Here is a 457,169-nt window from a genome sequence, read left to right as displayed (position 1 = left end):
GGTGTTCGGCCGGCCGATCCCGCTGGAGGAGATCGTCGGCAAGGTCGAGGCGGTGACGCTGGAGGATGCCCGGGCCGCCGGCAAGGCGCTGCTGGCGCGCGGCCGGCCGACCTTCACCGCGCTTGGCCCCGGCAAGGCCCTTGAATCTGCCGCACGCATCGCGGAACGTCTGGAACGGAAAGCGGCGTAAGGGGAAGCGCCGTCACGGCAATGTCGCATGGCTCTGTTCCGCACCGTCGCCTGGCCTGATCCGCCCTCGCTCATCGAAGGTGCCGGGGTCGTGTTGCGCGCCCCGCAAATGGCGGACTATGCCGCCTGGGCGGCGCTGCGCGAGCAGAGCCGGGCGTTTCTCACGCCATGGGAGCCGGTCTGGCCGGTGCATGACCTTACCCGCGGCGCCTTCCGCCGCCGCGTGCGGCGTTATGTGCGCGATGCCCGCGAGGACCAGGCCTATCCCTTCCTCATCTTCCGCTCGGTCGATCGCATGCTGCTCGGCGGGTTAACGCTGTCGAACGTGCGGCGCGGCGTCGCGCAGACCGCGAGCCTCGGCTACTGGATGGGCGCCCCCCATGCCGGCCGCGGCTATATGAGCGCTGCGGTCGGCGCGCTACTGCCCTTCGCCCATGGCTCGCTGGGGCTGCGGCGCATCGAGGCGGCGTGCCTGCCAAGCAATGTCCCCTCCATCCGCCTGCTGGAGAGCGCCGGCTTCGTGCGCGAAGGTTATGGGCGGGAATATCTCTGCATCAATGGCGTGTGGCAGGACCATCTGTTGTTCGCGCGGCTGAGCAGCGACGCCATTCCCCCGATTCGACCGCGTCCCTTGGGTGCTCCAGTTTTGAGCGCTTCCAAATAAGCGGGCCGCCGTCCGTGCCGTTTTGCAGTGATGTCATGCAAAGCCGGCCGCCCAGTCTAGAATAGATAAAAACATTGAAGCACGGATGCGTGAATAATCGCCCCAACCTATCGCACCATTGCTTTTTGCCGGTTGACGTCGACGCCCAATAGCGCGAGAAACAAAGAGAAGGCACAACTTTAGAGCAATTCTAAAGAGCTGATCACTTTCGGTTTTGCGTCTCGATGATCGTCTGTTCCTGCAACGTGCTGTCGGATCGTCAGGTGCGCGACGCGGTCGCGAACCCGGATGCGGGCGTGCGCACCGCTGGCCAAGTCTATCGCTGCCTCGGCTGCAGCCCGCAATGCGGGCGCTGCGCGCGCACCATTCGCGGCATCATCGACCAGGCGCTGGGCGCCGGCTGCGGCGCCTGCCCGCTGGAGTGCCCGGTCGCGCACGTCCATTCCCACGAGCACGCGCAGCCGCACGAGCACGTGCATCCTCTCGCCATCGCGGCGGAGTAGATTCTCCTTCCAGTTGGCGGCATCCCGGCCCCACGGGTCTTGCCTCTGGCAAGCCCGAGGACAGGCTCCGGCGCAGCCGTAGAGCCGGGATCGCATGAAATCCCGCACATCACCTTCCTGCGATCCGGGATCGGCCTGCGGCGGTCCAGGATGATGGCTGCAAGAGCCGAATGCGCCCGATTTCTCCGCACAATCCGGCGCCGCCCCAAACTGCGCCTTGCACCTCATTTGGAATTATTCTAAAAACTCCGGGCACCATAACTCAGGGAGAGGTCGCAGCCATGAAGGGCGATCCCAAGGTCATAGACTACCTCAATCGCGGCGTCCGCTCGGAGCTGACGGCGATCAACCAGTACTGGCTGCATTTCCGCATGCTCGACAACTGGGGCTACAAGAAGCTGGCTTCCAAGTGGCGGGCCGAGTCGATCGAGGAGATGCACCACGCGGATCGTTTCATCGACCGCATCCTGTTCCTCGAAGGCTTCCCCAACCTCCAGGTGCTCGATCCGCTGCGCATCGGGCAGAACGTCAAGGAAGTCATCGAGTGCGACCTCGCCGCCGAGGTCGAGGCGCGCGCGCTCTATCAGGAAGCCGCCACCTATTGCGAGACGGTGCAGGACTATCCGAGCCGCGACCTGTTCAAGGCGCTGATGACGGACGAGGAAGGCCATATCGACTTCCTCGAGACCCAGCTCGACCTCATCAAGGATCTCGGCCTGCAGCTCTACGCCCAGCACCATATCGGCGAGCTGGACGACTGAACCTGCCTCCGATTGCGGATCGAAGGGCCGGCCGCAAGGCCGGCCTTTTTGTTTGGGGTGATGCTTGGGACGAGCATCCTTCGAGGCTCGCTACGCTCGCACCTCAGGATGAGGTTGTTCTTTCAGATGAACCTCATCCTGAGGTGCCCGGCGAAGCCGGGCCTCGAAGGATGCTCAAGCAATAGCGGAAACTCCATACACGCACGAAAGCTCTTAATTAGAATAAATCTAAGATGTTGCCCTGACAAAGCTTTTTATTGACGCAAGGTAACTCAGCCACTAGCCCAAGCCTGTGCTTGAAGCCGCTGCGAGCCCGTCGATCGTGCGACGTGGCCGGCGCCGAACGCAGGAGTATTTGCCAATGACCCGTGCCCCGCTGCATCGCCCTGCCCGGCGCGCCGTGCTCGCCGCCGGCCTGATCGCCGGCCTCGGCCTCGCCCCGCTCGCCGCCACGGCGGAAGAGGTCGTCAATATCTACACCACGCGCGAGCCCGGGCTCGCCAAGCCGCTGTTCGAAGGCTTCACCAAGGCGACCGGCATCAAGGTGAACACCGTGTTCGTCGAGAAGGGCCTCGCCGAGCGGGTGAAGACCGAGGGCACCGCCTCGCCGGCCGACGTGCTGATGAACGTCGATATCGGCAACATGCTCGACGTGGTCGACCAGGGCATCACCCAGCCGGTGACGTCGGACGTGCTGGTGAAGGCGATCCCGGCCAATCTGCGCGCCGCCGATGGCTCGTGGTTCGCGCTCTCCACCCGCGCCCGCCTGGTCTATGTCTCCAAGGACCGGGTGAAGGACACCGCGCTTACCTATGAGGGGCTCGCCGATCCGAAGTGGAAGGGCAAGCTCTGCATCCGCTCCGGCAAGCACCCCTACAACACCGCGTTGATCGCGGCCTATATCGTGCATCACGGCGAGGCGAAGGCCGAGGAATGGCTGAAGGGCGTGAAGGCCAATCTGGCCCGCAAGCCGGCCGGCGGCGACCGCGAGAACGCCCGCGACATCCTCGGCGGCATCTGCGATCTCGGCATCGGCAATTCCTATTATGTCGGCCTGATGCGCTCCGGTAAGGGCGGCCCGGACCAGGAGAAGTGGGCGGCGGCGATCAATGTCGTGCTGCCGACCTTCGAGGGTGGCGGCACCCATGTGAACGTCTCCGGCGCCTCGGTGGCGAAGAACGCGCCGAACAAGGCCAATGCCGTGAAGCTGCTGGAGTACCTGGTCTCGCCCGAGGCGCAGGACCTCTATGCCCGCGGCAATTTCGAATATCCGGTGGTGCCGGAAGCCCCGGTCGATCCCATCATCGCCGCGCTCGGCCCGCTGAATGTGGACAATGTCGACCTCGTCGCCGTCGCCAAGGCCCGCAAGGCCGCGGCCGACCTCTCCGACAAGGTCGGGTTCGACAATTGACGAACTGCGCGGGGGCCACCTCCCTCTCCCCGTCGGGGAGAGGGCTGGGGTGAGGGGTCTTCGACGCTTCGCAATCGTGCTCCCCCTCACCGACCCGCTTCGCGGGCCACCTCTCCCCATCGGGGAGAGGGAATAGAAGGCGGACCGGCTTCTCATGGCGAGCATGATCGGCGCCCGTTCCCTCCCGAGTCGCCTTCCCCTCCAAAACCGCACCCTCCATCTCGCCGCGCTCGCAATCGCAGCCGCGGTGCTGGCGCCGATCCTTGCCCTCGCGCTCATCGCCAGCGAGGGCAGCGGCGATCTCTGGCCGCATCTCCTCGCCAATGTGCTGCCGCATGCGCTGACGCAGACCGCGCTGCTGGTGCTCGGCGTCGGCGCGATGGTCACCGTTATCGGCACCGGCACCGCCTGGCTGGTCGCGGTGTGCCGCTTTCCCGGTCGCGGCCTGTTCGAATGGGCACTGCTGCTGCCGCTGGCGGTGCCGACCTATATCCAGGCCTATGTCTATCTCGACGCCGTGCATCCGCTGGGGCCGATCCCGAGCTCAATCCGGGCGCTGCTCGGCATGGACAATCCGCGCGACCTGCCCTTGCCGGAGGTGCGCTCGCTGTGGGGCTGCGTGCTGCTGCTCGGCCTCGTGCTCTACCCCTATGTCTACATCACCGCCCGCGCCGCGTTCCTGATGCAGACGGCGTCGGCGCTCGATGCCGCGCGTACGCTCGGCGCCGGGGCGTGGGAGAGCTTCGCCCATGTCGCGCTGCCGCTGGCGCGCCCCGCCATCGCCGTCGGCGTCACGCTCGCCTTGATGGAGACGGTGAACGACGTCGGCGCCTCCGAATTCCTCGGCGTGCAGACCCTCACGCTATCGATCTATTCCACCTGGCTGAACCGCTCCAGCTTGCCCGGCGCAGCGCAGATCGCGCTGGCGGTGCTGCTCGTCGTGCTGGCGCTGGTGCTGGTCGAGCGTTGGGGCCGCCGGCACCTCAAGCTGGAGAATGTCGGCGCCCGTACCCGTCCGCCGATCCGCCGCGCGTTGTCGGGGGGTGGAGCCGCCGCGGCGTTCCTTGCCTGCCTGTTGCCGGTGACGCTCGGCTTCCTGCTGCCGGCCGGCCATCTCGTCTACACCGCGCTGCAACGCTGGCGGTTCAACGGCATCTCGCCGGCGCTGGCGAGCGAGGCGCTCAACACTGCGCTGTTCGCCGCACTCGGCACCGCGCTCGCGCTTGGCTGCGGGCTCGTCGTCACCGTCGCGGTGCGCCTGGGACTAGCCCGCACGGTCGCCCGGCTCGCCTCGTTCGGCTATGCGGTGCCCGGCACCGTGCTCGCCGTCGGCCTGCTGGTGCCGCTGGCGGCGTTCGACAATGTGATCGCGTCGGCGGTGCAAGCATTGTCCGGCCAGACGATCGGCCTTCTGGTCTCCGGCTCCGGCGCGGCGCTGGTCATCGCCTATGCGATCCGCTTTCTCGCCATTCCCATAGGTAGCTTGGAAGCCGGCTATGCAAGACTGGGCGTCACGCTCGACATGGCGGCGCGCAGCCTCGGCGAGAGCGCCGGCGGCGTGGCGCGGCGCATCCATTTGCCGCTGCTGCGCCCGGCGCTCGGCGGCGCCGCGCTGCTGGTGTTTGTCGACTGCATGAAGGAACTGCCGGCAACCTTGATGCTGCGCCCGCTGAATTTCGAGACGCTGGCCACCCACGTCTATGGCGAGGCCGCCCGCGGCACCTATGAGGACGGCGCACTCGCCGCCCTGCTTATCGTGGTGATCGGGCTGCTGCCCGTCATCCTGCTGGCGCGGTTGAGCCGGCCCGCATCACCCTAAGAAGCAAGTTCCGGCCGCCCGCGATAGAGCTCCAGCGCTTCCGGGTTGGCCAGCGCCTCGGTGTTCTTCACCGGCCGCCCATGCACCACGTCGCGCACCGCCAGTTCGGTGATCTTGCCGGAGCGGGTGCGCGGAATGTCGCTCACCTGCACGATCTTGGCCGGCACGTGCCGCGGGCTGGCGCCGACGCGGATCTGGGTGCGGATGCGCTTTTCCAGGTCGGCGTCGAGCTCGGCGCCTTCCTTGAGGCGGACGAACAGCACCACCCGCACGTCATTGTCCCATTCCTGGCCGATGGCGATGGATTCGACGATCTCCGGCACCTGCTCGGCCTGGGCGTAGATCTCCGCGGTGCCGATGCGCACGCCCTGCGGGTTCAGCGTGGCGTCCGAGCGGCCATGGATGATGATGCCGCCGTGCCGCGTCCATTCCGCGAAGTCGCCATGGCACCAGACGTTCGGGAAGCGCTCGAAATAGGCGGCGTGATATTTCGCGCCTTCGGGGTCGTTCCAGAACATCACCGGCATGGAAGGGAAGGGGCGGGTACAGACCAGTTCGCCGCGTTCCTCGCGCACCGGCTGGCCGTCATCGGACCACACATCCATCGCCATGCCGAGCCCGGCGGCCTGGATCTCGCCCTTGTAGACCGGCGCCGTCGGGTCGCCGAGCACGAAGCAGGAGACGATGTCGGTGCCGCCCGAGATCGAAGCGAGGTGCAGGTCTTCTTTGATCGCCTCATAGACATAGGCGAAGCTCTCCGGCGCCAGCGGCGAGCCGGTCGAGGTCAGCGCCCGGAGCTTCGAGAGATCGTGGGTCGCACCGGGGCGCACGCCTTCCTTGCGCAGCGAGTCGATGTACTTCGCCGAGGTGCCGAACAGCGCGAAGCCTTCGGCCTGCGCATAGTCGAACAGCACCTCCGGGGTCGGCGCGAAGGGCGAGCCGTCGAACAGGCACAGCGTCAATTCGCTGGCGAGCCCGGTGACCAGCCAGTTCCACATCATCCAGCCGCAGGTGGTGAAGTAGAACACCCGGTCGCCCGGCTTCAGGTCGCATTGCAGCCGGTGCTCCTTGATGTGCTGGAGCAGCGTGCCGCCGGCGCCATGGACGATGCATTTCGGCACGCCGGTGGTGCCGGAGGAGAACAGGATGAAGGCCGGGTGGTTGAAGGGCAGCCGCTCATATTCGACATCCCGCGCCGCGAATGGCGCGATGAAGCCGTCGAGGTCGACGCCGTTGGGCAGGCTCGCCGCCACCTCGGCGGCATCGCCGAGATAGGGCACCACGACGGTGCGGGCGAGGCTGCCCATATGTGGCGCCACGGCGCGCAGCTTGTCGGCAATGGAGACGCGTTTGCCGGCATACCAATAGCCGTCACAGGCGAAATAGACCTTGGGCTCGATCTGGCCGAAGCGGTCGAGGATGCCGCGCTCGCCGAAGTCCGGCGAGCAGGAGGAGAACACCGCGCCGATCGAAGTCGCCGCCAGCATGATGGCGATGGTTTCCGGCATGTTCGGCATAGTGGCGGCGACGCGGTCGCCGGCGCCGACGCCGAGCGCGCGCAGGCCCTGCTGCAGGCGCGAGACCTGGGCGGCGAGCTCGCCATAGGTGACGTGGCGCTCCACCTTGTCCTCGCCGCGGAACACCATGGCGAGGCTGTCGGCGGCGCGCGGCCGCAGCAGGTTCTCGGCATAGTTCAGTCGCGCCTCGGGGAAGAAATGCGCGCCCGGCATCTTGTCGCCGTCGGTGAGCCGGATGGCGCCCTGGTCGCCGATGACGTCACCGAAGCGCCACACCTCGCTCCAGAAAGCACCGGGTTCGGTCACCGACCAGTCGTGCAGGTCGCGATAGTTGCCCAGCTTGGTATTGTATTGCCGATTCACATCGCCAATGAGGGCGGTGACAGCACTGCGGGCGATCCGCTCCGGGCTTGGTGTCCAAAGCGGCAAGCTGTCCGCAACCATATATTCCTCCAGCATTCCGCCGGGTCTTTCAGTGCCCGGAATTAACGACATGTATGGACAAATTCATAGCCGCCGCGCCGCCTCCTGTCAGGCCATCAAACAGACACAGTGGAAAATGATGTTGCAGGCGCCTCAGGCGGCCTTTTCCACGTCGCTGCGGCAGCCCGGATCGGCGGGGTCCTGTTTCTCAGGCGCTTTCCTCCAGCGCTTCGCCGTTCCGACGACAGATCCGAATCGAGCTCCATGAAGCGACTAGTCCCACTTCTGCTGCTGCCTCTCCTGCTGGTGCTCGGCGCCGCGGTGGCGGCGCCCAAGCTGGCGTCGGAAGAGCGGCTGCGGGCGGAGGCATTGACGGCGCTCGGTGAGGTCGCAGGCGTCGCGCCGCACATCACGGGCAAGGTCGGCTTCGTCGTGCTGCCCTGGCCGGCGATCGAGATCGAAGGCCTCTCGCTCGGCAGCGACGCTCTGGCCTCGCTCAGCGTGCCGCAGGCGCGCATCGTGCTCCATATAATGCCGCTGCTGACCGGGCAGGTGCGGCCCCTGCGTATCGAACTCGACCAGCCGGAGCTGGTGATCGCGGACGGCGCTTTTCGGGACGCCTCGCCGCTCGGCGCGTTGGTCGGCCAGCTTGGTACCGATAGCCACAGCGCCAGCCTCAGGGTGAGCGGCGGCCGGCTGGTGGTCCGCCAAGGCGTGGCGCCGCTCGCCGTTCTCCAGCAGGTCGATGGCGATATCTCCTGGCGCGGCGGGCGCGACCTCGCCGTCGAAGGCAGCGCCGATTGGCGGGGCGAGCGCCTCGACACCAAGCTGCGCTTCAATGAGCTGGGCGCACTGGCGCAGGGCCAGGCCGCGCGCGCCCGGTTCTCGGTCTCCGGCGCGCCCTTCGCCTTCAAATTCGACGGCACGGCGAAGTTCGCGGGCGAGCCGGTGGCGGAAGGCGATGTCAGCCTCTCCTCGGCCAAGCTGCGCGATCTGTTGAGTTGGCTCGATATCGATACGCCGACGCGCGAGGGCTTCGGTCCGTTCTCGCTGCAGGCACGCGCGCTGCTTGAGCCGGGCAGCGCCGCCATCAGCAATGCCAGCATCGAGCTCGACGGCAATCGCAGCGAAGGCGGCTTCACGCTGCGTAATGATCTCGGCCGCATCGTGGTGCAGGGCAGCTTTGCCGCCGGCACGCTCGATCTGTCGTCGTATGGAAAGCTCGCCATTTCCGATCCGGACAACGGCTATTGGAGTCGCACGCGGCTTGATCTCGCGCCGCTCAAGAGCGTGGATCTCGATCTCCGGCTCTCCGCCGGCGAGGTACGGGCCGGGGATTCCTCGATCGACCACGTCGCCGCCAGCGCACTCTTGAAGGGCGGGCGGCTCGCCCTCACCGTCGGCGACGCGGAAGCCTGGAACGGCAGATTCCGCGCTGCTGCCAACATCGCCGCCTCGGCCTCGGGGCCCGGCGCCGACATCCGCATCGAGCTCGCCGGCACCGACGTCGATCTCGAAACCTCGCTCGGCGACCTGTTCCAGCTCGAGCGCCTGCAGGGCACCGGCACCTTCCGTGTCGTGCTCGGCGGCAGCGGCGAGAGCGTTTCCGATATTGCCGGCGACCTCTCCGGCTCCATGACGCTCAACGCGGCGCCGGGCGCCATTCTCGGCATCGATGTCGCCCGCGTGCTCGGCCGCCTGGAAAGCCGGCCGCTGTCCGGCAGCGGGAGCCTGCGCGGCGGGCGTACCCCCTTCGACACGCTCGACGGCAAGGCGACGGTGGCGCAGGGCGTCGCGCATATTGACGAACTCAACGTGGCAAGCCCGGCGGTGCGCATCGCCGTGGGCGGCGACATCTCCATCGGGCGCCGCGACCTCGATCTCAAGGGCGTCGCCAGCCTGGTCCCCGTCGCCGGCGAGGCCGCGACGTCCAGTTTCGACCTGCCCTTTGTAGCGCAGGGACCCTGGGACAGCCCGTTCCTGCTGCCCGACCCGCAGGCGCTGATCCGCCGCTCCGGCGCGGCGCGCCCGCTGCTCGGCACCGAGGCGGTCGGCGCGGTGACGCCGGCGCCCTGAATTCCGAAAGCGTCATCCCGGCCGTAGGCGTAGCCGGAGAGCCGGGATCGTAAGAAGGCAGAGAGCGTCACGCGATCCCGGATACGGCCTAACGCCCGTTCCGGGATGACAACTCTTGGCTACTCTGCCAGCACCCGTGTCGAGGGGAAGGTGATCTCCACCATCGTGCCGGCATCGACCGCGCTGCGGATCGAGAAGCTCGCCCGATTGGCCTCGGCCAGCGCCTTGGTGAGCGGCAGGCCGAGCCCGGTGCCGCCGGAGCCCGAGCGGCCGGAGGTGGCGAGCTGGCGGAACGGTTCCATGGCGGTGGCGATGTCGGTCTCCGACATGCCGATGCCGGTGTCGCGCACCCTCAGCACCACTTCGCCGCCCTCGGTGAGCGCGGTGGAGAGGATGACCTGGCCGCCCGGCCGGCTGAACTTGATCGAGTTGGAGACGAGGTTCAGCACGATCTGCCGCATCGAGCGCGCATCCGCCACCACCGGTGGCAAATCGGCCGCCAGCGAGGAGCGGATGATGACGCGCTCGCGATTGGCCTGCGGCTGCATGATCGCCATGCACTGCTGCACGATCTCGTTGAGCGCGACGCTCGTGAAGGCGAGGTCGAGCTTGCCGGCCTCGATCTTGGAGAGGTCGAGCAAATCGTTGATGAGCGAGATCAGGTGCCCGCCGGAGGCGTGGATGTCGCGTAAATAGTCGCGGTAGCGTTCATTCTCGATCGGCCCGAAACGCTCCTCCATCATCACTTCCGAGAAGCCGATGATGGCGTTGAGCGGGGTGCGGATCTCGTGGCTGATCTTGGCGAGGAAGTCCGACTTGGCGAGGTTCGCACGCTCGGCGAGCCGTTTGGCCTCGGTCAGTTCCTCCTCGGCGCGCTTCCATTGGGTGATGTCGCGCAGCACCGCGCAGAACTTGCCGGCATCCTCGCCGACCCGCCCGACGGTCATGAACAGCGGGATCAGTCCGCCCTCGCGGACCCGGCCGATCACCTCGCGCCCGTCATTCAGCACGCTGGCGACGCCGTTGGAGGCGAGGCCGTCGAGATAGTCCACCGCCGCGCGCCGGCTCTCGGGGGCGAACAGCAAGGTGAAGCTCTCGCCATGGAGCTCGCTGGATTCGAAGCCGAACAGCGCTTCCGCCGAGCGGTTCATGCTGAGGATGATGCCGTCCTTGTCGATCAGCACCACGCCGTCGGTCGCGGTGTCGAGGATGGCGCGCAGTTCGCGGGTGGTGGCTTCGGCCTCGCGCAAGGCGAGCTCGGCGGTGCGCAGGCGCTCGTCGAAGCCGGAGCCGGCGCGCCGCAGCACATAGAGCATCGCCGTGCCGCCTTCCCAGGGCGCCGACATCAGCCGCGCTTCGACCGGGATGTGCTCGCCGCCGGACTTGACCATGGTGAGGGCACGCGCGCCGTCCGCCTCATCCGAGGAGCCGGCCTCGCCGAACAGTCCGGCTAGGCCGCCGGCGGCTTCCAGCGCGGCGGCGTCGGCATAGCCGCTCCAGTCGAGCAGCGCGCGATTGGCATAGAGCAACTGGTCGCCGCGATAGACCACGACGCCGAGCGGCAGGCGGTCGAGGATCGGCCGCTCGGCCTCGGTCAGCAGTCGGCGGAAACCCTCGGTCTCCGGCGCCGGCGGCAGCGCGAGGTCGAGCAGTTCCGACGCCGAGGGCTCGGGGCGGGCAGCTTCCGCCAGTATGGGCGGCTCGGGCTGGGCAGCCGCGGGTGGCGTCGTGGCTTCGGCCGGCTTCAGCTGCACGACCGATGACGGCTCCAGGGGCCGGGGCGGCTGTGCAGCGGGCGGGGCTGGTGGTTCGGGAAAGGTGGTGTCGTCGACGCCTTCCAGCCGCGCGCCCAGCGCCCGGGCGATCTCGCGGAAGGCGTTGCGCTCGCCGGCGCTGAGTCCGGCCCAGGAGGCGCGCGCGGCATCGCCCGATCCGTCCGACCCGGCGCGCAGCGGCACGACGTTCGGCGAGGACGGCACGATGCTCAGCACCACGCGCACCGGCGGTTGTTCGGCGGCGGGAGCGGAAGCGGAAGCGGGTGGGGCAAGCCGTTCGGCGGTAAGCGGCTCGGAGGGTTCGGAGGCGGCAGTGACCGGAGCCTCGGGTTCGACGGACAAGTCGAGTTCGACCGGTGCTTCGGGCTCAGTAGCCGCTTGAGTTTCGGCTGGCGCTTCGTGGGGAGCAGGCGTCTCCACCACGTCCTGAATGCTTGGCGCGTCAGTCGGCTGGTCGTTGGTCGCCGTCCCCTCCACCCTCATGGCCGGGCTTGACCCGGCCACCCAGGCTTCATCCGGGTGCGGGCGCTCTGGCTGGGTCCCCGGGTCAAGCCCCGGGATGAGGGCCGATAGGGAATTTTCGGTCAGGCCTCGAGGGGATTTTGTCGACGCGTCCGGCGCTGCGGGCCGTTCGTCGCGCGGTGCCTCCTCGACCGCGGACGACTCCGCGGCCGTCGCTTTCGATGCTGCCGCCGTCTCATGCGCCAACGACAGCGCGAAGCCGCGCATGCCGTCGCCGCGCATCGGCACGCCGCCGATCTCGAGGAACAGCGGATCACCGGCGAGCGTCGCGAGACGCACACCCAAACGGCTGAAACTGACTCTACCCGTCGCCGCCTGATGCGCCGCGGGTGCGCCGAGCGCTGCCCAGTCGCTGCCGTCAAGATCGTCGGCGTCTCGTCCGAGGGCTGCCGCCAGCCGCGGATCGACGGCGCGGAAACGGCCGTCGCCATCGGTCTGCCAGAACCAGCGCGCCCGGCCCGCCGTCAATGCCGGCGCAGGTAGGGTGGCTTCGGCAACTGGCTCGGCCGGAGGAGGGGCGGCGGGTTCCGCCGCAACGGGCTCATCTGGCGCAGGCACCCCTGCCTCGCCCGCTTCGATAGGCGGCTCAACCGCCGCCGGTTCCTCGGCCGCCGGTTCCGGCGCGGCGGGCGGCACGGCGACATTCGCAGTGACGGGCGGCGCCGTCGGCACGGCAGCCTGCGGCTGACCGAGCGCGGGCGCACCGGGCGGGGCAATCAGAACGGCGCGGGCGCCGGGCACGCCGAGGAGCGAGCAGCCGACCAGCGTCGCGCTCATCTGGCCGGGCAGGCGCAGCCGCTCCAGCCGCGGCGGCCGGCCAGGGCGCAGCGTCGCCGCGATGCGGGCGATGCGGGCGGCGAGATCCGACGGCAACCGCGTGGCGGCGCCGAGGCGGCTGCCCGCATTGGCCGCGACGACGGTACCATCCTCGCGCACCAGCAACGCCGGCCCGGCGCTCTCCAGCACGGGACGCGCGAGCGCACGCAGCGCCTCCTCGGGAGAGGCGGTGGGCGGTGCGGTCGTGGTCGGTGGCCGGGGCGTATCGTCGGGCGGCGTGTTCATAAGCTCTCGGTTGTGTCGTCAGACTGTGGCGGAAGCACGCTTCCGACAATAGTTCCGGCCCGGCCCACGCGCCATGCGCGCAACCGGTCCCGGCCTCATCATCGCCGCAACGGGTTAACCGCTCACGACCAGGACATGGTTCGCGAAAGTTGAACGACTTCTGCGAAAAGATCACGCGCCTGCGGTCTGAAACGAGAGCACATTCTCATTGTTCGCCCGGATTGCGGGCAAACCGACGAAGCTCGCGCCGGGACACAGGAAAGCCATTGCCTTTTACACCGCGTATCATACTTTAGTTTTAGACGGGCGCGTCGCCGATCGCGCAAGGTCTGGCGACCGGATGCGGAGGCGGCCAATGACTGAGCAACCGAACCTCGAAATTCCCGGTGAACTCCGCACTATAGCGGAGACCAGCATCGAGCAGGCGCGCAAGGCGCTCGACAGCCTGATCGGCGCTGCGCACCGTGCCATCGACGAGACCGAGCATCGGGTCGACACCGCCCAGGGCGGCGTGCGCGAGTTGAGTCGCAAGACCATCGGCTTTGCCGAGGCCAATGTGGCGGCGAGCTTCGATTTCGCCGCCCGGCTGGCCAAGGCGCGCACGCTGGACGAGTGGGTGAAGCTGCATTCTGAATTCGCCATGGAACAGACCCGCCGCTTTTCTGAGCAGGCCAAGGCAATCAGCGCGAGCGGTGCCGCATTTGCGAAGGCCGCCGAGCCAAAGCGTGCATCTGCGAAGGCAAAAGGCTGAAATTAGCAAAATTGGCCTTGCCGTGGCTGCGCTGCGGTGAAATCATGTTGCAGTGCAAGCTGAGTAGCTCGCTCGAAACGAAAAAATCGCAACGGCGACGCATATTGTGCACTGCAACATATTGCTGCAGTGCACAAACGGTGCTATGCCTCTCCGTAAGCGGTTAGCAGATCGAAACGCCTTCGCTGCCGCATCGTTGAACAAAGTCTGACCGTCATGCCGCGGAAACGGTCAGATTTCGCGATCGTTCCAGTGCCCCCGCGAACAGGAGGTTGCCCCCATGTCTGAGGCTGAAATCACGCCGACCCCCGCTACCCCCAAAAAGGCCGCCAAGGCCGCCGCCGCTGCCTTCGAGACAGCGGCTGCCAAGTTCGAGACTCCGAAGTTTGAAGTTCCGAAGTTCGACGTGCCCTCGCTCGAAGTGCCCGCCGTGGTGCGCGAGATGGCCGAGAAGAGCGTGCAGAATGCCCGCGAAGCCTATGAGAAGATGAAGTCGACAGCCGAAGAGACTTCCGACCTCATCGAAGACACCTACGCGACCGCTTCGAAGGGCGTGACCGAGTACAATACCGTTGCGCTGGAATCGTTCCGCACCAATGTGAACGCGGCGTTTGACTATTTCGGCGCGCTGCTCGCCACCAAGAGCGTGTCGGAAGCGGTCGAACTCTCCACCAGCCACCTGCGCAAGCAGTTCGACGTGCTCTCCGGCCAGGCCAAGGAACTTTCGGTGATCGCCCAGAAGGTGGCGACCGATACCGCCGAGCCGTTCAAGGCGTCGGTCGAGAAGAACTTCAAGAAGGTGGCCTGAGCCTCCTTCTGATCGTTCCGGGGCTTCACGCCCGGTCCGCTCCCGCGGGCCGGGCGTTTTGCATTCACCACGGTGCCCGCTTCCGGCCTGACTAGGCCCGACTCCGCTTGACACCTTCTGGCGCTCTGCCTATCTCGGCCTCGGCTCTGGCACTCCCCGGGAGTGAGTGCCAGAGGCCGGCCCCACGGAGCGCCGCGGCGGCGCAACAGGAAGACCGAGGAACACCTATGGCCAAGCTGAAATTCCGTCCCCTGCATGACCGCATCGTGGTGAAGCGCCTCGATGCCGAAGAGAAGACTGCGGGCGGCATCATCATCCCCGACACCGCCAAGGAAAAGCCCTCGCAGGGCGAAGTGCTCGCGGTCGGCTCCGGCGCCCGCGACGAGGCCGGCAAGCTTGTCCCGCTGGACGTCAAGGCTGGCGACAAGGTGCTGTTCGGCAAGTGGTCGGGCACCGAAGTGAAGATCGACGGCCAGGATCTCCTCATCATGAAGGAATCCGACGTCATGGGCATCGTCGGCTGACGCTGCGCCTTCCCCATATCGATCCGGCGCCTGTCGCCGCGGGACATCCCCGCGGATCCTCCCTTCGCGGGAGCTGGCGGCGCCGGCGGCAAACCGACAAGGAGTAGGCCACATGGCTGCCAAAGAAGTAAAATTCTCCTCCGATGCGCGTGACAAGATGCTCCGCGGCGTCGACATCCTCGCCAATGCCGTCAAGGTGACGCTCGGCCCCAAGGGCCGCAACGTCGTCATCGAGAAGAGCTTCGGCGCCCCGCGCATCACCAAGGACGGCGTCACCGTCGCCAAGGAGATCGAGCTCGAGGATCGCTTCGAGAATCTCGGCGCCCAGCTGGTGCGTGAAGTCGCTTCCAAGACCAACGACACCGCCGGCGACGGCACCACCACCGCCACCGTGCTGGCGCAGGCCATCGTGAAGGAAGGCGCCAAGTCGGTCGCCGCCGGCATGAACCCGATGGACCTGAAGCGCGGCATCGACCTCGCCGTCGCCGAGGCGATCAAGGACATTTCCAAGCGCGCCAAGAAGGTGAAGAACACCGACGAAGTCGCCCAGGTCGGCACCATCTCCGCCAATGGCGACGCCTCGATCGGCCAGATGATCGCCGGCGCGATGCAGAAGGTCGGCAATGAGGGTGTCATCACCGTCGAGGAAGCCAAGACCGCCGAGACCGAGCTCGAAGTGGTCGAGGGCATGCAGTTCGACCGGGGCTACCTCTCGCCCTACTTCATCACCAATGCCGAGAAGATGGTCGCCGACCTCGAAGACGCCTACCTGCTGATCTTCGACAAGAAGCTCTCGGGTCTCCAGGCGATCCTCCCGGTCCTCGAGCAGATCGTCCAGTCCGGCAAGCCGCTCGTCATCGTGGCGGAAGACGTCGAGGGCGAGGCCCTGGCCACGCTCGTCGTCAACAAGCTGCGCGGCGGCCTCAAGGTCGCGGCGGTGAAGGCTCCGGGCTTCGGCGATCGCCGCAAGGCCATGCTGGAAGACATCGCCATCCTCACCGGTGGCCAGGTCATCTCCGAAGACCTCGGCATCAAGCTGGAGAGCGTCAATCTCGCCATGCTCGGCCGCGCCAAGAAGGTGATCATCGAGAAGGAAAAGACCACCATCGTCGATGGCGCCGGCAAGAAGAAGGACATCGAAGGCCGCGTCGCGCAGATCAAGGCGCAGATCGAGGAGACCACCTCGGACTACGACCGCGAGAAGCTGCAGGAGCGTCTGGCCAAGCTCGCCGGCGGCGTCGCGGTGATCCGCGTCGGCGGCGCGACCGAAGTCGAAGTGAAGGAAAAGAAGGACCGCGTCGACGACGCGCTGAACGCCACCCGCGCTGCGGTGGAAGAAGGCATCGTCCCGGGCGGCGGCATTGCCCTGCTGCGCGCCAAGAAGGCGGTGGAGAAGCTGACCTCCGACAATCCCGACATCGCTGCCGGCATCAAGATCGTGCTGCGCGCGCTGGAAGCCCCGATCCGCCAGATCGCCGAGAATGCAGGCGTGGAAGGCTCGATCGTGGTCGGCAAGGTGCAGGAATCGAAGGACCAGAACTTCGGCTTCAACGCCCAGACCGAGCAGTTCGTCGACATGATCGCCTCCGGCATCGTCGACCCGGCCAAGGTCGTGCGCACCGCTCTGCAGGACGCGGCTTCCGTGTCCGGCCTGCTGGTCACCACCGAAGCCCTGATCGCCGACCTGCCGAAGCCCCCGTCGGGCGCCCCGGCCATGCCGGGCGGCGGCGGCATGGGCGGCATGGACTTCTGATGTCGCGCTAAGCCGCCCGGCAATCGCCAAGAACCCGAAGTCGGCCAAGGCCGACTTCGGCGGGCGGCGGCGGCATGGGCGGCATGGACTTCTGATGTCGCGCTAAGCCGCCCGGCAATCGCCAAGAACCCGAAGTCGGCCAAGGCCGACTTCGGCGGGCGGCGGCGGCATGGGCGGCATGGACTTCTGAGTCCAGCCTCTTCAGGCGTCATCCCGGCCGCAGCGCAGCGAAGAGCCGGGATCGCGCAACGGAAGAGAGCGTCCAGCGATCCCGGATACGGCCTTGCGGCCGTTCCGGGATGACGATGGAAGCAATGTTCGAGAGGCCGCCTTCGGGCGGCCTCTCTCATTTCTGATGTGCGCTTCGCTTCGATCCGGTCCACCTTGCCGCCCCAAACGTCAGGGAGGCAGCGGATGGACCAGCGCATCATCGATCTCTATGACCGCTTCACCCACGGCCAGCTCGGCCGGCGGGAATTCATGGACCGGCTCGCCACCGTGGCCGGCTCCATGGCAGCGGCGGCCGCCATGCTGCCCTTGCTCACCAATGATTATGCCCAGGCCGCGCAAGTGGCCGAGGACGACAAGCGCCTCGACATCTCGACCACCGGCTACCCGTCCGGTGCGACCACGGTGAGCGGCTATCTGGTGCGGGCCAAGCGCGTCGACGCCAAGCGGCCGGCGGTCATCGTCATCCACGAGAACCGCGGCCTCAATCCGCACATCAAGGACGTCACCCGCCGTCTCGCGCTCGACGGCTTCCTCGCCTTCGGCGTCGACCTGCTCTCGTCCGATGGCGGCACGCCCGCTGATGAGGACAAGGCGCGCGACATGATCGGCAAGCTCGACGGCCCGGCGACGGTGGCGCGGCTGAAGGATGCGGTCAGCTTCCTCGCGACCAATGCGGCCTCGAACGGCTCGGTCGGCGCGGTCGGCTTCTGCTGGGGCGGCGGCATGGTGAACCTGATGGCCGAGGCGAGCCCGGAACTGAAGGCCGGCGTCGCCTATTACGGCATGCAGCCCCCGATCGAACGCGTCGAGGACATCAAGGCCGCCTTGCTGCTGCATTATGGCGGGCTCGACAACCGCATCAATGCCGGCATCCCGGCCTATGAGGCCGCGCTGAAGCAGGCCGGCAAGGACTACGCCATCTATGTCTATGACGGCGCCAATCACGCCTTCAACAACGACACCAGCCCGAGCCGCTACGACCCCACCGCCGCCGAACTGGCGTGGGGACGCACCATCGATTTCCTGTCGAAGCACCTCGGCGTCCCGCCGCCGGTGGAGACGTGACGGGCCGCGGCCGCCTCAGATCGGCGGCAGCGACAGCCATTGGCTGACTGCCGTCAGCACCAGATCGACGGCAAGCGCGGCGAGGATCATCCCCATCACCCGGCTGATGACGGACGAGCCGCCGCGTCCGATGACCCGCGAGATCGGCCCGGCCGCCAGCAGGATCAGCAGCGTGAGCAGCAGCACCAGCGCGAAGGTCGCGACTGTCGCCATCCTGCCGAACAGGTCGGAGCCGGCATCGTCGGTCAGCACCACCGCCGCCAGCATGGCGCCGGGGCTGGCGATGGAGGGGATGGCGAGCGGATAGATCGCGAGGTCGATCGGCCGCTCGCTCAAGGGGTGGATCTCCGGATGGACATTGCCGTGGATCATGGTGAGCGCGAACAGGAACAGCACGATGCCGCCGGCAATCTGGAAGGAATAGATGGAGACGTCCATGCTCCTGAGCAGCCAGTGGCCGGCGAACACGAAGAACACCAGCACCGCGAACGAGATCAGCACCGCCAGGATCGCGGCGCGCCGGCGGGTGTGTTCTTCCACCCCCGAGGTGACGGCCAGGAAGACCGGGAGCGTGCCGAGCGGGTCGATCACCACCCACAAGGTGACGAATTCCGCGAACCGTTCGGTCCAGTTCATCGCGTGGCTCCTGTCGCCGAATGCGGCTGAACTTCTTCCGTGTCCATCGGGCGTCATCAAGATGACCTAACCCATTGCTGTTGCATCCGCCCGCCATCGAACGCACTTTGGCGTGAGGGAAACCGGGGGAGGCCGTTGAGTCGGATATGACTGAGGGGAAGCGGGCAGGACGAGTACGGGCAGTGCGGCAAGGGCTTGATTTCAATTATGAACGCGAGGCGCTGGCGGCCGGCGATGCTCCCATTGCCGGCGCCGACGAGGTCGGTCGCGGCCCTTGGGCAGGCCCCGTGGTCGCGGCTGCCGTGATCCTCGATCCCGAGCGCGTCCCCGGCGGGCTGGACGATTCCAAGAAGCTCACCGCGCCGGAGCGGGAAGCGCTGTTCGACATCATCTGCGCAACCGCCGAGGTCGCGGTCGCCTTCGCGCCGCCCTCGCGTATCGACGTCCATGACATCCGCAAGGCGACCCTGTGGGCGATCGCCCGCGCCACCGCTTCGCTGCCGCGGCGCCCGCGCTTGCTGCTGGTGGACGGGCGCGATCTGCCGGACGTCACCTGCGCGGCGCGCGCCATCATCGGCGGCGACGGCCTCATCGCCTCCATCGCCGCCGCCTCCATCGTCGCCAAGGTGACGCGCGACCGGCTGATGGCCTCGCTCGGCCTCGCCCATCCCGGCTATGGCTTCGAGCGGCACATGGGCTATGGCACGCCGGAGCATGCCGAGGCGCTGGCGCGGCTCGGCGTCTGCCGTCATCACCGCACCTCCTTCGCCCCGGTGCGCGCCCGCCTCGAAGCGGCGGAGTAAGGACGGGTCATGTTGTGGTCGGCGCCGTGGATCGAGGCGCTGCGGGTCCGCCCGGCGCTTGCCGTGATGGTCGCCGCGGTGCTGTTCGCGCTGCTCTGGACCCTGGTGCCGCTGCTGTTCTTCTATTCGCCGCCGGCGCTGCTGCTTGAGCACGTGGTCTATGCCCGCGAATGGCGCGCCGGAGCCGATGCCGGCGGACCGCTGGCGGCGTGGCTGGTCGGCGTCGCCTTCACTGCCGGCGGCATGACGGCGGTCTATCTCCTGTTCGCGGCCGCCTCGATCGCGGCGGTCTGGCTCGCCTTTGACATTGCCAGGCGTTTGCTTGGGCGCACGCTTGGCGCAACTGCGGCATTGCTGTTCCTCGCCATGCTGGCCATGGGCAGCGCCGCGCCGCCCTTCGCCCCGGACCGGCTGATCCTGCCGGTGACGCTGTGGCTGACGCGCGAAGCCTGGCGCGTGCTCGGCGAGGCGGAGACCGAGGCGTGGCCGGCGCTGGCCGCCGCCGCCGGCGTCGCCTTGTTTGCCGGCTGGTCGGGCTGGGTGAGCGTGGTCGCGGTCGGCGTGCTGCTGTTCACCACGCCGCAGGGGCGTGTCGCGCTGAAGGCGCCCGAAATGATCCGCGGCGCCGTGGTCGGCGTGAGCTTCCTGATCCCGTTTGGTGCCTGGGCGGCATTCGTGCTGCTGGAGCAGGGGCTGGCCGGCTCGGCCTTCGCACCCTATTCGCTGGTGGCGCTCGCCGTCAGCGCGCTGGTGGCGCTGGCACCGGGACTGCTGATCGCGCTCTGCGCCGGTCCGGTGGGCGACCGCTCGCATGTCGGCGACGTACCGGAACTGCTGCGCCCACCGCTCCCAGGGTTCGCGCGACCCTTCCTCTCGGCGCTCGCCGGCTGGCCGCTGCTGTTCCTGGTGGTGCCGGCGATGTTCGGCGCCAGCCTGTCGCTCTGGGGCGTCACCGCGGTCGCCGCCTTCGCGCTCTGGCTGGTCTCGCTGCGCGGCGAGCGGGCCGGGCTGCACCGGCACGGCCTCGTTGCGCTGCTCTGGCTGGCCTGCCTGCTGGCGCCGCCGATCGTCGCCGCCGCGACGGTGTGGGCGGCGCCGCATCTGCGCCCGGCCGGAGAGGATGTGAACTTCCCGGCCCAGGCTATCGCCCGCCCGCTGACCGAGATCACCGCGCGGCGCACCGGCAGCCCGCCGCGCATCATTGCCGGCGATTTGTTCCTTTCCGGGGCGATAGCTCTGGCCAGTTCCGCGCACCCGACGGTGATGCCCGGCGCCGATCCGGCACGGGCGCCCTGGATCAGCGCCGAGGAGTTGGCGCGCGATGGCGCCGTGGTGGTGTGGAGCATCACCGATCCCAGCGGCGAGCCGCCCTTCGAGATCCGCTCGCGCTGGCCGGACCTGCGGCCGCAGGCGCCGCTGGTGGTGCAATGGGCGATCCCCGGCAAGCTCGAGCCGGTGCGGGTCGGCTGGGCCATCGTGCCGCCGCAGCCGGTGCCGGCGGCGACCACGCCGCCGCAACCGCTCGTGGTGCCGGCGCCTATGCCGCCGGGAGCCGCGCCCAAGCCTCCCGCGCCCGAGCCTCCCGCGCCGGCACCCGCTGTGCCGGCTCCGGCCGCACCCGCTCAGTGATAGCCTTCGCCTTCACGCACCTTGCCGCGGAAGATCCAGTAAACGAAGGCCACATAGACCAGGATGATCGGCAGGATGAACACCGCCCCGATCAGCATGAAGATCTGGCTGGCCGGCGCCGCGGCGGTTTCCCACACGGTGAGAGCGGGCGGCACCAGATAGGGGAAGATCGAGATGCCGATGCCGAGATAGCCGAGCAGGAACAGCCCGATCACCCCGAAGAAGGGCAGGTTCTCATGGCCGCGCTCCAGCCAGTGCCAGACGAACCAGGCGAGCAGCAGGGTGATGATCGGCACCGGCGCCAGGTAGAAAAGGTTCGGGGTGGTGAACCAGCGCTCGGCGATGCGCGGTATGGCGATCGGCGTCCACAGGCTGACGATGCCCATGAAGATGAGCACCAACGGCAGCAGCGTCTTGGCATGGGCGCGGGCGCGGCGCGCCACCTCGCCCTCGGTCTTCATCACCAGCCACACGCTGCCGAGTAGCGCATAGCCGGCGACCACGCCGAGCCCGCACAGCAGGGCGAACGGCGTCGCCCAGTCCATCGGGCCGCCGGCGAAGGCGTTGTTCTCCACCTTCATGCCCTGCACGAAGCCGCCCAGCAGCACGCCCTGGAAGAAGGCGGCGAGCGTCGAGCCCCCGGCGAATGATATGTTCCAGAGGAAGCGGCTGGTGTCGGCTACCCAGCGAAATTCGAAGGCGACGCCGCGGAACACCAGGGCCAGCAGCATGAAGATCATCGGCAGATAGAGCGCCGGCATCAGGATCGAATAGGCCAGCGGGAAGGCGACCAGCAGGCCGCCGCCACCGAGGATGAGCCAGGTCTCGTTGCCGTCCCAGAATGGGGCGACCGAGTTCATCATCTGGTCCTTCTCCCGTTCGTCCTTGGCGAACGGGAACAGGATGCCGAGCCCGAGGTCGAAGCCGTCCAGTATCACATACATGGCGATGGCGACTGCGAGCAGCAGTGCCCAGGCCACCGGCAGGTACCAGATCATCCCAGCAGAGACCGTTTCCATGGCTCAAGCCCCCGGCGTTGCGATGGCGTCGCGGGCGGCATCGCCCGCGGCGGAGAGCGGTCGGCTGGGCGGAAGGTTTTCCGGCGTCTCGATGGCGGCGCCTTGCGGGCCCTTCACGATCAGGCGGTTGATGTAATAGATGCCCATCGAGAACACGACGCCATAGACCAGCACGAACAGCACCAGGGTCGTCGCCACTTGCCAGCCGGTGACCGGGGAGGCGGCGTCGAGCGTGCGCAATATCCCCGTCGCGATCCACGGCTGGCGGCCGACTTCGGTGACGAACCAGCCGGACAGCACGGCGATGAAGCCGAGCGGCCAGACGAATTGCGTCGGCCACAGGTACCAGTCGCTGTCGAACAGCCGGCGACGCCACAGCAGGAACGCGCCGACCCAGCCGATGGCGATCATCAGCAGGCCGATGCCGACCATGACGCGGAAGGCGAAGAACGGCACCGCCACAGGCGGCCGGTCGTTCGGCGGAAATTCCTTCAGCCCTTTGAAGGTGCCGTCAAGCGTATGGGTCAGGATCAGGCTGCCGAGCCGGGGGATGGCGATCTGGTAGTCGTTGCGCTCTTCCTTTTCATTCGGGATGGCGAACAGCACCAGCGGCACGCCGGCGTTCGGCGAGGTGCTCTCGCCGCCCCAATGCGCCTCGATGGCGGCGATCTTGGCCGGCTGGTGTTCCAGCGTGTTGAGGCCGTGCTGGTCGCCGATGAGGGCCTGGAGCGGGGCGAAGATCGCGATCAGCCCGATGGCCATGCGCATCATGGTGCGCCCGTCTTCCGGGAAGCGTCCGGCGACGAGGTAGCGCGCCCCGACCGCCAGCACCACGAATGCGGTGGTGAGGTAGCAGGCCGTCACCATATGGGCGAGGCGATAGGGGAAGCTCGGATTGAAGATCGCCTCGAGCCAGTCTGTCGGAATGGCGACGCCATTGACCATCTCGTAGCCGGCCGGGGTCTGCATCCAGCTATTGGCGGACAGGATCCAGAAGGCGGACATGGTGGTGCCCACCGCCACCGCGATCGACGCGAAGACGTGGAGCGGCCGCGGCACCTTGTTCCAGCCGAACAGCATGATGCCGAGGAAGGTCGCCTCCAGGAAGAAGGCGGTCAGCACCTCGTAGCCGATCAGCGGCCCGACCACATTGCCGACCACCCGGGAGAAATTGCTCCAGTTGGTGCCGAACTGGTAGGAGAGCACGATGCCGGACACCACGCCCATGGCGAACGACACCGCGAAGATCTTGGTGAAGAACCGCGCGATTCGGTGGTAGCGCTCATGACCAGTCGAGATCCACAGCACTTCCAGCGTCGCGATATAGGCCGCCAAGCCTATGGTGAAGCTGGGAAATATGATGTGGAAGGAAATGGTGAAGGCAAACTGGATGCGTGCCAGAAGAACCGGATCGAGGTCCATCATCTCCCCCATGCCTGCGCCGATGCCGCAGCGTAGCAAAAATCTACGCTTCCGGATCGCAGTATGGAATTAGCATATGTCAAACAGACAGCAGCGGGTGCTGCGCGCGCGGCCGCGGCGGCGGCATGCCGCGCGACGGTTTGGCGGATGTGACGTTTTGGCGGGGGTAGCGACCTCATCCTGAGGTGCCGCGCAGCGGCCTCGAAGGATGCCCGCCCCAGATAGACGTCCACGGCTTCAACATCCTTCGAGGCTCGCTTGCGCTCGCACCTCAGGATGACGTGGCTCTACGTACTACGCGCCGGCAACTCGCCGAGCGCTTTCGAGATCGCCAGGAAATCCCGCCACGCCATGCGCTTGCCGAGCGGGGTGCGCAACAGGTAGGCCGGGTGGAAGGTGGCGAGTGCGGGAATGGTGCGGGTGCCGGTGTCGTACTGCCCCCAGCGCCCGCGCGCCTTGGTGATGCCGTCCTTTATCCCCAGCAAGGTCTGCGCCGACGGCCCGCCGAGGCAGACCAGCATGTCCGGATTGGCAAGCTCGATCTGCCGGCGGATGAAGGGCAGGCAGATCGCGGTCTCCTGCGGCGTCGGGGTGCGGTTGCCCGGCGGGCGCCAGGGCACGACATTGGCGATATAGGCGCTCGTGCGGTCGAGCCCGATTGCCGCCATCATGCGGTCCAGCAGCTTGCCGGAGCGGCCGACGAACGGCTTGCCCTCGATATCCTCGTCGCGGCCGGGCGCCTCGCCGACGAACATCAGCCGCGCCTGCGGGTTGCCGTCGGAGAAGACGAGGCGGGTCGCGGTGTGCTTCAGCGGGCAGCCGTCGAAGCCCTCCAATATGGTGCGCAACGCCTCGAGCGTCGGCGCGCTCATTGCCGCTTCGCGAGCTTCCACCGTCGCCACGTCGGGCGGGGGCGGGGCGGCCGTGCTCATCATCGGCGCCGCCGGCGGCGGCGGGGCCGGGCGACGGGGCTCCGGCCTTGGAGCGGGCTGCGCGTTTTGGGGCACGGAAGCCGGCCGTGCTGCCGGCGTCACGGCCGCCGGGCGCGCAGCGGCACGGGCACTCGCCTCCGCCGCGCTCTCCTTGAAGCGGTCGATCGGCGCCTCGCCCAGCGCGGCATCGACCCCGGCTTCCACGTGGAAGGCCAGGATGTCCGCGAAAATATCAAGTTCATTCAATGGCATGATGCAATCATAACATTGTTGGCAGCTGTGCGAAGGCGGATGTTGTCACGGCGCGGCAAGCATGGAAGAAGTCCAAATAACACACTGTGCTGCGCTGGAAGGGGATCATGAGCGAGGTCGAGCTGCCGGAACGCGAGAGCATGGATTATGACGTCGTCATCGTCGGCGGCGGGCCGGCGGGACTGGCGGCGGCGATCCGGCTGAAGCAACTCGACGAGGCGCTGTCCGTCGTGGTGGTGGAGAAGGGCTCCGAGATCGGCGCCCATATCCTTTCCGGCGCGGTGATCGATCCGATCGGTCTCGACCGGCTGTTCCCTGACTGGCGCGACGATCCCGACCGGCCCCTGAAGACCCCGGTCACCGACGACCGTTTCTATCTGCTGGGACCCGCCGGTGGCGTGCAACTGCCGAACGCGCTGATGCCGCCCTTGATGAGCAATCACGGCAATTATACCGGCTCGCTCGGCAATGTGTGCCGCTGGCTCGCCGGCAAGGCGGAAGCGCTCGGCGTCGAGATCTACCCCGGCTTCGCCGCCGCCGAGGTGCTGTATGGCGATGATGGCGCCGTGCTCGGCATCGCCACCGGCGACATGGGTATCGGACGCGACGGCGAAATCACCGATCGCTTCACCCGCGGCATGGAATTGCGCGGCCGCTATACGCTGTTCGCCGAGGGTGCGCGCGGCAGCCTCACCAAGCAGCTGATCGCCCGGTTCAAGCTCGACAAGGATCGCGAGCCGCAGAAATATGGCATCGGCCTGAAGGAACTCTGGCAGCTGGCGCCGGACAGGCACCAGCCTGGCCTCGTGCAGCACTCATTCGGCTGGCCGCTCGACAATGCCACCGGCGGCGGCTCCTTCCTCTATCATCTGGAGGATGGGCTGGCGGTGGTCGGCTTCGTCGTCCACCTCAATTACACCAACCCCTATGTCTCGCCGTTCGAGGAATTCCAGCGCTTCAAGACCCATCCGATGATCCGCCCCACGCTCATGGGCGGCAAGCGGCTGAGCTATGGGGCGCGGGCCATCACCGAGGGCGGCTACCAGTCGGTGCCGAAGCTGACCTTTCCCGGCGGCGCGCTGATCGGCTGCGCGGCCGGGTTCGTCAACGTGCCGCGCATCAAGGGCAGCCACAATGCCGTGCTTTCCGGCATGCTCGCCGCCGAGCATCTTGCCACGGCGCTGGCCGAAGGTCGCTCGCATGACGAGCTCGCCTCCTATGAGGCGGCGTGGCGCTCATCCGACATCGGCCGCGACCTGTGGAAGGTGCGCAACGCCAAGCCGCTCTGGTCGAAGCTCGGCACCTATGCCGGCATTGCCTTGGGCGGGCTCGACATGTGGGCCAACACGCTGCTCGGCTTCTCGCCCTTCGGCACGCTTAAGCATGGCAAGCCGGATTCCGCGACGCTGAAGCCGGCAACTGAGGCGCGCAAGATCGCCTATCCGAAGCCCGACGGCGTCGTCTCATTCGACCGGCTGTCCTCGGTGTTCCTGTCCAACACCAATCATGAGGAGGACCAGCCGGTGCACCTCAAGGTGAGGGACATGGCACTGCAGAAGGCGTCCGAACTCGGCGTGTTCGCCGGACCGTCCGCGCGCTATTGCCCGGCGGGGGTCTATGAATGGGTGGAGGAGGGCGGCGGTCCAGGCGGCGAGCCGCGGTACGTCATCAACGCGCAGAACTGCGTCCACTGCAAAACCTGCGACATCAAGGACCCCAACCAGAACATCGACTGGGTGACGCCGGAGGGCGGTGGCGGGCCGAACTATCCGAATATGTGATCAAGGACGGGCGGCATCGCGTCCGCCCAGAGCATGTTCCGCAAAAGTCGGAAGACCTTTGCGATCAGAACATGCTCCAAGCTATTGACCCGAGAGCGCTATCTTGTCGCTCGGATGATTCCATCCGAGCGGGCAGGCCTCTGGTGCGGCTCAGCGCGGCGGGGGCGCGGACCCGAATGCAGCGGGACGCGGCTTGGTGTCGAGCGGCTTCTTCTTCGGAGCCGGCAGCAGGCCTTCGCGCTGCGCCTGCTTGCGCGCCTGCTTGCGGGCGCGGCGCACGGCTTCCGCCTTCTCGCGGGTCTTCCGCTCGGAGGGCTTCTCATAGGCGCGGCGCGCCTTCATCTCGCGAAAGAGCCCTTCGCGCTGCATCTTCTTCTTGAGCACGCGCATGGCTTGGTCGACATTGTTGTCGCGGACGAGAACCTGCAAAACGTTTCCGATCTCATGCCTGCGGGCGGTATGTGATGCTGCCGCGGGCGCTGGTGTTGGCGCCGGAATGGCGCGGGCGAACCTGCCTTGTAGCACATTCCATCCGGGAAAGTAATTGGCGGAAAAAAGAGCCGAGGGCGATTTTTCCCGCATTCGCGGCGAAAAAATACCGTCAATATTTCGGTCCGGTATCGCACCATGAATTGGCGAATGTCTACTTCGATAACGCGCGACGACCTGCGGAAATACAGAAATGACGGGCGCGCGCATTGACAATATGGCAGAATAACATTAGCTCTACGGTGTCCAGCCAGAGATTGGCTTTTGTCCTCACGGTTCGTCGCCGTGTGCATAGAAGGGAACGCGCCAGGACGGATGTACTCCGGCGCTCTCCTTCCTCCCGGTCGGCATGACGATCGACCGGGCTGGTCTGGACCGTTCAAATCCCAGGTTTCGCCCTGTCTTGCCGCGCGCTGTTTCATGAGCGCGTCCTCGGGCACGCAAAACTCGGACCCGAGGCCTCGCATTCGCGCGAGGCCGTGCACCAGGAGGCTGATATGCCCACAGGCGTCGTGAAATTCTACAATTCCAGCAAGGGTTTCGGTTTCGTTCAGCCGGACGAGGGCGGTCCCGACGTGTTCGTGCACGTCTCCGCGCTCGAAGCCGCCGGCATCCACTCGCTCAATGAGGGCCAGAAGCTCTCTTTCGAGGTGGTGGCCGACCGCGGCAAGACCAAGGCAGCGAACCTTCAGGTTCTCTGAGCTTCGGATTTCAGGCTGAGGCTCTTCGAGCCTCGGGTTGCTCGATGGCGAAGCCGGTTGCGGCCGGCTTTACTTTATCGGGATGGCGTCAATTGCTCGTCGCGGAGAGCTGGTCTTCGCGGGCGACGCGCTCGTACGCTTCCTTCTTGCTTTTGATCCGGTATGCCGGACCGGCGCCTTCAACCGGCAGAGCCTTCATAATTTCATATTCTCCGTCGGCCGCGAACGCAAAACCGCGGTCGAAATTGACCAATTGCCCAATTCTGAATTTGTGAGTTTTCATATCCAGACCTTATACGTGTTTTTCGTCGCCTGGAATTTTATTTTGTGATAATTAGGCTGCTAGGGTGGCTGGCGGACGAATTACTGACGCGTTGCGCGTGCGATGCGTGTTCAATCGAAAGGCCGGCTACCGTGATCTACGTTTTTGAATCCGAATCCCGCGAAGGCCTGTTCGCCTTTGCCGGCGAGCCTTCGGGAATCCATCTCCCGGAGCGCCACGGTCCATGGCGCGCCACGGTTGGCGAGGATGGCGAGACCGAGAAGGATCCGCACCTGTCACGCATCGATCGCAATGCGGTCGAGCAGGCGGTAAAGAAGGTCGGCTTCCAGCTCTGGCGCAAGAAGGTCGCATCCGAGGCGTAGTGCTGGAGAGCGCGCGCTTCCGCTGCCGAAAACTCCAGGAACCATCGTCCTTCCCCGGCCTTGTGCCGGGGATTTCGATTCATGACGCCATCTGCGTGCGCCTCCGAAATCGCGTGGATGCGTAGTCTCGCATTATCCGGGCTCCGCGAAGCTTGGACGCGCATGTCGCCAATATTCGGGCCCTGCAGTGCGCTGCCGAGCACGACGCGAAGGGTCGATCTCGGTGAAAATCAAGATGATCGAAGGCAGGAAAGCAGGGTAAGACACGTCGCGGCTTCCCTCTTAGCATTCGAGAGGCTCGATGAATCTGCGTATCGGCGAGGTCTCCGCGTCCGGCTATCGTTCGCTGCGCGGCATTCGCTTCCCGGTTGAGGATCTCACCGTGTTCGTCGGCGCCAATGGCGTCGGCAAGACCAATCTCTACCGCGCGCTCCAGCTGATCCAGTCGGCCGCCTCCGGTACTCTGTCGCGCGAACTTGCGGCTGAGGGCGGCATGGAGTCGGCGCTGTGGGCCGGCCGGCGCCAGGCCAGGGAGCCGGTGCGCATTCGCTTTGAAGTGTCGCTGCATCACGACGCCGGCGACTTTGGCTACAGCATCGAGATCGGCCTGCCGTTCAAGACCGCCGCCGCCTTCGCGTTCGAGCCGCAGGTGAAGGAGGAGACACTGACGCTGGCCACCGGCCGGCGGCCCCTCGTGCTCATGCAGCGGCGTGGGCCGAGCGTGACGGCGATGGACGATACCGGGCGCCGCCAGGAGATCGGCCTCAGCCTGATGGCGTCGGAGACCGCGCTCGGCAGCCTCGACGATCCCGGCCGCTTTCCGGATCTCCACCTGGTGCGCCGTACCCTGCGCGACTGGCGCTTCTATCACGAGCTGCGCACCGATCTCGCCTCCGCCTTGCGCCAGCCCTGCCTCGCGGTGACGACCCCGACGCTGGCCTCCGACGGATCGGACCTCGCCGCCGTGTTCGCCACGCTCACGCATATCCGACAGGACACGGTCGATCTCGATCGCGCCGTCGACGATGCCTTTCCCGGCGCGCGGCTCGAAGTGCCGGCGCCGGGGCGCACCGCAAGTTTCGGCATGCGCTTCCCCGATCATCCCGACCGGGTGTTCGAGACATCGGAACTCTCCGACGGCACGCTGCGCTATCTCGCATTGATGGGTGCGCTGCTCTCCTATCGGCTGCCCGCCTTGATCGCGCTGAACGAGCCGGAGACCAGCCTGCATCCCGACCTGATGGAGCCGCTGGCGCGCCTTATCGCCGCCGCCTCGCGCCGCACGCAGGTCTGGCTGGTGACGCATTCGCAGGCGCTAGCCAACGCGCTGGCCGCGAGCGGCGCGGTTCGGCCGCGCACGGTGCTGAAGCGGGATGGCGAGACCTGGATCGACGGGCTGCGGCGCTTCGGGCAGTTCGCCGAAGACGAGGACGATGAAGAGGAGGAGGCGTGAAGCGGGAGCACCTTGCCTCGCTTCCGCTGCACATAAGAGCAGCGGCCCGCAGGCCGCCGCCCCGTTCACCGCGCGCGTTCGCGCTTCACTGCACTGCCAGTCCCGGCAGTACTTGCACGCGCTGGATCGTCGGCGGGTCCCATTGCCCGGTCAATGCGTCGGGTTTCGGCGCATAGAGCCGCATGGTCAGGTTGAACGGCCCCTTCGGCGCCGGCAGCCAATTGGCTTCCTTGTCCTTGCCCGGGCTCTCATTCTGGAAATACAGCGTCAGCGTGCCGTCGGCGTCGGTGACAAAGGGCATCCAGCTGCTCACCGCGAAACGGTTCAGCGGGTTCGCCACCTGGAAGCCCTCATTGTCATAGAGCGTCACCGACCAGAAGGCGTTGACCGGCGGCGTGCGGCCGGGCGGGAAGGTGAGCGTGTACTGGTTGGCGCCGTCGAGCGGCTTGCCGTCGGCATCGGCGAGGTTCAGCGGATAGATGGCATCCTCCGGCAGGTTCGCCCCGAGCCCGAGCTGCGCCACGATGGCCCGCTTGAGATAGTAATTGCCGTACACGCCCATGGTGTCGGTGTTCATCGACCAGTAATTGGCGACGCGGGCGAGCGTCGGCACCTTCCAGGCCATCAGTCGCTGCCCGGCGGCGGGCGCGGCGTCGATCGCCTTCTTCACCTGCGGGTCGAGCCTGGAGGCATCGAAGCTCTTGCCCGGCTCGATGCCGAGCTGCTTCATCTGCGCGATGATCGGCTGGTCGGTGGCATGCGGCGGATGCAGCTTCAGGAGCTCGGCCGCGTAAGCGAAGTAGGCCGCTCCCGCCATGGTGTCGGCCTGGGTCTTGGGCGGTGTCTTGATGTCGACGCTCGGGTCGATCTTCTGCTCCACCTTGGGCGGCGCGCCCTTGCCCCATGCGGAGAGTGGGGTGATCGTGTAGCCGGCCTGCACCTTGTGCACGGCGTCATAGTCCGGAGGACCGTCGGTCTTGGTGCGGCCGATGATCCAGACATAGGGCGTGGTCGCGCCGATGCGGGTCACGCCGTCCGGCACCGTGCCGGTCCAGCCCGGCGGGGTCACGAGGAAATTGCCGGCCTTGGTCCCGGTGGTGCGCCAGCCCGGCGAGGCGAATACGTCGCTCCACATGTCGAGCATCGGCAGCAGATAATAGCGCCCGCCGGTGTCCGGCGCGGAGACCACCATCGGCTCCCTGGTCAAGTCGAGCCAGCCGGAGGAATAGAGCGTGTCGAAGTTCGGCCGCACCACGGCTCGCATATCCGCCGCCGGGAAGGCGGGGATATTGACGAAGGAGTTCATCGGCCCGCCTATGCCGGTGCCCGGCGGCGAATTGATGAGCTGCTTGCGCGTCAGGTCCATGGTGACCATGGGGTAGAAATAGACATAGGCATCGCGCGCCAATGTCGCGACATCCGGCCCCTCGGATGCGGACTGTGCATGTGCCGGCGGACCGGCAAGGCTGACCATGACCGCGGCGGCGATCGCCGCGGTTGCCCGCATAGGATAAAAATTCATTCCGCCCTCCCTGCACGCCCGTCGGTACGGCACGTCCACCAGCGCGGGACTGCCCTGGTCTGCTGCCTCAGGCGGGCGCCGGGCGAACCTTAATCTCCTTCATCGCACCGCTCCATCGAATCCGCGGCTGCAATTGCAGCGCGAACATGACGCCCCTGGGTTGTCATATTTCCGTAGCGGAATGTTCATCCAGCTGTCATCCGCGCCCGCTACGCCGATCCGGTCTTAACGAGGCTGGCGAGGAACCCCTGCATGGCGGCTGCGCTCGAACTCGACCGCGTGAGCAAGACCTACGGCGCCATGCGTGCCGTGGACAATGTCTCGCTCTCGATCGGGGAGGGCGAGCGCGTGGCGCTGATCGGCGCTTCCGGCTCCGGCAAGTCCACTCTCATCCGCATCGCCTCCGGTCTCGCGCTGGCCGACAAGGGCTCGGGCAAGGTCACCTCCTTCGGCGTGGGGGTGCAGGATAGCGGGCGGCTGTCGCGCGAGGTGCGCCGCGCCCGCCGCCATATCGGCCTGGTGTTCCAGCAATTCGCCCTGGTTGGCCGGCTCAGCGTGATGACCAATGTGCTGGTCGGTGCGCTCGGCCGCGTCAACGCTTTCCGCGGCACGTTCGGCTTCTGGAACGATGATGAGCGCCGCACTGCGCTTGCCGCGCTCGCCGAGGTCGGCATCCAGGCGCACGCGGGCAAGAAGGCCCGCGAGCTTTCCGGCGGCCAGCAGCAACGCGTCGCCATCGCCCGCGCCCTGGTGCAGGGCGCCAAGCTGGTGCTGGCCGATGAGCCCATCGCCTCGCTCGATCCGAAGTCGGCCAAGCGGGTGATGGACACGCTGGTGACGATGAGCCGCGACCATGGCATCGCGCTGGTCGTCTCGCTGCACCAGGTGGATTACGCCACCGCCTATTTCGACCGCGTGGTCGCGATGAATGCCGGGCGCGTCGTGTTCGACGGGCCGGCCAGCCGCATCGACGCGGCCTTCCTCACCGAACTCTACGGCGCCAGCGCCGAGGAACTCATTCTTCCCAGCCAGTTCGCGGTGTCGGGCGAAATCCCCGCCCGCGAGCCGGCGCACGTCTCGTGAACACCACTCGTCCTGGAACAGGAGCGACGATCATGAAGCGCCTTCTCGCCGCCGGCCTTGCGCTGGCTGCCCTCGCGGCCCCGCTGGCAGCGCCCGCCCGCGCCGCCGAAGAGATCAAGCAGCTGAATTTCGGCTTCATCTCCACCGAATCCTCGGCCAACCTCGCCAAGAGCTTCGAGCCCCTGCTGAAGGATCTCGAAAAGGCGATCGGCATCCCGGTGAAGCCGTTCTTCGTCGGCGACTATGCCGGCGTCATCGAAGGCATGCGCTTCAAGAAGGTCGATATCGGCTGGTTCGGCAACAAGTCGGCCATGGAAGCGGTTGATCGCGCCGATGGCGAAGTGTTCGTGCAGACCGCGAAGCCCGATGGCTCGCGCGGCTACTACGCGCTGATCGTCACCAATGCCGATCGCAGCGACATCAACAATCTGAAGGACGTGCTCGACTGCACGAAGGGCTATAATTTCGGCAATGGCGACCCGAACTCCACCTCGGGCTTCCTGGTGCCGAGCTATTATGTGTTCGCCCTGAACAATGTCGATCCGAACAAGTGCTACAAGCGCGTCGTCACCGGCAACCATGAGGGCAATCTGCTCGCGGTCGCCAACAAGCAGGTCGACTTCGCGACCAACAACACCGAGAACATGACCCGCCTGCAGCAGACCCGTCCGGAAGAAGCCAAGAAGATCAAGGAAGTGTGGCGCTCCCCGCTGATCGCCGGCGACCCGCTGGTGTGGCGCAAGGATCTCCCCGCCGACCTGAAGGCCAAGATCTACACCTTCTTCATGACCTATGGCCGCCTCGGCACCGACGAGGAAGTGGCGCATGCGCGTGAAGTCCTCGCCAAGACCTCCGACGGCTGGGGCCTGTTCGCCGCCTCCTCCAACGCTCAGCTGATCCCGATCCGCCAGCTCGAGCTGTTCAAGGTCAAGATCAAGACCCAGAACGACGACAAGCTCTCGGCCGAGGACAAGGCCAAGAAGCTGAAGGACATCGACGCCCAGCTCGCCGACCTCGAAGCCCAGGCGAAGAAGACCCCGACCATGTGATTGGCTTCTCGGGCCGGCCTGCGCCGGCTCGGGTTCCAAAAAGACGTCATCCCGGACGGCCGCAAGGCCGATCCGGGATCGCGTGCAGAATGGAGAGCGATCCCGGCTCTTCGCTTCTCTGCGGCCGGGATGACGACCTGACGGGATGAAGTTGCAAATGCTCCTCTCCGACGCCGCCCATCGTTCTGCCGCGCTCGCGACCCCGGCGCCGCCGGTGACGCCGCTCGGCACCCGGCTGATCCAGCTCGTCGGCGGCGCCGTCGCCATCGTCGTGCTGGTCTATTGCTGGTACGAGGCGGAGATGAACCCGGCCCAGCTGTGGCGCGATTCCGCCAACATGGCGACGCTCGGCGCCGACTTCATGCGACCGGACTTCTCGGACTGGGAACTCTACGCCGTCAATATGGTGGAGACGCTGGCGATCGCGGTGTGGGGCACGCTGCTCGCAGTCATCGTCGGCATCCCCTTCGGCATTCTGTGCGCCGACAACGTGGTGCCGCGCTGGGTGGCCTTCCCGGTACGCCGGCTGATGGACGCCTGCCGCGCCATCAATGAACTTGTCTTCGCGCTGATCTTCATCGCCGCGGTCGGCCTCGGCCCGTTCGCCGGCGTGCTGGCGCTGTGGGTGCACACCACCGGCATCATCGCCAAGCTGTTCTCGGAGGCGGTGGAGGCCATTGACCCCGCGCCGGTCGAGGGCATTCGCGGCACCGGTGGCAGCTGGCTGCAGGAAGTGGTCTATGGCGTGCTGCCGCAAGTGCTGCCGCTGTGGATCTCCTACGCGCTCTACCGTTTCGAATCGAACGTGCGCTCGGCGACCGTGCTCGGCATCGTCGGCGGCGGCGGCATCGGCATGACCTTCAACGAGACCATGCGCGGCTTCAACTACTCCCAGGCCTCCGCCATCCTCATCATGGTCATCGTCACGGTGTCGGTGCTTGACGTGGTGAGCCAGAACGTCCGCAAGCGGTTCATCTGACAGCGTTTTCCGTACCAGTGCCGACGCTTCGCCGGGATTCGCCTGCGCGCCCTTTCGCAAGCCGACCATCCTAACTGGCGACGCCCCGCAGCCGTGCCAGATTCCCTCACGGATATGTTCACTGCAATGGGGGAATAGCTGCAGTGCAGCATATCCGCGTGCGATTATATCGTTTGCGATCTAACGTTTCTCCGTCGAACGACGTGCCGCCTGGGTTGCCCGGCGCCCGAGAGGGTGCCGCTGGCAAGTTCCAGCGCTTCGGGGTTGGTCAGCCGTCATTCGGGCAATTCCGTCCGGACACCGGCCGATCAAGCGGCGCGCCCATCCCGGATGGAGAGTGACATGAAGAAGCTTCTCGTGGCCGGCATTGTGCTGGCCAGTTTCGGTTTTGCAGCCACCGCCGATGCCCATCGTGACGATTGGCAGATCAAAGATTGGTCGGATACCTTACACACTGTCCCCCCGCCTGCCGTGATGCAGCGCAAGATGGCCGGTGAGCCGGTGACCGAGGGCCGGAACGCCGCGGTCGCCACTCCGCACAAGCCAGCCACCGTCAAGGGCCACAACACGCACTGAGCTGTTATCCCGGCCGAATGCCTATCCCCCCGGAGCATTCGCCGGTAAGGGCGCGGGTCGCAGGACCCGCGCCCTTTTTCTTTGGCGGCGGCGGTGCTCTGCTTCAACATCCTTCGAGGCCCGGCCTTGCCGGGCACCCCCGCAGTTGGCCATGGGCCAACTGCTAGGGATGACGTCGCGTTTAAAAGAACCACGTCATCCTGAGGTGCGAGCGCAGCGAGCCTCGAAGGATGCTGAAGCAGAGCACCCCCGCCTCCCTTCCCGAAACCTCTCCAAAGCTTAATTTGCCGGCCATCCTCCCGCCGCGATTGCATCGGTTAAGCTCAAGGGATTGCGCCTGCACGCGCAGGCACCCCAGGGCCGGAGACCGGAGAGAATCCCGTGCAATCCATCAAGATCCTGCTCGCCGATGTCTGGCGGCTCTCCATTCCCTATTTCGTCGGCGAGGATCGCTGGGCCGGGCGCATATTGCTCGCCGCCGTCGTCGCACTTGAATTCGCCTGGGTGTACGTCACCGTTCTCCTGAACGAGTGGAACAACGCGTTCTATAATTCGCTGCAAGACAAGAATTACGACGCGTTCAAATATCAGCTCTGGCTGTTCACAGCCTATGCCACCGGCGCCATCATCGTCGCCGTCTACCAGATCTATCTGCGGCAATGGCTGCAGATACGCTGGCGCACCTGGATGACGGACAAGTATTTGCAGGCCTGGCTCGACGGCCAGACCCATTACCGCATGCGGCTGAAGGGCGATGTCGCCGACAACCCGGACCAGCGCATCGCCGAGGACATCAACAATTACATCTCGCAGACGGTCTCGATCTTCATCGGCATCCTCAATGCGGTGACGACGCTGGCCTCCTTCGCGGTGATCCTGTGGGGACTGTCGGGCGATTTTCGCTTTAACCTGTTCGGCAGCGAGATCGCCATTCCCGGCTATCTGGTCTGGGCCGCCTTCGCCTATGCCGCGCTCGGCACCTGGCTGACGCACCTGATCGGCCACGTGCTGGTGAAGCTGAATTACGACCAGCAGCGCTTCGAGGCGAACTACCGTGTCGACCTAGTGCGCGTGCGCGAGAACGGCGAGCAGATCGCATTGATGGAGGGCGAGCCGGTCGAGCGCACCCGCTTGCTCGATCGGTTCGGCTATATCATCCACAATTACTGGGGCATCATGATCGCCCAGAAGCGGCTGACCTGGTTCACCGCCGGCTATGGTCAGGCCTCCACCATCTTCCCCTATATCGTGGTGGCGCCGGCCTTCTTCACCGGCAATATCCAACTCGGCCAATTGATGCAGACCGCCTCGGCCTTCGACCGGGTGCAGGGCTCCTTCTCCTTCTTCATCAATGCCTACCAGACGCTCGCCGAATGGAAGTCGGTGGTTGACCGTCTTACCGGCTTCGAGAAGTCGGTCGAGGTGACCCAGGCGGAGACCCTCGCCACCGCCTTCCGCCGCGTACCGGCCGGGCACGGCGCGGCCTTCGCGGCGAACGATGTCGAGGTGCGGCTGCCCGACGGGCGCGCTTTGGTGGAGGTCGCGGGCCTGCGTGTCGCCGCGGGCGAAGCGGTGCTGATGACAGGGGCCTCCGGCACCGGCAAGTCGACGCTGCTGCGCGCGCTCTCCGGCATCTGGCCCTATGGCCATGGCGAAGTGGCGCTGGCGCCCGGCGCCAGCATGCTGACATTGCCGCAGCGGCCATACCTCCCGGTCGGCAGCCTGCGCGGTGCACTCGCCTATCCCGAGGCGATGATCAACTATTCCGACGAGACGCTGCGCGAGGCATTGGAGGCAGTGGGCCTTGCCGATCTCGCCGGGCGGCTCGACGAGACCGGCCTGTGGCCATCGATCCTGTCGGGCGGCGAACAGCAGCGGCTTGCCATCGCGCGCGCCATTCTGGCGAAGCCCGACGTGCTGCTGCTGGACGAGGCGACCTCGAACCTCGACGAGCCGGGCGAAACCGCGCTCTATGGCGTGCTGCGCCACCGCCTGCCGCAGACCGCGATCCTCTCCATCGGCCACCGCGCCAGCCTGCGCCCGCTGCACGACCGGCAGATCGTGCTGGAGCGCAGCGAGGACGGGCCAGCGCGACTGGAGGGCTCGGGTACCGGCGCGGAGCCGGTGCCGGCGTAGCGGCGTCCTGTTGCAGCATCCTTCGAGGCCCGGCTTTGCCGGGCACCTCAGGATGAGGTCCATCTAAAAAGCGACCTCATCCTGAGGCGCTCCGCGCAGCGGAGCCTCGAAGGATGCTCGCATCAGCGACGCCCACACATTGCCCGCTCGCCCGTCCCGTGCGATCCAGCCATAGGCGCACGGGGGAAGCGATGGCGGACGGCAACGGAGTGCGGCTCGGTGGCGGGCTGCCATGGCGGGCGGACATAGAGCGCGCCCGTATCCTCTGGTCTTCGCCGCTTTTGTGGCGCCGCCGCGGGGTGTTCCTGCTCGGCGCGGTGGCGGTCGGGCTGGTCTCGATCGGCTTCGCCTATGTCGCCGATGCCGCGCAGGATTATTACCACCGCCTGTTCGCCTGGAACGCCTACGCGCTGCTCCTCATCACACCCGCCACCTTCGCGCTGTTCGCCTATGCGACGAAGCGCTGGTTCGATGGCGCGCAGGGCAGCGGCATTCCGCAGGCTATCGCCGCGCGGCGCCACCAGGACGGCACGCTGGCCCGTAAGCTGCTCGCCCCGAACGTCACAATCGCCAAGGTGGTGATGACCACGCTGGCGCTCGCCGCCGGCGCCTCGATCGGCCGCGAGGGGCCCACCGTGCAGATCGGCGCCTGCATCATGTTCATGGTCGGCTCCTACGCCGGCATCGGCCGCCAACCGGGGCTGATCCTTGCCGGTTCGGCCGCGGGTATCGCCGGCGCGTTCAATGCGCCGCTTGCCGGCGTGCTGTTTGCCATCGAGGAGATGGCGCACTCCTATGATCGGCGGCTCTCCAGCCTGGTCGTTGCCTGCGTGGTGATCTCCGGCATCACCACGCTGCTGCTGGTCGGCAATTATGATTATTTCGGCGTCGTCAGCAGCAGCGCCAAAGGCTGGAGCCTGTGGATCGCCGTCGTGCTGTGCGCGCTCATCGGCGGGGCGATGGGGGCGGTGTTCTCGCGGCTGCTGGTGTTCCTCTCCATGGCGCCGCTGCGCTGGCTCAAATGGATGCGCGCCCGCCCTTTGCTCACCGGCGCGGTGTGCGGGCTGATCGTCGCGGTGCTCGCCATTGCGACCGGCGGCTTTGCCGGCGGCAGCGCCTATGCCGAAGCCAAGCTGCTGCTCCAGGGTGGTGCCGACCAGCCCTGGTGGTACGCCCCGGCCAAGCTGGCGGCGACGGTGCTGTCCTCGGCGAGCGGCATACCCGGCGGGCTGTTCTCACCCTCGCTGTCGATCGGCGCCAGCCTCGGCACCAATCTCGCCCAGCTCTTGCCGGGCGTCGATATCGGCGCGGTGGCGCTGCTCGGCATGGCCGCCTATTTCGCCGCGGTGGTGCAGGCCCCGCTCACCGCCTTCATCATCGTGCTGGAGATGACCGACGATGCCGGCATGACGGTGCCACTGATGGCGGTGACGCTGCTCGCCGCCGGCCTGTCGCGGCTGATCACGCCGGAGCCGCTCTATCACGCGCTGTCTTATGGCTTTGACGCGAAAGAAGAGTCGTCATCCCGGCCGGAGGCGAAGCCGTAGAGCCGGGATCGCGTGACGAAGGTGCGCCTCTTTCGGCGCGCGATCCCGGATCGGCCGCGAGCCCTAGCCGCTCGGATGGAACCATCCGAGCGATGAGCTAGTGCTCTCGTGCACTGGCCGGAGCATGTTCTGAATCGCAAAAGTCTTCCAACTTTTGCGGAACATGCTCTGGGCCGTCCGGGACGACGACATCGATCAGGGCAGCTTCGGAGCGTAGGTCTCCACCGGCTCGACCTTGTCGATCAGCCCATGGGCCTTCATGAACTCGCCGAACCGCTCATAGCGCTCGCTGTCCAGCGCTGCCGGGGCATGGGCGAAGCGGCGCAGCGTGTCGGCCCAGGCGGTCTTGTTCAATTCGTCGTCGAGCTTCGGGTTCGCCTTCACGAACACGCCCCACGCCTCGTCCGGATGGTTGAGGATGAAGATGGTGGCGTCCTCCACCGCAGCGAGGAACTTCTTCAGTCGCGGGTCGGCGATGAGATCCTTGTGGGTGATGTAGATCAGCTCGTCGAACACCGGCACGCCATGCTCTTCCGGGAAGAAGGCGGTGCCTTCCTTGCCCTCCAGCCTGATCTGGGTGAGTTCGAAATTGCGATAGGCGCCGATCACCGCATCGACCTTGCCGGCGACGAGCGCCGGGGAGAGCGCGAAATTGACGTTCACCATCGTGACATCCGTGGGCTTCAGCCCGGCGTCGGTCAGCATGGCGCCGAGCAGCGCATCCTCCAGCCCGGCCACCGAATAGCCAACGGTCTTGCCCTTGAGGTCGGCGATCTTCTTGATCGGCCCGTCCTTCAGCGCCACCAGCGCGGTGAGCGGGGTGGAGACCAGCGTGCCGAAGCGCACCAGCGGCAGGCCCTCCTTCACCGAGAGATAGAGGTTCGGCTGGTAGCCGACCGCGATCTCCGCCTGCTTGGCGGCGACGAGGCGCGGCGGCGCGGCAGGATCGGCCGGCGCTACCAGCGTCACATCGAGCCCGTGGGCGTCGAAAAAGCCCTTCTCCTTGGCGATGATCAGCGGGGCGTGGTCGGGATTGACGTACCAGTCGAGCAGCACGGTGAGCTTTTCGGCGGCCGCGGCCGGCGACAGCGAGACCGCGAGTGCAAGGCCGGCGGCGGCCAGGATCTTCGCCGGGATAAGGTTCTTCAGCATGGATCTCCTCCTGATGTGGAGACCCGAGACACGAGCTTTTGGGGGATCTTCCGGCCGCGGACGCAACGCGCCCCGGCCTTGGCTCCGTCCCTTCGCCGGCATGACCCGGATCAGGTTCAAAGGGTCTGGCTCACGCCATCTCAGCCTCTTGCGAGACACCCCTCGGACGGGTCGGACCGTAACAGAGGCGTCATGGAGCGGCAACCGCGAGGGGCGGCGCTCGGCTTGAGCATCCTTCGAGGCCCGGCTTCGCCGGGCACCTCAGGATGAGGTAGTTCTTTAAAATGCGACCTCATCCTGAGGTGCCGCCGCAGGCGGCCTCGAAGGATGTTCAAGCCGAGGAACCCCTACCGCCCCAGCGTCTCCGGCGCCCAGGGCACCAGCCGGGTCAGCGCCCGGTCCACGCAGGCGAACAGCACCAGCGCCACGGTGAGCAGGATGGCGAGTGCGGCGAACACCATGTCGGTCTGCATCCGCGCGTTCGAATAGAGCATGAGATAGCCGAGCCCGGCGGAGGAGCCGACCCATTCGCCGACCACGGCGCCGATCGGCGACACCGCGGTGGCGACCCGCAGGCCCGAGGCCAGCGCCGGCAGGCCGGCGGGGATGCGGATATAACGGAGGCTGGCCGTAGTGCCGGCGCCATAGAGCCGGGCGAGGTCGACCAGCCCCTGGTCGACGCGCGCCAGCCCGTCATGGAAGGCCGAGGCGACGGGAAAGAAGATGATCAGGCTCGCCATCACGATCTTCGAGGCGAGGCCGAAGCCGAACCAGATCACCAGCAGCGGGGCGATGGCGAACACCGGCAGCGCCTGCGCCACTAGCAGCACTGGCCTGAGCGCCCGCCGCGCGGTCGGCGAGGCCGCCATCAAGAGCGCGCAGCCAATGCCGAGCGCGGCGCCGCACAGCAGCCCGAGCAGCATCTCCCCCAGCGTGATGGCGGCGTTCTCCACCAGTATCGTGCGGTTGTCCCACAGCGCGGCGCCGATGCGAATGGGGCCGGGCAGGATATAGGCCGGCACGCCCATCACCCGCACCGCGGCTTCCCACAGGCCGAGCAAAACGAGGGCGGTGAGGAGCGGGCGGACGAGGTGGGCCATGGTACTTTCGCGCGGTTTCGACGACTTATAGCCGTCCCTCAGCCGTGGCGCGACCGGCGGCCTTGACCCCGATCAAGGCAGGCACAAGTTACCAGTGTAAAGTCGTATCGCAAGCGGCAGGTTCGGCAGCGATGGAGGACGGCATGTTCAAGGACATTCTCGTGCATCTGAAGGTCGGCGACGATGACGTCGACAGTGCGTCGGACTATGCGGTGTCGCTGGCGGCGGCGCTTGATGCGCACCTCACCGGCGTCGCCGGCAGCTTCGAGATCGACGTCCCCCAGATCTATACCGAAGCCTTCTCGACCGATTTCATCGAGACCCAGCGCCTCGAGGCACGCCGGCTCGCCGCCCAGGCCATCGACCGTTTCCAGGAAGCCGCCCGCTCGCTGGCCTTGACCGTCGATGTCGAGACCCTGGACGGCACCATTGGCGGCATTGCCGAGCAGATCGGCGTCATGGCGCGGCTGTATGATCTCACCGTGGTCAGCCAGCCCGATCCGGACCGCATGGGCTCGGACGAGATCGTGGCCGAGGCGGTGCTGTTCGATTCCGGCCGGGCGCTGCTGCTGGTGCCGCTCCACCAGCAGAAGCCATTCTCGGCGCGGCGTATCCTCGTCGCCTGGGACGGTAGCCGTACCGCCGCGCGGGCGGTCTCCGAGGCGCGCCCGCTGCTCGCGAAGGCCGATCTCGTCGAGGCGGTGATCGTCAAGACCGCACGCGGCAAGGCGCGGGACCTCGACGGTGCCGACATCGCCGAGCACCTGGCGCGGATCGGCAAGTCGGTGGAGCTGCGCCGCCTGGAGGCCGCCGCCGGCGAGCGCGTGGTCGACGTGCTGCTGAAGGAAGTGGCGGCGCGCGATATCGACCTGGTGGTGATGGGCGGCTACGGCCATTCGCGGCTGCGCGAATTCGTGCTTGGCGGCGTCACCCGCGACGTGCTCGATCGCATGACGGTGCCGGTGCTGATGGCGCACTGAGAACCTGGCCGAAAGCTCCAGTTGGCCCTCATCCCCGGACTTGATCCGGGGATCCAGTCCATCCGCGTGCACCTGGTCGAAGTCTGGATCCCCGGGTCAAGCCCGGGATGAGGGTGGAAAGGCAGCCCCTTCAACGGATAAGTCGAATTATCGGTCAAACTTGCTCCAGCGCTTGGATTCTCGGGACAGGCGCGGGGCACCCCTCATGCACCCTGCGCCATCTTTCCACTGTCGGTGAAGAACCGGTTCTCCGGCCGCGGCAGGCCGAGATGCTCGCGCAGCGTGGTGCCCTCATACTCGCGGCGGAACAGGCCGCGGCGTTGCAGTTCCGGCACCACCTTGTCGACGAAGTCGTCGAGGCCGCCGGGCAGATACGGGAACATCACGTTGAAGCCGTCGCTGCCCTCGCTCATCAGCCATTCCTCCATCTGGTCGGCGATGGTGGCGGGGGTGCCGACGAAGGCGAGGCCGGAATAGCCGCCAAGCCGCTGGGCGAGCTGGCGCACGGTGAGATGCTCACGCTGGGCGAGGTCGATCACCCGCTCGCGGGCGCTGCGGCTGGCATTGGTCTCGGGGATGTCGGGCAGCGGCCCGTCCGGATCGAAGCCGGAGGCATCATGGCCGAGCGCGATGGAGAGCGAGGCGATGGCGCTGTCATAATGCACCAGGCTGTCGAGCCTGGCGCGCTTGGCGCGGGCCTCCTCGACACTGTCGCCGACCACGACGAAGGCGCCGGGCAGGATCTTGAGGTGGTCGCGCGGGCGACCGAGCTTGTCGAGCCGGCCCTTCATATCGGCGTAGAAGGCCTTGCCGGCGGCGAGGTTCGGCGCTGCGGCGAAGATCGCCTCCGCGGTCTCGGCGGCGAGCTGGCGCCCGGCTTCCGAGGCGCCGGCCTGCACGATCACCGGCCAGCCCTGCACCGGCCGGGCGATGTTGAGCGGGCCGCGCACCGAGAAATACTTGCCCTTATGGGCGAGCGCATGCAGCCGCTCGGGGTCGAAATAGAGCCCGCTCGCAACGTCGCGGCTGAAGGCGTCGTCGGCGAAGCTGTCCCACAGCCCGGTCACCACATCATAGAATTCGCGGGCGCGGACATAGCGTTCGTCATGCTCCATATGGTCTTCGAGCCCGAAATTGAGCGCCGCGTCGGGGTTCGACGTCGTCACGATGTTCCAGCCCGCCCGGCCATCGCTGATATGGTCCAGCGAGGCGAAGCGGCGGGCGACATGGTAGGGCTCGTCGAACGTGGTCGAGGCGGTGGCGACCAGCCCGATGCGCTGTGTCGCCCCGGCGAGCGCGGAGAGCAGCGTGAACGGCTCGAACGAGGTCACGGTGTGGCTGCGCTTCAGCGCCTCCACCGGCATGTTCAGCACCGCGAGGTGGTCCGCCATGAAGAAGGCGTCGAACTTGCCGCGCTCGAGCGTCTGCGCAAGGCGGGTGAGGTGCTTGAGATTGAAATTGGCGTCGGGCCAGGCGCCGGGATAGCGCCAGGCGCCGGTATGGATGCTCACCGGGCGCATGAAGGCGCCGAGATGCAGTTGCTTGCTGCTGGCCATGAGGTGGTCCTCGATCTCCGAGTGGCGCACGCTTGGGGCGGCGCGGGCCGGGATGGTGTCTTGCGTTGCGGCTAGCCGAGCGCAGCCGGAGCGTGCCGTCCACCCACAACGGCGTGTGCCAGTATTGCGCTGCGGGCAGGGGTCAGGAGGCCGCTTTCGGGGTGCGGGTTAGGGTTTCCTTTCCCGCGAGCGGAACGACGCCGCGATTTCCGCCCGCAGCCTGCCCGCGGCCCGCCAGAAAGCTGCGGACTTTATCCATTCCAAGAGGAACTTCCGGACGGCGGCCACAAGGCTCATGACGTAGGCAAGCCAGCCGATCGTGAGGAGCTTCTCCCGACCTGCACTGTAGATGCGCTCGACGATGATGAAGCTTACCAGATGTGCCAGCGCGAGCGTAATGATCCCGAGCGAGACCGAGCCTCGTCCGATCCACAGCAAGGCGATCACCTTGAGGGGCTCGACAATGGCGAACGGGACGGCCAGTAGCGTGAGAATCGTAAAACGATGGCGCTCCGCAACCCAGTTCTCGAATGCCCTGGTCAGCCGCCACCTGGCCACTGTGCGGACAAGGGGCATGTAAATCGGCCGGGCGGCTTCATCCAGCAGGATGAAGACTGTGACGATGATCTCGAGGGGAAGGCGGAGGATACGGGAGAGCATCGGCCGTTGTAGCCTCCCGCAATCAAGCCGGCGACGGCCGGCTACCGCATCTCGATCGCCAAGCGGCGCGAGCTTTCCACGCTCCGGTGCGTCGGGGTGTTCGAGAAAACACGCTCCAGACCAACTCGTGCCGTCCATGATCAGCCGATTGTCGATCAAGTAAATAATCCCAAAGTATATCTGACGCGCCAACGTATAATGGACTCTCCGACCTTGAAGTCGATATGCGGCTCCTTCATGTGCCGTCAAGGCATGCTGAACTACTGGAGCAAGACATGAATATCATTTCACGCCGCCGGTTGCTGGCAGCGAGCGCCGCGGGAGGTCTCCTCACGGCAGCCACATATGCGAACGCGCAGTCGAATCCGCAGATCCACAGCGACCGGCCGCCCTTAGAGTCGGCCTCCGAGAGCACCTACGAAATGGCCGAAGCTTCCGTCTCATCACACACAATCGCGGTTGAGCACATTCGAATTTCGTCGGTGCGGCCGTTCGCAGAGGTTCGCCGAAAGCTTGAGGCAGCGGTGCCTAAGCTCGATGCAAGTATCTCCGAGGTCCTGCGCAGCGGTGACCAGAGAGCTGCGCAGGAGTACGAAGAGAAGGGACCGAAACTGTCGATCTTCCTTGAACGCGATCATGGCGCCTTGCTCCAGATTGCGGGCGGCAAGCGTAACGCAATCCAGTATGAAATCGGGAATCCCCTGACCGCCTCAAAGATGACTCGCTATCAACTCCCCGCCGCTCTCTATGCGCCGCTCCGAGTGGTTCTGTTCGAGGATGAGAACGGCAGGGGAATATTTGAATACGACAAGCCGTCGTCCTTCTTTGGCCAGTATGGCGATGAGCGCGTAACGGAGGTGGGTCGGTATCTCGACAACGCCCTGCAAGCTATCTTGCGTGATGCTGCCGGGTAACGAGTCCTGCTGGACACGGAGCACCCACAAGGGCGTGTGCCAGCATTGCGTGGCGGGCAGGGGTCAGCCGGCGGGCGCGCGCCCTCCCAGCAGCAGACTGAGGATTTCCTCCTTCACCGCGACGAAGTCCGGCGCGGCGCGTCGGCGCGGGCGCTCGGCCGGAATGTCGAAGATCCGCCGCACCCGGCCGGGCCGGGGATCCATCACCACGATGCGGTCGGACAGGAACACGGCCTCCTCGACATCATGGGTCACCATCACCACGGTGATGCCCTCATGCTCCCACAGCCGCAGCAACTCGTCCTGCAGATAGGAGCGGGTGAGCGAATCCAGCGCGCCGAGCGGCTCGTCGAGCAGCAGCAAACGCGGGCGCGGCGCAAGGCTGCGGGCGATGGCGGCGCGCTGCGACATGCCGCCGGAGAGCTGATGCGGATGGGCGTTCTCGAAGCCGGCGAGGCCGACCAGGCGGATCAGCTCGGCCACCCGCTCGCGCTTTTCGGCGTCGGTGCCCGGACGGCTGTTGAGGCTGAGCAGGATATTGTCGGTGACGCTCAGCCAGGGCAGCAGGCGATGGTCCTGGAACACGATGCCGCGGGTCAGGCTCGGCCGGGCGACCGGCACGCCGTCGACGGCAATGCTGCCACTGTCAGGCAGATCGAGCCCGGCGAGGAAGCGCAGCAGCGTCGACTTCCCGCAGCCGCTCGGCCCCACCAGGCTGATGAACTCACCGGGCCGCACGCTGAGCGAAACATCCGCCAGCGCCTCGACCTTGCCGCCGTCCACAATGAAGGTCTTGGAGACGCCGCGTATCTCGACCGAGCTGCGGCGCGGTGCGTTCTCGGCCGGCACGGGCCGTGTCGCTTCTAGTGCCTCGACCACGGCAATATCCTCCTTGAGAGCAGCACGATGGCGCGGTCGAGCGCGAGGCCGAGCAGCGCTAGCGAGACCACGCCGACGATCACCTTGTCCATGCGGGCATATTCGCGGGCGGCGGCGAGATAGGCGCCGAGCCCGTCGCCCATGCCGTTGATGTAGCCGGTGCCGATCAGATATTCGGCGCCGAAGGTGCCGAGCCAGGCGATATTGAGCGAGAGTTCGAGGCCGGACAGCAGCGCCGGGGTCGCCGCCGGCAGCACGATGCGCGTGAGCGTGGTCCAGCGGTCCAGTTCGAGCACGCGTCCGACCTCGCGATAGGGCGCCGGCACATTGTAGCAGCCGGCCTCCGCCGCCAGCGCCATCGGAAAGAAGGCGCCGATGGCGATGAGGGTGATCTTCATCACCTCGCCATTGCCGAACCAGGCGCTGAGCAGCGGGATCCAGGCGAACAGTGCGATCTGCCGGGCGCTGTTGATGGTGGGATCGGCGAGCCGCCGGGCGACGCCGGAGAGGCCGAGCGTGATCCCCACCAGCAGGCCGGCGGCGACGCCGATGCTCCAGCCGGCGAGCGCGCGCAGCAACGTCGCCGCCAGCGCGCCGGGCACCGAGCCGTCGGAAAAGCCTTCAATGGCCGTCGTGACCACCTGGGCCGGCGGAACCAGCAGCCGGCTATTGATCGCCCCCCCGGCGCTGAGCGCCGCCCACAGGCCGACCAACGCAAGCGGCAGTACCAAGCCGCGCCAGCGCGAGAGCGACAGGCCGGTCGCTGAGGGTTTCATGGTTCCCCCTCACTCGGCGCTGTGGAAGGACCAGCCGGTGGCCCGCTGCTGCAGCTTGAACAGGCCATGGTCGAGCGCCCAGCCGACCAGGCCGATCACCACCATGGTGGCGAACACCACATCGAGCTGAAACGACTTGCGGCCCCACATCATCAGATAGCCGATGCCGGCGGCCGAAGAGATCATCTCCACCAGGATCAGCGCCTTCCAGCCCTTGCTCAGCGCGAGGCGAAAGCCGGTGGCGACCGCCGGCAGCACCGCGGGCAGCACGACGTAGCGCAGCGTGGCGCGGTGATCGAGCTCCAGCACGCGGGCGACGTCGCGATACTTGTCGGGCAGCGCGCGGATGGCGTCGAAGGCATTGACCATCGGCGGCAGGAAGCAGGTCTTGGCGATCAGCACGATCTTCAGCGTCTCGCCAATGCCGAAGATCAGCATGAAGAACGGCAGCCAGCCAAGCGAGGGCACCAGGAAGATCGCCCGCACGGTGGGCGAGACATAGGCCTCGAAGCGGGGCGACACGCCGAAGGCGATGCCGAAGCCGAGGCCCAGCAGGCCGCCGGCGACAACGCCCGCGGCAACCCGGCCGAGGCTCACCGCCAGCTCGGAGAACAACTGCCCGGAGACGACGAGATCGACCAACGTCTGCCAGACGAGACCGGGCGCAGGCAGGATCTGCGGCGCCAGCACTTCCCAGCGCACCGCCAGCGACCACACCGCAACCAGCGCCGCCGGCAGCAGCAGCGCGATCAGGAGGGTGGATGCCCGGCGCCAGAGCGGGGCGAGCAGCCGCCCGGCATCGCTCAACAGCCGGCGGTCGTCGCCGAGCGCCAAGGCGGCGGTGAGCGGGGTTGCGCGCTCAATCCCGAGATCGGACATCGGCATTTCTCCTCATCGCCATCACAGGAAGGCACGGAGCTGGAAGGTCGGGTCTTCGTCCGCACCGGCGGCCTTGCCGCGGCGCCAGCCGAGCCCGCGCGCATAGGAGCCGAACAGGCCGCGCTCGGTGACGTGTTGCTCGGTGATTCCGGTCGGGCGCTCGGCATTCGGATGCACATAGAGCGCATCCACCGGGCAATAGATCTCGCACAGGAAGCAGGTCTGGCAGTCCTGCTGGCGGGCGATCACCGGCGCCGCCTCGGGCACCGCGTCAAACACGTTCGCCGGGCAGGCGCGCACGCATATATCGCAGGCGATGCAGCGCGTATCGGAGACCACCTCGATCATGATGCCGCCACGCGCCGGTCGTCGGCCTCGCCCGCTATTTCGGGCGCGACCATCACCTGGTCGAGCCCGCTTACGCCAAGGCGCAGCGTGAGCGCGGGGTCGAGCGCGGGATGGTCGGTGCGCCGGTGCATGCCGCGGCTTTCGGTGCGCACCAGCGCGGCGCTCAACGCCCAGCGCGCGGTGGCGAGCAGGGCGCCGGCCTCGCGCGCCCGCAACGCCGCGTGACCCTCGGCCGCCAGCCCGGCACGGGCATCGCGCCACAGCCCGTCAAGGCGATGGAGAGAGCGCTCCAGCGTGGGGGCCGCGCGGAAGAAGGCGCGGTCGATCGGCAGCATCTCCTCGCGCACCCCCCTCGCGAGATCGGCGCTCAGGGCCGCGCCGTCCGTTGCCTCGATGGCATTGGCGGTAGGCCTGAGCCCGATGGTGCCGAGCGGGCGCAGCCGGCGGCCCTGCCGGCGCCCGGCGCCCTCGGTAAAGCGGGCAGCGGCGCGCCCCGCCCAGCGCCCGCTGGCGATCGCCCAGGAGGCGTTGGGCCCGCCGCCGCCGGAGATGGCGCCGGTGAGGTCCTCGCGGCTCGCGGCGTCGCCGGCGGCGAACAGGCCGGGCACGCCGGTCCAGCCATTCTCGTCGGCGAGGCGGATGCCGCCGACGCCGCGCACCGTGCCCTCGCTGCGCAGCGTCACCTCGAAGCGCTGGGTGAAGGGGTCGAGCCCGATGCGGTCGAACGGCAGGAAGCAATTGGGCTGGCCGCGCCGCAGCCAGTCCTGGATCTGCGGCTCCGCCTTGTCGAGGCTGGCGAAGACCGGCCCGTTGAGCAGCGCCTGCGCCACCGCGAGATGGCGGTCGGCGCCGGTGTCGATGCCGTGGCCGTCGGCGTCGAAGAAGCTCGCCCAGCGATAGATCAGGCCCTTGTTGAGCGAAGAGTGCGCCGGGGCGACGCCATACTGGTTAGAGAATTCCATGCCGGAGAGGCTGGCGCCGGCCTCGGCCGCCATCAGATAGCCGTCGCCGGTAAGGCCGGTGGCGCCCAGCATGCGCTCGCCGAAGGCGCAGCCGCCGGTGCCGATGACCACGGCGCCGGCACGAATTTGCCAGGCGCGGCCGTTCTGCCGGTCCCACCCCGCGGCGCCGCCAATGCCGTCGCTGTCGCCGATGAGCTCCAGCGCCGGATGATGATCGAGCACGGTGACACCGAGCGTCAGCGCCCGGCGGCGCATGAAGCGCATATAGTCCGGGCCGCGCAGATTGGCGATGTAGAGCTCGCCACGCTCGTCATGCGGGAAGGGGTAGCCAGCGGCGCCGAGCTGGCGCAGCGTCTCGTGCGCGGTGTCGAGCACGCGCAGCGTCTGGCGCTGGTCGGACAGGCCGAAGGTGCGGGCGGCGCGGCGCTCCACGGCGGTGCGACGCGCCTCGCCCGGCGGCAGGCACCAGGTGCCGGTGTTGGACGGCGCGGTGGCGCCGCTGGTGCCGAAATAGCCCTTGTCCACCAGCACCACGCGCCGGCCAAGCTCGGCGGCCGAGACCGCCGCCCAGGCGCCCGCCGGCCCGCCGCCGAGCACCAGCACCTCGGTGTCGAGCTCCAGCGGCGCGGTGCGATCTGCCGTCTTGCTGCGGGAAAGCCTGGTGGACATTGCTGCTCTTGGACTGGCCACTCTTGGACTGAGGATGGTGCCCGCCCGGATCAGGCCGCCGCCGATCCTTCGACGGCCGGCTCATTGCCGGGGCGCCATTTGATGTTGCAGCCGATGGAGCGCACCTGCGTCTCTGCCGGTCGGCCGCCGGCCAGCAGCGCCACGACGGCGGCGCGCAGGTCCACGCCGGTCAACGGCTTGTCGTTCTTCGGCCGGCTGTCGTCGAACTGGCCGTGATAGGCGAGGCGCCGGTCGCGGTCATAGAGGAACAGGTCGGGCGTGCAGGCGGCGCCATAGGCGCGGGCGACCTCCTGGCCGGCATCTTTCAGATACGGGAAGCCATAGCCGGCCCGCGCCGCCTCAAGGCCGAGCGCGGCGAGGTTCTCGTCCGGGCGCGTGGCGTCGTCATTGGCGTTGATCGCCACCACGGCGAGGCCGCGATCGGCGAAGTCGCGGGCGAAGCGCGCGAACCCCTCGCTGATATGCACCACGAACGGGCAGGTGTTGGAGATGAACGCCACCAGCAAGGCCGGCGCGGCATCGAAATCACCCAGGCGATGCACGCGGCCATTGGTGTCGGGCAGCGCGAAGTCGGGCGCGGGCGCGCCGAGGCGAACGGGGTTGGCTTCGGTCAAGGGCATGTCGGGCTCCTTCGGATCGGATGCGGCGGCTCAGCTCTGCGGATTGCCCGAGGCATCGCGCGGCTTCCACACGCCCTCGATCTTCAGCTCCTTGATAGCGGCGTCGAGATAGCTGGGATCGACCCACTGGTTCACATCGAACGAGGCCTTGATCAGCTTGTTGTCGACCGCAAACTTCACGCCATTGGTGATGTTGGAGCGGTAGAAATCGTCCAGCAGCGGGTTCAGCCGGTCGGCCAGCTTGTCGCCGGCGAAATCCTTGGCGAGGGCGTCGCGCGGCACGCCGGTGAGCGCCCAGATGTCGAGCACGGCCTCGCGGTTCTTCTCATCCGAGGCGAAGGCGGCGGCTTCGACGAGGGCCTTCACCACGCGCCTTGTCGTCTCCGGGTATTTCTTGGCGAACTCCTCGGTGACGATGAAGGAGCCGAACAGGCTGCCCGGCGCCGGGCTGCCCTTGGTGGAATAGACCGTCTTCACCGTGCCGTTGTCGACCAGGGTCAGAAGGTTGTTGCCGCCGAGCACGGCATCGACATCGCCCGAGGAGACGGCGGACACCTGGTCTGCGCTCTGCAGGTCGAAGATGGTGACGTCCTTCTCGGTGAGGCCGCCCTGCGCCAGCACGCGGTTGAGCGCCAACTCGTTGATGGTGCCGCGCGAGACGGCGATCTTCTTGCCCTTGAGATCGGCCAGCTTCTCCACCTTGGCGTCCGGCCGGGCGACGAGATAGGAGGGGTTGGTGCCGTAGGAGGCCAGCACCTTGGTGCGCAACCCGGCGCCGCGGCCGACAATGTTCGGCAGGCCGCCATAATTGGCGAAGTCGGCCTGGCCATTGGCCAGCGCCTCATTGATCGCCGGGCCGGTGCCGCGCGGGAACTGCCACTCGATCTTCACGCCATCCTTGGCAAATTCCTTCTCCAGATATTCCTTGGCGCGCACCACGCCGATCACCGCCGAGCCATAGGGCTTGCCGGCGGCATTGCCCTGGCCGGCAAGGCGAATGACGGAGGGCGGCGTCTCGGCATGTGCGGGCAGCGAGGAGAGCGCGACCACCGCGGTCGCGGCGGCGATCAGGAGGGCGCGTAGGGCTTTTACCGGCGAGGCGTTGGACATGAGCGGGTTCCTGCGAAGGCGGTTCATCGGAAGCCCGGCGCCACGGCTCTGCGCAGGCGTGGTCCGGACGGGAATGTCCCCGTCATCATCCCTTCAAATTCGTCGAAGTCAACATTTTCTATAGATACAGTAGAAAATATACGAATGACGCTTGCCGTACCGCGAGGGGCGCGCGTTCAGTCTTCTGATGGTGTCGATCACGCAGGCGCGCCGGCCAGAGAGGCTGCCCTGCAATTCGCAATGGCCCACATCCCCGGGCTTGACCCGGGGGCTTAGCCTTTCCGCATGCACCCCGACGAAGTCCGCAGGTGAGCGTGAGAATGCCGACCTCAGGCTCCCCGGCCCAGCAATCGCAGTGTGGGGGCATCGGGGAGGGCATTAGGGTCACTTCAAGTACGGGCGGCAAGCTGGCCCTTGCGGCCCATGATTGAAGTCATTGAGCGTCTCAGGCGCGAACCGCCCATTAAGCGTTCCTCACGCCTCCTGCGGTTCGACCGTCAAACTGATGAGGGAAGGTAGAGTCTACATGCGAAAACGCTCTGAAGTACGGGCGCGCATGTTGCGATTATTGAGATGGCTAAGGTGACGCCAGCGTCGACTACCTGCACGAGGAGATAGGCTTCGGATATTCCCTAAAGGATGATGATGATGTACAGTCGGAAGTCTTGCGTGTAAGGTATTCAAGGCCGTAGAGCGGATCGTCTGGACCTTTCGGCGCTCCAAAGCACGTATGGGCATGATCCTATGCTTAGGAAAAGACCTAATATCGTAGCAATATTGCTGATAATTGCCTTAGCCGCCTGTTATTTGGCCTCAGGCGCGTTGGCCGACTCTGAGGCCTATCTCGACAATTGGGCAGGTACAGTAAAAGTCGAATTGGACAGCCCCGACCTTCCGCAAGCCATCGCGGTGCCGACGGAGGAAATCACCGGGCCGCTTTCTGAACGAGTTCAGGCTGGGTGGCTTAGTAAGATCGCTGATGTCTGCTCAAAGATTAGGGATGGCATTCAGCAGGAAATCGACATGAGCGAATGGTCGTGCGGCTTGACAAATACGGGAGAGTTGCGGGGTCGAACTCCGCCGATGTTCCCTAATCGCTTAGATCTCAAGTATATTATTTCTGGTAATATGTTCTCGTTCACGCCGGTTGCTCCCTTTTCTCAATGGACCCGCCCGATCATTCTGGGAACCTTCACGGTAGTGCTTCGGATGACCCTCCAGTTTGATACAAGATTAGAGTTTGCTCAACCGGGTGCGCGGGGTCCGATATCACTGCTCTCAGGCCATCTTGGCTTCGAGGATGCGCGGCTCGTTTCGAGTTTGGACGGCGTGCCCCTCGCCGGCGATCTCATTGCTCAGAAACTTCGCGCTGGGGAGCGTAAACTGAACGAGAGCACCACTCCCCTTTCGTCGGACGAGTTCGGCCTACCCGATACCAATCAGAAAATTCATGACAAGGCTAACGGCCTGCGCCAAGTGTTCCAGAACGAGGATACCCAGATTCCCTATCTCGGCCTAAGAGCGGCTCTGAGGGGCTCCGACTTCGTCATGGTGTTCTCGAAGGGTGCCCGCCCGGCCGTTCCTTTATCAACGTGCAACTGCACCTCGAAGTGCGAAATGCGGATCCACTGCACGTGCGCCGGCGTGACTGTGCTTCGAGACGATGAGCGAGTTCTCATGCAGAGGCTTATGAGTGGCGGTACTTGGGCCGTCTCAGGTATTTCCGAGCCGGGCGCATGGTGGGTTGATGGGAAGGCGCTCGGAGCTTCCGATGGCGAGGTGGTCACAGTCCGCTTCTGCACCATGAATCAGTGGGGTAGACGGTGCGGCGAGAATGTCTCGTTTGGTTTCGAGGATGTGGGGGCGTGCTTCAGCAGTGATCCCACACCCACACCTTCGTGCCCACCCGGCATGCGAGTCTGTCCCGGCCATGGCTGCATATTGCCGAGCATGGCATGCGCGTTCGAGAGATGAGGCAGAAGAGCCATTTGTGCAGCTCTTGGTAAGCGTATCGAACCTCGGTGCCCATCCGCCGGGTTCACAGCGTGCTGAATCAAGCCAAACGAGACGTGCGGTCAAAGCACCGGCACGCAGTGACGTGTGACGTGCTCCCCTGAATTCCGGCCACGGATAAGTTGGGTCCCGATCAGGAGGAGGGCCATGCGGCGCAGCCGTTTCGTCGAGGAGCAGATCATCTCGGTGCTGAAGGAGCACGAGGCGGGGGATGAAGACCGCCAACGCGTGCGCCTGTTTCGTGGTTAGTGAAGCAAGCTCCTCTGCTTGGTTCGCCTTCCACACATTCTCCAAGTAACTGTCGATCGCAGCTTGCCGCCTCTTAATCTCGGCGGTCCTCGTTGAGACCCGAATGCTGCGTGCTTTCTGAGAGACCGTAAGCGGGACTGCCGCGTCGCCGACCGGAAGGGCTAGGCGCGTCCCCACCACGCGAGGCAGCACAGCAAGGGTATGCGTCGCAGATATTGGGGTTTCGCGTGCCTTTTCGGTTCACGGGGCGAACCATCCGGTAGAGCATTGTTGCACACCCTTGTAGCACAGTCGGGCAAGCGCAACGCTCTGAAAAGGCTTAGCTTCCTGCGATTAAACGCAATTCGGAAGTAATGGTGCCCAGGAGAGTGTAGGGGACACCTGTTCTCCTTCTAAGACTTACGCCCGCGTGAGGGCGTTTCGGCTGGGCTTGTTTTTCCTAGCGAATTTTCAGTGCCGCCCTTGCGCAATTCTGTGCCGAGGGGAGGGGCTGTGAACACGCTTCCCCCGGATGACCCTTTCGAATTGATCGCGAACATCGTCGATCCGATGCCCCCACTCGCCGCTGAGGAAGCCGGCGCCGGGCCGGCGCGCGACCGTCGGCGTGGGCAGTCCACGCGGCCTCGCAGGCCGAAAAAGGAGCCTTACTCCGGCTGGCTGGCCGACTGCATCAAGGACGAAAGGGGTCAGCCGCTCGGCAATCTGGCGAACGCCGCGCACGCGCTGCGGTGCGACCCGGCGCTGTCCAACTTGTTCACCTATGACGAGATGCAGACGGCAATCATGCTGGAGGCGCCCGTGCCGTCGGCGGAGAACCCGCTGGCGCTGACCGATGACGACTTCGCGCCGCGGCCGGTCCGCGACACCGATGTGAACCGGCTGCAAGAATATCTCCAGCAAGCTGGTCTCGGCCGGCTCGGCAAGGACACCACGCACCAGGCCGTCGATATCCGGGCGCATGAGCGCGCCTTCCATCCGGTGCGCGACTATCTGGAGAGCCTGCCCTGGGATGGCACGCCGCGGGTGGCGACCTGGCTGCACAGCTACCTCGGCTGCGAGAACACGCTCTATGCCTCGCAGATCGGCCGCATGTTCCTCGTGGCCATGGTGGCGCGGATCTTCGAGCCAGGCTGCAAGGCCGACTACATGCTTGTCCTCGAGGGCATGCAGGGCGCCATGAAGTCGACCGCCTGCCGCATCCTGGGCGGCGAGTGGTTCTCCGACAACATGCCCGATGTGACCGGCGGCAAGGATGTCAGCCTGCACCTCAAGGGTAAGTGGCTGATCGAGATTGCCGAGCTGTCGGCCATCAGCCGCGCCGAGGATGCGGCGCTGAAAGCCTTCATCACCCGCGCGGTGGAGCGCTTCCGCCCGCCCTATGGACGCATCGAGGTGACGCTGCCACGGCAATGCGTCTTCATCGGCACCACCAACAAGGCGGCGTACCTGCGGGACGAGACCGGCGGGCGGCGCTACTGGCCGGTGAAGGTCGGCACCATCCACCCGGCGGCGCTGGAGCGCGATCGCGACCAGCTCTTCGCCGAAGCGGTGCACCTCTATGGCGAGGGCCAGAAGTGGTGGCCGTCGGCCGCATTCGAGCGCGAGCACATCAAGCCAGAACAGGAGGCGCGCTTCGAGAGTGACGCATGGGAGGAGATCATCGCGGCCTGGCTGGCCGGGCAACCCCGGGTGACGGTCAAGGACGCTGCCATCTATGGCCTGGGCATAGATACCGGACGCATCGGCACCGCCGACCAACGGCGGATTATCGCGTGCCTTGAACGGCTTGGCTGGAGCCGAGGCCCGCGAGGCAGTGCGGGCGAGCGCTGGTATATCCCGCAGCATGGAGCGGCTCGATGAAACGCAATCGCGCTTCCGTTCTGACACACCCTGACGCACTGACGCACGCCGACGCACTTCTCTATATGACCCCTATGCGTGTGCGCACGCGCGCACGCGCTCCCCTCTATAGGGATCTGTGTCAGAGTGCGTCAGTGCGTCAGAGTCCGTCAGAAGCAGGCGGGGAGGAAGTCCCTCTCTCGACCTTCCTGGCCGGGCTTGCTGACCGGGTCCGCTACCTCTCCCCATCGCACCGGGACCCCGAGGCCTTCCACGAGGCCAAGTCGGAGATCGAGGCCGACCTGCGAAGGCTGGCCAGGGTCCTCCCGGCCGAGGACGTATACGGGCGGCGTAAGCGCTCGAGTTCGCTAGACGAGGCGGATTTGAGCCCTAAAGTTCCCGGCTTGAGGAAGGGTTGAGGATGCAGGATCTGCATAGCTCCACCCTCTTTGCCGACACCGGCAAGCTGGCCGAGACCCTGTCGAAGAAGGGTTTCGCCGAGCTGCTCGGCGTCTCGCCGGGCCGCGTGTCCCAGCTCATCGCCGGCGGACTTCCTGTCGAGCCGAACGGGCGCATTCATGTCGAGCGCGGCCGGGCGTGGGTGGCCGAGAACGTCGACCCCAATCGCCGGCGCGCTTCGCTCGACACTCCGCTACTCTCGCCGGCTCTGGTGTCGCCAAGGGCGCTACGCGACGCCTCCGAGGCCGAGATCTCGCGGTTGAAGGCCGAGCGCATGGGCGGCCAACTCATCGACCGCGCCGCCACGCTGCGCACTATCGAGAGCCGCGCCCGGGCCGAGCGCGACGCCTGGATCGGCTGGGTGAACCGAGCGGCGCCGGAGATCGCCGCCAGCACCGGCGCGGACCTCGCCGGCGTGGTTGCCGCGCTCGATCGCTTGGTCCGCGCCCAACTTATTCTGCTCGCCAGCTTGCCGCTCGGCGCGTTTGATACCGCCGGCAGGGACGAATGATGACGGGGCGAGATATGAGCGGTGTAATTCCGGTGAAGGACATCCTGGCTGCGATGGATGCCCTTCGCACGTCGCTCGCCCGCTATGAGCACGTCACTCTCACCGAGAAGCAGACCTGGTACTGGGAAGTGTTGCTTGGTGAGCAGTCTGCCGACTGCCCCTACCCGGAAAAGTTGGGCGTCGGGGATCTCGAGGAGGATCTTAGCTACCTGGGCGAGCTTCATCTCGCCGAGGGTTCCCCGGGAGTGTTCGCCTACAAGCTCGCATCTGTCCCCCGCTATCTCGGCACAAAGGAGCTCGATCGTGCGGATTGAAACCGTGACCTACGAGGGCGACGAACTCCGAACCATCCGCATGAGCGAGGTTCTGGCCGCCATGGACCGGCTGCGCGAGCGCTTCGCTGCCCAGGGCGAGCGCGTCTGGGTGCTTGAGCGCTCAGAGTTCTGGGAGGTGTCGAAAGAGGTCGCGTTCGACGCGGCAAGGCCGGACGTCAGCACCTCTGACTTTATCGACGTCATCTTTTTCCTGCGGCAAGCCGAGGTCGTCGGCGACCCGACCTATCCGTCTCATCTGGCGGATGTCCTGCGCTTCATCGCCTATCGGGAGGAGCACCATGGTGACTGACCTCGCCAGCCTCACCGCCGAGCTGGTCGACGCCGCCTGGCGGGCTGGGCTGAAGCCTGAGCCGCAGCTCACCGTCACCGAATGGGCCGACGCGCACCGCATCCTGCCGGGCACCAACGCCGAGCCGGGCCCTTGGCGCACCTCGCGGGTGCCGTACCTCGGCGAGATCATGGATTGCCTGTCCACGGCCTCCCCCATCGAGCGGGTAGTGCTGATGAAGGGCGCGCAGACCGGCGGCACCGAAGCCGGACTGAACGCCATCGGCTATTGGATCGCCCATGCGCCAGGCCTGATCCTCGCGGTGTGGCCCTCGATCGACATGGTGCGGCGGAACTCGCGGACCCGCATCGAGCCGCTCATCGACGGCACGCCGGCGCTGCGGGCCAAGATTGCCCCGGCCCGCGCCAAGGATCCCGGCAACACGGTCGGGCTCAAGGAATTCCCCGGCGGCGCGCTGGTGATGACCGGCGCCAACTCGGCGACGGGCCTGCGCTCGACGCCGGCGCGCTACCTGGTGCTCGACGAGGTGGACGCGTTCCCGGCGGATGCTGACGGCGAAGGCGATCCGGTAGCGCTGGCGGTGCAGCGCACCGTCACCTTCCGCGGCCGGCGCAAGGTGTTCCTGATCTCGACGCCGACCGAGGCGGGTATATCCCGCATCGAGAAGGCCTATGCCGAGAGCGACCAGCGGCGCTACTTCGTGCCCTGCCCGCACTGCGAGACCTACCAGGCGCTGGCCTGGCGCGGCGTGACCTGGCCGGAGGGCGAACCGCGCAAGGCGTTCTATGCCTGCGAAGCCTGCGGCGGCGTCATCGAAGAGGCCGACAAGCCGGCGATGCTGGCGCAAGGCCAGTGGCGGCCGACGGCGGAGGCGGACGGCCTCACCGCCGGCTTCCACCTCTCGGCGCTCTATTCACCCTTCGAGAGCTGGGGCGAGATCGCCGTCGATTTCCTCGCCTCCAAGCGCGACCACGTCCGGCTGAAGGCCTGGACCAATCTGAAGCTCGGCGAGCCCTATGAGGACCGCGACACCGCCCCGCTGGCGCCGGACGCGCTGCAGAGCCGTGGCGAGGAGTGCGAACAGCCATGGACCGAGCTGCTACCGGCTGGCGTGGTCGCCATCACCGCCGGCGTCGACACCCAGGACGATCGCATCGAGGTGGAATTCGTCGGCTGGGGCCGCGGCGAGGAATCCTGGTCACTCGACTATGAGATCGTCCATGGCGACACCTCGAGGCCGGACGTCTGGCGTGCCCTCGATCGCCTGCTGCTGCGCCGCTTCCGCCATCCCAAGGCCATCCCCGACCTTCCGGTGCTGGCGACGGCCGTAGATTCGGGCGGGCATCGCACCGACATGGTGATGCAGTTCTCCGCCGAGCGGCTCAACCGCCGGGTCTGGGCGATCAAGGGCCGCGGGGGCCCAGGCGTGCCTGTCTGGCCGAAGCGCCCACCGAAGCTGCGTCGGGCGGGCTTGTCCCCGGTGCACATCGTCGGCGTCGACACGCTCAAGCATGGCCTGCTCACCCGCCTGCGCATCAGTGACGGCGGCGCCGGCGCCTGCCATTGGCCGGACGACCGCGACTATCTCTGGTTTCAGGGGATCGTGGCGGAGCGGCCGGTGCGCCGCTGGACGCGCGGCGTAGCACGGTTGGAGTGGGTGCCGGATCCAGGTGTTCGAAATGAACCGCTCGATTGTCGGGTCTACGCCACGGCCGCTCTGCATGGGCTCTACGCCGCGGGTATGAGCCTTCACGAGATCGTGGGGCGGGCTGAGGCGGCGGGAGCGCGCTCAGACGGCAGTCCGGAAACACAGTCGGACATCGACGAGCAGAAAGCGCCAACTGTGGTTCGGTCACACTGGATAGGCTAGCGCAGTATGCATCGAACTGAATATCTTGTTCGCGGATTTGTTTGAGACGGACTCCGATGATAAAGCGCCTTCCGCGATATGCCGAAACTGAACTTCAGCAGCTTGCTGCGGACGCTGGAGCGCTGTGCCATGCTGTCGATGAGGACGAAAGTGGCTGGGATCGCTTGATTGAATTTCCGACGAAGAAATTCTTTGGGCCCGCCGATCGCAGCCCCCCACACTCTGTCGCCTACGTGCAGGTGAAATCGACGAAGGGCCGTCTTCTTAAGTCTCGCATCAAATTAACTAATGCACTTCGCGCAGCAAAATCGACACAGCCCTGGTTCATTGTGCTATTTGCGCTACCAAACGGTTCACGGCGACCTAGAATTTTTGCAACTCATGTTTGGACGGACTTGATATACCGCACACTTCAGGCTGTCCGCTCCGCCGAAAATGAGGGCCGAGCTCTAAACAGAAGTTTTATTACCATCCAATTTGATCCGGCAGATGAAAAAGGCGATAATCTGATCGAGTGGATGCAGCAATCCATTGATGACGTCGGTCAAAGCTATGAGACGGCTAAGACGAACTTTACAGAGAGTGCCGGCTTCGAGGACGGCTATGGGATTGCTCAAGTTACAATCTCGGCTGCAAGCGAACAAGAAATCATCCGCAACCTTCTCGGTTTAGGCAATGGACTCGCGCTTAATAAGTTTACCTTCACCGAGCACCGCTTCGGAATAGCACTTGCTTCACCCAGCTTCGACTTATCATTTGGCACTTTGCGCGTCACGCCCGAGCCCGCCGCCTCGGTCGAGATAAGACTTCGCAGTTCTCGCGATTCAGAGGTTATTGTTCTAAATGGCCATATCTATAACGACGGATTAACTCACAGGCCTCCAGACGAGCAATATTTTCGCTTTTCCGCAGAGTTTTTGGAGATAATTTGGAAGCCGGGATTACAATTTGATTTTCAGCTAATTGTCGATTTACAGGCTGAGTACGATATAAAGACACTTATTAATTACGCTTCTTTAGTTACCTGGCTTCAGGCTGGCCCTGTTGACTTGCAGGCTTGGGTCGACGGTAAGCGCACACTTTGGGGCACCCTTTCGCGCAAAACCCCCGCGTCCAAATTCGATGTCCGCGAACTTGCCTCTGGACTGAGACTACTTGCTACGTTTCCTGGGCATGAACGGGCGAAAATCACTATACGGCAACTTTGCGAAGCAAGCGGCCTTAAGACATTCTCAGATATATCAAATGCTACACACTTTCGTATCGAGGGCGAGATCATCTCCCCTGCTAGCGATGCTCCATTCGATGTATTAATGTATTTTTATACAATAGATGTTGGAACCTACACCTTCTATCAGATCGCATCGCGTCGCGTGACTCAAGACATTGCCTTGAATACCAACCTCCGATCTTTAACGACCAGCAAGCAGGATACCGTTGAATCGTACGTCCTGGAAAATACAACTGCGTCCGATCGAAAAATGATGTCGAAAGATTACGATCGATATGTCGAACAGTTGAGCTCCGGCACTACGCATTTACTTAATGTCGGAGATTTACGGAGATTGCTGGAGGCGCCCAAGAGGACAAGAGAGTGATCACCGCTTCTGACCATCTTCAATGAATGACTCGTGAGCGGCGCACAGAAACTCATGAGACATGCCGCTCGACGGAGCCGCAATTATGCGAGGTGGCCACTCCTTAACGTAGTGGAAAATGATTAGCCCCCCATAGACTAACCGGCAGCTGGCGGGCTTACTGCACCTACAATGCGCTTTGTACAAGACGGCCCGGATGTACCTGAGGACCTGATCATCGCTCGCGACAAGGGCGACGTGATATTCTTTTGCGGGGCCGGAATCTCACAGCAGAATGCACGCCTACCCAATTTCGAGAGTCTCGCCCGCGAGGCCCTCCGAATCCTTGGGTCTTCTCAGACCAGCGCAGCGCGAAGATTGCTTCAAAAAGCGCTTGAAATGGGGCGAATGGCCGGCGTCGGTGGCCTGCTGGCGACCGACCGCGTATTTAGCCTACTAGAACGCGAGTTTGAAGTGGCGGATGTCCATGCCGCGATAGCGGAGGCGATTCGTCCGCCACATGGCTATGCCCTCGATGCGCACCGGACCCTGCTTGCGTTGGCGACTTCACAGGCCGGAATTACGCGACTCGTAACGACCAATTTCGATCTTCTCTTTGAAGAGTGCGAGCCCGGTCTTCCATCATCCGGTCCACCCCGGTTGCCCGACCCGAGGAGTGACCGTGATTTCCGCGGTATTGTGCACTTGCATGGGCGCGTCGACCCCACGTACTCGCTCCCTCATGATGATGAGTTTGTTGTATCGGGCGCCGATTTTGGCAGGGCCTATCTATCAGACGGTTGGGGCACCCGCTTTATACAAACTCTGATGGCTAGATATCAAATCTGCTTTCTTGGTTATTCCGCGGACGACCCGCCAATGCAATACTTGCTCGAGGCGCTAAATTTGAACCCTGGCAGCAGAAATAGACTGTTTGCCTTTCAGGAGGGCGATACTGGTGAAGCGGCAGCTCTTTGGGAGCACCGCGGGGTCCGTGCAATCGCTTTCGACGGCCGCAACGGATACTTACCACTGTGGAACACCCTCTCCGCTTGGGCTGAGCGTGCGCGCAACATTCGAGCTTGGCATGCGGGGCTCATAGAGCAAGCGCTGCCAGGCCCGGCCGTGCTCGACCCGCATGGCCGAGGCCAGATCGCAAGTGTTCTATCAACCATCGACGGCGCAAGCCGTATCGCATCAGCTCGACCCACAATACCCGCGGAATGGCTGCTCGCGCTCGATCCGAAGGAGCGCTACGCACCGCGCGTCCGAAAGGATCCCTACGATTCAACCACAGAGTTCATCGACCCATTTGACTCACTTGGTCTCGACTTCGACGTCCGACCCGAACCGACGTCCGATGAAAACGCCTTCAGCCCGAGAAAGCCACCCGATGAAGCATGGGATGCGTTCCTCCCTAACGAGATGGATCTCAGCAACAGCAAGGAAGCCGTCATCGGGGTGTTGCGAGGAAGCGGAGCTCACGCCATCGTCGAACTCCCGTCGCGGCTCTCAAGCTTGGCGACGTGGATTGGCGAGATCGCGCACAAGCCATTGGTGCTTTGGTGGGCGGCTGACCAACAGAAGCTACATCCGAGGCTCCAGAAGCAGATTGAAGACGCGCTTCGTTATGACGCCGATCGCTTTTCAGAAGGTGTCCGCCGCGGTTGGAGGCAGCTGTTCTACGCCTTGAATGATCAACGGGAGGAGCCGAACCACGTCCACTACCGTCTCGATGCAAGAATAAGGTTTGAAGGCTGGACCCCGTCGACAGTACGTGAGTACGCTGACATCCATAAGCCGAGACTCCAAGTTCAACGTCCAATAGGTATTCGTCATCCGCTGCTTTGGGATGTTGACGTTCCCGAATCAGTTATATCGGTGAATGTTAACTATCCGCGCGCGCATCGGGGGCTCGATATACCGGATGAACATATTTCCTACGCCGTGTCTCTCTTCCGACAAAACTTAGAGTTGGCGATTTCTCTAGAGAAAGAGATCACTGGAAACGACCGCGTATATCTACAGACTAGCCGCGCTGACGACGGCGCGGCAGATCTCAATGAGGACACGTACGGGATCACGGGGCCCATCATTGCATTCCAGAAACTGATGGCCAGCTGGGCAACATTTGATCCTACAACTGCACGGGCGGAGGTCCGAACTTGGTCGACTACGGATAGATACATATTTGCTCGGCTGCGCATTTGGGCAGCGTCTCGTGAGTTTATTCCCGCAGATGAAGCGGCTCAAATATTCCTAGACCTGCCGGACGACGTGTTCTGGGGCTCCGCGCAGGAGCGAGATCTTCTTTACGCTCTTCGCGATCGCTGGACGGAAATCGCTCTCGATGCACGGATGGCAATTGAGGGCCGTCTGCGAACGGGCTCTTATCCGTGGGGTCCGGATTTCCCCGGCGGGGCTGAGCAGGCCGCTGCCATCGACCGTCTCAACCGACTTTATTGGTTATCCAGAAGTGGCGTTGAATTCAGTTTTGACGTTGGCGCCGAAATGGCGCCACTTCGACTGGCCGTGCCCGGTTGGACTACCGAGGTGGGCGACGCGGCTGCCGAGGCCAATATGGTCGTCGTTCGACAGATTGATGAGGATGCGGATCCAACTGGCCTCGTTGATGTCGCGCTTTCGGAGATCTTGGCCCGGGCCGACGAAATGGCAGGACCTGATTTTCGACGTGCAGTGACACGCGTGCCATTTCGAGGATTGGCATCGCTTCGACCGGCCCGTGCACTCGGCGCGCTGACACTCGCTGGCCGACGAGGTGAGGCTCCCCGGCAGCCGTGGATAGACTTCCTGCATGCTGAGGAGCGCAAGCACGATTCTGAACGAATGATCCGAACCATAGCGCGACGACTTGGGCGGCTACCTACGGATGAACTTGGGAAAGTGGTTTATCCCGTCACGGAATGGATGATTCAGATTAGCGATCGTCTTTATGGAGACGCTTCTGATGTTCTGCCCGAGCTGTGGCCACAAATAGTCCTAGCATCAGTGGCCAACGCTTCCGAGCGGCCGGCAAAGCCAAACCGAAGTTGGGCAGGTGAGGCTCTAAATTCACCGATTGGCCGCCTGGTCGACTTACTGCTGAAGGATCCTGCTAAGGAGGATCTCGGCGTGGGCGCTGGCTTTCCCGTAGATTGGATAGTGCGAGTCGACCAACTGCTAGGAATTCCCGGCGATCTGGGTCGTTATGCCCTTGTGTTGATGAGCCATCAGGTGACATGGCTATTCTGGGTAGATCCCGCTTGGACCTTAAAGGCACTGCTGCCTTTTGCAGATGCACCGGGCAACGATGGAGATGCCTTCTGGAGTGGGGTGCTCTGGGCCGCTCGAATGCCTCGGTACGACCTTTTCCCTCATCTGAAGACAGGACTACTGGCTCGGGCGATACTAAAACGGCAGAGCAGTGACCACGACAATGTTATTGCAGGAATCCTGCTGTCTGCGTGGGGCTCGGAACCTGCCGGCGGACATGTCGAACCCCTGATCACCGACATCGAGTTACGTGAAGTGCTCATCCAGGGTGACGATGATCTCCGCACGCAGACGCTTTGGCACCTTGAACGGTGGTCGACCGAAGGTAACGAGCACTGGCGCGGACGTGTTGTCCCCTTCTTTCACGACGTCTGGCCTCGACAGCGCGCGCTGCGAAGCGCCCGCCTGTCGGAGCGGCTGGCCGAACTCATAATATCTTCCGGCAATTTGATGCCAGATGTCACAAAGATGATCGTACCGCGGCTGGTGCCAATTAGAGGTTCCGGCATGCATTCATTCGCACTGCAAGAAATCGGCGAAGATCACCCCGCCCGTCGTTATCCTGCGGCAATGCTCGACCTTCTTTGGGCAATTTTAGCCGAGGACACCCGGCAATGGCCTTACAAGGTTGGCTCAATTATCGAAATTCTGGCCGAAAACCCTGAGACCGCGGCAGACGCACGACTGTCCGAGCTTCGTAGACGCCAGGAACAATAGGCTCGCCTCGGTCCGAGATGTCGAGGTTCTGACTTCAGCACCGAATTTTGCAGCACCTCCCTACGAAACACTATCCACCCGTCCTTTTGGTCTTCTAATTGCAGATATCAACCTGTTGGCGTCGTCTTGCACTTTTATTCTTTCGCTCCTCGGCAAACATCTTACAAAACTGTGAATATCAAATATATCCGCCATCAAAAACGACGCGATCTCTCGACATAATTTTGCCTCGTGAAGATATTTTCTTGCGCGATCAAACGTCATATCTGATGGACTAGAAATAATATTGAGTTTTTCATCATAGTCGACGTAAATCGATTGCACGCGATCGCGCTCTGTATCAGAGTATTTTTCTTTAAATTCAAGCTCTCGTCCAGCGTCATCCTTGGATTCTAGTACGCTCATTATCGCCGTGGCGGCACTGTTTGGATTATTCCAGCCAACTACTGCGGGAAGGTAGTCAACGAGTGCTCTTATGTCGCCGCGAGCTTCAGTGCCAAACTCGCCAGAGGCCCGGTCTATTGAGTATATGACTGATATACCGCCGAGTATAAACCAGTGCGCGCTGGCAACTTTGTATTTATGTAGATGTTGAAAACGTCTTCTGAAAACCTCAGTTGGAAGATATTCTTCACAGAACGTAATTAGGAACTTTGAACACTCCTCACGACACGTTATCGACAAATGAACCGATAGAGAAAAGTTTCTCCGACATGCGCTTAAATACGATTCGTATAATAATAGATCGATATTCTCGGATAATGCGGAAAGCACCGTGCGTTTGGGAAACGTGGTCAAACTAGTCGACTCCCAAAAATATCCTGGTTTTGTTTTTTGAGTCGTACGCCAGGCCCTTCGCCATTTTCATCGACGAAAATGACTCCTGCCGCCTCGAGCGCACGCCTGACCGCAGCAACATTATTAACCAGACCAGTTGCCAGACCGCTACTCGCTTCCATCCGCCTAAGGGTGGGAACCGAGATTGATGCAGCGGCCGCTAACTCCGATTGTCCAAGTCCCGCGAGCACTCGTCCCGCGGCAATCTGTCGGCCCGTTATATGATCGTTTTCGCTCACTTTAATCGAAACCTATTGACAACAATCGTGACTGAGCGAAAACTATCAGCATTGATGATTTCAATCAACGGAGCACGCGCATGTGCCACCATGTTCGCGAACGGGAGACGTGTATTCCAAACCGGCGCGCGGCGTTGCGCACACTAGCGCTGGGCGTGGCGGGTGTGGCCTTGCCTGCGGCGGCCTTCGCGCTGACACCCGAGCCGCACCCTGACGCCGAGCTGATCCGCCTCGGCGAGGCGTTCGACCGCCAGCACGCAGCCTGGGTGCCGCTCTGGAAGGAAAGCGACCGGCTGGAGAAGGCAACCTTTGCGGCAATCGAGGCGGCCGGCATCAAGTTCGACCTAGCCACCTATGAGTGGCACTGCGCCCGCACCGGCTTCGATGTGGCGGCCGACGCCAATGTTGCGGCGGTGGATGTATTGCGGCGTCTCGCCGAGCAGATCGCCGCTATTCCGGCCCGCTCGTACGCCGGGCTGCACGCCAAGGCGCGGGTCGTGTTCTGGGAATGCATCCGGCCGGCCGACTACATCGACGTGGCCGAGGAAGCGCTAGATGGAGACGTGCTCAGCGTCATCGGCCTGCTGCGGGAGATCGAGAGCTTGGCGGCGGAGGCGCGGACATGAAGCACACCGTACGCGAGTTCGTCATGGTGGAGCGTCAGCGACTCCGCATGCGCGCCGAGGCAGCGATCGAGAGCCTGCTCGCCATCCTCGACGAAATCGATGGCGATCCGGATCTCGAGAACCATGACCCCGAGCTGGACAACGACGGCGATTGGCACGAGCCGGAGTTGGGCTGGACCGGCATCGGCACCGGCTGGCGCGGTAGCGATCTCGACGGTGACTGCTCACGCATCCCGCTAAATCACGACTTCGAGGACGAGCACGACGGCTGCGAGCCGGACGAGGGCGATGACGAGCCGGATGCCGATAGCGAGCCCTCGCTCGGCTGGAGCCCAGGCGAGAGCGAATCAGCGATTTATTCCCTCACCGCCGTCGATTTTGAAGAAGAGCACGACGGCTCTGAGCCGGTTAACTATCTGGGATAGAGCCGCTTTCTCTCTCGGCTCGCGGAAAAGTTTGACGTGGGGCTTCACACGTCGCCTACCGCGTGTCATAAAGGCGTTGTACGTGAGGACTCACACATGACGCCGACCCGCCCCACTCAGATCATCATACACCGCGAGACGTTTGAGGCCCCCGAGGTCGAAGCCATTACCGGCATTGCCCAGGTCGTCATGCGCGACTGGCGGCGTCGCGGTCTACTCAAGACCAAGATGGTGGGCCGCCGCGGCGTCTTCGGTGCGCTCGACATCGGTTATCTCATCACCTTGCGCGATTTGACCGCACAGGGCGTCGCCGTCGGCGACGCCGTCATCGCGGCGGGTGCCGCCGCTCCCCTGGTTGAGACCTTCGCTGAGATTGCTTCGTGCGCCAAGGAGGATGCGCCCTTTGTCGGCCTCCATGGCTCGCGCCTAGCGCGATTCCTGATCGTGGCCCGCGACGGCGACATCGTCCGCGCCGGCCGAGTCGAAGAGTGGATCGCGCAACGCGACAAGGAGGGCAAGACGGCCTCGTGCATTGTCATCGACTGCAAGTCGCTGGGCGAGGAGATCGCCCGCCTCGCACCTCGCCAGGTCGTCATCGTTGAGAGGAGGGCAGCGGAATGAGCGGCTTCCTCTCCACCTTGTTCAACCGCGCCAAGGCTGCCAAGCCCTGGTGGAGTCGTTCCTATGAGGGCGCCTCGTCCGGCCGGCGCGCGTTGGGCTGGAGCGCGATGCGCAACCAGCATTCGGCGGCGCAGGCGGCCCGGGCGCCGCTGAGCTACCGGGCGCGCAGCCTGGTGGCGAACAACGCCTATGCGGCGGCCGCGGTCGAGGCCTGGGCGGCGGCGCTCATCGGCACCGGCATCGTGCCGACGGTGAAGGCGGTGATTGCCGCTCGCTGGCTGGCATGGACCGATGAGGCCGATGCCGACGGTGTGGGTGACTTTTACGCCCTCACGGCGCTGATGGTCCGCGGCATGGTGATCGATGGCGAGAGCTTCGCCCTGCTCATCAACGCGCCCGCCGGCCTGCGCCTCCGCGTGCTGCATCCGGAACAGGTTGACGCCGCGCTGACCCGGCCGCTGCCGAACGGCGGGCGCATAGTCAATGGCATCGAGTTCGACGCCTTCGGCACCCGCGTCGCCTACCACATTTTCAAGGATCGCCCCGAGCTTGGGCTTGGCCTGCCGCTGACCCCCGTGCGGGTGCCGGCCGAGGACGTGGTGCATCTGTTCCGCACGGATTTCCCCGGCCAGGTGCGCGGCGTCTCGTGGTTCGCCCCGGCGCTGGTGCGCCTCGCCGAACTGGACGAATGGCACGGCGCCCAGATCATGCGCCAGAAAGTCGGCGCGCTCGTCACCGGCTTCGTCACCTCGGTCGACGGCGCCGTGCCGTTCGACGGCGAGCAGGACGGCTCGGCTCTGATCGGCAGCCTCGAGCCCGGTGCCATGGTGGTGCTGCCGCCCGGCAAGGATGTGCGCTTCTCCGACCCGCCGGCGATTGCCGAAGAGGCCAACAGCTTCGCCAAGATCACGCTGCACGAGATCGCCGCGGCGCTCGGCCTGCCCTACGAGATTTTGACCGGCGACCTGTCCGCCGTGAACTATTCCTCGATCCGCGCTGGCCTCGTCGAGTGGCGGCGCCGGATCGAGATGGTCCAGCACAATGTCATCGTGTTCCAGGCGCTGCGGCCGATCTGGCGTCGATGGGTGACGCTGGAGCTGCTCGCCAGCCGCATCGAAGGCGAGTTCGCCGCAGTACTTGCGGTGCGCTGGATCTGCCCAAGGCAGCAATGGGTCGACCCCAGCAAGGACGTGAAGGCCGAGATCGACGCCATCGGCGCCGGGCTAATGAGCCGGCGCGAGGCCGTGGCCTCCCGCGGCATGGATATCGAGGCGCTCGACACCGAGATCGCCGCTGACCAGGCCCGGGCAAAGACGCTCGGCCTCGCCTTTACCGCCGGAGGTGCTGCCCCGACCGCGCTGCCGGCGCCGGCCGCTTCTGACGAACTCGAAACGGAAGGAGCCGCAGCGTGAACGCACCCGCCGAGATCATCACCCGCCGCTCATCGCTGCCTGCGACGAGCTGGAATGCGGACACCTGGACCTTCGAAGCGGTGCTCTCCGCCGGCGCCGCCGTCGAGCGCTGGGATGCCCGCGGCGCCTATGACGAGATCCTCTCGCTGTCGCAGCCCGGCTGGCCCGCTCGTGTGCCGCTGCTCGACAGCCATGGAAGGGAGAGCGTGGACCGCCAGCTTGGGAGCGTCGACACCCTTCGTGTGGTCGGCGGGGACCTCCTGGGGCGCGCCACGCTCTCTCGCCACAATCCCCGCTCCCAGCGCATCGCCGCCGAGCTGACCGACGGCGCCACCTTCGGCGTCTCCATCGGCTATGCGGTGCGCACCTGGTCCGAGCGCACCAATCCGAAGACCGGCCGCCGCGAGAAGGTGGCCGAGCGCTTCGACCTGATCGAGGCCAGCCTCGTCGTCGTCCCCGCCGATCCGCATGCAGGCATCAGGAGCCATCACATGACGGTCAGCCCCGAACCGGCGCCCGCGCCGGTTCCCACCCCGGCCGCCGCGCCGCCCCCCAACCAGCCGGCTGCCGCGGAACGGGCAGCCATCCATGCGGAGATCCGCTCCATCGCCACCGTCGCCGGCCTCGACCAGGGCTGGACCGACAGCCAGATCGACGCCGGCGCCACCGCCGACGCCGCCCGTGCCGCCGCCTTCGCGGCGATGCAAAGCCGCTCTGCCCCGCTGCAGACCATCCGCACCGCGGCGCCGGCGATCATCGTCGACCACAATGACCCGGCTTCCATCCGCTCGGCCATGGGCGATGCGCTCGCGCACCGCCTGGCGCCGGGCCGCTGCAAGATCGAGGGCCGTGCCCGCGAGTTCGCCGGGTATCGCGTCCTCGACATGATCGGCGACCTGGCGCACGCCCGCGGCGACCGGGTGAACCTGCGCGACCAGAATGCCCTGATGGAGCGTGCCGTCGGCGCGCACTCCACCTCGGACTTCCCGCTGCTGCTGGCGGACGCCGCCAACAAGAGCCTGCTCGCCAACTACCAGGCGGCGGCGCCGACCTATCGGCAGTGGGCGGCACGGCGTTCCTTCAACGACTTCCGCGACCACAGCTTCCTGCGCATTGGTGACTTCCCCGAATTCAAGGAGACACCGGAGAGCGGCGGGATCAAGTACGGCACCATCTCGGAGAACCGCGAGATGGTCCGCGCCAAAGAGCTGAACACCGGCATCGCCGTCGGCCGGCGCGCGCTCATCAATGACGACCTGTCCGCCCTGGCGGACTTCTCGTCGATGATCGCGATCCGCGCCGCCTCCGATGAGAATGCGCGGGTGTATGGCATCCTCTCGACCAATCCGGCGCTGTCGGACGGAATCACTCTCTTCCACGCCAATCACGGCAACAAGGCCGCGTCCGGCACCTCGATCGACGTGACATCGATCTCGGTGGCGGTGTCGGCGCTGCGCAAGCAAAAGAGTCTCGACGGCCTCGCTCTCAACCTGGTGCCGCGCTTCCTGGTGGTAGGGCCGGACACGGAGCTGCGTGGCCGCCAGGTGCTCGCCGCCATCACCGCCGCGAAGTCTGGCGATGTGAACCCTTGGGCCGGCACCATGGAACTGGTGATCGACGGCAACATCACCGGTACCTACTGGTACATCATGGCGGACCCGGCGACGGCACCCTCCATTGTCTATGGCTACGTCTCCGGCGCTGAGGGGCCGCAGATCCGCACCGAGATCGACTTCGATACCCGGGCGGTGAAAGTCGCCGCCGGCCTCGACTTTGGTTGCGGCGCCATCGACTTCCGCGGCCTCTACCAGAACGCGGGCGGTGTGTGATGGCGGATGCGGCGACCCTGCAGGAACGCCTGGAGAAGCTTCGCGCTGCTCGCGCGTCGGGCATCCGGCGCCTGCGCTACTCGGATGGCCGGGAGCACGAGTTCCGCAGCGATGCCGAACTCGTCGCCGCGATCGCTGACCTCGAGCGCCAGATCGGCGGGGCATCAGCCCCGCCGAAACTCATCTACTTCAACTCCAGCAAGGGGCTTTGAGGATGCCGCGCGTCGGAGCCAAGATCACTCAGGCAGACCTCGCCCGCGCCCTGCGCGCAGTGAAGGCCGCAGGAATGCAGAAGGAAGCGCAGGTCGAGGCTCGCCCCGACGGCACCATCGTTATCGCCCCGCTGGACGGGCAGGGCGCCCGCATCGTCTCCGGCCAGAATACTGAACCGGAACGTGAGATCGTGCTGTGAGGTGAGCCATGCCAAAAACGCGCCCGCCACATTTGCACCGTGAGGAGTCTCGGCATGGCGTAGCCGTCTGGTACGTCAGGCGCGGACACGGGCCGCGCATCCGCTTGCGTGCGATCTATGACACTCCGGAATTCTGGGCTGAATATAATGCCGCGTTGACGGGGACGGCGCCGGCTAAGAAAGGCGGTAAGGTTGGCTCGCTGCGCTGGGGCATCGATCGTTATCGTGCCAGCTCGGCCTGGGCTGCGCTCGCGCCTGCGACGCGGCGGCAACGGGAGAACGTCTTCCATCAGGTAGTGAAGTCCGCCGGCGACGAGTTGGTGTCGAGCATCACACAGAAGACCATTATCGCGGGCCGCGAACGTCGGTCCAGCAAGCCCCATGCGGCGAACAACTTTCTGAAGGCCATGCGCGGCTTCTTCGAGTGGGCATCTGGCGACGGGCAGCTAGTTAAGGTCAATCCCTGCCTCGGCGTGAAGACGCTGAAGGGGGAGAATGACGACATCGGTTTCCATACGTGGACAGAGGAGGAAGTGTCCCGGTTCGAGTCCCATTGGAGGACCGGAACGCGCCAGAGGCTCGCTTTCGATATCCTTCTCTACACTGGGCTACGCCGGGGCGACGCCGTGCGGCTTGGCCGCCAGCACGTCCGTGACGGGCTTCTCACGCTCCGCACCGAGAAGACCGGCGAACAGGTGATCCTACCGGTGCTGCCTGTGCTCGCCGCTTCCATCGCTGCGACGAAGGTCGGTGAACTCACGTTCCTTATTACCGAGCGCGGGCAACCCTTCGTGAAAGAGAGCTTCGGAAACTGGTTTCGGGAAGCCTGCACAGTCGCGGGCTGCCCAGGTTCGGCGCACGGCTTGCGGAAGGCTGGTGCGACTCGGGCGGCAGAGAATGGCGCGTCAGATCGTCAGCTTATGGCGCTGTTCGGATGGTCGACCGGAAAAATGGCAACGCACTACACCCGCGCCGCAGATCGCAAGCGGCTGGCGGAGGAGGCGGCGAAGCTGCTGATGCCGAAACAGTCCAAGAACAAAAACGCCCGCACCATGCGTTCTGGTACGGGCGGCGGGCCTAAAACCTCAAAGAAATCGGGAGGTTGATAAATGAGTGGTGCCCAGGAGAGGACTCGAACCTCCACGGTGTTACCCACTGGTACCTGAAACCAGCGCGTCTACCAATTCCGCCACCTGGGCACGGGCCGCGTTCATAGTCGGCGGGTGGTCGGCTTGTCAACGAGGGTTCGCACAGGAAATGACGGGAATGTCGTCAATCCACCGGAACCGCGTAAAAAGCGTATCATGCGACGCCACCCGGGGAGGGCCGCGAGGCCGCGCCGTTGCGTCCTATCGGCGCTCCCCGAGGGCGGCGCTGGACGCTGCCGCAGCGCCGCGCTAATCGTCGCGGCAGGAGCGCCACCGTCACGACTAGCCGCGCCGGGAGAATGCCATGGTCGATGATTCCATTCCGCCCGAGCCGCCGCTCGCCGACGAGATCACCGAACCGCGCGCCGCGCCGATGAGCCGGCTGGTCACCATCTATGGCGGCTCCGGCTTCATCGGCCGCCATGTGGTGCGCTCGCTGGCCAAGCAAGGCTGGCGCGTGCGTGTCGCGGTGCGCCGGCCGGACCTCGCCGGCCATCTCCAGCCGCTCGGCGCCGTCGGGCAGGTTACCGCGGTGCAGGCCAATCTGCGCTATCCGGCTTCGGTGCTGCGCGCGGCCGAAGGCTCGGAAGTCATCATCAATCTGGTCGGCATCCTCGCGGAAGGCGGCCGCCAGCGCTTCGACGCGGTGCAGGCCTTCGGCGCCAGGCAGGTGGCGCTGGCGGCACGCGAAGTCGGCGCCCGCATGATCCATGGCTCGGCCATCGGCGCCAATGCCAGTTCCGATTCGGTCTATGCGCAGACCAAGGCGCAGGGCGAGGAGGCGGTGCTCGCAGCCGTGCCCGAGGCCGTCATCGTGCGCCCGTCCATCGTGTTCGGGCCGGAAGACGATTTCTTCAACCGCTTCGCCGCCATGTCCCGGCTCTCGCCGATCCTGCCGCTGATCGGCGGCGGCGAGACCCGCTTCCAGCCGGTGTTCGTCGGCGATGTCGCGAGCGCGTTCGTCAAGATGGTGGACGCGCAGGCCAAGCCCGGCACCATCTATGAGCTGGGCGGGCCGGAAGTGCGCAGCTTCAAGGAACTGCTGGAGCTGACGCTGTCCGAGATCGGCCGCCAGCGCGTCCTGCTGCCGCTGCCCTTCGGGATCGCGAAGTTCCAGGCGATGTTCCTGGAGATGCTGCCGAAGCCGATGCTAACCCGCGATCAGGTGAAGCTGCTGGCGCACGACAATGTGGTGTCCGAGGCGGCGAAGGCCGAAGGGCGTACGTTGGAAGGGCTCGGCGTACGGCCGACCGCGCTCGGCGCGATCCTGCCGTCCTATCTCTGGCGCTACCGCAAGGCCGGCCAGTTTTCCAAGCCGGAAGAGGCGTGAGCCCTTAGGGCGTCATCCCGGCATTGGTTCAAGACGTCATCCCGGAACGGCCGTGAGGCCGTATCCGGGATCGCGCAAACGCTCTTCATCTTCCTACGATCCCGGCTCTTCGCTGCGCTGCGGCCGGGATGACGCTTGATGGTTGCGGGTCGGGATGACGCGCAGCTATTGAATCCTCACCCCACCAGCGCCAGGGCCACCAGCCCGATGCCGCCGACCGCGATGCGCCACCAGCCGAACGGGGTGAGGCCGTGGCGGGAGACGAAGGCGAGCAGCCCGCGCACCACCACCACCGCGGCGATGAAGGCGGTGACGAAGCCGACCACGATCAGCAGCCCGTCATCCATGGAGAGGTCGTGGCGGCTCTTGAACAGGTCATAGGCGAAGGCGCCGCCCATGGTCGGCAAGGCGAGGAAGAACGAGAACTCCGCCGCCGCCGGCTTGCTCAGCCCCATCAGCATGCCGCCGACGATGGTCGAGCCCGAGCGCGAGACGCCGGGCACCATGGCGAGGCACTGCGCGAGGCCGATCTTGAAGGCGAGGAAGGGCGGCAGCGCCATGGCGTCGGTATGCCGCGGTTTGAAGGTCAGCGTGTCGACCCACAGCAGTACGATGCCACCGAGGATCAGCATCACGCAGATCAGTGCCGGTGATTCGAACAGCACGGTCTTGATGAAGTCGTGCGCGAGCGCGCCGATCACCGCTGCCGGCAGGAAGGCGATGAGAATGCCGAGCACGAAATTCTGCGAGCGCTTGCTGGAGGGCAGGGTCACCAGCACGTGCCAGAAGCGCTGGAAATAGACGGTGATGATGGCGAGGATGGCGCCGAGCTGGATCAGCACTTCGAAGGTCTTGCCGGTGCTCTCGAAGCCGAGGAAATGCCCGGCAAGCAGGATGTGACCCGTCGAGGAAACTGGCAGGAATTCGGTGACGCCTTCGAGCAGGCCAAGCAGGAAGGCTTCGAGCAGGTTGCCGAACGACATGAATGGGATCCGGGGCGGGAGGAGGGGCGCGCGCATCCTGTCCGGTTCGCCGGGCGCAGGCAACGTGACGCAACGTCGTGATTCCGCGGTTTCGGCGCGGCGGGGACACCACCACGACACGAATCCGCCGCGGAGCCGGACACCAATCAGGTGTCGGCGTGTTATGCGTGCGCATACGGACGCACGGTGTGGAGAATTTCATGAGAAGGCTTCTGGCGGCGGGCTTGGGCGCCTCCCTCGCTCTGATGATGGGAGCCGCCGTGGCGCAGGCGGCGCCGGGCTATGTGACGACCAACGTCAATCTGCGCTCGGGACCGGGCGTGCAATATCCGCCCGTTGTGGTGCTCGGCTCCGGCATGCCGCTGGAGATCTTCGGCTGCCTGTCCGACACCTCCTGGTGCGATGTCGACTGGAACGGCAATCGCGGCTGGGTCGCCGGCGATTTCCTCGAATATTCCTATCAGGGCCGGCGCGTGATGGTGCCGGAATACGCGCCCTATATCGGGCTGCCGATCGTGACCTTCAGCTTCAATGATTATTGGGGCCGCTATTATCGCGGCCGCTCCTGGTATTCCGGCTATGACCGCTGGGGTCCCTCGCGCCCGCCGGGCTGGGGCGGCGGTGGCTGGAACGGCCACGGCAAGCCGCCGCCGCATTGGGGTGGCGGCCCCGGGCCAGGCCGGCCTCCGGGCGGTGGTCCCGGCTGGGGCAATGGCCCGGGTAATGGTCCCGGCTGGGGTGGTCCTGGTCCGGGCCGGCCTCCGGGTGGCGGCAAGCCGCCGCAGTGGGGCGGTGGCGGTCCCGGTAACGGTCCCGGTGGCCCTGGCTGGGGCGGTCCTGGCCCCGGTAAGCCCCCGTCGGGCGGCAAGCCGCCGCAATGGGGCGGTGGCCCAGGCCAGGGTGGTCCGGGTAACGGACGGCCCCCGCAGTGGAATGGCGGCGGTGGCGGCCAGGGCGGCCCCAATGGCGGCAGGCCGCCGCAGTGGAGCGGCGGTGGCGGCGGCCAGGGTGGTTCCGGCGGCGGGCGTCCGCCGCAATGGAACGGCGGCGGCGGTGGCGGGAATGGCGGTGGAGGCGGCGGTGGCCGGCCCCCGCAATACTCCGGCGGCGGCCAGGGTGGCGGTGGTTATGGCGGTGGCGGCCAGGGCGGCGGCGACCGTCGCGGCCAGCAGTGCCAGGTCGGCGCGAACTGCCCGCAGCCGCGCTGAAACGACGTCATGGCCGGGCTTGTCCCGGCCATCCACGGTCGTACACTCGTCAAGGACGTGGATCCCCGGGACAAGCCCGGGGATGACGGCATGATGAACCTTGCACCGTTCCAACCCTTGATATTGCGCGCGCTCTCGTATAGAGGGTGCGCCCTTCCGAACCGCCCGGCGATCAGGGCTGCCGTGGCGGTTCAAATGCTCACACTAGAGAACAGGCCGCACGCCCCTCGCGGGGTCGCTGTCGGCCGCGGAGACGAGCCAAATGCCCAAGATGAAGACCAAGTCCGGAGCGAAGAAGCGCTTCAAGCTCTCCGGAACCGGCAAGGTGATCATGGCCCAGGCCAATAAGCGCCATGGCATGATCAAGCGCACCACCAAGCAGATCCGCAACCAGCGCGGCACCACGACCATGTCGGAACGTGATGCCCCCGTGGTGCGGAAGTATTTCCTGCCCAACGGCTGACGCCCCTTAGCCAGTACCGAGGAGAATTCCAATGGCACGTGTCAAGCGCGGCGTAACTTCCCACGCCAAGCACAAGAAAGTGCTCAAGGCGGCGAAGGGCTATTTTGGCCGCCGCAAGAATACCATCCGCGTCGCGAAGCAGGCGGTGGAGAAGGCGCAGCAGTATGCGTATCGCGACCGCAAGGTGCGCAAGCGCAACTTCCGCGCCCTGTGGATCCAGCGCATCAACGCGGCGACCCGCGAGCTCGGCTTCACCTATGGCCGATTTATCGACGGTCTCGGCAAGGCCGGGATCGAGGTCGACCGCAAGGTGCTCTCGGATATCGCCATCCACGAGCCCGACGCCTTCAAGGCGCTGGTCGACCAGGCCAAGGCTGCGCTGGAGCAGCAGGCGGCCTGATTTCCCGCTAACTGCCGGGACCGAAATTGAGGAGCCCCGCGCGCAAGCGTCGGGGCTTTTCGTTGTGTTGCGGCTCGGCTAAGAGACGCGCGACCCATAGCGCCCTCATCCTGAGGTGCCCGGCATCGCCGGGCCTCGAAGGATGGCCGCCCCAGGTGAGCATCCTTCGAGGCTCACTGCGTTCGCACCTCAGGATGAGGTCGCGAGGTGGCAAGGGGCTTCACGCATATTGTTGGCCCCTTATCGAGGCTTGATCCGATGTCCGTCGCCACGCTGCCCGATCTTGCTTCGCTCGAAGGCGAGCTTCTCGCCGGCATAGGCGCCGCCAATGACGAGGCGGCGCTGGAAGCCGTGCGCGTCGCCGCGCTCGGCAAGAAGGGTTGGGTCTCCGAGCTCCTGAAGAGCCTGGGGGGCATGACCCCGGATGAGCGCAAGACCGCCGGCCCCGCCATCAACGGCCTGCGCGACCGGCTCAACGAGGCTATCGCCAACCGCCGCACTGCGCTCAAGGCCGCGGCGCTGGCGCTGCGCCTCGAGACCGAGCGCGTCGACGTCACGCTCCCGGTGCGCGAGGCGCCGACCGAACTCGGCCGCGTGCATCCGATCAGCCAGGTCATCGACGAACTGACCACGATCTTCGCCGATATGGGCTTCTCGGTCGCCGAGGGCCCGGACATCGAGGACGACTTCCACAATTTCACCGCGCTGAATTTCCCCGAGGGGCATCCGGCGCGCGAGATGCACGACACCTTCTATCTTCCGACCAAGGAAGACGGCTCGCGCCTGGTGCTGCGCACCCACACCTCGCCGGTGCAGGTGCGCACCATGATGAGCAAGGCGCCGCCGATCCGCGTCATCATCCCCGGCCGCACCTATCGCAGCGACAGTGACCAGACCCACACCCCGATGTTCCATCAGGTGGAGGGGCTGGTCATCGACAAGGGCTCGCACCTCGGCCACCTGAAGTGGATCCTGCAAGAATTCTGCAAGGCGTTCTTCGAGGTGGACAATGTGAAGATGCGGTTCCGCCCGTCCTTCTTCCCCTTCACTGAGCCGTCCATGGAGGTCGACATCCAGTGCGACCGCTCCCGCCCCGGCGAGATCCGCTTCGGCGAGGGCAATGACTGGCTGGAGATCCTCGGCTGCGGCATGGTGCATCCGAACGTGCTGCGCAATTGCGGGCTCGACCCGGACGAGTATCAGGGCTTCGCCTGGGGCATGGGCATCGACCGCATCGCCATGCTGAAATACGGCATGCCGGACCTGCGCGCCTTCTTCGAGGCCGACGTCCGCTGGCTCTCCCATTACGGCTTCCGCCCGCTCGACTTCCCGACGCTGGCCGGCGGCCTGTCGAACTGATCGCGGAGAGGACAACACGATGAAATTCACCCTCTCCTGGCTCAAGGAGCACCTCGACGGCGACGACGTCACCCTCGACGCGGTGCTGGCGACGCTGAACCGCATCGGCCTCGAGGTCGAGGGCGTCGAGGACAAGGCGGAGAAGCTGCGCGGCTTCTCCATCGCCTATGTCGTCTCCGCCGAGCAGCACCCCAACGCCGACAAGCTGCGCGTCTGCATGGTGGATACCGGCCAGGGCGAGCCGGTGCAGGTGGTGTGCGGCGCGCCGAACGCGCGCACCGGCATGAAGAGCGTGTTCTCGCCGCCCGGCACCTTCATTCCAGGCAAGAACATCACGCTCGGCATCGGCACCATTCGCGGCGTCGAGAGCCGCGGCATGCTGTGCTCGGCCGCCGAGCTCCAACTCTCCGAGGACCATGACGGCATCCTCGACCTGCCGGCCGATGCGCCGGTGGGCGTGTCTTACGCCGAATGGATCGGCCTCGGCGATCCGGTGGTGGAGATCGCGGTGACGCCGAACCGCGCCGATGCCCTCGGCATCTCCGGCATCGCCCGCGACCTCGCCGCCGCCGGCCTCGGCACGCTGAAGACGCCGGAGATCGAACCCATCGCGGGCACTTATCCCTGCCCGGTGAAGGTGACGATCGAGCCCGGCGCGCCGTGCCCGGCCTTCGCGCTGCGGCTGATCCGCGGCGTGAAGAACGGCCCGTCGCCGGACTGGCTGCAGGCCAAGCTGCGCGCCATCGGCCTCAGGCCCATCAACAGGCTGGTCGACGTCACCAATCTGCTGACCTTCGACCGCTCGCGCCCGCTGCACGTGTTCGACGCCGCCAAGGTGGCGGGTGATCTCATCGTGCGCCGCGCCCGTGCCGGCGAGAGCCTGCTGGCGCTGGACGGAAAGACCTATGCGCTCGATGAGGCCATGTGCGTGATCTCGGATGACCGCGCGGTGGAATCGCTCGCCGGCATCATGGGCGGCGAGGAATCCGGCTGCGACGAGGGCACCACCGACGTGCTGGTCGAGTCGGCGCTGTGGGAGCCGATCAATATCGCCCAGACCGGCCGCAAGCTCGGCATCAATTCCGATGCCCGCTTCCGCTTCGAGCGCGGCGTCGATCCCGCCTTCACCGTGCCCGGCCTCGATCTCGCCACCAGCCTGATCCTCGATCTCTGCGGCGGCGAAGCGTCCACGGTCGAGCTGGCCGGCGCCATTCCGGATACCTCGCGCATCATCGAGTTCCCGCTGGCGCTCACCGCCAAATTGACCGGGCTGGAGGCGACCGACCGCGAGCAGATCGACACGCTCGCGGCGCTCGGTTTTGCGGTTTCCGGTGTCGCGGGCACGCTTGACGTGTCGCCGCCGTCCTGGCGCGCCGATATCGAGGGCAAGGCCGATCTCGTCGAGGAGGTGGTGCGCATCATCGGTCTCGACCGTGTGCCGGCGACGCCGTTCCCGCGCCCGGACGATGCTCGCAAGCCCGTCCTGACCACGCTGCAATTGCGCACCCGCAAGGCCAAGCGCGCTCTGGCGGCCCGCGGGCTGGTGGAGGCCGTCACCTGGTCCTTCGTGGCGAAGGCGCAGGCCGAGCTGTTCGGCGGCGGCGCGCCGGAGCTGGCGCTCGCCAACCCGATCGCGGCCGACCTGTCCGACATGCGCCCGAGCCTGCTGCCGGGCCTCGCCCGTGCCGCGCAGGCCAATGCCGATCGCGGCTATGACGACACCGCGCTGTTCGAGGTCGGGCAGATCTTCAAGGGTGACCGCCCGCAGGATCAGTTCATCGTCGCTACCGGCCTGCGCCGCGCCACGGCGAAGCCGAGCGGGGCCGGGCGCCATTGGTCGGGCAAGGCCGGGCCGGTCGATGCGTTCGACGCCAAGGCGGACGCGACCGCCGTGCTCGCCGCCTGCGGCGCCCCGGTGGCCAACCTCCAGATCTCGACCGACGCGCCGGCCTGGTTTCATCCCGGCCGCTCCGGCACCTTCCGGCTTGGCGCGAACGTCATCGGCCATTTCGGCGAGCTGCACCCGGCGGTGCTGGAAGCGCTCGATGTCGAGGGCCCGCTGGTCGGCTTCGAGATCGTGCTCGACCGCATCCCCGAGCCGAAGGCCAAGGCGACAAAGGTGAAGCCGCTGCTGGAGCTCTCCGCCTTCCAGCCGGTGGAGCGCGATTTCGCCTTCGTGGTGCCGCGTAGGGTCGCCGCCGCCGACATGGTGAAGGCCGCCGCCGGTGTCGACCGCAAGCTGATCGCCGCGGTGAACGTGTTCGACGTCTATGAGGGCGTCGGCATCGACGACGACAAGAAGTCGGTGGCGCTCACTGTTACCCTGCAGCCGCGCGAGAAGACGCTGACCGACGTCGAGATCGAGGCGGTGGCCGGCAAGATCGTCGCCGAGGTGGTGAAGAAGACCGGGGCGACGCTGCGGGGGTGAACCATCCGCGCGCTCTGCTTCAGCATCCTTCGAGGCCCGGCCTTGCCGGGCACCTCAGGATGAGGTGGTTCTTATAGATGCGACCTCATCCTGAGGTGCTCGCACAGCGAGCCTCGAAGGATGCTGAAACAGGACGCCCTAAACCGGCCCACCCACCATCGTGATCGCCTTTTCGGCGGCGACTTCGCCGGTGGCCCAGGCGCCGGCCAGCGTCCCCCATTTGTCCGGGCTGACATACTCGCCGGCGAGGATCATCCGTCCCACCGGATCGGCGAATTGCCGGCGTAGCGCGCCCTCTCCGGGCACGCCCACCGCCATGGCGCCGCGGATCAGCGGATCGGTCGACCAGCGCGAGGCGACGAACTTCGTCACATTGGCGCCGATGGTCGCGCCGAACGCCTCGCGCAGGAAGCCGCTGGTGAGCGCGGCGGCGGCCGCCTCGCCTTTGCCGGCGATCTCGCTCGCCTGCGCCCCGCCGAACACCGCGACATGCAGGTCGGTGTCGTTCACCCGCCCATAGAGCGCCGCGGGCGGGTAGGAGCCGGCTTTCACATGCACCAGCTCATCCGACGACAGGCCGAGCGGATTGTTCGGCAGCAGGAAGCCGACATGCTCCATCTGCCCGGCGGGATAGGCCAGCAGCGCATTGGTAAAGCGCCCCGGCAGCGCCGGGTTGAACCGGATGGCGCCGGCCGCGATCACTGCCGCCGGCACGGCAAGGATCACCGAGCGCGCCCGCACCACGGCGCCGCCATCCAGCGTGATGGTGGAGAAGCGCCCGGCATTGTCGACGCGCGCCACCCGGGCCTTGGTGCGCAGATTGAGCAGCGAGGCCACGCGCTCCAGCAGCGAACCGACGCCGAGCGCCGTCGAGAGGTCATCCGGCGGCACGTCGCGCCGGGCGAGATCGACCGTGGAGACATTGGCGAGGTCGCGCCCGCAGCCGAGCGGGCCGAGCACGGCGGCGACGGTGGCGCCCCATTCGCCGGATTCCGGCAGCGCCGCGCGGGCGGCGATGTCGCGGCCGGCATCCGCGGTGGCGGCGATGGCGCGCTCGGTGCGGCCGATGGCGGCGGCGAAGGCCTCGTACTGGCTCTCCTTCGCCTCGCGGTCGCCAATATAGAGCCGTCGCGAGGAGGGCACGTCCGTGGTCTCGACGCCGGTATCGGTGACCGCCGCCAATAGCCCCTCGGAAGAGGAGAAGCGGTTGGCGCCGAGATCGAACGGCATGCCGAACACTTCGTCGGTGCGCGCCCGCCCGCCGGCGCGCGGCGCGGCCTCCAGCAGCACGTGGCTGCGCCCGGCCGCCGCCACGCGCCGCGCCGCGGCAATGCCGGCCGCCCCGGCACCGATGATGGCGACGTCGGTATCCGCGGCGATCTGCGCGAAGGCGGGGGAGATGATGGCCGGTGCGGCGAGTGCTGACGCAGTCGCGAGGAAGGCGCGGCGGGAGAGGCGGGTCGGTGATGTCATGCGCAGCCGGTAACCGTGATCGGCGCGCACGCTATCACGGCCTGCGGCGCGGGCGAAGGCGGCACGCACCTTGCCCGCCCGTCATCCGGCGCTATGTTCGTCGCCGGCGAAAAAGGCGGCACCGGTGTGGTTAGCCCGGTCGCATCGTGATCGATGTTCTGTCTGGTGCATCTCGCACCAAGTCCCCCGCCCTTGGTGCCGGCGCATGGTGCGTCGGCAAGCGAAGGGATGTGTCATATGCAACAGCAGATTTCCGTCATCACCCTCGGCATCGCCGATCTCGCCCGCTCGCGCCGCTTCTATGTCGAGGGCTTCGAATGGGCGCCGGTGTTCCAGAATGAGGAGATCATCTTCTATCAGATGAACGGCCTCGTGCTGGGCACTTTCCAGCGGACTGCGCTGGAAGCGGACATGAACCGGCCGGGCCTCATGACCCCCGGCGCCTTTGCGCTGGCGCACAATGTGGCCAGCGAGGTCGAGGTCGACCCGCTGATGCGGCGCCTGGCCGCGGCCGGCGGGCGCATATTGCGGCCTGCCGACGCCCCGTCGCATGGCGGTTTCCGCGGCTATGTCGCCGATCCCGACGACCATGCCTGGGAGATCGCCTGGAACCCCGGCTTTGCTATCGATGCCGAGGGTCGGGTGACATTCGGGCCGTGACAGCCTGAAAAAGCCGGTCTGTCACAAATCCTCCACAACGACTCAAGTCGATGTTTTGATTCATGATTCGTTCTTTAGGAACGAATCATGATTCATTTCAGCGGCTTAGATGGTCGAACCGTGGCAAGGGGAGGGCGTGGCGTGGCAACATTATGGTTAACAAATCGTTAACGCTTGTTTTTGCTGCTGTTTGGGGGCGGAGAAGTCGCTCGGTGTCAGCATCCTTCGAGGATCGCTACGCTCGCACCTCAGGATGAGGTTGATCTGAAAGTGCGACCTCATCCTGAGGTGCCGCCGCAGGCGGCCTCGAAGGATGCTCGCCTCTGAACACCCCTCCCGCTTGAGCCGCGCCCCACTCCCGCTTACCTAGGAGCGACCTCGCGCCGGGAAACCGACATGCTCCATGCTGCCGTCACCGCCTTCACCCAGACCTTCACGCCGGAATATCGCCGCGTGCTGCTGCGCTCGGTCGGGCTCGCCATCGGGCTGGTCATCGTGCTCGGCATCATAGCGCAGACTGCGCTGGCACATTTCGTCAATCTCAGCTGGGGCTGGGCGGAGACGCTGATCGACATCGTCGCCGCGCTCGGCCTCATCGTCGGCGGCGTGTTCCTGGTGCCGCCGGTCACCTCGCTGATCGCCGGCCTGTTCCTCGACGATGTCGCCGCGCAGGTGGAGCGCACCGATTTCCCGCACGAGCCGGAAGGCAAGCCGCTGCCCGTCGCGCGCTCCATCTGGCTCAGCATCCGCTTCTTCGGCGTCACGCTGCTGGTGAACATCGTCGCGCTGCTGTTGCTGCTGGTGCCGGGCGTGAACCTCATCGTGTTCTATGTGGCCAACGGCTATCTGCTCGGCCGCGAATATTTCCAGCTCGCGGCGATGCGCTACCGCAGCGAGGAAGAAGCCGCGGCGCTGCGCCGGCGCCATTCGGTGACGATCTTCCTCGCCGGACTGATCATCGCGCTGGTGGTGTCGGTGCCGATCCTGAACCTCGTCACCCCGGTGTTCGCCACCATCTTCATGGTGCGGCTGCACAAGCGGCTGGCGCCGCTCGGTGCCCGCGCGGTCCCTAGCGCGGCACGGTCTTCTCCGGCCATCGGCACAGATCGTTGATCAGGCAACCCGGGCAGTCCGGACGGAGCGCCTTGCAGACATAGCGCCCGTGCAGGATCAGCCAGTGATGGGCGTGCAGCTTGAAGCGAGGGGGAATCGTCTTCAGCAGCCCCAGTTCGACCTCGAGTGGGTTCTTGCCCGGCGCCAGCCCGGTGCGATTGGCCACCCGGAACAGATGGGTGTCGACCGCGATGGTCGGCTCGCCGAAGGCGATGTTGAGCACGACGTTCGCCGTCTTGCGCCCGACCCCGGGCAACGCTTCCAGCGCCTCGCGGTCCCTGGGCACTTGCCCGCCATGCTTCGCGATGAGCAGACGCGACAGCTCGACCACATTCTTCGCCTTGCCGCGAAAGAGGCCGAGGGTGCGAATATGTTTCGAGACGCCTTCTTCGCCGAGCGCGACCATCGCCCCGGGCGTCGGCGCCGCGGCAAACAGGCCGCGCGTTGCCTTGTTGACGCCGGCATCCGTCGCCTGCGCCGAGAGCACCACTGCGACCAGCAAGGTGAACGGGTCGGCGTGCTCCAGTTCGCCCTTGGGTTCGGGATTGGCCGCCTCGAAGCGGGTGAAGGCCTCGACCACTTCCTTTCTCGACCAGCGCTTGATGGTGCGCCCACGCTCGGCGGCCGCCGCATTGGCCACGGCGCGCCGGCGCGCGCGCATCACCACCTCCGCGCTCGCGGGCACCGCGGCGGTCGAATCCTTCGCGCGTCTGGCCATGTTTGACGTATAATGACGGGCGATGACCATCGCCAGAGGCCCGCGCTCGCATCTGCCGACCTTGCCGCCCCGTCCGGCGGCAAGCCTAGAGCCGGCGACTGCCGAGCCGATGCTCTATGCGGCGACGTTGACGCCCTACCGCTCGCTGAATCGCAAGGGCTTCACCATCGTGATGCTGCTGGTCAGCGGCGTCAGCTTCATCTGCGGCATGGCCTTCCTGATGATGGGAGCCTGGCCGGTGTTCGGCATGTTCGGGATCGACGTGCTGCTGATCTATCTCGCCTTCCGGGTGAATTTCCGCGACGCCAAGGCGCGGGAGGAGATCACCGTGACGCCGAGCCTGCTCACCGTGCGCAAGGTGGCGGCCAATGGCGATGAGGACGAGACCGCGATGAACCCGCTCTGGACCCGGCTGGAGGCCCAGCGCCATGAGGAGTTCGGCATAGAGCGGCTGACGCTGCGCTCGCGCGGCATCGGCACCGAAGTCGGCTCCTTCCTGCACCAGCAGCAGCGCGAGGAACTGGCGAGCGGCCTCACCGGCGCGCTCGCCGAGGCGAAGCGCGGCGTGCCGCGCAGTACTATTTGAAGGGCGCGCGGCGTGCCGCGCAGCACCATATGAGGGGCGCGCCATGACCGGGTTCGGCACTCGGGCGGAATCGGGTGGCCCCCATCGTCGCCAGATGGTCACATGGGGCAAGCAGCAGGAGGATCATGCCGTGCTCGCCCCGAATTTCGATCAAGCCTACCCGCTCCACATCGCATCTGCCGACTATGAGGTGGTGCGCCGGGCCGTGGAATTCGTGAACCGCAATTTCCGCGACCAGCCGGAGGTGGAGCTCATTGCCCGCGCCGCCGGCGTGACGCCGCGCACCCTTACCGACCTGTTCCGCCGCTGGTGCGGGCTCACCCCGAAGGATTTCCTTCAGGCGGTGACGCTCGATGCCGCGCGACGCGTGCTCTCGGAAAGCGACAATGTGCTCGATGCCGCCTATGAGCTGGGCCTGTCCGGCCCGGGGCGGCTGCACGATCTGTTCGTGGTGCACGAGTCGCTCTCGCCCGGCGAATGGAAGACCGGCGCCGCCGGCCTCGTCATCCGCTGGGGCTTCCATCCCTCGCCGTTCGGCACCGCGCTCGCCATGGTCTCGCCGCGCGGCCTCTGCGGCCTCGCCTTCGCCGACGAGGGCGAGGAGGATGCCGCGCTTGCCGACATGCGCAAACGCTGGCCAAACGCGCTCTATGTCGAGGACCCGATCGCCACCGGCCCCTATGCGGCGCGCATCTTCGACACCACCACCTGGCGCCCGGACGATCCGCTACGGATCGTCTTCATCGGCACCGATTTCGAGGTGCGGGTATGGGAGACGCTGATGCGCATCCCGATGGGCAAGGCCACCACCTATTCCGACATTGCCGGCCATGTGTGCTCGCCCAAGGCGGCGCGCGCGGTCGGCGCCGCGGTGGGCAAGAACCCGATGAGCTTCGTGGTGCCGTGCCATCGCGTGCTCGGCAAGAACGGCGATCTCACCGGCTATCATTGGGGCCTCACCCGCAAGCGGGCGATACTCGGCTGGGAAGCGGGCTGCGTCGGGGGGATCTGAGCGCGCTCTGCGTGAACATCCTTCGAGGCTCGCTGCGCGAGCACCTCAGGATGAGGTTGTTCTTTATTGATGAACCTCATCCTGAGGCGCCCGGCAAAGCCGGGCCTCGAAGGATGCTCACGAGTGCGTGCTACAGCGCTTTGTAGAAGAACGTCGTGTCCGAGGACGCCCCGTCCGGCATCAGCGCGTGGCCGGGCACTTCGCCGAACGGCACCCAGCCGAGCCGGCGATAGAGCCGGTCGGCGGCAAGTCCCGACGTGGTATCGAGGATCAAGAGCGTCAGGCCGGCCTCGCGTGCCGCCCGCTCGGCGGCGTCCATCAGCGCCGCGCCGAGGCCCGTGCGCCTTGCCGTGCGCTTCACCAGCATCTTGGCGATATCGCCGCGATGCGGCTGGTTCTCCGGCCCGGCAAAAACCATCTGCACCGTGCCGACGATCTCGCCATCCGCGCGCGCCACCAGCAGCACCCGGTCGCCGCGGGCGACGCCATCGGCGACGCCGTGCCAGAAGGCCTCGGCCTTCTCGCGCGCCAGCGGCCACATGAAGCTGACCGAGGCACCGCCCTCGACGCAATCGATCAGCACGTCGGTGAGCGCGGGAACGGCGTCCCGCGCCGCCGGGCCGTCGAGGCGGATGATGTCCACCATGGAGAAAGCCTCAGGCCGCGAGGTCGAGCTTCTCGGCCACGGTGGAATCCGGGTTGAGGTGATAGATCACCGGCACGCCGGTCGCGAGCTCGCGCTTCATGATGCCCTGCGGGGACAGCTTCTCCAGCACCATGATGAGGGCGCGCAGCGAGTTGCCGTGGGCTGCCACCAGCACCCGCTCGCCATTCAGCACGCGGGGCAGGATCTCCTTGACGTAATAGGGCAGGGTGCGCGCCACCGTATCGCGCAGGCTTTCGCCGCCGGGCGGCGGCACGTCATAGGACCGGCGCCAGAGATGCACCTGCTCCTCGCCCCATTTGACGCGGGCCTCGTCCTTGTTGAGGCCGGAGAGGTCGCCATAGTCGCGCTCGTTCAGCGCTTCGTCGCAGATGATCGGGATGTTGGTCTCGCCCATCTGCTCGAGCATGAGGTCGAGCGTCTTCTGGGCGCGCGACAGGTTCGAGGTGAAGGCGACATTGAAGCTATAGCCCTCGGCGCGCAGCCGCTTGCCGGCGGCGATCGCCTCGTCGATGCCGACCGGCGTCAGATCGGGGTCGCGCCAGCCGGTGAACAGGTTCTTGAGGTTCCACTCACTCTGGCCGTGGCGGACGAGCACGAGAAGGCGGTCTGGCATCGGGCATTCTCCGGTCGGGGCTGCATCATCGGACAAGTCGGCGGATAGGTCTCTCAAATGTCGTGAAGACCGAGCACGTCGGCCATGGAATACAGCCCGGGCTTGCGTCCGCGGGCCCAGCGGGCCGCGGCGAGCGCGCCGCGGGCGAAGATCATGCGGTCCTCGGCCTTGTGCGCCAGCTCGATGCGCTCGGCCGGGCCGGCAAAGATCACATTGTGCTCGCCGACCACGGTGCCGCCCCGCAGCGCGGCAAAGCCGATATCGCCGGCCTTGCGCGCGCCGGTGACGCCGTGCCGGGCGAACACGCCCTGCGTGCCGATCTCGACGCCACGCCCGCGCGCCGCCGCCTCGCCGAGCAGCAGCGCGGTGCCGGAAGGAGCGTCGATCTTGCGGTTGTGGTGCATCTCGACAATCTCGATGTCGAAGCTGTCGTCGAGCGTCGCCGCCACCCGCTTGACCAGCGCGGCTAGCAGATTGACGCCGAGGCTCATATTGCCGGATTTGACGATGGTGGCGTGACGGGCCGCCGCCTCCACCTTGGCCTCGTCCTCCGGCGTGAAGCCGGTGGTGCCGATGACATGGGCGATGCGGGCCTGCGCGGCGAGCGCGGCGAAGCCGAGCGAGGCTGCCGGCACGGTAAAGTCGATCACGCCTTCGGCCGCGGCGAACAACGGCAGCGCGTCGTCGGTGACGGTGACGCCGAGCGGCGGCAGGCCGGCCAGGGCACCGGCATCCTGGCCGAGGAGCGCGCTGCCCTGCGGCTCGATCGCCCCGGCCAGTGCGAGATCGGGCGCCTCGGCGACGGCGCGGATCAGGGTGCGCCCCATGCGCCCGCCCGCGCCGACGATCACCAGCCGCATTTGCGACATGCTTGCGCTCCCTACGACCAGGATGAATTCGGGTGGTCCGAACTCATGAAAAATGGTCGATTACCAACAGGCCGGAACATGATGGCGGCCGAAAACCACTTCGCACTTTTCGGCATCATGATCCAATGTGCAATGCGGTATAGCGGGGGCGGGACGCCACGAAAAGTGCTTGATTGTTCGACACTCTGCCCAATCTCAGGCACATAGCTTGACGCGCGCCCGCTACGCCTGTAGAGGTCGCGCAACTTTACGAAGGAGCGGCGCGGCAATGCGCAAGATTATTTCGCTTATTCTCGTAGGACGGCGCGTCGCCGCGGAACTCGCCTGAGGGGCGGTTCCGTAAACGAGGTGACGCGCGAAAGAGGGCCCCTGACGGGGCCTTTTGATTTTCCGGACCAGAGAAAACCTGAAGGCGTAACGAGGAAAAAGGCCATGATGCGCGAAATGACCGGCGCCGAAATGGTGATGCAGGCCCTGATCGATCAGGGCGTCGAACACATGTTCGGCTATCCCGGCGGCGCGGTGCTGCCGATCTATGACGCGATGTTCCACCAGAACCAGGTGCGCCACGTATTGGTGCGCCACGAGCAGGGCGCGGTGCACATGGCGGAAGGCTATGCGCGCTCCTCCGGCAAGGTCGGCGTCGTGCTCGTGACCTCCGGCCCCGGCGCCACCAATGCGGTGACCGGCCTCACCGACGCGCTGCTGGACTCGATCCCGCTGGTCTGCATCACCGGCCAGGTGCCGACGCACCTGATCGGCTCGGATGCCTTCCAGGAGTGCGACACGGTCGGCATCACCCGGCCCTGCACCAAGCACAATTACCTGGTCCGCGACATCAACGACCTGGCGCGGGTGCTCCACGAGGCCTTCTATGTCGCGCAGAACGGGCGTCCCGGCCCGGTCGTCGTCGACATTCCGAAGGATGTGCAGTTCGCCAAGGGCATCTATGTCGGCCCCGAGAACATCCAGCACAAAACCTACCAGCCGCGCCTCAACGGCGATCCGGAGAAGGTGCGCGCCGCGGTCGAATTGCTGGCCAAAGCCAAGCGCCCGATCCTCTATACCGGCGGCGGCGTCATCAATTCCGGCCCGCGCGCCAGCCAGCTGCTGCGCGAGTTCGCGCGCCTCGCCGGCTATCCGGTGACCTCGACGCTGATGGGCCTCGGCGCCTATCCGGCCTCCGACAAGCAGTGGCTCGGTATGCTCGGCATGCATGGCACCTATGAGGCCAACATGGCGATGCACGACTGCGACGTCATGCTGTGCGTCGGCGCGCGCTTCGATGATCGCATCACCGGCCGCCTCGATGCGTTCTCGCCGGGCTCGAAGAAGATCCACATCGATATCGATCCGTCCTCGATCAACAAGAACGTCAAGATCGACGTGCCGATCATCGGCGATGTCGCCCATGTGCTGGAGGACATCCTCACGCTCTGGCGCGCCACCAAGGCCGAGCCGGATCGCCGCGCCATCGCCTCCTGGTGGGGCCAGATCGACCGCTGGCGCGCCCGCAAGTCGCTGTCGTTCCAGAATTCGCAGGACATCATCAAGCCGCAATTCGCGGTCCAGCGGCTTTATGAGGCGGTGAAGGACAAGGACGTCTACATCACCACCGAAGTCGGCCAGCACCAGATGTGGGCGGCGCAGCACTTCCACTTCGAGGAGCCGAACCGCTGGATGACCTCCGGCGGGCTCGGGACCATGGGCTATGGCCTGCCGGCGGCGATCGGTGTGCAGGTGGCGCATCCGGAAAGCCTTGTCATCGACATTGCCGGCGAGGCCTCGATCCAGATGTGCCTTCAGGAGCTCTCGACCGCGCTGCAGTTCAATTTGCCGGTCAAGATCTTCATCCTGAACAACGAATATATGGGCATGGTCCGGCAGTGGCAGGACCTGTTGCATGGCGGGCGCTACTCGCATTCCTATTCGGAATCGCTGCCCGATTTCGTGAAGCTGGCGGAAGCCTATGGCGGCGTCGGCCTGCGCTGCCACCGCCCCGGCGACCTCGACGGGGCGATCCAGGAAATGCTGAACGTCAACCGGCCGGTGCTGTTCGACTGCCTGGTCGACAAGACCGAGAATTGCCTGCCGATGATCCCCTCGGGCAAGCCGCACAACGAGATGATCCTGCCGGACAATGCCGAGGCGCTGGACGAGGCCATCAGCGAGGAAGGCAAGATGCTGGTGTGAGCCGCATCCACGACGTCATGGCCGGGCTTGTCCCGGCCATCTCGGCCTCTGATGCGCTGTCAGCAATCGAGATCCTCGGCACAAGGCCGAGGATGACGGAGCAGAAGAACCGATCCTTCGGCCAGTATTTTCCGCCTCATCGAGTTTCCCATGCCCCCGAATAACGAACCCGCCGAACGGCACACCCTTTCAATGCTCGTCGACAACGAGCCGGGCGTTCTCGCCCGCATCGTCGGCCTGTTTTCCGGCCGCGGCTACAACATCGACAGCCTCACGGTTTCCGAGGTCAGCCACGAGTCGCATCGCTCGCGCATCACCATCGTCACCACCGGTGCGCCGATGATCATCGAGCAGATCAAGAGCCAGCTCGACCGCCTGGTGCCGGTGCATCGCGTCATCGACCTCACCGTCTCCGGCAAGGCGCTGGAGCGCGAGCTGGCGCTGATCAAGGTGCGCGGCTCCGGCGAGAGCCGGCGCGAGGCGCTGCTGATCGCCGACAGTTTCCGTGCCCGCACGGTGGACACCACGCTAGAGAGCTTCGTGTTCGAGATCACCGGCAAGCCGGACAAGATCGACCAGTTCGTCTCGCTGCTTGCCCCGCTCGGCCTCGTCGAGGTCTCGCGCACCGGCGTCGCCGCCATCGGCCGCGGCCCCGAGGGCATGTGAACGAAGGGATGTAAGCCGGCTGCGTCCGGTCTTGTGCCGTGGCGCGGACAAACCTAGAAGCTTCGCGACGCCAACCGCACGCGGGACGTGGCGCGGGAACCCAACCGGAATAAGGCTGCCTCGAAGGTCGCCGCCAAGGTCAAAAGGGACAAGTACATGCGCGTTTATTACGATCGCGACGCCGACCTCAACCTGATCAAGGGTAAGAAGGTTGCCGTTATCGGCTATGGCAGCCAGGGTCACGCCCATGCGCTCAACATGCGCGACAGTGGCGTTAAGGACGTCGCGATCGGGCTGCGTCCCGGTTCCGCGTCGGCCAAGAAGGCCGAGGCCGAGGGCTTCAAGGTGATGCCGCCGGCGGAAGCCGCCAAATGGGCCGACGTGGTGATGATGCTCACCCCGGACGAGCTCCAGGCCGACATCTATCGCGAGAGCCTCGCCGACAACATGAAGGAAGGCGCTGCGCTGCTGTTCGCGCACGGCCTGAACGTTCACTTCAACCTGATCGAGCCGCGCAAAGACCTCGACGTGCTGATGGTCGCCCCCAAGGGCCCCGGCCACACCGTACGCGGCGAGTACCTGAAGGGCGGCGGCGTGCCGAGCCTGATCGCCATCCACCAGGACGCCTCGGGCAACGCCCATGATCTCGGCCTCTCCTACGCCTCCGCGATCGGCGGCGGCCGCGCCGGCATCATCGAGACCAGCTTCAAGGAAGAGTGCGAGACCGACCTGTTCGGCGAGCAGGTCGTGCTCTGCGGCGGCCTTGTCGAGCTGATCCGCGCCGGCTTCGAGACGCTGGTGGAAGCCGGCTACGCCCCGGAGATGGCCTATTTCGAGTGCCTGCACGAAGTGAAGCTGATCGTCGACCTCTTCTATGAGGGCGGCATCGCCAACATGAACTACTCGATCTCCAACACCGCGGAATATGGCGAGTACGTCACCGGCCCGCGCATCATCACCGCCGAGACCAAGGCCGAGATGAAGCGCGTCCTCGCCGACATCCAGGGCGGCAAGTTCACCCGCGACTGGATGCTGGAGAACAAGGTCAACCAGGCCTCGTTCAAGGCGACCCGCGCCAAGGCCAATGCCCACCCGATCGAGGAAGTCGGCGCCAAGCTGCGCGCCATGATGCCCTGGATCGGCGCCAAGGCGCTGGTCGACAAGGCCCGGAACTGATCTGCCAAGGAGGCGTCATCCCGGCCAAGCGAAGCGTAGAGCCGGGATCGCTCTCCATATCGTCACGCGATCCCGGATACGGCCTTGCGGCCGTTCCGGGATGACTCCTAGCCCCGCGCCGGGAAATCCAGCGTCACGTCCAGCACCGGCTCATCCGCCCCGACCTGGATGCGGCGGCGGATCACCTTGAAATCGTGTTCCGGCTCGTCCGTCAGCGCCAGCCGGTCGCCGAGCTGCACCAGGCCGCCGAGCTGCAACGCCTCCAGATAATCGACCCAGCCGTTTTCCTCGGCGAAGGCGCGGGCGCTGGAGGTTAACAGGATTCGCATCTTCACGTGGTACTCCTCTGCCTCGGATCGTTCGATCGGGGGAGTTGATGATCATCGTCCGACTGACCAAGACTTTCATGACGGCGGCGCTTGCCGTCTTCGTCGGCATCGTCGCCTACGACAATATCGTCGATTACGGATCGAACTACGCCTTCGTCCAGCATGTGCTGAGCATGGACACCGTCTTCCCCGGCAATGCGCTGGTGGGCCGGGCGATCACCGATCCCGAAATGTGGAAGCTCGGCTATGCCGCCATCATCGCCGGCGAGGCGCTGACCGCCGTGCTGCTGGCGCTGGCCGCCCTCGATATGCTGTTTTCGCTGCGCAATGGCGCTCGCTTTGCCAAGGCCAAGGGACTGGTGGCTGCCGGTGTCGGTCTCGGCTTCGCGATCTTCTTCCTCGGCTTCACCGTGGTCGGGGGCGAGTATTTCGACATGTGGCAGTCGAAGGACTGGAACGGCCAGCAATCCGCGTTCCGCATCTACATGACGATGCTGGCGGTGCTGATCTATGTCAGCCTGCCCGAGCCGGAGCCGGGCTCGAGCACGAGCTGAGCATGGCTCCGGCAATGCCGGAGCAATGCCACGGCATTGCCCTAGCCGCCCAAGCCCAAAGCCTTGATCGCGGCGGCGCCCGGCGCCAGCAGCACGAATGCCCATATCAGGGCGGACGCGACATTGGCGAGCTGGAACAACCAGTTCGGCATGCCGAATATGCCGGCGATCAAGGGCACGATGGCGCGCAAGGGCCCGAAGAAGCGGCCGATGAAGACGCTCCACGCTCCCCAGCGATGGAAGAAGGCTTCGCCGCGATCGACCGTCTGCGGATATTTCGACAGCGGCCACATATGGCGGACGCGGTCGCCGAAATAATGCCCGATCCAGTAGGAGATGGCGTCACCCAGCGACGCCCCCGCGGCCGCAGCGGCCCAGACCGGCAGGAACGGGATGCCGCCGGCCTCGATGATCGGCCCCATGCCGATCAGCACGACGGTCGCCGGGAACAGGATCGACAACACCGCGAAGGATTCGCCGAAGGCGAGGCCGAAAGCGATATAGGGGGCGAGATGCTTGTGCGCCTCGACGAAATGCAGCGCTTCGCGCGCCAGGTTTTCCAGTTCCAGAAACACAGGGATCCTTAAATTCGATCACGCAGGGCGTAGTAGCTGAGGCCCGCGGCGAGCAGCGGCCAGCGCATCCACCGGCCGCCGGGAAAGGCCGGCACCGGCAGCCGTCCCAGAAGGTCGAAGCGCCCGAACTGGCCGCGGACAGCTTCCGCGAGAATCTGCCCGAACAGCGGCGCCAGCATCACCCCTTGGCCGGAATAGCCGGCGGCGGTGAGCACATGCGGCGAGAGCCGCCGCACGAACGGCATGCGCGTCATGGTGATGCCGAGCAGCCCGCCCCAGCCATGGTCGATCCGCACATCCGCGAGCTGCGGGAAGATCTTCAGCATATAGGGCCGTACGAAGCTGCCGGGATCGGCCTTCAGCCGGCGGGTATAGGTCTCGCCGCCGCCGAACAGCAGGCGGCCATCATGGGTCAGCCGATAGTAATTCACCACGAAGCGGCTGTCGGCGACCGCGGCATCATTGCCGATGATCTCTTCCGCCCGCTCGCCCAGCGGCTCGGTGGCGGCGATGTAATTGGCGATCGGCATCACATGGCGGTCGACGCGGGCGTCGAGCCCGTCCTGCAGCCCGTCGCCGCATTCCAGCACCCAATCGGCCTCGACCGTGCCGGAGGCGGTCGTGACCGTGGGCTTCGCCTCGTCGGCGATCGAGAGTGCGCGCGAGCCTTCGAAGATGCGCGCGCCGGCCGCGCTCGCCGCGCGGGCGAGGCCGAGCGCGAGGTTGAGCGGGTGGAGATGCCCGCCATCGCGGTCGATCATGCCGCCATAATAGGCGTCGGAGCCGACCAGAGCGCGCAATTGTTCGCGGCTCAGCGGCTCGGCATGGGGGTAGTGATAGACCTCGCGCAGCTTCTTCGCATACGCGTGGCTATGCGCCACATAGCCCGGCTTGTGGTCGGCGACGATGAGCCCGCTGCGCACGTGGCAGCCGATATTGTGTTTGGCGATCAAGGCGCGCAGCAGCGTCTTGCCGTCCTCGGCGAGTGCCCAGAGCCGGCGGGCATCGTCGAGGCCCATATGGGCTTCGATCCAGTCCTGGTCGCGGCGCTGGCCGGAATGGATCTGCCCGCCATTGCGCCCCGAGGCACCGGAGCCGACGCGGGAGGCTTCCAGCAGCACCACGTCGAGCCCGGCCTCGGCGAGGTGCAGCGCCGCCGAGAGGCCGGTATAGCCGCCGCCAATGACGCAGACATCGGCGCGTACCGCGCCCTGCAAGAGCGGATAGGGTTCGAGCGGCGTCGCCGTCGCGGCGTACCAGCTCTTCGGATGGCCGTCGGACACCATGCTCATCGCCGCGCGAACAGTTTCTCGACGTCGGCGAGCGAGAGCGTGACGAAGGTCGGGCGGCCGTGATTGCACTGGCCGGCGTTCGGCGTCGCTTCCATCTCGCGCAGCAGCGCGTTCATCTCCTCCACCCGGAGCCGTCGCCCGGCACGTACCGAGCCGTGGCAGGCCATGGTGGCGGCGACATGCAGGAGACGGCGCTCCAGCGGCAGCGCGTCGTCCCATTCCTCGGCATGCTCGGCGAGCTCGCGTAGCAGGCCGGCAATGTCGGCGTCGCCGATCAGCGCCGGCACCTCGCGCACCAGCACCGCTCCGGGGCCGAACGGCTCGATGACGAGGCCGAGCGCCTCCAAGGCCGCCGCCCGCTCGCCGAGGCGCGCGGCGTCGGACGGGTCGAGCTCGACCACCTCCGGCACCAGCAGCATCTGCCGCGCCAGCCCGTCGCGCTCCATGGCGTGCTTGAGCTTCTCATAGACGATGCGCTCATGGGCGGCGTGCTGGTCGACGATGACGACGCCCTGGCTGGTCTGCGCCACGATATAGGTCTCGTGCAGCTGGGCGCGGGCGGCGCCGAGCGGGCGCTCCATCGCGTCGGGCGCCGGTGGCGGCACATAAGCGCGGGCATCCGCCATCGGCGCCAGCGCAAGGCCGAGATCGCCGGTGTCAAACGCCGTCTGCCGCGGCTCGGCCATGCCCGAAAGCGGGACCGATGACGCGGCCGAAGCCGGGGCCGCCCAGGACCCGGTCCAGTCGTAATTGCCGGCGGGGCGCGGCGTTGGCGCGCCTCGCCACATCTCCCCGGGACGCGCCAGCGCCGCCAGCCGGTCGGCGCCGGTCGAGGCGGTGCGCGGCACGCCGGCTTCCAGCGCGTCCTTCAGCGTGCGCACGATCAATGCGCGGATCAGGCCGGGATCGCGGAACCGCACCTCGGTCTTGGCCGGATGCACGTTCACGTCGACCTCGCGCGGATCGATGTCGAGGAACAGCGCGGTCACCGGGTGGCGATCGGAGGGCAGGAGGTCGGCATAGGCGGCGCGCACCGCGCCGAGCAGCACCTTGTCGCGCACCGGGCGACCATTGACGAACAGATATTGCGACAGCGAATTGGCCTTGGAAAACGTCGGCAGGCCGGCGAGGCCCTCCAGCCGCGCCGGGCCGCGCATGCCGGCAATGTCGAGCGCGTTGGTGCCCGCCTCATGGCCGAGCACGTCGGCGATGCGGGCGCGCTGGCCGCCGGCATCCATCGTCCGCGCCGGCCAGCTCAGCGGCGCCCGGTCATCGGCGACGAGGGTGAAGCCGACCTCGGGACGGGCAAGCGCCAGGCGCTTCACCACGTCGACCGCCGCCGCGGTCTCGGCACGCTCGGATTTCAGGAACTTCAACCGCGCCGGTGTGGCGAAGAACAGGTCGCGCACCTCGACCCGCGTGCCGGGGCCGAGCGCCGCCGGCCGTACCGCGGCCTTCACCCCGCCTTCGACCCGGATCTCGTTGGCATTGCTCTGCATCGCCGGTCGGCTGGTGATGGTGAGCCGCGCCACCGCGCCGATCGAAGGCAACGCTTCGCCGCGAAAGCCGAGCGTCGAAATGGCGAGCAGGTCGTCATCGTCGAGCTTGGAGGTGGCGTGGCGCTCCACCGCGAGCGCGAGTTCCTCGGCATCCATGCCGCGGCCGTCATCGGTGACGCGGATCAGCCGCCGACCGCCGCCATCGATCACCACCTCGATGCGGGTGGCGCCGGCGTCGAGCGCGTTCTCGACGATCTCCTTCAGCGCCGCCGCCGGGCGTTCCACCACCTCGCCCGCCGCGATGCGGTCGACGAGGCTGGAAGGCAGCAGGCGGAGCGGCATGGAAGGGCCTCGTCGATTCGGAGCCGGGGTCAGCGGGAAAGCCTACACCAAAGCGCGAACCCTATATCAAGCGCGCGGCCGACTCACCTGGGTAAGCGTCCGGACACAATTTCCTCTCCCCGTTGGGGAGAGGTGGCCCGCGAAGCGGGTCGGTGAGGGGGAGCACGATTGCTAAGCGGCGAAGACCCCTCACCCCAACCCTCTCCCCGTCGGGGAGAGGGAGCCGCGGCCAAGCTCTCAGGACTTCTGGAAACCGAGCCAGGGCTTAAGTGACTCCATGCCTGTGCTGGCGAACTGTGTGGGCATTTAGCCGCGGATTCTCACCCGCCCGCGGCAGCTAGTCGCTCCGCCCGCTCGCGTTCCATCTCCTGCCGTTTGGTGACGACGGAGGCGATGATGACGATCACCGTGACGACGGCGATCATGATGGTGCAGATGGCGTTGATCTCCGGCGTCACGCCGAGCCGCACCTGGCTGTAGATGCGCATCGGCAGCGTGGTGGCGCCGGGGCCGGTGGTGAAGCTGGAGATCACCAGGTCGTCGAGCGACAGGGTGAAGGCCAGCATCCAGCCCGACACCACCGCCGGCAGGATGATCGGCAGGGTGATGACGAAGAAGGTCTTCATCGGCGGGCAGCCGAGGTCGAGCGCGGCTTCCTCCAGGCTCCGGTCGAAGGTGACGAGGCGCGACTGCACCACCACCGCGACGAAGCACATGGTGAAGGTGATGTGGGCCAGCGTGATGGTCCAGAAGCCGCGGTCCATGTTTACCGCCACGAACAGGAGCAGCAGCGATAGCCCCGTTATCACCTCCGGCATGACCAGCGGCGCATAGACCATGCCGGAGAACAGCGTGCGGCCCCAGAAGCGGCCATAGCGGGTGAGCACGATCGCCGCAAGCGTGCCGAGCACGGTGGCGACGCTTGCCGAGATGAAGGCGACGCGCAGCGTCACCCAGGCGGCGTCGAGCAACTGTTCGTTCTGTAAGAGCTTCCAGTACCACTCGGTGGAGAAGCCGGCCCACACGGTGACGAGCCGCGAGGCGTTGAAGGAATAGATCACCAGCAGCACGATCGGCAGATAGAGGAAGGTGAAGCCGAGCACGAGCGAGGTGACGTTGAAGAGCGAGAGCCCCTTGCGCATCTAGCGGCCCTCCATCTCGCGGGCCTGGACGTTCTGGTAGAACACGATCGGGATCACCAGCACCAGCAGCAGCAGCACCGCCACCGCCGAGGAGACGGTCCAGGATCGGTTCACCGAGAATTCGGTCCAGAGCGACTTGCCGATCATCAGCGTGTCGGAGCCGCCCAGCAGGTCAGGAATGACGAACTCGCCGACTGCCGGGATGAAACACAGCAGGCACCCGGCGAACACGCCCGGCAGCGACAGCGGCCAGGTGATCTTCCAGAATGCGGTGAAGGGCGGACAGCCGAGATCGGCGGCCGCCTCCAGCAGCGTCTCGTCCATCTTCTCCAGCGCCGAATAGAGCGGCAGGATCATGAAGGGGAGATAGGAATAGACGATACCGATATAGACCGCGGTGTCGGTGGCGAGGATCTCCAGCGGCTGGTCGATCAGCCCGACATATTCGAGGAACTGGTTCAGCAGGCCCTCCGGCGAGAGGATGCCGATCCAGGCATAGACGCGGATCAGGAACGAGGTCCAGAACGGCAGGATCACCAGCATCAGCAGCGTCGGGCGGATCGATTTCGGCGCCCGTGCCATGCCGTAGGCGATCGGATAGCCGACCAGCAGCAGCAGGAAGGTCGAGACCGCGGCGATCCAGAGGCTCGACGCGTAGGATTGCAGGAACTCGTTGTCCCAGCTGAGGACATAGGAATAATTGTCGAAATTGAGCTGGGAGACGGCGTCCTTTACCGCGGCCCAGCCGGCCGCGAGATCGAACACCGGCTCATAGGGCGGCTGCGCGATCGCGTCCTGCGACAGGCTGATCTTGAAGACGATGAAGAAGGGGATGAGGAAGAGCGCGAGCAGCCACAGATAGGGCACCGCGACCACCAGCCAGCGCCCCGTTGTTCCCTTTGCCATGTGCTGTGCCTCGTTCAGCGGGTCAGCACGACGCCGGCATCCGGCGACCAGGACACCCAGACCTTGTCGTCCCAGGTGATCGGCCGCTCCACCATGCGGGTCAGGTTGGGCTTGGCCGCCTTGACGCGCGCGCCATTGGGCAATTCCACATGGTAGATGGAGAGATCGCCGAGATAGCCGATGTCCCAGATGGTGCCGGGCAGCGCGTTCACACCCTGCTCGGCCGGCGGGTCGAGGTCGACCTTCACCTTCTCCGGGCGGATGGCGATCCACACCGTGTCACCGGGCTTGGCCTCGACGGTGTCCGAGATCATCAGGCTCATGTCGGTGGCGTCCGAGCGCAGCCGGGTCACGCCGGCATCGGCGCTCTCCACCTTGGCCTCGATCAGGTTCACGTCGCCGATGAAACCGGCGACATAGCGCGAGTTGGGTTGCTCATAGACCTCGGCGGGCGGGGCCACCTGCACCAGCTTGCCATGGTCCATCACTGCGATGCGGTCGGCGACCGTCATGGCCTCTTCCTGATCGTGGGTCACGATCAGGAAGGTCATGCCGAGCTCCATCTGGATGTCCATCAGCTCGAACTGGGTCTCCTCGCGCAGCTTCTTGTCGAGCGCCCCGAGCGGCTCGTCGAGCAGCAGCACCTTGGGCCGCTTGGCGAGCGAGCGGGCGAGCGCGACGCGCTGGCGCTGGCCGCCGGAAAGCTGATGCGGCTTGCGCTTGGCGAACTGGTCGAGCTTGACCAGCTTCAGCATCTCCTCGACCCGGGCGCTGGTGGCTTCCTTGTCGACACCGTCCTGCTTCAGGCCGAAGGCGATGTTGTCCCACACGCTCATGTGCGGGAACAGCGCATAGGACTGGAACATCATGTTCACCGGCCGCTTGTAGGGCGGCATGCCGACGAGGTCCTGCCCGGCCAGCGTGATCTGCCCGCTGCTCGGCTCCTCGAAGCCGGCGAGCATGCGCATCAGCGTGGTCTTGCCGCAGCCCGACGGGCCGAGCAGGGCGAAGAATTCGCGCTCATAAATGTCGAGGGAGATGTCGTCGACGGCGGTGAAGGAGCCGAAGCGCTTGGTGATGTTCTTGTAGCGGATCAGCGGAACGGCAGCGGGGTCGTTCCAGGGGGAAAATTTGCGGCGGATACCGCCTATGGTCTTCTGCGTCTTCTCGGCGACGCCGGTGTTCATGGCAGCCCCTGTTCCCCGGCCGGATGCGCCGGCTCTTGTTGCAGACGCTAACGGGGATTGCGTCCGCGTCAACCGCGCATGCAGACATTTTCAAACCATCCTCGATGGTAGCGGGTGCCCCGCCTTGACGCGCCGCGAGGTGGCATGATCCCTTCACAGCGCGCGCAGACCGCGCGTTCGAGGTGTCAGATGGTTAAAAAGAAGCGTTCGGCCAAGGACGCGGCAGAGTCCATGCGTGGCGTCGCCAATGTCGCGGAGGCCAAGGCCTGGATGGCGGCGCGCGGCATCACCGAGATCGAATGCGTGGTGCCGGACCTCGCCGGCGTTGCCCGCGGCAAGATCATGCCGTCCTCGAAATTCCTCTCCGGGCCGGTGATGAACCTGCCGCTCTCGGTGTTCTTCCAGACCATCTCCGGCGAATATCCGCCTTATGACGGGCTGGTCGATTCGGTGGTGGTCGACAGCGACCTCGTCATGGAGCCGGACTTCTCGACGCTCGCCACCGTGCCGTGGGCGCAGGATCCGACCGCGCAGATCATCCACGACGCTTACCACCGCGACGGCCGCGCCGTGGAACTGGCGCCGCGCCAGGTGCTGAAGAACGTCATCGACCTCTATGCCCACAAGGGCTGGAAGGCGGTGGTGGCACCCGAGATCGAATTCTATCTGGTCGAGCCCAATGTCGATCCGGACTATCCCTTGAAGCCGCCGATCGGCCGCTCGGGCCGGCCGGAGATCGGCCGCCAGTCCTATTCCATTCAGGCGGTGAATGAGTTCGACGCGCTGTTCGAGGATATCTACGACTATTCCGAAGCGCAGGGCCTGGAGATCGACACGCTGATCCATGAGGACGGCGCGGCGCAGATGGAGATCAATCTGCTGCATGGCGACCCCCTGGTGCTGGCCGACCAGGTGTTCCTGTTCAAGCGCACCATTCGCGAGGCGGCGCTCGCCCACAAGATCTACGCCACCTTCATGGCCAAGCCGATCGCCGACGAGCCCGGCTCGGCCATGCACATCCACCAGTCCATCGTCTCGGCGGAGACCGGCAAGAACATCTTCTCGGACGCCGATGGCGATCCGACACCGGAATTCTTCTCCTTCATCGCCGGCCAGCAGCGCTATCTGCCGGCGGTGATGTCGATCCTGGCGCCTTATGTGAATTCCTATCGCCGGCTCACCCGGGATTCCATGGCGCCGATCAACATCCAGTGGGGCTATGACAACCGCACCGCCGGGCTGCGGGTGCCGCCCTCCGGTCCGTCGGCGCGCCGCGTCGAGAACCGGGTGCCGTCCTCCGACGCCAATCCCTATCTGGTGATCGCGGCCTCGCTCGCCTGCGGCTATCTCGGCATGGTGGAGGGCCTGCGCCCGACCGAGCCGCTGGAGGCCGACGCCAAGTTCCTTGATTTCGAACTGCCGCGCGGCCTCCTGGAGGCGGTGGCGGCGATGCAATATTCCGACGAGATCGCCACCGTGCTCGGCCCAAGCTTCGTGAAGACCTATTCGGCGGTGAAGCAGGCCGAATTCGAGACTTTCATGCGGGTGATCTCGCCCTGGGAGCGGGAATATCTGCTGCTGAACGTGTGAGGCGCGGTCGCGCTCGCCACTTGGTGTCATCCCGGACGGCCGCAGGCCGAGCCGGGATCGCGCAAACGCACTTCACTTTCTTACGATCCCGGCTCTGCGGCTGCGCCTCCGGCCGGGATGACGTCTTCACGGGTTGCCGGAACAATAAAAAACGCCCGCCGGGGGGAAGTCCGGCGGGCGTCAGGTCGGCAGCGAGAGGGGGTAGGTGCCGCCGAATATCGAGGGTCGCGGCAGGCCGCGCTTAGCCAAGTCAGCCGCACCCGATGAGGTCGGACGCGTTGCGCGCCGGGGCGGTCGCCGCGCTCGCGCGATGGGCAAGGCGGCGAGCCGCACGCTTTTCCACGGACCGCACCACCAGCACGGAGGTCGGGTCCTGCCACATCGGAGTGGATGCGGCGTCGCGCAGATCGGAGCGGTTGAGCCCGATATCGCGCAGCATGCGGTCGTCGAATTCGGCAAGGTCGGCGATGACGCGGCGGCGGGCCACGGCTTTCGCCAGGCGGATCACCTGGAGGGCGCCGGCGAGCAGCATCGAGCTGGCCGCTGCCCCAAAGGACGCAAACGCAGTCTTACGGGTTTCGCCAATGTACGACATTGATTCCTCCATCGTGTCGGTCGCGCGGCGGCGAGGTGCCTTGTTCTGGACCCGGCGTCCCCTGACGCCCACCCGAAACCGGCATCGCCCGTTCGCGACATCACCTTTATGGAACAGGTCGAATAATCACACTAGCGAATGTTTCTGATCTGAATTATCATAGCTCTTGATGATAACGCGATTGAGGGTCGGGTCATGAGCGTCCTTCTTGATATTGACCAATTAAGAACATTCATGGCGATCGCCGAAACCGGCAGTTTCACAAAAGCCTCTGATGTGGTCCACAAGACTCAGTCGGCCGTCTCGATGCAGATGAAGCGGCTGGAGGAGCGGGTCGGCCGGGCGATCTTCGCCCGTGACGGGCGGGCCTCGAAGCTGACCGACGAGGGCGAGCGGCTGCTCGATTATGCCCGCCGCATCGTCAAGCTGAACATGGAAGCCATGGCCAGCCTGTCCAATGCCGCGCTCACCGGCCGGGTAAGGCTCGGTGTGCCGGACGATTATGCCGACCGCTATCTGCCCGAGATCATGGCGCGCTTCTCGCGCACCCATTCCAATGTCGAACTGACCGTGGTGTGCGATCCCTCGAACGACCTTGCGGACCGCATCGACACCGGCGATCTCGACCTCGCCATCGTTACCGATTGCGACTCGATGAGCCGGGAGACCGAGATCATTCGTCGCGAGCAATTGCTGTGGGTCGGCTCGGCGCGTCATTCCGCGCATCTGGAAGACCCGCTGCCGCTGGCGCTCGGCCGCCAGACCTGCAATTGGCGGCACGAGGCGATCGCGGCGCTGCAGGCGGTCGGCCGGCCGTTCCGCATCCTCTACACTTCGTCCAACAGCGCGGCGGTCTCCGCCGCGGTGATGTCCGGCCTCGCCATCTCGGTGCTGGCGGAATCCGGGTTGCGCCCGGGCATGCGGGTGCTCGGCCCCTCCGACGGCTTCCCGGCGCTCTCGCCCTGCCGCATCGGCATATTGCGCAACAAGCACGAGCCCTCGACACTGGCGGACGCGCTCGCCAACCACATCATCCAGGGCCTCGACAACATCTCCGAGGCCGCCATCGCGGCGGAGTGAGGCACAAGGGGCTCTCGCCCAAACGCCCCCTCCCAACCCTCCCCCCGCAAGCGGGAGAGGGCTTAAATGGCGAGCGCGACACCTCATCTTCCCCCTCTCCCGCTTGCGGGCGAGGGTTGGGGAGGGGGAATGAAGCCAAGCGACGTTGCAGCCATCACAGGAGACGCGCATGCCCGCCAATCCCGTTCCCGGCGATATCGTCCCGTTCCTGCGCTATACCGATCCGTTCGCCGCCGTCAGCTGGCTCGGCCATGCCTTCGGCTTCGTGCCGATCCTGATGGTGGAAGGCGAGAATGCCAGTCTCGCCCATGCCGAGCTGAGGCTCGGCTCAAGCGCCATCATGCTCGGCGGCACCAAGGACGACGTGCTTGGCATGCGCTCGCCGCACGAGGCCGGCGGCGTGACGCAGGGCATCTATGTCGTGGTGCCCGACGCCGATGCGCTGTGGGAGCGTGCGGTGAAGGCCGGCGCCGACGTGGTCAGGAAGATCTACGACACGCCCTATGGCTCGCGCGAATTCGCGGTGCGCGATCCCGAGGGGCATTTGTGGAGCGTCGGGACCTATCGGGCGGGCTCGTACGAGGGGGCGTAGCCTCGCTCTGCTTCAGCATCCTTCGAGGCCCGGCTTTGCCGGGCACCTCAGGATGGGCTTCATCGAGAAAGAACCACCTCATCCTGAGGTGCGAGTGCAGCGAGCCTCGAAGGATGCTCACGCAGAGCACCCTCAATAAGCATCCTCGTCGAACACCGGGTCGACCGAGCCGCCCCACGCGCCGTGGAAGCGATCCAGCAGGCATTCGGCCGGGGTCTTGCCGCGAGCCAGGCCATCTTCCAGCGTGACGAGGAAGCGGGTCTCGTCGCGGCCCTGGCTGTCGCGATAGTCGCGCCGTGCCAGACCGGCGCGGGCGATGGCCACCACGTCGCGGGCGACCTCCAGCACGCTGCGCCCGCCGATCTCCGCCTTGAAGCCGAGCGTCGGCACGTCGTCGCGCAGCTTCTGGCGCTGTTCCGCCGTCCAGCCCTTGGCCAGTTCCCAGGCGGCGTCGAGACTCGCCGCGTCATAGAGCAGCCCGGTCCACAGCGCCGGCAGGGCGCAGAGCTTGGCCCACGGCCCGCCATCGGCGCCGCGCATTTCGAGGTACCGCTTCAGCCGAACCTCGGGGAAAATCGTCGAAAGATGGTTCGCCCAGTCCGAGACGGTGGCGGTCTCGCCGGGTACGGCCGGGTGCCTGCCGGCGAGGAGGTCGCGGAACGAGGAGCCGGCGACGTCGATGTAATGATCACCGCGCTTGATGAAATACATCGGCACGTCGAGCGCGTAATCGACATAACGCTCGAAGCCCATGCCGTCCTCGAAGGCGAAGGGCAGCATGCCGGCGCGGTTGTTGTCGGTATCGCGCCAGATCTCCGAGCGGAAGGAGAGGAAGCCGTTCGGCTTGCCTTCGGTGAAGGGCGAATTGGCGAACAGAGCGGTGGCGATCGGCTGCAGTGCGAGCCCGACCCGCAGCTTCTTCACCATGTCCGGCTCGGAGGCGAAATCGAGATTCACCTGCACGGTGCAGGTGCGGAACATCATGTCGAGGCCGTGCGAGCCGACCTTCGGCATGTAGTTCGCCATGATCCTGTAGCGGCCCTTGGGCATCACCGGGGTCTCGGCCAGCGTCCATTTCGGGCTCATGCCGAGGCCGAGGAAGCCGACGCCGAGCGGTGTCGCCACGTCGCGAACCTGGTCGAGATGGCCGTTCACCTCGGCACAGGTCTCGTGGATGGTGAGAAGCGGCGCGCCGGAGAGCTCGAACTGCCCGCCAGGTTCCAACGAGATCGCGCCGCCACCGATCGTGTCGGCGAGCCCGATGATGGTGGAGCCCTCCATGATCGGCTCCCAGTCGTTGAGCGCCTGCATGCCTTCGAGCAGTGCACGGATGCCGCAGTCGCCCTCATAGGGAACGGGGTCATGGCCCAGAAGCGTAAAGGGAAATTTCTCGTGTTCGGTGCCGATGCGGAAGCGGTCAGCCGCCTTGTTGCCGGCTTCCAGCCAGCCGACGAGTTCGTCGCGGCTCTCTATCGGCTGCGTGTCGATCTGGTCTCGCGCCATGGGGGGGACTCTTGAGCGGGCGTGGTCGGGGCGCGACCATACACAGGCGCGCCCCGGACGCAAATCGCATCGTCGACGATGCAATCCTCAGCTTGTGGCGGCGTTTCCGGACGGCAGCACGACGACCTTCGAGTCGACCGGCACCCGCCGATAGAGATCGATGATGTCCTGGTTGATGAGGCGCACGCAGCCTGAGGAAACCATGGTGCCGATGGTCGACGGTTCCACGGTGCCGTGCAGGCGATAGAGCGTGTCGCGGCCATCGCGATAGAGATAGAGCGCGCGCGGCCCGAGCGGGTTGCCTTCGCCTCCGGGCAGGCCGTCGGCATACTTGGCGTAACGGTCCGGCTCGCGCCGGATCATGTCCGGCGTCGGCGTCCAGCGCGGCCATTCCGCCTTGCGGGCGATGATGGCGGCACCCTGGAAGTTGAACGCCTCCTCCTTGCCGACACCGACGCCGTAGCGCATCGCCCGGCCATTCTCCAGCACCAGATAGGCGTAGCGTTCGTCCGGATCGACCACGATAGTGCCAGGCTGCTGGCGCGTCGTGTAGTCCACCTCGCGCCGCAGGAATTTGGGATCGACCTCGCTGAGGTCCACCGCGGGGATGGGAAAGGGCTCGGTGTCGATGGCGGCGTACATCGCGGCATAGGCCGGGTCGATGCGCGGCAGGCTCGCCACGCCAGCACCACGGTCGGTCACGCAGCCCGCAAGGGTGAGGGAAGATCCAAGCATGAAGAGGCGTCTGTCGAGGAGCATTCTCTACCTGTAAGCGAACTGGGTGAAGCGGTGCGGAGGTGCGGATAGGAACGACGCGGATAGGAACGACATGGCACGGTTCGCGTCCATATGTTATGGGGTGATGGAGCACATAACCGTGAGGCATGAATGGACCTTGCCATCGCCTTGCGCGCCTTCGTGCGCACCGTGGAACGGGGCTCGGTAACAGGCGCCGCGCGCGATCTGGCGGTCTCCCAGCCGGCGGTCACCAAGCATCTGCGCAATCTCGAGCGCCATGTCGGCGCCCGGCTGCTGGAGCGCTCATCGCGCATCGTCCGGCCGACTCCGCAGGGCCAGGCGCTCTACGAGGCCAGCCGCTCGGCGCTCGCCTCGATCGATTCCGCGCTCGAAGGCGTGCGGCGCGACATGGGCGCGATCGAGGGGCCGCTGCGCATCCACGCGCCCGCCTGCCTCGGCGCCAAGCGCCTGCATCCGATCGTGAGGGCATTCCAGGCCGAGCATCCGGCGGTAACCGTCGATCTCGTGCTGGAGAACCGCAATGTCGATCTGGTCTATGAGAATTTCGACCTCGCGGTGAAATATGGCCGGCCGGAAGGGCAGGAGCTCATCATCCGCCGGCTGGGCCTGGTACGACGCACACTGGTCGCCTCCCCGGACTTCCTGGCGCGCGTCGGCCCGGTGGATTCGCTGGAACGGCTGTCCGCCATCGATATCGTCACCACCCCGGCGGTGGTCTCGCCGCGCGACATGCTGGTGCTGCATCGTGGCGGCGAGACGATCGAGGTTCAGGTGCGTGCGACACTGCGTACCAACGCTGCCGAGGTGATCGCGCAGACCTTGCTGGGCGGGCACGCCGCCGGCCCGGTCCAGCATTTGTTCGTGACCGAGGACCTTGCCGCGGGGAGGCTGGTGCGCATCCTGCCGGACTATGAGGTGAGGCCGAGCGAAGCCTTCCTCGCCTATCCCTCGGTTCGGTTCATGCGGCCGGTGGTGCGGGCCTTCACCGATTTCGCCGTCCCGGCGCTCCGCGCCATCGAGGGCATCGACGAGATGCGCCGGGAGGAAGCGATAGCGGGGGCGTAGAGCTGCCCGCCCGCTACTGCGCCGAAGCGTGGGCGAGCCAGGTCTTCACCGCGCGTAGTGCTTCGTTGCGGTTGCCGGTGCGGTGCGCGGCTTCCTGATAGACCGCGATCTGCACGTCGGCACTGGTGCCGCCGTTCAGGATGGTGCGGAGCTGGAGCAGTTCGTCGAGACTGTCGAGCGCCGCTGCATCCTCGCTCACCATGTCGATCAGCATTTCCACCGCCTGCGCCACCGGCACTGCCTGCTTGGCATGGCGGTCGACGAAGCTGCCATGGATGCCATAGCGCTGCGCCCGCCACTTGTTCTCGGTGGCGATGGCGCGATCCACCGCATCGACCGAGGCGTTCCGCTTGGGATCGCGCACCAGATGTCGCACCAGCGCGCGATAGAGCGTGGCGATGGCGATGGAATCCTCGAGCCGCGTGCAACTGTCGGGCGCGCGCAGCTCCAGCGTCGGATGCTTCTGCGAGGGCCGGATCGCCCACCACACATAGCTGGAATCGCGAATGGCGCGGGCCGCCACCAGGGCCTCGATATAGTCGTTGTAATCCTTGGCGGTTTCGAACAGCTCCGGCAGTCCGGTGCGCGGCAGCTCGTCATAGGCGGCGAGGCGGTAGCCCATCAGGCCGGTGCGCTTGGATTCCCAGAAGGGGGAGGAGGTGGCGAGCGCCACGAACACTGGCAGATAGGGCAATATGCGGCGCATGACGTCGATGCGCTGGTCGGGATCCGGCAACTCGACATGCACATGCATGCCGCACAGCAGGTTCCGCTCGCCGAGCATCTGCAGGTCGTGCATCAGCCCGTCATAGCGCTGCGTTGGGGTGCGCTTGGCGCCTTGCCAGCTTGCGGTCGGGTGAGTGCCGGAGGCGAAGAAGGCGAGGTCGTGGTCCTGCGCAATCTTGCCCAAGGTGCGGCGCAGGCCGCGCAACTCGTCGCGTGCCGCGCTGGTGTCGGCGTGCGGGCGCGTCATCACCTCGATCTGCGACTGCAGCATCTCGCCGGTGACGGAGGGGCCAAGTTCGCTCTTCGCGCGGTCCCAGAAGGAGGGCGGCATGCGGCGCAACGCGCCCTTCGATTCCGCCTCGACGACGAAATACTCTTCCTCGATCCCGATGCGGTAGTCGCCCCCAGAAGTGCCCCGAGAATCGTCCATCGTGATCCGTTCCATCACCCGCTCCGTCGTTGTTGTTTCTATTTTCTCGGTATATTCGGAGTGTTGCTATTGCTCCGATTCGTTTCTCCCTATAGTCGCGCCACTGAATAGGCCGCAATTGTGACAGTGTTTCTTCAGTGAAGAGCCAATTTCTCTTATAATAAGGAGAACTCTATTTGCTGAATTACCGGACGAATTGTCGTAGCGCCTTTGCATGCAAGCGCTATTCTGGATGAACCGCGCAAGGAAACGCACACGCCAAGGCGCGGTTCCGCCTGCCGAGATGAAATTTTTCTGACGATCGGATCAGGCGGCCGATTGCCGGGCCGCCTCGACCAGGGCCAGCGCCGCCACCGCCGCGGTGTCCGCCCGCAGGATGCGCGGGCCCAGCGAGAGCACCAGCGTACCGGGGTGGCCCCGCAGCGCACGGCGCTCCTCGTCCGAGAAGCCGCCCTCCGGCCCGACCGCGACCGCGAGCGGGCCACGGGCCGCATCCGTCAGCGCCGCCAGCCCGTCGCCGGGCGTCGCAGCCTCGTCGCAGAACACGATGCGGCGCGCCGGCTCGATGCCGGCCAGCCAGCGCGGGAAGGGCAGGGGCTCCAGCACCTCCGGCACGGCGAGGATGCCGCATTGCTCGGCCGCCTCGACCACATTGGCGCGCATGCGCTCGATGTTCACCCGGCTCGCCTGGGTGTGCCGGGTAAGCACCGGCACCAGCCGCCCGGCACCCATCTCCACCGCCTTCTGCACCATATAGTCGAGCCGGGCATGCTTCAGCGGCGCGAAGGCGTAGTCGAGGTCGGCCAGCGCCGCCTGCGCCCGCAAGCGAGCCTCGCACACCAGCACCACGTCGCGCTTGCCGCCGGGCGCACGCACTGCCCGCCATTCGCCGTCGCGGCCGTTGAACAGGTGGATCGCCTTGCCGACGGCGAGGCGAATCACGTCGCCGACATAATGCGCACGCTCGCGATCGAGGCGGATTTCCGCTACGTCAGTGAGATCGTCGGGTACGAACAGCCGCTGGGCGCGGAAATCATAGGTCTCCATGGGTGGAAAAGGTCCGTCCCTTTAGCGTGTTGGGGTATTGCTGGCGTTGCTGCCGCGATATTGCCCCATCTGTAGTGCCTTCCTATCAGCTATGATAAAGAGACGTCATGTGGGCGGGAACTGAGATGAGGCGGGCACTTATCCGCGGCGGACATCGTTGCGCGGCTTTCGCGTGCGCCGGGTCGCTGGCGATCGGCCTTCTGCTGGCCACGCCGGCGGGCGCGCAATGGATCGGTTCGGCGGGTGGCGATGGCTCGCCGCCTCCGGCCAAGCCGCCGACAGCTCCGCTTGCGCCCGCTCCCGCCGCGGCAGCGCCGACAGCGGCTCCGATGGCGCCAATGACTGGGGCGCCGTCGGCTGGCTTCGGTGGCGGCTTTGATTCGCCCGGCATGGCCTCTCCCGGCGGTTTCGGCGAATTGCCCGGCGGCGGTCTCGCTGCGCCTGGCGGCGGTTTCCCGCAAGGCGGCTTCAGCACGCCGCAGCGTGGCGCCGGCGGTCCGAGCGCCGAATGCCAGAACACCGTCAACGCGCTGCGCGGCGATGTCGAGAAGAATGGCGGCGCGCTCAAGGCGGCTGCCACCAAGAAGCGCCCGCCGACCGAGATCTGTCCGCTGTTCCGGCGTTTCGTCGCCTCGCAGAACAAGTTCTATGATTACCTCGTGAAGAACAAGACCGCCTGCGGCGTGCCGGACAGCGCGCTGAAGTCGTTGAAGACCAACATTGCCGGGGTCACCAAGACCAGCGACAAGGTGTGCGACATGGCCGCCAATGGCCCGCCGGCCGGCGCGGCGCCGGCGGCTCCGCAGGGCATGCTGTCCCAGGGCCTCGGCCTGCCGAGCGGGCTTCCCTCGGTCACCGCCGACCGTCCGGGCGGCGTGTACGACACGCTCGGCGGCAACGCGCTGCGCTGAGCCACCCCATGAATGCCGGTGCGCCTATGGAGGCTATCGCCGCGCCGGCGGACGCCACCGCAAGTTGGGTCGAGCGTTATGCGCCGCTGGCCGCGCGCCCCTATTTGCGGCTCGCCCGTGCCGACCGGCCGATCGGTGCCTGGCTGCTGCTGATCCCCTGTCTGTGGTCGGTGGCGCTCGCCGCGCGCATGCAGGGCGGCTGGTCTCCTTACGCGTTCGCGCTGCTGGTGCTGTTCGCCATCGGTGCGATGGCGATGCGCGGGGCCGGCTGCACCTGGAACGACATTCTCGACCGCGACATTGACGGGCTCGTCGAGCGCACCCGCCTGCGGCCGATCCCCTCCGGCCAGGTCGGAGTGCGCGGCGCCTTCCTGTTTCTGGTGGCGCAGGCGGTGATCGGGCTCGTCGTGCTGGCGTTCCTGCCGCCCTTCGCCATCCTGGTCGCGCTGTCCTCGCTGGGCGTGGTGGCGATCTATCCGTTGATGAAGCGCATCATCTGGACCCCGCAGATCGTGCTGGGCCTCGCCTTCTCCTGGGGCGCGCTGATGGGTTTCGCCGCGCTGCTGCAGGATCTCCCCTCTGCAGCGCTGTTGCTGTACGCCGGGTCGATCCTGTGGGTGGTCGGCTATGACACCATCTACGCCCACCAGGACCGCGAGGACGACGCCATTGTCGGGGTGAAATCCTCTGCCCGTCTGTTTGCCGAGGCGACGCCCGGCTGGATGGTCGCCATCTATGCCATCGCAGTGGTGCTGATGGGCGGCGCGCTGCACGCCGCCGGCGCCGGCATTGCGGGCTGGATCGGCCTTGCACTGTTCGCCGGCCACCTTGCCTGGCAGATCGTCCGGCTCGATATTGACGATCCGGCGCTCTGCCTCGTGCTGTTCCGCTCGAATCGCGACGCCGGCCTCATATTGTTCGCGGGCCTCGCGCTTGACGCCGCGCTAGCCTAGTCCCGAGCCGGGTGCTAAACACGCCGGCCGCTTCAGGACGCCGTACCGACATGACCATACGCCTGCACCGCGGCGATCTCGCCGATCTCAGCCTCTATACGCCCGAGCGCGCTCCGGTCGTCGCCATCGACACCGAGACGCTCGGCCTGAACCCGCACCGCGACCGGCTGTGCGTGGTACAGCTCTCGCCGGGCGACGGCACCGCCGACGTGGTGCAGATCCCGCAGGGCTCGGGCCCCGGCAGCGCGCCCAACCTGGAACGCCTGCTGGCGGATCCCGGCATCGTCAAGCTGTTCCATTTCGGGCGATTCGATATTGCGGTTTTGTCGAAGAATCTGGGCGTCGAGGTCCGCCCGGTGTGGTGCACAAAGATCGCTTCGAAACTTTCTCGTACTTATACCGACCGCCACGGGCTGAAGGAGTTGGTGCGCGAACTGCTCGGCATCGACATCTCCAAGCAGCAGCAGAGCTCGGACTGGGCGGCGGACGATCTCACCGAGGCGCAGCTGCAATACGCCGCCTCCGATGTGCTCTATCTCCATGCGTTACAAGCGAAACTTGCCGCCATGCTGGCGCGCGAGGGCCGTACCGCGCTTGCCGGTGCGTGCTTCGATTTCCTGCCGACCCGCGCCGCGCTCGACCTCGCCGGCTGGCCGGAGGAGGATATTTTCGCGCATTCATGAGCCCCTCTCGCAACGAAAGGTTGCGGGCGGTGTGACGCATGCGCTTGCGCCGCGAGGGCGATGACATCATTTTGGCGCCGGGGGGAAGAATTATCGACCGGGACCACCTGGGGCGCGTCAACGGGGGATCATGAACCGTCACGTTCCACCTAGCGAGACCGTCGTCGGCGCCCGGCCGGCGGGTGGAGCCGTGCGCCCGCCCGAGCGCGGCTCCGCGCAGGCGGAGGCACATTTCAAGGCAGCCCGGCGCCACACCAGGCGGGTGCGTTTCTTCCGGGTGATGCTGCCGCTCGGCGTGCTGGTCTCGTTGGCCGTGGCGGCAGGGTTCGCCTTGTTCGATCCGCTGAAGATCGCCATGGACCTGCCGTTCGATCTCGGCCGGGTATCGCTGTCCGGTTCCCGCATCAAGATGGAATTGCCGAAGCTCTCCGGCTTCACCAACGACAATCGCGGCTATTCGGTCACGGCGAAGTCCGCCACGCAGGATCTGACCCATCCCGACCAGATAGACCTCGAGGAGATCGAGGCGCGGCTCGAACTCGCCGAGCAGGGCTGGGCCAAACTGACGGCGCAGGCCGGCCACTACAACACCAAGAGCGAGAGCATGATGCTCGACCAGGGCATCCGCTTCGACACCAGCGCCGGCTATGGCGGCACGCTGCAGGAGGTGAAGGTCGATGTGAAGGCCGGCAAGCTGCTCTCCGAACAGCCGGTGGAACTGCGCTATCTCGACGGCAAGCTCACCGCCGACCGCATGGAAGTGTCGCAGAAGGATTCCCGCGCGCTGCTGACTGGCAATGTGCGGCTGGTGTTCAAGATGCCGCCGCCCGATACCGACAAGGCGAAAGCGACGCCCAAACCTGCTACACCGACGTCCCCCGCCCCTGCCGTGCCGTAATGCGCGTGCATTGAACGGCTTCCGCCGCGCCAATAGAGAACCGCGCATGCTCCGTTTTGCCTGCCTCGCGCTCGTCGCGCTGCCGCTTGCCTTTGCCCTGACGACCGGGGAGGCCGCCGCGCAGGCTCGCGGCGTGCCGAACGCGCTCGAAGGCTTCTCCAAGAACCGCACCGAGCCGATCAAGATCGACGCCAACAGCCTGGAAGTGCGCGACAAGGACAAGGCCGCGGTGTTTTCCGGCAATGTCGTCGTCCAGCAGGGCGACACCACGCTGCGCTGCAAGGAACTGGTGGTGTTCTATGACGGCAAGGGCGCGGCAAAGCCGGCGCCGGGCGACACGGGCAAGTCCAACGCCGACTCGCTGGCGAGCGGCGGGCCGATCTCGTCCTCGGCGATCCGGCGGCTGGAGATCAATGGCGGGGTGATCGTCAACACCAAGGAGCAGACCGCGACCGGCGAGCAGGCGATCTTCGAGACCGCCAGCAACACCATCACGCTCACCGGCAAGCCGGTGGTGCTGACCTCGGGGCCGAACGTCATTCGCGGCCAGAAGCTCACCGTCGATCTCGTCTCCGGCACCTCGCGCTTCGAGGGCGGGCGCGTCGAGAGCCTGATCGTGCCGAACAGCGCCAAGCAGTTCGCCGCACCGAAGCCGGGAGATGCGCCGAAGCCGGCCGCACCGAAGCCCGCAGCGCCCAAGCCGCCGGCGCAGTAGGCGGTGCGCTACGCGAGCATCCTTCGGGGCTCGCCTTCGGCTTGCACCTGAGAGCCTGACTGAAAACTCCAATTGGCCCTCATCCCCGGACTTGATCCGGGGATCCAGCCCCACCGCATGCACCCAGTTGAAGTCTGGATCCCCGGATCAAGTCCGGGGATGAGGGTGGAAAGGTGGCGCCTTCAACGGATACGTCGAATTTTGAGTCAGGCTCTCAGGATGACGTAGCGCTTTATCGGTTGGGAATAACGTCATCCTGAGGTGCTCGGGCATAGCCCGAGCCTCGAAGGATGCTCACGCCGAGCGCCGCTTCCGAGCGTTACAAAACCACCATGCGTGCGGCTTTTCGCGCTTCCGGCCCGTATTTTGCATATCGGGATTTGCCAGCGCCGTCGGGAGTGTTTATCACCTTTGTCGTGGTGTGTCGCCACGGAGGGTGCGTGTGAGGCTGTTCCCGCTTTTTGGTCGTCGGCGTCGCCGGTCCACGGACCTTGGCGCGCAGATGCATGGCGGCGACGACGCCGAGTACGAGGACCAGGCCGGCTATCCGCAGGACGGTTATGCCGACGACGATTATCCGCAGGACGGGCGTCGTGGCGACGGCTACCGGAACGGTTACGATGCGGACGACGGCTATGAGCGGCGTGACGGCCGTGGCCATGATGAGCGCAGCCACGATCGTGACTATGATGATCGCGATTCTTCCCGCGACGATCGCAATTACGATGCGCGCCATGACGGCCACCGCACCGCGCCGCCGCGCTACACCAATGGTGCAACTGCCCCGGCCTATGGCCACGGTCTCGCCGATGAGGCCCATGTCGGCTATCTCGCCGCCTTCGGCCTGGCCAAGAGCTATGGCGGGCGCAAGGTGGTCCGTGACGCCAGCCTGCACGTCCAGCGTGGCGAGGCGGTAGGCCTGCTCGGGCCCAACGGCGCCGGCAAGACCACCATCTTCTACATGATCACCGGGCTGGTGAAAGCCGATGCCGGGCGCATCGAGCTCGACGGCTACGACGTCACGCGGCTGCCCATGTATCGCCGCGCCAGGCTCGGCGTCGGCTATCTGCCGCAGGAGGCCTCGATCTTTCGCGGCCTGTCGGTGGAAAACAACATCCGCGCCGTGCTTGAAGCGGTGGAACCCAATCGCAAGAAGCGCGAGCGCGATCTCGACCAGCTGCTGGAAGAGTTCCGCGTCACCCATGTGCGCAAGTCGCCCGCCATCGCGCTGTCCGGCGGCGAGCGCCGGCGCGTCGAGATTGCCCGCGCGCTGGCCAGCCGGCCGACCTTCATGCTGCTCGACGAGCCCTTTGCCGGTATCGACCCGATCGCGGTCGGCGACATCCAGGTGCTGGTCCGGCATCTGACCGAGCGCGGCATCGGCGTGCTGATCACCGACCACAATGTCCGCGAGACGCTCGGCCTGATCGACCGCGCCTACATCATCCATTCCGGCTCCGTGCTGATGGAAGGCTCGCCCGACGAGATCGTGGCGAGCCCCGAGGTGCGGCGGCTCTATCTCGGCGAGGAGTTCCGTCTGTAGCATGGCAGCCCGGCCACCATACCTCGCCCACCCCAGCGCCGGTGCGTCCGAGGGCCTGTCATGTCGCTAGGCCCGCGCCTCGAATTCCGCCAGACCCAGGCACTGGTGATGACGCCGCAGCTGATGCAGGCCATCAAGCTGCTGCAACTCTCCAATCTCGACCTCGTCGCCTATGTGGAAGCCGAACTCGAGCGCAATCCGCTGCTCGAGCGCCAGACCGAGCCGGAGCACGAGCCGGTTGCCGAGCATGGCGGCGAACACGGCCACCCCGAACACGGCCTCGATGAGCCGCCGGCCGCCCAGCACGGCGACGGCGAGGTCCGTGCCTCCGACTGGATGGAAGACCGGCTGGAATCCAGCCAGACCATTGCCGACCGGCTCGACACCGGCCTGGAGAATGTCTTCCCCGACGATTCCGGCCGCGAGAGCGCGACGCCGACCGCCAGCGACAGTGCGGCCTATTCGGAATGGGCCGGCGTCGGCTCCGGTGGTCGAGACGATGACGGCTATAATCTCGAGGCCTTCGTGCCTGCCGAGACCACGCTGGCCGACCATCTGGAGCGCCAGCTTATGCTCGCCGTCACCGATCCGGTGCTGCGGCTGATTGGCCATAACCTCATCGACCTCATCGACGAGGCCGGCTACCTCACCGCCGATCTGGCCGAGGTGGCGGAGCGGCTAGGTGCCCCGGTGGGGGCGATGGACACCGCCCTGGGACTTATCCACAGCTTCGATCCGCCCGGCATCGGTGCGCGCACGCTGTCCGAGTGCCTGGCCATCCAGCTGAGGGAGCGCAACCGCTTCGACCCGGCCATGGCGGCATTGCTTAACAATCTGGAATTGCTGGCGAAACGCGATTTCGGCCAGCTCCGACGGCTGTGCGGCGTCGATGACGAGGACCTTGCCGAGATGGTGGCGGAAATCCGCCGCCTGAACCCCAAGCCCGGCCTCGCCTTCGGCTCCGGCCATGTGCAGCCGGTGGTGCCGGATGTGTTCGTGCGCGGCGCGCCGGATGGTTCCTGGCTGGTGGAGCTGAACTCCGACACCTTGCCGCGCGTGCTGGTCAACCAGGCCTATTATTCCCGGGTCCACAAGACCACGCGGAACGATCGCGAGAAGGCCTTCCTCACCGACTGCATGCAGACCGCGACCTGGCTGACCCGCTCGCTGGACCAGCGGGCGCGCACCATCCTGAAGGTCGCCACCGAGATCACGCGCCAGCAGGACGCGTTCCTCACTTTGGGCGTGCAGCATTTGCGGCCGCTGAATCTGCGCATGGTGGCCGACGCCATCGGCATGCACGAATCCACCGTCTCGCGCGTGACGTCGAATAAATACATGGCGACGCCACGCGGAATCTTCGAGATGAAATATTTCTTCTCGTCCTCCATTGCCTCGGCTGATGGCGGCGCCGCGCATTCGGCCGAATCAGTGCGCTTCCGCATCAAGCAGATGATCGATGCCGAGAGCGCCGACGACGTGCTCTCCGACGATACGCTGGTGCAGCGGCTGCGCGAGGCCGGCATCGACATCGCCCGCCGCACCGTGGCCAAGTATCGGGAAGCCATGCGGATTCCCTCGTCGGTACAGCGCCGGCGCGAGAAACTGGCGAGCCTCGCCGGGAGCTAGGTACCGGCCCGGGCCGGGCAAATGGCCGCTTTGAACAGGTGATCCGGGGGTATTCAGAGGTCGACTTTTTTGTGTCCGTTGACACATTCCCTCGCGGCTCCTACCTGTTAAAGGCGCCGGCCGGGCAAGTTGGGGGTTCGGGCGAGGCGCCGCATGAAAAGCCGGTAACGGCGGCAGGCGGCTTCGCCCAGATAAGGGACGAGTCACGATGCCGCTGCGCGTTTCGGGTAAGAATCTCGACGTCGGCGAGGCATTGCGGCAACGGGTTTCCGACCGTATTGCCGATGCCTTGGGCAAATATTTCGATGGCGGCTGGTCCGGTCACGTGACCGTCGCGCGGGAAGGTTCCGGATATCGTTCGGACTGTGCGCTCCATCTCGACAGCGGGACGGTGCTGCAGGCCCATGGCGATGCCCAGGACCCGTATTCCAGCGCGGACGCCGCGGTGGAGCGCATCGAGACACGATTGCGCCGCCACCGGGAGCGCTTCAAACGCCATGCAGGCGCCACCACCGCGACCGGAGAGCGTCCGCCGACCAGGGACGAACTGGCGGCGCTGACGGTGCTGGAAGCGCCGGGCGAGCACGACGTGGATGGCTTCGAAGGCTGGAGCCCCACCGTCGTCGCGGAGGCCACCACCAGCCTGCCGAGCCTCGCGGTCAGCGATGCGGTGCTGGAGCTGGATTTCACCGGCTGCTCGGTGCTGGTGTTCCGCCATGCCGGGCATGGCCGCATCAATGTCGTCTATCGCCGCGCTGACGGCCATGTCGGCTGGGTCGATCCCCCGGCCGCCCGTACGGACGATATCAATTGAGCCCTCATATGTTCAGCACTGCCGTCGCCACGGGCCTTAAGCGGCCCGGCGGCGGCGCTTTCACGCGCGGGCGCGAAGGCGCCGATCACCTGGTGAGCGCCCATGCCCCTCAATGACATACTGACCACGGCGTCGGTCTTCCCTGCGCTGCGGGTCGGCAGCAAGAAGCAGGCGCTGCAGGAGCTCTCGGCTCGCGCCGCAGAGCTCCTGAAACGCGACGAGCGCGAGATCTTCGAAACGCTGAACCAGCGCGAGCGGCTCGGCTCCACCGGGGTGGGGAACGGCATCGCCATCCCCCACGGCAAGCTCGCCAAGATGGACCGGCTGTTCGGCATCTTCGCCCGGCTCGACAGGCCGATCGATTTCGAGGCGCTGGACGGCGAGCCGGTGGACCTCATCTTCCTGCTGCTGGCGCCCGAGGCGGCCGGCGCCGACCACCTGAAGGCGCTCGCCCGCATCGCCCGCCTGCTGCGCGACCATGAGGTCGCCAACAAGCTGCGCATGACACGCGACCCCTCCGTCATTCACGCCATATTGACCGGCACCGCCGCCTCCGACGCGGCCTGACCAGTATTTGCCTCCCCCGCTCGCGGGCCCGCGAGGGGGAGGGGGACCTTCAAGGCGTGATGGCCACCTTCAGCACGCCGTCGCGCTGATGCGCGAACAGGTCGTACGCGGCCTCGATCTCGTCCAGCTTGAAGCGGTGCGTCACCAGCGGCTTGAGGTCGACCCGGCCGGACGCCACCACATCCATCAGCCGTCGCATGCGCTCCTTGCCGCCGGGGCAGAGCGTGGTGACGATCTTGTGGTCGCCGAGCCCGGCAGCGAAAGCGCCGAGCGGGATCGTCAGGTCGCCGGAATAGACGCCGAGGCTGGAGAGCGTGCCGCCGGGCCGCAGCACCTTGAGCGCGGCCTCGAAGGTCGGCTGCGTGCCGAGCGCCTCGATCGAGGCATCGACGCCGCGGCCATCGGTCAGCGCCATGATCTGCTCCACCGGATCGCCGGCGCGGAAGTCGACCACATGGTCGGCGCCGAGCCGCCTGGCGATGGCAAGCCGCTCGGGGACCGTGTCGACGCCGATGATGGTGGTGGCGCCCTTCAGCTTCGCACCCGCCACCGCGCACAACCCGATCGGCCCCAGCGCGAACACCGCCACGGTGTCGCCGATGCGGATTTCCGCGCTCTCCGCGCCCGAGAAGCCGGTCGACATGATGTCCGGACACATCAGCACCTCCTCGTCGGAGAGATGGTCCGGCACCGGCGAGAGATTGGCGAGCGCGTCGGGCACCAGCACATATTCGGCCTGCGTGCCGTCTATGGTGTTGCCGAACTTCCAGCCGCCCATGGCCTTGAAGCCGTGCCTGGTGCCGGCGCCGTCCTGCGAGCCGCAGCCGCACAGGCAGGCATAGGAATGCCCGCTCGGCGTGATGGCGCCGACAATGACGCGCTGGCCTTCGCGATAGCCGCTCACCGACGAGCCCAGCTTCTCGATGATGCCGACCGGCTCGTGGCCGATGGTGAGCCCCTTCGCCACCGGATATTCGCCCTTGAGAATATGCACGTCGGTGCCGCAGATCGTGGTGGTGGTGACGCGGATCAGGGCGTCGAGCGGGCCGACGTCGGGGACAGGCTTCTCGTCGAGCACGATGCGCCCGGGCTCGACAAAGATGGCGGCCTTCATCTTCGGCATGGCAATCTCCTCGCTTGCATGTGCGGAGAAGGTCTCCCGCGGCAGCGGCGGGGGCCATGACCTCGATCAAGGATACCGGAACCACGTCATCCTGAGAGGCTGACCCGCAATTGCAAGAACGAGCGTCATTCCCGGCCTTGTGCCGGGGATCTCGATTCAGGGCAGCGCGTCAGAGACCGAGATGGCCGGCACAAGGCCGGCCATGACAGGGGAAATGGCGCATTTCACTTGCCATGGTCGAATTACGAACCAGGCTCTGGGGTGCTCGGGCAAGGCCCGAGCCTCGAACGATGCTCGTTGCCGGTTGCCCTATTGGAGCATCGTTCGAGGCTCGCTGACGCGCGCGCCTCAGGATGACGTGGCTATCGGCAGTCAGCCCAGCCCGCGCTCGGCCAGCAGCCGCACCACGGCGGCGCGCAGGTCGGCGATGCCTTCGCCGTCGCGGCTCGAGGTCGGGAACACGATGGGGAAGGCCGCCGGCCGGCGCGCCAGCGCCGCCTGGGTCTCGGCGATGCGCGTTTCCAGTTCGCCCTTCTTGAGCTGGTCGGCCTTGGTCAGCACGATGGCGTAGGACACCGCCGCCTTGTCGAGCCCGTCGAGCACGCCGAGATCGATCGGCTTCAACCCGTGCCTGGAATCGATCAGCACGAAGACGCGAGCGAGATTGGCCCGGCCGCGCAGATAGGCGTGGATGGTGTCGGTCCAGGCCTCGACCTTCTCCTTCGGCGCCTTGGCGAAGCCGTAGCCCGGCATGTCCACGAGGGTCAGCTGCGGGCCGAGGCGGAAGAAGATCAGTTCCTGGGTGCGCCCCGGCGTTACCGAGGTGCGGGCCAGCGCCTTGCGGCCGGTCAGCGCATTGACGAGGGTCGACTTGCCGACATTGGAGCGCCCGGCGAGCGCGATCTCGATGCCGGCCATGCCGGGCAGCACGTCGACGGTCGGCGCGGCGGCGATGAAGTTCCACTCGCCGGCGAACAGCTTGCGCCCGGCCTCGATCTCCTCGGCCGAGAAGGCGTCCGGCGAGGAGGGCTCCTCGCCGGTAGTGGTGTCGTTGGTCATGTCGCCTTCGGCTTCTTGCGGCCGAACAGCTCACGCACATTGTCCCACAATTCCACCTTCACGCCGTTGCGGCGCATGATGATGGACTGCTGGAGCACCGAGAGCGTGTTGTTCCAGGCCCAGTAGATGACGAGGCCGGAGGCGAACGAGCCCAGCATGAAGGTGAAGATCAGCGGCATCCAGTCGAAGATCATCTTCTGCGTCGGATCCGGCGGGGCCGGGTTGAGCTTCATCTGCGCCCACATCGTCATGCCCATGATGATCGGCCAGACGCCGAGCAGCAGGAAGTGGCCGATCACCGGCACCTGGCCGGGATCCCACGGGATCAGGCCGAACAGGTTGAAGATGGTGGTGGGGTCGGGCGCCGAGAGGTCCTTGATCCAGCCGAAGAACGGCGCGTGCCGCATTTCGATGGTGACGAACAGCGTCTTGTAGAGCGCGAAGAACACGGGGATCTGGATCAGGATGGGAAGACAGCCCGCGATCGGGTTGATCTTCTCCTTCTTGTAGATCTCCATCATCTCCTGCTGGAGCTTCACCTTGTCGTCGCCAAAGCGCTCGCGCAGCGCCTGGATCTCCGGCTGCACCGCCTTCATTTTCGCCATCGAGGCGTAGCTCTTGTTGGCGAGCGGGAAGAACAGGCCCTTGATCAGCACGGTGACGATCAGGATGGCGACGCCGAAATTGCCGACGCCCTTGTAGATCCAGTCGATCAGCAGGAAGAGCGGCTTGGTGATGAAATAGAACCAGCCCCAGTCGATCAGCAGGTCGAAGCGGTCGATGCCGAGCGAGCTCTTGTAGCCGTCGACGACGCGCACTTCCTTGGCACCGGCGAACAGCCGGCCGCCGGCGGCGGCGGTGGCGCCCGGCGCGATGGTGACGGTGTCGCCGAGGAAATCGGTCTGGTAGGCGAAGTCGGTGCCGAGCGTCGAGGCGGAGAAGCGCGCCTGCACCTTCTCCTCATTGCCGGGGATGACGGTCGCCGCCCAATATTTGTCGGTGATGCCGAGCCAGCCGCCGGTGGAGGGGAAGGTCTCGCTCTTCTTCTCGGCGATGTCCTTGTACTTGATCTCGTGCAGGCCGGCGTCCGAGGTGACGCCGATCAGGCCCTCATGCAGGATGTAGTAGCCCAGCGTGTGCGGCGTGCCGTGGCGCGAGATCAGCGCGAAGGGGTTGAGGCTGACCGGAGCGGTGCCGGTGTTCTGCACCTCGTCCTTCACGTCGAACATGTAATTGTCGTCGACCGAGACCGTGCGGCGGAAGGTCAGGCCCGCGCCATTGTCCCAGGTCAGCACCAGCGGGGTCTTGTTGGTGAGGGTGGCGCCGGCCGGGGCGGTCCACACCGTCTCCGAGGTCGGCACCTTCACATTATTGGCGCCGCTGACCCAGCCGAACTCGGCATAGAACGGCGTCGGCCCGCCGGAGGGCGAGAGCAGCACGATGATCGGGCTCTTCGGGTCGACCGTCTCGCGATAATCCTTCAGCGACAGGTCGTCGATGCGCCCGCCCTTCAGCGCAACGGTACCGACGACGCGCGGCGTGTCGATGGCGACGCGCGGCGACAGCGCGAGCGCTTCCGCACGGGTGAGAGCCTTCGCCACCGCCGGCGCGGTGGTCGGCGGCGTGCCGCTGGCCGGGGCGGGAGCCTGTGCGCCGGGGACCTGGGCGGAGGTTTCAGTGCCGGGCGCCTGCTGCTGGGCGGCCTGCTGCTGCGCCTGCTGTTGCTGCGCGGCCTGGCGCTGGCGCTCCATTTCCGGAATGCCGGAGAAGTACTGCCAGGCGACCAGGACCGCCATCGACAGCACGATCGCCAGGATCATGTTGCGGTTTTCACTCGTCATGCGCAGCTACTCCGTCGGCGCGCGGGCGGCTGGGGGCGGCCTCCCGCTTGTGCCGGCCGCCTGCGTGCAGGCGGGCGATTCCCCGTTCCAGGTCGCGTATAAGGTCGGCGAAGCGCGCGCTTATGACGGCCCGCCGGGCGACGATCACATAATCGAAACCGGGGCGGCCGGCACGCGGCAGGGCGTCGCGCACCGCGGCGCGCAGCCGGCGGCGGATGCGGTTACGCTCCACCGCATTGCCCTGCTTCTTGGAAACCGTGAGGCCGATGCGCAGGCTGCCATTGTCACCGCGTTCGCGGGCTTGCAGCAGCATCGGACCGGAGTTCGCCCGCAGCGCCGCAGCGGCGGCGAGGAAGTCCTTGCGCTTGACGAGCCGGTCCATGGTAGGCGCCGCTCCTCAGGCTGGGGTGGCGAGCGCGCTCCGTCGAGATCAGGCGGACAGGCGCTTGCGGCCGTGCGACCGACGGGCGGCGATGATCTTGCGGCCGTTACGGGTCGCCATGCGCGCACGGAAGCCGTGGCGACGCTTGCGCACGAGCTTGCTGGGTTGATAAGTGCGCTTCACGGGTCAGTCTCCGCAGTTGTTTGTTCCGCCTGGGCCGGCTGCCCTTTCGACGCGCGGGCTCCGCGATTTCTCGCGACGCGCCTACGCAAAAGCGGGGGGCAACCCGGTCGCCGAGCGTCCGAGGTTGGCGGGCTTATAGGGGTGGGGTGGCGCCAAGTCAATCGTTCCGTCATCCCGCGGACATGAACGAAGAGGGTGCTCGGGCAGGCCGTTCCTGCACGTCCGCCACGCTCGCGCCAATAAAATGTGCGACCTCACCGATCACGATATGGCGAACCGCGTTGCGGGCGCCTAGGTAGTGGTGAGATGGACGCCCGTTCGGAACCTGTGAACCGGACCGAATCCTTCCCGGCGGGCGACCCGCCGCCGGAGGGGGCGCCGCGCGTGCGCAAGCGCCGCCTGCCGCATATTGGCCTGTCCGGCAAACTGCTGCTCTTCACCCTCGCCTTCGTGCTGCTGGCTGAGGTGATGATCTATGTGCCCTCCATTGCCGTCTATCGCCTGAACTGGATCTCCGACCGCCTCGCCGGCGCCCGCACCGCGGCCCTCGTGCTCGATGCCGCACCCGACGGCATGGTCTCGCCACAGCTCACCCGCGAACTGCTGCACAGCGTCGGCGCCATTACCGTCGCCCTGAAGCGCGACAATACCCGCCGGCTGCTCGCCAGCTCCGACATGCCGCCGGACGTTTCGCACCATACCGATCTGCGTGACATCGGCCCGCTCACCGCGGTGTCCGAGGCATTCGACACGCTGTTCGCCGGCGACGGCCGCATCATCCGCGCCGTCGGCACCCCGCCGCGCGGCGGCGGCTTCGTCGAGATCGTGATCAACGAGACACCGCTGCGAAAGGCGATGCTGCAATTCTCGCGCAACATCCTGCTGGTCTCGCTGGCGATCTCCGCGCTTACCGCGGCATTGGTCTATTTCGGTCTCGCCATGATGTTCGTGCGCCCGATGCGCCGGCTCACCCAGCGCATGATCGCCTTCCGCGAAAGCCCGGAGAGCTCGCCGGTGCCGCCGGAAGAGCCGCGACGGCTCGACGAGATCGGCCAGGCCGAGCGCGAATTCGTCGTCATGCAGAGCCAGATCGCCGATACGCTGCAGCAGAAGAACCACCTCGCCGCGCTCGGCCTCGCCGTGTCGAAGATCAATCACGACCTGCGCAATCTGCTCTCCTCGGTGCAGCTGATCTCCGACCGCCTCGCCGCCATACGCGACCCTGCGGTGCAGCGCTTCGCGCCGAAGCTGGTCGTCGCGCTCGACCGCGCCATCGCCTATTGCGAGCACACGCTGGCCTATGGCCGCGCCCAGGAGCCGCCGCCGGAGCGCCGCATGGTCGAGGTCGCGAGCCTGGTGCGCGACGTGCGCGACACGCTGGGCCTCAGCGAGGCCGGGCAGGAGACGCCGGACGCCCCCACCATCCGCTTCGTCGAATCGGTGGAGCGCGGCCTGACGGTCGATGCCGATCCCGACCAGCTGTTCCGCGTGCTGCTGAACCTCAGCCGCAATGCCGGCGAGGCGCTGGCGGCGCGGGCACCGAACGACCCCGACCGCGACCAGATCCGCGTCACCGGCCGGCGCGAGGGCGCCACCGTGGTGATCGAGGTGGCCGATACCGGGCCGGGCGTGCCGGAGCGGGCGCAGGCGCATCTGTTCGAGCCGTTCCACGGCTCCACCCGTCGCGGCGGCACCGGGCTCGGCCTCGCCATCGCCGCTGAGCTGATGCGCGCCCATGGCGGCGACATAAGGCTGGTGACCGGCACCATCGGCGCCACCTTCCAGCTCACCGTGCCGGACCGGCCGGTGGACCTCGAAGCCCGCCGCATGCGACGCGCGCATGGCTGATGCAATTCCGGGAATATTTCGGCGGATCCTCGTCGCCGCCGCTCTTGGCGCGTGTCTCGTGAGCGCGTGTGCCATCGCCTCCGCCGCCGCCTCCAACGTCTCGATCTCAGGCGACCGGGTGATCGTCGACGGCAAGACGTTCCCGGTGCGCGGCGCAGCCGGCGACGGGCCGCTCATCGAGCTGAAGCAACTCGGCGGCACCACGGTCCGCACCTATGGCGGCGATCCCGGCCCGGCGCTGGACGCCGCCGAGCGGGCCGGGCTGAAGGTGATTGCCGGGCTGTGGCTCGGCCACCCCCGGCTCGGCGCGGATTACAAGGACCGTGCCTTCGTCGAGCGCCAGCTCGCCGAGATCTCCGCCATCGTCGGGAAATACCGCGACCATCCGGCGCTGCTGATGTGGGGCATCGGCAACGAGGTGGAGGTCGACATCAGCGACGACACGCTAATCTGGCCGGCCATCGAGGCGGCGGCCAGGCGGGTGAAGGCTCTCGATCCCGCCCATCCCACCATGGCCGTCGTCGCCGAGGTCGGCAATGACAAGGCCCGCAAGGTGAAGGAACTGGCGCCGCACATCGATGTGCTCGGCGTCAATGCCTATGGCGACGGGCTCTACAGCGTCGGCAGCCGGGCGCGGGAGCAGGGCTGGCTGGGGCCGATCGTCATCACCGAGATGGGCGCGCGCGGCCACTGGCAGGCCGCGACCACGCCCTGGGGCGCGCCCTACGAGCTGACCTCGACCCAGAAGGCCATCGAGTTCCGCCGCTATCTGAAGGCGCTGGGCGATGCCGATATCGGCACGCTGGTGTTTCTCTGGGGGCAGAAGCAGGAAGTGACGCCCTCCTATCACAGCCTGCGCCTAGCCACCGGCGAATGGACCGAGACCGCGGAGGCGATGGCGGAAAACTGGGGCGGCGCTACGCCGGGCGGCAACCACGCGCCGCGCATTGCCGAGCTGCGTTTCGCCCATGATCCGAACGCGCCGTTTGCCTCCTGGCCGGCCGGGCAGGGCGGCTCGGTGCTGCTGAGCGCGAACGATCCGGATGGCGATCCGCTGGATGCGCGCTGGGAGATCATGGCGGAGAGCACGGTGCGTAGCGTCGGTGGCGACGCCGAGGAGCGCCCGCGCTCATTCCCCGCTTCTGTGGACAAATCAGGGCTCACCGGGGCCAGTGTGGGCGCGCTGCCGCCGGGCCGCTACCGCATCTTCATTGAGTTGCGCGATGGGCGCGGGGCGGCGGCGACGGCAAATCTTCCCTTCGAGATACGCTGACGGGGATATTGCATTGCTCGGCGAAACGGGGTAGCTGACGGGCCTCGCGGGGTTCACCCCCGCCGCATCGCCGCCACGGCGACTGCAAAGAGCGCCCGTAGCTCAGCTGGATAGAGCACCAGACTACGAATCTGGGGGTCAGGAGTTCGAATCTCTTCGGGCGCGCCAATTATCTCAAAGACCTAGGTCGATAGCGGTATCTGAAAAATCCGACAGGGCCGCATCAGGGCGGCGCACTCGCTGACAGGGGCGCTTCCGAGGGTGGAGCCCAGCGTCCGGCTCCTCCGCAATGATCTCGGCTCCCTGAAGGCAACGGTTGCACGTTTGCATCGTGCCGGGTGCGCGACAACATCAAGGGATCATTCGGGAGGGGCCGCGCGCGGATCTCGTCTTGGCCTGGCCGCAACACCGGCTCACTCGCGAGACCGGATGCAACTATGCAGGCCGGAACGATCAGAACGCCGCTGATCCTTGCGCCGGCCGGGAGGGCCATGAATTCATTCCGAGAGCCTCGCGCAGCGTGGGCGACGTCCAGCATCGACTCCGCCAGGAGTTTCTCGAGCTTGGGTTCTCGTCCCTCGATCGTCTTCAGCTTGCGAGCGTCGGACGCCTCCATCCCACCGTAGCGGGAGCGCCGATTGTATTACGTCGCGTGGATTACCGAGGGACGGCGCCTACTCATGTCAGGCTTCTACCCGTAGCGCCGCCGGGCATTCAGAGAGCTTCGGCTTTCGTATTCAGTTCTCTTAGCCATTTCAGATTGTTATGGCGGCTTGATTCCGGATCGTTGATCAATCCTTGCGTTATGGCGCTGGCAACGCGCTTGGCGCCGGCCTCGACCTTGAGGTGGGGGTAAAACCCTTCATCGGCGATGCGTTTCGCCGAAACCCTGTAGTCGCGCTGATCCGGGTCCTGGGTCGGAACGTAGGTAACCTGCAAGGATGGGTTGATGCGCTTGAATGTATTCGCGACCTCGGAAATCCGCAGATTCTCGTTCGCGACATTATAGATCATGAAGGAGAGATTTTTCGTCTCCGCAGTGAGCATGAAGGCGCGCGCGCAGTCCTGGACGCTGAGAAACGGGCGCCATTGAAGCCCGTCGCCAAAAACCCTGATCCGGTTATGAAGCGTGCTGTAGAGGCTGAAAACATTGACGACGAGGTCGAAGCGCATGCGCCGGGAGAAGCCGAACAGGGTGCCGCATCTCAGGATCACCGGCCGCCATGATGCGGACGCCAGGCGGAGCAATTCATTCTCCGCATCGTACTTCGACTGCGCGTATATCGTCCGTGGGTTTACAGACGACGTTTCAATGAGTTCGCCGTCATTTTCGCCATAAACCGAGCAGGAAGAGGCAAATACGAAGCGGATACCTCGATCCCTCGCGGCTTTGGCAAGAATCGATGTCGTATAAAAATTCAAAGCATAGGTCAGGCTCGGATATGCCTCTGCCGAAGGGTCATTGGACAGGGCAGCAAGATGGATGATGCAGTCTTGCTTATCAAGGAGATCCTCAAGAAACTTCTTATCGGAGTTTATGCGTGTGAGATCACTGCCAATCAACTCCATTTGCGACGTTAATCCACGCAAATGGCTGAGGCCGAAGTACCCGATGTCAATGACGCGAACGTTGTGACCGCGCATCAATAAATTGGGAACAAGGACAGAGCCGAGATATCCTGCCCCGCCTGTTACGAGTATATTCATGACAATTCACGCTCAAAATGGCATAAGTGTTCAGTTACGTAGCCCATTTGCTCGTCGGTAATGCTCGTATAGAAAGGAAGGGTCAAAACTCTTCGCGATAAGGATTCAGTTTGGGGAAGTTTTCGCGTTGAGAAGGTCTTGAAATATTCCTGCTCATGAATCGGCGGGTAGAAGTAAGACCGTGTCTCGATCCCGTTGTCGCCGAGATAGCGCGTGAGGCGATCGCGATAGCCGGGGTCGCTTTCCTCGGGAACAAGGACCGTGAAATCCTTGATGGTGTGAATGGTGTCTTCCGGCCATTCGATCAACCCGAATTGCGTATTTTCGGCTATAATTTTCCGGAAGTTACGTGCTTTTACCTGGCGAATCTCGAGTAATTCGTCAATGTGTTGAATATTGTGTAGTCCAATAATGGCGTGGAATTCACTCATTTTCCCATTAACTCCGGAAAAGTGAGCGTTATAGTTCGATGAAATTCCATAATTTCGCATGTTGCGAATCCGATTTGCGGTCGCCGGATGCTTTGTCGCAACCAATCCGCCCTCAACGGCTACCAATACCTTGGTCGCGGAGAGTGAAAAGACCTCCATATCGCCGAACGAGCCAACCCTGCGGCCATCCTGCGCGGAGCCAAATGCGTGCGCAGCGTCAAAGATCAGGGAAATTTTCTTGTTTCTACGTTCCGACGCGGCGGAGACTATTCTTTCGAGATCCGACGCCTTCGCCGGAAGCCCATACATATGAACGGCGATAACGGCTCCGACATCGTCATGCTCGGAAAGCAGACGTTCGACGTCATCTATGGAAACATTCAGATCATCTTCGACTTCGGCAAATATCGGAATGCCGCCGGCATAAAGTACCGCCTGGGCCGTCGCGACGAATGAGAAGCTCGGAATAATCACTTTCTCTCCGGGCTGAAGTCCCAGCGCCTGCAGCCCGAAAATGAGGCTGACCGTACCAGATGAGAGGGAGACCGTTTCAACGCCCAGGTATTCATGCGTCTTTGCTTCGAAATCCCTCACAAATTTTCCGAAATTTGTGATCTTCCCGTTTCTCAAAATTTCGTCGAAGGAGTCTTTGACCTGATCGATGCGTGGCAGATCGGGATTAATCAACGGTATTTTCAATGTATAGCACACACGCTTAGAGTTGCTTACGCAGAAGGTAAATTCTCAGTATGTTGCGATGCAAGGTAGCTATTAGTGTGACGTCTCGTCAATATGTAAAAATCTTCGCGCCAGATGAGACGAATCGAAAATGTTGAGGATTTTGTAATTATCTTTGTTGGACGCAGAAGCTGCGAATGAATTGTGTTGAATAGTTCTATTTTGATTTTACAGGATGATTTATGTCGAAATTAAAATTGATATGAACCCGACGCTGACCTGCCGTCGCTTCGTCATCCGGCGACGATTAGGGCCTCGGCGGATTTTGCACAAGATCGCGCATTGGTGATGAGACTGGCGCCGATTAACGAGGAGGCGGATCTGGCTACCGCCCATTGACGGCCTGCCCGCCGCTCGTGATCGGCTTTTTCACTGCAGCGTCGGGTTCGCCGAAGGCCCTGCCGCCGGCAGCGTCAATGGCCGTCCCGCGTACCGGTGCGGGCATCGCCTCGATTCATCGCCGCCACGGCAGCACATTGTCGGGGAGCCAGCGCGCGCACGCGCTCGCCAGCCCGCAAATGGCGAAGACCATCACGGCGGAAAGCATCGCCACCGCGGCGGCGGCCGTTGAATTGCCCTCATACTGCAGCGCGAACACCATGACGCCGATGGTCTCGTTGCCCGACGACCACAACAGCGCCGACAGCGTCAGCTCGTTCAGCGCCGTCATGAGCACGAGGATCGCGCCGGCGATGGCGGCAGGAAGGACATGGGGGAGGAAAATCCACGCCAACCGCCTCCACAGGCCCGCTCCGACGATGCGGCCGGCCTCGTCAAGCGCGGGGTCCGCGGTCTGCGCCGCCGCTGTGACCGGCCGCAACACCAAGGGCAGGAACCGCGCGAGATAGGCGACGACCAGGATCGCCATGGTGCCGTAGAGCGATACGCCGATCAGCGGCAGCGGTTTGAGGAAGGCGAGGATCATTGCGAGCGCCACGACGGTACCGGGCACCACCCACGGCGCCTCCACCAGCACGTCGATCGCCCTGACGAGCCAGTTCGGACGCCGGACGACGAGATAGGCGAGGGGTACCGAGACGACCATCGAGATCAGTGCGCAGAGACCCGCCAGGAAAAGCGAATTGACGAAGGCCCGGCGAACTGCGTCGTTGCCGAGCACGCGGGCGAACTGGGCGAGGCTCACCGTGTCGAGGCCGAAGCGCACGCCGATGGCCGGAAGCAGCGCCGTCATCGTCAGCGCCAGCAACGGGGCGATCGCGATCAGCAGCACGAGCGCCCAGATCAGCACCTCGATCACCGGCGCGCGGCGCGTCGCCTCGAACGGCTTGCCGGCCGGCAGCGGCGCGGAAAGGCGGCGCATCGTGACATGGCGCAGCACGAGCGCTGCGGCGGCGATGGCGGTCATGAGGATCGCCAGCACCGCGACCTGTCCGGCCGCGGAAGCGCCGAAGCCGTTGAGCCGCTGGTAGATCAGAGTGGTCAGCACCGACACCCGGCCGGGAATGCCCAGCAGGGCGGGCACGCCGAAATTGCCGATCGCCGCCGTGAAGGCGAGCAGCGAGCCCGCCAGCACCGACGGCAGCGCGATCGGCAGGATGATGCCGGTGCCGATCCGGCGGTTGGGAATGCCGAGGATGCGCGCTGCCTCGACCAGGTCGGCCGGTACCGAGCGCAAGGCGGCGCGCGTCGCGATGAAGACCAGCGGCATGTGCTCCACGCCCATCACCAGCGCGATACCGCCGGCCGAATAGAGCGGATTGGCCGTGCCCGGCGCGGGCGCCAGCCCGAGCGGGCCGAGAACCGGCGAACCGGAGCCGAAAAGCTCGATCCACGCCAGCGCCATGGTCTGCGAGGGCACGATCAGCGGCGTCAGGATCAGGAACACCAGCACCGCCTGGGTGCGCAGCCTGAGCAGGCTGAGGGCGAGTGCGAGCGCGACCCCGAGGACCGCCGAAATCAGCGCGGAAAGGCCGGAGGTGATGAGCGAGTTCCACAAGGCGCGGCCGGTCGCCCGGTTCGCCAGCGTCTCGCGCATCACGCCGAGGAAAGCCCCGTCCTCGCCGGATTGCAGCCCGGCGGAAAACAGCCGTGCCAGCGGCCAGAACGTGGTGAAGAGCACATAGGCAAGGACGAGAGCGACCAGCAGCCGCTCGCCGGTCCAGAGACGGTTCGCCGGCGTGATGGGGACGCCTGGTGCCTCAGCCGCCATAGAGGTCGGCGAAGGTTTCCTTGTTCTTCTTGTCGTCGCGCAGCATCGCGTTGCTGTCCGCCGGCAAAACCTTGAGGGTACTCGGCTTGGGGTAGCCGGCCGGCGGCGCGACACCCTCGAGGACCGGGAAATAGCCCTGGCTGGCGGCCTGTTCCTGCGCGGTCCGGGAGAGTTGCCATTTCACGAAGGTCTTGGCGGCTTCGAGCGCGTCGGTGCCCTTCAGGATCGCCACCGGCTGGGTGATGGTGCTCACGCCTTCCTTGGGAAACACGAAATCGACCGGCGAGCCCTTCGCCTTGGCGTTCAGTGCCATGTATTCGATGATGATGCCGTAGGCCTTCTCGCCGCGGGCGACCGCCTCGATCACCGTGCCGTTGCCCTGGCCGGCGACGGCGCCGTTGTCGGCGAGCGTCTTGAAATAGGTCCAGCCGAACTCCGGCTGCTGGAGCATGGTACCGAGATGGATCACCGCCGCGCCCGAATAGAGCGGGCTCGGCATGATGAGGCGCTTGGCGACGTCCGGCACGAGCAGGTCGTTCCACGACCGGGGCGGCGTCTTCACCAGATTGGTGTTGTAGACGATGCCGGTGGTGATCAGCTTGGTGCCGAAATAGGTCTTGTCCTTGTCGATGACCTCCGGCGCGATGCCCTCCGTCGGCAGGTCGTTCAGCGCGTAGAGCCGGCCGTCATTCTTGAGCTGCGTCATGGCGACGGTATCGGCGATCAGCACCACGTCGGCGGGGCTCTTGCCGGCGACCTGCTCGGCCTGGAGCTTGGCCATCACCTCGGTCGTGCCGGAACGGAACAGCTCGACCTTGATATCCGGATAGTCCTTGTTGAATGCCGCGATCACGGCAGCCATCTGGTCCTGCGGCTGCGACGTGTAGACGGTGATCGTCTCGGCATTGGCGGCAAGGATGGCGCCTGCGAGAAACGCTGCGGAGAGAATGGCGCGACGAAACAACATGACCGCTGATCTCCTGCGTATGGACGCTCGGGGCGCCGTCGATAGTGGCGACGTGCGATGCATCGAGCACAGTTCTATTACGATGCGGTGACGCTTCCCGTCATGCGCATCTCAGGCGAATTCATATCCACCGACGAGGGAAGCCGAGGCTTGCCGCGGGATCACCCAGCCGCCGGATATCGTGATCTCGACATCGGCCCCTTGCGGCAGGCGCCCGGGCAGCGGCAGGCTGATCGTGTCGGTGTCGATGCCGAGCGGCATGAGCTGGCTCGCATAGCACCCGTTCTGGAAGATCTGGTTCACCACCTGGCAGCGCAGATGGCCGTCCTCCGCCACAGCCCTCAGGTCGGGGGCGTGCAGGCACAACCAGCCCGGCCCGACAGGCGCCTGGCCCGGCACCTTCAACTCCGCGCCGGCCAGGCCGATGGTGCAAAGCTCGGCTTCCGACGCCAGAACCTCGACGGGCAGCGTACGGCCCTTGCCGATGAACCGCGCCACCATTTCGGTCGCGGGGCGCAGGTAAAGTTCCTCCGGCGTGCCGACCTGCTCGAGCCCGCCGCGATTCATCACCGCCAAATGGGTGGCAACGGCCATCGCTTCTTCCTGGTCGTGGGTGACGAAAATGAAGGTCGCCCCGGTGACGGAGTGGATGCGGCGGAACTCGGCAAGCATCGCCTCGCGCAGATGCGCATCGAGATTGGCGAGCGGCTCGTCGAGCAGGATCAGCCGCGGACGCATGGCCAGCGAACGGGCGAGCGCCACCCGCTGGCGCTGTCCGCCGGAAAGCTCGTGCGGGCGACGGAGCTCGAAGCCGTTCAGGCCGACCACCTCCAGCACCTCCGCGATCCGACGCCGCCGTTCCTCCGGCGGGTGCTTCTGGGCCCGCAGCCCGAATTCGATATTGCCGCGCACCGTCATGTTCGGCCACAGCGCATAGGACTGGAACACCATGCCGAGCTTGCGGGCTTCCGGCGGCAGCATGCCACCGGGGCCGACGACGGCCATATCGTCGAAGAAAAGCTCGCCATGGTCGGGCTGCTCGAGCCCGGCAATGATGCGCAGCAGCGTGGTCTTGCCGCATCCGGAGGGGCCAAGCAGCGCCAGGAACGCTCCGTCGGGAATGGCAAAGCTCACCTGGTCGACGGCAGGAAGGCCATTGAAGGTCTTGGTCAGGTTCCTGGCTGTCAATCGCGGCACAAGGAGCGCCTCCAGCTGGCCGTGCGAGCAGATCCGGTGCGGATACGACAGATCGATGACCGATGGATGTCGGGAATTGCGCCCGATCAACGCACGGCAGTGATACGGCTAAATTGCGTTCGCCAGCAACGCTCCGGCCGTTGCGCCGAGCAGCAACAGGCCGTCATGGAACCCCAGATGGGCGCGGGCCGGGGTGGCCGCGCGGTGGAGCCAGGCCGTCGTCGCCGAGGTCGCCACCGACCAGCCCACGCCGACGGCGAGAAAGGCCGCGGTCAGCGGGACTATTCCGCTCGACGCGTGCGCCGCCACGGCGGCCGCGACCGCGATACCCGCACCCGCCAGGGCGAGGCGGACGACACCCAGGCGCTCGGCCAGCATGCCGGCCGCGAGCGCCGGCGCGTACATCGCGACGACATGCCAGGCGACGATGCCGCTGATGCTGCCGACCGCAACGCCGCAGGTCGCCAACCCCAGCGGCGCGGCGACCATGGAGGAGGCCATCGCCGCCCATGCGAGGGCGCCGATCAGGGTCGGAAGCGCGAGATCCCGCAGCCTCATGGCCGGCGCCGGCTCGGCGCTATCGTCGGTCACCACCGCGCTTGCGGCCGGCAGCAGCACGGCGGCGGCAAGCACGCCGAGCTGCGCGATTGTCGCGACCAGTGCGGTGCCGACCAGCGTATAGGGCAGGAACAGCTGCTCGGCGCCCTGGGCGAGGACGGGACCGAGAAGGCCGGCGATGGCGCCGGCCGCGAGCAGCCGGCCAATCGCCGCTGCCGAGCGGCCATGGGCGGCACCGAGAGCCGCGGCGTGGCGGTAGAACATGCCGAAGCCCTGCGCGGCGCCGAGCCACATCGCGCCGATGAGCAGCAGCGGAAAAACCTGCGCGAGGATGGCGTGCGCGATCGCCAGCCCGCCGGCGACGCCGAGCCCGGCCCCGATGGCGAAGGCGGCGCGGCGGCCGAAGGCGTCGAGCAGCAGGCTGGCCGGGAAGCTTGCGGCCGCGGCGCCGAGCAAGAACGCCGCCATCGGCCAGCCGGCGAGTGCGGCGCGCGGCGCGATCATGGCGCCGGCGAGCGGCAGCACGCCGAGGGTGAGCGCCTGCGCCAGCACCACGAGCGCGAAGCCTGCGAGCAGCGTGCCCTCGGGGAGCGCCTTGCGCAGCCGCAGCCCGCCGTCTTCGGGGCAGGCGCAGCCGAGATGCCCGGCACGGGCCGGTCCAGCGAAGGGAGGCATCACCGCCTCACATCATCGTCTTCGAGGACACGCACGGCGGCGCCCTCCATGTCGTCATACTGGCCGGTGCGCAGCGACCAGAGGAAGGCGACGAGACCGGTGAGGCCGAGCCCGAGCGCCATCGGCAGGAGATAGAGGATGACGTTCATGGTGCATCCTTTCCCGCATTCGCGCGCAGCGCGTTCAGCGTGACGATGGCGGACGAGCCGGACATGGCGAGCGCGGCGATCAGCGGCGTCACCAGCCCGGCGACGGCCAGCGGCACGGCAAACAGATTGTAGATGACGGCAATCAGCAGGTTCTGCCGCATCAACAGTCTCGCCCGCCGCGCAACGGCGACGGCGTCGGCGACCGGCGCCAGCCTGGCGCCCAGGAACACCGCATCGGCCTGCGCCTGGGTGACGTCCGCGGCGGTGATCGGCGACATCGAGACATAGGCGCTGGCGAGCGAGGGCGCGTCGTTCAACCCGTCGCCGACCATCAGCGCCTGGTGACCCGTGGCCCTCAGCATGTCGAGCACGGCGATCTTCTCGGCCGGCCGCGCGCCGCCGCGCCAGCTGCCGATGCCGAGCGCCGCGGCGACCGGGGCCACCGCTGCGTCGCGGTCGCCGGAGAGTATGGACAGGCCCGCGCCGGCGGCGCGCAGGCGCTCCACGGTTTCCGCCGCGTCGGGCCTGAGCTGCTGGCGCACCGCGAGAATGGCGCGCTCCTCGCCGAGGCGAACGGCGATCAGCGAGCCGTCGGCATCGGTGGCGAGATCGGCAGCGCCGCAGAAATCCGGGCTGCCGAGCCGCGCGGTGAGCGCACCGACCTGCGCCTCGATGCCGGCGCCGGGATATTCGCGCACGATCTCGTAGGGGCGGGCATCGGGCAACGCGGCGGCAATCGCCCGGGCGAGCGGATGGCGGCTGGACATTGCGAGCCGCGCGGCAATCTCCAGCAAATGCCCTGGCACGGCTTCAGCATTGCTCAAGCCGGGCTCCGGCAATGTCAGTGTTCCGGTCTTGTCGAGCACCACGGTGTCGACCTCGGCAAGGCGCTCCAGCGCGTCGCCCGAGTTCAGCAGGACGCCGCGCCGCATCAGCGCTCCGGCTGCCACCACCTGCACCGCCGGCACCGCGAGCGCCAGCGCGCAGGGGCAGGTGATGATGAGCACGGCGACGGCGATCAGCACCGCATCGTGCAGGGAAGCGCCGGCGATCAGCCAGCCGGCGAGCGACAGCGCGGCGGTGGCGTGCACCACCGGCGCATAGAGCCGGGCGGCGCGGTCGGCGAGGCGCACATAGCCGCTCTTCGCGCTCGCGGCGTTTTCCAGCAGGCGCTCGACTTCCTCGATGAAGGTGCCGGTGCCGGCGGCGGTGGTGCGGATGTGCAGCGTGCCGTCATGCACCAGGCTGCCGGCATGGATCGTGGCGCCCGCGGTGAAGGCGCGCGGCAGCGTCTCGCCGGTGACGAGGCTCTCATCCACCCCGGCGACGCCGGAGAGCACGATGCCGTCGACCGGCACGCGCTCGCCCGGGCGCACCAGCACGATATCGCCCGGCTTCACCGCCGCCGCCGGCATGGCGACGATGGCGCCGTCGGGCTCGACGCGATTGGCCAGCGCAGCCTTCAGTGCGGCGAGGTTGCCGGCTTCCGCGCGGGTGCGCCGGCGCATGGCGTGTTCGAGATAGCGGCCGGTGAGCAGGAAGAAGAGTAGCATGATAGCCGAGTCGAAATAGGCATGCTCGGCATGGTTCAGCGTCTCATAGACCGAGACGGCCAGCGCGAGGAGCACGCCGAGCGAGATCGGCACGTCCATGTTGAGCGCGCGCGCCTTGATGGCCCTGAGCGCGCTCTGGAAGAAGGGCTGGCCGGCATAGGCCGCGGCCGGCAGTGCGATCAGTGCGGAGAGCCAATGGAACAGGTCGCGCGTCTCGGGGGTGATGTCGGTGACATTGCCCGACCACACCGAGACCGAGAGCAGCATGATGTTCATCGCCGCGAAGCCGGCCACCGCGAGGCAGCGCAGCAGATGCCGGGCGCGGGCGGACTCGATCTCCTCGGCGCTGCCGGTCTCGAACGGATGGGCGCGATAGCCCGCAGTGGCGAGCGCGCCGAACACCGCGGGCGGGTTCGCCAGCGCCTCGGAGCGCCACACGATGGCCAGGCGATGGGAGGTGTAGTTCAGCCGCGCCTGCTCGACACCGGGAAGCACGGCCACCGCATCCTCGATCTCGTTGATGCAGGCGGCGCAGTCGATGCCCTCGACGGCGAAATCCATGCCGGTGCCTCCGCCGTCCATGCGACGCAGGCAGGCGGAATAGTCCGCCGCCACCTCGCGGACCGGCAGCGGCGGGCGGGAGCGGGGCGGTGCGATGGCGGTCAGCGCGGCCATGGGAACCTCACTTCAGCATGATCCGGTTGATGGAGCGGAACTGCCGCTCGCCGTCCTTGTAGAGCTCGACCACCAGGTCCCATTGGCCCGGCACCGCGTCCGGCGCGCCGCGCCAGGCACCCGCCGCCACTGCGCGCACCGGGATCTCCTCGTCGAGGCGGCTGTCATAGGGGTGGTGCAGCCGCGCGACGAGGTCGAGGCCGGCGAGGGGCGTGCCGTCCGGCCCGGCGGCGCGCACGTCGAGGTTGGCGGCGTCGAGATGGACGTCCACCTTCCAGTGCCGCGCCGCCTGCGCCGCCGCCTCCGCCTCGTCGCGCTTGAAGACGAGGCCGGCCTGATAGGCGCTGTCCGTCTCCACCCCGCCGAAGCTCGACAGCGCCGCACGCACGAGGATGCCGTTGGCGATGAAGATCACGCCGAAGAAGCCGACCAGGCAGGCCAGCACGAGGCGGCCAGTAATCGGGCGGCCGGAGACCGCGGGCGAAGTGGGCACGGGCATGGCGTTCCTCCTCAGGGTCCCTTGAAGTGGTCGGGCGCGGTGGCCACCACCTGGCTGTCGAGATCGGTGATGCGGAAGGTGGCGGTGAGCGAGGCCCCCATTGGCAGCGGCGCATGGGTGGAGACCAGCACGCGCGCCTCGAAGGTCTGGTCCGGGCCGACCGTGAGCACCGGCAAGGCCTCGGTAGCGCCGGCGGGCATGTGCGCCTCGCCCACCACTTCGAGCCTTGCTCCGGGCACGCCCTCCACCGCCACCGAGAAGCGGCGGGCGGCCAGCTCCTTGTTGACGATGCGGATGGTGTAGGCGTTGCGGATCGCCCCATCCGACAGCCGCACGAACAGCGGGTTGCGGTCATGGATGACGGCGAGCGTCTCATTGGCACGCGTTGCGAGGCTCACCAGCATGATGCCGCCGGTGACGAGGATGAGCGCGGCATAGAGCAGCGTGCGCGGGCGGGCCACGCGGCGCTGCTCGGGCTTGCCCTGCATGCGCGCCTGCACGTTCATGTCGGTGTCATAGGCAATGAGGCCGGTCGGCCGCATCAGCTTGGCCATCACCGTGTCGCAGGCATCGATGCACAGGCCGCACTGGATGCAGCCGAGCTGCGCGCCCTCGCGTATGTCGACCCCGGTGGGGCAGGCGGCGACGCACTGCTTGCAATCGACGCAATCACCGGCCGGCAGGCCTTCCAGCTTGAGGGCCTGCGTCTTCTTGAAGGAGCCGCGCGGCTCGCCGCGATCATAGCGATAGGTGACGTTTAGGGCGTATTCGTCGGTGAGCGCGGCCTGGATGCGCGGCCACGGGCACATATAGGTGCAGACCTGCTCGCGCATGTGGCCGGCGAGCACGTAGGTGGTGGCGGTGAGGATGCCGATCCACAGATAGGCGACGCCGGGCGCGGTGCCGGTGAGCAGTTGCATGGCCAGCGTCGGCGCATCGGCGAAATAGAGCACCCAGGCGCCGCCGGTCCACCACGCCACCATCAGCCAGAGCACGTGCTTGGCCGCGGCCTCGAAGGCGCGCTGCAACTTCGAGGCGTGCTTCAGCTTCTCACGCCGCTCGCGCGGATCGCCCTCCACCATGCGCTCGATGGACTGGAACAGATCGGTCCACACCGTCTGCGGGCACAGATACCCGCACCACACCCGCCCGGCGACCGCGTTCATGAAGAACAGCACCAAAGCGGCGAGGATCAAGAGGCCGGTGAGGTAGTAGAATTCCTGCGGCCAGATCTCGATGAAGAAGAAATAGAACCGGCTGTTCGGGAAATCGACCAGCACCGCCTGCGAGGGCGCATTCGGCCCGCGGTCCCAGCGCACGAACGGCAGGAAATAATAGATGCCGAGCGTGACCGCGAGGATCACCCACTTGATGGTCCGAAACCGCCCGCGCACCGCGATCGGATAGATGCGCCGGCGCGCCTCATAGAGCGGCAGGTCGTCCTCGTCCGCGATGTCGGGTGCGGGCGCGACGGTCCTGGGTGGCGGCTTGTCGGCGGTGGCGAGATTCATAAAGGCGGCTCCGGCTATTGCGGAGACACCATGGAAAGGAGCGGAGCGCGTTGATCTGGAGCAATGACGGGGGAGGGCAATCGGTGTCGATTTGCACTGACGGAGCGCTAGGTGCCTCTCCTTCGATCAGCGCGTCAATCTCTCGCAACGAATCCAATCTCGGTAATGGTCCGCTGCGCCACAAGCGGTCATCGGATCCCAGCTTGTGAGCAGACGTGCTCGACGCGATTGTGCTGGCTGAACGTAGAGATTACTCCCTTGCCGAGGAACGTCGAGGGAAGCTGGGACGTCCCCTCGGAATGCGCACGAAGCCAATGTTCCTCACCGAAATGGGCGGGGCCACCTGAACTAGATATCTCTCCAGCTCCTCACGTTGTGGGTCACGTACCGATCGTAGGGTGTCGGTTGGCGACGATCCGCTTCGCGTAATACGAAATTTAGGACGGTAAAGTAGAAGCTGGTGATGGCACCCCCGCTATCATCCTCGGAGCGCGCCTTTCGGTAGTTGAAGTTCACAACACCGCGTCCTAAGATATACAAGGCGTCGATCAGATGCTCAGAGCCGACTTCATTGTCGAACCGCTTGACCTCGTTCTGGGGCCATCTCGGGGCAGTCAAATCAGTGTCGAACGCAAAGACACAGTGCATATACCGCGCCCGCTTCTTGCCATCGTCAAACTTTCCTACATCGCGGGCGCCCAATTCGCGATTGTATGGCCTCAGTTGCCGAAGCTTTCGGGCCGCGCCCGCGCATTTTCTGAGTTCAGACGACGTCAGCTTGGATTTGATCTCCACGCTGGCCAAGAGTGCCTCTGCCGCGAGGATGGACTGATTCCCACTGTTAAAAGGAAAGTCGGCGTATCGGTCGTAAATAAGAATATCAAGTTGCGGCGCCGTCTCACCGTTCAGATCGACGACTTCGCCCGTGGTGACCCCGAACCGGTCGGGGAGGCGCTCCCGCATAAACTTTGTCAGGCTCTGTTCCCGCTCACTACCTTTGACGACCGAATGGGTGATGCCCGCAGAGGATTTTAGATCGGCGCCGAAGTGTTCAATTGCCGCGGCGAATCGTGCGTTTAGATACGGGGAGCGAGGCAGCGGCATTGGGATTCTGAACCTCCACTATGGCAACCGCCCATTGGACATTGTTCGCTGCAATAAGCTAGACTTTGATCGACGAGTTGCGCTCAACGAGGCGACTCCCAGACGGCCCTCCAAATGCTCGGGCCGTGACGGTCGAGTGACCTACCTCGGCAGGGGCTTGCCCCCGCCGAGGTGGCTGGGTCCTCAATCATCGAGCCCCCAGGCCTTGCGGGCATGCAATGAAGCGCCTGTCACAGCAGGACCTGATCAACACCGTCCGCACTGCGCCGCCAAGAGCCGACCTTCGCGTCAGCACCAAGGACAGACATCGGGTCGTCAGCGGACATTCGGCTTCGCACGTCATGCTGGCCGTTAGAATGCAATCCTGACAATTTGAAAGCGGGTTGCTGACGTGACCGAAAGGACACATATCGAGTGAACACACGGCCCTCAACGAGGGCTTGCGACCGTCAGCTCATACTCATACCTTCGCGGACCTTCGCATGAGAGCGCTTAATGGCCATATCCTACATTCCAACCGTCAGCCGACAACCGACCAGCAGCATCGCGGCGCAAGTAATCAAGAAAATCCGCGATGGTGAGGTTTATTCGGTCGACGACCAGATCATTCTCTATGCGGGATGGCCTAAGGTCAAAGATTACGATGGCCGCACACACAGCGCCGATCTAACGATTTTTAGCAATGTTCATGGCGTCAAGCTGGTCAAAATTTCGCTCTCCGACAATGCCAAGGACGTGCGCCGAGACGCTCTAAGTATTTTACAAGCAGCCGCGTCAACTGAATCGCTGATGGGCAAGAGCCTTCAGCTGAAAAAGCGCCGACGTCTCATCTTCGACGTCGTTCCGGTGGTCTATGCTCCCAACCTGAGCGAGGACGATCTGAGCGAAGATGAGGTGGAACTTGTTCATAACGAGGGCGAACTCGTTCGCCTTCTTAAGGAAGAAAGTGGCCCCCTAACTGCCGAGCAGCACGCAGAGGTGCAGGCCATCATCGAAGGCTCCAAAGCGCTCGGGCAGTTGTCGGAAATTGAGGATGACGATGAACTCCATCCGGTGGCACGCGCGTTTCACGACCTCGAAGCCGTAATCTACAATTTCGATGCGACGCAACGATCAGTCGCGCTGACTGCCATTCGTGGTCCCCAGCGGATCAGAGGTCTTGCCGGGACAGGCAAGACGGTAATCCTGGCCATGAAGGCGGCATTAGCCCACATTGAAAATCCCGATGCCAAGATACTCATCACCTATTACACCCGTAGCCTACGCGACATCATCGAACGCTTGATAACGCGTTTTCATCGCCATTTCGCGGAGGTCGATCCGAATTGGGAGAACGTACATGTGCGGCACGGATGGGGCCGCGCAAACGTGCCGGGCGTTTATCGCGACGCAAGCATTCGTGAGGGTTTGGCGCCACGGACTTTCAGCGATGTTCGCGGTGTGGCAGACCCATTCGGGACAGTATGCCGCGAACTTGTCAAAGCTGGCGCCCTCACCCCTTACTATGATGTCATACTGGTTGATGAAGGCCAGGACTTCCCGGATAGCTTTTATCAGATGTGCTTTTTCCTTGCGAAAGGAGGGCGAGATGAAAAGCAGATCATCTGGGCCTACGACGAGCTTCAGAACGTGTTTGACGTTAAAGTACGCGAACCAGACCAGCTTTTTGGCAGCGATCGCGACGGACAACCAAGAATCTCGCTCACCCGGAGCCTCCCGGCAGGCACTGACACGAATGACTTTGTCCTTCAGCGCGCTTATCGCAATCAAAGGGACGTTCTAGTGCTGGCCCATGCGATAGGCTTCGGCGTCTATCGGAAGACGGTTCAGATGCTCGAAAATGCCAAGCACTGGGAAGATGTAGGCTACGACGTTGTGGACGGCGACTTCACCGTCGGCAGCGAATGTACCGTCGAAAGGCCGACTATAAACAGCCCGAGTACACTGGAAACCCCTCATGACGTGAAGCTGGTGGAAATTGTCGCCGCGGATGACATCGACGAAGAGGTCGCTCTTGCTGCGGCGGAAGTCCGTTCCTTCGTCGGTAAAGGCCTGAAGGCGGACGACATTCTCATTGTGTGCCTAGACGACAAATCAGCCAGGACATATTTCGCGAAGCTTTCCAAATCCCTGATCGAAGCGGAAATATCCTGCAACAACATTATAAATGACCCCTACAGCGAGCCAGCTTTTCGAATTGAGGGCAAAGTCACCTTGAGCACGGTCTACCGGGCAAAGGGAAACGAGGCGGCGGTAGTCATTGTGCTGGGCGCAGACGCCGCGGTTCTCGAGACCAGAACCGGCCGCAACAAGCTATTTGTCGCGTTCACCCGCACCAAAGGGTGGCTTCGGATTTTCGGTTATCGCAGCAAGACGTTCTCGAATCTTGCCCAAGAGGTAGCCACGGCGCTCGCCCGGAGTCCGAGGATTCATTTCACCATGCCGGACATGACGAGTCTTAATACCATCCAACGCGGCCTCGAAGAAAAGCATGCCCGCATCATCGAAGCAAAGCGCCGAGTGGAGCGCATGAAACAAGAACTAAAGCTGTCGGACGAGGACATGGCCCGATTAATCGAGGAAGAGTGAATGGAAATCGGCGAGTTCAACGCCAGCATTCGATCCGCGATAAACTTCTTCGTTGAGCAAGATTTATGGCGCTCGACCGTCTATGAGATTTCATTGCCTCGGTCGATGGAATTCAATAAGCTTAATCTCACCACCAAGGATTATACCGCAGTCTATGACCGCGGACTTTCGCTATCTCACTATAATCTTCTGCTTACCGACTTTTCCTACTTCCAGTTCTCCCACATGAGCCCGTCCGAATATGCACTAGCCTACTATCCAAACCCGAGGTTAAGCGGCTCCCCAGAAGCGATCGAATTCTATCGAGATCTCGAAAAGGAACGTGACGAAGGACTTCTGAGCGATGAGGAATTTTCCGAACTCCTCACCGAAATCCCCTCGAAAATCTTCATTCCGCGGGTTCGTTTCGAGTACAGCGGGTCACAATATCGGAATGTTCAGCATCCGGGCGCCCACTTCCATATTGGCATGTCAGGCGAAGACCGTTGGCCATCTGCCCGCAAGCTTTCGCCCAAGAGCTTCGGTTTATTAATGGCAAAATTCTACTTTCCCAGTACCTGGTGGCAGCACTCACGGTTTTCGCGGCCGGACGATGAGCAACACTTACATCTAGCCGATTGCCTGGACAATAAACTCCTGTCATCGATTAGGCTGGACGGCGTATCGCAATTCTTCTCGGACGACGAAAAGATGGGATTTCACTTCGCTGCCCTTCAGGGTCCGCCAGCCTGATCGCTTCCGTTGTGGTCTCAATTGAGCCGGCAAGCACTTGGTGGGATCGTCGGGTTGAGCGCATCTAGGGGCAGTCAGAACCGGAAACCTCCAACCAACCACGCGAAGGGCCACTGCATTGATGCGTCATCGGTTCTGCAAAATTGCGGATCGCGAGGCATCACAAATCGCACGCCGGCGATCAACTGACGGGGCACCAGAACCCATGCCCGTCACGCAATTCCCCGGTGCCCACTCGAAGAAGATCGGTTTCCTCTCCTTCGGCCATTGGTCGCCCTCCACCCATTCGCAGACCCGCTCGGCCACCGCCACGCTGCTGCAGTCCATCGAACTTGCCGTCGCCGCCTAAGAGCTGAGGGCGGACGGGGCGTATTTCCGTGTCCACCATTTCGCGCACTAGCTCGCCTCGCCCTTTCTGCTGCTCGCGGCGGTTGGTGCGAAGGCCAGCCGGATTGAGATCGGCGCTGCAGTCATCGACATGCGCTACGTGAACCCGATGTACATGGTCGAGGACGCCGGCGCGGCGGACCTTATCGCTGGCAGGCGCCTGCAACTTGACGTCAGTGGTGCGGGCTGGAGATACCGGCCGGTCTTTAGATCATATCGCTGGGGCAATGCGTCGAGGCAGCCGCATCGCAATTCCCTTCGCGAGCCAAATGCCGCGGTGCAGCAAGTTGATAGCCGCGCGGCGCCCGTGCAACACCCCTCCCGGAAGATGGGGGTGACTACTCAGGTACGGTTGACGGAGCGCCTTCAATGAATTGATCCTCATCTGGCTAACCATTTGGGGGAATGATTATGCGGAAGACTTATGAGACGCCGAAGCTGATCAGGGCTCAGATCTTGTCGATTGTTACGGCCGGAGCCAATTTCTCCGGCAAGAAGGGCAAGATCGACTAAGCCGCGCCTACAGTTCATGTTGGTGAATCGGCTCGACTTGTCGGGCCGGTTCATCCATTGCGCCGCCTGCGGCCCCCGAGGGAGCCGATGGCAGCGGAGACTTGATGCTCATGCCAGCTATTGATTCGTCCGCCGTGTTCACGCTCCGGGACCACGCTTCCATGCAGTCGGTCGGCGATGGGGCGGTGGTGCTGCTCACCGACACCGGCCAGCTCTACACTTGCAACGAGACGACCGAGGCGTTCCTGTCGAAGCTCGACGGGCAGCGCACCTTCTCGGAGGTGATCGAACTGCTCGGCGTCGAGTTCGAAGCCGATTCGGCGACGCTCTCGGATGATTTCGGCGGGCTGGCGAGCCAGCTGCTGGACGAGCAGATCATCCGGCGGGTCAACTGAGCAGGACCATGCCGCTGTCGCTGGCCACAAGGGTGAGGTTTCGCGCCGAGCTCTGGCTCGCGGCGCGGCTCCTGCCGTTCCAGCTCGCCGGCAAGTCGTTCGAGGATGTGCTGGCGGTGGTTCCGAGCCGGCCGAACCGGCTCTATAGCGGCCTGCCGGCGCACTATATCAGCCGGGCGGTGCGCAAGGCGACGCGCAATCCCATCCTGATGCGCGACCGCAAGTGCCTGCGGCAGGGCCTGCTGGCCTTCGGCTACATGGCGCAGGCCGGGCTGAAGCCCGAGCTGCGGTTCGGCATCAAGCCCGATTCGCTGAACGCTCCGGCGCTCGCCGCGCATTGCTGGGTATGCATCGACAATGTGCCGGTGCTGAGTGACAAGGATCCGGACATGGTGACCATCCACGTCCATCGCGTGTGACCGCGGTGCAGATGGAACAGGTGATTCGCCAATATGTGCTGGGCGGCCATGTGCTGCAGATCGAGGCCGACAGCGAGGCCGCGATCGGGCATCTGGAGGCCTTCGTCGGGGCGCTGCGCGCCCGGCAGCAGGGAACGCCGGACTTCCGCATCCGCGTGAGCCGCGGCCCACTCCATGCCGCCCGCTCCGCCGACCAGCTCGTCTATGCGGGCCCGGTGCTCGACGATGGCGATTACACGCTGTTCAAGGGCGAGGACGATCTGCTCCTGCTTGCCGACGATGTCTCGCTGCACATCCAGCCCTCCGGCCGCGTGGCCGACCTCACGACGCTGGATGGCGCGGAGATCCGGGCCGCCGGGACCGCCGGCATGCTGGCGCTTGAGGCCGCGATCGATTCGTTCGGCCAGGCCAGCGTGCATGCCGCGGGGCTCACGCTGCCGGGCACCGATGATCTCGTGCTGCTCTATGCGGCGAGCGGCACCGGCAAGACCACCACGGCACTGAACCTCGCCCGTGCCGGCTTCGGCCTCTGCTCGGATGATGCCATGGTGCTGGCGCCCACCGAGGCGGGCATGTCGGCGTGGGGCATACCGCGCTATCTCAAGGTGCATGCCAACACCGCGCGCATGCTGCCGTGGCTGGCCCCTTCGCTCACCGGGCAATGGGACAGCGAGAACGAGCAGGAAGTGCCGCTCCACACGCTGGCCACGCTCGTCCGGATCGAGGATGCGCGCCCGCGCGCCGTGGTCGGGGTGTTCATGCTCTCGCGCACCGACCAGCCGGGCGGCGTCGCCCGCCTGAACAAGGCCGAGGCGCTGGCGGCGCTGGCGGCCGACAATGTGCGGGGCAGCCGGACCGGCGTGCTGGAGCACCAGGCGAGGCGCTGGACCCAGCTGGCGCGGCTGATCGCCTCCTCGCCGGTGTTCGAGCTGCGCATCGGCGCGGACCAGGAGAATGTGCCCGCGCGGATCCTCGCGGCGGTGTCGGGTTCAATCGACTGACGCCCGGTCCGTCCGAACGAAAGCGGTCCTAGGACTGCGCGCCGGGCCCCAGCATCTGCAGCCAGCGGAAGCCGTGGCGGCGCAGATGGGAGGCCCGGCTGGTCTTCGGCATGGCATCCAGCACGGAATCTTCGTTCATCAGCCGCTGGCCCAGCCTCGCCCTCGGGCCCTCGGGGAAATGATGGGCGAGCGCCTCGATCCCGGCATCTTGGAACAGCCGGGAGGTCACGCTGAGCGCGGTGCGGACCTCGAGCGCGGCGCCGAGCCTTTCGGCCGCGCGGACCATTTCCCTGGGATCGCTGATCCGGCGCGCCGCCTGGGCGATATCCACGGCGAACAGCAGCCGGTGGAATTTGTGCCCGCCCAGCGCATGCACCACCGCGATCAGCAGCATCGCGACCGCGGATTGCTCATCGCCCGGGCTGGCCGCCTTCAACTCGGCATAGCCGAAGGACAGCCGGCGCCGCAGGGCAGGGTAATGCACCATGTTGCCCTGCACTTCGACCATGATGGAGTCGTTGCCGCGCAGGTACCATTTATACTCCTGGTACCGCTCCGAATTGTCCCAGGCCTTGGCGTCGCGCTCGAAGCCGCAGGCTTCCACCACGCCGCCGATGCGCAGGAGATCATTCACGTCGGCGAGTATGTCGATGTCGGTGAAAGGCCGGTCCGACGGGTGCTCGTAGAGGTGATCGGCGAACACCGGCCCCTTCACGATCTCGGCCGGAATGCCCTGTTCGCGCAGCAATTTCGAGATGCGGGCGGCATGGTGCCGGAGCAGCATGGATTGGCCGACGCCGAGCGTATGCTCCTCCTCGATGCGTGCCAGCCGCTTCCTGAAGCCCTCGCTCGACGCGGCCGCCCGGGACGGGCCGCGCAGCTTTCGCCAGACGATGGCGAGCACGCCATGATCCTGCGCAGCATCGAGGATGCGCTCGAACATCGGCTCCGGCCAGTCGAGCGTCTCCGGCGGCGGGTTCCGCGGGTCTGCGTGGAAGCAGAGCAGCCGCTTCTCGTCGGGCGCGAGGGAACTCCGCTGCCTGGTCATGGGCCATCCGCCTGCTTGAGGATGTCGGCCACGCTGGCAACGCCGGTGACGGCGATGATCTCGTCGCTCGTCAGGTTTCGCCCGACGCGCGCTTCGATCGCCAGCACGATGGAGATGTGGGCGATGCTGTCCCAGCCCTCCAGCGTGCCGATGGCGGCATCGTCGGCGACGGCAGCAGCGGGTTGATTGACGCAGCCTGCGATCAGGCCCTTGGCCTCGGCCAGATGCGAATTAACCATTGCCCGGCGACTTCCGCGCTTGCCACTCGTGGCGAAACATCTCGAAGATCATCGTGTCGTAAATGGTGCCGGTGGTCGGATCGAACTTGGTGCGTTGCATGGTACCGACGTGCTTGAAGCCAAGCTTCTGGTAGTTGAATATCGAGGGGAAATTCCGGGAATTGACGAAGCCGGAGAATTTTTCGACGTCACTGTGCTCGATCACGTGGTCGAAGACCTTCTGCCGGATCTCCAATACAGCGCCCTTGCCCCACCAGGCGCGGTCCTGGATCACGATGGTGAGGTAGGCGGTCTTGTAGGGCTTGATCTCGATGAAGTGCAGGCCGATCGGCTGCTCCGCCCCGATCGGATAAATGGCGTGCGCGAACTTGTTCTTCCGGTTCTCGCGCGGCATGTGCCGGTACCACTGGAGACGGCCGCGCCCTTCGCCCGAGCCGGAATACTCGCGCATCACTTCGGGATCCTGGTTCCACGGATAGCTGATGCGGAATGTCTCCAGCCGTCCGATGGGCTTGAGCAGGAATCGCTCGGTTTGGATCGGCGTGCCGATGGCAGGATGAGCTGATTTCGCCATCAGCGCACCACGGAGCCGAGCGCGCGCTCGCGCACTGCGATGCGGGAAACCTTGCCGCGATCGTTCCGCGGCAGGCTGTCGAAAAAGAACAGCCGTGCCGGGACCGCATCGCGCCGGCATCGCTCGCGGCACCAGGCGCGCAAGTCATCCTCGGTGAGGCCGGGCTCGCGCGCCACGACCGCCGCGGCAACGACTTCACCGGCGACGGCATCCGGCATGCCGAACGCGCAGGCCTCCACGACCAAGGGATGATGCTCCAGCAGCATGTCGATCTCTTCCGCCAATATCTTCGCGCCCGCTCGATTGATTTCGCTTTTCGACCTGCCGACGAGGGTAAGGTTGCCGTCCGCGGCGAGCTGGCCAATGTCGCCGGTCTTCAGCCATCCATCGACGAAGGTGGCCGCCGTCTCCTGTGGAAGGCCGAAATAGCGGCTCATCATCGAGGGGCTGCGCACCAGCACCTCTCCCGACCCCGACGGGCTGATCGCCCCGGAACCATCCAGCACCGCGAAGGCGCCGCCCCATGGGCGCCCGACAAAGCCATCGCCGCCATTGTCCTCGATCGATGCTCCGGCAATCCAGTTCGCGGCCTCGCTCATGCCGTACATGTTGAACACCCGGCGCGTGCCGCACCAATCGGCGATCTGTCCCCACAGCACCGCCGACAGCGGCGCCGATCCCACATGCACGCGGGCGAACGAACGAGCGGGCCGTTGCGCGACCCGCAGCGCGATTCGCCAGAATGCTGGCACCGAGCTCATGAACGACATCTGAGCGTTGTCGACCAGGGCGGGGAATTCCTTCATCTCCGCCACGGACGGGCCGGGCCACAGATGGACAGTGCCGCCCGCGGCGAGCGCGGTCAGCGTGTTGCCGATCAGGCCGTGCCCGAAATGGATCGGAAGCACCAGCAGGGTGTTGGCGAGGTCGTCGGGGCCTATCGCCTGGAGATTGGCTTCGATGCGGCTGTTGAGACTGTGGCAACTATGGACAACCCCCTTGGGTCGTCCGGTCGTGCCCGAGGTCAGCAGCACCAGGGCGTCGCCCTCATCCGATGTCGTGCTTCCCTTTTCCGGTCTTGTGCTTCCGATCTCCCTGCGATCTTCGCCGCGCCACAGCAAGGCACCGACCGACTCGGCCACGAGGGATTGTTCGGAGGCGGTGAGGTTCGGCTCGACGGCCACGGCCATGGCGCCGAGCGACCACAGGGCGAAGAGATCGACGATATAGTCCACCGCGCTCGCCTGTCCCACGACGACGCTGCTACCCGCCTCGACGCCCGCCTCGCGCAGCGACTGCGCGCGCCGGCGCACTTCCCCCAGCAATTCGTCGCGGGAGAGCGACGTACCTTGCCGTACATCGACAAGTGTTGCCGCGCTCGGGAAGGTATTCAGGTCATGGAGTGAAACCGATGGCATGCGAATCTTGGCACTTCATGCTCGTCTGAAAGGGCCGACCACCGGAAAACTGGCATTTGCGGTGGAGGGATGTCTATCTCCGTTGTCACGTCGATCACATACAAGGCTACCGGCGAGCGTGTTATTTTCGTCACATGACGCACCTTTCCCGCGCGTCATCAAGGCGTTCGGGTCGTCACACATTGACGTTGAGGAGTGCCTCGATAGCTTTGTCATATTCCCGAACTGTCGGGGTAAGTGGGGGCACTTGCAATGAAGAAGCTCTACGTAACGCCGCGACTCGAAAAGAGCGGGCGTCTGTCCGCCGTGACCGCTGGCGCGAATTTTTCCGGCAAGAAGGCCAAGCCGGTCGGGTAGCGGCGAGGCACGCTCTCCGCTCGTTTTCATCGCTGGCAACCAGATGGTCGCATCGCCGGCGGACGGCGTTGTCTGGCCTTACGCTGAGGAGCGCATATGAAAAAGCCGTACGCACGTCCGGTCGTCACGAGATCCGGCCAGCTTTCCGCGGTGACCGCGGGCGCGAACTTTTCCGGCAAGAAGGCCAAGCCGACAACCTAGTCAAGGCGTAAGCCCGACGAAGCTTTGATCCTACACCTGAGGAGCTCATATGAAGAAGTCATATACTCGTCCGGCACTGGTAAAGTCCGGTCAGCTTTCCGCCGTTACTGCCGGCGCAAACTTTTCCGGCAAGAAGGCCAAGCCGCTCTGATCTGACGACGGCGTCAACCCGACGAAGTTTTGGTCCTACACCTGAGGAGGTCATATGAAGAAGTCATATACTCGTCCGGCATTGGTGAAGTCCGGACAGCTTTCCGCCGTTACTGCCGGCGCGAATTTCTCCGGCAAGAAGGGCAAGATCGAATAGCCATCAAGACGATGGGTCGGTTCTGATCGCCACCTGGGGCGCTCCTGTGCAGGGGCCATATGTGCGTCCTGTGTTGGCGATGGGGGAAAGCTTTCCACCGTGACAGCCGGGGCAAATTTCTCCGGCAAGAAGGGCAAGGCGGCCCCGAATTGATGACGGAGTCCATGAAGTTGGATCTCGTTATCTTCGATTAGATGATGGAGCGCCTGGGGAGGGCGCTCTAGTGCGGCAACCAAGGAGTTCCTATGAAGAAATCCTATGCACGTCCGACACTGATGCGTTCCGGGCAGCTTTCTGCTGTCACCGCGGGCGCCAATTTTTCCGGAAAGAAGGCCAAGCCCGCTCCGTAGTAGCAGTGGATCTGGCCTTTAAATGAGACGAAACGCCGGTCGGAATGTTGGCGGAACAACATTCCGCAGTCTTTACTCAAGGAGCTGGCATGAGAAAGATCTATACACGCCCGACGTTGGCGAAATCCGGGCAGCTTTCAGCTGTAACCGCGGGTGCGAATTTCTCCGGCAAGAAGGGCAAGCCTCCGGCGTAGCCGGACTTGAACAGGACATCAGCATGAGCAAGGTCTATATGACTCCGCTTCTTGTTAAGCGGGAGACACTTTCCGCGGTGACCGCGGGTGCGAACTTTTCCGGCAAGAAGGCCAAGCCGACCTGATCAGGACGTTCGTTGGATGATTGCGAGGGGCCGCGCGAGCGGCCCTTTCGCTTTTCCGGCGATTGGCAATGGTAGCGAGGTTGGGTTCGATCGGCACGCCGCCTGCTCAACGACCCCCCAACCCGGCGTGAGCACAAATACCGTCAGCGCCTTGAAGGCCCCTCGTCGCGCCGACGATCAGTTCGAGGGATCACTGCATCGGTGCGGCATCTGTTCTGCAAAATTGCGGATCGGTGAGGGATCGCAAATTGCGAGCCTGCGATTAGCTGTCGGCTAGCTAAGAAAGCTTGTCCGCAACCGCTATCCCCGGGGTGCACGTGAAGAAGATCGGTTTCCTCTCCTTCGGCCATTGGTCCCCCACCAATCATTCGCAGACCCGCTCGGCCGCCGACACGCTGCTGCAGTCCATCGAGCTTGCCGTCGCCGCCGAAGAGCTGGGGGCAGACGGGGCGTATTTTCGTGTCCACCATTTCGCGCGCCAGCTCGCCTCGCCGTTTCCGCTGCTCGCGGCGGTCGGCGCGAAGACCAGCCGGATCGAGATCGGCACCGCGGTCATCGACATGCGCTACGAGAACCCGATGTACATGGTGGAGGACGCCGGCGCGGCGGACCTCATTGCCGGCGGGCGCCTGCAGCTCGGCATCAGCCGCGGCTCGCCCGAGCAGGTGATCGATGGCTGGCGCTATTTCGGCTACGCCCCGGCCGAGGGGCAGAGCGACGCCGACATGGGCCGGCACCACGCCGAAGTGTTCCTCGACCTGTTGAAGGGCCAGGGCTTCGCAGAACCCAATCCGCGCCCGATGTTCGCGAACCCGCCGGGCCTGCTGCGCATCGAGCCGCATGCCGAAGGGCTGCGCGAGCGGATCTGGTGGGGCGCATCCTCGAACGCCACCGCGGTCTGGGCGGCGAAGCTGGGGATGAACCTGCAAAGCTCGACGCTGAAGGAAGACGAGAGCGGGGAGCCCCTGCATATCCAGCAGGCGAAGCAGATCCGCGCCTATCGTTCAGCCTGGAAGGAAGCGGGCCATGCACGCCAGCCGCGCGTGTCGGTCAGCCGCAGCATCTTTGCCCTGGTGAGCGATGAGGATCGCACCTATTTCGGCCGCTCGGGGCAGGAGGCGGATTCGATCGGCTATATCGATGAGCGCACGCGGGCGATCTTCGGCCGCTCCTATGCGGCCGAGCCGGACAGGCTCGTTGAGCAGCTGAAGGCGGACGAGGCCATTGCCGAGGCCGATACGCTGCTGCTCACCGTGCCGAACCAGCTCGGGGTCGCGTACAACGCCCACGTCATCGAGGCGATCCTCACGCATGTGGCACCCGCCATGGGCTGGCGCTGAGCCGTCCTGTTGCGCTGCGGGCCGACATGGGCTTCGCTCCATCAGGCGCATGGCATGTCCGGCGCAATGGAGGGGCGATCATGGCCTCGCAGAACGACCTGCGCATCAAGCGCATCTATGAGCCGGCGGAGGCGGGTGACGGTGCGCGGGTGCTCGTCGACCGGGTCTGGCCGCGCGGCGTGACCAAGGAGGCCGCCGCGCTCACGCTCTGGCTGAAGGACGTCTCGCCTAGCACCGAGTTGCGCAAATGGTTCGGGCATGAGCCGGAACGCTGGGATGAGTTCCGCCGGCGCTATCATGCGGAGCTGGAGCAGGATCAGGATGGGCTCGCCGAGCTGCGGGAGCTGCGCGGGAAGGGCAGGGTGACCTTGCTCTACGGCGCGCACGACACCGAGCACAACCAGGCCGTCGCGCTGCGAGACTACCTGCTGGCGCACCACTAGGGACCTGACGGCCGGCGATCCGGTGCAATCGCGCGGGCGATGCCGCCCGCGCGATCGTCCGGCCTGTCAGGCGGCCAGCAGTTCGTCGGTCGGGCCGAAGAACTCGAAGTGGATGCGGTCCGCGGGCACGCCGACCGTCTGCAGATCGCGCACCATGCTCCGCAGGAACGGCCGCGGGCCGCACAGGAAGATGTCCGCGGCGTGTAGCGGGGTGTTGGCACTCAGCCAGTCCGTGGTGATGAAGCCGGTGATGTCATGGGTCTCGCCGGGTGCGTCGCCCGCCTGCGGTTCGCTGTAGAAATTGGCGATGGTGATCCGCCCGTGCCGCTGCGCGAGCGAGCGGACGTGATCGTCCATCGCATGCGTGGCGCTGCTCATGGTGCCGTGGACATAGTGCGCCTCGAGCCCGGGATGCTCCGCCGCGATGGTCTCGATCATGCTGACCATCGGCGTGAGCCCGACGCCGCCGGACAGCAGCACCACCGGCCGCTGCGGCGCTTCGGGCAGGAAGAATTCGCCTGCCGGGGGCGTCACTTCAAACACGTCGCCGACGCCGACATGGTCGTGCAGGAAGCGCGAGCCGCCCTTGCCGCTCGCCTCCCGCTTCACCGAAATCCGGTAGTGATCCCCGTTCGGCGCGCACGAGATCGAATAGTTGCGCTTCATCGCCGGCTCTCCGGCGGGGCCGAAGCGCAAGGTCAGGTACTGGCCGGGCCTGTGCCTCAGCACCGGCTTGCCGTCGGCCGGGCGCAGGACGAGCGAGGTGATGACGCTGCTCTCGCGGACCTTGTCGGCGACGACGAACGGACGCCAGCCATCCCACCCGCCCTCGAGCTGCTCGATCTCCTCGCGGATCGTTGCCTCCCGGCCTTTCAGGATCTCGGCCAGGAACCAGTAGGCTTCGCCCCAGGCCTTGATGATGTCGGGCGTCGCAGCCTCGCCGAGCACTTCGGAGATGGCGCCGAGCAGCGCCTCGGCGACGAAGGGATAGTGCTCCGGCAGGATATGATAGCCGACGTGCTTGTGGGCGATCCGCTCGACCGCGGAAGCCAGCGCGCCGAGATTGTCGATGTTCCGCGCATAGGCGAGGACCGCCGCCGCCAGCGCGTGGACCTGCGTGCCGCCGTCGCCCTGGTTTGCCTGGTTGAACAGCGCCCGGATGTCCTCGCGTTCGAACAATCGCCGGTACATCGTCCGGGTGATGGCCGGGCCGTGCTCGGCCAGAGCGGGGACTGTCGCCTTGACGAGCGCGATCGCTTCCGCGCTGAGCGGATGTGTCATTTCAACTATTCCTTCCAGACGAGCGGGGATTATCCGGCGAGACCGACCAGCCTTGGCGTCTCTCCGGCCGGGTCGGTCGCCGGCGTCGCCCGCAGTCGCAGGGCGCTCTTGAGCGTCTCGGCGATCCGGCGTGCCTTGACCTGCATCGCCGCCGCGACCTCGCGGGGCAGCATTTCGGAGGTGGTTTCCGTCCACAGCGCCAGCCAGCGCTCGAACAGCTCCGGCGTGATGCGGTGGGCGTGCAGGAGATGGATGACGACAGGATTTCCCTTGTAGCGTCCGCTCGTCAGCATGACGGAGGACCAGAAATCCCCGAGCCGCTGGAGGTGATCGGTCCAGTCGTGGACGGCATCGTTGAAGAGCGGACCGAGCTCGTCGTCCCGCCGCACCTTCTCATAGAACCGGGCAAGGAGCGCCGGGAGAACGGCTTCATCCAGGGGAGGCGCGGCATCCATGCTTCACCTAATCATTCATCTGATCTGAATGTATCGGCGCAATGGAAAACATGCAATAAGAATGAATGTTATCGACTCGCGACAGAGGCGCGCGGCATGAAGCTGACACGCTACACCGACTACGCGATGCGGGTGGTGATCCACCTCGGCACCCATGAGGGGAGGCTGGCGTCGATCCTCGAGATCGCGCGGGTCTACGACCTGTCGCATCCGAACCTGATGAAGGTGGTGCAGGATCTCGGGCACGCTGGCTATGTCGAGACTGTGCGTGGCCGCAATGGCGGCGTTCGGCTGGCGCGCCCGGCCGATCAGATCAATCTGGGCGAACTCGTCCGCCACACCGAGGCCGGCTTCCAGCTCGTCGATTGCGAAGGCTGTCTGATTTCCCCCGCCTGCGGTCTCCCCGGCATTCTCGCCGAGGCGACCCGTGCTTTCCTCGGCGTGCTCGACAAATACACGGTTGCCGACCTGCTGGTGCGCCGCTCCGCGCTGCGCCAGCTGTTCGCCATAGCGGAACCGGAAGTCGAGCGGAGCTAGAGCATTTCCCGATCAGATGGAATCATCTGATCGAAGAGGAATTGCTCCAGTCTATTGAATCTAGAGCGCTTTCTTGTCGTTCGGCTGTTTCCATCCGATCGACTAGGGCTCTAGAGGCGCCGGGCGTGCCATGCTACGTGGTCGGCCATGAAGGTCGAGATGAAATAATAGGAATGGTCGTATCCCTCGCGCATGTTCAGGGCGAGGGGAATTCCCGCGGCCCGGCAGGCGTCGTCCAGCAGTTCCGGGCGCAGGCCGGTGGCGAGGAAGGGATCGGCGGCACCCTGGTCGACCAGGAATTCGGGAAAGCGCTTGCCGTCCTCGATCAGTGCGACGGCGTCGTAGGCGCGCCAGGAAGCTTCGTCCGCGCCGAGATACTTCGTCAGCGCCGGACGGGACCAGTCCGCCGTCGACGGCTGCACGATCGGCGCGAAGGCCGAGCAGCTCTTGAAGCGGTCCGGATGCTTCAGCGCGATGGTGAGCGCGCCGTGCCCGCCCATGGAATGGCCGAAAATGCCTTGCCGGCTCATGTCCGCCGGGAACTGCGCCGCGATCAGCGCGGTGAGTTCCTCGACGATGTAGGAATACATCCGGTAGTGCGCGGCATAGGGCTCCTGCGTGGCATCGAGATAGAAGCCGGCGCCGCTGCCGAACTGCCAGTTCTCCGGTTCGTCCGGCACGTCGACGCCACGGGGGCTGGTATCCGGCGCGACAATGATCACGCCATGCTCGGCCGCCGCCGCGCGGTATTCGCCCTTCTCCATGACATTGGCATGGGTGCAGGTGAGGCCGGACAGATACCACAGCACCGGCACGGGCGAGTGCTCAGCCTGCGGCGGCACGAAGACCGCGAAGGTCATCTGCGTGCCGGTGACGGTGGACGCGTGCCGGTAGACCCCCTGCACGCCGCCGTGCGACGTCGCCTTGGAGACCGTCTCCATCGGTAGATCACCCATCAATAGATCACCACCGAGCGGATCGACTTGCCTTCGTGCATCAGCTCGAAGGCGGTGTTGATCTCATCGAGCGGCATGGTGTGGGTGATCAGGTCGTCGATGTTGATCTTGCCCTCCATGTACCAGTCGACGATCTTCGGCACGTCGGTGCGCCCGCGCGCGCCGCCAAAGGCGCTGCCGCGCCAGTTGCGGCCAGTGACGAGCTGGAACGGGCGGGTGGAGATCTCCGCGCCGGCCGGCGCCACGCCGATGACGATGCTGGTGCCCCAGCCGCGGTGGCAGGCTTCCAGCGCCTGGCGCATCACGTTCACATTGCCGGTGCAGTCGAAGGTGAAATCGGCGCCGCCGTCGGTCAGGTCCTGGATCGCGGAGACCACCTTGTCGTTGCCGACATCCTTCGGGTTGATGAAGTCGGTCATGCCGAACTTCGTGGCCATCGCCACCTTGGCGGGATTGATGTCGACGCCGATGATCTTGTCGGCGCCGACCATCCGCGCGCCCTGGATCACATTGAGGCCGATGCCGCCCAGGCCGAACACCACCACATTCGCGCCCGGCCACACCTTGCCGGTGTAGACCACCGCGCCGATACCGGTGGTGACGCCGCAGCCGATGTAGCAGATCTTGTCGAACGGGGCGTCCTCGCGCACCTTGGCGAGCGCGATCTCCGGCAGCACGGTGAAGTTCGAGAAGGTCGAGCAGCCCATGTAATGGAAGATCTCCGAGCCTCGGCCATTCACTGCATCACAGGAGAAGCGTGAGGTGCGGTCCGGCATCAGGCCCTGGCCCTGGGTGGCGCGGATCGAGGTGCACAAATTGGAGCGCTGCGACAGGCAGGTTTTGCACTGCCGGCATTCCGGCGTGTAGAGCGGGATGACGTGATCGCCCACCTTCAGCGAGGTCACCCCTGCGCCGATTTCGCGCACGATGCCGGCACCCTCATGACCGAGGATCGCGGGGAACTTGCCCTCCGAATCGAGACCGTCGAGGGTGTAGGCATCGGTATGGCACACCCCCGTCGCCATGATTTCGACCAGCACCTCGCCGGGCTTCGGCCCGCCGATCTCGATGGTCTCGATGGTCAGCGGCTTCTTGGCTTCCCAGGCGACGGCGGCACGCGACTTCATGGAGCGGGCTTCTCTCTGTGATGGGGAAAAAGACCGGGCAGGTCGGATTGTGACGTAGACATAGGTGATGTCGGCAGGCTCATCCATCCCTAGTTTGATCGTGGCCATCCGGGCGCGCGGCGCGTGACGGCGAGGGCCGTTGCCCTATACACGCAGGGATAGCCGCCATCGTGCCGCCAATCGGCGGCATCATGCAGATGAGACGGAGGCGGCGCGCCGCCGACAGCTTCGTACCCGGAGAATGCACGCCATGACCGCCTATGCCTCGCTCTCCAGCCATTTCGGCCGCATCGCGGCGATGGGCAACGCCATCGGCATCCTGCAATGGGACAACGACGCCATGATGCCGAAGGGCGCCGCCGGCAGCCGAGCGGAGAGCATGGCACTGCTGCGGGTGCTCCAGCACGAGATGGCGGTCGATCCGCGCATCGGGGACTGGCTAGGCGAGGCGGAGACGAGCGACAGCCTCTCGGAGTGGGAGCGAGCCAATCTGCGCGAGATCCGGCGGGCGTGGACCGTGCAGACCGCATTGCCGGCCGATCTGGTGGAAGCCTCCAGCAAGGCGACCTCGGCCTGCGAGATGGCGTGGCGGCAGGCGCGTGCCGATTCCGATTTCGTCGGCCTGCTGCCGCTTCTCACCGAGGTCCTGAAGCTGCAGCGCGAGGCCGGCGTGGCCAAGGGCGAGAAGCTCGGCCTTTCCGCCTATGACGCCCTGCTCAACGACTACGAGCCGGGCGGACGCTCCGCGAAGATCGACGCGCTGTTCGACGACCTTGCCGGCTTCCTGCCGGGCTTCGCCGAGGAAGCGCTCGCCGCGCAGGCACGCCGTCCGGAGTTGCCGCCGCTTGAAGGGCCGTTCCCGGTCGAGGCGCAGCGCCGGCTGGGCCTGAAGATCATGACGGCGCTCGGCTACGACTTCGACCGCGGGCGGCTCGACATCTCGACCCACCCGTTCTGCGGCGGTGCCGACAATGACGTGCGCATCACCACCCGCTATGACGAAGCCGATTTCAGCAAGGCGCTGATGGGCGTGATCCACGAGACCGGCCACGCGCTCTATGAGCAGGGTCGCCCCGCCGCCCATATGAGCCAGCCGGTCGGGCACGCCCGCGGCATGAGCATCCATGAGAGCCAGTCGCTGCTGATGGAGATGCAGGCCTGCCGCAGCCGTGAATTCCTCGCCTTCGCCGCGCCACTGATGCGCGAGGCTTTCGGCGCTTCGGGGCCGGCGTGGGAAGCCGATGCGCTATGGCGGCGCTACACGAGGGTGGAGCGCGGTTTCACCAGGGTCGATGCCGACGAGGTGACCTATCCGGCACACGTGATCCTGCGCTACCGGCTGGAGAAGGCGCTGATCGCCGATGCCATGCCGCTCGCCGAACTGCCGGCCGCGTGGAACGCCGGGATGCAGGAACTGCTCGGCATCACCCCGCCCAATGACCGGCTCGGCTGCCTGCAGGATATCCATTGGCCGAGCGGCGGCTGGGGCTATTTCCCGACCTACACGCTCGGCGCGATGACCGCCGCCCAGCTGTTCGACGCGGCCTGCCGTGCCGAGCCCGACACGCTGCCGGGCATCGCCCGCGGCGACTTCGCGCCGCTGGTCGGCTGGCTGCGCAGCAACATCCATGCGCAGGGCTCGCGCTTCGAGACCGACGAACTGCTGACCCGCGCCACTGGCCGCCCGCTCGATGCGAGCGTGTTCAAGGCGCATCTCGCCCGACGCTATCTCGGCGCGGAGTAGGCCGTTTCCCGCGTCATGGTCGGCCTTGTGCCGTCCTGAATCGAAATCCCCGGCACGAGGCCGGGGATTTCGGTCGAACGACGATTGACCGGTCGGGCTCCCGGAACGCAGCCGGCTACACGACCGCTTACTGCCCGCCACCCAGCGTGTGCACGTATACGGTCAGCGCCTTGATCGTCCCCTCGTCGAGGCGGCCGGTCCAGGCCGGCATGGTGGCGCCGCGGCCGTTGGTGATGCCGGCGACGATGGTGGCGCGGTCGGAGCCGTAGAGCCAGATGGCGTCGGTGAGGTTAGGCGCGCCGAGCTCCGGATTGCCCTTGCCCTCCGCGCCGTGGCAGGCGGCGCAATTGGCGGCGAACACCTCCTTGCCCTTCTCGATCTGCGCATCCGGCGCCGGCGGCAGGCCGGCGATGGAGCGTACATAGTCGGCGGCGGCGAGCACCTCGGCGCGGGGCAGGATGCCGTCGCGCCCGAAGGCCGGCATGTCGCCCATGTGCGCGTTCGGATCGGCCGAGCGGGCGCCGTGGCTGATGGTGGCGTGGATCTGGTCCAGCGTGCCGCCCCAGAGCCAGTCGTCATCGTTCAGGTTGGGATAGCCCTTGGCGCCGCCACCGCCCGCGCCATGGCACGGCGCGCAATTGTCGCCGAATGCGGCGCGGCCCTGCGCTCGGGCGAAGGCGAGCAGTTCCGGGTTCTGCTCGATCTCCTGGAGCGAGGCCGCCTCCAGCTTGCCGGCGAAGGCGGCGCGCTGGGCTCGCAGATCGGCGAGCTGGACCTGCACCGCCTCGCGCGAATTCCAGCCGAGCATGCCCGACGTGTAGGTGCTGACCAGCGGCCAGGCGGGATAGACCACCCAATAGCCGACGGACCAGACGATGCAGGCATAGAAGCTCCACAGCCACCAGCGCGGCAGCGGGTTGTTCAGTTCGCGGATGCCGTCCCACTCATGGCCGGTCGTCGACACGCCGCTGACGGTGTCGACCTCGTTCGCATTTCTGTGCGGATGCGTATCGGTCATGCTCAGTCCTCGCTCAGCGGCATGCGGGCGGCGTCGTCGAACTGGCGCTTGCGCTTGGGCGCGAGCGCATAGGCGAGCACGCACAGGAAGACGCCGACGAAATAGAGGAGCCCCCAGGTCTGGGCGAACTCGGCAAAGGCACGGTAGGTCTCGTCCATCGGTGCCTCCTCAGCGCACGTTCGCCTTGTCGTCATAGAGCTTGAAGTCGACCATGGTGCCGAGCGCCTGGAGATAGGCGATCAGCGCATCGGCCTCGGAGATCGTCCGGGGATCGCCGTCGAAGTCGCGGGCCTGGGCGCCGGGGTAGCGCTTCTGCAAAGCGCGGGCGTCGGCGTCCTGCGTCGCCTGGGTGCGCAGGTCGGCGATGGCGCTGTCGATCATCTCGGCGCTGTAGGGCACGCCGAGCGTGGCGTTCACCTTGATGTCGTCGCCGATCGAGGAGGTATCGAGCCGGTTCTGCGCCAGGAACGGATAGCCGGGCATGATCGAGCCGGGCACCACCGAGCGCGGATCAGCGAGATGCTGGCGCTGCCACTCGTCGGAATATTTGTTGCCGACGCGGGCAAGGTCCGGCCCGGTGCGCTTGGAGCCCCACTGGAACGGCCGGTCATACATGCTCTCGGCGGCCAGCGAGTAGTGGCCGTAGCGCTCCACCTCGTCACGCAGCGGGCGGATCATCTGGCTATGGCAGTTGTAGCAGCCCTCGCGCACATAGATGTTGCGACCGGCGAGTTCCAAGGGCGTCCAGGGACGCACGCCCGAGACCTGCTCGATCGTGCTCTTCAGGTAGAACAGCGGCACGATCTCGACGAGCCCGCCAATGGCGATGACGATGAGGATGCCGAACACCAGCCAGAGCGAGTTCTTCTCGAAGAAGGCGTGCCGGGCCCAGATGGATTTCTTCTGCGTGGCGGTTGCCATGGGGGCCTCCTATTCGGCCGGCACGAGGGCGGGACCGGCAGCCGCGGCGCTTTCGGCCTGCTCCTCCGGTTCGCGGATGGTCATCCAGACATTGAAGGCCATCAGCAGCGCTCCCACGAGGAACAGCACGCCGCCGGTGGCGCGGATGACGTAGAACGGATGCATCGCTTCCACGGTCTCGATGAAAGAGTATTCGAGGAAGCCGAGCGAGGTATAAGCGCGCCACATCAGTCCCTGGAGGATGCCGGACACCCACATCGCCGAGATGTAGAAGACGATGCCGAGTGTCGAGATCCAGAAGTGCCAGTTGATCAGCTTGAGCGAATACATCTCGCGGCGGTGCCAGAGCCACGGCACCAGGCAATAGATCGCGCCGAACGAGATATAGGCGACCCAGCCGAGTGCGCCGGCATGGACATGGCCGATGGTCCAGTCGGTGTAATGGCTGAGCGAGTTCACCGCCTTCACCGACATCATCGGGCCTTCGAAGGTGGCCATGCCGTAGAAGGCGACCGAGACCACCATGAAGCGCAGCACCGGGTCGGTGCGCAGCTTGTCCCACGCTCCGGACAACGTCATCAGGCCGTTGATCATGCCGCCCCAGCTCGGCATCCACAGCATGATCGAGAAGGTCATGCCCAGCGTCTGCGCCCAGTCGGGCAGCGCGGTGTAGTGCAGATGGTGCGGGCCGGCCCAGATATACAGGAAGATCAGCGCCCAGAAATGGATGATGGAGAGCCGGTAGCTATAGACCGGCCGGTTCGCCCGCTTCGGGATGAAGTAATACATGATGGCGAGGAAGCCGGCGGTGAGGAAGAAGCCGACGGCATTGTGGCCGTACCACCATTGCACCATGGCATCCTGCACGCCCGACCAGACGATGTAGGATTTCGGCGAGTAGATCGACACCGGGATGGCGGCGTTATTGCCGAGGTGCAGCACCGCGATGGTGACGATGAAGGCGAGGTAGAACCAGTTGGCCACATAGATGTGGGGTTCCTTGCGCCGCCAGATGGTGCCGATGAAGACGACGAAATAGGTGACCCACACGATGGTCAGCCAGAGGTCGGCGTACCATTCCGGCTCGGCGTATTCCTTGCCTTGGGTGATGCCGAGCAGATAGCCGGTGCCGGCCAGCAGAATGAAGAAATTGTAGCCCAGCACGACGAACCAGGGCGCGAGGTCGCCGACGAGCCGCGCCCGGCAGGTCCGCTGCACCACATAGAAGGAGGTGGCGATCAGCACGTTGCCGCCAAAGGCGAAGATCACCGCCGAAGTGTGCAGCGGGCGCAGCCGGCCGAAGGCGGTCCAGGCGAGATCGAGGTTCAGCGCCGGGAAGGCGAGCTGGAAGGCGATGACGACACCGACCAGGAAGCCGGCAATGCCCCACACCATCGCGGCGATGGTGGCGAACTTCACCGGCCCGAAATTATAGTTCGGCTTGCCGTCGATCTCGAGCGGCGGCAGCGCCGCCGGCCGGTCGACATAGCGGTTCAGCACCGCGAACACCGTGATGAGGCTGGCCAGCGCCGACAGATAGGCGTGGAACGCATAGCCATCGTCATGGGTGCCGGCTGCGACAAGCAGCGAGCCGAGCGCCAGCAGGGCGAACAGGAAGGCGAGACCCGCCTCGCCCAATGTCAGTTGCTTGCCGGAGGTGACTGGTGGGCTCACGCCCGGGCTGGGCGACAACTCGGTCTTCATCGTGCTCTCCGAAAGGCGCGGCTTTGCGGTCTTGCGGAGGCAAACTAGGCAAGCCGTCCCAGCTCTCATTGATTCTGATCAATGGCGCTTGAGCCTCCCGCCATCATCTTTGCTCCGGCCGGCACACTGGCGTCGGCGGCATTGCGCGCTACGCTCGGGCATCTCATCGCGCGCAGGAGATCGGGATGGACGACATTGCGACGCGCCGGCACGGACGCTTCGAGCACTTCGTGCAAAGGGCGCGAGAGTTGCCGCCAATGCCGACCGCGATCGTCCATCCCTGCGATGCGGCGGCGGTCTCGGCCGCCATCGAGGCGCGCGACGAAGGTCTGATCGAGCCAGTGCTGGTCGGCCCGGAGCACAAGATCGGCGCCGCCGCTCGCCAGGCGGGACTATCGCTCGCCGGTATCCGCATCGAGCCGACCGAGCACAGCCACGCCGCCGCGGCACATGCCGTCGCGCTTGCCGCGGCCGGGAAGGTGGATGCGCTGATGAAGGGCAGCCTGCATACCGACGAACTGCTGGGCGCGGTGGTCGCGCCGCCATCGGGCCTGCGCACCGAGTGGCGGGTCAGCCATGTCTATGCGCTGGACGTGCCGGCCTATCCGAAGCCGCTGATCATCACCGACGCCGCGGTCAACATCCAGCCGGGTTTGGCGGAGAAACGGGACATCTGCCAGAACGCCATCGACTTCCTCCATGTGCTCGGCGTCGCCGAGCCGCTGGTGGCGGTGCTGGCCGCGGTTGAAACCGTCAATCCGGCGATGCCCGCAACCATCGATGCCGCGGCGCTGATGGTGATGGCGATGCGCGGGCAGATCACCGGCGCCAAGGTCGACGGGCCGCTGGCCTTCGACAACGCCATCAGCTTCGACGCGGCGCGCATCAAGCAGATCGTCTCGGCGGTCGCCGGGCAACCCGACATCCTCGTCGTGCCCGACCTCGAGGCCGGCAACATGCTGGCGAAGCAGCTCATCTATCTGGCAGGCGCCGATCCCGCCGGCCTCGTGCTCGGCGCGCGCGTGCCGATCATTTTGACCAGCCGGTCGGATTCGCTCAAAGCGCGGCTGGCGTCCACCGCGCTCGCCAGGCTGGTGTCGGATCGGCGCAAGGCGGCGATGATGCCCTGACCGATGAGGGTGCCGTGGTTACGACGTGACGGACAGCCGGTCGTCGACCGAGGAGACACCGGGCGTTGTCGCGGCGGCGTGGCGGATGGCCTGGCGCTCACGCGCATCGTGTACCTTGCCCTCGAGCGTCACGCTGTTGCCCTTCACCTCGATCTTAAGCGCACCGGCGCTTTCCTCGGCCGCTTGCCGCAGTGCGTCGCCGATGCGGCGACGGATGTTCTCGGCGTGAACGCGCGGCTCGATCTTGATGAGGTTGACGATGACGCAGTCGCCGGCGGTCTTCCGGACGATGTCCTCGGCGGCGATCTGGCCGGCCTGGGACCTGACATGGCCGGTCAGCGTCACGGTTTGGCCGTCGAACGCGACATTGATGCTCGCCTCATCCGCGCTGTGTTCACGCGCGAGCCCGTCCATGATCTGTTGGCGCAGTTCGTTGAGCCTCATGATATTTCTCCGATGCTGGGCGTGAATGGCCCGGCCTGAGCAATCATCGACGCGGTGAGCAGATCAAAAGCCGGCACCGGCCGCGTTGATCTCGGTCAAATGCGACAATGCCGCGAGGCGCATCGCGGCGCATGCATTCAGTCGGCCCCGCCGAGCTCGATGCCGGCAGGCGCGGAGCTGTCGATCCGCGTGCCCCGCTCGCCGCGGACGATGGCAAGCGCATCGCCGAGCTGGCCGATGGCAGCCGGCCGTCCGGTGCCGCTGGCGAATTCGCACGCCGCCGCGATCTTCGGCCCCATGGAACCGGCCGGGAAGCTGCCGCTTGCCAGCGCCGCCGGGTTCGCCCGCCGGATCGCGCGTGCAGCCGGGGTGCCATAGTCGAGATAGACGGCATCGACATCGGTCAGCAGCAGCAGCATGTCGGCGCCGAGCTCGGTTGCCAGCAGGGCGCTGGCGAAATCCTTGTCGATCACCGCCTCGACGCCGGCCAGGCTGCCGTCGATGCGCTCGACCACCGGGATGCCGCCGCCGCCCGCGCAGATGACGAGCACGCCCTGCTCCACCAGCATGGATATGACGCGCGCCTCCATGATCTGCAGCGGCCTCGGGGAAGCCACGACGCGGCGCCAGCCGGCGCCATCGGCGGCGACCTGCCATTTGCGCTCCCGCGCGAGATGGCGAGCGGTTGCCTCGTCATAGACCGGGCCGATCGGCTTGGTCGGGCGGCTGAACGCCGGATCGTCGGCGGCCACGCGCACCTGCGTCAGCAGCGTCGCGATCAGCCTGCCGCGCAGCAGGCCGCCAAGCTCCTGCTCGATGAGATAGCCGATCATCCCCTCGCTCTCGGCACCGAGTACGTCGAGCGGATAGGCGCCGTCCGCGGGGCCAGCCGCCGCCTGCAAAGCGAGCAGGCCGACCTGCGGGCCGTTGCCATGGGTGATGATCAGCGAATGACCGGCTTCGACCAGCTCGGCCAGCGCCTGCGCCGCGCGCCGGATATTGGCGCGCTGGTTCTCCGCGGTCAGCGGTTCTCCCCGGCGCAGCAGCGCATTGCCGCCCAGCGCGACGACGATGCGCATGCTCAGCCCCCGATGGTGGCGACGAGGATCGCCTTGATGGTGTGCATGCGGTTCTCGGCCTGGTCGAACACGATCGAGGCCGGGGATTCGAAGACCGCGTCGGACACCTCCATGCAGTCGATGCCGAACCGCTTGGAGATGTCGGCGCCGACCTCGGTCCCGGTGTCATGGAACGCCGGCAGGCAATGCATGAACTTGGCGTAGGGGTTGCGTGTCGCCGCCATCACCGCCGGCGTGACCCGGTAGGGTTCGAGCAGGCGGATGCGCTCGCCCCACGCGCTCTCATCCTCGCCCATCGAGAGCCAGACATCGGTGTAGAGGAAGTCGGCGCCCCTGACCGCATCCTCGACCTTCTCGGTGAGCGTGAAGCGCGCCCCGCTTGCCTGTCCCAGAGCATCGAGATGCTCGATGAAGGCCGGGTCCGGCCACAGTGCGCGGGGCGCGGCGATCCGCATGTCGATGCCGACCTTGGCGGCGCCGATCGCCAGCGAGCGCGCGACATTGTTGCGGCCGTCGCCGAGGAAGGTCACCGCCATGTCGGAGAGATGCTTGTGGGTGAATTCCCGCATCGTCATGAAGTCGGCCAGCGTCTGGGTCGGGTGCGACTCGTCCGTGAGCCCGTTATAGACCGGCACCCCGGCGTGGGCGGCCAGCGTCTCCACCACGCCCTGGCCGAAGCCGCGATACTCGATGGCGTCATAGATGCGCCCAAGCACGCGGGCGGTGTCCTTCATCGATTCCTTGTGGCCGATCTGGCTGCCGCTCGGCCCGAGATAGGTCACGTGCGCGCCCTGGTCATAGGCCGCCACCTCGAAGCCGGTGCGGGTCCGGGTGGAGTCCTTCTCGAAGATCAGCGCGATGTTCTTGCGCGTCAGGCGCGGCTCTTCGAAGCCGCCGGTCTTGGCGCTCTTGAGCTCAGCGGCGAGGCGCAGCAGGAAGCGGATCTCGGCGGGGGTGAAGTCGTCGAGCGTCAGCACGCTGCGCCCATGGAGGTTGATCGGCATTGCGGTTGCTCCGAAGGGTCAGATGGCGTCGCGGATGAGCGGGCAGGTCATGCAATGCCCGCCGCCGCGGCCGCGGCTGAGCTCGGCGCTGTCCACCGTGATGACCTCGATCCCGGCGCGGCGCAGCAGCGTGTTGGTGTAGACGTTGCGGTCGTAGCCGATGACGACGCCGGGCTCGACGGCGATGACATTGTTGCCGTCGTCCCATTGCTCGCGTTCCGCCTCGTAGCTGTCGCCGCCGGTGGCGACGACGCGCAGCGTCTTCAGCCCGAGCGCCTCGGCGACGACGGCGGTGAATGGCGCCATCTCCTCCACCACCTCGATCGTGCCCTCATTGGAGCCCGGCCGCAGCGAGAAGGTGCGGATGCGGTCGACCACCTGAGGGTAGAGCGTCACCAGATCGCGGTCGCAGAAGGTGAACACGGTGTCGAGATGCATGTAGCTGCGGTCGCGCGGCATCAGTGCCGCGACCACGCGCGTAGCGGTGCCGGCAGCGAAGAGTTGCTTCGCCAGCGCGCTCACCGCCTGCGGCGTGGTGCGCTCGCCCATGCCGACCAGCACGACGCCGCCGCCCACCGGCATGACGTCGCCGCCTTCGAGCGTGGCGCCGCCGGGCTCGGACAGCAGGGTGAAGTCCCGGTCGCGGAAGCGCGGATGGAAGCGGTAGATGGCTTCCACATTGGCTGCTTCCGGCCGTCGCGCCGGCCAGTACATGGCGTTGACGTTCACCGTGCGATAGATCCAGCAGGAGCTGTCGCGGGTGAAGAGCTGGTTGGGCAGCGGCGGCAGGACGAAGTCCTGCGGCGCCAGGGCTCGCCCGCTGAGGTCCGCCGGCGTGAAGGGCAGCTCGGCACGCGCGATGCCGCCGACCAGGAAGGTCGACAGTTCGGCGGCGGGCATGGCGTCGAGCCAGCTGCGCAATTCGTCCGCCAGGTCCCAGTCCACCACCGCCGGATCCAGGCGGCGATCGAGCAGCCAGTTGCGGGCCTCGGGCTGGGCCATGGTCTCGGCCAGCATGTCGCCGAGATCCTGCACCACCACGCCGCGCTCGCGCAGCGCATCGACGAAGACGTCGTGCTCTTGGCGGGCCCGCTTGACCCAGAGCACGTCGTCGAACAGCAGGGCGCGGCAATTGGCCGGGGTGAGGCGGCGCAGGCTGAGGTCGGGGCGATGGACCAGCACCTCGCGGAGCCGGCCCACCTCGGAGTGAACACCAAGCGTGGTCATGATCTGTCCAATCAAAGCGGGCTGACAGCGCCGGTCCACATCTCGTAGGCGGCGAAGATGCCGACCGCGAGAAGCGCGAGCGCAAGGATCGCTTCGGCCGGATGGAAGGTCCGCTGCGCGGTCTCCCGCCGGGCCCAGATGTAGAAGGGGATGCCGACCGCGTAGAGCACGGCGCACATGAAGAGGTAGGCGGGGCCGGCGGCATAGACGAGCCAGAGGCCGTAGACGGTGGCGAGCAGCCCGAGCAGCATCGCGCCGGTGCGCGCCTCTCCCGCATGGTAGCTCTCGCCGGTCATTGCGAGCTTGGCGGCATAGGCTCCGGAGAAGATGTAGGGCACCAGGATCGCCGCCGACGCGATCGAGAACAGCGCCTGATAGGTGCTCTGCGCGAACAGGGTGATGATCAGGAAGACCTGCACCAGGGCGTTGGTGACCAGCAGCGAGGCTGACGGAACGCCACGGGCGCTCTCGTGGCCGAAGAATTTCGGCATGGTGCCGTCGCGCGCTGCGGCGTGCGGGATCTCGGCCGCCAGCAGCGTCCAGCTCAGGAAGGCGCCGAGCACCGAGACGACGAGCGCGATATTGATGAGCACCGCGCCCCAGGGGCCGACCACATGCTCCAGCACGCCGGCCATGGAGGGGTTCTTGAGCGCGGCGAGATCCGGCTGCGTCAGGATGCCGAGCGAGAGCAGCGAGACCAGGGCGTAGAGCGCGAGGCAGGTGAAGAAGCCGAGGATCGTCGCCGCCGAGATGTCGCGCCGGCGCTCCGCCCGCGCCGAGAACACGCTCGCGCCCTCGATGCCGATGAACACCCACAGCGTGACCAGCATGGTGCTCTTGACCTGCGCGGCGATGGTGCCGAGATCGGCGTTGCCCATGCCGGTGAGGTCGAGCGAGAAGACGTCGAGCTTGAATGCCACCGCGACGATGCCGACGAACAGCACGATCGGCGCGATCTTGGCCACGGTGACGATCAGGTTGACGATCGCCGCCTGTCGCAGGCCGGAGAGGATCAGGCCGTGGACGATCCACAGCATGATCGAGCCGCCCAGCACCGCCTGCCAGGTGTTGCCGTCGCCGAAGGCCGGGAAGAAATAGGACAGCGCGCTGAACACCACGACGGCGTAGGAGACGTTGCCGACCCAGGCGCTGATCCAGTAACCCCAGGCGCTGTTGAAGCCGACAAAGGCACCGAAGCCGGCCTTGGCATAGGCATAGGGGCCGGCGTCGAGCTGCGGCTTGCGGACGGCAAGCGACTGATAGACGAAGACCAGCGCCAGCATGCCGACAGCGGTGATCGCCCAGCCGATGAGGATAGCGAGCGGCCCGGCGCCCGCCGCCATGTTCTGCGGCAGGCTGAAGACGCCGGATCCCACCATCGAGCCGATGACCAGCGCGGTGAGCGCGCCGAGCCGCAGCTTGCGGCCGCCAGTGGTCGCAGCCGTTTTTGATGCGGGTACATCGAAGTCTGTCGTGACCATTGATCGCCTCCTCCAATGCGGACTGGTTGACCGCATTGGAGACCGGATCGGTCATCGCCACGTTGACCCGGATCAATCGCGCCTCACGACGTAGACCCGCCAAGACGAGAGCGCGCCATCGCAAGTTGTCAGGGCTGAAATCGTGCCGGCCGAGCGCCCGGACGCTCCGCATTGATCATGATCAATGCGGAGGGCGCAGGCGGGGCACCAATTGAAAACAACGACGTCAAATTGAAAAGGTGGAGGAAAGCCATGAACGCAGCTGACATCATGACCAGGGACGTTGTCACGGTCCATCCGGACACGTCCGTGAAGGAGATCGCCGAAACGCTTGCCACAAATGCCATCAGCGCGGTGCCGGTGGTCGACCGCGAGGGCCATCTCGTCGGTATCGTGAGTGAAGGCGACCTCCTGCATCGGCGGGAGACCGCGACCGAGCGCCGGCGTTCCTGGTGGCTGCTGCTGTTCGCCGGGAATGACATTCTCGCCCAGGACTACGTCAAGTCGCACGGCCAGAAGGCCAGCGATGTGATGACGCGGCACGTGTTGAGCGTGGACGAGACGACCCCGCTGGAAAACATAGCGAGCCTGCTGGACAAGGCGGGCATCAAGCGGGTGCCGGTGCTGGCCGGCGGCAGGCTGGCGGGCATCGTCAGTCGCGCCGATCTGGTGCAGGCGCTGGTGCGCGCCAAGCGGGACGAACCCGGCCGCGGCGCGCGGAGCGACCACGAAATCCAGATGGATCTCGACGCGCAGATGAAGCGCGAGCCCTGGGCGCATTCGCTCTGCATCGTGACGGCGGTGCGCGACGGAACCGTCGAACTGCTCGGCCGCGCGGTCTCCGAAGACCAGCGCAGGGGCCTCATCGTGCTGGCAAAGAACATCGCCGGCGTGAAGCACGTCGAGGACAGGCTGCTGGTGCGAAGCTACGCGGAAGACTGACGGCGTGGCCGCATGCGCGATTTCGTGGCCGGTCAGGCCGGCCATTTCCCACGTCATGGCCGGCCTTGTGCCGGCCATCTCGGCTTCTGACGTGCTGTCGGGGAACGAGATCCCCGGCACAAGGAGATGCCGTAAACAGCCTCGCACTCACTGCGCGCTGAGCAGTGCCTTGCGGAAGCGCAGCAGCGCCAGGGTGAAAAAGGCGGCGCCGATGGCGACGAGCGCCAGCAACTGCGGCCATATGACGGCCAGTCCCGCACCCCGATAGAGGATCGCCTGCGACAGCGCGACGAAGTGCGTCGAGGGCGAGAACTGCATCACCTGCTGGAGCCATTCCGGCATGCTCTCCATCGGCGTCGTGCTGCCCGACAGGAGGTTCATCATGATCAGCACCGGCATGACGATGAGGCCGAACTGCGCCATCGAGGTCGAAAGCGTGGCGACGAGGATGCCGAGCGCGGTCACCGAGAACAAATAGAAGGTGCTGGCGAAGACGAACAGCGGGATCGAGCCGGCTACCGGAACGCCGAGCAGCCGCTCGACCACGACGAGCAGCGACAGCGTCGATGCCACGACGATGACGAGGCCGTTCGCCCAGATCTTGGCGAGCATGATCTCGACCGGGGTCACCGGCATGACCAGCAGGTGCTCGATGGTGCCGTGCTCGCGTTCGCGGATGAGCGCGGCGCCGGACAATATCACCGCCATCATGGTGACGTTGTTGATGACCTGCATGACCGCGGTAAACCAGGCGGACTTGAGGTTGGGGTTGAACTTGGCGCGCACGACGAGGTCGACGGCCTGCGCCTGGGCGAGGCTTGGGAAGGCCGCCGCCACTTCCTGCAACAGGATGTTCTGGATGTAGGACGCGCCGTTCCCGGCCTGCGACATCGCGGTCGCGTCGATGTTGATCTGCACCGAGGGGCGGCGGCCGGCGATCACGTCCTGCTCGAACTTCGGCGGGAACTCGATGACGAAGACGAACCGCCCGGAATCCATCACGGCGTCGATCTCGTCGGCACCGATGAGCACCGGCTCCTTGAAGAAGGGCTGCAGCAGCGCGTCGCGCAACCGCTGCGAGAGCATCGAGTGATCCTCGTCCACGATCGCGACGGCGGCATTCTCCACTTCGAACTTCGCCCCGGTCGCCACCGTATAGACCGCGATGGTGAAGGTGTAGACGATCAGCGCCATCAGTACCGGATCGGCCTTGAGACTGTAGAGCTCCTTGATGCCGAGGCGCAGGATGCGGGCGAGACGGGCGATCATGTCAGGCGCTCCGCTTGCGCAGCGCTGCCATCGCCGCGCCGATGAAGCCGAGGGCGAACAGGCCGAGCACCGCGATATTGGGCCAGAGATCGGCGAAGCCGAGGCCCTTGGCGAACACGCCAACACTCACCGGCTGGTACCACGCCGCCGGAAAGGCGAGGCCCATCAGCCGCGCCCCGCCGGAGAGCGAGGACACCGGCACCAGCAGCCCGGAGAAATTGACCGCCGGCACGATGGCGATGATGGCGGTGGCGAAGATCGCCGCCACCTGGCTCGACACGAAGCTCGACACGAACAGGCCGAAGCCGGTGGTGGCGACGACATAGAACAGCGAGCCGACCACAAGCGTGGCGAACGAGCCCTTGAGCGGCACGCCGAACACGAACAGCGCCAGCAGCACCAGCGTCAGGAAGCTGATGAAGGCGATGGCCGCATAGGGCAGTTGCTTGCCGAGCAGGAACTCGACCTTGGTAACCGGGGTCGACTGGAAATTGGTGATCGAGCCGGTTTCCTTCTCCTTGACCACGCCGAGCGCGGCCATGATGGAGGGGATCAGCACCAGCATCAGCACGATGACGCTGGGCACGATCGCGTTCACGCTCTTGAAGGCCTGATTGTAGCGGAAGCGCGTCTCGATCCCGATCGGGAACGGTGCGGCGTCGCTGCCGGTGCGGCGCATGGTGTCATCGGCGAGATAGGTCTGTGCCAGCCCGGTGATGTAGCCGCGCGTGGTCTCGGCGCGAAACGGCATGGCGCCGTCGAGCCAGACGCCGACTTCCGGCCGGAGGTCGCGCAGCAGATCCTTGCCGAAGCCGGACGGCACCTCGATCGCGACCGTCAGTTCGCCGCTCTTCATCCGGGCGTCGAGTTCGTCGGACGAGCCTATCGCCGCGTGCTCGTCGAAATAGCGCGAGCCCTGGAAGCTCTCCAGCAATTGCCGGCTCTGCGCGCTCTGGTCCTGGTCGAGCACGGCGTAGGGCAAATGTTCGACATCGAAGGAGATGCCGTAGCCGAAGGTGAGCAGCAGCAGCGCCGGACCGAGCAGGGCGAAGGCGAGGCGGGCCGGGTCGCGCAGGATCTCCAGCGTCTCCCGCCGCGCATAGGCCCAGAGCCGGCCCGGATCGAAACGCCGCTGCCGGGCAGGGGCCGCCGGGCGTTCGCGGGCCGGAGCAGCGGCCTCGCGCCCCGTCGCCGCGTCGCGTCCCATGCCGGCCTCCTCAAGCACGGCGATGAAGACCTCCTCGAGCGAGGTCATGCCGCGCGCCTGCTTCAGCTCCGCCGGGCTGCCGACGGCGAGCACCTTGCCGGCATGCATGAGCGAGATGCGGTCGCAGAGCTCGGCTTCGTTCATGAAATGGGTGGACAGGAAGATGGTGACGCCGTCCTGGCGGGAGAGCTCGATCAGCGTGCGCCAGAATGTGTCGCGGGCAACGGGATCGACGCCCGATGTCGGCTCGTCGAGGATCAGTATCTCCGGCCGGTGGATCACCGCGACCGCCAGCTGCAGCCGCTGGCGGATGCCGAGCGGCAGGCTCTCCGGGCGCACGTCGGCGACCGTCTCCAGGTCGAAGCGCGCCAGCATCTCGGCGACGCGGGCCTCGATGTTAGCGATCTGGAACAACTGGGCGTGCAGCACCAGATTCTGCCGCACCGTAAGCTCGGCATAGAGCGAGAAGGCCTGCGACATGTAGCCGACGCGCCGGCGGGTCTCCATGTCCCGTCCGTCGAGCGGCTGGCCGAACAGGCGGGCCTCGCCCTCGCTCGCCGGCAACAGGCCGGTGAGCATCTTCATGGTGGTGCTCTTGCCGCTGCCATTGGAGCCGAGGAAGCCGAAGATCTCGCCTTTCTCGATGCGGAAGTTCACATGGTCCACCGCGACGAACCTGCCGAAGCGCCGGGTGAGCCCCTCCGCCTCGATGGCCGGCGCGCCGTCATGCACCACGCGCGCAATGTCCGGCAGCGGTACGTCGACGGCGCGCTCGGCTTCCGGCAGCAGCGCGACGAAGGCGCGCTCCAGCGTCGCCTCGCCCGCCTGCCGCAGGATCTCCTGCGGGGTGCCGGTGGCGATGATGCGCCCGCCATTCATGGCGGCGAGCCAGTCGAAGCGCTCGGCCTCCTCCATATAGGCGGTGGCGACGATGACGCTCATGCCGGGCCGGCGGGCGCGCATGTCCGCCATCAGTTCCCAGAACTGCCGGCGCGACAGCGGATCGATGCCGGTGGTCGGCTCGTCGAGTATGACGAGGTCGGGATCGTGGATCAGCGCCGCGCAGATGCCGAGCTTCTGCTTCATGCCGCCGGAGAGCTTGCCGGCCGGGCGCTCGCGGAACGGCGCGAGGCCGGTCGCCAACAGCAATTCGTCGATGCGGGCGCGGCGTTCCTGCGCACCCTGCCCGAACAGCCGGCCGAAGAAGTCGAGGTTCTCCGCGACGCTCAGCGTCGGATAGAGGTTGCGGCCGAGGCCTTGCGGCATATAGGCGATGCGGGCGCCGACGGCGCGGCGCGGCGATGCCTGGTCCATATCCTCGCCGAGCACATGGACGCTCCCGCGCTGGATTCGGGTGACGCCGGCGGCGATGGAGAGCAGGGTCGATTTGCCGACCCCATCCGGACCGATGAGGCCGGCCATGCAGCCGGCGGGAACCGCGATATCGATCGTGTCCAGCGCGACGGTCTTGCCATAATGGTGGGCGACGCCGTCGAACGCGATGACGGCATCACTCATTGCGGCAGCTTCACGGCCAGCTCGGCCGGCCACTCGGTAGTGCGGCTGGTGCGCACATAGGCGAGGCCGCGCACGCCGGTCTTCACCCGATCCTCATATTGCTTGAGCAGCTCGGGCGCGATGGTGAGCTTGACGCGGAACATCAGCTTCTCGCGCTCGTCCGCGGTCTCCACCGATTTCGGTGTGAATTGCGCGCCGGCGGCGACGAAGGAGACGGTTGCCGGCACCACATAGTCCGGCGCCGGATCGAGCACGATGCGCGCCTCGTCGCCCAGCGCCAGGCGGCCGGCGACGCGTGCCGGCAGGAAGACCGTCATATAGACGTCGGACAGGTCCAGCAGCGTGACGATCGGCGCACCCGCCGCGACCACTTCGCCGGATTGCACCAGCTTGTATTCGACCCGGCCGCGCCGCGGCGCCTTCAATACGGAATCGTCCAGCAGCGAGCGGATGCGCGCGACATCGGCGCGGGCGGCATCGGCGGCCGCGTGCGCCTCGTCGAGGCCGGCGAGCGCCGCGCGGTGAGCGGCCTCGGTGACGTTGAGCTGGCTCTGCCGCAGATCGAGCTGCTGTTCCGTGCCGTAGCCGCGCTCCTTCAGGGTCGCGGCGCGTTCGTGCTCCTGTCGCGCGAGGACACGTTCGGCGTCGCGCTGCACGATGGCGGCGTCGGCCTCGGCTATCGCCTTGTCGGCGCGCCGTACCTGCGCATCCGCGCCGGCGAGCTGCGCCTCGAGCTCGGAGGTGTCCATGCGCGCCACCACGGCACCGGCTTCCACCGTCTGGCCCTCGGAGGCAAGCACCTGCGCCACCCGGCCGGCGAGCTTCGCGGCGACCAGGACCTGCTCGGCTTCGATGCGGCCATTGGTGGAGACGATGTCTTGCGGCAACCGCTTGCCGCCGACCCGGTCCCACAGGGCCCGCAGGCGCCCGCCGAGGTTGGGCTCGTCGGGCGCAGCAGCGGCCGGGCCGGCCGCGGTGAGCGCCACGGAAAGGATCAGGATGGCGAGCGGGAGGCGGCGACGATGGCGCGGCATGCTCGAGGATCTCCTCACGGAAGATAGCGGGATAATCGCGCCTATGCCGCCCCGGCCGCAACCCTTGGCGTTCGGACAGTGGCCTCGATCGCCAGCGGCTTGCCGAACGCACGCACCACCGCAGCCTTCATCCTATTGGCCATAGCCGAGCTCCTTCGTCGATGAAGGCAGGCTAGGCGCACCGGCCGGCATGCGCTTTGACCCGGATCAACGGAGCTGCCTGCAATCCCGCCTGTTGAGCGAGATCAAGGCCAGTTTCGGCTCATGACATAGCCTGCCCTGGCGACTTGGAAATCGGCCGCGAGTTCCCGCGAAAGGATAACGCGATGTCTCAACATGCCATCGAACTGGTTCGCTCGAAAGGAAAGCTTCCTCAGCGTTACGATAACTTTATCGGTGGACGATGGGTGGCTCCCTCAAGTGGAGAATATTTCACCGATCTTAGCCCGATCAACGGCCAGCGTCTGGTCGAGGTGGCGAAGTCGGGTCCCGCCGACGTGGAAACCGCGCTCGACGCCGCCTACAAGGCCAAGGATGGCTGGGCCCGCCTGTCGCCGGCCGAGCGGTCACTGCTCCTGAACAAGGTCGCCGACCGCATGGAGGAGAATCTCGAGCTGCTGGCGCTTGCCGAGACGCTCGACAATGGCAAGCCGATCCGCGAGACCAGGGGCGCCGACGTGCCGCTGGCGATCGACCATTTCCGCTATTTCGCCGGCTGCGTGCGGGCCGAGGAGGGCGCGATCTCGCAGATCGACGCTGACACCGTCGCCTATCATTTCAAGGAGCCGATCGGCGTCGTCGGCCAGATCATCCCGTGGAACTTCCCGCTGCTGATGGCGGCGTGGAAGATCGCCCCGGCGCTCGCCGCCGGCAATTGCACGGTCATCAAGCCGGCCTCCAACACGCCGCTCTCGCTGCTGATCCTCGCCGGTCTCACTGCCGATATCCTGCCTCCCGGCGTGCTCTACGTGGTGACGGGACCGGGCGGTTCGGTCGGCCAGGCGATCGCCGCCAATCCGCGCATCTCCAAGGTCTCCTTCACCGGCGAGACCTCCACCGGCCGGCAGATCATGCACTATGCCGCCGAGCACCTGATCCCGCAGACGATGGAACTCGGCGGCAAGTCGCCCAACATCTTCATGGCCGACGTCATGGACGATGACGACGATTTCCTCGACAAGGCGCTGGAAGGCTTCGCGCTGTTCGCCTTCAACAAGGGCGAGGTCTGCACCTGTCCCTCGCGGGCGCTGGTGCAGGAATCCATCTTCGAGAAGTTCATGGAGCGTGCGGTGGCTCGCGTCGCCAGGATCAGGGTCGGCGATCCGCTCGATCCGGCGACGCAGATGGGCGCGCAGGCCTCCGCAGACCAGCTGACCAAGATCCTGGGCTATATCGACATCGGCAAGCAGGAAGGCGCCCGATGCCTGACCGGCGGCGAGCGGGCCCATCTCGGCGGCGATCTGGAGAACGGCTATTTCGTCAAGCCGACCGTGTTCACCGGCAATAACAGCATGCGGATCTTCCAGGAGGAGATCTTCGGCCCGGTGCTGTCGGTCACCACCTTCAAGACCGTCGAGGACGCGATCCGCATCGGCAATGACACCGAGTACGGCCTCGGCGCCGGCGTGTGGTCGCGCAACGGTACCACCGCCTACCGCGTCGGCCGGGCCATCCAGGCCGGGCGGGTGTGGACCAATTGCTACCACGCCTATCCCGCCCATGCGGCGTTCGGCGGCTACAAGGCCTCGGGCTTCGGCCGCGAGACCCACAAGATGATGCTGGACCACTATCAGGAAACCAAGAACCTGCTGGTCAGCTATTCCACGAAAGCTGTCGGCCTGTTCTGACGCGATGGCGCGGCGCCCAAGGAAGACGGGCGCCGCGCTCCGTCATGCTGCCGATCAAATCTCGTCATCGATGATGCGGGTGGCTGCGGCGCGGATCGCGCCCATATCGCCATCCGCGATAAGCCGCGGCCATTGGATGGCGCCGAGTGGCCGGCCGAGCTGATCCTTCACCACGTCCGGCGTCGCGTCCGAAGCGTCGTTGCGACGATCGGCAACACGCCGCAGCAGCCGCTCCGGGCTGGCCTCCAGCCACAGGCCGTGGAACGCAACGCCGGCACTCGAGGCGAGATCGGCAATCCTTGACCGGTCGTCGGGACGATCGAACACTGCGTCGGCGACCACGCCATGGCCAAGGCTCAGGACGCTTTCCGCCCTTGCGGCGAGAATGCCATAGACCTGTCCGGAGACGTTCGGCCGATAGGCGTCAGGTGGCAGCCGGGTCTCCGCGGCGACACCGAACAGGCGCTTGCGGATACGATCGGTCGCAAGAATGCGCGCTCCCGGTGCCGGACCGATCCCTGGGGCCAGCGCTGCCGCCAGGGTCGATTTGCCGGAACCGGACAGTCCGCCGACGGCGACCAGCCGGGCCGGTCGCGGGTCGAGAAGGCGCAGCGCGAGAGCGAAATAGGCGTGCGCTTCCTCCCGTCGCGCCGTCGCCTCGGCACCCGCATCTGCGACCTGGGCGGCGGTGACATGGGCACGTACGGTGGCACGCACCGCCATGAACAAGGGCAGGGCAGGCAGGCCGTCCTCTTCATCGGCCTCGTCGAGATAGCGGTTGAAGACGAGGTTGGCGTACCCCTCCATTCCGCGGTGCCAGAGGTCCATCAGCAGGAAGGCGAGGTCGTAGAGCACGTCCGTGGTCGCGAGTTCCTCGTCGAACTCCAGGCAATCGAACAGGGTCGGCTCGCCATCGACCAGACAGATGTTGCGCAGATGCAGATCACCGTGGCAGCGGCGGACCTTGCCGTCGCCGGCACGGGTGTCGAGCCGGGCCGCATGGGCCGCGAGCGCGGCACGGGACGCCTCTATCAAGCGGACGACGTCGTCCCTGGGGAATATCTCGGTCATCGCCAGCACGCGTTCATTGATGTCGAGCACTGCCGCCATTGGCGCGGCGCCGCCGCAATCGGCCGCGATCGCCGCGCCGGCATGGAACGCCGCGATCCCGCCGGCGAGCTTCGTCATCAAGGGCGGCGTCAGCGCTCCCGCCAGCGCCATCCGGTCGAACAGGCCACTCTCGTCGAAGCGCGCCATCTCGATGACGGCGTCGACCAGCACGCCTTTGCCATCCAAGGCGAGCCGGCCGTCCGGCTCGCGCGTGATGCGCCGCACCGCCCGATAGAGCATCGGCGCGGTGCGGCGGTTCAGGCGGAGTTCCTGCTCGCAGGTGGCAAGCCGGCGTTCCGCCGTCGAGAAGTCGACATAGGGCAGGCGGACGGCGCGCTTCAGCTTGATCGCCCGGGCGCCGATGAGCAGCACGATGGAGATGTGCGTCACGATGGTCCGGACGTCGCGCTCTTCGCCGCCGAAAGCCGCGGCCGAATTCAGGAATGCGATGGCTTCACCTTGGTCTTGGCTGGGCACAATGGGCCTCCTGGCGGTCGCGGCGCGATCTCAGGTCGCGTCCCGGGCGGCCCAAAGCAGCCGCAGGCCGAGCGCGCCAAGGAACAGTCCGGTTGCTCGGTCCAGCCACTTCTTCGCGTCGATGTAGAACCGGCGCACACGGCCCGAGCCGAAGAACAGGGCTACGACGGAATACCACCAAACCTCGTTGAAGGAGACGATAACCACCAGTGCCAGCGTCATCCAAAGCGGAACTTGGGCCGGCAGCATGGCGATGAAGATCGAGCCAAAGAATACAGCGACCTTGGGATTGGAAACCTGGGTGAGGAGGCCTTTCATAAACGGATTGGCAACGGCATCTTTCTTTTCGTCGTCAAGGGTGATCGGGTCAGCCGCGTGACGGAAGATCTGAAAGGCGATCCAGAGCAGGAAAAGGGCGCCGACAATCTTCATCGCGACGAAAAGCGGAGGCACGGCTCGAAACAATACGTTCAGGCCGAGAAGCGCGGCGACCGCCCACAAGACCGTTCCAGCCCCCAACCCAAGCGCGACCTTGATGCCGTCTGCGCGTGAGCGGGCCACGGCTGTGCGTGCCACGATAAGAAAGCTTGGACCCGGTGACATCACCGCCAGGACCTGAACGAGCCCGATCGACACAAGGGTCAGGAGATTGGAAGCTGTTGATTGCATGTAAGACTCCCTGGGCGCCCCGCGATCCGGAACGGCCGTGTTCACGCGGCTTTCGAAGGACGGTTCACGGCCCGGTTCGGATCTGCCCCCCACGCGCCAGCGTTATAGCTGAAGGCCGCAGGTACGTCCCCGCAACCACGCCGTCCTGCGCTGCTACACCGGGGTGCGAGGCCGCATTCGGTGGCGCGTCCCCGCGCGGGCGATCGGCCTCAGATCGACTTGACCTCGCCGCCATCCATCCGAAGCGTCGAGCCGGTCATCCAGCGCGCTCCCGGCGACACCAGGAATGCCATCAGTTCTGCGATTCGGCTCGCCATAGCGCGCTATGCCCGCCTCCTTCGGGAAGGCCGTGGATTGGCCAATGCCCTGGCTGGCCCCGGTGATGATGGCAACGGATTTCGACATGTGATGTCTCCCTGATTTTGAGGTCGGGGCAGGGTTGCGAACTCAGCGCGGGAGGAAGTCGCGGATCGCCGCCGCGATCTCCGCGGCATGCGTCTCCAGCGCGAAATGTCCGGTGTCGAAGAAGCGTACGACTGCGTTCGGGATGTCGCGCTTGAACGCCTCGGCGCCGGGCGGCAGGAAGAACGGATCGTTCTTGCCCCACACGGCGAGGAAGGGCGGCTTGTGTGTGCGGAAGTAGTTCTGGAAGGCCGGGTAAAGCGCGACGTTGCTCTTGTAGTCGCCGAACAGGTCGAGCTGGATCTCGTCGGCGCCGGGCCGGGCCAGGTAGAAATTGTCGAGTGAGTAGCCGTCCGGCGAAACCGCCGCCTCGTCGGCGACGCCGTGGGTGTATTGCCAGCGCGTCGCCTCCGGCGCGAGAAGGGCGCGCAAGGCCTCGCGATTGGCTGCTGACGGTTCCTGCCAATAAGCGCGGATCGGGCTCCAGCCTTCGCTCAGCCCCTCTTCATAGGCATTGCCGTTCTGCGAGATGATCGCAGTGATGCGGTCCGGATGCTTCACCGCGAGCCTGAACCCGGTCGGTGCGCCATAGTCGAAGACATAGACGGCGTAGCGCTTCAGGCCGATCACCTCGGTGAAGCGGTCGATGATGTCGGCAACATGATCGAAGCTGTAGGTGAAGTCGCTCCGCGCCGGCATGTCCGACTGGCCGAAGCCCGGCAAATCGGGCGCGATGATGTGGAAGCGGTCGGCCAGGAGCGGAATGAGGTCCCGGAACATATGGCCCGCGCTCGGGAAGCCGTGAAGCAGCAGCAGCGTGGGCGCGTCCAGTGGTCCGGCCTCGCGATAGAAGATGTTGAAGCCGTCCACGTCGGCGGTCCGATAGGTGATGGCAGTCATGTCGCGTCTCCTTCTGCTAACCTATTAAATTATATCAAACAGGTTATTTATGATTGAGTATGGCCAGTCAGCTGCTCGCGGAACTCGCCATCCTCGCGGAACTGCGTGCGATGCCTTGCGATGGCGACGGGTGGGCGTCTATGCCCGCGCGCCGGGCGGTTCCGGCCTGAGATAGGGCAACAGTGCGCAGCAGATCAGGGCGAAGCCGGCGCGCGGCGCGAACACAGCCACGACGATGGCGCTCGCGAAGATCGACAGGGTGGCAAAGGACCGGCGCTTCGCCATGCGCCTCGCACGCTCCGGCATCTGGGCGGCGTCGGCCTGGCCCAGCACCTGCCGCTCGAACACGATATAGGCCAGGTTCACGAAGACGAAGATCGCGGCGTAGGTAACCACGGGCGCTGATGCCATTTGCGTGCGCGCGACCCAGGCGGTTGCGAACGGCACGAGCGATATCCCGAAGAGATGGGCGAAGTTGACCCAGATCAGAGCCGGCGTGGTGTGGCCGACGAAGCGCAGCAGGTGGTGGTGGTTGAGCCAGATGATGGCAATGAAGAGGTAGCTCACCACATAGCTTATCGCCGTTGGCCAGAGCGGCAGCAACGCCGCGAATGTCGCTTCCTCGGGCGCCTCGAGCTCCAGCACCATGATGGTGATGATCACCGCGATCACGGCGTCGGTGAATGCGCCGAGCCGCTCAGGAGTGGTCTTGCTTTCATGCATGGCGACCTCCCGCTCTTTGCCTTGATAAGTCACGTCACGGACGTGAGTTCTGGCCGGCCGATGCCTCGCGCACCGCAGCACGTATGAGGTCCACGACAACGCCCGGCGCACTCACATCATTGCGGGACATGTCCGGCTCCTTCCCTGGCTCTCATCGCTCCCTGACGCTCTCGTCGGGCACATCGGTTAGTAACCTGTCTAGAGCTTATGTGAAGGTTACGATCGATATTTGTAACTTGTCAATGGCCCCTGGAGGGGTTATTTATTGGTTCCCTACCGAGAGACCGCCCCGATGGCTCACCGCCCGCCCGCCATATTCCTCGCCGACGCGCTCGGCCTGGATTTCCTGAATTCAGTCGCCACGCCGGTGGATACGCCGGTCGACTGGATCGACGACGGCGACGGTTTCGTCGCGTGGCTGGAACAGGCGCGCCTCGTGCCTGCCGACACGCTCGAGACTCTGAGGGCGCAGGCGATGCCCGGAGAGCTCGACAATGTGGCGGCTCAGGCGAGAGGCCTTCGCGAATGGTTCAGGGGGTTCGTTCGGGTGCGCAAGGGACGAGCGCTCACCTCCAAGGATCTGCACGAGCTGGAACCGCTGAACCGACTGCTCGAACGCGATGAAGGGTTCGGGCGCATTGTGGCGCGCGATGACGAAAGCGCAGGTGGTCTGGAACTGCGGATGATGCGCCGGTGGCGATCCCCGGAAGCTTTGCTTCTGCCGATCGGGGAAGCATTGGCGAAACTTGTGTGCGAGGAGGACTTCTCGCACGTGAAGGCGTGCGAGGGTCCGGCCTGCACGCTGATGTTCGCCGATCATACGCGAGGCCACGCACGCAGATGGTGCAGCATGGCGATCTGCGGCAACCGCGCGAAACAGGCGGCGCATCGACACCGGCTCAAGGCACAGCAGTAGCGAAGCTCGCCGGGCGCGGCGGCGCGCCCGCTCGCGCCGCGCCCGTTGCCCCCCGCGGCTACAGGAAGCCGATGCTCAGCCAGGGGAATGCCGCGATCACGATGATGGCGGCGAGCAGCGCCAGCAGATAGGGGATCATGTTTCCCATGGCGTCGTCCGGCGAAACCTTGGCGACGGCGCAGGCAGTGTAATAGCCATAGCCGAAGGGCGGCGAGAACAGGCCGAGCCCCATCGAGAGCAGCACCACCATCGCATATTGCACCGGATGCACGCCGAGCGTCTGCGCCGCCGGCACCAGCAGCGGGCCGAACAGCACGATGGCCGGGATGCCCTCCAATATGCTGCCGAACACGATGAAGGCGAGGATCGAGACCGCGAGGAAGCCCGCCTTGCCGCCGGGCAGGTTGGTCATCACCTCGACCAGGGTCTGGGCGAAGCCGGACTGCGTCAGCGCCCAGGACATGGCACCCGCCAGCGCGATGATGATCATGACGGCGCCGGACATGGCGACGGTCTCGACCAGCATCTCCGCCATGCGGCGCAGCGAGATGCCCTTCATCATGACGGTGCCGACCACGGCGCAATAGGCGATGCCGATGACCGCCACCTCGGTCGCCGTGGCGATGCCCTCCAGCACCGCGGCGCGGATGATCAGCGGCAGCAGCAAAGCCGGGATGGCGACGATGAAGGTGCGCCCGATGAGACGCAGGTCGCGCTTCGCTTCGACGCGCCGCTCGCTGCGCGAGCGGGCAAAGACCACGATCGCCAACGCCAGCATGCAGACCACGGCCGGCACCAGCCCGCCGATGAACAGCGCCGCGATCGAGATGCCGGTCACCGAGCCGATGATGATGAGCACGAGGCTCGGCGGGATGGTCTCCGCCGCCGCCGCGGAGACCGCGAGCAAGGCGATGACATCGCCCTCGCGCACGCCGCGCTCCTTCATGGCCGGCGCCAGGATCGGGCCGATGGCGGCCATGTCGGCCGCCTTCGCGCCGGAAATGCCGGACACCAGGTACATGGCGCACAGCATGACGTAGCTCAGCCCGCCGCGCGCATTGCCGATCAGCGCGGTGACGAAGTCGATCATGCTCTTGGCCATGCCGGTGTACTGGATCTGCAGGCCGAGGAAGATGAAGAGCGGAATGGTGAGCAGGATGAAGTGCGACATCCCCTCATTGATGCGCCCGACAATGACGGTGAGCGGCAGGTCCGTCGTCAGCAGGAAATAGAGCAGGGTCGCGGTGCCGAAGGAGAAGGCGATCGGCACGCCGATCGCGATCAGCACCATCACGCCGAAGCCGAAGAACAGCACCAGATTGGCGTTGCCGAGCCCTTCCATGAACGGCGTCGTGGTCTCCAGTGCGGCAACGATGGCCACTGCTATTGCCAAGTGCGCGGCGAAGCGGCCCGGCGGCGAGGTGCGCCACATGCGGATCAGCAGGAACACGATCATCAGCGCGACGCTCACCGTGGTGGCGAGCGCACCGACCGAGCCGGGTATGCCGAGGTTGGGCGAGCGCAGCGGATGATTGAGCTCGATGAGTTCCAGCGTCGGCATCATCAGCTTGGCGAGGAAGACCAGCAGGATGAGGGACGCCGCGCTTTCGAAGCGCTCGCGCAGCGGCGGTGCCATCTTCGACAGGATGAAGGACAGGCGCATGTGCAGGCCGCGCCGCAAGGCGCTGGCGACGCCGAGCATGCCGAACCACAGGAAGATGAGCGTCGCCAGCTCCTCGATCCAGGTGATCGGCACGTTGAAGACATAGCGGGCGAGCACCGCCCCGGCCAGCAGGACGATGTCGACCGTGAGCAGCGTCGCCGCCACCACATCCACCACGAGGCCGAGCGCGCGCTCCAGCGCATCGAGGAAGCGGCCGACCGATGCGTGCGGGCGGCTGTCGGAAAGTGGGCGTGACGCCGCCCGGTGATCGACCGCATCCATCGCCGTTACCCGAGCTTTCCGGTGTAGCGCTCGAGCGTGGCCCAGGCCTGCGCCCCGAAGCGCTCCTTCCACTCGCCATAGAAGGGCGTGCCGTCGAGATGGGCGCGGAACGCCTGGCGGTCCGGCTCGACGAAGGTCATGCCGGCGGCCTTGAGCTTGGCGGTGATGCTGCCGGTGAGCTTTACGAGATCCTCGCGCTCCGCCAGTGCCGCCTCGCGGAAGCGCTTGGCGACGATGTCGCGCGTCGCCTGCGGCTGCTTCTGCCAGAACGCCTGGTTCGCCAGGATCCAGAAGCCATCCCACATGTGGTTGGTCATGCTGACATATTTCTGGACTTCGTAGAATTTGCCGGTGTCGACGAGGGGCAGGGGGTTCTCCTGCGCGTCGACCAGCTTGGTCTGCAAGGCGGTGTAGACCTCGCCGAAGCTGATCGATTGCGGCGCGGCGCCGAACGCCTTGAACAGCGAGGTCGAGAGTGGGCTCGGCGGGACGCGGATATGCACGCCGGCAAGATCGGCCGGCTTCTCGATCGGCTTGGAGCCGGTGGTGATCTGGCGGAAGCCGTTGTCGAACATCTCGTCGAATACGAACAGCCCGGAATCGCGCAGCGCGTTGCGAACCATGGCGCCGACCTCGCCATCCATCGCCTTCCAGACGTCGGAGATGTCCTTGAAGGCGAAGCCGACGCCGTTCAGCGAGGCGATCGGCACCAGGTTGGACAATTGCGCGCCGGCCAGCGGGTAGAACTGGATGGCGCCGGAGCGCAGCTGCGACAGCACTTCGAGATCGCCGCCGAGCTGGCTGTTCGGGAAGAAGCGCAGCGTGAATTCGCCATTGGTGTCGGCGGCGATCTTGTCCGCCGCCTCCTGCAGCCGGGTCAGCATCGGATGGCCGGCCGGCAGGTTGGTGGCGAGCTTGTAGGTCGCGGCGAAGGCGGGCTTCAAAAGGGCGAAGGTCGTGACGCCGGCGGCGGCCGACGCGACAAAGGTCCTGCGGGTAAGCTGGCGCATCTGTGTTTTCCTCCGAAGATTGTTTTTGCTTTGGCTGTGCCCTGGCATTGCTCTGGCATGGCTGCAGCCCAGCTCTGGCTTTGCTTGGCGTTAGGCGCAGGCGCGATCAGGCGAGGATCAGCCCTCCCGAGACGTCGAGAATGGCTCCGGTCATGTAGCGGGAGGCGTCGGACGCCATGAACAGCACGACATCGACGATGTCGGCCGGCTCGGCGAGGCGGCCGATCGGGATCTGCGCATTGAGCGCGGCGCCGTCGGCATCGTCCTGCAGCAACTCGCTGACGCGCTCGCCCACCACCGGCCCCGGCGCGATGGTGTTCACCAGCACGCCGTGCTTGGCGTATTCGCGGGAGAGATGGCGCGTCATGCCGATGACCGCGGTCTTGGCCGCGGTGTAGGAGCAGCCCAGCAGCGGGCTGACCGAGCGGCCGGCATTGGAGGCGAAATTGATGATGCGCCCGCCGCCCGCGGCGACCATGTGCGGCAGCACCGCCTTGGCGCAGAGAAAGCTGCCGCGCACATTCGAGGCGAACACCTGGTCCCACTCCTCGACCGGCGTCTCGTGGGTCACGCGATAGGCGGCGCCATAGCTGCCCGCTGCATTGACGAGGACATTGACGCGACCCCAGCGCTCGAGCACCGCCGCGACGGCCGCCTGCACGTCCTGTTCCCGGGAGACGTCGGCGGCGATGGCGAGCGCGCTGCCACCCTCGCTGGCGATGAGCTGCGCCACTTCCTCGGCGCGCTCCGGCACCAGGTCGCACAGTCCGACGTGCCCGCCGAGGCTCGCGAGCCGCTCGGCCAGCAGCCGGCCGATGCCGCGACCGGCGCCGGTGACGAGGAACACCTGGCCCGCGAAGATCTGGCCCTTGAAGATGTCGGGCGGGAACGGCGCCTTCGCGCCCTCTGGCTGGAAGGGCTTCATGGCAGTCTCACTCCGGCGGGAAGGCCCTGCGGCACCACGTCCGCCGGCAAGGGAAGGGGATCATTCGCGCTCGGCAGATGCTCCACCGTGATGAACAGCAGGTCCTGCGAGCCGACATTGTGGAGGTCGTGCAGCATGTATTCGCCACGCGCGAACGACATGTGCCGGGTCTCGCCGGCGAAGTATTCCGCGCGCTTCGGCGGCCCGCCATTGATGTGCGAGACGGCGACGCCCGCGGTCAGCGCGGTCCAGAAATAATCCAGCACGTGGCGGTGGAAGCCGATGCGCTCGCCGGGCGCGAGCCTGATGAACCACACCCGCGCGCGCTCGCTCTCAGACAGCAATATGTGCCCGACGCATGGATTGAAGGCGTTGCGCGCCAGCTCCTGCTGCAACGCGTCGGACAGTTCGAATTCGGCGGTCACGCTCATCTCATCCTCCCGGCGATGCGGGGTTCGGCAAAGGGCGGTCAGGTTTTCGGGATGAAGCTCTGGTGGTCGAAGATCGCCTTGCGCCAGCGCGTGGCGATGATGTTGCCGAGCACGCCCTCGGTGACGAAGGGATCGGCGGCGACGAAGGCTTCGGCCGCCTCGCGGCTGTCGGTGGCGATGACATAGACGCTGCCGATCGCGGTCATGCCGTCATCGTCCAGCTTGGCGCCGGCGGCGAGCAGCTTGTCGAGATTGGCTTCCAGATAGGCGATGTGCGCCGGCCGCACCCGCTCGCGCAGCGCCGCCGAGTTCGGCTTGTCCGTGGCTTCGACGATGAAGGGCATGGGTCTCTCCGCAACTCAGGGAATGATCTTCTCGCGCTGCAATGCGCTGAACTGGTCGAGGAACATCTGTTCGCTGTCGACGAAGTCGAGGAAGCCGAACTTCCGGCACTTGGTGGTGTCGGACATCACGTCCCAGTCGTTGGAGAAGGCGTAGTTGGCGAAGTTCCAGTTCACCAGCAGCGACAGCGGGTGGCGCTGAAGGCCGTATTTTTCGACCATCGCATCCCACAGCTTCTCCGTGCCCTGCATCCGGGTCGGCACGTCCACGGTCTCGACGCCGCCGGCGGGCAGGCCGAAATGGCGGGCGAATGCCGGCCACAGATGCTGGTAGCGGAAGAAATCGCCATTGGTGATGTTGAACGCTTCATTGGCGCATTGCGGCGCGGTCGACATCCACACCATCGCCTTGGCGAGCAGGTCGGCGTCCGTCGCCTGGTAGATCGAGGTGAAGGCGCCGGGCTTGCCGGGGAAGGTGAAGGGCTCGCCCATCTCGCGCAGCAGGCTGGCATAGACCGCGATGGTCGAGATCAGGTTCAGCGGATTGCCGAGCGCGAAGCCGCATATCACGTGCGGGCGCGCCGCCGACCAGGACCAGCCCTTGCCTTCGCTCGCCGCCATCAGCAGATCCTGCTGATCGTAGTAGAAATGCGGCACCGATATGCGCGGATCGGTCTCCTTGGCAGGAGTCTTGAACGGGCCGAGATACTGTCCGTAATATTTGGTGCCCTGCAGCAGGCACACATGCTGAAGGTTTTTTGCCGCCTTCTCGATCACCGGCAGGAAGTTCGCGAACATCCGCGTATTGGGCACGCGGGTCTCGGCGATCACCTTGTTGTCGACATAGGCGGTGTAGAAGACGTGCGTCACGTCCGAGAGGCCGCCGAGCCCTTCCTCGCAGCTCTTCGGATCGGTGAGGTCGACCGAGACGAAGCGTGCTTTGGTCTCGAAATAGGGCGGCTTGCGCGAGACGCCGATGACCGACCAGTCTTCCTGGCGATCGAGATAGTCGATCAGGGCGCGCCCGGAGACCCCGGTCGCCCCGACCACGAGGGCGGTTTTCTTCATCGTCACTGCATTCTCTCCAATCCGTAAGCAGGCGCGGGCGGCATCACCACCACATGCTCCCGCAGCAGGAAATCCTCGGTAGCGGACACGATCGGAGCGAGCCGCTGCTCGGCCAGCCCGCGCAGCCGGATGCGACCCATGTCGGCCGCTTCCCGCGCGGCGAACCAGAATTCGAGCAGACCGTCGAACACCGCCTCGCCCTCGACGAGATCAAGCGGGCCGGTCGTCTTCGAATTGAGCATGAGGCCCGCTTCGTCGAGGCTCACGCGAAACTGCGCGGCGCCGCATGCCGCGCCAAAACTGCCGATGTCGTCGCCGGCGAGACGGGTGCAGAAGTCCGCGCGCGACAGGTTGGGCGCGCGCTTCACGCCGAGCACCAGCTTGAACGGCGTCGTCGAGATCGCCCCTCTCGTGGTGAACCAGTGCTCGGAAGCCAGCAGATGCTCGCGCCGCGCGAGATAGGCGCTCGCATCAGCCGAGCCCTGGCGGCCGATATCGGAGGCGTAGGAGACCTGCGCGGCCTCGCGGCTGTCGAACCAGAGCTGGGCGACGCCGTCGGCCTGAGGCTCGCCATCATCCAGCGAAAAGCCGAGCATGTAGCCGCGCAGCCCGGGGAAGGCGGCGGCCATCGGCCCATGGATATTGAGCCAGCGCTGCTCGAACTCCGGCCGGGTCAGGCTCGGATGACGTTTCTGTAAGGTCACCAGTTTGATCATCGCAGCGCTGATCCCGCTGCATGGCGACGATCACGCCAGCGTCGATGGGTAACCATGTCTCCTCCAGTAGCGGGCCGTCTTTTCAAGCTGTTGCGGCCCGTCCACGAGGTACAGGCTATGCCCGGATTTGCCTTGCGGAAACAGCCGCACCGGGACACATACTGTTGAGTTTTCGGAAGCAATCGGATGCGTGATGACCTCGCTGAACGAGCTGCAGATATTCGGCGCCGTGGTCGATCAGGGCGGCTTCGCCGCCGCCGCCAAGGCGCTGGGCGTCACCCGTTCGGCGGTGTGCCGGCGGATCGACGGGCTGGAGAAGCGGCTCGGCGTGCGCCTGCTCGACCGCACCACCCGCCGCATCAGCCTGACCGATGCCGGGGAGGCGCTCTATCATCGCGGCGCGCGCATCCTCGCCGAGGTGCAGGAAGCCGAACTCGCCATCAGCGAATATGGCGAGGAGCCGCGCGGCGTGCTGCGCATCACCAGCCCGATCATGATCGGGCTGCACAAGCTGGTGCCGCTGCTGCCGGACTTCCTGCGCCGCTACCGCCATATCAAGGTGCAGCTCGACCTGTCCGACGACGTCATCGATCCGGCCCTGGCGGAGAACGATATCGGCATACGCTGGGGCGAGCAGCGCCCCTCCTCGCTCATCATCACCCGCATCGCCGAAAGCCGGCAGATCGTCTGCGCGGCGCCGTCTTATCTGGAGCGCTTCGGCACGCCGCGGACCCCGCAAGAACTGCTGGGCCATAATTGCCTGATGATGAGCCGGCTCGGCCTCGGCAGCAATGAATGGTCGTTCCTGATCGACGGCGAAGTCCTGCCGCTGAAGGTCTCGGGCAATTTCGTCGTCAATGGCGGCCACGGCAATTACGAGGCGCTGATCGCCGGCCTCGGCATCGGCCGGGTGACCGACCTGCGCGTCATCGAGGACATCCGCGCCGGCCGGCTGCAGCCGATACTGCGCGAATTCGAGCCCGACGACCCCATGGTGATCTACGCGACCTTCAAGAGCGGCCGGCTGGTGCCGCCGAAGATCCGGCTGTTCATCGATTACTTCCGCGAGCAGATGAAAGGGCCGCTGCCCAAGATCACCCTTTGACAGCGCCAGAACTCACCTCGCTACGCGATCCAGCAGCCTGTACCAGGCGACGGCCGCGCCGAGGAACCAGGGGCGCCCGGAATAGAGCGGGCGCGTCGGGAACGTCACCGCGTCGAGCGGGGTCGCCCCGTCCTTGTGCCCCAGCAGTCGGCGGCCGAGCTTGTGGCCGAGATAGAGGCTGAGCGAGACGCCGCTGCCGCAATAGCCCATGGCGTAGTGCATGCCGTCATGTTCGCCGATATGGGGAATGCCGTCGAAGGTGAAGGCGACGAAGCCGCCCCAGGCATGCGAGACGCGGGTGCCGGCGAGCTCGGGATAGCGCTGCACCATCTCCGCATGCAGGCGCACGGCGGCGCGCTCAGGCGCGATCTCGCCCGCAGCGACACGCCCACCGAACAGCAGGCGCGTGCGGTCCGGCGAAGGGCGGAAATAGAACACGACCTTGCGCGTCTCCTGCATCATGCGGTCGCGCGGCGACAGCCGGTCCATGAGCGCGGCCGGTATCGGTGCGGTCGCGATCTGATAGCTGCCGACCGGGACGATGCGGCGCTGCAGCCAGGGCGTGGCGCGGCCGGTATAGCCATTGGTGGCGACCACCACATTGGCGGCGAGCAGCACGCCGGCCGAGGTTTCCAGCCGCCAGCCGGTCTTTTCCCGTTCGATCGCGCGCACCGGCGTGTGCGCCAGCACGCGCGCGCCGGCGGCGTGGGCGCGATCGAGCAGTCCGGCATGGAGCTTGGCCGGGTCGAGGCCGCCGAAGCCCGGGAACACCACGCCGCCATGATAGGCATCGGTGCCGGCCTCGGCACGCTGCTCGGAGCGGGTGACCGGATAGGCCTCGATGCCGAACGCGCGCGCTTGCTGCTCGGCAGAGCGCCGCAGCGGCTCGAACTGCCCCGGCGCATGGGCGCCCTTGAAGTGGCCGGACGCCTTGAAATCGCAGGCGATCGCCTCTTCAGTGATGAAGGCGCGCAGGCGGTCATAGGCCTCGACGCCCATATGCACCATGGCGCGGGCCGCCGGCTCGCCATGACGGGCGGCGAGCGTGTCGAACATGCCCTTGAGGCCAACGGAGGCCTGGCCGCCATTGCGCCCGCTGCAGCCGATGCCGGGATCGCCGGCGTCGAGGACGGCGACGCTGCGTCCGGCACGGGCCAGTTCCAGCGCCGCAGCGAGCCCGGTATAGCCGGCGCCGACCACCGCCACGTCGACCATGCGGGGCAAGGTACCATCGCTCGGGGCCGGCCGCGGCGCGGTGTCCGCCCAATAGGGCGTGGACTTGAAGTCTTCGGTGAAGAGGTCGTCCACGCCGCGCCTTCCGGTTATCGCGGCGATTATAGCAGCGCCTGCACCATGATCTCGACCAGGGTGTCCGGGGTGGCGAGTTTGGATTCGACGGTGGCGCGGGCCGGCGCCTCACCGCCGTCGACCCAGGCTTCCCAGGCTTTGTTCATGCCGGGGGCGTCGGCCATGGTGGTCAGCCAGATATTCACGCTGACCATGCGGTCCTTCGAACTGCCGGCCTTGGCGAGATAGGCATCGATCTGGGCGAGTACCTCGGTGGTCTGCGCCTCGATATCGCCGGAACGGTCCTTGGCCGTCATGCCGGACAGGAACACGAAGCCGTTGGCGACGACCGCCTTGCAGAAGCGGCCATTGGAATCAAAACGGGTGATCATCGGAAAACTCGTTGTGGGAGGCGGGCAAAGGGCGCCCGGCGGCGTGTGCGCCGGGCGCAGGCATGAAGGCAGAGAGGTTAGGCCACCTTCATGATGACGGACTTGGTCTCGAGATAGGCGTCGATGTGCTGCGTGCCGGATTCGCGCCCGTGCCCGCTCATCTTGTAACCGCCGAACGGCACGGCCGGATCCATGGCGGCGTAGCAGTTCACCCACACCGTGCCGGCGCGGATCGACTTCGCCATGCGGTGGGCCTTGCCGACATCCCGGGTCCAGACGCCGCTGCCGAGGCCGAACGAGGTGGCGTTGGCAATGCGGGCGGCCTCGTCGAAATCGTCGAACGCGATCGCCGAGAGCACCGGGCCGAAGATCTCTTCCTGCGCCACGCGCATGTCGTTGCGCACGCCGGCGAGCACGGTGGGGGCGACGAAGAAGCCGTCGGCATGTGCGCCGCCGGAAAGCTGGTCGCCGCCAACCAGCGCCTGCGCGCCTTCCTCGCGGCCGATGGCGAGATAGCCCTTCACCCGCGCCAGCTGCTCGGCAGAGACAAGCGGCCCGATCTGGGTGTCGGGATCGAGGCCGTCGCCGACCCGGAGCGTCTTCGCATAGTCCGCCACCTTGCCGACGAAGGTGTCGTAAATCGAGCGCTCGACCAGGAGGCGCGTGCCGGCGCTGCAGATCTGGCCGGAGTTCATGAACACCGCCATCGCGGCACCCGGCACGGCGGCGTCGAGGTCGGCATCGGCGAACACGATGTCCGGCGACTTGCCGCCAAGTTCCAGCGTCACCCGCTTGATGTTGCCCTTGGCGGCCTCGATGATCTTCTGCCCGGTGAAATGCGAGCCGGTGAAGGCGACCTTGTCCACGCCCATATGGCCGGCCAGCGCCGCGCCGGCGGTCTCGCCATAGCCGGTGACGATGTTGACCACGCCGTCGGGAAGCCCGGCTTCGAGCAGCAATTCACCGAGCCGCAGCGGCGTCAGCGAGGCCTGCTCGGCCGGCTTCAGCACCATGGTGCAACCGGTGGCGAGCACCGGGCCGAGCTTCCAGATGGTCGAGGTCAAAGGCGCGTTCCACGGCGTGATCGCGCCGACGACACCGACCGGCTCCTTCAGCGTATAGGTGAAGAACTCGCCGGGGATCGAGTTCTGGATGGTGTCGCCATGGATGGTGGTGGCGAGGCCGGCATAGAAGCGGATCAGCCCCAGTGCGCGTTGCTTGCGCGAGCGCGCCAAGCTGATCGGCACGCCCATGTCGAGCGTGTCGAGCACGCACAAATCCTCGAAGTTCGCCTCCACCAGGTCGGCGAACTTCAGCAGGATGCGCTGGCGCTCGAACGGCGAGAATTTGCTCCAGGGCCCCTCGAACGCCCGACGTGCAGCCCCCACCGCGAGCTCGATGTCGCGGGCATTGCCGGAGGCGATGCGGCCGAGCAGATTGTTGTTCGCCGGGTTGCGGGTCTCGAACGTCTCGCCGGAGGAGGGGGACACCCAGTTTCCGTCGATCAGCAGCTTCTTGGTGCCGCCGCTGTCGATCGAGCGCTTTGACGCGAGGCTTTCGACTGCCGCCATGTGATTTCCTTTCAACAACATTCGGTCGGCGATCATCGCCCGCGCGGCATGGGCGCCGCGCGGGCGCGCCCAGGTCCCGTCCACGGGAAGGTGGACGAGACGGTGTCGATCGCCTCGCTTCAGAGTTCGCAAGCCCCATGCCAAGGCAGGGCCATGCTGTGCCTCGCGGCGGCCCGACCTCACGCGCCAACCCGCCGACCCCGAGCAACGGCTTCGCGCGCAACGGTTCCGCGCGAGCCAGGCTCCGGCGGGCTTGAACGGGTTCGCGAGGCCTGAGGTTCGGCGCGACGGCATCGTCACCGCGGACATTGAGACGGCGTCGCAAGGCTGAGCGCGCCGAGTCGCTGTAATGAGATTTCGCGGCCGCTCATCATCGCCAGATCAAGTATCTGCCCGACGGAGCGGCAGTTTTCGGGACGCGCAAAAGATTGGCACACCGATTGCGTTGATCAGCGCAACGTCGGTCTACGCCACCGCGATATCAACAAAATGGAGTCATCCCGATGAAGCTGTCCTTATTCATGATGCCGCTGCATAATCTGGGTCGCGATTATTCGACGACGCTCAAAGAAGATATCGAAGCGATCGTCTATGCGGATCAGCTCGGCTTCTCGGAGGCGTGGGTCGGCGAGCATTATACGTCTTCGGTCGAGCCCATCACCTCGCCGCTCACCTTTCTCGCCCATGTGGCTCCACTGACCAAGCAGATCACGCTCGGCACCGGCGTCGCCTGCCTGCCGCAATATAATCCGGTCCTTGTCGCCGGGCAGGCGGCGATGGTCGATCATCTCACCGACGGCCGCTTCATCCTCGGCGTCGGCGTCGGCGGCCTGGTCTCGGACATGGAGGTCTTCAATGTCGAGGACCAGAACCGCGTCGAGATGATGATCGAATCCGTCGACCTCATCCAGAAGATGTGGACCGAGACGCCGCCCTACACGCTGAAGGGCAAGTACTGGACGATCTCCAACGAGAAATATGTCTGGCCCGACGTCGGCATGGGCGAGATGCTGAAGCCGAAGCAATTGCCGTCGCCGCCGATTGCCGTCTCCGCCTCCAGCCCCAATTCCGGTTCGATCCGCCTTGCCGCGCGCAAGGGCTGGATCCCGGTCTCGGCGAACTTCGTCGCCGCCTGGAACGTGAAGACCCATTGGGAGGCCTATTGCGACGAGACCGCCAAGACCGGCGGCGTCGCCGATCCCGAGATCTGGCACGTCGCGCGCAGCATCCATGTCGCCGATACCGACGCCGAGGCTGAGGCTTATGTGAAAAAGCCGGGCGGCACCTTCGATTGGTATTTCGACTATCTGCTGCGCATCTACAAGCGCGTCGGCGCCACCGCCGCGGTGGTGGTGAAGCCGGATGACGATCCGGCCGCAGTCGACCATGTCGTGCAGCGCGACGACTTCGTGATCCATGGCAGCCCGGAGACGGTGGCGCGCAAGATCCTCGAACTGCGCGACTATATCGGCCCGTTCGGCACGCTGATGATGGCGGCGCACGACTGGCAGGACAAGGCGGCGATGAAGCGTTCGCTGGAGTTGATGGCGACCAAGGTCATGCCGATGGTCAATGCCGCGATCGCTGCCAAGGAGCCGGCGGAGGCCTCCGCCGCCTGAGGCCGTCTCATCCCGGGCCGCTCACTCATGATCCCGCGCGTCGCGACTTTGAGACGCGCGGCGGACGCCGCCGCCAGTCCGCAAGAATAGCAAGCAATTGCAAGACGTTGAAAATTTGCCTCGGTTTGGCACGGTCATTGCGTTGATGTGATGTGCCAATTTCTGAGGCAGACCCAAGAATTGAGCAGGGGTATATACGGGATGTCTTTGGACGTACGAGCCACGATGCCGGGCGGGACGAGGGGCGCCACATGAGCGCGGTCCCGCGGCAGGTCATCGTGGTCGGCGCCGGCATTGTCGGCCTCTGCTCGGCGCTGTCGCTGCAGCGTGCCGGTGCGGCCGTCACCATCCTCGATCCGCTGCCGCCCGGCATGGGCGCCTCGTTCGGCAATGCCGGCTTCCTCAGCGCCGACCAGAACGTGCCGCTCGCGCTTCCCGGCATGTGGCGGCAGGTGCCGGGCTGGCTGCTCGATCCGCTCGGCCCGCTGGTGGTGCGGCCATCCTATCTGCCCACCGCCGCGCCATGGCTCGTACGGTGGCTGCTGGCGAGCCGCATGAAGAGCGTCCTCAAAGCCTCCGACGCGCTGCGGGTGCTGCACCACGACAGCCACCAGCGCTACATGGAACTGCTCGGGCCCGCACATTTCGCCGACCTCATCCGCACCGAGGGCAGCGCGCACGTCTTCGAGAAGGACGAACCGGGGACCAGCGAGCGCGTCCAGAATGAATTGATGGCGCGGCACGGCATCACGCCCCGCCGCCTGTCGGCCGGGGAACTGCGCGACATCTATCCGGACATCTCGGCCCACGCCCGCCGCGGCCTGCTGTTCGAGCGCAACGGCTTCACCGTCAATCCCTCGCGCCTCACCGCGACGCTCGCCGAGCTGTTCCGCGCCGCGGGCGGCACGATCGCCAGCGAACGGGCGATGAAGCTGATCCCCCGGCCGCTCGCCGGCTTCCTGGTGATGACCAATGGCGCCAATCGCCTCGCCGATGCCGTGGTGGTTGCCGCGGGGGCCTATTCGAAACGGCTGCTTGATCCGCTGAAGGTCGCGTTCCCGCTCGATACCGAGCGCGGCTATCATCTGATGCTCGGCACGCCGAGCGTGACGCCGCGCATGCCGCTGATCCTCAAGGATCGCGGCATCGCGGTGACGCCGATGGAGCACGGCTTGAGGCTGGCCGGCACCGTCGAGATCGCCGGGCTCGAGGCAGCGCCCGACGAGCGGCGCGCCTCGGCGCTGCTGGAGAGCACGCGGGCGCTGTTCCCGACGCTGCAATCCACCGACACCCGGATCTGGATGGGCTTTCGCCCCTCGTTGCCGGACAGCGTGCCGGCGATCGGCGCGGTGCCGGGCATTGACGGGCTCTACCTCGCCGCCGGGCACGGCCATACCGGTATGGTCGGCGCCTCGGAGACCGGCATGCTGGTGCGGGCTCTGGTGCTCCGCCAGAAGCCCGCCATCGATCCCGCCCCCTATGCGCTGGAGCGCTTCGGTGCCCGGGCCGTCGAGCGCTCGCGCATGGTGGGGATCAGCGGGCTGCCGTGCATCGACATCGCATCGGAAAAGGCGCCGCGCCGGCTGCCATGAACGAACAATAATCCAATCGAACAGAGGGTCTCGCAGATGGTGAAGAACATTTGGAGTGCCGAGCAGATCAGGGCCGCCGCGGGATATGCCTCGATGGCTTCGCTCGACCGGCGGCAGGCGCTGGCCGGCGCGCTCGGCGCCGCCGCGGGCGCCTTCCTCGGCCCGCTAGTGCCGGGCAGCATCAGCCCGGCCCGGGCCGCGACCGGCGGCGATCTCAAGATCATGGCCTGGGAAGGCTTCACGCTCGATGCCGAGCTGAAGGCCTGGCGGGAGAAGAACAACGTCAAGGTCGACGCCGCCATCATCAGCACGCAGGACGACGTCCATTCGAAGTTCGTCGGCGGCAGCGCGGTGCGCCTTGACCTCGCCGAATATTCGCAGGGCTTCGAGAAGTTCTATGCGGACGAGTTGAAGATCATCAAGCCGATCGACATCGCCAAGGTGCCGAACTTCAATCCCGACCAGATCTATCCGCAATTCTACCAGGCGCCGACCTGGTACTGGGACAAGACCTATTTCGCCATTCCGTGGGTGTGGGGGCTGAACGCGCTTGTCTACAACCCGAAGATGACGAAGCCGATCACGAGCTACAAGGATCTCTTGGCGCCGGAGATGAAGGGCAAGCTGACCTTCTGCGACGACACCATCGCCACCTGGCCGATGATCGCCCGCATCGCCGGTTATGGGCCGAAATTCCCCAACCTCACCAAGGACGAGTTCAAGAAGTCGTTCGCGGCGCTCGGCCCCTATCGCGACCAGTGCCGGGTCTTCGCCTCCTCGAACGGCGACACCATCTCGCTGTTCGCCTCCGGCGAGATCGCGGCCTGCTTCTCGGTGTGGAGCGGCACCCCGGTCGAGACCGCCAAGCGCGGCGTCGAGACGGTCTACGCGGTGCCGGCGGAAGGCGCAGTGATGTGGTGCGACGCCTGGTTCACCCCGATCAGCGCGGAGAACCTCGACACCGCCTACGCCTTCATGAACGAGGCGGTGTCCGCCAAGCCTCAGGCCGAGGTCTGCAAGGCGGTGAATGGCGGCTCGGTCAACAAGCACGCCTCCGCCTTGATGGACAAGGCGACCCGCGACCTGTTCGACTATTCGAACTTGCCGGAAGTGTTCAAGAAGTCGCCGCTGCAGGGCCAGCCGCCGCGCACCTCCGACACCTACGCGACCTATGATGAGTGGACGCAGGCCTGGGCCGATTTCAAGGCGTCGTTCTGAGTTCCGCAGAAGAAGTGGAAGCGCGAAAGGTGGCGTTGAAAGAGATGGCTTTCAAGGATGTGGATCGGCGCCAGATCGCCGGCGGGGTGCTTGCCGCCCCGCCGCTCGCCTTCCTGTTCGTGTTCTTCGTGGTGCCGACTGGCCTGTTGTTCGTCTACAGCTTCTGGATCGCCAAATCCTTCGCGCTGATCCCCGCCTTCACCTTCGACAATTACTGGCGCGCGCTGTCGTCCTCCGGCTTCTATCTCATCACGCTGAGCGGAATGAAGAACGGCTTCTGGACGGCGACCCTCTCGGTCGTGCTGAGCTTCCCGGTCGCTTACTACATCGTCTATCGCGCCCGCGGGAACATGCTGTTCTACATCGTCATGGTGTCGTGGTTCTCGAGCTATCTGGTGCGCATCTATGCGTGGCGGGTCATCCTCGGCTCCAACGGGCTGATCAATACCACCTTGATGCAGCTCGGGGTGATCTCGCAGCCGATCGAACTGCTGCTGTTCAGCCCGTTCGCAACCATCCTCACCCTCGTCCACATCATGCTGCCCTTCACGCTGCTGCTGCTGGTCTCGGCGCTGCGCGACGTGAAGCCGGAATATCTCGAGGCCGCACGTGACCTCGGCGCCTCCTCGCGCGATGTATTCCGCAAGGTGATCATGCCGATGGCCTATAAGGGCGTGGTCGGCTCCTTCATGTTCACCTTCGTGCTGGCGGCCGGCGACTTCGTCACGCCGCAACTGCTCGGCGGGCGCGACGGCATCACCACCGGTCTCGTCATCTCGAACCAGTTCCGCAGCTCCGGAAACTGGCCGCTCGGCGCGGCGATGGCGTTCATCCTGCTGCTGACCTTCCTGTTCGTGTATTTCCTGTTCGTGCAGACCCTCAACATCTTCAAGATGGCGCCGGGGCGCAGGTTCCATGCGTAGCGCGCACGTTTACAGCCCTGTCAAGGCGGTACCGGCATGCTGAGATTCTATGTCGGGATCTATGTCTTCTTCCTCTACGCGCCGGTCGCGATCATCACGCTGTTCAGCTTCCACAGCTCGCCGGCGCTGACCTTCCCGTTCGAGGGCTTCAGCCTGCGCTGGTACGAGAAGATCTTCGCCGACCACACCTTCCTCACCGCGCTCGGCAACAGCCTGATCGTCGGCTGCGCCACGGCATTCATCACCACCGTGCTCGGCTCGCTCGCCGCCCTGGCACTGGCGCGGCTGAAGGGGCGGGTGAAGACCGGCTTCGGCCTGCTCAGCTTCGCGCCGATCGGCCTGCCCGGCCTGTTCCTCGGCATATCGCTGGTGATCCTGTTCGCGCAGATCGGGCTGCCGCGCTCGCTCATCACCGTGGTGATCGCGCATGTGCTGTTCACGCTGCCCTTCTTTATCGAGGCGATGCGCTCGCGGGTCGAATATTTCGACCTGTCGCTCGAGGAGGCCGCCCGCGATCTCGGCGCCGGCCCGCTGCAGACGTTCCGGCTGGTGACGCTGCCGATCATCGCGCCGACCATCGCCGGGGCGGCGATCCTGTCCTTCGCACTGTCGTTCGACGAGTTCATCATCACCGTCTTCGTCAGCGGCAATGAATCCACTCTGCCGCTGCTCATCTGGTCGATGATGCGCCGCGCCGTCAGCCCGGACATCAACGCGGTCTCGGTGCTCGCCCTCGCTCTGTCGATCGGGCTGATCCTGATCGGCGGGTTCTTCTTCTGGTATCAGCGCCGCCGTGCCCTGGCCGTGCGTGCCCTAGACACGGGAGCATGACAGCATGCCGAACATCATCGAATTGCAGGGCATCACCAAGTCGTTCGGCAGCTATGTCGCGCTCGACGGCATCAATCTCGATGTCGCGGATGGCGAGATACTGACGCTGCTCGGCCCGTCCGGCTGCGGCAAGACCACGCTGATGCGCATCGTCGCCGGCTTCGAGCGGCCGAGCCGGGGCGAAGTGGTGCTCAGTGGGCGCAGCATCACCGCGACGCCGCCGGAGAAGCGGCCGGTCAACATGGTGTTCCAGCGCTATGCGCTGTTCCCGCATCTCGACGTGTTCGACAACATCGCCTTCGGCCTGCGCCTGAAGGACTATCCGGAAGCCGAGATCAAGGATTCCGTCACCGACATGCTGAAGCTGGTGCAACTCGGCGATTTCGGCAGCCGCTGGATCCATGAACTGTCGGGCGGCCAGGCGCAGCGCGTGGCGCTCGCCCGCGCCCTCGTCAATCGCCCCGCGGTGCTGCTGCTGGACGAGCCGCTGGCCGCGCTCGACCTGAAGATCCGCCACCACATGCTGGGCGAATTGAAGCGCATCCACACCGAGACCAAGACCACCTTCATCTATGTCACGCACGACCAGGACGAGGCGATGATCCTGTCCGACCGCATCGTGCTGATGAACCGCGGCACCATCGAGCAGATCGGCACGCCGGAGGAGATGTACGCCGCGCCGAAGACGCTGTTCTGCGCCCGCTTCTTCGGCGACACCAACATCTTCGACGGCAAGGTCGCCGCCACCGAGGGCGGCGCCACCACCGTCGATATCGGCTGCGGCATCGCCGCCGCCGCGATGAACGGCGTTGCCCCCGGCGCGCCGGTGTCGCTGTCGATCCGCCCCGAGGCGATCACGCTGAGCAAGGTCGATGGCGGGACTTTGCCGGGCAACGTCAATTCGCTGCGCGGCACGCTGGAGAACGTCGTCTTCATCGGCAGCCGCGTGGTCTATGAGGTGCGCGGCGCCGGCGACCGCGCCATCAAGTGCCAGGAAACCCGGCCGGTCTCGGGCGTGCGCATCCAGCCCGGCGCCGAGGTCCAGCTCGACTGGAGCGAGGATGCCGTGGTGCTCCTCACCCACTGAACCGCTATTCACCGACGGAGGAAGTTGCGTGGTCGATTACATCGTGGTGGGCGGCGGCTCGGCCGGATGCGTGACGGCGTCCCGGCTGAGCGAGGATCCCGGCGTTTCCGTCGTGCTCATCGAGCAGGGTCCGAGGGACTGGAACCCGTACATCCATATGCCGGTGACGTACTACAAGACCGCCAAGGGCAATCTGCTCTCGCGCTACACGCTCGCCCCGGTCAAGCAGCAGGGCAACATCACGCCGACCATGGTGCAGGGCCGGGTGCTGGGCGGCGGCTCGTCGGTCAACGCCATGGTCTATATTCGCGGCTGCCCGCAGGACTATGACGGCTGGGTCGCGGCCGGCGCCGATGGCTGGTCCTATCGCGAGGTGCTGCCCTTCTTCAAGCGCGCCGAGGATAATGAGCGCTTCTCCAACGAGGCGCACGGCACCGGCGGCCCGCTCGGCGTCTCCGACCAGCGCTACACCCATCCGCTGACCAAGGCGTGGCTGAAGGCCTGCCAGGAGGCCGGCCTGCCGTTCAATCCGGATTTCAATTCCGGCAGCCAGGCCGGCTGCGGCCTCTATCAGCTCACCACCCGCGATGGGCGGCGCAGCAGTGCCGCGGTCGCCTATCTGCACCCGGCCGAGAAGCGCCGCAACCTCACCGTCAAGACCAGCCAGCAGGTGACGCGCATCGTCATCGAGAAGGGGCGCGCCGTCGGCGTCGAATATGTCGAGGGCGGCCGCAAGGTGGTGCTGCGCGCCGAGCGCGAGGTGATCCTGTGCTCCGGCGCCATCGGCTCGCCGCGCCTGCTGCTGCTTTCCGGCATCGGGCCGGCCGAGCATCTGCGCAGCGTCGGCGTGCCCGTCGCCCACGACCTCAAGGGCGTCGGCCGGAACCTGCAGGATCATATGGACATGTATATGATCTATCAGCTGAAAGGAGCCGACAGCTACGACAAGTACAAGAAGCTGCACTGGCAGCTCTGGGCCGGGCTTGAGTATGCGCTGTTCCGCACAGGCCCGGTGACGTCGAATGTCTGCGAGGGCGGGCTGTTCTGGTGGGGCCACAAGAGCGACCCGCTGCCGGACCTGCAATATCATTTCCTGCCCGGTGCCGGCGTCGAAGCCGGCGTCGGCGACGTGCCGGGCGGCAATGGCTGCACCCTCAATATCTGCCAGACCCGGCCGCGCTCGCGCGGCACCATCACGCTGCGCAGCGCCGATCCGGCCGACCAGCCGGTGATCGACCCGAACTATCTCGCCGAGCCCTATGACATGGACTGCCTGATCGAAGGGGTGAAGGTCGCGCAGGAGATCATGGCGAAGCCGGCGATAAAGGCCTTCATCGCCCGCGAGCATCTGCCGGGCCGGCCGCTGAGCACCAGGGCCGACTATGAGGCCTTCGTGCGCAAGGAAGCCCAGGGCGCCATCCATCCGTGCGGCGCCTGCCGGATGGGGACGGACGACATGGCGGTGGTCGATCCGCAATTGCGGGTCCACGGCATTGACGGGCTGCGCGTTGCCGACACCTCGATCATGCCGAACCTGATCTCCGGCAACACCAATGCCCCCGCCATCATGATCGGCGAGCGCGTCGCCGATTTCATCCGCGGCAACCGGGCGGCACAGGAGGCGGCGTAGTCGGCGGCGTCGGACCCTGCGGGCTCGACGCCGGCGGCTCAGAACTCCAGCCCGTGGCGGCGGATCTTGCGGTAGAGCGTCGCCCGGCTCATGCCGAGCAGGCGGGCGCAGGCCTCGACATTGCCGCCGGCACGCTCCATCGCCTCGGCGATGGCGCCGCGCTCGGCAGCAGCGACGGCGGCCTTCGCCGCGCCGCCGGTCTCGGCCGGCTCATCGAGCGCGTCGTCGACGGCCATCGCGCCCTCATGGCCCATCATCAGGTCGGCGGGGCGGATGACGCCGCCATTCGCGATCTGCACGGCACGGAACAGCACGTGCTTCAGTTCGCGCACATTGCCCGGCCAGCGATGCGAGCGCAGCACGCTCCGCGCCGCCGGATCGAGGCGGATGTCGCGCCCCTCCGCGGCATGCGCGAGCAGGCGGTCGATCAGCCCGTCGAGGTCAGTCCGCTCGCGCAGGCTCGGCACATGGATGACCGCGCCGGCGAGGCGATAATAGAGATCCTGGCGGAAGGTGCGCGCCGCGATGCGCTTCTCGAGGTCCTGGTTGGTCGCGGCGATCACCTGGATGTCGACGCGCCGCATCTTCCCGGCGCCGAGCGGCATCACCTCGCCGGTCTCCAGCACCCGCAGCAGGCGGGTCTGCAGCGCATAGGGCATGTCGCCGATCTCATCGAGGAACAGCACGCCGCCATCGGCCTCGGCGAGGCGGCCGGCATTGCCCTCCCGGCGCGCGCCGGTGAAGGCGCCGCTGCCATAGCCGAACAGCTCGCTGTCGATGAGCGTCTCCGGGACCGCAGCGCAGTTGAAGGCGACGAACGGCTTGCCGGCGCGCTCGCTCTCCAGATGGATGGCGCGCGCGAGCGTGTCCTTGCCGACGCCGGTCTCGCCCAGCAGAAGGATGGGCAGGCGCGAGCCGATGACGCGGCGGAGCAGCCGCGCATTGTTCAGCATGCGCGGATCGCTGCCGGCGCAGGCGTCGAGATCGGGGATGGCAGCGGCGGCCGCCGGTGCCGGCAGGCGGGGGCGCGCCGAATCGCGATCGTCCAGGCTATGGCCGGCCTTCGCCACGGGGCGCGCCGCGATGGCGCGGTCGAGCGGCGGGGTGAGCGAGGCGGTCACGCGCAGTCCCGCCCGGAGGCCGCGCAGCTCGAAGGAGGCGGGCGTGGTGCCATTCTCGACGAGGCGACGGTCGCGCTCGAAATAGCTCCAGACCGAACCGCCCGGCGTGCTCTCCGCCATGCCGAGCAAACCGCGCGCGGCGCGGTCGGCGCCGACGATCTGCTGGTCGACGTCGAGCGCGATCAGCGCGGCACGGCCGGCGCGCGGGGTCAGCCGGACGACGCTGTGGGCGCGGAATCGCTCGCGGAAGGCGCGCTCGTCCAGCCGCTCGGCGCTGCGCTGGGCAATGCCATAGACCAGCCGGTGTGTCTCCTCCTGCATCAGCGGATTGCAGACGGAGAGGTTGATCGCACCCATCAGTTCCGCCTCGGGCCCGAACACCGGCGTCGCGACGCAGCAATAGTTGGCGAAGTCCGCATAGAAATGATCGCCGAGATAGACCGCGGTCGAGCGCATCTCGGCAAGCGCGGTGCCAACGCCATTGGTGCCGACGATATTCTCGCTCCACACCGTACCGGGCCGGTCGGCCTCGCAATAATGGTCCTTGCTGTAGTCCGAGCGCTCCGCGAGGATCACGCCCTCGGGACTGGCGAAGCTCACCGAGAAGCCGATGACCCGCACCGCCGCGAACAGATGGTCGAGCTCGTCGCCGGCGATCCGCAGCCACTCCTCATAGGACTGCCGGTGCTCGTGCAGCTCGGTCGGGCCGAGCGCGGTCAGCGGCGCGCTCTTGGCGGGGTCGAGGCCGTGGCTGTGGATGCAGCGCGTCCAGGACGCCGCGAACGGCCGCCACTCATTGCCGTCGACCATCGCATAGGACGAGACGGGACGCGGATTTTCGACGGTCGAGAAGATGCGGGCGAGGTGTTCACGCTGCAGATTCATCCGGGACCCCATCCATGTCGGAAACGCGCATCTGTCTGGAGCGCTTGTCCAGTCTTCGGGCCGAAGGCGCCTTGCGGGCCTCGGAACGCGTGCCGGCCGGAACAATTGTCCGGCGTACTGTTCGCGGGATGCATTGCCCAAGATTAGTACAAGCTTAAACATTGTGCGGACACGGGGCGGCAGCGTCAAGGACGAATATTAGCCCGCTCCGAACGTGATGGCAGGCTTCTTGCGATGCAGCCGGCCCGCGCCGCGAGGCCCGTTTCAAATCGCCTGAAAGCCAAGCCTGCCTGAAAGACCTTTCATGCTTCTCGTTCCCGCTCTCCGGCGGCGCCTCGTCCATGCGCGGCTGGCGACCTCGGCCATGTTCCTCGCCTCCGGCATCGGCTTCGGCGGCTGGGCCGCGCTGATCCCGTCGATCCAGCACGGCCTTGGGCTCGGCGAGGGCCAGCTCGGCTCGGCGCTGCTCGCCTTCGCGGTCGGGGCGATGCTGGGCATGCCGGTGACCGGCTTCGCGCTGACCCGCTTCGCCGCACCCCTCGTCGCCACGGTGGGGGCGCTGGCCTTTTGCGTCACGCAATCCCTCGTCCCGCACGCATCCGATCTCGTCGGCCTGTGCGCCATTGCCACCGTGTCGGGTGCCTTCTACGGCTCGCTCGACGTCACCGTGAACGCCCATGCCAGCGTGGTCGAGCGCGCCTATGGCGCCACCATCATGTCCTCGCTGCACGCCCTGTTCAGCATTGGCGGCCTCGCCGCGGCCGGCCTCGTCGGCGGGTTGATGGCGCTCGGCGCCAACGCCGCGCTGTGCCAGCTGGCGATTTGCGGCCTGATCGCCGTCATCGTGCTGGCGTCGCGCCGGCACATGGCGCTTCCGGCCGTGCCGGCGGCCGAGAACGATGACGTTCCGACCAAGGGTTGGCCGAGCGCGCGCGTGTTCGGCATCGGCGCCCTGGTGCTGCTCGGCTTCATGGTCGAGGGTGGCATGGGCGACTGGTCCGGCGTCTATTTCGTCAGCGTGATCGGCACCGATCTCGGCATCGCGCCGATGGCCTTCGCCGCCTTCACCGTGGCCATGGGGCTCGGCCGGCTCACCGGGGACCTGGTGGTGAATCGGCTCGGCGCCGCCCGTACGCTGTGGCTGGGCGCCGCGATCGGCATGGCCGGCCTCTGCCTCGCGCTGGCGTGGCCACGCGTCGAGACCGGCCTCGTCGGCTTCGCGCTGGTCGGCATTGGAGCGGCGAACATCGTGCCCATACTGATCGCCGCGGCCGGGCGCGATCCCGGCGCGCCGCCCGGCGTCAATGTCTCGGCGGTGTCGACGCTCGGCTATACCGGGCTCCTGCTCGGCCCGCCCTTGATCGGCTTTTCCGCCGCGAGCTTCGGCCTGCGCACCAGCCTGCTGCTGTTCGCCGCCGCCTTCGCCGTCATCGCCGTGTTTTCCTGGCTTGCACGTCCGCGGGTGGCGCCCGGCAAAAGTCGCTGAGAAGTCGAGACCCGCTTCATTTCCGATAATCGCTTCTCAATGGCGCGATTATCGTGTCTCATTCTTGAGACGACATTCGAGTTGTTATTGAGAGCCGCAATTAATTCTATGAAGTTCGGCAATATTGGTTGACTTCATCACTGCGCTTGCTGAAATCTCCGCACGATAAATGTACCGAGCGACCGGCAATGCCGGGCTTCAGCCGAGTGGCAATTGATGGAATTCGACTACATCGTGATTGGTGCGGGGTCCGCCGGCAGCGCGGTCGCCGGACGACTGGCAGAAAGCGGTGCGCATCGCGTGCTGGTGCTGGAGGCGGGCGGCTCGGACCGCCGCCTGCCGATCCTGATGCCGGCCGCAACCTACCTGACGGCGATCGCCAATCCGAAATTCGACTGGCGCTTAAAGGCGCAGGCCGACCCCACCCGGGGTGGGCGCATGGACTACATGCCGCGCGGCAAGGTGCTCGGCGGCAGCTCGTCGATCAACGGCATGCTCTATGTGCGCGGCCAGCCGGAGGATTTCGACGACTGGGCGGCAATGGGCTGCAAGGGCTGGGATTTCGCCAGCGTGCTGCCCTACTTCAAGCGTGCCGAAGACAATGAGAACGGCGCGAGCGCCTATCACGGCGCCGACGGCCCGCTGTCGGTGGAGAATCTGCGGACCTCGCATCCGCTGTCCGAGGCCTTCCTGCGCGCCGGCGTCGAGGTCGGCCTGCCGGCGACGGACGATCTGAACCGGCCGCCGCAGGGCGGCATCGGCTATGTGCAGGCGACACAGCGCAAGGGCTGGCGCTGCAATTCGGCGCGGGCCTATCTCTGGAACAAGCGGCGCCAGTCGAACATCGATATCGTCACCGGCGCGCATGTGCGCCGCGTGCTGTTCGCGGGCAAGCGGGCCTCAGGCGTCGAATATGAGCGGCGCGGCAAGGTGGTGCGCGCCGCGGCGGCGAAGGCCGTGATCCTGTCAGCCGGCGCTTTCGGCTCGCCGCAGATCCTCATGCTATCCGGCGTCGGGCCGCAGGCGCATCTGCGTGACAAGGGCATCGGCGTCGTCCACGACCTGCCGGGCGTCGGCGAGAATTTCCACGATCATCCCGGCACCGCCCATATCGTCTGGGTCGACCAGCCGACCTACAATGTGCAGAAGACGCCGATCAACTATCTGCTGTATGGCGCCATGTGGCTGTTCGCCGGGCGCGGGCCGGGCACCACGCCCGACACCCATGTGCTCGGCTTCACCCGCTCCAACCCCGACATGCCGCGCTGCGACGTGCAGTACCATTTCACGCCGGCCGGCTACGACCTCACCGAGGACGGGCCGATCCTGTTCGACCGGCCGGCGGTCACCGCGCTGAACAATGTCCATCGCCCCTGGTCGCGCGGCACGGTCAGGCTGGCGACCAGCGATCCGAAGGCCCAGCCCGCCATCCAGCCGAACCTGTTCGCCGATGAGCGGGACATCCGGACCCTGATGATCGGAGGGCGATTGCTGCGGCGCCTGTTCGAGGCACCGGTGATGGCGCGCCACGTCGTCGGCGAGTTCAAGCCCGGCAAGGAAGTGCAGAGCGACGACGAGTGGACCGACTATATCCGCTCGACCGCCATGGGCATCTATCACCCCGCCGGCACCTGCAAGATGGGGCACGATCCGATGGCGGTGGTCGACGACACTCTGAAGGTCCGCGGCATGGAGAATCTGTTCGTGGCGGACGCCTCGATCATGCCGGTCATCGTCAGCGGCAACCTCAATGCGAACTGCATCATGATCGGCGAGCGCTGCGCGGATTTCGTCAAGGCGGCAGCCTGAGCCGGTAGCTCGGGCCTTAGCGGTAGCGCCCAAGCCCAAGATCCGCCGTCTCGATTTCGGGCCTGGCGCCGCTGAGCAAATCCGCCAGGACGCGGCCGGAGCCGCAGGCCATGGTCCAGCCGAGCGTGCCGTGGCCGGAATTGAGATAGAGATTCCTGTAACGCGTGGCGCCGATCACCGGCGTGCCATCCGGCGTCATCGGCCTGAGGCCGGTCCAGAAGCTGGCGCGCTTCTGGTCGCCGGCACCGCCGAACAGGTCTTCCACGGAATATTCGAGCGTCGCCCGGCGCGCCGGCGGCAGGTCGAGCGCGAAGCCGGCGATCTCGGCCATGCCGCCGACGCGGATACGGTCGCCGAGGCGGGTGATCGCGACCTTGTAGGTCTCGTCCATCACGGTGGAGACCGGCGCGCGCGCCGCGTCGATGATGGGGACGGTGATCGAATAGCCCTTCACCGGATAGACCGGCAGCGTGAGGCCGAGTGGGCGCAGCAGCGCCGGCGTGTAGCTGCCGAGCGCCGCGACGAAGATATCGGCCTCGACATCGCCCGACGCGGTCTCGACCGCGACGACGCGCCCGCCTTCCAGCTTCAGCCGGCGGATGTCGACGCCGAACCGGAAGGTGACGCCCATCGCCTCGCACAGCCGGTGCACTTCATTGGTGAACTTGAAGCAGTCGCCGGTCTCGTCGTGCGGCAGGCGCAGGCCACCGACGATCTTTTCGCGCACCGGGGCCAATCCCGGCTCCGCCGCGACGCATCCGGCGGGGTCGAGCACTTCGAACGGCACGCCGTCCGCCCTGAGCACCGCGACATCCTTGCCGATGCCGTCGAGCTGCTTCTGCGTGCGGAACAGCTGTAGCGTTCCCTGCGCCCGCTCGTCATAGGCGATGCCCGTTTCGCTGCGCAGCGCGATCAGGCAGTCGCGGCTGTATTCGGCGAGGCGCACCATCCGTCCCTTGTTCACCGCATAGCGGGCGGCGGTGCAGTTGCGCAGCATGCCCGCCATCCAGCGCCAGGTGGCGGCATCCAGCATCGGCCGGATGACCAGCGGCGCATGCTTCATGAACAGCCATTTGATCGCCTTCTGCGGAATGCCGGGCGCGGCCCAGGGCGAGGCATAGCCGGGGGACACCTCGCCGGCATTGGCGAAGCTGGTCTCCAGCGCGGGACCGGTCTGGCGATCCAGCACGGTCACCTGGTGCCCCGCCTTGGCGAGGTAATAGGCGGAGGTCACGCCGATGACGCCCGCGCCGAGAATGACGATCTTCATGGTTGCCTCTGGTTCGGCTCGGCTTCGCGGCGCCTTGGGGTCGGCTCAACGGTATGCGCGATGGTAGCGGTGACCAAGTCTGGTGAGAATCTCGTAGGAGATCGTGCCGGCTGCACTCGCAATGTCTTCGAGCGTCTGGTGCGGGCCGATCATCTCGACGAGATCGCCGAGCTTCAACTCGCCCGGCGGCAGTGCAGAGATGTCGAGGGTGATGCTGTCCATCGACACCCGTCCGACGATCGGCAGGCGCACCTCGCCGAAATAGGCGGCGCCCTTGTCGCCGAGATGGCGGGGAAGCCCGTCGGCATAGCCGGCGGCAATGGTCGCGAGCCTCGTCTCCCGCGACGTGACGCAGGCGCCGCCGTAGCCGACGCGCGCGCCGGCCGGGACCGTGCGGGTCTGGATGACGCGGACGTCGAGCCGCACCACCGGCGAAAGCGCATTGCGCGCGCCGACGGTCGGTGCGCCGCCATAGAGCGCGATCCCCGGACGGGCCATCGCGCCGTGATAGGCGGCATCGAGAAAGATGCCGCCGGAATTGGCGAAGCACAGCTCCGCTTCCGGGAACGCCGAGGCGAAGCGGTGCAAGCTGGCAAGCTGATCGGCGTTCTGCGGATCGCCGGGCTCGTCCGCCGATGCCAGATGGCTCATCAGGAACAGCACGCGCACGCCGCGCAGCCGCGAGGGATAGAGCGCAAGTTCCTGCACGTCGCTGGCCGACAGGCCGAAGCGCGACATGCCGGTGTCGAACTGGAGAACGGCGGGCAGCTCCGCGCCGCGGGCCCGCGCCACGGACGCCCAGTTCGTCACCTGGTCGAGCGAGTTGAGCACGGGAATGATGCCGGTGTCGGCACACTGCCGCTCGGCACCCGGCAGCAGGCCGTTCAGCACGAACAGCCGGGCGTCGGCGGCGAGCACCGGCCGCAGCTTCAAGGCCTCGCCGAGATGGGCGACGAAGAAGTCGCGGCAGCCGGCCGCCTGGAGCGCCGGCACCACCTGCGCCGCGCCGAGGCCATAGGCATCCGCCTTCACCACGGCTGCCGCCACCGTTGGCACCAGGCGCTGCTGGAGGGTGCGATAGTTCCGCACCAAAGCGGACAGGTCGATCGTCAGCACGCCCGAAGCGGTGTCAGCCGCCAATGGTTCGGAAATTTCCCCGTACATGCGCCACCTCGCGAAGATGGTGCCAAGCCTAGCGCAACGATCGCGCAAGAACTCGGCGATCAGCGCGCGGAAATTTCATCAGGGAGCAAAATGTGCAAGGATCGGCCGAGGAATCGAAGGATGTTTCATGGCCGGCCTGGATGCGATCGACCGCAACATCATCCGCCTGCTGCGGCTCAATGCGCGGATGAGCAATATCAAGCTCGCGGAGGAGGTCGGGCTGTCGCCGTCCGCCTGCCTGCGGCGGATCCGCGTGCTCGAACATGACGGCGTGATCCGCGGCTACACCGCGCTCGTCGACCACTCGTCGCGGGAAGCCGCCATGGCGGTGATCATCAACATCACCCTCGACCGGCAGACCGAGGACTACCTCACCCGCTTCGAGACCGCGGTGCGCCGGCATCCGGAGATCCGGGAATGCTATCTGATGACCGGCGGCTCGGATTATCTGCTGCGCGTGGAAGTCGACAGCGCCGCCGAATTCGAGCGCATCCACACCGAGATCCTGTCCACGCTGCCGGGCGTGTCGCGGATCCACTCCAGCTTCTCGATCCGCAACGTCCTCGCCACCCGCCGCTCGAGCGCGAAGTAGACGCTTACAACGGGGAGCCTGGATAGGGCCATGCCGGCGGGGTGCCGGCGAGTGGAGCCGCGCCGCGATAGTGGGTTCGCACGCTGCGGTCGCAGATCGCATAGCCCCAATTGACAAGCTGCTTCGAGACCGTGTCGCCGAGATCGGCGAGCCGCGTCGAGGTGCGGGCGAGGCGGTCGGTGAGCGGGCCATTGCAGGGCAAGGCATCCGGAAGCGTGAACCTGGCGACATCGGTGTCGATGCCCCAATAGGCACCAAGCCGTTTGACCGGGTCGGTCTGGGTGGCGCTGAGCGTGCCGCCGTCAAAGGCCGCCTTGCCGGCGGAGAACCGATCGATAAGATTGCGCCGCCGCAGCGCACGAACCTGGTTGTCGGTCACGTCCAGTATGCGCTTGAGCTGGCGTACCCAGTCGAACCCGATCTCGGAGCCTCGCCCGAACGGCGCGCCGCCATCGCTGACCAGCACCGTCATGTAGCGTTTGACCACCGGTTCCAGCCCGTGATTGTCGTAGACGCCGCCGTCGGTCAGCACGACCCGCTCGCGCATCTTGGCAAGTTCAGCTGGCGGCACCGATTGCGTGCCGGATTGCGTCGGCCAGTCGGTGAAGCTGCCCGCCGGCAGCGTCAGTTCCATTGGCGAGAGCACGGGTGGAAACGCCGACGAGGCCGCGACCGCCTGCGAGAGCCGGATCTTCGGCTGGTCGAGCCGGCCGATCACATAGTCGCCGGCATAGGGTTTGGAGAAGCGGAACAGCACGCCGCTCTGCAGATTGGTCGCACAGAACACGAAGCGCGGATTGTCCGGAATGTCCTGCAGCGTCCGTGTATCGAACAAGTAGTTCTCGTAGCTCTTCGCCAATTGGGCGGCCGCCGAGAATCCGGGCAGCAGGCCGGTGAGCGCGGTCTTCACGTCGAGATTGCGCCGCGAAAAGCCCAGGACCGGCTCGACATAAATGCTCTTGAAGTCCGCGAATACGCCATCGGGACCAGGACTGCCGAGCCGGGGCCAGACCGTGGCCAGATATCCGGAAGCGATGGAGCCGCCGGACACGCTGGAGATCCGTTTCAGTTTCGACAGCAGGCCAAGCTCGTTGAGCCGCATCAGCGCGCCGGCATGAAACAGCATGGCGCGGAAGCCGCCGCCCGACATCGCCAGGGCGATGCCCGGTTCGAGCGTGTTGCCATCCCAGGCAAATCCGGCAACGGAATCAGCAAGTTGGGTTTCCGACGGGCCGGTGTCAGCGTCTCGCGGCACGGCTGTTCCTCCCGAGCATCATGGCTGTTGTCCGGCAAGAGAAGGCGAATATTACTGCGACCATAGCGTGTTTTATATTGGTGTTGCTACACGTAAGCTCGGGTCAATTCCAGATGAGTCGGTTCCGCACATGAACGAACAGAAGCGCATTCCGGAGCGCGCTGCGGCCGGCAACACGCTGCGCGGATATGCGCATGGCTTCGTCGGCTTCGGCGAACGCTGGTTCCCGGATGCCTATGTGTTCGTCCTCATCGCGGTGGTCGCGGTGGCGGCGGGCGCGATGCTGCACGGGGCATCGCCGCTCACCGTCAGCCGTGCCTTCGGCGACGGCTTCTGGAACCTCATTCCCTTCACCATGCAGATGGCGTTCGTCGCCATTGGCGGCTACGTGGTCGCGGTCTCGCCGCCGGTGGCCGCCCTGCTGCACCGGCTGGCCTCCGTGCCGAAGACGGCGCGAGGCGCCATCGTGTTCGTCGGCATGCTCAGCATTGTAGTCTCGCTGCTGAACTGGGGCCTCAGCCTGATCTTCTCCGGCCTGCTGGTGCGCGCCATCGCACGCCGTACCGATCTGCGGCTCGACTACCGCGCCGCGGGCGCGGCCGGCTATCTCGGCCTCGGCTGCGGCTTCACCCTCGGCATCACGTCTTCCGCGGCCCAGCTCCAGGCCAACGCGGCGAGCATCCCGCAGTCCCTCATGCCGATCACCGGCGTCATCGGATTCTCGCAGACCATCCTCACCTGGCAGAATGGCGTGGTCATCGCGCTGGTGATGCTGATCTCCGCCACCATCTGCCGCTTCACCGCGCCGCCGCCCGGCAACGAGAAGACCGCCGCGGAGCTTGGCGTCTCGCTCGACGACCACAGCCCCGTGAGCGAACCGCCGCGCCGGCCGGGAGACTTCCTGGAATTCAGCCCGATCCTGACCATCCTGGTCGTGCTGCTGGCGTCCGGCTGGCTGTGGTACGCGTTCCAGTCCGGCAATCCGCTGATCACGCTGTCCGGGCTGAACATCTATAATTTCGTCTTCCTGTTCCTCGGCATCCTGCTGCACTGGCGGCCGCGCAGCCTGCTCACGGCGTTCTCCAAAGCGATGCCGTGCGTCGCCGGGGTGATGCTGCAATTCCCGTTCTATGCCGGCATTTCGCAGATACTCACCCATGCCCCGGACGGGCAGGGTGTGTCGCTGTCGCACACCATCGCCGGCTGGTTCGTCGGGGCATCCGCCAACCCAACCTCGTTCTCGTTCCTGGTCGGCATCTATTCCGCCATCCTCGGCCTCTTCATCCCCTCTGCCGGCGGCAAATGGATCGTCGAGGCGCCCTATGTGATGACGGCGGCCAATGAAGTGGGCGCGCATCTCGGCTGGACCGTGATGGTCTACAACATCGCCGAGACCTTGCCGAACTTCATCAACCCGTTCTGGATGCTGCCGCTGCTCGGCATATTGGGCCTGAAGGCGAAGGACCTGATCGGCTATACCTCGATCCAGTTCATGGTCCATTTCCCCATCGTGCTGTTCGTCGCCGCCTTGCTGATGGCCACCTTCAGCTACGCGCCTCCCATGCAGCCCTGACAGGTACGGTCTTCGGGAACCGCAACATGATCCGCTTCTTGTCGGAATATTGGCCCCACATCGTCATCGTCGCCAGCGGTGTCATCGGGACCATCGCCGCCGTTCATGCGGCGATGACCAAGGATGATGTGCGCGCCGCCATCGGCTGGGTCGGCGTCATCATGCTCTCGCCCTTCCTCGGCGCCTTCCTCTATCTGGTGGCCGGCATCAATCGCATCCGGCAATCCGCCGCCGGCCAGCGCCGCGCCGAGGTGGAGCGCGGGCAGGGGCCGTTCGGCGAGCCGCCCGTGGCGATCTCGGTGCCGGCGGGCTTCGCTTCGATGCAGAAGCTGGGCGACCAGGTGGCGGCCTTCCCGCTGACCGCTGGCAATGCGGTGCGCCTGCTCGACGGCGGCGACGGGGCCTATCCGCAGATGCTCGCCGCGATCCGGGCGGCCGAGCGGCATGTCGCGCTGTCGAGCTACATCTTCGACAATGACCCGGTCGGCAGCGAGTTCGCCGACGCCCTGGTCGCGGCTCAGGCGCGCGGCGTCGCGGTGCGGGTGCTGATCGATGCGGTCGGCGCGCGCTATTCCCGGCCTCCCATCGTCGGCCGGCTGCGCGAGGGCGGCGTGACCACCGCGCTGTTCATGGGTGAACTCGTCGGCCCGCGGCTGCCCTACGCCAATCTGCGCAGCCACCGGAAGATGCTGGTGGTCGACGGCGCCCTGGCCTTTACCGGCGGCATGAACATCCGGGCGCAATTCACCACCGCTTTCGGCGGCACGGATCTCGCGCACGACACGCATTTCCGCGTCGAGGGGCCGGCGGTCGGCCAGCTCCTGACGGTGTTCGCGCACGACTGGGCGTTCACTACGGACGAGCAACTGGGCGGCGCGGCCTGGGAGGTGCGCGAAGGCCCGCCGCGGGGCGACGCGGCGGTGCGCGTCGTGCCGTCCGGCCCGGACCGCAATCTCGCCTGCACGCACAGCATGATCATGGGCGTGCTGGCTGTCGCGCAACGCAGCGTGCGGATCAGCTCGCCCTATTTCCTGCCCGACCTGCAACTGATTGGCGCGCTCGGCGTCGCCGGACGCAGGGGAGTGGATGTCGATATCGTCATCCCCTCGAACAACAATCTGCGGCTGGTCGATTATGCGATGACGGCGCAGCTCGACCAGGTGCTGAACGGCAATTGCCGCGTCTGGCGGGCTTCCGGCGCGTTCGACCATTCCAAATTATTGGCCGTCGATGGTGAGTGGGCCTATGTCGGCTCCTCCAACCTCGACCCGCGCAGCCTGCGGCTCAATTTCGAGCTCGACCTCGAAGTCTATGATCCCATGCTCTCCGGCGAAGTGGCGCGGCGCATCGAAGCCAGGATTGCGACCGCGCGGGCCGAGACCCTGGAGACGCTGCGCGCCCGACCGTTCGCCCTGAAGCTGCGCAATCGCGCCGTCTGGCTCGCTTCGCCGTATTTGTAAGTCGCCGCCGACTTAGGCAGCTTCTGTCTGGCCGGCACGGATGCCGGCGACCTCGGCGATGAGCTCGAAGGAGCGCAGCCGCTTGGCATGGTCATAGACGTCCGACACCACGATGAGTTCGTCGGCGCCGGTCTCCGCCACCAGCGCATCGAGGCCGGCGCGCACTGTCTCCGGCGAGCCGACGATGGAGCGAGCGAGCATGCGCATTGCCTGCGCCTTCTCCATCGGCGACCAGTAGTTTTCGATGTCGTCGATCGGCGGGCGGCTCAGGCCGCGCGCGCCGCGGAAGATGTCGGCGAAGGACATTTGCTGGGTCGTCGCCAGCCGGCGCGCCTCGGCATCGGTCGGGGCGGCGAGGACATTGACGCCGACCATTGCATAGGGGCGGGCGAGCTGTTCCGAAGGCTTGAAGCGGCTGCGATAGATGTCGAGCGCCGGCAGCAGCAATTCGGGCGCGAAGTGCGAGGCGAAGGCATAGGGCAGGCCGAGTTCGGCGGCGAGCATCGCGCCGAAATTGCTGGAGCCGAGAATCCAGAGTGGCACCTGCGTGCCCGCCGCCGGCACCGCCTGGATGCGCTGGTTGGGGCCGGCCGGTGCCAGGAAGGCCTGCAGTTCCAGCACGTCCTGCGGGAAATTGTCGGCGGACTCATTGGTCCGGCGCAGCGCGCGCAGCGTAATCTGGTCGGTGCCCGGCGCGCGGCCGAGCCCGAGATCGATGCGGCCGGGGAACAGCCGTTCCAGCGTGCCGAACTGCTCGGCGATGACGTAGGGCGAGTGGTTGGGCAGCATGATGCCGCCGGCGCCGACCCGGATGGTCTTCGAGCCCGCAGCGATATGGGCGAGCACCACCGAGGTGGCGGCGCTGGCGATGCCCGGCATATTGTGATGCTCGGCCACCCAGATGCGGCGATAGCCCCAATCCTCGGCGTGGGCCGCGAGGTCGCGGGCATTGTCGAGCGCGCCGCGCGCATCGGTCTCTTCGGTGACGCGGACGAGTTCGAGAATCGACAGTGCCGTCATGGCTTGCTCCAAGCGAACCGAAATCGGACCGGCACGGACCGCAGCGGCGTCCTTGCCTTCAGGAAACGGAGACATCCTCCATTTCTCTTGACGCTATATGGAGACTGCCTCCATATTTAGTCAACCGGTCCCGGCAGCAAGAACGCATGACGACGGAAAACGCATGACCAGCGATGTCGTGAGCAGCGAGCGGTCCCAGCTGCGCGCCGATGCGCGGCGCAATCGTGAGCGCATCCTGCACACCGCGATGCGGCACTTCTCCGCGCACGGCATCAATGCCTCGCTGGAGGAGATCGCCCGCGAAGCGGGGGTCGGTGCCGGTACGCTCTACCGCCATTTCCCCTCGCGCGAGGCCCTGCTCGCCGCCGCCCTGAAAGGCGAGCAGGAGGAGTTGCTGGCCCGCGCGAGCGAGGCCCGTGCGATGGCCGATCCGGACGCCGCGCTCGGTGCCTGGCTCGCTGCACTGCAGGATTATCTACGAACCTTCAATGGCTTGCCGGCACCGGTGCTGGCCGCGGTGAAAGAGCAGGGGTCCCCGCTCTGCCTGTCCTGCGACTCGCTTTCGTCGCTGACGAGCGAGTTCCTGGCGCGGGCGCAGCAGGACGGCCATGCCCGCGCCTCGGTGACATCAAGCGAACTGTTCCTCGGTGCGCTCGCCATCGCCTGGGTGCTGGACCGGGCCGAGGCATGCGGCACCACGCGCCAGGCGCTGGAGACGCTCCTTGCCCGCGGCTATCTCGCCGGCGCCGCAGACGACGAGCGGCAAGGCCGCTGACGCAAACCGGGCGCGAATACGCCCTCAACGAACGAACGGATCGCACATGATTGATCTGCATTTTTGGCCGACGCCGAACGGCAAGAAGGTCTCGATCTTCCTGGAGGAGGCCGGGACGCCGTATCGGCTGGTGCCGGTGAATATCGGGCGCGGCGACCAGTTCACGCCGGAATATCTGAAGCTCAATCCCAATCATCGCATGCCGGCCATCGTCGACCACGCGCCAAGCGACGGCGGTGCGCCGCTCAGCGTGTTCGAATCCGGCGCAATCCTGTTCTATCTCGCCGAGAAGACCGGCAAGTTCTGGCCGCAGGAGCTGCGCGCCAAATACGAGGTCACCCAATGGGTGATCTGGCAGATGGCGAACCAGGGTCCGAAGCTCGGCGAGGTCGGCCATTTCCGCCGGCTCGCCGATCGCGAGGGCGACCAGTCCTATGCGGTGCGCCGCTTCACCGACGAGGCCAACCGGCTTTACGGCGTGCTCAATATGCGGCTGCGCGACCGGCGCTATATTGCCGGTGACGAATTCACCATTGCCGACATCGTCAGCTATCCCTGGACCGTGAACTGGCAGGGGCAGGGCCAGGACATAAACGAGTTCAAGCACTTCAAGCGGTGGTTCGAGGAGGTCGGCGCGCGCCCGGGCGTGCAGCGCGGCCTCGCGGTCGGCGCCGAACTTTCCACCGACACATCAACGCTTTCGGCGGAGGAGCAGGCCCGCATCCGCAAGATCCTCTATAATCAGCGTGCGCTGCCGGTGCCGGATTAGGGGTTCCTGGAAGGCGGCGGGCAATGATGCCGCCGCCTTCCACGATCATCGACAGGTTGTCGTTGCGTCGCGTCTCGGCATTTTGAACTGGCTTGCTTGCGCGCTCTCTTGCCGGCTTTGCTTACTAGCCTAACTTGGCTAGGCGATGATGCCGCTGCGCGTTTCACTGGGCGCCTTGCTGGTCGCCCTCATCTGCACCCCGGCGGTCGCTCACGACGCGCCGAGCGGCTGGTCTTACAGCGCATCCTGCTGCGACACCCAGGACTGTCATCCGGTTGCTCCGGGCGAGGTGGTGGAAACACCGCGCGGCTATCGCGTCCCTGCCTCCGGCGAGACGATTCCCTATACCGATCGGCGCATCAAGCCGTCCGGCGACAGCGGGATGCACCGCTGCTCGTTCTATGGCTTCCCGGATGCCGGCACGATCTGCCTGTACGTGCCGGCGGGGTCGTAGGAGGCGCGCTCTTCCCTGTGAAAAAAGCTCACAAGTGGTTTGCTCGACAGCCGGATAGTCGCGCAATCCCGCCTTGATCATCATCCTCGCCAGCCAGAGACGGCGAGCGAGCTTGCTTCGATCCGCCTGGCCATCGCTCACGCCAACACCTGCGACATGGGTTCGCCGGTGCAAAGAGCGGCTTTGAAGCCAGGGGAAACGATCATGCTTCACAGGACACGCCTGCTGCGCCGCCCGCTGGCGGCCCTCAGCCTCGCCGCGCTCGTCGCCGCTTCTACGCCGGCGCTTGCCGGAACCTTCATGCCGGATTGCTACAAGCCGGCGGTCGGCTCCTCGGCCGTCATGAAGTTCGAGCCGCGCAACGGCCCGTATCGGATCGCCGTTGCCAATGGCCACACCGGAATTCCCTGGCGCATGCAGATGATCCAGTCGGTCAAGGCGTGGGCGTCGCGGCCCGAGAATGCCAGGGACATTGCCGAGCTGAAGATCGTCAGCACCGGACCCGATGTCGCCGCCCAGATCGCCGCCATCGATAATTTCATCCAGGCCGGCTTCGACGCCGTCGCCTTCATAGCCGTCAATCCGAAGGCCTTCGACGCCGTCATCAAGCGGGCCCGCAAGGCCGGCACCGTGCTGGTCTCGTTCGACAATCCGGTCGACAGCCCCGACGTGCTGCGCATCACACCGGACTGGATCGAGTTCGAAGGCGCCATCAAGACCCAGGCGGTGATCGACCAGATGCCGGTGAAGAAGGGCGTGGTGCTGGAAGTGCGCGGCATTGCCGGCAATTCGACCGACCGTGACCGCCATCTCGGCTTCCGCCAGGTGATCGAGAAGTATCCCGACATCAAGGTGGTGGAAGTCGTCGGCAATTGGGACACCGGCACGGTGCAGAAGGTGGTCTCCGACGCGCTCGCCGTCCACGGCCATTTCGACGCCGTGGTCTGCCAGCATGGCTGCCGCGGCGTGACCAATGCGCTGGCGGCCGCCGGGCATCCGAAGATCCCGGTCGGCGGCGATGCCGAGAACGGCTTCGTCCGCGCGCTCGCCGAGAACGGCATTCCCGGCATTTCGGTCTCGACCTCGCCGGGGCAGGGGCCGGTCGCGGTGCGCGCCGCCATCGCGCTGCTGAAAGGCGAGTCTCTGCCCGGCCTGGTGAACCTGCCGACCCCGAACGTGCGCACCGCCGACATGAAGCCCGGCGTGAACTACTTCCCCAACATGCCGGACACTTACGAGACCGTCTCCGGCTATGCGGTGTGCGGCAAGGACATGGTGTTCGCGCCCGAAGAACTGATCCGCCAGACCCCCGACAACAACTGATCCTCCTGAGCCTGGCGGCGGCCCGCGGGCCGCCGTTCCTTTCCGGATCGGATTGCACAGGGAAGATCGGCAATGGACGACGGAACGAATTTTCTCGAACTGATCGACGTCACCAAGCGCTATGGCGGCGTCACCGCCCTGAAGGATGTGTGCTTCGGCGCCCGGCGCGGCTCGATCCACGCCATCCTCGGCGAGAACGGCGCCGGCAAGAGCACGCTGATGAAGATCCTCGCCGGCGTGGTGCGTGCCGACACCGGCACGATGCGGCTCGATGGCCGCGCGCTCGATCTCGCCGGCCCGGCTGACGCCCTCGACGCGGGCGTGGTCTGCATCTTCCAGGAATTATCGATCATCCCCGACCTCACGGTGGCGGAGAATATCTGCCTCGCCAGCCCGCCGCGGCGCCGCTTCGGCCTGATCGACAAGCGCGCGCAACTGCGCGCCGCCCGCGCCGTGCTTGCCGAGATCGGCTGCGCCGACGCCATCGACGTGCGTGGCCGCTGCGCCGAGCTGCCGCTCTCCAAGCGCCAGCTGGTGGAAATCGCCAAGGCGGTGGTGCGCCGGCCGCGCGTGCTGATCCTCGACGAGGCGACCTCGGCCCTGACCGCCGAAGATGCCGGCAAGGTCATGGCGCTGCTGCGCCGGCTGCGCGAGGACGGTTGTTGCGTGCTCTTCATCTCCCACCGCATGCACGAGGTGGATGCGCTCGCCGACACCTGCTCGGTGTTCCGCAATGGCGAGCATGTCGCCACCTTTCCGGCCGGCGCGAAATCGCACGACGAGATCGTGCGGCTGATGATCGGGCGGCCGATCGCTCAGGTCTATCCGCCGAAGCCGGCGCGCAGCATGACCGGCGACGCCTATCTCGCGGTCGCCGATCTCGGCTGGGCGCCGACGCTCGATGCGGTGACGCTCGGCATCCGGCCCGGTGAGATCGTCGGCCTTGGCGGGCTCGATGGCCAGGGCCAGCGCGAATTGCTGCTGGCGCTCGCCGGAGTGCTGCGCGGCAGTGAGGGCATGGTGCGCTTCGGTGCCAAGGGCGGCCTGCCTGCCGGCCCGCGCTTCGCCAAGCAGCCGAGTTACCGCACCGCGCTGATCCCGGAGGACCGCAAGACCGAAGGCCTGTTCCTCGGCCTGTCGGTGCGGGCGAATCTCGGCATTGCCGCGCTCGACCGGCTCAGCCGCGGCGGCGTCATCGACCCGGTGGCGGAGCAGGCGCTGATCGAGCGCCTGGTGAAGACGCTCCAGATCAAGGCGCCCGATGTCGACGCCGCGGTCGGCACGCTCTCCGGCGGCAACCAGCAGAAGGTGGTGCTCGCCAAATGGCTGGCGACCGAGCCGCGCCTCCTGTTGCTCATGGACCCGACCCGCGGCATCGATGTCGGCACCAAGCAGGAGATCTATCGGCTGTTCCGCGACCTCGCCGCGTCCGGCGTCGCCATCCTGCTGTACTCGACCGACTATGACGAACTCATCGGCCTCTGCGACCAGGTACTGGTGATGTATGGCGGGCGGATCGTCGCCCGCCTCGACGGGCCCACGCTGACCGAGGAGAACCTCGTCGCCTCGGCGCTGAATCTGCGCCCGCAGCCGGCGCAGCCGCACGCCTCGTTCCTGGAGGCGGTGGCATGATCGCTCTCCTCCAGCACTCGCCCTTCATGATCGCCGCGCGCCACAATGGCCGGGCGCTGGCGGCATGGGCGCTGCTGCTCGCGCTGCTGTTCGTCTTCCTGTCGATCCATCCGCGCGGCGCCAGCCCGGGCGTCATCTCCGCCTGGGCCAACCAGGGCGTCGCGCTGGCCTTCGTCGCGGTCGGCCAGACCATCGTCGTGCTGACCCGCGGCATCGACCTGTCGATCGGCGGCATCATGGCGCTGACCAATTGCGCGGCCTCCGCTCTGGTGAACGGCAGCCCCGCCGAGGTCGCGTTCGGCGTCGTCGCCGTGGTGCTGCTCGGCGCGGCCTGCGGCGCGGTGAACGGCCTCATTATCGTCAAGGCCCGCATCCAGCCGATCGTCGCCACGCTGGCGACCGGCGCCGTCTTCTCCGGCCTCGCGCTGCTGATCCGGCCGACACCCGGCGGCGCCATCGACGAGACCCTCAGCGATCTCACCACCGGCTCCATCGGCATGATCCCGATCTCGCTGGTGCTGCTGGCCGGGCTCGTCGTACTGGTCTGGGGGCCGGTGCGCGCCTCGCTGCTCGGCCGCTCCATCTTCGCTGCCGGCTCGGCGGAAACCGCGGCCTATATGTCGGGCCTGCCGATCGATCGCGCCAAGATCGCCGCCTATGCGCTGGCCGGGGTGTTCGCCGCCTTCGGTGGGCTGTTCCTCGGCTTCCAGACCCTGAGCGGCGATCCGGCGATCGGCGGCTCCTACACGCTGAACTCGGTGGCCGCGGTGGTGCTCGGCGGCACCTCGCTGGTGGGCGGCGCCGGCAGTGTCGCCGGCACCATCGCCGGCGCACTGATCCTGCGCACCATCGGCAGCCTGATGTTCTTCGCCGGCATCAATCCCATGGCGCAGCCGCTGTTCGAGGGCGCCGTGCTGCTCGCCGCCGTCGCGCTGGGTGCGCTGCGGCTCCTGAAGGTCCGCAACCGCCTGGAGATGTTCCGGTGAAAGCGCTCACATTCCAGCTCGCGCGCCCCGCTCTGCCGGATGGCCCGACCCGCGCCATCGTGCTGGTGCTCGCCACCCTGCTGCTGGTCGGCGGCGCCTTCTACAACCAGTTCTTCTCGCCGACCTATCTGCTGCAGCAGCTGCAGAACGGCGCCTTCCTCGGCATCGTCGCCATCGGCGCCATGATGGTGATCCTGACCGGCCACATCGACCTGTCGGTGCCGTGGACGCTGTCCGCCTCGGCGACCTTCTCCACCGCTTTCGTCGCTTTGGCCCATGGCGCGCCGTGGGGCGAACTGGGTGTGGTGGTCGGCCTCGCCATTGGCGGCGTCATCGGCCTCGTCAACGGCATCGGCGTCGCCTATCTGCGCATCCCCTCGATGATCTGGACGCTGGCGGTGAACACGATCGTGCTCGGCGTCTGCGTGTTCCATGCCGGGCTCTACGCCTCCGGCAGCCGGCCCTCAGTGCTGATGGCGCTGCTCGGCGGTGGCCGCAGCTTCGGAGTGGTACCGAACGCCGTGCTGGTCTGGCTGGTGCTGTCGGTCGCCGTGGTCCTCATGCTCCGCCGCACGCTGATGGGGCGCTATCTCTACGCCGTCGGCACCCGCGAGGGCGCGGCGTATCTCTCCGGCATCGACACCCGCAAGACCATTGCCGGCGCCTTCGTGCTGTCGGGCCTGTCGAGCGCCACCGCCGGCATGCTGCTCGCCGGATACGCCAACCAGGCCTACCAGAACATGGGCGATCCCTACCTGTTGCCGGGGATCGCCGCCGTGGTGCTGGGCGGCACCAGTATCCTCGGCGGGCGCGGCTCCTATGCGGGCACGGTCGCGGGCGTGCTGCTCATCACCCTCATCACCAGCATGCTCTCGGTCATGCAGATCGCCGAGGCGTTCAAGCAGATCGCCTACGGCGCGGTGATCATCGCCATGGTCGGATACTACAGCCGGAGGGCGACCGCCGAGCGCAGCTGACCGACCATCCCACACCCAACCGAACCGGAATCATTGACGGCCCATCGCTGGGCCGAACGGCACCGTGCTGCCGCTGAAAGGAACAACACTATGTACGAGAAACGCGCGCTCATCGTCGGCGTCACCGGCATCGTCGGCAACAATCTCGCCCGCCACCTTGTCGCCGAGGGCGATTGGGAGATCCACGGCATCTCCCGCAATCCGCCGCAGGGCCTGTCGCAGGTGAAGCCGGTCGCTGTCGACGTGCTCGACGCCGCCGCCACGCGTGCCGCGCTCGCCGACCTCAAGCCGACGCACGTGTTCCTGTGCACCTGGACGCGGATGCAGACCGAGACCGAGAACTGCCGGGTCAATGGCGCCATGGTGCGCAACGTGCTCGATGCCGTCACCGCAGGCGGATCGAATGTGCGCCACGTCGCGCTGGTCACCGGCACCAAGAACTATCTCGGCCCGTTCGAGATGTACGCCCGCAACACGCCGGAGACGCCGTTCCGCGAGGACCAGCCGCGGCTGCCGATCGAGAATTTCTACTATGTGCAGGAGGACATCGTGTTCGAGGCCGCGGCCCGACACGGCTTCGGCTGGAGCGTCCACCGCCCGCACACCATTGTCGGCTATGCCGTGGGCAATGCGATGAATATCGGCGTCACGCTCGCCGCATATGCCAGCCTCTGCAAGGCCACCGGCCGTCCCTTCCTGTTCCCCGGCTCGCCGACCCAGCATGGCGCCATCGCCGACGTGACCGATGCGCGGCTGTTGGCAAGGCATGTCGCCTGGGCCTCGACCACGCCGGCCGCGCGCAACGAGGCGTTCAATGTCGCCAATGGCGACATCTTCCGCTGGAAGCGCATGTGGGGCGTGATCGCCGATTATTTCGGGCTCGAAGTGGCGCCTTATCCCGGCGAAGCGGTGCCGCTCGAGCGGCAGATGAAGGGCGACGACGCGGTGTGGGATCGCCTGGTCGCAGCGCATGGGCTGCAGCCGAACCGGCTCGAGCGGCTGGCCTCGGCCTGGCACACCGATGCCGATCTCGGCCGGCCGATCGAGTGCGTCAACGACATGAACAAGAGCCGGCGGCTCGGCTTCCTCGGCTGGCAGGACACCGAACGCTCCTTCACCGACCTGTTCGACCAGCTCCGCCAGGAACGGGTGATCCCGTGAGCGCGGCGGCGAAGATGGATCTCGGCCTTGCCGGCCGGGTGGCGATCGTCACCGGTGCCGGCGCCGGCATCGGCTACGAGACCGCGCGGCTGCTCATCGCCGAAGGCGTGCGGGTGGTCGGCGCCGATCTCGATCCGGAGGCATTCGCCGGCCTTGCACCCGACGACCGGATCGAGCCGATGCGGATCGACCTGCGCGATCCCGCCGCCGGCGACCGGCTGGCCGAGGTGGCGCTGGCGCGCTTCGGCAGCATCGACATCCTGTTCAACAATGCCGGTGTCGCCGGTGCGCGCGAGAGCTTCACCGCGGCGAGCGACGAAGACTGGGCGCGCACCATCGAGCTCAATCTGATGGGCTATGTGCGCACCAGCCGCGCCGTGGTCGGCCACATGGTCGCGCGCGGCAAGGGCGTGTTGATCCATTGCGGCTCGGAGGCCGGCCGCATGCCGCATCCGCTGCTGCCGGACTACAGCGTCTCCAAGGCCGCGGTGCTGATGCTCTCCAAATGCCTCGCCCGCGAATTCACGCCCAGGGGCGTGCGCTCCAACGTGGTCTCGCCCGCCCATATCCGCACCGCGCTTTGGGACCGGCCGGGCGGCTTCCTCGACTCGCTCGCCGCCAGCTACGGCTCCGGGCGCGAGGAGGCGGTGGAGATCTTCCTGAAACAGTCGCGACTGCCGGCGGGCCGGCTCGGCCGGCCGGAGGAGGTTGCCGCGCTCGTCGCCTTCCTCGTCTCCGACCACGCCTCCTTCATCAGCGGCGAGGAGTTCGGCATCGACGGCGGCGTGATCCCGGTGGTGTGAGAGGAGATCATGATGAACACGCGGATACGGAAAGCGAGAGTGCCATCCGCCGACCGGCGGATCGCCGCGCCGGAAGGGTGGGACCCGGTGTTGCGCGCCGAGTTCGAGACCAACCAGCTCAATGGCTGCGTCGGCCACGTGCTGGTCTCTGAGACCGAGCGCGTGCGCGTCTGGTCGCTGCGGCTGCGGCCGGGCGAGCGCATCGGCTTCCACCGTCATGTGCTCGACTATTTCTGGACCGCGCTCAGCACCGGGCGCGCCGTCTCGCATTTTGGCGACGGCCGGATCGGCGAGAGCGTCTACGAGCCCGGCCTGACCCGGCACATGGCCTTCGGCCCCGGCGACTTCATGGTGCACGACCTCGCCAATGTCGGCGACACCGAGCTCACCTTCACCACCGTCGAGTTCCTGGACAGTGCCAATCCGCCGCTCCCGGTGCCCGAGCATGTGCGCCGCGAGCGCCAGAGCTTCGAGCGCAACGAGCCCATCCGCCTCTGATCTGGAACCCCGTCATGAACGCTCCCTCGTCCAAGACCTTGTTCTCGCCCTGGCGGCTCGGTCCGCTGGAACTGCCGAACCGCCTGGTGATGGCGCCGATGACGCGCTCGCGCTCGGCGCAGCCCGGCGATGTCCCGACCGAGCTGAACGCCCGCTACTACGCCCAGCGCGCCAGTGCCGGCCTCATCGTCACCGAGGCGACGCAGATATCGCAGGAAGGGCAGGGCTATGCCTGGACGCCGGGCATCCACACTGATGCCCAGCGCGACGGCTGGCGGCTGGTGACGGACGCCGTTCACGCAGCAGGCGGACGGATTTTCCTCCAGCTCTGGCATGTCGGGCGCATCTCGCATCCGAGCCTGCAGCCGGACGGCGATGCGCCGGTCGCGCCGTCAGCGGTGCCGCCGAAGGGCGTGCGGGTCTATGTCATCGATCCCGCGGATGGCGCGCCGCGCTTCCTCGATTGCGGCACGCCGCGGGCGCTGGAGACCGGCGAGATCGCCCGCGTCGTCGATGACTACCGCCGCGCCGCCGCGCTCGCCATGGCCGCCGGCTTCGACGGCGTCGAGCTGCACGGCGCCAATGGCTATCTGATCGACCAGTTCCTGCGCGCCAACAGCAACCAGCGCACCGATGCCTATGGCGGCGCGCCGGAGAAACGGCTGCGCTTCCTGTCCGAGGTGGTCGCCGCGGTGTCCTCCGAGGCCGGCGCGGAGCGGGTCGGGGTGCGGCTCTCGCCGCATGTCACGCTGCAGGACATGGAAGACCCCGAGATGATCGGCACCAGCCTGCTCGCGGCGCAGGCGCTGCACGAGGCCGGCGTCGCCTATCTCCATATCGCCGAGGCCGACTGGGACGATGCGCCGGTGGTGCCGCTCGATTATCGGCAGGAACTGCGACGGCGTTTCCCGCGCACCATCATCGTCGCCGGCCGCTACACGGCGGAACGTGGCGAGGAGCTGATCCGACAGGAACTGGCCGACCTCGTGACCTTCGGCCGCCCCTTCCTCGCCAATCCCGATCTGCCGCGGCGCATCGCGGAAGGGTTGCCCTTGAACCCGCCCGACCCGAAGACCTTCTTCGGCGGTGGCGCCAAGGGCTATGACGACTATCCTTTCTATAGCGCCGCCGCCGGGTGAGGCCGGCTGGCGAGTTGCTCGGCGAGGAAGTCGACGAAGGCACGGATGCGGTTCGAGAGGTGTTCGTGTCCGATATAGACGGCGTGGACGGGTTCCACGTCGCCGGGATTGTAATCCTCCAGCACCGGCACCAGCCGTCCCTCGGCGAGGTCGCCACCAACATGGAAGCGTGACAGCCGCACGATGCCGACGCCGGCGAGCGCTAAGAGCCGCATGGTCTCGCCATTGTTGGCTTTCATGTTCCCGGTCACCGGGATGGTGCGGATTGTCTTTGCCGTGGCCTCGCCGGGCGTCTCCAGGAACGGCCATTCATCGAGGCTGCGGCGGAAATTGAAATTCTGGCAATTGTGCCGCGCCAGCTCGTCCGGCGTCTCCGGCACGCCGTGCCGGGCGAGATAGGCCGGCGCCGCCGCCACCACGCGCCTGCTTTCGATCAGCTTGCGCGCCTTCAGGCTGGAATCGCGCAGCGCGCCGGTGCGGATCGCGACGTCGGCGCGCTCGCCGACCAGATCGACCATGAAGTCGGTCAGCGACAGGTCCAGCGTCACGCCCGGGTAGCGCGCCAGGAAGGCCGGCACCAGCGGGATGACGCAGTGCGTGGCGAACGGGATGTTGGCGTTCACCCGTAGCGGGCCGCGCGGCTGGTCGGCACCGGAGGAAACCGTCCGCTCCGCCTCCTCGATATCGCCGACAATGCGCGAGGCCCGGTCGAACAAGGCTTCGCCCTCCGGGGTCAATTGCAGGCTGCGCGTGGAACGCAGCACCAGGCGCACCCCGAGCCGGTCCTCCATCCGCGTGATGAGCTTGCTGATCGCGGAAGGCGTGAGCTGAAGATTGCGCGCCGCCGCCGAGAAACTGCCGAGTTCGACGGCCCGGACGAAGACTTCCATCTCACCTGCACGATTGACCACGAACGCCTCCCTGAAATGCTCCTTTGGCCTGACCGCAGGACGGACCGCATGGAGTTTCCACCACGCTACACCCGCCAGCTGTGAATTTTCTTCACAAGCAGCATGACGCTTCACCGGGTTCTCCGTGCCGGGGATCGGCCACTAGCATCCCGGCTCTCAGCAGGAGTGCGCAGTGATGGGCCGTTTCACCGGCAAGGTCGCGATGGTCACCGGTGCAGGCTCCGGCATCGGAGCCGCGAGCGCGCAACGTCTGGCGGAGGAGGGCGCCGCCATCATCCTCGCCGACCGCGACGAACGCTCCGCCAGCCGCGGCGCCGAGGCGCTGGTGGCTGCCGGCCACGACGCCTTGGCGGTCACGCTCGATGTGACGGACAGCCAGAGTGTCGGCCGGTTGGCCAGCCTTGTCACCGACCGGTTCGGCCAGCTCGACGCCCTCGTCAACAATGCCGGCATCCATTTCGGCGGGACATTTGCCGCGACCGATCGCGGTCACTGGCGCCTGCTGTTCGCCGTGAATGTCGACGGCGTGATGGAGGTCTCGCTGGCCCTGCTGCCTCTGTTGCGGCTGGCGGGCGGGTCGGCTGCGATCGTCAATGTGTCGTCGATCTCCGGCCTCGGCGGCGATTTCGGCCAGGCCGCCTATGCCACCAGCAAGGGTGCGATCACCCACCTCACCCGCAGCATGGCGCTCGACCTTGCCGCTGACGGCATCCGGGTGAACGCGGTGTGCCCCGGCTCGGTGCGCACGCCGATGTTCGAGGCCGCGATAGCAAAGCTCGACGCGGCGAAGGTCGAGGAGACCTTCGCCCGAACCTATCCGATGGGCCGCATTGCCGAGCCGCGGGAGGTCGCGGCGGTCATCGCCTTCCTCGCCTCCGACGACGCCTCGTTCGTCACTGGCGTCAATCTGCCGGTCGATGGCGGCCTCACCGCCCATAACGGCGCGCCGCGATTCGACGGCGTCTGAGCGGCTGGTCCGTAGTCGCAGGAACGCGCAGTGACGAACGCTGACTCCCTCTCCCCGTCGGGGAGAGGGTTGGGGTGAGGGGTCTTCGCGGCTCCGCAATGATGCGCCCCCTCACCGACCCGCTACGCGGGCCACCTCTCCCGTCAAAGTCGGATGTATTCGACTTTGACCCTTTGCGAGGCTGAACTCGGCAACAGCCGAGTTCAGCGGGGGAGAGGGAATTACGAGCCTTCTCGCCATCCAGCCAGCGGACATGACATGATGTTTCGACGATTGTTCCTGGGCCTCGCGCTCGCCTTTCTCGCTACTGCCGCGGCGCGGGCCGAGGAGGTCGGCGGCACCCGTTGGGTCGCCTCGTGGGCGGCGAGCCCGCAGCCGCGTTGGGACGGCGACTTCCCGCTGCCCGTGCTTGCGCCCCCGTCGCTCTGGAACCAGACCGTGCGCCAGCGCGTCCGCCTCAGCCTCGGTGGCACGCGCATTCGCCTCGTGCTGTCGAACCGCTATGGCGACACGCCAACCACGATCGGAGCCGCGAGCGTTGCGCGTGCCGGCACGCTGCGTCCGGTGACCTTCGGCGGCAAATCATCGGTGGCCATCCTGGCCGGAGCGAGCGCCGTCAGCGACGCCGTCGAACTCGACGCGCCGGCCTTGTCCGAACTTGCCGTCAGTCTCTATTTTCCCCAGCCGACCGCGATCTCGACCTTCCATTGGGAGGGCCTGCAGACGGCTTCCATCACCGAGGGCGATCTCACCGCGCAGGCGGATTTCGAGGCGTCGACCACGACCACCACCCGCATCGTCCTCAGCGGCGTCATGGTCGAGGCGCCAGTTGCGGCCGGCACCATCGTGGCGTTCGGCGATTCCATCACCGACGGTGCCGCCTCGACGCCCGACGCCAATCATCGCTGGCCGGATTTCCTCGCGGCGAGGCTGGCGCCGCTCGGGCTCTCGGTGGTGAATGCCGGGATCTCCGGTGCCCGGCTGCTGCGCACGCGCATGGGCGAGAGCGCGCTCGCCCGCTTCGACCATGACGTCGCGAGCCTGCCGAATGTGAAAGCCGTGGTGGTGCTGATCGGCATCAACGACATCAGTTGGCCCGGACATGTCTTCGCGCCCGATCTGACCATACCGACCGCCGCCGAGCTGATCGACGGCTACCGGCAACTCGCGGCTTTGGCGCATGCCCGCAACATCCGCATCATCGGGGCGACGCTGACGCCCTTCGAAGGCGCGCTCAAGGATACGCCGTTCAAGGGCTATTACACGCCGGAGAAGGACCGGCTCCGGCAGGAGATCAATGCGTGGATCCGCGCCAGCGGCGCGTTCGACGCCGTGCTCGATCTCGACGCGGCGCTGCGCGATCCCGACGATCCGCTGCGGCTCCGTCCCGACTTCGATTCCGGCGACCATCTCCACGCCAGCGACGGCGGCAACCAGGCGATTGCCGATGCGATCGACATCGGCGTGTTGCTGGGGCCGCGGTGAGGGGTCGGCGCCGCCGCCTCACGCCTCATGCACCTCGACCACCTGCATCATGCCCAGCTCCTCATGGTTCATCATGTGGCAGTGCAGGACATAGCGGCCGGTGAAATCGAGGAAGCGGGAGCGGAACACGATGCGGCCATTGCGCGGCACCACCACCGTGTCGCGCCACACCGGCTCGGCCAGCGCCTGCCCGTTCACCGATATGAGCTGGAACGGATTGGTGTGGATGTGGAAGATGTGGTCGTCGGTGTGATCATTGATCACCGTCCATTCTTCCACGGCGCCGAGCGGGATGCGGTGGTCGACCCGGTTCGGATCGAAGCGCTGCCCGCAAATGAGGAAGGCGAACTCCTGGTAGTTCGCTGCCGGCGGGAATTCCGGCTCATCCACCGTCAGCGTTATCTCCCGCCGATTGGTCACCTCCTCGCCGCCGATCGGCTGGAACGGCGCGCCGCCGAGCGTCGCCGGCAATTTCATCTGCATCGGTTCGCCCTCGACGATCAGCCGGGCGAGCGGGCCCTGCGGCGACGGATAGCCCTGGTCACTGGCGATGGCCCGCAGCGCATAGCTGCCCGCCGCGCCGGCCTGCACCAGGATATCGGCGCGCTGGCCGGGCGCCATCAGCAGGCTGTCATTGCGATCGATGCGCGGACAGCGGAGCCCGTCACAGGCGATGACATGCAGGCCATGGCCTTCGAGCGCGATATTGAAATTGTTCTCGTGCCCGGCATGGAGCACCCGCCAGCGCTGCACCTCGCCGGGGCGCATGCGGATCGCAGGTTCGCGCTGCCCGTTCACCGAGAGGAAGCGCGGCACCGCCTCCGGCCACACCGTATCGTAATTCTCGATCGCGCCGCGATGGTCGAACAGCACCTCGTTCAGGATCAGCACGCGCTCGTTGGCCGCCGTGATCTCGGGGATATCGTCGAAGTCCCCCTCGATGATCAGCGCGCCGGCCATACCGCTGGTGAGCTGTATGTCGGCGCTGCCATGCTTGTGCGGATGATACCAATAGGTGCCTGCGGTGTGGTCTTTGGGAATCGCGATCTCGATGTCGTAGCCTTGGCCGGGCTCCATCACCCGGAAGATGTTGTCGGCGATGCCGCTCGGGCTCACATGCCCGCCATGGAAGTGGAAATTGGTCGAGTTGAACTGGTGCGGCAGCGTCATGTCGAGCGGCGCCGGGTCGGTGTTCGGCGGCAAATCATTGATGAGGCGGATGCGCAGCACGTCGCCCCGCTTTACCCGCAAGGTCGGGCCCGGCAGATCCTGCTCATAGCTGCGCAGCGACAATCGATAGCCGCCAAGATCCTTGTAGGTATAGGCGACACGCAGGCGGGTCTTGAGCTCCCCGTTTGCCGAGCGACGCACTTGCGGCTCGATGAGCGGCGCGTACTTCTCGAACGGCGCCCGCGGCACCCCGAGACGGCGCGCCGCATGGCTCTCCATCTCCATTGCGGCAGCGTCTGAGGCATCGCCGCTGGTGATGGCCAGCCCGATCAGGCCGGGCACCATGGCGCAGGTGCCGACAGCCGCGCCACCGAGCAGCACGGAGCGGCGCGACGGCAGCCTGCCGGAACGCGCGTCGGTCGGTTTCATCGTGCCCCCCATCGCCCGGCCTCCAACCCGAGATTGCCGAGGCGAGAATGACAATCAGTCAAATACCACCGGGTCGCAATGCGCGGTCTGGCGGCGCCGGCTGAAATATTTGCAGGCGCGTCTAGCTTGCGGCGTTCTGCAGGACGTTGCGCAGATCGTCGTCGAGCTTGCGGGCGACCGTGTCGACGGCGTCGTCGCCAAACTGGCCGAAGGTCGAAGCCGGCCGATCATACTCGAAGGCAACTTCGCCCTCGGGGCTCTCCCGCAGCAGCACCCGGATGGGCGCGTAGAGGCCGGCCGAGATCCTGTGCCGGGTCATCAGCGACGCGGTGTGCGGGTTGCCGATGTCATATTGAATGGCACGCCGCGGCGATCCGGCGATTGCCAGGATCGCACCGTGGTCGCGCTCGCCAAAGATCGAAAGCGGGGCCGCAGCTTCGAGTTCCTGGCGCGCCTGATCGACCAGGCCTTCACGGAGCAGCGGCAGGAAGCCTTCATCGAGGCGCGGAAGCAGCGTTTTGAGTTTGGCCCGCACGGTCGCGAAGCTGTTGCCTGATCGGATCGTGACGTGTCCAACCATTATTTCTTCTACGGATATGTTGCTGCTGGTCATGAGAGTAGCTTTTCATCCTTGGAGAGAGTTTGGTCATCCCGGGAGTTCTCCGAAGACGACCGGCTTCAGTTCCGTTGGCGCAATTCGCCCGGCTCGACCCGCATGGCGGCACGTGCCTGCACAGCGTCAGCGCACTCTTCGAGGCAGGCTCGAATGGCCATGCGGACCCATTGCCGACATCTTGCCGGTTCTGCTGGCGACGAGGCGAAATCTTCCCTCTGTTCAACCACATCAAGTGTCGACGAGTTCAGATCCCGACGTCTTCTTGCGGGAAAGTGGATGTAGAACGCCCCATGTCAAGCGCGGGCCCGGGCCGCCACCGCTGGCGATCGTGTGATTTCGGAAGTGTCGGTCTGTCCGGAAAGCGAGGCGTCGATCCGCGGTCCATAACCTCCGGCGCAAGGAGACGTCGCATGAGCCCGATCAACGATACCGGCCTCGGCTGGCAGGTTCTGACAAGCAAGCGGCCCGGCCTCACCCGCGGCTTGCCGCCCGGAAAGGAAGATCTGGCGTGGGTCTCGAATTCGGCCACGCTGATCTTCGGGCAGAAGGACGCGGTCCTGGTCGACACCTTCCTGACCCTGGACCAGGACAAGTTGCTCGCTGACTGGGTCGCTGCGAGCGGCAAGAACCTGACCGCCATCTATGTCACGCACGGCCATGGCGACCATTTCTTCGGGCTCGGCCCACTGCTCGAGCGCTTCCCGCAGGCGAGGGCGCTCGCCACGCCCGAGATCGTCGCGGCCATGGAACGCAATCTCTCGCCCGACGTGATCGAGAATTTCTGGCGCAGGCTGTTCCCCGGGCAGATTCCCGAGCGCCTCATCGTCGCGGAAGCGCTTTCGGGCGGGGAGCTTGAACTGGAAGGCCATCGGCTGGTCGCTATCGACGCCGGCCACTCCGACATCGAGCGCTCGACCTGCCTGCACGTTCCCTCGATCGGTCTCCTGGTGGGCGGTGACGTCGTCTATAATGGCATCCATCCCTATCTCGCCGAGACCGATACAGAGAGCCGGCTGGAATGGATCGCCACGTTGGACCGGCTGGAGACGCTGCAACCGAAAGCCGTGATCGCGGGACACAAGATCCCGGAAAATCCCGACGACCCGCGCATCATCGGTGAGACCCGGCAATATCTTCGCGATTTCAATCGCCTCGACGCGACGACATCGACCGCCCGCGAACTCTACGACGCCATGCTGGACATATACCCGAACCGCGCCAACCCCGGCTCGCTCTGGGGCGCCGCAAACAAGGCGAAAGAATTGGCCAAGGCGGCGAAATAGCCAATTTACCAGACACCCGCAGCAATGAAGGAAGACAAGTCATGATGATGAACAGGCGTACGTTCTCCGCCGCCCTTGTTGCAGGTGCGGCGGCTTCGCTGATCTCTACCCGCGGCATGGCGGCCACCGCCGCGCCGCCCAAGGCGCGCAATGTCGTCCTGGTGCACGGGCTGTTCGCCGACGGATCATGCTGGTCCGAGGTGATCGCGCGCCTGCAGGCCGCGGGGCTCAATGCGACGTCCGTGCAGAACCCGCTGACGACGTTGCCCGAAGCGGTCGCCTCCGCGCAGCGCGTGCTGGCGCGGCAGGATGGCCCGACGGTTCTGGTCGGGCATTCCTTCTCCGGGATGATCGTCACCGAGGCGGGTGTGCATCCCAATGTCTCGGCTCTCGTCTATGTGGCGGCGCGGGCGCCGGATGCCGGCGAGGACTACACGGCGCTGGCCAAGACCTTCCCCACGCCGCCGGCCTCCGCCGGCATCGTCTTCGACGGTGACGAAGGCCGTCTCACCGAGGAAGCCTTCCTGCGCGATTTCGCCGGCGACATCCCGGAAGCGAAGGCGAAGGTGCTCTATGCGGTACAGGAGCCGTTCCAGAAGGCGCTGCTCACCGGCAAGACCACGCAGGCGGCCTGGCGCTCGAAGCCGAGCTTTTATGCGGTCTCGACGGAAGACCGCACCATCAATCCGGATCTCGAACGCTTCATGGCCAAGCGCATGGGCGCCAAGACCATCGAGGTGAAGTCGAGCCACCTCTCGCTGATCTCGCATCCGGAGGAGATCACCAACCTGATCCTTGAAGCCGCCGGCCAGCGCTGATCGACGAACCGCTATGGACAGACAAGGACAGGAACCATGAAGCGTTTCGGATCGGCCGCCTGGAGCGGCAATCTGCGCGAGGGCAAGGGTGCGGTCTCGACCGAGAGCCGCGCCCTGGAAGGCTACCCCTACAGCTTCTTCAGCCGCTATGGCGAAAAGTCGGGTACCAATCCCGAGGAACTGCTCGGCGCCGCCCACGCCGCGTGCTTCGCCATGTCGTTCGTGCGCATTCTTGGCATGAACGAGTTCGAGCCCGAGCAATTGGACGCGCGCTCGCAGGTCGAGATCGAGAAGGAGGGTGATGGCTTCATCATCCCGCACGTACATCTCTCGGTGACGGCAAAAATACCTGGCATCGACGGGGACACCTTCCAGGCGCTCGCCGAACGGGCAAAGGCGGGGTGCCCGGTGTCCAAGCTCATGAACACGAATATCACTTTCGAAGCCACGCTGATCGCGTGAGAAGCGGGCCGCCGGGCGCTAGAGCATCTCCCGATCAGATGGAATCATCTGATCGAAGAGGAATTGCTCCAGCCTATAGAATCTAGAGCACTCATCTGTCGTTCGGATGTTTCCATCCGAACGGAAAGGGCTCTAGGCTTTGCTGTCCGCCTGCAAGCCATGGAGCGTGGTCGCCACCGCGGTGTCGAGCGGGGTGTGCGGCTCGCCTCCCAGCACGGCGACGAGGCGCTCGTTGCCCATCCGGAGCGGCGTGTCCCACAGATACTTCATCTCCGCGAGCTCGCGGAACAGCGGGTAGAATGGCTGCCCCAGGCAAACCACCAGCCAGGGAAACCGGCGTACCGGCAATGTGGGCGCCTTGAGCACCCGGCGGATCGCATCGACCATCATCGTGCCATCCGCATCCCAGTGACCCGCCATGTGGAAGGTCGCGAAATCATCGAGCGACCCGCATTCGACCAGGCGCATCATGGTCTCGGCGACATCCGGCAGATACGCCCATTGGTGCCCGATGTCCGGTTTGCCGGGATAGCTGATCGAGGTCGGGCGCCGGCCCGGCTTCACCAGGCCTTGCGAGAACCAGTTGTTCGCGGCGCGCGGCCCGAAAAAGTCGCCGGCCCGTACGATCAGGCTGCGCGCCCGGCCGGCCTCGGCCTCCTTGTACAGCCGCCGCTCCATGGCGGCGCGGATCCGGCCCTTGCGCGTCACCGGATTCTGCGGCGAGGTCTCGTCGGGCGTTGGCAGCGCGTCCGGTCCGTAATTATAGACCGTCCCGGGCAGCACGATCCGCGCACCCGTGCTGCGGGCGGCGGCGATGCTGTTGTCCAGCATCGGCAGCACCAGCTTGTCCCAGTCCTTGTAGCCGGGCGGATTCACGGCATGAACGATCAGGTCGGCGCCTTGCGCCGCCGCAGTGACGTCCTCGGCGACGAGCGCGTCGCCGCGCCGCCAGTCGAGGCCGTCAACCCCGGCCATTGCATCCGCCTCGCGGTGCAGCGCCCGGACCGTCCATCCGGTGCGTTGCAGCCGCCGCGCCAACTCGCCTCCGATACCGCCCGTGGCGCCGAGCACAAGTGCTGTCCTGCCTTCCATCGCCGTCTCCCATCGCTGAGGCGGCAGGGTTATCCGATCATCGTTTGAATGAAATTGTCCAAAATCATGGAGTCACTATACGTAAATATATGAACGATGAGCCGAGCTGGGATCTCTACCGCACCTTCCTCCATGTGCTTCGGGAGCGCTCGCTGTCCGGTGCGGCGCGCGCGTTGGGCCTGACCCAGCCGACCGTCGCCCGCCATATCGACACGCTGGAGGCGGCGGTCGGCTACGATCTGTTCCTGCGCACGCAGCGCGGCCTCGCGCCCACGGATGCCGCGATCGAGCTCGGCACCTACGCGCAATCGCTCGCCTCCACCTCCGCCGCCTTGATGCGGGCGGCGTCCGGCCATGCCAGCGAGGTGCGCGGCGTGGTGCGCATCAGCGCCAGCGAGGTAGTCGGCATCGAGCATTTGCCGCCCATCCTGGCGCGGCTGCGCGCGCTGCATCCCGGCCTCGCGCTCGAGCTGATGCTGTCCAATTCTGTGGAGGACCTGCTGCGGCGCGAGGCCGACATCGCGGTGCGCATGGTCGAACCGGCGCAGGACGCCCTGGTGTCCCGGCGCGTCGGCACCATCCCGCTCGGCTTCCACGCCCATCGCGACTATGTCGCCCGGCGTGGAGTACCCGCCTCGATGGAGGAATTGTCCAGCCACGATCTGATCGGCTTCGACCACGAAACGCCGGCGATCCGTGGTTTCCTGAAGCGCTATCCCGCCATTCAGCGCGGCAGCTTCGCGCTACGCACCGACAGCGACGTGGCGCAACTCGCGGCAATCCGCGCCGGTTTCGGTATCGGCATCTGCCAGGTTCCGCTGGCAGCTCGCTCGCCCGATCTGGTGCGTGTGCTCACTGAGGCATTCAGCCCGGAGCTCGGCGTGTGGATCGTCATGCACGAGGATCTTCGCTCCAGCCCGCGGTGCCGCGCCGTGTTCGATGCCCTGGTCGAGGGCATGGCGCGGATCGGCTGAGGAAACAGTCGTCAGGCTTCGAACGCCGCCCGCGAGGCGTGCCCACCCTTGGCCGCCCGGTCTCGCTTCAAGGCCTTGTCGATGCACGCGATCATCGTGCCGCCGTCGAACGGCTTGCTGAGGAAGCCGATCGCGCCGGCCGCGTCGACCTGCTGACGGATGCGTTCCTCGGGAAACGCCGTCATGAAGATTACCGGAACGTCATTACCGTTCTTGAGCAGGTAAGCCTGCAACTCGACGCCGGACATCCCCGGCATCTGTACATCGGTGATCAGACACGACGCGTCGCGCGCATGCGGCGAAAACAGGAATTCTTCCGCCGAAGCAAACGTGCTCGTCGTCATTCCGATCGACCGTACCAGGCTCGCGGTGGCGAGACGGACCGATTCATCATCGTCGATGATCGCCACCATCGGATACTTGCCCAATTCGAGTTCCTCTAACTGTGATTGCGTGATTTCGTCACGCTTGCATCACCGCAAAATGACCCGAACCGTCCTGGATTTGAATCATACACTGGTTTGCTTTTGCTAGGACTTTGGCGCTTTTGCCTACGATTTGCCGCTGGCCAGGCCCAGCCGTTCGGCTGCCCGGACCAGATCGGCGACAGAGCGCACCGCCATCTTTCGCATGACATTTCCGCGGTGGATCTTCACCGTGATCTCGCTCAGTCCCAACTCGCCGGCGATCTGTTTGTTCATGAGCCCCCTCACCACATGGGTCATGACTTCCTTCTCGCGCGCGGTCAGCGTCTGGTACAGGCTTGAGAATTCCTGCATCGCCTGGTCGGTTTCCCAGCGCTTGCGGTCCGCCTCCAGCGCAGCGTAGACCGCATCAAGCATGTCCTGGTCGCGGAACGGCTTGGTCAGGAAATCGACCGCCCCGGCCTTCATCGCCCGCACCGACATCGGAACGTCGGCATGGCCGGTCATGAACACGATCGGCATGCTGATACCGGACTTGCCGAGCTGGTTCTGGAAGTCGAGGCCGCTCACGCCGGGCAGGCGGATGTCGAGCACCAGGCAGCTCGGCGTCTGCGGCAGCTTGCTCTGCAGCAGCTCCGGCGCCGAGCCGAACAGCTTCACATCGAGCCCGACCGAGCGGAACAGACTGCTCAGCGCGTCGCGCAGCGAGGGATCGTCATCGACGACATAGACGACCGGGGCCGGTGTCGCCCCCGCGGCGGTGCTTGTCTTGGAGACGTCGATCATGCGTGCACCCCTTCCAGCAACGGCAGCTCAAGGACGAAACAGGCGCCGCCCTCGGGCCTCGGCGCGGCGGCGATGCGCCCGCCATGAGCTTCGATGATCGAACGGCAGATCGACAGACCCATGCCCATTCCATCCGTCTTCGTGGTGTAGAACGCCGTGAACAGGCGGTCCGCGGCTTCCGGGGCGATCCCCGGTCCGGTATCGCCCACCTTGAGCGTGGCGATCTTGCCGCCGCTGTCGTCGAGCCTGGTATTCGAGACAACAGTGAGCGTCCGCGGCCCATTCCTGGTCGTGGCCATCGCCTGGATGGCATTCACCACCAGATTGAGCAGCACCTGCTGGAGCTGGATGCGGTCGCCAAGCACGCGCGGCGCGGGAGAGGCGAGGTCCACGACCAGTTTTATCCGGTGCCGGAAGATCTCGCGTTCCACCAGCGGCAGCACGTCGTCGACGATGTCGTTCAGATCGAGCTCGACACGCTGCGGCACGTCCTTGCGGGCGAGCGCCCGCAGCCGGGCGACCACCTCGCTCGCGCGCCGGCCATTGCTGATCATGCGCTCTACCGAGAGCTGGACCTCGCCGAGCTCCGGCTCGTCGCGTGACAGCCAGCGCAGGCACGCCTCGCCATTGGTGACCACGGCGGCCAGCGGCTGGTTGACCTCATGGGCGATCGAGGCGGTGAGCTCGCCGAGCGTGGCGACGCGGTTCACGTGCGAAAGCTGCGAGCGCGCCTGGTGCAACTGGTCCTCCGCGCGCTTGTGCTCGGTGATGTCGCTGTTGGTCTCCATGGTCGCCACCAGCCGACCCCGCTCGTCGCGCTGCAAGGACCAGCGGCTGGTGACGGTCAACTCCCGGCCGTCCCGCGTCCGGTGGCCGAGTTCACCCTGCCAGCGATCGGTCGAGCGGAGCTGTTCGTCGATCGCCTCCCGCGCGATCGGAAACCGCGTGTTGAGAAGTTCGGTCGCGCGCCGGCCGATCGCCTCCTCCCGCCGCCAGCCGTACAATTCCTCGGCGCCAGCGCTCCAGTAGGTGATCACGTCGTGCATATCCCGCACGAAGATCGCGTCATGCGTCAGGTCGAGCAGCGCGGCCTGCGAGCTCAGTTCCTGCGTCGCCTTCTGGTTCGTCACCGTGAGGAAGGTGGTGATGGCGATGACGCAGAGGCTGATCACGCAGCGTATGGCCGGCGAGCCCGGCTCCATGTTGCCATGGACGATGAGGTAGCTCAGCACGGCCAGGAACATGCATATGCCGCCGACCGCGAGCACGCCCTTGCGATTGAGGAACCCGGCCGAGACCAGCACGACCACGACGTAGAGGACGGCAATCGCGATATCGAGCTTGGTGAAGGTGTCGATGAAGAAGATGCCGGACGCGACCGCGAGCGGCAGGATGGCATAGAACCATGCACCCGATCGTGTTTTCGCCACTGTCTGGTTCGACATGCGCCATGCCTTCGGAAGCGCAACCTCGGCGGGTTCACCGGGGCGCGCATTGATCCCTGCGAGCTTGTCCATCGCTATAGCCGATTTTTGTTCCCTGGGGCGATGGGTGACCCGCTGGTGACAAGGCATGCGCTCCACGCCGCCGCCATCGAGGTGGCCGGAAATGATCCGTCACCTTTGCCAGCAAGCGTCAGCAGCATCTTTCCAGTTCGCACGGCAGCTTTCCCAAGCGTACGCGGAACTTGTCCCAAACGTACGCACATCGCGTCCGGAGCGACCCTATACCAAGGTATGCGCCGGCCAGACGGACGATGTACGGCCCGAAACACTCGTAGAATGGAGCCGTGAGCCTGCGGAACTATTCTGTACCCGGTTTTCAGTGTTGGGCTGCGTTCGCGTACAGCAGCGATCACTGTCGTATGACTGGAATTCTCGACGACGAGCATTCCACGACACTGTTCGCACCGCTGCTTTTCGGACGCTCACCTGACACAAGCGGTCCAGGAGGCATGAAGCAATGGCGGTCCAGGCGCTCCCCTCATCACCTCGAACATCACCGCCGGCCTGGTTTGGCGGCGAGGGGCGCCCACGCCGGATCGCGCCGCTTCCTGATTGGCGGTTGAGCCGCGTGGTCGCCTATGTCGAGGCCAACCTCGCCGAGCCGATTTCGCTAGCCGATCTCGCTGTCGTCGCAGGCATGAGCCGGATGTACTTCGCCAGCCAGTTCCGCGCCGCCACCGGCCTGAAGCCGCACGACTATGTGCTGCGCAAGCGCATCGAGCGCGCCCAGCATCTGCTGAGCGGCACCAGCGAGGCGCTGGTCGAGGTCGCGCTGGCCGTCGGCTTCCAGACCCAGGCCCATTTCACCACGGTCTTCAAGAAGCTGGTCGGCGCCACGCCGCGTCGCTGGCGGCGCCAGCCGCGCCCGCTCCGTGAGGAGAGGCCGCCCACCGTACCCGTCAAGACCATGCCTGAACCAGCCTTCGCCTGACATTCCAACAAAGGAGTGGCACATGCCCTCGCGGTCCCTGAACGATATATTCCTCGCCTTTCGCCCGGTGCGTTCGGCCACGCTCACCGCGGTCTATTCCGGCCGGGACATGATCTCGCGCAAGCTGGACAGGTTCGCCACGCTGGCGGACCTGGCGGACATGCTGCCGGCCCGCAGCCGCCGTTCCAGCGGTACGCTGACCTATGTGCGCGTCGTGATCGACAACGGCCCGCATCGCCGTCGCGGGCTGTGAGCGGACTGTTGCTGAGGTGACCGACGCGCTGCGCTTTAATTCCCTCTCCCCGTCGGGGAGAGGGCGCGGTCGTCGCTGGGAGGCTGGTTTGGCGAAACCAAGTCCGCCCCTGCCGGCGATGTGCGCCGGCAGGGGCGGGTCTCTATCGATCCGTTAGCACGCAGATCGCTCAGTGCGTCGAGCGAGCGTTGCCTTCTTCCTGGAGGCGGATCGCAGTGGAGCCGTTGTCGGCAGCGCCGCGGTCGTACGGGAGGGTGGCATTGCGGCCTTCATAGACCGGCTGCTGCTGCTGCTGCTGAGGAACCGGGCGAGCACGGTGCCGGGTCGCGGCATCGGCATTGGCGAGCGGAAGAGCAGCGAAGCCGAGAGCCAGAATAGCTGCGGCAATCTTGCTGGTGGCCATTATCTTTCTCCTAATTTGCGCCCCGCAATCGCGGCTGGCTTGTTGGTGCCCTTAAGTTAGGGAGAAGGACTGCCCGATTGAATAAATCCGTCGTCTATCAAACTGAGCGATACAGATAGCCGGCCTATACCGAAGGATGATATCCCGGCCACGGCGGTTTCAGAGGTCAAAACACCTATCTAGTAAGTTGTAAATATATGTCTGGATTAAATTCCTGTAATATTTGACAACATACCAAGGTTTACCTCCCGCATACATATCGACGACGACTATGCCAACTTGGCGTGATGTATGTCGACATGCTCGCCGCTATCTTCTCACCGTGATCGTCGGCTTTGCCATGCTCTATGGACTGCTGGTGATGCTTGTCGGCTGATGGAGACTCGGTATGGGTATCGTCCGGTTCGCGCTCAGGTTCCCATATACATTCTACGTCCTTGCGGCACTCATTGTCTTTCTTGGCGCGACCGCGATTCGGGCGACGCCCACCGACATCTTCCCGCAGATCGACATCCCCGTGGTGACGGTGATCTGGCAGTACACCGGCCTCACCACGCCGGAAATGGAAGAGCGGGTCACCACCTACAGCCAGTATTCCATCAGCTCGAACGTCAACGGTATCAAGGACATGGAAGCGCAGACCCTGAACGGTCTGTCGCTCACCAAGATCTATTTCCAGCCCGACGTGAATCTCGATCTCGCCATCGCGCAGATCGTGTCGGCGACCAACGCCATCCGCGCGCTGATGCCGCCGGGCATCCAGCCGCCGATCATCGTCCAGTTCAACGCCTCGAGCGTGCCGGTGCTGCAGATCAGCCTGAGCTCGCACACGCTCAACGAACAGCAGCTCTATGATTACGGCATCTACCGCGTGCGACAGCAATTGGCGCCGATCCCCGGCATCACCTTGCCGACGCCGGCCGGCGGCAAGTATCGCCAGATCATGGTCGATATCGATCCGAACAAGCTGCTGGCGAAGGGACTGACGCCGCTCGACGTCGTCAACGCGGTCAATCTGCAGAACCTGACCCTGCCCGCGGGCACCGCGAAGATCGGCGACACCGAGTACACCGTCCAGACCAATGCGACGCCGGCGACGATCGCCGATCTCAACAACATCCCGATCAAGGTCGCCAACGGCGCGACCGTGTTCGTGAAGGATGTCGGCCAGGTCCATGATGGCTGGCAGGTGCAGCAGAACATCGTGCGCGAGGACGGCTCGCACTCGGTGCTGCTCAGCATCATCAAGAACGGCAACGCCTCGACGCTGGACGTCGTGAACAATGTGCGCGCGGCGCTCAAGACGCTGCAGGCCACCGCGCCGCCGGGCCTCGAGATCAACGCGCTGCTCGACCAGTCGGTGTTCGTGAAGAACTCGATCACCGGGGTGCTGCGCGAAGCCGGCATCGCGGCCGGGCTGACAGCGCTGATGATCCTACTGTTCCTCGGTTCCTGGCGCTCGACCATCGTGGTGATGGTGGCGATCCCGCTGGCGATCCTCACCTCGCTGGTGGCGATGTACTTCCTCGGCGAGACGCTCAACACCATGACGCTCGGCGGCCTCGCGCTCGCGGTCGGCATATTGGTCGACGATTCCACCGTCACCATCGAGAATACCCATCGCCTGCTCACCGAGGAGCGCATGCCGCTGCCGCAGGCGACGCTTCATGGCGCGGCGGGCATCGCCATCCCGACACTGGTGTCGACGCTCGCCATCTGCTGCGTCTTCACCTCGGTGGTGTTCCTCGACGGACCGGCGAAGTACCTGTTCACGCCGCTCGGCCTCGCCGTGGTGTTCGCGATGCTGGCCTCCTACGGCCTGTCGCGCACGCTGACCCCGATCATGATCGGCCTGCTGCTCAAGGGCGAGCACCATGGCGAGCCGGGCGCGCCGTCGCGCGGCATCTTTGCCCGTTTCCATGCCGGCTTCGAGCGGGTCTTCGAGCACATGCGCAGCGGCTATGTCGGCCTGCTCCATGTGCTGCTGCGGCGGCGCGTGATCGTGCCGGTGTTCGCAGTCGCCGTGCTGGCGCTTGGCGGGGTCCTTTCCGTCTATGTCGGACGGGACTTCTTCCCGGCCATCGATGGCGGGCAGATCCAGCTTCATATCCGGGCCCCGGCGGGCACGCGGATCGAGACCACCGAGCAGATCTTCCAGGCGGTCGAGGACAAGATCCGCGCGGTCATCCCGGCGAGCGAACGCGAGCGCATCGTCGACAATATCGGCCTGCCGGCGCGGTCCTATAATCTCGCCTTCACCGACGGCTCGACCATCGGCCCGAACGACGGCGTGATCTTCGTCGAGCTCAAGGAAGGCCACCAGCCGACGGCCGATTATATCCACAAGCTCCGCCAGTTGCTGCCGGCGGCGTTTCCGGAGGACATCTTCTATTTCCAGCCGGCCGACATCGTTACCCAGATCCTCAATTTCGGCCTGCCGTCGCAGATCGACGTGCGCACCGTCGGCTATGACCGGGTCAATAATCTCAAGGTCGCCAATGAATTGCGCGATCGTATCGCCGCCATTCCCGGCATTGCCGACGCCCATATCCAGCAGGAGGCGGACTCCCCGGCGCTCTATGCCGATATCGATCGCACGCGTGCCGCCCAGCTCGGGCTGAACGCCAACTCCATCGCCAACAACCTCAATGTGAGTCTCAGCTCGTCGGAGCAGGTGTCGCCGAACTTCTGGACCGACCCGACGTCCGGCATCCCCTATTACATCGCGGTCCAGACCCCCCAGCGCGAGCTGAGCTCGATCGGCGATCTCAAGAGCACGCCGGTTTCCACCACCGTCTCGCCGAACGGCGATCCGATACCCGGCATGCTCAGCAATGTCGCGACGGTGAAGCGCGAGAGCCTGCCGGCCAATGCCAACCAGAGCAATATCCAGCCGGTCTATGAGGTCTATGCCAGCACGGAAGGGCGCGATCTCGGCTCCGTGTCGACCGAGATCTCCAAGATCGTCAGCCAGGAGCAGGCCAAGCTCGCGCCGGGCAACAACATCCAGGTGCTCGGCCAGATCCAGAGCATGAACAGCTCGTTCCGCAATCTCGGCATCGGCCTGCTGTTCGCCGCGGTGTTCGTCTATCTGCTGATGGTCACCAACTACCAGAATTTCAGCGACCCGCTGGTGGTGATCCTGGCGTTGCCGGCGACCTTCTGCGGCATCCTCACCATGCTGTTCATCACCGGCACCACGCTGAACGTGCCCTCGCTGATGGGGGCGATCATGGCGGTGGGCGTGGCCTCGGCCAACTCGATCCTGCTCGTCACTTTCGCCCGCGAGCAGCAACTCGCCGGCAAGACCGCGCTCGAGGCGGCGATCGATGCCGGCCACACCCGTATCCGCCCGGTGCTTATGACGGCAGCGGCGATGATCGTCGGCATGCTGCCCATGGCGATCGGCGGGGCAGGGGAGGAGCAGAACGCTGCTCTCGCCCGTGCCGTCGTCGGCGGCCTGCTGTTCGCTACCCCCGCAACCCTGTTCCTGGTGCCGTATCTCTTCGCGCTGCTGCAGACGCGGCGCGACGGCAAGGCGGCCCATGGCGTGTTCGAAGAGGACCCCACATGAGCGACCTGAAAAACAGCGACCCTGAAACCACAGGCCCGGAGAACAACGACCCCGTTCCCGAGGCCGTGGCGCCCCGCCGCCGGGGCTGGAGCGGGCCGATATTCGGCCTTGGCGTGGTGCTGACCCTGACCTGCGGCCTCGCCTTCGGCGCGCGCGGCTACACCATGCGGCAGGACCAGGTGGCCGCGACCGCCGCCCATGACCGCGACCTGGTGCCCAGTGTCCGGGTGGCGACGGTGAAGGCCAGCGGCGACGAATCGGTGGTCACCCTGCCGGCCACCACCTCGGCTTTCGCAGCCGCCAATATCTTTGCGCGGGCCAGCGGCTATATCGACAAGCGTAATGTGGATATCGGCGATCGGGTGAAGGCCGGCGAGCTGCTGGCCGAGATTACCGCGCCCGAGCTCGACCACCAGATCGCCCAGGCACAGGCCACGTTGGCGCAGAACCAGGCCGCGCTGCACCAGGCGCAGGCGAACATGGAACTCGCCAATGTCACCAACCAGCGCGACACCCCGCTGGTGAAGGATGGCTGGGTGACGAAGCAGCAGGGCGACACCGACCGGCTGACCTTGCAGGCGCAGCAGGCTGCGGTCGGCGTGGCGCAGGCCAATATCGTCGCCCAGCAGGCGCTGCTCCAGGTGCTGAACCAGCAGAAGGCCTATCAGAGCGTGGTCGCGCCGTTCGACGGCGTCATCACCCAGCGCAACATCGATGTCGGCAGCCTGGTACAGGCCGACACCACCACCGGCACCTTCATGTTCACCATCATGCAGGCCGACGTGATCCGCACCCAGGTCTATGTGCCCCAGGACGAGGCGTTCGGCGTCGAGCCCGGCATCGAGGCGGTGATCCGCGTGCCGGAGCTGCCGGGCCGGACCTTCCCGGGCAAGGTGACGCGCATTGCCGATGCCATCCAGCCCGACACCCGCACCTTGCTGACCGAGGTCGACGTCCCCAACAAGGACGGCGCGCTCCGGCCCGGGACATACGGCACCGTCGAACTGCACATTCCGCGCAAGACGCCCTCGCTGCTGGTGCCGGCCGAGGCGGTGGTCTTCAACAGCCAGGGCGTGCATGTCGCGCTCATCGCCGACGGCGCGGTGCAATTGCGCAAGGTCTCGATCGCCCGTGACCTCGGCACGCAAGTGGAGCTGAGCGACGGCGTCAAGGCGGGCGACGAGGTGGTGCTCAACCCGTCCGTCGACCTCGCCCAGGGCCGCAAGGTCCAGGTGCGGCCAGAGACCGAGGCCAAGCCGGCGGTGAGCTGAGACCTACCCCGCCGGATCGAGCAGCCCGAAGAACGCGACCAGGATCAGCACGCCGGCGCCCAATGCGAGTTCCGCATAGGTGCCGGCGCGGATCCTGACGATGGCACGATCGGGCTGTTTCCTTATGTCCGGCACGAAGACATAGCGATTGACCAGAGCGAGGCCGGTCATGCCGGCGACCAGCACGATCTTGGCCGCCAGCAGCATCTGGTAGGGCGAGCCGGGGTCGAGCGGCCAGCGCCCCAGCACCAGGAACGTGTTGACCACCCCGCTCGCAATCACCAGCGCCACTGCGACATGGCCGGCCCGGGAAAAGCGCCGCAGCGCCACCGCGGCCTCCTTGCATTCGGCGGGGTCGCGCAAGCGGGTGAGGCAGGCCGGTAGCAGCAATAGCGAGCCGAGCCAGAAGCCGCCCGACAGCAGATGAACCGCATGATTGAGGACGTGGACCACACCGCGTGGCGTGTCGCCGTCCATGGCGGCGTGGCCGCCAAGGGCAAGGCTGGCGAGCAGCAACGCGGCGAGGGCGGTGCGGACCCTATCGGCCGAGGGCCACAGCAGGCTCGCCGCCAGCGCCAGGGCAAGCACCAGCCGGACCAGCCAGACGCTGCCGATCGCGGTGCCGAACAGCAGGACCGAGAGCGTCCCGCTATCCAGCGCGCTTTGCCAGGATCCGATGGTGGCGGCCTCCAGCGGCAGCCAGGCAATGGTGGAGCCCAGCGCAAGCAATGCTGCGGCATTGACAGGCCCGGTCGAGGCAAGGGCCAGCTGCCGGCCGAGCCGCCCCGGCGCGAGCCAGGCCGTGAATGCGCCGGCGCCATAGGTCGCGATGACCCCGGCGTAGAAACACAGCCGGCACAACGCCAGTGCGGTCTGCGGATCGATCAAGGCGAGACGGTGAAGTGATAAATGCCGTGCGTGGTGTGCCCATCCTTGGAGAGCGCGTGCCACTCGACGGTATAGGCGCCGGCGGCGAGCGCGCCATTCAGCGGGACGCTTATCTGCTTGTCATCGCCCGGCGCGAGCGTGGCGGTGCCGGTCGGCACGATATGGCCGTCCGCGGCCTTCAGCGAGACGCCGCTGAGACCGATCTCAAGGCCTTCCGAGAAGCCGAGCGACAGCGCGGCCGGCGCGCTGGTCACGACGGCGTCGGCGGCGGGCGTCTCGGCCTGCAAATGGGCATGGGCGCAGGCCTCGCCGGCAGAGAGCAGGCTCCCCGCCAAGGCGAGCACGGCAATGGTCGGCTTCATCATGGGAAGTCCTCAGGGATCAGACGTCGCTGCCAAGCTGGCGGCGCACTTCGTCGGCAATGGGGTGTAGCACTTCGGGCGTGGGTGGCCCGACCAGGCTGTAGCCGACGCCGTTATCGGCCCAGGCATAGCCATTGACGCCGTCCTGCGCGTGCGGCGCCATCGGCGCGTCCTGCTCGGTCGCCATCAGACGGGCCAGCATCACCAGCCGGGTGCCGTGGTCGTCGTCATACATGAACAGCGCCGCCGGGCCATGGGGGGTGGCGACGACGCGCCCGCCCATGAAGCGATAGCCGGAAGCGGCGAGGTCGGGCACCCGGAGGGTATGGCCGAGCCGCCGTGACGCCCAGTCGACGAACTGCGTGCGCTCCGCCGCCCGCATCTCCACCGGGCGGACACGGTCGGGCGCATAGACCGCATAGCTCTCCGCCGCCTCGCGGGCGAGCGCGGCAATGCCGCTGGAAGGGGGTTCGCTGCGCCCGCGCAGCGTCCAGCCGCCGCCGGCACCAACGCAGAACAGCGCGACGGCCGCCACCATCGCCCAGCGCGGTAGGGCGGGAGGGCGCTTTCGGGCTTCGATCATGGCGGCGAGATTGAACTCCGGCGGCACCGGTTCCTCGACCACCGGCGCAAGGGCGGCGCGCAGCAAGTCGCGCTGCTTGCGATAGCCAGCGATGCGCCGCGCCGCCTCAGGATGGGCGTCGAGATAGCTGGCGACCTCGGCCTGCCGCACCGGATCGAGTTCCTGGTCGACGAAGCCATTGAGGTCGTCGTCGGTGACCAGGCGGCCCGTCATTTCACTCTCCGCAGCCGCGCCGGCGCAGCCACGTCCCGCTTCGGCTCTTCCGACATCATCTTCAGCAGCTTCTCCCGGGCGCGCGACAGGCGCGACATCACGGTGCCGACTGGAATGTCGAGCACCTTGGCGGTCTCGGCATAGGAGATGTCCTCCACGGTGACCAGCAACAGCACGCTGCGTTGTTCTTCCGGCAGTCGGGCCAGCGCCGCAAGCAATTCGCGGTAGCGCAGCCCCTCCTCCTGCGAGGGAGGGTGGGCGAGGGCACTCTCGTCCGCTTCCTCGAAGGCGACGAAATAGCGATTGGTGGCGCGGCTCAGGCGGGTCATGGCCAGGTTGTGCAGGATGGTGAACATCCAGGTGCGCGGATCGCCGTCCGAGCGGCGCTGGTGCCAGCGGCCGATGGCGCGTTCGAGACAGTCCTGCACCAGATCGTCCGCCGCCGTGCGGTCGCGCAGCAACGCACGCGCATAGCGGCGCAATGGTGGGATCAGCGGCTCGATGAGACTGACCATGTCGGTCGTCATGGCGATGTCCGGCGAAACGGTTGCGGGAAGAAGCCGCCCTCGATCGCGCGAAAGCGCGGCGGAGGGCGGCTGGCCTTTTCAGCCTATCGTCGGTTCATTGCATCGAGCCGTTCAGCCCGAGGGTCGGCATCGCTCCCTGGCGCTGCACCACCGTGCCGGGCGCCGCGGCGGTGCCCTCGGCGATGACAAGGACGCGCAACTGGTCGCTGCTGTCGCTTTGCACGATCTGCCGGATCGGGCCGGTGGCATTGACGATGGCGGAGCCGGCAGGATTGGTCATGAAGGCCGCCAGCGGCTGCAGCGGGCCGCTGCCATCCATCTCGCCGGCCAGCGCAAGCACATAGGGCGTCTTTGGCTGCAATCCGGTGACGGAGGCCTGCAGCACCTGGATCAGGCCCTGGTCGAACAGCGAGACGCTGGTCGGCGCCTTGTCGACAGCGCCGGTCGCCGGGTCGAGCAGGAGGTGGGCGGTCTGGCCGGCGAGGCCGAGCGGCTGGAGATTCGCCATGCCGTCGCCGTTCGGTACCGCGCCGGGCACATAGGTCACCGCCTGCGGCGCCTGCCCGATCGGGATGGTGGCAACCACCGTATTGGTCAGGGTGTCGATCGCAGCGAGCGCGTCGGCATTCTCCAGCCCGACATAGACCCGGCTGCCATCGCCCGACGGCCAGATGCCGTGCGGCAGGTTGCCGACCGGGATGGTCGCGACCTGCTCGAACGTGTCGGTGCGGAACACCTTCACCACATTGATCCCGCCGACGGTCACATAGGCGAAGGTGCCGTTGGCGTTGTGGACGAGGTTCACATGGTTGCTGATCGGGCCGGTATCGAGCGTCTTGATCAACTCGAACGGCGGCTGCGCATTGAACACCTGGGTGTGGCCGACATCCTTCAGCGTGAACCACACCTGCTTGCCGTCCGGCGAGGCGGCGATGTTCGGGCAGAACGGGCTATCCTGCTTCACCTTGCCGACGATCTGGTGGTCGGCGACGCGGATGACATCGGTCTCCGGCGTGAAGGACGAGCAGACATAGCCGTAGGTGCCGTCCGGCGAGAAGATCTGCATGCCCGGGCCGTTGGGCAGCTTGATGCGGGTCTTCTCCTCGTAAGTCGTGCCGTCGAGCACGGCGACGTAATCCTCGCCGCGCACCGTCACCCACACTTCCTTGCCGTCGGGGGTGAAGAACGCCTCGTGCGGCGAGCGGCCGACATAGGTGGTGTGCTTCACCGCATTGGTGGCGGTGTCGATGAAGGTGACGGAGTTCGAGCCGATCGAGACCACGGCGATGGTCGTGCGGTCGGGCGAGAAGCCCATGCCGTGGACCAGCACCTGGCCCTTGTAGAGCGGGCTGAAATTGCCGGGCTGCGGATCGCCGAGCCGGATCACGCCGAGCAGCTTGTTGGAGGCGGGATCGGTGACGGACACGGTGTTGGAGAACTGCTCGGCCGCATAGACGCGGTCGTGGCTGCTGAGAGGGATGTCCGGGGCAGAAGCGGCAAAGGGCGCCTGCCCGGCAACGGCCGGCAAAGCGCAAATGAGCATGCAACCGGCCAGCAGGCCGGTCATGAGGCGGCTCTTCATCGGTTTCGGCTCCTACTTCATCTGCATGGTCGGCGACATCGAAGCGCCCATGTCGGACGCATCCACGTCGGACGCATCCATGTCGGACGCATTGGACGCGCCCATGTGCGACATCGCGGAATGATCGTGTGCGGGGGTAGGACCGCCTTGCGCGGGCGCGGTCTGGGTGAGTGCCGGCAATGAAGGTGGCAGAGGCTGGCCGAGCGCGAGGCGCATCGCCGCGATCTCCTGCTGCTGCTCGACCACGATCTCCTGCGCGATGCGCCGGATCTGCTCGTTCTTGCCGTAGCGCAGCACCGCCTGCGCCATGTCGATGGCGCCCTGGTGATGCGGGATCATCATGGCGACGAAATCGGCATCGACGTCGCCGGTCGGCTTGACGTCCATGTCCGCCATCATCCGGTCCATGGCGGTGGCGTTCTCGGCAAGGAACGGGGCTTCGGCGGCGGTCTTCGTTGCCGTCGGGTCCTTTGGCGTGATGTCGTCAGCCCGCGCGCCAGATATCGCCAATGCGGCGGCAAGGGCGATCAGCGCTGAACGCGCGAGACGGCGATGACGCATGGTGCCTCCTTGAGACGGCAACGGCCGCCTTCAGGAGGGTTGACCCGGCGCGGGCAGAATTATTCCGCGATCGCACGAAATATTCGCCGGTAGTGGGGGAAGCCCAGGCCGCTTCGGCCTCTGACGCACTGGCGTGAATCGAGATCCCCAGGGAAAGCCGAAGCTGCTGGTTCGGCGCCTCTGGAGAGAAGACGACCGTAGGTCGCCTTTGGCCGGGGATGACGGTTGGGATGGGATGCGTTGCTGTTCTAGCCTGGGATATTGGGCGGTGGAGCCTCGTGGCCGAGGGCGGCGGCATCCATCTCGTCGGTCCATACCTTGAACCCGACCAGGGTGTTGGGTCCGAACGAGGTCACCAGCGCGACGTCGGTGGCGTCCCGGCCGCGCGCCATCAGCACCCGGCCGATCCGCGGCACGTTGTTGCGCGCGTCGAAGGTATACCAGTGCCCGCCGAGATAGGCTTCGAACCAGCCGGCAAAATCCATCGGGCCGTGGGGCGGCGGCACGCCCATGTCGCCGAGATAGCCGGTGCAGTAGCGCGCCGGGATGTTCAGGCAGCGGCACAAGGTGATGGCGAGGTGCGCATAGTCCCGGCACACCCCCTGTCGCTCCTGGAAGACCTCGAAGGCGGTCTTGGTCGGGCGCGCGTGCTCATAGCCGAAGACGATATGGTTATGCACGAAATCGCACACCGCCTGAACCCTGGCCCAGCCGGGGGCGGTGGTGCCGAACAGGCTCCACGCGGTATCGGACAACAGCTCGGTTTCGCAATGCCGGCTGGCGAGCAGGAACACCAGGGCGTCCGCCGGCAACTCCTCGATCGGATGCTGGCCGGCGTTCGGCTCATAGACGTCGGTCTTGCCGCTGTCGCGGATGACGGCGTTGCTGGTGATGACGGTGCGCCCCGCCGGAGCGGTGATGCGGCTGCACCAATTGCCAAAGCCGTCGCGATACGCGGTGATCGGCAGTCCGGGCCGGGTGACGATGTAGTCGGGGACGACGATATCGGAGGCGCGGCTGTAATGGATGTTCAGGACCAGCAGCATCGGCGTCGGCTGCGGGCAGTCATAGGTCAGTTCGTAACCGAGATGGATCTGCATCCTGAGGCCCCCGTAATTCGAGACCGACCGGCGCGATGCCATACTGTCCTTTACGTAGCCTACACGGCTGCGGGGGAATTGATAGGCACGATGCTGCACCGCGGCAGAGCTCCGTTCGCTCGGACGGAATCATCCGAGCGAAAAGACCCTGCTTCCGGCTTCAAAACGTTGGAGCGTGTTCCGATCGCAAAGGTCGTTCAGCTTCTGCGGAGCATGCAACCTTTGCGGAGCCTGCTCTAGCGGCTGGTGCGCATCTTGCGGTCGGCATAGCGCTGGTCGCGCTTGGCCTTGCGGTCGGCCTGCTCGGCGGCGTGGCGCGCGATCTGCTCTTCCGCTTCCTGGATCTGCTTGGCGAGCGCCGCCGCTGCGTCGGCTTCGCGCCGCGCCGCCTGCTCTGCGAGCTGGGCTGCCTGCTCCGCCTCTCGTGCCGCCTTGCGCTCGGCGCGGGCCTCTTCCAGCGCCTTGCGCTCGGCCGCCTTGGCGAGCATCAGCGGATCGTCGGCCTTGGGACGCGACTTGAACTGCTCGAGCAGCTTTTCCTTGGCGCTCTGCGCAGTCTTGCGGCGTTCTGCAAAAGTATCGATGTTTTTCATTGCTGTCGTAGGTTTCCAGCGCTGCCGGCCTCTTGAAGGCCTCTACGCCTTCCACTGCCTGCAGCGATCGTTGGTTATGATGCCCGCTTGCTTCCCGGGCGGGCGGCCGGTGCTGCCCGCTTGCGTACCGGGCGGGGCGCTACCGGCGTATTGACCGCCGCCTCTTTGTCGGCGGCCTCCTTGGCCAGCCTGGCGAGGCGAAGCCGGGCCGTCTTGGCATCCCTCACGGCCGCCTCATGATCGACGATCGAGTGAGCGCCCCTGTCGGCCGCCTTCTTCGTCTCCGTCGCCGACTTGGAGCGAAACATGTTGTCCTTGGTGACTGTCGCCATCCGTATCGCTCCTCTGAAACGAAAAAAGGCCGGGCTTACCCGACCTTCTCCCAAGTGCCTCAACGGCCAATGCCAGTACATCCGTGGTCAAAGACCGGAGGCAATGTCTCACGCGGCCTGAAGGTTGCCGGCCGAGCTCTTGCCGGACCGACGATCGGTCTCGATTTCGTAGCTGACCTTCTGACCCTCATTGAGGGAGCGCATGCCAGCACGTTCAACAGCGGAGATGTGCACGAACACATCCGGACCGCCGTTGTCCGGCTGAATGAAACCAAAGCCCTTCTGGCCGTTAAACCACTTCACAGTACCCGTCGCCATAACGATTCCTTTCAGTCGACATAGGTTTTCCAACCGCCCGCATCACACAGGCAGCACAAAAAGATCGATTTTGAGAGGAAGTTCGCAGGGCGCTAAGAGCGCGAAACAAAGTTCGCCGTGCAAGATCGATGTCCAAAACATAGATGGTTCATGCCGCAATGGCAAGATGCCGCGTGAACTTCCGTGTCGTGTTGTGGCGCAAGGCTTTGTTGGATTTCATCGCAACAAGGTGAACGCCGCGATCAATGCCGCATAGATGGCGACATGGATGGCGACGCCAAGCAACTCCTTGCCGCGCGAGGGCGGTGCCGGGTTGAGCCACCAGGAAAAGCGCTGGCTCGTCCACGGCACCAGATAGTTCAGCGCGCAGATGCTGGCAACGTTGGCGATGAACAGCGCGATCGGAAGGGCGAGGCCTGCCCATCCCAGCAACAGCGGGTTCATGACGGCTATGCCGAACAGATAAACCACCGGGTAGAGCAGCAGCAGCACGATCATGTTCTGCTTCCACGCCGGCAGCGCGGACTGGCCCTTTTCCGGCGAAACGAACCATTGATCGAAGCCCGAACGGGCGACGCGGGCGTGGAATTCCTGCGTGAAAGGCTCGGCCTCCGCCAGCAGCGCCTGGCGCTCCGGCGAATCGAGCCAGGTTTGGAGGTTCGCTTCCGAATCGAATCGCAGGATCGACAGCCAGTCATCCTGCACGCCCGGGATCGGCGGCTCGAAGCGATAGCCCTGGAAGCCCTTCGCCCGGCTCTGCGCCGAGGCCATGCGCAGTTCCCAGTCGCGATAGGCCGGCTCCTGGCCGGGCTTGATGCGCGTCGATATCACCGCGGAGACCGGCGACGGCAGCACGCCCGACGAGCCGTCGGGCACGATGTGGATGTCGTCGCGGCCGACCAGCATCGGCTGTGCGCCGGTAATGCGGGCCAGCCGCTCCGGCGAATTGAGCCAGCCGATGGCGGCAGCCGAGCTGACGAAGCGTTGCAGGATCACCCAGTCGACCTGCGCCGGCGGGCTCGGCCGCATCACGGTCTGCCCGAGGAAGCCCGGCAGCCTGGCGATGAAGAGGCTCGTCTCCTCCTGCCAGGCGGCGAACGCCTCCTCGGAACCCGGCTGCACCCGGGTCTGCGTGACGATGGTGACGGATCCCGGGACGGTCTCGTTCATGACACGCCTTGCAGGCGATCGAAGATGCGGTCGGGCGTGAAGGGCAGGGTGTCGAAGCGCACGCCGGTGGCATCGAACAGCGCGTTGGAGATCGCCGGCGCAATCGGATTGATCGCGCATTCGCCCTGTGCCTTGGCGCCGAGCGGGCCGATGGTGTCGTGGGTGCCGGCGAACAGCACTTGGCTGCGCGGCACGTCGGCGAAGCTCGGTATGCGGTAGTTGCGCAAGGCGGCGTTCTTCATGTGGCCGGCGTCGTCATAGTCCATGTGCTCGGTCAGCGCCCAGCCGAGCCCCATGGAGATCGAGCCGTCGATCTGGCCGCGGCACTGCATCGGATTGATCGGCCGGCCGATATCGGCGGCGTGCACGCTTTGCAGGATCTCGATGTCGCCGGTGATGCGATGCACGGCCAGGCGGATGCCCTGCACATTGAAGGCGACGGTGCGCGGCGCGAGATAGGCCCGGCGCCGCGCCTTGAAGCGGTGGCCGGCCGCGGTGCCCTGCGCATAAAGCTCGGTGAGCGCGATGCGTTCATTGCCGCGCGCCACCGCGCCGCCCTCCATGGCCCATTCGCCCGCCCGGGTGCCGGTGCTGCGGGCGGCATAGGCCAGGATGTTCTGCCGCAGCGCCTGCGCGGTCAGCATCACCGCCTGCCCGGCGACCACGGTGCCGGTGCTGGCGAAGGTGCCGGTATCGAACGGCGTCTTGTCGGTGTCGGCATTGATGATCTCGATATCGCCGGCCCGTGAGCCCAGCACGCCTGCCGCCAGCTGGCGGTGCGAGGTCACCGAGCCATTGCCCATCTCGGTCGATCCGACCGCAAGGTGGAAGCGCCCGTCGGCCAGCAATTCCATGGTCGCGCCGGAGCGATGCTCGGTCGGCGGGCCGGATTCCAGCATCGCGAAGGCGATGCCGGTGCCCTCCAGCCAGTCGGCGCCCTCGGGCTTCGGCTTGCGCTCGCCGCTCGCCAGCCCGGCCTCGACCATCTCGACGCATTCTGCGAGGCCGTAGCTGCCGATATCGACGTCGGAGGTCTCGCTCCACACCGATTCGATCCAGTCATCGTCGCGGATCATGTTTGTGCGGCGCAGCGCGACCGGATCGAGCTTCAGGAGCTTCGCCAGGTCGTCCATGGCGCATTCGATGGCGAAGGTGGTCTGCGACGAGCCATAGCCGCGAAAGCCGCCGCCAGGCACCATGTTGGTATAGACCGCGTAGCCGTCGGCCTTCTTGTTGGCGCAACGATAGAGCGCCATCGGACTGGAGAGCGAGGCCGCCAGCGTCTCGCTGGAATGGTTGCCATAGGCGCCGGTATTGGAGACCACGCGGATCTGGATGGCGGTGAGGGTGCCGTCGCTCTTGGCGCCGATCTTGACCCGTGTCGTCATCTGGTGGCGCGTGCTGGCGCCGATGAACTGCTCCTCGCGGGTGAACTCCCACTTCACCGGCCGGCCGATCTTCAGCATGGCGAGGACGCAGAGATCCTCGCTGAGCATCTCCTGCTTGCCGCCGAAGCCGCCACCAACGCGCTCGGTGAAGACCTGCAGCTCCCGCTGATTGATGCCGAACAGATAGCTGAGCTTCTGCTGGACGATGAACGGCGCCTGCGAACTGGTGCGCACGTGGATGCGGCCATCCTCGCCCTTCCAGGCGATCGAGCCGTGCGTCTCCAGATGCACATGCTGCACCCGCGAGGTGGAATAGGTGTGCTCGTGCACGGCATCGGCTTCGGCAAAGCCGTTGGCGACGTTGCCGACCTCGCCATGGATCTCGGCAAAGATATTGCCGCGCGCCTCGCCGCCCTTGCGGTGCAGGACCGGCGCCTCGGGTGCCATGGCGAGCTCGGGGTCGAACACCGCGGGCAATAGCTCGTAGTCGACCACCAGCGCCCGGCAGCCGGCCTCCGCCGCGGCCTCGCTGGTGGCGACCACCGCGGCGATGCGCTGGCCGACGAAGCGGACGACGTCGTCGAGTATGTAGGTGTCGTCCGGATCGACCAGGTGATCCTCATGGGTCGCCGTGCTGTACAGCTTGCGCGGCACGTCCTCCCAGGTGAACACCTCCAGCACGCCCGGCACCGCCATCGCCGCGGTGCGGTCGATGCGGGTGATGCGGGCATGGGCGTGCGGCGAACGCAGCACCTTGAGGTAGGCGAGGTCCGCCACCGCCACATCCATGGTGTAGCGCGCATGGCCGGTGACGATATCCGGGCCGAACGGATTGGGCAGGCTGGCGCCGCAGGCGCTGCCGGCGACATCCTCGCCGATATTGACGACGCCATTGATGGCGTCGTGGATCGAGCGGTAGCCGGTACAGCGGCAGAGATTGCCCTTGAGGTGGCGCGGCAGGTCTTCGCGCTGCTCGTCATCGAGCGAGGCGACCGTCATGATCATGCCGGCCGCGCAGAAGCCGCACTGGAACGCCTGGGCATCGAGGAAGGCCTGCTGCACCGGGTGCAGTCCATTGCCGTTGGCCAGCCCCTGGATGGTGGTGATCTCGCGGCCGGCTGCGCGGAACGCCGGCATCAGGCAGGAATGGATCGGCGCGCCGTCGACCCACACGGTGCAGGCGCCGCAATCGCCCTGGTCGCAGCCCTTCTTGACGCCGAAGTCGCCGCGCTCGCGCAGGAAGGTGCGCAGGCACTGGCCGGCCCTCGGCTCGGCGGAAAAGGCGTGTCCGTCGATCGAGTAGTTCATGCGGCACCCCCGGCAAGCTCGGCGCGGATCTGTTCGGCGAAATGATAGGTGAGGTGCCGGCGATAGGCCGGCAGGCCGTTGACGTCGTCGAAATAGCCCCCCTGCGGGATCGCCGCGTCGATGGCGCGCCGCACGTCCGCGGCGCTGGGCGCCTTGGGGAAACCAAGCTGCACCGGGCGGAAGGTCGAGGCGGTGATGGTCAGCAGCAGGTCGCCGTCCGGGCCGGAGGTGCCGATCAGCAGCGCCGCCGAGCGGCCGAGATGGGTCAGCGAGGAGCGGCGGAAGGCGAAGCGCCTGGTCAGCGCCGCGGCCGGCAGGTGGATGCTGCGCAGCAACTCGCCGGGCGCCAGCACATTGGCGCGGTTGCCGGTGACGAAGTCGATCGCCGCCACCTGGCGCGGCGCGGCGTCGCGCGGCTGCAGCGTATAGATCCCCTCGAGCGCCGTGGTGAGCGAGATCATCGCTCCGGCCGGCAGCGACATGCAGATATTGCCGCCGACGCTCGCCTCGTGCGCGATCTTGAAGGACATCAGCAGAGCGCGGCAGCAGAGCGGGAACAGCGGACCCGCGGTCCAGGCTGCCGGATATTCCAGTGCGTCGAGTTCGGCGATCCGCGCCGTCGCCGCGATGTCGAGGCCATCCTCGGTGATGGTCAGCGCCGGCCAGTCGAAGGCGCGAAGGTCGATCAGCGTATCGAGCGCCGGCTGCGGTTCGGAGAACAGCCAGGTGCCGCCGGAGAGCCAGGCCAGCCCGTCGCGCCAGAGCGTGACGTCGTCCGCCGAGCGTGGGCGCTCAATATGCCGGATGGTGTTGATGTCCATGTGGGAGCTGCCTTGCCATGGTCACTTCGATGGTCGGCGTACGGCCCGCGATGCGCGCGAGCCTGCTTTCATTCAAGGCCATGCCGACAGGGTCGCCGCCCCGAAAGCTGGCGTGGGGTTCTGAACGTGTCGGGCGAGTCTATTTTGGGGAATGCTGCTGACTGATCTGGCGTAAGGTGCCGGCGCGAGCACGCGCGAGGCCACGCAATATGCCGTCACTGCTTCCCCCATCTTGTCTCAAAATGATTATTATTTTTACGACTAATGAATCGCTGATTACGGATAGTATGTCCCGCTTCATTTCGAAATATCAACATTATAAAAATTAAAGGCAGCGATATGGTTGACTGTTGCTTGGCTGGGCCGAGGCGCCGATTCCAGACCGCTCGTCATCCGACCACGTCATCCTGAGAGGCTGACCGAAAATTCGTCGACGATACTAGAACCACCTCATCCTGAGGTGCTCGGGCAAGGCCCGAGCCTCGAAGGATGCTCGTTAGCGGTCGCAGGCGCTCTGTTTCAGCATCCTTCGAGGCCGCCTGCGGCGGCACCTCAGGATGAGGTCGTCTATTTCGAGTCAGGCTTTGAGGTGCCGCGGAGCGGCCTCGAAGGATGCCCATCCCCGATGGCCATCTTCTGCTTCAGCATCCTTCGAGGCTCGCTGCGCCTGCGCCTCACGATGACGTGGTTCGCCCTGCGTCAGTCACCCAGCAACGCCACCTGCCGTCATCGCCCTGTTGTCTCCGCGTCCTAGGAATCCGCCCCGAAGCGGCCCGGTGCGCCGCTGTTTGCACAGCTGTGCAAAGGGCCTCGGATGACGACGGACGCATTCCTCGCGGTGGATGGACTGAGCGTCGGATACGGCGGCACCAAGGTGCTGGCCGGGGTCGACCTCGCCATTGCCAAGGGAGAGTTCGTCGCCCTGCTGGGCGCCTCCGGCTGCGGCAAGACCACGCTGCTGCGGACTATAGCCGGCTTCGTATCGCCCAGCGCTGGCGCCGTCCGTGTCGACGGACGCGACGTCACCCGGCTCGCGCCGGACCGGCGCGGCATGGCGCTGGTGTTCCAGTCCTATGCGCTGTGGCCGCATATGAGCGTCGCCCAGAATATCGGCTACGGGCTGCGCCTGAGGGGCCGCTCGCGCGCTGAAATCAATGCTCGCGTCGGCGAGATCGAAGCGCTGCTCGGCCTCACCGGTCTGGGCGGACGCAAGCCGCCGCAGCTGTCCGGCGGGCAACGCCAGCGGGTCGCGCTCGGCCGCGCGCTCGCCATCGATCCCGAGATATTGCTGCTCGACGAGCCGCTCTCGAACCTCGATGCCCGCATCCGCCTCACCGTGCGCCACGAGATCCGCGCCTTGCAGCAGCGGCTCGGCATCACCGCCATCCATGTCACGCACGACCGCGAGGAGGCCATGGTGATGGCTGACCGCATCGTCATCCTCAATGAGGGCCGCATTGCTCAAGCGGGCACGCCGCTTGAGGTCTACAACCATCCCGCCTCGTCCTTCGTCGCCGCCTTCATGGGCGCGGAGAACGTGCTGCCGCTGAACGGGCACGCGCTCGCCGCCGGCGCGGTCGAGGCGCGTTTCCGAGCGGAGGCTGCGCAACTGCTCGATGCCGTCGCCGTCGCGCCGGCGCCGCACGGCGTCGCCGAATTCGCCGGCACCGTCGAGCAGCTGAGCTATCCCGGCGGCCTGTGGCGCCACGGCGTACGCATCGGCGAGACCCTCGTGCTGGTCGACGCGCCCGCCGCCTTCGGCCCCGGCACGGCGGTGAAGGTCCGCGTGCCGGAACACGCGCTGTTCCGCTTCCCCGCGCCGAACGCGCCTCCCGATTCCACATCCAGCCGCGCTGCCGCGCCGGTGGAAGCACGCCCACAGGCTCCCCGCCCCATGGAGATTGCCCGATGAAGACCTTTGCCCGCGCCGCGCTCCTTGCCGGCGCCTTCGCCGGCCTTGCCGCTATCCCAGCCCGTGCGGCGGAGCTGACGGTGGTGACCGCCGGCGACCAGAACATGGTCGACTACGTCAACCAGTACCTTGCCCCGCTGTTCGAGAAGCAGAACCCCGGCAATACGGTGCGCGTGGTCGGCACCGGCCCTGGCGATGCCGGCTCGCAGAAGATCCTCGAGCGCTTCGAGGCGCAGAAGCGCGCCGGCGTAGCAGTGTGGGATACCGACGTCGCGGTGGCGCACGAGAAGTTCGTCGGCCCGATGGTCGCCGCCGGTTATCTGGAGACCTATCGCGACCGCATCTCGACCGGTGCGCTGGTCACCCGCGCCAATGCCGACAATGCGCTGGGTTCCGACGTGCGCGGCTATGTGATGCCGATGTTCAATAGCCAGACCGCGCTCGCCTACAACCCGGCGCTGCTGCCCAACCCGCCGAAGTCCTATCCCGAACTCGCCGCCTGGGTGAAGCAGAACCCTGGCAAGTTCGGCTATAACGGCATCAAGGGCGGCGCCTCCGGCGTCAGCTTCGTGATGGGCTGGATCTACGCCTTCGGCGGCGGCGATGCCAACAAGCTGATGTACGGCCCGTTCGACGCGGCCGAGACCAGGAAGTGGGACGCCGCGCTCGCCAGCCTGAAGGAATTCACCAAGAGCGCTACGTTGACCCCCGGCAATGCCGGCACGCTCGACCTGCTCAGCCGCGGCGAAATCGCCATCGGCCCGGTGTGGGTCGACATGTTCTATTCCTGGCAGGCCAACGGCCAATTGCCGCCGGACTTCAAGCTGATCCTGCCGGCCCCCGGCATGCCCGGCCAGCCGATGCACTATGTCATCCCGGCAAAGGCTGCCAACCGCGCTCTGGCCGAGAAGTTCGTCGAGCTTGCCACCAGCCCGAAGGTGCAGGCGGAAGGCATCGTCGAGCGCTTCAACTGGTATCCGGGCATCGACGCCACCAAGGTGCAGTCCGAGCTGCCGCCGAAGGTGTGGGCGAAGCTGTTCACCGACATCTCGCCGGACGACCTTGCCGGCAAGGGCAAGCCGTTCCCGATCGCGCCTTACAACAACGCGATCCTGGAGGCCTATGAGCGCCAGGTGGCGAACTGAGTGGGCGTCTCTAGAGCGACGTCATCCTGAGGTGCTCGGGCGCAGCCCGAGCCTCGAAGGATGCCCGCCCCCGAGGGCCGTCTTCTGCTTCAGCATCCTTCGAGGCTCGCTTCGCTCGCACCTCAGGATGACGTGGCACTTGGACGGCCTTCTCCCAGCGAAAGCCCAACACCATGAAACCCAGCACCCTCGGCCTTCTCCTCACCTTGCCGGCGCTGGCGATGGTGGTGCTGTTCTTCCTGGTGCCGCTCGCCGCCTCCGTTGTCGGTGCCTTCGTCGTGGGCGATCACTTCGGCCTCGGCAACTTCACCAAGTCGTTCGAGCTCTATACGAAGGACATCGTCTTCACCGCGCTGATCGTGGCGCTCTCCAGCCTCATCGTCGGCGTGTTCGCGGTCGCCATTGGCGGCTATCTGACGCTCGGCGAGAACCCGCGCGCGGTGGCGCTGCTGCGCTGGCTCTATCGCTGGCCGATGTTCATTCCCTTCATCGTCGTCGGGCAGATCTTGCGCACCTTCCTCGCCAAGAACGGGCTGATGAACAATATGCTGGTCGCGAGTGGCCTCATCACCCCGCTGGAGGCGGTGAGCTTTCTCGACTGGCGCGGCATCGTCATCGCCTTCGTCTGGAAGCAGACGCCGTTCGTCGCGCTGCTGGTGGCTGGCGCCATGGCCTCGGTCGACCGCGGCACCATCGAAGCCGCGCGCAATCTCGGCGCCTCGCGGCTGCGCATCCTGATCGAGATCCTGGTGCCGCAGGTCGCCACCACGCTGGTCGTCGGGCTGGTGCTGTCGTTCGTCACCATGATGTCGGTGCTCTCGGTGCCGCTGATGATCAATGCCCAGTCGCCGACCATGCTGACCGCCGACATCGCCTTCCGCATCAATGCCTATGGCGATTACGGCGTCGCCAACGCGCTCGGCGCCATCTCGCTGGCCATCACCTCGTGCGTCGCCTGGATCTATCTGCGCCAGACCATGCGGGAGCGCGCATGAGCATCGCCGCCGACACCTCGTCCGCGCGTCGGCTGGACCTGTGGTGGCTGCCGCGCGCGGCCATACTCGGGCTGATCGCATTCTTCATCTTCGGCCCGCTCGCCAACATGCTGCTGTGGACGGTGACCGAGCGCTGGTATTTCCCCCATGCGCTGCCGCTGGACTATGGCTTCAGCTCCTGGGCGCGGGTATTCGCGCCGCGCGGCAATGCGATGGAATCGCTGCTCAATTCCATCCTCGTCGCGCTGCTCACCGTCGTCGCCTCGCTCAGCCTGGCGATCCCCGCCGGCTATGCGCTGGCCCGTTTGAGGGTGCCGGCGCGCGCCGCCATCTTGCTCGCCTTCCTGATCCCGCAGGCGTTCCCGAACCTCACCGTCTATGTGAACATCGCCCGGCTGTTCTATGAGGTTGGGCTGAACGGCACCATTGCCGGCGTGGTCATCGTCCACACCACCCATGGCCTCGTCTATGCGATCTGGATCGCTACCGCCGCCTTCGCCGCGGTCGACACCGAGCTGGAGGAAGCGGCGCGCTCCATCGGCGCCAGCGCGCTCGCCGCGTTCCGCGACGTGACGCTGCCGCTCGCCATGCCCGGCCTGATGGCGAGCGCGATCTTCGTGTTCCTGGAATCGCTCGACGAGTTCACCGGCAGCTATTTCGTCGGCGCGCCGGACGTGAACATGCTGCCGCTGCTGCTCTATACCGCCGGGGCGGGCGGCAATTACCAGATCGCCTCCATCACCGCGCTGCTGCTGCTGGTGCCATCGATCGTCTTCATGCTGCTGGTCGAGCGCTTCCTGAAAGCGGACGTGCTCGCCAGGGTCGGGCGCTGACGCCATGACATGTTCCGACACCAAGCACCCGCCGCTCGAGAGATCGCGTTTCGTCAGCGCCCAGGAGGTGGCGGACCGCGCCGGCGTCTCGCGCTCGGCGGTGTCGCGCGCCTTCACGCCGGGCGCCAGCGTCGCCGAGGAAACCCGGCGCAAGGTGATGCAGGCGGCCGAGGAACTCGGCTACCAGGTGAACGACCTCGCCCGCGGCCTGCTCGCCAGCAAGAGCCGGCTCGTCGGCATCGTCGCCACCCGTCCCGAGGTCGGCTTCCGCGCCCACCTTGCCGCCGCGCTGGTGCGCCGGCTGATCCAGCGCGGCAGCGTGCCGGTGATGATCGACACCGGCAGCAACGAGGCGGAGATGAGCGCCGCCCAGCGCACGCTGTTCGGCCATCGCGCCGAGGCAACCATCATCCTCTCCGGCTCGCCGCCGGCCTCCTTCGTCGAGCTGGCGCGGCGCAACGGCCAGCCGCTTGTGCTGATCGGCCGTTCCACGCCCGGCGTCGACAGCATCCAGCCCGATAATGCCGCGAGTGCCCGGCAGGCGGCGGCGCTGTTCGCCGCGCGGGGTCTCACGCGGCTCGGCTATGTCGGCTCGAGTTCGGGTACGCCCTCGACCATCGAGCGCGGCGCTGCCTTCCATGCGGCCGCCGAAGCTGCGGGCGCGACGGTCACCAGCGTGGTGGAGGAGGCCGAGCATGGGGGCGGCTTCAAGGCCGCCGCCCGCCTGTTCGCCGGTGCCCGCCTGCCGCAGGGGGTGTTCTGCGTCAATGATCCCGCCGCCTTCGGCGTCATGGATTTCGCCCGCAGCACCGCCGAGCTCGACGTGCCGGGCGATCTCGGCATCATCGGCTTCGATGATGTGCCCGAAGCCTGCTGGCCGGCTTATGATCTGACCACCTTCCGCCAGGATCCGCAGATCATGGCGGAAGCCGCCATCGCCTTGCTCGACCGCCGGCAGGCCAATCCCGATCGGCCGGCCGAAAATCTCCGGATTCCCGCGCCGCTGGTGGTGCGGGGAAGTTTCCGACCCGACTGAAGCACCCTGAAGGACCGATCCGTTGATGTCGACACTGCCCGACGACCCCCGCCTCGACCTCGCCCGCACCGTCGCCGCCGAAGCGGCCGTGCTCGCCTCGGCCTATTTCGCCAATCTGGCCATGCTTGCCATCGAGGAGAAGCGCGGCGGACAGGATGTCGTCAGCGAGGCCGATCGCGAGGTGGAGGCGTTAATCTATCGGCGAATCATGGAGACCTTCCCGGATGACGGCTTCCTCGGCGAGGAGACCGGCCTGACGCCGGGCACTTCCGGCAATGTCTGGGTGGTCGATCCGATCGACGGCACCAGCTGCTTCCTGCACGGCCTGCCGGACTGGTGCATCTCCATCGCGCTGGTGCAAGGCGATGAGATCCGGTTCGGTATCATCCACCAGCCCACCTCCGGCGAGGTGTTCGTCGCCGCGAAAGGCCACGGTGCCTTTCTCAATGACGCGCCGATCCGTGTCGATGCCAGCGCCACGCTGCAAACCGGCCTGCTTGCGCTCGGTGCCAATGGCCGCATCCCGCCGCGCATGGTCGCGGATTTCGCCCGGCGCCTGCTGGAAGCGGGCGGCATGTTCTACCGCAACGGTTCGGGCGCGCTGATGCTGGCCTATGTCGCCTGCGGCCGGCTCGCCGCCTATTACGAGCCGCATATCAATTCGTGGGACTGCATGGCGGGGCTGTGCCTGATCCGCGAGGCCGGCGGCTGGACCAATGATTTTGCGGCGGACGGCGATCTCCTCGCCGACGACCGGATCATCGCCGCCACGCCCGGCGCCCGCGAGGAACTCCTCGCTCTGGTCGCGGCGACCGAGGCTGCCGCATCATGATCAAGCTGATCCAGATCACCGATCCGCATCTCGTCGAACCAGGCGAACTCCTGCTCGGCCTCGATCCGCTGGCGCGGCTGGAGGCCTGCCTAGCCCATGTCAACGCCCACCATGCCGATGCCGATCTCGTGGTGCTCTCCGGCGACCTCACCGACGATGGCAGCCCGGCCGCCTATGCGGCACTGCGCGACCGGCTTGCTGGCCTCAAGGCCCCCTGGCGGCTGATGGTCGGCAATCATGACGACCGCGACGCACTGCTCACCGCCTTTCCGGAAGTGCCGAGCGCGGGCGGTTTCCTGCAATGCTCGCTCGATACGCGGCGGGGCCGGGTGATCCTGCTGGACACGCTGGAGCCCGGCCGGGTCGAGGGCCGGCTCTGCCCGGCGCGGCTCGCCTGGCTGGAGGCCGAACTGGACGCGGCGAGCGCTCAGCCCGCCTATATCTTCATGCACCACCCGCCCTTCCGGGTGCATCTGCCGGCGCTCGACGCGGTGCGGCTGGTCGATGTCGACGCATTTCTCGACGTCATCGGCCGGCACGGCGCGGTGCGCCACATCTTCGCCGGCCACGTGCACCGGCCGATCTCCGGCGTCTGGCATGGCATCGGCTTCAGCACGCTGTTCGGCACCAGCCACCAGGCCGAGGCGATCTTCAACGAGAAGCGCTTCGCCACCAGCCTGGAGGCGCCAGCCTATGGCGTGATCCTCATCGAGCCGGACTCGGTGGTGGTGCTCTCCGTCGGCTTCCTGGAGCCGTCCGTCTAGAGCCGGAACGCCGCGGCGCGGCGATGCCCTTCCAGGCCTTCGCTCGCGCTTTGGCGCACCGCGGGCGGGGCGACCGCGGCGACGCCGCGCTCATCGAGCCATTGATGCGTGCAGATCCTGACGAAGGAGCCGACCCAGAGCCCGCCGGTATAGCGCGCCGCGCCCATGGTCGGCAGCGTGTGGTTGGTGCCGCAGCATTTGTCGGAATAGACCACGCTCGCCAGCGTGCCGATGAACAGCGAGCCGTAATTGCGCAGCCTTGCCGCCGTGGCATGCGCATCGCGCGTGTGCACCTGCAAATGCTCGGCGGCGATGTGGTCGGAATAGGCGATCATCGCCTCTTCGTCGTCGCACACCGCGATCTCGCCGAACTGTGCCCAGGCCGCGCCGGCAACCGGAGCGGTGGTGAGGCCCTCGAGCTGCCGCTCGACTTCGGCGAGCGTCGCCTCGGCCAGCGCCCGGCTGGTGGTGATGAGGCCGACCCGGGTGCGCACATCATGCTCGGCCTGGGCCAGCAGGTCGGTGGCGATCATCTCGGCATCGCCGGTCTCGTCGGCAACGATGAAGATCTCGCTCGGCCCGGCAAGCTGGTCGATGCCAACCGGGCCGAACACCTGGCGCTTGGCCTCGTTGACATAGGCATTGCCGGGACCGACGACCTTGTCGACCGCCGGAATAGTCTGCGTGCCGAACGCCATGGCGGCGATGGCCTGCGCGCCGCCTACGCGGAAGATGCGGTCGGCGCCGGAGAGATGACAGCCGGCGATCATTGCCGGGTGCGCGCCCGGCGGCAGGCAGGCGATCACCTCCTCGCAGCCGGCGACCTTGGCCGGCACCAGCGTCATCACCGGCGCGGACAGCAGCGGGTAGCGCCCGCCCGGCACATAGGCGCCGACACGCTGGACCGGGATGACGCGGTGGCCGAGATGCAGGCCCGGCAGTGCCTCGATCTCCAGCGGCAGGATGGTCTTGAGCTGGGCCTCGGCAAAGGCCCGCACCCGCTCGATGGCGAACTCGGTATCCCTACGAGTCTGCGGGTCGAGCGCCGCCAACGCTGCGGCGCGCTCGGCGTCGGTGACCTCGATGGATGAGAGCTCCGCCTTGTCGAACTCGCGCGAATAGTGCCGCACAGCGTCGTCGCCCCGGGTGCGGACGGCGTCGAGCACCTCCTTCACCGTCGCCGCGATCTTGCTGGTGTCGCTGCCGTCATCCGGGCGCGGCGCCTTGAGGTGCTTGATCCTGTCGCGAAGGGCGGGAGCGATGTCCGGCATGGGGGAATTCTCTCGTGAGGGTGCGCGATGGTGCGGCCGCCACGGGACGGCGGCAATTGGCCGGGACCGCTGCGTCTATTATATTCACCAGCGGTCACGCCTGCGTTGGAGATGCGAATGCCCAATCTCGGCCCCGGAATCCGCGAACTGCGCCGCCGTCGCGGGCTCGGCATACGCACGCTGGCACTGCGCTCGGGGGTGTCGCATTCCTCGATCTCGCTGATCGAGCGGGACCGCATCAGCCCTTCCATCGACACGCTCGCCGCCATACTGGAGGCACTCGGCACCACGCTGGTCGGCTTCTTCTCCGAGTTGCAGCAGATGTCGTCCTATTCGCCCTTCTATGAGGCGAGCGAATTGCCGGAAGTCGGCAGTGGCGACGCCATCTCCTATCGCGTCATCGGCATCAATCATCCGAACCGGCAGATACTCGTGCTGCACGAGACCTATGCGGTCGGTGCCGATACGGGTGAAGCTTTCTCCCACACCGCGCAGGAGGCCGGCATGATCATCCGTGGCGCGGTCGAGGTCACGGTGGAGAACCAGTCGAAAGTCCTCGGTGTCGGCGATGCCTATTATTTCGACAGCCGGCTGCCGCACCGCTTTCGCAACGTTGCCGACGGCCCGAGCGAGATCGTCAGCGCGATCAATCCTCCGACTTACTGAGGAAGACGGGCGGCTCGACTTGAAGCAATGGCGTCCAGGATATTCACCGGACGCTGCGCATACGCCCTTCGCATTCTGTCACCGCTATCGGGAGCGTGCTTTGCTGCCCGGATAAAGGCAACAAACAGGGGAACTTCCACCATGGTGAAGTCTGCTTTCCTGCGGATCGGCGGCGCCGGCCTTGTCCTTGGACTGATGGCGGCGGGAAGCGTGGCCTCGGCCCGCGATCTCACCGTCGTCTCCTGGGGCGGAAACTACCAGGACGCCCAGAAGAAGATCTATTTCGAACCCTTCGCCAAGAAGACCGGCAAGCCGCTGCTCGACGAGAGCTGGGACGGCGGCATCGGCGTCATCGCCGCCAAGGTGAAGGCCGGTGTCCCGAACTGGGACGCCGTGCAGGTCGAGACCGAGGAACTGGAACTCGGCTGTGCCGACGGCTTCTATGAGAAGATCGACTGGCAGAAGCTCGGCGGCAAGGACAAGTTCCTGCCGGCGGCGGTCAGCGATTGCGGCGTCGGCGCCATCGTCTGGTCAACCATGCTCAGCTATGACGCCAACCGCCTGAAGACCCCGCCGACCTCCTGGGCGGACTTCTGGGACGTCGCCAAGTTCCCCGGCAAGCGCGGCTTCCGCCGCGGGCCGAAATACACGCTCGAATTCGCGCTGATGGCCGACGGCGTGAAGCCGGAGGACGTCTATAAGGTGCTGGGCACGCCGGAGGGCGTCGATCGCGCCTTCAAGAAGCTCGACCAGCTGAAGCCGAACATCGTGTGGTGGGAGGCCGGCGCCCAGCCGCTCCAGCTGCTCGCGTCCGGCGAAGTGGTGATGAGCACCGCCTATAATGGCCGCCTCGCCGGCATCAATAAAGCGGAAGGCAAGAACTTCCAGGGCGTCTGGCCCGGCAGCATCTACGCCATCGACAGCTGGGTGATCCTGAAGGACAGCCCGAACAAGGACGCGGCGATGGACTTCATCGCCTTCGCCAGCGAGCCGGCCAACCAGTCCAAGCTGCCCGACTACATCGCCTACGGCCTGCCGAACAAGGCAGCCGCCGCCATGGTGCCGCCGAACCTCGCCAAGGACCTGCCGACCGCCGAGGCCAACCTGAAGGGCGCCATAGCGCTCGACGGCGCGTTCTGGGTCGACAACATCGAGGAAATGACCAAGCGCTTCAACGCCTGGCTGGCGAAGTAGGCTTCGCGGACGAGTTGAACGGCGCGGTGCCCTGATGTGCCGCGCCGTTTCCTTTTGCCGCCATCGGTGCGGGCATCCTTCGAGGCTCGCTGCGCGAGCACCTCAGGATGACGTGGTTCTTTGAACGCCACGTCATCCTGAGGCGCCGGCCGACGGCCGGCCTCGAAGGATGCTCAGAGCGCCCCCATCACGCACCGCTTTGACCAGCCGCTTCAGCCGGCTAGGCTGCGTGAGCCCATGAGTCCGGAGTCCGCGGTTGGCGCCCTTCATCCATTTCGACCAGGTGACGAAATCCTTCGGCACGCTGCGCGTCGTCGACAATCTCGACCTGCGCGTCGAGAAGGGCGAGTTCCTCAGCCTGCTCGGGCCGTCCGGCTCCGGCAAGACCACCATGCTGATGATGCTCGCCGGCTTCGAGGATCCGACCGAAGGGTCGATCTGGCTCGACGGCGTGCGCATCGAAAGCCTGCCCTCGCACCGGCGCAACATGGGCGTGGTGTTCCAGAGCTACGCATTGTTCCCGCACATGACGGTCGCGGAGAACGTCGCCTTTCCGCTCACCATGCGCGGCGTCGGCCGGGCCGAGGCCAAGGAGCGCGTCGCCCGCGCGCTCGACATGGTGCGGCTTGGTCATCTGAAGGACCGCCGGCCGTCCCAGCTCTCCGGCGGCCAGCAGCAGCGCGTGGCGCTGACCCGTGCCCTGGTGTTCGAGCCGAGCGTCGTCTTGATGGACGAGCCGCTCGGCGCGCTCGACAAGCAATTGCGCGAGCACATGCAGCTCGAATTGCGCGACCTGCACAGGAAACTCGGCCTGACGGTGATCTTCGTCACCCACGACCAGTCCGAGGCACTGACCATGTCGGACCGCATCGCCGTGTTCAATGCCGGCAAGATCGAGCAGCTCGACACGCCGGAGGGCATCTATGACCGGCCGCGCACCCGGTTCGTCGCCGAGTTCATCGGCGAGACCAATCTGTTCGAGGGCGTGGTGCAGAAGGTCGAGGGCGATGTCGCCGAGGTCACGCTGAAGGGCGGCCTGAATGTGCGGGCGGCGGTGACCGCGCCGGTCGCGGTCGGTGCGCCCATCCTCGCCTCGGTGCGGCCGGAGCGCATGCATCTGCGCACCGAAGCCGGCGCGGCGAACGTCATTCCCGTCACCATCGCCGACAATGTCTATCAGGGCGACCATCTGCGCTCGCATCTGAGCGCCGATGGCGTTGTTCTGGTCGCCAAGGTCGAGCGGCGGGTTCCGGTCGGGCCGGTGGGGAGCGCGGCGTTCGCCTGCTTCGAGCCGTCCGAATGCACGCTGATCGCGCCATGAGCCAGCGCGCCAGCAGCCGGGGCGGGGCACGCTCGCGCGTCAGGGCGCTGCTGCTGGTGGCGCCGCTGTTCGCCTTCCTCGCCGTGTTTTTCGTCTGGCCGCTGGTGATGATGACCGTGGTCTCCGTCACCGACGGCACGGTGCGCGCCGTGCTGCCGGACACAGCGGAAGCCATCGCCGGATGGGACGGCGCCGGCCAGCCGTCCAAGGCGGTGCAGGACGCGCTGGTCGCAGACCTGCGGCGGCCGAGCGAGCAGATGGCGTTCGGCGATGCGGTGCGCCGGCTGAACAGCGAAGCCGCCGGCTTCCGCACGCTGCTCAGCCGCACCGCGAGCGCGGTGCGCGACGCGCCGCCCGGTCAGCCCGTGGACCTCGTCGCCATCGACAAGCGCTGGGGCGAGCCCGGTTTCTGGCAGGCGATGCAGCGCGCCATGCCGCGTTATACCGACCGCAATTTGCTCGCCGCCGTCGATCTCAAGCGCGACACCGATGGCAGCATCGTCGCGGACGCGTCGGCGAACCGCGCCATCATGGTGCGCACCTTTGCCATTGCCGGGCTGGTGACGCTGCTGTGCGCGCTGATCGGCTTGCCCTACGCGATGATCGCCGCTGCCGCCTCCGGCTGGGTGCGCAACCTGCTGCTGCTCGCCGTGCTGCTGCCGCTCTGGACCTCGCTGCTCGTGCGCACCGCAGCCTGGGTGATCCTGCTGCAGAATGAGGGGCTGATAAACGACTTCCTCATCGCCATCGGCGTCGTCAGCCAGCCTTTGCAACTCATCTTCAACCGCACCGGCGTCGTCATCGCCATGACCCATGTGCTGCTGCCGTTCATGGTGCTGCCGATCTATAGCGTGCTGCTCGGCATTCCGCGCAATTTGATGCCGGCCGCCTCGTCGCTCGGCGCCTCGCGGCTGCGCGCCTTCCGCCATGTGCTGCTGCCACTGGTGCTGCCGGGGCTGCTCTCGGGCTCGCTGCTCGTCTTCATGGTGGCGCTCGGCTACTACATCACCCCGGCTCTGGTCGGCGGGGCGGAGGACCAGATGATCTCCTCGGTCATTGCCTTCTTCGCCACCGGCACCGCCAATTGGGGCATGGCCGGCGCGCTCGGGCTGATCCTTTTGGTGACCACGACCGCGCTGTATCTGGTCTATGGCCGGCTGTCCCGCTCGCCGCAAATGGTGGGGACCTGAAATGGCGGCCCGCTCTCCCGGCCTTCGCGCGGCGCAGATCATATTCGGCGCGCTCGTGGTGTTCTTCCTGGTGGCGCCGATCATCGCCATCCTGCCGCTCGCCTTCAATTCCAGCGTGTTCCTCAACTACCCGATCGAGAGCTTCTCCTCGCGCTGGTTCGTGGAATTGCAGACCAGCGAGACCTGGCGGCGCTCCATCGTGAACAGCCTCATCATCGGCTCCGGCGCCACCGTGCTGTCGACGGTGATCGGCACGCTCGCCTCGCTGGGCTTGCGCAGTTCGCGGCTGCCGTTCTCCGACCTGCTGCGGGTGATGTTCCTGCTGCCGATGGTGGTGCCGGCCGTGGTGCTCGGAGTCGGCATGCAGATCCTCTATACGCGGCTTGGGCTGGCGAGTTCCTATCTCGGCGTCATCGTCGCCCATGCCGTGCTGTGCGTGCCGTTCGTGGTGGTGAGCGTGACCGCCTCGCTCGGCGGCATCGATGGTTCGGTGGAGCGGGCGGCGTCGAGCCTCGGCGCCAATCCCGCCACGGTGTTCCGCCGCATCACCTTGCCGCTTGCCATGCCCGGCGTGATCTCGGGCGCGGTGTTCGCCTTCGCCACCTCGCTCGACGAGGTGGTGATCACGCTGTTCGTCGCCGGCCCCAACCAGCGCACGCTGGCGCGGCAGATGTTCGCCAGCATCCGCGAGAATATCAGCCCGGCGGTCGCCGCCGCCGCCTTCCTGCTGATCATCGGCACGCTGTGCCTTGCGGCACTGGCGGGCCTGCTGCGCCAGCGCCAGAACCGCCTCGTCGCCGCGCAGACCGAATAGACGGTCAGACGCCGCGGGCCGGCTGCCCGGCGCGTCCCTGCCAGGCGAGCCAGGCCGCGACCATGAGGCCGATCAGCAGCAGGCTGGCGAGCAGCGCCACCACGCCCGGCCATTCGCCATGCAGCCAGAACACGCCGCCGAGCGTGCCGATGGTGCTGGACCCCAGATAATAGGCGAACAGATAGAGCGAGGAGGCCTGCGCCTTGGCGTGGCGAGCATTGGCGCCGACCCAGCTACTGGCGACCGAATGCGCGCCGAAGAAGCCGAAGGTCAGGATCGCCATGCCGGCGATGATCACGGGAAGCGTCGGCACCAGCGTCAGCAATATGCCGCCGAGCATCAGCGCCATCGAGCCGCACAGCACCGGGCCGCGCCCGAGCCGGCTGCCGAGGTCGCCTATATAGGCCGAGGAGAAGATGCCGACGATATAGACCCCGAAGATCAGGCTCACCGTGCCCTGGCTGAGCGAGAACGGTGCCTTCATCAGCCGGTAGCCGGTGTAGTTGTAGACGCAGACGAAGCTGCCGAGCAGCAGGAAGCCCTGCAGCAGCAAGGCGCGCTGGCGCCCGTCGCGCAGATGCCCGGCGAACGATCCGGCCAGCGCCCTGAAGGAGGGCGCCGCGCGCTTGAAGTGCCGCGAGGCCGGCAGCGTCTGCCACAGGATCAGCGCGCAGGCGACGCCGACCAGCCCGACCGCGAACAGCCCGGTTCGCCACGACACGAAGTCGGTGATGATGCCGACAATGGTGCGCCCGCCGAGGCCGCCGAGCCCGCTGCCGCCGATGTAGAGGCCCATGGCGAGGCCGACGGATTCGGGATGGATCTCCTCGCCGACATAGGCCATGGCCACCGCCGGCAGGCCGCTGAAGGTGATGCCGGCGAGCGCGCGCAGGATCACCAGCTGGTGCCAGCTCTCCACAAAAGTGCAGGCCATCATCAAGAGCGAAGAGGCCAGCAGCGAGACGATCATCACCGGCTTGCGGCCGACGATCTCGGAGAGCGAGCTGGCGATCAGCATGGCGAAAGCCAGCAGCCCGGTGGTGGCGGACAGCGCGAGGCTGCTCTGCGCCGGGGTGATGCCGAACTCCTGGGAGAACACCGGCATCAGCGGCTGCACGCAATAGATCAGCGCGAAGGTGGAGAAGCCCGCCGAGAACAGCGCGAGGTTGGTCAGATGGAAGCCGGGCGTGCCGCGCCGTACGCGCAGGTCAATGTCCGCCTCGGGCAGCGGCAGGTCACCGGGGACTGCAAGCATCGAGAGGGATTCGGCAGCGGGGAGGGATTGGGGAGAGACGCGAGCGGTCATGATATCGGCGTTCCGTGAGCCGGGGCAACGGCTTCATGGCAGAGATGGCGTTCCCGATTGATATTGTCCAATATCGCTTTCGGCTCGATCGATAGGTTGAACGAATGGAACTGCGCCATCTCCGTTATTTCGTCACGCTCGCCGAGGAACTGCATTTCGGCCGGGCGGCGCAGCGTCTCGCCATCTCGCAGCCGCCGCTCAGCCAGCAGATCCAGCAGTTGGAGGAGGAACTCGGCGGGCCGCTGTTCGCCCGCACCAGCCGCCGGGTCGAGCTCACCGAGGCGGGGCGGGTGTTTCTTCCCGAGGCGCGCGCGGCACTCGCCCGCACCGAACAGGCCACCGAGATCGGACGGCGGGCGACGCGCGGCGAGATTGGCGAACTGCGCCTCGGCTTCACCGCCTCCGCCCCGCTCGCCAATGTGATGCCGGCGATCATTCGCGGCTTTCGCGAGCGCTGGCCGGACGTCCATCTCACCTTGCAGGAGATGCTCAGCCACCAGCAGATGCAGGCGCTGCGCGACGGCGCGCTCGACGTCGCCTTCCTGCGCGCGCCGACCGACCCGACGCAGGCCGATGCGCAGGTCACCCAGCAGGTCACTGCCGTCGAGCTGCAGAGCGAGGAATTGCTGGTGTTCCTGCATCGCAGCCATCGCCTGGCGCGCACCCGGGCGAGCCAGCGCGTCGTGCTCGCCGATCTTGCCGAAGACTTCTTCGTGCATTTCTCGCGGGAGGCCGGCGCCAGCACCTATGACCAGTTCATCGAGCTGTGCCGCGACGCCGGCTTTCGGCCGAGGATGCGGCAGGAAGCCCGCGAGGCGGCGACCATCATCGGCCTCGTCGCCGCCGATCTTGGGGTGACGCTGATGGCCTCATCATTCCGCAACATCAATCTCGCCAATGTGGTGACGCGCCGCCTCGCCGAGCCGGCGCCGCATCTGTCGACCTGGCTGGCGCACCGCACCGATGACGCCTCGGCGGTGGTGCGCGCATTCCTGGAGATCGCCGACCGGCACGCGTGATGCGCGCCGAACGACCTCATCCTGAGGTGCCCGGCGTCAGCCGGGCCTCGAAGGATGTTCACGCAGAGCGACACCTTCTCCCTCCCCACAAACCGTCATTCCGGACGGCCGCAGGCCGATCCGGGATCGCAAGAAGGCGGTGCCCGGGACGTCACGCGTTCCCGGCTCTCCGGCTTCGCCTGCGGCCGGGATGACGGTCCAGGGGGAGAGGTTCTCCAAAAACCATTGACGGCATATTATTCGCATCCTATCTATTCGCACATGAACGATATCGACCAGCTTCGCATCGCCTTCACCGCCGGCCTGCTGCAGGCCGGGCGGCAATGGCGGCGCACCGCCGAGAGGGAGCTCGAACAGCTCGGCGTCTCGGAAGCCAGCGCTGCGCCCCTGTTGTGGATCGGCCGTCTAGGCGGCGGCGTGCGTCAGGTCACGCTCGCTTCTTACGTCGGCATCGAGGGTCCTTCGCTGGTGCGCCTGCTCGACCAGCTTGCCGCCTCCGACCTGATCGAGCGCCGGGACGATCCGACCGATCGCCGCGCCAAGACCGTCTGGCTCACGGCCGCCGGCGAAAAGCTGAGTGCCAGGATCGAGGCCCTGCTGGTCGGGGTGCGCGACCGCGTGCTGGCCGACATCAGCAAGGACGACCTCAAGGCTGCACTGCGCGTGCTGAAGGCGTTCGACGAGGCCCGCGCGCCGGTGCCGGAGGAGGCAGTCCCGTGACCTTGCCGTCCTGGCGGGACTGGCTGTTCTCCGGCAAGGCCTTCCTCGCTTCCATGCTGGCGCTCTACATCGCTTTGGCGTTCGATCTGCCGCGGCCCTATTGGGCGATGGCGGCGGTCTATGTCGTCGCCAATCCGCTGGCCGGCGCCACCAGTTCAAAGGGGCTCTACCGCGCGCTCGGTACGCTGATCGGCGCCAGCGCTGCGGTGTTCTTCGTGCCGCTCTTCATCAATGCGCCGGAACTGCTCAGCCTCGTCGTCGCGCTGTGGACCGGCTGCCTGCTCTACATCTCCATGCTTGACCGCACGCCGCGCAGCTATGTCTTCATGCTGGCCGGCTACAGCCTGCCGCTGATCGCGTTGCCCGTCGTCGGCACGCCGGAACTGATCTTCGACACCGCGGTGGCGCGCAGCGAGGAGATCATCATCGGCATCGCCTGCGCCAGCATTGTCGGCGCCGTGGTGTTTCCCAGCAGCGTCGGCACCGCACTCTCCGCGCGCCTTGCCACCTGGCTGGACGATGCCGCCTCATGGGCCGACGAGATACTGCGCGGGGAGGGCGCCATTCCGGCGACACCGCTGCGCCGGCAGAAGCTCGCCGCCGACATTGCCGGGCTCGACCTCGTCATCAGCCAGCTGGCCTATGACGCCGCCGCCCGCGATGTCGTGCGCCACGCCCGCGAATTGCGCGGCCGGCTCCTGATGCTGCTGCCGCTATTCTCTTCGCTTGCCGATCGGCTGCACGCGCTGAAGGATGCGGAAGGCCGGCTGCCGGATGGTCTCGCGCCGCTCCTGCTGGAAGCCGCCGCCTTCCTGAAACACGGCGGCGATGTTGAACGCGCCACGCCCGACCGGCTGCTCGCCTGCATCGCCGTGCTGGAGCCGAAGGACCGTGCCGCGTGGGACGACATGATCTTGTCGAGCGCGCTGGCACGGCTGAAGGAGATCGTCGATCTCTGGCAGGACTGCCTCACGCTGCGCGACGAAATCGCCAAAGGCGAGTCCTCGGGCCGCTGGCGGCCGGCGTTCCGCCATCGCCGCGTCGTCGCCCGCTCGCGCCACTACGATCACGGCCTGCTGCTGTTCTCCGCCGGCACAGTAGTGGTGGGGACGCTGGCCGCAAGCCTGATCTGGATCCAGATCGGCTGGGCCAATGGCGCCAGCTTCGTGATGATGACGGCAGTCGCCTGCTCCTTCTTCGCCGCGCTCGACCGGCCGGCGCCGCTGATCCGCTCCATGTTCATCTGGTGCACGGTCAGCCTGGTGATCTCCGGCATCTATCTGTTCGGCATCCTGCCGCTGGTCCATGACTACGAGATGCTGGTGGTGGTGTTCGCGCCGCCCTTCCTGCTGCTCGGGCTCATCATTCCGAAGCCGCAGTTCAACATGCTGGCGATGCTGCTGGCGGTGAACACGGCCTCGTTCGTCGCCATGCAGAACCGCTACGGCGCCGACTTCACCACCTTCGTCAATGAGGGCATCGCCGCCTCCGCCGGCGTCGGCTTCGCGCTGGTGTGGACGCTGATGACCCGCCCGTTCGGCGCCGAGCTTGCGGCCCGTCGGCTGGTCTCGGCCGGCTGGAGCGACCTCGCCGAGACCGCGGCCGGTTCGCGCCGCAAGGACCAGGACAAGCTCGCCGGCCGCATGCTCGACCGGCTCGGCCAATTGGTGCCGCGCCTCGCCGCGATCGAGGATCGCGAACTGGCGAAGATCGATGGGTTTGCCGAGGTCCGCATCGGCTTCAATATCATCGAATTGCAGAAGGAGCGCGACCGGCTCGGCGCCGAGGCCGCGCAGGCGGTCGACGGCGTGCTCGCCGGCGTGTCCGAGCTCTACCGCGAGCGCGTCACGAGCCGCCGGTTGGTCGAGCCCTCGGCCGCGCTCTGCGCGCGCATCGACGAGGCGCTCGCCGCGATCGGTGCGCGCGGCCGTCCGGCGCGCGACGCGCTGGTCGGCCTGCGCCGGGTGTTCTTCCCCAACGCGCCCGGCCCCTCCGGGGACCATGCGCCGCGTGAAGTCGCGCCCCTGCTGATGGCGGCGGAATAGGTACGACCATGACCGGCGAAATCGACATTTACGGCGTCTACGTGCCCGGCCTGCTGGCTTTGATGCTGGCGACGCTGCTCATCAGCCTCGTGGTGCGGCGGGCCCTGGCCTGGACCGGGGCCTACGCCTTCGTCTGGCATCGCGGCCTGTTCGACGTCGCGCTCTACATCGTTCTGCTCGGGGCAATGTCCTCGCTTTCCCAGTGGTTGCTGTCATGAAGACCCCGTTCCGAAGTCTCGTCCGCCTCACCGTCACCCTCGCCATCCTGGTTGCGGCGCTCGCCGCCGGGCGCGAATTGTGGGGGCACTATATGGACGACCCCTGGACCCGCGACGCCAAGGTGCGGGCCGACATCGTCGGTGTCGCCCCGGATGTGTCCGGCTTCGTCAGCGAGGTGCTGGTGCAGGACAATGTGCCGGTGAAGAAGGGCGACGTGCTGTTCCGCATCGACCGCGCCCGCTTCGCCATCGCGCTGGAGCAGGCGGAGGCCGCGCTCGCCGGCCGCAAGGCGACGCTCGACCAGGCGACCCGCGATCGCACCCGCTATGAGCAATTGAAGGACGTCGCCTCGCAGCAGAAGATCGAGCAGATGCGCGCCGGTGAGGCCGAGACGCAGGCCGCCTACCGGCAGGCCATGGCGGATCGGGATCTGGCGCGGCTCAATCTCGAGCGCTCCGAGGTGAAGGCCTCGGTCAATGGCGTCATCACCAATCTCAGCCTGCGCCCCGGCGACTATGTGAATGCCGGGCAGGCCGAGGTGGCGCTGGTCGATACCGACTCGCTGCGGGTCGAGGGCTATTTCGAGGAGACCAAGCTCTCCCGCATCAAGGTCGGCAATCCAGTGTCGATCAAGCTGATGGGGCAGTCGGCGGTGCTCGCCGGCCATGTCGAGAGCATCGCTGCCGGCATCGAGGATCGCGAGCGCACCGTCGGCAATGGCTTGCTGGCCAACATCAACCCGACCTTCAACTGGGTACGCCTCGCCCAGCGCGTCCCGGTGCGCATCGCCTTCGACACCGTGCCGGACGATGCCCGCCTCGTCGCCGGCCTGACCGCGACGGTTGCCGTCGCCAACTAGCCGCAAAACGCCGCCCGGAGAGCCAGTGGAACTCGCCGGGCGGCGCAGTCGCCCCCGAAGGCGTAAAGCCACAAGGCCCCCGCCGGCCGGAATATGAAGCAAACCGGCTACCGCGCATACATCATTTGATCGGTCGATAAATCGTCCGGCGGGCCGCCAACGCGCGCCCGACACAAGCAAACTCTGGACTTGTCCGATGGACGACAGAATCCTCCGGGGCGCTGTCGCTAGCATTCCCGACCAGAGGTGATGCGTGGATCGAGGGGGCGGAGACCCCCTGGCGCAGCGCCTCCAAACGCCAATCCGTCTTGTCACGCGGGCGCTTGTCCGCGCGAGCCGGGGCCTGGAGGGAACAATGAAGCTAACCAAGGCGCTCGCCTGCGCGCTTGCCGTCTTCAGTGCCGGCGCGCTCGCCACCACTGCATCGGCGGACGACTATCCCAGCCGGCCGATCCGCTGGATCATCCCCTATAATCCCGGCGGGGCGACCGACGCCTCCGCCCGCATCCTGCAAATGGCGATCGAGCAGGACAAGCTGCTGCCGCAGCCGGTGGCGGCGGTGAATGTCGGCGGCGCCGGCGGCTCGATCGGCGCGCGGCAGGTCAAGGACGCCCCGCCCGACGGCTACACCATCCTGATCCACCAGTCGGCGATGCTGATCCAGGACGCTGCCGGCATCAGCGACTTCGGCTACAGGGATTTCGAGCCGATCATCTCGATCAACCGCCAGTGCATGGTCGCCGGCGTGATCGATTCCAGCTCCTACAAGACCTACAAGGAGCTGATGGACGCCGCGGCGGCCAAGCCGAAGAGCGTCATCTGGGGCGGCAATATCGGCAGCGCCAACCACATGGCGATCGCCGTGATGGAGAAGGCCACCCCCGGCGCCGAGTTCAAGAAGGTGCAACTCGGCGGCGCGGCGGAATCCTATGCCGGCCTCAAGGGCAACATCATCAATGTCGGCAATTTCGGCGTCGGCGAGATCGTCTCGTTCCGCGGCGGCGGGCTGCGTCCGCTGGCGCTGCTCGCCGAGAAGCGCGACGCCGCCATCCCCGACGTGCCGACGGCGCGCGAGCTCGGCTATGACGCGGTGTTCTGCAACGAGCACAATCTCTATGCGCCGAAGGGCACGCCGCCCGAGCGGGTCGCCCTCCTGGTCGAGGTCTTCACGAAGGCGCTGGCCAATCCGAACGTGCAGAAGGAATTCCGCGAGAAGCTCGGCATGACCACCGATCTAAAGACCGGGCAGGCCCTCAAGGACCATCTCGCCGCCGAGCTCGAGCGCCTGAAACCGATGACGCAGAGCATGAAGCCGAACTGAGCATCCTCGTTTCGCGGCAGGGCGCGCACCGCCCTGCCGCCTCTCATGTCGCATGCATGGAAGAACCTCATGAGCAAGGCCCTGAAGGATGCCGGCGTCCTTCTCGCGATCATCTTCGCGTCCGCGCTGGTCTATTGGGATTCCCTGAAGCTGCGCGCCGGCACCTATGATCCGCTCGGCTCCGGAACCATGCCGCGGATCGTCGTCGGCATCATCATCGTACTCAGCCTCATTGCTCTGGTGCAGGGCTTCTTCAACTCGCGCCCGGCGCCGCAGCCGCTGCTGTTCGAGGGCGAGGAGGAGTTCGATCGCCGGCCATGGCTTGCCGTGACGATCTTTCTCTATCTGGTCGGCTGCATCGTGCTGCTCGCCTTGCGCGTGCCGTTCGGCATTTCCAGCTCGCTGTTCCTGTTCATCTCCTGCCTCTCGATCAAGAAGTTCGATCCGAAGTCCATCCTGCCGGCCGCGGCGTGTTCGCTCAGCGTCGGCTTCGGCCTGACCTACCTGTTCGGCTCGCTCTTCGGCGTCGACCTGCCGTGACCGACGGCTCCAGCATCTTCACATCGAAGCGGAACTGACCATGGAAGGTTTCCTCGCGGCCTCTCTCGAGGTCATGTCGCCCGGGACGATCCTGTATCTCGTCGGAGGTACCGTGCTCGGCGTCATCCTCGGCGCCATTCCCGGCGTCACCGGCGCCATGGGCATCGCGCTGCTGCTGCCGCTGACCTTCTACATGACGGTCAACAACGCGCTGACCATGATGGTGTCGATGTATGTCGGCGCCATTGCCGGCGGCCTCGTCACCGCCATCCTGTTGCGCATACCCGGCGAGCCGTCCTCGATCGTCACCACGTTCGACGGCAACCCGATGGCGCGCAAGGGCCAGCCGGGCCGCGCGCTCGGCTACGCGGTCGGCGCCTCGCTGTTCGGCGGCCTGGTCTCCTGGGTGGGGCTGGTGACGCTCACCTATCCGCTCTCCGAGATCGCGGTGCGGCTGCGCCCGTTCGATATCCTTGCCCTGGTGATGATGGCTCTGGTGCTGATCGCGGCGCTGGGGCAGGGCTCCATCATCAAGGGGCTGATCTCCGGCCTGCTCGGCATATTGGTGTCGATGCCCGGCACCGATCCCTCGACCGGCACGCTGCGCCTGACCTTCGGCATCCATGATCTCGATGCCGGCTTCTCGACGCTCTCGGTACTGATCGGCGCCTATGCGGTGGCGCAGGTGCTGTCCGACCTGATCGAAGTCGAGCGCAAGGTCGAGACGGTGAAGACCACGGCGGGGAGCATGTGGATCAGCCTGCGCGACTGGAAGGAGCAGTGGTGGAACCTGATCCGCTCCTCGGTCATCGGCACCTGGGTCGGCATCATGCCGGGCATCGGCGCCACCGTGGGCTCGCTGATGGCCTATACCGTGGCGAAGACCAGCTCGAGGACCCCGGAGAAGTTCGGCACCGGCCATCCCGCCGGCATCGTCGCCTCCGAGTGCGGCAACAACGCCACCGTCGGTGGCGCGCTGGTGCCGCTCATCGCCATGGGCATTCCCGGCAGCGTGACCGACGTGTTCCTGCTCGCCGCGCTGGTGATCCATGGCCTGCAGCCGGGCCCACTGCTGTTCAACGAGCATCCGGAGGTCGTCTATGTGATCTTCGCGGCATGCCTGATCTCGCACTTCGTGCTGTTCATCATCATGACCGCTGGCATCCGCTATCTCATCAAGCTGATGACGGTGCCGGTCTGGTATCTGTTCCCGATCATCCTGCTGTTCTGCGTCATCGGCTCGTTTGCCGACAATAACCGCGTCTTCGATGTCTATGTGATGCTGGCCTTCGGCATCATCGGCTTCTGCATGGAGAAGACCGGCTTCGCGCTCGGCGCCTTCGTCATCGGCTTCGTGCTCGGCCCGATCACAGAGAAGAGCCTGCGTGCCGGCCTGACGCTGTCGGACGGCTCCTGGCTCGACATCTTCATGCATCCGATCTCGGCGATCTGCGTGGTGCTGTCGGCCGGCATGTTCATCTGGTCGCTGCGCTCGCAACACCGGCTGAACCAGCTGGCCGCGCGCGGCGTGGCGCAGACGGAATCCGCTGCATGAGCCGGCTGGACCGCTGCTACGACCTCGCCGACATGCGCGAGGCCGCGCGCCGTCATCTGCCGCGCGGGGTGTTCGATTTCATGGACCGCGGCGCCGAGCGCGAGCTGGCCATGCGGGAGAACGTTGCCGCTTTCGAGCGGCTGAAGCTGCGCACCCGGTTCCTGGTCGGGCTCGAAGAGCGCGACATGGGCACCGAACTGTTCGGCAAGCGCATCCCGATGCCGCTCGCTATTGGCCCGACCGGCATTGCCGGGCTGTGCTGGTACCAGGGCGAGCTGGCGCTGGCCAAGGCCGCGGCGGCCGCCGGCGTGCCGTTCACGCTCACCGGCACCTCCATCACCTCGATGGAGACCATCGCCAGGGAGGCCGGCGGCCGGCTGTGGTTCCAGTTCTATCTGTGGAAAGAAGAGGAGCTGTCGTTCGAGATGGTCGAGCGCGCCCGCAAGCTCGGCTTCGAGGCGCTGGTCGTCACCGTCGATACCGCGCTCGGGCGCACCCGCGAATATAATGACCGCAACGGCTTCACCGATCCGATCTCGCTGAATCCGCGCTTCATCGCCGACATGATGCTGCATCCGCGCTGGCTCGCCGGCGTGATGGGGCGCTATGCGCTCACCACCGGCATGCCGCGCCACGAGAATTATCCGGCCAAGTACCAGCGCCGCATCACCACCGCTTCCTCGACCGGCCCGGCCAACAGCCTCTCCATGACCTGGGACCATATCGGCCGCATCCGCCAGTTGTGGCCAGGACCGCTGATCGTGAAGGGCATCATCAGCGGTGACGACGCCCGGCGCGCCGTCGACCAGGGCGCCGACGCCGTCGTCGTCTCCAATCATGGCGGGCGGGCGCTCGACAGCAGCGCCGCCACCATCGACATGCTGCCCGAAGTGGTGCGCGCGGTCGGCGATCGAACGACCGTGCTGCTCGACAGCGGGGTGCGCCACGGCAGCGATGTGGTCAAGGCGGTCGCGCTCGGCGCCAAAGCGGTGCTGATCGGGCGCGCGACGCTCTATGGCATCGCCGCCGGCGGGCAGGCCGGCGCCGAGAAGGTGCTGAGCCTGTTCGCCACCCAGTTCGAGAAGAACATGGGCTATGTCGGCTGCCGCCGCGTGTCCGAGCTGAGCCCCGACATCTTCGCCTTCCCGCACCGCGAACCAGAGAGCGAAACCCCGTGAAGATCACCGAGCTTCGCGTCCATCCCCTTAGCGCGCGCTTCGACAAGGTGTCGTGGACCGCGCACGAGCCGTTCGACACGGCGCACCTGGTCCTGGTCGAGGTGCATACCGACAGCGGCCTCGTCGGCATCGGCGAGATCGCCACCGGCCCGCAATCGACGGTCTGCGCGATGCTGGAGATGATGGCGCCGGTCATCAAGGGCATGGACCCGCTGGCGCCGAACGAGATCTGGCAGCGCCTGTTCTCCATCACCGTGCCGCGCCCGGGCGGCATCGGCCCTTGGGACGGCTTGCCGACGCCCTTGCCCCGAAATCATCGCCCGCAATTCATGGCGGCGATGGCCGGCATCGACATCGCGCTGTGGGACATACGCGGCAAGGCGGCGAACTTGCCGGTGTTCCGGCTGCTCGGCGGCACCCGCACCGAGGTCTTCACCTATGCGGTCGGCGGCTTCTATGTGGAGGGCGAGTCCCCGTTCAATTGCGCCGACGAGCTCGCCTCCTTCGTCGCCAAGGGCTTCCCGGCGGTGAAGCTGAAGACCGGCGCGCTGTCGCTGGCCGACGAGGTGAAGCGCGTGCGCCTGGTGCGCGAGGCCATCGGGCCGGACGTGCTGTTGATGCTCGACCTGAACGCGCCGGTCGATGTCGAGGGCTGCATCCGCTTCTCCCATGCGGTCGAGCCCTATGACATCTTCTGGCTGGAGGAGCCGCTGCACTGGTATCTGCAGCCCTCGGACTTCGTCCGGGTGGCAAACGCCACCAGTATCCCGCTGGCGCAGGGCGAGCGTGAATGGCACCGCTTCACGGTGCGCGAATTCATCGATTCCGGCGCCATCCGCTATGTGCAGTTCGACTGCACCCGCTATGCCGGCTTCAGCGAAGCGCTGCGCATCGCGCAATATGCCGAGATGAAGGGCGTGATGGTCGCGCCGCACACCGCCGCCCACATCCACGCCCACCTGGTCTCGGCGCTGGGCGACGCCGCCTTTGCCGCCGAGTCGGTCGGCAATGAGGGCATGCACCCGATCCATCACCGCATCTTCCATGGCGGCGCGCATTATCGTGACGGCCGCGTCCATCTCACCGAAGCGCCGGGCTTCGGTATCGAGGTCGACTGGCGCGAGGTCGAAGCGCTGAGGACGCCGCGATGAGCCTCGACGTGATCGCGACGGGGCTGCTCTTCCCCGAGGGGCCGATCGCCTGCGCCGACGGTTCCATCCTGCTGGTCGAGATCGAGCGGCGCTCGGTGACGCGGGTGCGGCCGGGCGGCGGCACCGAGATCGTCGCGCAGCTCGGCGGCGGTCCGAACGGCGCGGCGCTCGGGCCGGACGGCGCGCTCTATATCGCCAATAATGGCGGCTTCCTGTTCCAGAAGGTGTCCGGCTTCAACCGCACCCGGCCCGGCGTGCCGGAAGGCTATTCCGGCGGCTGGATCGAGCGGCTCGATCTCGTCACCGGCGCGCACCAGATACTGTACGACCGCTGTGGCGACCATCTTCTGGTCGGGCCGAACGACATCGTGTTCGATGCCCATGGCGGCTTCTATTTCACCGATTTCGGCAAGATGTATCCGCGGCACCGGATGAATGGCGGGCTCTATTACGGCATGGCCGACGGCTCGCGCGTCGTCGAGGTCGCCTATCCGATGATCACGCCGAACGGCGTCGGCCTCTCGCCGGACGGTTCGCAGGTCTATGTCGCGGAGAGCGAGACCGGCCGGCTGTGGGCGTTCGATCTGGAGGCGCCGGGCGTGATCCGGCGGCACGGCTTCCCGTCGCCCAATGGCGGCCGGCTGGTGTGCGGCCTGCCGGGCTACCAGCGCTTCGACAGCATGGCGGTGGAAGCGAACGGCAACATCTGCGTCGCCACGCTGATGGCCGCCTGTATCAGCGTCATCAGCCCGGCCGGGGAGGTGGTGAGGCAGGTGCCGACCGGCGATCCCGTCACCACCAATATCTGCTTCGGCGGCCAAGACCTGACGACCGCCTACATCACGCTGGCCGGCACCGGACAGCTCGTCACCATGCCCTGGCCGGAAGCCGGGCTACGGCTCAACTATGGCTGAACCGAAGCCGGGCTACGGCATTGGCAGGCTGAACGCTACTGGTTGTAGGAGGGCTTGCGGCGCTCAAGGAACGCCGAGATGCCTTCCTTGTAGTCCGGCCCTTCCACCAGCGCGACGCTCTTCGCATGAGCCGCGGCGCGGCCCTCGTCCCAGCCGAGCTGGTCGATGAGATTGACGCTCTGCTTGATCGCCCGCACGGCCGATCCGCTCTTGGTCGCGATCAGCTCGGCGATCTCGATCGCCTTTGCCAGCACCTGTTCCTGCGGCAGGAGATGATTGATGAAGCCGGCCTTGTCCATTTCCTGCGCGGTGAAGCGGCGGCCGGTCAGCACCATCTCGCGAATGAAGCTCACCGGCAGGTTAAGCCGGTTGAAATAGGCGCCGCCGCCGCCGGTCAGGCCGCGATCGACCTCGGGCATGGCGAAGAACGCGGTATCGGCCGCGACGACGATGTCGCTGAAGCTCGCGAACACCATGCCGCCGCCGATGGCCGGCTTGGTGATGGCCGCGACGGTCGGACGCGACAGATTGTAGAAGCGGTCGGTGACGCCTTCGACATATTCATGCCGGTCGCGTCGCGTTTCTGCAGTCAGCTTGAGAAACTCGTGCAGATCGGCGCCGCCTATCCAGGCGCGTGCGTCTTCGGCACAGGCAAGCACCACGGACCGGATATCCTTGGCGCCTTCGATATAGGCGATCAGCTTGTCCAAGCTTTCATAGACCTGCCGTGACATCGCATTGACCGGCGGACGGTCAATGGTGACGATCGCCACGCCGTTATTCACCTTGAGGCGGAAAAACTCGAAACTTGGCAGCTGCGCGGTCATTGATGCTATTCCTCGTAGAACTATCGGTGTCGTCCGCGTGGGCCCGCAACTGGCGCGCCGCGGCATCCACTGTCGACACTTTAGATGATAGTCCACGCCGCCGATAGCGGGAAGGCGGTGTTGCGCAGGCTTCCGTCGACATAATGTCGTACCGTCGTGCTGCGCGCGCAGTCGCCGCGGCCCGTGTTCCCACTTAGACGAAGAACGCCCGGAACCTCGCCAGCGTCTCCTCCGGCACTTCCTCCGGGATGAAGTGGCCGCTCACCACCGCGCCGCCCTCCACATGGTTGGCATAGTCGCGCCAGACCACCAGCGCGTCGTTGAACACCGCCTGGGTGTGGCTTCGCACGCCCCACATGATCATCAGCGGCACGTCGATCTTGGTGCCGAAATCGGCATCGTCCATTTCGAGATCGACGGTGGCGCAGGCGCGGTAGTCGGCGCAGGACGCCATGATCATCTTCGGATTGAAGCAGCGCACATATTCCGCCCACGCCTCGTCGGTGAAGACGCCGCGGGTATTGCCCGGCAGCACCATGAGCTTCTGCAGGAACTGCTCCGGCGGCACCGACGCCATCATCGCTTCGGGCAGGCCGCCGGTCTGCGCCATGAACACCCAGTGCCAGGACTTCAGCGCCCAGGTGCGCGACGCGTTGTGCCAGACATGGCGGCTCGGCAGGATATCGAGGATGGCGCATTTGATCACCGTGTCCGGATGATCCTGGATCAGGCGATGCGCGGTGCGCCCGCCGCGATCATGGCCGGCCAGGAAGAACTTCCTGTAGCCGAGCTTCTCCATCACCTCGATCTGGTCCTGCGCCATGGCGCGGAACGAATAGTTCGCGCACTCGGCATCCGGCTCCGGCGCCGAGCTGTCGCCATAGCCGCGCAGGTCGGTGGCGATCACATGGTAGTCCTGCGCCAGCTCATCGGCGATCTTGTGCCAGCACACATGGGTCTGCGGGTTGCCGTGCAGCAGTAGCAAAGGCGGGCCTTCGCCGCCGTGCCGCACGCGGATGCGCGCGCCGCTGGTGTCGATGAAGGTGTCGGTGAACTTCTCGAACATGGGAGCGCCCCGCTGCTATTTGGTTTCCACCGCCTGTTCGCCGGCGGTGGGATCGAACTCGTCCATCACGGTGTGCTTGCGGGCCCTGAGATAGATGGTCAGCACCAGGGTGAGCAGCAGGATGCCGAGGCTGATCGGGTTCTTGAGGAAGACCATGGCGTTGCCGCCGCCGATGATCATCGAGCGGCGGAAATTCTCCTCGAGCATCGGCTCCAGCACCATGGCGAGGATCAGCGGCGCCGGGTTGCAGCCGAGCAGCTTGAAGATGATGCCGAGCAGGCCGAAGCCGGCGGCGAGCGCGAGGTCGAACCAGGAGTTCTGCACGCTGTAAACGCCGATGCAGGAGAAGGCGATGATGGCCGGGTAGAGCATCTGGAACGGCATCATCAGCAGGCGCACCCATAGGCCGATCATTGGCAGGTTCAGCACCAGCAGCATCAGATTGCCGATCCACATGCTGGCGATCAGGCCCCAGAACAGTTCGGGGTGGTTGGCCATGACGCCGGGGCCGGGCGAGATGCCCTGGATCTGCAAGGCGCCCAGCATCAGCGCCATCGCCGCGCCGGCCGGGATGCCCAGCGTCAGCATCGGGATGAAGTGAGTGATGGCCGCGGCATTGGCGGCGGATTCCGGTGCCACCACGCCTTCGATCGCGCCCTTGCCGAAACGCGAGGGATCCTTGGCGATGCGCCGTTCCATGGCGTAGGCGGCGAACGAACTGATCAGCGGCCCGGTGCCGGGGAAGATGCCGAGGATCGAGCCGAGGATGGTGCCGCGGGTGATCGGCTTCCACGAGCGTTTCAGGTCGTCGCGGGTCGGGATCAGGCTTTCGATCTTGGCGTGGACGCGCGCGGTGCGGGTCTCCGAGCCGAGATATTCGATGATCTCGGTGAAGGCGTAGAGGCCGACCGCGACGGCGACGAAATTCACGCCGTCGGCGAGGTCCGGAATGCCGAAGGCATAGCGCTCGTCGCCGGTCGTCAGGTCCATGCCGACCGCGCCGAGCAGCAGGCCGAACATGCACATGCCGAGCGTGGTCAGCAGGTTGTTTTCGGTGAGCACCGAGGCCATGACCAGCGCCATGACGATGGTGGCGAAATATTCGGTCGGCCCGAACATCAGCGACAGCGTCGAGAGCTCGGGCGACAGCGCGGCGACGATGAGGAAGCCGACGCAGCCGGCGCAGAACGAGGCGATGGCGGACATGGCCAGCGTCGATCCGGCCTTGCCCTTCTTCGCCAGCGGGTGGCCGTCGAGGCAGACCACCACTGCGCTCGGCTCGCCCGGCATGTTCAGCATGATCGCGGTGGTCGATCCCGCATGGTGCGAGCCGTAATAGATGCCGGCCAGCATGATCAGCGAGCCGATCGCCGGCATCTGGAAGGTGAGGGGGATGAGCATGGCGATGGTGGTCACCGGCCCGATGCCGGGCAGCACGCCCACCACGGTGCCGATGGTCGCCCCGATCAGGCAGAAGGCGAGGTTCTGCGGCGAGAGGGCAACGTGGAAGCCCATTGCGAGGCTGTAAAGAATATCCACCTGGATGATCCTCGTTTCGCGGCTTCTACCAGAACAGCTTGATCGGAAGTTGGATCAGATAGATGAAGACGCCCCAGGTCATCAGTAGAACGACAAGATATATTATCGTTATTTCAATCGGGTGCCGCAGGACCCGCGAATAGCAGGTGGTGAGGACGAGGGCGAGCAGCGACAATGCCAGCCCGTAATTGTCGATCAGCAATGCGGCGATGACGACGCCGGACAGGATGAAGAACACCGGGACCAGCGACAGCCGGTCGATGCGGATGATCTCGCTCGCGCGGAAGCTGAGTACGACCGAGCTGACGCCGACCAGGAGAAGCCCGATGCCGAGCAGCATCGGGAAATATCCGGGGCCCATGGATTTCACGGTGCCGAGCGGCAATGGCAGCGTCCACAGCGCTCCCGCGCCCGTGGCGGCGAAAAGCAGGCCGGACCAGAATTGCTTGCTGTCCCGAATCTCGAACATGGCGCTGTTCCCGGCCATCAAACTTGCGGCGCGGCGGTGTAGCCGGGCTTTGGCAGCCGGGGCACCACGATCCAGTCGCCTTCCGCCAGCGGCTGGTCCAGCAGGAAGCGCTGCATGTTGCGGAAGGCGTGCTCGGCCATCGGCGCGATGTGGTCCAGCACGCCGCCGGCGCAATGCGGCGTCAGTGTCGCGCTGTCCAGGGTGCGCAGGGGCGAGTCGGCGCGCAGCGGCTCCTTCTCGAAGGTGTCGCAGGCGGCGGCCAGCAGATGCTCGGATTGCAGCGCGGCGATGAGCGCGTTCTCGTCGATCAGTTCGCCGCGGGCGGTGTTCACGATCACCGAGCCGGGCTTCATCCGCGCGATGGCACGCGCATCGATGAGGTGCGTGTTCGATTTGCCGCCGGGTATGTGCAGCGTGAGGATGTCGCTCGACGCCAGCAATTCCTCGAAGCCGACGAACTCGGCGTTGAGGGAGGCGGCGACGTCGAACGGGCCTTTCAGATCATAATAGATGATCCGGACATCGAAGCCCTGCAGGCACTTCGCCACCGCGCGCCCGATATTGCCGAAGCCGAGGATGCCCACCGTCTTGCCGGCCAGCTGGCGCGTGTGCAGGCGCAGGCTGGCGGCGTCCCACTTGCCCTCGCGCATCGAGCGCTCGGCCACGGCGAGGCGCCGCAGCGAGGCGATGATGAGCATGATGGCGTGCTCGGCGACCACGCTGGCATTGGCGCCGGCGGTGATGGTCACATAGATGCCGTGCCGGTCGGCGGCCTCCAGGTCGATCTTGTCGACGCCGATGCCCCATTTCTGGATCAGCCGGAGCTTCGGCGCGTTCGCCATCATGGCGTCGGTGACGTGCGAGACGCACATCACGAAATCGCTCTGCGCGATCAGCGCCGGCGTGGTCTCGTCGGGCTTCTCGGCGAACATCAGCTCGAAGCCGGGCGGCGCCAGTTCGAGCACCACCTTCTGCGCGACATCGTCGAACACGAAGCCGAGGCAGGCGACCTTCACGGTATTGGGAGTCATGACCGATCTCCGGATGGTGCCGAGAATGGCTCTAGCGCCCCGAGCGCTTGAACTTCTGGAAGGAATGGGGAGTGAGGGGCGCCAGGAAATCGACAGCGCCGCCGCGCACGATCACTTCGCCGACATAGAGGTCGCCGCAGGAATCGCACCACAGGCCGTGCGGGGCGATGAAATTGCCGGGCTTGAGCGGATCCGGGCCGCCGAAGCGCGCCACCACCTTGCCGTCGGGATCGCACACCGTAACGCGGGCGATCGGGTCATGGCCCGCCGGCGGGCATTGGCAGGCCTTGTCATGGACGTGGTAGCCGATCGGCTTGGCCCAACCGAGCTCGGCGATGTGGATGAAATCCTGGTCGTCGATGAAGATGTCGTTCGGCCGCCCGACCCAGTTCCACGCATTCAGGAACACGCCATCGGCGGTGAAGATCTGCACCCGGGAATTCTCGCGGTCGGCGACATAGACGCGGCCCGAACTGTCGACCGCGACCGCATGCACCAGATTGAACTGGCCGGGGCCGGTGCCCGGCTGGCCCCACGAGGTCTTGTGCTTGCCGTCCGCCGAAAAGCGATGCACCCGGGCATTGCCGTAGCCGTCGCTGATATAGAGGTCGCCGTTGGGCGCCTTGGCGACATTGGTCACGCGGTTGAACGGCTGGCCGCCATAGAGCACCGGGCTGACGCCGATCTCATAGCCGGTCTGCGAGGCGACGCCCGGCTCGCCGAGCATCATCTTCAGATTGCCGTCGGTATCGAAGATCCGCACCGTGTGGTCGGCATCGTCGGTGAGATAGACGGTGTCGTCCTTGTCGATGTAGATGCCGTGCGGGCTGGCGAAGATGCCCTTGCCCCAGGCGTTGAGGAACTTGCCTTCCTTGTCGAAGACGATGACCGGGTGCTCGCCGCGATTGAAGACATAGACGCGGTCCCTGGAATCGACGGCGACGCCGCAGACCTCGATGAAGGACCAGCCTTCGGGAAGCTGCTGCCACCCTTGAATCACCTCGTATTCGAACTTGTGCGCTCCGTAGGCCATCGGCAATCATTCTCCCGCATCCCGGTGGCCGCAGGCGGCCCGAGTGCAATGCTCTCGATCAAACGTGTCGTGGTTGGCTCTGCGTATCGGTGCGCAGCGCGTCCGGCTGCGCACCGTCGTTCCGAAGTAGTCCGGCGCGATCAGCGCAGCTTGAAGTCGATGGCCTTGGCGATGTCGCCCCACCGCTTCAGGTCGTTGACGACGAACTGCTTGTAGTCGTTGCCGGTGAGGCCGAGCGGCTCGAGGCCCATCGTGTGAAGGCGGTCGACGGTGGCCTGCTGCTTGAGCACCGCCTGCACGCCGTCGCGCAGCTTGGCGACGATGTCGGCCGGCGTGCCCGCCGGGGCGAACATGCCGTAGAACAGGTCCTCGGTGAATTGCGGGTAGCCTTCCTCCGCCATGGTCGGCACGCTCGGCAGCAGCGACGTGCGCCCCTTGCCGGTGGTGGCGATGGCGCGGACCGTGCCGCCTTCGACATAGGGCGCGGTGCTGGAGGGCGCGGCGGTGCCGAAATCGGCGTGGCCGCCGGCGACGGCGACGACGGTCTGCGCGCCGCTGTCATACGGCACATGGTTCATCTCGACGCCGATCTCCTTGGCGATGTAGGCCGGCAGCAAATGTCCACCGCCGCCCGCGCCGGAGCTCGAATAATTCATCTGGCCGGGATGGGCCTTCGCGTATTCGACGAACTCCTTCATGTTCTTGATCGGCAGCTTCGCATTCACCGCCAGGATCAGCGGATAGGCGGCGAAGGTCGAGACGAACTCGAAACCGTCGGGAATCTTGTAGGGCACGGTCGGCTTCACCGCCGGCAGGATGCTGATGCCGTCGGACGAGGCCCACAGCAGCGTGTAGCCGTCGGGCGGGGACTTGGCGACGAAGTCGATGCCGATCTGCGAGGAGGCGCCCGGACGGTTGTCGACGATGACACTCTGGCCCCAGGCCTTGGAGAGCGCGTCGCCGACGATGCGGGCGGTAAGGTCGGTACCGCCGCCCGGCGCGAACGGCACCACGATGCGGATCGGCTTGTTCGGATAGTCGCTCGACTGCGCGTTGGCCGGCACGCCCCACAATGCAGCGATCGCCGTCAAGGTGGCCGCAAGTATCGCCTTCATAAGGATTTCCTCCAGATCGGTTCTATTGGCAGCTCTTCGGCCGCTATGATTATTGGGTCCCGGTGTTCCGTACCGCGAATGCTCGCGATGTCTTGGCCTTGATGGCGTGATGCGAATGGTTCGAGGCGGGGGCACGATAGCGCGTTCCCAATCCCGGAAATGTCGCCTCAACGACAGTGGGCGCGGCGCTGACGGCGGCTGATAGCCCGACCGAAAACTCCGATTGGTCCTCATCCCCCGGATCAAGTCCGGGGATGAGGGTGGATAGGGGAGCGCAACTCCGAGAAACGCCGCGCCGGACCGCTCATGTCGCCCAGGCGACAATTGCTGGAGGACGGCCCGCTTATTTTCCGCAACGCCCAGACCCCTCGGGAGGCTGCCATGGGGCGGCTCGCTCGCCTGCGGCGCGAGCACGTGGCCGGTCGCGAAGAATGAAGCAATCACAAATGAATAAGCTCGGGAGGAACACTGTGGGAAAACGGAATTCTGGCACGCGGAACGGCACCGGCTCCGCCGTCACCCGCCGGCAGGCGCTTGCACTCGCGCTCGGCGGAGCCGGCGCGCTTGCCGTCTCGAAGCGGGCGAGCGCGCAGGTCGCCTCGCCGGCGGTGCGCAAGAAAGTGAAGCTTACCTTCTGGAACTGGGCCGACAACCCCAATCACCAGAAGATCTCGGTCGACTCCGTCGCGATGTTCAACAAGTCGCAGGACTTCATCGAGGTCGAGCTCGACGCCAACATGGCGGTGATGGAGGCCCGCAAGAAACTGGTGGTGTCCTATGCCGCCGGCGCGCCGCCGGACGTGATCAACACCATCCAGTACTGGGTGCAGGACTATTTCGACAACGGCATCCTCGAGCCGATCGAGGACCGCTTCAACAAATGGGACGAGAAGTCCGACTTCTTCCCGAACATCATGGAGCAGACCCGCTCCAAGAAGGGCCAGCCCTTCCTGTTCCTGCCGCAGACCAGCATTCCCTATTTCCTGTATTATCGGGCTGACTGGCTCAAGGCCGCCGGGCTGAATCCGCCGGAGACCTATGACGAGTTCATCGCCACCGCGAAGGCGATCTCCAACCCGCCGGACCGCTACGGCTACGCCATGCGCGGCCAGACCGCCTCGGCGATCCAGATCATCTTCCCGATCTGGGCCAGCGCCGGCGTGCAGTTCGCGACCCCGGACGGCACGGTTGATTTCGACTCTCCCGCCGGTATCGCGGTCACCGACAAGTGGCTCGGCATGGCGTTGCGCGACAAGTCGGCCCAGCCCACGGCGGCCACCGACGGCTATCGCGAGCTTTATGCGCTGATGGAAAAGGGCCGTTGCGGCATGTGGTCTTATGGCCCCCATGCGAGCCCGGCGCTGATCACCGCGCTCGGCGACGCCATCCAGGGGACGCAGAACCCGCGGGTGCTGGACAAGCACTACATGATCGCCAATCCCGAAGGCCCGATGATGGTCTCCAGCTGCAAGGAGAAGGACGCGGCCTGGGAGTTCATGAAGTTCATCGCCAGCGGCGACGCGGCGATGCTGTTCACCGCCAACCGCATGGTGCCGCCGGTGCGCACCTCGCTCTCCAAGCGGCCGGTGTTCCAGGACAACCGCTTCATCCGCATGTCGCTGGACCATCTCGACACCTGGTGGACGCCGCCCTACGCCCATCCGCACTGGACCAACTTCCAGGACAAGATCCCGCCCTACTGGCAGGAAGCGGTGAAGGGCAACATCACCGCCGCCCAGTTCAACCAGCAAGGCGCCAAGTTCCTGCGCGGCGAGGCGTGAGGAGCGGTTCGTCATCCCCAGGACTTTCCCCCTCTCCCCGTTGGGGAGAGGGTAGGGGTGAGGGGTCTTCTACGCTCCGCAATCGTGCTCCCCCTCACCGACCCGCTTCACGGGCCACCTCTCCCCGACGGGGAGAGGGAAGTAAAGTCAGGCGTAACAGGACCAACGGTGACCAATGGCTGAAGTAAACCTGGAAAGCGTCGTCAAGCGGTTCGGCGATGTCGAAGTTGTCCGGGGAATCGACCTCAAGATCGCGAACGAGGAGTTCGTCGCGCTGGTCGGCCCGTCGGGGTGCGGCAAGTCGACGACGCTGCGGATGATCGCCGGCCTGGAGGAGGTCACCGACGGCGTGATCAGCATTGGCGGGCGCGACGTCACCGATGTCGCGCCGAAGGATCGCGACATCGCCATGGTGTTCCAGAGCTACGCGCTCTACCCGCACATGACGGTGAAGGAGAACATGTCGTTCGGCCTGCGCCAGCAGCGCACGCCGCGCGACGTCATCGAGCAGCGCGTGAGCGAGGCGGCGCGCATCCTCAACATCGAGGAATTGCTGTCGCGCAAGCCGAAGCAGCTTTCCGGCGGCCAGCGCCAGCGCGTCGCCATGGGCCGCGCCATCGTGCGCCAGCCCAAGGTGTTCCTGTTCGACGAGCCGCTGTCGAACCTCGATGCCCAGCTTCGGGTGCAGATGCGCACCGAGATCAAGCGGCTGCGCCAGAAGGTGCGCACCACCACGGTCTATGTCACCCACGACCAGGTCGAGGCGCTCACCCTGGCCGACCGCATCGTGGTGATGAACAAGGGGCGGATCGAGCAGATCGGCACGCCGCACGATCTCTACCACGCACCGGCGACGCAGTTCGTGGCCGGCTTCATCGGCTCACCCTCGATGAATTTCCTCCCCTTCGAGATGAAGGCGGAAGGCGATGGGCTTGTCATGCAACTGGGGCAGGGGCTGGTGCTGCCGGTCCCGGCCGAGCGCCGGGCGCGCTATGCCGGCCTTGCCGGACGCGGCGACCTGCTGCTTGGCCTTCGCCCCGAGCATTTCTCCGCGGCGCGCGAGCCGCTGCCGCCGGGCGAGGCGGCGTTCGATACCGTCATCAGCATCGTCGAGCCGGTGGGGCTGGAATCCTTCGTCTATTTCCGCATGGCCGACACCGAGATCTGCGCGCGCCTGCCGCCGGACAGCGGCGCGCAGGAGGGCCGGCCGATGCGCCTCGCCGCGGATTTGAACCAGATGCATGTCATCGATACCCGGACCGGCCTGGTCGTGAGCTGACAGAGCGGAGAGCATCGCGTGACCGCCGCCATCCGCATCGCCTGCCTGGGGCTCGTGTTCGATCGCCATGCCGAGGCGATGATCCGCCGCTGCGCCCCGGCGAATTTCGAATTGTCCTTCGCCGAGCGGCCGGAAGACATGACCGAAGCGACGCTCACCGAAAGCGACGTGCTGCTCGTCACCGCCCCGGTCACCGACGCGATGATGCGGCGCGCGCCGCGCCTGCGCTTCATCCAGAAATGGGGCACCGGCTATGAGAAGATCGATGTCGCCGCGGCCGAGCGGCATGGCATCACGGTCGCCATCACCGCCGGCGTCAATGCCGACACTATCGGCGAGCACGCGATCGCGCTGATGCTCGCCACGCTGCGGCGCATTCCGCTGGCCGACCGCGCCTTGCGTGAGTGCCGCTGGATCTCCGGAGATATCCGGCCCGTCGGGCAGCGGCTCTATGGCAAGACGGTGGGCATCATCGGTTTCGGCAATATCGGCCGCGCCGTCGCCCGCCAGCTGCGCGGCTTCGACGGCACCGTGCTCTATTACAAGCGCGGCGGCGCGGTGGCTGAGGAGCTGGCGCATGGCGCCAGCTTCGCGACGTTCGATGAGTTGCTGGGGCGTAGCGACCTCATCACGCTGCATTGCCCCGGCGGCGGCGCCAATGTCGGCATGATCGATCGTGCCGCGATCGCCCGGATGAAGCCGGGCGCGACGCTCATCAATGTCGCGCGCGGCGATCTCGTGGTGGAGACGGACCTGGTCGCGGCGCTTGCCAGCGGCCGGCTCGCCGGCGCCGGCCTCGATGTGTTCAGCGAGGAGCCGCTGCGCCCGGATTCGCCGTTGCGCGCGCTCGACAATGTCGTCCTCACCCCGCATTCGGCGGGCAGCCTGATGGACGACGTACCGATCATGGCCGGCCATTCCTTCGATAACATAGCGGCGTTCCTGCGTGGCGAACCGATCCGGCCGCGCGACCTGATCGTGGCCCCGGCCGCGCCGCGGGCGCCGTCACGCTGAACTGAAGCCAATCGAGAGGGGCAAGACGATGATATTGGATGATCTGCAGGGCGCGCGCGTCCTGGTGACGGGCGCCAGCTCCGGCATCGGCGCGGCGGTGGCCAAGGGCTTCGCCGCGCACGGCGCCAAGGTGGCGGTGCATTATTTCCGCGGCGAGGCTGCGGCCACGGCGCTGGTCGACGAGATCGAGGCCGCCGGCCAGGACGCCGTGCTGGTGTCGGGCGACGTCAGCAAGCCCGATGCGGCGCGGGCGATGGTGGAGCAGGCGATCGCCCGCCTCGGCGGGCTGGACATCCTCGTCAACAATGCCGGCGGCCTCACCGACCTGGTTCCGCTCAGCAAGTATGACGACGACGCCTATGACCGGATGATGGACCTCAATGTGCGCTCCATCCTGGCGGTGACGCATGCCGCCTTGCCGGCCTTGAGGGCGTCGGGCAGGGGCTCCGTCATCAACACCGGCTCGGTCGCCGGCCGCAATGGCGGGCGCGCCGGCTCGTCGATCTATGCCGCGGCCAAGGCGGCGGTGCACGCGCTGAGCAAGGGCATGGCGATGGAGTTCGCCGCCGACAATATTCGCGTCAACGCCATCGCCCCCGGCCTCATCCTCACCCCGTTCCATGAGGGCACGCCGCGCGAGCGGCTGGACAGCGTGAAGGCCAGCGTGCCGCTGAACCGGCTCGGCCTCGCCGAGGACCTGGTCGGCTCGTATCTGTTCCTCGGCTCGACGCAGATGAGCGGCTACATCACCGGTGCGATCATCGACGTGAATGGCGGCCGGCTGATGCCGTGAGGCATGGCCTTGCCCCTCGCCCCATTGGGGAGAGGGCAGGGGTGAGGGGTCTGCGCGGCTCCGCGGATGGTGCGCCCCCTCACCGACCCGCTTCGCGGGCCACCTCTCCCCATCGGGGAGAGGGAATGGAGACGGTCGGAGAAGCCTTGACGGCCCTCAAACCCGAGCGCGCTCGTCGCGCCTTGCGAGGCGCGCCAGCAGGTAATCGACTTCCGCCCGCGCCGTCGCGGTGAGCGCCGCTGCCGGCTTGCGCTGGGCATCGGAGGCGATGAAGCCACGGCGCATCATCACATATTTGCGCACCGCGAGGCCGACACCCGGCTGCTGCTCATAGCGCAGCAAGGGCAGATGGGCGTCGAACAGATCATGCGCCTCGTCACGCCGCCCGGCCTTCTGCAGCCGCACGAGATCGGCGAGCATCTCCGGGAAGGCATAGCCGGTCATTGCGCCATCGGCGCCGCGCTCCATCTCGAAATCGAGGAACAGCCCGCCATTGCCGGTGAGGATCGAGAGCGGGCGCAGCGTGCCTTCCTTCTGGAAGCCGCGCAGCGTCGAGATCTTCTCCAGGCCGGGCCAATCCTCGTGCTTCAGCATCACGCAGGAGGCATGCTCCTCGACGATCTGGCGGATCACCTTCGGCGTCATCTGCACCGTCAGCGTCAGCGGATAATCCTGGATGACGAAGGGGATGTCGGGGCCGATGGCCTCCACCGCCTGTCGGTAATAGCCGATGATCTGGTCGTCGGTGCGCAGCGAGGGCGGCGGCGCGATCATCACCCCGGCGGCGCCGCGCTCCATCACCGCGAGGGTGAGCGAGCGCATCGCCGCGAAGCCCGGAGCGGAGACGCCGACAATCACCGGCAGCTTCGCCATGCCCTCGATGAAGCGCTCGGTGACGGCGATGGATTCCTCAAGCTCCAGCTTCGGCGCCTCGCCCATGATGCCGAGCACGGTGACGCCGGTAGCACCTGCCGCCAGATAGCGCTCGATCAGCGTGTCGACCGAGGCGTCGTCGATCCGCCCGTCCGGCGTGAACGGCGTCGGCGCGATCGGGAACAGACCGGAGGCATTGGCATCGAGCAGCATTGGGCACATCTCCATCGGCACACGAGCAAAAACTAGCGCCCGTGGGCCTATGGCGCTGTCGCCCAACCGACAAGGGGTGATCGGACACTGGACCCGTGAATGCACAACCTCATCCTGAGGTGCGAGCGCAGCGAGCCTCGAAGGATGTTCAAGCAGAGGGCCATCGGGGACTGGCATCCTTCGAGGCCCGGCTTTCGCCGGGCACCTCAGGATGAGGTGGTTCCAGGTCGAGGGATGACTGTCAGCCCCTCACGAGAACCGCGCCATGCGCTCCATGCTCGGGCGGCGCTCGCCGCGGCCGACCAGCGCTGCGTGCGGCACCGAATTCTCGCTCGGGATGAACAGCCTACGGCCCTCGCGCCGGATGTCGCCGGCCTTCTCCAGGCACACGAGCAGCGTGGTGACGCTCTGGCGCGAGGCGCCGATCATCTCGGCGATCTCCTGGTGGGTGAAGCGGCCGTCGATCTCGACCTCGTCGCCATGATCGATGCCGTAGAGCCGGCCGAGATGCCGGAGCGCCATCGAGATACGGCGCTCCACCGTGGTCTCGGCAAGGATCTGGATCACCTTCTTGAGCTGCTCCGCCTTGAACTCCGAGATGGAGAGCACGCAGCGCAAGGCATGCGGGGAACGCTCGGTGAGCTCGACCAGTTGCTCGCGGCCGATCCACAGCACGCGGCTGTCCACCAGAGCCTGCGCCGACCAGCAATGATTGCCGGCCCAGCGGGTGCAGCCATGGGCGCCGACCAGCATGCCCTCGCGGCAATAGGAGGTGGTGAGCGAGCCGCCATTGTCCTGGATGTAATGCACCTTCACGGCGCCGCGCAGGATAATGAACAGGCTCTCCGAAGGATCACCCTGTACGTAAAGCACCTGGTTCTTCGCGAAGCACTTGGCGACGGACCGCGTCATCAGGAAGTTGCGATCCGCCTCGTTCAGCATCTCCATGAAGCGCGGATAGGTGGATGCGCCTCGATAGTCGGCCTCGACCTTGGCGTCATGGGCCGGATCGACCCGGTCGGAGACCTTGTAGCCTACAGGACTTGTTTCCATTTGGCGGTTTCCTCGGCCAGATTATGGCTCTTGTATCAGGTGGTCGCGCCCGAATTGATCGAATCGCGCCGTCCTTGAACGTCAGTCTGCGGTGCAGATGCTGAGCGCCCTTCCTCCGGCATTCAGCTTAGGTCGAGGTGCGGGCACTCCGCAAGCAAGCTTGTCGACACTTAACCCATAGGCACGGCAACCCAGGCGCGCTTCAGTATTCCGGCTTGGCGCCGATCTGCTGCGAGATGATGGTGGCGGTCTGCTTGAGCGCGGTCACCAGGGTCTCGATCTGCCCGTCATGGAAGCGGAACGCCGGGATCTGGAAGCCGACGCTGCCGACCACCTCGCCATGCGGGCCGAAGAACGGCACCGCCATGCCGATCGAATTCAGCGTGCGGTGCGAGCGCGACAGCGAGTAGCCGTCGCGCACGATCTCCTCCAGCGCGGCGCGGATTTCGCTCTCGTCGAGTGCCTCGCCCCTGATGTTGCGCGCGGTACTGCCGGAGACCGCGGCATCGATCTCCTCCGGGCGCAGATAGGCGAGCAGTGCCCGCCCCGAGGCGCCCCACACCAGCGGATCGCGCCGGTTCAGCTCGACGATGTAGCGCATCGGATCCTGCGGCGAGGCGGCGAGCGCCGTGTACATGCGCAATTGCCGCCGCTCGAGGATGGTCAGCATCGAGGTTTCGTTGAACTGCCGGGTCAGGGCCGCGAGCAGCGGCTCGGCGATCGCGGCGAACGGCATCTTTGAACTTAGCCGGCCAACGATACGGTAGAGCTCCATGCCCGCCGCGAAGCTGCCTTTCTCGGTCTGCAGCGCGAACTCCAACTCCGCGAGCTTGCGCAGCATGCGGTGCGTACTGCTGACCGGCCATCCGAGAAGCGTCGCCGCCTGCTTCGCCGTCAGATGCGGATAGTCCGACAGCAGGCTGACGAGCTTCAGGACGCGATTGATAGCCCCGATTTCATTCATGGCGGCACGCTAACCGAGTGAAATGGCTGTCACAACGCGCTCCGCGTGAATTTACATATCTATCAAGAACGGGTTTGACCGCCGTTTCAAGCACTGCCATATTCCGCTGAATTAGACAAGAAACTCACTCAGTGAGATTTACAAGCGGGAGGACAAGCCGCGTCGGCCGTATCGGCGGACGTCGACGCTGCTTGCTGGCGAGGTAAATGGAAACAAAAGAGAAGAACATCGTCCTTGGCTCCGGCAAGTACCGTTATGAGCCGCAAGACAATTGGCTGAACCTGCCGTCGCATGTCGAGCTTGGTGAAGTCGCGGCCGTTGCGGTGGACGACCGGGACCGTGTCTATGTCTTCAATCGCGGCGAGCATCCGATGGTGGTGCTGGACCGGGACGGAAATTTTCTGTCGTCCTGGGGGCATGATCTGTTCGGCAAGGCCCACGGCCTGCATATCGGGCCGGACCAGAGCATCTATTGCACCGATGAGGGCACCCACACGGTGTGCAAGTGCACGCTGGACGGCAAGCTGCTGATGCGCATCGGCACGCCGAACCAGCCGGCAGCGCGCATGAGCGGCAAGCCGTTCAACCGCTGCACCCACACGGCGCTGGCCCCGAACGGCGACATCTATGTCTCCGACGGCTATGGCAACGCTGCGGTCCACAAATACAACCCGGACGGCAAGCTGCTGTTCTCGTGGGGCACGTCCGGCTCGGGCCGGGGCGAGTTCAATCTGCCGCACAACATTCATTGCGACGCCGACGGCTTCGTCCATGTCGCCGACCGCGAGAACCACCGCATCCAGATCTTCGACGGCAATGGCCGTTACGAGACGCAGTGGAACAATCTGCATCGCCCGAGCGCGCTCTACATGAGTTCGGGCCCGTGCCCGCTCTGCTTTGTCGGCGAGATCGGGCCCTATATGAGCCACATCCGCGACAATCCGAATCTCGGCCCGCGCATCAGCATCCTGTCCAAGGGCGAAGTGGTCGGCCGCCTGAACAGCCATAACGGCCCCGGCTCCGGCCTCGGCCAGTTCACCTCGCCCCATGGCATCGCGGTGGATTCGCGCGGCGACCTCTATGTCGGCGAGGTCACCACCTCCTCCTGGCCCTCGCTCTTCCCCGGCCGGCCATTGCCGAAACCGCTGAACTCGCTGCGCAAATTGCGCCGGCTGCCGGAGGAATAGCGACATGGAAACGCTTGAAGAGAAGGTCGTGCTCGGCTCCGGCGCGTACCGCTACGAGCCGGTCGCGGACTGGGTGAAGGTGCCCGAGGGCTGGACGCTCGGCGAGGTGCCCTCCGTCGCCATCGACGACCAGGACCGCGTCTATGTCTTCAACCGGGGCGCCCGGCCGCTGATGGTGTTCGACCGCGACGGCAACTTCCTCGACAGCTGGGGCGAGGAGCTTTTCACCCGTCCGCACGGCCTGCATATCGGCCCCGACCAGGCGATCTACTGCACCGACGAGGGCACGCATACGGTTTCCAAATGCACGCTCGACGGCAAGCTGCTGCTGCGCCTCGGCACGCCGGACCAGCCGGCGCCGCGCATGAGCAACCGGCCGTTCAACCGCTGCACCCACACCGCGCTGGCGCCGAACGGCGACATCTATGTCTCCGACGGCTACGGCAATGCCGCGATCCACAAATTCAGCCCCGACGGCAAGTTCCTGTTCTCGTGGGGCACGGCGGGGTCCGACCCCGGCGAGTTCAACCTGCCGCACAAGATCGCCTGCGATGACGATGGCTGGGTCTATGTCGTCGACCGCGAGAACCATCGCATCCAGGTGTTCGACGGCAATGGGCGCTACGAGACGCAGTGGAACAACCTGCATCGGCCCAACGGCATGTACATGGTGGGGCGCAAGGATCCGCTGTTCTTCATCGGCGAGCTGCCGCCGCATCTCTCCCACAATCGCGATTATCCCAATCTCGGCCCGCGCATCAGCATCCTGTCGGATGGCAAGCTGGTCGGCCGGCTGAACAGCAATGGCGGGCCGGGCAATGATGCCGGCCAGTTCACCTCGCCGCACGGCGTCGCCGTCGATTCCCGCGGCGACATCTATGTCGGGCAAGTCACCACCACGACCTGGCCGCTGCTGTTCCCGGGACAGCAGGCGCCGGAAAAGCCGAACATGATCCAGAAGCTGCGCCGCATCCCCGGATAATCAAGCAGCCGTGCCGACAATAAAACTCGATAAAATAACCGGAGGAAACCAATGAAAAGAGCCGTACTTCTCACGCTCGCCGGCCTGTTTGCCTTGACAGGTTCGCTGTCGGCCGAGACCTTCCCGCAGAAGGGCCGCCCGATCACCATGATCGTGCCGTCCACCGCCGGCGGCGGCACCGACACCGCGGCGCGCCTGATCGCGCCGCTGATGGAAAAGGACCTCGGCGTCCCGGTCGAGATCGTCAACAAGCCCGGCGCCTCGATGCAGATCGGCCTCTCTTATGTCGCGGCCGCCAAGCCCGACGGCCATACGCTGATCTGGTCGGTGCTGCCAACCGCAGCCAGCGTCTATCTCGATACCGAGCGCAAGTCGCCGTTCCAGCGCAACAGCCTGGCGCCGATCGGCATGTATTACGGCGCGCCGTTCGGCATCGTCGTGCTCGCCAGCAGCCCCTACAAGACGCTGAAGGATCTGGTCGAGGCCGCCAAGGCCACTCCCGGCAAGCTCAAAGGCGGCACCAGCGGCTTCATGGCGACCGGGCATTTCGCGCTGCTCGCTCTGGAGCAGGGCACCGGCACCAAGTTCGCCACCGTGAACTTCCAGGGCGGCGGGCCGCAGCTCACCGCGCTGCTCGGCGGTCACACCGACATGTCGGTCAATTCCATCGGCGAGGTGGTCACCCATCACAAGGCCGGCACCGTCCGCGTGCTGGCCGTCATGGGCGACAAGCGCGCCGAATTGCTGCCGGACGTGCCGACCACCGCCGAGGCGGGCTTTCCGAATGTCGAGCCGATCGGCTCCGACATTGGGCTTTCGGCACCGGCCGGCACCTCGCCGGAGATCATCAACCGCCTGTCGGAATCACTGAAGAAGGGCATGCAGGATCCGGCTCTCAAGGATCGCATGATCGAGGTCGGCAACACGCTGACCTATCTCGATCCGAAGGACTATGCGGTGTTCTGGGACAAGGTCGATGCCCGCTTCAAGCCGCTGATCGAGGCCGCGCGCAAGCAGGGTCAGTAAGGCGCGGTCCGTTCGTCGCTCCTATTTCCCTCTCCCCGAGGGGGAGAGGTGGCCCGCGTAGCGGGTCGGTGAGGGGGCGCACGATTGGGGGGCCGCGAAGGCCCCTCACCCCAACCCTCTCCCCGACGGGGAGAGGGGGAAGACAGCCGCTCTCCCAAGCCAAGCCCTTCCGCCCCAAGCCCTTTGGGCAGGATCATGACCCAGCGAAATATCTACCAGATCACCGCTTTGGTGATCCTGCTGCCGAGCGTGTGGCTGACCTTCCGCGCGCTCGACCTGCACTACTACACGTCCATGGGGCCGGGCCCGGGCTTCTTCCCGTTCTGGCTGGCGCTGATCCTCAGCATCCTCGCCGCGCTGATGCTGGTGCAGGCGACCCTGAGCACCTCGGCCGCGGATCGCGTGACCATTGCCGCGGACAGCTATCCCGATGCTGCCGGGTGGTCGCGCCTCGTCGCGGTCCTGGTGGCGTTGGGCGCCACCGCCTTCCTGCTGGAGCGGATCGGCTTTGGCCTGACCATGTTCGCGATGAATGTCGTCGTGCTCTGGGCGCTCGGGACGCGCAGCATCTTCACCATCCTGTGGGTGTCGATCCTCGGCAGCTTCGGCATCGAGTACGCCTTCACGCACTGGCTGAACGTGCCGCTGCCGGCCGACGACCTCTCGGCGCTGTGTCCCCTGAGCCTGTGCGGAGAGTAGAGGGTGGATACCTTAGTCCTGTTGTTCGGCGGCTTCGTCGACGTCCTTCAGCCCGGCAACCTCGCTTATGCGCTGCTCGGCTGCGTGCTCGGCACCCTGATCGGCATCTTGCCCGGCATCGGCCCGGCGGCGGGGACGGCGATCCTCATCCCGGTCACCGCGGCGCTCGATCCCACCGGCTCCATCATCATGCTGGCCGCCATCTACTATGGCGCCATGTATGGCGGCACCATCACCTCGGTGCTGATCAACACGCCGGGTGAAGCGGCCTCGGCGGTCACCTGCCTCGACGGCTATGCCATGGCCAAGGTCGGGCGCGCCGGCCCGGCCCTGGCGGTCGCCGCCATCGGTTCCTTCATCGGCGGCACCATCGCCACCGTCGGCCTGGTCTTCCTGGCGCTGCCCTTGACGCGCCTTGCCTTGACCTTCGGGCCGCCGGAGATCTTCTCGCTGCTGCTGATCGGCCTGGTGCTGGTCACCGCACTCGCCAGCCAGTCGGTGATCCGCGCCATGATCGCGGCGGTCGCCGGACTGTTCCTGGCGCAGGTCGGTATCGATCCGGTCATGGGCATGGAGCGCTTCACCTTCGCCCGGCCGGAATTGATGGACGGTCTGCCGATCGTGCCGGTGGTGATGGGCCTGTTCGGCATCGCCGAAATCCTCACCAGCATCGAGCGGCCGCTGACCAGCATGTTCGCGCCGGTGGTCGGCTCGCTCTATCTGTCGAAGGAGGACGTGCGCCGCTCCACCGGCCCGGTGTTCCGCGGCACTGCGATCGGCTTCTTCCTCGGGCTCGTGCCCGGGCTCGGCTCGATGATCCCGGCTTTCCTCTCGTATGCCGTGGAGAAGCGCGTCTCGAAGCACCCGGAGCGGTTCGGCCAGGGCGCCATCGAGGGCGTGGCAGGGCCGGAGACGGCGAACAACGCCTATGCCAATGCCGCGCTGATCCCGTTGTTCACGCTCGGCATTCCCGGCTCGCCGACCACCGCGATCCTGATGGGCGCATTGATGATGAACGGGCTGGTGCCGGGGCCGACACTGTTCGCCGAGCATTCGGAGTTCGTCTGGACCATCATTGCCAGCCTGGTGGTCGGCAACATCATCCTGCTGGTCCTCAATCTGCCGCTGATCCCGCTCTGGGTGGCGATGCTGCGCATCCCCTATGCGATCCTCGTCGTCATCGTCCTGGCGTTCTGCGTGGTCGGTGCCTACAGCCTCAACAACCAGCCCTTCGATATCGCGGTGATGCTGGCCTTCGGCGTCGTCGGCTACCTGATGCGCAAGGTGGACCTGCCGACCGCGCCCTTGATCCTCACGCTGATCCTCGGCCCGCTGCTGGAGCGTGCCCTGCGCCAGTCGCTGGAGATGTCGGGCGGCGATTTCATGATCTTCCTGAGCCGCCCGCTCTCGCTCACGCTGCTCATCCTTGCCGTGGTGGTGCTGCTCTCGTCCTCGCTGACCATGTTCCGGCGCGTGAAGGTCGACAGCGAAGTCTGAATTCTCATCAATCGAAAGACGCGGAGGAAGCCTTGGATCTGGAGCTCAACGGCAAGGTGGCGATCGTCACGGGCGGCAGCGAGGGCATCGGCCGCGCCGCTGCCGAGCGTCTCGCCGCGGAAGGCTGCAATGTCATCATCGCCGGGCGCCGCGCCGATGTCCTCGCCGCCGCGGCGAGCGAGATCACGGCGCACGGCAAGGGAACGGTGCTGCCGGTCGCCGGCGACATCGGCGAGGAGGGCGCGGTGCAGCGGCTGGTCGATGCCGCGGTGTCGCGCTTCGGCCGCCTCGACATCCTCGTCAACAATGCCGGCACCTCGCTGGCCAAGCCGTTCGCCAGCACCACGCGGGCTGACTGGGACACCGATTTCGGCGTCAAGGTCTGGGCGGCGATGGAACTGATCCAGGCCGCCATACCGGAGATGCGCAAGCAGGGCGGCGGGCGCATCATCAATGTGACCAGCATTGCCGGCCGCACCCCCGCCGCCAATTCGCTGCCGACCTCGGTGGCGCGGGCCGCTGGCATCGCGCTCACCAAGGCGCTGTCCAAGGATCTCGCGGCCGACAACATCCTCGTCAACACGGTGTGCATCGGCTTCATCAAGAGCGGGCAGCACGAGCGGCGCTATGCCAGGCAGGGGCTCAGTGTCGGCGACCGCCCGCTGGACGACATCTATGCCGAAGAAGCCAAACGCCGTGGCGTGCCGCTCGGCCGGGTCGGCGAGGCCCGTGAGGCCGGCGATGTCATCACCTTCCTCGCCTCCGCCCGCGCCAGCTATCTCACGGGGATTGCCATCAATATCGACGGCGGGACATCGCCGGTGCTGTGAGGGCGATCAATAGCCACGTCATCCTGAGGTGCCGCCGCAGGCGGCCTCGAAGGATGTTGAAGCAGAGGGCGTTCATCGGGAGTGGGCATCCTTCGAAGCGGCTTCGCGGCACCTCAGGATGACGTGGTGAGTTTTTGAGTCCGCCCCGCCTTATGTCGCCCACGCGACAATCGGCTGGAGCGGATCGGGTAGTTTCGGGCGCCAAAGCTGATGCCATGCCGGCGCCCGGTGGAGGCCAATCATGACCGACGTGCCGATCCAGCAGGCCCAGCAGCAGGCTGTGGCGACGCCACGCCGAAGGAAGCGTTTCGACGCATTTCCTTACATGCTGATCGCCCCGATCGTCCTGCTGCTGGCCGCGATCACCGTCTATCCCACCTTCAAGGCGGTCTATCTCGCCATGACCGACGCGTCGCTGCTGCGGCTGCAGCGCGCCGCCTTCATCGGCTTCCTGAATTTCAAGCGCATGCTGTCCGACCAGGTGTTCCTGGACGGGCTGTGGCGCACGCTGCGCTGGGACCTTGCGGTGGTCTCGCTGGAACTGGCGGTGGCATTGCCGATCGCGCTGTTCCTCAACCTCAATTTCCGCGGCCGCGGCTTCGTGCGGGCGGCGATGATGGTGCCCTACATCACCCCGCCGGCCGTGGTCGGGCTGATGTTCCTCTACATGTTCGACGGCAATTTCGGCGTCGTGAACGACCTGCTGGTCCGCGCCGGCATGCTCGACCGCTCCATCGCATGGATGAGCAGCCCGATGGCGAGCTTCTGGATCGTGGTTGCCGCCATGGTCTGGTACGGCACGCCACTGATGGCGCTGATCCTGCTCGCCGCGCTGCAGACCATCCCCGCCGAGCTCTATGAGGCGGCGCAGGTCGACGGCGCGAGCCGCTGGTCGCAATTCCTCAACATCACCATCCCGCACATCCTGCCCACGATCCTCTTCCTCGTGCTGCTGCGCATGATCTGGATGTCCAACCACATCGACATGATCTTCGTGATGACCGGCGGCGGTCCCGGCTTCAGCAACCATACCGAGGCGGTCTACAGCTTCATGCTCACCAACCAGTTCCAGATCGGCTACGCCTCGGCCATCGCCGTGGTGCTGGCGGCGATGCTGATGTTCGTCTCCGCCTTCTATGTGCGCCACCTCGCGCGCAACGTCCTGGCGAACGCATCATGAGCCGCACCGCGCGCAAATCCGCCGCGCCGCGCCGCGCTCTGGTCGGGCTGGGTGCGTTCGTCATCCTGTTCTATTCGCTGGCGCCGATCATCTGGATCTTCATCGCCTCGATCACGCCGGAGCTGAAGGCCGACTTCGATCGCGCCTGGCTCAGCAACCGGCAGGTGACCTATCTGCCGGCCGAGCCGACGCTGTCCAACTATGTCGCGCTGTTCGACGTCGTTCCGTTCGGCATCTATTTCCGCAACAGCACCATCATCGCCACCGGCAACATGCTGCTGACGCTGGTGATCGCGAGCCTCGGCGCCTACGGCTTCGTGCGCTTCCGCTTCTTCGGCCGCAGCTCCTTCCTGGTGGCGACGCTGGTCGCCTACACCATCCCGAGCGTGGTGCTGCTGGTGCCGCTCCTGGTGATCTTCCGCACCTATGGGCTGAACAACACCCATCTCGGCATGATCCTGGCCGAGGCGACGCATTCGGCGCCGTTCGTGCTGCTGCTGCTTATCAACTACTTCTCGACGCTGCCGCGCGATCTCGACGAGGCGGCCCAGATGGACGGCTGCAGCCGGCTGAAGGTGCTGTGGCGGATCATCCTGCCGCTGTCGCTGCCGGGCCTCGTGGCCGGCGGCCTGCTCGCCTTCATCATGACCTGGAACAACTTCCTGTTCGCCTTCCTCCTGACCTCGACCACCGAGGTGAAGACGCTGCCGGTGATCATGCGCCAGTTCGCCCTCGGCGAGCCGGCGGTGTGGGGCATCAGCGCCGCCGGCGCCATCGTCAGCACCTTGCCGGTGGCGCTGATCTTCCTGCTGTTCCAGCGCATGCTGATGAGCGGCCTCGCCGCCGGCGCCGTCAAAGGATAGGACGATGCCTTTCCCACATCCGGAGCTATTGCGATGAAAGCCCCGCGCATCGTCCTGCTGCATGCCACCCCGGTGGCGATCGATCCGATCCACGAAGCGTTCGCGCGCGGCTGGCCGGAGGCCGATCTCGCCAATCTGCTCGACGACGCGCTCTCGCCGGATCGGGCCCGCACCCCCGATCTGACCGAGGAGATGATCGATCGCTTCGTCGCGCTCGCCCATTATGGCCACCGCATCGGTGCCGACGGCCTGCTCGTCACCTGCTCGGCCTTCGGCCCGGCGATCGAGCGTGCCGCCGCCGAACTGCCGATCCCGGTGCTGAAGCCGAACGAGGCGATGTTCGCGCAAGCGCTGTCCCATGGCGAGCGGATCGGCATGCTCGCCACCTTCGCGCCCGCCGTTGTCACGATGGAGGACGAGTTCGTGGAAGCTGCCGCGCGGCTGCGCCCTTCCGCCACCCTAACCACCGTGCTGGTGCCCGACGCCATGGACCGGCTGCGCAAGGGCGACGCCGACACCCATAACCGCCTGGTCTCCGAATATGCCTCGCAACTCGGCCACATGGACGCGGTGATGCTGGCGCATTTCTCCACCTCGCGCGCAGCGGAGCGGGTGCGTGCCCGCATCGCCGCGCCGGTGCTGACCTCGCCCGACGCGGCGGTCGTGCGCATGCGCGAGATGGTGACGGGCGTCGTGCCCGTCCTGTCGGCCATGGTCTATCCCTGAAACATCGCAGCCCCGCACGACATCGCCGGCGACAAGACAAGCAGAGGCCCCCGTTGAGGAAGTACAGCGCCCATATCGGCTATCTATTCTCCGAGATCCCGCTGCTGGAGCGCTTCGCCGCGGCCCGGCGGGGCGGCTTCGCTGCCGTCGAGCACCCCGCACCCTATGCGGCGCCCCCGGCCGAGGTGGCGCGGCAGCTCAGGGAAACCGGGCTCACCTTCGTGCAGATGGGGCTGGCCTCGGGTGATGCGGCACGCGGCGAGAAGGGCTTCGCCGCATTGCCGGATCGCGTCGACACGTTCCGCGAGAGCGTCGGCAAGGGGCTCGATTATGCCGAGGCGATCGGCTGCAAGGCGGTGCACGCCATGGCCGGAGTGCGCCCCGACGGCGTCGATCACGATCGCCTCTGGGACACCTATCTGGAGAACATGGCGATGGCGGCGGACGCGGCGGCCTCGCGCGGCATGCGCATCCTGATCGAGCCGATCGGCCCCGGCTCGCTGCCGAATTATTTCATGGACGATTCCGCGCTCGGCGTGCGCGCCGTCGAGGCGCTGGGGCGCGACAATGTCCGGCTGATCTTCGACGCCTTCCACGCCACCAATGCCGGCGAAGACCCCGTGCCCTTCGTGCGCGCCCATGCCGGGCTGATCCACCACATGCACATCGCCGATCACCCCGGCCGCCACGAGCCGGGCACCGGCACCATCGATTTCGATGCGCTCTATGCGGCTCTTGAGGAGACCGGATTCACCGGCTTCATCGGCTGCGAATACGTGCCGGCCGGCAATACCGAAGCCGGGCTCGGCTGGCTGGGCCGCCATCGCGCCGGCATATCGGCCTGAAGATCTGACGGAGAACGCCATCTCCATGGAGGAAGCATCATGACGAAACACGAGACGATCGGCCGGGATACTTCAGTCGCGCTCACCGCCACGCCGTCGAATTACCAGAACTTCATCGACGGCAACTTCGTCGCTTCCAGCGGCGCGACCATCGAGGTCACCAATCCGGCGGACGGCACGCTGCTCGGCCTGATCCCGAACAGCGACGCCGACACCGTGGCAAGCGCGGTGAAGGCCGCGCGGCGCGCCCAGCCGGCATGGGAGAAGCTGCCGGCGATCGAGCGGGCGACGCATCTGCGCGCCATCTCCGCCAAGGTGCGCGAGCATCGCCGCGACCTCGCCGAGATCCTGGTGCGCGAGCAGGGCAAGATCGCCTCGCTGGCGCAGATCGAAGTCGATTTCACCGCCGACTATATCGACTACATGGCCGAATGGGCGCGCCGACTCGAAGGCGAGGTGCTGAGCAGCGACCGCGCCGACGAGACCATCCTCCTGCTGCGCAAGCCGATCGGCGTCGTTGCCGGCATCCTGCCGTGGAACTTCCCGTTCTTCCTGATCGCCCGCAAGCTGGCGCCGGCGCTGATCACCGGCAACACCATCGTCATCAAGCCGAGCGAGGAGACGCCGATCAACGCCTTCGCCTTCGCCCAGCTGGTGGCCGAGACCGACCTGCCGGCCGGCGTGTTCAACCTGATCGGCGGGCGCGGCACGACTGCCGGCGAAGCGTTGGTGACCAATCCCGGCATCGACCTCATCTCCTTCACTGGCAGCGTCGCCACCGGCTCGCACATCATGCAGGCGGCAGGGCGCAACCTCACCCGCGTCAATCTGGAGCTTGGCGGCAAGGCGCCGGCGATCGTGCTGGCCGATGCCGATCTCGATCTGGCGGCGAAGGCGATCTACGATTCCCGGGTCATCAATACCGGGCAGGTCTGCAATTGCGCCGAGCGCGTCTATGTCGAAGAGAGCGTGCATGACGCCCTCGTCGCCCGCCTGAAGCCGCTGTTCGAGGCGACCCGTTACGGCGATCCGTCCAAGGAAGCGGACCTGCATATGGGCCCGCTGGTCAACAAGGCCGGCCTCGACAAGGTGGCGGCCGCGGTGGAGCGGGCCAAGGCGGAGGGCGCTACCATCGTCACCGGCGGCGCCATCGCCGATCGTGCGTCGGGCTTCCACTACCAGCCGACGCTGATCACCGGCGCCCGCGCCGACATGGACATCATGCGACGCGAAACCTTTGGTCCGGTGCTGCCGATCCAGAAGGTGAAGGACCTCGACGAGGCGATCGCCCTCTCCAATGATTCCGACTACGGGCTGACCTCCTCGATCTTCACCTCGAACCTGAACTCGGCGATCAAGGCCAGCCGCGAATTGAAGTTCGGCGAGACCTACATCAACCGCGAGCACTTCGAGGCGATGCAGGGCTTCCATGCCGGGCGCCGCAAGTCCGGCATCGGCGGCGCCGACGGCAAGCACGGCCTCTACGAGTTCACCGAGACGCAGATGGTCTATATCCGGACGTGAGGGCGGGCCTGTAGTTCACCCATCGCACCGTCATCCCGGGGCTTGTCCCGGGGATCCACGTCCGGGACGAGCGAGCAACCGTGGATGGCTGGGACAAGCCCGGCCATGACGACGGAAATGAGCCAACTGACCAGGACTTCTCCCTCTCCCCGTCGGGGAGAGGGGTGGGGTGAGGGGCCTGCTTGCTCCCCAGCCGTGCTCCCCCTCACCGACCCGCTACGCGGGCCACCTCTCCCCGACGGGGAGAGGGGAGTCAGGTTCACCCGGTATTCTCGATCAGCGCCGCCACCCGCCTTATGTGGCCGCGCATCAGCGACTCCGCGAGGTCGGCGTCGCGGGCCTGCATGGCGCGGCAGATCTGCCAGTGGTCGCGCGAATGCGCTCTGCCCTCCGGCACGCGGATGTGCGTGCTCCAGCGATACAGACGGATCAGGTCATAAAGCTCGCCGCTCAGCGACTGCCGGATCTTGCTGTTGCCGCAAGCATTGACGATGGCTTCGTGGAAATTGAACGGGTAATCCGTGTCGACCAGCGAGTAATTGTCGGGGCCCTTCGCGAGTTCGACGGCGGCCATGAGCTCGGCGAGCGCGGCGTCGCTCATCTTCAGCGTGGCGAGCCGGCAGGCCATGCCCTCCAGGCACTCGCGCAGCTCATAGATCTCGCGGATCTGTGCGAAATCCAGCCTCACCACCCGCGCCCGCTGGTAGGGCTCGCGCGTGATCAGCTTGCGGCCCTGGAGCTGGCGCACCGCCTCGCGCACCGGGCCGCGGCTGATGCCGAATTGCTTCGCCAGGTCGGTCTCGTTGACGATGTCGCCCGGAAGCAATTCCCCGCCGCGGATCAGGCCGATGATCTTGGCCATCGCCACGGATGACAGCGTGTCGTCCTCTACCGACGGCACCGCTTCACTCAATTCGAGCTGATCATTACCTAGGGTCATCTATCCCACGCAAGATGAGTGCGCCTGGCGGCCTCTGTTCCCGAACTTCCCGATAGTGTCAACTCTTTCGCAGGTGCAGCGTAGATAATATGCCGGTTTCCGAGAAAAGAGTTGACTCTTTTTCTGCCGCTCTCCGAATATGGGAAAAATGCCGTGACAAAAAGCCACGGATTGAGGGAGTGGAAGATGCTCAAGAAGGTTCCCAACGGGGAAATCCGCGTGCTTTCCGCCACCGGCGTCCTGGGCTCCGGTTTCCTCGAGAGCTCCTTCGAAAACGGGCTGAAACGCGACCCGCATTTCATCGCCTCCGATGCCGGCTCCACCGATCCGGGACCGGCGCCGCTCGGCTCCGGCAAGCCGTCGTTTCCCGCCCGCGCCATCAAGCGTGATCTGCGCCTCATGGTGCTCGGCGCGCAGCGCGCCGGCATCCCGCTGATCATCGGCTCGTGCGGCACCGCCGGCGGCGAGCCGCATCTGCAGTCGGTCTATACGATCCTGCAGGAGATTGCGGTGGAGGAGGGGCTGAGCTTCCCCGCTGCGCTGATCCATGCCGAGCAGGACAAGGCCTATCTCAAGGCCAAGCTGCGCGACGGCAAGATCCGCGCGCTGCATCCCGCACCCGAATTCGACGAGAACACCATCGAGCGCAGCGAACGCATCGTCGGCATGATGGGCGCCGAACCTATCCTCGCGGCGATCGAGGGCGGCGCCCAGGTGGTGCTGGCGGGGCGCTCCAGCGACACCGCCATCTTCGCCGGGCTGCCGACGAGTTTCGGCTTTCCCGAGGGGCTGTCCTGGCACGCCGCCAAGATCCTCGAATGCGGTGCGGCGGCGGCCACCTTCCGCAAGAACCCGGATTGCATCATGGCCTCGATCAGCCATGACAGCTTCGTCATCGAGCCGCTCGATCCGGAATTGCGCTGCACGCCGCAGAGCATCGCCGCGCACAGCCTCTATGAGAACACCGATCCCTATCTGATCATCGAGTCGTCCGGCACCATCGATCTGCGCGACGCCCAGTATGAGGCGGTCGATGATCGCTCGGTGCGGGTGCGCGGCAGCGCCTTCCGGCACGCCGACACCTATACGGTCAAGCTGGAGGGCGCCGAACTCGTCGGCTACCAGTCGCTGGTGCTGGGCTCGGTGCGCGATCCCTTCATCATCCGCCAGATCGACGACTGGCTGCGGCGGCTCGACGAGAAGGTGCGCGGCCGCATCAAGGAACTCTATGGCAACACGGTCAGCGACAATGCCATCACGCTGAACGTCCATGTCTACGGCAAGAACGGCACCATGGGCGATCTGGAGCCGATCAAGGACGCGACGCCGCACGAGATCTGCCTGCTGTTCCTCGTCACCGCGCCGACGCAGGACATCGCCAGCGCCATCGCCTCGGTCACGCGGCACCAGGCGCTGCATTTGCCGATCCCGGAGTGGAGCGGGCTGATCACCGGCATCGCCTGCCCCTTCAGCCCGGCCTATCTCGATCGCGGGCCGGTCTATCGCTTCAACGTCAATCACGTCGTCGAAGTCGATGATCCGCTCGAGATGTTCAACATCGAGCATGTTCAGGTGAATTGAGTATCGGGTGAAATTGAGCGATTTGAATTGGGGTTTCCATGACCAAGCTTGCCGATCTCGCCAGCCTGATCCGCAGCAAGAACGCCGGGCCGTTCAGCCTGACCATCGACATCATGTTCGACAATCCCGAAACCTACAAAAGAGTGAAGGATTCCGGGAAGATTTCGGCGAAGACCGTGGCCGGAATCTACGGCCTGTCCGAGAACAACGTGCAGTTCTTCTTCGTCGACAACGCACTTGCCGTCAAAGCCTCCATCCCGCGACCGGCGACCCAGGGCGATTTGGGTGATGCCGACAGTCACGGGGGGCAGCAATACGCACCACTGATGGAGATCGACATCTGAACTGAACGGGTTCGGGCGAGCGCCAAAAAAGAGCGCCGCCTGCTTAGGAGGAAACGATGGATAGACGCCAATTCATGATCGGCGCCGGCGGCCTCGGCCTGCTCGCGTCGACCGGATCCGCCGCATTCGGCCAGGCCGCGGCGGCCAAGCTCCCGGATTATTACCCGCAGGATTACGGCAAGATCATCGAGGGCTCGAAGGCCGAGAAGAACCTGCTGATCTATTCGAACATGTCGGTGGACATGTGGGCCGGGGTGATGGCGCGCTACAAGGCGCTCTATCCCTGGATGGACGTGCAGACGCTCGACCTGGAAAGCAGCGAGGTCATCGAGCGCTTCCTCGCCGAGCGCGGCACCGGCAGCAAGACCGCCGACCTGCTCGCGACCGTGGCGCCGGATTCCTGGATCAACGCCGTCCAGCGCAACGAGCTGGTCGACTACAAGTCCCCGGAAATCCCCTATGTGCCGGCCTGGAGCCTGCCTTATCCCGGGCTCTACACCATCGCCATCGATCCGATGCTGTTCATCTGGAACAAGATGCTGCTGCCGGAGAACATGGTGCCCAAGGGCTTCCAGGACCTTGCCGAGAAGTGCAAGGCCAACCCGGCGATCTTCAAGGGCAAGATGAGCTGCTACGGCGCCCAGTTCGGCTCGTTTGGCTATACCTCGGCCTATTCCTTCATCAAGCATCATGGCGAGAAGGGCTGGGAGTGGCTCGACACCGTGGGGCCGATGACGCGGGTGGAGCGTTCCTCCGGGCCCATGGTCGAGAAGACGCTGACTGGAGAGTACGTGTTCGGCTACCTCACCGGCTCGGGCAATCCGTGGCTTGCGGTCCGCAACGCGCAGCGTGCCAAGGTGCTCGGCTGGAGCTTCATCTCCGACGGCACGCCGGTGATGATGCGCGGCTCGGCTATCCCGAAATCCTCCAATAGCCCGAACGCCGCCAAGCTCTGGCTCGACGTGATGATCTCGCATCAAGGCCAGATCGGCATGGCCAAGGGCGGGCGCACGCCCTACCGGCTCGACGTCTCGCCGGAGGAGGTCGACGGCGCCTACACCTATCAGACCGTCATCAAGGCGATCGGCGAGAAGAACGTGATCCCGGTCAACTATAACCCGGACATGATCACCGACCACGACGCCTTCCTGAAGCGCTGGATGCAGGCCTACAAGCTTTAGGCGACGACCCGGGCCGGCGCGGCTCCGCACGCGCCGGCCCCGACCGCCCATGCCGGATGCCCGGCGCGGGACCAGTCCTCACGATCGGGATCGTCGTCGCTGCCCATGGCCATCGTCCAGGATTTCGCGCCGCCCGGCGCCTTGCCGGGCTACATCACCAATCCCAGGCAGATCACCCGCTCGACGGTGATCTACTGGTCGGTGTTCCTCGTCACCCTCGTGCTGGTGGTGGCGCCGGTCCTGCCGATCATCTACCAGTCCTTCATCGACCGGCCGCTCTATGACCGCGGCCAGATCCTGACGCTGCAGAACTACAAGGACCTGTTCGCCAGCGAGCAGCTCCGCAAGGTGCTGTTCAACTCCTTCGTCTTCGCTTCCATCACCACGCTGATCGCGCAGACGCTCGGCGCGTTCTTCGCGGTGCTGATCGGGCGCACCGACCTGCCGTGCCGCGGCTTCTTCGGCAGCATGCTGCTATGGCCGCTCTTCATCTCCCACCTCGTGCTCGCCTTCGGCTGGTTCCTCGCCTATGGCTCGGCCGGGTTCGTGACGCTGTTCGTGAAGAGCTTCCTCGGCGCCGACCCGTGGACGCTCTATTCGCTCACCGGCATGTCGATCATCGCCGGCATCTCGCAGGTGCCGCTGGCGCTGCTTTATTGCCTCGGCTCCTCGGCGCTGGCCGATCCCTCGCTGGAGGATGCCGCGCGCTCCTGCGGGGCGAAGCCGCTGCGCACGCTGTGGTCGATCACCTTGCCGCTGCTGCTGCCTTCCATCCTCTATGGCGGCGTGCTGAACTTCACCGCGGCGCTGGAGATGCTCTCCATCCCGCTGATCTTCGGCGAGCCGGCCGGCATCAGCTTCTTCACCACCTTCCTGTTCACGCAGGGGCTATCCACGCCGAAACCGAATTACGGACTGGTGGGCACGGCGGCAGTGCTGCTGCTGGTCATCGTCATGCTGCTGGTGTTCCTGCAGGGCCGCATGCTGCGCAACTCGCGGCGCTTCGTCACCGTCGGCGGCAAGGCGACCCGCCCGCGCCCGTTCAAGCTCGGCAAGCTGCGCTGGGTCGCTTTCGCGCTGGTCGGCAGCTATGTGCTGCTGTTCATCATCTTCCCGATCGGCGTGCTGGGACTCAGGGCCTGCGTGAACTTCCTCACGCCTATGATCCCGTTCTGGGAACTGCTGACCCCGGAGCATTTCGAAGAGGTGTTCTCGCTGGAGATCACGCGCCGCGCCATTGTGAACACCATCATCGTCAGCATCGGCGGGGCGGCGCTCGCGACCTGCTTCGTCGCGCTGATCTCGCTCATCGTACACCGCTCGGACTTCCGGCTGCGCCGCCAGCTCGAATATCTCGCGCTGTTCCCGCGGGCGCTGCCGGGGCTGATTGCCGGCATCGGCTTCTTCTATGCCGCAGTGTTCCTGCCGCCGCTGGGCTGGATGCGCAACACGCTGTGGATCCTCGTGATCGCCTACACGATGCGCTACATCCCCACCGGTTTCGGCGCGCTCTCGCCCTCGCTGATGCAGATCGGCCCGGACCTCGACCGCAGCGCCCGCGTCATGGGTGCCGACTGGTGGACCTCGGTGCGCGTCGTCATCCTCAAGCTGATGACGCCGGCGCTGTTCACCTGCTTCACTTTGCTCTTTGTCTATTTCTTCAAGGAATACTCCACGGCGCTGTTCCTGTTCGCGCCGGGAACGGAAGTCATCGGCACCGCACTGATCCAGTTCTGGGTGCAGGGCGAGATGGGACGAGTCGCGGCGCTGTCCTTCGTGCAGATCATCTTCACCGTCGTCTTCATCGCCGCCATGCGCCGCGCATTCGGGGTCAAGATCTATGGTTGAGCTCGTCGTCCAGAACCTCACCAAGCGCTTCGGCCTCGTCACCGCGGTCGACAATGTCAGCTTCCACATTGCCGACGGCGAATTCCTCACGCTGCTCGGCCCGAGCGGTTGCGGGAAATCGACCACGCTCGCCGCGGTGGCCGGGCTCGATGTGCCGGACCAGGGGCTGATCCGCGCCGGCGACCGGGTGTTCTTCGACAGCGCGAAGGGCCAGGTGCTGCCGGCGGAAGCGCGCAATTGCGGGCTGGTGTTCCAGTCCTACGCGCTCTGGCCGCACATGACGGTGCAGCAGAACCTCGCCTTCCCGCTGAAGCTCCGGAAGATCCGCTCCAAGGAGCGGAGCGCGCGCATCGCCGAAGCCCTGGCGCTGGTGGAGATGGCGGACTATGCCGACCGCTACCCGCACCAGCTCTCCGGCGGCCAGCAGCAGCGTGTCGCGCTGGCCCGCACGCTGGTCTATCAGCCGCTGGTGCTGCTGCTCGACGAGCCGCTCTCCAATCTCGACGCCAAGCTGCGCGAGCGGGCGCGGACCTGGCTCGATCACCTGCACCAGAAGGTGCGGCTCACCACGCTCTATGTCACCCACGACCAGATCGAGGCGCTGGCGCTTTCCGACCGTATCGCGGTGATGAATGGCGGGCGCATCGTCCAGCTCGGTACGCCGCGCGAAATCTACGAGCACCCGGCCGATCCGTTCGTCGCCGACTTTATCGGCACCAGCAATTTCTTTTCCGGAGCGGTCGTCGCCGCGGATGCGGCGCGCACCGCCTTGGTGCGGCTCGACGGCGGCGCCGAGATGCGCACCGTGCTGCCGCGCGATCTCGCGCCCGGCGCGCGGGTGACGGTGGCGATCCGCCCGGAGAAGCTGGAACTTACCACCTCCCCCGACCATGCACCCGGCGAGGAGGGCGTGGTGCTGCCCGCCAGCGTCACAACGCGCAGCTACATAGGCGGGCGCTGGCAATACCAGCTCACTGTGGGCGGCGTGGTGGTGAAGGTCGAATCCCCGGCCGACTATGACCAGGCCCAGCTCTGGCTGCATGTCCCGACCGCCGGCTCGGTGGTCTTCCCGGCGAGCGAGGCCCGCCGCGACCCTGTTCCTTCTCCCGGCCTAGCCGCCGCTTAGGATTCATCCATGCGCATTGCGTTGCTCGACGATTACCAGAACGTCGCCCTGTCCTGCGCCCCGTGGGGCAATCTCCCGCCGGAATGCCAGGTGGTGGCATTCGCCGACCACGAGAAGGACGAGGACCGGCTCGTCGCCCGGCTCGCCGATTTCGACGCGGTCGGCCGGGTGCGCGAGCGCACCCTGTTCCCGCGCCGCGTGCTGGAGCGGCTGCCGCGGCTGAAGCTGCTGCTGGCGACCGGGCTGCGCAACGATCGCTCGATCGATCTGCCCGCGGCCGCCGATCTCGGCATCACCGTGTGCAGCACCACCTCCCATTCCTTCCCGACGGTGGAAGTGACCTGGGCGATGATCCTCTCGCTGTTCCGCGGCATCCATCACGAGGTCGCCTCGGTCCGCAATGGCGGCTGGCAGGTGCAACTCGGCTCCGCGGTACGCGGCAAGACGCTCGGCATTCTCGGGCTCGGCACCATGGGCATTCCGGTGGCGCAAGTCGGCCAGGCCTTCGGCATGAAGCTGATCGCCTGGAGCCCCAACCTCACCCAGCACCGCGCCGGCCCGCACGGCGTCGAGGCTGTGAGCAAGGAAGAGCTCTTCGCGCGCTCCGACGCGATCACCATCCACATGCCGGAGAGCGAGCGCTCGGTCGGCGTGGTCGGCGCGCCGGAGATCGCGCGCATGAAGAAGAGCGCCTTCCTCATCAACACCTCGCGCATGCCGCTGATCGACGAGGACGCGATGATCGCGGCGCTGCGCGCCGGGCGCATCGGTGGTGCCGGGCTCGATGTCTATAATGACGAGCCGCTGCCGCGCGACCACCCCTATCGCCATCTGCCGAACGTGCTGGCAACGCCGCACATCGGCTACGTGATCCGCGAGAATTACGAGCTCTATTACGGCGAGACCGTCGAGAACATCCAGGCATTCCTGGCCGGGCGCCCGATCCGAGTGCTCGGTCCGGACGGCAAAATCAGAACATGAGGTGACGCCATGGGAGAGGTACGGGTACTGTCGGCATCCGGCCAGATCGGGTCCGGCTTCATGGAATCCTCCTTCGCCAAGGGGATTTCCTTGAAGCCCGACGTCATAGCCTGCGACGGCGGCTCCAGCGATGCCGGGCCGTATCATCTCGGCACCGGCGAGCCGCATTTCTCCCGCGAAGGCACCAAGCGCGACCTCAAGCTGATGCTGCAGGGCAGGGACACGCTCAAGGTCCCGCTCATCGTCGGCTCATGCGGCATGGCGGGCGGCGACGCCGGCGTCGCCTGGATGCGCGACATCGCGCTGGAGATCGCCCGCGAGGAGGGACTGAGCTTCAATCTCGGCCTGGTGCGCAGCGAGCAGGACAAGGGCTTCCTCAAGCAGGAGCTGCGCGAGGGTCGCATCACCCCGCTCAATCCGGCGCCGGAGATCAGCGAGGCGATCATCGAGCGCAGCTCGCACATCGTCGCCATGATGGGGCACGAGCCGATCGTGCAGGCGATCGAGGCGGGGGCCGACGTCATCCTCACCGGACGCGCCTCCGACACCGCGCTGTTCGCGGCGGTGCCGCTGATGCGCAATGCCGACCCCGGCTCAGCCTGGCACGCCGCCAAGATCCTCGAATGCGGCACCGCCTCCACGGTGCAGCGCAAGCGGCCGGACAGCATCTTCGCCTGGGTGCGCGACGATCATTTCGATATCGAGCCGCTCGACCCCGAGGCGCGCTGCACGCCGCAGAGCGTTGCCTCGCACTCGCTCTACGAGAATGCCGACCCGTTCCTCATCACCGAGCCGGGCGGCACGCTGGATACGTCGGGCTGCGAATACGAGGCCTTGAACGACCGCGCGGTGCGTGTCACCCGCTCGCGCTTCCTGCCGAGCGAGCGGCCGACCTTCAAGCTGGAGGGCGCCGAGCTTGCCGGCTACCAGGCGGCGATCATGGCCGGCATCCGCGAGCCCTACATCATCCGCCAGATCGACAGCTGGTTCGCCGGCATGTGCGAGCGCTTCGCCGCGCGGGTGCAGGAGATGTTCCAGGGCCGCGTCGGGCCCGACGACTATTCCATCCGCATGCGGGTCTATGGCCGCGACGGCGTGATGGGCAAGCTGGAGCCGCTGGCCGGCCAGGTCGGCCACGAGGTCGGCGTGCTGTTCACGATCATCTCGCCGGAGCGCAGCGTCACCATGGCGCTCGCCAAGACCTTCGCGCATTTTGCGCTGCATTATCCGATCCCGGAATGGCGCGGCCTGATCAGCGGCCTCGCGTTCCCGATGACGCCGGCGGAGACCGACCGCGGACCGGTCTATCGCTTCAATCTCAACCACATCGTGGCGCCGCGCGAGCCGCGCGCGATGTTCCGCCACGAATATATGGAGGTCGGGTGATGGCGACCCTTGGCGAGATGGCACGGCTGATCCGCTCGAAGAATGCCGGGCCCTATATGCTGACCTTCGACGTGATGTTCGAGGACGAGGCGAGCTACCGCCGCGTCATCGATGCCGGCGTCCTCACCAAAGCGGTGTTCGCCAAGCTTTATCAGGTCGATGAGGGTGAGGTGATCTTCTTCCATCACGACGCGGCGAAGGCGATCAAGATCTCGATCCCCAGGCCCTATGTGCAGTGCGACCTCGATGACGGCGACGCCTATGGCGGCCAACAGCACGCGCCTCTGGTCGAGCTGCAGGTACCAGGCTGATTAGGGTTGGGCTGAACGCCCGACCGAAAACTCCAAGATGCCCTCATCCCCGGGCTTGACCCGGGGATCCAGCCATCCCGCATGTGCTCGGTAGAAGTCTGGATCCCCGGGTCAAGCCCGGGGATGAGGAGGCGGAGGTGGGACGCTTCGGTTGGCTTCATCCGCAGCCGGCTCAGCATCATCCGTCTGAGCGGACAACAATGCGCGAGCGCTCTGGCGTGTCGCGGCGGGAGGGCCTTTACTCCCGCTCCGCGCATTTTGCCTGCAAGAGGATGACCCATGCCTGAGTATCGCTATCTCGGCCGCAGCGCCCTGAAGGTTCCCAAGCTCGCTCTGGGCACCATGATGTTCGGCGGCCAGACCGACGAGCCGACCTCGCATCGCATCATCCACAAGGCCTATGAGCAGGGTTTCAACTTTCTCGACACCGCCGACACCTACAATGCCGGCCGCTCGGAAGAGGTGATCGGGCGCGCGGTGAAGGGCAATCGCGACCGCTATACCATCGCCACCAAGTTCACCAATGCCGTCGGCAATGCCAAGGGCATCAACCAGACCGGCGCCTCGCGCAAATATATCTTCGAGGCGGTGGAGCACAGCCTCAGGCGGCTCGATACCGACTATATCGACATCCTCTATGTGCACCGCGCCACCTATGACCAGCCGCTCGGCGAGACTGTCCGCGCGCTCGCCGATCTGATCCGCCAGGGCAAAGTGCGCTATTTCGCGGTATCGAACTTCCGCGCCTGGCGCATCGCCGAGGTCGCCCACCTTGCCGACCAGCTCAATATCGATCGGCCGGTCGCCAGCCAGCCGCTGTATAATCTGGTCGACCGCACTGCCGAGAGCGAACAGCTTCCGGGCGCCGCTTTTTACGGTCTCGGCGTCGTCTCCTACAGCCCGCTGGCGCGCGGCGTGCTGACCGCGAAATACGATCCGGACGCGCCGCCCGCTGCCGACAGCCGCGCCGGCCGCGGCGACAAGCGGCTGATGGAGACCGAGTTCCGGCCGGAATCGCTGCGCATCGCGCGGCACATCAAGCAGCATCTGCAACAGCGCGGCATCGCGCCGAGCGCCTTCGCGGTGGGCTGGGTGCTGAACAACCGGCTGATCACCGCCGCCATAGCCGGGCCGCGCACCGAGGAGCAGTGGGACGACTATGTCCGCGCGCTCGACTACGTCTTCACCCCCGAGGATGAGGCGATGGTCAATAGCCTGGTGGCGCCGGGACAGACCTCGACCTTCGGCTATTCCGACCCCGGCCACTCGATGGAAGGCCGCGTGCCCTATATCGGCGCGCCGCCCGAGCTCGCCCGCGGCGTACTCAACCCGCCGGCAAAGGCGGGAGAGGCGGCCTGATCCTTTACCGTGCCCCGCGCGTCGCCCTTACCAGCACGCTGACGGCGAGGAGGATCGCCGACGCGGCGATGCCGGCGGTCACCAGGCCGGCCGGCGTCATGCGGGCGCTGCCCTGCAGCGTGATCAGCTTGCCGACACGAAGATCGTAGACGGCTTTCATCTCCTCCGGATGCGTCGGCATCGGCTCGGCGGGCGGCGTGGCCACAGTGTCGTTCATCGGAATTGTCCTTTGTCGCAACCGGTAGTCGGCGGGGATGATAGGCACGCGGCCGCGATGGCTCAATGATACCGTAATGCAGCGGCGGGAACGCCCGCCACGGCCATTTCGATCCAGCAATGGCTCGGCCCTGTTCTGGTACGCGCAGCGGAACCCAATGCGCGGTAACGCGTTTTTGCGTGGGCGTGGCGTGGGGACCGAGGGCTGTGATCGAAAAGCGGGCGAACTACCCCTTTCTCAGTAAAGGTGGAGAAGCCACCGATATCATCCTGGCCTTCGACTGGTCCGCCACCTCGATGGGGCCGCTCGTTACCTGGCCGCCGAGTACCCGAGCCTCGCTCGCGCTGATGCTGGGATCACCGGTGCCGATCGTCACGCTGTGGGGCGAGGACGGCATCATGATCTACAATGATGCCTATTCCGAATTCGCCGGCGGCCGGCATCCGACCTTGTTCGGGTCGAAAGTGCGCGAAGGATGGCCGGAAGTCGCCGACTTCAACGACAACATCATGAAGACGTGCCTGGCCGGCGGGACCTTGTCCTACCGTGACCTCGAACTGGTGCTGACCCGGCGCGGCAAGCCGGAATCCGGGTGGATGGACCTCGACTACTCGCCGATACTTGGCGAGAGCGGCAAGCCGGTCGGCGTCATGGCGGTGGTGGTGGAAACCACTGCCAAGATCCATGCCGAGCACGAGCTGAGGCAGAGCGAGATCGCCTTGCGCGAGAGCGAGGAGCGCTTCCGCCTCGTCGCCGAGGACGCGCCGGTGATGCTGTGGATGAGCGACGAGAAGGGTGCCTGCATCTATCTCAACAAGGCGCAGCGCGAATTCTGGGGTGTGACGCCGGAGGACCTGCCGGAATTCGACTGGTTCGTCACCATCCATCCTGACGATCACTCATTGCTGGCGCCGTTCGAGATCGCGATGCGCGATCACACCCCATTTCTGCTGGAGACCCGGATCCGCCGTGCCGATGGCGTGTTCCGCGCCATCCGCACCAATGCCCGTCCGCGCCTCGATCCGCGCCGCGGCTTTGTCGGCATGATCGGCGTCAATGTCGACGTCACCGAAGCGCGCGACACCGAGAATGCGATACGCAGCGAATCCCGCAAGCTGGAGGTGCTCAACCGCTCAGGCGCGGACATTGCCTCCGAGCTCGATCTCGACCGGCTGGTGCAGATCGTGACCGACGCCTGCACCGAACTGGTCGGCGCCGCGTTCGGCTCGTTCTTCTACAATGTCGTCAATGACAAGGGCGAGAGCTACATGCTCTATGCGCTCTCCGGCGTACCGCGCGAGGCGTTCTCGAAATTCCCGATGCCGCGCAACACCGCGGTGTTCGCGGCAACCTTCAGCGGCGAGGGCATTGTCCGCTCGGACGACATACTGAAGGATCCGCGCTACGGCAGGAATGATCCGCATCACGGCATGCCGCAGGGCCACCTTCCGGTGCGCAGCTATCTCGCCGTGCCGGTGATCTCGCGTTCCGGCGAGGTGATTGGCGGCCTGTTCTTCGGCCATCCCGAGCCGGGCAAGTTCGAGCCCGAACATGAGGAATTGGTGGTCGGCATTGCCGGCCAGGCGGCGACGGCGATCGACAATGCCCGGCTGTTCCGCGCCGCCGAGCGTGAACTGGCCGAGCGGCGGCAGGCGGAGGCCGCCTTGCAGGCGCTCAACGCCACGCTGGAGCAGCGTGTGCTCGAGGAGATCGAGGAGCGCTCCAAGGCGCAGGAGCAGCTGCGGCAGGTGCAGAAGATGGAGGCGGTCGGCCAGCTCACCGGCGGTATTGCGCATGATTTCAACAATATGCTCGCCGTCATCATGGGCGGCCTGACGCTGCTGCAGCACAAGCTCGCCAAGGGCGAGACCGATGTCGACCGCTTCGTCGAGGGCGCGCTCGACGGCGCCCAGCGCGCGGCGGCGCTCACCCAGCGCCTGCTCGCCTTCTCCCGTCAGCAGCCGCTGGCGCCGGAGCCGCTGAATCCGAACCGCTTCATCGCCAGCCTGAGCGAATTGCTGACGCGTACGCTGGGCGAGCAGATCGGTATCGAGACCGTGCTCGGCGCCGGGCTCTGGCAGGTCCGGGTCGATCCCGGGCAATTGGAGAACGCCGTCGTCAATCTCTCGGTGAACGCCCGCGATGCCATGTCCAGCGGCGGCAAGCTGACCATCGAGACCTCCAACGCCTTTGTCGACGAGACCTTCGCCAAGGAATTCGCCATCACCCCCGGCCAATATGTGCTGATCGCGGTGGCCGATACCGGCACCGGGATGACGCCGCAGGTGATCGCCAAGGCGTTCGATCCGTTCTTCACCACCAAGGAGGTCGGCAAGGGCACCGGCCTCGGCCTCAGCCAGGTCTATGGCTTCGTGCGCCAGTCCGGCGGCCATGTGCGGCTTTATTCGGAGCTGGGCGTTGGCACCACGGTGAAGATCTATCTGCCGCGCCATTATGGCGAGGCGGCGCGGATGCCCGCCCTCGGCAAGTCCTCGAACTTCCATGGCGGGCTGCCGTCCGAGATCGTGATGGTGGTGGAGGATGAGGAGCGGGTGCGCGCCGTCTCGGTCGAGGCGCTGAAGGAGCTTGGCTACAGCGTGGTGGAGGCTCCCTCGCCGCTGGCGGCGCTGCGCATGCTGGACGAGGGCCAGCCGGTCTCGCTGCTCTTCACCGATGTGGTGATGCCGGAAATGTCCGGCCGCGAGCTCTCCGATCTCGCCCGCCAGCGTCTGCCCTCGCTGAAGGTGCTCTACACCACCGGCTATACCCGCAACGCCATCGTCCACAACGGCATGCTTGATCCCGGCACCAACCTGCTGACCAAGCCCTTCAGCATCGAGGACCTCGCCCGCAAGGTGCGCACCATTCTCGATGCGCGGCCGTGAGGGCGGGGTGCTGCGCGCCATCCGCCTCGCTGCCGGCGCAGTTCGCTCGCATGAGAGCCGGCGGCGGGCGGAGAAGGGCGGATGATGGCGAGGCGATTCACGCGTCTATGTGCGGTGGCGCTCGTGCTCGGCGCGATGGGTGGCGATACCGCGCTCGCCGAGGACGCGGCGCCGGGTCCTGCCCCGGCATCGCCGCCCCCGACAATACCGACGCCCACTCCGGAGCCGAGCTGGTTCACCCCGCCGGCCGGCGCGGTGTGCCGGCAATGGAGCGATGGTTGCCACGTCTGCACCCGGGCCAGTACGGATGCCGAGACCAGTTGCTCGACGCCTTCCATCGCCTGCGTGCAGACCGCATTGCGATGCCTGGAGCCGCAGCCTTCGGCGCAATGAGGGGCGCGACGGTTCCAGGCGCCCCCGCGGCCATCTCTCGTCAGGCGACATCCTGGCAGACATCGACCCATTGCGCGCCGACGAGCTCCGCCATGCGCTTCGGGTCGATCCGCACCGCGCTATGCGTCGAGCCGGCCGCCGGCACCACCTCGTCGAAGGCTTGCAGCGAGACGTCGCAATAGACCGGCAGCGGCGTCGCGAGGCCGAACGGGCAGACGCCGCCGACCGGATGGCCGGTGACCGCGACCACTTCCTCCGGCCCGAGCATGCGGACCTTGCCGCCGAAGGCTGCCTTGGCCTTGCGGTTGTCGAGCCGGGCATCGCCGCGCGTGACTACAAGCAGGCTCTGCCCCCCTACCCGGAGCGACAGCGTCTTGGCGATCTGCGCCGGCTCGACACCATGGCCCTCGGCGGCCAGCGCGACGGTGGCGGTGCTGTTCGCAAGTTCGATGATGGCGATGTCGGGTGCCTTCTCGGCCAGGAAGGCGCGGACGGATTCGATGCTCATGACGCTGCCTGTATCGGGGGAGGGCATCCTCCCCGCCGCGGGCGCATCCCGCAAGAGCCCGGCGCCAGCACCGCGCCTGAACAGCGCGCCATCCGGCCGCAGCCTGCACATTCCTGCGTCTTGCCCGTCGCGCAGGCAGTGGGTCCGCGCTTATGCTGTCGCCCGCCTTCCACCGCCCCGTTCAGGAGTTGCCGCCCATGACCACCCCGACCGATAATCTCCGCACCGATGGCGCCCGGCTGTGGGACAGCCTGATGGAGATGGCGAAGATCGGCCCCGGCGTGCGCGGCGGCAACAACCGGCAGACCCTCACCGATGCCGACCGCGACGGCCGGCTGCTGTTCAAGTCCTGGTGCGAGGCGGCTGGGCTGAGCATGGGCGTCGACGCCATGGGCACCATGTTCGCCCGTCGCGAAGGCACCGACCCGCAGGCGCTGCCGGTGATGATCGGCTCGCATCTCGACACCCAGCCGACCGGCGGCAAGTTCGATGGCGTACTCGGCGTGCTCGGTGCGCTGGAAGTGGTGCGCACGCTGAACGACCTCGGCATCCGCACGAAACACCCGGTCGAGGTGGTGAACTGGACCAATGAGGAGGGCGCGCGCTTCGCCCCCGCCATGGTCGCCTCCGGCGTCTATGCCGGCGTGATCGATCTCGACGCCGCCTACGCCAGCACCGATGCCGAGGGCAAGGTGCTCGGCGCCGAACTGGAGCGCATCGGCTTCAGGGGCGATGAGCCGGTGGGCGCGCGCAAGGCCCACGCCTATTTCGAGCTGCATATCGAGCAGGGGCCGATCCTCGAGGCCGAGGGCATCGATATCGGCGTGGTCTCCCACGGCCAGGGCACGCGCTGGCTGGAGATGACGCTGACCGGGCGCGATGCGCACACCGGCTCGACGCCGATGCCGAAGCGGCTCAATGCCGGGCTCGGCATGGCACGCATCACCGAGCTGGTCGACCGGATCGCCTGGAAGCACGCCCCGCTCGGCGTCGGCGCGGTCGGCCATGTCGAGGTCTATCCGAACTCGCGCAACATCATTGTCGGCAAGGCGGTCTTCACCGCCGATTTCCGGCACCCCGATCTCACCAATCTGAACGCCATGGTCGAGGAAATGCACACCGGCGCCACCGCCATTGCCGAGGGCATGGGGCTCGGCATCGCCTTCAAGGAGGTGAACTCGTTCGATCCGGTGGCGTTCGACCCCACGCTGGTCGGGCGGGTGCGCGAGGCGGCCGGGCGGCTCGGCTATTCGCACCGCGATATCGTTTCCGGCGCCGGGCACGACGCCTGCTGGATGAACCGGGTGGTGCCCTCCGCCATGATCTTCTGTCCTTGCGTCGACGGCCTCAGCCACAATGAGGACGAGACCATCACCCCGGAATGGGCCAAGGCCGGCACCGACGTGCTGCTGCACGCCGTATTGCAGACGGCCGAGATCGTGTGAGGGGGAAGCCGATGTCGACCGTGATCAAAGGCGGCACCGTCGTCGCCGCCGACCGCTCCTATGAGGCCGATGTGCTGATCGAGGGCGACACCATCGCCGCTATCGGCCCGGACCTCAAAGGCGACACCGTGCTCGACGCCACCGGCGCCTTCATCATGCCCGGCGGCATCGATCCGCACACCCATCTGGAGATGCCCTTCATGGGCACCACGGCGGCGGAGACCTGGGAGAGCGGCACCTTCGCCGCTTTGTCCGGCGGCACCACCATGGTGGTCGACTTCGTCATCCCCGACAGCGACGACATGCTCAAGGCGCTCGATGCCTGGGAGGCGAAGGCGAGCCGGCAGGCCAGCGCCGATTATTCCTACCATATGTGCGTCACCGGCTGGTCCGAGGCGATCTTCAACGCCATGGAGCAGGTGGTCGCCCGCGGCATCAACACGTTCAAGCACTTCATGGCCTATAAGGGCGCGCTGATGGTCGATGACGACCAGATGTTCGCCTCGTTCCAGCGCTGCGCCGCGCTCGGCGCGCTGCCTTTGGTGCATGCCGAGAATGGCGACATCGTCGCCGCACTCCAGCAGAAATATCTGGCCGAGGGCGTACGCGGCCCGGAGGCGCACGCTTTTTCCCGCCCGGCGGAAGTCGAAGGCGAGGCCACCAACCGCGCCATCATGATCGCGGATGCCGCGGGCGTGCCGGTCTATATCGTCCACGCCTCGTCCGAGCAGGCGCATGAGGCGATCCGCCGGGCTCGGCAGAAGGGCATGCGGGTCTATGGCGAGCCGCTGATCCAGCATCTCACCCTCGACGAGAGCGTCTATGCCAATCCGGATTGGGACTATGCCGCGCAGCGCGTGATGTCGCCGCCGTTCCGCGACAGGGCGCACCAGGACGGTCTGTGGGCAGGGCTTGCCGCCGGCTCGCTGCAGGTGGTGGCGACCGACCATTGCGCCTTCACCACCGCGCAGAAGCGCATGGGGCTCGGCGATTTCACCCGCATCCCGAACGGCACTGGCGGGCTGGAGGACCGGCTGCCGATGCTGTGGACCAAGGGCGTCGAGACCGGGCGATTGACGCCGAACGAGTTCGTCGCGGTGACCTCGACCAATATCGCCCGCATCCTCAACATCTATCCGAAGAAGGGCGCCATCATCCCTGGTGCCGATGCCGACATTGTCGTGCTCGATCCCAAGGCGGGCAAGACCATCTCCGCGGCGCGGCAGAAATCCATCATCGATTACAACGTGTTCGAGGGATTCGAGGTGCGCGGCCTGCCGCGCTACACGCTCTCGCGCGGCGAAGTGGTGTGGTCGGAAGGCCGCAACGACACGCCGCGCCCCGGCCGTGGCCGCTTCGTGCCGCGCCCGGCCTTCCACCCGGTGAACCGGGCGCTGTCGACATGGAAGGCGCTGGTCGCCGCGCGCGCGGTGGAACGCAGCGCCGCGCACATGCCGATCGGGGTTTGACGGACCACGTCAGCGAACCACGTCATCCTGAGGTGCGAGCGCCAGCGAGCCTCGAAGGATGCCCGCCCCAGATGATCGCCATCTGCTTGAACATCCTTCGAGGCCCGGCTGCGCCGGGCACCTCAGGATGACGTCGTGCTAGGAAATAAACAGCGCGAACGGTTCCTCGATCGTGCGCCGCAGATACTCCGCGTACGCCCCGTGCATCGCATCGCCGGGCGAGACGCGGCCAAAGGCGGGTTCCTTGAAGCGCGCCGCCGGCACCAGCACGATCGGCGTCGCCACCGGCGTCAATTGCGCGCCGCGCCCGGCGATCAGGCTGGCGAGCACGCCGTGCATCTCGCCATCGATGGTCGGCCGCGACACGGTGATGAGCCGGAATTGGCCGTGCTTGTTGGTGACCAGATAGACATAGCCGGACTGGTTAGGCACCGAGACCACGCCTTCCTGGGTAAAGGCGGCATCCGAGCGGTCGGACTCGCGGAAGACCAGATGCGAGGCGTGCTCGTCCCAAGCGATCAGCGTGCGATAGGCGAAGATCGAGCCTTTGCCGCTGAAGGACGGGCGCAGCGTGACGTAGGAGCCTTCCAGCGGCGCCACCGAGGGCCGCGAATAATAGCCGAGATCGCCGGGCGCCAGCCCGATCGCGCTGGCCACTGACGCAGCGCTCGGGGCCGGAGCGGGCGCCGGCTGCGCCGCCCTGAGCGGCACGCCGATCGCCGCTTCCAGCCGGATCAAGGTTGCCAGCGTATAGGCGCGCCGACCGGAGAGCGCCTTCTCCAAAGTCGAGATGCTGATGCCGGCATGGTCGGCGAGGTATTGCCGCGAGATGCGCCGCCGCGCCAGTTCCTCGCGCAGGATCGCGGTAACGCGCCGGCCTTCATCTGCCGGCAAATCTTTATCAGCCGAGACCGCCTCGTCGAGAATCATCGCCATTGCCGTCGTCCCCACCACGAATGCGCACGTTTCCGCACAAATTTGCCCGACGTAAGGCGGGATGCGGCGCACTCGTGCCGAACAATCCAGAACATGCCCGTGGCGGTACGCCATGGCGGAAGCGCACAGCATGGATGCCAGGAACCAATGGCGGGCACGGACATCCACCATGAGCACCATGATCATTCTCGCGCAGCCTGCGCGATCCAGAACTCGAAAATTTCTCGGCCGCACCCTTCGCATCGCCGCTCTCGCCGTCGCGGCGATGGCGCTCGTTATTGCGCCGGCCTTCGCCGAAGAGCTCGCGCTGCGCCCGGCGAGCCCGGGCGAGATGGGCTCCGGCGCACTGCTGATGAAGCGCGACGGGCAGGAGACGATGTTCGAGGCGATCCGCCTCGGCACCGATGTCGATATCACCGTGAGCGGGCCGACGGCGCGCGCCCGCATCACCCAGATCTTCCGCAATGACGGCAAGGACTGGGTGGAGGGCACCTATGTCTATCCGCTGCCCGAAAGTGGCGCCGTCGACACGCTGAAGATGGTGGTCGGCGAGCGGGTCATCGTCGGCGAGATCAAGGAGAAGCAGAAGGCCCGCGCCATCTATGAGCAGGCCAAATCCGAAGGCAGGAAGGCCGGGCTGGTCGCGCAGGAGCGGCCGAACGTCTTCACCACTTCGGTCGCCAATATCGGCCCCGGCGAAACCGTGGTGGTGCAGATCGAATATCAGGAGCCGGTGCGCCAGGATGGCGACACCTTCTCGCTGCGGGTGCCGCTGGTGGTGGCGCCGCGCTACTCCCCGCCCGCGCTGGTGCAGCAGGTCGATCTGCCGGTGCAGGGCAAGGGCTGGGGGCATCTCTCCGCCTCGCCCGCCATGGACGCGCCGGTGCTGGATCCCGACCAGTACGGCAAGGTCAATCCGGTGACGATCGCGGTGAAGCTGCAGGCCGGCTTCCCGCTCGACGAGGTGAAGAGCGCCTATCACACAGTGAAGGTCGAGAGCCCGGATGAGGAAGCGCGTCTCGTCACGCTTGACGGGCCGGTGCCGGCCGATCGCGACTTCGCACTCAGCTGGACCGCCAAGGCAGGCGCGGCGCCCTCGGTCGGGCTGTTCCGCGAGCGCGTCGGCAATGACGATTACCTGCTGGCCTTCGTCACCCCGCCGACCGCCGCGCAGCCGGCGGCGCCGCTGCCGCGCGAGATGATCTTCGTCATCGACAATTCCGGCTCGATGGGCGGCACCTCGATGCGCCAGGCCAAGGAAGGCCTCGCCTACGGCCTCAGCCGGCTGAAGCCGGGCGACCGCTTCAACGTCATCCGCTTCGACGACACCATGGAAACGCTGTTCCCCGACACTGTCGCGGCCGATGCCGGCAACATCAATGTGGCGCAGCGTTTCGTTGCAGGCCTCGATGCCCGTGGCGGCACCGAGATGCTGGCGCCGATGAAGGCGGCGCTCACCGATCCGCGCGCCAATGAGGGCACGCATCTGCGCCAGGTGGTGTTCCTCACCGACGGCGCGGTGGAGAATGAGCAGCAATTGTTCGATGCCATCAGCGCGCTGCGCGGCAAGTCGCGGCTGTTCATGGTCGCCATCGGCTCGGCGCCCAACAGCTTCCTGATGACCCGGGCGGCCGAACTCGGCCGCGGCAGCTTCGTCCATATCGGCGATGTCGCCGAGGTCGAGGAGCGCATGCGCACGCTGTTCGCCAAGCTGGAGAGCCCGGCGGTGACCGGCCTTGCCGCGACATTCTCCTCGGCGAAAGCCGATGCGACGCCGGCGCTGCTGCCCGACCTCTATAAGGGCGAGCCGCTGGTGATGGCGGCGAAGCTGGATAGGCTCGACGGCGACGTGACTCTCAAGGGCCGCATCGGCGACCAGCCCTGGAGCGTGACGCTGCCGCTCGCCAGCGCCGCTGAGGGCGCCGGCCTCTCCAAGCTGTGGGCGCGCCGCAAGATCGACGATGCCGAAGTGGCGAAGACGCTGGGCGACATGACCGCCGAGCAGGCCGATGCGCGCATCCTCGATCTCGGCCTCGCCCACCATCTGGTCACCCGGCTGACCAGCCTGGTCGCGGTCGACCAGACCGTGAGCCGTCCGGCCGACGCCAAGCTCACCCGCGCCGACGTGCCGCTGAACCTGCCGGCCGGCTGGGAGTTCGACAAGGTGTTCGGCGAGGCCAACAAGGCCGTGCCGCCGCGCCCCGCGCCGGACAATGCCGCGCCGCCCTCGCGCCGCGCCTCGGCCGGCGCCGCGCCTGGTCTCGCCAAGCTCGCCGCCGCCCCGGTTGCGGTGAGTGCGCCGGCGCAGACCATCGACCTGCCGCAGACCGCGACGGATGCCGAGCTGCGCCTGATGGCCGGCCTGATGCTGCTGGCGCTCGCCACCCTGATGCTTCTGCTCTCGGGACGCCGCGAATGGCTCAGGGCTTGACCATCCCGACGAAGCGCCGCTCCGGTCTCTGGACCGGGGCGGCAGCCCTGTTCGCGCTTGCCGGCCTCGTGCTGGTAGGGCAGGGGCTGTGGATCCACGCCAAGGCGCTGCTGGCGCAAGTGCTGCTGGAGCGCGCCTTCGAACAGACGCTGGCCACCGGCGCGCCGGCCAAGCCCTGGCCCTGGGCCGACACCTGGCCGGTGGCGCGGATCGAGTTTCCCCGGCTGGGCAAGAGCGTCATCGTGCTGGCCGGCAGCAGCGGCCAGGCGCTCGCCTTCGGCCCCGGCCATGTCGAGGGCACGCCGGATGCGGGCGAGGATGGCGTCGCGGTCTATGCCGCGCACCGCGACACGCATTTCGCCTTCCTGCGGGATGTGGTGGTCGGCGATGAGATCCTCGTTACTCGCACGGATGGCACGTCGGTTCGTTTCCGCATGACCGGCAGCGACGTCGCGCGCTGGGACCGCTCCGGCATCGATGCATCGTCGAGCGGTCGCCATCTGGCGCTGGCGACCTGCTGGCCGTTCGACGCGCGGACCTCCGGGCCGATGCGCTATGTGGTGGAGGCGGTGGCGGTGGAGTGACATCCACGGCTGCACCATCCTTCGAGGCTCGCTCCGCTCGCACCTCAGGATGACGTCGCTTTAAGAGCCACGTCATCCTGAGGTGCCGCCGCAGGCGGCCTCGAAGGATGTTCAAGCAGAGGCCGCCGCATCCTCCGGCGCCGCATCCAGCATCCCGCCGGACTGGCGGTCGAACAGGCGGCGATAGATGCCGTCCGGCTTGCGCAGCAGGCTGTCATGGTCGCCGTCCTCGACGATCCTGCCCTGGTCGAACACCAATATGCGGTCGAGCGTGCGCACCGTGGAGAGACGATGCGCGATCACGATCGCGGTGCGCCCCACCATCAGCCGATCCATGGCCTGCTGGATCAGCGCCTCGGATTCCGAATCGAGGCTGGAGGTCGCCTCGTCCAGGATCAGGATCGGCGCATCGGCCAGGAAGGCGCGGGCGAGAGCCACGCGCTGGCGCTCGCCGCCGGAGAGCTTCACCCCGCGCTCGCCGACCAGCGTCTGGTAGCCGCGCGGCAGGCGCATGATGAAGTCGTGCGCATTGGCGAGCTGCGCCGCATGCTCGATCTGCGCGCGCGTGGCGCCGGGCCGGGCATAGGCGATGTTCTCCGCCAGCGTGCGGTGGAACAGGATCGGCTCCTGCTGCACGATGGCGACCTGCGAGCGCAGCGACATCTGCGAGACCTTGGACACGTCCTGCCCGTCGATCAGCACGCGGCCGCCGGTGACGTCATAGAGCCGCTGGATCAGCTTCACGAACGTCGTCTTGCCCGAGCCGGAATGGCCGACCAGGCCGACCCGCTCGCCCGGCGCGATGCGCACGTCGAGGTCGCGATAGAGCGCCGTGGCGTGGCTGCCATAATGGAAGTCGACATGTTCGAAGCGCACCTCGCCGACACCGATGACGAGCGGCGGCGCGTCCTCGATGTCGGCCACCCCGCTCGGCGCCTCATAGAGCCGCACCATCTCCTCCATCTCGTTCACCGAGCGCTGGAGGTGATGCACGTGCTGGCCGATGTCCCTGAGATAGCCGTGCACCACGAAATAGGTGGCGAGCACATAGGTGACGTCGCCCGGCGTCGCCCGGCCTTCCCACCACAGCCAGAGCGCGGTGCCGGTCACCGCGGTGCGGACCACCCAGAGCAAGGCGAGCTGGACCGTGCCGCTCCAGGTGTGCAGCATCCAGGTGCGCCAGGTGCGCGCCCGCCAGCGCGAGATCAGCCAGGCGAGCCGCGCATCCTCGCGCTCCTCGGCGCCAAACGCCTTGACCACGGCATTCGCCCCGAGCGCATCGGAGAGCACGCCGCCCATGCGGGTGTCCCAGGCATTGGAGAGCCGCGAGGCCGGCGCGATCACCTGCGTCGCCAGCACGATGGTGAGCGCGCCGTAGGCGAGCGCGCCGATCGCCATGACGAGGCCCATCACCGGCCATTGCAGGCCGAGCAGCACCACCGTGCCGACCAGCACCACCAGCGAGGGCAGCAGCGCGAGGAGCAGCACGTCATTGAGCGAATCCAGCGCCCACATGCCGCGCGTGATCTTGCGCACCGTGGAGCCGGCAAAGCTGTTTGCGTGCCAGTCGGTGGAGAAGCGCTGCACCCGCCGGAACGCATCCTGCGCGACATCGCTCATGATGCCGAGCGTGAGCGGTACCACGCCCCACCAGGCGAGATGGCGCAGTCCGACCATGACGAGGCCGAGCGCCGCCATCACCAGGAAGGCGTCCAGCGCAATAGTACCGTTCGCCGGCCCGCCGGCGAGCGCATCGACGAGCCGGCCGGCGAACAGCGGGACGAACACTTCGGTGAGCGTCGCCAGCGAGGTGGCGAGCGCGATGCCGCCGGCAAGTCCCTTGCGGCGTGCCCAATGGCGGAAGGTGAAAGACAGGACGACACGAAGCGTTTCCGCTCCGCTGGCGCGTTGCTTGAACATGGCGATGCGGCGCGAACGGGACGCGCCTCTCCCTGGCGAGGATCGGAATTGCGGAATGCGTGTGGAAGCTGACGGGGCGGGCCTCGCTGTGGAGGCCGGCGGACCTAGAAGCGGCCCGGAATATCCGGGAGGCGCGTGCGCGAATTTGCCATGAATGCCCTCCCTCTCTTCGTGTCAGAGGGTGAGGACATAGCATTGTCGGAGCGCCGGGACAATCCGGACTATCGACGCGACGTCATCCTGAGGTGCGAGCGCAGCGAGCCTCGAAGGATGTTCAAGCAGAGGGCGGTCATCGGGGACGGGCATCCTTCGAGGCTCGGGCCGCGCCCGAGCACCTCAGGATGACGTGGTTCTGGAAACTACATCCGCACCCTGTACAGGCTGATCGACGGCACCGCCCCAAACGTCCGGCGGAAGTCGCGGTTGAAATGCGCCTGGTCGAAGAAGCCCGCCGCGTGGGCGGCCTGCGTGAAGCTGCTCCCCGCCGCGATCTCGGCGATGGCGGCGCGCATGCGCATCCAGGCGCGGTAGCGGCGGAACGGCACGCCGACTTCTTCAGTGAACAGATGCTGGAAACGCGACGGCGAGAGATCCGCCGCCAGCGCCGCCGTCTCCACCGCGACCGGCCCGTCCATCGCCGCCACCGCGCGGGCGATACGCCGGTCGAACTCCCGGCGTGCTCGCGGCTGCGCGAAGCCGATCAGATCATCCAGCGCAGCGCTCGCCCAGTTCAGGCTGGCGCTGTCCTCCCAGAGTTCGCGCATCAGCCCGAACTCGCCGGTACGCCCGATCAGCGCGCCGTCCAGCGCCTCGCCCTCGCGCACCAGCGGCGCCAGCGCGCCGGCGCCATCGAGGTTTGGCTCGATATAGAACACGCCGATCGGCTGGCCGCCGACATCGAGCTCGTGCGACACGCCGGCGGGAATGACCGCGGTGCGGCAGCTGTGCCAGTCACCACCGCGGATACGCAGGCCGAAGCTGCCATAGAGGCCGGCGAGGAACACCGGCGCGCCATGCTGGTGGGCGGCATTGTAGATCAGCGGACCGATGAAGCAGGTACGCGCCTGGTCGAGATACCAGAACGGGCCGAGCGCCTCGGCCGTTACGGCAGCAGGTTCGTACAAGTGCGGCGGGCGCTCCATGCCTAGCCTCCAAGCCGACAGCAACTGTCGATTGAAGCACGAACCGCGACCGCCTCGAAGCGGACGCCGCAGGAGGATTACATGCCGAACGGCCGCATTTTGCCTGATCGCCGGACCTTGCTCGGCTCAGCCGCCGCGCTGCTGGCGGCGCCGGCACTGCTGAAAGCCGCACCCGCGCACGCCAGGGCGCCACTGCTCGGCCCGCAGGCGACGACCTTCTACCGCTTCCGCCTCGGCGAGTTCGAGGTGACCAACATCCTCGATGCCGGCGTCATGATCGACGGGCCGTGGCCGATCGTCGGCGAGGACCGGCCGGCCGCCGAGGTCGAGCAATTGATGCAGGCCAATCTGCTGCCGCCGAAGCGCTTCCGCCCCGGCTTCACTCCGACGCTCGTCAATACCGGCAGCCAGCTCATCCTGTTCGACACCGGCAACGGCGCCGAGGGCTTCGTGCCGCCGCCGGCCGGCGGCTGGCTCGCCAAGGCGCTCGGCCCGGCCGGCTTCACGCCGGAGCAGATCGACGTGGTGGTGCTCACCCACGCCCATCCCGACCACATGGGCGGGTTATTGGTGGACGGCAAGCCGGCCTTCCCGAACGCCCGCTATGTGATCGGCGAGACCGAATACGCCTATTGGAAGTCCGACGATTCGCTTTCCGCGCCCAAGGACAGCAACACCTACAAGTCCGGGCAGATGTTCCGCTCCTATGTGCAGCCGCTCCGTGACCGCATGAGCTTCCTGAAAGGCGAGGGTGAGGTCGCGACCGGCATCCGCGCGGTGGAAGCGCACGGCCACACCCCCGGCCATCTCGCCTTCCACATCGAGAGCGGCGGCAAGCGGCTGCTGCTGTGGGGCGACTGCGCACACCACGAGGTGGCCTCGCTGGCCAGGCCCGAATGGCACGCGCTGTTCGACATGGACAAGGCGCAGGGCGCGGCGACCCGCAAGCGCATCTACGACATGGCCGCCACCGAACGCATAGCGGTTGCGGCCTATCACACGTCGTTCCCGTCGGCGGGCTTCGTGGAGCGCGACGGCACCGCCTATCGCTGGTTGCCGGTGACGTACCAGCTGGAGCTTTAAGCGGTCGATCTCCACCAGCCGTCATCCCGGCCGCAGCGAAGCGGGAGAGCCGGGATCGCGTGAAGTCCCGCACAACACCTTCATGCGATCCCGGATCGGCCTGCGGCCGTCCGGGATGACAGCTTGTGTGGAGAGTGAGAGGCGATGCTTTGCGCGAGCATCCTTCGAGGCCGACGTATGGTCGCCCGTCGGGACGACGTTGCTTTCAGGCACGCCCTCATCCTGAGGCGCTCGCGTTAGCGAGCCTCGAAGGATGTTGAAACAGAGGGCCTTCGACTATCGCCACGGCTGTCCACAGCGCGCTTTGACCCGACAGGTCCGCTCATTAAGATTTCCATCGTGGCTCTCTGTGCCCGGACGGTCGTCCGGGCACTTTTGTTTTTGGGCTGCGTAAAGTCTCACCAGGACTTTCCCGCGATCCTGAATCTGCCCTGTGGCCGTCGGGAACGACCGCTGCGGGGAGCAGGAAGCTTTGCCCTGCGCGGGCAAGCTTCGATGCCCGACGCCGCCGGGCGCCTCAGGGTGAGGTGGTCTCTTTAAACGCGACCTCATCCTGAGGTGCTCGCACCAGCGAGCCTCGAAGGATGCTCAAGCGGAGCGGCTTTCGTCGCTTTGCGGCTGACGTCACTTCGGCCCCGCCACCAGCCTCCTCCTTCGACCACTCCTCCACCCCATAGGCCCTGCGCCGGCACGTCCTCGCCGACGCGGGGAGACGCACGCCTGCGCTGGCCCTTCAAGGACACCTCAATGGCGCAGTATTCCAACGTGCGGCCGCCGGACGACTCCGGCGGTCGTCGAGGGCGCCGGTGATGGTCTCGGCTGGAACGTCGCAGCGGGCTTCGAACAGGGTACCTACGACATTCTCGGCACCCCGGCCGACAGCCTCGCCGCGAAGGTCAATCGCCGCATCGACGAAGCCGATGCTCTGTCCGGGAGAGACTTTCCCGAGATCGATGGACTTCCCCTTGGTTCGCGCTGGATCGCTCGGAACGTCGAGAACTCACTCGGCGTCCCGGACCCGGCACATATCCGCGCCACTACGCCGGGACAGCGTGTCGCGCGCGCGGCGGGCGAGGCCGCTGCCTATCTGGCGGCCTTCAGGCTTTCACCTGTCACGGCACGTCTCGCTCTTCTACGCCTCGCACAGATCGATCCGGAGCGGGCGAGGAGGCTCGTCAATGATCTGATAGCGCTTGGCGAGAGTGGCCTTCAGCGTCTGTTCGGCGAACCTGATCCGCCGGCCGGCAATCCGGCTTGGCAGTCTCTGAGTTCGCTCAATGCCGCAGGCGGCGCTCTTGCCGGCGGCATAGCCAGTTCAGGTTTCCCGCCTCAATGGCTGGCGGGCGAAAACCGAGCCGCCAGCAACGGCAATACGCCGCTCGCCGGCGGCCTGATGGCTCCGGACAATCGACAGAGCAGTGCAGCCACGCCAGCGGGTGCCTCTCAGTCCTTCGGCGGCTACAGCAGCAAGATCGCGGGCGGGGAGAACCCGGCGCTCGCAGCGGTAGCCGGCGACCCTGCGCGGACGCCTGGACAGAGTGGGGACCAGGACGCCGACGCGCTCGCCTCGGCCGTCGACGACATCAAACGGCACTATCGGCGTCGCGCCGGTACCACCCGGCGTGGCGTAGTCGCGAATGGTGAAGGAGTTGACCTCAACTTATTCTACCATCCACGTTGGAGTGCAGCGCAACGCGCCGAGGCAGACGCCAAAGTGGCAATATTAGACAAGGCCAACACGGTAGCGCGGCAGACCGCCAGACGCCGCTCGGTAGCGAAGGCATTTAGGAAAAACATGGGCCAAATTCCGCCCGGAATGGAAATAGATCACGAGGTTGATTTGCAGTTAAATGGAGAAGATTCCGAAAATAACATGTGGTTTCTGAATATTAGTGTCAATAGAAGCCTTGGTGCTCAGGTTAGGCATAGGATCAAGAATTTGAGGCTCGGTACTGTCATTTTTCGTGTGAGAATTGGAGATAGGTGATGTTCGAGCGATTTCTACATAATTTTATCGAAGATCCCCAAGGTTGGCAGGGTGGTGGCGTGGCTGCCCGAATTTCGAATCCAGAGCTGAAGTATTTTTTTGATTCGCTCGGCGGTAAATCCTTCAATGGTGGCCTCTACCGCACGGTGCATCCCGCGGATCTTCGCTTCTGGCATGAACGCATTCAACTCGCTTTCCCCGGCTACGAGAGGCAGGCTTTGTGCTTCGGCTACGACTGGCTGGGCAGAGCTTTCGCGATTGATGGTGATAGGACGGAAGACGGCGGTCCAGGCGTTCTGATGTTCGACATCGGAGGTGGCGACGTGTTCGATATCCCCGCCAATCTGATCACCTTCCACGATTCCGAGATCATCAAGTCGGCTGAGCCGGCGCTCGCGACCAATCTCTATAAAGAGTGGCGAGCTTCCGGTGGTGCGGCGCCAGCCTATGATCAGTGCATAGGACTTCGTGTGCCGCTCTTCCTTGGCGGAGATGAAGAAGTCAGCAATCTCGAAGCCTGCGATCTCGACGTCTACTGGTCGATATTCGGGCAGGTGCTCCAGCAGGTGGGGCCGGCCGAAGAGGAGGAGTGATCGGCGGCGCCGCAGCCCTTTCGGCGACCCCATCACCTAGACGTTCCACGTCATCCCGGCCGCAGAGCCGGGATGACGTGGAATCCTGTGCAGCACCTTCTTGCGATCCCGGATCGGCCTGCGGCCGTCCGGGGTGACGCCTGACTCAAAGGGCGATGTCATGCCCGGGCTTGTCCCGGGCATCCATGTCCTCGATCTCAGCCCAACCGTGGATGGCCGAGACGAGCCCGGCCATGACGCTCTCTGACTGTTCCGCGACACGCTCGCGGACCGGTAATCACCCACGCCTTGACTCGCTGACCGTGGTCTGTACTGTGGTCTTACCAAGGTCGGACACATGAGCGACACCTTCGAAATCACACGGCTGGACGAGCAGGGCGGCAAGGGCTTCGAGAAGGTCTTCGCCTTCCTGCGCGAGCGTCTGCTGGCCGGATCGCTGAAGCCGGGCGACCGGCTGATCCCGGAGCGCGAGCTGGCGGCGCAGCTCGGCGTCAGCCGGCCGATCCTGCGCGAGGCGCTGCGTGCGCTCACCGTGCTGGGCATCGTCGAGATCCGCGACCGCGTCGGCACCATCGTGCGGCGCCCGGACATCTCGGTGCTGCACGACTTCTTCACCTTCGCGCTGTCGCACCGCGTCGACCTGGTCGACGACGTTATGCAGGCCCGCATCGCCATCGAGTGCCAGGCCATCCGCCTTGCCACCGAGCGCGCCACCGTCGCCGATTTCGAGCGGCTGCAGGCGGCGCTGCGCGTGATTGAGAACACCATCGATGATGTCGAAGCCGGCGGGCGCGCCGATTTCGAGTTCCACCGCGCCATCGTCCGCGCCGGCGGTTCCGAGACGCTGATCGTGCTGTACGAATCCATGGCCGCGGTGCTGATGCGCTCGCATCTCGGCCGCCGCGAACTGGTCAAGGTCTTCGACATGCGGACCTACCTGGTCGAGGACCACAAGCGGATCTTCCAGGCCATCGTCGCCGGCGACCCCGAAGTCGCCGACCGCACCCTGCGCGAGCACTTCGCGATCGGCGACGAGTTCCGCCGCAGGCAGGCGATCGGGGGAGGGCCAAAGGCCGACCCCGCGCGATAGAGCGTTGAGTTCAAAACAGAAACGGAAATATCATGGGACGGAAAGCAGAAGGGCGCGTCGGCTTCATCGGCTTGGGCACGATGGGCCGCGAAATGGCTCGCAACCTCATCGAGGCCGGCTGCACGGTGCGCGCCTATGATGTGCGCCGTGAGGCGATCGACGAGCTGGCCGCGCTCGGCGCCGAGGCTGCGTCCAGCCCGGCGGACGCCGCCCGCGATGCCGATATCGCCATCACCATGCTGCCCGACACGCCTCAGGTCGAGGAGGTGATCCATGGTGAAGCAGGCCTGCTGGCGAACCCGCCGCGCGGGCGCCTCATCGCCGACATGAGCACCATCTCCCCGGTCGCGGTGCGGCGCATGGCTGCCGACCTCAAGGCCGCCGGCATCGACATGGTCGACGCTCCGGTCTCCGGCGGCCCGATCGGGGCGAAGAACGCCACGCTCTCCATCATGGCCGGCGGCGAAGTCGATGCCTTCGCACGCGCCCGGCCGTTCTTCGAAGCCATGGGCACCACCATCAACCATGTCGGCGTCCCCGGCGCCGGGCAGGCGGTGAAGCTCTGCAACCAGCTGATCTGCGGCATCAATATCCAGGCGATCTGCGAAGCCATCGCGCTTGGCCGCGCTTCCGGCGTCGATCTCAACCAGCTTCGCGAGGTGCTGCTCGGCGGCTCGGCGGCGTCCTGGATGCTGGACAAGCTCGGCCAGTCGATGATCGACGGCGAGACCGGCGCCGGCTTCCGCATCGACCTGATGCTGAAGGATTTGCGGCTGGTGCAGGAGCAGGCGCTCTCGCTCGCCGTGCCGCTGCCCGGCACCGCGCTGGTCACCAGCCAGTATCTGGAAGCGCGTGCCCATGGCGAGGGCACCAACGGCAACCAGGCGCTGTTCCGCGTCTATGACCGCATGACCAACCAGTCGCCGCAGCCAGCCGGCTGAGGCGAGCACCAACGGGTCGCGCGACATGGGTATTGAACTCGATTTCTCGGTGGTGCTGGAGCGCTGGCACAGCCTACTCGACGGGGCGGTGCTGACGCTGGAGCTCGCCGCCATCGCCGTCGTGCTCGGCGGCATCATCGGCGCGCTGGGGGCCATCGGCCGGCGCGGCAGCAATGCGCTGATCGCGCGCATCTGCGGCATCTATGTCGAGGGCATCCGCAACACGCCGCTGCTGGTGCAGATCTTCCTCGTTTATTTCGGCCTTGCCAGCCTCGGTCTGAAATTCTCCGCGTTTACTGTTGCGGCGGTGGCGCTGACCATCAATGTCGGCGCCTACACCACCGAGATCATGCGCGCCGGCTTCGATTCCATCCACAAGGGGCAGATCGAGGCGGCCGAAGGGCTCGCGCTCTCCAAGGCGCAGATCTACTGGCACGTCGTGCTGTGGCCGGCGGTGGAGCGGGTCTATCCCGCGCTCACCAGCCAGTTCGTGCTCCTGATGCTGGCTTCCTCGGTGACCTCGCAGATCTCAGCGGAAGAACTCACCGCGGTCGCCAACTATATCCAGTCCGAGACCTATCGCTCCTTCGAGACCTACATCGTGGTGGCGCTGATCTATATCGCGCTGTCGCTCGTCATGCGGCTCGGCTTCTGGGTGATCGGCCAGTTGCTGTTCCCGCGCCGCCGCCGTCTCGGCACGCCGTTGTGAGGAGAGGGTGATGGGCGGTGCACTGAACATCAATCATCTGATCTTCCTCGGCCATGGCGCGCTGTGGACCATCGGGCTGTCACTGATCGCGCTGATCGGCGGCGGCACGGTCGGCTTCCTCATCGCGCTGTGCCGGGTCTCGCCGCTGCGCACCGTGCGGCTCGCGGCCGGCACCTATGTGCAACTGATCCAGGGCACTCCGCTGCTGGTCATCATGTTCCTGTCCTTCTTCGGGCTGGCGGCGATCGGCTTCAACATCTCGCCGCTGCTCGCCGCGGGCGCCTCCATGACCATCTATGTCGCCGCCTATCTTGGCGAGATCTGGCGCGGCTGCATCGAGGCGGTGCCGAAGCCGCAATGGGAGGCGGCGGAGGGGCTCGCGCTCAGCCGCACCCAGCGCATGGTCAAGGTGATCCTGCCGCAGGCGATCCGCATCGCCACGCCGCCGAGCGTCGGCTTCATGGTGCAGATCATCAAGAATACTTCGCTCGCTTCCGTGGTCGGCTTTGTTGAACTGGCCCGGTCCGGGCAGATCATCAACAACTCGCTGTTCGAGCCCTTCCTGATCTACTCGATCATCGCCGTCATCTATTTCGCGCTCTGCTACCCGGTCTCGCGGCTCAGCCGCCGGCTGGAGCTTTCCGCCTCGCAGAAGAAGCCGGCCCTCGCCTGAGCGAGGGAAGAACGAGGAACGCCAGATGCTTGCTCACGCCACGCTTGATGCCGCGACCGCCGGGGGCACTGCGCCCGTGGTCGCACTGCGCGATGTCCACAAGAGCTTCGGCCCGCTGAAAGTGCTGGACGGTGTCGGTTTCGAGGTCGCCCGCGGCGAGGTCACGGCGCTGATCGGGCGAAGCGGCTCCGGCAAGAGCACGGCGCTGCGCTGCATCGACCGGTTCGAGAAGATCGACAGCGGCGAGATCACCGTTTGCGGCCACCGCGTCGACGATCCGGCGCTCGACGTGCGCGCGCTCCGGCTCGATGTCGGCATCGTGTTCCAGAGCTACAATCTGTTTCCCCACCTCACCATCGAGGAAAACATCACGCTGGCGCCGCGCTCGGTGAAGAAGCTGGGTAGCCGCGAGGCCAAGGCATTGGCGGAGCGCGTGCTGGCGCAGGTCGGGCTGGCGGAGAAGCTCCACGCCTATCCCGAGCAGCTCTCCGGCGGCCAGCAGCAGCGCGCCGCCATCGCCCGCTCGCTCGCCATGCAGCCCAAGGTGATGCTGTTCGACGAAGTAACCTCCGCCCTCGATCCGGAGCTGACCGGCGAGGTGCTGAAGGTGATCGAGGCGCTCGCCGCCGACGGCATGACCATGGTGATGGTCACCCATGAGATGGGCTTTGCCCGCGGCATCGCCGACCAGGTGGTGTTCATGCACAAGGGCAAGGTCCACGAGGCGGGATCCGCCGACATCCTCTCATCGCCCGCCACGCCGGAACTGGCGCAGTTCGTCGGCACCGGGCTCTGAGCCGACAAATCAATCAACAGGGAACGCAAGGGAGAAGCATGATGAAGCATTCCATACTCGCGGTAGCGCTCGCCGCTGCCTTCATGATCAGCGGCACCGCGGCCAAGGCCGACCAGCTCGACGACATCACCGCGGCGAAGAAGATCCGCATCTCCACCGATCTCGCCATTCCGCCCTCGGGCATGATGGATTCCAGCATGAAGCCGGTCGGCTCGGACGTGGAGACCGCGCAGCTGCTCGCCAAGGATTGGGGGCTTGAGATCGAGTGGGTGCAGACCACCGGCGCCACCCGCATCCCCAACCTGCAGACCAACAAGGCCGACATCGTCATCTCGACGCTGTCGGTGACGCCGGAGCGCGCCAAGGTGATCGACTTCACCAATGCCTATGCGGCGTTGCAGTCGGTGGTCGGCGGGCTGAAGACGCTGGACGTCAAGACCTGGGACGACCTGAAGGGCAAGACCGTCGCGGTCTCGCGCGGCACCACGCAGGATACCGCTTTGACCAACCGCGCCAAGGATGGCGGCTTCAATGTCGCGCGCTATGACGACGACGCCACCATGGTGACCGCGGCGGTGACCGGCCAGGCCGATTTCGTCGCCACCTCGGCGACCATCGTCAACCAGATCGGCGTGAAGAACCCGGCCCGGGCGTTCGAGCCCAAGGTGCTCATCACCACCTTCGATCTCGGCATCGGCGTCAAGAAGGGCGAGCCGCGCCTCGTCGCCAAGCTGAACGAGTGGATCGCGGCGAACCTGAAGAACGGCAAGCTCAACGAGATCTACAAGAAGTATCACGGCTCCGATTTGCCGGCGAACATGCGCGCCAGCTGAGCCGGCAACAGACTTTGCGGCGTCCGGGCCGGAAGCCCGGGCGCTGCCGCACTCTTCGAACATTTCAGAGGAACTTGAACATGCGTCTTGTCATCGGATCCGACCACGCCGGCTGGTCGCTCAAGGGTGCCGTCATCGAGCATATTCGCGGTCTGGGCCACGAGGTGGTCGATGTCGGCTCGTTCGACGACAAGCCGGTCGACTTTCCCGACATCGCCCGCCAGGTCGCCGCCAAGGTGACCTCCGGCGAAGCGGAGCGCGGCATCATGGTGTGCGGCACCGGCGTCGGCGCGTCCATCGCCGCCAACAAGATGAAGGGCATCCGCGCCGCGGTGTGCCATGACATCCATTCCGCCCACCAGTCGGTCGAGCATGACGACGTCAATGTCATGTGCATCGGCGCGCAGATCGTCGGGCCGTGGCTCGCCAACGATCTCATCAGTTCCTACCTTGCCGCCGAATTCTCCACCGACGAAGATTTCCGCCGTCGCGTCGAGAAGCTGCACCAGATGGACGCCGAGGGCTAAACTCGGGGCAGGCAGAGGGGCGGGGTCATGATCCTGGTGTTCGGCTCGATCAATATGGACCTCGTGGCCTCGGTCGCCGCGATACCGCGGCCGGGTGAGACCGTGCTGTCGCGCGGCTATTGCACGCTGTTCGGTGGCAAGGGTGCCAACCAGGCGGTCGCCGCCGCTCGCGTGTCCGAAGGGCGGGTCGCCATGGTGGCCCGCGTCGGGCGCGACAGCTTCGGCGAGGCCTGCCTCGCCAACCTCAAGGAGAACGGCGTCGCCACCGAGCACATCCTCGCCGGTGACGATCCTACCGGCTGCGCCTTCATCACCGTCGATGCCGCCGGCGAGAACGCCATCACCGTGGCGAGCGGCGCCAATGGCGCGGTCTCCGCAAGCGACCTGCCGGATGCGTTGGTGGGGGCGGATACGCTCCTGGTGATGCAGATGGAGGTGCCGCTCGACGCCAGCCTCGCCACCGCGCGACGGGTGAAGGCTGCTGGCGGCCGAACGATCTGGAACTTCGCTCCCGCGATCGATCTCTCCGCCGGCGAACTCGCGGACGTGTTGACTGCGACCGACATCTTCATCGTCAACGAACATGAGGCGCTGACCGCCGCTGGTCTGCTGGGCACGTCCGCATCGGATCTGGAGGCGGCGGCCCGCACCCTCGCGGTCGAGGGGCGCGTCACCTGCGTGGCGACGGCGGGCGCCGCGGGCGCCATTGCCTATCAGCCGGACGGCACCCGCCATCATGCACCGGCGCTCGATATCCGCCCGGTGGACACCACCGGCGCCGGCGACACCTTCGTCGGCATATTGGCGGCGGAGATCGCCGCGGGGTCCGCGCTGACCGAGGCGTTGCGGCTCGCCTCGATCGGCGCCTCGCTCGCCTGTCTCAAGGTCGGCGCCCAGGCCGGCATGCCGACGCGGGCGGAGCTGGAGCAGGGGCGGGCGTAAAGCCGCGCACGGCTTCAGCATCCTTCGAGGCTCGCTACGCTTGCACCTCACGATGAGGTTCATCTGAAAAAGACGACCTCATCCTGAGGTGCCCGGCAAAGCCGGGCCTCGAAGGATGCTGAAGCAAAGCGAGTCCACGAACTGCGGTCAGACCAGATGGCCCGCGTCCGCAATCCCTCGACATTATCGCGATACCCTGGAAAGCGCGCAATCACGCGGCATCTCCATGTAGCGTAGGCGTCTCCAGATCGGTCTGACCAGAAAAAAGGCAGCCCGATGATGGCAGAAGCATGACATAAGGTCTGACCGGCGACCATGTCGCTGTACGAACCCCAGCTATAGCTAAAACATCCAATGCTTCAGTATGTTGTGGTGCATGCAAGCAGAGTGTCCGGGTGCGATGTGATCCTACCGGCATGCCCGATCTACCCCCGCAATCCCCTCATGATACCCCGCTGTCAGGCCGTTTGCCTCGTTTTCAGCCGCGTTGCGCCGAAATTTTGAGATTGCACACCTGACGTGCGGGTATAACGTTGTGTTGCGGTCAGACCAGTTCATGGCCGCCTCGGTTCGGTTCAGGCTAGGACGCACACATGCTTCGCAATCTGAGTGTTGGAACGCTCGCCCTTGCATGGTCGGGTCTTCCGTCTTTCCCCGGCGCGGCGCGGGTCTCGCGAAGCGCGGTTGCCGGCCTCGCGGCAACGCTCCTCGGCGCGACGCTGGTCGCCGGCTTCTCCCCCTCCGCGCACGCGCAGGGCGCCAAGACCACGCTGGTGGTCGCCGCGCCGCGCACGCCGGAATCGCTCGACCAGGAATATCCGCCGACCGAGGCCGGCCACGAGGTGCGCCGCAACGTCAATGAGCGCCTGCTCGCCTACGCCCAGAAGAAGGGCGAAGAGGGCACCCTCTATGAGGACTTCTCCACCATCACCGGCGCGCTGGCCGAGAGCTACGAGCTGTCCCCGGACAAGAAGTCGATCACCTTCCATCTGCGCAAGGGCGTGAAGTCCTATCGCGGCAACGAGCTCAACGCCGATACGGTGATGTGGTCGTTCGAGCGCGGCTGGAACATGAAGTCGAACTTCCACTGGTACATGACGCAGATCTTCAAGATCGAGGATCCCAAGGCCGCCTTCACCAAGATCGACGACTACACGGTGAAGGTGTCGATCCCCAATCCCTCGCCGCTGCTCGACCGCATCTGGATCAACAGCGACCTCGGCATCCTCGATTCCGCGGAAGTGAAGAAGCACCTCACCACCGACGATCCGTGGGCGGCGCGCTGGCTCTCCACCAACACCGCCTCGTTCGGCCCGTACCAGATCACCAAGTACACGCCCGGCCAGGAAGTGGTCTATGAGGCCAATCCGAACTATTGGCGCGGCCCGGCCAAGCTCACCCGCGTGATCCTGCGCGAGATGCCGACCTCGGCTAACCGCGTCGCCGCGCTGCAGGCCGGCTCGGTCGACGTGGCGGAATATCTGCTGCCGCGCGAACTGGCACTGCTGCAGAAGGCGCCGGGCGTCACCGTCTACAAGGTGTTCGGCAACTTTATCCACCGCGTCGAGATGAACAATGCCAAGCCGCCCTTCGACAATGTGAAGGTGCGCCAGGCGCTGAACTATCTGGTGCCGCGCGAGGAGATACTGAAGAGCGTGTATTTCAACACCGCGCGCTTCACCAAGAGCCCGATCTCCGAGATCTATCCGGCCTTCACCGACGAATATTTCTTCTTCAAGAACGATCCGGCCAAGGCCAAGGAACTGCTGGCCGAGGCGGGCTTCCCGAACGGCTTCAAGACCCAGCTGGCCTACCGCACCGGCGACCAGATCGAGGAAGAGATCGCGGTCATCCTCAAGAGCGCCTTCGCCAAGGCCGGCGTCGATGTCGAACTGCTGAAGCTGCCGGCCTCGACCCTGGTCGAGCGCTACACCAAGGGCGAAGTGCCGATGTACTTCTTCCGCGACATGGCCATCGTGCCGGACGCCGCCTATGTCGCCAATCTCTGGCTCAACAGCGCCTCGGCGATCAACTACTCCAAGTTCAAGAGCGACGAGGTCGACCAGCTGATCAATGCCGGCCTGACCAGCACGGATGAGGCCAAGCGCGTCACCGACATGAAGCGGGTACAGCAGATCACCATGGAGTCCGCTCCCTGGGTGTTCCTGATGAATCCCGGCTACCAGCTGGCCACGCGCAGCAACGTCAAGGGCTATTCCTGGTACACGCCGAACGGCAATGCCTTCTACGACATGTACAAGGACTGAGATCCCCAAGGGGCGGCCCCCTGCGGCTCCGGCGGCCATGCCGGAGCCGCGCTTTTCCATCGGACCTGCGTGCTTCGAGGCCGGCCCGCGGCCGGCACCTCAGCATGACGTAGGTTAGGGATGTCTTTGAAGAGCCACGTCATCCTGAGGTGCGAGCCCACGGGTCTTGCCTTAGGCAAGCCCGAGGACAGGCTCCACGAGCCTCGAAGGATGTTCAGCAGGAAACGGACCGGCCAAGCATGAGTGCAGCCACCGCCGCCGTCGCCAGTATCTGGGGCGCCATCCCGCGTCCGCTACGGATCGTCATCAGCCGGCTGGGGATGCTGGTGCCGCAGATGTTCGGCGTGATGATGGTGACCTTCCTGCTGGTGCGCATGCTGCCCGGCGATCCGGCACTGCTGCTGCTCGGCAACATGGCGACGCCCGAGACCATCGCCGCCTTCCGCGAACGGCTGGGCCTGAACCTGCCGATCTGGGACCAGTTCGTCCGCTATGTCTGGAACGCCCTGCATGGCGATCTCGGCATCTCCATCTTCACCTCCAATCCCGTGGTCACCGACCTGATGGAGCGCGCGCCGGCGACGCTGGAACTCATCACCTATGCGATGATCCTCACCATCCTCGTCGGCGTCACGCTGGCGGTGATCTCGGTGGTGCGGCCGGGCGGCGCGGTGGATATCGGCAGCCGGGTCTACGGCCTTGCCGCCGGCGCCATCCCCGATTTCTGGATCGGCCTCCTGCTGATCTATTTCTTCTTCTACATGCTGGGCTGGGCCGCGGCGCCGTTTGGGCGCATCGATACTTTCGTGTCGCCGCCGCCGACTGTCACCGGCTTCTACACCCTGGACAGCCTGATCGCCGGAGATCCCGCCGCCTTCTTCTCCTCCGCCGGGCGGCTGGTGCTGCCCGTCGCGACGCTCGCCATCGTCAATGCCGGTGCGCTGATGAAGATGACCAAGACGGTGTTCGCCGACGTCTATCGCAGCGATTTCATCCGCCACGCCCGCGCCTCCGGCCTGCCGGAAAGCGTCATCCGCCGCGCCGCGCTGCGCAATTCGCTGCCGCCCATCATCACGCTGGTCGGCTTCCTCGTCGGCTTCCTGCTCGGCGCCGCGGTGCTGGTTGAGACCATCTTCGCCTGGGGCGGGCTCGGCCAATATGCGGTGCAGTCGGTGGTGAACAGCGACTATCCGGCGCTGCAGGGCTTCGTGCTGGTGGCCGCCGCCTTCATCCTCGTCGTCTACACCGTGGTCGACATCCTCTACGAACTCGCCGATCCGAGGATCCGGGTGTGATGGCGCACTTCCGAAATTATGTGAAGCGTCACCCCGCCGCGCTGGTCGGGTTGCTGCTGCTCGCGCTCCAGGTGCTGGCGATCATCTTCGCGCCGTTCATCACCTTCTATTCGCCGACCGAGGCCGACCCCATCGCCTCGCTCCAGCCGCCATCGATGGAGCACTGGTTCGGCACTGACGTGTCGGGCATGGATATCTATGCCCGCGTCGTCTACGCCACCCGCATCAATCTGCTGATCTCGATCACCGCGGTGGCCTTCGCCTTCGTCGTCGGCGTGCCGATCGGCCTGCTGATCGGCTTCTATCGCGGCTGGCTGTCCTCGCTGGTGATGCGGCTGTTCGATTTCATCCAGTCCTTCCCGGTCTTCGTGCTCGGCATGGCACTTGTATCCGTCATGGGCCAGGAGATCTGGAACGTCGCCATCGTGCTCGCCGTGCTGTTCATCCCGATGTTCGCCCGCGTCATCCGCGCCGAGGTGCTCTCGCTGCGAGAGCGTCCTTTCGTTGGCGCGGCGCGGTGCAGCGGCGCCACCGATTTCTCCATCATGTTCCGCCACATCCTGCCCAACGCGCTCACCCCGGCGATCGTGCAGATCTCGATCAGCGTCGGGCTCGCCATATTGCTCACCGCCGGCCTGTCCTTCGTCGGCGCCGGCGTGCGCATGCCGACGCCGGAATGGGGGCTGATGGTCTCCACCGGCGCCCAGCAGATGATCCTCGGCGTGTGGTGGGTCGCCTTGTTCCCGGGCCTCGCCATCGTCGTCGCCGTGCTCAGCTTCGCGCTGATCGGCGACATGGCAAAGGACCTCTCCGATCCCACCACGAGGGACCGCTGATGCGCGCGCCGACCTCGACGCCGCTGCTCGCGGTCGACAATCTCACCGTCGACTTCGGCGAGGGCACGCGGCAGGCGCTTTCCGGCGTCTCGTTCGAGCTGCGCCGCGACGAGGTGCTCGGCATTGTCGGCGAGACCGGCGCCGGCAAGTCGGCGCTGGCGCGCAGCCTGCTCAACCTGCTGCCCGAGGGCGGGCGCGTGGTCGAGGGTGATGTCCGGCTCGACGGCGCCTCGGTCCTGGAGATGGACGAGGCCGAGCAGCGCGCGATCCGCGGCGCCCGCATCGCGCTGATCGGCACCAATGCCAAGGCGCTGCTGGACCCGGTCGAGACCGTCGGCGCGCAGATCGCGAGGGTGCTGCGCGCCCATAAGCCGTGCAGCCGCAAGGAGGCCTGGGCCGCGGCGGTCGATCTGCTGGCGCAGGTCGGCATCGTCAATCCGGAGCGGCGGGCGAGCGCCTATCCGCACCAGCTCTCCGGCGGCATGGCGCAGCGCGTCGTCATCGCCATGGCCATGGTCGCCAATCCCGACATCGTGCTGGCCGACGATGCCACGCTCGGCCTCGACGCCACCATACAGGTGCAGGTGCTGGACCTCTTGGTGAAGCGCTGCCGCGAGCTTGGCGCCGGCGTCGTGCTCATCACCCACGACCTCGGCATCATCGCGCATTATTGCGACCGCGTGGCCATCATGCGCGATGGCCGGATCATCGAGCTGGAACAGGTCGGCGGCTTCCTCGACGCGCCGAGCGAGGATTACAGCCGCACGCTGCTCGAGGCTGCCAAGGTGCGCCCGACCCCGATGGTCGGTGGCGAACTTGGCGACAGCGAAAACGCGAAACGCCTGCTCGATGTCACCCGGCTGGAGAAGTTCTTCCCCATCGCCGGCACCACCGAGGTTGTCCGCGCCATCGATGATGTCTCCTTCACCGTGCGCAAGGGCGAGACGCTCGCGCTGGTCGGCGAGAGCGGTTCCGGCAAGACCACGGTCGGCCAATGTCTCGTGCGCCTGCTGGAAAGCGATGGCGGCGGCATCATTTTCGACGGCGTCGACATCACCAACATGCCGGTGAAGGAATTCCGGTCGCTGCGCCGGCGCATCCAGATGGTGTTCCAGGAGCCCTATGTGGCGCTGAACCCGCGCTGGCCGGTGCGGGCGCTGATCGCCGAGCCGCTGCAGCTCGATCCCGCAATGGACCGCCGGGCCCGCGAGCGCCGGGTGAAGGAACTGCTCGACCTCGTGCACCTGCCTTCGAGCATCGCCGACGTCTACCCCCACCAGCTCACGGCCGGCGAGCAGAAGCGCATCGGCATCGCCCGCGCGCTCGCCACCGGGCCGGATTTCGTGGTGTTCGACGAGCCGACCACGGCGCTCGACATCCGGGTGCGCGCGCAGATCATCGACCTGGTACGTGATCTCCAGGCCGAGATCGGCATGTCGGCGCTGTTCATCACCCACGATCTCAACTCGGTGCGCTCGCTCGCCCACAATGTCGCGGTGATGCGCTACGGCAAGATCGTCGAGTACGGCGAGACCGAGACCATCTTCGCCCGCCCGGTGGAAGAGTACACCCGCATGCTGCTCGCCGCGGAATTGCCGATCGAGCAGGGCGCCCTCCAGCGCGAACGCGCCGAGACCCGCCGCCTGTCAGGAACCGCGTAGAGAGACGCTCGGAATGGAAAAGTGCATCCTCGTCACCGGCGGCGCCGGGCTGGTCGGCAATGCGGTGCGACGCCGGCTGGAGAGCCAGGGCCGCAAGGTGGTCGCCATCGACCTTGCCGAGCGCACCCGCGACGGCGCGCCGCTCACCTTCTGCGATCTCGGCGACATCCATCGCCTGCACGCCATCGCCACCGACCATGCCATTGACGGCATCGTGCATTGCGGCGCCCATTCCGGGCCGATGGTGGCGCGCGACAATCCCTATTCCATGGTGCAGGTGAATGTTGTCGGCACCGCCAACATGCTGGAGCTGGCGCGCGTGCATAAAGTGCGGCGCATGGTGTTCTGCTCCTCCACCAGCGCCTATGGCGACACGCCGGAAGGCCCGGTGCCGGAGGATGTGCCGCTGCGCCCGACCTCGGTCTATGGCGGCAGCAAGGCGGCGAGCGAGGCGCTGCTCTGGACCTATTGGCGCCAGTTCGGCGTCGATGCGCTGGCGATCCGGCTTTCCTGGGTCTATGGGCCGGGCCGCACCACCGATTGCATCATCCGCACCATGATCGAGGATGCGCTGGCGGGCCGCCCGACCCGCATGCCGTTCGGCCAGGATTTCCATCGCCAGTTCATCCATGTCGAGGATGCGGTGAGCGCCTTGCTGCTCGCGCTCGACGCCGGCGCGTTGCCGCGCCGCGTCTACACCGTCACCGGCGAGACCTATGCGACGCTCGGCGAGATCGGCGAGGTGGTGACGCGCGTGCTGCCGCAAGCCGACATTGCGCTGCAATCCGGGCCGGATCCGGTCGACGAGGTGCATCGCCGCTTCGACATCTCGGCGGCAAAGCGCGATCTCGGCTACGCGCCGCAATTCGATCTGGAGACGGGCATCCGGTCTTATGCGGATTGGCTCGCCGCCCGCACGGCGTAACGGGCGGGCTCGTACTTTCCCTCTCCCCGTCGGGGAGAGGTGGCCCGCGAAGCGGGTCGGTGAGGGGGAACGCGATCGCGGAGCGGTGAAGACCCCTCACCCCAACCCTCTCCCCGTCGGGGAGAGGGAGAAGCACCGCCGCTACGATGGAGGAGTGCCGATGAAGGAGTTTTCGCTCGAAGGCCGCAAGGCGCTGGTGACCGGCGGCAGCCGCGGCATTGGCGGCGAAGTGGTCGAGCTGTTCGCCCGCTACGGCGCCGAAGTCGCCTTCTGCCATTATGGCGATGCCGCCAATGCCGAAGCGCTGGCCGGGCGTCTCAGCGCGGCGGGTCACAAGGTCTACGGCACCGAGTGCGATGTCGCCGACGAGGCCGCCGTCGGCGCCATGGCAGCCTGGGCCAAGGACAAGCTCGGCCAGGTCGACATTCTCGTGAACATGGCCGGCATCGGCGGCGACAAGGCCTTTGTCGACCTGACCGTCGCCGACTGGGACCGCATGCTCGGCGTGCATCTGCGCGGCCACTTCCTGGTGACGCGGCAATTCTTCGGCGACATGGTCGCGCGCGGCTATGGGCGCATCGTCAATTGCGCCTCGCAGCTCGCCTATCGCGGCGCGCCGGGGCTTGCGCATTACTGCGCCGCCAAGGCCGGCATTGTCGGCTTCACCCGCGCACTCGCCTATGAGGGCGCGCCGCACGGCGTGACGGTGAACGCCATTGCCCCCGGTGCCACCGAGACCGTGCTGCTCAACGGCCTCACCGATGAATGGCGGGCGATGAAGATCAAGGAGATCCCGCTTGGCCGCTTCGGCGAAGTCTCCGACATTGCGCCGACCATCCTGCTGCTCGCGTCCGATGCCGGTGCCTTCTATGTCGGCCAGACGCTGTCGCCGAACGGCGGCGACATCATGCTGTGAAGGGGGAACGCAGCCATGAGCGACTATGATCTCGTCATTCGCGGCGGCACCGTCGTCACCGCCGCCGACACCATGCGCGCCGATGTCGGCATACGCGACGGCCGCATCGTTGCGGTGGCGGAGAGCCTCACGGACGGGGCGAAGACCATCGACGCCTCGAGCCTGCTGGTGATGCCGGGTGGCATCGACAGCCATGTGCATCTCGCCCAGCCGGCCTTTGGCGGGCCGGCCATGGCGGACGGCTTCGAGAGCGGCACGCGCTCGGCCATTGCCGGCGGCAACACCACGGTGCTGCCCTTCGCGCTGCAGCCGCGCGGCGCCAGCCTGCGCCAGAGCGTGATGGACTACCACAAGGAGGCCGAGGGCAAATCCTATTGCGACTATGGCTTCCACCTCATCATCTCCGACCCGACGGCGAGCGTGCTCGGGCAGGAACTGCCGGCTTTGGTCGGCGACGGCTACACCTCGTTCAAGGTGTTCATGACCTATGACGACCTTGTGCTGAACGACCGGCAATTGCTGGAAGTGTTCGACTGCGCGCGCGGCTGCGGCGCGCTCGTCATGGTGCATTGCGAGGGCTACGACGCCATCCGCTTCATGACCGAGCGGCTGGAGCGTGCCGGCAAGACCGCGCCCTATTATCACGGCGTCTCCCGCCCGCAATCGGTGGAGCGCGAGGCGACGCACCGCGCCATCAGCCATGCCGAACTGACCGATGTGCCGATCATGGTGGTGCATGTCTCCGGCCGCGAGCCGATGGAGCAGATACGCTGGGCGCAGCAGCGCGGCCTCAAGGTCTATGGCGAGACCTGCCCGCAATATATCGCGCTCACCGCCGACGACATGAAGGGCCTCAACATGGACGAGAGCGGGGGCAAATATGTCTGCTCGCCGCCGCCGCGCGACCATGCGAGCTGGGACGCCATCTGGGAGGGCATCCGCACCGGCGTGTTCCAGACCTTCTCCTCCGACCATTGCCCGTTCTTCTATGAAGGCGAGATGGGCAAGCTGCACCCCAAGGCGCGCACCTCGTTCCGCTGGGTGCCGAACGGCATTCCCGGCATCGAGACGCGGCTGCAGATCCTGTTCTCCAAGGGCGTCAATGAGGGGCGTATCAGCCTGAACGAGTTCGTGGCGCTGACCTCGACCAACCACGCCAAGATATACGGCCTCTATCCGAAGAAGGGCTCGATCGCCCCGGGCTTCGACGCCGACATCGTGCTGTGGGATCCGAAGCGGCGCGAGACCATCAGCCAGTCGCTGATGCACCACGGCTCCGACTACACGCCCTATGAGGGGCTGAGCGTCACCGGGTGGCCGGTGATGACCATCCTGCGCGGCAAGCCGGTCGCGGAGGAGGGCAAGATACTCGGTGCGCCCGGCGATGGCGGCTTCCTCAAGCGCGAGCTCTCGCCTTATGCCGTGCCGGCGGGGAGGGCCTGAGCGATGGACAGGAAGGTCGTCATCATCACCGGCGCCGGCATCGGCATTGGCCGCGCCACCGCCTTCGCCTTCGGCCGCGCCGGTTTCCATGTCGTCGTCACCGACGTGCTGGAGGCCGAGGGGCGCGCCGTCGCGCAATCCATCGTGGGGGAGGGCGGCAGCGCCGAATTCGCGCCGCTCGATGTGACGTCGACGCCGATGACCGACGCCGTGGTTGCGGATGTCGAAAAGCGCCATGGCCGCATCGACGCTATCATCGCCAATGCCGGCATCGCCAGGAAGGTGCTGCTGGCCGAGATGTCCGACGCCGAGTGGGACAAGACCTTCGAGGTCGATCTCAAGGGCATCATGCGCATCGTGCGGGCGGCCGCGCCGGGCATGCGGGCGCGGAAGGCGGGCAGCATCGTCGCGCTGTCCTCCATCATGGGCGTCGCCTATGGCTGGGACGAGCACGTGCATTATTCGGCGGCGAAGTCCGGCGTGGTCGGGCTGGTGCGCGGGCTCGCGGTGGAACTGGCGGCCGACGGCATCCGGGTCAACGGCGTCGCCCCCGGCTATATCCGCACCGCGCAGGCGCTCTCCATCGAGCATTCACTCGGATCGGAAGGGCTGGAGCAGGCGGCGTCCTTCATCCCGATGGGGCGGGTCGGCGAGCCGGACGATATCGCCGACGTCATCCTGTTCCTGGCCTCCGACGCGGCGCGCTACATGACCGGCCAGGTGGTCACGGTCGATGGCGGGTTGCTGGTCGGGCGGTATTGAGCGGCGCTCGGCTTCAACATCCTTCGAGGCTCGCTGCGCTCGCATCTCAGGATGAGGTGGTTATGAAAGCGACCTCATCCTGAGGTGCCGCCGCAGGCGGCCTCGAAGGATGTTCGCCCACGCCGTTGAACGCTTCGAACGAGCGCTGCACCAGCGCCGGATCAAGCCCCTTGGCAATGATCACGATGCGGGTGCCGCGCTGGCCCTCCGGCCATCCCTTCAGATGCAGCGGCGTGTGGATCAGGTGCTGAACGCCCTGCACCACCACGGGGCCGTCGACGCCCTCCAACTCGAGCAGACCCTTGAGCCGAAGCACGGCATTGCCGTGGCGATTGAGTAGCATTGACAGCCACAGCGCGAAGCGCGGCCATGACAATGCCTGGTCGGCCTTGAGCACGAAGGCGCGAATGTCGCCGTGACGGTTGCGGTCGTGGCGATGTCTCAGGCCATGCGGGTGGTCGTGGTCATGGTCGCCACCCATCTCGGCCGCGCCGGCGAGCCAGCGCGCGACCTCCATCGAGCGGGTGTCGTCGTCATGGATGTCGCTCAGCAGCAGCGCGGCGTCGGGTGTCATCGCCTCGGTCAGCGTCACCATCTCGGCGGTCGGATTGAGCGCGCCGAGCCGTGCCCGCAGCAGCACGGCCTGTTCATTTGAAGCCAGGTCGGTCTTGGTGACCACCAGCCGGTCGGCCGCCGCCACCTGCCGCAGCGATTCCGGATAGGCCTCGATGTTGGACAGCCCGTTCGGCACATCGACCACGGTGACGATATTGCCGATGCGGAAATGGTGCCGCAGCATCGGGTCGGCGGCGAGCGTCGCCACGATCGGCGCCGGATCGGCGATGCCAGTGGTCTCGATGGCGATGCGTGCGAAGGGCGGGATGGTGCCGAGCCGCCGGCGCTCCATCAGAGCGACCAGCGCGCTCTTGAGATCGCCGCGCACCGTGCAGCAGATGCAGCCGCTCTTCAGCAGCACCACATCCTCGCCGACCGTCTCCTCGACGAGGAGATGGTCGAGGCCGATCTCGCCGAACTCATTGATGATGACCGCGGTGTCGCCGAGTTCGGGCTGCACCAAGAGGCGGCGCAGCAGCGAGGTCTTGCCGGCGCCGAGGAAGCCGGTCAGCACGTGCGTGGTGACGCGCGCCGCGTTCATCGCCGGCTGGCCTCCATCCGCGCGATCACGGCGGGGTCGAGCGGGTCGCAGGGCTTGCCGGTCAGCTTTTCCGCCTCCGGCCAGATGGCGCCGAAATGCTCGACCATGGCCATCTTGCCGGTGCGCGAGCGCAGCGTGAAGCGCCCGGCCCATTCGTCGAGGGTGAGGCCGTAGAGCCGCAGCACCTCATTGGCGAGCGCGGCGCGCGCCCGCCGCTCCAGCGTCGGCGTACCGCCGGCGCCGGTCGCGTCGGTACCGGCGCTCCAGTGATCGCTCCCGCCAAAGGCGCCGCACAGCCCGCACATGGCTTGCTCCTGTTTGAGCCTAAAGAGCGACCTCATCCTGAGGTGCCCGGCTTCAGCCGGGCCTCGAAGGATGCTCGCCTCCGAGGGCCGTTATTGTTTCAGCATCCTTCGAGGCTCGCTACGCTCGCACCTCAGGATGACGTGGCTCTTTACTTACGGCTTCGGGCGCGCGGTGCCGCTGCGCGGATAGCGCTTTACGAAGTCGTCGGCGATCGTCTCCATGGTGACGAACCTGACGCCCTCATGGCCCTTCATGTAGTCATGCAGCCGCTCGTGCATCTTCAGCACGTGCGGGCGGCCCGACACATCGGGATGGATGGTGATCGGGAACACCGCGTAATCGTAATTCTCGTAGATCCAGTCGAACTGGTCGCGCCAGGTGTCCTCGATGTCGCGCGGCGAGACGAAGCCGTGGCTGTTCGGCGCCGCCTTGATGAACATCATCGGCGGCAGATCGTCGAGGTGCCAGGAGGCGGGGATCTCGACCAGATCGGTCTCCTCGCCCTGGGTATAGGGCGTCATCCAGGCGGAGGGATGCTTGGAGTAGTCGATCTTGGTCCACTTATCGCCGACCGTCACATAATAGGGGTGATGGTCGTTGTGCATCAGCGAGTGGTCGTACTTCACGCCCTTCTGCTTCAACAGCTCGTTGGTCTTGGAGCCGAACTCCCACCACGGCGCCACATAGCCGCGCGGCGGCTTGCCGGACAGCTTGGTGATCAGCTCGACGCACTTGTCGAAGATCGCCTCTTCCTGCTCCGGGGTCATGGCGATCGGGTTCTCGTGGCTGTAGCCGTGCATGCCGATCTCGTGGCCGGCATCGGCCACCGCCTTCATCTCGTCCCAGAAGCTCTCGATCGAGTGGCCGGGGATGAACCAGGTGGTCTTGATGCCCCACTTCTCGAACAGCTTGAGCAGGCGCGCGCTGCCGACCCGGCCGGCGAAGGCGCCGCGGGAGATGTCGCAGGGGCTGTCCTCGCCGCCATAGGAGCCGAGCCAGCCGGCGACCGCGTCGACATCGATGCCGTAGGAGACGAAGATTTCCTTGGCCATGGGCTCTCCTTTTCCGAACAGGCGCCGCTGCGTGCCGGCGCGGTGAGGGTCAGACGAACTCGGTGATGGTGATGCCGACGCGGTCCGCGGTGCGGCTGAGATGCCGGCGCATATAGTAGCCGGCGCCTTCCGGGTCGCTCATGGTGAGCGCCTCGACGATGCGCTCGTGCTCCATGACCGGATCCCACAATTTGTCCCGCTTCACCGGCAGCCGCGTGCTCTCCAGCAGGATGCGGGCGAAGCTGTCATGCATGTCGGCGAGCAGCCGGTTGCGCGAGAAGCGCATGATGAGCTTGTGGAACTCGAAATCGATCTGCGCGAAGGCGGCGAAATCGAGCTCGCGCGCGGCGCGGCGGAAGCTTTGCAGGTTCTCCTGCAATTCCTCGATCTCGGCATCGGTGTGGTTCATCGCCGCGAGCTGGGCGGCATGGCTCTCGGCGATGTAGCGGAACTGGTAGACCTCGGCCGGCGAATAGCGGGCGGCGAAGCGCCAGGACGGTGCCGGCGTCAGTTCGCCGGCATCGTTCTTGGCGCGCACGAAGGTGCCGCGGCCGGGCTCGATCGAGACCAGACCGATGGTGGCGAGGATCGACAAGGCTTCGCGCAAGGTGGCGCGGCTGACATCGAGCTCCTTGGCCAGTTCGCGCTGCGGCGGCAGCGGCGCGCTTGGCGCCAGTTGCTCTTCCTCGATCATTTTCTGCAGGGCAGTCACCGCCATCTGGGCCGCGGTGGGCGCCGGTTCCCGCTTGCGCTTCGCCGCCGGCGCGGTCTGACCAATGTGATCTGGATTGTCTTGCGCGACTTTTCGCATGTCACTACATTTCAGGAATCACGAGGGATAATGTCACTGCGCTGCCGGTCTGACCAGACCAAATTTGGCGCTGCCCGACCATCATCGCTTGGACCGACATTGCTACGGTTGCGAGCCGGGCAAAGCTAGTGAACCGAGGCGTGCTTGACTGAAAATTTCACGTGGGCCGCGGCGCCGACCCTCGAACTCCAGCCGATCGACGGCGAGCAATTCCGCCCTTTCGGCCATGTGCTGCGGGCCGCCGATCCCAATGCCCAGCGGGTGAATGCGGGCACTGCGCTCCGCCATGATGTCGCGGCGTTCGCACCCGACAGCCGCCCTGGCAGCCGGCTTGTCGCGTCAATGTTCGAGGCCCGCCCGCAGAGCCTGCCGCTGGCCGTCGATCTCGTGGAGCGCCATCCCTTCTCCGAGCAGACCATCATCTCCATGCGCGGCGGTGCCTTTGCGCTGGCGGTGTGTCTGGCGGGACCGGATGGCGGGCCGGACCTTGCCTCCCTGCGCGCATTCCGGGTGCCGGCCGGCGGCGGCATCATCTATCGCAAAGGCGTCTGGCACACGCCGATCATCGCGCTAAGTGGCGAGAGCCTGTTCTTCGTGCAGTCCTCACAGGACGGCACGGCGGACGATTGCCACGAAGTGACCGTTTCCGGCTTGCTGATCGCCTGAATGGTGCGCCTGTCTGGATTCGGAGAAATTCTAAATCTGTTGTTATATCAATAGATTAGAGTCGTTCTTCGTTCCTTCCGCTGCGTTACGGTGCTATCGCGGCGTCTCTGTGCGGCCGGGCGGTTCCGGCGGCGGAACAGGGAAGCTCCAGCATGCGGCGCATGGTTCTCTCCGCGGTCATCATAGCTCCAATGGCGATGCCCGGCCTCGCCCAGGCGCAGCAGGGCCTGCCCGAGCCCGCCAGTATCGAGGCCTCCATCGGCACGATCGACGACAATCCGCTCGGCACGCTCGACCTTTTCATTCCACTGCTCGGTGGCGGCGACAATCTCTGGTTCGCCGATCTGCGCGCCAGCTTCGGTGGCGACCAGAAGGTGACGCAGGGCTCGATCGGCACCGGCTACCGGGTGCGCTATGACGAGGTCTGGACGCTCGGCGCCAATGCCTATTTCGACTATCTGCACAGCGACCACGACAATGATTTCGGCCAGCTCGGCATCGGCCTGGAAGCGCTGAGCCGCGACTGGGAAGTGCGCGCCAATGCCTATCTGCCGGTCGGCTCGGTGGATGCCGCGGTCGCCAGCGCCAATGCCGCGCTGATCGAGGCCAATACGCTGGTGTTCCGCGCCGGCGAGGAGACCGCGATGCGCGGTTTCGACGGCGAGATCGGTTACCGGCTGCCGGTGTTCGCGCCGGACGACCTCACCCAGCTCAAGGCTTTCGCCGGCGGCTACTGGTACCAGGGCGAGGATGTCGAGGATGTGCCCGGCGTCTCGGCGCGGCTCGAATTCTCCCGCGCCGGCCTGCCCGCCCTCGGCAATGGCTCGCGCTTCACTCTGATTGCCGGCGTCAGCTATGACGACGAGCGCGACGTGCAGGGTACCTTCCTCGCCCGGCTGCGCGTGCCGCTCGGCGCCACCGGCAACCAGGCGCCCTATGACCCGCTCTATCGCCGGGTCGAGCGTGCCGACGCCATCCGCACCCACATCGGCGCCACCGGCAAGGCCGAGACCGCGATCTATGTCGAGACCGGCCACGCCGCCGGCAAGGTGGTGCGCGTGGGCAGCGGTGATGATGCCGACGCGATCAATGACGCGCTGGAGGATGCCGGCGACGGCGCGCTGGTGCTGGCGGGCGGGGAGATCGCGGTCGATTCCACCGTACAGCTCGGCACCGGCCAGTTCCTGCTCGGCGGCGGTGCGGCGGTGGAAGTGCGCGGCGCGTCGAGCGGCGGCACCGCGGTGTTCCGCTCCAGCGCGCCGGCGGCGACGATCACCGTTACCGACCCCGATGCCGACGTGATCGGGCTGGGCGACCAGAGCGCCGTTGCCGGCCTCGCGGTACGTGGGGGGCGCGACGGCATTGCCGGCAGCGGTGTCGATGGCGTGGTGTTGCGCGAGGTCGACATTGCCGGGACCAGCAGCGACGGCATCCAGCTGTTCGATGTCGAAGGCGCGACCATCACCGCCTCGCGCATTCACGACCTCACCATTTGCGGTATCGAGGACGAGGAATGCAGCTTCAAATATGACGAGCCCGACACCATTCACTACGCGGCGATCGCCGCGGTGGGGGTGAAGGATCTCACCATCCGCGACGTCGCGATCGAGAACGTCACTTTCGGCCTGTTCGTCGCCAATGATTTCGACACCGACGACTGGGAATTCCCGACCCTGATCCAGAGCGAGCGGATCACGGTGGAGAATGTCTCGATCACCAACTCCTATCGCGAGGGGATCACGCTGGTTGGGGTCCAGGACATGAGCCTGCGCAATGTCACGGTCGACAATTCCGCGCTGGAGCGCTCCATGGATCTCGTGGTGATGCTCTCGGTCGCCGACCTGTCGATTGACGGCATGGTGCTGAAGGGCGGCGCCAATGGCCTGATGTTCGGGCCGCCCTCGGTCGGCGAGGTCAATACCCGCATCGATGTGGCCAATGTGTTCATCGACAACCCGCTCAATGCCGGCGTGTTCATGAACCCGTCGAGCCATGTGAGCTTCACCAACGTCAGCATCCGCGACGGCGGCTATAGCGGCGGCTTCTTCCTCTATGGCGATAGCAGCGGCTTCTTCGGCGGCCCGATCAGCGATGTCAGCTTCGACAATGTACGGGTCGAGGGCGGCAATGCCGCGGCGGTCAACATCCTGGGCCCGATCGAGAACTTCAACGGCAACATCGTCACCTCGGACGTACCGTCCCGGTGCAGCGCGCCGTTCGGCTCGCTGACACAGGGCGCGGGTTCGAGCTTCAGCATCGATGGTCTGGTGGTCGCGCCCGGCGATCCGCTGCCGTCCGATTGCGGGATCTGAGTACGCTTATTCTTCCTCATCCCCGGGGCTTGACCCGGGGATCCAGCCAGGCCGCCGACGCCCGGTTCCAAGCCTGGATCCCCGGGTCAAGCCAGGGGATGAGGGCGATCTGGAATAGTCGGCCCGGCTTTAGGTAACGGCAGAGGCCACCCGCCGCAGCGCCAGCACGGTGACGTCGTCGAACTGCGGCGCGACGTCGGCATGGGCGAAGACGCAGGCGACGAGGTGCTCGGCAATGGTGCAGGCGGACAAGCCCGGTACTTCGGTGAGGTCCTTCAGCAGCCGCGCGGCCGAATACATGTTCTGGTCGACATCCTCCATCTCCGACAGCCCGTCGGTGATGAAGACCAGCGCGTCCTCCAGCGCCAGCTGAATGACATTGTCGCGATAGACGATGTCGTCGGCGACGCCGAGCGGCGGGTCGACGGTGGAATCCACCTCGCGGGCGCCGGAAGCGCGCAGCAGCAGCGGTGGCAGATGGCCGGCATTGACATAGGAGAAGCTGCCGCTCGCCAGATCGAGGAAACCGGCGATCAGCGTCATGAACATGCAGTCGTCATTGTTCTTGCACAGCTCCTCATTGAGCAGCGTGGCAAGCTCGGACGGCAATGGCGGGCGCCCGGCGATCGACTGGAACTGCAAGGCCCCGGCGCGCAGCAGGCTGCGGGTGCGCGCCATGAACAACGCCGCCGGCATGCCCTTGCCGGAGACGTCGCCAATGGCGAGGCAGACCACGTCGGGCGTCAGGAAGAAGAAGTCATAGAGGTCGCCGCCGACCTCATAGGCCGGGCGCATGATGGCGTGGATGTCGAGCCGGCCTTCCAGCGCGCGGAAGTCGGTCGGCACCATGGCGAGCTGCTGGCGCCTGGCATGGGCGAGCTCGGCCTCCAGGCGCTTGAGCTGCGCGCGGACCTCGGCGCGCAGGAACTTCTTCTCCAGCACCGAGCCGACCCGGGCCCGCAGGATCGCGGGGTCGAACGGCTTCGGCAGATAATCGTCGGCGCCGAGTTCGAGACAGCGCACCACGGTCTCGATCTCGGACGCCGCCGAGATCATGATCACCGAGGTGTCCTCCAGCCGGCCTTCCTGCTTCAAGGTCTCCAGCACCTCGACGCCGCCCATGCGCGGCATCATCACGTCGAGCAGCACGAGATCCACAGGATTGGCGCGGATATGCTCCAGCGCCGCGACGCCGTCCGCGGCCTCGGCGCATCCCTCGACGCCGAGGCGGCGCATCCGGCGGATCAATATGTTCCGATTGTCCTCGATATCGTCGACAACGAGGATGTTGGCCCTGGCAGCGCTCACGACGCCGCCCGCGAACAGGGCGCCGTTGTGTCGTGCGACAAGCGGGAGCGCTGGATCATCAAACCATCTTCGGCAGGCCGGACAGGGCTCTAGAGTATGCTCCGCAAAAGTTGGAAGACTTTTGCGATCAGAACATGCTCCAGCGTATTGAACCTAGAGCCCTATCCGCTCAGATGCTTCCATCCGAGCGGATAGGGCTCTAGGCGTAGCCGGATTGCGGTGGTTTTCAACCGCGCAGATCATCCCGTCCACCAAATAGCGGAGAATGTGAACAGCCCGCCACATGCCTGCGCCGCGCACGCGCCGCGGGAATATCTGCGGCATATAATCCATATTCTCTGTAGACAATAAGAGAAACTGAATTAGGATGCCGGGAATTAGCATGTATCACAGCCGTTAGACGTTATTTGACGCTCGCGGCGCCGCCAGATGGACCCGCAACGTGACCGACCGCCCGCATCTGCATTTGAACGTCTTCGTCCACGGCACGGGCCATCACGAGGCGGCGTGGCTCTATCCCGGCAGCGAGCCGGAGCGCACCACCGATGTCGGCTTCTATCGCGAGCTGGCGGCTGTGGCCGAGCGCGGCAAGTTCGATTCGCTGTTCCTCGCCGACCAGCTCGCCATCGGCCGCAGCGTGAAGCATGTGGCGCAGGGCAAGCTGGAGCCGTTGACCCTGCTCGCCGCGCTGGCCGGCGCCACCGAGCGCATCGGCCTGATCGCCACTGCCTCCACCACCTATTCCGAGCCCTATAATCTCGCCCGGCAATTCGCCTCGCTCGACCATATCAGCGGTGGGCGCGCCGGCTGGAACATCGTCACCTCCTGGTCGGCGGAAGCCGCCGGCAATTTCGGCCTGGAGCAGCGCAACTCGCACTCCGACCGCTACCGCCGCGCCACCGAATATGTCGAGGTGGTGCGCAAGCTGTGGGACAGCTGGGAGGATGATGCCCGGGTCTATGACCGCACCCGCGGCGTCTATGCCGACACCGCCCGCATCCACCCCATCGAGCATGGCGGCGAGGAGTTCCGGGTGCGCGGCCCGCTCGACATTCCGCGTCCGCCGCAGGGCAATCCGGTGCTGGTGCAGGCCGGCTCCTCGGACGAGGGCAGGGGCTTTGCCGCTCGCTATGCCGAGGCCATCTTCACCGCGCAGCAGGAGCTGGACGAGGCTCAGGCCTTCTATGCCGATGTGAAGAGCCGCGCCGTCGGTATCGGCCGCGATCCCTCGCGCATCAAGATCCTGCCCGGCCTCTCGCCGATCCTCGGCTCGACGCAGGCCGAGGCGAACGCGCTGGAGGAGCAGCTCAACGACCTCACGCTTCCCGAGGTCGGGCTGAAGCATCTCTCGCAGCGCTTCGACGGCTTCGACTTCAGCGTCTTCCCGCTCGACGAGCGCATCCCGGTCGAGGCCTTCCCCAGCCCGAAGACGGTGCAGGGCGCGCAGAGCCGCTCGCAGATCATCCTCAATGTGGTCGAGCGCGAGCGCCCGACGCTGCGCCAGCTGCTGCGGCGCCTTGCCGGCGGGCGTGGCCACAAGGTGCTGACCGGCACCCCCGAAGCCATCGCCGACCACATCCAGCACTGGGTGGAGAACCGCGCGGCCGACGGCTTCAACATCATGCCCGCGCATTCCCCGGGCGGCCTTGCCGCCTTCGTCGACCATGTCGTGCCGATCCTGCAGCGCCGCGGCCTGTTCCGTACCGAATATGAGGGCCGGACGCTGCGCGACCATTACGGGCTCAACCGGCCGCAGAGCCGCTACGCCCGCTCCGCCTGAAACTGTCCGATCCCCCCGCCATCTGCGCCGTCAGGAGCTTCTCGTGAGCCCTTCATCCGCTGCCCTCCGGACCGTTCCGGACATCACCGCACCCGACACCCAGCCGCGCCCGCGGCTGGAACTGCGCAACCTGCACAAGCGGCTCGGCGACACCGCCGCCGTCAACGGCATCGACCTCAAGGTCGCGCCGGGCGAGAGCGTGGTGCTGCTGGGCCCGAGCGGCTGCGGCAAGACCACGACGCTGCGCATGGTGGCGGGCTTCCTCCAGCCGGATGGCGGCGAGATCCATCTCGACGGCACGCTGGCTTCCAATGCCTCCTTCACCGTGCCGCCGGAAAAGCGTCGGCTGGGCATGGTGTTCCAGACCTATGCGGTATGGCCGCACAAGAACGTTGCCGAGAATGTCGGCTACGGCCTCGAGGTTGCGGGCAAGAAGCGCGCCGAGATCGATGCTGAAGTCGCCGCGGTGCTCGAGCTCGTGCAACTCGGCGACCTCGCCAAGCGCTTCCCGGCGGAACTATCCGGCGGCCAGCAGCAGCGCGTGGCGCTGGCCCGCGCGCTCGCCACCAAGCCTTCGCTGCTCCTGCTCGACGAGCCGCTGTCGAACCTCGACGCCGCGCTGCGCCAGGAGATGCGCTTCGAACTGAAGGCGCTGCAGAAGCGCATCGGCATCACCACGCTCTATGTCACCCATGACCAGGACGAGGCCCTGGTGCTGGCCGATCGCGTCGTCGTGCTGAACAAGGGCAGGATCGAGCAGGTCGGCACGCCCGAGGAGATCTACCGCACCCCGACGAGCCGCTTCGTCGCCGGCTTTATCGGCACCGCGAACCTGCTGGAAGGCACCGTGGTCGCCACCGACCGCGCCGGCGGGCAGGTGTCCGTCGCGCTCGACGCCGGCGACACCGCGTGGGCCAGGGCGTCCGCGAAGTGGCTCGCGACCGCCGTCCCCGGCCAGCGCGCGACGCTGCTGCTGCGTCCCGAGGACATCCGCTTCGAGCGCCCGGAGCATCCGGGCCAGGAAGAGGGCATCCTCGCCGCTGCCGGCACGGCCTCCTTCCTCGGCAATCGCTACGACCTCCAGCTCGACGTTGCCGGGGCGCCGCTGCGCGTGCAGTCGCGCACGCCCGGCCGCTTCGAGGATGGCCGCGCCCGGCTGTGGTTCCGCCCGAACAGCGCATGGGTGGTCGAATGAGCGAGATCAGCGCCCCGCATTCGCTCGCCTCGCGCAGCTTCCTGAGCACCGACGTTTCGCTGCTGCGCCGGCTCTCCGGCCTGCAGCCGGTGAAGCTCCTAGTCATCGGCAGCTCGATTGCCATATTGCTGGCGTTGATCGCCTATCCGCTGGTGCTGCTGGCCGGCTACAGCCTCATCGACGCGCAGGGCAACTTGACCTTCGACACCTTCGCCAAGGCGTTCAACCGCCGCGGCATGTGGCAGGCGGTGCTGAACTCCGCCGAGCTGGTCGCATTGGTGACGCTCGGTGCCTGCGCGCTCGGCATCCCGCTGGCCTGGATCGTCGCCCGCACCGATGCGCCGGGCAAGAGCCTGGTGGCGCTCGCCGCCGGCGTCTCTTTCGTGATCCCGACCTTCATCTCGGTGATCTCCTGGATCTTCCTGGCGGCGCCGAACTCCGGCTACCTCAACACGCTGGCGATCCGCTATCTCGGCTTCGAGCACGCGCCGCTCAACATCATGAGCTTCAGCGGCCTCGTCTTCATCGAGATCGTCGGGGTGTATCCGCTGGTGTTCTTCGCGGTGAGCGCGGCGCTCGCCAATGTCGACGCCAGCAATGAGCAGGCAGCGCGTGTCCTCGGTGCCGGCAAGCTGCGCACCGCGCTCACCATCACGCTGCCGCTGGTGCGCCCGGCCATCCTCTCCGCCGTCATACTGGTGATGCTCGACGCGCTGTCCTCGTTCGGCGCGCCGGCCGCCATCGGCACCATGGCCAATTTCTCGGTGCTCACCACCAAGATCTACGACCTGTTGAAATTCCCGCCGCAGTTCAATTATGCGGCGGCGGTGGCGATGCCGATCCTGGTGTTCACCGCGGTGAGCATCCTGATCCAGAAATACGCCATCCGCGCCGAGAATTTCCGCACCCTCACCGGCAAGGCGACCTCTGATCAGGTGACGAAGCTCGGGCCGTGGCGCTGGGTGGCCGGCGCCTTCTGCGTCCTCGTGGTGTTCGCCACCGCGATCCTGCCGATCGGCTCGCTGTTCCTGCTCTCGGTGCTGTCGTCCTTCGGCGCCGACATCACGCTGAGCAACCTCGTCACCAAGCATTACGCCCTGATCTTCGATGGCGAGTTCGTGGCCCGCGCCTCGATCCTCAACAGCCTGCTGCTGGCGCTGGCGACGGCAACGGTGTGCGCCACGCTCGGCCTGGTGCTGGGCTGGGTGGTAGAGCGTATCCGCTTCTTCGGGCGCGAGGTCATCACCTTCCTGGTGATGGTGGCCTATGGCTTCCCCTCCATCGCCTATGCGGTGGGAATCCTGATGGGCTACGTCAACCTGTTCTACGGCACGCTGACGCTGATCCTCATCGCCTATGCCGGCAAGCTGCTGCCCATCGCCTTCGTGCTGGTGAGGAACGGCATCCAGCAGCTCTCGACCGATCTGGAAGAGGCGGCGCGCATCTCCGGCGCCGGCTGGCTGCGCGGGCTGAAGGACGTGACCTTCCCGCTGATGCGCGGCGCGGTCGGCATCGCCTGGGTGCTGGTGTTCTCGCTGAGCCTGCGCGAGCTGTCGATGTCCGCCATCCTCACCCAGGCGGACACGCAGGTGATGCCCACCGTCGTCATCCAGTTCATCGAGGACGGCGCCATCGAGCTCGCCGCCGCGCTCTCGGTCGTCATCGTCACCGTCTGCATTTCCATCCTCGGCCTGATCCGCGTCTTCACGCGGAAGAAGACCGCGGCCGTTCACTGATCGAGTACCCGTCATGACGTTTCATCATTCCGCCGCTGAGCCTTTCGACGAAGTCTGGGACGTGCTGGTGGTCGGCTTCGGCTTTGCCGGCGGCGCCTCGGCGATCGCTGCGCACGATGCCGGCGCCCGCGTGCTGCTGATCGAGAAAATGCCCGATCCCGGCGGCATCTCGATCTGCGCCGGCGGCGGCATCCGTTCCATCACCGACCTGCCGCGCGGCCGCGACTATCTGCGCCACACCGTCGGTCCCGACGTGCCGGACGACGTGCTCGATGCGATTTCCAGCGGCATGGCGAAGCTGGAGGATTATTTCCGCAAGCTCGCCACGGTGAACGGCGCCGAGATCGTGGTGCGCGATCGTGGCGGCAATTACCCGTTCCCTGGCCACGACGCGCTCGGTATCGTCGAGGTCTCTTCGATCCCCGGCTTCGACGCCCGCACCGAATATCCCCACGCCCGCGGTCGGCTGCTCGGGCCGAACGTGTTCAAGCTGGTGCACGACAATGTCCGCGCCCGCAACATCGAGGTGCGGCTGGAGACGGCGGCGGAGCGCCTGATCCTCGGCGCCAAGGGCGAAGTGCTCGGTGCCGTGGTGCGCGCCAATGGGACGACGAAGCGCATCGCCGCGCTGCGCGGCGTGGTGCTCGCCTCGGGCGGCTTCGAATCCGCGCCGGAGATCCAGCGCAAATACTGGCAGATCCGCCCGGTGCTGCCGGTGGCGACGCGCGGCAACACCGGCGACGGCATCCGCATGGCGCAGGCCGCCGGCGCCGACCTCTGGCACATGTGGCACTTCCACGGCTCCTACGGCTTCAAGCACCCGGACCCGAACTACCCCTACGCGCTGCGGGTGAAGCGGCTGCCGGACTGGAACCCGACGGTGAAGGAGCCGGACGTGCGCATGTCGTGGATCATCCTCGACGGCGAGGGGCGGCGCTTCATGAACGAGTACCACCCCTATCTCCAGGACACCGGCCACCGGCCGCTCGACCAGTTCGACCCGGTGACGCAGAAGTTTCCGAAGATCCCGGCGCACATCGTCGTCGACGAGGAGGGCCGAAAGCTCTACCCGCTCGGCCAGGCGGTGGTGAACGATCGCAGTGTCGAACCCTATGTCTGGAGTGACGACAATCTGAAGGAAGTCGGCAACGGACTTCTTAAGAAGGCGGAAAGCATCGAGGAACTCGCAAGCATCCTCGGCGCCGATCCCGTGGTGGTGCGCGCGAGCCTGGAGCGCTGGAACGCCGCGGTCGAAGCCGGCCACGATGCCGATCAGGCCCGCCCCGCCGGCTCGCTGTTCAAGGTCGAGAAGCCGCCTTTCTATGTCGGCACGCTGTGGCCGGTGGTGAACAACACCCAGGGCGGGCCGGCGCACGACGCCCGCCAGCGCGTGGTCAACGCCCATGGCGAGCCGATCCCGCGGCTCTATGAGGCCGGCGAGCTCGGCAGCATCTGGGGCTTCCTCTATCTCGGCGCCGGCAATCTCGCGGAGTGTTTCGTCACCGGCCAGATCGCCGGCGGCGACGCCGCGGCACAGCGCCCCTGGGCGAACGCTCCCGAACTGACGGCCGCCTGAGCGGCGATAGGCAAGATTTCCATGACCAAGCAGAAGCAGAAGCAGATGGCGCTCGGCGCCTTCCTCTATCCCACCGGCCACCACGCCGCCGCCTGGCGCCACCCGCAGGCGCAGGCCGATGCCGGCATCAACTTCAAGCACTACGCGCAAGTGGCGCAGGCGGCCGAAGCGGCGAAGTTCGACCTGCTGTTCCTCGCCGACAGCGCCGGCGCGCGCGGCGAAGACTGGGGGGCGCTGGCGCGCTTCTCCACCCACTATGTCGCGCAGTTCGAGCCGCTGACGCTGCTCGGCGCACTCGCCGCGGTGACCGAGCGCATCGGCCTCGTGGCGACCGCTTCCACCACCTACAACGAGCCCTATACGCTCGCCCGCAAGTTCGCCTCCATCGACCATATCAGCGGCGGGCGCGCCGGGTGGAACCTCGTCACCTCGGGCAATGAGGGTGAGGCCTATAATTTCGGCCGCGACCGCCATCCGCCGCATGACGAGCGTTATCGCCGTGCCACCGAATTCCTCGGCGTGGTCGAGGGGCTGTGGGATTCATGGGAGGACGACGCCTTCGTCCGCGACAAGGAAAGCGGCGTCTTCTTCGATCCGGACAAGGTCTACAGCCTTGATCATCGCGGCGAATACTTCAATGTGCGCGGCCCGCTCAACATTCCGCGCCCGCCGCAGGGCTGGCCGGTGCTGGTGCAGGCCGGCTCGTCGGAGGCCGGCAAGGCGCTCGCCGGCGCTTCGGCCGAAGTGGTGTTCACCGCACAGCAGACGCTGCCCGATGCGCAGGCCTTCTACCGCGATGTGAAGGCCCGCGCGGTGGCTGCCGGCCGGGCGGCGGACGACATCAAGATCCTGCCCGGTATCTTCCCGGTGGTCGGCCGCACCGAGGCCGAGGCCAAGGCGAAGTTCGAGGAACTGCAGAACCTCATCCATCCTGATGTGGCGCTCTCCATCCTCGAGCATCGGCTCGGCATTCCGCTGCGCCATTTGCCGCTCGACGGGCCGGTGCCGACCGACATTCCGGTCATCAATGCCAGCACCAGCCGGCAGACCCTCCTGCTCGACCTCGCCAAGCGCGAGGGCCTGTCCATCCTGCAGCTTGGCCTGCGGGTGGCCGGGGCGCGCGGCCATTGGCAGGTGGTCGGCACGCCGGAACAGATCGCCGATCGCATGGAGGAGCGTTTCCTCAATGAGGGCGCCGACGGCTTCAATGTCATGGCGCCCTATCTGCCGGGCGCATTGACCGATTTCATCGAACTGGTGCTGCCCGAACTGCGCCGCCGCGGCCTGTTCCGCACCGATTATGAAGGCCGGACGCTGCGCGAGCATCTCGGGCTGAAGCGTCCCGGCCGACACCACAAGCACAACAAGGCGATCGAGGCGAGCGCGGAGCATCACGCCGCGCCTGCCGCCGCCTGAACCCATTCATTCGGAGATTTGAGATGAACCTCGACAGACGAACCCTCATCAAGGGAGCGGCGTCCGCGCTGCTGGTCGCCGGCGCCGCGCCGGCCGCCATTTCCGCCGCCCGCGCCGATACGCTGCCCGAGCGTTTCGCCAGCCTTTATGAGGCGGCGAAGAAGGACGGCGCGGTGGTGTTCTACACCTCGTACCGGCAGGAGACGAGCACCGCGGTGCTCGACTTCTGGCGCAAGAACTTCCCCGATGTGAAGCTCAACATCGTGCAGAAGCAGACGCTGGACCTCATCCCCTCGATCGAGGCGGAGAAGGCGGCGGGCCGCACCAATCCGGACGTGGTGTTCATCAGCCAGCGCTTCATCCTCGATGGCTGGGCCAAGCGCGGCTACATCATGCCCTACAAGGTGCGCGACTTCGACAAGATCTCCGACAAGTACAAGGACCCGAACGGCAATTACGTCGCCACCGCGGTGACGCTGCTGGCCGCTGCCTATAATCCGAAGAAGTTCCCCGATCCTTCGGTGCTGCCGAAGAAGATCACCGATTTCCTCGATCCGAAGTGGAAGGGCCGCATCGTCTTCGCCGATCCGAAGTCGGCGGCCTCCCAGCTCACCTGGTTCCAGACCCTGCTGGCGCAGAAGATCATCGACTGGGAGACCATCAAGGGCTTCGCCAAGCAGGACTTCCTATTCACCCGCGGCAATGCCGAGTCGGTGCGCCTGCTGGTGGCCGGCGAGCGCGATCTCTCGCCGCTGATCTCCTCGCAGAACGTCATCACCGCCCGCGAGCGCGGCCAGCCGATCGAGAACTACATCCTCGAGGAGGGCGTGGTGGTGAACGAGAACCTGCTGAGCATCTTCGCGGGCGGCCCGAACCCGAACGGGGCGAAGCTGCTGATCGAAGTGCTGACCAGCGCCGAGGGCCAGGAACTGGTCGGCAATGCCGGTTCCTACATCCCGACCCACCCGGATTCCAACCCGCCCAAGGGCCTGCCGCGGCTCCAGGACATCAAGGTGATCGAGAGCGACGAGGACATTGGCGGCGAGGAATCGCAGAAGTTCCTCGACCAGTTCGATATCGTGTTCAATCGAGGTTGAGACGCACTGCTTGAGCATCCTTCGAGGCTCGCTGCGCTCGCACCTCAGGATGAGGTCGTAAGATGAACCTCATCCTGAGGTGCCGCCGCAGGCGGCCTCGAAGGATGCTGCAGCAGGACGACCGAATACTTCAGGAGCAGCCCAACATGACCACGCAATTCCCGCGCATCGAAGCCACGGCGCTGCATCGCCTGCTGCCGGGCGAGGGCGAGATCGCGGTGCTCGACGTGCGCGAGGAGGGCGTGTTTGCCGACGCGCATATCCTCACCGCCTCGAACGCGCCGATCAGCCGCTTCGAGCGTATCGTCCCATTGCTGCTGCCGCGCCGTGCGACGCCGATCGTGCTGGTGGACGACGACGAACAGCTCGCCGAGCGCGCCGCCGGCATCCTCGCCGCGCACGGCTATGATGCGGTGTCGATCCTAGAAGGCGGCGTGCCGGCCTGGCACAAGGCCGGCTTCGCGCTGTTCGCCGGGGTCTATGTGCCGAGCAAGGCGTTCGGCGAGTTCGTCGAGGTCGCCTACGATACTCCGCACATTGATGCGCACGAATTGCAGCGCCGCCGCGCGGCCGGCGAGGACATCGTGCTGCTCGATAGCCGGCCGTTCGACGAATATAACTGGATCACCATTCCCGGCGCGCTCGATTGCCCCGGCGGCGAGCTGGTGTTGCGGGCGCGCGAAGCGGTGCCGTCCGAGGACACGCTGGTGGTGGTGAATTGCGGCGGGCGCACCCGCAGCATCATCGGCGCGCAGATATTGATCGATGCCGGCCTGCCGAACCGCGTGGTGTCGCTGAAGGACGGCACGCAGGGCTGGCATCTCTCCGGCCTCGAGGTCGAGCGCGGCGCCGAGAGCATCGTGCCGCAGCCCACCAATGGCGCCTTCGAATGGGCACGGCAGGCCGCAGCAGGGCTTGCCAAGCGCTTCGAGGTGCCGACCATCGGCGCCGTGACCCTAGCCCGCTTCGAGGAGGAGCGTGACCACACCACGCTCTATCGCTTCGACGTGCGCGGGCCCGAGGAATACCGTTCCGGCCACCGGCCCGGCTTCCTCTCCGCGCCCGGCGGGCAATTGGTGCAGGCGACCGACACCTTCGTCGCCGTGCGCCGCGCCCGCATCGTGCTCGCCGACAGCGACGGCGTGCGTGCGCGCACCACCGCGGCGTGGTTGGCCCGCATGGGCTTCCCGAATGTCTATGTGCTCGACGAGCACGCCCCGGCGGCGAGCGTCGAGGTCGGCGATGCGCCGGAGACGGTGCTCGGGCTCGGCGCCGCCGAGGCCAAGACGGTCACGGCGGATGAACTGGCGACGCTGTTGAAGCGCGGCGACGTGGTGGTGGTCGATGTCGCCACCAGCCGGCAATACCGCGCCGGCCACATCCCCGGCGCCTGGTTCGCGGTGCGCGGACGGCTCCAGGCGGATGCCGCCACGCTGCCCGAGGCGGCGCTTTATGTGCTCACTTCGCCGGACGAGGTGATCGCCCGCCTCGCCATTGCCGAGCTGGAAGCGGCGACGGGCAAGCCGGTCGGCCTGCTGCTCGGCGGCACCCAGGCCTGGTGGGGTGCCGGCCATCCGCTGGAGAGGCAGGCCGAACACCTCGCCTCGCGCACCGACGACGTGCTGCTGAAGGCCTTCGAGCGCCGCGACCAGAAGGAGGCGGCGATGCGCGAGTATCTCCAATGGGAGGTCGGCCTGGTCGAACAGGTGCGCCGCGACGGCACGCTGCAATTCCGGCTTTGACTTTGAGTTCTCGTCATCCCGGACGGGCGCAGCTGGGAGGAACTTCTTCTCCCTCTCCCCGACGGGGAGAGGGCTGGGGTGAGGGGGCCTCGCGCCCAAGCCCCTCACCCGGCCCTGCGGGCCGACCTCTCCCCAACGGGGAGAGGTGAAGACCACATCACGCGATCCCGGTCCTTCGGCCGGGATGACGATCGAATGGAATGTTCCACATGACAGTATCGCAAACGTCCCGGCCGCTGGCCGGGCAGGTCGCCCTCGTCACTGGCTCGGCGCGTCGCATCGGGCGTGAGACGGCGCTGCTGCTGGCGCAGGACGGCGCCCATGTCGTCGTCCATGCGCGCTCGTCAAAGGCAGAGATCGAGGCGGTGGCCGAGGAGATCCGCGCCGCCGGCGGCTCGGCCAGCGCGGCGCTGGCCGACATCACGGTGGAAGGGGAAGCGCAGCGCCTGGTCGGCGACATCCTCGCCACTCATGGCCGGCTCGACATCCTCGTCAACAATGCCGCGGTGCGCGGCGAGTCTTCCTTTGCCGACATCAGCTTTGACGTCTGGAAGAAGATTTACTCGGTAACGGTCGACGGCGCCTTCCTCGTCACCCGCGCGGCGGTGCCGTCCATGGTGAAGCACGGTTATGGCCGCATCGTCTCGATCGGCGGCGTCGCCGCGCATATCGGCGTTGCCAACCGCGCCCATGTCGCCACCGCCAAGGCGGCTTTGGTGGGCTTCACCAAGGCGCTCGCGGTGGAATATGGCGCCCATGGCGTCACCGCGAACCTGGTGGTGCCCGGCAAGATCGGCGGCCCGCGCTCGCCGAATTCCGGCGCCGGCGGCATCTTCCCGGGCGGCGGCCATCCTTTGCTCGGCCATGAAGGCGAGCCCCGCAACGTCGCCGAGATCATCCGCACGCTGGCCTTGCCGGCCGGTGCGTTCGTCACCGGCCAGACCATCCATGTCAGCGGCGGGCTGTATTTGCCGTGAGAAGATAGAACCACGTCATCCTGAGGTGCGAGCGCAGCGAGCCTCGAAGGATGCTCAAGCAGAAGACGGCCTTCGGGGGCGGGCATCCTTCGAGGCCCGGCTTTCGCCGGGCACCTCAGGATGACGTGGTTTAAAAGCTACGCCGCCTTGTCCCACTCCGGCGCGAGGCCGGGCGGGCTGATGAGACGGCTGTTCGGCCGCGCCAGCGCATGGATGGCCTGCATCTCCGCCGGCGACAGCTCGAAATCGAAGATGGCGAAATTCTCCGGCAGGCGGGACACCTTCGCGGTCTTCGACAGCGCGACGACGCCGTCCTGCTGGATCAGCCAGCGCAGCACCACTTGCGCCGCGCTCTTGCCGTGCTTCGCGCCGATCTCGCGGAGCGTCGCATCGCGCAGCACCGCGCCATCGGCCATGGCGTAATAGGCGGTGATCGACAGGCCGGCCTCGCGCGCCGCCTCGATCACCACGCCCTGGTCGAGATAGGGGTGGTACTCGATCTGGTTGGTGACCAGCGGCGCCTCGCTGAGGCTCACCGCCTCCTCCATCAGCGCGGTGTTGTAGTTGCTCACCCCGATATTGCGCACCTTGCCGGCCGTGCGCACCGCATTCAGCGCGCCGATCTGCTCGGCCAGCGGCACTGAAGGGTTCGGCCAGTGCAGCAGGAGGAGATCGACATAGTCGGTCTTGAGCTTGCGCAGGCTCTCGTCCACCGAGGCAAGGAAATCGGCGTGGCGGAACTTGTCCACCCACACCTTGGTGGTGAGGAAGATGTCGCCACGCTTGACGCCGGAGCGGAGAAGAGCTTCGCCGACCTCGGCCTCATTGCCATAGATCTGCGCGGTGTCGACATGGCGGAAGCCGAGCTTCAGGGCCTCAGGCACCACCTCCAGCACCTCATGGCCGGGCATGCGAAAGGTGCCAAAGCCGAGTACGGGAATGGTGGCGCCATTGGCGGTCACGGTTTTCATGGGGATCTCCTTGCCGTGTTTCACGGGCTATGTAGGGCGGCCGGGAAGCGGCACCATCATTCCGCCGGGGCGGCTGCGGCTTCAAGTCCCGCCTCGCGCCGATCGAGCGCGCCGCTCCACAGCGTGAGCGCCAGCGCACCGGCGACCAGTATGGCGCCGACCCAGGGCGTCGCCCCAAGGCCGAACTGCGAGGCGACCACCAGCCCGCCGATCCAGGCGCCGAGCGCGATGCCGAGATTGAAGGCGGCGATGTTCAACGCCGAGGCGACATCGACGGCGTTCGGCCGAGTGCGCTTGGCCAGTTCCACCACATAGAGCTGGAGGCCCGGCACATTGGCGAAGGACAGGAAGCCGAGCGCGGCGAGCGTCACCAGCGCCAGCACCGGCGAGACCGCGGTGAAGCTGAAGGCCAGCAGCACCAGCGCCTGCAAGGCGAACAGGCCGACCAGCGCCTTCACCGGATTGCGGTCGGCGATGCGCCCGCCTGCGAGATTGCCGGCCGCGATGGCGACGCCATAGAGCACCAGGATCAGGCTGACGCTGGCGGCGGGAAAGCCGGTGATGTCCTCCAGGATGGTCGCCAGATAGGTGAAGGCGACGAAGGTGCCGCCATAGCCGAGCGCGGTCATGCCGAACGCGATCAGGAGCCGGCCGCTGCCGAGCACGCGGACCTGCTCCATGAGGCTTGCCGGGGCGGCGCGGCTGAGGTTGGAGGGCAGCAGCGCGGCTACGCCGATGAAGGCGACGACGCCGAGCCCCGCCACCGCCCAGAAGGTGGCGCGCCAGCCGAAGCTCTGGCCGATGAAGGTGCCGAGCGGCACGCCGGTGACGATGGCGACGGTGAGCCCCATGAACATCAGGGCGATGGCCGAGGCACGCTTGTCCGCCGGCACCAGTTCGGCGGCGATGGTGGCGCCCACCGCGAAGAACACACCGTGGGCGAAGGCCGAGATCACCCGCGCCACCAGCAGCGTCTCGTAGCTCGGGCTGAGCGCGGCGGCGGTGTTGCCGATGACGAACAGCGCCATCAGCCCCATCAGCAGCGGCTTGCGCGGAATGCGGCCGGTGAGCGCGGTGAGGATCGGCGCGCCGAAGGTGACGCCGAGCGCATAGACGCTGACGATCAGCCCGGCGAGCGGCAAGGTGATGTGGAGATCGTTCGCCACGGTGGGCAACAGCCCGACAATGACGAATTCGGTGGTACCGATCGCGTAGGCCGCGATGGTGAGCGCGAAGAGTGCGAGAGGCATGGCGATACATCCTCGCCCGCGTCGGAGCGAGCGTGCTGGCGGCGTCGAACGGCGCCGGGGATTGCGTTTCGCAGTGCAATATGAGCGAGCGGGGCTTGCGCGATAAGCCGGCGCGGGTGACCAGTAGCTTTGAAGTCAATTCAAAGCTGGTGGCGCAATGGACAATCGCGCAGGGGAGATGGAGGTGTTCGCGGCGGCCGCGGAGCTCGGCAGCTTTTCCGCCGCCGGGCGCCAGCTGAAGCTCACGCCTTCCGCGGTGAGCAAGCTCATCACCCGCATCGAGGACCGGCTCGGCACCCGGTTGCTGCTGCGCTCGACCCGCGCATTGCGCCTCACCCCGGAGGGCGAGCGCTACCTTGCCCGCGCCCTGCGCATCCTCGCCGAGATCGAGGAGACCGAGCGCGAGATCGCCAGCGGTTCCGAGGCGGCGCCGCGCGGCCGGGTGCGGGTCAATGCCTCGGTCGGCTTCGGGGTGCGCTGCATCATGCCGCTGATCCCCGAATTCCTGAGGCTCTACCCCGAAGTCGAGCTCGATCTGTCGCTCAACGACGGCATGGTCGATCTGATGGAGGGGCGCGCCGACATCGCCATCCGCTCCTCAGCCGCGGCGTTGCCGGATTCCAGCCTGAAGGCGCGCAAGATACGCGAGAGCCGGCGCGTCGTGGTCGCTGCGCCGAGCTATCTCGCAGTCCATGGCATCCCGCAGACGCCAGCCGACCTCGCGCGGCACAATTGCCTGCGCTTCAATTTCCGCCAAAGCCCTTATGAATGGCCGTTCCGCGACCCGGTGAGCGGCGAGGTGGTGACGCAGCAGGTCACCGGCAATTTCCTCGCCGACAATGGCCCGACGCTGCGCCAGCTCTGCGTCGAGGGGCTGGGGCTCGCCCGCATCGGCCAGTTCCATGTCGCTCCCGACATTGCGGAGGGCCGGCTGGTGCCGGTGCTGGAGCGCTATAATCCTGAGGACGTGGAACTGATCCACGCCATCTTCGCCGGCCACCAGCATCTGCCGGCAAGGGTGCGGGCGTTCGTCGATTTCCTGGCGGAACGGATACGCGGGGAGGCGTAAGGTCTCCCACTCGTCGTCGTCCTTACCCCCCATCGTCATCCCGGCCGGAGGCGTAGCCGGAGAGCCGGGATCGCAAGAAGGTGTTGCTCGGCACCTTCCTGCGATCCCGGATCGGCCTGCGGCCGTCCGGGATGACGAAAATGGTGAAGTCACGCCAACCCGCCACCACCATCGACCCGCAGCACCTCGCCGGTGCAATAGGTCTGGCGCATCAGATAGAGATAGGCCTGCGCGATCTCCTCGACCTCGCCGACGTGGCCGACCGGCAGGCGTTCCGCCGTGGCGCGATACAGCCCTTCACGATCCGCCTCGCTCATGTTCGACCAGAGCGGGCTCTTCACCACGCCGGGCGAGACGATGTTCACCCGGATCGGCGCCAGCTCCATGGCGAGTGCGCGCGTCAGCCCTTCCATGGCCGAGCAGATGCTCGCGCCGAGCGACCAGCCGGGATGCGGACGGGCACCGGCAAGGCCGGAGGTGAAGACGATGGAGCCGCCGGGCCGAATGCCCGGGCTGCCATATTTTGCCGCCATGAAGGCGCCCCAGTAGCGCAGCGCGAAGAAGCCGCGCGCCGTGGCGATTTCGGTGTCGTTGAGCGTGCCGAGCTGGAGCGTCTCGCCGGCGGTGAAGACCAGGTGGTCGAAGCCGCCGAGGCTGGCGAAGAATGCCTTCACCGCCGCCTCATCGGTGAGGTTAAGCGCCTGGCCTTGCGCCCCGGCCGGCAAGCCGGTGAGTGCTTCCTGCACCCGCGCCGTGCTGCTGGAGGCGATCACCAGCTCCGCGCCTTCTCTGGCTGCGGCCTCGGCGGTCGCAAACCCAATGCCCGAACTGCCACCGAGAATGACGATGCGTTGTCCCTGAAGTGTCATGATTTGTCTCCGATGCGTTGTCGGCACGGAGGATCGTTGGCGAAGTCTCTTGCGGCCAGCGCATCTTTGTCCATTCTATGATGCTAGAAAATCATCATAGGCCTTGACCGATGAGCTTCGATGGGCGCGTGGTCAGCGGCATTGGCGTCCTCGCCGCCGTGGTCGAGACCGGCAATTTCGCCCGTGCCGGGGAGGCGCTCGGCCTCACCCCCTCCGGGGTCAGCCGGGCGGTGGCGCGGCTGGAGGCGCGGGTCGGCGTGCGCCTGTTCGACCGCAACCCGCGTGCGGTGACGCTGACTGACGAGGGCCGCCGCTTCCACGCCAGCGTCGCGCCGCTGCTCGCCGGGCTGGAGGACGCCGCCAATGACGCCGCCGGTTCCGCCGCACTGGTGCGCGGCCGGCTGCGGGTGAACGTCGACGCCTGGTTCGCGCGATCCATGCTTGCCCCAAGGCTGCCGGCATTGCTCGCCGCCTATCCCGACTTGTCGGTGGAACTGATGGTGCGCGACACCATCGGTGACATGGTGGGCGATGGCATCGATGTCGCGGTGCGCTTCGGCGAGCAGGAGCCGTCCTCGCTCATCACCCGCAAGCTGATCGACACCCGCATCTTCACCTGCGCCTCGCCGGCCTATCTCGCCCGCCATGGCGAACCGCAGCACCCGCGCGATCTGGTCCACCACGAATGCCTGCACACCCGCGATCCGCTGAGCGGCCGGCCGTTTGCCTGGGAGTTCCACCGCGCTGGCGAGATCATCGAGGTGCCGGTGACGAGCCGGCTGGTGACCAATGAGCTTTCCACCAAGCTCGCCGCCTGCATCGCCGGGCACGGCATCACCCAGACCTTCGAACTCGGGCTCGAGGGCCTGCTGGCGAGCGGCGCGCTCAAGCAGATATTGCCGGATTGGGCGGAAGAGCGCTTCCCGCTCTATGTCTTCTATCCCTCGCGCCATCTGCCACCGGCAAAGGTTCGCGCTTTCCTCGATTTCGTCGAAGCCGACGTACTAGCCCGCTGACGACACCCGCCAACGACACTCGCTGATCTGGCCCGCCGCCGTGACCACTTCCGCCATGGCGTATAGAACGGGCGTCTTGCTTGGGCGCGCCGGGTTTTCCGCTTGTCTTGGCGTGGCCAGGCCCATAGATTTGCTTCAAGGGCAAATAATTAAAATCGTCTCGACGCTGACTGATCCTGACTTCATGTGGCGCAACACTCGCCATGGCGTCGGCGGCAATGAAGAGCGCCGGACGAATCCAGGATCGCGAAAGGATGTTCGGTTTCAGGCCACCGGGGGAAGGCCATGCATGACCAGATCAACGCCCGCGAATACAAGCTCTTGCTCGACGTTACGCGTTTCGGCCACGCGCCGTCGCTCGATGCGGCGAATGGTTTCTGGAACGAACGGCTGAAGCCGATCATCGACAAGCATCTCGACAAGCCGCGCCGCGGTAGCCGTTATGAACGGCAATTCGACAAGACGGTTGAGCGCACCATCCATTTCTTCGACTCCGAGACCCGCCAGCTGGACGGTTGCGGCTACTCGCTGCGCAAGCGTGCGCCGGTCAAGGGCAAGGCCAGGCCGGAGATCACCCTCAAGCTGCGCCTCGCCGACCTGTTCGCTGTTGCCACCACCGAACTGCCGGCCCGCGACGAGTGCGCCGACCCGCAATTCGAGGAGGATATCGCGCCGCTGGAGGTCGCCGATCCGAAGAGGGCCGGCGTCGTCACCATCGCCGATCCGCCCTCGATCCGCAGCCGCTTCGCGCTGTCGACCAGCCAGAGCCTGCCGCCGGCCGCGCGGCTGCGCACCTTTGCCGACGCCTTCCGGCTCTATCCCACGCTGAAGGAAAACCTCGCGGCGGCGCGCGCCCAAGGCGCGCCCAATGTCTCGCCGCGCACGCCATTGCGTTGCGGCCCGAAAGTCCAGGAGACCGTGTTCAGGGGCGCGCGGGTGCGCTTCGGCGACGGCATCGTCGGCAAGCTGGATCTCACGCACTGGCATCTGGCCGACCCGGCGCCCGAGCCGCGCGTGCTGGAGATCTCCTACACCTGCGACATCGTCTCGCGTCCCATGACCGGCGCCGCCGCGCGCCGGGCGTTCGGCTTCTTCACCGCCATGCAGCACGACCTTGGTGCGCTGGTGAATCTGCGCTTCACCAGCAAGACCGAGCTGGCGCTGCCCGGATTCGAGACGCCATAGGCCGGAGCAGGTTCCAATCGCGAAAGCGTCCCGCTCTTGCCGACGCTTCGCCCGAGACCGAGGTCATTCTTGACCGAGCGTCCCATATATTGGTGCTGCGTATCAAACCCGGCCGGCTGACGCTGCAGCGCACAAATTTGTCTTTGGAATGTAGTGGTCGAGGTGCAACTGTGCTGGCGTCAGCGGTTCCTCTCACTCCAGATGACACGCCATGCCCGATCCGCGCCGCAGTCCCAAGGCCCGCACCGCTGCCGCCAGGGCGGCGTCTGCTGCTTCCTCCGATGACACCGTGGCGGTGCCTCCCGGCCGCGAGCCGCTGCTGATTGATCTCGCCTTGCAGGGCGGCGGATCCCATGGCGCCTTCACCTGGGGCGTGCTCGACCGGCTGCTGGAGGAAGAGTGGCTGAAGATCGATGGCATCTCCGGCACCTCGGCCGGGGCGATGAACGCCGCCGTGCTCGCCGCCGGCTTTGCGGCAGGCGGGGCCGCGGGGGCTCGCGCCGCGCTCGACGTCTATTGGCGCCGCATCTCGGAGTCGGCGCGCTTCAGCCCGTTCCAGCGCGGCCCGCTCGACCGGCTGCTGGGGCGCTGGACGCTCGACACCTCGCCCATGTTCGTCGCCATGGACCTGATGTCGCGCCTGTATTCGCCCTACGACCTCAATCCCGGCGGCAACAACCCGCTGCGCGGCATATTGGAGGAGCTCATCGACTTCGAGCACCTCAAGGCGTCGCCGGTCCGGCTGTTCATCACCGCCACCAATGTGCGTACCGGCCGCGGCCGCGTGTTCCGCAATGCCGAGATCACGGCGGACGTGCTGCTGGCTTCCGCCTGCCTGCCGACGCTGTTCCAGGCGGTGGAGATCGACGGCGAGGCCTATTGGGACGGCGGCTATGCCGGCAACCCCACCATGACCCCGCTGGTGCGCGAGCTGGACTCCGACGACACCATCCTGATCCCGATCAATCCCGTGGAGCGGCCCGGCACGCCGCGCTCGGCCGCCGACATCATGAACCGCCTCAACGAGGTGTCGTTCAACGCCACGCTGCTGAAGGAACTGCGCATGATCGCGCTGCTGCGGCAGGTCGCCGATCCCGGCCACAGCGAAGGCGCCCAATGGGCGAAGATGCGGATCCACATGGTCCGCAACAACATCATGGATACGCTCGGCTATTCGTCCAAGCTGAACGCCGAATGGGAGTTCCTCAGCATGCTGCGCGACGAGGGTCGGCGCTCCGCGCAGGCCTTCCTCGACAAGGACGGCGACAAGCTCGGCAAGGAATCCTCGGTCGATCTCGACATCTTGCTCGAAGGTGTCTGAACCATGGGCCTGCTCGGTATCCTGGTCGGCCTCGGCCTCCTGATCTTCCTCGCCTTCCGCGGCTGGAGCGTGCTCTTGCTGGCGCCTGCCGCCGCTCTGGTGGCAGCGGTGTTCGCCGGCGAGCCGCTGCTGGCGCACTGGACCCAGACCTTCATGGGCAGCGCGGCGCGCTTCGTCGCGCAGTTCTTCCCGCTGTTCCTGCTCGGCGCGCTGTTCGGCAAGCTGATGGACGACAGCGGCTCGGTCACCTCGATCGCCGAGTTCATGACCGAGAAGCTCGGCCCCAGCCGCGCCATGCTCGCCGTGGTGCTGGCCGGGGCGCTGGTCACCTATGGCGGCGTCAGCCTGTTCGTCGCCTTCTTCGTGCTGGCGCCGATGGGCCTCGCCTTGTTCCGCGCCGCCGGCATTCCGCGCCGGCTGATGCCGGCGGCCATCGCGCTCGGTACCTCCACCTTCACCATGTCGGCGCTGCCCGGCACGCCCTCGATCCAGAACGCCATCCCGATGCCGTTCTTCGGCACCACGCCGTTTGCCGCGCCCGGCCTCGGCGTGCTCGCCTCCATCATCATGCTGGCCTTCGGCCTGTGGTGGCTGGCGCGCGCGGAGGGCCGCGCCCGGGCCGCCGGGGAGGGGTTCGGCGACGAGGTCGAGGCGGTGGGAGCCGCTGCGGACAGCGAACTGGTGCGCGAGCGCGCCACGGTCTCGCAATCCTTCGATCCGGCGGAAGCCGCGCACGGCGCCCATGCGCCCGGCGGGCCGCCGATCGCCTTCGCGCTGGCGCCGCTGATCGTGGTGGTGGTGGTCAATCTGCTGATGTCGCTGGTCGTGCTGCCGCGGCTCGACGTGTCGTATCTTGCCGAGGCCCGCTTCGGCGGCACTACGCTCGCCGCGGTCGGCGGCGTGTGGTCGGTGGCGGTGGCCCTCGCCGCGGCGATCCTGACCGTGGTGGGGCTGAATTTCCGCCGTTTCCCGGCGCTGCGCGCCACCATGGATGCCGGAGCGAATGCTTCCGTGCTGCCGATCTTCTCGGTGGCGAGCCTGGTCGGCTTCGGCGCCGTGGTCGCCGCCATGCCGGCCTTCGAGCTGGTGCGCAGCTGGGTGCTCGGCATCGAGGGCGGGCCGCTGGTGTCGCTGGCGGTCGCCACCAATATCCTCGCCGCGCTCACCGGCTCGGCCTCCGGCGGCCTCACCATCGCGCTGGATTCGCTCGGGCCGACCTTCATGAAGATCGCCGCGGAGACCGGGCTCGATCCGGCCTTGATGCACCGCGTCGCCGTCATCGGCTCGGGCACGCTCGACAGCCTGCCGCACAATGGCGCGGTGGTGACGCTGCTGGCGGTGTGCGGCACCACGCACAAGCAGAGCTATCTCGACATCGTCATGGTCGGCATCGTCGGCGCCGTACTGGCGCTCATCGCGGTGATCGTGCTCGGATCGATGGTCGGCTCGTTCTGAGGTTCCCAATCCACGTCATCCTGAGGCGCGAGCCCACGGGTCTTGCCTTTGGCAAGCCCGAGGACAGGCTCCGCGAGCCTCGAAGGATGCTGAAGCAGAAGACGTCATCGGGGATGGGCATCCTTCGAGGCCCGGCTGGCGCCGGGCACCTCAGGATGACGTGGCTAAATCTACGCGCGTGATCAGCGTATGCCCTCTTCGGCGATGGTCTGTCCGGCGACCTCGGCGATCGCCTTGTCCTCTTCGGTGAGGCGGGTCTTCTTCCACCCGCCTTGCGCGAACCAGCAGACCGAGACGATGGCGACGGCGATGCTGGTGATCGGGAACGACAGCCACAGCCCCTCGGCCCCAAGGCTGGTGTGCTTCGAGAGGATATAGGCCAGCGGGAACTGGAACAGGAACTGGCCGACCAGCGCGATCGCCATGGCGACCAGCATGTTCCCCGAGGCGCGGAAGGCAGAGACAATGCACAGCTGCACGCCGACCCCGCCCCAGGCCAGGCACATGACGCGGATGAAGCGGACCCCCTCATCGATCACCTGGCTGTCGCCCGGAATGAAGAAGGCGACCAGGGACGGCGCGAACGCATAGGCGATCACCCCGATCAGCGTGAGCACCACGAGGCCGGCGACGGTGCCGAGCATCGTCACCCGCGCCGCGCGATCGACGTTCCCCGCACCGATGTTCTGGCTGACCAGCGCGGAGACCGCCATCGACAGGCCCATCGCCGGAATGGTGACGAACTGCAATATGTTGGAGCCGACGCCATAGGCGGCGAGCGTGACGGTGCCGAAGCTCGCCACCAGGAACGACATCAGCATCGGCCCGAGGCCGCGTGTCGCCAGCTCGATCGATCCCGGCACGCCGAGGAAGAAGGCGCGCCTGATATAGGCCAGATCCGGCCGGAAGCCGCTCCAGGTCAGCTGGATGCCGTGCCGCCCGCGCAGGAACACGGCGAGGCCGAGCACGGTCGCCAGCGCCTGCGTCACCAGCGTGGCGAGCGCCGCGCCCATCACGCCCTGCGCCGGCAGCGGGCCCCAGCCGAAGATGAAGAGCGGGTCGAGGATGAAGTTCAGCAGGACCGTGCCGAGCACGATCAGCAGCGGCACCCGGGTTTCGCCGACGCCGCGCATCAGCGCCTGGAACATCGCATACATGAAGACGAAGATGACGCCGATGAAGGAGACCCGCATGAATCCGAGCGCGCCCTCGAAGACATCGGCCGCCACGCCCAGCAGCGCTAGCAGATAGGGCGCCAGCATATAGCCCGCCGCGCCGAACACGACGGAGGTGAGGGCGACCATCATCATGGTCTGCGCGGCGACATGATTGACCATGTCCTGCCGCCCGGCTCCCATATATTGGGCGGACAGCGTCGCCCCGGCGATGGCGAGGCCGGCGCCCAGCGCGATCACCAGGAACATCACCGGGAAGGTCACCGACACTGCCGCCACTGCCGCCGCGCCCAGCCGGCCGACCCAGAAGGCGTCGGTCAACTGGTAGCCGGTCTGCAGCACATTGCCGAGGATGATCGGAATGGCGAGCCGCAGCAGCGCCGGGCCGATGGGGCCTTCGAGCAGTAGCTTGCGACGATCGTGCCGTACGGATTCTTGCATGCGAAATCCTTGCGCCCGTTGCTCCGCGAGGGACAGACCCGGCGCGATTGTTAGATCGTCCGCTCTATGAACTACGACCGGAGGGGCCTGACGTCAAGAATTGATAGAGCGATCGTTCTGGTATATCACTCGGACCATGCGTAAGGTCGATCCCGTCAGGCACGGGGAAAAGCGGCGAGAGATATTGGAGGCGGCGGGGCGATGCTTCGTCCGCGACGGCTTCCGCGGCGCCTCGATCGCGGCAATCTGCGCGGAAGCACGGATCAGCCCCGGCCACCTCTATCATTATTTCTCCAGCAAGGAGGCCATCGTCGCCGCCATGGCCGAGATCCGGCTGGAAGAGGCGGCAGCACGCTTCGGGCAGTTGGCGGAGGGCTCCAGCGTGCTGGAAGCGTTCCTCGCGCAGTTGGATCGGCTCAATTCCCGGCGCCACGGCGCGGTGCAGCCGCTGCTGCTGGAAATGCTCTCCGAGGCCGGTCGCGATCCGGCAATGGCGAAGGTGGTGCAGGACACCAGCCGGGCGGGGCGCGCCTTGCTGGCCGAGGTTCTCCGCAAGGGCCAGGCCCGCGGTGAGATCGATACCAGCCTCGATCCGGAGATGGCGGCGGCGCTGCTGATGAGCCTGATGGACGGCGCCAAGGCCATGAGCATCCGCGCCCCGGATCTCGATGGAAAGGCGGCCGTCGAGCTGTTGAAAATGATGATCGGGCGGTTCCTGGCACCCGGCGGGCAAGCCGCGGAGGATAGGCCTCACACGTAACCAGCGCGCGTCAGTGCCGGCGTTCAGGGACGTCGCGGCTTCTTTCCTTTTGGCTTGCCCTCGAACGTGTTCGGTCGACCGCTGCCCAGCTGTCGCTCACCGGTGCTCTGGCCCGCAGGCTTCGGCCCGCGCGGCCTCTCGTGAGCGGGCTTCGCGTGTTCAGGCTTCGCGTGCGCAGCTTTTCCGTGGGCTGCCTTGCCGTAACCGGGCTTGTCCTGCGCAGGCTTGTCGCGGAACGGCTTGTCCCGGAACGGCTTTTCGCGCGGCGCCTTTTCGTAGGGCGGTTTTTCATGCGCCGGCTTGCCGCGCGGCGCCTTCCCATGCGGTGCCTTCCCCGGGCCGGACCCCTCGGGGCGGCCGACCGGGGGGCCGCCGGGCAGCGGCTCTATCACCACGTCGGAGCCGTCCGCCTTGCGCAGCGCCTTGCTGAAGCGGTCAACCGCATCGATGCCGACCTCGAATGCGGTCTCCTCGTCGAAGATGCGGATGACGCCGATATCCTTGCGCGTCACGTTCCCGCGCCGGCAGATCAGCGGCAGCAGCCAGCGCGGATCGGCATTGTTGCGGCGGCCGATACTGAGGCGGAACCACGCGCTGCCGCCGGCGCCCGACGGCCCGTCGAACGCGCGCGGCGCACGCTCCCGAACGCCGCGCGGCTCGCCGGGGTCGGCGACCTCTTCCGGCGCCGGCAGCCCGGCGCGATAAAGGCGCACCAGCGCCGCAGCCAGGTGCTCGGCCGAGTGCGCGGCAAGCAGCGTGTGGGCGGCGGCGGCATCGTCCTCGCTCGGCTCGTCGGTCAGCACAGGGTCGCGCAGCATGCGCTCGTGGTCGAGCTTGCGGATATCGTCCACGGTCGGCGGCCCCGACCATACCGGCGTGATACCGAGGCTCCTCAGCAGTTCCTCGGTGCGGCGACGGCGGAACGGCGCCACCAGCAGCGCGCTCACCCCCTTGCGGCCGGCCCGTCCGGTGCGCCCGCTGCGGTGCTGCAGGCTCTCCGCGTCGTTCGGCAGCTCGGCATGGATGACGAGGCCAAGGCTCGGCAGGTCGATGCCGCGCGCCGCGACATCGGTGGCGACACACACCCGCGCGCGGCCGTCGCGCAGCGCCTGGAGCGCCTGGTTGCGCTCGTTCTGGCTGAGTTCGCCGGACAGCGCGACCGCGGAGAATTGCCGCTCCTGAAGCGTGGCGTGCAGGTGCCGGACCTTCTCGCGCGTGTTGCAGAACACGATGGCGCTGGAGGCGTCGTAGAAGCGCAGCACATTGACGACGGCGTGCTCGACTTCCGACGGGTTGATGCGGATGGCGCGGTACTCGATGTCGGCGTGGCCGCCTTCCGCGCTCGCCACCTCGATGCGCAGCGCTTCGCGCTGGTAGCGCTTGGCAAGCGCGGTGATGCCGCGCGGCAGCGTCGCCGAGAACAACAGGCTGCGCCGCTCCGGCGGCGTGGCGTCGAGGATGAATTCGAGGTCCTCGCGGAAGCCGAGGTCGAGCATCTCGTCGGCTTCATCGAGCACGGCCACCCGCACCGCGGAGATGTCGAGCCGGCCGCGCTCCAGATGGTCGCGCAGGCGTCCGGGCGTGCCGACCACGATGTGGGCGCCCTGGTTGAGCAGGCGCTGCTCCTGGCGCGGGTCCATGCCGCCGACGCAGGAGACGATGCGCGCGCCGGTCGCCGCATAGAGCCACGCGAATTCGCGCTGCACCTGCAGCGCCAGTTCACGGGTCGGCGCCACCACCAGGGCCTGCGGCGCGCTCGCCAGGGCGAAGCGCTCGTCGGTGCCGAGCAGCGTATCCGCCATGGCGAGGCCATACGCCACGGTCTTGCCGGAGCCGGTCTGCGCGGAAACCAGCAGGTCGCGTCCCGACGAGTCGGGCGCCAGCACGGCAAGCTGTACCGGCGTCGGGTTGTCGTATTCGCGTTCGGCCAGAGCGCGGGCGAGCGCGGGATTGGATGTCATGAAGGGCATGGCTGGTTCCGCCTATCTCGCAATGTCGTCAGGCGTCGAGCGGGAGCCATCGGATTGGGGTGAGGTACGTCGTCTTAGTCGAGCCGAAGCCGGGATACCATGGCCGCCACGGTATGGTCCAACGGTGCGCTTCATGGCGGAGGCGGATCTTCGGTCGCGCACGCCTCACTGAAGCAGCGCGCCGCAAGATCGGGACGCCTCGCCAAGGCCTGGAACGCTCAGCCCATCGCAGCCTCGCCTTCGCGCGCTAAGCTCGCGGCCCCGCCGCGTTCAAGGACCACTTTATGCTGACCCGTCGTTCTTTGCTGACCTCGCTGCTCGCCGCCTGCGCTCTGGCGCCGCTCGGCGTCGCTGCCTTGCCGTCCGAAGCTGAGGCACAGGCACGGCCGAACCGCGCTCCGCCGCCGCCACGCCGCGAACGGCGCCCGCCGCCGAAGCGCGGCCATACCTGGATTCCCGGCCACTGGTCATGGGACGGCCGCCGCGGCTGGGTGTGGAGCGAAGGCTTCTGGGACCGCAACCGCTCCGGCCACCGCTTCACCGGCCCCCGCTGGGTGTTCCGCCGCGGCCAGTGGGTCTATGAGCCCGGCCGCTGGGTGCGGGCGTGGTGACGTCCTTTTCCTCTCCCCGAGGGGAGAGGTGGCCCGCGAAGCGGGTCGGTGAGGGGGAACACCGTTGCCGAGCGGCGAAGGCCCCTCACCCCAACCCTCTCCCCAATGGGGAGAGGGGAAAAAGTCGGCCGCGGGCGTTCGCCAGCAATCTATTTCCCCCCAAAAAAACAAGAACCCCGCCGTGAGGCGGGGTTTCAGTGTTTGGCCGTCTTCGACGTCTCAGCGTCGAATGGCGTCCGGCCGTTCCTGCGGGGAAACGCGGCCGGATGTCGAGTGGGTCAGAACTCGACAGCGTCTCGCGAGATCGGGCAGGTCATGCAGTGGCCGCCGCCGCGCCCGCGCCCGAGCTCGGCGCCGGTGATGGTGATGACCTCGATGCCGGCCTTGCGCAGCAGCGTGTTGGTGTAGGTGTTGCGGTCATAGGCGTAGACCACGCCCGGTGACGCGCAGACCAGGTTGGCGCCGCTGTCCCACTGGGTGCGCTCGCGCATATAGGCGGTGCCGCCGGTCTCGACGACGCGGATCGAGGGCAAACCCAGGGCTTCCTTGACCGTCTCCACCAGACCCTTGTCCTTGTGCAACTCGATGCCGCCCTTGCCGTCCGGGCGATAGGAGAAGCACTCGATGGCGTTGACGATGTCGGGATAGAGCAGCACGCAATCCCGGTCGGCGAAGGTGAACACGGTGTCGAGATGCATCGCCGCGCGCAGCTTCGGCATGGCGGCGATGATGACGCGCTCGGCGGCGCCCTTGGCGAACAGCGTGCTCGCGAGCTGGCTGATGGCCTGGCGCGAGGTGCGCTCGCTCATGCCGATCAGCACATTGCCCTTGCCGATCGGCATGACGTCGCCGCCTTCCAGCGTGGCGAGCCCCCAATCCTGCGTCGGGTCGCCCCACCACACATTCACCTTGCCGGCGAAGTCGGGGTGGAACTTGTAGATCGAGGTGGTGAGGATGGTCTCCTCGTGCCGCGCCGGCCAGTAGAGCGGGTTCAGCGTCACGCCGCCATAGATCCAGCAGGTGGTGTCGCGGGTGTACAGCGTGTTCGGCAGGGGAGGGAGCAGGTACTCGTTCACGCCGGCGGCGTCGCGGATCAGTGCCAGCGTCTCGCCGCCGATGGTCTCTGGGAATTCATAGGTCGAGAGGCCGCCGATCAGCGTCTCCGCGAGGTCGCGATTGGACAGGCCCTCGAGATAGGAGCGCACCTCGTCGACGAAGCCGAGCCCGATCTGGTTCGGCACCACCTGGTTGTCGAGGATCCATTTCTTGGCCTCGGGGATGGCGACGGTCTCAGCCAGGAGATTGTGCATCTCCACGACGTCGACGCCGCGGTCGCGCATCTTGGTGATGAAGTCGAAATGGTCGCGCTTGGCATTGTCGACCCAGAGCACGTCGTCGAACAGCAGCTCATCGCAATTGCTGGGCGTGAGGCGCTGGTGGGCGCGCCCGGGCGCGCAGACCATGACCTTGCGGAGCTGGCCGACCTCGGAATGCACGCCGAAACTGGTTTCCATGGTGAGGCTCCCGATGTCGCTTCTTGTCAGGGTGTGATGATGCCGGTCAGCAGGCCATAAGCGCCCACGCCACCCGCTATGAGCGTGACGGCGAAGACGATGACCTCGGCCGGCGTGAAGATGCGGGCGTTCTGCTCGCGTCGGGCCCAGAAATACAGGATGGTCCCCGGCACGAAGAGCACCGCCACCAGCAGCACATATTTCGGCCCGGCAGCGATAAACATGAACACGGTGTAGATCGCGGCGATCCAGGCGAAGATCTGGTCGCGGCCGCGCTGCTCCGGCGTCGTCTCGTATCCCACGCCGCTGCGGGCAAGCAGGATGCCGTAGCCGGCGACGAGAAGGTAGGGCAGCAGCGCCGTCACGCTGGTCATGTCCAGCATGAAATTGAAGGCGTCGCGCGACCAATAGGTCGAGATCACGAACAGCGAAACGACGATGTTGGTCAGCCACAGCGCGTTGGCGGGCACCCGATTGCCGTTCTGCGCCGCGAACAGCTTCGGCATGTCATTCGACTTGGCGGCGGCGAACAGCACCTCGGCGCAGATCAGCGACCAGGCGAGATACGCGCCGAGCACCGAGACCAGCACGCCGATGGAGATGAGCACCGCTCCCCAGTGCCCGACCACGAGTTCGAGGGCGCCGGCCAGCGAGGGGTTCTGCACGCCGGAGATCGCGGCCCGGGGCGCCGTGGCATAGGGCAGCAGCGTCACCGCCACCATCAGGCCGGTGACGCCGACGAAGCCGAGTATCGTCGCCTTGCCGACATCGGAACGCTTCTTGGCAAAGCGCGAATAGACGCTCGCGCCCTCGATGCCGAGGAACACGAACACCGTGATCAGCATGGTGTCGCGCACCTGCGCCAGCAGCGTCTTTTCCGGCATGCCGACGCCGCCGAAGAAGTTCTCCGCGAACTTCGAATAGTTGAAGAAGAAGATGAACGCCAGGATCGCGACGATCAGCGGCACGATCTTGGCGACGGTGACGACGCTGTTGATGAAGGTCGCCTGCTCCACCCCGCGCAGGATCATGAAGTGGAACGCCCAGATGCCGATCAGCGATACGATGATCGCGGTGATCGAACTGCCGTCGCCGAACAAATCAGGGAAGAAGCGCCCGAGCGTCGAGCCGATCAGCACCCAGTAGAACACGTTGCCGAGGCAGCTTCCCAGCCAGTAACCGAAGGCCGAGAGGAACCCCATATAGTCGCCGAACCCGGCCTTGGCGTAGGCGAAGACGCCGGAATCGATGTCCGGCCGCTTTTCAGCCAGCGCCTGGAACACGCGCGCCAGCATGTACATGCCGGTGCCGGCGATCAGCCAGGCGATGATGGCGCCGAACGGGCCGGTGGCGGTGGCAAACCGGCCCGGCAGATTGAAGATGCCGGCGCCGACCATGGAGCCGACCACCATCGCGGTCAGGCTCGGCAGCGACAGCTTGTCCTTCGTTGCATTAGCCGGTGAATCCGTCATGCCGCACGCCCCGCAGTCGTGTAATCGATGGACCGGGAATCTCTATATCCCCTCGCCGCACCGCAGGAATGAGCGGGCAATCCCAACTCTGTGCAGGCCGTTCCAATTTACGGGCACGCGTACCAAGCAAAGTGCGCGCGATGTCTTCCACGCAGTCGCGGGAAGCCGAGGCGAATACATATAAAATTCACAATGTTCGGCACTGCGGCGCGAATACTTCGCAGTCGCAGCATCAATATTTCGCGACGTCCGGCTCAGCGCCTGGCCGGGCTGCCGAGGCGATGACGAGGCCGCCCAGCAGCAGCAGTGCGCCGGCGATCTCGCGCCCCGACAGCGTCTCGCCGAACAGCGCGACGCCGATCAATATGGTCCAGAGCGGGACCAGATAGCCGACCATGGTGCCGACCGTCGGCCCGGCGATCTGCAAGATGCGCATGAACATGATGAGCGGCACCGCGGTCGCCATCAGGCTGAGGATGACGAGGTCGCCGACATGGTTGGTCGCCGCGGCGAAGGCGCTCGGCCCGCTCATCGCCAGCACGATGGCGAGGCATGGAAAGCCCGAGAACACCAATTGCCCATAGGCCAGCCGCGAGGGCGAGGCCTGCGGCACCATGCGCACATAGATGTTGCCGAGCGCATAGCTCAGCGGCGCACCGGCCATGGCCAGCGTGCCGGGAAACGAGCCGCCGCTGCCGTGCAGCAGGTCGAGCCCGCCGAGCAGCAGGATCAGCCCACCAAGGCCGAGCAGGATGCCGATGCCGCGCCGGGTCGTCATGCGCTCGCTGGCGAAGAACAACGGCGCGATCACCGCCACGAGCAGTGGCGTCGAGGCCTGGATCAGCGAGGCCAGCGAGGTGGTGATCTCGCTCAGCGCATAGACGGTGAGGGTGTTGGGGATGATGACCTGGAACACGCCGAGAATGGCCCAGTCCCGCCATTCCCGCCCTTCGGGGAGGATGCGTTCGCCGAGCCCGAGGAACCAGATCGCCATCAGCCCGCCGCCCAGCACGTCGCGCAGCGCGGTCAGCGCCAGCGGCGAGATGTCGACGCCGATGCGCTTCATCAGCAGGAAGGCCGGCGCCCACAGGAAGGAGCACAGCAGCATCTGCCCGAGCAGCGCCGGCGTGCCGGTGCCGGCCGCGAGGCGGCCGGGTTGTGTGTCGGACATCGTGCAGCCCCGCCTCGCCCCGTACCGTCATGTGACGGTAAGATCGCAGCGACCGCAAGCGGCTAGACGGTTGCCCGCATCATTGGCCGGCGGCCGCCCCCGAGGGCTGGCCGTAGGCGCGGCGCATGGCGGGATCGAACACGGTGATAGGCGCGGTGATGGCAGCGCCCGCGGTCTGGCCGACACCGATCGCCGCCGCGCCGATGCGCTCGCCGACGCTGGGGTCGGAATCCGTCACCGTCTGCCCGGCGACCAGCCGGGTGCCGATCAGTTGCACCACGTCGGGGGATTCGGCGAACTTGTTGTGGTTGAAGGCGTCGCCGCCACGCAGCGCGCTCAAATCGATCACCACGATGCCGGCCTTCTCCAGCCGCGCGTAATAATCCGGGGATTCCGGGTCGATCTGGCCGAGCCGGTCGACATTGCCGGCGAGCCGGCGCGACAGCCGCAGCGCCCGGTCGTCCTGCGAGGTGAAGATGGTGAAGCGCGCCTGCGGCCGGTTCAGCGCCCGCCACTGCATGGCGAACACGTCGACATCGAGATCGGGCGAGGCGAGGATGACATTGTGGATGCTGGCCGGCAGCTCGCCGCGCCGGATCGCCATCTGCCGCAACCCCTCCATCGCCAGCCACGCCCCCATGGAGTGCGCCATGATGGTGACGTCGCCGACCTCAGGGTCTTTCGCGATACGCCAGACCGTCTCCTCGAAGGCGTCGCGCGAGAAGTTCGCGCTCTCGCGGTCGAAGCCATAGGCGAACACGCTGCCGCGCGAGGGCCAGGTGAACAGCACCGGCGCGGCATTGGCGCCGGAATCATGGGCGATCTGCGCGAAGCGATAGACCGCATCCTCGAAGCGGTTGTTGAAACCGTGGACGAAAATGAGGACGCGCCGGCTCTTCGGCAGGTTCTGCTTCAGCCAGCCGCGGGCCTCGCCGACGCCGGCGAGAGGCTTGACGCCGAGCATGGCGAATTCGCGCTCGGGGTCGGGCGGCAAGCGCTGCGGCCATTGCACCTCGCCGACCCGGCGGTTCTGCTCGGGTGGGATGGAGACAGTGAAGGCGCTCAGCGAGACGCCCGGGCCGCGCTCGCCGGTATAGAGGGTGCCGGGATCGCCGGAAGGCGCACGGGTGGTGGCGACCAGCATGTCGACCCGCGTGGCGTCAGGCGCCGCGGCCTCGACGGGCGCGAGCACGCCGGTCGGCCGGTTGGAACATCCGCCCGCAAGCACGCAGGCCAGCATCACCACGGCGATACGCATAAGGTCCCCAATCACCCCCGCAGGCAACGTCCCCGGTCTATAGCCGGCCTTCATGTCGCTTGCGCAAAGCCATTTCTTGCATGTTCACGGCGCCAGCCGCAACGCCGCGCCGAGCGCCAGCACGATGGCGACGAGCGCGATCCCGGCCACCGGCCATTGCCGCAGGAAGCCGTCGGCCCGCTCCAGCGCGGCGCCGAGCCGTGCCACCAGTGGCGTGGCCGCCTCCGCCAGCACCACGATGTCGCCTTCGGGGATGCGCGGCAGCCTGAGACGGCGCAGCAGCAAATAGAGCAGGCCGCCGATGACGAGCGGCCAGGCCGCATTCCACAGCGCGTCAAAGCCGAACATGGTGGAGGGCGCATAGCCGGTCACCGTCCTGAGCAGCATCCAGGGCACGATGAGTGAGGCCGCCGCGGTCGCGGCCCAGGGCAGCAGCAGGTCCGGATCGGCGGGCGTGTCGTCGGCGGCCCTGGAGAAGCCCGCCAGAACCTGCAGGAAATGCAGCATCAGCAACGCGCTGCCCGCGGCCGCGAGCGAGGCCAGAGCGGCGACGAGATCATCGCCCATCAGCCCCTTGGCGGCATATTTGGCCAGCGCGCCGCTGGTCAGCGGCAGGCCGGCAAGGCTCAGCGCCAGCACCGCGCAGACCGGCAGGATCCAGATCGGGCGGTGCGCTCCGCTGGTCGCCACCACGCCGACGCCAAGGAACAGCGCGCCTTTCACCAGCATGTGGTGCAGCGCGTAATAGGCGGCGAAGTCGGCGGTGAGCGGCGATCCCATCGCCATGCCGGCGCCGAGCACCGTGGCGATGAAGCCCATCTGGCTGACGGTGGAATAGGCCAGCACGGTCTTCGGGTGCTGCTGGGTGATGCCGATCAGCACCGCATAGAATGCGGTGACGAGGCCGAGCGCCATCAGCACCGCGCCCCAGTCCGGCAGGCCGACATCGAGCGGGAGAAAGCGGATCAGCCCGATCACCCCGGCCTTGACGACGATGCCGCTGAGCGCCGCCGAGGCCGGCATCGGCGCCACCGGATGGGCGAGCGGCATCCACACATGCAGCGGCACCAGCCCCATCTTCAGGCCGAAGCCGAGGACCAGCAGGATGATGATCGTGCCTTCCCAGGGCGAGCCCGGCAGGCTCGCCAGCGCCTCGCCGATCAGCGGATTGCCCTGCGCGCCGGTGGCGAGCATGACGAAGGCGAGCAGCAGGAAGGCTTCGCCGAGTATGGCGAGCGTCATGTAGATGAAGCCGGCGCGGTCGGCGCCCGGCGTGCCTTCGTGCGAGACCAGCCCGAACGCGGAGAGGCTGACCAGCGCGAACATCAGGTAGAAGCTGGCGAGATCGGCTACGACGAAGACGCCAAGGCTCCCCGCCAGTGTCAGCAGCCACCACACCGCGAAGCGCGCCGCCTTGGGATCGTCCGCCATGTAGCTGCGCGCATAGAGCCCGGCGAAGGTCCAGAGGATTGCCGCTCCGCCCAGCAGCATGGCGCCGGGATGGTCGAGCGCCAGCACCATGCGCAACGGGTCCGGCGCCAGCACCAGCGCGCCGCCGGGCGCGAACAGCGCGGTGGCGAGGCCCGGCAGCGGCGCAAGGGGCAGCAGGTCCAGCGCGTGGGCGCGCACCCACGGCTTGATGCAGGCCGCCACCATGAGGAGCGGCAGCGCCAATGTGATGGCGAGCAGCAGGCCGGCGCCGGTCATGGAATAACCCCCGTGGCGCGGCCGATGGCGAGATAGGCGAAGGGCTGCAGCGGCACGAAGCCGATGACGAGCGCGCAGATGGCGAGCGCCAGAGGCACCGCCTCGAGGCTGCGCGCCACCGGCCGGATCTCCACGCCTTCGGCCGGATCCGCCGTCGCCTTGCCGATCACGCGGAACACATAGCCCGCCGCCAGTACGCCCCCGGCAAGGATCACCACGGCGATCCACCATTGCTCCAGCATCACCGCGCCGCTGATCAGCATCACCTTGGCGTTGAAGCCGCCGCTTGGCGGCAGGCCCATCAGCGACAGGCCGGCCAGCGCAAAGGCGAACACGCTGATGGGGGCCGCCTTGGCGGCGCCGGCGAGGTCGTCGATGCGGTCATGGCCGAGCGCCTCGGCAATCAACCCGGCGGCGACGAACATCGCTGCCTTGGCGAAGGCGTGGGACACCAGCTGGAGCAGGCCGCCGCTCCACGCCAGTGTCTCCCACGGCGCGTCGCTGGTGGCGAGCGGGAACATCAGGAACAGATAGCCGACCTGCGCCACCGTCGAATAGGCGATCATCAGCTTCAGCCGCGCCTGGCGCAGCGCCAGCACGCTGCAGAACAGGATCGAGGCGGCGCCCAATGCCGCCAGCATGTTGGCGGCAAGCAGGCCCTGAGCCGGCAGCAGGTCGAACCACAGCCGCACGATGAGGAAGAACGGCGCCTTGATGACGAGGGCCGAGAGCACGGCGCTGGCCGGGGCAGGGGCCCCGGCATGGGCGGGCGGCAGCCACAGATGCACCGGGAACACCGCGGTCTTCGCCATCAGCCCGCCGACCATCAGCGCGATGGCGAGCGAGGTAGCGAGATCGTCGCGGGCAACCGTGCGCAGCGCCGCGAAATCCAGCATGCCATAGGCGCCATAGATCAACGCCACGCCGAGCAGATAGAAGACGGAGCCGACCAGCGCGAACAGCAAATAGCGCAGCGCCGCCTGCAGCGTGTCGGCCTTGCCGTTGAGGCAGACCAGCGGCACCGCGGCGAAGGTGAGCAATTCCAGCGCCACGAACAGCGTGAACAGGTCCTGCGCCAGGAAGACCAGGTTCAGCGCGCTCCACAGCGCCAGCAGCAGCGCCCAGAAGGTGAAGGGCACCCGCGCTTCCCTGACGCCGTCCGGGGTGTGGAACTGCATGCAGGCCGAAATTCCGACAAGGCCGAGAATGATGGCGCTCATCACCATCATCACCGCCGAGGCGCCGTCGGCACGCAGCATCAGCCCGAGCGGCGGTGCCCACCCGCCGAGCGTATAGCTGAGCGCCTCGCCGCTGCGTCCGACCGCGACGGCGATGGCAATGACCACCGCCAGCGTGGGCGGATAGACCAGCCAGGCGATGCGCTCCGGCGCGCGCATCGGCACGGCGAACATCGCCGCGACGCCGACCGCCGGCAGCATCAGCGCCAGCACCAGCAGGAAGCCGCCGCTCATGACGCGTCATCCTCGTGCTCGACCTCGATCAGCCGCAGCAGCAATGCGACGGCGAGCGCGGAGGCGGCGAAGGCGACGACGATGCCGGTGATGACAAGGGCTTGCGGCACCGGATCGCCGGTGAAGCCCGCTCCGGCACCGCGCTGTGCGGCAACGCCGAACAGCAGGAAGACACCGGCGCCGACGAGGTTGAACGACAGCAGCTTGCGCAGCGCGCCCGGGTGCACGATCAGGCCGTAAAGGCCGATGCCGATCAGCCCGGCGGCCATGATGCCGAACAGCGTGGCGGGGCTCATCGCGGCGCCTTCGCGGCGGGGCCGGCGACCATCAGCGCGATGATGACGGCGATGGAGAGCGTCAGCGCCGCTTCAACCGCGACGATGATCGGCTTGGCGAGCCCGGGCGGGTAGGCGAGGAAGCCGTCGGCGATGAAGAAGCCGGCAAAGCCCACGGCGAGGAACAGCGCCGGCCCGGCGAACAGCGCGAGGCGCACCCAGCGCGCCGCGGTCTCCGGCGGCTTTGACAGCCCCGCCATCATCACCAGCAGCCACATGCCGGCAAGCACCGCGCCCCCCTGGAAAGTGCCGCCGGGATGATCGGCACCGGCCCAGACCAGATAGATGCCGGCGACGATGCCGATCGGTGGCAGCACCCGCGCCAGCAACGTCAGCGAGCCCTTCGCCACGCCGTCATCGAGCGCAGGCGGCGCGCCGCCCCAGCGCCCGTCCTGCGTCAGCGACCAGACGCCGAGCAGCGCCAGCAGCAGCACCACTTTCTCCAGCAGCGTGTCGAGCGCGCGGAACGCGAGCAGGACCGCGGTGACCGGATTGCCGAGCCCGAGTTCCGGCATCGGCGCTGCTGCCTGCGCGGCAAGGCTCGGCGCCGGTTCGGGCATATCCAGCACAACCGCCACGATGGCGACGACCAGCAGCACCGGCAGCGCCGCGGCGACGATGCGCAGGATGATACCGGGTGAGGGCGTATCCGAGACGGAAGGCCGCAGCCGGCCACAGGCGCGCAGCAGCAATATGCCGGTCGCCCCGCCGCCGATCGCCGCCTCGGTGAGCGCCACGTCGACCGAGCCGAGCCGCACCCAGACCACCGCCAGCAGCAGGCCGAGCGCGATGAAGCCGATCACCGCCGTCCTCGCTCCATTGGCATTGACCACCAGGAGCGCGACGCCGAGCACCAGCAACGCCAGCGCGCTATCGAACACCATCATCATGCGCGCGGCCCGCCTCGCGGCGCCCCGCCGGCCCGCGCGGTGCGGGCGATGAGCTGGCTCGCCGCGGCGCTGGCGAATTGCACCAGGAGCCACACCAGCACCAGCTTGAGCGCGCTCGCAACGCTGCCGGCCTGCGGCAGCAGGCCGAGCACGATCAGGCCGAGGCCGAGATTGTCCGCCTTGGTCAAGGCATGCAGCCGGCTGAGCGGATCGGGAAAGCGCAGCAGGCCGACCGTGCCGGCCAGAAAGAAGAACGCACCGGCGGCAACAGCGAGCACGGTGAAGGCGCCGAGCAGCAGGCTCATCGTTCGCCCTCCGGTCCGGCGCGGCGCGGCACGAGGCTCAGCGCCGCCGCCGCGAGCGCGGCGAGCAGGGCCAGCGTCAGCGCCACGTCGGCGATGGCGTCGATGCCCTGGGTGGCGGCGAGCAGCAGGCAGATCGCGGCGCCGCCGGTGCCGAGCAGTTGCGCCGCCATCATGCGGTCGGCAGCGGAGGGGCCGCGCAGCAGCCGGACGAGGCCCAGCGCCACGCTGGCCAGCACGAAGAGGGCGGCGGCGGCGAGGAATTCAGCCACGGGGAGGCACTCCCGTACGTTCCTTTGAGGCACCTATCGCGGTTTTGAACTGCGCCTCCGCGGCGGCGAAGCGCGCGGCGATCGGCTCGCCGGTATCCAGCGCATGCACCAGCACCACGTCATCCGGCTGCTCGGCGACCGGCAGCGAGCCGGGCTGCAGGCTCACCAAGGCGAGGAAGGCATCGCGCGACAGGCCCGCCGGCAGGCTCGCCGGGCAGGCGACATAGCCCGGCCGGAACGGCAGGCGTGGATCGAACGCGCGGCGTGCCACATCGATGCCGGCGGCGAGCGACTGGCCGGGAAAGCGCAACGCGAGGCGGGCCAGCCCGACCGGCGAGGGGCGGGCAAGTCCCGATGGCAACAGCGAAAGGCTCGCCCATGCCGCCAGCCCGGCGGCGGGAAGGCCGATGGCGAGGTCGAGTGGTCCGATCCCTGCCATCGCCACCCAGGCGAGGTAAAGCGGGGCCGCGCGAACCAGCGTCGCGCGCAGTGGGAGGGCGGCGAGCGCGCTCATGCGGCGCTCGGCCCTGCAGCCGCCGCAGGCTTCCTTGATGGCGCAATTCGGCAGTCGCGGCACATTTGCGCAGGGCTCCCGTTCCGAGGCGGGGGGACCCCCGCCTAATTTCTTATGGTGCTATGTTCCGCATCATGCAATAGGCATATAATGGAGTTGCGTGCCGACGTTGTTTTGTATTTCCTGCCAGTAAGTCGGCACCACAAGGCGGCGAATAATGCATGCCATGTCCTGTGTAAGTGTGACATGGATTTGCAGTTGATTCGCTGACGGGGCGAGGATTTACCTTGGTCGGCACGTGGACCCACGGGCGGGCGGACAAAAGCGGTCGCGAGCGGCGGCATATACAGCCGTTTCGTTTCAGCACGAAGGAACTCGGTAGCAGCGAGCAGTTCGAAGCCTACCGCGCCTTCTGCCACCCGGTGATCGAATTGTCGCTGCCGGAAGGCGCGCCGGACGGCTTCCCGGCCGAGCAGGAGGTCTGGGACCTCGGCAGCATGGTGCTCACCGAAGCGCGCCTGCCCGGCGACCGCTTCGAGCGCAAATGGCGGCACCTCACCAAGGACCCGCTCGACCACTGGTGCCTGGTGCTGGCGGCGCCGGCCGAACAGCGCATGATCGGCTTCCGCTCGCTGGCCCGCCCGTTCGAGGGCCAGGCCGCGGATTCACGCGTGGTCTCGCTGTTCATACCGCGCGAGATGTTCGGCAGTGAGGCTGCCGCGTTCGACCATGTGCCGGGCGTGCTGCCCGACACCGGGCTCGGCCGGGTGCTCGGCGACTATATGGAAATCCTCGAGCACCATCTGCCGGAGCTGACGCCCGCCGAACTGCCGGGCCTGGTCGTGGCGACCCGCGCTCTGCTCGCTGCCTGCCTGACGCCGACCACGGACAATCTCGCCGCCGCGCAGGATCCCATCGTCCTGACATTGCGCGAGCGGGCGCGCCAGGTTGTGCGCCGGCACCTCGGCGCCCCCGGCCTTGGGCCGGACCTGTTGTGCCGCGAACTCGGCGTCTCGCGCTCGCGGCTCTACCGCATGTTCGAGCCGCTCGGCGGCGTCATGCGCTATATCCAGCGCCAGCGCCTGCTCGCCGCCCATGCGGCGCTGTGCGATGCCGCCGGCGCCCGGCACATCGTGCAGATCGCCGAGGATGTCGGATTCACCGATGCTTCGGGCTTCAGCCGCGCCTTCAAGCTGGAGTTCGGCTACACCCCGCGCGAGGCGCGCGATGCCGCCTTTGCCGGCCTGCCGCGCCCGCCGGCGCCGGGCCGCGTTCCGCCGCAGTCCATCGAAAATCTGGGCGACCTGCTGCGCGGCCTCAGCGCCTGAGCGCGGCGTCGGTGACCCGATAATACGCGGGTATTCGCGGCAATTGGGATGCAGCGCCTAGGTGCGGGATTCTGCGCTGATCGCAGCGCCGGGCCAAGCGGATATATTCGCGCCGTACCCTCCATCGGGGGACGAAGGTGGCTGCGGGCGGCGGGAATAGTCCAGTTGACGTCATCGGGATGTCGGACAAGACTTGCTAAATGTCGGTATCTCGTGGTGGACTATTGGTAATTCTGACGACGTATCGGCGCATCGACATGGCGAATACATCTGATCAACGGTCCTCGTGGCGCCCCTCCACCCGCGCGGCGTGGCCTGTGCTCGCCGTCGGTGCGGCGCTGCTGCTGGGCGCCTGCGGGCGCGACAACGAGGCGGAGACGCCGCCCTTGATCCGCCCGGTGCGCACCGTGACGGTGGAGAAGCAGCAGGGCGGCCAGCGCGTCACCCTCACCGGCGACGTGCAGGCCAAGGATGAGGTCGCGCTCGCCTTCCGCGTCTCCGGCCGCATGATCGAGCGCAGCGCCAATGTCGGCGATACGGTGAAGGCCGGCCAGCTTGTCGCCCGGCTCGATGCGCAGAATGCGCAGAACACGCTGCGTTCGGCGCAGGCCGCGCTCGCCGCCGCCGAGAGCCAGCTGGTCAAGACCACCAACGCCTTCGGCCGCCAGGACCGGCTGCTCGGCAACGGCTTCACCACCCGCGCCAATCATGACGCCGCGCGCAACGCCATGCAGGCGGCGCAGGCCTCGGTGGATGACGCCGGGGCGCAGCTCAAGATCGCCGCCGACAATCTCGACTATACCGAGCTGCGCGCCGACGCCCCGGGCACCGTGACCGCGCGCGGCGCCGAGCCGGGTGAAGTGGTGCAGGCCGGCCAGATGATACTCCAACTCGCCCGCCAGGGCGGGCGCGACGCGGTGTTCGACGTGCCGGCCGCGCTGCTGCGCGCCGCCCCGGCCGATCCGCTCGTCACCGTCACGCTGACCGACGATCCCACGGTGACTACCACCGGCCGCGTGCGCGAGGTGGCGCCGCAGGCCGATCCGGTGACGCGCACCTTCCGGGTCCGCGTCGGCCTCGACAACCCGCCCGCGGCAATGCGGCTCGGCTCCACGGTGAACGGCCAGGTGCAGCTCGACAGTGAGGCGACCATCGAAATCCCGGCATCCGCGCTCACCGCCCTGAACGGCCAGCCGGCGGTGTGGGTGGTGGATCCCGCCGCCCAGACGGTGGCGCTGCGCAGCATCGAGGTGCTGCGCTTCAGCCCGGCCAGCGTCGCGGTGGCAAGCGGACTTGATCCGGGCGAGGTGGTGGTGACCGCGGGCGTGCAGGCGCTGCACCCGGGCCAGAAGGTCCGCCTGCTCGGATCGGGTGCGTGATGCGCTTCAACCTGTCGGAATGGGCGATCAAGGAACGTTCGCTCATCATCTATCTGATGATCATCGCCATCGCGGCGGGGGCGTTCTCCTTCATGCGGCTCGGCCGCAGCGAGGACCCGTCCTTCATCATCAAGACCATGGTGGTGCAGGCGGCATGGCCCGGCGCCGGCGTCGAGGACACCCTCACGCAGGTCACCGAGCGGCTCGAGCGCACGTTGCAGGAGACGCCGAAGCTCGACTTCCTGCGCAGCTACACCCGCGCCGGCATCACCACCATCTTTGTCAACCTGCAGGGCGCCACCACCGCCGCCGAGGTGCCGGACATCTGGTACCACGTCCGCAAGAGCATCGGCGACATGCGCCACACGCTCCCCGCCGGCGTGGTCGGGCCCGGTTTCAATGACGAGTTCGGCGACACCTTCGGCCTGATCTACGGCTTCACCGCCGACGGCTTCAGCCATCGCCAGTTGCGCGACTATGTCGAGGCCGCCCGTTCCAAGCTGCTGCACGTGCCGGACGTCTCGAAGATCGAGATACTGGGTGCGCAGGACGAGCGCATCTTCGTCGAATTCTCGATGCAGGACCTCGCCAATCTCGGCATCGACCGCTCGGCGCTGATCGCCGCCCTGCAGACCCAGAACGTGGTGCAGCCAGCCGGCACCATCCAGACCGGCGACGAGAAGCTGGCGCTCCAGGTCTCCGGCTCCTTCGCCTCGGAAGACGACATACGCAACATCAATTTCGTCGTCGGCGGGCGCATGCTCCGCCTCGCCGACATCGCCACCGTGCGCCGCGGCTTCGCCGATCCGCCGCAGCCGCTGTTCCGCACCAATGGCGAACCGGCCATCGGCCTGGCCATCGCGATGCGCGAGGGCGGCGACATCCTGACCCTTGGCCGCAACATCGACAGGGCGATGGCGCAGATCAAGGCGGAGCTGCCGCTCGGCATCGAGCCGCATCTCGTCGCCGACCAGGCGGTGACGGTGAACAGCGCCATCGGCGAGTTCATGGAATCGCTCTGGCAGGCCATCGCCATCATCCTCGCCGTGAGCTTCATCGCGCTCGGCGTGCGGCCCGGCCTCGTCGTCGCGCTGTCGATCCCGCTGACGCTCGCGATCGTGTTCGCGATGATGCAGCTCGCCGGCATCGACATGCAGCGCATCTCGCTCGGCGCGCTCATCATCGCCTTGGCGCTGATGGTCGACGACGCCATGACCACGACGGACGCCACCATCAACCGCCTCGCGCTCGGCGAGAGCAAGGAGGTGGCGGCGACCTACGCCTTCAAGACCTATGCCTTCGCCATGCTGGCGGGCACGCTGGTCACCATGGCCGGCTTCGTGCCGATCGGCTTCGCCGCCAGCTCGGCCGGCGAATACACTTTCTCGCTGTTCGCGGTGGTGTCGATCGCGCTGATCGTCTCCTGGTTCGTCGCGGTGATCTTCGCCCCGCTGCTCGGCCTTGCCATCCTCAAGCCGCCGAAGGACACCGCGCCGAAGGCGCCGGGCTTCGTCGAGCGTACCTATCGCGGCTTCCTCTCGCTGGCGCTGACGGCGCGCTGGATCACCATTCCGGTCACGCTCGGCCTGTTCGTGCTGTCGATCCTCGCGCTTCCCCTGATCCCCAGGCAATTCTTTCCCTCGTCCGACCGTCCGGAATTGCTGGTCGATCTCAGCCTGCCGCAGAACGCCTCGATCTACGCCACCGAGACTGCCGCCAGACGGCTTGATGCGGTGCTGAAGGACGACCCGGACGTGGCGCGCTGGAGCTCCTATGTCGGGCGCGGCGCCATCCGCTTCTATCTGCCGCTCAACGCCCAGCTGCCGAATGACTTCTTCTCGCAGTCGGTGGTGGTGGCGAAGGACGTCGCCGCCCGCAACCGGCTGCACGCCAAGCTGGAGAAGGTGCTGGCCGAGGAATTCCCGAGCGTGGTCAGCCGGGTCTATCCGCTCGAACTCGGCCCGCCGGTGGGCTGGCCGATCCAGTACCGCGTCAGCGGGCCCGAACTCGCGCAGGTGCGCGACATCGCCTTCAAGCTCGCCGAGGTAATGGCGGCGGACCCCAAGACGGTGAAGGTGAACTATGACTGGATCGAGCCGGCGCGCGAGCTGCGCATCCGGGTCGACCAGGACCAGGCGCGCCTGCTCGGCCTGTCCTCGCAATCCATTGCCGGCGTGCTGAACACCATCATTTCCGGCGCCGCGGTGACGCAGGTGCGCGACGACATCTATCTGGTCGATGTGGTGCTGCGCGCCACCGACGAGCAGCGCGTCTCGCTCGACACGCTGCGCAATGTGCAGGTGCCGGTGGCCGGCGGGCGCACTGTGCCGCTCAGCCAGTTCGCCAGCTTCGAATATGCCCAGACCTATCCGCTGGTCTGGCGCCGCGACCGCGTGCCGACGCTGACCGTGCAGGCCGACGTGGTGCCGGGCGAACTGCCCGAGACCGTGGTGCGGGCGCTGGATCCGGAGATCGCCAAGCTCAACGCCACGCTGCCGGCCGGCTATTCCATCGCTACCGGCGGCACGGTGGAGGAAAGCGCCAAGTCGCAGGCCTCGGTGATCGCCGTGGTGCCCCTGATGCTGCTGATCATGTTCACCGTGCTGATGGCGCAATTGCGCAGCTTCAAGCTCTTGTTCCTGGTGCTCAGCGTCGGTCCGCTCGGGCTGATCGGCGTGGTGATGGCGCTGCTGCTGTCGAACCGCCCGCTCGGCTTCGTCGCCATCCTCGGCATCCTTGCGCTGCTCGGCATGATCATCAAGAACGCGGTGATCCTGATCGGCCAGATCGAGGCCGAACGCGCCGCCGGCAAGAGCGTGCGCGAGGCGGTGATCGATGCCTCCAGCGCCCGCTTCCGGCCGATCATGCTCACCGCGGTCTCCACGGTGCTCGGCATGATCCCGATCGCGCCCACCGTGTTCTGGGGACCGATGGCCTTCGCCATCATGGGCGGCCTGCTGGTGGCGACGCTGCTGACGCTGATCTTCCTGCCGGCGCTCTATGTCGCCACCGCCGGACGCGAGAAACCGGCGGCGACGGTTTAAGTCGTTCGCTGGCTATACTTAGAATTTTAGCTTCTATTTTATCGGGTGTTATGTTTCCTGTGAAAATATGACCACCGAGGGCGCGGACATTCGTCCCTTTGCTTGACGTGCCGGACAAGAGAACAACAGGGAGATTGAATATGCGTAAGATCGTAACCGTCGCCGTACTGGGCCTCGCCCTTGCCGGCTGCACCACCACGCAGCGCTATGCCGGCACCGGCGCGCTCATCGGCGGCGGCACCGGCGCGGTGATCGGCGCTGCGGCAGGCGGCGGCACCGGCGCGGCCTGGGGCGCGGCGATCGGCGCCGGCACCGGTGCGCTGGTCGGCGCAGCCGTGGCACCGCGCGAATGCTGGGCTCGCGACCGCTACGGCAACATCGCCCGCGACCGTTACGGCAACCGCATCCGCGTCCGCTGCTGAGCGGCGCTCTGCTTAAGCATCCTTCGAGGCCCGGCTTTGCCGGGCACCTCAGGATGACGTGGATCTTCTGGAGATGAAGCTACGTCATGCTGAGGTGCCGCCTGCAAGGCGGCCTCGAAGCACGCAGCCCGCCTACTTCCTTGCCGTCCCGATGCCTTCCCCGATCCGATCGATCATGTAGGGGTAGAACGGGTTCGACGACATGCGCACCAGCGCGTCGAGATTGACGATCAGCGCGCCGCGCTCGCCGCGCACCGCCATCGCCCCCAACTGCAGCCCGAAATTCTCCTTCGGATCGGGATCCGAGCCGTAGAGCGCATCGCTCGGCGGGAACGGCAGGGCGACGTGGGACAGCGAATAGACGTCGATCGGGTAGGTCAGGCCGAGCGGGCGCGTGGTCTCCTCGGTGCCGCCGGCGGGAATCGTCCGCTCCACCACCTCGGCATTCCCGGCATCATTGGTGATGATCGCGGTGCGGAAGTTGCGCGGTGTCGCCGGCAGCAGCCGCATCAGCGCCGAATAGGTGGTGGCGCGCAGCAGCGGCCCGAGCTTGGTGTTGCGGTTGATGTCGAACAGCACCAGTTCGCTGCCATTGGCCGGCAGCAGCCCGTAGAAGGCGGTAATGATCGCGCGCGTCGAGACGGTGAAGTCCATCACCGACTGGAAGGTCAGCGCTGGCGGCAGGTCGCCGAGCTTGCCGGCCGCCGCATGGCTGGCGATGGTGGCTTGCAGCGCCTGCGTCAACCGATGCGACTGCACCGCCCCGTTCACCGGGAAGCTGTTATATTTGAACGGATTGAACTCCGGGATCACGCCCAGCCACGCCGCCTTCGCAAATGCGGGCAGGAAGGCCGGCAGCGCGGCGAGGCCGGCAAAGCGGGCGAAGCGGGTGATGCCGATCATCGGCGAGATCAGCACCAGCCGGCTCGGGCGCGCGAGCTTGGCGTCGTCGAGCGCATCGAGCGCATATTTCAACGCCAGCGCGCCGCCATTGGAGAAGCCGACGATCTCCAGCGGCTTGCCCGGCGCACGGGCCGCCGCCTCGCGCACCGCGAGCCGCGTCGCCGCCAGCCAGTCCTCCCACTCCACCTCGGTGAGGCCGGCCGGCACCGTGCCATGGCCGGGCAGGCGGATCGCCACAACGAGATAGCCGGCCTCGGCATAGCGCTGCGCGACATGGCGCAGGCTGTAGGGCGAATCCGTCAGCCCGTGCAGCAGCACCACCGCACCGGCCGGCGCCCCGCCTGGGGCCAGCTCATAGGAGCGGTTCCAGTCATGGGTGAGCGCAGGGGGATAGACGATGCTGCCGGAGAAATAGCGGTTCGAGGGGATGCGCTCATCCTCGGGCAGCTTCTGCACCACCTCGCGGGTGACATCCTGGAACAGCCTGTCCTCGTGGGCGAGATAGCCGCCCCAGTCGGACTTATCCATTTCCGCGACGCTCATCTCCTCCGGCACGAAGGTGTGCCAGGGCTCCAGCGGCGCACCGCGCTGCGAGAACCAGATGCGGGTGCCGAGGAAGGCGACGGCGGCGAGCACCACCACCACGCCGGTCCATTTCGCGATCTTGCGTGTGCGCGCCAGCATGTCAGGCCACCACCTCTTCGCGCCCGGACAACAGCCGCGCGATCCAGCGTGTATTCTCGTTCTCGGCGCAGAAGGTGAGCCCGGCGATCACCAGCGGCACGCCGATGAAGGCGCCGGCAATGCCCCACATGAAGGCCCAGAAGAACACCGACAGCAGCACCAGGAAGGGCGACATGGCGAGCGCCTTGCCGGCGACGCGCGGCTCGATATAGGAGCCGCTGAAGAACTGGATCACGTTCATGGCGAGGAACACCACCACCGCCAGCTGCCATGAGCCGAATTGCGCCAGCGCGAAGAAGGTCGGCAGCAGCGTCGATACCAGCGGCCCGATGAAGGGGATGTAGTTCAGCGCGAAGGCGATGACGCCGAAGGCGAGCGCCAGTTCCAGCCCGAGCGCGGCGCTGAAGGCCCAGATGGCGAGGCCGGTGAGCACGCTCATGATGGTGCGCACCACCATGTATTTGCGGAACTTCACCGCGGTGGCGGCGCTGGCGCGCAGCAATTGGCGCCCGGTCTCGCCGGCCTCGCTTGCCAGCTTGGCCTGCATGATGCCGGTTTCCAGCAGGCCGAGCATGACGAAGATCAGCGTCACCACCGCGAAGCCGATCGTGCCGTTGAGCCGCGCGGCTAGCCCCTGGAAGACGCGGATCAGCCAGCTGACATTGAAGGTCTCGGCCAGCGTGCCGGCGGAATAGAGCCCGTGTCCTTCGAGCCACGCCGCGGCCTCGATATAGAGCGCCTGGAAGCGGCCGGCATTGACGATCAGCCAGTGCCCGGCCTGGCTGAAGCCCCACACGATCATGTAGCCGAGCGCGACGATGACGAGGATGGTGAGGACGAGCGTGATCGCCATCGCCGGCAGCTTGGCCATGCGCGCCTGCAGCCGCGATTGCAGCGGCCAGACCAGGGCGATGACGAACAGCGCGAACGCCACCGGCGCCACCACCGAGCGCGCGAGATAGAGCGCCCCGGCCACGAGGATAGCCGTGCAGATGCCCAGCAGGATGCGGTTGGCGCGCTCGCTCATTGTTTTCCGTTCGTTTCCCTGAATGATAGCCGGCTGGGTTGCCACGACGATACCGCGCCGGCGGCGGCATCACATCTTGTTAAGGCTTTGCAGCGTTTCCACCACGAGGCGGGTGCCGCCATTGATGACCAGCGACACCGCGATGGCAGTGAGCAGGATGCCGGCGACGCGCGAGAGCACCATGCGGGCCTTGTCGGAGACCCAGCGGTTCACCCGGCCGGCGGCATAGACGGTGATGCCGGTGACCGCGGCATAGGCGATGCCGGCGACGGTGAGATCGGCATTCTCGACCACGCCCTCCGCCGAGGCGGCAAAGGCGACGATCAGCCCGAACGAGGTGCCGCCAATCGTGAGCGGGAAGGTGATCGGGGTGAACAGCACCGAGTGCCAGTCTTCCTGCTCGGTGTCGGGCGAGGGCTCGTCGCTCACCGGCGCCGGCGGGTGCGCATTCTCATTGTGCCCCTGCATCATCGGGATGCCGGCATAGAGCAGCGCGATGCCGCCGGTGACCGAGAGCGAGGCGGTGGTGACGCCGAGCAGCCCGAGCAGCGGCTCGCCGATCCACACCGCGAGGAGGATGAAGACCGACACATTGATGAACAGCCCGAAGGCCAGCCGAAGCTGGTCGCGCGGGGGAAAGCGCCCGATGATCGGCAGATAGGCGGAGAGTGCGGCGAGGGGACTGTAGAGCGCGAACAGCGCCATGAACATCAGGAGCGAGCTGTCGGTCGATAGCATGATGCCCTGCCCTCAAAGGAATGCGCACCCGCCGTTGGGCGGGTGCGCCATCCTCTCTTTCGAACCACGTGCGCGGACCGCCGGCTTCAGCGGTTGCGGCGCGGCACGTTCTGCTGCGGCCGCCGGGCATTATTGTTACCCGAGCGGGCGCGCTGTGGCGAACGCTGGACGTTCTGGCGCGGCCTTGCCTGCTGGCGCGAGGGCCGCGCCTGCTGGCGGTTGGCGTTCGGGCGATTGCTCGGCCGGTTCGCGTTAGGCCGGTTGTTGCTCGGGCGGTTTGCGTTCGGCCGGTTATTGTTCGGCCGATTGGCGTTGGGCCGGTTGGTGTTGCCGGGACGCTCCGGCCGAGCATTCGGACGATCCGGCCGCACATTGGGCCGCTCGGGCCGGGTGCCGGGACGGTCCGGGCGCACGCCGGGACGATCCGGACGGCCGGGACGCTCGGGCCTCACGCCGGGACGGTCGGGCCGCAGGCCGGGGCGATCGCCGGGACGGTCGGGGCGCACGCCCGGACGATCGGGACGGCCGGGGCGGTTCGGACGATCCGGGCGGCCGGGACGGTTCGGACGGTCGGGGCGCCACGAGCCCGGCGGGCGGTGCGGCGGCGGGCGGTGCCAGTTCGGCGGGCGGTGCCAGCCGGGACGATAGACCCACACCGTGTTCCAGCTGCGGTTGTTCCAGCCCCAGCGATTATTCCAGGACGAGCCGACCAGGACGCCGGTGGTGAAGGCCAGCGCGCCGACCGCCGCGGTGGTGAACACGGTGGAGGAATCATAGGTCGGCACATAGATGCGCTCGGGATTGGCCGGGGCGATGTAGATCGTCCGCTTGCCGCCCTCTTCGCGTGCGCTCACCACCTGCTGCTCGGTGGTCTTGAGGTTGCCGACCTTCTCGGCCTGCGCACGCAGCAGCTGGATCGCCGTGGCGACGTCGTCGGGCTGCAGATTGAAGGCGGCGCCGAGTGACTCGGTCCAGTCCAGATGACCGGCCAGCATCTGGATCACGTCGGGAAAGCGCGTCAGCGCCTGCACCGAAGTATCCCAGCCCTTGCCGTCCACGCCGCTGAAGTCGCTGTTCTTCACCGCCTCGGCATTGTCGTCGAGCCATTTGGCGGCATCGAGGATCTGGTCGGGCTGCGCCGCGGCCGGGAAGACCAGCGCCAGCAGCGTGTCGGGAAACAGCGCGATCGGGCCGAGCAGATATTCGAGCTCGGAGAGCGTGTAGGTCTCGTCGGTCGCCTGGGCGGCGGCGCTCGCGGCCGCGGCATTGCTCGGCGGCGTCGGCAGTTCGCGTGGCGCGGGCGCCGGCTGCTCGGTCGCCGCCGGCGGGGTCTGCGCCAGCACCGGATAGATCGTCGTCGACCAGCCGAGCACGGCGGTCACGGCGATGCGCGACCAGTTTCCTGCCCAGATGGGGATTCCACTTCTGTTCTTCGCATTGAACATGCACGCCACCTCAAGTCTTGTTGTGCCCTCGGCGCGAAGTATTAGGGGGCGGTTGCCGGCTTGCCAATAGCATCGTGCCGGTTACGCGAGGCGTTACAATTGAAGATGAAGGTTTTCTAAAGTTCCTCTGTAAATAATTGCCGGAGAATCCCAGACATAGGCACAGCGTTCCAACGCTGCCGGCGGGTGTTCCGGATCGTCAAGGCCGCGCGTGTGCATCAGGCACTGAGGTTGCGCAGCAGGCCGGCAAGGCTCTGCATTTCTGGTGGCGCGTGCAATCCTTCTGCGCCATTCGGATAGCCGTTTCCGGTCCGGCCGGCCTCGCGCGCCGCCTTGGGCGAGAAGCCGAATTCGTGCCTGAACGCCCGGCTGAAGGTCGAGGCATCGACGAAACCCCATTGCTCGGCGATCCTCACGATGGAGCGCGTATCGGAAGGGTCCAGCAGCGCGTGGCGCGCCTGGAGCAGCCGCTGGCGCCGGACATAATGGGAGATGCCGCCGATCGGCTCGAACAGCCGGTAGAGGCGCGAGCGCGAGACGCCGAGGTCCTTGCAGATCATCTCCGGGGAGAGTTCCGGCTCCGCCAGCCGGCGGCGTATCAGCCGCCGCCCGCGCTCCAGCAGCGTCAGCTCGATCGGGGCCCGCGCCGCTGCCAGCCGGTCGCGCGACGGGCTGGCGCACGCCGCGATCAGGCATCGGGTGGCTTCGACGACGCTCGCCAGTTCGGACTGCGCGAGGCGCGGCAGCCGCCGGTTCAGGGCGAGCAGATAGTCCGCCAGCAGCGATCCAGAGCCGCGCTCCAGCGGCAGGTCCAGCAGAGCGTCGAGCTCGGCGCCCGGAAACAGGTCGCGCGGCACGAACAAGCTGAGGACGCCGTCATCATCCGCCTGGGCTTCAAGGGGACGCGCCAGCGAGTGGATGGTCGCGCTGGCGGCCGGCTGCCGGTGCAGCGCGCGCCCGACGATGAAGCTGCACGGCAGCACGATGTACCAATGGTCGAGAACGGCCCGGTTCCAGTGCCGCCAGCGTATCGGATTGCCCTTCTGCGGCAGCATCGTGCTGGTGAGCACCAGCTTGTCGAGCGGCCAGATTTTCTGGGAAGCGGCAAAGGATTCATTCGCCCCATCGACCGGGCAGATATCCACGATGGTTTCGTGGGCGGCCCGGAACGCCTCGAATTGATCCTGCGCCGGCAGTCCGGCTGTGGTGAATTCGATCGGGCGCAAGAACGTATCTTGGGCGACGAGAGTATTGCTGAATTCCCGATGAACTATCTGATTCATGGGCGCGATCCGGAGCGGAGACGCTGTTCTCCGCCGGCAAGGCCAGCCATCGACCTTGCCGCGCCGCCAAGCTCCGGCAGAGGGCGCCCCGGGTAAAGCCGGCCGTGAAAGCTGGATATAGTGCGTGAAAAGACGCAATATTCGCGGCGTCACGCCGGCACGCCTGTCGGGACGGGCCGCTGTGGCGGTTTTCAGGGCATGTACGGTGCATATGGGTGACCGCGCGCGTGCAGAAGAAGCTGGAGCTTGATTTCAGGGCCATCGGCTCCGGGCTTCGTTCCGGCGGCCTGATCCGCAGCAGCGAGGTGCTGGGCGCGGTCGACGACATCTTCAAGGCCAGGGAGCACGGCTATCGTCGCATCGACGAATGCACCCTGCTGCATGTGATGAATTTCGAGGCCGCCCAGCCCTACAGCCTCACCATGGCCAGGGCCGACCTCGTCTGCATCCAGATCACCATCAAGGGGGCCTATAATCGCTGGATCGGGGACCGGATGGATCTGGTGAACCCGAACATGGTGCAGATCAGCAATACGCCCCGCTCGGTGAGCGATACCCAGGCCGGCGCGCGGCTGCGCGGCCTGCTCATCGTCTGCGAGCGCCAGCATCTGCTGGATCATTTCAGGCTGAACGCCGACCCTATCCCGCCAGCCTACCGGCCGATCTTCCTGTCGCGGCTCGGCACGCCGGACGCGCTGAAGCTGCCGCTGTCTTCGGCAAGCATCGCGCTGGTGGACCAGATCCTCGCCTGCAAATATCCCGAGCCGCTGCGCGGCATCTTCATTGGCGCCAAGACCATCGAGATCATCTGCGGCATCGTCTCCCAGATCCACGCACTGCCCTCGCGCGGTCTGCCGCGCGTCGTCGGCGCGCGGTCGAGAATCCAGGCGATCGAGCTTGCGGCGGATATCTACCGGCGCGAGATCGGCAATCCGCCGACCATCGAGCAACTGGCGCTCCGGGTCGGCCTGAACCGCAACGAGCTGACCAGCGGCTTTCGCGACGTGTTCGGCCTCACCCCGCACGCCTATGGCCATATGCTGCGGATGGAGGAGGCGCAGAGCCTGCTCCGCGTCGGCCGGATCTCCATCAGCGAGGTCGCGAGGCGCGTCGGCTATGAGGGCTATTCCAGCTTCTCGCGCGCCTTTCACGCCCATTACGGCCATGCGCCGTCGGTGGCGGACCTGCTGCCGGGGGAATAGGCGCCAGCGTCAGGCGAGCGGGCGCCGCGCGGTCTCCGGCATGCGCCGGATGACCATGAGGCTGATGGTTGCCGCCGCGATCACATAGGCGGTCGGGGCCAAAGGGCTGCCCAGCGCATCGGTCAGCCACACCGCAATGAACGGCGCAAATCCGCCGAACACCGCCGCCGCCAGCGCATAGGACACCGACGACCAGCGCGAGCGGCCGCGGGTGGCGAACAGTTCCACCGACACCGCCGGACCCGGCCCGGAATAGAGCGCGATGGCGATGCCGAACAGCGCCTGGATGCCGGCGATCAGCGCGAAGCCCTGATAGGTGGCGACCAGCCAGAAGGCCGGCACCGCCAGCAGGATGACCGCTATGCACGAGCTCTTGAGGAACGGCTTGCGGCCATACCGATCGGAGAGCAGGCCGACAAGCGGCACCAGCAGGATGATGACGAGGGTGGATATGGTGTTCGACCACGCCGCCTGCGCCGAGCTCAGCCCCGCCCGGGTCTGCGTGAACAGCGGCATATAGATCAGGAACACGTAGTAGCAGACCGTCCAGTGCATGGTGAAACCGAAGACGAACAGGCCGGAGCGCAGGGTCGTCCAGGGTGCCGGTTCGCTGGCGGTGTCGCGGATCGGTAGCGCTTCGCGATCCGGCTGTGCCTGGCGATAGATCGGCGTCTCATCGACGCCGGTGCGCAGCCACAGCGCGACGGCGCCGAGCAGGCCGCCGAGCAGGAAGGGGATGCGCCATCCGAAGGCCGACATGTCCTCCGCCGGCAGGGAACTGGTGAGAATGGCGGCGGTGCCGCTGGCGAGGCCGCTGCCGAGCGCGACCGTCACCGAGAGGAAGCTGGTCCAGAATCCGCGCCGTCCCTGCGGCGACCATTCCAGCAGGAAGGAGGCGGCGACGCCCCATTCGCCGCCGGCGGAGAAGCCCTGCACCAGCCGCGCCACCAGCAGCAGCACCGGCGCCATGACGCCGATCGTCTGGTAGGACGGAATGAAGCCGATCATCAGCGTCCCCGCCGCCATCAGCCCGGCAGCCAGCAGCAGCGCGGGCTTGCGCCCCCATTTGTCGCCGAGGCCGCCGAGCACCAGCCCGCCGAACGGGCGCAGCACGAAGCTCACGCCGAACACGGCGAAGGTTGCAAGAAGCGCGGTGTGGGGTGCGTCCTGCGGAAAGAAGGCGCGGGAGATATAGGCGGCGAGGATGCCGTATATGGCGAAGTCATACCATTCCAGCGCGTTGCACAGCATCACCCCGATCAGGGCGCGCAGGCGCTTGCGCGCCGTCGGCTGGATAGGTTGAGGCTTCATCGTGGCGAGGTCTCTGGCGGGCACATGCTCGAACTTCAAATTCGAAGCATTTCACCACCGACCAGCGCCGAATGCACTACCGGAGTAGAGAGGCGGAATTCTCCTTTCGGCGAAGGGCGCTAGGCCAGCCGTCCTTCCAGGAAGGCGCGCAGATTGGCGAGGCAGATCTCGTTCATGCGCCGGCCGACGCAGCGATTGCCGCGGCCGGCGACATGGGGCGAGATGAGCACATTGGGCAGCGCCCAGAGCGGACTTTCCGGCGGCAGCGGCTCGTGCTCGAACACGTCGAGCGCGGCGGCTGCCAGCGCCCCGCTCTCCAATGCCGCCATCATTGCGAGGGTGGCGATGATGCTGCCGCGCGAGACATTGATAAGGCGCGCGCGACGCGGCATCAGCGAGAACGCGCGTCCGTCGATCAGCTTGGTACTGTCCTGCGTCAGCGGCAGCGCGAGGAACAGCAACTCCGCCTGTGGCAGCGCTTCCTCCAGCGGCGCGAACCGCACATGCTCGAAGCCTTTTGGCGCCGGGGCACCGAGATTGCGGCGCACCGCCACCACCGAGCAGCCGAAGGCATCGAGCCGCCGCGCTATGCCTTGCCCGATGGCGCCGAAGCCGACCACGGCGGCGGACGCGCCTTCGAGCGAGGAGAGCTCGTCGGTCAGCCAGGGCTTGATCCATTGCCGGCTGGCCTGCGCCACCACCAGCTCCGGCACCCGGCGCAGCAGCGCCAGCGCCAGCGCCACCGCGTGCTCGGCGACCGCGTCGCCATAGGCCGCCGCGGCATTGGTGACGATCAGGGTCTTGGCCCGTTCCTCGGTGATCCTGGAGAAGTTGTCGACGCCCGAGCCCAGCACCTGCACCCAGCGCAGCCGCGGCGAGCGGTTGATCGCGGCGACCAGGGTCGCATTGGCGAGCGAGGGCTGGCAGAACAATATGTCCGCGTCCGCCAGTTCGTCGGCGCAGGAGACGGCATCCGGCACCTGCACCGGCTCGCTGCCGATCACGCCGCGAACCGCGTCGGTGAGGTCGGCGGCATAGAATTGCGAGAGGATGATCGCTTTCATCAGTAGGCCGCCTTCCCTCGCAACGTCCCCAAGCACCGCGTCATCCTGGGGTGCCCGGCGATAGCCGGGCGTTGAAGGATGTTCAAGCGTGCAGCTTCTACTCCGTCTCCCCACCGGCCGTCATCCCGGACGGCCGCAGGCCGATCGGGGATCGCAGGAAGGTATGGATCGCCACCTTCGCGTCATCCCGGCTCTCCGGCTGCGCCTCCGGCCGGGATGACGGCTGGAAATCGCGGAGCAGGACGCGATCGGCTTCAGCATCCTTCGCTGGTGTCAAAAAATCCGATCAGATATCAAATACAGAGAAATGCAGATCCTTCGCGCAGTGTCCGGGAGAGCCGATGTCCGAAACCCGTGAGCACATCCCCGCCGACCGCCTCGGCAGAAAGGCCGGGGCAGGTGGTGGCGAGGCGGTGCTGCCGCGTCCGAGCAGCCTCGCGGACAATGTCTATGACGTGCTGCTGGGCCAACTGATGTCGCTGCAGATCCAGCCTGGCGAGCGCCTTACCATGGACAATCTCTCGCGCGAACTCGGCGTCTCCCAGACCCCGCTGCGCGAAGCGCTGGGGCGGCTGGAGGCGAACGGCCTCGTGCTCAAGACCCACCTCGTCGGCTACCGCGCCGCGCCGCAATTGTCGCGCGAGCAGTTCGAGGAACTGTTCGAGTTCCGCCTGCTGCTGGAGCCGGCCGCGGCGGCGCGCGCCGCAGAACTGCTGGATGACAAGAAAAGCGAACATCTGCAAGGTATTGTTCGCCCCATGAGTGCGCCTGTGCCGGGCAATCGCTACCGCGATTTCGCCGCCGGCGATGCCGAGTTCCATGACTGCATCGCCGCGATGAGCGGCAGCTCGCTGATCCGCGATTCGCTTACTCGGCTGCATACCCACATTCACATCTTCCGGCTCTACTCGCACGCCAAGGTTACCCAGCAGGCGATCGACGAGCACCGCAAGATCGTCGAGGCAATCTGTGCGCGCGATGCGGCCAAGGCCGCCAAGGCGATGCGCACCCATATCGAAAGGTCGCGCAAGCGGGTGATGTCGGTCTTCTCCTGAATCTGTCCCCAAATGCGGGCCTGCGGCAAAACCGCGGCGAGGGCGGTTGATCTCATCCACGAGAGCGCATGGCAGGATGTCATCCTATACGATCTCGTAAGGGCGTCGTTGACCGCAAGCCTCGAGGCCGCCCTCTCGCGGGTGGCGCCGCGGCGCCCTCTGTCTATTCCGGATCCTTCTACATCAATGGCGCGTGCCACGCCTCACGTGGTGGCGGCACCTTCGACGTCACCAATCCGGCCAATGGCGCGGTCGTCGCAAGCGCCGACCACGAAGGCATGCTCGAATTCCTGGAGACAGAGCGACAGTGGCGCGATGTCGATGGCGCCGGCATCCGCCTCTTCGTTCTGCCGCGCGTGCCGGATGGGGTGGCTGCCAGTGACGCAGCGGCGCGCGGCGCTGTCGAGCATCTCGCCTTCGCGGTGGCGAGTGTCGATGCCGCGATCGGGGCGCTGACCGTGGCCGGCACGCCGGTGATGAAGCGATTTTCGAATCTCGGCCCGGTGTCCGAGCAGCCTCTGTTGAAAGATCGGGCGGCCTGCGGATCGTGCCTCCCTACCACGGTACGACAGCCGCGCGTAGCGCTGCGTAATATGTTATAAATAACGCGCAGGCCCTTGCCGTTGCGGGTGTTTTCGGCTTGTCTGCGGCGCTGCCGATGTCGCGTCCCGTGTCCGGCAGACGCTTGACATCAGATTGCATTCATTATCGAATATCTCGATGGATCGGTTCAATATAAGAACCGCCGATCTGGCATTCGGCCTTCAAAAAGAAGGCGAGGGAGGAACAAGATGAAATCGAATATGCGAGCGGTGCTATCCGTCGTCGCCGGCCTAGCCGGTGCCGCGCCGATCATCTCGGCCCCGGCTTTCGCCGCCGATTACCCCACCCGGCCGATCCAGGTCATCGTCGGCTTCAGCGCCGGCGGCGCGATGGACGCCACCATCCGCACCGTGGCGCCGACGCTGGAGAAGATCCTCGGCCAGCCGGTCGTCGTCATCAACAAGCCGGGCGCCGGCGGCGCCGTCGCCTGGACCGACGTCGCCCGTTCCAAGCCGGACGGCTACACGCTGGGCAGCGTGAACTACCCCGCCATCAGCGGCGTGACCGCCAGCGGCGGCCTGCCCTTCGATCCGCTCACCTCCTTCACCTTCCTCGGCAATGTGATGGTCGATCCCGGCATCATCGTCGTGCCGGCGAAGAGCCCCTACAAGGACATGAAGGAAGTCGTCGCCTATCTGAAGGACCATCCCGGCGGCCTGTCCTATGGCGCCACCGGCTCCACCAGCCTCGACGGCCTGACCGCGCTCGCCGTCGCCTCCAAGGCCAACGCCAAGTTCCGCGTCGTCAATTTCGCAGGCACTCCGGAGGCCGTCACCGCGGCGCTGGGCGGCCACATCGACGCCCTCGGGCTCGCCACCAGCGAGGTGCTGCCCTTCCTGAAGGATGGCAGCGTCCGCGTGCTGGGCGTCGGCGGCACCGAGCGCAGCCCGCTGCTGCCCGACGTGCCCACCTTTGCCGAACAGGGCTTCCCGCTGCCGATCAACGCCTCGAGCCGCGGCCTCATCGCTCCGGCCGGCACCGATCCCGCGATCATCAAGAAGCTGCAGGACGCGGTGAAGCAGGCGACGCAAATGCCCGAATATGTCGAGCGCGCCAAGCAGGTCTCGCAGAACGTCACCTACAGCACGCCGGAAGACGTCAAGTCGACCGTCGCCACCCAGATCGACTTCCTGAAGACCAGCCTGGCGAAGTGAGTTCCCAGCCGCCGGCGGTCCCGGTCCGGGACGCCGGCGGTTCTGCATCCAGCCTCGCTACCTGATCTTTGCCTCACGATCTGAACGTCGCAATGCGGAGCGAAAACGCGCTCCGCAACAGAGGAATGGCGCCATGACGACGCGCAAAGCCTTTCCATTCTCCATGGAGACCACCGTCTCCCTGCTGCTCGTGCTGTTCGCGGTGGCCGAGCTCTATGCGGCGTTCCATCTGCCGATGGCCGAGGACTACACCCTGGGGCCGGGCGCGTTGCCGAGCATCTACGGCGTCGGTCTGCTCGGCTTCAGCCTCGCTTTGCTGTTCGAATCGGTGCGCAAGGCACCGGCCGGCGCGGACGATGAGGAGGCCACGAACCTGCGCGGTGGCCTCACCTGCATCGCGCTGCTCGCTCTGCTCATCGGGGCGATCTACATCGTCGGCTTCCTGATTGCGCTGATCGCGTTCTGCTTCCTGTTCTGCCTGCTGATCTCGAAGCTCGACCTCGTGCGCAGCGCGATCTTCGCGGTGATCTGGGCGGGCGCGGTCTATTTCGCGTTCGACTATCTGCTGGAGATCCCGCTCGAAACCGGCCTGCTGTTCTCCTGACGCCTTCGCCCGCGCTCCGACGACTTCAAGTACCAAGGTAATCGACCATGTTCGCGCCGCTCGCCGAAGGTTTCGCCAGGATTATGGATCCCTGGCTACTGTTGATGTGCTTTGCCGGAACGTTTGCCGGCACGCTGGTCGGCGTGCTGCCCGGCCTCGGCCCGAGCGCGGCGATCGCGGTGCTGCTGCCGCTGACCTTCGGCATCGATCCGCTGACCGGCCTCGTCGCCATGGCCGGCATCTATTACGGCGCCATGTATGGCGGCACCATCACCTCGGTGCTGCTCAACGTGCCGGGCGAGAGCGCCTCGGTGGTCACCACCTATGACGGCCACCCGCTGGCCAAGCAGGGCAAGGGCGGCGTCGCGCTCGGCCTCGCCGCCATCGGCTCCTTCCTCGCCGGCACCATCGGCCTGATCCTGCTTTCCATTATCGCCGTGCCGCTCGCCAGCGTCGCGCTGGTGTTCGGGCCGCCGGAATACTTCGCCATCATGGTGCTGGCCTTCGTGATGGTGTCGTCGCTGGCCCGTGGCAACATGGTGAAGTCCTTCGTCTCGCTGATGCTCGGCCTGCTGCTGGCCACCATCGGCCAGGACGTGGTGTCCGGCCAGGCCCGCCTCACCTGGGGCACCATGGAACTGATCGACGGCATCGGCTTCATCCCCGCCGTGGTCGGCCTGTTCGGCCTCGCCGAGATCCTGTTCGACATCTTCCACCCGCCGCAGCAGGTCGAGATCAACAAAATCCGCCTGAGGATCCGGGACATCATGCCGTCTTGGGCGGATCTCAAGCAGACCTGGGGCTCGATGCTGCGCGGCGGCTTCGTCGGCTTCTTCCTCGGCATCCTGCCGGGCGCCGGCGCCACCATCGCCTCCTTCGTCTCCTACGGCCTCGAAAAGCAGCTCTCCAAGACCCCGGAGAAGTTCGGCACCGGCATGCTGGAAGGCGTCGCCGGCCCGGAATCCGCCAACAACTCGGCAAGCTCGGGCGCCTTCGTGCCGCTCCTCGCGCTGGGCATTCCCGGCACCGCCACCACCTCGGTGCTGATCGGCGCCTTCATCATCCTCGGCATCCAGCCCGGCCCGCGTTTGTTCACCGAGCACGCCGACGTCGCCTGGGGCCTGATCGCCAGCATGTATGTCGGCAACGTCATGCTGCTCGCGCAGAACATCCTGCTGGTGCCGTTCTTCATCTGGCTGTTCGTGATCTCGCAGCGCACGCTGCCGATCATCGTGATGTCGCTGTGCGTCGTCGGCGTCTACAGCGTCGACAATTCGATGTGGGACGTCTGGCTGATGCTGATGTTCACCGTCATCGGCTACGGCTTCAAGGCTTCCGGCATTCCCGCCGCGCCTTTGGTTATGGCGCTGGTGCTCGGCGCCGATGCCGAGAACGCGCTGCGCCAGTCGCTGGTGATCTCGATGGGCTCGCCCTTCGTCTTCCTGGAGCGGCCGATCTGCGTCGTGCTGCTCGTCGTCGCCGCGCTGTGCCTGTTCTACCCGATGATCCGCTCGCGCTTCAAAAGCGTGGTCGAGACCGAATGATGCTGCCGGGGCCGCGCGCCCCGACCCATTTTGCCACCTAATGTCCGGAGCCACGCCATGCGCATTGTTGATGTGATTGCCTATCCGATCTCCGTCCCGATTCCGGCGGACCGCCAGAACACGCTCGGCCTCGGCAAGCTGACCAAGCGCGATGCCATCATCGTCAAGGTCATCAGCGACGAGGGCGTCATCGGCTGGGGCGAGGCGCACCATGCCCGTAATCCGGGCACCGTGGCCCATCTCATCAACACCACCATGCGCGACCTCGTGCTCGGCATGGACCCGACGCAGACCACGGTGATCTGGACCAGGATGTACCGCGCCCAGGTCGGCAGCCACGGCATGGGCGCCGGCTCGGTGATCGCCATGAGCGGCATCGACATGGCGCTGTGGGACCTGAAGGGCAAGCTCGCCAACATGCCGCTCTACAAGCTGCTCGGCGGCGCCTCGAAGCCGATCCCGGCCTATGCCGGCGGCGGCGGCGCGCTCGGCTTCCGCACTCCGGAAGAGACCGCCGACGAGGTCGGCACCTTCGTCGACAAGGGCTTCAAGGCAGTGAAGCTCCGCCTCGGCCAGACCAACAAGCAGGACATCGCCCGCATCAGCGCGGTGCGCGACCGCTTCCCCGACCTCGCCATCCTCACCGACGCCAACACCGCCTACACCCTCGACGATTGCCGCAGGGTGATGCCGGCGATGCAGGAGCTCGACGTGTACTGGCTGGAGGAGCCGTTCCCGGCCACCAACACCAAGGCCTATGAGGTCGCCGCCACCTTCTCCTCGACGCCGCTGGCGCTCGGCGAGAATTCCTACACCCGCTACGAGTTCATCCCGCACCTCGAATCCGGCAATATCCGCATCTTCCAGCCGGATGTCGGCAAGTGCGGCGGCGTCACCGAGATCATGCGCATCGCCGCCACCGCCTCGACCTACAACATCGCCGTGCACCCGCATGGCGGCGTCACCGGGCTCGATCTCGCGGCCGGCATCCATGTGCTCGCGGCGATCGAGAATGGCGGCTATTTCGAATCCAGCGAAGGCTGCAACCCGCTGCGCGAGGGCCCGTTCAAGAACAAGCCCTACGAGGTCAATGCGAACGGCAATGTGTACCCGCTCGAAGGCCCCGGCCTCGGCATCGAGGTCGACGAGGACTTCATCAAGGCGCACCCGGTCATCGAAGGCCCGGGCTTCGTGTGATTGAGCCTTACTTGGTCATCGGATCGACCGTCATCCCCGGCCTTGTGCCGGGGATCTCGATTCCTGACAGTGCATCAGAGGCCGAGATGGCCGGGACAAGCCCGGCCATGACGGCCGATATGGGGTGAAGCCCTGAGATGAAGATCACCCACTGGGACATTCTCCACGGGGATTTCGGCTGGCGCTCGATCTCCTTCCTGAAGCTCGGCACCGCCGACGGCATTGTCGGCTGGGCCGAGTACACCGACGGGCAGGGCTCCTCGAACACCGGCATCTCGTCGATCGTCGGGGCGCTAGCCGGCCGGGTGATCGGCGAGGACCCGCGCCGCATCGAGGCGATCATTGCCAAGCTCGGCAGCCTGACCGCGCAAGTGCCGGGCGGGCTGAACCAGCAGGCCATCGCCGCAATCGTCAATGCGCTCATCGACATCAAGGCCAAGGCGCTCGGCCTGCCGGTGCGCGATCTGCTCGGTGGCTCATTGCGCGAGCGCGTGCCGCTCTACTGGTCGCACTGCGCCAGCTATCGCGCGCGCTACCCAAAAGACCTCGGCACCGCGCCGCTCAAGACCTATGACGATCTCTTCCGCATCGGCGAGGAGGTGCGGAACAAGGGCTTCCGCGCGCTGAAAACCAATGTGCTGCTGCCGGGCGAGGAGCGCATCGACGCCTATCGCCCCGGTCGCGGTGTCGGCGCCGGCTATCCCGCGCTCAATCCCAGCCGCGCCATCGAAGAGGCGGTGCTGCGCCAGATCGCGGCGCTGCGCCAGGGCGCCGGCGAGGACGTCGAGATCTATCTCGACCTCAATCTCAATTTTCGCCCCGAAGGCTATCTGCGCCTTGCCCGCGCGCTGGAAGGCGCCGGCCTCGCCTGGCTGGAACTGGACATCGCCGATCCGGCGACGCTGGCCATGATCCGGCAAAGCTGTGGCACGCCCATAGCATCGCTTGAGAATGGCTATGGCCGGCGCGGCTACCGGCCATTCTTCGAGGCGCTCAGCGTCGACATCGCCATCATCGACGTGATCTGGAACGGCTATGTCGAGGCGCTGAAGGTGGCGGCGCTAGCCGATGGCCACGACGTGAACGTCGCCCCGCACAATTATTTCGGCCACCTCGCCGATTTCATCAGCGCGCAATTCTCCGCCGCTGTGCCCAACCTGCGGGTGATGGAGATGGATGTCGACGGCGTGCCGTGGCGCGGCGAGTTCTACACCCATCTGCCGGAGATCGAGGACGGCGCCATGGTGCTGCCCGACCGTCCGGGCTGGGGCACCGAAATCGTCGAGGCCGCCGTGCGCGCCCGCCCGCCGAAGGGGTAACGGAACAGAGTGCCTTACTTTCCCTCTCCCCGTTGGGGAGAGGTGGCCCGCGAAGCGGGTCGGTGAGGGGCGACACGGCTGGGAAGCGAAGAAGACCCCTCACCCCAACCCTCTCCCCAATGAGGAGAGGGAGCAGAGAGACCAGCTTGCCGCGCGTTGGGTATGCGGCAGGGCGAGAAGGCGGCCCGGTTCTCAGCCCCCCGCGGCCGCCTTCTTCATTTTCTCGCTCAGCGCCAGCGAGAGCGGCGAGGCCTCAAAGGGCCCGGTGACCACCTCGACATAGGCGCCGCTCTCCGCGGTGGCGGCGGCCTGCAAGGCGGCATCGAGCTCGCCGCAGGTGGTGACGCGGGCGGTGAACCAGCCCTCGCAGCCGAACGCCGCCGGCAGGTCGGCATAGCGCCATGGCGCGATGTCGTTATAGGCGATATCAGGATCCTTGCAGAGCAGGCGCTCGATCAGATAGCCGCCATTGTTCAGCACGAACACCACCGGCTTCAGCCCGAGCCAGCCAAACTGGCCAATCTCCTGCACGGTCAATTGGTGCGAGCCCTCGCCGGTGATCAGAACGGTGCGGCGGCTGCGATCGGCGATGGCGGTGCCGAGCGCCGCCGGCGTTGCCCAGCCGATCGCGCCCCAGAGCGTCTGGTTGTAGAAATTGGCGCCGGAGGGCATGCGCGCGAAGCCGAGGCCCATGGAGACGGTGCCGGTTTCGGCGACCACGGTGTCGCCCGGCGCAAGGAAATTTGCCCAGCGCGGATAGAGCGCCGCCGCGGTGATCGGATCGTCACCGGCGCCGACCACCGGGCCGAGCGAATTCACCGCAAGCCGCCGCCAGCTGCGCCGTGGCAGGGCCTTGGCGAGGCTGCCGAGGATGTCGCCGATCTCGACGCTCGGATAGGAGCGGCCATCGACGCTGACCTGATGGTGCTCGATGGCGATGGTGCGCGCCGGGTCGAGCCGCGCAGTGAAGGAGCCGGTGTTGAAGTCGGTCATCAGCGTGCCGACCGTGATGATGCGCTCGCTCTCCTCGACGAAGGCCCGCACCTCCTCGTTCATCAGCGCGCCGTCATACATGCCGGCATAAGCGTCCTGCTGCTCGTCGAGCACGGTCTTGTCGTGAAACATGGTGGCGAAGGGCAGGCCGGAAGCGTCGACCAGTGCCTGCAGCCGGTCATTCAGCCCCTCGCGGGCAACCAGCAGGCCCGGCAGCATGCAGGCGGTCTCAGCCTTCTCCAGCGCGGCGGCGATGGCCGCGGTCGCCGCCTCCAGCATGGCGGGATCGCTCCGCGGCGGCGGCACCGGCTGGGCGGTGCTCACCACCGGCTGGTTCGCGAGATCGGCCGGGAAAGCCATATAGACCGGCCGACGATGATAGAACGCCTCGGCGATCAGCCGCTCGGTCTCGTAGGCGACGTTCTGCGGCGTCATCACCGCATGGCCGACCACCACCGGCTCCGCCATGCGGCGGAACAGATCATATTCGCCGGTGCCGAGCGTGTGGTGCACCAGCGCCCGCGAGCGCTGCACCGCCATGCGCGGCGTGCCGACCAGATGGAAGATCGGCAGATATTCGGCGTAGGCGCCGGCAACGCCGGCAAGTGCGCTCAACTCGCCGACGCCATAGGTGGTGCACAGCGCGCCGACCCCCTTGATGCGGGCATAGCCGTCGGCGGCATAGGCGGCGTTGAGCTCATTGGAGCAGCCGATCCAGTTCATGTCCGGATGGTTGCTGATGGCATCGTTCACCGGAAAGGCGAAGTCGCCGGGCACCCCGAACACATCGGTGATGCCGATATCGCGCAGGCGGGCGAGGACGTGCTGGATGACGGTGAGGGCCATGGTGGTCTCCCGACTTAGGACAGCGTCACTTACCTTCTCACCGATATCCGGCCGGGGCAAGGTCGCCGAAAGGCGGGGAGTGCCTCTGCTTCAACATCCTTCGAGGCCACCTGCGGCGGCACCTCAGGATGAGGTCGCTTTCATAACCACCTCATCCTGAGGTGCGAGCGCAGCGAGCCTCGAAGGATGCTCACGCAGGACACCCCTCAAAACCCCAGCGCGCAACCATCCTTGCGTATGTCCGATCCCGCGATCAGGCAGCCATGCTCCTTGTCGACCAGGATCAGCTGCCCGCCGCCGAACGGCTCGACCGCGCGATGCACGGTGTGGCCACGGCCGGCGAGGTCTCTCAGTACCTCGTCCGGATAAGTCGTCTCCAGTTCCAGCGCGCCGTTGAAGGCGAAGGAACGCGGCGCATCGAGTGCGGCCTGCGGGTCGAGGTCGCGGTCGAACAGCCCGGAGAGCAGCGCCGCCTGGCCGGCGGCCTGGTACTGTCCGCCCATCACCCCGAACACGCCGAACGCATCGCCGTCCTTGCGCAAGAGGCCCGGGATGATGGTGTGCATCGGGCGCTTCTTCGGGCCGATGGCGTTGGGATGGCCCTCGATCAGTCGGAACGAGTTGCCGCGGCTGTGCAGCATGATTCCCGTGTTGGGATCGATGCGGGTCGAGCCGAAGGAGTGGAACAGCGAATTGATGAAGGAGATCATGTTGCCGTCGCGATCGACGACGCAGAGATAGACCGTGTCCCTGTGCTCCGGCTCGTCCCACATCACCGGCGGCCGGGCACGCTTCATGTCGATGTGCCGGGCGAGGCGGCGGGCGGTCTCCGGCGCCAGCAGCTTCCCGACCGAGACCGTCATCGTCGCGGGGTCGCCGAGCAGCGCGTCGCGATTATGATAGACCAGCTTGGTCGCCTCGGCGTGGATGTGGGTGCGGTCGGCCATCGAGACGTGGGGGCCGAGGTCGAATTCGCGCAGGATCCCGAGCAGCATCAGGGCGGCGAGGCCCTGGCCGTTGGGCGGGCACTCTTCCACGGTGTAGCCGCGATAATCGGTCGAGATCGGCGTCGTGTAGAAGGCGGCGTCCTTCGCCTCGGCAAAATCCTCCAGCGTGTGCAGCCCGCCGAGGCCATTGAGGTACTTCACCAGCGAGGCACCCGTGGCGCCCTCATAAAAGGCAGCGGCGCCGCTCTTGGCGATGTCGCGCAGGCGCTGGCCGAGCAAAGGCTGGGCATGGCGGTCGCCGGCGCGCGGTGCCTTGCCGCCGGGCAGGAAGAACGCCGCGGCGCCGGCATCCTGCGCCAGCAGCGCGGCATCGTCCGCCCAGTCGAAGGCGACGCGCGGGGTGATCGGATAGCCGTTCTCGGCATAGTCGATGGCGCGGGCGAACAGTTGCTCCAGCGGCAGCGAACCATGATCGGCGTGCAGCTTGGTCCACGCCGAGATGGCACCGGGCACGGTGACGGCGTGGGCGCTGGTCTTGGGGATCTCGCCCTCGAGCCCGAGCGACTTCAGCTTCGCGACGGTGGCGGCGGCAGGGGCGCGGCCGCTGCCGTTCAAAGCTATGGTCTGCTTGCCCTTCGGCGCATAGAGCACGAAGCAGTCGCCGCCGATGCCGGTCATGTGCGGCTCGACCACGCACTGCGTCGCCACCGCGGCCAGTGCCGCATCAACGGCATTGCCGCCGGCGCTCAGGATCTCCAGCCCGGCGGCGGTAGCCAGCGGGTGCGAGGTGGCGATCGCGGCGTCGCGCGCCATCACCGGCGGGCGGGCGGGTCCGAAGAAGTCGGTTCTCTGGCACGAAATCACGGGAGCTGATCCTGCTGTGGCGAGGGTGCGAAGCCGTAAAGCTCGGCCGGGTTGTCGACCATGATGCGCGCGGCGACAAGATCATTGCCGCACCATGCGTGGAAAAGATCAACCAGCCGCGCATCGTCCGGCGGGTTGCCGGGCTTGGACGGGTGCGGCCAGTTGGTGGCGAACAGGCAGCGTTCCGGCGCCTCACCGATCAAGGTTTGGGCGAGCCGCGCGACATCGGGATAATCCGGCGCGCCTACGCGCGAGGTCTCGTAGACGCCCGAGGTCTTCACCCAGGTGCGGCCATTGTCGATGAGCCGGCGCAGTGCCGCAAAGCCCGGATGATCGACGCCGACCGGCTCCAGGAACTTGCCGTTGTGGTCGATGACGAGGCGGCCGGGCAGCCGGGCGAGGCGATCGGCCTGCTCGTGCAGGAGCCGCCCATCCATCTGCATCTGCACATGCCAGCCGAACGCCGCGGTCTTCGCCGCCAGCGTCTCCAGATCCTCCCAACCCAGCGAGCCGCCGCCGATCATGAAGAAGCGGATGCCGCGTATGCCGAGATCGGTGAGGAGCGCCAGCTCGTCGTCGGAGATATCCGGCGGCACCACGGCGACGCCGCGGGCATCGGCGCCGAGCGCCGCCATGGCATCGAGCGTGACGCGATTGTCGAAGCCATAGACCGAGGGCTGCACCACCACCGCCCGTGTCAGGCCGAGCATGGCGCGCACGCGCCTGTAGCTCTCGATATCGCCGCCCGCGACCGGCGGGAACGGCGAATCCGGCCGCGGCGGATAGATCTCCGCCGGGCCATAGGCATGCATGTGGCAGTCGCAGGCGTTCGGCGGCGGCAGGAATGCCGGGATACGCGTCGGGATCAAGCCGGTCACTTCACGCCCCAGCCGGCAACGCGGTGCGGATTGACGGCATGGATCGGCAGCCGCCCGGCGAGGATCGCCTTGACCTGCTCCACCGTCTCCAGCGCCTGGTGTTCGGAAGGCTCCGGCATCAGCGCCGCGGTGTGCGGGGTGGCGACGACGTTCGGCAGGCGGGCGAGGCGCGGCGAGGGCTGCTCGTCGGTGCCGTCGCCGACATCGAGCCCGGCGCCGGCGATGACGCCGGAGGTCAGCGCGGCTTCGAGATCCTCTTCATTCACAAGGAGACCGCGGGAGATGTTGATGAAATAGGCGTCCTTGCGCATCCGCGCGAAAGCGCTCGCATTCATCATGCGGGTGGTCTCCGGCGTCGCATAGGCGGCGCAGATCACGAAGTCCGGCTGCGACAGCACCTCGTCGAGGCCCACCACATCGACCGCGCCATGGCCGATCCTGGCATAGGGGTCATAGACCGAGACCTTCATCGCGAAGGCCAGCGCCAGTTCGACGATGCGCTTGCCGATCGAGCCATAGCCGATCACCCCGACATGAGCGCCGGCGAGCTGCTTGCGGAACACCATCGGGTGCTTGGCTTCGCCGGCATGATAGCGCTCGGCATCGCGGGTGATGCCGCGGGCGAGGTCGAGCATCAAGGCGATGGCGTGCTCGCCGACCGAATCCGCATAGCCCGAGCTGCAGCGGCAGATCAGGATATTGGCGTCGGAGGCGGCATCGACATCGATGTTGCGGATATCGACGGCGCACCGGATGAAGGTCTTCACGTCCTTCAAGCGGCTCATCACTTCGCGCGGCCCGGCGGCAAGGCGGTCGGAGATCACCACCTCGCAACCCTCGGCGGCCTTCACCAGCGCATCGCCCCGCAGCGGCTCGTCGCTGTCGTTCATGATCAGCTCGATCGGCAGGGCTTTCAGCTGTTCCACCGCCTTGTTGCCGTAGAAGTGCTTCAGCAGATCGCAATTATGGGTCAGCAGGACGCGCATCACTCGACCATTCCATCGACGATATGGGCAGGAAGCCGGGCCATCACCCAGCGGTTCATGGCGAGCACCATGTCGTCGCGCCAGGAGAGTGGGCCAGGGCGTGCCAGCTTCGAGGAGAGGCCGCGCTGCTGCTTCTCGAGGATGCCGACATCCTCCAGCGCCACCGCTTCCCAGCGCTTGTAATAGGGCGCGGCGCGGCTCTCGAAGTCCGGCAGCTCGGTATAGGCTTTCGGGAAGCAGCCGCCGACCGAGAGCACCGAGCGGTCGACCGCGACCGGGCGCACCGCCAGCCACCAGATGCAGTCCTGCGCGCAGGCGAACTGCGTGGTCGGCGCTACAAGCGTGAAATAGGTGCCCTTGCGGGCCTGTTCGTTCAGGCCCTCGATCGGCGGGAAGGGCGGCTCCTCGCCGAGCACGGCGATGGAGCGCGAGGACTGCACCTGGATGCTCAGCCATTCACCGGAGGTCGGGAAGCTCACCGAGCGCTGCGCCCCCACTGTCGCGGCATGGACGACGCCGGTGTGGTAGGTCTCCATGGCGTTTTCGAGCAGCAGCTTCCAATTGCAGTTGACGTCGATCTCGATGTGCCAGGTCTTCGCCATCTCGCCGAAGCGGTGGCTGCCCAGCAGTTCCGGCAAATTGCCGAGATAGGTCGCGAGATCGGGGGCGTCGTCGTCATAGTTCAGGAAGATCGCGCCTTCCCAGACCTCCATCCGGATCGGGATCAGGCCATGCGGCGGCTTCTCGAACTTCGGCACCTCGCGCATGCCGGGCGCCCCGGCGAGCGTGCCGTCGAGCCGGTAGTTCCAGGCGTGGTAGGGGCAGATGATATTGGTGGCGTGCCCGCAGCCCTCCAGCAGGATCGAGGCGCGGTGCCGGCACACATTGGCGAAGGCGCGCAGGACGCCGTCCTCGCCGCGCACCAGCAGCACCGGCCCGCCGACGCTTTCCAGCGCCTTGTAGTCGCCGGGGTTGGGAACCTCTTCGAGGCGTCCGGCGAAGAACCAGGTCTTGAGGTGGATATGCTGAACTTCGGCCTTGAAAACCTCGGGGTCGGTATAGAAGCGCGTCGGTGCGCTCTTGGCGTCGCCGAGCGGCGGCTCGGTCCACACATACGGCTCGGGAACCAGAGTGGTGGCGGTACTCATGACCGGTTTCCTCCGTTCAGGCGATGCTCGGCCTGGCCGAGCTGGACGAGATGCATGGCGATCACCGCGACATGGCCGGCCAACATTGCGGCCATGCCGGCGACATCGTGCGGCGGGCTCAGCGTGTTGATGTCGACGCCGACGAGGTCGAGCCCCTTCAGCCCATGCAGCAGGTCGAACGCCTCCGCCACCGGCGGGCCGCCCCAGGTCGGGGTGGCGACGCCCGGCGCTGCCGACGGATCGAAATAATCCATGTCGAAGGACAGGTGCACCGGGCGGTTGCCGGCGACCTCGCGCACCTCGGCGGCGACATCCGCCGCGCCGCGCTTGCGCACTTCCTCGCCGGTGATGACGCGGAAGCCGAGCGAGCGGGTATAGTCATAGGCGCCGGGCACCAGCATGGTGCCGCGCGCACCGATATGGAACGAACGCTTCGTGTCGATCAGCCCTTCCGCCGCGGCGCGGGAGAAGGTGGTGCCGGTATTGATGTCCTCGCCCGGATAGGCGTCGGTGTGGGCGTCGATATGCACCAGCACCAGCTCCGGATAGCGCTTGGCGAGCGCGCGCAGCACCGGCAGCGTCACCGTGCCGTCGCCGCCGACGCAGAGCGGCACGGCGTCCGCGCGCACCACGTCAAACACCGCAGCTTCCATCGCGGCGAGGGAGGGGCCGAGATCGGAGGCGACCACATCGACATCGCCGAGATCGACCACGCGGTTGCCCTCGCGGGGATCGACATCGGCCAGCGGGGGATAATAGGGCCGCACCTCGCTCGACATGGCGCGGAACGCCGCCGGCCCCTGGCGCGAGCCGATGCGGGTGGCGTGGGTGCCGCAATCGAACGGCAGCCCCATCACCGCGATCTGACCGGCCTTGGCCTCGCTCGCCTGCGGCACGCCGAGGAAGGTGCCGAGGCGCATCCGGGGTGTGGATGCGCTTGCAGTGTCCGTCATGCCTCGTTCCCCATATAGAAGGCCTTCACGCGCTCCGGATCGATCGACGACCCGGAGTCTTCATGGACGATGCGGCCGAGCCGCATCACATAGACATGGTCGGAGAGGCGGATCGCCTCGACCGCGTTCTGCTCCACCAGCAGCACGGTGGTGCCGCGCTTGCGGATCTCCTGCACCGTGTCGAGGATGAGATCGATCATCTGCGGCGCGAGGCCCATGGTCGGCTCGTCCATGACCAGCAGCGAAGGCCGCGACATCAGTCCGCGGGCAATGGCGAGCATCTGCTGCTCGCCGCCGGAGAGCGTGCCGGCGGCCTGCGACATGCGCCTGCCGAGGATCGGGAACAGGCCGGTCAGCGTCTCGATGTCCTGCTCGATCTCGGTCTTGTCGTTGCGCACATAGCCGCCGAGCACGAGGTTCTCGCGCACGCTCATGCCGGCGAAGACGCGGCGGCGTTCCGGCACATGGGCGATGCCGCGGGCGACGCGGGTTTCCGGGGCGAGCCGGGTGATGTCCTCACCGGCAAAGCGCACCGTGCCGGAGGTGAGCGGCAAGAGGCCCGAGAGTGCCATCAGCGTCGTGGTCTTGCCGGCGCCGTTGCTGCCGACGAGCGAGACGATGCGGCCGGGCTCGATGGTGAGGTTCACGCCGTCGACCGCACGGATGCGGCCATAGGCGACGGCGAGCCCCTTCACCTCCATCAGCGGCGCCACATTGCGCGCCTCGTCGAAGCGGTGATGGTTGGTGGCGTCCATCACACCCGCTCCCGGCCGAGATAGGCGGCCTGCACCAGGGGATCGGACAGCACGGCGTGCGGCGTGCCGTCGGCGAGGCGCTTGCCATAGTCGAGCACGGTGAGATGGCCGCACAGCGATCGCACGATCTGCATGTCGTGCTCGATCAGCAGCACGGTGATGCCCTGGTCGCGCACTGCGCGCACCAGATCGGCGATCTCGGTCTTCTCCAGCGCGTTCATGCCGGCGAGCGGCTCGTCGAGCAGCAGCAGCTTCGGCGCCGACATCAAGGCGCGGGCGATCTCGACGCGGCGCTGATGGCCATAGGAGAGGGTGGTGGCGACGCGGTCGGCGACGGTGCCGCCGAGACCGACGAAATCGAGCAACTCATAGGCCCGCTCGATCATCGCCGCCTCGGTGGCGCGGGCCTTGGCCGAGCCGAAGATCAGTCCGAGCGGGGAGGCGTGGAAGCGGCGATGGGCGCCGACCAGCACGCTCTCCAGCACGGTCATGGCGCCGAACAGCCGGATGTTCTGGAAGGTGCGGGCGAGCCCCGAGGCAGCAATGGCGTTGACGCTCAGCCCGCCGATCTCGTGGCCGTCGAATGTGAGCATGCCGGCGGTGGGGCGAATGAAGCCGGTGAGCACGTTCAGCACCGTGGTCTTGCCGGCGCCGTTCGGCCCGATCAGCCCATGGATGGTGCCGCGCTGGACCGCGAGATCGAGCCCGCCGATCGCCTCCAGCCCGCCGAAGCGCACCGTCAGTCCCTTGGTGGCGAGCAGCGGGCTCATGCCGGCCTCCGGCGCATGAGCCCGGCCATGATGAGCTGCACCCGCGCGCTCGCGGCCAGCCCCTGCGGGCGGAACAGCATCAGCGCGATGAGGATGATGCCGAGCAGCGCGAAGCGCGTCTCGGGGAAGGCCTGGACGAAGGGGATATCGATGGCGAGCTGGAGGAAGACGATCCAGATCACCGCGCCGACGAACGGCCCGACAAAGGTGCCGAGGCCGCCCAGCACGATGAGCATCAAGAGGATGATGTTCTCGAACAGGCTGAAGTTCAGCGGGCTGATATATTGCTGGTAGTGGGCATAGAACACGCCGACGAAACCGCCGACAAAGCCGCTTGTGGCATAGGCATAGAGCTTGTAGCGCGCGGTCGGCACGCCCATCGCCTCGGCGGCTTCCTCATCCTCGCGGATCGCCACCCAGGCGCGCCCGACATAGGAACGGATCAGCCGGCCGATGGCGAACAGCACCACCACGGCGAGCGCCAGCGCGAAGAAGAACTGCATGCGCGGCGTGCCGAGCGAAAAGCCGAACAGCGTCGGCGCGGGTATGCCGCGAATGCCCATCGGCCCGCGGGTGAGGTCGATCCAGTTGATGGCGACGATGCGCACGATCTCGCCGAAGCCGAGCGTCATGATGGCGAGATAGTCGCCGCGCAGCCTCAAGGTCGGGGTGCCGAGCAGCACGGCGAGGCAAGCGGCGATCAGGCCGCCGAGCGGCAGATTGAGGTAGAGCAGCCACCACATCTCCTGCGGGGCGATGCCGAAGGTGTCCTTCAACACCAGCACGAACAGGATCGAGGTGAGGTAGGAGCCGACGGCCCAGAAGGCGACGAAGCCGAGATCAAGCAGGCCGGTAAAGCCGACAATGACGTTCAGCCCGCTCGCCAGCATGCCGTAGATCAGCACCGTGGTGAGGATGCGCAGCCAGTAGTCCGACGGGATGAACACGCCCAGCGCGATGGCGATGGCCAGCAGAGCGAGGGCAAGCGGCACGCCGCCCTGCGACGTGCGGGCGAGCATCGTGTCCATCTGCTCGAAGCCGGCGCGGATCCAGCGCGGGCCGATCTCGCTGATGCCCCCCAGCAGGCTGCCGCGTCCGGCGGAGTTCAGCTCCGGCCGGCCGAGCAGGCCCTGCGGGCGGATATAGAGCAGCAGCACCAGCAGCACGAAGCTGATGGCGTCCTTGTAGGCCGAGCCATTGGGCAGGTAGCCGGCGCCGAGCGCCTCGACCAGGCCGAGAATGACGCCGCCGAGCGCCGCGCCCGGCGTCGAGCCGATGCCCCCGAGCACCGCGGCGGTAAGCGCCTTCACGCCCGGCAGGAATCCCATGCTGGCATGGGCGAAGCCATAGGTCTGCGCATAGAGCAGGCCGGCCAGCGCGGCAAAGCCCGAGCCGATGGCGAAGGCGGCGGCGACCACGCGGTCGACCGGTATGCCCACCAGCATCGCCGCGGTCTGGTCCTCGGCGCTGGCGCGCATGGCGCGGCCGAGCGTCGAGCGCGAAATGAACAGCGTGAGCCCGATCATGGCGAGGATGGCGGTCGCCATCACCACGAGGTCCATCACCGAGAGATAGATGGCGCCGAACAGCACCACCGGCGGATAGGTGGCGAGCGTGAATTCCGGGAAGCGCAGTTCCTCGGCGCCCCAGATGGTCTGCGCCGCGCTCTGCAGCACCACCGAGACCGCGATCGAGGTGATGAGCGGGGCGAGGCGCGGGGCCTTGCGCAAGGGCCGGTAGGCGATGCGGTCGACCACCACGCCGAGCGCGGCGGTGATGAGGATCGCCGCCAGCGCCGCCAGCGGGAAGGAGAGGCCCGGCATCGGCACGGTGTAACCGACGAGGCGCACCTCATCGAGCATCAGCGAGGTGGTGAGGAAGGCGCCGATCATGAACAATTCGCCGAAGGCGAAGTTCACCAGCCGCACCACGCCATAGACCAGCGTGAAGGCGACCGCGGTCAGGGCGTAGATCGCCCCGAGCACAAGGCCGTTCGCCAGCAACTGCCCGAAATATTCCATCGCGTCGGATCATAGGTCCGGAAAAGAGGCGGTGGCGTGCCGAAACCCGCCGGACATGCGTCCAGCGGGTTTCGGGTCCCACGTCAGGGCTGCTTAGGGGCTAGGCTAAACTTGCCGCCGCTGACGGTGAGGAAATAGAGCGCGCCGGCGCGATCGCCACTGGGATCGAACGTGGTCGGGCCGGTGACGCCGGGCACATCCTTTAGCTTGGCGAAGGCGGCGTTCAGGCTCTCGCGGGTGACCGGGCCATCCTTGGCGGCGAGGTCGACGGCGGCGCCGAGCGTGATGCCGGCATCATAGCCGAGCGCGGCCCAGGCGCTGGGGTCTTCCTTGTACTTCTCGCGATAGGTGGTGAGGAAGGCGGCGGTCGCCGGCGTCGACACCGAGGGGTCGAACATGCCGTAGACGATCATGCCTTCCACCGCGCCGCGGCCGAGCTTCATCAGCTCGACATTCAGCGCGCCATCGGTCGAGAGCAACTGCGCCTTGATGCCGAGGGCGCGGGCCTGCTCGGCGATCTTGGCGGCCTCGGTGTAGAAGCCGCCGATGAAGATGGCGTCCGGCTGGGCGGCGCGCACCTTGGTCAGCAGGGTGCGGAAATCCTTGGCGCCGAGCAGGTAGGATTCACTGCCGAGCACCTTGGCGCCGGCCTTGGTCGCGGCATCGCTGAAGGACTTGGCGACGCCGATGCCGTAATCATCCTGCTGGTTCAGCACATAGATGTTGGAGAGGCCGAGGGTCTTCGCCGCATAGGTGCCCATCATCGCGCCCTGCACCGCGTCGGTGAGCACATTGCGGCGGAAGTACGGGCTGACATTGGACAGCGCCGGGCTGGTCACCGCCGAGGCGAACACCGGCAGCTTGCAATCATTGAACACCGGGATGGCGGCGAGCGCGATGGAGGAGAACGAATAGCCCATCACCACGTCGACATTGCTGTCCGAGCAGAAGCGCTGGGCGATCAGCACGCCCTCGCGGGCTTCGCCGCGATCGTCGACCGCATCGATCTTGTAGGTGGCGCCGCCCTTCTTGTTGAGCGCGTCCACCGCAAGGTCGAGACCCTTGCGCATGTTGAGGCCGAACGCCGCGAAATCGCCGGACAGCGCTGCGGTGAAGCCGATGGTGACCTGGTCCGCGCTGTAGGCGGCGGCCGGTGCGAGCGCCAGGCCGATGCCGAGGGCAGCGGCGGCGATGCGTTTCATCGTCATGTCAGTCTCCCCTGGAGAAGCCCGTGCGCTTCTTCGCACACGCTGCGTCTGGTTACTGTTGTTCCCGCATTTTGCGGGCCGGAAGGTTGTTGTTGCTGAGGGATCAATGGATTTCCACCGTCACCCAGGTCTCGAAGCAATAGTCGTCGGCGAGTGACATTACGCCGATGGAGGCACGCGGGCCGACGCCGATCTCCTCGCCGAACACCTGCTCGAACAGGTCGGTAAGCCCGCTCGCCACCTTGTGCGGCTCGGTGAAGTCCGGCGCCGAGGCGATGAAGTTGAGCGAGCGCACCAGGCCCTTGACCCGATCGAGATCGCCGACCGCGTCGACAATGCAGCCGAGGCAGTTGAGCCCGGTGAGCCGTGCCGCCTCATAGCCTTGGGCCACAGTGAGGTCGCGCCCGAGCCGGCCGGGATAGAGCACCTTGCCCTCAGAATTCACGCCCGCGGTCTGGCCGGACAGGAACAGCAGTTTGTCGCTCTGATAGTGCGGCTTCATCTTGCCGTAGAGCTTGCCGTAATAGCCCTCGCCGCCACCTGCCGCAGGTAGCTGGAGCCCGAGTTCCGCGAGACGCTTCATCGCCGACATCGATCATTCCCCGCCCGGCCGGACGCCGGATCTCAGATGCTGATTTCGATGCGTTTTCAGGGCAAGGTCAAATGTGATTCAGAGGCCAAGCTATAACTTTGCGTTATAGCCTTCCTTTATCGCACGGCCCTTTATCAGCATGCGAACAGCGATCGCCGCTCCCGGCCTTCCGGCGAGGTGCAACGGGCCGGCGCTGCATCTTCTTTGTGCGCGCTCGGCCTATCGGAAAGGCGTGCGGTCGGGTGCCATGAAGCGCCGGAAGCGCTCCATGAAGTCGACCGCGATGCGCGAGGGCGGGCGGATGCTCGGCCGGAACATGCCGAAGCGATACGGCACCATCGGTTCGAACGGCACCGCCTTAAGCCCGGTCGAGGTGAAGAAGCGGGCGGTCGCCGGATCGACCAGCGTCACCGCGCCGAGTTGCTGCACCAGCACGCAGGCCGAGCCGAAGAACTCGACCTCGGCGACGACGTTCCAGTGCACATTGGCGTCGAAGAACGCCTCCGCCGCCGCGATATGGGTGATGTGCTCGGGGAACAGCGTGACGAACGGCATGGATTCCAGCTGGCGCGGGCCGACCCGGGGCTCGTTCGCCAGCGGGTGGTCCGGCCGCATCACGCACATGCAGCTCACCTCGAACAGTTCGAGCGAGGCGACATGGATGTCGATCGGCAGCTCCGCGAAGCCGACATCGAAGGCGCCGATGGCGCCGAGATCGCGCACCGCATAGGAGGAGCGGGTGATGAAGCGCGCGGTGGCGCCGCGATTCTCCCTGAGCACCTCGGCGATGATCGGCGGCAGCACATAGGTGGCGAGGCCGGGCGGGCTGGCGATCAGCAGCGTCGCCGAGGACAGGCCCTTCAGGTTGCGCGAGACCGCGAGCGTCTGCTCCATGGCATCGAGCGTGCGGGTGATGGTTGCGAAGAAGGTCGCCGCCTCGGGCGTCGGCTCCAGCCTGCCATGGGCGCGATGGAACAGCTTCAGCCCGATCTCGTCCTCGAGCCGGGCGATGAGGTTGCTGATGGCGGGCTGCGATTTCTTCAGCACCGCCGCCGCCGCGCTCATCGAGCCGTTCTCATAGACGGCACGGAAGGCTTCGAGGTGGCGCGTGTCCATCAGTGTGCCGCTCGGCTTGAGCATCCTTCCAGGCTCGGCTTCGCCGGGCACCTCAGGATGAGGTTCATCTGTTCTCTGTAAGAGTAACCGCATCCTGAGGTGCGAGCGTCAGCGAGCCTCGAAGGATGTTGAAACCGAGCGACCCCTTCTTTCCGCCCATCCAGCGTCATCCCGGAATTGCCGCGGGCAATATCCGGGATCGCAGACAAGGTGCCGAGCTGGACTTCACGCGATCCCGGCTCTCCGCCCTGCGGGCTGCGGGCTGGATGACGGCCGATTGGAAAAGCCGGACGGCTACTTCCCCAGCTTCATCCTGAGCGCCACCGACACGATGCTCACCCCGAGGTCCGAGGTCGCCTGGAACGGCACGCCGAGATAGCGCGGATTGCCCTCGGTGAGGTCGATGTCGCCGTCGCCGAGCCCCATCGAATAGAGATAGGAGGCGTCGAGGGTGATGCGCTCATTGTATTTATAGGTCGCGCCCGCGGAGAGGATGAACTGGTCGGTCTCCGGCAGGCGGGTGTCGCGGTTCTCGACGGTGAGCGGCGCCACCTCGTAGCCAATGCCGGCGCGCAGGGTCAGCGTGTCGCTGTAGTCGTATTCGGCACCGACCGAATAGAGCCAGCCGTCGCGATAATCGAGCTTCAGCGAGGTGAGCGGCACGCCGCCCGGCCCGGTGACGGGCAATTCGCCGAGCTTGCTCCAATGGTCCCATTCCACCGTGCCGAGCACGCGGAAGCGTTCGGTGATCTCCTGGCGGATGCCGAAGCTCAGCACGTCCGGCGTGTCGAGCGTGGTCTTGGCCGGCGTGCTGGTGCCGGAGACGTCCAGCGAGCCGTTGACGTCGTGCGAGATCGACGAGCGATAGCCGAGGCCGAGCGTGATGCCCTTCCACGGATTGATCTGGACGCCGAGATTGAAGCCGACGCCGAGATCATCCGTGGCCCGCAGCAAGGCGCTCGGCGCGTCCGGCTCGACGCCGATGGCCTGGGACAGGCGCGCCCGGAAATATTCCAGCTGCACGCCGGCGCCGACCGAGATCATGTCGTTGATCCGGTAGGAGGCCATCGGCGTGACGTTCAGCGAGAAGATCTCGGACTGGCGCGAATAGACTTGGCCGGCCCAATTGTCCGGCGCCAAAGTGGAGAGGCCGAAGGCGCTGTTGATGGCGACGCCGAGCGTCACCCGGTCATTGAGCGGATAGGCGATGTAGCTCGCCGGCACATAGGCGGAGCGCCCGACATCGACCGAGGAGTTCGACGTGCCGCCTACCGCGTCCTGGAAGGCGTTGGTGGCGTCGCTCGGGTGGATGTCGAAGGAGGGGAAGATTGCCGTGAGGTCGCTCTCGGCCTCGAAGTCGCGCACCGTCGCCAGCACGGCCGGGTTCCAGAAGCTGTAGGACAGCACGTCGCCGGCCGCGACGCCGGCGATCGCCATGCCGAAGCCGGCGGCGCTCTGGTCGCGGATCAGGAAGGCGCCGGCATGGGCCGTAGAGATTAGTCCGGCCGCGAGCAGTACGCCCACGGTCGCTCGAATGGCCGTCAAGCCGCGCATTGCCCCACCTGTCCCGGATTGCCCCCGCCGCACATGACTTTAGGGACGATTCCGCGGCACGTCGCCGTCGCCACGCGCGGTGACGCGGGAAAAAGTGAGACTTTTTAAGCGCGTGGTTATTTCGTCACGACAGCGCCGGTTGCAGCCCACGCGCCGACCAGCCGCGGGTAGAAGATGCAGTGCTCGCCAGCGCCGGCCTCGGCATTGAGTCGCTCATAGAGCGTGTCGATGCCGATTTCCTCCGGCGTCGCGATGCCGAGCTTGCCCATGAACGGCATCAGGCTGCGCACCGATTCGGTGACGAATTCGAAGCCGGCCTCTTCCCGGCCGCTGGCGATGCGGGTGAAGCCGGCGAGCTGCGGATCGAGCCCGGCGGCGCGATAGGCGGCGAACAGATGCGAGCCCATGTCCATCTGCCGGCCGACCCGGCGATAGAGCTCGATGATGCGCCCGATATTCGCTTCCAGCAGCGGCAGCGGCGGTATCGCCGTGGCGGTGCTCATGTCCATCTCGATGAAGGCGATGAGCGTGCGCGCGCGTGCCCGCGAGGCCAGCGTCGACAGCACCGCCGCGGGGTCCGGCATGTGCACCAGGATGAAGCGGCCGATGATGGCATCGAATCCGTCCAGTCCCTCGAACGCCTCGACGGGGGAGGCAAGGAAGCGGGCCTGGCTGCGCCCGGAGGCGCGCATGCGCGCTTCGGCGATGCCCAGCGCCTCGGCGGAAATGTCGATGCCGAGCACCTCGCCGGAGGGGCCGACCAGGTCGGCGGCGATCGAGGTGACATCGCCGACGCCGCAGCCGACATCGAGCACGCGCATGCCCGGCCTCAGGCCGGCTCGCATGAGTATGTCCCGCGTCGCCTCGGCGAAGAAGCCGGCCTGCCGTTCCAGCCGCGCCAGTTCCCGCTCGGAATGGCCGAGCACATAGGCGGCCTCGCCGGAGGTCTCGCGATTTTCATCATTCCTCATCGAGGCGTCTTCCCGTTGCTCGGTGTCGTTGGATTGGCGTTCTTGATCGCCGGGGGTGGCGAAGGGGAAAGAGGTTGCGGGGAAGCCCGCCCGGATAATTCGATTCTCGAAGTAGTGCTGATTTTACCCGATGGCCTAAAGGCAGCGTAAACCTTTCCATCTGACAATTGCGCGAGAGGATTCGGCCGCACCCATGATTCTGCCGCGCAAAACGGTTCGGACGGCCATGGCCGACATCGCCGTGCTGGAGAGTTCCGGCACCGGCATGCCGGTGCTGCTGATCCATGGCAATTCGAGCTGCAAGGAAGTCTTCCTCCGCCAGTTGGAGAGCCCGGCGGCGACGCGCTATCGCATGATCGCGATGGATCTGCCCGGCCATGGCGACTCCACCGATGCCACGGACGAACGCGCCTACACCATCCCCGGCTATGCCGAGACCGCGCTCAATGTGCTGGAGGCCATGGGGGCGTCGAATGCCGCCGTGCTCGGCTGGTCGCTTGGCGGCCATGTCGGCCTCGAAATGCTGGCCCGCCGCCCGAATCTCAAGGGCCTGATGATCGTCGGCGCCCCGCCTTACGCTCATGGCTTCCTCGGCATGATGCGGGCTTTCCAGGTCAATCTCAGCCTGCTGCTGGCGACCCGCGCCAAGCTCAGCCTGATGGAGGCGCGCCGCTTCGCCCGCACCAGCCTCGGCGCGGCCTATGATCCGATCTTCCTGGACGTGGTTCGGCGGACCGATGTGCGGGCGCGCCCCGCGCTCTATCGCGGCATGATGCGCGCCGACGGCGCCGACCAGAAGCAGATTGCCGAGCACGCCAGCGCGCCGATCGCGGTCCTCAACGGTTCGGAGGAGCCGTTCGCGCGGCTCGACTATCTGGCCGAGCTTGCCTATGGCGATCTCTGGGACGGGCAGTGCCATGTCATTGAGGGGGCGGGGCACGCGCCGTTCCTGGAGCGGCCGGGAGCGTTCAATCCGATCTTCGAGCGGTTCCTCGACGAGCTCGCCGCGCGCAAGGCGCGCACCGTGCCGGAGCGGGTCGCCCACTCGGCGTGAGACATTCATGTCGTCATCCCGGACGGCCGAAGGCCGGGCCGGGATCGCAGGCAAGGTGCCGAGCGGGACTTCACGCGATCCCGGCTCTACGGCTTCGCCTTCGGCCGGGATGACGGCCTCGTTTTCCGAATAACGTCCGCCTCAGCCCCGCGCGGCCTCGAACGCCGCCGGTTGCGGCACCAGCGGGACGCTGGGCATGGCCGGCATGCGGCCGAACAGCGCCGCGCGCTCCCGCTCGGTCGAGCGCAGGAACGGATAGCGGGCCATGATGCCCTCGCGCACCGTCGGATAGTGGATCGCCATCAGGCTGATCGGCTTCATCAGGCTCGGATAGTCGCGCGGCTCGCACAACGGCTTCAGGCCGAACAGGCGCTTGTAGAAGGCCTGGTGCTCGGCGCGCACGGTGGCGAGACCGATATCGGCGTCGAAATATTCCGAGGCGAGGAAGCCCATGCGCACCGTCGCATAAGGCAGTTCCGGGTGCAGCCGGGCCATCGTCTGGTCGGCGACGAAGCGGGTCGGATCGACGATGGAATGGCCGCGCGCGATCTCCGGGCCGAGCAGGTCGGAGAACACCGTCATGCACGGCGCGTCCGGATGCTCGGGCGAGGCGACGTGCACCCGGATCGAGGAGGCGAGCTGGTCTTCAATATAGATGCCGAAGATCCACGCGTTCGGCGCGTCGTCGTAAGGGTCCGTAAACCGCTTGCTGAAGCTGAGCGGGATCGCGCCCTCGCGCACATAGGCATCGTAGCGCAGCCGGAACACGGCTTCGCGTTCCTCCCCATCGTCGATGGGCCGGCAATCAATGACATCCAGGAAATCGACCAAACGCTCGGAAAAACTGCGGCCTGCAAGCGCCGTAGACGCCATAAAACCCTCCTCGCACTGGGAAAATACGCCCCGCGCGGAGGTAATTTAACTGTTTGTTAACTAAATTTAAATCTTAAAATAATCATCAAAATTTAGGCTTTGTGTCGCAGGCGAGGGGGCTTGACGGCTGCGCAAACCGCACCACCGCCCAACCATCACGCGAGGAAAAGCGCCGAAGCTGTACAGGGTTGTCGGAAAATCGCTTAAATTTGAGCGATCGCGACGAGGGATTGTAAAGGTATTCCGGGCACATTGGCGGTCGATCGGGAGGTCCGTCACCAACCATGCGTCTTCGACCGCCGCACGAGAAGCTGCCGCTGGATATCTACGTCTCGACTGTCGAGGCGCTGTATTCGGACGCACGCTCGCTCTATGCCGGCTCGATCAGCGCCTCGGTCGCCGCGCTCGTCACCTGGTGGAAAACCGGCGACTGGACCCTGCTGGCCTGTGCACTGGTGCTGGCGCTGATCGGCTTTGCCCGCGGGCGCGACATGCGCGCCTTTGCCGGCCAGAGCGAGAAGCCCGCTTCCTACGAATCCGCGCGCCGCTGGGAGGTGCGCTACATCATCGGTTCCGCCACCTATGTCGCGGTGCTGGGCATCTGGTGCTTCCTCACCTTCGCCCGCAACTCCGACGCGGTGGTGCATCTCATCAGCTTCTCCGTGGTGCTGGGCTATATGGTCGGCATCACCGGGCGCAATTTCTCCAGCGACCAGCTCGTCGTCACCCAGACACTGTGTGCGGCAGTGCCGATGATCGCCGGCCTGATGGTGCAGTACGACAGCTACTACGCCTTCCTGGCGCTGCTGCTGGTGCCGTTCTTCCTCTCGATCCGCGTGATCTCCTCGCGGCTGCGCGGCATATTGATGAATGCGGTGGTCGCCACCCACGACATCAAGTCGCTGGCGGCTCAGTTCGACACCGCGCTCAACAACATGCCGCACGGCCTGTGCATGTTCGACGAGCGGCAGAAATTCGTCGTCGCCAATTCGCGTTTCGACGAGTTGCTCGGCCTGCCCGAGGGCGAAAAGCGCGGCGGCACGCCGGCCCACGACCTGCTGCTCGAATGCATGCGCTCCGGCCGGATGTTGCCGCAGGCGGTCGGCCATTTCGCTGCCGCCTTCATGGAGGCGCTGGTGGCGATGCGCCGCGAGCCGCTTCTGGTCGACCGCGCCGACGGGCGCATGCTGGAACTCACCTTCCAGCCGATGGAGACCGGCGGCTGCGTCGTGCTGGTGGAGGACATCACCGAGCGGCGCAGCGCGGAAGCCAAGATCGAGCACCTCGCCCGCTACGACGCGCTGACCGGCCTGCCGAACCGCACCTCCTTCACCGAGCAGTTCGAGAGCGCGCTGGCCAGCCGCAACATGGGCACCTCGCGCGCCGTGCTGTTCGTCGATCTCGACGATTTCAAGCAGGTCAACGACACGCTCGGCCATTCGTGCGGCGACGCCCTGCTGTGCGAGGTGGCCGACCGGCTGCGCAACGCGGTGCGCGAGATCGACCTCGTCGCCCGCTTCGGCGGCGACGAGTTCGTGGTGCTGCAGACCCTGCGCCGCGGCAAGGAGCTGAAGGACGCCGCCACGCTCGCCCACCGCATCATCGAGACGCTCAGCGAGATCTACGACATTGACGGCCACCAGATCGTGGTCGGCGCCAGCGTCGGCATCTCGCTCACCCCGCAGGACGGCGCGAGCGTCGACCAGTTGCTGAAGAACGCCGACATGGCGCTCTACCGCGCCAAGGCGGACGGGCGCGGCGTATCGCGCTTCTTCGAGCGCGACATGGACGTGAAGGCACAGGCCCGCCGCACGCTCGAGCTCGACATCCGCGACGCGCTGGCGCGCGGCGAGTTCCAGCTGCACTACCAGCCGATCGTCAATCTGCAATCCGGTCGCTCGACCACCTGCGAGGCGCTGCTGCGCTGGCCGCATCCCACGCGCGGCATGATCTCGCCGGCCGAGTTCATCCCGGTCGCCGAGGAGATGGGGCTGATCGTCGATATCGGCGCCTGGGTGCTGCGCCAGGCGTGCAGCGAATGCACCAAATGGCCGACCGATGTCAGCGTCGCCGTCAATCTGTCGCCGATCCAGTTCCGCCGCGCCAATGTCGAGGCGCTTGTGCGCGAGGCGCTCGCCACCTCCGGCCTGTCGCCGGACCGGCTGGAGATCGAGATCACCGAGACCGTGCTGCTGCAGGACACTGCGGCGACGCGGCGGACGCTGCGCCGGCTGCGCAATATGGGCGTGCGTATCGCGCTCGACGATTTCGGCACGGGCTATTCCAGCCTCAGCTATCTCCAGGCCTTCCCGCTCAGCAAGGTGAAGATCGACCGCTCCTTCCTGCTCGGCGTCGAGGCCGACCGCCGCGCCATGAAGCTGCTGCGCGGCGTGGCGCGGCTCTCGGTCGAACTCGGCATGTCGGTGGTGGTCGAGGGCGTGGAGACCCAGCAGCAGCTGGCCGTGCTCGCCGCCGAGAAGAGCGTGAGCGAGGTGCAGGGCTTCCTGTTCAGCCCCGCCATTCCGAGCGTCGATATCCGCAAGCGGCTGGTGGCCGAGCGCGAAGGCCTGCTCAGCATCCAGCACGCCGGCTCGCTCAGCTCGAACGCGGCGTAAGTCGGGGCTCGCTCGGCTTCAACATCCTTCGAGGCCGGCCGTTTGCCGGCACCTCAGGATGAGGTTCCTCCTTGAGAACAACCTCATCCTGAGGTGCTCGCGCAGCGAGCCTCGAAGGATGTTGAAGCAGGACGCCCTATTGCCGCCGCCGCACGCGGGCGCCATTCTGCGGCACTTCAAGATTGCAGATTATTAGCCAGCTTACTCAATGGGAGGAACTCCGATGTCCGAGAGCAAAATGACCCGTCGCGACCTCGCGGCTCTTGCCGCCGGTGGTGCGCTTGCCGTCGGCATGGTCGGCGCTGCCGCGACCCCGGCCGCCGCCTACCAGGGCAATATGGAGCGCGCCATGTCCGCGCTCTACCAGGCGCTGGCCTCGTTGCGCGAATCCACCCCGAACAAGGGCGGCCACCGCGAGAAAGCGATGGAGCTGGTGCAGCAGGCTATCGCCGAGACCCAGGCCGGCATCGTGTTCGCCGACGAGCACGGCGGCGACGGCCCGCAATAGGCCTTTTGGTCGCTCTGCGTGAACATCCTTCGAGGCCCGGCTTTGCCGGGCACCTCAGGATGAGGTTTGTCTTTTAAATCGACCTCATCCTGAGGTGCTCGCGCTGGCGAGCCTCGAAGGATGTTGAAGCAGGGCGACGCCGCCCTAAAGATGCGACTTCGCCAGCAGCATGTGGACGCCCTTGTTGCCGTCCACCATCTGCGTGACGCGCAGGTTTCCGGCGAGCGAGCACAGCATGTAGGCCTGGTTGCGGGTGAGGTTGGTGCGCAGGCAGATGTGCCGCACCATCTCCCGCGTCGCCTGCTTCGCCGCGTCGTCGAGGTCCTCGTCGAGGCCGATCGACATCAGATGCGTCGCGCTCTCGGCAAACGGCCAGTCGAGCTCCATGTCCTTGCGCACGGTAAGGCGGAAGGTGCCGGTCACCCCGGTCTCCAGCGCGGTGATGCACACCTCGCCGTCGCCCTGCACGCCATGGCCGTCGCCGGCGAAGAACAGCGCACCCTCATTATAGACCGGCAGGTACAACGTGGTGCCGGCGCGCAGCTCCTTATTGTCCATGTTGCCGCCGAAGGCGCGCGGCACCGGCGAGCCGCAGCGGCCCCAGGCCGGCGGCGGGGCGGTGGCGATGATGCCGAAGAACGGATCGAGCGGGATCATCGAGCCCCACGGCATGACGCAGACATTGCGCGCGTGGTCGACCTTGGGGTGGATGGTCTCGTATTCGGTGAATTCGTCGGGCAGCGTGCCGAGCAGTGGCAGGATGGAGACGAAGCCCCAGTCCTGGCGCACCTTCACGTCGATGATGTCGACCTGCAGCGCATCGCCGGGCCGCGCATCCTTCACGAATACCGGCCCGGTGATGAAATGCGGGCCCGGCCCCTGCGGGAGGGTGTCGAGCGCCGTCATATAGTCGGCCGGCACCAGCGACAGGTCGTCGGGCAGCGTCTCCTTGCCGCCGGCGGGGAAGGAATGCAGCGTCACCACGTCGCCGGACGCGACCTCCAGCACCGGTGGCGTCGTGCTGTCGAGATAGCCCCACACCATGTTTTCCGGCGTTGCGGGGATTTCATAGCGGCGCGACATGGCAAGCTCCTGCGGTGCGCGGTTCAGACGGCGATGTGACGGGTGAGATGCTCGCGGCTCATCGCCTCGGCGCGCCCGGCCTCGATGACGGTGCCGCGCGAGAGGATGATGAAGGCGTCGGCGACGCCGATGGCGAAGTCTAGATACTGCTCGACCAGAAGAATGGAGATGCGCCCCTTCAGCGAGGTGAGCACCTGCCCGATGGCGGCGACGATATTGGGCTGGATGCCCTCGGTCGGCTCGTCGAGGATCAGGAGCTTCGGCAGCGTGACCAGCGCCCGGGCGATGGCGAGTTGCTGCTGCTGGCCGCCGGAGAGCGCGCCGCCGGAGCGCTTCCACATCTCCTTCAGCACCGGGAACAGGCCGATCGCCTCCTCCATCGCCGCGGTGCCATAGGTGCCGTGGGCGCGGGCCGCGGCCTCGATATTCTCGCCTACGGTCAGCTCGGAGAAGATCTCGCGGCCTTGCGGCACATAAGCGAGGCCGGCATGCGAGCGCCGGTTCGGCGACCAGGAGGTGGCATCCAGCTCATCCAGCAGCACGCGGCCGGAGGTCGGCGCCAGCACGCCCATGACGCATTTGAGCAGCGTGGTCTTGCCGGCGCCGTTGCGGCCGAGCACTGCCATGCATTCGCCCGGTGCGATGGTGAGGTCGACATGGCGCAGCACCTGGGCCGAGCCGTAATGCTGGTCGAGCGCTTCGACACGGAACTGCATGTCAGCGCCCCAGATAGACTTCGACGACGCTCTCGTCGGCCCGGACCTTGTCCATGGAGCCTTCGAACAGCGTGCGTCCTTCATGGAGCACGGTGACGCGGTCGGCGATCAGCTCGACGAAATCCATGTCGTGCTCGACCACGACGATGGCGCGGTCGGCCCGCTTCAGCGAGCGCACCAGCGCGGCGGTGCGCGCGGTCTCCTCGTCGGTGAGGCCGGCGACCGGCTCGTCCAGCATCAGCACCCTGGGGTCGGAGGCGAGCACCATGCCGATCTCCAGCCATTGCTTCTGGCCGTGGCTGAGCGCGCCCGCCATGCGCGCGGCCTGCTCGGCGAGGCCGATAATCTCCAGCACCTCGGCGACGCGGTCGTCCAGCGCCGGGCCCTCATACTTCCGGCGGAAACCGGCTTCAGTGCCGATCTCGATGTGCTGGCGCACGGTGAGCCCCTCGAACACGCTCGGCTTCTGGAACTTGCGGCGGATGCCGGCGCGGGCGATGGCGGATTCGCTCTGCCTCGTGATGTCGAGCACATCGCCGAACAGCACGCGGCCTTCCCTGGGACGGGTGATGCCGGAGATGACGTCGAGCAGCGTGGTCTTGCCGGCGCCGTTCGGGCCGATCACTGCGCGCACCTCGCCATAGTCGATGGCGAGCGACAGGTCGTTGATGGCGCGGAAGCTGCCGAACTGCACGGTGAGCCCGTCGACCAGGAGCGCGACGCCGGCCATCAGCGCGCCTCCCCGATCTCGGTCGCCAGCCGCTTCGCCCCCATCGGGCGGGTGAGCCGGAATTTGGCGAGGTCGACGAGGCCGTTGGGGAAGACCAGCACCACCAGCACGATCAGGCCCGAGAGGATGAAGGGCCAGACCTCCGGTGCCGCCGAGGACAGCCAGAATTTCACCGCGTTCACCAGCAGCGCGCCGATCACCGCGCCGACCAGATGGCCGCGCCCGCCGATCGCCACCCACACCGCGATTTCCAGCGACAATTCGGGCGAGAGCACGCGCGGATTGATGATGCCGACCTGCGGCACATAGAGCATGCCGGCGAGCATCGCGATCAGCGCCGAGAGGCACCACACCGCGAGCTTGAGGCGCAGCGTCTCGTAGCCGAGCGTGCGCAGGCGGGTCTCGTCGTCCCGCGTCGCCAGCATCAGCGCGCCGAAGCGGCTGCCGACCAGCATGCGGCAGGCGAGCAGGACGCCCGCCAGCGCCAGCACCGAGACCACCGCCATGGCGGTGATCATCCCCGTGGTGCCGATCGGCCAGCCGAACACCACGGCAAAGCCGGTCATGCCGTTATTGCCGCCGAAGCCGGTGTCATTGCGGAACATCAGCAGCATGGCGACATAGACCAGCGCCTGCGTGATGATGGCGAAATAGACGCCGCCGACCCGCGAGCGGAACGAGACATAGCCGAACACACCGGCGATCAAGGTCGTCACCGCGATGGCAATGACCAGCGCATAGGGGAAGCTGCCAAAGCCGGCCCAGTAGAACGGGAAATCCTTCCAGCCCATGAACTGGAGGAAGTCCGGCACCGTGCCCGTCACCTCGAAGCTGTGCTTCAGCAGGTGCATGGCAATGACATAGCCGCCAATGGCGAAGAACAGGCCATGGCCGAGCGAGAGAATGCCGAGATAGCCCCAGATCAGGTCCAGCGAGAGCGCCAGCACCGCGAAGGCGGCAAGCTGGCCGATGGCGTTGGTGAGATAGCGGGAGGGTTCCAGCACCGGCATCGCCACCGCGACGATGACGAGCACGGCGATCAGCGCGAGGAAGGCGCGGTCCTGGGTCCAGCGCGTCATTTGCGGCACCCCTTCACGGCGAACAGCCCTTCAGGCCGCCATTGCAGGAAGCCGATGATCATCAGCAGCACGATCACCTTGGCGGCGACCGCGCCCCACAGCGGCTCGATCAGCACATTGATCTGACCGATGCCGAGCGCGGCGACCACGGTGCCTGCAATGGTGCCGACGCCGCCGAGCACGACCACCATGAAGCTGTCGATGATGAAGTTCTGGCCCATTTGCGGGTTCACGCTGTAGATCGGCGACAGCGCGAGGCCCGCCAGCCCGGCGAGGCCGGAGCCGAGGCCGAACGCCATCATGTCGACGCGGCGGGTGGGGATGCCGATGCAGGCGGCCATGTCGCGGTTCTGCGTCACCGCGCGGATGTTCAGCCCGAGCGGGGTCTTGCGCACCACCGCCCAGGTGATCGCCAGCGTCGCCACCGCGAAGGCGATGGCGAACATGCGGTTCCAGGTGAAGATGAAGTCGCCGATCACCGGCACGCCGCCAGTGACATAGAACGGCGTCTCGAACTGCAGATTCTGCGTGCCGAAGATCACGCGGACGAGGTTCACCAGGAACAGGCTCACCGCCCAGGTGGCGAGCAGGCTCATCAGCGGGCGCTTGTAGAGGTGGCGCAGCAGGCTCGCCTCCAGCGCGATGCCGATGGCGGCGGTCACCAGGAAGGCGAAGGGAATCGCGAGGACCAGGTACCAGTCGAGCAGCGCCGGGACGAGGTGGCGCAGCGCCTCCTGCACGAGGTAGGTGACATAGGCGCCGATCATGATCAGCTCGCCCTGGGCGAGATTGATGACGCCCATCAGGCCGAAGATGATGGCGAGGCCGATGGCGGCCATGAACAGGATGCTGGCAAAGCTCAAGCCATTATAGAGCGCTGCCAGGGTGTCGCCGATGGCAATGCCACGATCGATCCGGCCGACGGCGCGGTCGACCGCCTGCCGGAAGCCGGCGTCCGAGGCATAGGCGGGATCGGCCTTCAGGGCGGAGATCTGCGTCAGCGCGCGCCGGCTCGGAGTCTCGGCGATGCGGTTGATGGCATTGATGCGCTTGGCCATGTCGGGAGAGTTCAGCGCCGCGGTCTGCGCCAGCGTCTCGATCTGGGTGCGCAGGCCGGCATCGCTTTCGCTCGCGGCGGCGGCATCGAGCAGGCCTTCGGGGAGTGAACCGGGCCGACGCTCCAGCGTGCGCAGCGCGGCGGCGCGCTGGTCGGTATCGGGCGCGCTGCGCAGTGCGAGCGCGGCGTCGGCGGTCTCAAACACGGCGCGGTTCTTCAGGCTGAGCACCGGGGTGCGGGCGGTGTCCGGCGCGGTGCGCGGTGCGCGGGTCACGGCATCGACATCGCCCAGCACGGCGCCGGTGTCGTCGCAGGCGAGCTTCTTGTCGATCAGCGCCTTCGCCAGCGGCGCCGCCCAGCCGCGATCCTCCGCGCTGCCGGCGGCGGCGAGGGCGAGCAGTGCTGCGCCGGCCTCGCCCATGGCGCCGGCATTGCCGCAGAGCTGGGCGATGAGCGCAGGCCGATCCAGCGGCGCGGCCATTGCGGGCAGCGCGAGCAGAGTGCCGGCAAGGGCAAGCAGTAGGTGGATGCAACGCGTCATGAAAGTCTCGACGACGACGGCCGGCTCTGCAGCCGGCCGCCTCGGGGGATCAGAACGGTAGAGGAGGCAAGAACTCAGCCATACGGGCTGAAGGGCACCGGCTTCGGCGTGTCCTTGGACTGCCAGAGGATGTCGAAGCCCTGCTTCTCGTTCACCGAGCCGATGAACACGCCGCGCGAGACGTAGTTGTTCTCGGCGGTCATGCCGATCTTGTAGCCCGACGGGCAGTCGAAGGAGAGGCCGCCAAACGCCTTGGTGACTTCGGGGATATCGAACGAGCCGGCCTTGGCCGCCGCCATCGCCCAGAGGTGCACGGCATCATAGGCGGAGACCATCGGATCGATGGCGACGTCGCCCTTGAAGGGCACGTTCTTCGCCTTCACATAGTCCGCCCAGCTCTTCAGGAAGGTGGCGTTGGCGGCGCCCTTGGCGTTCTGCAGATAGGCCCAGCAATTGAGGTGGCCGACCAGCTTGGAGGTGTCGAGGCCTTCGAGGTCGGCCTCCACCATGTCGAGGCCGAGCACCGGGATATCGGTCGCCTTGATGCCCTGATTGGCGAATTCGCGCATGAAGTCGGGGATCGACGAGCCGACCACCGTGAGCACCACGATGGGCTGGCCGCCGCCCTGGTCGGCGAAGGCGCGGATCTGGTTCACCAGCGTCTGGAAATTGGAGAAGCCGAAGGGAACGTATTCCTCCTTCCAGGCGGTCTCCGGGATGCCCTTGGACTTCCAGTAGCCCTTGAGCTGCTTGTTGATGGTGCGCGGCCAGACATAGTCCGAGCCCAGCATGAAGAAGCGCTTGGCCGAGACGCCTTCCTCGCCCATCAGATAGTCCACCGCCGGCAGCACCGAGCTGGCGGGCGGCGAGTTCACATAGACGACGTTCTTGGAATTCTCGTCGCCCTCGAAATGCAGCGGATAGAACAGCAGGCCCTTTTCCTGCTCCACCACCGGCAGCACGGTCTTACGCGACACCGAGGTCCAGCAGCCGAACAGCGCGGAGACCTTCTCCTGCTGCAGCATCTGCTTGGCCGACTGCGCATAGAGCGGCCAGTCGGAGGCGGGATCGGAGACCATCACCTCGACGGTGCGGCCATTGACGCCGCCCTTGGCGTTGATCTCGTCGGCGGCCATCTTGACCACATAGTTCAGCCGGCCTTCGAGATTGGCCATGGTGCCGGAGGAGGAGAACAGGCAGCCGAGCTTCACGCTGCCGGCCGCCTGGGCGGAGCGCAGAATGGCCGGCATGCCAATGGGCGAGGCCAGCCCCGCGGCGGCGAGGCCGCTCGCCTGCAGGAAGGAACGCCGCGAAAGCTTGCTCATGGGACGACACCTCATAATTCGGAGATGTCGCGAATTCTGTTCGGACCCGGCGGCGACGCAACTTCATATAATGTTCAGTGCTGCCCAATTCGGCAGCAATGACAGGGCGATGGCAGGGATTATGGCACTATTGCCATCTGATGGCGGCGCGGGGGACGGGGCGTCGCTCGGCTTGAGCATCCTTCGAGGCCCGGCTTTGCCGGGCACCTCAGGATGACGTCGCGTTTATAAGAACCACGTCATCCTGAGGTGCGAGCGCAGCGAGCCTCGAAGGATGCTGAAGCCGAGCGCCGCCTTCCTTCCAACAAATCCCGCGACGTCATCGCCTTCGCAGCGCAGCAAAAGCGCATTCACGCCTGCGCCCGATCGGCTATAGTACTGCCTAGAGAAAGCGCATGCCCATCAAGCGGGCGTCGCCGATGGCGGGGTATGAAGCGGAGAGCAGGCAATGCGACGTTCGCAATATACCGAGAACGAGATCATCCACCTGTTGTACGAGGCGCATGCCGGCGTGCCGGTCGACGAGATCTGCCGCACCGCGCAGGTCTCGCTGCGCACCTTCTATCGCTGGCGCCGCCGCTTCGGCGGGCTGACGCCGCCGGCGGTGATGGAGATGAAGGAACTGGAAGCGGAGAACCGCCGGCTGCGGGCGCTGGTGAGCAACATGTCCGAGCGGCTGCGCGCTCCGGGACGCGAGCCGCCAAGCGGGGAGCTGCCGCACCCGTCGCGCCCCGGCACCGGTCTGTCGCCGGTGCGCGCCTCGACGCTCGCCGCCGAGCGCTGCGGCGGCGCCCTGGTCGGCCGCTTCGCCTCGGTGCGGGTGACGCGGTAAGGGCGCCCGGCTTCAGTATCCTTCGAGGCTCGCTGCGCTCGCACCTCAGGATGAGGTCGTCTAATGAACGCGACCTCATCCTGGGGTGCCCGGCAAAGCCGCGCCTCGAAGGATGCTCAAGCAGAACGCCACCCCCTTGCTGCCGCTTCCTTAGGCAGCCAAAATGGCAAAAGCGACATAAAGTCCGGCGGGTGGGAACGGTTTGATCGGTCCGCCCGAAACGCACCCCGTCCGCGGGGCAAAAATCACGCAGAAGCCCGCGCCCCGGATGGTCTCACCGCTGCGCGTGCGGATGTGCCTGCGATCATCGCAGCACCTGCCAGTCATTTGATCTTGCTGGTGATTTACGGACTGAATTACGAATTCACCTCGATTCCGACGTCCGCCAGAGACCTCCCGAGGAGATCGAATCATGTCCCAAGATCTGCCCAATGATCTGCCCACCCGCCTTGATCGTCGCGGCTTCCTGAAGACCTCGGCGCTGGTCGCCGGTGGCGTCATCGCCGCGCCCTACGTCGTCACCCGCGCCGGCGCGGCGCCGCTGAAGACGGTGAATTTCAGCGAGGCGGTGCACAACCTCGGCTACATCAATCTCTATGTCGGCATGCACGCCGGCATCTTCACGAAGAACGGTCTGGACATGAAGGTGGTCGCCGCCGGCGGCGACACCCAGACCTTCGCCGCGGTGCTGGGCGGCTCGGCCGATTTCGCCATTGGCGACGCCACCATGGCGCAGATCTCCCGCGAGAATGGCGGCCCCGGCGTCGTGGTCGGCACCGTGGTGCAGCGCGCCCATTATTTCGGCGTGTCCAAGACCATGGAGCCCTTCACCGATCCGAAGGCGCTCAAGGGCAAGAAGATCGTCACGAGCCCCGAGCCCAACACCAATTACTCGGTTGCCAAGCGCATGCTGGAAAAGGCCGGCATGAAGGTCGGCATCGACGCCTTCATCATCCCGGTGAACCCCGGCACCGAGATCGCCGCCATGCTGGCCGGCCAGGCCGATGTCGCCATCGCCTACCAGCCGAGCGTCGCCGCGGCGGAAGCCCAGGGCGCCAAGGTGGTGTTCGACTTCTCCAACTATATCGGCCCGTTCTGCAACACCGGCATCATGGTGCTGCCGAGCACCATCGCCAAGGATCCGGAGATGGTTCAGGCGCTGGTGACCTCGTTCGAGGAAGCCTCGCGCAAGACCTATGCCGACCCTGCCTTCTCCAAGCAGGTGGCGCGCAAGGAGTTCCCGGACCTCCCGGGCGACGTTGTGGACAAGGCGATCGACGCCGAGCTGAAGTACCTGATCCCGGCGCAGTCGGTGATCACCAAGCCGGACCAGTGGAAGAACCTGATGGACATGCAGGTCTATCTCGGCAACGCCAAGGGCACGATCACCTACGACCAGATCATCGACAATTCCTTCGCCGAGAAGGCCATCAAGAAGCTCGGGTAGTCGGATCGTGGCACTGACCGAGATGACGCGTGAGGCGGCGCCGGCGGGAAGCACGGTGCCGCCGCTCGTGGTCGAGCATGTGGCGAAGAGCTATGACGCGGACGGTCGCATCGTCCCCGTCATCGGCGACCTGTCGCTGACGCTGAACGAGGGCGAGATCGTCGCCATTGTCGGCCCGTCCGGCTGCGGCAAGACCACGCTGCTCAACACGCTGTGCGGGCTGCTTGCCGCCGATTCCGGACGCATACGCTGGCATGGCCGGGAGATTTCCGGCCAGCCCTCGGGCGTCGGCTACATGCTGCAGAAGGATCTGCTGCTGCCGTGGCGCACGTCCCTGCGCAATGTGATGCTGGGGCTCGAGATCCGCGGCGTCCCGCTCTCCGAGGCCGAGGAACGCAGCCATGTCATGCTCGACCAATTGGGCCTGCACGGCTTTTCCGACAATTACCCCTCGACGCTCTCCGGCGGCATGCGCCAGCGCGTGGCGCTCGCCCGCACGCTGGTGAACGAGCCGGACGTGCTGCTGCTGGACGAGCCGTTCGCGTCGCTGGATTTCCAGACCAAGCTGCTGATCGAGAGCGACACCGCGAAACTGGTGCGCGAGAGCCGGCGCTCGGTGCTGCTGATCACCCACGACATCGAGGAGGCGGTCTCGCTGGCCGACCGTGTCATCGTGCTCTCCAAGCGCCCGACGCGGGTGAAGGCGATGTACGACATCGCGCTCGGCACCGAGCGCACCGACATGATCGCCGCCCGCGAGAGCGCCGGCTTCTCGGATTATGTCCGGCGCATCTGGGCCGATCTTGATGTGAGCCGGCAGTGAGGGGAGGGACGAGCGATACGTCCTTCTTCCCTCTCCCCGTTGGGGAGAGGTGGCCCGCGAAGCGGGTCGGTGAGGGGCTACGCGATTGCGGAGCTAAGAAGACCCCTCACCCCAACCCTCTCCCCAGCGGGGAGAGGGAGGTTCTGGGCCGGTGAAGGTGGCAATGAGTGTAACCTCGAAGGCGAGGATTTGAGGCGTACGATGGACGGCACCGCGGACGAAACCCTCTCCGGCACGGCGCCCGCAACGCCGCCGCTCGCCGCCAAGCGCCGGGCGCGGCTGCGCACCACGGCGCTGGTGCTGGCAGCGCAGCTTGCCGTGCTCGGCGCCTTCATCGGCTTCTGGGAATACATGACGGCGTGGAACAGCCAGGCCGCCTTCATGTTCGGCTCGCCCTCGGCGATTGCCAATTTCCTTGTTCAGATGGCGCGCGATGGCTCGCTGTTCCGCGACACCTATGTCACCGGCATGGAGACGCTGCTGGGCTTTGCGGTCGGCAACATCATCGGCACGCTGATCGGCCTGTCGCTGTGGTATTCGCGCTTTGTCTCGCGCGTGGTCGAGCCCTTCGTCATCGCCATCGGCTCGATCCCGATCATCGCGCTGGCGCCGATCATCATCATCTGGTTCGGCACCGGGCTGACCTCGAAGATCGCCATGTCGACGCTCTCTGTCGTCATCGTCGCGCTGGTCACCTCCTACAAGGGCGCGGTCGGGGTCGATCCGGACCAGATCAACCTGATGCGCACGCTCGGCGCTTCCAAATTCCAGATCTTCCGCAAGCTGGTGGTGCCGGCCTCGCTCACCGACATCTTCGCCGGGCTGAAGCTCACCGTCGGCTTTGCCCTGATCGGTGCCATCGTCGGCGAGTTCATGTCGTCGTCCGAAGGGCTCGGCCATGCCATCTTCAAGGCCGGCTCGCTCTACATCATCCCCAAGGTGTTCGCCGCCCTGGTCGCGACCATTGCGCTCGCGCTGGTGCTAACCTTCCTCGTCGGCAAGGTGGAGCGGCTGCTGATGCCGTGGCGCCGCCTCGCCTGAAGTTCCATACGCAGTGAATATTGGAGTGAGCATGTCCCAGCGTGTCAGCAAGGCCGGCAACATCAAATACGCGCTGTCCGGCAACGAGGCCTTCGTCGCCAGCGTCGACCCCGGCGAGACCTTCGTGGTCGAATGCGCCATCAATGCCAATGACGGCACCATCCGCCATGTCGGCCAGCAACTGACCCCCGCCGATGTCACGCTGCCCTTCGTCAATGGCGCCACCGGCCCGATCGAGGTGCGCGGCGCCAAGAAGGGCGACATGCTCAAGCTCGACATCATCCATATGGAGCTCGACACGCTCGGCTTCACCGCACTGTGGCCGGGCATCGGCATGTTCCCGGACTGGGCGCGGCAGAAGGAGTACGGCCACCACACCCGCGTCATGGAGGTGAAGGACGGCTTCGTGCACTGGAGCGACAAGCTGAAGCTCCCTGTCCGCCCGATGATCGGCGTCGCCGGCGTCGCCCCGGTGCATGGCGCGGTGCTCACCGTCGACAATGGCGCGCATGGCGGCAATCTCGACGTGCAGGAGATCACCTCCGGCAACACCGTGATGTTCCGCGTGAATCACGATGGCGCGCATCTCTTCCTCGGCGATTGCCACGCCATTCAGGGCGACGGCGAGGCCAATGGCATGGGCGCCACCGAGATCGCTGCGACGCTCACCGTGCGCGTCTCCTTGGCGCCGGCCCCGGCGCGGCTCGGCCATCCCCGCATCGAGACGCCCACGCACATCTGCACGCTCGGCTGCGCCCGCCCGCTGGAAGACGCCATGCGCATCGCTTTCCAGGAGATGATCTACTGGCTGGAGGACGAGTACGGCATCCCGGCGACCGAGGGCTACATGCTGCTCGGCCAGATTGCCGAGGCGCGCTGCACGCAGGTGGTGAATCCCAAGTACACCTATATCTGCAAGGTGGATAAGGGGGTTTTGGCGGCGCTGAAAGGGTAGGGGGCGTCGTTCTGCTTCAGCATCCTTCGAGGCCCGGCTTTGCCGGGCACCTAAGGATGAGGTTGCTTTATAACCACGTCATCCTGAGGTGCCGCCGTAGGCGGCCTCGAAGGATGCTCACGCAGAGCCACCCTTCTCCTCCCAACCCGCCGTCATCCCGGCCGCAGCGCAGCGGAGAGCCGGGATCCCGTGCCGGAAGAAGAGCGTTTGCGCGATCCCGGATATGGCCTGACGGCCATTCCGGGATGACGACAATAGGGATCACCCCCGCAGCGCGCTCGCCGGCGACTGGCGGTAGGCCAGCAGCGCCGGCACGATCGCCACCACGCCGCTGATCAGGATCAACACCAGCAGCGGCATCACATCGCCCGGCACGAAACCCACCGGAAGCGCGATGCCGCTCTGCCGGCTGAGGATGCCCGACAGCACCCTCGCCGCCGCATAGCCGATGCCGAAGCCGGCGATGAGGCCGGCGCCGATGATCAGGAAGGTCTCCAGCCAGACGATGGCGAACACCACGAGCCGCGGCGCCCCGAAGGCGCGCAGCGCACCGATCTGCCGGCGGCGTTGCAACACGTGGAGCATCACCACCAGCAGGATCGCCGCCGCCACCAGCGCCTGCGCCCCGGTGGCCACGGCTGAGAGCACCAGGCGGGCATCGCCGAGCGTGCCATAGAGCCGGGTCAGGACCTCCCCGGGGAAGACGGCGAGGGTGCGCTCGCCGCGATAGTCGTGGCGCAGCTTGTAGGCGTCGGCGATGGTGCGCGGCTTCACCAGGATCGCCGGCAGGCCGGGCGCATCCGGCGCGCTCAACGCCTGCGGATCGATCGGATCGTCGAGGTCGATCAGGGGATCGCGCGGCGCGCCGAGCGTGGCGGCAAGAGTTGGAGCGGGAGGGGTCGACGCGGCGTGCGCCTCGCCCTCATGTTCCTCGCCATCATCGTGCGCGTGCCCATAGCCATGAACCCGCCACACCGCTTCGATCGGCACCAGCACCGCACGGTCCCATGAGGTGCCGGTCGGCTTCAGGCGCCCGACGACTTTGTAGCTGATGCCGGCATGGACCTCGCCGGGGCCGTGCACCTGGCCGTGCATCGGGTGGAAGATGTCGGCCACGCTCAAGGGCACCTGCGCGCCGATCACCGCCTCACCGAGCTTGCCGAAGCTGCGGCCCTCGGTGAGCCCGCCGAAGCCGTCGATCAGCGGCTGGGTGGTGCCGACGATCGGGCTGTCGGCGATGAAGTCGCCGAAGCCGATCGGCGCCGCGAAGCTGACCCGCGGGTCCTTCGCCAGCGCCGCCAGTACGCTGCCCGGCATCAGCGACAGCGGCGCGGCCTGCAGGAATACCGAGGACAGCACCAGCTGCGTCTCGCTGCCCGGCGCGCCGATGACGAGGTCGAAGGCGCCGGCCGCCCGCGCGCTGCCGATGCGCAGCGCGCGCTCCTGCAGCGTCACCACCACGCCGAGCGCGGTGGCGAGCGCGATGATGAGCATGATGGCGAGCACGCCGATCCAGTGGCGGCGCAAATCCGCGGCGATGAAGCGGAACATCAGCCCTCCCGGATCCGGCCGGCATCGAGCCGCAGCACGCGGCCGAGCCGGTCCAGCACGCGCGGATCGTGGCTGGCGACGATGAGATTGGCCCTCACCTCGCGGGCAAGCTCGACCAGCAGGTCGGCGACAATGGCGCCGGCCTCGGCATCGAGGCTCGCGGTCGGCTCGTCGGCGACGATGATGCCGGGACGGGCGATCAGGGCGCGTGCGACTGCGACGCGCTGCATCTGGCCGCGCGACATGGTCTCGATGCTCTGGGTGGCGCGTTCGATGCCGACGCGGGCAAGGAGGCGCGCCGCTTCCGCCTTTCGGCCGTCGGGCAGGCGAAGATGCGCGAGCCGCTGCGGCAGCAGCACATTCTCCACCGCCGAGAGGCCGGGGAAGAGATGGAATTCCTGCATGACCAGCCCGACATTGGCGGCGC

At 66.4% G+C, this 457,169-nt stretch carries 413 protein-coding genes, 2 tRNA genes, 6 pseudogenes and 1 riboswitch (2 of these 422 cut by a window edge); of the genes and pseudogenes, 233 read left to right on the top strand and 188 right to left on the bottom strand.

From position 1 onward, the window contains the following. The 6 genes from G3545_RS12490 to G3545_RS12465 form a co-directional block, all read left to right on the top strand. Positions 1–190: the end of a pitrilysin family protein gene (locus G3545_RS12490; protein WP_170013002.1), read on the top strand. It extends 1,103 nt beyond the left edge of the window; 190 of the gene's 1,293 nt are visible here — the last part of the coding sequence; the start codon falls outside the window, past its left edge; its stop codon occupies positions 188–190. Between the two features lie 27 nt (positions 191–217). After that, positions 218–853: a GNAT family protein gene (locus G3545_RS12485; protein ID WP_170013000.1), complete on the top strand. Its 636-nt coding sequence runs from the start codon at positions 218–220 to the stop codon at positions 851–853. A gap of 224 nt (positions 854–1,077) precedes the next feature. Continuing rightward, complete coding sequence (locus G3545_RS12480) at positions 1,078–1,356, top strand: (2Fe-2S)-binding protein (protein ID WP_170012998.1); 279 nt, start codon at positions 1,078–1,080, stop codon at positions 1,354–1,356. 281 nt (positions 1,357–1,637) lie between these two features. Beyond that, on the top strand, positions 1,638–2,117 hold the full coding sequence (bfr, locus tag G3545_RS12475) for a bacterioferritin (RefSeq protein ID WP_170012996.1): 480 nt from the start codon (positions 1,638–1,640) through the stop codon (positions 2,115–2,117). A 361-nt stretch (positions 2,118–2,478) separates the two neighbouring features. Continuing rightward, positions 2,479–3,528, top strand: a complete 1,050-nt coding sequence (locus G3545_RS12470) for an extracellular solute-binding protein (RefSeq protein ID WP_170012994.1) — start codon at positions 2,479–2,481, stop codon at positions 3,526–3,528. A gap of 163 nt (positions 3,529–3,691) precedes the next feature. Then, on the top strand, positions 3,692–5,347 hold the full coding sequence (locus tag G3545_RS12465; RefSeq protein ID WP_170018056.1) for an iron ABC transporter permease: 1,656 nt from the start codon (positions 3,692–3,694) through the stop codon (positions 5,345–5,347). Here the strand turns inward: G3545_RS12465 and G3545_RS12460 are convergent. Then, on the bottom strand, positions 5,344–7,308 hold the full coding sequence (locus G3545_RS12460; protein WP_170012993.1) for an acetoacetate--CoA ligase: 1,965 nt from the start codon (positions 7,306–7,308) through the stop codon (positions 5,344–5,346). The genes G3545_RS12465 and G3545_RS12460 overlap by 4 nt on opposite strands. A 243-nt stretch (positions 7,309–7,551) precedes the next feature. Here G3545_RS12460 and G3545_RS12455 point away from each other — a divergent pair, with 243 nt between their 5' ends. After that, positions 7,552–9,363: an AsmA-like C-terminal region-containing protein gene (locus tag G3545_RS12455; RefSeq protein WP_170012991.1), complete on the top strand. Its 1,812-nt coding sequence runs from the start codon at positions 7,552–7,554 to the stop codon at positions 9,361–9,363. Between the two features lie 119 nt (positions 9,364–9,482). Here G3545_RS12455 and G3545_RS12450 read toward each other — a convergent pair whose 3' ends face one another. Beyond that, positions 9,483–12,722: an ATP-binding protein gene (locus G3545_RS12450; RefSeq protein ID WP_246702808.1), complete on the bottom strand. Its 3,240-nt coding sequence runs from the start codon at positions 12,720–12,722 to the stop codon at positions 9,483–9,485. Between the two features lie 208 nt (positions 12,723–12,930). On the opposite strand from G3545_RS12450, the gene G3545_RS12445 reads away from it, so the two are divergent. The 5 genes from G3545_RS12445 (at position 12,931) to G3545_RS12425 (ending at position 17,854) form a co-directional block, all read left to right on the top strand. Beyond that, the gene (locus tag G3545_RS12445; protein WP_246702807.1) at positions 12,931–13,473 is read left to right on the top strand and encodes a phasin family protein; all 543 of its coding nucleotides are present in this window, start codon (positions 12,931–12,933) and stop codon (positions 13,471–13,473) included. Positions 13,474–13,753: 280 nt separating this feature from the next. After that, complete coding sequence (locus tag G3545_RS12440) at positions 13,754–14,281, top strand: phasin (protein WP_170012989.1); 528 nt, start codon at positions 13,754–13,756, stop codon at positions 14,279–14,281. 227 nt (positions 14,282–14,508) lie between these two features. Beyond that, the gene (gene groES / locus G3545_RS12435; protein ID WP_170012987.1) at positions 14,509–14,805 is read left to right on the top strand and encodes a co-chaperone GroES; all 297 of its coding nucleotides are present in this window, start codon (positions 14,509–14,511) and stop codon (positions 14,803–14,805) included. 112 nt (positions 14,806–14,917) lie between these two features. After that, positions 14,918–16,558 carry a chaperonin GroEL gene (gene groL / locus G3545_RS12430; protein WP_170012985.1) on the top strand — a complete coding sequence of 547 codons (1,641 nt, stop codon included), beginning with the start codon at positions 14,918–14,920 and terminating at the stop codon, positions 16,556–16,558. 414 nt (positions 16,559–16,972) lie between these two features. Beyond that, positions 16,973–17,854 (top strand): dienelactone hydrolase family protein, encoded by an 882-nt coding sequence (locus G3545_RS12425; protein WP_170012983.1) that lies wholly within the window; start codon positions 16,973–16,975, stop codon positions 17,852–17,854. A gap of 15 nt (positions 17,855–17,869) precedes the next feature. Here G3545_RS12425 and G3545_RS12420 read toward each other — a convergent pair whose 3' ends face one another. Further along, the gene (locus G3545_RS12420) at positions 17,870–18,490 is read right to left on the bottom strand and encodes a MarC family protein (RefSeq protein ID WP_170012981.1); all 621 of its coding nucleotides are present in this window, start codon (positions 18,488–18,490) and stop codon (positions 17,870–17,872) included. 146 nt (positions 18,491–18,636) lie between these two features. On the opposite strand from G3545_RS12420, the gene G3545_RS12415 reads away from it, so the two are divergent. Together G3545_RS12415 and G3545_RS12410 are read left to right on the top strand one after the other, a co-directional pair. Beyond that, positions 18,637–19,293, top strand: a complete 657-nt coding sequence (locus G3545_RS12415; RefSeq protein WP_170012979.1) for a ribonuclease HII — start codon at positions 18,637–18,639, stop codon at positions 19,291–19,293. Positions 19,294–19,302: 9 nt separating this feature from the next. Further along, positions 19,303–20,922, top strand: coding sequence for a glycosyltransferase family 39 protein (locus G3545_RS12410; protein WP_170012977.1), 1,620 nt, complete (start codon positions 19,303–19,305; stop codon positions 20,920–20,922). On the opposite strand, the gene cydB is transcribed toward G3545_RS12410, so the two are convergent. From cydB to G3545_RS12395, 3 genes are all read right to left on the bottom strand, one after another. After that, complete coding sequence (cydB, locus tag G3545_RS12405) at positions 20,916–21,941, bottom strand: cytochrome d ubiquinol oxidase subunit II (RefSeq protein WP_281411714.1); 1,026 nt, start codon at positions 21,939–21,941, stop codon at positions 20,916–20,918. The two genes, G3545_RS12410 and cydB, sit on opposite strands and share 7 nt — an antisense overlap. Before the next feature lie 3 nt (positions 21,942–21,944). Beyond that, the gene (locus G3545_RS12400) at positions 21,945–23,363 is read right to left on the bottom strand and encodes a cytochrome ubiquinol oxidase subunit I (RefSeq protein WP_170012975.1); all 1,419 of its coding nucleotides are present in this window, start codon (positions 23,361–23,363) and stop codon (positions 21,945–21,947) included. 287 nt (positions 23,364–23,650) lie between these two features. Next, on the bottom strand, positions 23,651–24,547 hold the full coding sequence (locus tag G3545_RS12395; protein ID WP_170012973.1) for a uracil-DNA glycosylase: 897 nt from the start codon (positions 24,545–24,547) through the stop codon (positions 23,651–23,653). Positions 24,548–24,654: 107 nt separating this feature from the next. On the opposite strand from G3545_RS12395, the gene G3545_RS12390 reads away from it, so the two are divergent. After that, positions 24,655–26,328, top strand: coding sequence for an electron transfer flavoprotein-ubiquinone oxidoreductase (locus G3545_RS12390; protein ID WP_170012971.1), 1,674 nt, complete (start codon positions 24,655–24,657; stop codon positions 26,326–26,328). A gap of 150 nt (positions 26,329–26,478) precedes the next feature. Here G3545_RS12390 and rpsU read toward each other — a convergent pair whose 3' ends face one another. Then, positions 26,479–26,757: a 30S ribosomal protein S21 gene (gene rpsU / locus G3545_RS12385; RefSeq protein WP_170018052.1), complete on the bottom strand. Its 279-nt coding sequence runs from the start codon at positions 26,755–26,757 to the stop codon at positions 26,479–26,481. Between the two features lie 557 nt (positions 26,758–27,314). Between rpsU and G3545_RS12380 the strand changes: the two genes are divergently transcribed. From G3545_RS12380 to G3545_RS12365, 4 genes are all read left to right on the top strand, one after another. Beyond that, entirely contained in the window at positions 27,315–27,518 is a 204-nt protein-coding gene (locus G3545_RS12380; protein WP_170012969.1) for a cold-shock protein, read from the top strand. A 37-nt stretch (positions 27,519–27,555) separates the two neighbouring features. Continuing rightward, a complete protein-coding gene (locus G3545_RS12375) occupies positions 27,556–27,849 on the top strand; it encodes a hypothetical protein (RefSeq protein WP_170012967.1) in 294 nt (97 codons plus the stop codon). Between the two features lie 83 nt (positions 27,850–27,932). Further along, the gene (locus G3545_RS12370) at positions 27,933–28,163 is read left to right on the top strand and encodes a hypothetical protein (protein ID WP_170012965.1); all 231 of its coding nucleotides are present in this window, start codon (positions 27,933–27,935) and stop codon (positions 28,161–28,163) included. Positions 28,164–28,464: 301 nt separating this feature from the next. Beyond that, the gene (locus tag G3545_RS12365) at positions 28,465–29,616 is read left to right on the top strand and encodes an AAA family ATPase (protein ID WP_170012963.1); all 1,152 of its coding nucleotides are present in this window, start codon (positions 28,465–28,467) and stop codon (positions 29,614–29,616) included. A gap of 85 nt (positions 29,617–29,701) precedes the next feature. On the opposite strand, the gene G3545_RS12360 is transcribed toward G3545_RS12365, so the two are convergent. Then, entirely contained in the window at positions 29,702–31,138 is a 1,437-nt protein-coding gene (locus G3545_RS12360) for a DUF1254 domain-containing protein (RefSeq protein WP_246702806.1), read from the bottom strand. Between the two features lie 252 nt (positions 31,139–31,390). Between G3545_RS12360 and phnC the strand changes: the two genes are divergently transcribed. The 6 genes from phnC (at position 31,391) to G3545_RS12330 (ending at position 38,508) form a co-directional block, all read left to right on the top strand. Further along, positions 31,391–32,221: a phosphonate ABC transporter ATP-binding protein gene (phnC, locus tag G3545_RS12355; RefSeq protein WP_170012961.1), complete on the top strand. Its 831-nt coding sequence runs from the start codon at positions 31,391–31,393 to the stop codon at positions 32,219–32,221. Positions 32,222–32,253: 32 nt separating this feature from the next. Next, a complete protein-coding gene (gene phnD, locus G3545_RS12350) occupies positions 32,254–33,270 on the top strand; it encodes a phosphonate ABC transporter substrate-binding protein (RefSeq protein WP_170012958.1) in 1,017 nt (338 codons plus the stop codon). Between the two features lie 157 nt (positions 33,271–33,427). Beyond that, the gene (gene phnE / locus G3545_RS12345; protein ID WP_170012956.1) at positions 33,428–34,249 is read left to right on the top strand and encodes a phosphonate ABC transporter, permease protein PhnE; all 822 of its coding nucleotides are present in this window, start codon (positions 33,428–33,430) and stop codon (positions 34,247–34,249) included. A gap of 342 nt (positions 34,250–34,591) precedes the next feature. Next, positions 34,592–34,825: a hypothetical protein gene (locus G3545_RS12340; RefSeq protein WP_170012954.1), complete on the top strand. Its 234-nt coding sequence runs from the start codon at positions 34,592–34,594 to the stop codon at positions 34,823–34,825. A gap of 381 nt (positions 34,826–35,206) precedes the next feature. Further along, positions 35,207–36,961 (top strand): ABC transporter ATP-binding protein/permease, encoded by a 1,755-nt coding sequence (locus tag G3545_RS12335; protein ID WP_170012952.1) that lies wholly within the window; start codon positions 35,207–35,209, stop codon positions 36,959–36,961. 191 nt (positions 36,962–37,152) lie between these two features. Then, on the top strand, positions 37,153–38,508 hold the full coding sequence (locus G3545_RS12330) for a chloride channel protein (protein WP_170012950.1): 1,356 nt from the start codon (positions 37,153–37,155) through the stop codon (positions 38,506–38,508). Positions 38,509–38,703: 195 nt separating this feature from the next. Here the strand turns inward: G3545_RS12330 and G3545_RS12325 are convergent, their stop codons facing one another. Continuing rightward, positions 38,704–39,660 (bottom strand): ABC transporter substrate-binding protein, encoded by a 957-nt coding sequence (locus G3545_RS12325; RefSeq protein ID WP_170012948.1) that lies wholly within the window; start codon positions 39,658–39,660, stop codon positions 38,704–38,706. Positions 39,661–39,730: 70 nt separating this feature from the next. After that, a riboswitch (TPP riboswitch) is annotated at positions 39,731–39,833 on the bottom strand. Positions 39,834–40,007: 174 nt separating this feature from the next. Beyond that, complete coding sequence (locus G3545_RS12320; RefSeq protein ID WP_170012946.1) at positions 40,008–40,760, bottom strand: ABC transporter permease; 753 nt, start codon at positions 40,758–40,760, stop codon at positions 40,008–40,010. Between the two features lie 143 nt (positions 40,761–40,903). On the opposite strand from G3545_RS12320, the gene G3545_RS12315 reads away from it, so the two are divergent. Continuing rightward, positions 40,904–41,740 (top strand): universal stress protein, encoded by an 837-nt coding sequence (locus G3545_RS12315; protein WP_170012944.1) that lies wholly within the window; start codon positions 40,904–40,906, stop codon positions 41,738–41,740. Positions 41,741–41,943: 203 nt separating this feature from the next. On the opposite strand, the gene G3545_RS12310 is transcribed toward G3545_RS12315, so the two are convergent. Together G3545_RS12310 and G3545_RS12305 are read right to left on the bottom strand one after the other, a co-directional pair. Next, positions 41,944–43,296 carry an LLM class flavin-dependent oxidoreductase gene (locus tag G3545_RS12310; protein WP_170012942.1) on the bottom strand — a complete coding sequence of 451 codons (1,353 nt, stop codon included), beginning with the start codon at positions 43,294–43,296 and terminating at the stop codon, positions 41,944–41,946. Positions 43,297–43,464: 168 nt separating this feature from the next. Beyond that, entirely contained in the window at positions 43,465–44,115 is a 651-nt protein-coding gene (locus tag G3545_RS12305) for a hypothetical protein (protein WP_170012940.1), read from the bottom strand. 116 nt (positions 44,116–44,231) lie between these two features. On the opposite strand from G3545_RS12305, the gene G3545_RS12300 reads away from it, so the two are divergent. Beyond that, positions 44,232–44,870, top strand: coding sequence for a DUF302 domain-containing protein (locus tag G3545_RS12300; RefSeq protein ID WP_246702805.1), 639 nt, complete (start codon positions 44,232–44,234; stop codon positions 44,868–44,870). 63 nt (positions 44,871–44,933) lie between these two features. Here G3545_RS12300 and G3545_RS12295 read toward each other — a convergent pair whose 3' ends face one another. Genes G3545_RS12295 through G3545_RS12265 form a run of 7 tightly spaced genes read right to left on the bottom strand, consistent with a single transcriptional unit; the run spans position 44,934 to position 51,134 of the window. After that, complete coding sequence (locus tag G3545_RS12295; RefSeq protein ID WP_246702804.1) at positions 44,934–45,749, bottom strand: ABC transporter ATP-binding protein; 816 nt, start codon at positions 45,747–45,749, stop codon at positions 44,934–44,936. Further along, positions 45,734–46,525 carry an ABC transporter permease gene (locus tag G3545_RS12290; protein ID WP_170012938.1) on the bottom strand — a complete coding sequence of 264 codons (792 nt, stop codon included), beginning with the start codon at positions 46,523–46,525 and terminating at the stop codon, positions 45,734–45,736. Before G3545_RS12290 ends, G3545_RS12295 begins: the two co-directional genes overlap by 16 nt. A gap of 9 nt (positions 46,526–46,534) precedes the next feature. After that, positions 46,535–47,404 (bottom strand): ABC transporter permease, encoded by an 870-nt coding sequence (locus G3545_RS12285; RefSeq protein WP_170012936.1) that lies wholly within the window; start codon positions 47,402–47,404, stop codon positions 46,535–46,537. Positions 47,405–47,425: 21 nt separating this feature from the next. Further along, positions 47,426–47,752, bottom strand: coding sequence for a ferredoxin family protein (locus G3545_RS12280; protein ID WP_170012934.1), 327 nt, complete (start codon positions 47,750–47,752; stop codon positions 47,426–47,428). Beyond that, the gene (locus tag G3545_RS12275; protein WP_170012932.1) at positions 47,749–49,383 is read right to left on the bottom strand and encodes an FAD-binding protein; all 1,635 of its coding nucleotides are present in this window, start codon (positions 49,381–49,383) and stop codon (positions 47,749–47,751) included. The genes G3545_RS12280 and G3545_RS12275 overlap by 4 nt, the downstream gene beginning before the upstream one ends. A gap of 50 nt (positions 49,384–49,433) precedes the next feature. Next, positions 49,434–50,024, bottom strand: a complete 591-nt coding sequence (locus tag G3545_RS12270) for a thioredoxin family protein (protein ID WP_170012930.1) — start codon at positions 50,022–50,024, stop codon at positions 49,434–49,436. 30 nt (positions 50,025–50,054) lie between these two features. Continuing rightward, positions 50,055–51,134: an ABC transporter substrate-binding protein gene (locus tag G3545_RS12265; protein ID WP_170012928.1), complete on the bottom strand. Its 1,080-nt coding sequence runs from the start codon at positions 51,132–51,134 to the stop codon at positions 50,055–50,057. An 822-nt stretch (positions 51,135–51,956) separates the two neighbouring features. On the opposite strand from G3545_RS12265, the gene G3545_RS12260 reads away from it, so the two are divergent. From G3545_RS12260 to G3545_RS12225, 9 genes and pseudogenes are all read left to right on the top strand, one after another. Next, complete coding sequence (locus tag G3545_RS12260; RefSeq protein ID WP_170012926.1) at positions 51,957–53,108, top strand: hypothetical protein; 1,152 nt, start codon at positions 51,957–51,959, stop codon at positions 53,106–53,108. A gap of 186 nt (positions 53,109–53,294) precedes the next feature. Next, positions 53,295–53,406 (top strand): annotated as a pseudogene (locus tag G3545_RS29695) (IS3 family transposase); the annotation flags it as partial. Between the two features lie 482 nt (positions 53,407–53,888). Next, positions 53,889–55,256 carry a virulence-associated E family protein gene (locus tag G3545_RS12255; protein ID WP_246702803.1) on the top strand — a complete coding sequence of 456 codons (1,368 nt, stop codon included), beginning with the start codon at positions 53,889–53,891 and terminating at the stop codon, positions 55,254–55,256. A 400-nt stretch (positions 55,257–55,656) separates the two neighbouring features. Then, entirely contained in the window at positions 55,657–56,205 is a 549-nt protein-coding gene (locus tag G3545_RS12250; RefSeq protein WP_170012924.1) for a hypothetical protein, read from the top strand. Between the two features lie 14 nt (positions 56,206–56,219). Next, positions 56,220–56,519 carry a hypothetical protein gene (locus G3545_RS12245; RefSeq protein ID WP_170012922.1) on the top strand — a complete coding sequence of 100 codons (300 nt, stop codon included), beginning with the start codon at positions 56,220–56,222 and terminating at the stop codon, positions 56,517–56,519. Then, positions 56,509–56,829 carry a hypothetical protein gene (locus G3545_RS12240; RefSeq protein ID WP_170012920.1) on the top strand — a complete coding sequence of 107 codons (321 nt, stop codon included), beginning with the start codon at positions 56,509–56,511 and terminating at the stop codon, positions 56,827–56,829. The genes G3545_RS12245 and G3545_RS12240 overlap by 11 nt, the downstream gene beginning before the upstream one ends. After that, the gene (locus G3545_RS12235) at positions 56,819–58,699 is read left to right on the top strand and encodes a phage terminase large subunit family protein (RefSeq protein ID WP_170012918.1); all 1,881 of its coding nucleotides are present in this window, start codon (positions 56,819–56,821) and stop codon (positions 58,697–58,699) included. Before G3545_RS12240 ends, G3545_RS12235 begins: the two co-directional genes overlap by 11 nt. Before the next feature lie 56 nt (positions 58,700–58,755). After that, on the top strand, positions 58,756–60,297 hold the full coding sequence (locus G3545_RS12230) for a hypothetical protein (protein ID WP_170012916.1): 1,542 nt from the start codon (positions 58,756–58,758) through the stop codon (positions 60,295–60,297). Between the two features lie 171 nt (positions 60,298–60,468). Further along, positions 60,469–64,266 carry an SIR2 family protein gene (locus tag G3545_RS12225; protein WP_170012914.1) on the top strand — a complete coding sequence of 1,266 codons (3,798 nt, stop codon included), beginning with the start codon at positions 60,469–60,471 and terminating at the stop codon, positions 64,264–64,266. 60 nt (positions 64,267–64,326) lie between these two features. On the opposite strand, the gene G3545_RS12220 is transcribed toward G3545_RS12225, so the two are convergent. Continuing rightward, positions 64,327–65,064 carry a hypothetical protein gene (locus tag G3545_RS12220; RefSeq protein WP_170012912.1) on the bottom strand — a complete coding sequence of 246 codons (738 nt, stop codon included), beginning with the start codon at positions 65,062–65,064 and terminating at the stop codon, positions 64,327–64,329. Next, positions 65,061–65,342, bottom strand: a complete 282-nt coding sequence (locus G3545_RS29690) for a transcriptional regulator (protein ID WP_246702802.1) — start codon at positions 65,340–65,342, stop codon at positions 65,061–65,063. The genes G3545_RS12220 and G3545_RS29690 overlap by 4 nt, the downstream gene beginning before the upstream one ends. Before the next feature lie 80 nt (positions 65,343–65,422). Here G3545_RS29690 and G3545_RS12215 point away from each other — a divergent pair, with 80 nt between their 5' ends. From G3545_RS12215 to G3545_RS12180, 8 genes are all read left to right on the top strand, one after another. Next, complete coding sequence (locus tag G3545_RS12215) at positions 65,423–65,968, top strand: hypothetical protein (RefSeq protein WP_170012910.1); 546 nt, start codon at positions 65,423–65,425, stop codon at positions 65,966–65,968. After that, the gene (locus G3545_RS12210; protein ID WP_170008854.1) at positions 65,965–66,393 is read left to right on the top strand and encodes a hypothetical protein; all 429 of its coding nucleotides are present in this window, start codon (positions 65,965–65,967) and stop codon (positions 66,391–66,393) included. The genes G3545_RS12215 and G3545_RS12210 overlap by 4 nt, the downstream gene beginning before the upstream one ends. A gap of 96 nt (positions 66,394–66,489) precedes the next feature. Next, on the top strand, positions 66,490–67,014 hold the full coding sequence (locus G3545_RS12205) for a hypothetical protein (RefSeq protein ID WP_170012908.1): 525 nt from the start codon (positions 66,490–66,492) through the stop codon (positions 67,012–67,014). After that, positions 67,011–68,426 (top strand): phage portal protein, encoded by a 1,416-nt coding sequence (locus G3545_RS12200; RefSeq protein WP_170012906.1) that lies wholly within the window; start codon positions 67,011–67,013, stop codon positions 68,424–68,426. Before G3545_RS12205 ends, G3545_RS12200 begins: the two co-directional genes overlap by 4 nt. Continuing rightward, positions 68,423–70,255, top strand: a complete 1,833-nt coding sequence (locus G3545_RS12195) for a prohead protease/major capsid protein fusion protein (protein WP_170012904.1) — start codon at positions 68,423–68,425, stop codon at positions 70,253–70,255. The genes G3545_RS12200 and G3545_RS12195 overlap by 4 nt, the downstream gene beginning before the upstream one ends. Further along, positions 70,255–70,467: a hypothetical protein gene (locus G3545_RS12190; protein WP_170012902.1), complete on the top strand. Its 213-nt coding sequence runs from the start codon at positions 70,255–70,257 to the stop codon at positions 70,465–70,467. The genes G3545_RS12195 and G3545_RS12190 overlap by 1 nt, the downstream gene beginning before the upstream one ends. Positions 70,468–70,469: 2 nt before the next feature. Further along, entirely contained in the window at positions 70,470–70,667 is a 198-nt protein-coding gene (locus G3545_RS12185) for a hypothetical protein (RefSeq protein ID WP_170012900.1), read from the top strand. Positions 70,668–70,771: 104 nt separating this feature from the next. After that, positions 70,772–71,773: a tyrosine-type recombinase/integrase gene (locus G3545_RS12180; protein WP_246702801.1), complete on the top strand. Its 1,002-nt coding sequence runs from the start codon at positions 70,772–70,774 to the stop codon at positions 71,771–71,773. An 8-nt stretch (positions 71,774–71,781) separates the two neighbouring features. On the opposite strand, the gene G3545_RS12175 is transcribed toward G3545_RS12180, so the two are convergent. Beyond that, a tRNA-Leu gene (locus G3545_RS12175) sits at positions 71,782–71,866 on the bottom strand. Between the two features lie 253 nt (positions 71,867–72,119). On the opposite strand from G3545_RS12175, the gene G3545_RS12170 reads away from it, so the two are divergent. Then, entirely contained in the window at positions 72,120–73,145 is a 1,026-nt protein-coding gene (locus G3545_RS12170; RefSeq protein ID WP_170012895.1) for a complex I NDUFA9 subunit family protein, read from the top strand. Between the two features lie 176 nt (positions 73,146–73,321). Here the strand turns inward: G3545_RS12170 and G3545_RS12165 are convergent, their stop codons facing one another. Next, complete coding sequence (locus G3545_RS12165) at positions 73,322–74,128, bottom strand: undecaprenyl-diphosphate phosphatase (RefSeq protein ID WP_170012893.1); 807 nt, start codon at positions 74,126–74,128, stop codon at positions 73,322–73,324. A gap of 200 nt (positions 74,129–74,328) precedes the next feature. Between G3545_RS12165 and G3545_RS12160 the strand changes: the two genes are divergently transcribed. The 5 genes from G3545_RS12160 (at position 74,329) to pheT (ending at position 79,986) form a co-directional block, all read left to right on the top strand. Beyond that, the gene (locus G3545_RS12160; protein WP_206151424.1) at positions 74,329–75,336 is read left to right on the top strand and encodes an SH3 domain-containing protein; all 1,008 of its coding nucleotides are present in this window, start codon (positions 74,329–74,331) and stop codon (positions 75,334–75,336) included. Between the two features lie 262 nt (positions 75,337–75,598). After that, on the top strand, positions 75,599–75,799 hold the full coding sequence (gene rpmI, locus G3545_RS12155; protein WP_170012891.1) for a 50S ribosomal protein L35: 201 nt from the start codon (positions 75,599–75,601) through the stop codon (positions 75,797–75,799). Positions 75,800–75,830: 31 nt separating this feature from the next. After that, positions 75,831–76,199, top strand: coding sequence for a 50S ribosomal protein L20 (rplT, locus tag G3545_RS12150; protein ID WP_170012889.1), 369 nt, complete (start codon positions 75,831–75,833; stop codon positions 76,197–76,199). Positions 76,200–76,472: 273 nt separating this feature from the next. After that, positions 76,473–77,558: a phenylalanine--tRNA ligase subunit alpha gene (pheS, locus tag G3545_RS12145; protein WP_170018046.1), complete on the top strand. Its 1,086-nt coding sequence runs from the start codon at positions 76,473–76,475 to the stop codon at positions 77,556–77,558. Positions 77,559–77,577: 19 nt separating this feature from the next. Continuing rightward, on the top strand, positions 77,578–79,986 hold the full coding sequence (gene pheT, locus G3545_RS12140) for a phenylalanine--tRNA ligase subunit beta (RefSeq protein WP_170012887.1): 2,409 nt from the start codon (positions 77,578–77,580) through the stop codon (positions 79,984–79,986). Between the two features lie 138 nt (positions 79,987–80,124). On the opposite strand, the gene G3545_RS12135 is transcribed toward pheT, so the two are convergent. Next, entirely contained in the window at positions 80,125–81,528 is a 1,404-nt protein-coding gene (locus G3545_RS12135) for an FAD-dependent oxidoreductase (RefSeq protein WP_246702800.1), read from the bottom strand. Between the two features lie 168 nt (positions 81,529–81,696). Between G3545_RS12135 and G3545_RS12130 the strand changes: the two genes are divergently transcribed. After that, positions 81,697–82,119 (top strand): VOC family protein, encoded by a 423-nt coding sequence (locus G3545_RS12130; protein ID WP_170012885.1) that lies wholly within the window; start codon positions 81,697–81,699, stop codon positions 82,117–82,119. 396 nt (positions 82,120–82,515) lie between these two features. Next, positions 82,516–83,232 (top strand): sulfate transporter family protein, encoded by a 717-nt coding sequence (locus G3545_RS12125; protein ID WP_170012883.1) that lies wholly within the window; start codon positions 82,516–82,518, stop codon positions 83,230–83,232. Here G3545_RS12125 and nth read toward each other — a convergent pair. Then, positions 83,189–83,893, bottom strand: coding sequence for an endonuclease III (gene nth, locus G3545_RS12120; RefSeq protein WP_246702885.1), 705 nt, complete (start codon positions 83,891–83,893; stop codon positions 83,189–83,191). The genes G3545_RS12125 and nth overlap by 44 nt on opposite strands. A gap of 79 nt (positions 83,894–83,972) precedes the next feature. Here nth and G3545_RS12115 point away from each other — a divergent pair, with 79 nt between their 5' ends. Beyond that, on the top strand, positions 83,973–84,536 hold the full coding sequence (locus G3545_RS12115; protein ID WP_170012879.1) for a DUF2244 domain-containing protein: 564 nt from the start codon (positions 83,973–83,975) through the stop codon (positions 84,534–84,536). Positions 84,537–84,666: 130 nt separating this feature from the next. After that, positions 84,667–85,548, top strand: coding sequence for a bifunctional helix-turn-helix domain-containing protein/methylated-DNA--[protein]-cysteine S-methyltransferase (locus tag G3545_RS12110; RefSeq protein ID WP_246702884.1), 882 nt, complete (start codon positions 84,667–84,669; stop codon positions 85,546–85,548). Positions 85,549–85,678: 130 nt separating this feature from the next. Here G3545_RS12110 and G3545_RS12105 read toward each other — a convergent pair whose 3' ends face one another. The 3 genes from G3545_RS12105 to dapB are packed head-to-tail and all read right to left on the bottom strand — an operon-like array spanning position 85,679 to position 87,697. Next, entirely contained in the window at positions 85,679–86,194 is a 516-nt protein-coding gene (locus tag G3545_RS12105; protein ID WP_170012877.1) for a GNAT family N-acetyltransferase, read from the bottom strand. A 10-nt stretch (positions 86,195–86,204) separates the two neighbouring features. Then, on the bottom strand, positions 86,205–86,828 hold the full coding sequence (locus tag G3545_RS12100) for a 2,3-bisphosphoglycerate-dependent phosphoglycerate mutase (RefSeq protein WP_170012875.1): 624 nt from the start codon (positions 86,826–86,828) through the stop codon (positions 86,205–86,207). Positions 86,829–86,881: 53 nt separating this feature from the next. Then, the gene (gene dapB / locus G3545_RS12095; RefSeq protein WP_170012873.1) at positions 86,882–87,697 is read right to left on the bottom strand and encodes a 4-hydroxy-tetrahydrodipicolinate reductase; all 816 of its coding nucleotides are present in this window, start codon (positions 87,695–87,697) and stop codon (positions 86,882–86,884) included. Between the two features lie 432 nt (positions 87,698–88,129). Between dapB and G3545_RS12090 the strand changes: the two genes are divergently transcribed. From G3545_RS12090 to ilvC, 3 genes are all read left to right on the top strand, one after another. Further along, positions 88,130–89,890 carry an acetolactate synthase 3 large subunit gene (locus tag G3545_RS12090; RefSeq protein ID WP_170012871.1) on the top strand — a complete coding sequence of 587 codons (1,761 nt, stop codon included), beginning with the start codon at positions 88,130–88,132 and terminating at the stop codon, positions 89,888–89,890. Positions 89,891–90,040: 150 nt separating this feature from the next. Further along, positions 90,041–90,556, top strand: coding sequence for an acetolactate synthase small subunit (gene ilvN / locus G3545_RS12085; RefSeq protein WP_170012869.1), 516 nt, complete (start codon positions 90,041–90,043; stop codon positions 90,554–90,556). Positions 90,557–90,643: 87 nt separating this feature from the next. Then, on the top strand, positions 90,644–91,732 hold the full coding sequence (ilvC, locus tag G3545_RS12080) for a ketol-acid reductoisomerase (protein ID WP_281411713.1): 1,089 nt from the start codon (positions 90,644–90,646) through the stop codon (positions 91,730–91,732). Positions 91,733–91,839: 107 nt separating this feature from the next. On the opposite strand, the gene G3545_RS12075 is transcribed toward ilvC, so the two are convergent. Continuing rightward, a complete protein-coding gene (locus G3545_RS12075; RefSeq protein ID WP_170012865.1) occupies positions 91,840–92,067 on the bottom strand; it encodes a hypothetical protein in 228 nt (75 codons plus the stop codon). A 41-nt stretch (positions 92,068–92,108) separates the two neighbouring features. On the opposite strand from G3545_RS12075, the gene G3545_RS12070 reads away from it, so the two are divergent. After that, positions 92,109–92,615, top strand: a complete 507-nt coding sequence (locus G3545_RS12070; RefSeq protein WP_170012863.1) for a DUF2165 domain-containing protein — start codon at positions 92,109–92,111, stop codon at positions 92,613–92,615. Positions 92,616–92,656: 41 nt separating this feature from the next. Here G3545_RS12070 and G3545_RS12065 read toward each other — a convergent pair whose 3' ends face one another. From G3545_RS12065 to G3545_RS12040, 6 genes are all read right to left on the bottom strand, one after another. Next, complete coding sequence (locus G3545_RS12065; RefSeq protein WP_170018043.1) at positions 92,657–93,184, bottom strand: DedA family protein; 528 nt, start codon at positions 93,182–93,184, stop codon at positions 92,657–92,659. Positions 93,185–93,198: 14 nt separating this feature from the next. After that, on the bottom strand, positions 93,199–94,482 hold the full coding sequence (locus G3545_RS12060) for an FAD-binding oxidoreductase (RefSeq protein WP_170012861.1): 1,284 nt from the start codon (positions 94,480–94,482) through the stop codon (positions 93,199–93,201). Next, positions 94,479–96,323 carry a DNA mismatch repair endonuclease MutL gene (gene mutL, locus G3545_RS12055; RefSeq protein ID WP_170012859.1) on the bottom strand — a complete coding sequence of 615 codons (1,845 nt, stop codon included), beginning with the start codon at positions 96,321–96,323 and terminating at the stop codon, positions 94,479–94,481. The genes G3545_RS12060 and mutL overlap by 4 nt, the downstream gene beginning before the upstream one ends. Before the next feature lie 320 nt (positions 96,324–96,643). Beyond that, positions 96,644–97,465 carry an ABC transporter permease subunit gene (locus tag G3545_RS12050; protein WP_170012857.1) on the bottom strand — a complete coding sequence of 274 codons (822 nt, stop codon included), beginning with the start codon at positions 97,463–97,465 and terminating at the stop codon, positions 96,644–96,646. Beyond that, on the bottom strand, positions 97,466–98,371 hold the full coding sequence (locus tag G3545_RS12045; RefSeq protein WP_170012855.1) for an ABC transporter permease subunit: 906 nt from the start codon (positions 98,369–98,371) through the stop codon (positions 97,466–97,468). It lies immediately after the preceding gene. A gap of 14 nt (positions 98,372–98,385) precedes the next feature. Then, on the bottom strand, positions 98,386–99,558 hold the full coding sequence (locus G3545_RS12040; protein ID WP_170012853.1) for an ABC transporter ATP-binding protein: 1,173 nt from the start codon (positions 99,556–99,558) through the stop codon (positions 98,386–98,388). Between the two features lie 189 nt (positions 99,559–99,747). On the opposite strand from G3545_RS12040, the gene G3545_RS12035 reads away from it, so the two are divergent. Further along, a complete protein-coding gene (locus G3545_RS12035) occupies positions 99,748–101,148 on the top strand; it encodes a glutamine synthetase family protein (RefSeq protein ID WP_170012851.1) in 1,401 nt (466 codons plus the stop codon). Positions 101,149–101,398: 250 nt separating this feature from the next. On the opposite strand, the gene G3545_RS12030 is transcribed toward G3545_RS12035, so the two are convergent. After that, positions 101,399–101,680, bottom strand: a complete 282-nt coding sequence (locus G3545_RS12030; RefSeq protein WP_246702799.1) for a DUF1127 domain-containing protein — start codon at positions 101,678–101,680, stop codon at positions 101,399–101,401. 258 nt (positions 101,681–101,938) lie between these two features. Here G3545_RS12030 and G3545_RS12025 point away from each other — a divergent pair, with 258 nt between their 5' ends. Together G3545_RS12025 and G3545_RS12020 are read left to right on the top strand one after the other, a co-directional pair. Further along, the gene (locus tag G3545_RS12025; protein ID WP_170012847.1) at positions 101,939–102,823 is read left to right on the top strand and encodes a LysR substrate-binding domain-containing protein; all 885 of its coding nucleotides are present in this window, start codon (positions 101,939–101,941) and stop codon (positions 102,821–102,823) included. Between the two features lie 169 nt (positions 102,824–102,992). Continuing rightward, the gene (locus G3545_RS12020; RefSeq protein ID WP_170012845.1) at positions 102,993–103,415 is read left to right on the top strand and encodes a VOC family protein; all 423 of its coding nucleotides are present in this window, start codon (positions 102,993–102,995) and stop codon (positions 103,413–103,415) included. A 132-nt stretch (positions 103,416–103,547) separates the two neighbouring features. On the opposite strand, the gene G3545_RS12015 is transcribed toward G3545_RS12020, so the two are convergent. Together G3545_RS12015 and G3545_RS12010 are read right to left on the bottom strand one after the other, a co-directional pair. Continuing rightward, complete coding sequence (locus G3545_RS12015; RefSeq protein WP_170012843.1) at positions 103,548–104,918, bottom strand: glutamate--cysteine ligase; 1,371 nt, start codon at positions 104,916–104,918, stop codon at positions 103,548–103,550. A gap of 87 nt (positions 104,919–105,005) precedes the next feature. After that, positions 105,006–105,677: a L,D-transpeptidase gene (locus tag G3545_RS12010; protein WP_170012841.1), complete on the bottom strand. Its 672-nt coding sequence runs from the start codon at positions 105,675–105,677 to the stop codon at positions 105,006–105,008. Between the two features lie 129 nt (positions 105,678–105,806). On the opposite strand from G3545_RS12010, the gene G3545_RS12005 reads away from it, so the two are divergent. Beyond that, on the top strand, positions 105,807–106,742 hold the full coding sequence (locus G3545_RS12005) for a LysR family transcriptional regulator (protein WP_170012839.1): 936 nt from the start codon (positions 105,807–105,809) through the stop codon (positions 106,740–106,742). Between the two features lie 13 nt (positions 106,743–106,755). On the opposite strand, the gene G3545_RS12000 is transcribed toward G3545_RS12005, so the two are convergent. Both G3545_RS12000 and G3545_RS11995 read right to left on the bottom strand, forming a co-directional pair. Next, positions 106,756–107,913, bottom strand: a complete 1,158-nt coding sequence (locus tag G3545_RS12000; protein WP_246702797.1) for a carboxylate-amine ligase — start codon at positions 107,911–107,913, stop codon at positions 106,756–106,758. 291 nt (positions 107,914–108,204) lie between these two features. Then, the gene (locus G3545_RS11995) at positions 108,205–108,945 is read right to left on the bottom strand and encodes a 16S rRNA (uracil(1498)-N(3))-methyltransferase (RefSeq protein ID WP_170012837.1); all 741 of its coding nucleotides are present in this window, start codon (positions 108,943–108,945) and stop codon (positions 108,205–108,207) included. 338 nt (positions 108,946–109,283) lie between these two features. Here G3545_RS11995 and G3545_RS11990 point away from each other — a divergent pair, with 338 nt between their 5' ends. From G3545_RS11990 to ptsN, 9 genes are all read left to right on the top strand, one after another. After that, on the top strand, positions 109,284–109,856 hold the full coding sequence (locus G3545_RS11990; protein ID WP_246702796.1) for a hypothetical protein: 573 nt from the start codon (positions 109,284–109,286) through the stop codon (positions 109,854–109,856). An 8-nt stretch (positions 109,857–109,864) separates the two neighbouring features. Next, positions 109,865–110,809, top strand: a complete 945-nt coding sequence (gene ubiA, locus G3545_RS11985; protein ID WP_246702795.1) for a 4-hydroxybenzoate octaprenyltransferase — start codon at positions 109,865–109,867, stop codon at positions 110,807–110,809. A gap of 50 nt (positions 110,810–110,859) precedes the next feature. Further along, a complete protein-coding gene (locus tag G3545_RS11980; RefSeq protein ID WP_170012833.1) occupies positions 110,860–111,492 on the top strand; it encodes a ribonuclease D in 633 nt (210 codons plus the stop codon). Between the two features lie 130 nt (positions 111,493–111,622). Further along, the gene (gene lptC, locus G3545_RS11975; protein ID WP_246702794.1) at positions 111,623–112,390 is read left to right on the top strand and encodes an LPS export ABC transporter periplasmic protein LptC; all 768 of its coding nucleotides are present in this window, start codon (positions 111,623–111,625) and stop codon (positions 112,388–112,390) included. Positions 112,391–112,436: 46 nt separating this feature from the next. Next, positions 112,437–113,105 (top strand): LptA/OstA family protein, encoded by a 669-nt coding sequence (locus G3545_RS11970; protein ID WP_170012831.1) that lies wholly within the window; start codon positions 112,437–112,439, stop codon positions 113,103–113,105. Positions 113,106–113,607: 502 nt separating this feature from the next. Then, complete coding sequence (lptB, locus tag G3545_RS11965; RefSeq protein WP_246702793.1) at positions 113,608–114,648, top strand: LPS export ABC transporter ATP-binding protein; 1,041 nt, start codon at positions 113,608–113,610, stop codon at positions 114,646–114,648. A 60-nt stretch (positions 114,649–114,708) separates the two neighbouring features. Next, entirely contained in the window at positions 114,709–116,277 is a 1,569-nt protein-coding gene (gene rpoN, locus G3545_RS11960) for an RNA polymerase factor sigma-54 (protein WP_170012829.1), read from the top strand. A gap of 208 nt (positions 116,278–116,485) precedes the next feature. Continuing rightward, a complete protein-coding gene (raiA, locus tag G3545_RS11955; protein WP_170012827.1) occupies positions 116,486–117,091 on the top strand; it encodes a ribosome-associated translation inhibitor RaiA in 606 nt (201 codons plus the stop codon). Between the two features lie 102 nt (positions 117,092–117,193). After that, positions 117,194–117,658, top strand: coding sequence for a PTS IIA-like nitrogen regulatory protein PtsN (ptsN, locus tag G3545_RS11950; protein WP_170012825.1), 465 nt, complete (start codon positions 117,194–117,196; stop codon positions 117,656–117,658). 49 nt (positions 117,659–117,707) lie between these two features. On the opposite strand, the gene G3545_RS11945 is transcribed toward ptsN, so the two are convergent. The 5 genes from G3545_RS11945 to rpmH all read right to left on the bottom strand — a co-directional run bounded on the left by G3545_RS11945 (position 117,708) and on the right by rpmH (position 122,246). Then, a complete protein-coding gene (locus tag G3545_RS11945; protein ID WP_170012823.1) occupies positions 117,708–118,781 on the bottom strand; it encodes an NAD(P)-dependent alcohol dehydrogenase in 1,074 nt (357 codons plus the stop codon). A 372-nt stretch (positions 118,782–119,153) separates the two neighbouring features. After that, on the bottom strand, positions 119,154–119,840 hold the full coding sequence (yihA, locus tag G3545_RS11940; protein WP_170012821.1) for a ribosome biogenesis GTP-binding protein YihA/YsxC: 687 nt from the start codon (positions 119,838–119,840) through the stop codon (positions 119,154–119,156). Continuing rightward, entirely contained in the window at positions 119,837–121,681 is a 1,845-nt protein-coding gene (gene yidC, locus G3545_RS11935) for a membrane protein insertase YidC (RefSeq protein ID WP_170012819.1), read from the bottom strand. The genes yihA and yidC overlap by 4 nt, the downstream gene beginning before the upstream one ends. Further along, positions 121,671–122,063: a ribonuclease P protein component gene (gene rnpA, locus G3545_RS11930; protein ID WP_170012817.1), complete on the bottom strand. Its 393-nt coding sequence runs from the start codon at positions 122,061–122,063 to the stop codon at positions 121,671–121,673. The genes yidC and rnpA overlap by 11 nt, the downstream gene beginning before the upstream one ends. Before the next feature lie 48 nt (positions 122,064–122,111). Continuing rightward, positions 122,112–122,246: a 50S ribosomal protein L34 gene (gene rpmH / locus G3545_RS11925; protein WP_170012815.1), complete on the bottom strand. Its 135-nt coding sequence runs from the start codon at positions 122,244–122,246 to the stop codon at positions 122,112–122,114. A gap of 306 nt (positions 122,247–122,552) precedes the next feature. Between rpmH and G3545_RS11920 the strand changes: the two genes are divergently transcribed. The 3 genes from G3545_RS11920 to G3545_RS11910 all read left to right on the top strand — a co-directional run bounded on the left by G3545_RS11920 (position 122,553) and on the right by G3545_RS11910 (position 125,535). Beyond that, on the top strand, positions 122,553–124,094 hold the full coding sequence (locus G3545_RS11920; protein WP_170012813.1) for a HAMP domain-containing sensor histidine kinase: 1,542 nt from the start codon (positions 122,553–122,555) through the stop codon (positions 124,092–124,094). A gap of 58 nt (positions 124,095–124,152) precedes the next feature. Beyond that, positions 124,153–125,367, top strand: coding sequence for a glycosyl hydrolase (locus G3545_RS11915; protein ID WP_246702792.1), 1,215 nt, complete (start codon positions 124,153–124,155; stop codon positions 125,365–125,367). 91 nt (positions 125,368–125,458) lie between these two features. Then, a tRNA-Arg gene (locus G3545_RS11910) sits at positions 125,459–125,535 on the top strand. Between the two features lie 355 nt (positions 125,536–125,890). Here G3545_RS11910 and G3545_RS29685 read toward each other — a convergent pair. The 12 genes and pseudogenes from G3545_RS29685 to G3545_RS11855 form a co-directional block, all read right to left on the bottom strand. Then, positions 125,891–126,019, bottom strand: a pseudogene (locus G3545_RS29685) (IS3 family transposase); the annotation flags it as partial. Positions 126,020–126,081: 62 nt separating this feature from the next. Then, positions 126,082–127,074, bottom strand: coding sequence for an SDR family oxidoreductase (locus G3545_RS11905; RefSeq protein WP_170012809.1), 993 nt, complete (start codon positions 127,072–127,074; stop codon positions 126,082–126,084). Further along, the gene (locus G3545_RS11900) at positions 127,071–128,192 is read right to left on the bottom strand and encodes a DegT/DnrJ/EryC1/StrS family aminotransferase (RefSeq protein WP_170012807.1); all 1,122 of its coding nucleotides are present in this window, start codon (positions 128,190–128,192) and stop codon (positions 127,071–127,073) included. The genes G3545_RS11905 and G3545_RS11900 overlap by 4 nt, the downstream gene beginning before the upstream one ends. A 505-nt stretch (positions 128,193–128,697) precedes the next feature. Beyond that, a complete protein-coding gene (locus G3545_RS11895; RefSeq protein ID WP_170012805.1) occupies positions 128,698–130,413 on the bottom strand; it encodes an iron ABC transporter permease in 1,716 nt (571 codons plus the stop codon). Further along, the gene (locus G3545_RS11890; RefSeq protein WP_246702791.1) at positions 130,403–131,380 is read right to left on the bottom strand and encodes an ABC transporter substrate-binding protein; all 978 of its coding nucleotides are present in this window, start codon (positions 131,378–131,380) and stop codon (positions 130,403–130,405) included. Before G3545_RS11890 ends, G3545_RS11895 begins: the two co-directional genes overlap by 11 nt. Before the next feature lie 111 nt (positions 131,381–131,491). Beyond that, positions 131,492–132,577: an ABC transporter ATP-binding protein gene (locus G3545_RS11885; protein WP_170012803.1), complete on the bottom strand. Its 1,086-nt coding sequence runs from the start codon at positions 132,575–132,577 to the stop codon at positions 131,492–131,494. Between the two features lie 108 nt (positions 132,578–132,685). Beyond that, positions 132,686–133,810 (bottom strand): hypothetical protein, encoded by a 1,125-nt coding sequence (locus tag G3545_RS11880; RefSeq protein ID WP_170012801.1) that lies wholly within the window; start codon positions 133,808–133,810, stop codon positions 132,686–132,688. Then, the gene (gene ccoS, locus G3545_RS11875) at positions 133,810–133,959 is read right to left on the bottom strand and encodes a cbb3-type cytochrome oxidase assembly protein CcoS (protein ID WP_170012799.1); all 150 of its coding nucleotides are present in this window, start codon (positions 133,957–133,959) and stop codon (positions 133,810–133,812) included. The genes G3545_RS11880 and ccoS overlap by 1 nt, the downstream gene beginning before the upstream one ends. Then, positions 133,956–136,094 carry a heavy metal translocating P-type ATPase gene (locus tag G3545_RS11870; RefSeq protein WP_246702883.1) on the bottom strand — a complete coding sequence of 713 codons (2,139 nt, stop codon included), beginning with the start codon at positions 136,092–136,094 and terminating at the stop codon, positions 133,956–133,958. Before G3545_RS11870 ends, ccoS begins: the two co-directional genes overlap by 4 nt. A gap of 100 nt (positions 136,095–136,194) precedes the next feature. Further along, positions 136,195–136,686 (bottom strand): FixH family protein, encoded by a 492-nt coding sequence (locus G3545_RS11865; protein WP_170012795.1) that lies wholly within the window; start codon positions 136,684–136,686, stop codon positions 136,195–136,197. 11 nt (positions 136,687–136,697) lie between these two features. After that, the gene (gene ccoG, locus G3545_RS11860) at positions 136,698–138,197 is read right to left on the bottom strand and encodes a cytochrome c oxidase accessory protein CcoG (RefSeq protein ID WP_170012793.1); all 1,500 of its coding nucleotides are present in this window, start codon (positions 138,195–138,197) and stop codon (positions 136,698–136,700) included. 348 nt (positions 138,198–138,545) lie between these two features. Then, entirely contained in the window at positions 138,546–139,301 is a 756-nt protein-coding gene (locus G3545_RS11855) for a DUF6602 domain-containing protein (protein ID WP_170012791.1), read from the bottom strand. 495 nt (positions 139,302–139,796) lie between these two features. On the opposite strand from G3545_RS11855, the gene G3545_RS11850 reads away from it, so the two are divergent. From G3545_RS11850 to G3545_RS11825, 6 genes and pseudogenes are all read left to right on the top strand, one after another. Further along, a complete protein-coding gene (locus tag G3545_RS11850; protein ID WP_170012789.1) occupies positions 139,797–141,890 on the top strand; it encodes an ATP-binding domain-containing protein in 2,094 nt (697 codons plus the stop codon). Continuing rightward, positions 141,891–142,622 carry a DUF2290 domain-containing protein gene (locus tag G3545_RS11845; protein WP_170012787.1) on the top strand — a complete coding sequence of 244 codons (732 nt, stop codon included), beginning with the start codon at positions 141,891–141,893 and terminating at the stop codon, positions 142,620–142,622. Positions 142,623–142,827: 205 nt separating this feature from the next. Beyond that, positions 142,828–143,187, top strand: a pseudogene (locus G3545_RS11840) (LLM class flavin-dependent oxidoreductase); the annotation flags it as partial. A 445-nt stretch (positions 143,188–143,632) separates the two neighbouring features. Beyond that, positions 143,633–143,917, top strand: coding sequence for a PqqD family protein (locus tag G3545_RS11835; protein ID WP_170012785.1), 285 nt, complete (start codon positions 143,633–143,635; stop codon positions 143,915–143,917). A gap of 8 nt (positions 143,918–143,925) precedes the next feature. After that, positions 143,926–144,336: a lasso peptide biosynthesis B2 protein gene (locus G3545_RS11830; RefSeq protein ID WP_170012783.1), complete on the top strand. Its 411-nt coding sequence runs from the start codon at positions 143,926–143,928 to the stop codon at positions 144,334–144,336. Between the two features lie 11 nt (positions 144,337–144,347). Beyond that, the gene (locus G3545_RS11825; protein WP_170012781.1) at positions 144,348–145,337 is read left to right on the top strand and encodes a hypothetical protein; all 990 of its coding nucleotides are present in this window, start codon (positions 144,348–144,350) and stop codon (positions 145,335–145,337) included. Positions 145,338–145,365: 28 nt separating this feature from the next. On the opposite strand, the gene G3545_RS11820 is transcribed toward G3545_RS11825, so the two are convergent. From G3545_RS11820 to G3545_RS11805, 4 genes are read right to left on the bottom strand one after another with little or no spacing between them, the layout of a single operon-like run. Beyond that, the gene (locus G3545_RS11820; protein ID WP_170012779.1) at positions 145,366–146,385 is read right to left on the bottom strand and encodes a nucleotidyltransferase family protein; all 1,020 of its coding nucleotides are present in this window, start codon (positions 146,383–146,385) and stop codon (positions 145,366–145,368) included. Continuing rightward, a complete protein-coding gene (locus G3545_RS11815) occupies positions 146,382–146,624 on the bottom strand; it encodes a hypothetical protein (protein WP_170012777.1) in 243 nt (80 codons plus the stop codon). The genes G3545_RS11820 and G3545_RS11815 overlap by 4 nt, the downstream gene beginning before the upstream one ends. Then, on the bottom strand, positions 146,617–147,198 hold the full coding sequence (locus tag G3545_RS11810; RefSeq protein ID WP_170012775.1) for a GNAT family protein: 582 nt from the start codon (positions 147,196–147,198) through the stop codon (positions 146,617–146,619). The genes G3545_RS11815 and G3545_RS11810 overlap by 8 nt, the downstream gene beginning before the upstream one ends. Continuing rightward, positions 147,198–148,616, bottom strand: a complete 1,419-nt coding sequence (locus tag G3545_RS11805) for a class I adenylate-forming enzyme family protein (protein ID WP_170012773.1) — start codon at positions 148,614–148,616, stop codon at positions 147,198–147,200. Before G3545_RS11805 ends, G3545_RS11810 begins: the two co-directional genes overlap by 1 nt. A 607-nt stretch (positions 148,617–149,223) precedes the next feature. Between G3545_RS11805 and G3545_RS29505 the strand changes: the two genes are divergently transcribed. The 5 genes from G3545_RS29505 (at position 149,224) to G3545_RS11790 (ending at position 151,933) form a co-directional block, all read left to right on the top strand. Next, a complete protein-coding gene (locus tag G3545_RS29505) occupies positions 149,224–149,325 on the top strand; it encodes a putative RiPP precursor (RefSeq protein ID WP_206151423.1) in 102 nt (33 codons plus the stop codon). A gap of 54 nt (positions 149,326–149,379) precedes the next feature. After that, a complete protein-coding gene (locus tag G3545_RS29500) occupies positions 149,380–149,481 on the top strand; it encodes a putative RiPP precursor (RefSeq protein WP_206151422.1) in 102 nt (33 codons plus the stop codon). 567 nt (positions 149,482–150,048) lie between these two features. Beyond that, positions 150,049–150,150 carry a putative RiPP precursor gene (locus tag G3545_RS11800; RefSeq protein ID WP_170012771.1) on the top strand — a complete coding sequence of 34 codons (102 nt, stop codon included), beginning with the start codon at positions 150,049–150,051 and terminating at the stop codon, positions 150,148–150,150. 317 nt (positions 150,151–150,467) lie between these two features. Next, positions 150,468–151,490, top strand: coding sequence for an LLM class flavin-dependent oxidoreductase (locus G3545_RS11795; protein WP_170012769.1), 1,023 nt, complete (start codon positions 150,468–150,470; stop codon positions 151,488–151,490). A gap of 80 nt (positions 151,491–151,570) precedes the next feature. After that, positions 151,571–151,933, top strand: coding sequence for a DUF488 domain-containing protein (locus G3545_RS11790; protein ID WP_170012767.1), 363 nt, complete (start codon positions 151,571–151,573; stop codon positions 151,931–151,933). Positions 151,934–151,999: 66 nt separating this feature from the next. Here the strand turns inward: G3545_RS11790 and hmpA are convergent, their stop codons facing one another. Together hmpA and G3545_RS11780 are read right to left on the bottom strand one after the other, a co-directional pair. After that, positions 152,000–153,214: an NO-inducible flavohemoprotein gene (hmpA, locus tag G3545_RS11785; protein WP_170012765.1), complete on the bottom strand. Its 1,215-nt coding sequence runs from the start codon at positions 153,212–153,214 to the stop codon at positions 152,000–152,002. A 29-nt stretch (positions 153,215–153,243) separates the two neighbouring features. Continuing rightward, positions 153,244–153,669, bottom strand: coding sequence for a group III truncated hemoglobin (locus G3545_RS11780; protein WP_170012763.1), 426 nt, complete (start codon positions 153,667–153,669; stop codon positions 153,244–153,246). Positions 153,670–153,765: 96 nt separating this feature from the next. Here G3545_RS11780 and G3545_RS11775 point away from each other — a divergent pair, with 96 nt between their 5' ends. Next, positions 153,766–154,206 carry an Rrf2 family transcriptional regulator gene (locus G3545_RS11775; RefSeq protein WP_170012761.1) on the top strand — a complete coding sequence of 147 codons (441 nt, stop codon included), beginning with the start codon at positions 153,766–153,768 and terminating at the stop codon, positions 154,204–154,206. Positions 154,207–154,316: 110 nt separating this feature from the next. On the opposite strand, the gene fghA is transcribed toward G3545_RS11775, so the two are convergent. Next, on the bottom strand, positions 154,317–155,162 hold the full coding sequence (fghA, locus tag G3545_RS11770; RefSeq protein ID WP_246702790.1) for an S-formylglutathione hydrolase: 846 nt from the start codon (positions 155,160–155,162) through the stop codon (positions 154,317–154,319). Further along, a complete protein-coding gene (locus G3545_RS11765; protein ID WP_170012759.1) occupies positions 155,162–156,289 on the bottom strand; it encodes an S-(hydroxymethyl)glutathione dehydrogenase/class III alcohol dehydrogenase in 1,128 nt (375 codons plus the stop codon). Before G3545_RS11765 ends, fghA begins: the two co-directional genes overlap by 1 nt. A 250-nt stretch (positions 156,290–156,539) precedes the next feature. Between G3545_RS11765 and G3545_RS11760 the strand changes: the two genes are divergently transcribed. Continuing rightward, positions 156,540–158,033 (top strand): carboxypeptidase M32, encoded by a 1,494-nt coding sequence (locus G3545_RS11760; protein WP_170012757.1) that lies wholly within the window; start codon positions 156,540–156,542, stop codon positions 158,031–158,033. Positions 158,034–158,160: 127 nt separating this feature from the next. Here G3545_RS11760 and ccoP read toward each other — a convergent pair whose 3' ends face one another. Genes ccoP through ccoN form a run of 4 tightly spaced genes read right to left on the bottom strand, consistent with a single transcriptional unit; the run spans position 158,161 to position 161,676 of the window. After that, the gene (gene ccoP, locus G3545_RS11755) at positions 158,161–159,051 is read right to left on the bottom strand and encodes a cytochrome-c oxidase, cbb3-type subunit III (RefSeq protein ID WP_170012754.1); all 891 of its coding nucleotides are present in this window, start codon (positions 159,049–159,051) and stop codon (positions 158,161–158,163) included. Between the two features lie 2 nt (positions 159,052–159,053). Next, on the bottom strand, positions 159,054–159,209 hold the full coding sequence (locus G3545_RS11750; RefSeq protein ID WP_170012752.1) for a cbb3-type cytochrome c oxidase subunit 3: 156 nt from the start codon (positions 159,207–159,209) through the stop codon (positions 159,054–159,056). Between the two features lie 10 nt (positions 159,210–159,219). Continuing rightward, on the bottom strand, positions 159,220–159,972 hold the full coding sequence (gene ccoO, locus G3545_RS11745; protein ID WP_170012750.1) for a cytochrome-c oxidase, cbb3-type subunit II: 753 nt from the start codon (positions 159,970–159,972) through the stop codon (positions 159,220–159,222). Between the two features lie 9 nt (positions 159,973–159,981). Next, positions 159,982–161,676 (bottom strand): cytochrome-c oxidase, cbb3-type subunit I, encoded by a 1,695-nt coding sequence (gene ccoN, locus G3545_RS11740; protein ID WP_246702789.1) that lies wholly within the window; start codon positions 161,674–161,676, stop codon positions 159,982–159,984. A 179-nt stretch (positions 161,677–161,855) separates the two neighbouring features. Here ccoN and G3545_RS11735 point away from each other — a divergent pair. After that, a pseudogene (locus G3545_RS11735) lies at positions 161,856–162,806 on the top strand (bifunctional enoyl-CoA hydratase/phosphate acetyltransferase); the annotation flags it as partial. An 18-nt stretch (positions 162,807–162,824) separates the two neighbouring features. On the opposite strand, the gene G3545_RS11730 reads toward G3545_RS11735, so the two are convergent. From G3545_RS11730 to arcD, 5 genes are all read right to left on the bottom strand, one after another. Continuing rightward, complete coding sequence (locus G3545_RS11730) at positions 162,825–163,250, bottom strand: BON domain-containing protein (protein ID WP_281411711.1); 426 nt, start codon at positions 163,248–163,250, stop codon at positions 162,825–162,827. Between the two features lie 137 nt (positions 163,251–163,387). Then, positions 163,388–164,329, bottom strand: coding sequence for a carbamate kinase (gene arcC, locus G3545_RS11725; RefSeq protein WP_170012744.1), 942 nt, complete (start codon positions 164,327–164,329; stop codon positions 163,388–163,390). A 2-nt stretch (positions 164,330–164,331) separates the two neighbouring features. Next, entirely contained in the window at positions 164,332–165,333 is a 1,002-nt protein-coding gene (gene argF, locus G3545_RS11720) for an ornithine carbamoyltransferase (protein ID WP_170012742.1), read from the bottom strand. Positions 165,334–165,351: 18 nt separating this feature from the next. Further along, on the bottom strand, positions 165,352–166,560 hold the full coding sequence (locus G3545_RS11715; protein ID WP_170012740.1) for an arginine deiminase: 1,209 nt from the start codon (positions 166,558–166,560) through the stop codon (positions 165,352–165,354). 11 nt (positions 166,561–166,571) lie between these two features. Continuing rightward, complete coding sequence (gene arcD / locus G3545_RS11710; RefSeq protein ID WP_170012738.1) at positions 166,572–168,041, bottom strand: arginine-ornithine antiporter; 1,470 nt, start codon at positions 168,039–168,041, stop codon at positions 166,572–166,574. A 177-nt stretch (positions 168,042–168,218) separates the two neighbouring features. Here arcD and G3545_RS11705 point away from each other — a divergent pair, with 177 nt between their 5' ends. Further along, a complete protein-coding gene (locus tag G3545_RS11705; RefSeq protein ID WP_246702882.1) occupies positions 168,219–168,983 on the top strand; it encodes a CBS domain-containing protein in 765 nt (254 codons plus the stop codon). 147 nt (positions 168,984–169,130) lie between these two features. On the opposite strand, the gene G3545_RS11700 is transcribed toward G3545_RS11705, so the two are convergent. Genes G3545_RS11700 through G3545_RS11690 form a run of 3 tightly spaced genes read right to left on the bottom strand, consistent with a single transcriptional unit; the run spans position 169,131 to position 174,011 of the window. Further along, positions 169,131–170,252, bottom strand: coding sequence for an ABC transporter permease (locus tag G3545_RS11700; protein ID WP_170012734.1), 1,122 nt, complete (start codon positions 170,250–170,252; stop codon positions 169,131–169,133). A 1-nt stretch (position 170,253) separates the two neighbouring features. Next, complete coding sequence (gene rbbA / locus G3545_RS11695) at positions 170,254–172,977, bottom strand: ribosome-associated ATPase/putative transporter RbbA (protein ID WP_170012732.1); 2,724 nt, start codon at positions 172,975–172,977, stop codon at positions 170,254–170,256. Beyond that, a complete protein-coding gene (locus G3545_RS11690; RefSeq protein WP_170012730.1) occupies positions 172,974–174,011 on the bottom strand; it encodes an HlyD family efflux transporter periplasmic adaptor subunit in 1,038 nt (345 codons plus the stop codon). Before G3545_RS11690 ends, rbbA begins: the two co-directional genes overlap by 4 nt. Before the next feature lie 326 nt (positions 174,012–174,337). Here G3545_RS11690 and G3545_RS11685 point away from each other — a divergent pair, with 326 nt between their 5' ends. Then, complete coding sequence (locus tag G3545_RS11685; RefSeq protein WP_170012728.1) at positions 174,338–175,858, top strand: aldehyde dehydrogenase family protein; 1,521 nt, start codon at positions 174,338–174,340, stop codon at positions 175,856–175,858. A 54-nt stretch (positions 175,859–175,912) separates the two neighbouring features. Here G3545_RS11685 and G3545_RS11680 read toward each other — a convergent pair whose 3' ends face one another. From G3545_RS11680 to G3545_RS11660, 5 genes and pseudogenes are all read right to left on the bottom strand, one after another. Next, positions 175,913–177,445, bottom strand: coding sequence for a bifunctional aminoglycoside phosphotransferase/ATP-binding protein (locus G3545_RS11680; RefSeq protein ID WP_246702788.1), 1,533 nt, complete (start codon positions 177,443–177,445; stop codon positions 175,913–175,915). Positions 177,446–177,475: 30 nt separating this feature from the next. Beyond that, positions 177,476–178,114 carry a LysE family transporter gene (locus tag G3545_RS11675; protein WP_170012726.1) on the bottom strand — a complete coding sequence of 213 codons (639 nt, stop codon included), beginning with the start codon at positions 178,112–178,114 and terminating at the stop codon, positions 177,476–177,478. A 209-nt stretch (positions 178,115–178,323) separates the two neighbouring features. Next, positions 178,324–178,471: pseudogene (locus tag G3545_RS29990) on the bottom strand (short-chain dehydrogenase); the annotation flags it as partial. A 90-nt stretch (positions 178,472–178,561) separates the two neighbouring features. Further along, positions 178,562–179,416: an alpha/beta hydrolase gene (locus tag G3545_RS11665; protein WP_170012724.1), complete on the bottom strand. Its 855-nt coding sequence runs from the start codon at positions 179,414–179,416 to the stop codon at positions 178,562–178,564. Between the two features lie 138 nt (positions 179,417–179,554). Next, on the bottom strand, positions 179,555–180,172 hold the full coding sequence (locus tag G3545_RS11660) for a TMEM175 family protein (protein WP_246702787.1): 618 nt from the start codon (positions 180,170–180,172) through the stop codon (positions 179,555–179,557). 259 nt (positions 180,173–180,431) lie between these two features. On the opposite strand from G3545_RS11660, the gene G3545_RS11655 reads away from it, so the two are divergent. Continuing rightward, on the top strand, positions 180,432–181,055 hold the full coding sequence (locus G3545_RS11655; protein WP_170012722.1) for an ABATE domain-containing protein: 624 nt from the start codon (positions 180,432–180,434) through the stop codon (positions 181,053–181,055). A gap of 58 nt (positions 181,056–181,113) precedes the next feature. On the opposite strand, the gene G3545_RS11650 is transcribed toward G3545_RS11655, so the two are convergent. The 7 genes from G3545_RS11650 to G3545_RS11620 all read right to left on the bottom strand — a co-directional run bounded on the left by G3545_RS11650 (position 181,114) and on the right by G3545_RS11620 (position 187,479). Then, positions 181,114–183,000: a TRAP transporter large permease subunit gene (locus G3545_RS11650; RefSeq protein ID WP_170012720.1), complete on the bottom strand. Its 1,887-nt coding sequence runs from the start codon at positions 182,998–183,000 to the stop codon at positions 181,114–181,116. Between the two features lie 5 nt (positions 183,001–183,005). Then, positions 183,006–184,010 carry a TRAP transporter substrate-binding protein gene (locus G3545_RS11645; protein ID WP_170012718.1) on the bottom strand — a complete coding sequence of 335 codons (1,005 nt, stop codon included), beginning with the start codon at positions 184,008–184,010 and terminating at the stop codon, positions 183,006–183,008. A 106-nt stretch (positions 184,011–184,116) separates the two neighbouring features. Then, the gene (locus tag G3545_RS11640; RefSeq protein ID WP_170012716.1) at positions 184,117–184,935 is read right to left on the bottom strand and encodes an SDR family NAD(P)-dependent oxidoreductase; all 819 of its coding nucleotides are present in this window, start codon (positions 184,933–184,935) and stop codon (positions 184,117–184,119) included. Then, positions 184,932–185,366 (bottom strand): hypothetical protein, encoded by a 435-nt coding sequence (locus tag G3545_RS11635; protein WP_170012714.1) that lies wholly within the window; start codon positions 185,364–185,366, stop codon positions 184,932–184,934. The genes G3545_RS11640 and G3545_RS11635 overlap by 4 nt, the downstream gene beginning before the upstream one ends. Before the next feature lie 38 nt (positions 185,367–185,404). Continuing rightward, entirely contained in the window at positions 185,405–185,710 is a 306-nt protein-coding gene (locus G3545_RS11630) for a YciI family protein (RefSeq protein WP_170012712.1), read from the bottom strand. A 15-nt stretch (positions 185,711–185,725) separates the two neighbouring features. Then, positions 185,726–186,775: an SDR family oxidoreductase gene (locus G3545_RS11625; RefSeq protein ID WP_170018034.1), complete on the bottom strand. Its 1,050-nt coding sequence runs from the start codon at positions 186,773–186,775 to the stop codon at positions 185,726–185,728. 2 nt (positions 186,776–186,777) lie between these two features. Further along, positions 186,778–187,479 carry an EthD family reductase gene (locus G3545_RS11620; RefSeq protein WP_170012710.1) on the bottom strand — a complete coding sequence of 234 codons (702 nt, stop codon included), beginning with the start codon at positions 187,477–187,479 and terminating at the stop codon, positions 186,778–186,780. Between the two features lie 205 nt (positions 187,480–187,684). On the opposite strand from G3545_RS11620, the gene G3545_RS11615 reads away from it, so the two are divergent. Beyond that, positions 187,685–188,596, top strand: coding sequence for a LysR family transcriptional regulator (locus tag G3545_RS11615; protein ID WP_170012708.1), 912 nt, complete (start codon positions 187,685–187,687; stop codon positions 188,594–188,596). Positions 188,597–188,608: 12 nt separating this feature from the next. Here G3545_RS11615 and G3545_RS11610 read toward each other — a convergent pair whose 3' ends face one another. The 3 genes from G3545_RS11610 to G3545_RS11600 all read right to left on the bottom strand — a co-directional run bounded on the left by G3545_RS11610 (position 188,609) and on the right by G3545_RS11600 (position 191,846). After that, a complete protein-coding gene (locus G3545_RS11610; RefSeq protein WP_206151420.1) occupies positions 188,609–189,904 on the bottom strand; it encodes an FAD-dependent oxidoreductase in 1,296 nt (431 codons plus the stop codon). 26 nt (positions 189,905–189,930) lie between these two features. Next, positions 189,931–190,275 (bottom strand): RidA family protein, encoded by a 345-nt coding sequence (locus G3545_RS11605; protein ID WP_170012706.1) that lies wholly within the window; start codon positions 190,273–190,275, stop codon positions 189,931–189,933. 77 nt (positions 190,276–190,352) lie between these two features. Then, complete coding sequence (locus G3545_RS11600) at positions 190,353–191,846, bottom strand: aldehyde dehydrogenase family protein (RefSeq protein ID WP_170012704.1); 1,494 nt, start codon at positions 191,844–191,846, stop codon at positions 190,353–190,355. A gap of 503 nt (positions 191,847–192,349) precedes the next feature. Here G3545_RS11600 and G3545_RS11595 point away from each other — a divergent pair. The 7 genes from G3545_RS11595 to G3545_RS11565 all read left to right on the top strand — a co-directional run bounded on the left by G3545_RS11595 (position 192,350) and on the right by G3545_RS11565 (position 200,746). Next, a complete protein-coding gene (locus G3545_RS11595) occupies positions 192,350–193,465 on the top strand; it encodes an LLM class flavin-dependent oxidoreductase (protein WP_170012702.1) in 1,116 nt (371 codons plus the stop codon). 251 nt (positions 193,466–193,716) lie between these two features. Continuing rightward, positions 193,717–195,057, top strand: a complete 1,341-nt coding sequence (locus G3545_RS11590; RefSeq protein ID WP_170012700.1) for an FAD-binding oxidoreductase — start codon at positions 193,717–193,719, stop codon at positions 195,055–195,057. A 36-nt stretch (positions 195,058–195,093) separates the two neighbouring features. Further along, the gene (locus G3545_RS11585) at positions 195,094–196,275 is read left to right on the top strand and encodes an extracellular solute-binding protein (protein ID WP_206151419.1); all 1,182 of its coding nucleotides are present in this window, start codon (positions 195,094–195,096) and stop codon (positions 196,273–196,275) included. Positions 196,276–196,319: 44 nt separating this feature from the next. Then, positions 196,320–197,198 (top strand): ABC transporter permease, encoded by an 879-nt coding sequence (locus G3545_RS11580; protein WP_170012698.1) that lies wholly within the window; start codon positions 196,320–196,322, stop codon positions 197,196–197,198. Positions 197,199–197,234: 36 nt separating this feature from the next. Further along, a complete protein-coding gene (locus tag G3545_RS11575) occupies positions 197,235–198,029 on the top strand; it encodes an ABC transporter permease (protein ID WP_170012696.1) in 795 nt (264 codons plus the stop codon). 4 nt (positions 198,030–198,033) lie between these two features. After that, positions 198,034–199,116 carry an ABC transporter ATP-binding protein gene (locus G3545_RS11570; protein ID WP_170012694.1) on the top strand — a complete coding sequence of 361 codons (1,083 nt, stop codon included), beginning with the start codon at positions 198,034–198,036 and terminating at the stop codon, positions 199,114–199,116. Positions 199,117–199,144: 28 nt separating this feature from the next. Beyond that, positions 199,145–200,746, top strand: a complete 1,602-nt coding sequence (locus G3545_RS11565; RefSeq protein ID WP_170012692.1) for a GMC family oxidoreductase N-terminal domain-containing protein — start codon at positions 199,145–199,147, stop codon at positions 200,744–200,746. Positions 200,747–200,784: 38 nt separating this feature from the next. Here the strand turns inward: G3545_RS11565 and G3545_RS11560 are convergent, their stop codons facing one another. Next, the gene (locus G3545_RS11560) at positions 200,785–202,752 is read right to left on the bottom strand and encodes a sigma-54-dependent Fis family transcriptional regulator (RefSeq protein WP_170012690.1); all 1,968 of its coding nucleotides are present in this window, start codon (positions 202,750–202,752) and stop codon (positions 200,785–200,787) included. A 304-nt stretch (positions 202,753–203,056) separates the two neighbouring features. Between G3545_RS11560 and G3545_RS11555 the strand changes: the two genes are divergently transcribed. Continuing rightward, positions 203,057–204,238 carry an MFS transporter gene (locus tag G3545_RS11555; protein WP_170012688.1) on the top strand — a complete coding sequence of 394 codons (1,182 nt, stop codon included), beginning with the start codon at positions 203,057–203,059 and terminating at the stop codon, positions 204,236–204,238. A gap of 216 nt (positions 204,239–204,454) precedes the next feature. Next, positions 204,455–206,047 carry a GMC family oxidoreductase N-terminal domain-containing protein gene (locus G3545_RS11550; protein ID WP_246702786.1) on the top strand — a complete coding sequence of 531 codons (1,593 nt, stop codon included), beginning with the start codon at positions 204,455–204,457 and terminating at the stop codon, positions 206,045–206,047. A 16-nt stretch (positions 206,048–206,063) separates the two neighbouring features. On the opposite strand, the gene G3545_RS11545 is transcribed toward G3545_RS11550, so the two are convergent. Next, a complete protein-coding gene (locus G3545_RS11545) occupies positions 206,064–207,317 on the bottom strand; it encodes a D-amino acid dehydrogenase (RefSeq protein ID WP_170012684.1) in 1,254 nt (417 codons plus the stop codon). A gap of 45 nt (positions 207,318–207,362) precedes the next feature. Beyond that, a complete protein-coding gene (gene alr / locus G3545_RS11540) occupies positions 207,363–208,481 on the bottom strand; it encodes an alanine racemase (RefSeq protein WP_170012682.1) in 1,119 nt (372 codons plus the stop codon). A gap of 127 nt (positions 208,482–208,608) precedes the next feature. Here alr and G3545_RS11535 point away from each other — a divergent pair, with 127 nt between their 5' ends. After that, a complete protein-coding gene (locus tag G3545_RS11535; protein ID WP_170018031.1) occupies positions 208,609–209,073 on the top strand; it encodes an Lrp/AsnC family transcriptional regulator in 465 nt (154 codons plus the stop codon). Between the two features lie 4 nt (positions 209,074–209,077). Here G3545_RS11535 and G3545_RS11530 read toward each other — a convergent pair whose 3' ends face one another. Next, positions 209,078–210,328: a patatin-like phospholipase family protein gene (locus G3545_RS11530; RefSeq protein WP_246702785.1), complete on the bottom strand. Its 1,251-nt coding sequence runs from the start codon at positions 210,326–210,328 to the stop codon at positions 209,078–209,080. 130 nt (positions 210,329–210,458) lie between these two features. On the opposite strand from G3545_RS11530, the gene G3545_RS11525 reads away from it, so the two are divergent. Together G3545_RS11525 and G3545_RS11520 are read left to right on the top strand one after the other, a co-directional pair. Then, entirely contained in the window at positions 210,459–211,901 is a 1,443-nt protein-coding gene (locus tag G3545_RS11525) for a TIGR00366 family protein (protein ID WP_170012680.1), read from the top strand. A gap of 26 nt (positions 211,902–211,927) precedes the next feature. Then, positions 211,928–213,361, top strand: coding sequence for a phospholipase D-like domain-containing protein (locus G3545_RS11520; RefSeq protein ID WP_170012678.1), 1,434 nt, complete (start codon positions 211,928–211,930; stop codon positions 213,359–213,361). A 12-nt stretch (positions 213,362–213,373) separates the two neighbouring features. On the opposite strand, the gene G3545_RS11515 is transcribed toward G3545_RS11520, so the two are convergent. Next, a complete protein-coding gene (locus G3545_RS11515) occupies positions 213,374–214,381 on the bottom strand; it encodes an LLM class flavin-dependent oxidoreductase (protein WP_170012676.1) in 1,008 nt (335 codons plus the stop codon). A gap of 163 nt (positions 214,382–214,544) precedes the next feature. Here G3545_RS11515 and G3545_RS11510 point away from each other — a divergent pair, with 163 nt between their 5' ends. The 11 genes from G3545_RS11510 (at position 214,545) to G3545_RS11460 (ending at position 224,898) form a co-directional block, all read left to right on the top strand. After that, complete coding sequence (locus tag G3545_RS11510; RefSeq protein ID WP_170012674.1) at positions 214,545–215,156, top strand: TetR/AcrR family transcriptional regulator; 612 nt, start codon at positions 214,545–214,547, stop codon at positions 215,154–215,156. Positions 215,157–215,202: 46 nt separating this feature from the next. After that, positions 215,203–215,925, top strand: coding sequence for a glutathione binding-like protein (locus tag G3545_RS11505; RefSeq protein WP_170012672.1), 723 nt, complete (start codon positions 215,203–215,205; stop codon positions 215,923–215,925). A gap of 145 nt (positions 215,926–216,070) precedes the next feature. Beyond that, positions 216,071–216,379, top strand: coding sequence for a hypothetical protein (locus G3545_RS11500; protein ID WP_246702784.1), 309 nt, complete (start codon positions 216,071–216,073; stop codon positions 216,377–216,379). Between the two features lie 204 nt (positions 216,380–216,583). Continuing rightward, positions 216,584–217,702, top strand: a complete 1,119-nt coding sequence (locus G3545_RS11495; RefSeq protein ID WP_170012670.1) for a sugar ABC transporter substrate-binding protein — start codon at positions 216,584–216,586, stop codon at positions 217,700–217,702. Positions 217,703–217,774: 72 nt separating this feature from the next. Beyond that, on the top strand, positions 217,775–219,334 hold the full coding sequence (locus G3545_RS11490) for a sugar ABC transporter ATP-binding protein (RefSeq protein WP_170012668.1): 1,560 nt from the start codon (positions 217,775–217,777) through the stop codon (positions 219,332–219,334). Next, complete coding sequence (locus G3545_RS11485) at positions 219,331–220,320, top strand: ABC transporter permease (RefSeq protein WP_170012666.1); 990 nt, start codon at positions 219,331–219,333, stop codon at positions 220,318–220,320. Before G3545_RS11490 ends, G3545_RS11485 begins: the two co-directional genes overlap by 4 nt. Then, entirely contained in the window at positions 220,317–221,297 is a 981-nt protein-coding gene (locus G3545_RS11480; protein ID WP_170012664.1) for an ABC transporter permease, read from the top strand. The genes G3545_RS11485 and G3545_RS11480 overlap by 4 nt, the downstream gene beginning before the upstream one ends. A gap of 90 nt (positions 221,298–221,387) precedes the next feature. After that, positions 221,388–222,458: an SDR family oxidoreductase gene (locus tag G3545_RS11475; protein ID WP_170012662.1), complete on the top strand. Its 1,071-nt coding sequence runs from the start codon at positions 221,388–221,390 to the stop codon at positions 222,456–222,458. Continuing rightward, positions 222,455–223,261 (top strand): SDR family oxidoreductase, encoded by an 807-nt coding sequence (locus G3545_RS11470; RefSeq protein ID WP_206151418.1) that lies wholly within the window; start codon positions 222,455–222,457, stop codon positions 223,259–223,261. The genes G3545_RS11475 and G3545_RS11470 overlap by 4 nt, the downstream gene beginning before the upstream one ends. 12 nt (positions 223,262–223,273) lie before the next feature. Beyond that, the gene (locus G3545_RS11465; RefSeq protein ID WP_170012660.1) at positions 223,274–223,759 is read left to right on the top strand and encodes a hypothetical protein; all 486 of its coding nucleotides are present in this window, start codon (positions 223,274–223,276) and stop codon (positions 223,757–223,759) included. A 14-nt stretch (positions 223,760–223,773) separates the two neighbouring features. Next, a complete protein-coding gene (locus G3545_RS11460; RefSeq protein WP_170012658.1) occupies positions 223,774–224,898 on the top strand; it encodes an alkene reductase in 1,125 nt (374 codons plus the stop codon). Here G3545_RS11460 and G3545_RS11455 read toward each other — a convergent pair. Beyond that, positions 224,877–225,809, bottom strand: a complete 933-nt coding sequence (locus tag G3545_RS11455) for a LysR family transcriptional regulator (RefSeq protein ID WP_170012656.1) — start codon at positions 225,807–225,809, stop codon at positions 224,877–224,879. The genes G3545_RS11460 and G3545_RS11455 overlap by 22 nt on opposite strands. Positions 225,810–225,984: 175 nt before the next feature. Between G3545_RS11455 and G3545_RS11450 the strand changes: the two genes are divergently transcribed. Beyond that, a complete protein-coding gene (locus tag G3545_RS11450) occupies positions 225,985–226,776 on the top strand; it encodes an SDR family oxidoreductase (protein WP_170012654.1) in 792 nt (263 codons plus the stop codon). Between the two features lie 261 nt (positions 226,777–227,037). Further along, positions 227,038–228,261 (top strand): SGNH/GDSL hydrolase family protein, encoded by a 1,224-nt coding sequence (locus G3545_RS11445; protein ID WP_246702783.1) that lies wholly within the window; start codon positions 227,038–227,040, stop codon positions 228,259–228,261. Between the two features lie 18 nt (positions 228,262–228,279). Here the strand turns inward: G3545_RS11445 and G3545_RS11440 are convergent, their stop codons facing one another. Then, complete coding sequence (locus G3545_RS11440; RefSeq protein WP_246702782.1) at positions 228,280–229,860, bottom strand: multicopper oxidase family protein; 1,581 nt, start codon at positions 229,858–229,860, stop codon at positions 228,280–228,282. A 121-nt stretch (positions 229,861–229,981) separates the two neighbouring features. Further along, positions 229,982–230,473, bottom strand: a complete 492-nt coding sequence (locus tag G3545_RS11435; RefSeq protein ID WP_170012648.1) for a DUF302 domain-containing protein — start codon at positions 230,471–230,473, stop codon at positions 229,982–229,984. 413 nt (positions 230,474–230,886) lie between these two features. On the opposite strand from G3545_RS11435, the gene G3545_RS11430 reads away from it, so the two are divergent. Genes G3545_RS11430 through G3545_RS11420 form a run of 3 tightly spaced genes read left to right on the top strand, consistent with a single transcriptional unit; the run spans position 230,887 to position 233,039 of the window. Continuing rightward, positions 230,887–231,759, top strand: a complete 873-nt coding sequence (locus G3545_RS11430; protein ID WP_170012646.1) for an MBL fold metallo-hydrolase — start codon at positions 230,887–230,889, stop codon at positions 231,757–231,759. Between the two features lie 41 nt (positions 231,760–231,800). Then, the gene (locus G3545_RS11425) at positions 231,801–232,577 is read left to right on the top strand and encodes an alpha/beta hydrolase (RefSeq protein ID WP_170012644.1); all 777 of its coding nucleotides are present in this window, start codon (positions 231,801–231,803) and stop codon (positions 232,575–232,577) included. Positions 232,578–232,613: 36 nt separating this feature from the next. After that, positions 232,614–233,039: an OsmC family protein gene (locus G3545_RS11420; RefSeq protein ID WP_170012642.1), complete on the top strand. Its 426-nt coding sequence runs from the start codon at positions 232,614–232,616 to the stop codon at positions 233,037–233,039. Between the two features lie 132 nt (positions 233,040–233,171). Here the strand turns inward: G3545_RS11420 and G3545_RS11415 are convergent, their stop codons facing one another. Further along, positions 233,172–234,131: an NAD-dependent epimerase/dehydratase family protein gene (locus tag G3545_RS11415; RefSeq protein ID WP_170012640.1), complete on the bottom strand. Its 960-nt coding sequence runs from the start codon at positions 234,129–234,131 to the stop codon at positions 233,172–233,174. 89 nt (positions 234,132–234,220) lie between these two features. Between G3545_RS11415 and G3545_RS11410 the strand changes: the two genes are divergently transcribed. Next, positions 234,221–235,105 carry a LysR family transcriptional regulator gene (locus G3545_RS11410; RefSeq protein ID WP_170012638.1) on the top strand — a complete coding sequence of 295 codons (885 nt, stop codon included), beginning with the start codon at positions 234,221–234,223 and terminating at the stop codon, positions 235,103–235,105. Between the two features lie 11 nt (positions 235,106–235,116). On the opposite strand, the gene G3545_RS11405 is transcribed toward G3545_RS11410, so the two are convergent. From G3545_RS11405 to G3545_RS11395, 3 genes are all read right to left on the bottom strand, one after another. Next, complete coding sequence (locus tag G3545_RS11405; RefSeq protein ID WP_170018027.1) at positions 235,117–235,518, bottom strand: response regulator; 402 nt, start codon at positions 235,516–235,518, stop codon at positions 235,117–235,119. 138 nt (positions 235,519–235,656) lie between these two features. Next, positions 235,657–236,316 carry a response regulator transcription factor gene (locus G3545_RS11400; RefSeq protein WP_170012636.1) on the bottom strand — a complete coding sequence of 220 codons (660 nt, stop codon included), beginning with the start codon at positions 236,314–236,316 and terminating at the stop codon, positions 235,657–235,659. Continuing rightward, positions 236,313–237,761, bottom strand: coding sequence for an ATP-binding protein (locus G3545_RS11395; RefSeq protein ID WP_170012634.1), 1,449 nt, complete (start codon positions 237,759–237,761; stop codon positions 236,313–236,315). The genes G3545_RS11400 and G3545_RS11395 overlap by 4 nt, the downstream gene beginning before the upstream one ends. Before the next feature lie 628 nt (positions 237,762–238,389). Here G3545_RS11395 and G3545_RS11390 point away from each other — a divergent pair. Both G3545_RS11390 and G3545_RS11385 read left to right on the top strand, forming a co-directional pair. Then, entirely contained in the window at positions 238,390–238,752 is a 363-nt protein-coding gene (locus G3545_RS11390) for an AraC family transcriptional regulator (RefSeq protein ID WP_348644656.1), read from the top strand. A gap of 22 nt (positions 238,753–238,774) precedes the next feature. Then, entirely contained in the window at positions 238,775–239,005 is a 231-nt protein-coding gene (locus G3545_RS11385; protein WP_170012630.1) for a hypothetical protein, read from the top strand. Between the two features lie 169 nt (positions 239,006–239,174). Here the strand turns inward: G3545_RS11385 and G3545_RS11380 are convergent, their stop codons facing one another. Then, positions 239,175–239,408 carry a hypothetical protein gene (locus G3545_RS11380; protein ID WP_170012628.1) on the bottom strand — a complete coding sequence of 78 codons (234 nt, stop codon included), beginning with the start codon at positions 239,406–239,408 and terminating at the stop codon, positions 239,175–239,177. 388 nt (positions 239,409–239,796) lie between these two features. Between G3545_RS11380 and G3545_RS11375 the strand changes: the two genes are divergently transcribed. Together G3545_RS11375 and G3545_RS11370 are read left to right on the top strand one after the other, a co-directional pair. Next, positions 239,797–242,982: an efflux RND transporter permease subunit gene (locus tag G3545_RS11375; RefSeq protein ID WP_170012626.1), complete on the top strand. Its 3,186-nt coding sequence runs from the start codon at positions 239,797–239,799 to the stop codon at positions 242,980–242,982. Then, positions 242,979–244,253 (top strand): efflux RND transporter periplasmic adaptor subunit, encoded by a 1,275-nt coding sequence (locus G3545_RS11370; RefSeq protein ID WP_170012624.1) that lies wholly within the window; start codon positions 242,979–242,981, stop codon positions 244,251–244,253. The genes G3545_RS11375 and G3545_RS11370 overlap by 4 nt, the downstream gene beginning before the upstream one ends. A gap of 3 nt (positions 244,254–244,256) precedes the next feature. Here G3545_RS11370 and copD read toward each other — a convergent pair whose 3' ends face one another. The 13 genes from copD to G3545_RS11305 all read right to left on the bottom strand — a co-directional run bounded on the left by copD (position 244,257) and on the right by G3545_RS11305 (position 255,999). Continuing rightward, positions 244,257–245,141, bottom strand: a complete 885-nt coding sequence (gene copD / locus G3545_RS11365) for a copper homeostasis membrane protein CopD (RefSeq protein ID WP_170012622.1) — start codon at positions 245,139–245,141, stop codon at positions 244,257–244,259. Continuing rightward, positions 245,138–245,506, bottom strand: coding sequence for a copper homeostasis periplasmic binding protein CopC (copC, locus tag G3545_RS11360; RefSeq protein WP_206151417.1), 369 nt, complete (start codon positions 245,504–245,506; stop codon positions 245,138–245,140). The genes copD and copC overlap by 4 nt, the downstream gene beginning before the upstream one ends. Positions 245,507–245,522: 16 nt before the next feature. Then, positions 245,523–246,299 (bottom strand): anti-sigma factor, encoded by a 777-nt coding sequence (locus tag G3545_RS11355; protein ID WP_170012620.1) that lies wholly within the window; start codon positions 246,297–246,299, stop codon positions 245,523–245,525. After that, the gene (locus tag G3545_RS11350; protein WP_246702781.1) at positions 246,296–246,826 is read right to left on the bottom strand and encodes a sigma-70 family RNA polymerase sigma factor; all 531 of its coding nucleotides are present in this window, start codon (positions 246,824–246,826) and stop codon (positions 246,296–246,298) included. Before G3545_RS11350 ends, G3545_RS11355 begins: the two co-directional genes overlap by 4 nt. Positions 246,827–246,920: 94 nt before the next feature. Beyond that, on the bottom strand, positions 246,921–248,408 hold the full coding sequence (locus G3545_RS11345; protein ID WP_170012617.1) for a YncE family protein: 1,488 nt from the start codon (positions 248,406–248,408) through the stop codon (positions 246,921–246,923). Positions 248,409–248,420: 12 nt separating this feature from the next. Further along, complete coding sequence (locus G3545_RS11340; RefSeq protein WP_170012614.1) at positions 248,421–248,969, bottom strand: DUF305 domain-containing protein; 549 nt, start codon at positions 248,967–248,969, stop codon at positions 248,421–248,423. Between the two features lie 248 nt (positions 248,970–249,217). Next, complete coding sequence (locus tag G3545_RS11335) at positions 249,218–250,069, bottom strand: transglutaminase family protein (RefSeq protein ID WP_170012612.1); 852 nt, start codon at positions 250,067–250,069, stop codon at positions 249,218–249,220. 236 nt (positions 250,070–250,305) lie between these two features. Continuing rightward, on the bottom strand, positions 250,306–250,662 hold the full coding sequence (locus tag G3545_RS11330) for a DUF6481 family protein (RefSeq protein WP_170012610.1): 357 nt from the start codon (positions 250,660–250,662) through the stop codon (positions 250,306–250,308). Positions 250,663–250,736: 74 nt separating this feature from the next. Beyond that, a complete protein-coding gene (locus tag G3545_RS11325; RefSeq protein WP_170012608.1) occupies positions 250,737–250,994 on the bottom strand; it encodes a hypothetical protein in 258 nt (85 codons plus the stop codon). 108 nt (positions 250,995–251,102) lie between these two features. Continuing rightward, positions 251,103–251,312 carry a cold-shock protein gene (locus tag G3545_RS11320; protein ID WP_170012606.1) on the bottom strand — a complete coding sequence of 70 codons (210 nt, stop codon included), beginning with the start codon at positions 251,310–251,312 and terminating at the stop codon, positions 251,103–251,105. Positions 251,313–251,528: 216 nt separating this feature from the next. After that, positions 251,529–252,482: an antibiotic biosynthesis monooxygenase gene (locus G3545_RS11315; protein ID WP_170012604.1), complete on the bottom strand. Its 954-nt coding sequence runs from the start codon at positions 252,480–252,482 to the stop codon at positions 251,529–251,531. Then, positions 252,479–255,178: a molybdopterin cofactor-binding domain-containing protein gene (locus G3545_RS11310; protein ID WP_170012601.1), complete on the bottom strand. Its 2,700-nt coding sequence runs from the start codon at positions 255,176–255,178 to the stop codon at positions 252,479–252,481. Before G3545_RS11310 ends, G3545_RS11315 begins: the two co-directional genes overlap by 4 nt. Next, complete coding sequence (locus G3545_RS11305) at positions 255,175–255,999, bottom strand: FAD binding domain-containing protein (protein WP_170012598.1); 825 nt, start codon at positions 255,997–255,999, stop codon at positions 255,175–255,177. Before G3545_RS11305 ends, G3545_RS11310 begins: the two co-directional genes overlap by 4 nt. 814 nt (positions 256,000–256,813) lie before the next feature. On the opposite strand from G3545_RS11305, the gene G3545_RS11300 reads away from it, so the two are divergent. The 7 genes from G3545_RS11300 to G3545_RS11270 all read left to right on the top strand — a co-directional run bounded on the left by G3545_RS11300 (position 256,814) and on the right by G3545_RS11270 (position 263,516). After that, the gene (locus G3545_RS11300; protein ID WP_170012596.1) at positions 256,814–257,911 is read left to right on the top strand and encodes an ABC transporter ATP-binding protein; all 1,098 of its coding nucleotides are present in this window, start codon (positions 256,814–256,816) and stop codon (positions 257,909–257,911) included. Then, entirely contained in the window at positions 257,908–259,056 is a 1,149-nt protein-coding gene (locus tag G3545_RS11295) for an extracellular solute-binding protein (RefSeq protein ID WP_170012593.1), read from the top strand. Before G3545_RS11300 ends, G3545_RS11295 begins: the two co-directional genes overlap by 4 nt. A gap of 173 nt (positions 259,057–259,229) precedes the next feature. After that, on the top strand, positions 259,230–260,051 hold the full coding sequence (locus G3545_RS11290; RefSeq protein WP_170012591.1) for an ABC transporter permease subunit: 822 nt from the start codon (positions 259,230–259,232) through the stop codon (positions 260,049–260,051). Continuing rightward, on the top strand, positions 260,048–260,884 hold the full coding sequence (locus G3545_RS11285; protein WP_170012589.1) for an ABC transporter permease subunit: 837 nt from the start codon (positions 260,048–260,050) through the stop codon (positions 260,882–260,884). Before G3545_RS11290 ends, G3545_RS11285 begins: the two co-directional genes overlap by 4 nt. A gap of 4 nt (positions 260,885–260,888) precedes the next feature. Then, a complete protein-coding gene (locus G3545_RS11280; protein WP_170012586.1) occupies positions 260,889–261,920 on the top strand; it encodes a LacI family DNA-binding transcriptional regulator in 1,032 nt (343 codons plus the stop codon). A 25-nt stretch (positions 261,921–261,945) separates the two neighbouring features. Next, positions 261,946–262,752, top strand: a complete 807-nt coding sequence (locus tag G3545_RS11275) for an inositol monophosphatase (RefSeq protein WP_170012584.1) — start codon at positions 261,946–261,948, stop codon at positions 262,750–262,752. Then, a complete protein-coding gene (locus G3545_RS11270; RefSeq protein ID WP_246702780.1) occupies positions 262,749–263,516 on the top strand; it encodes a phosphodiesterase in 768 nt (255 codons plus the stop codon). Before G3545_RS11275 ends, G3545_RS11270 begins: the two co-directional genes overlap by 4 nt. On the opposite strand, the gene hisD is transcribed toward G3545_RS11270, so the two are convergent. Further along, positions 263,513–264,787 (bottom strand): histidinol dehydrogenase, encoded by a 1,275-nt coding sequence (gene hisD, locus G3545_RS11265; protein ID WP_170012581.1) that lies wholly within the window; start codon positions 264,785–264,787, stop codon positions 263,513–263,515. The genes G3545_RS11270 and hisD overlap by 4 nt on opposite strands. A 117-nt stretch (positions 264,788–264,904) precedes the next feature. Between hisD and G3545_RS11260 the strand changes: the two genes are divergently transcribed. The 5 genes from G3545_RS11260 to G3545_RS11240 all read left to right on the top strand — a co-directional run bounded on the left by G3545_RS11260 (position 264,905) and on the right by G3545_RS11240 (position 269,972). Beyond that, positions 264,905–265,453 carry a cupin domain-containing protein gene (locus G3545_RS11260; protein ID WP_170012579.1) on the top strand — a complete coding sequence of 183 codons (549 nt, stop codon included), beginning with the start codon at positions 264,905–264,907 and terminating at the stop codon, positions 265,451–265,453. Positions 265,454–265,648: 195 nt separating this feature from the next. Beyond that, complete coding sequence (locus tag G3545_RS11255) at positions 265,649–266,647, top strand: ABC transporter substrate-binding protein (protein ID WP_246702881.1); 999 nt, start codon at positions 265,649–265,651, stop codon at positions 266,645–266,647. 256 nt (positions 266,648–266,903) lie between these two features. Further along, positions 266,904–267,968, top strand: coding sequence for an ABC transporter ATP-binding protein (locus G3545_RS11250; protein WP_170012572.1), 1,065 nt, complete (start codon positions 266,904–266,906; stop codon positions 267,966–267,968). Beyond that, the gene (locus G3545_RS11245; protein ID WP_170012569.1) at positions 267,947–269,158 is read left to right on the top strand and encodes an ABC transporter permease; all 1,212 of its coding nucleotides are present in this window, start codon (positions 267,947–267,949) and stop codon (positions 269,156–269,158) included. Before G3545_RS11250 ends, G3545_RS11245 begins: the two co-directional genes overlap by 22 nt. A 1-nt stretch (position 269,159) precedes the next feature. Beyond that, positions 269,160–269,972: an ABC transporter permease gene (locus G3545_RS11240; protein ID WP_170012567.1), complete on the top strand. Its 813-nt coding sequence runs from the start codon at positions 269,160–269,162 to the stop codon at positions 269,970–269,972. 4 nt (positions 269,973–269,976) lie between these two features. Here the strand turns inward: G3545_RS11240 and G3545_RS11235 are convergent, their stop codons facing one another. Further along, the gene (locus G3545_RS11235; RefSeq protein WP_206151416.1) at positions 269,977–271,227 is read right to left on the bottom strand and encodes an MFS transporter; all 1,251 of its coding nucleotides are present in this window, start codon (positions 271,225–271,227) and stop codon (positions 269,977–269,979) included. Positions 271,228–271,382: 155 nt separating this feature from the next. Between G3545_RS11235 and G3545_RS11230 the strand changes: the two genes are divergently transcribed. The 11 genes from G3545_RS11230 to G3545_RS11180 all read left to right on the top strand — a co-directional run bounded on the left by G3545_RS11230 (position 271,383) and on the right by G3545_RS11180 (position 282,799). Next, positions 271,383–272,297 (top strand): LysR family transcriptional regulator, encoded by a 915-nt coding sequence (locus G3545_RS11230; protein ID WP_170012563.1) that lies wholly within the window; start codon positions 271,383–271,385, stop codon positions 272,295–272,297. A gap of 261 nt (positions 272,298–272,558) precedes the next feature. After that, positions 272,559–273,017 carry a MarR family transcriptional regulator gene (locus tag G3545_RS11225; RefSeq protein WP_170012561.1) on the top strand — a complete coding sequence of 153 codons (459 nt, stop codon included), beginning with the start codon at positions 272,559–272,561 and terminating at the stop codon, positions 273,015–273,017. After that, on the top strand, positions 273,014–275,062 hold the full coding sequence (locus G3545_RS11220) for an FUSC family protein (protein ID WP_170012559.1): 2,049 nt from the start codon (positions 273,014–273,016) through the stop codon (positions 275,060–275,062). The genes G3545_RS11225 and G3545_RS11220 overlap by 4 nt, the downstream gene beginning before the upstream one ends. Before the next feature lie 8 nt (positions 275,063–275,070). Then, positions 275,071–275,280 (top strand): DUF1656 domain-containing protein, encoded by a 210-nt coding sequence (locus G3545_RS11215; protein WP_170012557.1) that lies wholly within the window; start codon positions 275,071–275,073, stop codon positions 275,278–275,280. Beyond that, positions 275,277–276,140: an HlyD family secretion protein gene (locus G3545_RS11210; RefSeq protein ID WP_170012555.1), complete on the top strand. Its 864-nt coding sequence runs from the start codon at positions 275,277–275,279 to the stop codon at positions 276,138–276,140. The genes G3545_RS11215 and G3545_RS11210 overlap by 4 nt, the downstream gene beginning before the upstream one ends. Positions 276,141–276,495: 355 nt before the next feature. Then, positions 276,496–277,461 carry a tripartite tricarboxylate transporter substrate binding protein gene (locus G3545_RS11205; protein WP_170012553.1) on the top strand — a complete coding sequence of 322 codons (966 nt, stop codon included), beginning with the start codon at positions 276,496–276,498 and terminating at the stop codon, positions 277,459–277,461. 69 nt (positions 277,462–277,530) lie between these two features. Next, entirely contained in the window at positions 277,531–278,001 is a 471-nt protein-coding gene (locus G3545_RS11200; RefSeq protein WP_170012551.1) for a tripartite tricarboxylate transporter TctB family protein, read from the top strand. Positions 278,002–278,041: 40 nt separating this feature from the next. After that, entirely contained in the window at positions 278,042–279,556 is a 1,515-nt protein-coding gene (locus tag G3545_RS11195) for a tripartite tricarboxylate transporter permease (RefSeq protein WP_170012549.1), read from the top strand. Then, positions 279,553–280,734 (top strand): alpha-hydroxy acid oxidase, encoded by a 1,182-nt coding sequence (locus tag G3545_RS11190; RefSeq protein ID WP_170012547.1) that lies wholly within the window; start codon positions 279,553–279,555, stop codon positions 280,732–280,734. The genes G3545_RS11195 and G3545_RS11190 overlap by 4 nt, the downstream gene beginning before the upstream one ends. Further along, positions 280,731–281,885, top strand: a complete 1,155-nt coding sequence (locus tag G3545_RS11185) for a mandelate racemase/muconate lactonizing enzyme family protein (protein WP_170012545.1) — start codon at positions 280,731–280,733, stop codon at positions 281,883–281,885. Before G3545_RS11190 ends, G3545_RS11185 begins: the two co-directional genes overlap by 4 nt. After that, positions 281,882–282,799: an SMP-30/gluconolactonase/LRE family protein gene (locus tag G3545_RS11180; protein WP_170012543.1), complete on the top strand. Its 918-nt coding sequence runs from the start codon at positions 281,882–281,884 to the stop codon at positions 282,797–282,799. Before G3545_RS11185 ends, G3545_RS11180 begins: the two co-directional genes overlap by 4 nt. Positions 282,800–282,834: 35 nt before the next feature. Here G3545_RS11180 and G3545_RS11175 read toward each other — a convergent pair whose 3' ends face one another. The 7 genes from G3545_RS11175 to G3545_RS11145 all read right to left on the bottom strand — a co-directional run bounded on the left by G3545_RS11175 (position 282,835) and on the right by G3545_RS11145 (position 289,879). Then, the gene (locus tag G3545_RS11175; protein WP_170012541.1) at positions 282,835–283,626 is read right to left on the bottom strand and encodes an enoyl-CoA hydratase/isomerase family protein; all 792 of its coding nucleotides are present in this window, start codon (positions 283,624–283,626) and stop codon (positions 282,835–282,837) included. 193 nt (positions 283,627–283,819) lie between these two features. After that, entirely contained in the window at positions 283,820–284,692 is an 873-nt protein-coding gene (locus G3545_RS11170) for an alpha/beta hydrolase (protein ID WP_170012539.1), read from the bottom strand. A 15-nt stretch (positions 284,693–284,707) separates the two neighbouring features. Next, positions 284,708–286,231 (bottom strand): tripartite tricarboxylate transporter permease, encoded by a 1,524-nt coding sequence (locus tag G3545_RS11165; protein ID WP_170012537.1) that lies wholly within the window; start codon positions 286,229–286,231, stop codon positions 284,708–284,710. Between the two features lie 25 nt (positions 286,232–286,256). Continuing rightward, positions 286,257–286,700, bottom strand: coding sequence for a tripartite tricarboxylate transporter TctB family protein (locus G3545_RS11160; protein WP_170012535.1), 444 nt, complete (start codon positions 286,698–286,700; stop codon positions 286,257–286,259). Between the two features lie 17 nt (positions 286,701–286,717). Further along, positions 286,718–287,731, bottom strand: a complete 1,014-nt coding sequence (locus G3545_RS11155) for an NAD(P)-dependent oxidoreductase (RefSeq protein WP_170012533.1) — start codon at positions 287,729–287,731, stop codon at positions 286,718–286,720. A gap of 31 nt (positions 287,732–287,762) precedes the next feature. Beyond that, positions 287,763–288,764: a peptidyl-alpha-hydroxyglycine alpha-amidating lyase family protein gene (locus G3545_RS11150; RefSeq protein ID WP_170012531.1), complete on the bottom strand. Its 1,002-nt coding sequence runs from the start codon at positions 288,762–288,764 to the stop codon at positions 287,763–287,765. A 140-nt stretch (positions 288,765–288,904) separates the two neighbouring features. Then, positions 288,905–289,879 (bottom strand): tripartite tricarboxylate transporter substrate binding protein, encoded by a 975-nt coding sequence (locus tag G3545_RS11145; protein ID WP_170012529.1) that lies wholly within the window; start codon positions 289,877–289,879, stop codon positions 288,905–288,907. A gap of 470 nt (positions 289,880–290,349) precedes the next feature. On the opposite strand from G3545_RS11145, the gene G3545_RS11140 reads away from it, so the two are divergent. From G3545_RS11140 to G3545_RS11125, 4 genes are all read left to right on the top strand, one after another. Continuing rightward, positions 290,350–291,660, top strand: a complete 1,311-nt coding sequence (locus G3545_RS11140; protein ID WP_170012527.1) for an extracellular solute-binding protein — start codon at positions 290,350–290,352, stop codon at positions 291,658–291,660. A 175-nt stretch (positions 291,661–291,835) separates the two neighbouring features. After that, positions 291,836–292,939, top strand: a complete 1,104-nt coding sequence (ugpC, locus tag G3545_RS11135) for a sn-glycerol-3-phosphate ABC transporter ATP-binding protein UgpC (protein WP_170012525.1) — start codon at positions 291,836–291,838, stop codon at positions 292,937–292,939. An 18-nt stretch (positions 292,940–292,957) separates the two neighbouring features. After that, complete coding sequence (locus G3545_RS11130; RefSeq protein WP_170012523.1) at positions 292,958–293,953, top strand: NAD(P)-dependent oxidoreductase; 996 nt, start codon at positions 292,958–292,960, stop codon at positions 293,951–293,953. A 28-nt stretch (positions 293,954–293,981) separates the two neighbouring features. Then, positions 293,982–294,746, top strand: coding sequence for an SDR family NAD(P)-dependent oxidoreductase (locus tag G3545_RS11125; RefSeq protein ID WP_206151415.1), 765 nt, complete (start codon positions 293,982–293,984; stop codon positions 294,744–294,746). Positions 294,747–294,902: 156 nt separating this feature from the next. Here the strand turns inward: G3545_RS11125 and G3545_RS11120 are convergent, their stop codons facing one another. The 3 genes from G3545_RS11120 to G3545_RS11110 all read right to left on the bottom strand — a co-directional run bounded on the left by G3545_RS11120 (position 294,903) and on the right by G3545_RS11110 (position 297,849). Then, positions 294,903–295,832, bottom strand: coding sequence for a dihydrodipicolinate synthase family protein (locus G3545_RS11120; protein WP_170012521.1), 930 nt, complete (start codon positions 295,830–295,832; stop codon positions 294,903–294,905). Positions 295,833–296,081: 249 nt separating this feature from the next. After that, on the bottom strand, positions 296,082–296,885 hold the full coding sequence (locus tag G3545_RS11115) for a Crp/Fnr family transcriptional regulator (protein WP_170012519.1): 804 nt from the start codon (positions 296,883–296,885) through the stop codon (positions 296,082–296,084). A 202-nt stretch (positions 296,886–297,087) separates the two neighbouring features. Continuing rightward, a complete protein-coding gene (locus G3545_RS11110) occupies positions 297,088–297,849 on the bottom strand; it encodes an IclR family transcriptional regulator C-terminal domain-containing protein (RefSeq protein WP_170012517.1) in 762 nt (253 codons plus the stop codon). A gap of 206 nt (positions 297,850–298,055) precedes the next feature. Here G3545_RS11110 and G3545_RS11105 point away from each other — a divergent pair, with 206 nt between their 5' ends. The 11 genes from G3545_RS11105 (at position 298,056) to aldA (ending at position 309,208) form a co-directional block, all read left to right on the top strand. Next, on the top strand, positions 298,056–299,036 hold the full coding sequence (locus G3545_RS11105) for a peptidyl-alpha-hydroxyglycine alpha-amidating lyase family protein (RefSeq protein ID WP_170012515.1): 981 nt from the start codon (positions 298,056–298,058) through the stop codon (positions 299,034–299,036). Positions 299,037–299,040: 4 nt separating this feature from the next. After that, a complete protein-coding gene (locus tag G3545_RS11100; RefSeq protein WP_170012513.1) occupies positions 299,041–300,018 on the top strand; it encodes a peptidyl-alpha-hydroxyglycine alpha-amidating lyase family protein in 978 nt (325 codons plus the stop codon). 51 nt (positions 300,019–300,069) lie between these two features. Then, positions 300,070–301,044 (top strand): tripartite tricarboxylate transporter substrate binding protein, encoded by a 975-nt coding sequence (locus tag G3545_RS11095; RefSeq protein WP_170012511.1) that lies wholly within the window; start codon positions 300,070–300,072, stop codon positions 301,042–301,044. Between the two features lie 195 nt (positions 301,045–301,239). Continuing rightward, positions 301,240–301,743, top strand: a complete 504-nt coding sequence (locus G3545_RS11090; RefSeq protein WP_170012508.1) for a tripartite tricarboxylate transporter TctB family protein — start codon at positions 301,240–301,242, stop codon at positions 301,741–301,743. A 3-nt stretch (positions 301,744–301,746) separates the two neighbouring features. Next, a complete protein-coding gene (locus tag G3545_RS11085; protein WP_170012506.1) occupies positions 301,747–303,240 on the top strand; it encodes a tripartite tricarboxylate transporter permease in 1,494 nt (497 codons plus the stop codon). Between the two features lie 32 nt (positions 303,241–303,272). Then, positions 303,273–304,070, top strand: a complete 798-nt coding sequence (locus tag G3545_RS11080; protein WP_170012504.1) for an SDR family NAD(P)-dependent oxidoreductase — start codon at positions 303,273–303,275, stop codon at positions 304,068–304,070. Positions 304,071–304,311: 241 nt separating this feature from the next. Continuing rightward, entirely contained in the window at positions 304,312–305,250 is a 939-nt protein-coding gene (locus G3545_RS11075; RefSeq protein ID WP_170012502.1) for a sugar ABC transporter permease, read from the top strand. Next, positions 305,247–306,113 (top strand): carbohydrate ABC transporter permease, encoded by an 867-nt coding sequence (locus G3545_RS11070; protein ID WP_170012500.1) that lies wholly within the window; start codon positions 305,247–305,249, stop codon positions 306,111–306,113. The genes G3545_RS11075 and G3545_RS11070 overlap by 4 nt, the downstream gene beginning before the upstream one ends. Positions 306,114–306,146: 33 nt before the next feature. Continuing rightward, the gene (locus G3545_RS11065; RefSeq protein WP_170012498.1) at positions 306,147–306,839 is read left to right on the top strand and encodes an aspartate/glutamate racemase family protein; all 693 of its coding nucleotides are present in this window, start codon (positions 306,147–306,149) and stop codon (positions 306,837–306,839) included. Between the two features lie 53 nt (positions 306,840–306,892). Further along, on the top strand, positions 306,893–307,684 hold the full coding sequence (locus tag G3545_RS11060; RefSeq protein ID WP_170012496.1) for a TIM barrel protein: 792 nt from the start codon (positions 306,893–306,895) through the stop codon (positions 307,682–307,684). A gap of 39 nt (positions 307,685–307,723) precedes the next feature. Next, positions 307,724–309,208: an aldehyde dehydrogenase gene (gene aldA, locus G3545_RS11055; protein ID WP_170012494.1), complete on the top strand. Its 1,485-nt coding sequence runs from the start codon at positions 307,724–307,726 to the stop codon at positions 309,206–309,208. A gap of 259 nt (positions 309,209–309,467) precedes the next feature. Here aldA and G3545_RS11050 read toward each other — a convergent pair whose 3' ends face one another. After that, positions 309,468–310,148, bottom strand: a complete 681-nt coding sequence (locus G3545_RS11050; RefSeq protein ID WP_170012492.1) for a GntR family transcriptional regulator — start codon at positions 310,146–310,148, stop codon at positions 309,468–309,470. A 186-nt stretch (positions 310,149–310,334) separates the two neighbouring features. Between G3545_RS11050 and G3545_RS11045 the strand changes: the two genes are divergently transcribed. The 9 genes from G3545_RS11045 (at position 310,335) to G3545_RS11005 (ending at position 320,265) form a co-directional block, all read left to right on the top strand. Then, positions 310,335–311,729: an acyclic terpene utilization AtuA family protein gene (locus G3545_RS11045; RefSeq protein WP_170012490.1), complete on the top strand. Its 1,395-nt coding sequence runs from the start codon at positions 310,335–310,337 to the stop codon at positions 311,727–311,729. 38 nt (positions 311,730–311,767) lie between these two features. Beyond that, a complete protein-coding gene (locus G3545_RS11040; protein ID WP_170012488.1) occupies positions 311,768–312,073 on the top strand; it encodes a DUF4387 domain-containing protein in 306 nt (101 codons plus the stop codon). Positions 312,074–312,129: 56 nt separating this feature from the next. After that, positions 312,130–313,254: an ABC transporter substrate-binding protein gene (locus tag G3545_RS11035; protein WP_170012486.1), complete on the top strand. Its 1,125-nt coding sequence runs from the start codon at positions 312,130–312,132 to the stop codon at positions 313,252–313,254. 105 nt (positions 313,255–313,359) lie between these two features. Then, the gene (locus G3545_RS11030) at positions 313,360–315,102 is read left to right on the top strand and encodes an iron ABC transporter permease (RefSeq protein WP_206151414.1); all 1,743 of its coding nucleotides are present in this window, start codon (positions 313,360–313,362) and stop codon (positions 315,100–315,102) included. Beyond that, the gene (locus G3545_RS11025) at positions 315,095–316,228 is read left to right on the top strand and encodes an ABC transporter ATP-binding protein (protein WP_170012484.1); all 1,134 of its coding nucleotides are present in this window, start codon (positions 315,095–315,097) and stop codon (positions 316,226–316,228) included. Before G3545_RS11030 ends, G3545_RS11025 begins: the two co-directional genes overlap by 8 nt. Before the next feature lie 9 nt (positions 316,229–316,237). Further along, entirely contained in the window at positions 316,238–317,209 is a 972-nt protein-coding gene (locus G3545_RS11020) for a D-2-hydroxyacid dehydrogenase family protein (protein WP_170012482.1), read from the top strand. A 9-nt stretch (positions 317,210–317,218) separates the two neighbouring features. Then, positions 317,219–318,595: an acyclic terpene utilization AtuA family protein gene (locus G3545_RS11015; RefSeq protein ID WP_170012480.1), complete on the top strand. Its 1,377-nt coding sequence runs from the start codon at positions 317,219–317,221 to the stop codon at positions 318,593–318,595. Next, positions 318,595–318,906: a DUF4387 domain-containing protein gene (locus G3545_RS11010; RefSeq protein WP_170012478.1), complete on the top strand. Its 312-nt coding sequence runs from the start codon at positions 318,595–318,597 to the stop codon at positions 318,904–318,906. Before G3545_RS11015 ends, G3545_RS11010 begins: the two co-directional genes overlap by 1 nt. Positions 318,907–319,185: 279 nt before the next feature. Beyond that, entirely contained in the window at positions 319,186–320,265 is a 1,080-nt protein-coding gene (locus G3545_RS11005) for an aldo/keto reductase (protein ID WP_170012476.1), read from the top strand. Positions 320,266–320,269: 4 nt separating this feature from the next. On the opposite strand, the gene G3545_RS11000 is transcribed toward G3545_RS11005, so the two are convergent. After that, complete coding sequence (locus tag G3545_RS11000; RefSeq protein ID WP_170008853.1) at positions 320,270–320,482, bottom strand: hypothetical protein; 213 nt, start codon at positions 320,480–320,482, stop codon at positions 320,270–320,272. A gap of 206 nt (positions 320,483–320,688) precedes the next feature. Here G3545_RS11000 and G3545_RS10995 point away from each other — a divergent pair, with 206 nt between their 5' ends. Both G3545_RS10995 and G3545_RS10990 read left to right on the top strand, forming a co-directional pair. Then, positions 320,689–323,367, top strand: a complete 2,679-nt coding sequence (locus G3545_RS10995; protein ID WP_246702779.1) for a PAS domain S-box protein — start codon at positions 320,689–320,691, stop codon at positions 323,365–323,367. An 84-nt stretch (positions 323,368–323,451) separates the two neighbouring features. Then, entirely contained in the window at positions 323,452–323,760 is a 309-nt protein-coding gene (locus tag G3545_RS10990; RefSeq protein ID WP_170012472.1) for a hypothetical protein, read from the top strand. Positions 323,761–323,800: 40 nt separating this feature from the next. Here G3545_RS10990 and G3545_RS10985 read toward each other — a convergent pair whose 3' ends face one another. After that, positions 323,801–324,268 (bottom strand): YbaK/EbsC family protein, encoded by a 468-nt coding sequence (locus tag G3545_RS10985; protein ID WP_170012470.1) that lies wholly within the window; start codon positions 324,266–324,268, stop codon positions 323,801–323,803. 197 nt (positions 324,269–324,465) lie between these two features. On the opposite strand from G3545_RS10985, the gene G3545_RS10980 reads away from it, so the two are divergent. Together G3545_RS10980 and hydA (G3545_RS10975) are read left to right on the top strand one after the other, a co-directional pair. Further along, a complete protein-coding gene (locus G3545_RS10980; protein ID WP_170012468.1) occupies positions 324,466–325,713 on the top strand; it encodes a Zn-dependent hydrolase in 1,248 nt (415 codons plus the stop codon). A gap of 11 nt (positions 325,714–325,724) precedes the next feature. Next, positions 325,725–327,182: a dihydropyrimidinase gene (hydA, locus tag G3545_RS10975; protein ID WP_170012466.1), complete on the top strand. Its 1,458-nt coding sequence runs from the start codon at positions 325,725–325,727 to the stop codon at positions 327,180–327,182. 138 nt (positions 327,183–327,320) lie between these two features. On the opposite strand, the gene G3545_RS10970 is transcribed toward hydA (G3545_RS10975), so the two are convergent. Beyond that, positions 327,321–328,118, bottom strand: a complete 798-nt coding sequence (locus G3545_RS10970; RefSeq protein ID WP_246702778.1) for a helix-turn-helix transcriptional regulator — start codon at positions 328,116–328,118, stop codon at positions 327,321–327,323. A 169-nt stretch (positions 328,119–328,287) separates the two neighbouring features. Here G3545_RS10970 and G3545_RS10965 point away from each other — a divergent pair, with 169 nt between their 5' ends. Together G3545_RS10965 and G3545_RS10960 are read left to right on the top strand one after the other, a co-directional pair. Continuing rightward, the gene (locus G3545_RS10965; protein ID WP_246702777.1) at positions 328,288–330,549 is read left to right on the top strand and encodes a marine proteobacterial sortase target protein; all 2,262 of its coding nucleotides are present in this window, start codon (positions 328,288–328,290) and stop codon (positions 330,547–330,549) included. Then, positions 330,534–331,133 (top strand): class GN sortase, encoded by a 600-nt coding sequence (locus tag G3545_RS10960; RefSeq protein WP_170012464.1) that lies wholly within the window; start codon positions 330,534–330,536, stop codon positions 331,131–331,133. Before G3545_RS10965 ends, G3545_RS10960 begins: the two co-directional genes overlap by 16 nt. Positions 331,134–331,244: 111 nt before the next feature. Here G3545_RS10960 and G3545_RS10955 read toward each other — a convergent pair whose 3' ends face one another. Continuing rightward, entirely contained in the window at positions 331,245–333,053 is a 1,809-nt protein-coding gene (locus tag G3545_RS10955; RefSeq protein WP_170012462.1) for an ABC transporter ATP-binding protein, read from the bottom strand. A gap of 359 nt (positions 333,054–333,412) precedes the next feature. Further along, on the bottom strand, positions 333,413–334,195 hold the full coding sequence (locus G3545_RS10950) for a helix-turn-helix transcriptional regulator (RefSeq protein ID WP_170012460.1): 783 nt from the start codon (positions 334,193–334,195) through the stop codon (positions 333,413–333,415). An 81-nt stretch (positions 334,196–334,276) separates the two neighbouring features. Between G3545_RS10950 and G3545_RS10945 the strand changes: the two genes are divergently transcribed. From G3545_RS10945 to G3545_RS10860, 18 genes are all read left to right on the top strand, one after another. Next, positions 334,277–335,278 (top strand): MBL fold metallo-hydrolase, encoded by a 1,002-nt coding sequence (locus G3545_RS10945; protein WP_170012458.1) that lies wholly within the window; start codon positions 334,277–334,279, stop codon positions 335,276–335,278. Between the two features lie 1,986 nt (positions 335,279–337,264). Then, positions 337,265–337,858, top strand: a complete 594-nt coding sequence (locus tag G3545_RS10940; protein WP_170012456.1) for a T6SS immunity protein Tdi1 domain-containing protein — start codon at positions 337,265–337,267, stop codon at positions 337,856–337,858. A gap of 337 nt (positions 337,859–338,195) precedes the next feature. Further along, on the top strand, positions 338,196–338,948 hold the full coding sequence (locus tag G3545_RS10935; protein ID WP_170012454.1) for a FadR/GntR family transcriptional regulator: 753 nt from the start codon (positions 338,196–338,198) through the stop codon (positions 338,946–338,948). A gap of 32 nt (positions 338,949–338,980) precedes the next feature. Beyond that, positions 338,981–339,889, top strand: coding sequence for an NAD(P)-dependent oxidoreductase (locus G3545_RS10930; protein WP_170012452.1), 909 nt, complete (start codon positions 338,981–338,983; stop codon positions 339,887–339,889). Between the two features lie 25 nt (positions 339,890–339,914). Next, positions 339,915–340,598 (top strand): amino acid ABC transporter permease, encoded by a 684-nt coding sequence (locus G3545_RS10925; protein WP_170012450.1) that lies wholly within the window; start codon positions 339,915–339,917, stop codon positions 340,596–340,598. A gap of 10 nt (positions 340,599–340,608) precedes the next feature. Continuing rightward, positions 340,609–341,271 carry an amino acid ABC transporter permease gene (locus G3545_RS10920; protein ID WP_170012448.1) on the top strand — a complete coding sequence of 221 codons (663 nt, stop codon included), beginning with the start codon at positions 340,609–340,611 and terminating at the stop codon, positions 341,269–341,271. A 25-nt stretch (positions 341,272–341,296) separates the two neighbouring features. Next, entirely contained in the window at positions 341,297–342,067 is a 771-nt protein-coding gene (locus G3545_RS10915) for an amino acid ABC transporter ATP-binding protein (protein ID WP_170012446.1), read from the top strand. 38 nt (positions 342,068–342,105) lie between these two features. After that, positions 342,106–342,900 carry a transporter substrate-binding domain-containing protein gene (locus tag G3545_RS10910; protein WP_170012444.1) on the top strand — a complete coding sequence of 265 codons (795 nt, stop codon included), beginning with the start codon at positions 342,106–342,108 and terminating at the stop codon, positions 342,898–342,900. 80 nt (positions 342,901–342,980) lie between these two features. Next, positions 342,981–343,427: a ribose 5-phosphate isomerase B gene (rpiB, locus tag G3545_RS10905; protein WP_170012442.1), complete on the top strand. Its 447-nt coding sequence runs from the start codon at positions 342,981–342,983 to the stop codon at positions 343,425–343,427. A gap of 27 nt (positions 343,428–343,454) precedes the next feature. Continuing rightward, positions 343,455–344,369, top strand: coding sequence for a ribokinase (locus G3545_RS10900; protein ID WP_170012440.1), 915 nt, complete (start codon positions 343,455–343,457; stop codon positions 344,367–344,369). A 593-nt stretch (positions 344,370–344,962) separates the two neighbouring features. Then, positions 344,963–346,636, top strand: coding sequence for an ABC transporter substrate-binding protein (locus G3545_RS10895; RefSeq protein WP_206151413.1), 1,674 nt, complete (start codon positions 344,963–344,965; stop codon positions 346,634–346,636). A 239-nt stretch (positions 346,637–346,875) separates the two neighbouring features. Continuing rightward, positions 346,876–347,931, top strand: coding sequence for an ABC transporter permease (locus G3545_RS10890; RefSeq protein WP_170012438.1), 1,056 nt, complete (start codon positions 346,876–346,878; stop codon positions 347,929–347,931). Continuing rightward, a complete protein-coding gene (locus tag G3545_RS10885; RefSeq protein WP_170012436.1) occupies positions 347,931–348,767 on the top strand; it encodes an ABC transporter permease in 837 nt (278 codons plus the stop codon). The genes G3545_RS10890 and G3545_RS10885 overlap by 1 nt, the downstream gene beginning before the upstream one ends. Beyond that, a complete protein-coding gene (locus G3545_RS10880) occupies positions 348,767–350,428 on the top strand; it encodes an ABC transporter ATP-binding protein (RefSeq protein ID WP_170012435.1) in 1,662 nt (553 codons plus the stop codon). The genes G3545_RS10885 and G3545_RS10880 overlap by 1 nt, the downstream gene beginning before the upstream one ends. A gap of 13 nt (positions 350,429–350,441) precedes the next feature. Beyond that, on the top strand, positions 350,442–351,353 hold the full coding sequence (locus tag G3545_RS10875) for an NAD(P)-dependent oxidoreductase (RefSeq protein WP_170012433.1): 912 nt from the start codon (positions 350,442–350,444) through the stop codon (positions 351,351–351,353). Positions 351,354–351,513: 160 nt separating this feature from the next. After that, positions 351,514–352,269 (top strand): SDR family NAD(P)-dependent oxidoreductase, encoded by a 756-nt coding sequence (locus G3545_RS10870; protein ID WP_170012431.1) that lies wholly within the window; start codon positions 351,514–351,516, stop codon positions 352,267–352,269. A gap of 15 nt (positions 352,270–352,284) precedes the next feature. Beyond that, entirely contained in the window at positions 352,285–353,712 is a 1,428-nt protein-coding gene (hydA, locus tag G3545_RS10865) for a dihydropyrimidinase (protein WP_170012429.1), read from the top strand. A 3-nt stretch (positions 353,713–353,715) separates the two neighbouring features. Further along, a complete protein-coding gene (locus tag G3545_RS10860) occupies positions 353,716–354,474 on the top strand; it encodes an SDR family NAD(P)-dependent oxidoreductase (RefSeq protein ID WP_170012427.1) in 759 nt (252 codons plus the stop codon). A 46-nt stretch (positions 354,475–354,520) separates the two neighbouring features. On the opposite strand, the gene G3545_RS10855 is transcribed toward G3545_RS10860, so the two are convergent. The 4 genes from G3545_RS10855 to G3545_RS10840 form a co-directional block, all read right to left on the bottom strand. Continuing rightward, on the bottom strand, positions 354,521–355,630 hold the full coding sequence (locus G3545_RS10855; RefSeq protein WP_170012425.1) for a GTP-binding protein: 1,110 nt from the start codon (positions 355,628–355,630) through the stop codon (positions 354,521–354,523). Continuing rightward, positions 355,627–355,935, bottom strand: coding sequence for a hypothetical protein (locus G3545_RS10850; RefSeq protein WP_170012423.1), 309 nt, complete (start codon positions 355,933–355,935; stop codon positions 355,627–355,629). Before G3545_RS10850 ends, G3545_RS10855 begins: the two co-directional genes overlap by 4 nt. 153 nt (positions 355,936–356,088) lie before the next feature. Beyond that, positions 356,089–356,988, bottom strand: a complete 900-nt coding sequence (locus G3545_RS10845; RefSeq protein WP_170012421.1) for a polysaccharide deacetylase — start codon at positions 356,986–356,988, stop codon at positions 356,089–356,091. A gap of 49 nt (positions 356,989–357,037) precedes the next feature. Continuing rightward, on the bottom strand, positions 357,038–357,706 hold the full coding sequence (locus G3545_RS10840) for a FadR/GntR family transcriptional regulator (protein ID WP_246702776.1): 669 nt from the start codon (positions 357,704–357,706) through the stop codon (positions 357,038–357,040). A 237-nt stretch (positions 357,707–357,943) separates the two neighbouring features. Between G3545_RS10840 and G3545_RS10835 the strand changes: the two genes are divergently transcribed. Both G3545_RS10835 and G3545_RS10830 read left to right on the top strand, forming a co-directional pair. Then, the gene (locus G3545_RS10835; RefSeq protein ID WP_170012417.1) at positions 357,944–358,465 is read left to right on the top strand and encodes an ureidoglycolate lyase; all 522 of its coding nucleotides are present in this window, start codon (positions 357,944–357,946) and stop codon (positions 358,463–358,465) included. Between the two features lie 152 nt (positions 358,466–358,617). Further along, on the top strand, positions 358,618–360,777 hold the full coding sequence (locus G3545_RS10830; protein WP_170012415.1) for an inverse autotransporter beta domain-containing protein: 2,160 nt from the start codon (positions 358,618–358,620) through the stop codon (positions 360,775–360,777). Positions 360,778–360,906: 129 nt separating this feature from the next. Here the strand turns inward: G3545_RS10830 and G3545_RS10825 are convergent, their stop codons facing one another. Then, the gene (locus tag G3545_RS10825) at positions 360,907–362,085 is read right to left on the bottom strand and encodes a SpoIIE family protein phosphatase (RefSeq protein ID WP_170012413.1); all 1,179 of its coding nucleotides are present in this window, start codon (positions 362,083–362,085) and stop codon (positions 360,907–360,909) included. Between the two features lie 442 nt (positions 362,086–362,527). On the opposite strand from G3545_RS10825, the gene G3545_RS10820 reads away from it, so the two are divergent. The 8 genes from G3545_RS10820 (at position 362,528) to G3545_RS10785 (ending at position 373,604) form a co-directional block, all read left to right on the top strand. Beyond that, entirely contained in the window at positions 362,528–363,865 is a 1,338-nt protein-coding gene (locus tag G3545_RS10820; RefSeq protein ID WP_170012411.1) for an LLM class flavin-dependent oxidoreductase, read from the top strand. Positions 363,866–363,908: 43 nt separating this feature from the next. Further along, complete coding sequence (locus tag G3545_RS10815; RefSeq protein WP_246702775.1) at positions 363,909–365,060, top strand: ABC transporter ATP-binding protein; 1,152 nt, start codon at positions 363,909–363,911, stop codon at positions 365,058–365,060. After that, positions 365,057–366,796, top strand: a complete 1,740-nt coding sequence (locus G3545_RS10810; RefSeq protein WP_170012409.1) for an iron ABC transporter permease — start codon at positions 365,057–365,059, stop codon at positions 366,794–366,796. Before G3545_RS10815 ends, G3545_RS10810 begins: the two co-directional genes overlap by 4 nt. A gap of 13 nt (positions 366,797–366,809) precedes the next feature. Then, complete coding sequence (locus G3545_RS10805) at positions 366,810–368,372, top strand: FAD-binding protein (protein WP_170012407.1); 1,563 nt, start codon at positions 366,810–366,812, stop codon at positions 368,370–368,372. A gap of 21 nt (positions 368,373–368,393) precedes the next feature. Beyond that, positions 368,394–369,788 carry an LLM class flavin-dependent oxidoreductase gene (locus G3545_RS10800; protein ID WP_206151412.1) on the top strand — a complete coding sequence of 465 codons (1,395 nt, stop codon included), beginning with the start codon at positions 368,394–368,396 and terminating at the stop codon, positions 369,786–369,788. A 23-nt stretch (positions 369,789–369,811) separates the two neighbouring features. After that, positions 369,812–370,885: an extracellular solute-binding protein gene (locus G3545_RS10795; protein ID WP_170012405.1), complete on the top strand. Its 1,074-nt coding sequence runs from the start codon at positions 369,812–369,814 to the stop codon at positions 370,883–370,885. A gap of 146 nt (positions 370,886–371,031) precedes the next feature. Beyond that, positions 371,032–372,627 (top strand): rhodanese-like domain-containing protein, encoded by a 1,596-nt coding sequence (locus G3545_RS10790; protein ID WP_170012403.1) that lies wholly within the window; start codon positions 371,032–371,034, stop codon positions 372,625–372,627. 209 nt (positions 372,628–372,836) lie between these two features. Beyond that, positions 372,837–373,604: an SDR family NAD(P)-dependent oxidoreductase gene (locus tag G3545_RS10785; protein ID WP_170012392.1), complete on the top strand. Its 768-nt coding sequence runs from the start codon at positions 372,837–372,839 to the stop codon at positions 373,602–373,604. 137 nt (positions 373,605–373,741) lie between these two features. On the opposite strand, the gene G3545_RS10780 is transcribed toward G3545_RS10785, so the two are convergent. Together G3545_RS10780 and G3545_RS10775 are read right to left on the bottom strand one after the other, a co-directional pair. Then, the gene (locus G3545_RS10780) at positions 373,742–374,575 is read right to left on the bottom strand and encodes an aldo/keto reductase (protein WP_170012390.1); all 834 of its coding nucleotides are present in this window, start codon (positions 374,573–374,575) and stop codon (positions 373,742–373,744) included. A gap of 56 nt (positions 374,576–374,631) precedes the next feature. Further along, positions 374,632–375,825: an MFS transporter gene (locus G3545_RS10775; protein WP_170012388.1), complete on the bottom strand. Its 1,194-nt coding sequence runs from the start codon at positions 375,823–375,825 to the stop codon at positions 374,632–374,634. Positions 375,826–375,982: 157 nt separating this feature from the next. Here G3545_RS10775 and G3545_RS10770 point away from each other — a divergent pair, with 157 nt between their 5' ends. Further along, positions 375,983–376,894, top strand: a complete 912-nt coding sequence (locus G3545_RS10770; protein ID WP_170012386.1) for a LysR family transcriptional regulator — start codon at positions 375,983–375,985, stop codon at positions 376,892–376,894. Between the two features lie 149 nt (positions 376,895–377,043). Here G3545_RS10770 and G3545_RS10765 read toward each other — a convergent pair whose 3' ends face one another. Next, on the bottom strand, positions 377,044–377,763 hold the full coding sequence (locus G3545_RS10765; protein ID WP_170012384.1) for an SDR family oxidoreductase: 720 nt from the start codon (positions 377,761–377,763) through the stop codon (positions 377,044–377,046). Positions 377,764–377,873: 110 nt separating this feature from the next. On the opposite strand from G3545_RS10765, the gene G3545_RS10760 reads away from it, so the two are divergent. The 4 genes from G3545_RS10760 to G3545_RS10745 all read left to right on the top strand — a co-directional run bounded on the left by G3545_RS10760 (position 377,874) and on the right by G3545_RS10745 (position 382,740). Then, on the top strand, positions 377,874–378,779 hold the full coding sequence (locus tag G3545_RS10760; protein WP_170012382.1) for a LysR family transcriptional regulator: 906 nt from the start codon (positions 377,874–377,876) through the stop codon (positions 378,777–378,779). Between the two features lie 285 nt (positions 378,780–379,064). Beyond that, positions 379,065–379,964 (top strand): hypothetical protein, encoded by a 900-nt coding sequence (locus G3545_RS10755; RefSeq protein WP_170012380.1) that lies wholly within the window; start codon positions 379,065–379,067, stop codon positions 379,962–379,964. A 211-nt stretch (positions 379,965–380,175) separates the two neighbouring features. Continuing rightward, positions 380,176–381,285 carry a patatin-like phospholipase family protein gene (locus tag G3545_RS10750; RefSeq protein WP_170012378.1) on the top strand — a complete coding sequence of 370 codons (1,110 nt, stop codon included), beginning with the start codon at positions 380,176–380,178 and terminating at the stop codon, positions 381,283–381,285. 3 nt (positions 381,286–381,288) lie between these two features. Continuing rightward, positions 381,289–382,740: a GntP family permease gene (locus G3545_RS10745; protein WP_170012376.1), complete on the top strand. Its 1,452-nt coding sequence runs from the start codon at positions 381,289–381,291 to the stop codon at positions 382,738–382,740. Positions 382,741–382,922: 182 nt separating this feature from the next. On the opposite strand, the gene G3545_RS10740 is transcribed toward G3545_RS10745, so the two are convergent. After that, positions 382,923–384,356 carry an MATE family efflux transporter gene (locus G3545_RS10740; protein WP_170012374.1) on the bottom strand — a complete coding sequence of 478 codons (1,434 nt, stop codon included), beginning with the start codon at positions 384,354–384,356 and terminating at the stop codon, positions 382,923–382,925. A gap of 136 nt (positions 384,357–384,492) precedes the next feature. Here G3545_RS10740 and G3545_RS29680 point away from each other — a divergent pair. Together G3545_RS29680 and G3545_RS10735 are read left to right on the top strand one after the other, a co-directional pair. Beyond that, positions 384,493–384,666 (top strand): annotated as a pseudogene (locus G3545_RS29680) (helix-turn-helix domain-containing protein); the annotation flags it as partial. Positions 384,667–384,675: 9 nt separating this feature from the next. Beyond that, on the top strand, positions 384,676–385,116 hold the full coding sequence (locus tag G3545_RS10735) for a TetR-like C-terminal domain-containing protein (RefSeq protein WP_246702880.1): 441 nt from the start codon (positions 384,676–384,678) through the stop codon (positions 385,114–385,116). Between the two features lie 23 nt (positions 385,117–385,139). Here the strand turns inward: G3545_RS10735 and G3545_RS10730 are convergent, their stop codons facing one another. Continuing rightward, the gene (locus G3545_RS10730; protein ID WP_170012370.1) at positions 385,140–387,086 is read right to left on the bottom strand and encodes a DEAD/DEAH box helicase; all 1,947 of its coding nucleotides are present in this window, start codon (positions 387,084–387,086) and stop codon (positions 385,140–385,142) included. Between the two features lie 284 nt (positions 387,087–387,370). Here G3545_RS10730 and G3545_RS10725 point away from each other — a divergent pair, with 284 nt between their 5' ends. Continuing rightward, a complete protein-coding gene (locus G3545_RS10725; protein ID WP_170012368.1) occupies positions 387,371–387,697 on the top strand; it encodes a YXWGXW repeat-containing protein in 327 nt (108 codons plus the stop codon). A gap of 278 nt (positions 387,698–387,975) precedes the next feature. Here the strand turns inward: G3545_RS10725 and G3545_RS10720 are convergent, their stop codons facing one another. The 11 genes from G3545_RS10720 to G3545_RS10670 all read right to left on the bottom strand — a co-directional run bounded on the left by G3545_RS10720 (position 387,976) and on the right by G3545_RS10670 (position 398,604). Beyond that, the gene (locus G3545_RS10720; protein WP_170012366.1) at positions 387,976–389,211 is read right to left on the bottom strand and encodes an arginine deiminase; all 1,236 of its coding nucleotides are present in this window, start codon (positions 389,209–389,211) and stop codon (positions 387,976–387,978) included. Between the two features lie 26 nt (positions 389,212–389,237). Continuing rightward, entirely contained in the window at positions 389,238–390,683 is a 1,446-nt protein-coding gene (locus tag G3545_RS10715) for a basic amino acid/polyamine antiporter (RefSeq protein ID WP_170012364.1), read from the bottom strand. Positions 390,684–390,915: 232 nt separating this feature from the next. Next, entirely contained in the window at positions 390,916–391,854 is a 939-nt protein-coding gene (locus tag G3545_RS10710; protein WP_170012362.1) for a DMT family transporter, read from the bottom strand. Between the two features lie 79 nt (positions 391,855–391,933). Beyond that, positions 391,934–393,112 carry an alpha/beta hydrolase gene (locus G3545_RS10705; protein WP_170012360.1) on the bottom strand — a complete coding sequence of 393 codons (1,179 nt, stop codon included), beginning with the start codon at positions 393,110–393,112 and terminating at the stop codon, positions 391,934–391,936. Positions 393,113–393,196: 84 nt separating this feature from the next. Then, entirely contained in the window at positions 393,197–394,819 is a 1,623-nt protein-coding gene (locus G3545_RS10700; RefSeq protein ID WP_170012358.1) for a complex I subunit 5 family protein, read from the bottom strand. Continuing rightward, the gene (locus G3545_RS10695; protein ID WP_170012356.1) at positions 394,816–396,291 is read right to left on the bottom strand and encodes a proton-conducting transporter membrane subunit; all 1,476 of its coding nucleotides are present in this window, start codon (positions 396,289–396,291) and stop codon (positions 394,816–394,818) included. Before G3545_RS10695 ends, G3545_RS10700 begins: the two co-directional genes overlap by 4 nt. Beyond that, complete coding sequence (locus G3545_RS10690; RefSeq protein WP_170012354.1) at positions 396,288–396,587, bottom strand: NADH-quinone oxidoreductase subunit K; 300 nt, start codon at positions 396,585–396,587, stop codon at positions 396,288–396,290. The genes G3545_RS10695 and G3545_RS10690 overlap by 4 nt, the downstream gene beginning before the upstream one ends. After that, positions 396,584–397,516: an MnhB domain-containing protein gene (locus G3545_RS10685; RefSeq protein ID WP_170012352.1), complete on the bottom strand. Its 933-nt coding sequence runs from the start codon at positions 397,514–397,516 to the stop codon at positions 396,584–396,586. Before G3545_RS10685 ends, G3545_RS10690 begins: the two co-directional genes overlap by 4 nt. Further along, on the bottom strand, positions 397,513–397,821 hold the full coding sequence (locus G3545_RS10680; protein WP_170012350.1) for a monovalent cation/H(+) antiporter subunit G: 309 nt from the start codon (positions 397,819–397,821) through the stop codon (positions 397,513–397,515). The genes G3545_RS10685 and G3545_RS10680 overlap by 4 nt, the downstream gene beginning before the upstream one ends. Then, positions 397,818–398,090, bottom strand: a complete 273-nt coding sequence (locus tag G3545_RS10675; protein WP_170012348.1) for a monovalent cation/H+ antiporter complex subunit F — start codon at positions 398,088–398,090, stop codon at positions 397,818–397,820. The genes G3545_RS10680 and G3545_RS10675 overlap by 4 nt, the downstream gene beginning before the upstream one ends. Further along, positions 398,083–398,604 (bottom strand): Na+/H+ antiporter subunit E, encoded by a 522-nt coding sequence (locus G3545_RS10670; RefSeq protein ID WP_170012346.1) that lies wholly within the window; start codon positions 398,602–398,604, stop codon positions 398,083–398,085. Before G3545_RS10670 ends, G3545_RS10675 begins: the two co-directional genes overlap by 8 nt. A 287-nt stretch (positions 398,605–398,891) precedes the next feature. On the opposite strand from G3545_RS10670, the gene G3545_RS10665 reads away from it, so the two are divergent. The 4 genes from G3545_RS10665 to G3545_RS10650 all read left to right on the top strand — a co-directional run bounded on the left by G3545_RS10665 (position 398,892) and on the right by G3545_RS10650 (position 404,777). Continuing rightward, positions 398,892–399,932 (top strand): helix-turn-helix domain-containing protein, encoded by a 1,041-nt coding sequence (locus G3545_RS10665; RefSeq protein WP_170012344.1) that lies wholly within the window; start codon positions 398,892–398,894, stop codon positions 399,930–399,932. 257 nt (positions 399,933–400,189) lie between these two features. After that, positions 400,190–401,311: an efflux RND transporter periplasmic adaptor subunit gene (locus tag G3545_RS10660; RefSeq protein ID WP_170012342.1), complete on the top strand. Its 1,122-nt coding sequence runs from the start codon at positions 400,190–400,192 to the stop codon at positions 401,309–401,311. Continuing rightward, entirely contained in the window at positions 401,311–404,355 is a 3,045-nt protein-coding gene (locus G3545_RS10655; protein WP_170018016.1) for an efflux RND transporter permease subunit, read from the top strand. Before G3545_RS10660 ends, G3545_RS10655 begins: the two co-directional genes overlap by 1 nt. Positions 404,356–404,495: 140 nt before the next feature. Continuing rightward, a complete protein-coding gene (locus tag G3545_RS10650; protein ID WP_170012340.1) occupies positions 404,496–404,777 on the top strand; it encodes a hypothetical protein in 282 nt (93 codons plus the stop codon). Positions 404,778–404,909: 132 nt separating this feature from the next. Here the strand turns inward: G3545_RS10650 and G3545_RS10645 are convergent, their stop codons facing one another. From G3545_RS10645 to G3545_RS10625, 5 genes are all read right to left on the bottom strand, one after another. Next, positions 404,910–406,364, bottom strand: a complete 1,455-nt coding sequence (locus G3545_RS10645; protein WP_170012338.1) for an alpha/beta hydrolase — start codon at positions 406,362–406,364, stop codon at positions 404,910–404,912. Position 406,365: 1 nt separating this feature from the next. Beyond that, a complete protein-coding gene (locus G3545_RS10640) occupies positions 406,366–407,391 on the bottom strand; it encodes an AI-2E family transporter (protein ID WP_170012336.1) in 1,026 nt (341 codons plus the stop codon). A 69-nt stretch (positions 407,392–407,460) separates the two neighbouring features. Next, entirely contained in the window at positions 407,461–408,129 is a 669-nt protein-coding gene (locus G3545_RS10635) for a MarC family protein (protein WP_170012334.1), read from the bottom strand. Positions 408,130–408,215: 86 nt separating this feature from the next. Continuing rightward, positions 408,216–409,574: a DUF3300 domain-containing protein gene (locus tag G3545_RS10630; protein WP_170012332.1), complete on the bottom strand. Its 1,359-nt coding sequence runs from the start codon at positions 409,572–409,574 to the stop codon at positions 408,216–408,218. A gap of 218 nt (positions 409,575–409,792) precedes the next feature. Continuing rightward, the gene (locus G3545_RS10625) at positions 409,793–410,800 is read right to left on the bottom strand and encodes a helix-turn-helix transcriptional regulator (protein ID WP_170012330.1); all 1,008 of its coding nucleotides are present in this window, start codon (positions 410,798–410,800) and stop codon (positions 409,793–409,795) included. Positions 410,801–411,072: 272 nt separating this feature from the next. Between G3545_RS10625 and G3545_RS10620 the strand changes: the two genes are divergently transcribed. After that, positions 411,073–412,059, top strand: a complete 987-nt coding sequence (locus G3545_RS10620) for an AraC family transcriptional regulator (RefSeq protein WP_246702774.1) — start codon at positions 411,073–411,075, stop codon at positions 412,057–412,059. Positions 412,060–412,068: 9 nt separating this feature from the next. Here G3545_RS10620 and G3545_RS10615 read toward each other — a convergent pair whose 3' ends face one another. Both G3545_RS10615 and G3545_RS10610 read right to left on the bottom strand, forming a co-directional pair. Beyond that, positions 412,069–413,370 carry an MFS transporter gene (locus tag G3545_RS10615; RefSeq protein ID WP_170012328.1) on the bottom strand — a complete coding sequence of 434 codons (1,302 nt, stop codon included), beginning with the start codon at positions 413,368–413,370 and terminating at the stop codon, positions 412,069–412,071. Between the two features lie 119 nt (positions 413,371–413,489). Then, entirely contained in the window at positions 413,490–414,434 is a 945-nt protein-coding gene (locus G3545_RS10610; protein WP_170012326.1) for an NAD(P)-dependent oxidoreductase, read from the bottom strand. 341 nt (positions 414,435–414,775) lie between these two features. Here G3545_RS10610 and G3545_RS10605 point away from each other — a divergent pair, with 341 nt between their 5' ends. After that, positions 414,776–415,489 carry a GntR family transcriptional regulator gene (locus G3545_RS10605; protein ID WP_170012324.1) on the top strand — a complete coding sequence of 238 codons (714 nt, stop codon included), beginning with the start codon at positions 414,776–414,778 and terminating at the stop codon, positions 415,487–415,489. 203 nt (positions 415,490–415,692) lie between these two features. Here the strand turns inward: G3545_RS10605 and G3545_RS10600 are convergent, their stop codons facing one another. After that, positions 415,693–415,899: a hypothetical protein gene (locus tag G3545_RS10600; RefSeq protein WP_170012322.1), complete on the bottom strand. Its 207-nt coding sequence runs from the start codon at positions 415,897–415,899 to the stop codon at positions 415,693–415,695. 381 nt (positions 415,900–416,280) lie between these two features. Here G3545_RS10600 and G3545_RS10595 point away from each other — a divergent pair, with 381 nt between their 5' ends. From G3545_RS10595 to G3545_RS10575, 5 genes are all read left to right on the top strand, one after another. Then, positions 416,281–417,246 carry a tripartite tricarboxylate transporter substrate binding protein gene (locus G3545_RS10595; RefSeq protein WP_170012320.1) on the top strand — a complete coding sequence of 322 codons (966 nt, stop codon included), beginning with the start codon at positions 416,281–416,283 and terminating at the stop codon, positions 417,244–417,246. 133 nt (positions 417,247–417,379) lie between these two features. Further along, positions 417,380–417,850, top strand: a complete 471-nt coding sequence (locus G3545_RS10590) for a tripartite tricarboxylate transporter TctB family protein (protein WP_170012318.1) — start codon at positions 417,380–417,382, stop codon at positions 417,848–417,850. Between the two features lie 47 nt (positions 417,851–417,897). Then, a complete protein-coding gene (locus G3545_RS10585) occupies positions 417,898–419,394 on the top strand; it encodes a tripartite tricarboxylate transporter permease (protein ID WP_170012316.1) in 1,497 nt (498 codons plus the stop codon). A gap of 57 nt (positions 419,395–419,451) precedes the next feature. Next, entirely contained in the window at positions 419,452–420,591 is a 1,140-nt protein-coding gene (locus G3545_RS10580; RefSeq protein WP_170012314.1) for a mandelate racemase/muconate lactonizing enzyme family protein, read from the top strand. 137 nt (positions 420,592–420,728) lie between these two features. Next, on the top strand, positions 420,729–421,910 hold the full coding sequence (locus G3545_RS10575) for a mandelate racemase/muconate lactonizing enzyme family protein (RefSeq protein ID WP_170012312.1): 1,182 nt from the start codon (positions 420,729–420,731) through the stop codon (positions 421,908–421,910). 192 nt (positions 421,911–422,102) lie between these two features. On the opposite strand, the gene G3545_RS10570 is transcribed toward G3545_RS10575, so the two are convergent. The 14 genes from G3545_RS10570 to G3545_RS10505 form a co-directional block, all read right to left on the bottom strand. Continuing rightward, a complete protein-coding gene (locus G3545_RS10570; protein ID WP_170012310.1) occupies positions 422,103–423,749 on the bottom strand; it encodes a thiamine pyrophosphate-binding protein in 1,647 nt (548 codons plus the stop codon). Positions 423,750–423,955: 206 nt separating this feature from the next. Further along, positions 423,956–425,509: a gamma-glutamyltransferase family protein gene (locus G3545_RS10565; RefSeq protein WP_170018014.1), complete on the bottom strand. Its 1,554-nt coding sequence runs from the start codon at positions 425,507–425,509 to the stop codon at positions 423,956–423,958. Between the two features lie 47 nt (positions 425,510–425,556). Further along, entirely contained in the window at positions 425,557–426,438 is an 882-nt protein-coding gene (locus G3545_RS10560) for an amidohydrolase family protein (protein WP_206151411.1), read from the bottom strand. Continuing rightward, positions 426,435–427,424, bottom strand: a complete 990-nt coding sequence (locus G3545_RS10555; protein ID WP_170012308.1) for an NAD(P)-dependent oxidoreductase — start codon at positions 427,422–427,424, stop codon at positions 426,435–426,437. The genes G3545_RS10560 and G3545_RS10555 overlap by 4 nt, the downstream gene beginning before the upstream one ends. Next, entirely contained in the window at positions 427,424–428,572 is a 1,149-nt protein-coding gene (locus G3545_RS10550; protein WP_170012306.1) for an aromatic ring-hydroxylating dioxygenase subunit alpha, read from the bottom strand. The genes G3545_RS10555 and G3545_RS10550 overlap by 1 nt, the downstream gene beginning before the upstream one ends. Next, positions 428,569–429,525 (bottom strand): arginase family protein, encoded by a 957-nt coding sequence (locus G3545_RS10545; protein ID WP_246702773.1) that lies wholly within the window; start codon positions 429,523–429,525, stop codon positions 428,569–428,571. The genes G3545_RS10550 and G3545_RS10545 overlap by 4 nt, the downstream gene beginning before the upstream one ends. Continuing rightward, the gene (locus tag G3545_RS10540; protein WP_348644644.1) at positions 429,522–430,280 is read right to left on the bottom strand and encodes an ABC transporter ATP-binding protein; all 759 of its coding nucleotides are present in this window, start codon (positions 430,278–430,280) and stop codon (positions 429,522–429,524) included. Before G3545_RS10540 ends, G3545_RS10545 begins: the two co-directional genes overlap by 4 nt. After that, entirely contained in the window at positions 430,280–431,050 is a 771-nt protein-coding gene (locus G3545_RS10535) for an ABC transporter ATP-binding protein (RefSeq protein WP_170012304.1), read from the bottom strand. Before G3545_RS10535 ends, G3545_RS10540 begins: the two co-directional genes overlap by 1 nt. Continuing rightward, complete coding sequence (locus G3545_RS10530) at positions 431,047–433,071, bottom strand: ABC transporter permease (RefSeq protein ID WP_170012302.1); 2,025 nt, start codon at positions 433,069–433,071, stop codon at positions 431,047–431,049. The genes G3545_RS10535 and G3545_RS10530 overlap by 4 nt, the downstream gene beginning before the upstream one ends. An 83-nt stretch (positions 433,072–433,154) precedes the next feature. Next, the gene (locus G3545_RS10525) at positions 433,155–434,279 is read right to left on the bottom strand and encodes an ABC transporter substrate-binding protein (RefSeq protein ID WP_170012300.1); all 1,125 of its coding nucleotides are present in this window, start codon (positions 434,277–434,279) and stop codon (positions 433,155–433,157) included. Between the two features lie 103 nt (positions 434,280–434,382). Then, positions 434,383–434,862, bottom strand: a complete 480-nt coding sequence (locus tag G3545_RS10520; protein WP_246702772.1) for a RidA family protein — start codon at positions 434,860–434,862, stop codon at positions 434,383–434,385. A 228-nt stretch (positions 434,863–435,090) separates the two neighbouring features. Beyond that, the gene (locus G3545_RS10515; RefSeq protein ID WP_170012296.1) at positions 435,091–435,987 is read right to left on the bottom strand and encodes a LysR family transcriptional regulator; all 897 of its coding nucleotides are present in this window, start codon (positions 435,985–435,987) and stop codon (positions 435,091–435,093) included. Between the two features lie 294 nt (positions 435,988–436,281). Continuing rightward, entirely contained in the window at positions 436,282–437,511 is a 1,230-nt protein-coding gene (locus tag G3545_RS10510; protein WP_170012294.1) for an outer membrane protein transport protein, read from the bottom strand. Positions 437,512–437,657: 146 nt separating this feature from the next. Beyond that, on the bottom strand, positions 437,658–438,512 hold the full coding sequence (locus G3545_RS10505; RefSeq protein ID WP_170012292.1) for a methyltransferase domain-containing protein: 855 nt from the start codon (positions 438,510–438,512) through the stop codon (positions 437,658–437,660). Between the two features lie 226 nt (positions 438,513–438,738). Between G3545_RS10505 and G3545_RS10500 the strand changes: the two genes are divergently transcribed. Then, a complete protein-coding gene (locus G3545_RS10500) occupies positions 438,739–439,566 on the top strand; it encodes an alpha/beta hydrolase (RefSeq protein WP_246702771.1) in 828 nt (275 codons plus the stop codon). Between the two features lie 141 nt (positions 439,567–439,707). Here the strand turns inward: G3545_RS10500 and G3545_RS10495 are convergent, their stop codons facing one another. Beyond that, positions 439,708–440,439, bottom strand: a complete 732-nt coding sequence (locus G3545_RS10495; protein ID WP_170012288.1) for a hypothetical protein — start codon at positions 440,437–440,439, stop codon at positions 439,708–439,710. A 284-nt stretch (positions 440,440–440,723) separates the two neighbouring features. Between G3545_RS10495 and G3545_RS10490 the strand changes: the two genes are divergently transcribed. After that, positions 440,724–443,054 carry an EAL domain-containing protein gene (locus G3545_RS10490; protein ID WP_170012286.1) on the top strand — a complete coding sequence of 777 codons (2,331 nt, stop codon included), beginning with the start codon at positions 440,724–440,726 and terminating at the stop codon, positions 443,052–443,054. 223 nt (positions 443,055–443,277) lie between these two features. Further along, positions 443,278–443,562 (top strand): hypothetical protein, encoded by a 285-nt coding sequence (locus tag G3545_RS10485; RefSeq protein ID WP_170012284.1) that lies wholly within the window; start codon positions 443,278–443,280, stop codon positions 443,560–443,562. Positions 443,563–443,706: 144 nt separating this feature from the next. Here G3545_RS10485 and G3545_RS10480 read toward each other — a convergent pair whose 3' ends face one another. The 6 genes from G3545_RS10480 to G3545_RS10455 form a co-directional block, all read right to left on the bottom strand. Next, complete coding sequence (locus G3545_RS10480) at positions 443,707–444,645, bottom strand: acetamidase/formamidase family protein (RefSeq protein ID WP_170012282.1); 939 nt, start codon at positions 444,643–444,645, stop codon at positions 443,707–443,709. 23 nt (positions 444,646–444,668) lie between these two features. After that, complete coding sequence (gene urtE / locus G3545_RS10475) at positions 444,669–445,361, bottom strand: urea ABC transporter ATP-binding subunit UrtE (protein WP_170012280.1); 693 nt, start codon at positions 445,359–445,361, stop codon at positions 444,669–444,671. A 1-nt stretch (position 445,362) separates the two neighbouring features. Continuing rightward, positions 445,363–446,091 (bottom strand): urea ABC transporter ATP-binding protein UrtD, encoded by a 729-nt coding sequence (gene urtD / locus G3545_RS10470; RefSeq protein ID WP_170012278.1) that lies wholly within the window; start codon positions 446,089–446,091, stop codon positions 445,363–445,365. Further along, on the bottom strand, positions 446,091–447,170 hold the full coding sequence (gene urtC, locus G3545_RS10465; protein WP_170012276.1) for an urea ABC transporter permease subunit UrtC: 1,080 nt from the start codon (positions 447,168–447,170) through the stop codon (positions 446,091–446,093). The genes urtD and urtC overlap by 1 nt, the downstream gene beginning before the upstream one ends. Further along, on the bottom strand, positions 447,167–448,768 hold the full coding sequence (gene urtB, locus G3545_RS10460; protein ID WP_170012274.1) for an urea ABC transporter permease subunit UrtB: 1,602 nt from the start codon (positions 448,766–448,768) through the stop codon (positions 447,167–447,169). Before urtB ends, urtC begins: the two co-directional genes overlap by 4 nt. A gap of 74 nt (positions 448,769–448,842) precedes the next feature. After that, a complete protein-coding gene (locus tag G3545_RS10455; protein ID WP_170012272.1) occupies positions 448,843–450,093 on the bottom strand; it encodes a transporter substrate-binding protein in 1,251 nt (416 codons plus the stop codon). A 448-nt stretch (positions 450,094–450,541) separates the two neighbouring features. Here G3545_RS10455 and G3545_RS10450 point away from each other — a divergent pair, with 448 nt between their 5' ends. The 5 genes from G3545_RS10450 to G3545_RS10430 all read left to right on the top strand — a co-directional run bounded on the left by G3545_RS10450 (position 450,542) and on the right by G3545_RS10430 (position 455,191). Beyond that, on the top strand, positions 450,542–450,925 hold the full coding sequence (locus G3545_RS10450) for a transposase (protein ID WP_170012270.1): 384 nt from the start codon (positions 450,542–450,544) through the stop codon (positions 450,923–450,925). Positions 450,926–451,337: 412 nt separating this feature from the next. Next, a complete protein-coding gene (locus tag G3545_RS10445; protein WP_170012268.1) occupies positions 451,338–452,372 on the top strand; it encodes an ABC transporter substrate-binding protein in 1,035 nt (344 codons plus the stop codon). 22 nt (positions 452,373–452,394) lie between these two features. After that, positions 452,395–453,195 (top strand): ABC transporter ATP-binding protein, encoded by an 801-nt coding sequence (locus tag G3545_RS10440; RefSeq protein WP_170018010.1) that lies wholly within the window; start codon positions 452,395–452,397, stop codon positions 453,193–453,195. Between the two features lie 201 nt (positions 453,196–453,396). Beyond that, complete coding sequence (locus tag G3545_RS10435) at positions 453,397–454,236, top strand: ABC transporter permease (protein ID WP_170012266.1); 840 nt, start codon at positions 453,397–453,399, stop codon at positions 454,234–454,236. Positions 454,237–454,267: 31 nt separating this feature from the next. Then, positions 454,268–455,191, top strand: a complete 924-nt coding sequence (locus tag G3545_RS10430; protein WP_170012264.1) for an acetamidase/formamidase family protein — start codon at positions 454,268–454,270, stop codon at positions 455,189–455,191. Between the two features lie 261 nt (positions 455,192–455,452). Here G3545_RS10430 and G3545_RS10425 read toward each other — a convergent pair whose 3' ends face one another. Both G3545_RS10425 and G3545_RS10420 read right to left on the bottom strand, forming a co-directional pair. Beyond that, positions 455,453–456,742, bottom strand: coding sequence for an ABC transporter permease (locus tag G3545_RS10425; protein ID WP_170012262.1), 1,290 nt, complete (start codon positions 456,740–456,742; stop codon positions 455,453–455,455). Continuing rightward, positions 456,742–457,169 carry the 3' portion of an ABC transporter ATP-binding protein gene (locus G3545_RS10420; RefSeq protein ID WP_170012260.1) on the bottom strand. It continues 241 nt past the right edge of the window, so 428 of the gene's 669 nt are visible here — the last part of the coding sequence; the start codon falls outside the window, past its right edge — the gene reads right to left on this strand; it ends in the stop codon at positions 456,742–456,744. Before G3545_RS10420 ends, G3545_RS10425 begins: the two co-directional genes overlap by 1 nt.

It is taken from the genome of Starkeya sp. ORNL1 (assembly GCF_012971745.1).
GTDB lineage: Bacteria > Pseudomonadota > Alphaproteobacteria > Rhizobiales > Xanthobacteraceae > Ancylobacter.
The sequence above is the reverse complement of the archived record's forward strand: the minus strand, read 5'-3'. Positions and strand labels throughout refer to the sequence as shown.

What these genes read in the sequence shown, in the direction of transcription:
- G3545_RS12280 (WP_170012934.1), bottom strand. Translation starts at nt 47,752, where the DNA reads ATGATCGAGGTGGTCTCCGATACGCGCTGCATCGCCTGCGATATATGC.
- aldA (WP_170012494.1), top strand. Translation starts at nt 307,724, where the DNA reads ATGACGAAACACGAGACGATCGGCCGGGATACTTCAGTCGCGCTCACC.
- urtB (WP_170012274.1), bottom strand. Translation starts at nt 448,768, where the DNA reads ATGACGCGTTGCATCCACCTACTGCTTGCCCTTGCCGGCACTCTGCTC.
- G3545_RS11970 (WP_170012831.1), top strand. Translation starts at nt 112,437, where the DNA reads ATGCTCCGTTTTGCCTGCCTCGCGCTCGTCGCGCTGCCGCTTGCCTTT.
- G3545_RS10645 (WP_170012338.1), bottom strand. Translation starts at nt 406,364, where the DNA reads ATGCTGGCGCGCACACGCAAGATCGCGAAATGGACCGGCGTGGTGGTG.
- ccoP (WP_170012754.1), bottom strand. Translation starts at nt 159,051, where the DNA reads ATGACCGATACGCATCCGCACAGAAATGCGAACGAGGTCGACACCGTC.
- G3545_RS11320 (WP_170012606.1), bottom strand. Translation starts at nt 251,312, where the DNA reads ATGGCGACGGGTACTGTGAAGTGGTTTAACGGCCAGAAGGGCTTTGGT.
- G3545_RS10795 (WP_170012405.1), top strand. Translation starts at nt 369,812, where the DNA reads ATGAACCTCGACAGACGAACCCTCATCAAGGGAGCGGCGTCCGCGCTG.
- G3545_RS11760 (WP_170012757.1), top strand. Translation starts at nt 156,540, where the DNA reads ATGACCGCCTATGCCTCGCTCTCCAGCCATTTCGGCCGCATCGCGGCG.
- G3545_RS11510 (WP_170012674.1), top strand. Translation starts at nt 214,545, where the DNA reads ATGACCAGCGATGTCGTGAGCAGCGAGCGGTCCCAGCTGCGCGCCGAT.
- G3545_RS11825 (WP_170012781.1), top strand. Translation starts at nt 144,348, where the DNA reads ATGGAACAGGTGATTCGCCAATATGTGCTGGGCGGCCATGTGCTGCAG.
- G3545_RS11535 (WP_170018031.1), top strand. Translation starts at nt 208,609, where the DNA reads ATGGCCGGCCTGGATGCGATCGACCGCAACATCATCCGCCTGCTGCGG.
- G3545_RS10770 (WP_170012386.1), top strand. Translation starts at nt 375,983, where the DNA reads ATGGACAATCGCGCAGGGGAGATGGAGGTGTTCGCGGCGGCCGCGGAG.
- phnE (WP_170012956.1), top strand. Translation starts at nt 33,428, where the DNA reads ATGCTCCTCTCCGACGCCGCCCATCGTTCTGCCGCGCTCGCGACCCCG.
- G3545_RS11615 (WP_170012708.1), top strand. Translation starts at nt 187,685, where the DNA reads ATGACCTCGCTGAACGAGCTGCAGATATTCGGCGCCGTGGTCGATCAG.
- G3545_RS10520 (WP_246702772.1), bottom strand. Translation starts at nt 434,862, where the DNA reads ATGAAGCGTCTCGCGGAACTCGGGCTCCAGCTACCTGCGGCAGGTGGC.
- G3545_RS11585 (WP_206151419.1), top strand. Translation starts at nt 195,094, where the DNA reads ATGGTGAAGAACATTTGGAGTGCCGAGCAGATCAGGGCCGCCGCGGGA.
- G3545_RS11550 (WP_246702786.1), top strand. Translation starts at nt 204,455, where the DNA reads ATGGAATTCGACTACATCGTGATTGGTGCGGGGTCCGCCGGCAGCGCG.
- G3545_RS10435 (WP_170012266.1), top strand. Translation starts at nt 453,397, where the DNA reads ATGGACGGCACCGCGGACGAAACCCTCTCCGGCACGGCGCCCGCAACG.
- G3545_RS11980 (WP_170012833.1), top strand. Translation starts at nt 110,860, where the DNA reads ATGACCATACGCCTGCACCGCGGCGATCTCGCCGATCTCAGCCTCTAT.
- G3545_RS10985 (WP_170012470.1), bottom strand. Translation starts at nt 324,268, where the DNA reads ATGAGCATCGAATCCGTCCGCGCCTTCCTGGCCGAGAAGGCACCCGAC.
- G3545_RS11215 (WP_170012557.1), top strand. Translation starts at nt 275,071, where the DNA reads ATGACCGGCGAAATCGACATTTACGGCGTCTACGTGCCCGGCCTGCTG.
- G3545_RS11375 (WP_170012626.1), top strand. Translation starts at nt 239,797, where the DNA reads ATGGGTATCGTCCGGTTCGCGCTCAGGTTCCCATATACATTCTACGTC.
- G3545_RS11485 (WP_170012666.1), top strand. Translation starts at nt 219,331, where the DNA reads ATGATCGCTCTCCTCCAGCACTCGCCCTTCATGATCGCCGCGCGCCAC.
- pheT (WP_170012887.1), top strand. Translation starts at nt 77,578, where the DNA reads ATGAAATTCACCCTCTCCTGGCTCAAGGAGCACCTCGACGGCGACGAC.
- G3545_RS11495 (WP_170012670.1), top strand. Translation starts at nt 216,584, where the DNA reads ATGCTTCACAGGACACGCCTGCTGCGCCGCCCGCTGGCGGCCCTCAGC.
- arcD (WP_170012738.1), bottom strand. Translation starts at nt 168,041, where the DNA reads ATGGTCACGACAGACTTCGATGTACCCGCATCAAAAACGGCTGCGACC.
- G3545_RS12210 (WP_170008854.1), top strand. Translation starts at nt 65,965, where the DNA reads ATGAAGCACACCGTACGCGAGTTCGTCATGGTGGAGCGTCAGCGACTC.
- rpiB (WP_170012442.1), top strand. Translation starts at nt 342,981, where the DNA reads ATGCGTCTTGTCATCGGATCCGACCACGCCGGCTGGTCGCTCAAGGGT.
- G3545_RS11765 (WP_170012759.1), bottom strand. Translation starts at nt 156,289, where the DNA reads ATGAAGTCGCGTGCCGCCGTCGCCTGGGAAGCCAAGAAGCCGCTGACC.
- G3545_RS11070 (WP_170012500.1), top strand. Translation starts at nt 305,247, where the DNA reads ATGAGCCGCACCGCGCGCAAATCCGCCGCGCCGCGCCGCGCTCTGGTC.
- G3545_RS12205 (WP_170012908.1), top strand. Translation starts at nt 66,490, where the DNA reads ATGACGCCGACCCGCCCCACTCAGATCATCATACACCGCGAGACGTTT.
- G3545_RS11075 (WP_170012502.1), top strand. Translation starts at nt 304,312, where the DNA reads ATGACCGACGTGCCGATCCAGCAGGCCCAGCAGCAGGCTGTGGCGACG.
- G3545_RS12045 (WP_170012855.1), bottom strand. Translation starts at nt 98,371, where the DNA reads ATGGCAAAGGGAACAACGGGGCGCTGGCTGGTGGTCGCGGTGCCCTAT.
- G3545_RS10990 (WP_170012472.1), top strand. Translation starts at nt 323,452, where the DNA reads ATGGCGAGGCGATTCACGCGTCTATGTGCGGTGGCGCTCGTGCTCGGC.
- G3545_RS11595 (WP_170012702.1), top strand. Translation starts at nt 192,350, where the DNA reads ATGAAGCTGTCCTTATTCATGATGCCGCTGCATAATCTGGGTCGCGAT.
- G3545_RS11515 (WP_170012676.1), bottom strand. Translation starts at nt 214,381, where the DNA reads ATGACGGCACTGTCGATTCTCGAACTCGTCCGCGTCACCGAAGAGACC.
- G3545_RS11090 (WP_170012508.1), top strand. Translation starts at nt 301,240, where the DNA reads ATGACCCAGCGAAATATCTACCAGATCACCGCTTTGGTGATCCTGCTG.
- G3545_RS11105 (WP_170012515.1), top strand. Translation starts at nt 298,056, where the DNA reads ATGGAAACAAAAGAGAAGAACATCGTCCTTGGCTCCGGCAAGTACCGT.
- ilvN (WP_170012869.1), top strand. Translation starts at nt 90,041, where the DNA reads ATGCCCCCGAATAACGAACCCGCCGAACGGCACACCCTTTCAATGCTC.
- G3545_RS10935 (WP_170012454.1), top strand. Translation starts at nt 338,196, where the DNA reads ATGAGCGACACCTTCGAAATCACACGGCTGGACGAGCAGGGCGGCAAG.
- G3545_RS11990 (WP_246702796.1), top strand. Translation starts at nt 109,284, where the DNA reads ATGACTGGGGCGCCGTCGGCTGGCTTCGGTGGCGGCTTTGATTCGCCC.
- G3545_RS11640 (WP_170012716.1), bottom strand. Translation starts at nt 184,935, where the DNA reads ATGAAGCCCTTCCAGCCAGAGGGCGCGAAGGCGCCGTTCCCGCCCGAC.
- G3545_RS10610 (WP_170012326.1), bottom strand. Translation starts at nt 414,434, where the DNA reads ATGAAAGCGATCATCCTCTCGCAATTCTATGCCGCCGACCTCACCGAC.
- G3545_RS10900 (WP_170012440.1), top strand. Translation starts at nt 343,455, where the DNA reads ATGATCCTGGTGTTCGGCTCGATCAATATGGACCTCGTGGCCTCGGTC.
- G3545_RS29505 (WP_206151423.1), top strand. Translation starts at nt 149,224, where the DNA reads ATGAAGAAGTCATATACTCGTCCGGCACTGGTAAAGTCCGGTCAGCTT.
- G3545_RS11050 (WP_170012492.1), bottom strand. Translation starts at nt 310,148, where the DNA reads ATGACCCTAGGTAATGATCAGCTCGAATTGAGTGAAGCGGTGCCGTCG.
- G3545_RS12130 (WP_170012885.1), top strand. Translation starts at nt 81,697, where the DNA reads ATGCAACAGCAGATTTCCGTCATCACCCTCGGCATCGCCGATCTCGCC.
- G3545_RS10730 (WP_170012370.1), bottom strand. Translation starts at nt 387,086, where the DNA reads ATGCCCTTCATGACATCCAATCCCGCGCTCGCCCGCGCTCTGGCCGAA.
- G3545_RS12105 (WP_170012877.1), bottom strand. Translation starts at nt 86,194, where the DNA reads ATGGTGGACATCATCCGCCTCGACGGCCCGGCGGCGCGGGACGCCGTT.
- G3545_RS10845 (WP_170012421.1), bottom strand. Translation starts at nt 356,988, where the DNA reads ATGGCCAAGGAAATCTTCGTCTCCTACGGCATCGATGTCGACGCGGTC.
- G3545_RS11545 (WP_170012684.1), bottom strand. Translation starts at nt 207,317, where the DNA reads ATGAAGATCGTCATTCTCGGCGCGGGCGTCATCGGCGTGACCTCCGCC.
- G3545_RS11290 (WP_170012591.1), top strand. Translation starts at nt 259,230, where the DNA reads ATGAAACCCAGCACCCTCGGCCTTCTCCTCACCTTGCCGGCGCTGGCG.
- G3545_RS12410 (WP_170012977.1), top strand. Translation starts at nt 19,303, where the DNA reads ATGTTGTGGTCGGCGCCGTGGATCGAGGCGCTGCGGGTCCGCCCGGCG.
- G3545_RS10545 (WP_246702773.1), bottom strand. Translation starts at nt 429,525, where the DNA reads ATGACGGACACTGCAAGCGCATCCACACCCCGGATGCGCCTCGGCACC.
- G3545_RS12230 (WP_170012916.1), top strand. Translation starts at nt 58,756, where the DNA reads ATGATAAAGCGCCTTCCGCGATATGCCGAAACTGAACTTCAGCAGCTT.
- G3545_RS10615 (WP_170012328.1), bottom strand. Translation starts at nt 413,370, where the DNA reads ATGAAGCCTCAACCTATCCAGCCGACGGCGCGCAAGCGCCTGCGCGCC.
- G3545_RS11445 (WP_246702783.1), top strand. Translation starts at nt 227,038, where the DNA reads ATGTTTCGACGATTGTTCCTGGGCCTCGCGCTCGCCTTTCTCGCTACT.
- G3545_RS11310 (WP_170012601.1), bottom strand. Translation starts at nt 255,178, where the DNA reads ATGAACTACTCGATCGACGGACACGCCTTTTCCGCCGAGCCGAGGGCC.
- ugpC (WP_170012525.1), top strand. Translation starts at nt 291,836, where the DNA reads ATGGCTGAAGTAAACCTGGAAAGCGTCGTCAAGCGGTTCGGCGATGTC.
- G3545_RS11865 (WP_170012795.1), bottom strand. Translation starts at nt 136,686, where the DNA reads ATGCCCGTGCCCACTTCGCCCGCGGTCTCCGGCCGCCCGATTACTGGC.
- G3545_RS11245 (WP_170012569.1), top strand. Translation starts at nt 267,947, where the DNA reads ATGCACGCTGATCGCGCCATGAGCCAGCGCGCCAGCAGCCGGGGCGGG.
- G3545_RS11850 (WP_170012789.1), top strand. Translation starts at nt 139,797, where the DNA reads ATGGCCATATCCTACATTCCAACCGTCAGCCGACAACCGACCAGCAGC.
- mutL (WP_170012859.1), bottom strand. Translation starts at nt 96,323, where the DNA reads ATGCCGCTCCGCCTGCTGCCTTCCAGCCTCGTCGACCGCATCGCGGCG.
- G3545_RS11945 (WP_170012823.1), bottom strand. Translation starts at nt 118,781, where the DNA reads ATGCCGAAGATGAAGGCCGCCATCTTTGTCGAGCCCGGGCGCATCGTG.
- G3545_RS11635 (WP_170012714.1), bottom strand. Translation starts at nt 185,366, where the DNA reads ATGAGCGTGACCGCCGAATTCGAACTGTCCGACGCGTTGCAGCAGGAG.
- G3545_RS12365 (WP_170012963.1), top strand. Translation starts at nt 28,465, where the DNA reads ATGAATCTGCGTATCGGCGAGGTCTCCGCGTCCGGCTATCGTTCGCTG.
- G3545_RS12170 (WP_170012895.1), top strand. Translation starts at nt 72,120, where the DNA reads ATGGTCGATGATTCCATTCCGCCCGAGCCGCCGCTCGCCGACGAGATC.
- G3545_RS11420 (WP_170012642.1), top strand. Translation starts at nt 232,614, where the DNA reads ATGAAGCGTTTCGGATCGGCCGCCTGGAGCGGCAATCTGCGCGAGGGC.
- G3545_RS11490 (WP_170012668.1), top strand. Translation starts at nt 217,775, where the DNA reads ATGGACGACGGAACGAATTTTCTCGAACTGATCGACGTCACCAAGCGC.
- G3545_RS10930 (WP_170012452.1), top strand. Translation starts at nt 338,981, where the DNA reads ATGGGACGGAAAGCAGAAGGGCGCGTCGGCTTCATCGGCTTGGGCACG.
- G3545_RS11630 (WP_170012712.1), bottom strand. Translation starts at nt 185,710, where the DNA reads ATGCCCTTCATCGTCGAAGCCACGGACAAGCCGAACTCGGCGGCGCTG.
- G3545_RS10880 (WP_170012435.1), top strand. Translation starts at nt 348,767, where the DNA reads ATGCGCGCGCCGACCTCGACGCCGCTGCTCGCGGTCGACAATCTCACC.
- G3545_RS12060 (WP_170012861.1), bottom strand. Translation starts at nt 94,482, where the DNA reads ATGAGCATGGTGTCCGACGGCCATCCGAAGAGCTGGTACGCCGCGACG.
- G3545_RS12000 (WP_246702797.1), bottom strand. Translation starts at nt 107,913, where the DNA reads ATGGAACGGATCACGATGGACGATTCTCGGGGCACTTCTGGGGGCGAC.
- G3545_RS10920 (WP_170012448.1), top strand. Translation starts at nt 340,609, where the DNA reads ATGGGCGGTGCACTGAACATCAATCATCTGATCTTCCTCGGCCATGGC.
- G3545_RS11280 (WP_170012586.1), top strand. Translation starts at nt 260,889, where the DNA reads ATGACATGTTCCGACACCAAGCACCCGCCGCTCGAGAGATCGCGTTTC.
- G3545_RS11160 (WP_170012535.1), bottom strand. Translation starts at nt 286,700, where the DNA reads ATGTTCGAGATTCGGGACAGCAAGCAATTCTGGTCCGGCCTGCTTTTC.
- G3545_RS10830 (WP_170012415.1), top strand. Translation starts at nt 358,618, where the DNA reads ATGCGGCGCATGGTTCTCTCCGCGGTCATCATAGCTCCAATGGCGATG.
- G3545_RS11240 (WP_170012567.1), top strand. Translation starts at nt 269,160, where the DNA reads ATGGCGGCCCGCTCTCCCGGCCTTCGCGCGGCGCAGATCATATTCGGC.
- G3545_RS10450 (WP_170012270.1), top strand. Translation starts at nt 450,542, where the DNA reads ATGCGACGTTCGCAATATACCGAGAACGAGATCATCCACCTGTTGTAC.
- G3545_RS11195 (WP_170012549.1), top strand. Translation starts at nt 278,042, where the DNA reads ATGGAAGGTTTCCTCGCGGCCTCTCTCGAGGTCATGTCGCCCGGGACG.
- G3545_RS11810 (WP_170012775.1), bottom strand. Translation starts at nt 147,198, where the DNA reads ATGGCGAAATCAGCTCATCCTGCCATCGGCACGCCGATCCAAACCGAG.
- G3545_RS11350 (WP_246702781.1), bottom strand. Translation starts at nt 246,826, where the DNA reads ATGACGACCGACATGGTCAGTCTCATCGAGCCGCTGATCCCACCATTG.
- groES (WP_170012987.1), top strand. Translation starts at nt 14,509, where the DNA reads ATGGCCAAGCTGAAATTCCGTCCCCTGCATGACCGCATCGTGGTGAAG.
- G3545_RS11815 (WP_170012777.1), bottom strand. Translation starts at nt 146,624, where the DNA reads ATGGTTAATTCGCATCTGGCCGAGGCCAAGGGCCTGATCGCAGGCTGC.
- G3545_RS11560 (WP_170012690.1), bottom strand. Translation starts at nt 202,752, where the DNA reads ATGAATCTGCAGCGTGAACACCTCGCCCGCATCTTCTCGACCGTCGAA.
- G3545_RS11775 (WP_170012761.1), top strand. Translation starts at nt 153,766, where the DNA reads ATGAAGCTGACACGCTACACCGACTACGCGATGCGGGTGGTGATCCAC.
- G3545_RS12250 (WP_170012924.1), top strand. Translation starts at nt 55,657, where the DNA reads ATGCAGGATCTGCATAGCTCCACCCTCTTTGCCGACACCGGCAAGCTG.
- G3545_RS10605 (WP_170012324.1), top strand. Translation starts at nt 414,776, where the DNA reads ATGTCCGAAACCCGTGAGCACATCCCCGCCGACCGCCTCGGCAGAAAG.
- G3545_RS12320 (WP_170012946.1), bottom strand. Translation starts at nt 40,760, where the DNA reads ATGGCCCACCTCGTCCGCCCGCTCCTCACCGCCCTCGTTTTGCTCGGC.
- G3545_RS11030 (WP_206151414.1), top strand. Translation starts at nt 313,360, where the DNA reads ATGGCCATCGTCCAGGATTTCGCGCCGCCCGGCGCCTTGCCGGGCTAC.
- G3545_RS11235 (WP_206151416.1), bottom strand. Translation starts at nt 271,227, where the DNA reads ATGCTTGCAGTCCCCGGTGACCTGCCGCTGCCCGAGGCGGACATTGAC.
- G3545_RS10805 (WP_170012407.1), top strand. Translation starts at nt 366,810, where the DNA reads ATGACGTTTCATCATTCCGCCGCTGAGCCTTTCGACGAAGTCTGGGAC.
- G3545_RS11800 (WP_170012771.1), top strand. Translation starts at nt 150,049, where the DNA reads ATGAGCAAGGTCTATATGACTCCGCTTCTTGTTAAGCGGGAGACACTT.
- G3545_RS11440 (WP_246702782.1), bottom strand. Translation starts at nt 229,860, where the DNA reads ATGAAACCGACCGACGCGCGTTCCGGCAGGCTGCCGTCGCGCCGCTCC.
- G3545_RS11295 (WP_170012593.1), top strand. Translation starts at nt 257,908, where the DNA reads ATGAAGACCTTTGCCCGCGCCGCGCTCCTTGCCGGCGCCTTCGCCGGC.
- G3545_RS10455 (WP_170012272.1), bottom strand. Translation starts at nt 450,093, where the DNA reads ATGAGCAAGCTTTCGCGGCGTTCCTTCCTGCAGGCGAGCGGCCTCGCC.
- G3545_RS11410 (WP_170012638.1), top strand. Translation starts at nt 234,221, where the DNA reads ATGAACGATGAGCCGAGCTGGGATCTCTACCGCACCTTCCTCCATGTG.
- G3545_RS10630 (WP_170012332.1), bottom strand. Translation starts at nt 409,574, where the DNA reads ATGTTCAATGCGAAGAACAGAAGTGGAATCCCCATCTGGGCAGGAAAC.
- groL (WP_170012985.1), top strand. Translation starts at nt 14,918, where the DNA reads ATGGCTGCCAAAGAAGTAAAATTCTCCTCCGATGCGCGTGACAAGATG.
- G3545_RS10765 (WP_170012384.1), bottom strand. Translation starts at nt 377,763, where the DNA reads ATGACACTTCAGGGACAACGCATCGTCATTCTCGGTGGCAGTTCGGGC.
- G3545_RS11430 (WP_170012646.1), top strand. Translation starts at nt 230,887, where the DNA reads ATGAGCCCGATCAACGATACCGGCCTCGGCTGGCAGGTTCTGACAAGC.
- G3545_RS11750 (WP_170012752.1), bottom strand. Translation starts at nt 159,209, where the DNA reads ATGGACGAGACCTACCGTGCCTTTGCCGAGTTCGCCCAGACCTGGGGG.
- rpmI (WP_170012891.1), top strand. Translation starts at nt 75,599, where the DNA reads ATGCCCAAGATGAAGACCAAGTCCGGAGCGAAGAAGCGCTTCAAGCTC.
- G3545_RS12300 (WP_246702805.1), top strand. Translation starts at nt 44,232, where the DNA reads ATGAATATCATTTCACGCCGCCGGTTGCTGGCAGCGAGCGCCGCGGGA.
- G3545_RS11400 (WP_170012636.1), bottom strand. Translation starts at nt 236,316, where the DNA reads ATGATCGACGTCTCCAAGACAAGCACCGCCGCGGGGGCGACACCGGCC.
- G3545_RS11335 (WP_170012612.1), bottom strand. Translation starts at nt 250,069, where the DNA reads ATGCAGATCCATCTCGGTTACGAACTGACCTATGACTGCCCGCAGCCG.
- G3545_RS10855 (WP_170012425.1), bottom strand. Translation starts at nt 355,630, where the DNA reads ATGAACGCGGCGCGCGTCACCACGCACGTGCTGACCGGCTTCCTCGGC.
- G3545_RS12040 (WP_170012853.1), bottom strand. Translation starts at nt 99,558, where the DNA reads ATGAACACCGGCGTCGCCGAGAAGACGCAGAAGACCATAGGCGGTATC.
- G3545_RS11205 (WP_170012553.1), top strand. Translation starts at nt 276,496, where the DNA reads ATGAAGCTAACCAAGGCGCTCGCCTGCGCGCTTGCCGTCTTCAGTGCC.
- G3545_RS11145 (WP_170012529.1), bottom strand. Translation starts at nt 289,879, where the DNA reads ATGAAGGCGATACTTGCGGCCACCTTGACGGCGATCGCTGCATTGTGG.
- cydB (WP_281411714.1), bottom strand. Translation starts at nt 21,941, where the DNA reads ATGGAAACGGTCTCTGCTGGGATGATCTGGTACCTGCCGGTGGCCTGG.
- G3545_RS10575 (WP_170012312.1), top strand. Translation starts at nt 420,729, where the DNA reads ATGAAGATCACCCACTGGGACATTCTCCACGGGGATTTCGGCTGGCGC.
- G3545_RS10570 (WP_170012310.1), bottom strand. Translation starts at nt 423,749, where the DNA reads ATGGCCCTCACCGTCATCCAGCACGTCCTCGCCCGCCTGCGCGATATC.
- G3545_RS12235 (WP_170012918.1), top strand. Translation starts at nt 56,819, where the DNA reads ATGGTGACTGACCTCGCCAGCCTCACCGCCGAGCTGGTCGACGCCGCC.
- G3545_RS12125 (WP_170012883.1), top strand. Translation starts at nt 82,516, where the DNA reads ATGCTCCATGCTGCCGTCACCGCCTTCACCCAGACCTTCACGCCGGAA.
- G3545_RS10885 (WP_170012436.1), top strand. Translation starts at nt 347,931, where the DNA reads ATGGCGCACTTCCGAAATTATGTGAAGCGTCACCCCGCCGCGCTGGTC.
- G3545_RS10505 (WP_170012292.1), bottom strand. Translation starts at nt 438,512, where the DNA reads ATGAGGAATGATGAAAATCGCGAGACCTCCGGCGAGGCCGCCTATGTG.
- G3545_RS12310 (WP_170012942.1), bottom strand. Translation starts at nt 43,296, where the DNA reads ATGGCCAGCAGCAAGCAACTGCATCTCGGCGCCTTCATGCGCCCGGTG.
- urtD (WP_170012278.1), bottom strand. Translation starts at nt 446,091, where the DNA reads ATGGCCGGCGTCGCGCTCCTGGTCGACGGGCTCACCGTGCAGTTCGGC.
- G3545_RS11380 (WP_170012628.1), bottom strand. Translation starts at nt 239,408, where the DNA reads ATGGCCACCAGCAAGATTGCCGCAGCTATTCTGGCTCTCGGCTTCGCT.
- G3545_RS12395 (WP_170012973.1), bottom strand. Translation starts at nt 24,547, where the DNA reads ATGCCATTGAATGAACTTGATATTTTCGCGGACATCCTGGCCTTCCAC.
- urtC (WP_170012276.1), bottom strand. Translation starts at nt 447,170, where the DNA reads ATGACGCGCTGGACCCAGGACCGCGCCTTCCTCGCGCTGATCGCCGTG.
- G3545_RS11730 (WP_281411711.1), bottom strand. Translation starts at nt 163,250, where the DNA reads ATGAGGCTCAACGAACTGCGCCAACAGATCATGGACGGGCTCGCGCGT.
- G3545_RS12035 (WP_170012851.1), top strand. Translation starts at nt 99,748, where the DNA reads ATGGTTAAAAAGAAGCGTTCGGCCAAGGACGCGGCAGAGTCCATGCGT.
- G3545_RS12290 (WP_170012938.1), bottom strand. Translation starts at nt 46,525, where the DNA reads ATGAAACCCTCAGCGACCGGCCTGTCGCTCTCGCGCTGGCGCGGCTTG.
- G3545_RS11025 (WP_170012484.1), top strand. Translation starts at nt 315,095, where the DNA reads ATGGTTGAGCTCGTCGTCCAGAACCTCACCAAGCGCTTCGGCCTCGTC.
- G3545_RS11600 (WP_170012704.1), bottom strand. Translation starts at nt 191,846, where the DNA reads ATGGCGGCAGTCGAAAGCCTCGCGTCAAAGCGCTCGATCGACAGCGGC.
- G3545_RS10800 (WP_206151412.1), top strand. Translation starts at nt 368,394, where the DNA reads ATGACCAAGCAGAAGCAGAAGCAGATGGCGCTCGGCGCCTTCCTCTAT.
- G3545_RS11325 (WP_170012608.1), bottom strand. Translation starts at nt 250,994, where the DNA reads ATGGCGACAGTCACCAAGGACAACATGTTTCGCTCCAAGTCGGCGACG.
- yidC (WP_170012819.1), bottom strand. Translation starts at nt 121,681, where the DNA reads ATGACGAGTGAAAACCGCAACATGATCCTGGCGATCGTGCTGTCGATG.
- G3545_RS12455 (WP_170012991.1), top strand. Translation starts at nt 7,552, where the DNA reads ATGAAGCGACTAGTCCCACTTCTGCTGCTGCCTCTCCTGCTGGTGCTC.
- G3545_RS11275 (WP_170012584.1), top strand. Translation starts at nt 261,946, where the DNA reads ATGTCGACACTGCCCGACGACCCCCGCCTCGACCTCGCCCGCACCGTC.
- G3545_RS11210 (WP_170012555.1), top strand. Translation starts at nt 275,277, where the DNA reads ATGAAGACCCCGTTCCGAAGTCTCGTCCGCCTCACCGTCACCCTCGCC.
- G3545_RS11700 (WP_170012734.1), bottom strand. Translation starts at nt 170,252, where the DNA reads ATGATCGCCCGTCTCGCCCGCATCCTGCGCCTCGGCATCAAGGAGCTC.
- G3545_RS11125 (WP_206151415.1), top strand. Translation starts at nt 293,982, where the DNA reads ATGATATTGGATGATCTGCAGGGCGCGCGCGTCCTGGTGACGGGCGCC.
- G3545_RS11150 (WP_170012531.1), bottom strand. Translation starts at nt 288,764, where the DNA reads ATGGCCTACGGAGCGCACAAGTTCGAATACGAGGTGATTCAAGGGTGG.
- G3545_RS11305 (WP_170012598.1), bottom strand. Translation starts at nt 255,999, where the DNA reads ATGGACATCAACACCATCCGGCATATTGAGCGCCCACGCTCGGCGGAC.
- G3545_RS11100 (WP_170012513.1), top strand. Translation starts at nt 299,041, where the DNA reads ATGGAAACGCTTGAAGAGAAGGTCGTGCTCGGCTCCGGCGCGTACCGC.
- G3545_RS10705 (WP_170012360.1), bottom strand. Translation starts at nt 393,112, where the DNA reads ATGCGTATCGCCGTGGTGATGCTGGCCTGCGTGCTTGCGGGCGGATGT.
- argF (WP_170012742.1), bottom strand. Translation starts at nt 165,333, where the DNA reads ATGCCGATCAACCTCCATGGGCGCAGCGTGCTGACGCTCGACGACTTC.
- G3545_RS10725 (WP_170012368.1), top strand. Translation starts at nt 387,371, where the DNA reads ATGCTGACCCGTCGTTCTTTGCTGACCTCGCTGCTCGCCGCCTGCGCT.
- G3545_RS10590 (WP_170012318.1), top strand. Translation starts at nt 417,380, where the DNA reads ATGACGACGCGCAAAGCCTTTCCATTCTCCATGGAGACCACCGTCTCC.
- G3545_RS12485 (WP_170013000.1), top strand. Translation starts at nt 218, where the DNA reads ATGGCTCTGTTCCGCACCGTCGCCTGGCCTGATCCGCCCTCGCTCATC.
- G3545_RS11870 (WP_246702883.1), bottom strand. Translation starts at nt 136,094, where the DNA reads ATGGACGGCGGAGGCACCGGCATGGATTTCGCCGTCGAGGGCATCGAC.
- G3545_RS11170 (WP_170012539.1), bottom strand. Translation starts at nt 284,692, where the DNA reads ATGTTCGAGAAGTTCACCGACACCTTCATCGACACCAGCGGCGCGCGC.
- G3545_RS11045 (WP_170012490.1), top strand. Translation starts at nt 310,335, where the DNA reads ATGCTCAAGAAGGTTCCCAACGGGGAAATCCGCGTGCTTTCCGCCACC.
- lptC (WP_246702794.1), top strand. Translation starts at nt 111,623, where the DNA reads ATGAACCGTCACGTTCCACCTAGCGAGACCGTCGTCGGCGCCCGGCCG.
- G3545_RS12460 (WP_170012993.1), bottom strand. Translation starts at nt 7,308, where the DNA reads ATGGTTGCGGACAGCTTGCCGCTTTGGACACCAAGCCCGGAGCGGATC.
- G3545_RS11330 (WP_170012610.1), bottom strand. Translation starts at nt 250,662, where the DNA reads ATGAAAAACATCGATACTTTTGCAGAACGCCGCAAGACTGCGCAGAGC.
- rbbA (WP_170012732.1), bottom strand. Translation starts at nt 172,977, where the DNA reads ATGAGTGATGCCGTCATCGCGTTCGACGGCGTCGCCCACCATTATGGC.
- G3545_RS10485 (WP_170012284.1), top strand. Translation starts at nt 443,278, where the DNA reads ATGTCCGAGAGCAAAATGACCCGTCGCGACCTCGCGGCTCTTGCCGCC.
- G3545_RS12160 (WP_206151424.1), top strand. Translation starts at nt 74,329, where the DNA reads ATGAGAAGGCTTCTGGCGGCGGGCTTGGGCGCCTCCCTCGCTCTGATG.
- G3545_RS11340 (WP_170012614.1), bottom strand. Translation starts at nt 248,969, where the DNA reads ATGCGTCATCGCCGTCTCGCGCGTTCAGCGCTGATCGCCCTTGCCGCC.
- G3545_RS12315 (WP_170012944.1), top strand. Translation starts at nt 40,904, where the DNA reads ATGTTCAAGGACATTCTCGTGCATCTGAAGGTCGGCGACGATGACGTC.
- G3545_RS10785 (WP_170012392.1), top strand. Translation starts at nt 372,837, where the DNA reads ATGACAGTATCGCAAACGTCCCGGCCGCTGGCCGGGCAGGTCGCCCTC.
- G3545_RS10600 (WP_170012322.1), bottom strand. Translation starts at nt 415,899, where the DNA reads ATGCTCGACAGCGCCGCGCGCCGCTGCGTCACTGGCAGCCACCCCATC.
- G3545_RS10585 (WP_170012316.1), top strand. Translation starts at nt 417,898, where the DNA reads ATGTTCGCGCCGCTCGCCGAAGGTTTCGCCAGGATTATGGATCCCTGG.
- G3545_RS12185 (WP_170012900.1), top strand. Translation starts at nt 70,470, where the DNA reads ATGCCGCGCGTCGGAGCCAAGATCACTCAGGCAGACCTCGCCCGCGCC.
- G3545_RS11345 (WP_170012617.1), bottom strand. Translation starts at nt 248,408, where the DNA reads ATGAAGAGCCGCCTCATGACCGGCCTGCTGGCCGGTTGCATGCTCATT.
- G3545_RS11690 (WP_170012730.1), bottom strand. Translation starts at nt 174,011, where the DNA reads ATGCCGCGCCATCGTCGCCGCCTCCCGCTCGCCATCCTGATCCTTTCC.
- G3545_RS10850 (WP_170012423.1), bottom strand. Translation starts at nt 355,935, where the DNA reads ATGTGCGGGCTGTGCGGCGCCTTTGGCGGGAGCGATCACTGGAGCGCC.
- G3545_RS11570 (WP_170012694.1), top strand. Translation starts at nt 198,034, where the DNA reads ATGCCGAACATCATCGAATTGCAGGGCATCACCAAGTCGTTCGGCAGC.
- G3545_RS10670 (WP_170012346.1), bottom strand. Translation starts at nt 398,604, where the DNA reads ATGAGCGCGCTCGCCGCCCTCCCACTGCGCGCGACGCTGGTTCGCGCG.
- G3545_RS11715 (WP_170012740.1), bottom strand. Translation starts at nt 166,560, where the DNA reads ATGACCACGCTTGGTGTTCACTCCGAGGTGGGCCGGCTCCGCGAGGTG.
- G3545_RS12200 (WP_170012906.1), top strand. Translation starts at nt 67,011, where the DNA reads ATGAGCGGCTTCCTCTCCACCTTGTTCAACCGCGCCAAGGCTGCCAAG.
- G3545_RS10790 (WP_170012403.1), top strand. Translation starts at nt 371,032, where the DNA reads ATGACCACGCAATTCCCGCGCATCGAAGCCACGGCGCTGCATCGCCTG.
- G3545_RS12450 (WP_246702808.1), bottom strand. Translation starts at nt 12,722, where the DNA reads ATGAACACGCCGCCCGACGATACGCCCCGGCCACCGACCACGACCGCA.
- G3545_RS12440 (WP_170012989.1), top strand. Translation starts at nt 13,754, where the DNA reads ATGTCTGAGGCTGAAATCACGCCGACCCCCGCTACCCCCAAAAAGGCC.
- G3545_RS11040 (WP_170012488.1), top strand. Translation starts at nt 311,768, where the DNA reads ATGACCAAGCTTGCCGATCTCGCCAGCCTGATCCGCAGCAAGAACGCC.
- G3545_RS10430 (WP_170012264.1), top strand. Translation starts at nt 454,268, where the DNA reads ATGTCCCAGCGTGTCAGCAAGGCCGGCAACATCAAATACGCGCTGTCC.
- G3545_RS10495 (WP_170012288.1), bottom strand. Translation starts at nt 440,439, where the DNA reads ATGGCGTCTACGGCGCTTGCAGGCCGCAGTTTTTCCGAGCGTTTGGTC.
- G3545_RS10480 (WP_170012282.1), bottom strand. Translation starts at nt 444,645, where the DNA reads ATGTCGCGCCGCTATGAAATCCCCGCAACGCCGGAAAACATGGTGTGG.
- G3545_RS11355 (WP_170012620.1), bottom strand. Translation starts at nt 246,299, where the DNA reads ATGACGGGCCGCCTGGTCACCGACGACGACCTCAATGGCTTCGTCGAC.
- G3545_RS11155 (WP_170012533.1), bottom strand. Translation starts at nt 287,731, where the DNA reads ATGACTCCCAATACCGTGAAGGTCGCCTGCCTCGGCTTCGTGTTCGAC.
- ccoN (WP_246702789.1), bottom strand. Translation starts at nt 161,676, where the DNA reads ATGAAGACCGAGTTGTCGCCCAGCCCGGGCGTGAGCCCACCAGTCACC.
- G3545_RS11705 (WP_246702882.1), top strand. Translation starts at nt 168,219, where the DNA reads ATGATCAATGCGGAGGGCGCAGGCGGGGCACCAATTGAAAACAACGAC.
- G3545_RS10950 (WP_170012460.1), bottom strand. Translation starts at nt 334,195, where the DNA reads ATGGAGCGCCCGCCGCACTTGTACGAACCTGCTGCCGTAACGGCCGAG.
- G3545_RS10535 (WP_170012304.1), bottom strand. Translation starts at nt 431,050, where the DNA reads ATGAGCCCGCTGCTCGCCACCAAGGGACTGACGGTGCGCTTCGGCGGG.
- G3545_RS10550 (WP_170012306.1), bottom strand. Translation starts at nt 428,572, where the DNA reads ATGAGTACCGCCACCACTCTGGTTCCCGAGCCGTATGTGTGGACCGAG.
- G3545_RS11425 (WP_170012644.1), top strand. Translation starts at nt 231,801, where the DNA reads ATGATGATGAACAGGCGTACGTTCTCCGCCGCCCTTGTTGCAGGTGCG.
- G3545_RS10425 (WP_170012262.1), bottom strand. Translation starts at nt 456,742, where the DNA reads ATGTTCCGCTTCATCGCCGCGGATTTGCGCCGCCACTGGATCGGCGTG.
- G3545_RS12010 (WP_170012841.1), bottom strand. Translation starts at nt 105,677, where the DNA reads ATGCTCCTCGACAGACGCCTCTTCATGCTTGGATCTTCCCTCACCCTT.
- G3545_RS10525 (WP_170012300.1), bottom strand. Translation starts at nt 434,279, where the DNA reads ATGACGATGAAACGCATCGCCGCCGCTGCCCTCGGCATCGGCCTGGCG.
- G3545_RS11200 (WP_170012551.1), top strand. Translation starts at nt 277,531, where the DNA reads ATGAGCAAGGCCCTGAAGGATGCCGGCGTCCTTCTCGCGATCATCTTC.
- G3545_RS12005 (WP_170012839.1), top strand. Translation starts at nt 105,807, where the DNA reads ATGGACCTTGCCATCGCCTTGCGCGCCTTCGTGCGCACCGTGGAACGG.
- G3545_RS11790 (WP_170012767.1), top strand. Translation starts at nt 151,571, where the DNA reads ATGGCCTCGCAGAACGACCTGCGCATCAAGCGCATCTATGAGCCGGCG.
- G3545_RS11315 (WP_170012604.1), bottom strand. Translation starts at nt 252,482, where the DNA reads ATGAACGAGACCGTCCCGGGATCCGTCACCATCGTCACGCAGACCCGG.
- G3545_RS10500 (WP_246702771.1), top strand. Translation starts at nt 438,739, where the DNA reads ATGGCCGACATCGCCGTGCTGGAGAGTTCCGGCACCGGCATGCCGGTG.
- G3545_RS11525 (WP_170012680.1), top strand. Translation starts at nt 210,459, where the DNA reads ATGAACGAACAGAAGCGCATTCCGGAGCGCGCTGCGGCCGGCAACACG.
- G3545_RS11370 (WP_170012624.1), top strand. Translation starts at nt 242,979, where the DNA reads ATGAGCGACCTGAAAAACAGCGACCCTGAAACCACAGGCCCGGAGAAC.
- G3545_RS12415 (WP_170012979.1), top strand. Translation starts at nt 18,637, where the DNA reads ATGACTGAGGGGAAGCGGGCAGGACGAGTACGGGCAGTGCGGCAAGGG.
- G3545_RS11005 (WP_170012476.1), top strand. Translation starts at nt 319,186, where the DNA reads ATGCCTGAGTATCGCTATCTCGGCCGCAGCGCCCTGAAGGTTCCCAAG.
- G3545_RS10965 (WP_246702777.1), top strand. Translation starts at nt 328,288, where the DNA reads ATGAGCACCATGATCATTCTCGCGCAGCCTGCGCGATCCAGAACTCGA.
- G3545_RS12100 (WP_170012875.1), bottom strand. Translation starts at nt 86,828, where the DNA reads ATGCCAGACCGCCTTCTCGTGCTCGTCCGCCACGGCCAGAGTGAGTGG.
- G3545_RS11830 (WP_170012783.1), top strand. Translation starts at nt 143,926, where the DNA reads ATGCCGCTGTCGCTGGCCACAAGGGTGAGGTTTCGCGCCGAGCTCTGG.
- hydA (WP_170012429.1), top strand. Translation starts at nt 352,285, where the DNA reads ATGAGCGACTATGATCTCGTCATTCGCGGCGGCACCGTCGTCACCGCC.
- G3545_RS11230 (WP_170012563.1), top strand. Translation starts at nt 271,383, where the DNA reads ATGGAACTGCGCCATCTCCGTTATTTCGTCACGCTCGCCGAGGAACTG.
- G3545_RS10745 (WP_170012376.1), top strand. Translation starts at nt 381,289, where the DNA reads ATGGGCCTGCTCGGTATCCTGGTCGGCCTCGGCCTCCTGATCTTCCTC.
- G3545_RS12470 (WP_170012994.1), top strand. Translation starts at nt 2,479, where the DNA reads ATGACCCGTGCCCCGCTGCATCGCCCTGCCCGGCGCGCCGTGCTCGCC.
- G3545_RS12025 (WP_170012847.1), top strand. Translation starts at nt 101,939, where the DNA reads ATGAGCGTCCTTCTTGATATTGACCAATTAAGAACATTCATGGCGATC.
- G3545_RS11180 (WP_170012543.1), top strand. Translation starts at nt 281,882, where the DNA reads ATGAGCCTCGACGTGATCGCGACGGGGCTGCTCTTCCCCGAGGGGCCG.
- G3545_RS11665 (WP_170012724.1), bottom strand. Translation starts at nt 179,416, where the DNA reads ATGACTGCCATCACCTATCGGACCGCCGACGTGGACGGCTTCAACATC.
- G3545_RS12325 (WP_170012948.1), bottom strand. Translation starts at nt 39,660, where the DNA reads ATGCTGAAGAACCTTATCCCGGCGAAGATCCTGGCCGCCGCCGGCCTT.
- G3545_RS11820 (WP_170012779.1), bottom strand. Translation starts at nt 146,385, where the DNA reads ATGACCAGGCAGCGGAGTTCCCTCGCGCCCGACGAGAAGCGGCTGCTC.
- G3545_RS10490 (WP_170012286.1), top strand. Translation starts at nt 440,724, where the DNA reads ATGCGTCTTCGACCGCCGCACGAGAAGCTGCCGCTGGATATCTACGTC.
- G3545_RS10650 (WP_170012340.1), top strand. Translation starts at nt 404,496, where the DNA reads ATGCGTAAGATCGTAACCGTCGCCGTACTGGGCCTCGCCCTTGCCGGC.
- G3545_RS11035 (WP_170012486.1), top strand. Translation starts at nt 312,130, where the DNA reads ATGGATAGACGCCAATTCATGATCGGCGCCGGCGGCCTCGGCCTGCTC.
- G3545_RS11095 (WP_170012511.1), top strand. Translation starts at nt 300,070, where the DNA reads ATGAAAAGAGCCGTACTTCTCACGCTCGCCGGCCTGTTTGCCTTGACA.
- ccoO (WP_170012750.1), bottom strand. Translation starts at nt 159,972, where the DNA reads ATGGCAACCGCCACGCAGAAGAAATCCATCTGGGCCCGGCACGCCTTC.
- G3545_RS10660 (WP_170012342.1), top strand. Translation starts at nt 400,190, where the DNA reads ATGGCGAATACATCTGATCAACGGTCCTCGTGGCGCCCCTCCACCCGC.
- phnC (WP_170012961.1), top strand. Translation starts at nt 31,391, where the DNA reads ATGGCGGCTGCGCTCGAACTCGACCGCGTGAGCAAGACCTACGGCGCC.
- dapB (WP_170012873.1), bottom strand. Translation starts at nt 87,697, where the DNA reads ATGTCGCAAATGCGGCTGGTGATCGTCGGCGCGGGCGGGCGCATGGGG.
- G3545_RS11580 (WP_170012698.1), top strand. Translation starts at nt 196,320, where the DNA reads ATGGCTTTCAAGGATGTGGATCGGCGCCAGATCGCCGGCGGGGTGCTT.
- G3545_RS11395 (WP_170012634.1), bottom strand. Translation starts at nt 237,761, where the DNA reads ATGTCGAACCAGACAGTGGCGAAAACACGATCGGGTGCATGGTTCTAT.
- G3545_RS12330 (WP_170012950.1), top strand. Translation starts at nt 37,153, where the DNA reads ATGGCGGACGGCAACGGAGTGCGGCTCGGTGGCGGGCTGCCATGGCGG.
- G3545_RS12270 (WP_170012930.1), bottom strand. Translation starts at nt 50,024, where the DNA reads ATGCCCTTGACCGAAGCCAACCCCGTTCGCCTCGGCGCGCCCGCGCCC.
- G3545_RS10780 (WP_170012390.1), bottom strand. Translation starts at nt 374,575, where the DNA reads ATGAAAACCGTGACCGCCAATGGCGCCACCATTCCCGTACTCGGCTTT.
- G3545_RS11020 (WP_170012482.1), top strand. Translation starts at nt 316,238, where the DNA reads ATGCGCATTGCGTTGCTCGACGATTACCAGAACGTCGCCCTGTCCTGC.
- rnpA (WP_170012817.1), bottom strand. Translation starts at nt 122,063, where the DNA reads ATGGACCGGCTCGTCAAGCGCAAGGACTTCCTCGCCGCCGCTGCGGCG.
- G3545_RS10635 (WP_170012334.1), bottom strand. Translation starts at nt 408,129, where the DNA reads ATGCTATCGACCGACAGCTCGCTCCTGATGTTCATGGCGCTGTTCGCG.
- G3545_RS10760 (WP_170012382.1), top strand. Translation starts at nt 377,874, where the DNA reads ATGAGCTTCGATGGGCGCGTGGTCAGCGGCATTGGCGTCCTCGCCGCC.
- G3545_RS11805 (WP_170012773.1), bottom strand. Translation starts at nt 148,616, where the DNA reads ATGCCATCGGTTTCACTCCATGACCTGAATACCTTCCCGAGCGCGGCA.
- G3545_RS11685 (WP_170012728.1), top strand. Translation starts at nt 174,338, where the DNA reads ATGTCTCAACATGCCATCGAACTGGTTCGCTCGAAAGGAAAGCTTCCT.
- G3545_RS10555 (WP_170012308.1), bottom strand. Translation starts at nt 427,424, where the DNA reads ATGCGCGTCCTGCTGACCCATAATTGCGATCTGCTGAAGCACTTCTAC.
- G3545_RS10440 (WP_170018010.1), top strand. Translation starts at nt 452,395, where the DNA reads ATGACGCGTGAGGCGGCGCCGGCGGGAAGCACGGTGCCGCCGCTCGTG.
- G3545_RS11385 (WP_170012630.1), top strand. Translation starts at nt 238,775, where the DNA reads ATGCCCTCGCGGTCCCTGAACGATATATTCCTCGCCTTTCGCCCGGTG.
- G3545_RS11450 (WP_170012654.1), top strand. Translation starts at nt 225,985, where the DNA reads ATGGGCCGTTTCACCGGCAAGGTCGCGATGGTCACCGGTGCAGGCTCC.
- G3545_RS12420 (WP_170012981.1), bottom strand. Translation starts at nt 18,490, where the DNA reads ATGAACTGGACCGAACGGTTCGCGGAATTCGTCACCTTGTGGGTGGTG.
- G3545_RS11000 (WP_170008853.1), bottom strand. Translation starts at nt 320,482, where the DNA reads ATGAACGACACTGTGGCCACGCCGCCCGCCGAGCCGATGCCGACGCAT.
- G3545_RS11500 (WP_246702784.1), top strand. Translation starts at nt 216,071, where the DNA reads ATGATGCCGCTGCGCGTTTCACTGGGCGCCTTGCTGGTCGCCCTCATC.
- G3545_RS10980 (WP_170012468.1), top strand. Translation starts at nt 324,466, where the DNA reads ATGACCACCCCGACCGATAATCTCCGCACCGATGGCGCCCGGCTGTGG.
- G3545_RS11255 (WP_246702881.1), top strand. Translation starts at nt 265,649, where the DNA reads ATGGCGGCGGGAAGCGTGGCCTCGGCCCGCGATCTCACCGTCGTCTCC.
- G3545_RS11895 (WP_170012805.1), bottom strand. Translation starts at nt 130,413, where the DNA reads ATGGCGGCTGAGGCACCAGGCGTCCCCATCACGCCGGCGAACCGTCTC.
- G3545_RS11605 (WP_170012706.1), bottom strand. Translation starts at nt 190,275, where the DNA reads ATGATCACCCGTTTTGATTCCAATGGCCGCTTCTGCAAGGCGGTCGTC.
- G3545_RS11260 (WP_170012579.1), top strand. Translation starts at nt 264,905, where the DNA reads ATGCCCAATCTCGGCCCCGGAATCCGCGAACTGCGCCGCCGTCGCGGG.
- G3545_RS11065 (WP_170012498.1), top strand. Translation starts at nt 306,147, where the DNA reads ATGAAAGCCCCGCGCATCGTCCTGCTGCATGCCACCCCGGTGGCGATC.
- G3545_RS10700 (WP_170012358.1), bottom strand. Translation starts at nt 394,819, where the DNA reads ATGACCGGCGCCGGCCTGCTGCTCGCCATCACATTGGCGCTGCCGCTC.
- nth (WP_246702885.1), bottom strand. Translation starts at nt 83,893, where the DNA reads ATGCGCGCGCGCCGGCGCGCCGTGGCCAATGCGGCGGCCGCCGAGCGT.
- bfr (WP_170012996.1), top strand. Translation starts at nt 1,638, where the DNA reads ATGAAGGGCGATCCCAAGGTCATAGACTACCTCAATCGCGGCGTCCGC.
- G3545_RS10445 (WP_170012268.1), top strand. Translation starts at nt 451,338, where the DNA reads ATGTCCCAAGATCTGCCCAATGATCTGCCCACCCGCCTTGATCGTCGC.
- G3545_RS11285 (WP_170012589.1), top strand. Translation starts at nt 260,048, where the DNA reads ATGAGCATCGCCGCCGACACCTCGTCCGCGCGTCGGCTGGACCTGTGG.
- raiA (WP_170012827.1), top strand. Translation starts at nt 116,486, where the DNA reads ATGCCGCTGCGCGTTTCGGGTAAGAATCTCGACGTCGGCGAGGCATTG.
- G3545_RS11995 (WP_170012837.1), bottom strand. Translation starts at nt 108,945, where the DNA reads ATGGAGACCTATGATTTCCGCGCCCAGCGGCTGTTCGTACCCGACGAT.
- G3545_RS11175 (WP_170012541.1), bottom strand. Translation starts at nt 283,626, where the DNA reads ATGACCGCGCAGCTGCCAAGTTTCGAGTTTTTCCGCCTCAAGGTGAAT.
- hisD (WP_170012581.1), bottom strand. Translation starts at nt 264,787, where the DNA reads ATGCCGGACATCGCTCCCGCCCTTCGCGACAGGATCAAGCACCTCAAG.
- G3545_RS12275 (WP_170012932.1), bottom strand. Translation starts at nt 49,383, where the DNA reads ATGTCCACCAGGCTTTCCCGCAGCAAGACGGCAGATCGCACCGCGCCG.
- G3545_RS10915 (WP_170012446.1), top strand. Translation starts at nt 341,297, where the DNA reads ATGCTTGCTCACGCCACGCTTGATGCCGCGACCGCCGGGGGCACTGCG.
- G3545_RS12425 (WP_170012983.1), top strand. Translation starts at nt 16,973, where the DNA reads ATGGACCAGCGCATCATCGATCTCTATGACCGCTTCACCCACGGCCAG.
- G3545_RS10775 (WP_170012388.1), bottom strand. Translation starts at nt 375,825, where the DNA reads ATGCCTCTCGCACTCTTCGCGCTCACCATCGCGGCCTACGCGATCGGT.
- G3545_RS10970 (WP_246702778.1), bottom strand. Translation starts at nt 328,118, where the DNA reads ATGGCGATGATTCTCGACGAGGCGGTCTCGGCTGATAAAGATTTGCCG.
- G3545_RS10595 (WP_170012320.1), top strand. Translation starts at nt 416,281, where the DNA reads ATGAAATCGAATATGCGAGCGGTGCTATCCGTCGTCGCCGGCCTAGCC.
- G3545_RS10810 (WP_170012409.1), top strand. Translation starts at nt 365,057, where the DNA reads ATGAGCGAGATCAGCGCCCCGCATTCGCTCGCCTCGCGCAGCTTCCTG.
- G3545_RS12285 (WP_170012936.1), bottom strand. Translation starts at nt 47,404, where the DNA reads ATGTCCGATCTCGGGATTGAGCGCGCAACCCCGCTCACCGCCGCCTTG.
- G3545_RS12225 (WP_170012914.1), top strand. Translation starts at nt 60,469, where the DNA reads ATGCGCTTTGTACAAGACGGCCCGGATGTACCTGAGGACCTGATCATC.
- G3545_RS11655 (WP_170012722.1), top strand. Translation starts at nt 180,432, where the DNA reads ATGGCTCACCGCCCGCCCGCCATATTCCTCGCCGACGCGCTCGGCCTG.
- G3545_RS11415 (WP_170012640.1), bottom strand. Translation starts at nt 234,131, where the DNA reads ATGGAAGGCAGGACAGCACTTGTGCTCGGCGCCACGGGCGGTATCGGA.
- rplT (WP_170012889.1), top strand. Translation starts at nt 75,831, where the DNA reads ATGGCACGTGTCAAGCGCGGCGTAACTTCCCACGCCAAGCACAAGAAA.
- G3545_RS10755 (WP_170012380.1), top strand. Translation starts at nt 379,065, where the DNA reads ATGCATGACCAGATCAACGCCCGCGAATACAAGCTCTTGCTCGACGTT.
- G3545_RS11465 (WP_170012660.1), top strand. Translation starts at nt 223,274, where the DNA reads ATGAACACGCGGATACGGAAAGCGAGAGTGCCATCCGCCGACCGGCGG.
- G3545_RS11920 (WP_170012813.1), top strand. Translation starts at nt 122,553, where the DNA reads ATGGACGCCCGTTCGGAACCTGTGAACCGGACCGAATCCTTCCCGGCG.
- G3545_RS11405 (WP_170018027.1), bottom strand. Translation starts at nt 235,518, where the DNA reads ATGGTGGCGATCATCGACGATGATGAATCGGTCCGTCTCGCCACCGCG.
- rpoN (WP_170012829.1), top strand. Translation starts at nt 114,709, where the DNA reads ATGTCGCTAGGCCCGCGCCTCGAATTCCGCCAGACCCAGGCACTGGTG.
- G3545_RS11010 (WP_170012478.1), top strand. Translation starts at nt 318,595, where the DNA reads ATGGCGACCCTTGGCGAGATGGCACGGCTGATCCGCTCGAAGAATGCC.
- lptB (WP_246702793.1), top strand. Translation starts at nt 113,608, where the DNA reads ATGCATGGCGGCGACGACGCCGAGTACGAGGACCAGGCCGGCTATCCG.
- G3545_RS10740 (WP_170012374.1), bottom strand. Translation starts at nt 384,356, where the DNA reads ATGCAAGAATCCGTACGGCACGATCGTCGCAAGCTACTGCTCGAAGGC.
- G3545_RS10940 (WP_170012456.1), top strand. Translation starts at nt 337,265, where the DNA reads ATGTTCGAGCGATTTCTACATAATTTTATCGAAGATCCCCAAGGTTGG.
- G3545_RS10875 (WP_170012433.1), top strand. Translation starts at nt 350,442, where the DNA reads ATGGAAAAGTGCATCCTCGTCACCGGCGGCGCCGGGCTGGTCGGCAAT.
- G3545_RS12400 (WP_170012975.1), bottom strand. Translation starts at nt 23,363, where the DNA reads ATGGACCTCGATCCGGTTCTTCTGGCACGCATCCAGTTTGCCTTCACC.
- phnD (WP_170012958.1), top strand. Translation starts at nt 32,254, where the DNA reads ATGAAGCGCCTTCTCGCCGCCGGCCTTGCGCTGGCTGCCCTCGCGGCC.
- G3545_RS11120 (WP_170012521.1), bottom strand. Translation starts at nt 295,832, where the DNA reads ATGCTGCTCGATGCCAATGCCTCCGGTCTGTTCCCGATCGCGCCGACG.
- G3545_RS11880 (WP_170012801.1), bottom strand. Translation starts at nt 133,810, where the DNA reads ATGCCTCCCTTCGCTGGACCGGCCCGTGCCGGGCATCTCGGCTGCGCC.
- G3545_RS12360 (WP_246702806.1), bottom strand. Translation starts at nt 31,138, where the DNA reads ATGAATTTTTATCCTATGCGGGCAACCGCGGCGATCGCCGCCGCGGTC.
- arcC (WP_170012744.1), bottom strand. Translation starts at nt 164,329, where the DNA reads ATGCGCATCGTCGTCGCGCTGGGCGGCAATGCGCTGCTGCGCCGGGGA.
- G3545_RS10735 (WP_246702880.1), top strand. Translation starts at nt 384,676, where the DNA reads ATGGCCGAGATCCGGCTGGAAGAGGCGGCAGCACGCTTCGGGCAGTTG.
- G3545_RS12090 (WP_170012871.1), top strand. Translation starts at nt 88,130, where the DNA reads ATGATGCGCGAAATGACCGGCGCCGAAATGGTGATGCAGGCCCTGATC.
- G3545_RS10680 (WP_170012350.1), bottom strand. Translation starts at nt 397,821, where the DNA reads ATGAGCCTGCTGCTCGGCGCCTTCACCGTGCTCGCTGTTGCCGCCGGT.
- G3545_RS12340 (WP_170012954.1), top strand. Translation starts at nt 34,592, where the DNA reads ATGAAGAAGCTTCTCGTGGCCGGCATTGTGCTGGCCAGTTTCGGTTTT.
- ptsN (WP_170012825.1), top strand. Translation starts at nt 117,194, where the DNA reads ATGCCCCTCAATGACATACTGACCACGGCGTCGGTCTTCCCTGCGCTG.
- G3545_RS10955 (WP_170012462.1), bottom strand. Translation starts at nt 333,053, where the DNA reads ATGTTCAAGCAACGCGCCAGCGGAGCGGAAACGCTTCGTGTCGTCCTG.
- G3545_RS11625 (WP_170018034.1), bottom strand. Translation starts at nt 186,775, where the DNA reads ATGAAGAAAACCGCCCTCGTGGTCGGGGCGACCGGGGTCTCCGGGCGC.
- G3545_RS10695 (WP_170012356.1), bottom strand. Translation starts at nt 396,291, where the DNA reads ATGAGCGGCGGCTTCCTGCTGGTGCTGGCGCTGATGCTGCCGGCGGTC.
- G3545_RS12190 (WP_170012902.1), top strand. Translation starts at nt 70,255, where the DNA reads ATGGCGGATGCGGCGACCCTGCAGGAACGCCTGGAGAAGCTTCGCGCT.
- G3545_RS10515 (WP_170012296.1), bottom strand. Translation starts at nt 435,987, where the DNA reads ATGGACACGCGCCACCTCGAAGCCTTCCGTGCCGTCTATGAGAACGGC.
- G3545_RS11015 (WP_170012480.1), top strand. Translation starts at nt 317,219, where the DNA reads ATGGGAGAGGTACGGGTACTGTCGGCATCCGGCCAGATCGGGTCCGGC.
- G3545_RS10720 (WP_170012366.1), bottom strand. Translation starts at nt 389,211, where the DNA reads ATGGAAACCAGTTTCGGCGTGCATTCCGAGGTCGGCCAGCTCCGCAAG.
- G3545_RS10690 (WP_170012354.1), bottom strand. Translation starts at nt 396,587, where the DNA reads ATGAGCCCCGCCACGCTGTTCGGCATCATGGCCGCCGGGCTGATCGGC.
- G3545_RS29500 (WP_206151422.1), top strand. Translation starts at nt 149,380, where the DNA reads ATGAAGAAGTCATATACTCGTCCGGCATTGGTGAAGTCCGGACAGCTT.
- alr (WP_170012682.1), bottom strand. Translation starts at nt 208,481, where the DNA reads ATGTACGGGGAAATTTCCGAACCATTGGCGGCTGACACCGCTTCGGGC.
- yihA (WP_170012821.1), bottom strand. Translation starts at nt 119,840, where the DNA reads ATGACCAACGACACCACTACCGGCGAGGAGCCCTCCTCGCCGGACGCC.
- G3545_RS10925 (WP_170012450.1), top strand. Translation starts at nt 339,915, where the DNA reads ATGGGTATTGAACTCGATTTCTCGGTGGTGCTGGAGCGCTGGCACAGC.
- hydA (WP_170012466.1), top strand. Translation starts at nt 325,725, where the DNA reads ATGTCGACCGTGATCAAAGGCGGCACCGTCGTCGCCGCCGACCGCTCC.
- G3545_RS10870 (WP_170012431.1), top strand. Translation starts at nt 351,514, where the DNA reads ATGAAGGAGTTTTCGCTCGAAGGCCGCAAGGCGCTGGTGACCGGCGGC.
- G3545_RS10960 (WP_170012464.1), top strand. Translation starts at nt 330,534, where the DNA reads ATGGCTCAGGGCTTGACCATCCCGACGAAGCGCCGCTCCGGTCTCTGG.
- ccoS (WP_170012799.1), bottom strand. Translation starts at nt 133,959, where the DNA reads ATGAACGTCATCCTCTATCTCCTGCCGATGGCGCTCGGGCTCGGCCTC.
- G3545_RS10580 (WP_170012314.1), top strand. Translation starts at nt 419,452, where the DNA reads ATGCGCATTGTTGATGTGATTGCCTATCCGATCTCCGTCCCGATTCCG.
- G3545_RS12030 (WP_246702799.1), bottom strand. Translation starts at nt 101,680, where the DNA reads ATGCTGCTCGCCGGCGCCCTCCAGGTGATCCGCCTGGCGAAAGCCGTG.
- G3545_RS11270 (WP_246702780.1), top strand. Translation starts at nt 262,749, where the DNA reads ATGATCAAGCTGATCCAGATCACCGATCCGCATCTCGTCGAACCAGGC.
- G3545_RS12165 (WP_170012893.1), bottom strand. Translation starts at nt 74,128, where the DNA reads ATGTCGTTCGGCAACCTGCTCGAAGCCTTCCTGCTTGGCCTGCTCGAA.
- ccoG (WP_170012793.1), bottom strand. Translation starts at nt 138,197, where the DNA reads ATGAATCTCGCCACCGCCGACAAGCCGCCACCCAGGACCGTCGCGCCC.
- G3545_RS10945 (WP_170012458.1), top strand. Translation starts at nt 334,277, where the DNA reads ATGCCGAACGGCCGCATTTTGCCTGATCGCCGGACCTTGCTCGGCTCA.
- G3545_RS12115 (WP_170012879.1), top strand. Translation starts at nt 83,973, where the DNA reads ATGACCATCGCCAGAGGCCCGCGCTCGCATCTGCCGACCTTGCCGCCC.
- G3545_RS12265 (WP_170012928.1), bottom strand. Translation starts at nt 51,134, where the DNA reads ATGTCCAACGCCTCGCCGGTAAAAGCCCTACGCGCCCTCCTGATCGCC.
- G3545_RS10890 (WP_170012438.1), top strand. Translation starts at nt 346,876, where the DNA reads ATGAGTGCAGCCACCGCCGCCGTCGCCAGTATCTGGGGCGCCATCCCG.
- fghA (WP_246702790.1), bottom strand. Translation starts at nt 155,162, where the DNA reads ATGGGTGATCTACCGATGGAGACGGTCTCCAAGGCGACGTCGCACGGC.
- G3545_RS10565 (WP_170018014.1), bottom strand. Translation starts at nt 425,509, where the DNA reads ATGGCGCGCGACGCCGCGATCGCCACCTCGCACCCGCTGGCTACCGCC.
- G3545_RS10840 (WP_246702776.1), bottom strand. Translation starts at nt 357,706, where the DNA reads ATGGCGGTGACTGCCCTGCAGAAAATGATCGAGGAAGAGCAACTGGCG.
- G3545_RS12215 (WP_170012910.1), top strand. Translation starts at nt 65,423, where the DNA reads ATGTGCCACCATGTTCGCGAACGGGAGACGTGTATTCCAAACCGGCGC.
- G3545_RS12020 (WP_170012845.1), top strand. Translation starts at nt 102,993, where the DNA reads ATGCCCGCCAATCCCGTTCCCGGCGATATCGTCCCGTTCCTGCGCTAT.
- G3545_RS10860 (WP_170012427.1), top strand. Translation starts at nt 353,716, where the DNA reads ATGGACAGGAAGGTCGTCATCATCACCGGCGCCGGCATCGGCATTGGC.
- G3545_RS11190 (WP_170012547.1), top strand. Translation starts at nt 279,553, where the DNA reads ATGAGCCGGCTGGACCGCTGCTACGACCTCGCCGACATGCGCGAGGCC.
- hmpA (WP_170012765.1), bottom strand. Translation starts at nt 153,214, where the DNA reads ATGACACATCCGCTCAGCGCGGAAGCGATCGCGCTCGTCAAGGCGACA.
- urtE (WP_170012280.1), bottom strand. Translation starts at nt 445,361, where the DNA reads ATGCAGTTCCGTGTCGAAGCGCTCGACCAGCATTACGGCTCGGCCCAG.
- G3545_RS11110 (WP_170012517.1), bottom strand. Translation starts at nt 297,849, where the DNA reads ATGAATGAAATCGGGGCTATCAATCGCGTCCTGAAGCTCGTCAGCCTG.
- G3545_RS11115 (WP_170012519.1), bottom strand. Translation starts at nt 296,885, where the DNA reads ATGGAAACAAGTCCTGTAGGCTACAAGGTCTCCGACCGGGTCGATCCG.
- G3545_RS11835 (WP_170012785.1), top strand. Translation starts at nt 143,633, where the DNA reads ATGCCAGCTATTGATTCGTCCGCCGTGTTCACGCTCCGGGACCACGCT.
- G3545_RS12050 (WP_170012857.1), bottom strand. Translation starts at nt 97,465, where the DNA reads ATGCGCAAGGGGCTCTCGCTCTTCAACGTCACCTCGCTCGTGCTCGGC.
- G3545_RS10715 (WP_170012364.1), bottom strand. Translation starts at nt 390,683, where the DNA reads ATGACGGATTCACCGGCTAATGCAACGAAGGACAAGCTGTCGCTGCCG.
- G3545_RS10655 (WP_170018016.1), top strand. Translation starts at nt 401,311, where the DNA reads ATGCGCTTCAACCTGTCGGAATGGGCGATCAAGGAACGTTCGCTCATC.
- G3545_RS11855 (WP_170012791.1), bottom strand. Translation starts at nt 139,301, where the DNA reads ATGCCGCTGCCTCGCTCCCCGTATCTAAACGCACGATTCGCCGCGGCA.
- G3545_RS11505 (WP_170012672.1), top strand. Translation starts at nt 215,203, where the DNA reads ATGATTGATCTGCATTTTTGGCCGACGCCGAACGGCAAGAAGGTCTCG.
- G3545_RS11845 (WP_170012787.1), top strand. Translation starts at nt 141,891, where the DNA reads ATGGAAATCGGCGAGTTCAACGCCAGCATTCGATCCGCGATAAACTTC.
- G3545_RS12070 (WP_170012863.1), top strand. Translation starts at nt 92,109, where the DNA reads ATGATCATCGTCCGACTGACCAAGACTTTCATGACGGCGGCGCTTGCC.
- G3545_RS11645 (WP_170012718.1), bottom strand. Translation starts at nt 184,010, where the DNA reads ATGCGCCAGCTTACCCGCAGGACCTTTGTCGCGTCGGCCGCCGCCGGC.
- G3545_RS10895 (WP_206151413.1), top strand. Translation starts at nt 344,963, where the DNA reads ATGCTTCGCAATCTGAGTGTTGGAACGCTCGCCCTTGCATGGTCGGGT.
- G3545_RS11555 (WP_170012688.1), top strand. Translation starts at nt 203,057, where the DNA reads ATGCTTCTCGTTCCCGCTCTCCGGCGGCGCCTCGTCCATGCGCGGCTG.
- G3545_RS10530 (WP_170012302.1), bottom strand. Translation starts at nt 433,071, where the DNA reads ATGGAATATTTCGGGCAGTTGCTGGCGAACGGCCTTGTGCTCGGGGCG.
- G3545_RS12380 (WP_170012969.1), top strand. Translation starts at nt 27,315, where the DNA reads ATGCCCACAGGCGTCGTGAAATTCTACAATTCCAGCAAGGGTTTCGGT.
- G3545_RS11300 (WP_170012596.1), top strand. Translation starts at nt 256,814, where the DNA reads ATGACGACGGACGCATTCCTCGCGGTGGATGGACTGAGCGTCGGATAC.
- G3545_RS10640 (WP_170012336.1), bottom strand. Translation starts at nt 407,391, where the DNA reads ATGAGCGAGCGCGCCAACCGCATCCTGCTGGGCATCTGCACGGCTATC.
- G3545_RS11460 (WP_170012658.1), top strand. Translation starts at nt 223,774, where the DNA reads ATGAACGCTCCCTCGTCCAAGACCTTGTTCTCGCCCTGGCGGCTCGGT.
- G3545_RS11780 (WP_170012763.1), bottom strand. Translation starts at nt 153,669, where the DNA reads ATGGATGCCGCGCCTCCCCTGGATGAAGCCGTTCTCCCGGCGCTCCTT.
- G3545_RS10685 (WP_170012352.1), bottom strand. Translation starts at nt 397,516, where the DNA reads ATGATGATGGTGTTCGATAGCGCGCTGGCGTTGCTGGTGCTCGGCGTC.
- G3545_RS11225 (WP_170012561.1), top strand. Translation starts at nt 272,559, where the DNA reads ATGAACGATATCGACCAGCTTCGCATCGCCTTCACCGCCGGCCTGCTG.
- G3545_RS10540 (WP_348644644.1), bottom strand. Translation starts at nt 430,280, where the DNA reads ATGGACGCCACCAACCATCACCGCTTCGACGAGGCGCGCAATGTGGCG.
- G3545_RS11890 (WP_246702791.1), bottom strand. Translation starts at nt 131,380, where the DNA reads ATGTTGTTTCGTCGCGCCATTCTCTCCGCAGCGTTTCTCGCAGGCGCC.
- G3545_RS12465 (WP_170018056.1), top strand. Translation starts at nt 3,692, where the DNA reads ATGATCGGCGCCCGTTCCCTCCCGAGTCGCCTTCCCCTCCAAAACCGC.
- G3545_RS11905 (WP_170012809.1), bottom strand. Translation starts at nt 127,074, where the DNA reads ATGAATATACTCGTAACAGGCGGGGCAGGATATCTCGGCTCTGTCCTT.
- G3545_RS12245 (WP_170012922.1), top strand. Translation starts at nt 56,220, where the DNA reads ATGAGCGGTGTAATTCCGGTGAAGGACATCCTGGCTGCGATGGATGCC.
- G3545_RS11435 (WP_170012648.1), bottom strand. Translation starts at nt 230,473, where the DNA reads ATGACCAGCAGCAACATATCCGTAGAAGAAATAATGGTTGGACACGTC.
- G3545_RS12480 (WP_170012998.1), top strand. Translation starts at nt 1,078, where the DNA reads ATGATCGTCTGTTCCTGCAACGTGCTGTCGGATCGTCAGGTGCGCGAC.
- G3545_RS11575 (WP_170012696.1), top strand. Translation starts at nt 197,235, where the DNA reads ATGCTGAGATTCTATGTCGGGATCTATGTCTTCTTCCTCTACGCGCCG.
- ubiA (WP_246702795.1), top strand. Translation starts at nt 109,865, where the DNA reads ATGAATGCCGGTGCGCCTATGGAGGCTATCGCCGCGCCGGCGGACGCC.
- G3545_RS12390 (WP_170012971.1), top strand. Translation starts at nt 24,655, where the DNA reads ATGAGCGAGGTCGAGCTGCCGGAACGCGAGAGCATGGATTATGACGTC.
- G3545_RS10910 (WP_170012444.1), top strand. Translation starts at nt 342,106, where the DNA reads ATGATGAAGCATTCCATACTCGCGGTAGCGCTCGCCGCTGCCTTCATG.
- G3545_RS11520 (WP_170012678.1), top strand. Translation starts at nt 211,928, where the DNA reads ATGATCCGCTTCTTGTCGGAATATTGGCCCCACATCGTCATCGTCGCC.
- G3545_RS12015 (WP_170012843.1), bottom strand. Translation starts at nt 104,918, where the DNA reads ATGGCGCGAGACCAGATCGACACGCAGCCGATAGAGAGCCGCGACGAA.
- G3545_RS11650 (WP_170012720.1), bottom strand. Translation starts at nt 183,000, where the DNA reads ATGGATGCGGTCGATCACCGGGCGGCGTCACGCCCACTTTCCGACAGC.
- G3545_RS10750 (WP_170012378.1), top strand. Translation starts at nt 380,176, where the DNA reads ATGCCCGATCCGCGCCGCAGTCCCAAGGCCCGCACCGCTGCCGCCAGG.
- G3545_RS11675 (WP_170012726.1), bottom strand. Translation starts at nt 178,114, where the DNA reads ATGCAATCAACAGCTTCCAATCTCCTGACCCTTGTGTCGATCGGGCTC.
- G3545_RS11590 (WP_170012700.1), top strand. Translation starts at nt 193,717, where the DNA reads ATGAGCGCGGTCCCGCGGCAGGTCATCGTGGTCGGCGCCGGCATTGTC.
- G3545_RS10710 (WP_170012362.1), bottom strand. Translation starts at nt 391,854, where the DNA reads ATGTCCGACACACAACCCGGCCGCCTCGCGGCCGGCACCGGCACGCCG.
- copC (WP_206151417.1), bottom strand. Translation starts at nt 245,506, where the DNA reads ATGATGAAGCCGACCATTGCCGTGCTCGCCTTGGCGGGGAGCCTGCTC.
- G3545_RS11475 (WP_170012662.1), top strand. Translation starts at nt 221,388, where the DNA reads ATGTACGAGAAACGCGCGCTCATCGTCGGCGTCACCGGCATCGTCGGC.